This window comes from Rufibacter latericius, assembly GCF_003721515.1.
Taxonomy (GTDB): domain Bacteria; phylum Bacteroidota; class Bacteroidia; order Cytophagales; family Hymenobacteraceae; genus Nibribacter; species Nibribacter latericius.
This window is the reverse complement of the sequence record NZ_RJJD01000003.1, coordinates 230,687-577,987: the sequence shown is the minus strand read 5'-3', so window position 1 is coordinate 577,987 and position 347,301 is coordinate 230,687. Positions and strand designations below refer to the sequence as shown.

Annotated in this window: 251 protein-coding genes, 2 tRNA genes and 1 pseudogene (1 of these 254 running past the window's edge); 151 read left to right on the top strand and 103 right to left on the bottom strand. The window is 49.2% G+C overall.

Annotated elements, in window-relative coordinates; genetic code table 11:
- Nucleotides 1–221: 221 nt before the first annotated feature.
- On the bottom strand, nucleotides 222–1,574 hold the full coding sequence (purB, locus tag EFB08_RS07940; protein WP_123126396.1) for an adenylosuccinate lyase: 1,353 nt from the start codon (nucleotides 1,572–1,574) through the stop codon (nucleotides 222–224).
- 222 nt (nucleotides 1,575–1,796) lie between these two features.
- Here purB and EFB08_RS07935 point away from each other — a divergent pair, with 222 nt between their 5' ends.
- Entirely contained in the window at nucleotides 1,797–3,803 is a 2,007-nt protein-coding gene (locus EFB08_RS07935) for a biosynthetic peptidoglycan transglycosylase (protein ID WP_123126395.1), read from the top strand.
- A 170-nt stretch (nucleotides 3,804–3,973) separates the two neighbouring features.
- Here the strand turns inward: EFB08_RS07935 and EFB08_RS07930 are convergent, their stop codons facing one another.
- From EFB08_RS07930 to hemG, 3 genes are all read right to left on the bottom strand, one after another.
- Nucleotides 3,974–4,930, bottom strand: a complete 957-nt coding sequence (locus tag EFB08_RS07930) for a TerC family protein (protein WP_123126394.1) — start codon at nucleotides 4,928–4,930, stop codon at nucleotides 3,974–3,976.
- 189 nt (nucleotides 4,931–5,119) lie between these two features.
- Complete coding sequence (locus tag EFB08_RS07925) at nucleotides 5,120–5,851, bottom strand: polyprenol monophosphomannose synthase (RefSeq protein ID WP_123126393.1); 732 nt, start codon at nucleotides 5,849–5,851, stop codon at nucleotides 5,120–5,122.
- A 24-nt stretch (nucleotides 5,852–5,875) separates the two neighbouring features.
- The gene (hemG, locus tag EFB08_RS07920; protein WP_123126392.1) at nucleotides 5,876–7,219 is read right to left on the bottom strand and encodes a protoporphyrinogen oxidase; all 1,344 of its coding nucleotides are present in this window, start codon (nucleotides 7,217–7,219) and stop codon (nucleotides 5,876–5,878) included.
- 129 nt (nucleotides 7,220–7,348) lie between these two features.
- On the opposite strand from hemG, the gene EFB08_RS07915 reads away from it, so the two are divergent.
- Nucleotides 7,349–7,888 carry a D-glycero-alpha-D-manno-heptose-1,7-bisphosphate 7-phosphatase gene (locus EFB08_RS07915; protein ID WP_123126391.1) on the top strand — a complete coding sequence of 180 codons (540 nt, stop codon included), beginning with the start codon at nucleotides 7,349–7,351 and terminating at the stop codon, nucleotides 7,886–7,888.
- A 518-nt stretch (nucleotides 7,889–8,406) separates the two neighbouring features.
- Here EFB08_RS07915 and EFB08_RS07910 read toward each other — a convergent pair.
- Nucleotides 8,407–9,807, bottom strand: a complete 1,401-nt coding sequence (locus EFB08_RS07910; protein ID WP_123126390.1) for a type III PLP-dependent enzyme domain-containing protein — start codon at nucleotides 9,805–9,807, stop codon at nucleotides 8,407–8,409.
- 85 nt (nucleotides 9,808–9,892) lie between these two features.
- Between EFB08_RS07910 and EFB08_RS07905 the strand changes: the two genes are divergently transcribed.
- The 4 genes from EFB08_RS07905 to EFB08_RS07890 all read left to right on the top strand — a co-directional run bounded on the left by EFB08_RS07905 (nucleotide 9,893) and on the right by EFB08_RS07890 (nucleotide 14,488).
- On the top strand, nucleotides 9,893–10,873 hold the full coding sequence (locus EFB08_RS07905; RefSeq protein ID WP_123126389.1) for an arginase: 981 nt from the start codon (nucleotides 9,893–9,895) through the stop codon (nucleotides 10,871–10,873).
- A gap of 7 nt (nucleotides 10,874–10,880) precedes the next feature.
- On the top strand, nucleotides 10,881–12,677 hold the full coding sequence (argS, locus tag EFB08_RS07900) for an arginine--tRNA ligase (protein WP_123126388.1): 1,797 nt from the start codon (nucleotides 10,881–10,883) through the stop codon (nucleotides 12,675–12,677).
- A 277-nt stretch (nucleotides 12,678–12,954) separates the two neighbouring features.
- On the top strand, nucleotides 12,955–13,539 hold the full coding sequence (locus EFB08_RS07895) for a glutathione peroxidase (RefSeq protein WP_123126387.1): 585 nt from the start codon (nucleotides 12,955–12,957) through the stop codon (nucleotides 13,537–13,539).
- 10 nt (nucleotides 13,540–13,549) lie between these two features.
- Nucleotides 13,550–14,488 (top strand): 1,4-dihydroxy-2-naphthoate polyprenyltransferase, encoded by a 939-nt coding sequence (locus tag EFB08_RS07890; protein WP_227006256.1) that lies wholly within the window; start codon nucleotides 13,550–13,552, stop codon nucleotides 14,486–14,488.
- A gap of 94 nt (nucleotides 14,489–14,582) precedes the next feature.
- Here the strand turns inward: EFB08_RS07890 and EFB08_RS07885 are convergent, their stop codons facing one another.
- Nucleotides 14,583–16,079, bottom strand: a complete 1,497-nt coding sequence (locus tag EFB08_RS07885; protein WP_227006255.1) for a DEAD/DEAH box helicase — start codon at nucleotides 16,077–16,079, stop codon at nucleotides 14,583–14,585.
- A gap of 596 nt (nucleotides 16,080–16,675) precedes the next feature.
- Here EFB08_RS07885 and EFB08_RS07880 point away from each other — a divergent pair.
- From EFB08_RS07880 to EFB08_RS07865, 4 genes are all read left to right on the top strand, one after another.
- Nucleotides 16,676–19,348: a T9SS type A sorting domain-containing protein gene (locus tag EFB08_RS07880; protein WP_123126386.1), complete on the top strand. Its 2,673-nt coding sequence runs from the start codon at nucleotides 16,676–16,678 to the stop codon at nucleotides 19,346–19,348.
- Between the two features lie 696 nt (nucleotides 19,349–20,044).
- Nucleotides 20,045–22,411, top strand: a complete 2,367-nt coding sequence (locus EFB08_RS07875) for a T9SS type A sorting domain-containing protein (RefSeq protein WP_125077679.1) — start codon at nucleotides 20,045–20,047, stop codon at nucleotides 22,409–22,411.
- Between the two features lie 148 nt (nucleotides 22,412–22,559).
- Nucleotides 22,560–23,783: a CaiB/BaiF CoA transferase family protein gene (locus tag EFB08_RS07870; protein ID WP_123126384.1), complete on the top strand. Its 1,224-nt coding sequence runs from the start codon at nucleotides 22,560–22,562 to the stop codon at nucleotides 23,781–23,783.
- A 76-nt stretch (nucleotides 23,784–23,859) separates the two neighbouring features.
- Entirely contained in the window at nucleotides 23,860–24,540 is a 681-nt protein-coding gene (locus EFB08_RS07865; RefSeq protein ID WP_123126383.1) for a hypothetical protein, read from the top strand.
- Nucleotides 24,541–24,776: 236 nt separating this feature from the next.
- On the opposite strand, the gene EFB08_RS07860 is transcribed toward EFB08_RS07865, so the two are convergent.
- Together EFB08_RS07860 and EFB08_RS07855 are read right to left on the bottom strand one after the other, a co-directional pair.
- Nucleotides 24,777–26,678, bottom strand: coding sequence for an ABC-F family ATP-binding cassette domain-containing protein (locus tag EFB08_RS07860; RefSeq protein ID WP_123126382.1), 1,902 nt, complete (start codon nucleotides 26,676–26,678; stop codon nucleotides 24,777–24,779).
- A gap of 127 nt (nucleotides 26,679–26,805) precedes the next feature.
- The gene (locus EFB08_RS07855) at nucleotides 26,806–27,198 is read right to left on the bottom strand and encodes an SPW repeat domain-containing protein (RefSeq protein ID WP_123126381.1); all 393 of its coding nucleotides are present in this window, start codon (nucleotides 27,196–27,198) and stop codon (nucleotides 26,806–26,808) included.
- A gap of 155 nt (nucleotides 27,199–27,353) precedes the next feature.
- Between EFB08_RS07855 and murI the strand changes: the two genes are divergently transcribed.
- From murI to EFB08_RS07835, 4 genes are all read left to right on the top strand, one after another.
- Nucleotides 27,354–28,172 (top strand): glutamate racemase, encoded by an 819-nt coding sequence (gene murI / locus EFB08_RS07850; protein WP_123126380.1) that lies wholly within the window; start codon nucleotides 27,354–27,356, stop codon nucleotides 28,170–28,172.
- Between the two features lie 71 nt (nucleotides 28,173–28,243).
- The gene (locus EFB08_RS07845) at nucleotides 28,244–28,897 is read left to right on the top strand and encodes a hypothetical protein (RefSeq protein WP_123126379.1); all 654 of its coding nucleotides are present in this window, start codon (nucleotides 28,244–28,246) and stop codon (nucleotides 28,895–28,897) included.
- A 124-nt stretch (nucleotides 28,898–29,021) separates the two neighbouring features.
- Nucleotides 29,022–30,203: a glutathionylspermidine synthase family protein gene (locus EFB08_RS07840; RefSeq protein WP_123126378.1), complete on the top strand. Its 1,182-nt coding sequence runs from the start codon at nucleotides 29,022–29,024 to the stop codon at nucleotides 30,201–30,203.
- 233 nt (nucleotides 30,204–30,436) lie between these two features.
- Nucleotides 30,437–30,973: a flavodoxin family protein gene (locus EFB08_RS07835; protein ID WP_123126377.1), complete on the top strand. Its 537-nt coding sequence runs from the start codon at nucleotides 30,437–30,439 to the stop codon at nucleotides 30,971–30,973.
- Here EFB08_RS07835 and EFB08_RS07830 read toward each other — a convergent pair.
- Both EFB08_RS07830 and EFB08_RS07825 read right to left on the bottom strand, forming a co-directional pair.
- A complete protein-coding gene (locus EFB08_RS07830) occupies nucleotides 30,966–31,565 on the bottom strand; it encodes a DUF1801 domain-containing protein (protein ID WP_123126376.1) in 600 nt (199 codons plus the stop codon). The genes EFB08_RS07835 and EFB08_RS07830 overlap by 8 nt on opposite strands.
- Before the next feature lie 83 nt (nucleotides 31,566–31,648).
- Complete coding sequence (locus tag EFB08_RS07825; RefSeq protein WP_125077678.1) at nucleotides 31,649–32,389, bottom strand: LolA-like protein; 741 nt, start codon at nucleotides 32,387–32,389, stop codon at nucleotides 31,649–31,651.
- Nucleotides 32,390–32,596: 207 nt separating this feature from the next.
- Between EFB08_RS07825 and EFB08_RS07820 the strand changes: the two genes are divergently transcribed.
- Nucleotides 32,597–33,388 carry a sulfite exporter TauE/SafE family protein gene (locus EFB08_RS07820; RefSeq protein WP_123126374.1) on the top strand — a complete coding sequence of 264 codons (792 nt, stop codon included), beginning with the start codon at nucleotides 32,597–32,599 and terminating at the stop codon, nucleotides 33,386–33,388.
- Nucleotides 33,389–33,478: 90 nt separating this feature from the next.
- Nucleotides 33,479–34,888: an MBL fold metallo-hydrolase gene (locus EFB08_RS07815; RefSeq protein ID WP_123126373.1), complete on the top strand. Its 1,410-nt coding sequence runs from the start codon at nucleotides 33,479–33,481 to the stop codon at nucleotides 34,886–34,888.
- 209 nt (nucleotides 34,889–35,097) lie between these two features.
- Here EFB08_RS07815 and EFB08_RS07805 read toward each other — a convergent pair whose 3' ends face one another.
- Complete coding sequence (locus EFB08_RS07805; protein ID WP_123126371.1) at nucleotides 35,098–35,523, bottom strand: DUF6640 family protein; 426 nt, start codon at nucleotides 35,521–35,523, stop codon at nucleotides 35,098–35,100.
- Nucleotides 35,524–35,764: 241 nt separating this feature from the next.
- Between EFB08_RS07805 and EFB08_RS07800 the strand changes: the two genes are divergently transcribed.
- Nucleotides 35,765–37,039, top strand: coding sequence for a replication-associated recombination protein A (locus EFB08_RS07800; protein WP_123126370.1), 1,275 nt, complete (start codon nucleotides 35,765–35,767; stop codon nucleotides 37,037–37,039).
- A gap of 98 nt (nucleotides 37,040–37,137) precedes the next feature.
- Here the strand turns inward: EFB08_RS07800 and EFB08_RS07795 are convergent, their stop codons facing one another.
- Both EFB08_RS07795 and EFB08_RS07790 read right to left on the bottom strand, forming a co-directional pair.
- Nucleotides 37,138–37,572, bottom strand: coding sequence for a response regulator (locus EFB08_RS07795; protein ID WP_123126369.1), 435 nt, complete (start codon nucleotides 37,570–37,572; stop codon nucleotides 37,138–37,140).
- Nucleotides 37,573–37,625: 53 nt separating this feature from the next.
- On the bottom strand, nucleotides 37,626–38,765 hold the full coding sequence (locus EFB08_RS07790) for a sensor histidine kinase (RefSeq protein WP_123126368.1): 1,140 nt from the start codon (nucleotides 38,763–38,765) through the stop codon (nucleotides 37,626–37,628).
- 206 nt (nucleotides 38,766–38,971) lie between these two features.
- Between EFB08_RS07790 and EFB08_RS07785 the strand changes: the two genes are divergently transcribed.
- Together EFB08_RS07785 and EFB08_RS07780 are read left to right on the top strand one after the other, a co-directional pair.
- Nucleotides 38,972–40,096 (top strand): PAS domain-containing sensor histidine kinase, encoded by a 1,125-nt coding sequence (locus tag EFB08_RS07785; RefSeq protein ID WP_123126367.1) that lies wholly within the window; start codon nucleotides 38,972–38,974, stop codon nucleotides 40,094–40,096.
- 586 nt (nucleotides 40,097–40,682) lie between these two features.
- Nucleotides 40,683–43,031 (top strand): family 1 glycosylhydrolase, encoded by a 2,349-nt coding sequence (locus tag EFB08_RS07780; protein WP_123126366.1) that lies wholly within the window; start codon nucleotides 40,683–40,685, stop codon nucleotides 43,029–43,031.
- 202 nt (nucleotides 43,032–43,233) lie between these two features.
- Here the strand turns inward: EFB08_RS07780 and EFB08_RS07775 are convergent, their stop codons facing one another.
- Entirely contained in the window at nucleotides 43,234–43,824 is a 591-nt protein-coding gene (locus EFB08_RS07775) for a hypothetical protein (RefSeq protein ID WP_123126365.1), read from the bottom strand.
- Nucleotides 43,825–44,191: 367 nt separating this feature from the next.
- Between EFB08_RS07775 and sppA the strand changes: the two genes are divergently transcribed.
- Both sppA and EFB08_RS07765 read left to right on the top strand, forming a co-directional pair.
- Nucleotides 44,192–45,961, top strand: a complete 1,770-nt coding sequence (sppA, locus tag EFB08_RS07770; RefSeq protein ID WP_123126364.1) for a signal peptide peptidase SppA — start codon at nucleotides 44,192–44,194, stop codon at nucleotides 45,959–45,961.
- A 171-nt stretch (nucleotides 45,962–46,132) separates the two neighbouring features.
- Complete coding sequence (locus tag EFB08_RS07765; protein ID WP_123126363.1) at nucleotides 46,133–46,951, top strand: purine-nucleoside phosphorylase; 819 nt, start codon at nucleotides 46,133–46,135, stop codon at nucleotides 46,949–46,951.
- A 250-nt stretch (nucleotides 46,952–47,201) separates the two neighbouring features.
- Here the strand turns inward: EFB08_RS07765 and EFB08_RS07760 are convergent, their stop codons facing one another.
- The 8 genes from EFB08_RS07760 to EFB08_RS07725 all read right to left on the bottom strand — a co-directional run bounded on the left by EFB08_RS07760 (nucleotide 47,202) and on the right by EFB08_RS07725 (nucleotide 61,710).
- A complete protein-coding gene (locus tag EFB08_RS07760) occupies nucleotides 47,202–48,038 on the bottom strand; it encodes a DUF4249 domain-containing protein (RefSeq protein WP_123126362.1) in 837 nt (278 codons plus the stop codon).
- Nucleotides 48,038–50,323 (bottom strand): TonB-dependent receptor, encoded by a 2,286-nt coding sequence (locus EFB08_RS07755; RefSeq protein ID WP_227006254.1) that lies wholly within the window; start codon nucleotides 50,321–50,323, stop codon nucleotides 48,038–48,040. Before EFB08_RS07755 ends, EFB08_RS07760 begins: the two co-directional genes overlap by 1 nt.
- 303 nt (nucleotides 50,324–50,626) lie before the next feature.
- The gene (locus tag EFB08_RS07750; RefSeq protein WP_165864829.1) at nucleotides 50,627–52,492 is read right to left on the bottom strand and encodes a M61 family metallopeptidase; all 1,866 of its coding nucleotides are present in this window, start codon (nucleotides 52,490–52,492) and stop codon (nucleotides 50,627–50,629) included.
- Between the two features lie 303 nt (nucleotides 52,493–52,795).
- Nucleotides 52,796–55,216: an ABC transporter permease gene (locus EFB08_RS07745; RefSeq protein ID WP_165864828.1), complete on the bottom strand. Its 2,421-nt coding sequence runs from the start codon at nucleotides 55,214–55,216 to the stop codon at nucleotides 52,796–52,798.
- Nucleotides 55,217–55,307: 91 nt separating this feature from the next.
- Nucleotides 55,308–57,707, bottom strand: coding sequence for an ABC transporter permease (locus EFB08_RS07740; protein ID WP_123126360.1), 2,400 nt, complete (start codon nucleotides 57,705–57,707; stop codon nucleotides 55,308–55,310).
- 33 nt (nucleotides 57,708–57,740) lie between these two features.
- Nucleotides 57,741–58,208 carry a DoxX family protein gene (locus EFB08_RS07735; RefSeq protein WP_123126359.1) on the bottom strand — a complete coding sequence of 156 codons (468 nt, stop codon included), beginning with the start codon at nucleotides 58,206–58,208 and terminating at the stop codon, nucleotides 57,741–57,743.
- A gap of 84 nt (nucleotides 58,209–58,292) precedes the next feature.
- Nucleotides 58,293–60,722 carry an ABC transporter permease gene (locus EFB08_RS07730; protein WP_123126358.1) on the bottom strand — a complete coding sequence of 810 codons (2,430 nt, stop codon included), beginning with the start codon at nucleotides 60,720–60,722 and terminating at the stop codon, nucleotides 58,293–58,295.
- A 277-nt stretch (nucleotides 60,723–60,999) separates the two neighbouring features.
- Nucleotides 61,000–61,710: an ABC transporter ATP-binding protein gene (locus EFB08_RS07725; protein ID WP_123126357.1), complete on the bottom strand. Its 711-nt coding sequence runs from the start codon at nucleotides 61,708–61,710 to the stop codon at nucleotides 61,000–61,002.
- Nucleotides 61,711–62,072: 362 nt separating this feature from the next.
- On the opposite strand from EFB08_RS07725, the gene EFB08_RS07720 reads away from it, so the two are divergent.
- Both EFB08_RS07720 and EFB08_RS07715 read left to right on the top strand, forming a co-directional pair.
- Entirely contained in the window at nucleotides 62,073–63,449 is a 1,377-nt protein-coding gene (locus EFB08_RS07720) for a sigma-54-dependent transcriptional regulator (RefSeq protein ID WP_123126356.1), read from the top strand.
- Complete coding sequence (locus EFB08_RS07715) at nucleotides 63,439–64,833, top strand: sensor histidine kinase (RefSeq protein WP_123126355.1); 1,395 nt, start codon at nucleotides 63,439–63,441, stop codon at nucleotides 64,831–64,833. Before EFB08_RS07720 ends, EFB08_RS07715 begins: the two co-directional genes overlap by 11 nt.
- 212 nt (nucleotides 64,834–65,045) lie before the next feature.
- On the opposite strand, the gene trxA is transcribed toward EFB08_RS07715, so the two are convergent.
- Complete coding sequence (gene trxA / locus EFB08_RS07710; RefSeq protein ID WP_123126354.1) at nucleotides 65,046–65,354, bottom strand: thioredoxin; 309 nt, start codon at nucleotides 65,352–65,354, stop codon at nucleotides 65,046–65,048.
- 188 nt (nucleotides 65,355–65,542) lie between these two features.
- On the opposite strand from trxA, the gene EFB08_RS07705 reads away from it, so the two are divergent.
- The 10 genes from EFB08_RS07705 to EFB08_RS07660 all read left to right on the top strand — a co-directional run bounded on the left by EFB08_RS07705 (nucleotide 65,543) and on the right by EFB08_RS07660 (nucleotide 75,374).
- On the top strand, nucleotides 65,543–66,751 hold the full coding sequence (locus EFB08_RS07705; protein WP_227006253.1) for a lipase family protein: 1,209 nt from the start codon (nucleotides 65,543–65,545) through the stop codon (nucleotides 66,749–66,751).
- A gap of 177 nt (nucleotides 66,752–66,928) precedes the next feature.
- Nucleotides 66,929–67,741, top strand: coding sequence for an enoyl-CoA hydratase/isomerase family protein (locus EFB08_RS07700; protein ID WP_123126416.1), 813 nt, complete (start codon nucleotides 66,929–66,931; stop codon nucleotides 67,739–67,741).
- A 163-nt stretch (nucleotides 67,742–67,904) separates the two neighbouring features.
- Entirely contained in the window at nucleotides 67,905–68,354 is a 450-nt protein-coding gene (locus EFB08_RS07695; RefSeq protein ID WP_123126352.1) for a sterol desaturase family protein, read from the top strand.
- A 29-nt stretch (nucleotides 68,355–68,383) separates the two neighbouring features.
- Nucleotides 68,384–69,280: a MerR family transcriptional regulator gene (locus EFB08_RS07690; RefSeq protein ID WP_123126351.1), complete on the top strand. Its 897-nt coding sequence runs from the start codon at nucleotides 68,384–68,386 to the stop codon at nucleotides 69,278–69,280.
- Between the two features lie 556 nt (nucleotides 69,281–69,836).
- The gene (locus tag EFB08_RS07685) at nucleotides 69,837–70,352 is read left to right on the top strand and encodes an RNA polymerase sigma factor (protein ID WP_123126350.1); all 516 of its coding nucleotides are present in this window, start codon (nucleotides 69,837–69,839) and stop codon (nucleotides 70,350–70,352) included.
- Nucleotides 70,353–70,512: 160 nt separating this feature from the next.
- The gene (locus EFB08_RS07680) at nucleotides 70,513–72,018 is read left to right on the top strand and encodes a phytoene desaturase family protein (RefSeq protein WP_123126349.1); all 1,506 of its coding nucleotides are present in this window, start codon (nucleotides 70,513–70,515) and stop codon (nucleotides 72,016–72,018) included.
- Complete coding sequence (locus tag EFB08_RS07675) at nucleotides 72,015–72,869, top strand: phytoene/squalene synthase family protein (protein ID WP_227006252.1); 855 nt, start codon at nucleotides 72,015–72,017, stop codon at nucleotides 72,867–72,869. Before EFB08_RS07680 ends, EFB08_RS07675 begins: the two co-directional genes overlap by 4 nt.
- Nucleotides 72,869–73,399: a hypothetical protein gene (locus EFB08_RS07670; RefSeq protein ID WP_123126347.1), complete on the top strand. Its 531-nt coding sequence runs from the start codon at nucleotides 72,869–72,871 to the stop codon at nucleotides 73,397–73,399. The genes EFB08_RS07675 and EFB08_RS07670 overlap by 1 nt, the downstream gene beginning before the upstream one ends.
- A gap of 271 nt (nucleotides 73,400–73,670) precedes the next feature.
- Nucleotides 73,671–74,516 (top strand): 4-hydroxy-3-methylbut-2-enyl diphosphate reductase, encoded by an 846-nt coding sequence (locus tag EFB08_RS07665; protein ID WP_123126346.1) that lies wholly within the window; start codon nucleotides 73,671–73,673, stop codon nucleotides 74,514–74,516.
- 153 nt (nucleotides 74,517–74,669) lie between these two features.
- Nucleotides 74,670–75,374, top strand: a complete 705-nt coding sequence (locus EFB08_RS07660) for a fatty acid desaturase (RefSeq protein ID WP_123126345.1) — start codon at nucleotides 74,670–74,672, stop codon at nucleotides 75,372–75,374.
- Nucleotides 75,375–75,650: 276 nt separating this feature from the next.
- Here the strand turns inward: EFB08_RS07660 and EFB08_RS07655 are convergent, their stop codons facing one another.
- The 4 genes from EFB08_RS07655 to EFB08_RS07640 form a co-directional block, all read right to left on the bottom strand.
- Entirely contained in the window at nucleotides 75,651–77,525 is a 1,875-nt protein-coding gene (locus EFB08_RS07655) for a M1 family metallopeptidase (protein ID WP_123126344.1), read from the bottom strand.
- A 220-nt stretch (nucleotides 77,526–77,745) separates the two neighbouring features.
- A complete protein-coding gene (locus EFB08_RS07650) occupies nucleotides 77,746–78,096 on the bottom strand; it encodes a heavy-metal-associated domain-containing protein (RefSeq protein ID WP_123126343.1) in 351 nt (116 codons plus the stop codon).
- 143 nt (nucleotides 78,097–78,239) lie between these two features.
- Nucleotides 78,240–80,462, bottom strand: a complete 2,223-nt coding sequence (locus tag EFB08_RS07645) for a TonB-dependent receptor (RefSeq protein ID WP_123126342.1) — start codon at nucleotides 80,460–80,462, stop codon at nucleotides 78,240–78,242.
- Nucleotides 80,463–80,545: 83 nt separating this feature from the next.
- Complete coding sequence (locus tag EFB08_RS07640; protein ID WP_165864827.1) at nucleotides 80,546–80,875, bottom strand: hypothetical protein; 330 nt, start codon at nucleotides 80,873–80,875, stop codon at nucleotides 80,546–80,548.
- Nucleotides 80,876–81,309: 434 nt separating this feature from the next.
- On the opposite strand from EFB08_RS07640, the gene mraZ reads away from it, so the two are divergent.
- The 13 genes from mraZ to ftsZ all read left to right on the top strand — a co-directional run bounded on the left by mraZ (nucleotide 81,310) and on the right by ftsZ (nucleotide 96,717).
- Nucleotides 81,310–81,777, top strand: a complete 468-nt coding sequence (mraZ, locus tag EFB08_RS07635; RefSeq protein WP_123126340.1) for a division/cell wall cluster transcriptional repressor MraZ — start codon at nucleotides 81,310–81,312, stop codon at nucleotides 81,775–81,777.
- Between the two features lie 6 nt (nucleotides 81,778–81,783).
- Nucleotides 81,784–82,710: a 16S rRNA (cytosine(1402)-N(4))-methyltransferase RsmH gene (gene rsmH, locus EFB08_RS07630; protein ID WP_123126339.1), complete on the top strand. Its 927-nt coding sequence runs from the start codon at nucleotides 81,784–81,786 to the stop codon at nucleotides 82,708–82,710.
- A gap of 39 nt (nucleotides 82,711–82,749) precedes the next feature.
- Nucleotides 82,750–83,190 (top strand): FtsL-like putative cell division protein, encoded by a 441-nt coding sequence (locus tag EFB08_RS07625; RefSeq protein WP_123126338.1) that lies wholly within the window; start codon nucleotides 82,750–82,752, stop codon nucleotides 83,188–83,190.
- Nucleotides 83,180–85,333 carry a penicillin-binding protein gene (locus EFB08_RS07620; protein WP_123126337.1) on the top strand — a complete coding sequence of 718 codons (2,154 nt, stop codon included), beginning with the start codon at nucleotides 83,180–83,182 and terminating at the stop codon, nucleotides 85,331–85,333. The genes EFB08_RS07625 and EFB08_RS07620 overlap by 11 nt, the downstream gene beginning before the upstream one ends.
- Nucleotides 85,272–86,735, top strand: a complete 1,464-nt coding sequence (locus EFB08_RS07615) for a UDP-N-acetylmuramoyl-L-alanyl-D-glutamate--2,6-diaminopimelate ligase (RefSeq protein ID WP_123126336.1) — start codon at nucleotides 85,272–85,274, stop codon at nucleotides 86,733–86,735. The genes EFB08_RS07620 and EFB08_RS07615 overlap by 62 nt, the downstream gene beginning before the upstream one ends.
- A gap of 72 nt (nucleotides 86,736–86,807) precedes the next feature.
- Nucleotides 86,808–88,025, top strand: coding sequence for a phospho-N-acetylmuramoyl-pentapeptide-transferase (gene mraY / locus EFB08_RS07610; RefSeq protein WP_123126335.1), 1,218 nt, complete (start codon nucleotides 86,808–86,810; stop codon nucleotides 88,023–88,025).
- A 59-nt stretch (nucleotides 88,026–88,084) separates the two neighbouring features.
- Entirely contained in the window at nucleotides 88,085–89,434 is a 1,350-nt protein-coding gene (murD, locus tag EFB08_RS07605) for a UDP-N-acetylmuramoyl-L-alanine--D-glutamate ligase (protein ID WP_123126334.1), read from the top strand.
- Nucleotides 89,431–90,597: an FtsW/RodA/SpoVE family cell cycle protein gene (locus EFB08_RS07600; RefSeq protein ID WP_123126333.1), complete on the top strand. Its 1,167-nt coding sequence runs from the start codon at nucleotides 89,431–89,433 to the stop codon at nucleotides 90,595–90,597. The genes murD and EFB08_RS07600 overlap by 4 nt, the downstream gene beginning before the upstream one ends.
- Nucleotides 90,590–91,696 (top strand): undecaprenyldiphospho-muramoylpentapeptide beta-N-acetylglucosaminyltransferase, encoded by a 1,107-nt coding sequence (gene murG / locus EFB08_RS07595; RefSeq protein WP_123126332.1) that lies wholly within the window; start codon nucleotides 90,590–90,592, stop codon nucleotides 91,694–91,696. Before EFB08_RS07600 ends, murG begins: the two co-directional genes overlap by 8 nt.
- On the top strand, nucleotides 91,693–93,099 hold the full coding sequence (gene murC, locus EFB08_RS07590) for a UDP-N-acetylmuramate--L-alanine ligase (protein ID WP_123126331.1): 1,407 nt from the start codon (nucleotides 91,693–91,695) through the stop codon (nucleotides 93,097–93,099). The genes murG and murC overlap by 4 nt, the downstream gene beginning before the upstream one ends.
- A gap of 157 nt (nucleotides 93,100–93,256) precedes the next feature.
- Entirely contained in the window at nucleotides 93,257–93,844 is a 588-nt protein-coding gene (locus tag EFB08_RS07585) for a cell division protein FtsQ/DivIB (protein ID WP_227006251.1), read from the top strand.
- Nucleotides 93,845–93,853: 9 nt separating this feature from the next.
- Nucleotides 93,854–95,188, top strand: coding sequence for a cell division protein FtsA (gene ftsA / locus EFB08_RS07580; protein WP_123126329.1), 1,335 nt, complete (start codon nucleotides 93,854–93,856; stop codon nucleotides 95,186–95,188).
- A 23-nt stretch (nucleotides 95,189–95,211) separates the two neighbouring features.
- A complete protein-coding gene (gene ftsZ / locus EFB08_RS07575) occupies nucleotides 95,212–96,717 on the top strand; it encodes a cell division protein FtsZ (protein ID WP_123126328.1) in 1,506 nt (501 codons plus the stop codon).
- Between the two features lie 185 nt (nucleotides 96,718–96,902).
- Here ftsZ and EFB08_RS07570 read toward each other — a convergent pair whose 3' ends face one another.
- From EFB08_RS07570 to EFB08_RS07555, 4 genes are all read right to left on the bottom strand, one after another.
- Entirely contained in the window at nucleotides 96,903–97,427 is a 525-nt protein-coding gene (locus EFB08_RS07570; protein WP_123126327.1) for an NADPH-dependent FMN reductase, read from the bottom strand.
- Nucleotides 97,428–97,607: 180 nt separating this feature from the next.
- On the bottom strand, nucleotides 97,608–98,360 hold the full coding sequence (locus EFB08_RS07565) for a succinate dehydrogenase/fumarate reductase iron-sulfur subunit (RefSeq protein ID WP_123126326.1): 753 nt from the start codon (nucleotides 98,358–98,360) through the stop codon (nucleotides 97,608–97,610).
- Between the two features lie 144 nt (nucleotides 98,361–98,504).
- Nucleotides 98,505–100,418: a fumarate reductase/succinate dehydrogenase flavoprotein subunit gene (locus tag EFB08_RS07560; RefSeq protein ID WP_123126325.1), complete on the bottom strand. Its 1,914-nt coding sequence runs from the start codon at nucleotides 100,416–100,418 to the stop codon at nucleotides 98,505–98,507.
- A gap of 12 nt (nucleotides 100,419–100,430) precedes the next feature.
- Complete coding sequence (locus EFB08_RS07555; protein WP_123126324.1) at nucleotides 100,431–101,120, bottom strand: succinate dehydrogenase cytochrome b subunit; 690 nt, start codon at nucleotides 101,118–101,120, stop codon at nucleotides 100,431–100,433.
- 344 nt (nucleotides 101,121–101,464) lie between these two features.
- On the opposite strand from EFB08_RS07555, the gene EFB08_RS07550 reads away from it, so the two are divergent.
- The 3 genes from EFB08_RS07550 to EFB08_RS07540 all read left to right on the top strand — a co-directional run bounded on the left by EFB08_RS07550 (nucleotide 101,465) and on the right by EFB08_RS07540 (nucleotide 107,185).
- The gene (locus EFB08_RS07550) at nucleotides 101,465–104,209 is read left to right on the top strand and encodes a T9SS type B sorting domain-containing protein (protein WP_123126323.1); all 2,745 of its coding nucleotides are present in this window, start codon (nucleotides 101,465–101,467) and stop codon (nucleotides 104,207–104,209) included.
- Between the two features lie 150 nt (nucleotides 104,210–104,359).
- Nucleotides 104,360–105,235, top strand: a complete 876-nt coding sequence (gene fabD / locus EFB08_RS07545) for an ACP S-malonyltransferase (protein ID WP_123126322.1) — start codon at nucleotides 104,360–104,362, stop codon at nucleotides 105,233–105,235.
- Between the two features lie 51 nt (nucleotides 105,236–105,286).
- The gene (locus EFB08_RS07540) at nucleotides 105,287–107,185 is read left to right on the top strand and encodes a polysaccharide biosynthesis protein (RefSeq protein ID WP_165864826.1); all 1,899 of its coding nucleotides are present in this window, start codon (nucleotides 105,287–105,289) and stop codon (nucleotides 107,183–107,185) included.
- A 206-nt stretch (nucleotides 107,186–107,391) separates the two neighbouring features.
- On the opposite strand, the gene folK is transcribed toward EFB08_RS07540, so the two are convergent.
- Together folK and EFB08_RS07530 are read right to left on the bottom strand one after the other, a co-directional pair.
- On the bottom strand, nucleotides 107,392–107,871 hold the full coding sequence (folK, locus tag EFB08_RS07535) for a 2-amino-4-hydroxy-6-hydroxymethyldihydropteridine diphosphokinase (protein ID WP_123126320.1): 480 nt from the start codon (nucleotides 107,869–107,871) through the stop codon (nucleotides 107,392–107,394).
- Entirely contained in the window at nucleotides 107,871–108,728 is an 858-nt protein-coding gene (locus tag EFB08_RS07530; RefSeq protein WP_123126319.1) for an alpha/beta hydrolase family protein, read from the bottom strand. Before EFB08_RS07530 ends, folK begins: the two co-directional genes overlap by 1 nt.
- Nucleotides 108,729–108,834: 106 nt before the next feature.
- Here EFB08_RS07530 and EFB08_RS07525 point away from each other — a divergent pair, with 106 nt between their 5' ends.
- Complete coding sequence (locus EFB08_RS07525) at nucleotides 108,835–109,812, top strand: polyprenyl synthetase family protein (RefSeq protein ID WP_123126318.1); 978 nt, start codon at nucleotides 108,835–108,837, stop codon at nucleotides 109,810–109,812.
- A gap of 256 nt (nucleotides 109,813–110,068) precedes the next feature.
- Nucleotides 110,069–110,899 carry a class I SAM-dependent methyltransferase gene (locus EFB08_RS07520; RefSeq protein ID WP_123126317.1) on the top strand — a complete coding sequence of 277 codons (831 nt, stop codon included), beginning with the start codon at nucleotides 110,069–110,071 and terminating at the stop codon, nucleotides 110,897–110,899.
- Nucleotides 110,900–111,200: 301 nt separating this feature from the next.
- Here EFB08_RS07520 and EFB08_RS07515 read toward each other — a convergent pair whose 3' ends face one another.
- The 4 genes from EFB08_RS07515 to EFB08_RS07495 form a co-directional block, all read right to left on the bottom strand.
- A complete protein-coding gene (locus tag EFB08_RS07515; protein WP_123126316.1) occupies nucleotides 111,201–112,634 on the bottom strand; it encodes a TolC family protein in 1,434 nt (477 codons plus the stop codon).
- Nucleotides 112,624–115,830, bottom strand: coding sequence for an efflux RND transporter permease subunit (locus tag EFB08_RS07510; RefSeq protein WP_123126315.1), 3,207 nt, complete (start codon nucleotides 115,828–115,830; stop codon nucleotides 112,624–112,626). The genes EFB08_RS07515 and EFB08_RS07510 overlap by 11 nt, the downstream gene beginning before the upstream one ends.
- Before the next feature lie 25 nt (nucleotides 115,831–115,855).
- Nucleotides 115,856–116,941: an efflux RND transporter periplasmic adaptor subunit gene (locus tag EFB08_RS07505; protein ID WP_123126314.1), complete on the bottom strand. Its 1,086-nt coding sequence runs from the start codon at nucleotides 116,939–116,941 to the stop codon at nucleotides 115,856–115,858.
- Between the two features lie 1,015 nt (nucleotides 116,942–117,956).
- Nucleotides 117,957–119,204 (bottom strand): peroxiredoxin family protein, encoded by a 1,248-nt coding sequence (locus EFB08_RS07495; RefSeq protein ID WP_123126312.1) that lies wholly within the window; start codon nucleotides 119,202–119,204, stop codon nucleotides 117,957–117,959.
- 155 nt (nucleotides 119,205–119,359) lie between these two features.
- On the opposite strand from EFB08_RS07495, the gene EFB08_RS07490 reads away from it, so the two are divergent.
- The gene (locus EFB08_RS07490; protein ID WP_123126311.1) at nucleotides 119,360–121,636 is read left to right on the top strand and encodes an aconitate hydratase; all 2,277 of its coding nucleotides are present in this window, start codon (nucleotides 119,360–119,362) and stop codon (nucleotides 121,634–121,636) included.
- A 111-nt stretch (nucleotides 121,637–121,747) separates the two neighbouring features.
- Here the strand turns inward: EFB08_RS07490 and EFB08_RS07485 are convergent, their stop codons facing one another.
- Entirely contained in the window at nucleotides 121,748–124,567 is a 2,820-nt protein-coding gene (locus tag EFB08_RS07485) for a S8/S53 family peptidase (protein ID WP_123126310.1), read from the bottom strand.
- 578 nt (nucleotides 124,568–125,145) lie between these two features.
- Here EFB08_RS07485 and EFB08_RS07480 point away from each other — a divergent pair.
- A complete protein-coding gene (locus EFB08_RS07480; protein ID WP_123126309.1) occupies nucleotides 125,146–127,035 on the top strand; it encodes a PAS domain-containing sensor histidine kinase in 1,890 nt (629 codons plus the stop codon).
- Nucleotides 127,004–127,414 carry a response regulator gene (locus EFB08_RS07475; RefSeq protein ID WP_123126308.1) on the top strand — a complete coding sequence of 137 codons (411 nt, stop codon included), beginning with the start codon at nucleotides 127,004–127,006 and terminating at the stop codon, nucleotides 127,412–127,414. The genes EFB08_RS07480 and EFB08_RS07475 overlap by 32 nt, the downstream gene beginning before the upstream one ends.
- Nucleotides 127,415–127,938: 524 nt before the next feature.
- Here the strand turns inward: EFB08_RS07475 and EFB08_RS07470 are convergent.
- Complete coding sequence (locus EFB08_RS07470; protein ID WP_123126307.1) at nucleotides 127,939–128,235, bottom strand: sll1863 family stress response protein; 297 nt, start codon at nucleotides 128,233–128,235, stop codon at nucleotides 127,939–127,941.
- A gap of 356 nt (nucleotides 128,236–128,591) precedes the next feature.
- Between EFB08_RS07470 and treF the strand changes: the two genes are divergently transcribed.
- Entirely contained in the window at nucleotides 128,592–130,196 is a 1,605-nt protein-coding gene (treF, locus tag EFB08_RS07465) for an alpha,alpha-trehalase TreF (protein WP_123126306.1), read from the top strand.
- A gap of 82 nt (nucleotides 130,197–130,278) precedes the next feature.
- Here the strand turns inward: treF and EFB08_RS07460 are convergent, their stop codons facing one another.
- A complete protein-coding gene (locus tag EFB08_RS07460; protein WP_123126305.1) occupies nucleotides 130,279–130,626 on the bottom strand; it encodes a TM2 domain-containing protein in 348 nt (115 codons plus the stop codon).
- Between the two features lie 395 nt (nucleotides 130,627–131,021).
- On the opposite strand from EFB08_RS07460, the gene EFB08_RS07455 reads away from it, so the two are divergent.
- The 3 genes from EFB08_RS07455 to EFB08_RS23770 all read left to right on the top strand — a co-directional run bounded on the left by EFB08_RS07455 (nucleotide 131,022) and on the right by EFB08_RS23770 (nucleotide 135,441).
- The gene (locus EFB08_RS07455; protein ID WP_123126304.1) at nucleotides 131,022–131,414 is read left to right on the top strand and encodes a response regulator; all 393 of its coding nucleotides are present in this window, start codon (nucleotides 131,022–131,024) and stop codon (nucleotides 131,412–131,414) included.
- Nucleotides 131,415–131,980: 566 nt separating this feature from the next.
- On the top strand, nucleotides 131,981–134,590 hold the full coding sequence (locus EFB08_RS07445; protein WP_123126302.1) for a PAS domain S-box protein: 2,610 nt from the start codon (nucleotides 131,981–131,983) through the stop codon (nucleotides 134,588–134,590).
- 233 nt (nucleotides 134,591–134,823) lie between these two features.
- The gene (locus EFB08_RS23770) at nucleotides 134,824–135,441 is read left to right on the top strand and encodes a YqaE/Pmp3 family membrane protein (RefSeq protein ID WP_227006250.1); all 618 of its coding nucleotides are present in this window, start codon (nucleotides 134,824–134,826) and stop codon (nucleotides 135,439–135,441) included.
- A 120-nt stretch (nucleotides 135,442–135,561) separates the two neighbouring features.
- On the opposite strand, the gene EFB08_RS07435 is transcribed toward EFB08_RS23770, so the two are convergent.
- The 6 genes from EFB08_RS07435 to EFB08_RS07415 all read right to left on the bottom strand — a co-directional run bounded on the left by EFB08_RS07435 (nucleotide 135,562) and on the right by EFB08_RS07415 (nucleotide 141,996).
- Nucleotides 135,562–135,960, bottom strand: coding sequence for a hypothetical protein (locus EFB08_RS07435; RefSeq protein WP_123126301.1), 399 nt, complete (start codon nucleotides 135,958–135,960; stop codon nucleotides 135,562–135,564).
- A gap of 16 nt (nucleotides 135,961–135,976) precedes the next feature.
- Nucleotides 135,977–136,390, bottom strand: a complete 414-nt coding sequence (locus EFB08_RS07430; protein ID WP_123126300.1) for a hypothetical protein — start codon at nucleotides 136,388–136,390, stop codon at nucleotides 135,977–135,979.
- 412 nt (nucleotides 136,391–136,802) lie between these two features.
- Nucleotides 136,803–139,031, bottom strand: coding sequence for a M16 family metallopeptidase (locus EFB08_RS07425; RefSeq protein ID WP_227006261.1), 2,229 nt, complete (start codon nucleotides 139,029–139,031; stop codon nucleotides 136,803–136,805).
- Between the two features lie 96 nt (nucleotides 139,032–139,127).
- Nucleotides 139,128–139,628: a M16 family metallopeptidase gene (locus EFB08_RS23765; protein ID WP_227006249.1), complete on the bottom strand. Its 501-nt coding sequence runs from the start codon at nucleotides 139,626–139,628 to the stop codon at nucleotides 139,128–139,130.
- Between the two features lie 296 nt (nucleotides 139,629–139,924).
- The gene (locus EFB08_RS07420; protein ID WP_123126299.1) at nucleotides 139,925–140,917 is read right to left on the bottom strand and encodes a TIGR03885 family FMN-dependent LLM class oxidoreductase; all 993 of its coding nucleotides are present in this window, start codon (nucleotides 140,915–140,917) and stop codon (nucleotides 139,925–139,927) included.
- Nucleotides 140,918–141,213: 296 nt separating this feature from the next.
- Nucleotides 141,214–141,996, bottom strand: a complete 783-nt coding sequence (locus EFB08_RS07415; RefSeq protein WP_123126298.1) for an oxygenase MpaB family protein — start codon at nucleotides 141,994–141,996, stop codon at nucleotides 141,214–141,216.
- Nucleotides 141,997–142,272: 276 nt separating this feature from the next.
- Here EFB08_RS07415 and EFB08_RS07410 point away from each other — a divergent pair, with 276 nt between their 5' ends.
- From EFB08_RS07410 to EFB08_RS07330, 17 genes are all read left to right on the top strand, one after another.
- Nucleotides 142,273–143,085: a glycosyltransferase gene (locus EFB08_RS07410; protein WP_165864825.1), complete on the top strand. Its 813-nt coding sequence runs from the start codon at nucleotides 142,273–142,275 to the stop codon at nucleotides 143,083–143,085.
- A gap of 342 nt (nucleotides 143,086–143,427) precedes the next feature.
- Nucleotides 143,428–144,534: a glycosyltransferase gene (locus EFB08_RS07405; protein WP_123126296.1), complete on the top strand. Its 1,107-nt coding sequence runs from the start codon at nucleotides 143,428–143,430 to the stop codon at nucleotides 144,532–144,534.
- Nucleotides 144,535–144,581: 47 nt separating this feature from the next.
- A complete protein-coding gene (locus EFB08_RS07400; protein ID WP_123126295.1) occupies nucleotides 144,582–144,953 on the top strand; it encodes a hypothetical protein in 372 nt (123 codons plus the stop codon).
- 104 nt (nucleotides 144,954–145,057) lie between these two features.
- Nucleotides 145,058–148,345 carry a glycosyltransferase gene (locus tag EFB08_RS07395; RefSeq protein WP_123126294.1) on the top strand — a complete coding sequence of 1,096 codons (3,288 nt, stop codon included), beginning with the start codon at nucleotides 145,058–145,060 and terminating at the stop codon, nucleotides 148,343–148,345.
- Nucleotides 148,346–148,438: 93 nt separating this feature from the next.
- On the top strand, nucleotides 148,439–149,227 hold the full coding sequence (locus EFB08_RS07390; protein WP_123126293.1) for a class I SAM-dependent methyltransferase: 789 nt from the start codon (nucleotides 148,439–148,441) through the stop codon (nucleotides 149,225–149,227).
- A complete protein-coding gene (locus EFB08_RS07385; RefSeq protein ID WP_123126292.1) occupies nucleotides 149,209–150,003 on the top strand; it encodes a glycosyltransferase in 795 nt (264 codons plus the stop codon). The genes EFB08_RS07390 and EFB08_RS07385 overlap by 19 nt, the downstream gene beginning before the upstream one ends.
- 23 nt (nucleotides 150,004–150,026) lie before the next feature.
- Complete coding sequence (locus EFB08_RS07380; protein WP_123126291.1) at nucleotides 150,027–152,084, top strand: hypothetical protein; 2,058 nt, start codon at nucleotides 150,027–150,029, stop codon at nucleotides 152,082–152,084.
- A gap of 379 nt (nucleotides 152,085–152,463) precedes the next feature.
- Entirely contained in the window at nucleotides 152,464–153,195 is a 732-nt protein-coding gene (locus EFB08_RS07375) for a class I SAM-dependent methyltransferase (RefSeq protein WP_123126290.1), read from the top strand.
- A 47-nt stretch (nucleotides 153,196–153,242) separates the two neighbouring features.
- Complete coding sequence (locus EFB08_RS07370) at nucleotides 153,243–153,977, top strand: rhamnan synthesis F family protein (RefSeq protein ID WP_123126289.1); 735 nt, start codon at nucleotides 153,243–153,245, stop codon at nucleotides 153,975–153,977.
- Nucleotides 153,974–154,819, top strand: coding sequence for a hypothetical protein (locus EFB08_RS07365; RefSeq protein WP_123126288.1), 846 nt, complete (start codon nucleotides 153,974–153,976; stop codon nucleotides 154,817–154,819). The genes EFB08_RS07370 and EFB08_RS07365 overlap by 4 nt, the downstream gene beginning before the upstream one ends.
- 22 nt (nucleotides 154,820–154,841) lie before the next feature.
- Nucleotides 154,842–157,022, top strand: a complete 2,181-nt coding sequence (locus tag EFB08_RS07360) for a glycosyltransferase (RefSeq protein WP_227006248.1) — start codon at nucleotides 154,842–154,844, stop codon at nucleotides 157,020–157,022.
- The gene (locus EFB08_RS07355) at nucleotides 157,022–157,819 is read left to right on the top strand and encodes an ABC transporter permease (protein WP_123126286.1); all 798 of its coding nucleotides are present in this window, start codon (nucleotides 157,022–157,024) and stop codon (nucleotides 157,817–157,819) included. The genes EFB08_RS07360 and EFB08_RS07355 overlap by 1 nt, the downstream gene beginning before the upstream one ends.
- Nucleotides 157,820–157,827: 8 nt before the next feature.
- Nucleotides 157,828–158,577 carry an ABC transporter ATP-binding protein gene (locus EFB08_RS07350; RefSeq protein ID WP_123126285.1) on the top strand — a complete coding sequence of 250 codons (750 nt, stop codon included), beginning with the start codon at nucleotides 157,828–157,830 and terminating at the stop codon, nucleotides 158,575–158,577.
- A 44-nt stretch (nucleotides 158,578–158,621) separates the two neighbouring features.
- Complete coding sequence (locus EFB08_RS07345; RefSeq protein WP_123126284.1) at nucleotides 158,622–159,656, top strand: GHMP family kinase ATP-binding protein; 1,035 nt, start codon at nucleotides 158,622–158,624, stop codon at nucleotides 159,654–159,656.
- Nucleotide 159,657: 1 nt separating this feature from the next.
- Nucleotides 159,658–160,245, top strand: coding sequence for a D-sedoheptulose-7-phosphate isomerase (locus tag EFB08_RS07340; protein WP_123126283.1), 588 nt, complete (start codon nucleotides 159,658–159,660; stop codon nucleotides 160,243–160,245).
- The gene (locus EFB08_RS07335; protein WP_123126282.1) at nucleotides 160,238–160,957 is read left to right on the top strand and encodes a nucleotidyltransferase family protein; all 720 of its coding nucleotides are present in this window, start codon (nucleotides 160,238–160,240) and stop codon (nucleotides 160,955–160,957) included. Before EFB08_RS07340 ends, EFB08_RS07335 begins: the two co-directional genes overlap by 8 nt.
- The gene (locus EFB08_RS07330) at nucleotides 160,941–161,465 is read left to right on the top strand and encodes a D-glycero-alpha-D-manno-heptose-1,7-bisphosphate 7-phosphatase (RefSeq protein WP_123126281.1); all 525 of its coding nucleotides are present in this window, start codon (nucleotides 160,941–160,943) and stop codon (nucleotides 161,463–161,465) included. The genes EFB08_RS07335 and EFB08_RS07330 overlap by 17 nt, the downstream gene beginning before the upstream one ends.
- A gap of 33 nt (nucleotides 161,466–161,498) precedes the next feature.
- Here EFB08_RS07330 and EFB08_RS07325 read toward each other — a convergent pair whose 3' ends face one another.
- Nucleotides 161,499–162,584: an O-antigen ligase family protein gene (locus EFB08_RS07325; protein ID WP_227006260.1), complete on the bottom strand. Its 1,086-nt coding sequence runs from the start codon at nucleotides 162,582–162,584 to the stop codon at nucleotides 161,499–161,501.
- A 323-nt stretch (nucleotides 162,585–162,907) separates the two neighbouring features.
- On the opposite strand from EFB08_RS07325, the gene EFB08_RS23320 reads away from it, so the two are divergent.
- On the top strand, nucleotides 162,908–163,120 hold the full coding sequence (locus EFB08_RS23320; protein ID WP_125077676.1) for a hypothetical protein: 213 nt from the start codon (nucleotides 162,908–162,910) through the stop codon (nucleotides 163,118–163,120).
- Between the two features lie 196 nt (nucleotides 163,121–163,316).
- Here EFB08_RS23320 and EFB08_RS23685 read toward each other — a convergent pair whose 3' ends face one another.
- Nucleotides 163,317–163,715, bottom strand: a complete 399-nt coding sequence (locus EFB08_RS23685) for a hypothetical protein (protein ID WP_193553963.1) — start codon at nucleotides 163,713–163,715, stop codon at nucleotides 163,317–163,319.
- Between the two features lie 561 nt (nucleotides 163,716–164,276).
- Between EFB08_RS23685 and EFB08_RS07315 the strand changes: the two genes are divergently transcribed.
- Together EFB08_RS07315 and EFB08_RS07310 are read left to right on the top strand one after the other, a co-directional pair.
- Nucleotides 164,277–167,630, top strand: a complete 3,354-nt coding sequence (locus EFB08_RS07315; protein ID WP_123126279.1) for a VCBS repeat-containing protein — start codon at nucleotides 164,277–164,279, stop codon at nucleotides 167,628–167,630.
- Complete coding sequence (locus EFB08_RS07310; RefSeq protein ID WP_123126278.1) at nucleotides 167,630–168,982, top strand: vanadium-dependent haloperoxidase; 1,353 nt, start codon at nucleotides 167,630–167,632, stop codon at nucleotides 168,980–168,982. Before EFB08_RS07315 ends, EFB08_RS07310 begins: the two co-directional genes overlap by 1 nt.
- A gap of 74 nt (nucleotides 168,983–169,056) precedes the next feature.
- On the opposite strand, the gene EFB08_RS07305 is transcribed toward EFB08_RS07310, so the two are convergent.
- Entirely contained in the window at nucleotides 169,057–169,491 is a 435-nt protein-coding gene (locus EFB08_RS07305; protein ID WP_123126277.1) for a hypothetical protein, read from the bottom strand.
- A 398-nt stretch (nucleotides 169,492–169,889) separates the two neighbouring features.
- Nucleotides 169,890–172,328, bottom strand: a complete 2,439-nt coding sequence (hrpB, locus tag EFB08_RS07300; RefSeq protein WP_123126276.1) for an ATP-dependent helicase HrpB — start codon at nucleotides 172,326–172,328, stop codon at nucleotides 169,890–169,892.
- Nucleotides 172,329–172,917: 589 nt separating this feature from the next.
- Between hrpB (EFB08_RS07300) and EFB08_RS07295 the strand changes: the two genes are divergently transcribed.
- From EFB08_RS07295 to EFB08_RS07285, 3 genes are all read left to right on the top strand, one after another.
- A complete protein-coding gene (locus EFB08_RS07295) occupies nucleotides 172,918–174,342 on the top strand; it encodes a hypothetical protein (protein ID WP_123126275.1) in 1,425 nt (474 codons plus the stop codon).
- Between the two features lie 577 nt (nucleotides 174,343–174,919).
- Nucleotides 174,920–176,800 carry a hypothetical protein gene (locus EFB08_RS07290; protein ID WP_125077675.1) on the top strand — a complete coding sequence of 627 codons (1,881 nt, stop codon included), beginning with the start codon at nucleotides 174,920–174,922 and terminating at the stop codon, nucleotides 176,798–176,800.
- A 417-nt stretch (nucleotides 176,801–177,217) separates the two neighbouring features.
- Entirely contained in the window at nucleotides 177,218–178,318 is a 1,101-nt protein-coding gene (locus tag EFB08_RS07285) for an SGNH/GDSL hydrolase family protein (protein ID WP_123126273.1), read from the top strand.
- A 553-nt stretch (nucleotides 178,319–178,871) separates the two neighbouring features.
- Here the strand turns inward: EFB08_RS07285 and EFB08_RS07280 are convergent.
- The 4 genes from EFB08_RS07280 to EFB08_RS07265 all read right to left on the bottom strand — a co-directional run bounded on the left by EFB08_RS07280 (nucleotide 178,872) and on the right by EFB08_RS07265 (nucleotide 183,647).
- Entirely contained in the window at nucleotides 178,872–179,948 is a 1,077-nt protein-coding gene (locus EFB08_RS07280) for a zinc-binding metallopeptidase family protein (protein WP_123126272.1), read from the bottom strand.
- A gap of 65 nt (nucleotides 179,949–180,013) precedes the next feature.
- Nucleotides 180,014–180,919, bottom strand: coding sequence for a transglutaminase-like domain-containing protein (locus EFB08_RS07275; RefSeq protein WP_123126271.1), 906 nt, complete (start codon nucleotides 180,917–180,919; stop codon nucleotides 180,014–180,016).
- 22 nt (nucleotides 180,920–180,941) lie between these two features.
- Nucleotides 180,942–181,895 (bottom strand): alpha-E domain-containing protein, encoded by a 954-nt coding sequence (locus EFB08_RS07270; protein WP_123126270.1) that lies wholly within the window; start codon nucleotides 181,893–181,895, stop codon nucleotides 180,942–180,944.
- A 165-nt stretch (nucleotides 181,896–182,060) separates the two neighbouring features.
- Nucleotides 182,061–183,647, bottom strand: a complete 1,587-nt coding sequence (locus tag EFB08_RS07265) for a circularly permuted type 2 ATP-grasp protein (protein ID WP_123126269.1) — start codon at nucleotides 183,645–183,647, stop codon at nucleotides 182,061–182,063.
- 1,010 nt (nucleotides 183,648–184,657) lie between these two features.
- On the opposite strand from EFB08_RS07265, the gene EFB08_RS07260 reads away from it, so the two are divergent.
- Nucleotides 184,658–186,457 (top strand): mechanosensitive ion channel family protein, encoded by a 1,800-nt coding sequence (locus EFB08_RS07260; protein ID WP_227006247.1) that lies wholly within the window; start codon nucleotides 184,658–184,660, stop codon nucleotides 186,455–186,457.
- A 292-nt stretch (nucleotides 186,458–186,749) separates the two neighbouring features.
- The gene (locus tag EFB08_RS07255) at nucleotides 186,750–187,670 is read left to right on the top strand and encodes a hypothetical protein (RefSeq protein ID WP_125077674.1); all 921 of its coding nucleotides are present in this window, start codon (nucleotides 186,750–186,752) and stop codon (nucleotides 187,668–187,670) included.
- A 545-nt stretch (nucleotides 187,671–188,215) separates the two neighbouring features.
- Here EFB08_RS07255 and EFB08_RS23455 read toward each other — a convergent pair.
- A complete protein-coding gene (locus tag EFB08_RS23455) occupies nucleotides 188,216–188,371 on the bottom strand; it encodes a hypothetical protein (RefSeq protein WP_165864823.1) in 156 nt (51 codons plus the stop codon).
- A 204-nt stretch (nucleotides 188,372–188,575) separates the two neighbouring features.
- A complete protein-coding gene (locus EFB08_RS07250) occupies nucleotides 188,576–189,781 on the bottom strand; it encodes a DUF1624 domain-containing protein (protein WP_123126266.1) in 1,206 nt (401 codons plus the stop codon).
- A 165-nt stretch (nucleotides 189,782–189,946) separates the two neighbouring features.
- Here EFB08_RS07250 and EFB08_RS07245 point away from each other — a divergent pair, with 165 nt between their 5' ends.
- Complete coding sequence (locus tag EFB08_RS07245) at nucleotides 189,947–193,270, top strand: RNA-directed DNA polymerase (protein WP_123126265.1); 3,324 nt, start codon at nucleotides 189,947–189,949, stop codon at nucleotides 193,268–193,270.
- Between the two features lie 359 nt (nucleotides 193,271–193,629).
- A complete protein-coding gene (gene uvrA / locus EFB08_RS07240) occupies nucleotides 193,630–196,167 on the top strand; it encodes an excinuclease ABC subunit UvrA (RefSeq protein WP_123126264.1) in 2,538 nt (845 codons plus the stop codon).
- Nucleotides 196,168–196,666: 499 nt separating this feature from the next.
- Here the strand turns inward: uvrA and EFB08_RS23975 are convergent, their stop codons facing one another.
- Both EFB08_RS23975 and EFB08_RS23970 read right to left on the bottom strand, forming a co-directional pair.
- Nucleotides 196,667–196,900: a hypothetical protein gene (locus tag EFB08_RS23975; RefSeq protein ID WP_317125589.1), complete on the bottom strand. Its 234-nt coding sequence runs from the start codon at nucleotides 196,898–196,900 to the stop codon at nucleotides 196,667–196,669.
- A 27-nt stretch (nucleotides 196,901–196,927) separates the two neighbouring features.
- Nucleotides 196,928–197,218, bottom strand: a complete 291-nt coding sequence (locus EFB08_RS23970) for a transposase (protein WP_317125588.1) — start codon at nucleotides 197,216–197,218, stop codon at nucleotides 196,928–196,930.
- 525 nt (nucleotides 197,219–197,743) lie between these two features.
- Here EFB08_RS23970 and EFB08_RS07230 point away from each other — a divergent pair.
- Nucleotides 197,744–198,643: a hypothetical protein gene (locus EFB08_RS07230; protein ID WP_125077673.1), complete on the top strand. Its 900-nt coding sequence runs from the start codon at nucleotides 197,744–197,746 to the stop codon at nucleotides 198,641–198,643.
- Nucleotides 198,644–198,767: 124 nt separating this feature from the next.
- Here the strand turns inward: EFB08_RS07230 and EFB08_RS07225 are convergent, their stop codons facing one another.
- The 4 genes from EFB08_RS07225 to EFB08_RS07210 form a co-directional block, all read right to left on the bottom strand.
- Nucleotides 198,768–199,352 carry a TMEM175 family protein gene (locus tag EFB08_RS07225; protein WP_123126262.1) on the bottom strand — a complete coding sequence of 195 codons (585 nt, stop codon included), beginning with the start codon at nucleotides 199,350–199,352 and terminating at the stop codon, nucleotides 198,768–198,770.
- A 217-nt stretch (nucleotides 199,353–199,569) separates the two neighbouring features.
- Nucleotides 199,570–200,379: a hypothetical protein gene (locus EFB08_RS07220; protein WP_123126261.1), complete on the bottom strand. Its 810-nt coding sequence runs from the start codon at nucleotides 200,377–200,379 to the stop codon at nucleotides 199,570–199,572.
- A gap of 150 nt (nucleotides 200,380–200,529) precedes the next feature.
- Nucleotides 200,530–201,222: an alpha/beta hydrolase gene (locus EFB08_RS07215; protein ID WP_123126260.1), complete on the bottom strand. Its 693-nt coding sequence runs from the start codon at nucleotides 201,220–201,222 to the stop codon at nucleotides 200,530–200,532.
- A 213-nt stretch (nucleotides 201,223–201,435) separates the two neighbouring features.
- Nucleotides 201,436–202,242, bottom strand: coding sequence for a hypothetical protein (locus EFB08_RS07210; RefSeq protein ID WP_123126259.1), 807 nt, complete (start codon nucleotides 202,240–202,242; stop codon nucleotides 201,436–201,438).
- A gap of 199 nt (nucleotides 202,243–202,441) precedes the next feature.
- Here EFB08_RS07210 and EFB08_RS07205 point away from each other — a divergent pair, with 199 nt between their 5' ends.
- The 7 genes from EFB08_RS07205 to EFB08_RS07175 all read left to right on the top strand — a co-directional run bounded on the left by EFB08_RS07205 (nucleotide 202,442) and on the right by EFB08_RS07175 (nucleotide 210,052).
- Nucleotides 202,442–203,347 (top strand): S66 peptidase family protein, encoded by a 906-nt coding sequence (locus tag EFB08_RS07205; protein WP_123126258.1) that lies wholly within the window; start codon nucleotides 202,442–202,444, stop codon nucleotides 203,345–203,347.
- An 83-nt stretch (nucleotides 203,348–203,430) separates the two neighbouring features.
- Nucleotides 203,431–204,138, top strand: a complete 708-nt coding sequence (locus EFB08_RS07200) for an N-formylglutamate amidohydrolase (protein ID WP_123126257.1) — start codon at nucleotides 203,431–203,433, stop codon at nucleotides 204,136–204,138.
- A 114-nt stretch (nucleotides 204,139–204,252) separates the two neighbouring features.
- On the top strand, nucleotides 204,253–205,086 hold the full coding sequence (locus tag EFB08_RS07195; RefSeq protein ID WP_123126256.1) for an alpha/beta fold hydrolase: 834 nt from the start codon (nucleotides 204,253–204,255) through the stop codon (nucleotides 205,084–205,086).
- Between the two features lie 216 nt (nucleotides 205,087–205,302).
- The gene (locus EFB08_RS07190) at nucleotides 205,303–205,794 is read left to right on the top strand and encodes a hypothetical protein (protein ID WP_227006246.1); all 492 of its coding nucleotides are present in this window, start codon (nucleotides 205,303–205,305) and stop codon (nucleotides 205,792–205,794) included.
- Nucleotides 205,795–206,015: 221 nt separating this feature from the next.
- A complete protein-coding gene (locus tag EFB08_RS07185; RefSeq protein WP_262707470.1) occupies nucleotides 206,016–207,212 on the top strand; it encodes an SDR family oxidoreductase in 1,197 nt (398 codons plus the stop codon).
- 131 nt (nucleotides 207,213–207,343) lie between these two features.
- A complete protein-coding gene (locus EFB08_RS07180) occupies nucleotides 207,344–208,768 on the top strand; it encodes an erythromycin esterase family protein (protein WP_123126254.1) in 1,425 nt (474 codons plus the stop codon).
- Between the two features lie 108 nt (nucleotides 208,769–208,876).
- On the top strand, nucleotides 208,877–210,052 hold the full coding sequence (locus tag EFB08_RS07175; RefSeq protein WP_123126413.1) for an MFS transporter: 1,176 nt from the start codon (nucleotides 208,877–208,879) through the stop codon (nucleotides 210,050–210,052).
- A 32-nt stretch (nucleotides 210,053–210,084) separates the two neighbouring features.
- Here EFB08_RS07175 and EFB08_RS07170 read toward each other — a convergent pair whose 3' ends face one another.
- Together EFB08_RS07170 and ggt are read right to left on the bottom strand one after the other, a co-directional pair.
- Nucleotides 210,085–210,855, bottom strand: a complete 771-nt coding sequence (locus EFB08_RS07170; protein WP_123126253.1) for a DUF5995 family protein — start codon at nucleotides 210,853–210,855, stop codon at nucleotides 210,085–210,087.
- A gap of 323 nt (nucleotides 210,856–211,178) precedes the next feature.
- On the bottom strand, nucleotides 211,179–212,870 hold the full coding sequence (gene ggt / locus EFB08_RS07165) for a gamma-glutamyltransferase (RefSeq protein WP_123126252.1): 1,692 nt from the start codon (nucleotides 212,868–212,870) through the stop codon (nucleotides 211,179–211,181).
- 522 nt (nucleotides 212,871–213,392) lie between these two features.
- On the opposite strand from ggt, the gene EFB08_RS07160 reads away from it, so the two are divergent.
- Complete coding sequence (locus EFB08_RS07160) at nucleotides 213,393–214,175, top strand: DUF5602 domain-containing protein (RefSeq protein ID WP_125077672.1); 783 nt, start codon at nucleotides 213,393–213,395, stop codon at nucleotides 214,173–214,175.
- A gap of 174 nt (nucleotides 214,176–214,349) precedes the next feature.
- Here the strand turns inward: EFB08_RS07160 and EFB08_RS07155 are convergent, their stop codons facing one another.
- Nucleotides 214,350–217,742: a DEAD/DEAH box helicase gene (locus EFB08_RS07155; protein WP_123126250.1), complete on the bottom strand. Its 3,393-nt coding sequence runs from the start codon at nucleotides 217,740–217,742 to the stop codon at nucleotides 214,350–214,352.
- A 193-nt stretch (nucleotides 217,743–217,935) separates the two neighbouring features.
- Here EFB08_RS07155 and EFB08_RS07150 point away from each other — a divergent pair, with 193 nt between their 5' ends.
- On the top strand, nucleotides 217,936–220,161 hold the full coding sequence (locus tag EFB08_RS07150) for a M3 family metallopeptidase (protein ID WP_123126249.1): 2,226 nt from the start codon (nucleotides 217,936–217,938) through the stop codon (nucleotides 220,159–220,161).
- Nucleotides 220,162–220,463: 302 nt separating this feature from the next.
- On the opposite strand, the gene msrB is transcribed toward EFB08_RS07150, so the two are convergent.
- The gene (gene msrB, locus EFB08_RS07140) at nucleotides 220,464–220,937 is read right to left on the bottom strand and encodes a peptide-methionine (R)-S-oxide reductase MsrB (RefSeq protein ID WP_123126247.1); all 474 of its coding nucleotides are present in this window, start codon (nucleotides 220,935–220,937) and stop codon (nucleotides 220,464–220,466) included.
- A gap of 320 nt (nucleotides 220,938–221,257) precedes the next feature.
- Between msrB and EFB08_RS07135 the strand changes: the two genes are divergently transcribed.
- The 9 genes from EFB08_RS07135 to EFB08_RS07095 all read left to right on the top strand — a co-directional run bounded on the left by EFB08_RS07135 (nucleotide 221,258) and on the right by EFB08_RS07095 (nucleotide 229,778).
- On the top strand, nucleotides 221,258–222,814 hold the full coding sequence (locus EFB08_RS07135) for a DUF3943 domain-containing protein (RefSeq protein ID WP_123126246.1): 1,557 nt from the start codon (nucleotides 221,258–221,260) through the stop codon (nucleotides 222,812–222,814).
- Between the two features lie 241 nt (nucleotides 222,815–223,055).
- Nucleotides 223,056–223,490, top strand: a complete 435-nt coding sequence (locus EFB08_RS07130; RefSeq protein ID WP_123126245.1) for a hypothetical protein — start codon at nucleotides 223,056–223,058, stop codon at nucleotides 223,488–223,490.
- Between the two features lie 98 nt (nucleotides 223,491–223,588).
- Nucleotides 223,589–224,014, top strand: a complete 426-nt coding sequence (locus EFB08_RS07125; protein WP_123126244.1) for a hypothetical protein — start codon at nucleotides 223,589–223,591, stop codon at nucleotides 224,012–224,014.
- Nucleotides 224,015–224,140: 126 nt separating this feature from the next.
- Nucleotides 224,141–224,938, top strand: coding sequence for a HipA family kinase (locus EFB08_RS07120; RefSeq protein ID WP_123126243.1), 798 nt, complete (start codon nucleotides 224,141–224,143; stop codon nucleotides 224,936–224,938).
- Nucleotides 224,916–225,299, top strand: a complete 384-nt coding sequence (locus tag EFB08_RS07115) for a DUF3037 domain-containing protein (protein WP_123126242.1) — start codon at nucleotides 224,916–224,918, stop codon at nucleotides 225,297–225,299. The genes EFB08_RS07120 and EFB08_RS07115 overlap by 23 nt, the downstream gene beginning before the upstream one ends.
- A gap of 263 nt (nucleotides 225,300–225,562) precedes the next feature.
- Complete coding sequence (locus tag EFB08_RS07110) at nucleotides 225,563–225,742, top strand: hypothetical protein (RefSeq protein ID WP_123126241.1); 180 nt, start codon at nucleotides 225,563–225,565, stop codon at nucleotides 225,740–225,742.
- A gap of 211 nt (nucleotides 225,743–225,953) precedes the next feature.
- Entirely contained in the window at nucleotides 225,954–227,441 is a 1,488-nt protein-coding gene (locus EFB08_RS07105) for a serine hydrolase (RefSeq protein ID WP_227006245.1), read from the top strand.
- 106 nt (nucleotides 227,442–227,547) lie between these two features.
- The gene (locus tag EFB08_RS07100) at nucleotides 227,548–229,068 is read left to right on the top strand and encodes a sensor histidine kinase (protein WP_123126240.1); all 1,521 of its coding nucleotides are present in this window, start codon (nucleotides 227,548–227,550) and stop codon (nucleotides 229,066–229,068) included.
- 14 nt (nucleotides 229,069–229,082) lie between these two features.
- Nucleotides 229,083–229,778 (top strand): LytR/AlgR family response regulator transcription factor, encoded by a 696-nt coding sequence (locus tag EFB08_RS07095; RefSeq protein WP_227006244.1) that lies wholly within the window; start codon nucleotides 229,083–229,085, stop codon nucleotides 229,776–229,778.
- Between the two features lie 347 nt (nucleotides 229,779–230,125).
- Here the strand turns inward: EFB08_RS07095 and EFB08_RS07090 are convergent, their stop codons facing one another.
- The gene (locus EFB08_RS07090) at nucleotides 230,126–231,205 is read right to left on the bottom strand and encodes an SPL family radical SAM protein (RefSeq protein ID WP_123126239.1); all 1,080 of its coding nucleotides are present in this window, start codon (nucleotides 231,203–231,205) and stop codon (nucleotides 230,126–230,128) included.
- A 201-nt stretch (nucleotides 231,206–231,406) separates the two neighbouring features.
- Between EFB08_RS07090 and EFB08_RS07085 the strand changes: the two genes are divergently transcribed.
- Nucleotides 231,407–232,438 carry a spore photoproduct lyase family protein gene (locus EFB08_RS07085; RefSeq protein WP_123126238.1) on the top strand — a complete coding sequence of 344 codons (1,032 nt, stop codon included), beginning with the start codon at nucleotides 231,407–231,409 and terminating at the stop codon, nucleotides 232,436–232,438.
- Between the two features lie 105 nt (nucleotides 232,439–232,543).
- On the opposite strand, the gene EFB08_RS07080 is transcribed toward EFB08_RS07085, so the two are convergent.
- The gene (locus EFB08_RS07080) at nucleotides 232,544–233,386 is read right to left on the bottom strand and encodes a transglutaminase-like domain-containing protein (protein WP_123126237.1); all 843 of its coding nucleotides are present in this window, start codon (nucleotides 233,384–233,386) and stop codon (nucleotides 232,544–232,546) included.
- Nucleotides 233,376–234,122 (bottom strand): peptidase, encoded by a 747-nt coding sequence (locus EFB08_RS07075; RefSeq protein ID WP_123126236.1) that lies wholly within the window; start codon nucleotides 234,120–234,122, stop codon nucleotides 233,376–233,378. The genes EFB08_RS07080 and EFB08_RS07075 overlap by 11 nt, the downstream gene beginning before the upstream one ends.
- A 365-nt stretch (nucleotides 234,123–234,487) precedes the next feature.
- On the opposite strand from EFB08_RS07075, the gene EFB08_RS07070 reads away from it, so the two are divergent.
- Together EFB08_RS07070 and EFB08_RS07065 are read left to right on the top strand one after the other, a co-directional pair.
- Nucleotides 234,488–235,990, top strand: coding sequence for a PhoX family protein (locus EFB08_RS07070; RefSeq protein ID WP_123126235.1), 1,503 nt, complete (start codon nucleotides 234,488–234,490; stop codon nucleotides 235,988–235,990).
- A gap of 223 nt (nucleotides 235,991–236,213) precedes the next feature.
- Complete coding sequence (locus EFB08_RS07065; protein WP_165864822.1) at nucleotides 236,214–237,878, top strand: cytochrome-c peroxidase; 1,665 nt, start codon at nucleotides 236,214–236,216, stop codon at nucleotides 237,876–237,878.
- 58 nt (nucleotides 237,879–237,936) lie between these two features.
- Here the strand turns inward: EFB08_RS07065 and EFB08_RS07060 are convergent, their stop codons facing one another.
- The 6 genes from EFB08_RS07060 to EFB08_RS07035 all read right to left on the bottom strand — a co-directional run bounded on the left by EFB08_RS07060 (nucleotide 237,937) and on the right by EFB08_RS07035 (nucleotide 245,655).
- Complete coding sequence (locus EFB08_RS07060) at nucleotides 237,937–238,443, bottom strand: 2'-5' RNA ligase family protein (protein ID WP_123126233.1); 507 nt, start codon at nucleotides 238,441–238,443, stop codon at nucleotides 237,937–237,939.
- 194 nt (nucleotides 238,444–238,637) lie between these two features.
- Nucleotides 238,638–239,423: a DUF5602 domain-containing protein gene (locus tag EFB08_RS07055; protein WP_123126232.1), complete on the bottom strand. Its 786-nt coding sequence runs from the start codon at nucleotides 239,421–239,423 to the stop codon at nucleotides 238,638–238,640.
- 286 nt (nucleotides 239,424–239,709) lie between these two features.
- A complete protein-coding gene (locus EFB08_RS07050) occupies nucleotides 239,710–240,465 on the bottom strand; it encodes a LytR/AlgR family response regulator transcription factor (protein ID WP_123126231.1) in 756 nt (251 codons plus the stop codon).
- A gap of 69 nt (nucleotides 240,466–240,534) precedes the next feature.
- Complete coding sequence (locus EFB08_RS07045; RefSeq protein ID WP_123126230.1) at nucleotides 240,535–242,406, bottom strand: sensor histidine kinase; 1,872 nt, start codon at nucleotides 242,404–242,406, stop codon at nucleotides 240,535–240,537.
- 784 nt (nucleotides 242,407–243,190) lie between these two features.
- On the bottom strand, nucleotides 243,191–244,348 hold the full coding sequence (locus EFB08_RS07040; RefSeq protein WP_227006243.1) for a Gfo/Idh/MocA family protein: 1,158 nt from the start codon (nucleotides 244,346–244,348) through the stop codon (nucleotides 243,191–243,193).
- A 428-nt stretch (nucleotides 244,349–244,776) separates the two neighbouring features.
- A complete protein-coding gene (locus tag EFB08_RS07035) occupies nucleotides 244,777–245,655 on the bottom strand; it encodes a helix-turn-helix domain-containing protein (protein ID WP_123126228.1) in 879 nt (292 codons plus the stop codon).
- A gap of 338 nt (nucleotides 245,656–245,993) precedes the next feature.
- On the opposite strand from EFB08_RS07035, the gene EFB08_RS07030 reads away from it, so the two are divergent.
- Nucleotides 245,994–246,326, top strand: coding sequence for a DUF983 domain-containing protein (locus EFB08_RS07030; RefSeq protein ID WP_123126410.1), 333 nt, complete (start codon nucleotides 245,994–245,996; stop codon nucleotides 246,324–246,326).
- A gap of 126 nt (nucleotides 246,327–246,452) precedes the next feature.
- On the opposite strand, the gene EFB08_RS07025 is transcribed toward EFB08_RS07030, so the two are convergent.
- Both EFB08_RS07025 and EFB08_RS07020 read right to left on the bottom strand, forming a co-directional pair.
- Nucleotides 246,453–249,434, bottom strand: coding sequence for a DUF7619 domain-containing protein (locus EFB08_RS07025; protein WP_165864821.1), 2,982 nt, complete (start codon nucleotides 249,432–249,434; stop codon nucleotides 246,453–246,455).
- A gap of 2,003 nt (nucleotides 249,435–251,437) precedes the next feature.
- Entirely contained in the window at nucleotides 251,438–251,743 is a 306-nt protein-coding gene (locus EFB08_RS07020) for a hypothetical protein (RefSeq protein ID WP_123126226.1), read from the bottom strand.
- 248 nt (nucleotides 251,744–251,991) lie between these two features.
- Between EFB08_RS07020 and EFB08_RS07015 the strand changes: the two genes are divergently transcribed.
- The gene (locus tag EFB08_RS07015; protein ID WP_123126225.1) at nucleotides 251,992–253,179 is read left to right on the top strand and encodes a sensor histidine kinase; all 1,188 of its coding nucleotides are present in this window, start codon (nucleotides 251,992–251,994) and stop codon (nucleotides 253,177–253,179) included.
- Nucleotides 253,176–253,895: a LytR/AlgR family response regulator transcription factor gene (locus EFB08_RS07010; RefSeq protein WP_123126224.1), complete on the top strand. Its 720-nt coding sequence runs from the start codon at nucleotides 253,176–253,178 to the stop codon at nucleotides 253,893–253,895. The genes EFB08_RS07015 and EFB08_RS07010 overlap by 4 nt, the downstream gene beginning before the upstream one ends.
- A gap of 637 nt (nucleotides 253,896–254,532) precedes the next feature.
- On the opposite strand, the gene EFB08_RS07000 is transcribed toward EFB08_RS07010, so the two are convergent.
- Nucleotides 254,533–255,369, bottom strand: a complete 837-nt coding sequence (locus EFB08_RS07000; protein ID WP_227006242.1) for a winged helix-turn-helix domain-containing protein — start codon at nucleotides 255,367–255,369, stop codon at nucleotides 254,533–254,535.
- A 246-nt stretch (nucleotides 255,370–255,615) separates the two neighbouring features.
- On the opposite strand from EFB08_RS07000, the gene EFB08_RS06995 reads away from it, so the two are divergent.
- Nucleotides 255,616–256,155, top strand: a complete 540-nt coding sequence (locus EFB08_RS06995) for a hypothetical protein (RefSeq protein WP_123126222.1) — start codon at nucleotides 255,616–255,618, stop codon at nucleotides 256,153–256,155.
- Between the two features lie 792 nt (nucleotides 256,156–256,947).
- Here EFB08_RS06995 and EFB08_RS06990 read toward each other — a convergent pair.
- From EFB08_RS06990 to EFB08_RS06975, 5 genes and pseudogenes are all read right to left on the bottom strand, one after another.
- Nucleotides 256,948–257,019 (bottom strand) — tRNA-Glu (locus tag EFB08_RS06990).
- 354 nt (nucleotides 257,020–257,373) lie between these two features.
- On the bottom strand, nucleotides 257,374–258,684 hold the full coding sequence (locus EFB08_RS06985) for a hypothetical protein (protein ID WP_125077671.1): 1,311 nt from the start codon (nucleotides 258,682–258,684) through the stop codon (nucleotides 257,374–257,376).
- A 332-nt stretch (nucleotides 258,685–259,016) separates the two neighbouring features.
- Nucleotides 259,017–259,460 (bottom strand): annotated as a pseudogene (locus EFB08_RS06980) (RNA 2'-phosphotransferase); the annotation flags it as partial.
- Nucleotides 259,461–259,475: 15 nt separating this feature from the next.
- Nucleotides 259,476–259,565, bottom strand: coding sequence for an RNA 2'-phosphotransferase (locus EFB08_RS23760; RefSeq protein ID WP_227006241.1), 90 nt, complete (start codon nucleotides 259,563–259,565; stop codon nucleotides 259,476–259,478).
- Between the two features lie 149 nt (nucleotides 259,566–259,714).
- Nucleotides 259,715–262,936: a S41 family peptidase gene (locus tag EFB08_RS06975; RefSeq protein ID WP_123126220.1), complete on the bottom strand. Its 3,222-nt coding sequence runs from the start codon at nucleotides 262,934–262,936 to the stop codon at nucleotides 259,715–259,717.
- A 490-nt stretch (nucleotides 262,937–263,426) separates the two neighbouring features.
- Between EFB08_RS06975 and EFB08_RS06970 the strand changes: the two genes are divergently transcribed.
- A complete protein-coding gene (locus EFB08_RS06970; RefSeq protein WP_123126219.1) occupies nucleotides 263,427–264,737 on the top strand; it encodes a PepSY-associated TM helix domain-containing protein in 1,311 nt (436 codons plus the stop codon).
- 429 nt (nucleotides 264,738–265,166) lie between these two features.
- Here the strand turns inward: EFB08_RS06970 and EFB08_RS06960 are convergent, their stop codons facing one another.
- Complete coding sequence (locus EFB08_RS06960) at nucleotides 265,167–266,837, bottom strand: amidase (protein WP_123126217.1); 1,671 nt, start codon at nucleotides 266,835–266,837, stop codon at nucleotides 265,167–265,169.
- A gap of 162 nt (nucleotides 266,838–266,999) precedes the next feature.
- On the opposite strand from EFB08_RS06960, the gene EFB08_RS06955 reads away from it, so the two are divergent.
- A complete protein-coding gene (locus EFB08_RS06955; protein ID WP_123126216.1) occupies nucleotides 267,000–268,139 on the top strand; it encodes a DmpA family aminopeptidase in 1,140 nt (379 codons plus the stop codon).
- Complete coding sequence (locus EFB08_RS06950; protein WP_123126215.1) at nucleotides 268,123–268,971, top strand: aminotransferase class IV; 849 nt, start codon at nucleotides 268,123–268,125, stop codon at nucleotides 268,969–268,971. The genes EFB08_RS06955 and EFB08_RS06950 overlap by 17 nt, the downstream gene beginning before the upstream one ends.
- Nucleotides 268,972–269,207: 236 nt before the next feature.
- Here the strand turns inward: EFB08_RS06950 and EFB08_RS06945 are convergent, their stop codons facing one another.
- The 4 genes from EFB08_RS06945 to EFB08_RS06930 all read right to left on the bottom strand — a co-directional run bounded on the left by EFB08_RS06945 (nucleotide 269,208) and on the right by EFB08_RS06930 (nucleotide 274,576).
- Complete coding sequence (locus EFB08_RS06945; RefSeq protein ID WP_123126214.1) at nucleotides 269,208–270,335, bottom strand: endo-1,4-beta-xylanase; 1,128 nt, start codon at nucleotides 270,333–270,335, stop codon at nucleotides 269,208–269,210.
- A 165-nt stretch (nucleotides 270,336–270,500) separates the two neighbouring features.
- The gene (locus EFB08_RS06940; protein WP_123126409.1) at nucleotides 270,501–271,253 is read right to left on the bottom strand and encodes an SDR family NAD(P)-dependent oxidoreductase; all 753 of its coding nucleotides are present in this window, start codon (nucleotides 271,251–271,253) and stop codon (nucleotides 270,501–270,503) included.
- A 17-nt stretch (nucleotides 271,254–271,270) separates the two neighbouring features.
- A complete protein-coding gene (locus tag EFB08_RS06935; RefSeq protein WP_123126213.1) occupies nucleotides 271,271–273,436 on the bottom strand; it encodes an alpha-glucuronidase family glycosyl hydrolase in 2,166 nt (721 codons plus the stop codon).
- 87 nt (nucleotides 273,437–273,523) lie between these two features.
- On the bottom strand, nucleotides 273,524–274,576 hold the full coding sequence (locus EFB08_RS06930) for a LacI family DNA-binding transcriptional regulator (RefSeq protein WP_123126408.1): 1,053 nt from the start codon (nucleotides 274,574–274,576) through the stop codon (nucleotides 273,524–273,526).
- A 658-nt stretch (nucleotides 274,577–275,234) separates the two neighbouring features.
- Here EFB08_RS06930 and EFB08_RS06925 point away from each other — a divergent pair.
- From EFB08_RS06925 to fsa, 7 genes are all read left to right on the top strand, one after another.
- A complete protein-coding gene (locus tag EFB08_RS06925; RefSeq protein ID WP_123126212.1) occupies nucleotides 275,235–278,360 on the top strand; it encodes a SusC/RagA family TonB-linked outer membrane protein in 3,126 nt (1,041 codons plus the stop codon).
- Between the two features lie 10 nt (nucleotides 278,361–278,370).
- Nucleotides 278,371–280,332 (top strand): RagB/SusD family nutrient uptake outer membrane protein, encoded by a 1,962-nt coding sequence (locus EFB08_RS06920; RefSeq protein WP_123126211.1) that lies wholly within the window; start codon nucleotides 278,371–278,373, stop codon nucleotides 280,330–280,332.
- A 357-nt stretch (nucleotides 280,333–280,689) separates the two neighbouring features.
- Complete coding sequence (locus tag EFB08_RS06915) at nucleotides 280,690–282,435, top strand: glycoside hydrolase family 43 protein (RefSeq protein ID WP_123126210.1); 1,746 nt, start codon at nucleotides 280,690–280,692, stop codon at nucleotides 282,433–282,435.
- A 127-nt stretch (nucleotides 282,436–282,562) separates the two neighbouring features.
- Nucleotides 282,563–283,735: a mannonate dehydratase gene (gene uxuA, locus EFB08_RS06910; RefSeq protein ID WP_123126209.1), complete on the top strand. Its 1,173-nt coding sequence runs from the start codon at nucleotides 282,563–282,565 to the stop codon at nucleotides 283,733–283,735.
- Nucleotides 283,736–283,810: 75 nt separating this feature from the next.
- Entirely contained in the window at nucleotides 283,811–285,205 is a 1,395-nt protein-coding gene (gene uxaC / locus EFB08_RS06905; protein ID WP_262707468.1) for a glucuronate isomerase, read from the top strand.
- Between the two features lie 7 nt (nucleotides 285,206–285,212).
- On the top strand, nucleotides 285,213–288,146 hold the full coding sequence (locus tag EFB08_RS06900; protein WP_123126207.1) for a glycosyl hydrolase 115 family protein: 2,934 nt from the start codon (nucleotides 285,213–285,215) through the stop codon (nucleotides 288,144–288,146).
- 186 nt (nucleotides 288,147–288,332) lie between these two features.
- Nucleotides 288,333–289,007 (top strand): fructose-6-phosphate aldolase, encoded by a 675-nt coding sequence (gene fsa / locus EFB08_RS06895; protein WP_123126206.1) that lies wholly within the window; start codon nucleotides 288,333–288,335, stop codon nucleotides 289,005–289,007.
- Between the two features lie 409 nt (nucleotides 289,008–289,416).
- On the opposite strand, the gene xylA is transcribed toward fsa, so the two are convergent.
- Both xylA and EFB08_RS06885 read right to left on the bottom strand, forming a co-directional pair.
- Entirely contained in the window at nucleotides 289,417–290,748 is a 1,332-nt protein-coding gene (gene xylA / locus EFB08_RS06890) for a xylose isomerase (RefSeq protein WP_123126205.1), read from the bottom strand.
- A gap of 26 nt (nucleotides 290,749–290,774) precedes the next feature.
- Nucleotides 290,775–292,256 (bottom strand): xylulokinase, encoded by a 1,482-nt coding sequence (locus EFB08_RS06885; protein ID WP_123126204.1) that lies wholly within the window; start codon nucleotides 292,254–292,256, stop codon nucleotides 290,775–290,777.
- Nucleotides 292,257–292,629: 373 nt separating this feature from the next.
- Here EFB08_RS06885 and EFB08_RS06880 point away from each other — a divergent pair, with 373 nt between their 5' ends.
- The 3 genes from EFB08_RS06880 to EFB08_RS06865 all read left to right on the top strand — a co-directional run bounded on the left by EFB08_RS06880 (nucleotide 292,630) and on the right by EFB08_RS06865 (nucleotide 295,420).
- On the top strand, nucleotides 292,630–293,649 hold the full coding sequence (locus EFB08_RS06880; RefSeq protein ID WP_123126203.1) for a LacI family DNA-binding transcriptional regulator: 1,020 nt from the start codon (nucleotides 292,630–292,632) through the stop codon (nucleotides 293,647–293,649).
- A 276-nt stretch (nucleotides 293,650–293,925) separates the two neighbouring features.
- Nucleotides 293,926–294,795, top strand: a complete 870-nt coding sequence (locus EFB08_RS06875) for an MBL fold metallo-hydrolase (RefSeq protein ID WP_123126202.1) — start codon at nucleotides 293,926–293,928, stop codon at nucleotides 294,793–294,795.
- A 298-nt stretch (nucleotides 294,796–295,093) separates the two neighbouring features.
- Nucleotides 295,094–295,420: a hypothetical protein gene (locus EFB08_RS06865; protein ID WP_123126200.1), complete on the top strand. Its 327-nt coding sequence runs from the start codon at nucleotides 295,094–295,096 to the stop codon at nucleotides 295,418–295,420.
- A gap of 184 nt (nucleotides 295,421–295,604) precedes the next feature.
- Here the strand turns inward: EFB08_RS06865 and hrpB (EFB08_RS06860) are convergent, their stop codons facing one another.
- Both hrpB (EFB08_RS06860) and EFB08_RS06855 read right to left on the bottom strand, forming a co-directional pair.
- On the bottom strand, nucleotides 295,605–298,154 hold the full coding sequence (hrpB, locus tag EFB08_RS06860) for an ATP-dependent helicase HrpB (protein ID WP_123126199.1): 2,550 nt from the start codon (nucleotides 298,152–298,154) through the stop codon (nucleotides 295,605–295,607).
- A 143-nt stretch (nucleotides 298,155–298,297) separates the two neighbouring features.
- On the bottom strand, nucleotides 298,298–298,789 hold the full coding sequence (locus tag EFB08_RS06855) for a YciE/YciF ferroxidase family protein (protein ID WP_123126198.1): 492 nt from the start codon (nucleotides 298,787–298,789) through the stop codon (nucleotides 298,298–298,300).
- A gap of 1,148 nt (nucleotides 298,790–299,937) precedes the next feature.
- Between EFB08_RS06855 and EFB08_RS06850 the strand changes: the two genes are divergently transcribed.
- From EFB08_RS06850 to EFB08_RS06835, 4 genes are all read left to right on the top strand, one after another.
- A complete protein-coding gene (locus tag EFB08_RS06850; protein WP_123126197.1) occupies nucleotides 299,938–300,855 on the top strand; it encodes a lytic transglycosylase domain-containing protein in 918 nt (305 codons plus the stop codon).
- Nucleotides 300,856–301,053: 198 nt separating this feature from the next.
- Entirely contained in the window at nucleotides 301,054–301,599 is a 546-nt protein-coding gene (locus tag EFB08_RS06845) for an RNA polymerase sigma factor (RefSeq protein WP_123126196.1), read from the top strand.
- Entirely contained in the window at nucleotides 301,596–302,207 is a 612-nt protein-coding gene (locus EFB08_RS06840) for a cupin domain-containing protein (RefSeq protein WP_123126195.1), read from the top strand. Before EFB08_RS06845 ends, EFB08_RS06840 begins: the two co-directional genes overlap by 4 nt.
- 73 nt (nucleotides 302,208–302,280) lie before the next feature.
- Nucleotides 302,281–303,654 (top strand): FAD-binding protein, encoded by a 1,374-nt coding sequence (locus tag EFB08_RS06835; RefSeq protein ID WP_123126194.1) that lies wholly within the window; start codon nucleotides 302,281–302,283, stop codon nucleotides 303,652–303,654.
- A gap of 127 nt (nucleotides 303,655–303,781) precedes the next feature.
- Here EFB08_RS06835 and EFB08_RS06830 read toward each other — a convergent pair whose 3' ends face one another.
- Nucleotides 303,782–303,973 (bottom strand): cold-shock protein, encoded by a 192-nt coding sequence (locus EFB08_RS06830; RefSeq protein ID WP_062542011.1) that lies wholly within the window; start codon nucleotides 303,971–303,973, stop codon nucleotides 303,782–303,784.
- A gap of 444 nt (nucleotides 303,974–304,417) precedes the next feature.
- Here EFB08_RS06830 and EFB08_RS06825 point away from each other — a divergent pair, with 444 nt between their 5' ends.
- Nucleotides 304,418–304,591 carry a cold-shock protein gene (locus EFB08_RS06825; protein ID WP_227006240.1) on the top strand — a complete coding sequence of 58 codons (174 nt, stop codon included), beginning with the start codon at nucleotides 304,418–304,420 and terminating at the stop codon, nucleotides 304,589–304,591.
- Nucleotides 304,592–304,948: 357 nt separating this feature from the next.
- Nucleotides 304,949–305,347 carry an NUDIX hydrolase gene (locus tag EFB08_RS06820; protein ID WP_123126192.1) on the top strand — a complete coding sequence of 133 codons (399 nt, stop codon included), beginning with the start codon at nucleotides 304,949–304,951 and terminating at the stop codon, nucleotides 305,345–305,347.
- A 283-nt stretch (nucleotides 305,348–305,630) separates the two neighbouring features.
- Here EFB08_RS06820 and EFB08_RS06815 read toward each other — a convergent pair whose 3' ends face one another.
- Nucleotides 305,631–306,929 carry a DEAD/DEAH box helicase gene (locus tag EFB08_RS06815; protein ID WP_123126191.1) on the bottom strand — a complete coding sequence of 433 codons (1,299 nt, stop codon included), beginning with the start codon at nucleotides 306,927–306,929 and terminating at the stop codon, nucleotides 305,631–305,633.
- A 352-nt stretch (nucleotides 306,930–307,281) separates the two neighbouring features.
- Between EFB08_RS06815 and EFB08_RS06810 the strand changes: the two genes are divergently transcribed.
- Genes EFB08_RS06810 through EFB08_RS06800 form a run of 4 tightly spaced genes read left to right on the top strand, consistent with a single transcriptional unit; the run spans nucleotide 307,282 to nucleotide 309,819 of the window.
- Nucleotides 307,282–307,731, top strand: a complete 450-nt coding sequence (locus tag EFB08_RS06810) for a hypothetical protein (RefSeq protein ID WP_123126190.1) — start codon at nucleotides 307,282–307,284, stop codon at nucleotides 307,729–307,731.
- A gap of 5 nt (nucleotides 307,732–307,736) precedes the next feature.
- Nucleotides 307,737–308,822 carry a toxic anion resistance protein gene (locus tag EFB08_RS06805; RefSeq protein WP_123126189.1) on the top strand — a complete coding sequence of 362 codons (1,086 nt, stop codon included), beginning with the start codon at nucleotides 307,737–307,739 and terminating at the stop codon, nucleotides 308,820–308,822.
- 2 nt (nucleotides 308,823–308,824) lie between these two features.
- The gene (locus EFB08_RS23450; RefSeq protein ID WP_165864820.1) at nucleotides 308,825–308,995 is read left to right on the top strand and encodes a hypothetical protein; all 171 of its coding nucleotides are present in this window, start codon (nucleotides 308,825–308,827) and stop codon (nucleotides 308,993–308,995) included.
- Nucleotides 308,992–309,819, top strand: a complete 828-nt coding sequence (locus EFB08_RS06800) for a hypothetical protein (RefSeq protein ID WP_123126188.1) — start codon at nucleotides 308,992–308,994, stop codon at nucleotides 309,817–309,819. Before EFB08_RS23450 ends, EFB08_RS06800 begins: the two co-directional genes overlap by 4 nt.
- A gap of 102 nt (nucleotides 309,820–309,921) precedes the next feature.
- Here the strand turns inward: EFB08_RS06800 and EFB08_RS06795 are convergent, their stop codons facing one another.
- The 3 genes from EFB08_RS06795 to EFB08_RS06785 all read right to left on the bottom strand — a co-directional run bounded on the left by EFB08_RS06795 (nucleotide 309,922) and on the right by EFB08_RS06785 (nucleotide 316,885).
- Nucleotides 309,922–310,998, bottom strand: a complete 1,077-nt coding sequence (locus EFB08_RS06795; RefSeq protein ID WP_123126187.1) for a COX15/CtaA family protein — start codon at nucleotides 310,996–310,998, stop codon at nucleotides 309,922–309,924.
- A 197-nt stretch (nucleotides 310,999–311,195) separates the two neighbouring features.
- Nucleotides 311,196–315,278, bottom strand: coding sequence for a chemotaxis protein CheB (locus tag EFB08_RS06790; protein ID WP_123126186.1), 4,083 nt, complete (start codon nucleotides 315,276–315,278; stop codon nucleotides 311,196–311,198).
- A 50-nt stretch (nucleotides 315,279–315,328) separates the two neighbouring features.
- Nucleotides 315,329–316,885, bottom strand: coding sequence for a GAF domain-containing protein (locus tag EFB08_RS06785; RefSeq protein WP_123126185.1), 1,557 nt, complete (start codon nucleotides 316,883–316,885; stop codon nucleotides 315,329–315,331).
- Nucleotides 316,886–317,552: 667 nt separating this feature from the next.
- Between EFB08_RS06785 and EFB08_RS06780 the strand changes: the two genes are divergently transcribed.
- Complete coding sequence (locus EFB08_RS06780; protein WP_165864819.1) at nucleotides 317,553–321,074, top strand: T9SS type A sorting domain-containing protein; 3,522 nt, start codon at nucleotides 317,553–317,555, stop codon at nucleotides 321,072–321,074.
- A gap of 123 nt (nucleotides 321,075–321,197) precedes the next feature.
- Here the strand turns inward: EFB08_RS06780 and EFB08_RS06775 are convergent, their stop codons facing one another.
- Nucleotides 321,198–323,090: an amidophosphoribosyltransferase gene (locus EFB08_RS06775; protein ID WP_123126407.1), complete on the bottom strand. Its 1,893-nt coding sequence runs from the start codon at nucleotides 323,088–323,090 to the stop codon at nucleotides 321,198–321,200.
- Nucleotides 323,091–323,443: 353 nt separating this feature from the next.
- Here EFB08_RS06775 and EFB08_RS06770 point away from each other — a divergent pair, with 353 nt between their 5' ends.
- From EFB08_RS06770 to EFB08_RS06750, 5 genes are all read left to right on the top strand, one after another.
- A complete protein-coding gene (locus EFB08_RS06770; RefSeq protein ID WP_123126183.1) occupies nucleotides 323,444–324,331 on the top strand; it encodes a DMT family transporter in 888 nt (295 codons plus the stop codon).
- A 78-nt stretch (nucleotides 324,332–324,409) separates the two neighbouring features.
- The gene (locus EFB08_RS06765; RefSeq protein WP_123126182.1) at nucleotides 324,410–324,670 is read left to right on the top strand and encodes a hypothetical protein; all 261 of its coding nucleotides are present in this window, start codon (nucleotides 324,410–324,412) and stop codon (nucleotides 324,668–324,670) included.
- 151 nt (nucleotides 324,671–324,821) lie between these two features.
- Complete coding sequence (aspA, locus tag EFB08_RS06760) at nucleotides 324,822–326,234, top strand: aspartate ammonia-lyase (protein ID WP_123126181.1); 1,413 nt, start codon at nucleotides 324,822–324,824, stop codon at nucleotides 326,232–326,234.
- A 113-nt stretch (nucleotides 326,235–326,347) separates the two neighbouring features.
- On the top strand, nucleotides 326,348–327,214 hold the full coding sequence (locus EFB08_RS06755; RefSeq protein ID WP_123126180.1) for a pirin family protein: 867 nt from the start codon (nucleotides 326,348–326,350) through the stop codon (nucleotides 327,212–327,214).
- A 127-nt stretch (nucleotides 327,215–327,341) separates the two neighbouring features.
- Nucleotides 327,342–327,593: a hypothetical protein gene (locus tag EFB08_RS06750; protein WP_123126179.1), complete on the top strand. Its 252-nt coding sequence runs from the start codon at nucleotides 327,342–327,344 to the stop codon at nucleotides 327,591–327,593.
- 159 nt (nucleotides 327,594–327,752) lie between these two features.
- Here the strand turns inward: EFB08_RS06750 and EFB08_RS06745 are convergent, their stop codons facing one another.
- Together EFB08_RS06745 and EFB08_RS06740 are read right to left on the bottom strand one after the other, a co-directional pair.
- Entirely contained in the window at nucleotides 327,753–334,370 is a 6,618-nt protein-coding gene (locus EFB08_RS06745) for an MBG domain-containing protein (protein WP_123126178.1), read from the bottom strand.
- Nucleotides 334,371–335,194: 824 nt separating this feature from the next.
- Nucleotides 335,195–335,266, bottom strand: a tRNA-Glu gene (locus EFB08_RS06740).
- 179 nt (nucleotides 335,267–335,445) lie between these two features.
- On the opposite strand from EFB08_RS06740, the gene gap reads away from it, so the two are divergent.
- From gap to EFB08_RS06725, 3 genes are all read left to right on the top strand, one after another.
- A complete protein-coding gene (gene gap / locus EFB08_RS06735; RefSeq protein WP_123126177.1) occupies nucleotides 335,446–336,441 on the top strand; it encodes a type I glyceraldehyde-3-phosphate dehydrogenase in 996 nt (331 codons plus the stop codon).
- Nucleotides 336,442–336,624: 183 nt separating this feature from the next.
- Nucleotides 336,625–337,530 (top strand): diacylglycerol/lipid kinase family protein, encoded by a 906-nt coding sequence (locus EFB08_RS06730; protein ID WP_123126176.1) that lies wholly within the window; start codon nucleotides 336,625–336,627, stop codon nucleotides 337,528–337,530.
- Between the two features lie 3 nt (nucleotides 337,531–337,533).
- Entirely contained in the window at nucleotides 337,534–337,878 is a 345-nt protein-coding gene (locus EFB08_RS06725) for a translation initiation factor (RefSeq protein ID WP_123126175.1), read from the top strand.
- Between the two features lie 64 nt (nucleotides 337,879–337,942).
- On the opposite strand, the gene kdsB is transcribed toward EFB08_RS06725, so the two are convergent.
- On the bottom strand, nucleotides 337,943–338,686 hold the full coding sequence (gene kdsB, locus EFB08_RS06720; protein WP_123126174.1) for a 3-deoxy-manno-octulosonate cytidylyltransferase: 744 nt from the start codon (nucleotides 338,684–338,686) through the stop codon (nucleotides 337,943–337,945).
- A 232-nt stretch (nucleotides 338,687–338,918) separates the two neighbouring features.
- Nucleotides 338,919–340,745: a T9SS type A sorting domain-containing protein gene (locus EFB08_RS06715; RefSeq protein ID WP_125077670.1), complete on the bottom strand. Its 1,827-nt coding sequence runs from the start codon at nucleotides 340,743–340,745 to the stop codon at nucleotides 338,919–338,921.
- A 146-nt stretch (nucleotides 340,746–340,891) separates the two neighbouring features.
- Between EFB08_RS06715 and EFB08_RS06710 the strand changes: the two genes are divergently transcribed.
- From EFB08_RS06710 to EFB08_RS06700, 3 genes are all read left to right on the top strand, one after another.
- On the top strand, nucleotides 340,892–341,116 hold the full coding sequence (locus tag EFB08_RS06710) for a DUF2905 domain-containing protein (protein WP_123126172.1): 225 nt from the start codon (nucleotides 340,892–340,894) through the stop codon (nucleotides 341,114–341,116).
- Nucleotides 341,117–341,329: 213 nt separating this feature from the next.
- Entirely contained in the window at nucleotides 341,330–341,557 is a 228-nt protein-coding gene (locus EFB08_RS06705; RefSeq protein ID WP_125077669.1) for a hypothetical protein, read from the top strand.
- Complete coding sequence (locus EFB08_RS06700) at nucleotides 341,491–341,973, top strand: YdcF family protein (RefSeq protein WP_165864818.1); 483 nt, start codon at nucleotides 341,491–341,493, stop codon at nucleotides 341,971–341,973. Before EFB08_RS06705 ends, EFB08_RS06700 begins: the two co-directional genes overlap by 67 nt.
- On the opposite strand, the gene EFB08_RS06695 is transcribed toward EFB08_RS06700, so the two are convergent.
- Nucleotides 341,964–343,343: an NAD-dependent succinate-semialdehyde dehydrogenase gene (locus tag EFB08_RS06695; RefSeq protein WP_193553962.1), complete on the bottom strand. Its 1,380-nt coding sequence runs from the start codon at nucleotides 343,341–343,343 to the stop codon at nucleotides 341,964–341,966. The two genes, EFB08_RS06700 and EFB08_RS06695, sit on opposite strands and share 10 nt — an antisense overlap.
- 211 nt (nucleotides 343,344–343,554) lie before the next feature.
- Between EFB08_RS06695 and EFB08_RS06690 the strand changes: the two genes are divergently transcribed.
- The 5 genes from EFB08_RS06690 to EFB08_RS06670 all read left to right on the top strand — a co-directional run.
- On the top strand, nucleotides 343,555–344,100 hold the full coding sequence (locus EFB08_RS06690; RefSeq protein WP_317125586.1) for an RNA polymerase sigma factor: 546 nt from the start codon (nucleotides 343,555–343,557) through the stop codon (nucleotides 344,098–344,100).
- A 2-nt stretch (nucleotides 344,101–344,102) separates the two neighbouring features.
- Nucleotides 344,103–344,942, top strand: a complete 840-nt coding sequence (locus EFB08_RS06685) for an anti-sigma factor (RefSeq protein ID WP_123126169.1) — start codon at nucleotides 344,103–344,105, stop codon at nucleotides 344,940–344,942.
- Between the two features lie 163 nt (nucleotides 344,943–345,105).
- A complete protein-coding gene (locus EFB08_RS06680; RefSeq protein WP_123126168.1) occupies nucleotides 345,106–345,723 on the top strand; it encodes a DUF2064 domain-containing protein in 618 nt (205 codons plus the stop codon).
- 134 nt (nucleotides 345,724–345,857) lie between these two features.
- Nucleotides 345,858–346,556, top strand: coding sequence for a DUF2461 domain-containing protein (locus tag EFB08_RS06675; protein WP_123126167.1), 699 nt, complete (start codon nucleotides 345,858–345,860; stop codon nucleotides 346,554–346,556).
- A 255-nt stretch (nucleotides 346,557–346,811) separates the two neighbouring features.
- Nucleotides 346,812–347,301, top strand: partial view of a PD40 domain-containing protein gene (locus EFB08_RS06670; RefSeq protein WP_123126166.1) — the 5' portion only. It continues 398 nt past the right edge of the window; the window shows 490 of its 888 coding nt (coding positions 1–490); its start codon is at nucleotides 346,812–346,814; its stop codon lies beyond the right edge, outside the window.

Here is a 347,301-nt window from a genome sequence, read left to right as displayed (position 1 = left end):
AGGTAGCCGCCAACCCCACCTTAAGTCGCCCCACCCTCCGAAAGGACGGTGGGGCGATCGGCGTTTTAAGAAGGACCGGGGGAGAGGGTTAGGGTGGGTTGCCGGAAAGGGTTCTTAGGTTTATAAGTATTTAACAAAACAAATTGCAGATAAAATAAGAAGGGAGAGCCTATTTAATTGGGCTCTCCCTTCTTATTTTATGTTTAGGTCTTTTGTTTTCTTTAGAAAAGGGTTACCCCGGTGTAAGTAAAAGGAGTGATTTGGTTCAATTCTACTTTAAGAGCATCTGTCACATCAAGGGTTTGGATGAAATCCTGAATTGTCTTCTCCGTAATTTTTTCATTGGTTCTGGTAAGGCCTTTCAAAGCTTCGTAAGGCGCTGGGTACCCTTCTCTTCTAAGTACCGTCTGGATCGCTTCTGCCACTACTGCCCAGTTTTCTTCCAGGTGTTCATTCAACGCTTCTTTATTTAACTGAAGTTTTCCAATACCTTTCTCCAAGGATTTAAGCGCCAGGAAAGAATGAGAAATTGGGACGCCTATATTCCTTAAAACTGTAGAATCTGTTAGGTCTCTTTGAAGTCTTGAAATTGGTAACTTTTCAGAAAGATAGCCAAATAGCGCATTTGCCATTCCTAAATTTCCTTCTGCATTTTCAAAGTCAATTGGGTTTACCTTATGAGGCATGGCAGACGAACCGATTTCTCCTTCTTTAATTTTCTGCTTGAAATAACCCATGGAGATGTATTGCCAGATATCTCGGGAGAAATCTATTAGAATGGTATTGATCCGTTTGATGGTATCAAAGAGGGCGGCCAAATGATCGTAATGCTCAATCTGTGTAGTTACTTGGCTTCTTTTAAGGTGTAACTTCTCCTGTAAGAACTTATTTCCGAAATCAACCCAATCGGTGGACGGATAGGCTACAAAGTGAGCATTGAAGTTTCCTGTGGCCCCTCCGAATTTACCAGCATAAGGTATTTGATGGAGCAATAGGAGTTGCTGCTCTAAACGTTCTACAAATACCTGTATTTCTTTACCCAATCTAGTGGGGGAGGCGGGTTGACCGTGTGTATGGGCGAGCATGGGAATTTCTTTCCATTCGTTAGCAAGCAATCTTAAAGTCTCTAGAACTTGGTTTAATAGAGGAAGGTATTCTTTATTGATGGCTTCTTGCAAGGAAACCGGGATAGCGGTGTTGTTGATGTCCTGCGAGGTAAGCCCGAAATGCACAAACTCCTTTGTTTCGCCTATTCCCAAGTCCTCCAATTTTTCTTTCAGGAAGTACTCAACCGCTTTTACATCATGGTTTGTGATCTTCTCGGTTTCTTTGATCTTTTGAGCATCTTCCAATGGAAAGTCTTCATATATTTTCCGCATGGCGGTAAAAAGATTGTGGTCAATTCCTGTTAACTGCGGAAGCGGAAGTTCACAAAGGGAAATAAAGTATTCTACTTCCACTAAGAGACGATATCGTATAAGAGCAAATTCAGAAAAGTAGTTAGCAAGTTGTGCTACCTGGCTACGGTACCGGCCATCTATAGGAGAGATAGCAGTAAGTGCATTTAAATTCATAGGTACAGATTTTGCCCAAAGATAGGAAGGAAGATCAGAACCTCTAAGTGCATGAACTTAAACACTTCCCTTAATTGTTTCTTTACATAAACCTTGTACTTGGTGCAGCGTATTTATCGCGTTGCACTAATTGGCATTTTAAGGTATCGGGTATTACGTTACTTTTGTAAGTTGGAGCAATACTTGTTAAGGTTCCAGATATAAACTAACTATAAAGACACCTTGTCAAAATTCACAGATTTTTTCGTCAGGAACAAAAAGAAGTTCTTGATTGGAACGGGGGTGTTTGCCTCTATACTTATCATCGGCTTTGTGGTTTTCCTGGTTAACCGCGAAAGGATTCTGCAGTTTGCGGTAGCCAAAGTCATCAAGAAAGTTGAGAATAAGTATCCGGCTAAGCTTCAGATTGGAAATGCCCAGTTCCTGGATTTTAATACCGTGTTGGTAACAGATATTGGGTTGTTGCCTATCGGTCAGCCCAAGCTCATGCAAATTGATACCGTAGAGGCCACGGTAAGCTTCCGTTCTCTTTTCCTAGGTAGAATGGTGTTCAAACAATTCGATGTTGCCAACGGGGAGATAACCGCCTTTAAGCAGGATAGCGTTGACAACTTCTCCTTCCTTTATAAAAAGAAATCTACCGGCGCTACCGTAGACTCTACCGCTAAGCGCTCAAATTACGGAACGTTGTTAAACCGTCTAATAGAGACGGCGTTTGAAAACGTGCCCGATGGCGTGAACTTCAGAAACCTGGGAGTCCTTTTCCAAAACGATGGACGTACCATCAACATGAAATTGCCCACTTTGCTGGTGGAAGACGGGGAGATCGATGCCAGGATGACCATCACCACCGAGTCGGTTACCAATACTATGTTCGTTAAGGGGCTGATTGATCCAGACAAGTACCTGCTTTCTGCTAAATTCTTCGGTGATAATCAGTCGGGTAGTATTGAAGTGCCTTACATTCAGCAGAAGTTCGGTGCCACCATGCGGTTTGATACCTTAAGCCTCAGCATCACCGACAAAGTCTACAAGAATAATCAATTGACCATCAAAGGCGAGTCGAGTGCTCATGGATTGATTTTGAACCACCCCAAGATAGCGGATGAGAACGTGACCGTGCAGAATGGGGCTATGAAGTATGTCATGACGTTGGGCGACCATTACTATGCGCTGGAACCAGAGTCTGAAGTAAGAATCAACAAAGCCATCTTCTACCCGCAGGTGACCTATGAAACCGTTCCGAAGCGTAAGATTGGCATCAAGATAGATTCACCCGATATTCCGGCCAATGATTTGTTTGCTTCCCTGCCTCCCGGGTTGTTCGATACGTTTCAAGGCGTAAAGGCTACGGGTACGTTCAAGTACCGCCTGAACTTCTTTGTTGACATGGCGCGGGTAGACAGTCTGCAATTTGACTCTGATTTAGATGCAAGAGACTTCCAGATCACTGATTTCGGGCAGAACGATCTGCGCAAACTGAACCAGGAATTCACGCATACCGTGTATGAAAAAGGCAAAGTAGTAAGAACCTTCCAGGTAGGACCTTCTAACCCCAATTTCACACCGTACAACCAAATTCCTAACCACCTAAAGTATTCCATCTTAACCGCCGAAGACCCCCGGTTCCTGACGCACAAGGGCTTCCATGAGGGAGCTTTCCGGCACTCACTGATTACCAACATCAAGGAGAATTCTTTTGTACGGGGTGGAAGTACGGTTTCCATGCAGTTAGTGAAAAACGCCTTCTTAACCCGCAAAAAAACTATTACCCGTAAGGTGGAGGAGGCTCTTATTGTTTGGATCATAGAAAACCTGAACCTTACCTCTAAGGAGCGGATGTTTGAGGTCTACCTGAACATCATTGAGTGGGGGCCCAACGTGTACGGGATTAAAGAGGCGGCCCGGTTTTACTTTTCAAAAGAACCAAGTCAACTTACCCTGGAGGAAAGTCTGTTCCTTGCCAGTATTGTCCCCAAGCCAAAGCAGTACAGGACGTATTTCGATGCTTACGGCGGATTACGTGCTTATCCTCGCTACTTCTTCAAGTTGATCAGCGGGAACATGCTCAAACGCGGCTTGATCTCTCCTTCGCAGGCAGCCAACGTCTCCACGTATGTGAACCTAAGCGGCAGGGCAGGAAGTTTTATCATCCCGAAACCAGATACTACCCAGGTGCAGATGATGGATACCCTTCAACTCGCTCCTATAGATCTCCTGGATTTCTAAACCAAACTAGTATCAAAAGGAAAGGCTCCGTTTCATGTTGAAGCGGAGCCTTTCCTTTTGTATTAGATGTATAACTTGCCTCTATCCTGCATCTGTTTTATAGGTGTTTTCCTTAAAATGACCTTAAAACAAAGACTGGGTTTACCTTGAAATACAGGCAGAGAGGTAAGTTAAACTTCTTCCTCTGGTTCCTGCATCGGAACAACCGGGCCTTCTTTCTTAGGGAACACCAGGGAGAGAATCACCGAGGTGGTGAGAATAAAGGCAACTACTCCCAAAGCAACTACCATGTTCAAGTGGTAAACATCAGAAAGGATAAGCTTCAATCCGATAAACACCAGAATCAGAGACAAACCATAGTGCAGGTAGTGGAACAGCTGCATTATTCCGGCCAAAGCAAAGTACAGCGCCCGTAAGCCCAGCAGCGCGAATACATTGGACGTGTAGACAATAAACGGGTCTTTGGAGATAGCCAGGATAGCCGGGATGGAGTCTGCCGCGAAAACGATATCGGTGGTTTCCACCATGATGAGCACCAGGAACAGCGGCGTGGCGAAAAGGGTCTTGTCCAGTCTCACAAAGAAGTTTCCTTCATAGTGCCGTTTGGTTACGGGCATGTACCGGCTCACGAATTTAATTACCGGGTTCGCCTCTGGGTCAATATCCTCTTCTCCGGAAGATGTCGCCATTTTGATACCCGTAAACACCAGGAAAGCCCCTAGAATGTAGATGATGAAGTGGAATTTGGCCAGCAAGGCAACACCTACCAAAATAAAGACTGCCCTAAAAAACAAAGCTCCTAACACACCCCAGAACAGGATCTTGTGCTGGTATTTCTGGGGTACCTGAAAAAAGTTGAAGATAAGGATGAACACAAAGAGGTTGTCCACGCTCAATGATTTCTCAATGAGGTAAGCCGTCAAGAATTCCAGGGCGGGACCGCTGCCTTTCCAGTAGTAAATTCCAACATTGAAGGCTAAGGAAAGGGCAATCCAAAAGGCACTCCAGAGCAGCGCCTCCTTTATTTTAACCACATGGGTTTTCCGGTGGAATACGAAGAGATCCAGTGCCAGCAAAAGCAGCACAAACGCGTTGAACGCAACCCAAAAGACGATATTTGTTTCCAATGCGATAAAGAAAATTAATGGAGGCTACTACCTTTTGAAATGCAGTCGTTTCACTGCAAACACAGAGTACGGGCCCAATTAAGAAAATGAAAGATACACGGAAACAACCGCAAAACCATGAGATGGTTGGAAGACCCTCCTGTTTTGGAGCTGTTTTCGGAAATAGAGGTGCTAAACAGGAGCCTGCGCTTAGCGCCGAAATTGCCGGAAATAGCTGCCTATTTTCATTTGGATCACCCCCAGAAACGCTTCCTGAATGATGCCCTTGCTCATCTTGGATTGGCCCTTGGTCCTGTCTGTGAAGATGATGGGCACCTCTTTTATCTTGAACCCATACTTATAGGTCAGGAACTTCATCTCAATCTGAAATGCATACCCAATGAAGCGGATTTTGTCCAGGTTGATGGTTTCCAGAATCTGCCGGTGGTAGCATTTGAAACCCGCGGTGGCGTCATGGATGGGCATACCCGTGATCAGGCGCACGTAACGGCTTGCAAAATAGGAGAGAAGCACCCGGCTCATGGGCCAGTTCACCACGTTCACCCCGCTGCTGTACCGACTCCCGATGGCCATGTCATACCCTTCTACCGCGCAGGTATTGTAAAGGCTCATAAGGTCTTTGGGGTTATGGGAGAAATCGGCGTCCATCTCAAAGATGTACTGGTAACCGGCTTTCAGGGCGTATTTAAATCCGTGAATATAAGCAGTGCCTAAGCCAAGTTTACCTTTGCGCTGCTCCAGCAGAAGCCGGTCTGGAAATTCAGTTTGCAGGCGCATTACCGCCTCAGCAGTACCGTCTGGGGAATTATCGTCTACAATCAGGAGATCAAAAGGATGGGGCAGTGAAAGAACCTTTCGGATAATAGCTTCAATGTTTTCAATTTCGTTGTAGGTCGGGATGACCACTACAGACTCTTTCATCCCCCAAATATAACCTATAAGGCTTTATTGGAGGGAGGGGCGTTGAGAAAATATTTTCTGGGCAAGATGTTTCGCATACCGTACGCAGTCTGGGATGGAAGGCCCGGCCACCCAATTGGTGCAGGAATAGAGGTGGTCTTCCTCCATCATCTGGGCCAGTTGGTGCACATCAGTGATGAACATGTCTGCCTGGGGCAGCGCGGCTGGCCAGCGGTGAAGGTGTTGGAAAACAGGCAAATTCGCAGAGATGTCATAGTTCTGAGTGAGTTCTTCATGCACCCGTAACAGGATCTCGGCAGCGGGCAGGTGTGAGAACTCAGAGGACTGGCTACCGCCCACAAAAGAAGAAAACAAAACCTCGTCATCGGGGCAGATGCGGGGGAAGAGGGCACTGCTCCAAACGGTACCACAACTGAAAGGCTGTTCTTTCCGGGGATGCATGGCTCCAAATCCATCCAAAGGGAACCCGATGGCGTGCTTTCGGTATGCGGTATGGACTACGGTCAACGGAGCATAAGAGACGTTGTGCAGAGCTGCCGCCAAACCGGGAGTGGTATAGTCCAGCAACTCGGCGGCGGCATGGGCCGGCAGGGCGATAACCACGGCATCGAACTCCTCATCGGCGAGGCCTTCCACATCATGCTGAATGCTTAACAGGTATTTGCCTTTGGCCCTATGGATCATCTCAACCTTGTGGTCTACGTGCAGGGAGACCAGTTTAGAGGCAATGGCTTCGGGCAATGACTGTAAGCCTTTCAGAAGGGAGATAAGGGTTTTACTGGGCTTGTCATTCTGCAGAAGGTCCAGTCCTTTTAGCACCGATCCATGGGTTCTCTCCATCTCCTTAAGGGCCGGAAAGGTTTTTTCCAGCAGCAGCTTATCGGGGTCTCCGCCGTAAATCCCTGCCACCATCGGCTGCACCAGATAATCTACTACCTCCTGGCCAAATCGGCGTTTAAAGAAGTTGCTGATGGTTTCCTCGGGTACTTCCTGTGGGGGAAGTTTGTATTCCTGCGTGATCTTCAGTTTGGTGCGCCAGTGGAAGAAAGAATCCAAAAGGAGCCGGCGCGGGGAGGAGGGAAGGCAATAGTACTCCCCGTCCTTCCTGATGTACCGGTCCTGGGTTTTGGTAGCCGGCCTGATGACCTCATCTTCCAGTTTCAGTTCCTGCAGCAGTTCCTGCAGTTCTTCGTTTAGTTGCAAGGAATGGGGGCCCAGCTCCAGTTGGTAAGCCCCCTGCTGCACGCTTTTGATGACACCCCCCACCTGAGGCTCGCTTTCGAAAAGGTCATAGCGCACCCCTAGCTTCTGCAGATAATACGCCAAAGCCAAGCCTGATATTCCTGCGCCAATGATTGCTACTCGCATGTAGGGATGAAGTGGGTTGTCCCTAACGTACGCAAGAGAGGCCAACACGTTTTATATTCATTTAATACAAATTGGAGCAAAATCAATTTTCCCTGTCAAAAGGCGCGTAGGTTCTCTTATTTTTGCCTCATGGAGAGAACAAAAGTTGGCGAGAAAAGGAAAGCCGTTTTCCTGGACCGTGACGGAGTACTGAACGTAGAAAGAGGAGATTACACCTGGCGCACCCAGGATTTTGACGTATGCCCAGGCGTGCCTGAAGCCCTAGTCCTGCTCAAACAACACCATTACCTGCTGATTGTGGTGACCAACCAGGCGGGCATTACCAAAGGCCTTTACACCAAAGCAGATGTGATGGCCTGTCATGCCAAACTGCAGGATGCCTGCGGCCAACTCATAGATGACCTGTACATGGCTCCCGGACATCCGTCGGTTTCTGAGTCTCTCCTGCGCAAGCCCGACAGCCTCATGCTGGAACGAGCCATCGCAAAATATAACCTGGACCCTGCCGCCTGTTGGCTGGTAGGGGACCAACCCCGAGATGTTAAAGCTGCCGGCAAATGCGGAGTACCGGCAGTTCTGGTAGGGCCGCATCCCTCAGGCACCCATCCATTCCAAAAGAAAGATTTATTGGAGGCGGCGCAGTGGATTGTTTCCCAGGCCGAGGTCTAAACGGGATAGAAATTCTGATTAAACCAATCCAACGCTGGCTTTATGCCTGGCTTCAGAAAATTAAGGTTAAAACTGTACACTTGTTCCGAGTGCGTAATCGGGTAAAAAAAAATCCTGTTTCTGGGCCTTTTTAGGAAAGAGGCCCAGAAACAGGATTTGAGATGGCCTAAAATGAGTTGGGGCAAACAGGTGCAAATGGAATATAAAAGGAAAGCCCCGAAAGAGAATCTACCGGGGCTCCAAAAGAGGTATCTTGATCAGAAGAACGTTATCCGTTCACTCTGTTGTTTACCGGAGCTTTGGCAACAGTTTTAGCCATTACTTTTTGCTCCACCGAGCGATCAGATTTTTGTGAATAGGCAGGGCAAGTAGATGACTTGCAGGATGCAAAGCCCAACACACAGATTGAAGCGAATAAGAAAAGGTTCTTCATATTATTAGTTATACAACATATAAGGTATTCTACTTCAAAACTACGGTTTTTGTTTAGGATTATTACCCTTTCGGCGAAATATTTCTTAATCCTTATATCCTAGTATTTGTAGCATGGATTCTACATTCTGCTCCTCGGCAAAAACCCACGACTTCAGGGTGCCATCTTCCTCACGGTCAATGATAACGTGTTTAGGTGACGGAATGAGGCAATGCTTGATTCCGCCGTATCCGCTGAGGCTTTCCTGGTAGGCTCCCGTGTGGAAGAAACCAATATACTGCGGCTCTGGCTGCTCTTTCTGAATCTTTGGCAAAAACACCTGGAATGAGTGCATCTCGGAGTTATAGTAATCCTGGCTGTCGCAGGTAAGGCCGCCTATGTTCAGGCGCTGATAATCTTTGTCCCAGTTGTTGAGGGCAAACAGAATGTAGCGCTGGTTCAGGGCCCAAGTGTCTGGCAGGTTGGTGATGAACGAGCCATCAATCATGTACCATAACTCTTTGTCATTCTGGAGTTTGGTGTCCAGAATAGAGTACACGTGCGCGCCGCTTTCCCCCACGGTATAGATCCCGAACTCAGTGAAGATGTTGGGCTCCGGCACGCCTTCCTCGCGGCAGATGCGTTGGATGGTGCGCAGGATCTCCTCAATCATGTACCGGTAATTGTAATCGAATTGGATAGAGGTTTTGATAGGGAACCCGCCGCCAATATCAATCGTGTCTAGGTCTGGGCACAGCTTCTTCATTTCACAATATTTGTGCACGAAGCGGCTTAGCTCAGACCAGTAGTAAGAGGTATCCTTGATGCCCGTATTGATGAAATAGTGAAGCATCTTCAGCTTGAACTTAGGGTTGTCCGCTATTTTGGTTTTATAGAGGTCCACCACATCGTTGTAGTTGATGCCCAGGCGCGAGGTATAGAACTGGAACTTAGGCTCCTCGTCAGAGGCCAACCGTATCCCAATCTGGCATGGTCCGGTAACAAACTCCTCGTAATGGTCAATCTCGCCCAAATGGTCTAAAACCGGGGTAACGTTCTTAAAGCCGTCGTTGATCATGGAGGTGATATGGTCACGGTACAGCTCGCGCTTGAAACCGTTGCACACCACAAACACGTCTTTGCTTACCTTGCCTTTTTCATATAACGCCCTGATAATAGGCATGTCAAAAGAAGACGAAGTCTCAATGTGGATGTCGTTTTTCAAGGCCTCTTCCAGCACAAAAGAGAAGTGCGAAGACTTGGTGCAGTAGCAGTACGTGTAGGTTCCCTGGTAGTTCAGCTTCTCCATGGACTCCTTGAAAAGAATCTTTGCCTTCTGGATCTGGGAAGAGATCTTGGGCAAATACGTGAGGCGCAACGGCGTACCGTATTGCTTCACTAAGTCCATCATGGGGATGCCGTTGAAAAAGAGTTCGTTATTATGTACGGTGAATTCCTCGGTGGGAAAATCAAAGGTTTGGTGTATGAGGTCTGTGTATTTATCCATTATAATGTAAAGGGGTATCCAGTGCGGATAGCGTGCGAAATTGCTTGTATTTTACCATCTTTGCAAAAACTAGTTTCCGTTTTGCATGAAAAAAATCAGACTAATAGAAGTGAAATCTGAGCTAGGAGCGGGAACACGCGGAGCTAGTTTAGGGATTGATGCCCTTAAGATCGCGTGTCTGAACAAGCAGTCAGATTATTTCAAGCGGTTCACGGCAGTAGAGGTGCCCAATCTCAACGATGTGCTTTTTGAAAAGAATCTGTTCCCGCACGCCAAATATATTGACAGTGTGCTGCAGACCTACAAACGTATCAGTAACACTGTTGAACAAACATTAGAGCTGGGAATGTTCCCGCTGCTACTAGCCGGCGACCATTCTAACGCCGGCGGAACCATTGCTGGTATAAAAGCCGCTTTCCCAGACAAAACCCTGGGCGTGATCTGGGTAGATGCCCACGCCGATATCCACTCGCCGTACACTACGCCCTCCGGGAACATGCACGGTATGCCCTTGGCTGCCTCTTTGTCTGAGGACAACCTGGAGTGTAAAGTCAACGAGCCAGACCCTGAGACCGTTTTCTTTTGGGAGGCGCTCAAGAAAGTGGGCACAGACCAGCCCAAGATCAAACACCAGCACATCGTCTACATTGTGACCCGCAGCTATGAAAAGCCCGAGGTGTACCTGTTTGACAAGCACAACATCAAAAATTTCACTTATCCAGAGGTAATCGCCAAAGGCATTGAGCAGGTTGCTGAAGAGGCCCTGAACCGCCTTCGGGACTGTGACCTAATCTATGTTTCTTTTGACGTAGACAGCTTGGATTCCAAGTTCTCCAAAGGAACCGGTACCCCGGTGGAGGTGGGGTTGAATGTGGCCCAGGCCAAAGAACTGTGCTACCACCTGGTGAGCCACCCCAAGGTTATTTGCTTTGAGATGGTGGAGATAAACCCTACGTTGGACGCAGAGAATACCATGGCGCAAAACGCCTTCGAAATTTTAGAACATACCACAGACGCTATTCAGAATCGGTTGGCCAAAGAGGCCCAAACGGTGTCGCTTGCTTAATTGACAGATGAAACAACTTGAGACCCAGATTGCCCAGGCCCTGAGCCAGGCCTTACAAGATACCTTCCAACATCCGCTTCCCGCAGAGCAAATCAACTTACAGCCTACCCGAAAGGAGTTCGCCGGCACATTTACCTTCGTTACCTTCCCGCTCACCAAGGCGTTGGGCAAAGGGCCAGAGCAGATAGGGCAGGCCCTTGGCGAGTCCCTGGCCCAGAAAGCCCCACAGGTGGCAGGCTATAACGTAGTCAAAGGCTTCCTGAACATCGAGATCAAGGACAGCGTGTGGCTGCAACAGTTCTCCGAGCAGGTGGCCGGTTTAGGAGCCGATTTAGCGGAAACAGGCCCAAAACAGAAAGTGGTGGTAGAATATTCCTCTCCCAACACGAACAAGCCGTTGCACTTGGGCCATTTGCGGAACAACTTTCTGGGCTACTCCGTGGCCGAGATCCTGAAAGCCGCCGGCTATGATGTGGTGAAAGCCAACCTGGTGAACGACCGCGGCATCCACATCTGTAAGTCCATGATTGCTTATGAGAAATTCGGGCAGGGCGAAACACCCCAAAGCTCGGGCATCAAAGGCGATCACTTGGTGGGCAAGTACTACGTGGAGTTTGACAAAGCTTACAAGCAAGAGATTGACCAACTGGTAGCCCAGGGCGTTGACAAGGAGCAAGCCAAAAAACAGGCTCCGTTGATGCTTGAAACCCAGGAAATGCTCCAGAAATGGGAACAGCACGATCCTGCCACCATTGCCCTGTGGGAAAAGATGAACGGCTGGGTGTACGAAGGCTTCACTGCCACCTACCAGAACATCGGGGTTGATTTTGATAAGTTCTACTATGAGTCCGGGACGTACCTGCTGGGCAAAGACCGGGTGGAGGAAGGCCTGGAGAAAGGCGTTTTCTTTAAGAAACCCGATGGCTCCGTTTGGATTGACCTCACCGAGGAAGGCCTGGACGAGAAACTAGTCCTCCGCGCCGACGGAACCTCGGTGTATATCACCCAAGACCTCGGCACCGCTGAACTCAAGTACCAGGATTTCCACTATGACCAGTCTGTGTACGTGGTGGCCGATGAGCAGAACTACCATTTCCAGGTGCTTAAAGCCATCCTGAAGAAACTGCAGAAACCGTATGCCAATGGCATCTATCACTTGTCTTACGGCATGGTAGACCTTCCCAGTGGCAAGATGAAGTCCCGCGAGGGAACGGTGGTAGACGCCGATGAACTGGTGCAGGAGATGATTGATACCGCCCGCCAGAAAACTGATGAACTGGGCAAGATTGAGGGCTTCTCTCCAGAGGAGGCGCAGAAACTATACCACACCCTGGCTATGGGCGCGCTCAAATACTTCCTCCTGAAAGTAGATCCCAAGAAACGGATGCTCTTCAACCCCGAGGAGTCCATCGATTTCAAAGGCAACACCGGTCCGTTCATTCAATACACGCACGCGCGCATCGCGGCAATCCAACGGAAAGCGAACGAACTCGGCATTGCATCCGAGGCCCAGGCTTTTGCGGGTGTCGCCACGCTGCACGAGACTGAGCGCGAGGTTTTAGTGCTCCTAAACTACGCAGATTCCATTATTGACGAGGCTGCCCGCAATTATGCCCCATCTATCATCGCGCAGTATGCGTTTGACGTAGCCAAGGCCTACAACCGTTTCTACACCGAGGTTCCTATTTTCCAGGAGACCGATGCCCAGGTGTTGAGTTTCAGAATTGCTTTGTCTGCTCAGGTGGCCAAAGCCCTGAAGAAAGTAATGGGCTTGTTAGGGATCTCCGTACCAGAAAGAATGTAATAAGGAGCCGAAGAGGAATTCTTAAAAGGCCTCCGAATCTTTTATATTCCCGTTGCCGAGAAGGCTGCTTTTGCCGGAAAAAACGTATACAAACCTGGTGCGAGAATTTGCGGTAAGGCAACCGGCCCTGGGAACTAGGAAGTGTGGTAGGTGGGAGGAACTGTTTTGAGGCTATTTTCCTAAAAAGGCCATTGAAACGGTTTTAACCAGACAGCGAAGCCCCTGCCAGAACATATTAAAGTAAAATTGGTTAACGACATTATAACGAACCAACCTTATGCTACAGCTTGTATCTCTATTCTCGTTATCCCTGATGGTGGCTTGCTCTTCGCCGGCCGCCACTTCGCAGGAGAAACCAACCTCAACCACTATGAATACAGCCACCGCTTCCTCTATCTATGACATTCCGCTAAAAACAATCGACGGAAAAGACACCAGCCTGAAGCAGTTCAAGGGCAAGAAGGTTCTCATCGTGAACGTGGCCTCAGAGTGTGGGTACACACCGCAGTACGCAGATCTGGAGAAACTCCACAAACTGCACGGGGACAAAGTGGTGGTGCTAGGTTTCCCGGCCAATGATTTCGGCGGGCAGGAAAAAGGTACCAACGAAGAAATAGCCCAGTTCTGTCAGAAAAACTTCGGGGTGACGTTCCCGCTGTTCCAGAAAGCCTCGGTGGTAGGAACTGAACAGCAGCCGCTGTACAAATGGCTGACCAGCAAAGAAACCAACGGCAGTAACGCCAGTGCGCCCACCTGGAACTTCTGCAAGTACCTCATCAGCGAAGACGGGAAAGTCCTTAAATTCTATCCTTCCAAAGTATCTCCCCTGAGCGAGGAGTTACTGCGTGACATCAACAGCTAAGCGTTTTTAAGTGGATTTGGTAAAAACGGGACCTAAACGGCCTTCCGCGGGTACGTGGGTTTCTGCTTTCAGATTAAGGACTTTGCCATTGGCTTTGTCCTGCATTGGCATGGGCGGTTTTCTGGCTGCCGCAGATCATCTTTCGCGGTGGCCCGTGCTGCTGCTTTGCGTATTGACCACGCTCTTTCTCCAGATTCTCTCAAACCTGGCCAACGACTACGGTGATACGAAACACGGTGCCGACAGCCAGTACCGCGAAGGTCCGCAACGAGCCGTTCAGGCCGGGCAGATCTCGCCAAGCCAGATGCGAGCGGCTATCATTGTGTTCAGCCTTTTGGCGCTTGTCTCTGGGGTAGCACTACTTTGGATTGCCTTGGGCACCTCGGGGCTGTACCTGTTCCTGTTTTTCCTGCTGCTAGGTGTGGGGGCCATCTGGGCAGCCATTGGTTACACAAACGGAAGCAAACCCTATGGCTACGCCGGATTAGGCGATCTTTCGGTTTTCTTCTTTTTCGGGTGGGTAGGAGTGTTGGGTACCTACTTTCTGCAGACCGAGCGGGTATTCTCTGAATTGCTGTTGCCAGCCTCAAGCCTGGGTTTTTTCTCGGCAGCGGTTTTGAACGTGAACAACATCCGGGACATGAAGTCAGATGAACTGGCCGGAAAACGGTCGGTGCCGGTTCGGTTGGGGGCTTTGCGGGCGCGCAACTATCATTGGATTCTCTTGCTGGCCGGTATTGCCTGTACGGTTATTTTCGTTTGGGTACGGGAGAATGCTACGCTTTGGCCCTGGCTTTTCCTAGGGGCGTCGCCGTTGCTGCTGTACAACGGCCGCGAGGTGAAACGCCGCCAGACACCTACGCAACTGGATCCGCTTCTCAAGCAGATGGCTTTGGCTACTTTGTGCTTTGTGGTCTTGCTGGGGATTGGCCTGCTGCTGGATCGTTAAAAGTATATTCCTCGCAAAAAGAAACTCCCCTGTTTTAAGGACCTTTTTAGAAAAGAAGCCTTAAAACAGAGGAGTTTTTTATTCAACTAATGATTTATTCCGCTGAGGAAGTAGAAGCCGCCTGTGGCGTTTGTCCACCGCTTTCTGCGGTTTTCAAAGGGGCAGGTTTCTTGCGGCGCTTTTTCTTGCGCTTTATTTCCTCTCCTTCCGCACGTGGTGGCTGAGGCTGGCCTTCAGTTCTGGGTGGACGGGGAGCAGTGCCTTCGGTGGTAGTTCCGGCAGGTTTTTCACCGCGTGGTTTTCCTTCTCTTCTCCGGTTGTTGTCACGGGGTCCGCTTCCTTCTTTCCGGCGTCCTTCGGGCCGGCTTCCCTCGCTTCTGCCGCCTCTTCCGGCCGGTGCTCCACCTCTTCCGCGGTTGTTGCGCTTGCTGTTGCCTACGGGATCAAACGCCGGGCCTTCACCAACACCTTCTGGTAAGGGCAATTTTGGGAGTTCCCGCTCAATCAGTTTCTCTATCTTCACCAAGCGCTCCTGGTCTTGCTCGTTTACGAAGGTAATGGCAGTACCAGAGGTCTCGGCCCGGGCAGTACGGCCGATGCGGTGCACATAATCCTCGGCGTCCTGGGGGACATCGAAGTTCACTACGTGGCTGATGCCTTCTACGTCAATCCCGCGGGACATTACATCGGTGGCTACCAGTACCTGCAGTTGCTTGTTCCGGAAGCGCTGTAAGGTGGCTTCGCGTTCATCTTGGGTACGGTCAGAGCTGATGCCCTCGGCCTCAAAGCCCATTTTCTGCAAGGAGCGCACAATCTCGTTTACCGCGTTCTTGCGGGAAGTGAACAGGATCATGGTCTGAATCTGGGCATCTTTCAGGATGTGCTGCAACACACGCAGTTTCTGGTTGTCATACACCAGGTAAATGCGTTGGTCAATGTTGGCGGCCGGCTTGGAAATAGACAAACTTATTTCCTCCGGCTCCTGCAGGATCTGCTTTGCAAAGGTTCGGATTTTGGGAGGCATGGTGGCTGAGAACATCAGCGTTTGGCGCTCTTTAGGAAGGGTGGAGATGATTTTCATCAGGTCATCCATAAAGCCCATGTCCAGCATTTTGTCAGCCTCGTCCAGAATCAGGTATTTAAGCTGGTCCAGCTTCACGTAACCCATCTGCATGTGGGCAATAAGACGGCCCGGGGTGGCTACAATGATATCGGCGCCGCTGGTGAGGGCTTTCTTTTGCTGGTCCCAGTTCTGGGCATTGTTCCCCCCGTAAATGGCAATAGAGGTGGCACCGGTGAAATAGCTGAGGCCTTCCACCTGGTCATCTATCTGTTTGGCCAGTTCACGGGTAGGTACCAAGATAAGGGTGCTGGTGAAATCATATCTCGCCTCGGTAATTTTGCTGAGGGTAGGCACCAGAAATGCGGCTGTTTTACCGGTTCCTGTCTGGGCGCAGGCAATTAAATCCTTTGACTCTAATATATGCGGGATGGCCTGTGCCTGGATAGGGGTAGCCTGTTTGTAACCCATGGACCGAATACCTTCCAGTAAGTCGGACTGCAGGTTGAAATCATCAAATGTAACACTCATTGTTCTGTATCTTCTTGTAAGCCAGCGAGCGAATGAAGCTGGCACTTCTATAAGTACTGTAAAGATAACCTTTTCTCTTGATTGGTTTCAGTTAGTTTCTGGTTTCCTCACTCAAAAAGCTCCCTTAAAGACATACTTCTATATACCTATTTAGGTGTATATAAATTGCACTATATATAATTTATAGGTAAAACTTTTTTGGGAAAGGAATGGTAAGAATACAATACTTATAAATAGGTAATTGAAGCTAAATAGCCCTATTTTACCTGTTTTGGGCATCATTTTTAATTTTTAATTGTAAAATATAAAGAACCTATTTGTAATATTTTTCTAAAATACAATTGCGTGAAACCGCAAGTAAAGCCCCCCGTTAAAGCGTGTATAGAAAGAAATTGAAGATAACTAAGTTGCTAACCTTAAAACGAACTATGAAGCTAACCCTACTTTCCTCTCCTGTAAAATCAGATTAAGCTACTGCAACTCATTTATTGGTTGCAATAATTGCTTAAAATTTTTATACCCTGCCTTAGGAAATTAAGGCGCACGGGATAATTACGTCTTCTCAAAATCCAACATCACTCTTATTTTCTCCTATCATGAAAAAAATTATACTTTCATGGGCTAGCACCCTATTGCTTATACTTTTCGGGTTCATTAGTCAGGCCCAGGCACAATGTGCGGGCTCCGCAGAATGCTTTGACTTTAAACTGGTGAGTGCCGCTTCAGTGAACGCCTCCACCACCCGCCTGACCTTCTCGGTAAAGGTAAACTGCAACAAAGACCTGAGCAACGTAGCTTTCGAGTTGCCTGCCGGAGTGAAAGCCTCTTCCCCTAAAGGCCAGAAATACAACTACACGGTTGAGAACACCACCAACAATCCTTTCTACTCGGTAAAGTTCGAGGGGAAAGGCATCAATGGCTACAAGAACGGAGCTGAGGATGTATTCACCTACGATCTGCCTACTGCCTCTTTCAGTAAGATGACTTCCATGCGCATCCAGGCAAAGGCCGGCCAGAATGTTGGTACTTTCTCCTTCAATCCTAAAAACTGCGCGCCTGGCGGAAACTCAGGAGGTGGTGACAATGGTGGCGGAAACCCTGGCGGTGGAAACACCGGAGGGGGAGACTGCAGCGACTCTCAGCCAAGACCTATCATCGGAGATCAGCATCCTTGCGCCGGTGACATCGTTACTTATTGCATCGAAAATGATCGTAACTATACTTCCTTTGTTTGGGATGTGCCAAGAGCCCACGCTGGTGAGCCACCGGTAGGCTGGGAGATCATCTCAGGTCAGGGTACAAAATGTGTGACCGTAAGAGTTGGTCAGAAAAGCGGTACCATGAAAGTGAAAGTGAACGATCCTATTTGCGGTACCAAAGTAGCCACACTGCCGGTAAAACCAGGTAAAAGCTTTGAAGTAACCATCGCCGGTCCTGTTTCTATCTGTGTGAAGCAACCCCAAACCTACACTGCTTCTGTAAAGAAAAACAACGGTAATGGCAACGGCAATGGTAATGCAAAAGGCGAGTTCATCTTCAACTGGACCGTTCCTGCAGACTGGACCATCCAAAGCGGACAAGGCACTGACAAAATTGTAGTGATCCCGGGTTCAACAGACGGAGAAGTGAATGTGTATGTTAGCGACAACGCAAAGGTAAGTGGAAACGGAAACAACGGAAACGGAGTAGGCGGTTACAAAAAAGGATACTGCGGTACTGCTTCAGATGGCTTAGAAGTAATAACCAAAGAAGACTGCGGTACATCTTCAACTTGCCCTACCTTTAAAGTAGATATCACCGGCCAGTCTCTTTTCTGCAAAGGCGATGTGCTTACTTTCGATGCAGTGGTTGCAGGCGCTGGAAATGTGAAAACCAAAGGGGGAGCCGGAACCAGTACCTGGAGCAAGAACAACAACAGCAGCGATATTGAATATGCCTACCAGTGGGCCGTACCAACCGGATGGGAAGTAGTATCTGGCCAGGGAACAAGCCAATTGATTGTGAAAGCAGGAACTGCCGCCGGTAACGTAGGAGTGAATGTTACTGCCAAGAAAAAGAAAGACCCTAAATTCTGCGGAACCGGAACCGATACCCAGCCAGTAACTGTAAACCCAGTTTGCGGCCAGTGCCCTAAACCAGAGTTAGCAGTAGACGGTCCTTCTGAAGTGTGCCACAGTACTAATGACCTGTACACTTTCAGAGTGAAAAATGTAAAAACAGGCGTAAAATACCACTTCTACCTGCCAGAAGAATTCACAGTAGTAGAAAGCGGAAACGGCTATGTGAAGGTAGATGTGAATTCAGCGAAGTATGACACCACACTATATGTAACAGTAGTCGCCATCAATGCTTCTAACTGCGGTGCCGAGGCGGTTTGCCTGTCAGTTAATGTGAAAGACTGCGGAACTACTCCTCCTTGCGAGAAACCAACAGTTGCCCTGGTTGCCCCAGACACCATCTGTAACCTAGCCGATGAGCCTACCACCATCAGAGTAGCGCAACCACAGGAAGGCGTGACGTACTCCTTCAACGTACCAGAAGGATTCATTGTCCTGGAAGAAGGTGCTGATTACGTGACAGTAGTAGCGGTGTTTGAGGAAGAGCAATTAGGTCAGCCACAAACCATTACCGTAACCGCCACAAACGAATGTGGTACAGCAACAGCCCAGGAAGTTATCATTGTAGCAGACTGCGGCTTGGGTAACCCACTACCAGTATCGCTTACCAAGTTTGAAGGTGCATCACGTGGCGGAGCAGTAACCCTGGCTTGGACCACTGTCTCTGAGATCAACAACGACCGCTTCGAGGTTGAGCGCAGCGCTAACGGAAAAGACTTCGTGATGGTAGGTCAGGTAAAAGGATCAGGTAACTCTTCGGCCACCGTAGACTACACCTACACAGACCGCACCGCTGCCGCAGGAACCGTGTATTACCGCCTGAAGCAAGTTGACTTTGACAACTCAACTGAGTACTCAAAAGTGATTGCCGTAAGCCACGCTGCTACCGCAAACAACAACGCCGGAATAAGCGTGTACCCTAACCCGGTAACTGACAGACAAGTGAACGTGCGCTTCCAGGAGCCAGTAAACGGAAAAGCTTCCATTCGTCTAGTAGACATGAGCGGCAGAGTGTTACACACCCAGGATGTAAACAGCGTTGCCTCTGAGGTGCCGGTGAACCTGACCAACCTGAACCTGAAAGCGGGTGTTTACCTGATCACAGTAAATGTAAACGGTCAGAGCACCACCCAGCGAATCATGGTTCGCTAATTAAGAGAGTTTGATAGGATGCAGGCAGGCAGTAACCTTTGGTTGCTGCCTGCTTTTTTTATGTCTTTTTGGGTAAGTGGCAAATCCTGAAGCCCAGCAGAAAATTTCAATTCGTTTTGTGGGCAAGAGGGATGCTTAAGGTAGGAGGTAAGGCAGAGATTGAATTGTGAGGTGGGAGCAAAGGAGTGTCTAGAACTGGTAGAGATTTTTATATGATGAATAAGGATGTATAAACACTGATCTTCTTATTGGATGTATTTAAGAGCTGAAGAAGTAATTTCATGTAGGAGCAAGGATACAGACAGTATTAGTTGAGTGATATATTTGGAAAAAAGAATAGTGGTGAAAAAGTAGTGTTTTGGTTAAAATGAGCCGAAAACAGGTGAAAAGTTTGTATTTAGTTTAGTTTCTGTTTGTGTTATTAATTGAAAGTGCAATTTGGTGTAACCGCAAAAATTAGGCATCGTTAAATAGAAGGTAAGTAGAAAATTGAAGATAATTAAGGTTTTACATTACAGTTTAAGAGTCTATGGCACTAATTTTACTTCCTCTTCACAACAAGTCTGCATAAGCATTTTGCTATAAACAGCTTTACAGCCGATTCTGGCTCTTTTACTCCCTTCCTCCCTGTCTGCCAGGGTAATTGAATACCTGCGTCTCTTACCTATTCCTGTTTACAGTCCAAAATATCCTATCATGAAAAGATCTATACTTTCATGGGCTGCTTCCTTATTGCTTATACTTTTCGGTTTCATTTCTCAAGTTCAGGCCCAGTGTTCCGGTTCAGGTGAATGCTTTGACTTCAAGCTGGTGAGTGCCGCGGCGGTGAACGCTTCCACCACGCGCCTGACCTTTTCGGTGAGGGTGAACTGCGACAAAGATTTAAGCAATGTGGCCTTTGAGCTGCCTGCTGGGGTGAGAGCTTCCGCCCCAAAGGGCCAGAAATATACCTACACTATCGAGAACACAACTAATAATCCTTTCTACTCGGTAAAGTTCGAGGGTAAGGCCATCAAGGCCTATAAGAACGGGGCCGAAGATGTTTTCTCCTATGAACTGCCAAGCTCTGCCTTCTCCAAGATGAGCAGAATACGCATCCAGGCAAAGGCCGGCCAGAATGTAGGAACCTACTCCTTAAATCCGCAGAACTGCTCTTCTACCAGCAATAGCAATGGTGGAGGCAACGGTAACGGAGGCAATGGCAACGGAAATGGAGGTAACGGAAACGGCAACGGCGGGAACGGAAATGGCAATAATGGTAACGGTGGAAACGGAAACGGCGGCAATGGTAACGGAGGTAATGGAAACGGAAATGGCGGCAACGGCAACTCAGATTGCAGTGATTCGCAGCCAAGACCCATTGAAGGTCCTGCCAAGCCATGTCCTGGTGAAGTTGTAGAGTACAGCATCGGAAACAACTACACTTCTTATGATTGGGATGTGCCAAGAGCGCAAGCTGGTAATTCGCCCACAGGCTGGGAAATTGTAAGTGGCCAGGGTACAAACAAAGTGAAGGTGCGGGTAGGTATGAAAAACGGTACCATGAAAGTAACCGTGAACCATTCAAAATGCGGTACCAAAGTAGCCACCCTTCCTGTGAAGCCGGGCAATGACATAGCGGTGAACATAGAAGGCAATACGCAGTACTGTTCCGGAGATGTGCTGGCCTTTAAAGCCTCGGTTAGCAAGGCAAATGGCAACGGAAACAGCAAAAACAGCACCTATGATTTTGCCTGGAGTGTGCCTTCTGGCTGGACCATTGTTTCCGGCCAGAAATCCAACACCTTGGTTGTGAAAGCGGGAACAGCTTCCGGTGAAGTGTCTGTCATGGTGGCCAGCAGTGGTAAAAAGAACAAATCTCTCTGCGAAGCCGGCGAGGCAACGGTAACGGTAACTCCTAAGGAAAACTGCAGTCCCTGCACCAAGCCTGACTTAGAGGTAGAGGCTCCTGGTGAGGTATGTGCCTCCGGCGAAAAGATCTATAAGTTTGCGGTAGAAAAGAGAGACCCAGCTGGTAAAGTGAAATATCAGTTCTTTTTGCCAGAAGAATTTCAGGTGGTTTCTCAGGGATATGGCTATGTGAACGTAACTGTGAACAACGCCAAACCAGATTCTACCCTCTTTGTAACCGTAGTGGCCGTCAACGGAAATAACTGTGGGGCCGAGGCGGTTTGTCTGCCCGTTGAAGTGGAAGATTGCCCAACTGGTCCTTGCACCAAACCAACCGTGGCGCTGGTGGCCCCAGACTCCGTCTGCAACCTGTCCGATGAACCTGCTACCATAAGGGTAGCGCAGGTGAGAGCCGGTGTAACGTACTCCTTTGATGTGCCCGAAGGATTCATCATCCTGGACGAGGGAGTTGGGTTCGTGACCGTGGTAGCCGTACTGGAAGAAGCCCAGCTGGAACAGAATTACACTTTTAGGGTAATTGCGACCAATGACTGCGGTAGTACCGCCTTAGAAGAAGAAATCTATGTCAATGACTGCGGAAACGGTAACCCGCTGCCGGTAACCTTGACCAGGTTTGAGGGAGTATCCCGCAACGGAGCCGTAGAGTTGGCCTGGTCCACTGCCTCTGAAATAAACAACGACCGGTTTGAGATTGAGCGCAGCGCCAACGGCAAAGACTTCAAGAAAGTAGGGGAAGTGAAAGGAAACGGCAACTCCTCCGCCTTAATAGACTATGCCTATACAGACCGCACGGCTGCCTCCGGTACCTTGTATTATCGCCTTAGGCAGGTTGACTTCGACAATGCCTTCGAGTATTCAAAAGTAATTGCGGTAAGCCACAACGCCGGGTCGGCAAGTCAGGCAGCCATCAATGTGTTCCCTAACCCGGTAACAAGCGGAGTGGTAGGAATTAGGTTCGCTGAGCAGGTGCAAGGCGCGGCAACCATCCGCCTTTCAGATTTGAGCGGCAAAGTATTGCACAGCCAGGATTGGAGCAGCGTAGACTCGCAGGTGGACATGAACCTGACCGGGTTGAATCTGCGAGCCGGTATTTACATGCTCTCTGTGACAGCAAACGGGCGCAGCACCACCCAACGCATCGTGGTAAGATAAGAGTAAGAAAGTAGAATTGGATTGATAGGATGCTAAGCAGGCAGCGACTTCTGGTCGCTGCCTGCTTTTTTGTTTCAGGTCCTTTCTGACCAAGGAATTTTCAATTGCCTTTTTTTTGCCCATTTTTGGGAAAACAGTGTCAAAAAGGATGGACGAAAATACAGGGCTTTTTCACGGGTTAACGGTTGTGGAATTTGCCAGTGTGCTGGCCGGGCCCAGCGTAGGACAGTTCTTCGCCGAGATGGGTGCCGAGGTGCTCAAAATAGAAAACCTGAAAACCCACGGTGACGTGACCCGTCGCTGGAAGCTGTCCTCAGAAGATTCAGCCACATCGGTTTCGGCGTATTTTGCTTCGGCCAACTGGGGTAAAAAGTCGGTTTGCCTGGACCTATCGGCTAGTGAGGTGCGGGAAGTGGTGCGTAGAATCCTGGCGAAAGCAGACATCGTGCTAGCCAGCTTCAAGCCCGGCGATGCCGAAAAGTTGCAGATGGATTATGCCTCGGTTTTCCAAATTAACCCCAAAATCATGTACGGCCATATCACTGGGTACGGGAGCCAGGTGCCGCGGGCCGGTTATGATGCCGTGCTGCAGGCCGAGGCCGGTTTCATGTACCTGAACGGAGAGAGAGGCGGCCCACCCCTTAAAATGCCCGTTGCCCTGATTGACCTGCTGGCGGCGCACCAACTAAAGGAGGGCCTGTTGGCGGGCTTATACAAAAGAGAAAGAACAGGCCAGGGGTGCTACGTGGAAGTGTCTTTGCTGAAAGCTGCCATTGCTTCATTGGCCAACCAGGCCACCAACTACCTGGTAGCCGGAAAAGCCCCTGAACGGATGGGTTCTGAGCATCCCAACATTGTGCCCTACGGTACCATTTTCCAAACCGCCGATGGCAAAGAGCTGGTGCTGGCCGTTGGTGATGACCGGCAGTTCCAGTCTTTGTGCCAGGTGTTAGGCAAGCCCCAATTGGCAGATGAACCCGCCTATAAAACAAACAACCAGCGGGTCCAGAACCGGGATTCTTTAAACTTACAGCTTCGGGAATCAGTGGCTTTTTTTCCACAGGAGGAATTACTTGCGGCTTTAGTGGAGCGAAACGTCCCCGCCGGGGCAGTGCACACCATTCCTGAAGCGCTAATTCAGCCCCTTGCCCAACCGCAGTTGCTCCTCAATGCGGAAGGGAAACCAAAGGGAGTGCGCCAGGTCGCTTTTACAGGGCAGGATTCCTTACCTTTGTCTCTTTCGGAGCCGCCGGCGCTGGGTCAGGATACTTGGCAGGTGCTGCAGGAACGGGCTCGTCTTACCCCTCAGGAGCTGCAGAAATTAGCCCAAAACCAGCTGATATTCCCCTCTGACCAGAAAATAGAAAACTAAAAGGTGCTTCGGAAAGTACTATTAGGAATACTTTGCCCAGAAAGGCTCAGGAACAAGCTTTACGAAACTGTGTACTATGGAAGATAGAATTGAAACGATTTTTGAAGGGTTACGGCAGAAGTCTAGCACCAAACAAGCTATTTTCAGGAATACCCGTGAGGTCTTTGAAAAACTCAGAAGCTGCTCTATTGAATTGGTCGAGAATCTGAAAAAGCGGATAAGCGAGGTAGATTCCAATGTATTGATTGAATACCGGAGTGTCAACGACTTCGAATTCCACATAAAATTTTCGGGCGACCTGCTCATGTTTATCATGCATTCCAACGTGATCACCCTGCCGGATGACCATGAGCTGATGAAAAGCCGCTACGTAGACGAGGATTTCCGCCGGCGTTTCTTCGGGCACATCATGGCCTACAACTTCATGGCCGACTCTATAAAGTATAATCGCCTGAACGATCCGGGGTACCTGCTGGGCCGGGTGCTCATCAACATAGAAAACCACTTCTACCTGGAAGGCGTGAAACAGCTGGATCTTACCTACAATGACATGGCCAAAAACGTCATCAAAGAAGAAACCTTGCGCGTTTTCATAGAAAGCGCCATGGTGGCATCGGTGAACAATGACCTGATTGCCCCTGATGTAGAGGAAATCAGGAAGATAACTGTGAAGCAGAAACTGGAAGAACAGCAGGTGAGCACGCCGCAGAAGGTAGGCTTCTCATTCAGTTACCAGCGCAAACCCAACGTGTATTGATTTTGTCGGAATAGTTACGGGTCTTATTTTACCGAAATATAACAAAGCAGATCGGCCTGGAGGGTTTCTCTTCCAGGCCGATCTGCTTTGTTGTTTTTACTCGGTTTGTTTAGGGGCTGTTTTGATAAAATGGGCTCCAAAACAAGAGAACTGTAAATGCAACGGTCTGCTTTGGGGTCGTTTTCAAGAAAGCAGCGACAAAGCAAACCGTTGTAGGTTCTATCTGATATAGAGAACTAGACGAACTCGGCCAACTCAAGCCAACGCTCCGTTTTAGTTTCCACGGCGGTGTTGATGTCCTTGATGCGCTGCGCCAATTCTGCCAGACGTTTATGGTTGGCAGAACCGGAATTCATCTCCTCGGCTAAGGCATCTTTCTCGGCTTCCAGGTTCTCTATTTCTTTCTCCAGGCGTTCATACTCCTGTTTTTCCTTGAACGAGGCTTTCCGTTTAGGTGTCACATCTGCTACCGGAGCGGCAGTAGGGGAAGGAATGGAAGCGGCAGGTTCAACGGCTTTAGTGATAGGTTTCACCTCATCTAGTTTCATGTTCTCACGCTCCTTGGCCCACTCACGGTAATCTGTGTAGTTTCCCGGAAAGTCGCGGAGCTGGCCGTTTTCCTCAAACACGAACAGGTGCTCTACCAAACGGTCCATGAAGTAACGGTCGTGAGAAACGATGAGCAGCGAGCCACCGAAGTTCAGGAGAAAATCTTCCAGGATGTTCAGGGTCTGGATGTCCAAATCATTGGTAGGCTCATCCAAAATCAAAAAGTTTGGGTTCTTAATAAGGACGCGCAGTAACTGCAATCTGCGTTTCTCGCCACCGCTCAATTTGCTTACAAACGTGTATTGCTGGGCCGGAGGGAACTGGAAATGTTGCAGGAACTGACTGGCCGTGATGATTTCGCCGTTGCCGGTTTCCACTACCTCGGCTACTTCCTTCACTACGTCAATCACCCGCTGGTTCTCGTTGAAGGTTAGCTCAGATTGGGTGTAATAACCGAAAACGGTGGTCTGGCCGGCAATGATTTCGCCGCTGTCCGGGGCCAGGCGGCCGGTAAGCATGTTTAGGAAGGTGGTTTTGCCGGCACCGTTCGGGCCCACAATGCCTACGCGGTCCTTCTTCCGGAAGATGTAGCTGAAATCATCCAGTATCACTTTGTCCCCGAAGCTTTTGCTCAGGTGGTCAATCTCCAGTATCTGGTTTCCCTGGCGGGTGCTCTTAACAGACAGTTCCAAGGCAGTGCGCGTGTCTTTTTGCGAGGTTTTATCTTTTAAGTCATAAAACGCATCTACCCTTGACTTGGACTTGGTGCCTCGGGCACGGGGCTGCTTGCGCATCCACTCCAGTTCTTTTTTGAGCAATTGCTTGGCCTTTCCCATCTCGGCAGCGTTGGCTTCTTCCTGCTCGGCTTTTTTCTCTACGTAATAGCTGTAGTTGCCTTTGTAGGTGTAGACCTGTCCACGGTCTAGTTCCGCGATCTCGTTGGCTACCTGGTCCAGGAAGTAACGGTCGTGGGTTACCATTAGAAGGGTGGTCTGTTCGGTGGTCAAGAGGTTCTCAAACCACTCAATGGTTTCCAGGTCCAAGTGGTTGGTAGGCTCATCCAGAATCAGGAGGTCTGGTTCTTCAATGAGAACCCGGGCCATGGCCACGCGCTTTTTCTGTCCGCCGGAAAGGTGCTCTACCTGTACGTCCAGGTTCTGGATGCCCAGTTTGCCCAGAATCTGCTTGGTGCGCACCTCGTATTCCCAGGCGTGCAGATTTTCCATGCGTTCCATCACCTGCTGCATGCGGGCATCGGTGGTGTTGGGGTCTTCAATGCAAGCTTCGTAGTCTCTGATAGCATCCAGGACTTCGGTCTGTCCCGAGAAAATGGCTTCCTGCACCGTGGCTCCGGCGGGGAACTCGGGCTGTTGCCATAAATAACCCACCCTGATGCCCTTGCGCACGCTTACTGTTCCGTTATCTGGCGGAACGGTACCGGCTAAGATTTGCAAAAGGGTAGTTTTTCCGGCTCCGTTGGCGCCGATGAGGGCAATGCGTTGGCCTCGGTTAATACCAAATATAAGGTTCTGAAAAAGCCAGCGATCGCCGTAGCTTTTAGAGATAGAGTCAGCTGAAAGGTAATTCATGGCGCAAAGGTACGCAAACAGAAAAGGGTATCCCAGAGACGGTTCCGGTAAAAAGAGAAGAACACAAAAAAGGCTGGGAAACCCCAGCCTTCTTTGCGCTATCTTTAACTCAAAAACTTAATTACCCTTAGTGGGTATGTCCGTGATGCATTCTGTGGTTAGTAACCGCACCGTGAGCCGGAACTACACGGGTCATCATGGCTTGCAGCAAAATCACAATACCTACAATCAAATGGGGCAGGTATACATACTCGTCAAAATTGAAGATCCAAGGGGACGCGGCCAGGAAAATACCAATCAGGTAATCCATGTTCAAGTGCATGTTAGCAGACATGGCCCGGAAAACCCCAACTTCCCAGTTGGTCATTAGGTTCTGTAAAATAATAACGGCACCTACAATAACTGGTACCCAAGTCTCTGCTCCTCCACGGTCAAAATCAAGGATAAACGGAGCAGCAATCAATAATAGACCCACCAGGTAATCCATGATCCCGTGGGTACGGGTTGATAATACTTTCATTTTTATTCCTCCTATTTTAGTTTCAACTTGTATGGTCTTTTACGCCCTTTGAATTTGGGTTGTTGCGATAAAATGCATTTTAGATTTGGATTTTATAAATATAGGTGTTTTTACGGATGGGGTGTATTAATCTCATTTTGAGTAAATTTTGATAGATGACAAAAGCTGAAAACTGGGCTCGGGCCATTGGGATATTTGATAGCGGAATTGGCGGATTAACCGTGGCTAAAGCCATTAAAGCGCATTTGCCCGACGAGCAATTGGTGTATTTTGGAGACACGGCGCACCTGCCCTACGGCGATAAATCTACCGCTGCCATCCAGGCCTACTCCGTGAAAATATGCGACCTTTTAATTAGACAGAATTGTAAAGTAATTTTAATTGCGTGCAATTCTGCTTCTGCTGCTGCTTATGAACTGGTGCGGGAATATGTGGGCAGCAAGGCCCTTGTCTTGAATGTGATTGACCCCGTGGTGAAATATGTGGGAGAAAGATTCTCGGAGAAAACCGTAGGGTTGATAGGCACCAAACAAACCGTGCATTCCAACGTCTACAAAAAGAAGATAGATGACCTGAACGCCGGCGTTCAACTGAAGTCACTGGCTACACCTTTGCTGGCGCCCATGATAGAGGAAGGCTTTTTCAACAACACCATCTCAGAAAGCGTTATCCAGACGTACCTCTCAGATCCGGCGCTTGACGGCATAGAGGCTTTGATTCTGGGCTGCACGCACTATCCCTTAATTAAGGAGCAGATCACCGCGTTCTACAAAGGCAGGGTAGAGGTCCTGGATGCTTCTGAACTAGTGTCGCGCCACGTGGGCAAAGTGCTGGAGCAGGCGGGAATTGCCTCAGAACGGCTGCCCGGCGAGCCGCATTTCTATGTCTCTGACTACACGGTGTCGTTTGAGGCCTCCACCCAGATATTCTTTCAGCAGAAAGTGCACCTGGAGCATTACCCGCTTTGGGAATAGCATACCCGTTTGGTCCTATTTTTCGTTTACATTTACAGAAGCAAGCCTAAAACGGCTTTTATTACATACTTATGAAAAAGCGTTATTTCCTGATTGGTGATTTCTCGCGCAACGTGTTGTTGGTGAGCGCCGCCGCCTGCCTTGGGTTAGCCTCCTGCTCAGATAACCGCTCGGCGCAAAATGAAACTTCCACGGAGTGGAACGCAGGAGAAACCGCTCCAAAGTACAGCCAAGGGGTAATTACCGAGATGACCGAGGTAAGTCCAGACAACTGGCGCATCACCGATGAACGCCCTGCCGGTGCCGGCGAAGTGATGGCCATTCTGAAACACAACGACGGGAAAGTAGATACCCTGCAAGGGTTGGAACTGGAGCGCCGCATGCAGGAATACACCCAGGCCAACCCCCACAACGGTTCTGGTTTCAGTATGATGAACGTGCTCATGTGGAGCAGCATCGGGTACATGGCTGGGCGCATGCTTTCCCCAAACCGGGCCTATTATTCCAATCCTAACACCATTCAGCGGAACGAGGCCTGGCGCCAGCAGACAACCGCTGAACGTGCCCGCGGGGCTCAGGCATTCCGGGGTACCACCGGGGCGTACAGCAGATCAGCCGCGGCCGGTAACGTTCGTTCTTCTCGCCCTGCCAGCAGCCGTTCCGGTACCTTCGGAAGAAGTTCAGGAGGCTTCGGCGGAAGATCCTCTGGCGGATTTGGCGGGTAATCCATTTCTCGTTTACAATCTTTGATTAATTTTAAGTACCGCTTTAAGGCTGTTTTAAGAAAAGCAGCCTTAAAGCGTATTGTTGAATACAGCTCTTCTTCATCATTCTTTTCTACCGGTTCCTATGCCAGATACTGCACTCCCAATCAGGTTAATGCCGCACCACGGCGATGTCACACGAATGGTCCACCAGATGGGATGGGAGTGGGTAGTGGAGGAAGAATGCCAAACGTATCTTTCAGGTGAAGCGGTAGTGTTGTCGCAGGCTTCCGCCGATGATCTGCTGGAGGCGGCTTCCACACTTTACCAGATGATGGTAGAGGCCGTGCCCGACGAGCTGCCCGATGATTTCCTGCGCAAAATGGGTATCCCGGAGCGGATCTGGCGCGCCGTGCGCCACTCCTGGAACGATGAGCGCCACTGGCACCTCTACGGTCGCTTTGATTTTGCCCAAACCCCCGAGGGTATAAAACTGCTGGAATTCAACGCCGATACCGCCACCTCCATCCCCGAGACAGCCGTGGTTCAGTGGGCCAGCCTGGCTGCCGCCGGCAAAAACGAAAGCCAACAGGCCAATGGCTTGTATGAGGCCTTGGTAGAGCAGTTCAGAACCTGGCAAGGACTCAACCCTGAACTTGAGCCGGCGCTGCTGCTGGTGTATTTAGGCGAAAGCAAAGAAGATTTTACCAATTGCGAGGTGCTTTCTCAGGCTGCCCGCGAAGCCGGCTTTGACACGCACATCTGCGCCGCAGACGAGATGGAGGTCTCCACGCTGGGGGCAGAGCGGGGCGTATGGGCCCAAACCGCAGCCGAGCAATGGCGCCGGTTCCCCTTTCTTTTTAAGTTAGTGCCCTGGGAATTGCTTGCCCAATACGAGCCAGAACTTTGCACCGATTTGGTAGATTTGCAGTATTCCCGCAGCGTTCTCATTGCCAATCCGGCATACTCGCTCATTTTCCAGAGCAAAGGCATGCTGGCTTGGCTGTGGCAACAGTTTCCATACCACCCGTTATTGTTGCGCACCGAGTTCACGGCCTTTTCGGGGAAAGCAGTGGAGAAACCCTATTTCGGGCGGGAAGGACAAAACATCCAGGTACGCGAAAGCGCCGATGTAGCTTCTACTTCGGGCGACTACAGCAACCAACCCCACATCTACCAGGCCTGGGCCGAACTGCCTCAGGATGAACAAGGCTACCGATATCAGGCTGGTGTTTTCTGGGCGGGGGAAGGCAGCGCCATCGGGTTCAGGCGCGAGAAGGGCATCATCACAAATCTCTCCCAGTTTGTGGCGCATGTGGTGGAGTAGAGGATAGATGCCAGTTGTCCGTTCCTAGATTTCAGTGGTTAGTTAATAGGCCTTGCTGAGAATATTCCACTCAATGACACATATTACTACCCCTTAAAAGGAGACGGAATACAGGCAGGTAAAATGTGCGTTTTATGCCTGTTTTCTTTAATTCGGCTTGAAGGGAGAAAGAACCTGAGAAGGAAAGGGGCGTTTTATGCGTAACTTTAAAGGATATCTAAACTAATCCGGACATGGTTACTTCCTCCGCTCCGCTTGTTCTGTTGGCCAGCGCCCGTAAGGAAAGCAATACCCGGCTTTTCGTTCAGAAGGTTTTCCAGGAAACTCCCCATCAATTGGTAGACCTGCTGGACCACCATATCTGGCCTTATCGGTACGAGAATGATTATCCGGGGAAGGATGACTTTAAGCGGGTGATGGATTTAGTGGTGCAGCACTCCGTGGTAGTATTTGCCACGCCCGTGTACTGGTACGCCATGAGCGGATTACTGAAGACGTTCTTTGACCGTCTCACCGATGTGGTCACCGTGCAGAAACCCGTGGGCCGGCAGTTAAAAGGGAAAACCGTTTTCCTGATTGCCGTGGGTGCCGACTCTGAACTGCCCGATGGGTTTGAGATGCCTTTCAAACTTACCGCCAAGTACCTCAACATGAAATTCGGGCGAACCCTGTATGCGTCCACCGAAGAAGTGGAAACCGATATAAGTCACCCGGGCGATATCCGGGAGTTTCTGCGGGAGATACAGGATACGCTGAACGGAATTAACTGAACTTCTTGCCCTCTGTGATTCGCTCAACCGTTTTCAGGATGCGGCTGTCTCTGGTTTCGGTGCGCTTGGCTTCCGTCACCCAGCGGACGTACTCTTTCCGGTGGGTATAGGCCATCCCCTCAAATTTCTCCAGTTGCTGGGCCTCGGCTAAAGCCTGTTTCAGGTCTTCGGGGATTTCAATGACACTGCGCTCTGTGGTTTTGGCGGCGGTGCCGGCCTTCAGTTGGGCCGCAGCCCGCACGTATTCTACCAAGATGGGTTCATTTACCTGCGAGACATCGGTGAACCGGATGGTACGCATACCTTTGGCATCCTGACCAGAAAATAAGTTGTGGGGGTCTTGCAGCAAAGCGCCCTGGAAAAAAGCCAGGTTCACATGCTGTTTGTGCGCACTCATGGCGCAAACCATGCCCGGGCCGGCTTTCTCGTACACCGGCGTATTCCATTTCCAGGTAGGTTTCAGGGCTGGGTCAGCGGTGGCAATGGCTATTCTTATTTTCTCACAGATAGGTTTGGCAAAGGCCGGGGCATCGGTAAAGAAGGCGTCTATTTTCTGCTCGCTCTGTTCTGAGGTCAATTTTGAAGTAGCCATGGAAGGGTGCGGTGGTTCGTTTGCCGAAACTAAGAAACAATTCTGTTTTCTGCCTCTTTTTCTGAAAGAAGGCTGAAAGGAGCTTACCAGCGGGCCGCCGGAAACCCGGCCACGGTAAACAGATGGTCAGGGAGTGTTTTAGGGAAACGCATGTTGTAATATACTTCGTGCAGGGTCTTGGCCCCGTTCAGGTAAAAGGTCAGGTCCGTAGCGATCCAGTTGCCTTGCACGTTTTGGTAGCCTTTCAACTCCACGGTGTTACGTCGCTCGCCGGTTTGCCTAACCGTTTGCAGTACCCAAAGCTTCTCCTGGTCAATGATAAAGTGGCTGGCTTTCTCGTCCAGGGAACTCACGCCTACCACGTACACTTTTCGGCCCTGCCAGGTGGTGGAGAAGGCTTTGGATAGGTCAATACCCGCTTCCTGCATTTGGCCGATGGTGCGTTCCACTGGCTGGTGGTACACATCAAACCCCAAAACCAAAACCTCATGTACCCTCCGGCTACGGTTTTGCAGGACATTGTCTTTGAACACGTACTGGCTGTCCTGGGCAAATAGAGCGCCATTCCCTTTCTCAAACTCCCCAAACTTGATCACCAGTTTGCCCGGGAAAGCAATGGCCTCGTGCCACACCTGGGAAGAAGAATCAGTAGGGCTTTTGTAGCTGACTGCCGTTTGGTCAAAGGTGAAGTAAGGATCAAACTTGCCTTGGTACTTGGCGTGCATCTTCTTCAGAACCTCCTGTCCGGTAAGGGCCGGTGGGTTAGGGTTGAGAAAAGAGGCGATGGAAAGAACCACCGGCAGAAACAGGTTTAGCAGCAGCATGGCGAGATTGATCAAGTGATGGCCTAATATAAAGAGATTATTTTGTCTCTGACAAGGCAAGAAGCTTCACACTGGGGGCATACCGGTTCAGAGCTTTCTTTTCTTTTAGGCTTCTTTTCCTGAAAACGGCCTTTAAACGTTTCCATTAATTTAGTTTCTGGGTCAGGTCAAAGTATCTTCTACCTTTGCCGAAGCAAAAAACGAAACATGGAAATAGTAGGCTACCTGGCCGCAGTATTGATAGGAGGTACCCTAGGGCTTACCGGCAGCGGAGGCTCTATTTTAACCGTTCCCATTCTGGTGTACCTCATCGGTCTGAATCCGGTTATCGCCACGTCTTATTCCTTGTTTGTGGTGGGCGCCACCAGCTCTATTGGGGGCATGCGGTTCCTCCGGAAAGGCCTGGTGCACGGGCCCACCCTGGTGATGTTCGGGGTTCCCTCGGTGCTCACCATTTACCTGACTCGGCTGTACCTGATGCCGGCTTTGCCTCATCACTTGTTTGAACTGGGAAAGCTGAAGGTGACCAAAGAGGAATTTGTGATGGTGCTGTTTGCCTTTCTTATGGTGGGCGCAGCCTGCCGCATGATTCAGGACCGAGGCCATCCAATCCAATTCCAGAATCCTAAACGACCCCATTATTTGCTCGTATGTAGTCAGGCTGTTTTGGTAGGCCTCATCTCCGGGTTGGTGGGGGCGGGCGGTGGTTTCCTTATTATCCCCGCCCTGGTCCTTTTGCTGCGCCTGGACATGAAAACAGCAGTTGGCACGTCTTTGGTACTCATCGCAGGGAATTCTCTTGTAGGGTTCCTGGGCGATATGTTCCATTACTCCATTGACTGGGGTTTCCTGCTCACGTTTTCGGGGCTGTCTGGCGTGGGTATTTGGGCGGGAGCGGCGTATGCCCATAAAATCAACAGCAAAGCCTTGAAAAAAGGCTTCGGGTGGTTTGTGCTGTGCATGGGCGTTTTCATCCTGTTAAAAGAAATTCAGCCTTAAAACGCAGGCGGTAGCTAATGCTGGAAACAAAGGGGTTTAAAGTCCGATTTGCCAGAAACGTTTAATTTTGAGAAGTCAAGCGTAAAGAATATGAAAGTAGAACAGATCTATACCGGGTGCCTGGCCCAGGGAGCGTATTACATTGAGAGCAACGGAGAAGCTGCCATCATTGATCCGCTGCGCGAGATAAAGCCGTATCTGCTGAAAGCCCAGAAAGACCAGGCTACCATCAAATACGTGCTGGAAACCCACTTCCACGCCGATTTCGTGTCAGGGCACGTGGATTTGGCGCAGGCTACCGGAGCTACCATTGTGTACGGAGCCGCGGCCCAGCCTACGTTTGAGGCGTATCTGGCCCAGGACGGTGAAGTGCTGACGGTGGGCGGGGTCACCCTTCAGGTGCTCCACACGCCGGGCCACACCCTGGAATCAGTGACGTATCTGCTCAAAGACGAGAATGGCAAAGATTACGCGCTTTTCACCGGCGACACCCTGTTCATAGGCGATGTGGGCCGCCCAGACCTGGCCGCCAAGTCAGACCTGAACCAGGAACAACTGGCCGGAATCCTGTTCCATTCGCTCCGCACCAAGATCATGCCCCTAGCCGATGATGTGTTGGTGTACCCCGCCCACGGGGCCGGAAGCGCCTGCGGCAAGAACATGAGCAAGGAGACTTTCGATACTTTAGGAAACCAGAAGAAAACGAACTATGCCCTCCGGGCCGATATGACCGAAGCCGAGTTCGTGAAAGAGGTAACAGACGGATTGTTGCCTCCTCCGGGCTATTTCCCCCTGAATGTGCAACTGAACAAGCAAGGCTACGCCAATATTGAAAACGTGCTGAGCCAAGGCCTGCAAGCCCTTTCCCCAGAAGCCTTCGAGGCGGTGGTAAACGAGACTGGAGCTCTGGTGCTGGATACCCGTAAAGCCGCCGATTTCTCCGCCGGGCACATTCCTAACTCCATCAACATCGGACTGGACGGCAGCTTTGCCCCCTGGGTAGGCGAACTCATCCCCGACATCCAACAGCCCCTGGTATTCCTGTCCGACGCTGGCCGCGAAGAGGAAGTAGTGACCCGCCTGGCCCGGGTGGGCTATGACCACACTCTGGGTTACCTACAAAACGGGCTGGATGCCTGGAAAGCCGCTGGCCGGGAAACCGATACTTTGCTCTCCATCTCTGCCCAGGAATTTGCCCAACGCCTGAAAGAGGAAACCCCCGTAGTTATTGACGTCCGGAAACCAAGTGAATACAGCGCGGAGCATGTAGAAGGTGCCCTTAACGTTCCTTTAAGTGCCCTAAACGAACACTTACCTGAAATCCCGAAAGAAGGAACGGTGTACCTGCACTGCGCCGGCGGTTACCGCTCCATGGTAGCGGCCTCTATCCTGAAAGCCCGCGGGTACAACAACCTGGTAGACGTAGCCGGAGGCTTCAAAGCCCTCGCGGAAACCGATGTTCCCAGAACCTCCTTTGTTTGTCCGTCTACCTTGGGGTAAGTGAATGAATAAGAAAACGCGTTTGATTTGCTATTCGGATGGTCCCCTTTGAAGGGGGTAGGGGGATGATCCACGCTTTGCATCTCCGTCTCAAAAATTACATCCGAGGTTTAAGGCAAATCGCCTTACAGAAAGTGAAGAACGGGCAAAAAGAGCTAGCTGGTTTTAAGGGTGTTTTCTCAAAAACAGCCCCGAAGCAGGACGGAAAGCTACTTTGTGTCTTGTCTCGCTAAAAGGTAACCCGCACCCAAAGCCGCCAGCATCACCAGGGAAAACGGACCTTCGTTTAGCCGGAGCCTTCCCACGCTGGGGATTTTCTCGGGGAATTCTGCGTCCATGCCTTTGGCACCCGGGAAGGTGAAACTGCCCGCCTGAGCCAGGTAAAAAATGGCCGGCAGCAGCGCCCCAGCCTTCAGGTTTGCCTCTTGGTCCCCGTCTTTCTTTTGGAGCAGGTACAGGCTGCTTGCCCCCAGGAGCGTTCCGTTCAAGATGGTCATGGCGTCATGGAACCGGGCGTGGGGTGTCCAGGCGGGGTTGAACAGGTGGGTTTTGTTCCAGTCCATCAGAAAACCACCCACGGTGGTAAAAGCGGCCACGGCCTTCAGGAGGGTGCGCCCGGCTGTTGAAGTTTCCATCTTATGTTAGGTTTTGGTGAGCAGAAAGGCCTTTCCAACGCATACGCAGGTCTGCAAACCAGGTTAAGCGGAATTGCCTGGACCTGCTCCATCTTAAAAACGCTTTCTCCAAGGCAACTATCCGTCACGTGTTTTTAGGGGTATTTCTGAAAATCTGTCCCAAAACAGTGGGAGAAAGAAAGTAAATTGCCTTTTGTTTCCTTCGGCTTAATCCCGAGAGGTACACCAGAAACCGCTTCCCATGTTCCAAACCACCAAAGCCCCTTTGCCGGAGCGCATGCGCCCGCACAACCTGGACCAATATGCCGGCCAAAAACACCTGGTTGGCCCCAAAGGCGTACTCCGCCGTTACATTGAAGCTGGCATGGTACCTTCCATGATTTTCTGGGGGCCGCCGGGCGTGGGTAAAACTACCCTGGCCGGGATCATTGCGGGCCAGTTGAAAGTGCCGTTCGTAGCCATGAGTGCGATCAATGCGGGCGTGAAAGACATCCGGGATGTGATTGACCAGGCCCGTAAACGCCAAGGCACGGTGTTGTTCATTGACGAGATCCATCGGTTCAATAAATCGCAACAGGATGCTTTGTTAGGCGCGGTGGAAAAAGGCACCGTGACGCTGATTGGGGCTACCACCGAGAACCCTTCGTTTGAAGTAATTCCGGCGTTGCTTTCCCGTTGCCAGGTGTACATCCTGAAGTCGCTGGAGAAAGAGGAACTGGTGGAACTGGTGCAAAAAGCCCTCACCGAAGACGAAATCCTGAAGAACCAGGACATTGAAGTGCAGGAATACGAGGCGCTGCTCACCATTTCAGGCGGTGATGCCCGCAAGTTGCTCAACTTGCTGGAGATTGTGATTGACGGCAGCGGAAAGCAGGAGAAACTGGTCATCACCAATGATATGGTGAAGCAGATTGCCCAGCAGAATTTGGCTTTGTATGACAAAGGCGGCGAGGCGCACTATGACATTATCTCAGCGTTTATCAAATCCATGCGGGGCTCAGACCCCAATGCCACGGTGTACTGGCTGGCGCGTATGATTGAAGGCGGCGAGGATCCTAAGTTCATTGCCCGGCGCATGCTCATTATGGCGTCAGAGGACATCGGGAACGCCAATCCTACGGCCATGATCATGGCCAACGAGTGCTTCCAGGCAGTGACGGTGATCGGGTACCCCGAGTGCGATATTATTCTGTCTCAATGCGCCATTTACCTGGCCACTTCGCCCAAAAGCAATGCAGCGTACAAAGCGATCAGAACGGCTCGGGCTTACGTGCGGGAGCAGGGAAGTCCGCCGGTGCCGTTGCATTTGCGCAATGCGCCCACCAAACTCATGAAGGAAATAGGCTACGGAAACGAGTACAAGTACGCCCACGATTACGCAGGCAACTTCGTGCCCCAGGATTTCCTGCCCGATGAACTGAAAGGCACCATATTCTTCAACCCCGGCAACAACGCTCGGGAGAACGAGATGCGCAAGAACCTGCGCAACCAGTGGGGCGAGTGGTATAGGTATTAGAAGGGCATTCCGCTAACGGATGCCTTTTCAGCAGGGGAAACAGAAATGGGCAACCACCAGAGATTGCCCATTTCTGTTTTATAGGTGTTTTCGAGAATTTACCCTAAAATCTCTTTAAGAGTCTCCTGGTTGAAAGGCTTGGTCAGGAAACCGGTAATGGGGAATTGGCTTGCTTTTTCTTTGTCCTGCGGGTTGAAGGAACTGCTACAGACATACACCTTGGTTTGGCTCAGGTCTAGTTGGTTTAATTGGGTGATCTGTTCCAGTAATTCAAAGCCATCCATGACCGGCATCCAAAGATCCACGAAGATCAGGTCGGGGAGTTTTTGGTCTCCGTTGCTGGTGAGTTCCTGAAGTTTGCTGATGGCTTCCTGGCCGTTTTTGGCCGTGATTACTTCGTTCTTGATGCCCGCTTTCTTCAGGTAAAGTTTAGAGATAAACACCCAGTTGGCATCATCGTCAATGACCATGACGGTTTCAATGGGTGTGGAGGTTGTTTCGGGGTGGGTGTTTAAGGGGTTTCTATGTTCCATTGCCTTAAAGTAATGGAAGGATAACCAATAAATAAGTAGAAGGTTTAAGGTAATTACATGGCGGCAGGCAGATATACCTTAAACTCAGTGCCTTCCCCTTCTTTGCTGTTTACCTCAATTTTACCGCCCGCATTGTCTAGAATGCGTTTTACCATGAAAAGCCCAATACCGCTGCCTTCTACGTGGTCATGGAAGCGCCGGAACATGGTGAACAGGTTGTTTTGCTGATGCTCTGTGAGGCCCAGGCCATTATCTTTGACGGAAAGTACCACAAAGGGCTCCTGCAACCGGGTATGGAATCTAATAATACATTCGCGGTCTGCTGCTTGGTATTTGATGGCGTTACTGAGCAGGTTGTAGAGAATGCTTCTGAAGTTTTTCTTGGAGAACCTGAGTTGATGGACCTGAAAATCGGTTTGGATAAAGCAGCGCTTTTGTTTGTTGGGGTAGTTCAGATCGGCTATTATGTCTTCATACACATCCTTGATATTGGTGACTACCTCTTCTGTTTCCTCTTGGCCAGTGTTTTTCTGCAGTTTGCTGATCTCTGACAAATCTTCAATGGTGCGTTTAAACCGATGGATGGAGTCCACGATCCGGTTCAGGATTTCCTGGGTTTCTTCATTCAGGAAGTTTGATTCCTTAAGCATTTCTTCCAGGAACTCCACTAGCGCCTCTATGTTGGTGATAGGAGACCGCAAATCATGGGAGGCTGTGTAAATAAAGTTATCCAGGTCTTTGTTTGTTCTGGTGAGCTCAATGTTCTTGTGCTCCAGGGCATCCTGCTGCCGTTCGGCAAGTTTATGCTGCAGTTCTTTCTGTTTGGTAAGGTCTCCGGTGATTTTAGTGAATCCTAAATGTTGCCCGTTTTCAGAAAAAATGGGCGTAAGCGTGACGGTGGCCCAGAAGAGGGAACCGTCTTTGCGTTTGCGCCAATCTTCGGCCTCATAAGAACCATTCTCCAAGGCCTCTTTCATTTCTTTCTCCGGATGCCCTGCCCGTTGGTACTCATCGGGGTGCAGAATGCCATAAAACTGGCCAACGATTTCTTTCTCGGTATACCCTTTCAGCCGTTCCGCTCCCTTGTTCCAGGCGACGATACAACCCTTTGTATCCGTGGCAAAAATGGCGTAGTCTTTTACCTGGTTTACAAAATAGGAGTTGATGCTTTCTGCAGAGTAGTTAGGATCCATGGAGTTACACGTCAAGAAGCTTTGCTTACGCCGGTTTTTACTTACTAAAATAAAAAAGGTTTATACGTACTCCTAATTGAATAAACATCAAGTTTCTTTCTGTTTATATACATATAGATATATACAGAAAGAAACTTAACCAGTCCTTACCTTGTATATTTGAAAGAGACGGCCTATGGGATGACAGCGTTTCCCCGCACCCAATCGTGAAAGCCTCTTTATTCCAAGCCTTAGTTGAACAGACGCAACTGGCGTACTTTGCTTACGACTGTAATACAGAGCAATTCACTTACCTAAGCCCCAAGTTTCAGGCCCTGTTCAAAACTTCTTTTGAAAATTCTCCCGTAAACGCGCTGCTGGATCTAGTGCACCCCGAGGACCAAAGCCATGTGGCCGATATCTTGACTAAGCCCAGGAAGGAGGGGAGTTGCCCGCAGATTGAGTTCAGGGTTCAACTTCCCCAGCAGGAAGAACAGTGGGTGTGCCTCAATCCATTTCTCATGAAAGAAGGTCAAGAGAAATGGTTTCTCTTAGGCCACGTAGAGGACATTACCGCCCAGCGTACCTACAACGACAACATAAAAAAGTACTCCAATAAAAAGAACTCCATTCTGAACATCATCTCCCATGATTTAGCTGGCCCTTTGGGCGTGATCAGGAATCTCTCCCAATTACTGGACGAACACCTGGGAGACGCCGCAGACGAAGATGCACACCATATTATTTCTCTCATTGAGCGCAGCAGCCAAAAAGGAGTACAACTGTTGCAGGAGTTCCTTAACCAGGAGTTTCTGGAATCTGTTAACACAGAACTGATCTCTAGACGGGTAAACCTGGTTGAAAAATTCAGGGAGACCATGGAAGTGTACCATCTAGATGCTAAAAGCCTGGTGACCGTTCAGGTTCAGTTTAAGCCCGGTAGTGAGGAAATTTATGCCCAGGTAGATGACATAAAATTTCTGCAGGTCATCAATAATTTAGTCTCCAACGCCCTTAAGTTTACTCCTGAAGGAGGTTCCATCATTGTTAGCCTTGAAGAGGAGCAGGAGACCATATTGGTGAAAGTAGCCGATACCGGGGTAGGCATTCCTGAGAAGTTCCATGCTGAGCTCTTTGATAAATTTACCAAAGCCCGCCGGCCAGGTTTAAGGGGAGAGACTTCCATTGGATTAGGAATGTCCATCATCAAGACCATTGTAGAATGGCACCACGGTAAAATCTGGTTTGAAAGCCAGGAAGGAGCAGGAACTACCTTTTACATCAGGCTGCCCAAAACCAATCCCCAACCATCACTTCCTGTCAACACCTCATCTGGCTTTTCTCTTAGCTAAAGAAGTTGGTGCGTTTTACTTTTCATCCCCCTGTAAGGAGAGGTTTTTATACTTTTCTTTTAGGCCAGGTATTCTCCTTGCCTAAACTCTTCGTTCAGGCCTTTTTATATTGCCTTAAATCTCATAGCTGAAGCTTCTTCAATTCTCCTTTCTATCGAAATCATACCCCGAAAACAAACTTGAATTTCGGGCTGATATTTTCATTTTATATATTGAAGTTTTCCTGAAATTAGGTCTGTTATTTACTAAGTATTGATAATTAGTATTTTAGGATTTGTTTGCGCGAAAACACCCCTTTATGTCCTATTTACGGGGTGTTTTGCTGTAAATACGGTTTTTTTAGTGCATACACCTATATTTAGCCGGTTCTTCAACTAACTCCCTACGCCCGCGTAACTCCCCTAAACCAGTAAGCCAATTAGAAAAATTACTGGAAAATAAGCACCTCACTTCACAGATTTAAAGAGGAATGGCTACACAATCTTTGGGCGTTTTACCAAGGAATCTGCTGCCAGCAAAGCAAAGATAAGTGCATTTGTTTCTACCAGATGTATTTGCCTCTGGCTCTGATCTGAACTAGGAAATTATGGAGAAAAGTGAAAACCTGAACCCCCTGTACCCAGAAGTCTGGGCTGGGTTGGAGTGTACGGTAAACCGGGTAGGCGATGATTACCTGGACCAGATGCAGTTAAACGGACACGCCGTACGGGAAGAAGACATTGCCTTGTTTGCCTCCATTGGCGTAAGTAAAATGCGGTATCCGTTGCTCTGGGAACTCACCGCCCCCAACGGACCCGCCACCGCTGACTGGACCTGGGCCGACCGCCGCATGCAACTGCTACAGGAGCATAAAATTACCCCCATCATTGGCCTGGTGCACCATGGCAGCGGCCCACGGCATACTAACCTCGCTGATCCAACTTTCCCTGAAGGAGTAGCCGAGTACGCCCGCGCCGTAGCCGAACGTTACCCTTGGCTGGAGTACTTTACCCCTGTAAATGAACCTTTGACAACCGCCCGTTTTAGCGGTTTGTACGGCCACTGGTACCCGCACGGGAAAGATGGTCTCACCTTTGGGCTAACTTTGCTGCATCAGTGCAAAGCCACCGTCCTGGCCATGCAGGCCATCCGGGAGGTAATTCCCAACGCTAAACTGGTGCAGACAGAGGACCTTGGCAAAACCTATAGTTCCCCATTATTGGCCTACCAGGCCAAACTAGATAACGACCGCCGCTGGGCAAGTCTGGATTTACTTACCGGTACGCTTACCCCGGAGCACTCCATGTGGAAGTATTTCGTGGACAACGGCATTCCGGAGGAAGACCTACAATGGTTCCGGGACAATCCGTGCCCACCAGACATAATCGGTATAAACCATTACCCGCCCAGCGAGCGCTACCTGGACGAGAACCTGGCTGCTTTCCCGGAATGGACCCACGGCGGAAACGGCATTCACCAGTACTCAGACGTGGAGGCGCTCCGGGTGAAAACCGAGGACCCGGCAGGGTTCTATTCGGGTCATCGGGTGTTGCTACGCGAGGCCTGGGACCGGTACAATTTGCCGATCTCGGTGACCGAGGTCCATATCTGCGGAGCCCGCGAGGAACAGGTGCAGTGGTTTAAGCACGTGTGGGATTCCTGCACAGATTTGAAAAAAGAAGGAGTAAACGTTGTAGGCGTGGCGGCTTGGTCTTTGCTGGGCACCTTTGACTGGGTGAACCTGGTCACCCGCGCCGATGGCTTCTATGAGCCAGGAGTCTTTGATGTGCGCGGACCTAAACCCCGCCCCACGGCTCTGGCCAAAATGTTGACCCAATTGGCGCAGGGCAAGGAGTACGAACATCCGCTGTTTCATCTGCCCGGTTGGTGGCAGCGCCCCGACCGTTTTTTCTATCCGTTTACCGAGGAAAGCAAACATGCGGAGCTTTTCCTGAACCGCGAAGAGAGTAGGTTTGGGAGAGGAACCAAATCGGTGTGGCGCAATAACTGGAATCCAATCTGCGAAACAGAAACCATTCCGGACGGCGATGGGCTTACCGAGAAAGAGGTCCTTCACCTGGAAAATACCACCCGGCCCATTCTCATCACCGGCGCTACGGGTACGTTGGGGAGCGCGTTTGCCCGCCTTTGCGGTGACCGCCACATCCCGTACCGGTTAGTGGGCCGCAAACAGATGAACATCACCGATCCGTTTTCTATTGAGCGGGCCATGAACTATTATAATCCCTGGGCGGTGATCAATGCGGCGGGCTATGTGAAAATAGACGAGGCGGAGGAAGACTGCGAAAACTGCCACCTGGTGAATTCGCACGGGGCCATGTTGCTGGCGGCCACCTGTCAGAAAAGGGGAATCCAGTACCTGACTTTCTCCTCTGACCTGGTGTTTGATGGCCTGAAGCAGCAACCCTATACCGAGGCCGATGCCGTGAACCCCCTGAACGTGTATGGCCAAAGCAAAGCCCAAGCCGAGAAATATGTGCAGGACATGCACCCAGGAGCATTGGTGGTAAGAACCAGTTCATTTTTCGGCCCGTGGGACGAGGCCAACTTCCTGACCTTGATGATAAAGCAACTCACCCAAGGAAACACGTTCCTGGCTCCGGAAGACATCATCATTTCGCCCACCTACGTGCCCGATCTGGTAAATGCCTGCCTTGACCTGCTCGTGGACGAGGAATCTGGTATCTGGCACCTGACCAACGAAGGAGAACTGTCCTGGGCTGAGTTTGCCCGGAAAGCCGCGCAGATTGCCGGCCTTGACCCTGGGTTGATACAAGGCTTTTCGGCCAATGAGTTGGAAGGACAACAGGCACCCAGACCCCGCTACAGCGCCTTAAGCAGTGAACGCGGCCAAATATTACCGTCTCTGGATGATGCCTTAGCCCGTTATGCCAACCGCATGAAATGGGCAAATAGAATTGCCGTTCGGGCCTGATTTTCAAATTTCGGGCTGTAAATGGAAACAAGAAATACGTTTGGATGATTGTTGATGTGTAGGTGTATGAAAACCCTTCCCGCTAGGAGGGGTTTTCATGTTTTATCCTTCCCGGTAAGACTTTCCAAACAAGGACACCCGAAGGTAAAATGGTTTCGGCCTTGTTTTCGGGAAACAAGCACCAAAACGGGAGAGATTCCCTTTACTCCTTTACTTTATCTTTGAGCCAGTAGCGCACGCCAAAAGATAGACTCATGATGTCTGGGTAGCCGGGCACAAAGGAGGTAGAGAAATCCACGCGGTCAGAGAGGCGGTAGTTGTACTCAAACTCCCCGGCGTACCAAATCATCTTGTACTGCCATTTGTCATCTGGTTCGCCGCCAAAGAAAGAGGTAGACACGTTGTAGCCGTCCAGTTCTGCCCAGTTGCGGCGGTACACCAGCGTAGGGCCAATGCCTCCGTTCAAGGAGTGCCGCCCAATGTTGAAGACCACTGCCCGCACCCCTAAATGGGTGAACCCGGCAAAACGCATAGCGCAATCGGCGTAAAAAGCTTGAATCGCTTTGACGGAGAACTTACCTGGCACAAAAAAATGCTCATACCCCACACTGGCGCCAATGTTCACAACCAGGTAGCCTTTGCCATCGGGGTTCAGGGGCATCAGTTCGGCGTTATCGTCGCCTTTAGGATGCAACGTCAGCCCGAAATACTTGATGTTTAGGTTCCGCTTGTATTGCGCCTGCCCTGAGAACGAGGCTAAAACAAGAAGCACCGCTAGTATCCATTTATTCATGTAAGCCTATATACGGCAGATGCCGGTTTTTGCTGAAAGTACGCGGAATCGCCTAAAAGGTAAACTAAAAATTGCTGGCTGGGTAGAAAGGAACCAGGGAAGAGCCCAAACAACAGTTTCATCCAAAGGAGGTTTCAAAATTAGTTTTTTGGGCCTTTTCTCAGCTAAGAAGGAATCTTCTGAAGATGAAAGCATTAAGGCAAGAAGAGGTGAAATAAATCTTCGGCCGATCTGTTTTAAAGCAGCATGCCTCCTGAAAAGGAAAGGAAGAAGCCACGGGATTTGTAAGTTTTCTGCCTATTTTACGACAAATGAAGCAACACCATAGGCTTGGCCTGTGCGCTGTTTTCAGAAGGAAATATTCATTATGCGACAGTTTTTTAAGTTTGTACTGGCCACCTTTGTGGGCCTGTTTTTATTTTTTTTCATAGGCTTCCTGCTCTTGTTGGGCATTGCCGCGGCAACCTCCTCCAGTGATGATGTCAGCATTGCCGAAGGTTCTGTGCTGGAGCTCAAATTGGGTCAGCCGGTAGTGGAACGCGCCCCCCGTAACCCGTTTGCCGAGTTTGGTTTCGGGGATATGTTCGGGCAGGAAGGTATCGGGTTGGATGAAATCAAAGCCTCTATCAGGAAGGCCAAAGCTGATGACAACATCAAAGGCATTTTCCTGAACCTGGATCTGCTTCAGGCCGGTATGGCATCGGTAGAAGAAATCCGCAATGCGTTGCTGGACTTCAAGAAATCTAAGAAGTTTGTGGTTGCCTACAGCGAGTTCTCCACCGAGAAAGCCTATTACCTTGCCTCCGTGGCCGATCGGTTTTACCTGAATCCCCAAGGCACCATGGAGCTGAACGGGTTGAGCTCTGAGGTGATGTTCTTCAAAGGCACCCTGGAGAAGCTGGATCTTCAACCGTATATCTTTAAGGTAGGCGAATACAAAAGCGCCGTGGAGCCGTTCATCCTGGATAAAATGAGTGAGCCCAGCCGCGAGCAGACCCAGTCTTTCCTGAATTCCCTGAATGATTTCATGCTGAGAAACATTGCCGTTTCCCGCAAGAAAGATTTCGCGTACCTCAAAAACGTGTCAGATTCCATGCTGGTGCATAACGCGCAGGACGCCTATCGCCATGGCTTGGTGACGCACCTGGGCTATTATGATGAAGCCACCGACTTCATGAAAAGCAAAACCGGCGTTAAGAAAGACAAGGAGCTGAAGCTGGTCAACCTGGGAACCTACAAGAAAGTAGCCGACACCGAGAAGAAATCGGGCTCGTCCTCAAACAAAATAGCCGTCATCTATGCCTCCGGCGATATTGTAGGCGGCAAAGGCGATAATGAAAGCATTGGCGGACAGGGCATGTCAGAAGCCATCCGGAAGGCCCGTCTTGATAAAAACGTGAAGGCCGTGGTACTGCGCATCAACTCGCCGGGCGGTAGTTCGCTGGCTTCAGACGTAATCTGGCGCGAGGTGATGCTCACCAAGAAAGTAAAACCGATCATTGCCTCTATGTCTGATGTAGCCGCCTCCGGCGGATATTACATTGCCATGGCCTGTGATACCATTGTGGCGCATCCTACTACCATTACCGGCAGCATTGGCGTGTTTGGCATGATGGTCAACTCTGAGAACTTCTTGAAAAACAAACTGGGTATTACCACAGACCGCGTGAAGACCGGTAAATTCTCAGACGTGCCCTCCGTGACCCGCGCCATGACGCCGTATGAGAAAATGCACATCCAGCGCGAAGTAGAACGCATCTACAACGACTTTACCACCAAAGCCGCCCAGTCAAGGCACATGCCTGTGGCTGATCTTCGGAAATTAGCCTCCGGTCGGGTTTGGTCTGGGCTTGAAGCCAAGGAAAGAGGATTGGTGGATGTGCTCGGAGGCATGGAGCAAGCCATTGCCATTGCCGCCAGAAAAGCCAAGCTTAAGGAAGGGGAGTACCGCCTGCGCACCTTGCCGGCCCAGAAAACCTTCATGGACAACCTGCTTTCCGATACCGAGTCTCAGGTAAAAATGTATTCTTTACGGCAAGAACTGGGCGAGATGCTGCCTTATTACCTGCAGTACAAACGCGTTATGCAAATGCAGGGGATTCAGGCTCGTCTGCCTTTTGAGATCGAAATCAATTAACTACCAGAATAGAACTTCTCCTGAAAAGGCTGCCAAAAGGCAGCCTTTTTTGTTTTTAAGCAAGCCAAACAAAAGGTTTTCCCAATTTTTTACGACCTTTCCGCCCCCTTTATGAACCCGTTCTGGGGCCGTTTCCCCGAAAACAGCCCCAAAGCGACTTACCCAATTACCATGATTGAAACCCTGCAAGAAGCTTGCGATTACATCCGTCAGAAAACAGACAACTTTCAACCACATTTCGGCATTGTGCTGGGTACCGGCCTGGGCGCTCTGGTCCAGGATATTCAAATTGCCTACAGCCTGAATTATGGCGATATCCCGCATTTTCCGGTATCTACCGTGGAGGGCCACTCCGGTAAGCTGATTTTCGGGGAGCTGGGCGGCCGTCCGGTAGTGGTGATGCAAGGGCGTTTCCACTACTATGAAGGCTATTCCATGGAACAGGTGGTGTTCCCGATTCGGGTGATGAAGCTGTTGGGCATCCAGAAGCTTTTCGTGAGCAACGCCGCCGGCGGACTGCACCCCGACTTCAACACCTCTGACCTGATGGTGATTACCGACCACATTAACTTGTTACCCACCAACCCGCTCATCGGGAAGAACCTGGACGAACTCGGTCCCCGTTTCCCCGACATGAGTGAACCCTACAGCGAACTCCTGGTACAGCAAGCCCTGGAAGTAGCCGAAGCAAACGGATTGCAGGTGAGAACCGGTGTGTACGCCAGCGCCCCGGGTCCCATGCTGGAAACCAAAGCCGAATACCACTACATCAGAACCATCGGGGCCGATGCCGTGGGCATGAGCACCGTGCCCGAAGTGATCGCCGCCGTCCACATGAGCCTGCCCGTCTTCGCCGTCTCCGTTATTACCGACCTCTGCGTGCCGGGCAAAATCAAGAAAGTCATACTAAAAGACATTCTGGAAGCCGCCGCTAAAGCTGAACCCAACATGACCCTGCTCATCAAAGAACTTATCAAGCGACAAGACTGAGGTGAGTTCTGAATCCTGGGTCTATAGGATTTATCTAGAAGTTTGCTTCCTTCTCCTTTGTCATCCTGGAAGGATCTTGGGGGCGAACTAGATAGGCCTTCCCTTGCCAACTTTTATCCTCCGGTTTTGGAGGTGTTTTCGCAAAACTCTTCTAAAACAGTCCCTCAAAGTATAAAGCCCAAGAAGAAGCGGCTCCGGAAATTTTTCGGAGCCGCTTCTTCTTGGGCTTTAGTAATATCGGGTTACAACCTTACTTGATGATCAATTCCCTGGAATCGTAATTCAGATGCGTGAAAATGCCGTACCCACCGGCTACCGTTGATTTAATGGTGACAGGCTGGGCAAAGGGGTTGCCGTTGGCTCGGCGGGAATCCTCTACGCTGCTGATGAAGTCGTAGTAAGCCTGGTCAAGGTGGAACAGCTTAATGGTTAAAGTATCGTTCCGGTCGAAGCGGTAGGTGGTGGTGTAGGTGATTTTCTCTCCGTTTCGCAAGCGGTCATTCACCTCGGCGTCTAGTTGGCTGTCTATTCCCACGCTGTCCTTTTTGTGGGCCAGAAGCCGGTAAAAGTTTTTCTGGGCCGCATCATCCTGCCAGCGCACCATCAGATAAGCTTCCTGGCTTTCCTCGGGTTTGCTGTTGAATTTGTAGCCTACGCTGTCAATGGGAGCAGGGGGCAGGACCGTGGTAGTTCCGGTTACCCGGCGGCCTTTGGTATCGGTGATGACCAGTTTGAATACATCGCCGGGCACGGCACTCACCAAACTACGGTTGAAATGGGTGTAAACCTTTTCGTTTTCCTCATCCACGATCAAGGTGTCTTTCAGAACTACCGGTTCCTCGTTGTTCTTGGAGATGGTCACGGTGGCGCCCTCCACCAGCAGGGCCTCAGGACCCGCAAAATACCCCGATGACTCCTGCAAGGCCAGCTTCATGGGTTCGTTGTTGATGAGGTAGCATTCCACCACCATTTGAGGCGGCAGGTTGGGCAAGGGCACGGCAATCTCCTGTTCCATGTCACAGGAAGAAATCAGCCCTGCTAAGAGCAGGGAAGAGAAAGCGGCCCGCAGAGAAAAGGGAGTTCCCATTAGAATTTAAAGTTATAGGTAATGGACGGGATCACCGGGAACAAGGAAACCTGCTTAGCCACAAAACCGGTGATCTGGTCGTTTTCCTCGTCTTTGATGGTCTCGAAATACACGAAGTAAGGGTTGCGTCTGTTGTAGGCGTTGTACACGCTGAGGGTAAGGTCAGAAGAACCACGTTTCGGGCGGAGTTTGTACACCAGACCCAGGTCCAGGCGGTGATAAGCCGCTAGCCTAAAGGAGTTACGCTCTGGGTACACCGGAATCACGGTATAATCTTCGCCGTTCACATCCTGGAAAATGAAGCGCTGCACGGGCAGGGAGTAGGCATTGCCGGTGCCGTACACAAACGTGGCCGTGGCACTGATGCGCTTGCTCACTTCCTGAATGGCTACCACCGAAATATCATGGCGCCGGTCAAAGCGGGTAGGGAAGGTCTTGCCGTTGTTGATGTCTGGGAAGGTGCGGTTAGACCAAGAAAGCGTGTAGCCTATCCAGCCAGTGGTTTTGCCTTCTTTCTTCTCCACGTAGAACTCCTGGCCGTAGCTGTCGCCGGTGCCGAACACGAACTCCTGCTCCAGGTCATTGTTCCCGAAGATCTCGGCCCCGTCGCGCAGATCCAACTGGCGCTTCATTTTCTTGTAATAGGCCTCGGTGCTGAACAGGTATTTGCCTTTGTGCAGCTTGGTAAGGCCAATGGTGTACTGGTCGGAGCGTTGCGGTTTTACGCCGGGGCTCGACGGATACCAGATATCGGTGGGCAGCGAGGCCCCGGAGTTGGAGATCAGGTGCACGTACTGGAACATGCGGGTGTAGTTTGCCTTGAGAGTAAGCGTTTCGGAAAGACGGTAGCTAGCCGCCGCCCGGGGCTCCAGGCCCACGAAGTTCTTGCCGTTGCCCAGGAAACCAGACAGGCGCAAGCCGTAGCTCAGGGTGAAAACGGGGTTAAAGGTCCAGTCATCGGAGACGTAAACACCATATTCTTGCCCTCGGTAATTATTACCCGCATTCACGTTCACCGATCCATCCTGACTGTTGGCTTCCAGCCGACCCACGGTAAACCGATGATCGGTCACCGAGCCCCCGAACCGCAGGTGGTGATGCTCCGAGGAGATGTACTCGAAGTCAGATTTCAGGGTAAGGTCAGTGATGTGGGAGGTGAGGCTGAAGGAGTAAATATCCAGTTCGTTTTTAATGGCGTATTCATAATTAGAAGCCGAAAACGTGGTATTTACGTAAAAACGGGGCGAAAACTGGTGCGCCCACCGTGCTGAACCCACTTTGTTTCCCCAGTTAAAATTGAAGTTGAAGTCCTCGTCGTTGAATTTGAAGAAATCGCGGCCATAGTAGCCACTGATGAAAAGCCGGTCGTTGGGACCAAGTTCAAAGCTGGCTTTCGCGTTGAAGTCGTAGAAATAGTAATCGGGGATAGGACTCCAATCCGGGTCACTTTCCTGCGATTTGTTGATCAATCGGGTAAAGACATCCACGTACGTGCGGCGCCCCGAGATGAGGAATGAGGACTTGTCTTTCTGAATTGGCCCTTCCACCGAGAGGCGAGAGGCAATCAAGCCAATTCCGCCGGATACATCATTTTCCTTCCGGTTACCATCCCGCAGTTTCACGTCCAGCACGCTGGAGAGCCGGCCACCGAACTGGGCCGGAAAACCGCCTTTGTACAGTTCCACCCCGCGTACCGCATCTGGGTTGAACACGCTGAAAAACCCGAACAAGTGGCTGGGGTTGTACACCAGGGCATCGTCCAGTAAAACCAGGTTTTGATCTGAGCTTCCGCCCCGCACAAACAGACCGCTGCTGCCCTCGCCACCGTTCTGGATGCCGGGTTTCAGTTGTAGGGTTTTGATGATATCTACTTCGCCAAAGAGCGCCGGCAGCAACTTCGCCTCACGTGAGGAAAGGGTTTCCATGCTCATCTGGGGCGTGGTGAGTCGCTCCTGAAACGTGTTCCGCTCAGATTCTACCACTACCTCGCCCAGTTGGCTCGCGGCTTCCTGCAGTTCAACGTTCAGACGGGTGTTTTTCCGGAGTACCACCTCCTGGGTTAAAGTCTGGAATCCGATGTAAGTGAACTGGATCTGATAGGTGCCGGGCACCAGGTTCAGGGCATACACCCCGTTGGTATTGGTTTCTACCCCGTTGGTAGTGCCGGCTACTGCCACAGTGGCCCCAATCAACACTTCGCCGGTAAGGGCAGAACGCAAGGTACCGCTCAGGGTCACACGGTCCTGGGCCTGGGTAAAGGAGAGAGGCAGGAGAAGGAAAAGCAAAAAGAACAGAGTACGCAGGGGTACTGGTCCCTTTACAGGAAAGTTTCTGTAGAGAGTGTGCACGCTTGAGGTGGTCAGATTTAACACATAACGCCTAAACCCCTGATATGTTTTCAGGGGTTTAGGCAACGTTCCCTTAAAGATAGCAGATTAAATCAACTGTTTTAATAAGCCGAGGGGAAGGGTAGGTAGGCTAGAATTTTCCGGGGCAATATCTTTAACATTCCTCAAAAAGGCAGTGCCCGTTTCAAAGGCGTTTTTCTGAAAACACCCCCGAAACGGGCACTGCCTATCAAGTAGAGATTACAAGTTAGAATACAGCCAAGCTTGTCTCAAGGCTAACTGGGCCGGAGTAGCGTTAGTGTCCGGCGTGAGCAGGTGCGAAACGGTTTCCTCAGCGGCGACCAGGTTGGCTTTAAGTACTACAGGCTTCACGGTACCATTGGCGTCTTTACGCCCCACGGTCACCGCAATTGGGGTACCTTCCTTCGCGTTCACCACGTGCTTGTTCATGATGTCCGTGGCGTTGCGTAGGTTCAGGTCCTCGCCGTTGATCTGCCATAACTGGTCGCCGGCTTTGTAGCCCAACTGCTTGCCAAAAGCATTCAGGTTCTCAATGCTGGCCACCACCAGGTGCCCCGAGGCTTGGTCATACCCGATGGTAGGTCTGCCCAGGGAAATGCGTTTCTGGGTGCCCGTTGGCTGGTACGTAATACCCACTTTCCGGAAGATCTCGGAATACGGCAGGGGCTCGTTACCTTCCACGTAGCGCTTGAAGAAGTCGCGCACCTCGGGGAACGTCAGGGAAGTGATTTTGTCAAACAGCTCCTCGTCTTTGAACGACTGGTTTTTGCCGTAGGTCCGGCTCAGGTCTTTCATCATGTTCCGGATGCCGTATTTGCCGCCCGAGAGCTCCCGCAGCCTGATGTCTAGGGCCATGCCAATCAAAGCGCCTTTCTGGTACACGTTGCCGTATTGTTTCTCGTGCTTGTCAAGGGCGCCCAGGCTTAGTTCAGTGAAGGAAAGGGCATCGTTGTACTGCTGCTGCGAGGCAATGATCTTGTTGCGTAGCTCGGTCAGGAAATCAGGTAACTCGGTGAGTTTTTGGTTTACCTGCACGTGGTGCGCAAAATACTCGGTCACGCCCTCGTACATCCAAAGGTGTTTGGACATCTTGGGGTTGCTGAAATCAAAGTTCCCGATTTCCTCGGAGTGAATGTTCAAAGGAGTCACAATGTGGAAGAACTCGTGCGCCGAGATGTTCCGGACTTGTTCAGCCAGCATCGCCGGAGGCATCTCTGGGAAATAATAAACCGAGGAATACGAGTGCTCCAGTGCCCCGTAGGCTCCGGTGCGGTTCTGCTTGTTGTCAATGTAGATCAGGAAAGCATATTTGTCTACCGGCAGGGTTCCTCCCAGGTACATCCGTTGGGCTTCCAGAATAGGTTTGATGTTCTCGGCCAAGTTTTTAGAGCGGGCTCCGCCTCCGGCAGCGTACGTAGCGATCAGTACATCGGCGTTGCCCACCTTGAGCATGGCCGTGTCCGGACGGCTGTACAGCATGGGCGCATCTACCAGGTCGTTGTAGTTCTGGAGCAGGTACGTGTCTGACGTTGGCGTAGAGCTGGTGGCTCTGAGCGGGGTAGCGCCGTAGAAGTCCTGCGGTTTGTTTACCGTGATCTGGTAAGGCGCCTTGGTCATGTTGGAGAAGTACCCGAAGAACCCGTGCGTGTTGATCAGGAACACCTTGCCTTCCTCAATATCAGTGGCGGCGGGCTCAAACACGATGTCCTCTTTCTTGGGCGTGTCCCAGGTGTCGTCTACCAGGTAGGTGAGGCGGGCCAGTTTTTTGGCTTTCTTTATCTTCCAGGTGTTCTGGTCCAGGCGTTCCACGCTCAGCTTTTTGCCTTTCTTGTCAAAGGCTTGGAAGTCAGAGACGAACTTCCCGAAATTATAGACAGCATAGGTGCCGGGCACCATTTTGGGCATCTGGTAGAGGACTTCGTCTTCTTTGAAATCTGGGGTGATCAGAGTTACCTGCAGTTTATCGTCTTTGACCTGCCCCAGGTCCACGGAAAAACGGTAAGCAGGGGTGGCGTTGCTCTGCGCCAGCAGGGGAGAATGCAAGAGAGCGGCAAACGCCAGGGCCGCCAATGATTTTTTCAACATATAGTTTTATAGGTGTTGGAATGCTAAGAAAACGAAAGTTATCGGGTTTAGGTGTCTATACCGGAAGAATCAGGTTTCAATTATAGGGAAAACGTCTGTTCCCCGCAGTTCTTTAGTCGTGGGGCGGCCCGGAAACTTACATATTCGTTTCTGGCCTGATTTTGTAAAACTGTACCTAAAACCGAAACGCACCCTTAGCAACGATCCGGACCTTTTACCATACGCACCGCCAGCTTTACCCGGAAAAGGAAAACAAAGCCTTCCATTTTAAAGCCGATTTCTAAAAAACAGACCCGAAACAGGTTACTCGCTCCTGAGCGATTTCACAGGGTCCAGCAACGCCGCTTTGGCCGCCTGGAAACTGACGGTAGCCACGGCGATGACCAGCGAGGCCAACCCGGCGGTAAAGAACAGCCATGGACTTAAATTTACCTGATAGGCAAAATCCTGGAGCCAGTTCTTCATGCCGTACCAAGCCAACGGCGAGGCGATCAAAATGGCCAGCAGCACCAGCAGCGCAAAATCCTTGGACAACAGCAGCACAATCTCCACCACCGTAGAACCCAGCACCTTTCTTATGCCGATCTCTTTTTTGCGCTGCTCGGCGGTGAAAGAAGCCAGCCCGAACAAGCCCAGGCAAGCGATGAGAATAGTCAACGCCGCGAAATACCCGAAAACCGTCAGCATCTTTTCCTCGGCCTGGTACTGCCGGTTGAAATAATCGTCCAGAAAAAAGTATTCCATGGGGTGCTTGGGAGCAAAGGCTTTCCATTTCTGCTCCAGAAAGGTGAGCGTGGCTTCTGCGTTTTGTGGGCTAATCCTGGCCAGCAGATATCGGCTCCCCTCTGGGATGGGCAAGATCATGAGCGGCTCAATGGGGTTGTGCAGCGAGGTGTAGTTGAAGTTTTTGGCTACCCCAATTACTTTGGCATCATGGTCTGTCACCTGTACGCGCTTACCGAGGGGATTTTTCCAGCCCAGCCACTTGGCCCCGGCCTCGTTTACAATCACGGCTCCCTTAGCATCCGTCGGGATGCCTTTCTGGAACGTACGGCCTTCGGTGAGTTCAATGCCCATCAGTTCTAGGGCGTTGTAGCTCACGAACATCACGTTCATGGTCTTGTCTATTTCGGCGCCGGCCTCGTCCTCCACCAATAGCAGCAGCCGGGACAGTTTTTCCCCGGGAATATCATTCACCGTGGCCACTTGCAGGATGTTTGGGTTTTGGGTCAGTTCCTGCATGACCACCGGCATCCTACTCAAGGTGACAGAATCCGCTTTGGGCATTTCAATGGCAACCACCTGCTCTTTGTTGAACCCCAGGCTCTTGTTTTTCAGGAACTGCAATTGGCTGTACACTACGGCCGTGCCGATGATCAAGACGAGTGAAATGGTGAACTGCACCACCACCAGGCTCCGCCGCAGCCAGGCATTGCTGCCCCTCGGGCTTTTGTCAGATTTAAGAACCTCCACCGGTTTAAACCCAGACAAAAAGAAAGCTGGGTAACTGCCCGCCACCAGACCCACAAACAGCAGAATGGCCAGCACCAGCAAACCGAAGTTGGGGTTCAGGAATGAGGAAAGGGCGAATTCTTTCCCGGTGAGTTGGTTGAAGACCGGCAAAGACAGCTCCACCATGGCCAGCGCCAAAATCAAACCCAAGAGCGTAATCAGGATGGATTCGCCCAGGAACTGCCCCATGATTTGGGTCCGGTGCGCGCCCACCACTTTGCGCAAACCCACCTCGCGGGACCGATTGGCCGAGCGGGCCGTAGCCAAGTTCATGTAGTTGATGCAGGCAATGAGCAGAATAAACACCGCCACCATGGAGAAAATGTACACGTAAGAGCGGCTCCCCGAAGGGCTGATATCGGTCTGGAAATCATTGTTGAGGTGAATGTCTGTGATGGGCTGCACCGTCAGTTCCATGGAGGCCGTAATCTGGTTTTCCTTCATCCAGGGCACCGCCCGCCGTTGCACCAAATCGGCCAGTTTTTGCTCAAACGTGGGCAAAGCCGCTGGGTTGTGGAGGGTGAAATAGGTGTAGTAGGCAAAGAAAATCCACTCGTTTTGTTCCTGGGCAATGGTCTCGGTATCTTTCCCGGCTCTTTCCGCTTCTTCGCGGGTGACCATGGAAAGAAAGGCATTGGCCAGAAGGTGCGAGTGCTTTTCGGGTTGGAAAATGCCCGTGACGGTGTACTGGTTTTTACTGAATTGCAGGGGTTTGCCCAGCGCTTGCTCCGTTCCCCCGAAATACTTTTGGGCCAGTTCGGCTGAGATCACGATGGTTTTGGGAGCTTTTAGCGCGGTTTCCGGATTTCCGGCCAAAAACGTGTAGGGCACCACCTGGAAGAACGTGCTATCGGCGTAAAATAATTTATCCTCTAGGAACGGTACCTGGTCTTTCCAGATGGTCTGTTTGAAAGAAGGCGCCAGACGGGCCACTTTTTTCACCTCCGGAACTTCCCGCCGCAGGTGGTCGGCGAGGGGCTTGGGGGAAAGCGAAAACAGGTCATTGTTGCCGTGGAAATTCACGCGGCTCACCACCCGGTAAATGTGCTCGGCATCAGGGAAGTTGCGCTCGTATGTGAGCTCGTGGCCCACGTACAGAAAAATAAGCAGGCACGCCGAGATACCGGTGGCCAGCCCGATGATGTTGATGGCCGAGTACGCTTTTTGGCGCAGCAGATTCCGCCACGCTATTTTGAGGTAATTCCTGAGCATTCGGGTATAAAATCGCGCCCCTGGAGGCCGTCCTAAGTTCTGAAATAGTTTTCGTTTAGGAGCCATTTCTTAGAAAACAGCCCCTAAACAGTTACTCGCTTCTAAGGGCTTTGATGGGGTCTAACAAAGCCGCCTTAGCCGCCTGCACGCTCACTGTGGCTATGGCAATGGCCAGCGCCACCACGCCCGCCCCCACAAACAACCATGGGCTCAGCGGCACCCGGTAAGCGAATTCCTGCAACCATTTCTGCATGCCGTACCAGGCCAGGGGTGAAGCCAGCACGATGGCAATAACCACCAGCACTGCAAAATCTTTGGTCAGGAGCATCACAATACCCATCACCGAGGAACCCAGCACTTTCCGTATTCCAATTTCTCGCGTGCGCAGCTCGGCCATGAAAGACGTAAGCCCGAATAAGCCCATGCAGGCAATCATGATGGTCAGAATAGAGAAGTACCCGAAGATCCTGAGCATCTTCTCCTCAGATTGATACTGCGCGTTGAAACTCTCGTCCAGAAAGGTGAGGTCAATGGGGCGGTTGGGGTCAAAGCGAGTCCAAGTGGTTTTCACGTGCGCCAAAGCTTCCTCAAAGTTTTCGCCGGAGAGCCGCGCCAGCAGATAGCCTGAGGTTCTGGGCCGCACACGCAGTACCACCGGCGCAATATTGTCGTGCAGTGAGGTGTAGTTGAAATCTTTGACCACTCCAATGACTTTGCCGCTGGTAGTGTCACTGAACCCGATACGTTTGCCCACGGCGTCCTGCCAACCCAGCAGGTTGGCGGCCGCCTCGTTGATGATGAAGCCTGCGCTTTGGTCGGTGCCCATGTCCTGGGAGAAGTTTCGGCCGGCTTTCAGCTTAATGCCCATCAAGTCCAGGAAGTCATAGTCCACGGTCATCATGTTCATGGTTTTTTCCACCATGGCGTTGTTGCGCTCCACCATAAAAATGAGCACCCCCGCGCCCTGACCCGGAATCTGGGCCGAGGCCGAGACCTGCGTCACATTCGGGTTGGCCAGCATCTCACTCTTGATCAAAGGCAGTTTACTCGTGAGGGTGGTGTCTCCGCTGGGAATGTCAATTACGGCCACCTGCTCTTTGTTGAAGCCCAGGTCGGCTTTCTTCAGGAAATCCATCTGGCTGTAGACCACCACGGTGCCGATGATGAGCACCAGCGAAATAGTGAACTGCAGAATCACCAGTCCTTTGCGCAAGGTCGCACCACTGCCCCGCGGCGCTTTGTCTGATTTAAGCACATCCACCGGTTTAAAGCCCGACAGGAAGAATGCCGGGTAACTGCCCGCCACCAAGCCAATCAGAAGAATAATGCCCAGCAACGTGAGCCCGAACACCGGGTTGAGCAGGTAAGACGAACCAATGTTTTTGCCCGTAAGGCCGTTGAACGTAGGCAGCAGCAACTCCACCAGCGCCAAGGCCAACAGAACCGCCAGCAACGTAATCACCAGTGACTCGCCCAGGAACTGACCTACCAACTGCGAACGGTGCGCGCCTACTACCTTGCGCAGACCCACTTCTTTCGCGCGTTTCGCGGAGCGGGCCGTGGCCAGGTTCATGTAGTTGATGGAGGCAATGAGCAGCACAAAAATGGCCACCGCCGAGAAAATAAAAATGTACGACCGGTTGCCCGAGGGTGAGAGTTCATACAACCAGTCGTTGGTGAGGTGAACATCGGTCAGGGGCTGAATTTTGTAGTCTACCCGGCCCGAGGATTGCATCTGGTCGTAGGCTGGTTTTACCCTCTTTTGGAAAAAATCGCCCATTTTCGCCTGCAGCGAAGCCATCTGTGAGGGGTTGCGCAGTACCACATACGTGTACGTGTTGGTGTTTCCCCATTCCCCTTCCATCATCTGCATGAACTCGTTGCCCAGTGAACTCATGGAGGCGAAGAAATCTGGCGTCAGGTGCGAGGGGCCGGATGGAGCCAGCACGCCCGTTACCTTGAACGACTCGCCCTGAATTTTCACTAACTGCCCCATCGCCGCCGCCGCACTCCCGAAGAGTTTCTCGGCAGTAGCCTGGGTGAGGACCATGGACAAGGGAGCCGCCAAGGCCTTAGCCGGATCGCCGCTCAGGAACTCGTAATCAAAAACGGAGAAGAAAGTGCTGTCAACGAAATAGGAGTTGTTGAGGTAGAAAACCTTATCATCACTGACGCTCACAGCCTGCTTGTCGCCGTTGACCAGGCGCACGGCGGTTTCCACCTCGGGGTAATCCGCTTTCAGGGCTGGGGCCAGACCGCCGGTGGTGAGGGAAGCTTTCTCAATCTCATCGTCCACAATCAGGTCGTTCACCACCCGGTACGTGCTGTCTGCTTTGGAGAAATGCTTCTCGTAACTCAACTCGTGCTGCACAAACAGGAAGATGAGCAGACAAGCCGAAATACCGGTGGCTAGCCCAATGATGTTGATGGCCGAGTACGCTTTTTGCCGAAGCAGATTCCGCCAGGCTATTTTGAGGTAGTTTTTTATCATGAGGTCAAGTCTGTTTTGAGGAAGGAGTTCTTTTTAGAAAGTTGCTTGTCGTTTGGGTATGGCGGTTTCCGGTTCCGTTCGCCGCTGGTGCAGAAAATGGTCCAACGACAAGGCGCCGGCGCCGTGCAGAAGGAAACACACACCCACTGCTATCAGCTGCACCGGCTGGAAAAATTGCTCGTAGCTCTGTCCGCGGTGCGCAATAATGAAAGCCAGAATGAAATTCACCAGGATGAAAAAGCCCACCATCCGAACTTGCCAGCCTACGATCAGGAAAATGCCGCACAGAAACTGCACCGCCACCGAGACAATCGCCCCTACAAACGGAAATGGCACATGCCGCACCTCCAGAAAATCCCGGAACTCCAGCATGCGCGCATAGCTGAACACATTGTCCTGCGTGAAATAAATCAAGTGAAACCCAAACGCCAGACGCAGCAAAACCGCCGAGTACGGTTTGTACCGGTCCAAGAATGAGTGAGGCGCCAAGTGATCTTCCATAAAGGGAATGGGTTGAGGTGATAAAAGCGATTGCTTCGTTTAGGGGCGGATTTTTCAAAATCAGTCCCTAAACGAAGCAATAAATCATTCTGTCCGGAGGGCTTTCACAGGGTTGAGGAAAGCGGCTTTGGCGGCGTGGAAACTGACGGTGAGCATGGCAATGGTCATGGCAATGAGCCCAGTCAGGATGAAAGTGCTCCAGTTCAGCGGCACGCGGTAGGCGAAATCCTCCAGCCAGCGGTCCATGCTGAACCAGGCAATCGGCGAAGCCAGGGCAATGGCAATGATCACCAGCAGGGCAAAATCCTTGGACAGGAGCAGGATGATTTCCCGCACCGAGGACCCCAGCACTTTCCGGATGCCGATCTCTTTCGTACGCTGCTCGGCGGTATAAGACGCCAACCCGAACAGCCCCAGGCAGGCAATGAAAATAGCAATGGCCGCGAAAATGGTGAAGATCTGCTGTTTCAGGACCTCGGCCTCGTAGAGCTTGCCAAACATGTCGTCCATGAACTGGTACTCAAATGGGGTGCTGGGCAGGAATTTCTTCCAGGTGGCTTGGATGTGCGCCAGCGCTTCCTGCGGATCTCCCTTGAACTTTACCGTGATGTTGCTGTAGTTCTGGTTATTGGGCGGCAGGAGGTACACCATGGGTGAAATAGCCTCGTGCATAGACTCAAAGTGGAAATCCCGCACCACGCCAATGACGTGGCCTTTAATGTTGCCGTACTTGAAGGTCTGCCCGATGGCATCCTGCGGGCTCTTCCAGCCAATCATGCGCACCGAGGATTCATTCAGGATAAAAGAAGAGGTATCCGTCGGGTGGTCTTTGAGGAAGTTGCGGCCCGCCGCCAGTTTCACGCCGTAGGTCTGAAACAAGTCATGGTCTACGTTCACAAACCGGATGGCCAGACTGGTGCCCTGCAAGGAATCGCCGCGCTGCACTGAGGCGCCCATGGAGTTGAGCAACCGGTCTGAGGGCACCAGCAGCGAGCGACCCACGTTCTGGATGTTGGCCGAGGCCACCAGATCGTTCCGGAAGGCCTCGTATTTATCGGTAAGGCCGTTGTCAAAGCTGAACACCACCAGTCGTTCCTTGTCAAACCCCAACGCCTTGTTCTGCATGTAGGTCAACTGTTGCGAGATAACGCCCGTGGCGATGATGAGCACGATGGAGATGGAGAACTGCGCCACCACCAGCGTTTTGCGCAAGAACGGGTTGCGGGCGCCGCTGCTCAGGGAGCCTTTCAACACGACCACCGGCCTGAACTTGGAGAGATACACGGCCGGGTACAAGCCCGCCATGCCCCCGATGATCAACGGAAGCAAAAGGATAATGCCCAGCATGTAAGGCTTCGAGAACAAATCCAGCGCCAGCGTTTTACCCGTGAAATTGTTAAGCCAGGGCAAAAGCGCCTCGGCTAAGCCCAAGGCCAGAATGGTAGATAAGATCGCCACTAAAATAGACTCCATCAGGAACTGCCCCACCAAGGTCTGCTGATGCGCGCCCACTACTTTTCTAATGCCTATTTCCTTCGCGCGACTCGTGGAGCGCGCAGTGCAAAGGTTGATGTAGTTGATGCAGGCGATGAGCAAAATGAACAGCGCCACCGCACTCAGAATCATGACTGTGTTGATGTCGCCGTTGGGTTCTTCCTCAGAGTCCAGGTGCGAGCGCAGGTGCACATCGGTGACTTTCTGCAGGTGCAGGGTCGTAAACTCAGAGGGTTTGCGGGAGCGGGCGTGGTCAGATTCACCCAGGTGCTTGTCCAGGAAAGCCGGGAACTGGGCCTGCAGATTCTGAGCCGGGTAGTTCTTGGGCAGCAGCAAGTACGTCCCGAAGGAGTTGTTCCCAAAATTGGTAGCCAATTGGTTGGCCCCGTAGATGGCGGTATCGGCTAAGGTGGTGAAGGACACCAGGAAGTCCGGGTGCATGTGCGAGTTGGCCGGAAACGCCTTGTACACGCCGCCCACCTTCACCGAGAATTGGCTGTACACCTTCAGCACTTTGCCAACAGGGTCGGCGCCGGGGTAATATTTCTCGGCCATGGCGTCGCTCATGAGCAGGGTGTAAGGCTCCGCTAGGGCTTTCTTGCCGTCACCTTTGAGCATGGGAATGGTGAAAATGTCCAGCAACTCCGGCTCCGCGAAGTACACCCGCTTCTCGTTGAAGGCTTTCTGCTGCTCCTTGTCCTCTACCAGTACCTGGGTGTTCAGCACCCGGGCCACCTTCTCAATATCAGGGAAATCCTGTTCTATCAAAGGCCCGAACGGCGGGGCCACGTGCCCCAGCGCCAGACTCACGCTCCCGTCATCAGACTTGAAATCGCGGGTGACGCGGTAGATGCGGTCTGCGTTGGCGTGGTAGCGGTCATAGCTGAACTCGTCTAGCACGTACAGCGAGATCAAAATACAGGCCGTGATGCCAATGGTGAGCCCGGCGATGTTGATGGTGGAGTAGATCTTCTGGCGCACCAAATTGCGCCAGGCCACTTTCAGATAGTTTTTGAACATTGTGTGAAGAGTTCTGAGTCTATAGTTCTGAGTCTTGAGTCAAGGAAACGCGGGGTGGATTAAGCCTGTTTTTCTGAAAAAAAGCCCTAAACGGAAGGCTTCCATCGTTGCTGTCGCTGGCGCGAACCTCCGGCTCGTGTCCGCACGCATATTGGATATATCTATGGCCGAATCAATCTCCAAACTTGGAATCTGGAATGCCAGCGGACACGAGCCGGAGGCTCGCGCCAGCAGTTCAACAATCTTTGTTTTCAACTCAGGACTCAGAACTCCGGACTCAGAACTCCGGACTCAGAACTCGGGCGGCGTGCCGCTCGGTAATGCTCTCGGTCACAATCTGGCCGTCTAGCAGGCGGATGATGCGGTGGGCGTAGTCGGCATCGGAAGGGGAGTGGGTTACCATTACTACCGTGGTGCCGGCCTCGTTGAGGGTGCTGAGCAGTTCCATGACCTCGCGGCCGTGGGCCGAGTCCAAATTACCGGTGGGCTCATCCGCGAGGAGGAGGGCGGGCTTACCTACCACCGCCCGGGCGATGGCTACCCGCTGCTGCTGCCCACCGGAGAGCTGTTGGGGGTAGTGGTTGCGGCGGTGCGCAATTTGCATCTGTTCCATGGCCTCGTTCACCCGTTGGTTTATCTCATTAGTTGACATCTTCTGGTAGATGAGCGGCAGTTCAATGTTCTCCTGCACGGTAAGCTCGTCAATGAGGTTGAAGCTTTGGAACACAAACCCAATGTGGGCTTTGCGCAGGTTCGCCCGCTGCCGCTCAGAGGTTCTGGACACCTCCTGGCCCAGAAACCAGAACTCGCCGCTATTAGGATTGTCCAGCAGCCCAATGATGTTGAGCAGCGTGGATTTGCCGCAACCAGAGGGTCCCATCATGGCCACAAACTCGCCTTGTTTTATTTCAAAGGAAATGCCGTTAAGGGCAGTGGTCTCCACTTCATCGGTGGTGTATTTCTTCTGGAGGTTGACGGTTTTTAGCATGGTTCTTTTCTTGGCGGGTTAGTGGGTGATGGTTTTGCGCGGTTTTCCGGATTACAGGCCCTAAACGGTGAGGCCGGGCCGGAGCCATATCGCAGAAAACAGCTTCCAAATGCAATGCCAAAAGAGGTAAGGTGCAGACGATGAGCTTCTTTGGTGGATCTATGGTTATGCTCTTGCCTGAAAGTGCACGGTTTCGTACATTTATTCGTCTGTAAGCGTACACCCCCTCCTCCGCAACCCTAACCGGGGTTGGCAGAAGCAACTGATAAACAGTAAGTAAGGCCAAGCCAAGAACCGAAATGGCCTTTGTGGCACCCTACTTGTAATACCTTGGCATTCACCTTTGAAATACCCCTTGCCCCATGAGCAAAATACCCTGCCGCCTCTTGATAGTGGATGACCAGGAAGATATCCTCACCGCCGGACGCATCTTCCTGAAACAGCACTTCTCGCTGGTACGCACCGAAATCAATCCGCAGCGACTTCCAGAACTGCTCCAGAAAGAGCCCTATGACGTGATCCTGCTGGACATGAACTATACTGCCGGGGCTACTTCCAGCCGCGAGGGGCTTGATTTGCTGCAGCGGATTCTGGAGGTAGACCCGCAGGCCGTGGTGGTGATGATGACCGCCTACGGCGATATTGACCTGGCCGTGCAGGCCCTGAAACTAGGAGCCACCGATTTTGTGGTGAAGCCCTGGCACAATGAGAAACTGCTGGCTACCATGACCTCGGCGTGCAAACTGCGGCAGTCCACCTCAGAGGTGCAGAGCCTGCGCACAAAACAGCAACACCTGAACCAAACCCTCAACGAACCGGGTGTGGAACTGGTGGGTTCCTCGCCGGCCATGCAGCGCGTGTACCAGACCCTGGAGAAAGTAGCCGCCACCGATGCCAACGTGCTCATCCTGGGCGAGAACGGAACGGGCAAGGAAGTAGCGGCCCGCCTGCTGCACCGGCTCTCGCACCGCGCCAAAGAAGTTTTTATTCCCGTGGACCTAGGCGCCGTAACCGAAAGCCTGTTTGAAAGCGAGTTGTTCGGGCACGTGAAAGGCTCCTTCACCGATGCGAAGGAAGACCGCGCCGGCCGCTTTGAGGTCGCCTCGGGCGGAACCCTGTTCTTGGACGAGATCGGGAATTTGAACTTGCCGCTGCAGGCCAAATTGCTGACGGCGCTGCAAAGCCGGGTGATTACCCCGGTAGGTTCTAATCGGCCGCGGCCGGTGAACATCCGGCTGGTGAGCGCCACCAACATGCCGCTGTACGAGATGGTGAAACAGGGCCGTTTCCGGCAAGATTTGCTGTACCGCATCAACACCGTGGAAATTCATTTGCCGCCGCTACGTGAACGAAAGGAAGACATTCAGCCGCTGGCTGAGCATTTTCTGGCCAGTTTTTCCAAAAAGTACCAAAAACCAAACCTTCGGCTGGAGAAGGTGGTTCTGCAGAAACTGCTGGGCTATTCCTGGCCGGGCAACATCCGGGAGTTGGAGCACACCATGGAACGGGCCGTGATCATGAGCGAGCCGGGCCAACTGCATCCTTCCGATGTGTACTTAGCCGAACCTTCGACTCATAACCTGGTCACCCTGGAGACTGAGGCCACCCTGGGCAATGTAGAGAAAACCCTGGTGCAGCAGGCACTGATGAAGCACAACGGCAACATCACGCACGCTTCCAGGGAGTTGGGAATCACCCGCACCGCTTTGTACCGCCGGATAGAAAAACATGGTTTATAGGTACTTCAATGTGCGGGTGGCGGTGCGGGTGGTGCTTTTGTCACTTACCCTGCTGGCAGCGTTGTACGTGGGGCTTCGGCACGCATGGTACATTTCTTTGTTCTGCCTGTTGGTGCTGGCGGTGGGCCAAATCCTGGAACTGATTGAGTACGTGCAGCGCACCAACCGCGATCTGATCCGGTTTCTGCTGGCCATCAGGCATTCAGATTTCACCCAGCGGTTTGCCGTGGAAGGGGCTCCGCCGCAGTACCGCGAGTTGCACCGCATGTTCAATGACATCACCGGGGCCTTCGCCCGCATTAAGGCCGAAAAAGAGATTCATCACCATTACCTGCAGGGCGTGGTGGAACACCTGCGCATCGGGTTGATCACGTTTGATGCCGAGGGGCACATACAGCTCATGAACAAAGCCGCCCACCGTCTGCTGGATTTGCCTTTTCTGCAGAACATCCATTCTATAGAGCGCATGTATCCGGCCCTTGCAGAAGTGGCGTTTGCCGAACCCCGCAACGAAGCCCGCCTGATCAGGCTGCGGCAACTCACCGAGGAAGTACTCTTGACGGTGCATGTCACCGAATTGCGGCTCCAGGAACAGGAAGTCAGGATTATGTCGTTTCAGAACATCCGTTCAGAGATGGAGGCGCAGGAACTGGAGTCCTGGAAAAAGCTAATCAGTGTGCTCACGCATGAGATCATGAACTCGGTGACGCCCATTATTTCGCTTACTTCCTCCATCAGTGATTTGGTGCAATCTGAGCTGAGGCCCGTTACCCAGGCCGGGTACCTGGAGGAAGACATCATGGAAGACCTGCAACTGGGGTTGCGCACCATTGAAAAACGGACCCGTGGCATGCAGCACTTCGTGGAGAATTACCGTCGCCTCACGCGGGTACCGCCGCCCCACCTGGAAGAACTTTCCCTGCAAGCGCTCTGCGGTCACGTAAGCCGACTGGTGGAAGCCCAGATGAAAAGCCGGGGAATTGCCTTTACCCTTCAATTACCCGAGGAACCACTGTGGCTTTCCGCCGATGCCGAGCAATTAGAGCAAGTTCTCCTAAACCTGCTTAAAAACGCAATGGAAGCCTGTAGTATAGTTGAATTCCCCGCCGTGACTCTTCGGGCCGCCCAGGACCACAAACAGCCGCACATGGTCAGGATTGAGGTGATAGACAATGGCCCGGGCATTGAGGCAGAGTCTCAGGAGCAGATTTTCATTCCTTTCTACACCACCAAACCCGAGGGCTCCGGTATTGGGTTAAGCTTGTCCCGCCAGATTGTGCGCCAGCACGGCGGGGTGCTGCACGCCACTTCCATTCCCCACGTTCAAACCACTTTCCATTTGACCTTACCCCTGATTCATACCAAAGAATTGGTGGAGAGTTGATTTACTCGATTGCTGATTGTTACTTTTTGATTGACAAAGCAATCCAGGTAAGTAAAGCCTTAGCATGGTTGCGGGTTCAACAGACCTCGTAGTGTCCGAAGGTCCTTAAAGTGTCTTAATCCATCTAAGGCGCCAAAGTTATCTTTCAATCCAAAAATTATTCTATCCGCGTTTTCATGCTGATTTCTCAAAACCAGCATGAAAACGCTCTATTATGGCAAGTGCTGTTGCACCACCTGGCTTAACTGATGGCCCGGTACCACCCCAGACTGCCGCCAGAGTTGTTTTCCCTGGTGGAACAGCAGCAGCGTGGGGATGCCCTGTACCCGGTATTGTTGCGCCACAGCCGGGTTCTTGTCTACATCAATTTTAATCACCTTTAGTTTTCCCTCGTACTGCCGAGCCACTTGCTGTAGGATTGGGGCCATGGTTTTGCAGGGGCCGCACCAGTCGGCGTAGAAGTCAACCAACACCGGCATGCCCGGGCTGTTGATGATTTCCTGGAATGATTTTTTAGGCATGGTTTTTTCTGTCTTGTTTCAGCCAGTTTATACGGAAAAAGACAATTTTAGGTAAAAGCCAGAGGAACTAAAACAAGTTCTGTTTTAAGCTGTTTTTAAGGAAAAAAGGCCCGAAACGTATCCCCTGAAAGGAACTTTAGGCCGGCTGGTATCCTTAGTAAATAATACTCACCTAACGCAGCAAAATCTTGAAAACGATATTTTTATCTTTCCTGCTAGCCGTTTCCTCCTGGTTTTCCTCTTGCAAGGAATCTGAGGTGCTGGATAACCAGCAGGTACAGCAAACCCAGAAAGAACACTTTGTCTCGGCAGAAAAACTGACGACCATCCAAGCCGCTGGATTAAGGGAAGTGGCTATCAGTAATGGGCAGCCAGAGCTGGCGAAGCTGGTGAAGTTTGATGTAGATGTGTACCGCTTGGTGTACCTGACCCAGTACAACGGGCAAGAGGTGCGTGCCTCAGGCCTGATGGTGGTGCCTCTGAACCTCACCGCTCCGGCCCCTTTGTTGAGTGCCCACCACGGCACTACGTTTGACCAGAAATACGCTCCCAGTAACTTTCAGATCAATTCCTTGACCGGTTTTGAGGCGTTTGGTGCGGCCGGGTATTTGACCCTCGTACCCGATTACCTGGGTTATGGCGAGTCAAAGCAGATTCTGCACCCTTACTATGACGTGAAGCACTCAGGCTTGGCTGTGGTAGACATGATCAAGGCCGGCAAATCGTACTTCCAGAAAAATAATATCAAGGCCTCTGACCAATTGTTTATGGCGGGCTACTCAGAAGGCGGTTACGTAACCTTGGCGGCGCAGAAAGAAATTGAGGAAAACGAGGAGCACGACCTCGCCGTCACCGCATCTGGCGCTGGAGCCGGCGGATACGACTTGGAAGGAATGCTGTCCCGCGTGATCTCGGGGCAATCGTATGACTACCCGGCCAACTTGGCCTTTATTCTGCAGGCGTACAACAAAACCTACAACTGGAACCGTCCGCTCACCGACTTTTTCCAGGAGCCGTATGCCACCCGTATCCAGGAGCTGATTGACGGAACACGAACCAGTTCTTCCATCAACAGTGCCTTGGCCAAAGACCCGGCAAAGCTGTTTAACCCTACTTTCCTGGCTGGTCTCCGGGGAGATGGTGAGGTGGCGTTAAAGCAGGCCTTAAAAAACAATAGTTTGAAAACCTTCGTGCCCAAAAGCCCCACGCGTCTTTACCACGGCACCGCCGATACCATGGTTCCGTTCGTGAACTCACAGGTGACCTACGATGCCATGAAAGCCGCCGGCGCTTCTGACGTTAAATTTATCCCGGTGAAAGGCGGAACGCACTTCAGCAGCTTAGAACCCATGATCAAGGATTTGATTCCTTGGTTTGAAGGCATCAGAAGCCTGTAAAAGGAAGATTTTACCATTGAAAGCCCGACCTCTCAGGAGGTCGGGCTTTTTTGTGTCTTTTCTGGAAAACGGCTTCTAAACTTAAAAATGAATGAGCTGTTCAATCATAAGGGGAAGCTTTAAGGCAGGGCTTTTTAATTTTTTTATCCTAAAAGAGCAAGCTTCGTAAACATGGAAATGGAACAACCGCAACTCCCCACTCCAGCGACCCTCGCTTTCCGATACATCCATTATCATCGCTCAGAAAGGGTGATCTCCATTACGTTGAACCGACCCGAAAAACGGAACGCGCTCAATTATGAGATGGTCAGCGAACTGAAACAGGCTTTTGACGCCGCCGAGAATGACGATTCCTGCAAAGTCGTTATCCTGAAGGCATCGGGCCCGGTGTTCTGCGCGGGTGCTGACATGGAGTACCTTCAGCAGCTGAAGAACAACACCTACACCGAGAACCTGGAGGACTCCACCCACCTCATGCAGCTTTTCTACCTGATCTATACCCTCAAGAAAGTGGTAATTGCCCAGGTGAACGGGCACGCCATTGCCGGCGGCTGCGGATTGGTTACGGTTTGTGATTTCGCTTATTCGGTGCCCTCTGCGAGGCTGGGGTTCACTGAGGTAAAGATTGGGTTTCTTCCGGCCATTGTGAAAGTGTTTCTGTTGCGCAAAATAGGGGAGGCCCGGACCAAAGAACTCCTGCTCACCGGCGATTTGGTTCCGGCGGAGAAAGCAAAGTCCTTTGGGTTGTTGAATGAGGTAGTGCCCGAGGAAGAACTGAGCCAATGTGTGCAGGAACTAGCTTCGCGCCTGTGCGTGCAGAACTCGGGGCAATCCATGGAAGTCACCAAGGAGATGATTGCCCGGGTACAGGAACTTCCGCTGAGAGAAGCTCTGGAGTACGCCGTAGAACGCAACGCCCTGGGCCGCGCCACTGATGACTGTCAATTGGGTATTCAGGCTTTCCTGGACAAACAACCCATGACCTGGTGAATTGGAAGTATTAACAGTTCCCTACAAAGGAAGACAGAAGGAAAGGGAAAGAAGTTAGCCACTTTTCCTACATTTAAGGGGTGTTTTACGTATTCTTGCCTGAAAGAAAAGAAAGCTTCAGAAGATAGTTTAAACAAATGGCTTACCATCTGGTTGAGAGAGTATGCTGACGAACGCGGCGATAGTATTAGGAACCTTTGCTTTTATGGAGTTGGTGGCGTGGGCGGTGCACAAATATGTGTTGCACGGCTTTTTGTGGAGCATCCACAAATCACACCACACCCGGCACAACCACCTGTTTGAGCTGAACGATGTCTCGTTTGCGTTCTATGGGGTGATTGCCGCCTTGTGTTTCATCTATGGCACTGAGACGCTGGACTACCGGTTCTGGGTGGGGGTGGGTATTTCGCTCTATGGCGCGGCCTACTTTCTGGTGCATGACTTGTTTATCCATAGACGGCTGAAGCTGTTTGGCAAAACAAGGAGCACCTATCTCAGAGCTTTGGACATAGCGCACAAAGTGCATCATAAAACCAAAGGCAGAGACGGCTCAGAGTCATTTGGCATGCTTTGGGTCCATCCTAAATTCTTTCGTATCGCCCGGAAGCGTTAACTTTACGTTCCGTTTCTAAACTCTCTCCTGTGGCGCATTACTCTATTAAAGAGTTAGAGCATTTGTCGGGCATCAAGGCCCACACGCTTCGTATTTGGGAACAGCGATACCAGCTGTTGGCCCCAAAGCGCACCTCTACCAATATCCGGTACTATGATGACGCAGACCTTAAAAACCTGCTCAACGTGGCAGTGCTCTACCAGGAAGGGTACAAAATCTCCAAAATTGCGAAGCTTCTCCCAGATCAGGTAGCGCGTGAGGTCCTGAAAGTCACGGAGAGCGATCTGGACCAGGATCAGTTCATGAGCCAGTTGATCATAGCCATGGTTGAACTGGACGAGAGTCTGTTTGAGCGGGTCCTCAGCCGCGCGGTACTGCAACTGGGGTTTCCTGCCTCAGTGAAGCAGATCATCTATCCTTTTTTGACCAAGATTGGGTTACTCTGGCAAACCGGCAATATCACCCCCGCCCATGAACACTTCATCAGCCAACTTATCCGGCAAAAGATGCTGGTGGCCATTGACGGGCAACGCCTGAGCCGGCGGGCAGATACTCCAAAGGTGCTGCTTTACCTTCCCGAAGGCGAGTTGCACGAGTTGTCTTTGCTCTACAGCCATTTTCAATTCAGGGCCTGGGGCTTCCGGACGTTGTACCTGGGGCAGCACCTGCCTTTCGAAGACCTGGTGAAAGCTGCTCAGCAGTACCAACCCCACTATATTTGTTCGGCTTACACCACCTCACCGCCCCGGGAGGAGGTAGAAGAGTACCTGGCCCAATTGCGGAAGCAGGTCCCCGACGCCCAATTGCTGCTCAGCGGTTACATTCTCCAGCCCCTGAAGCAGAACTTACCTGAGCAGGTGCATTACTTTGAGACTCTGGATGCTTTTGAACAGTGGCTCTCCCAATTCAGGATGGTTCCTGCCTGAGTTAGCGGTAGCTTCCCTTCATTTCCGTTTACCCGGTGTTTTCCTAAAACTAGGGTGAATTCATGTAAAGAGAATTCTCTCGCACCTCCTCCGCTAGTGCCTTCATTCTGTTTGGCCTAAAAAGAAGAAGGTTTTTACTGTCCGGCTACCGGTAATTCCTCCTTTGTAAAGCCGACTTCCTTTTCGGGATTGTTACCTACTGCCAGTTTTTAGGCTTGTTTTCCTGAAACGAGGCGAAAGTACGTCTCCATTCTATGCCTGCTTCCTCTAATTTTTTTCTCCTTTTTTAAGGGTAGGCAAAATCCAGGGTGGTTCTCTTTCTAGTATGTATTGCTTCCTAGAAGCATATCCCTAGCCTTTTGGACATATCAAAGTCCTGAGAAATGGATTGGAGTTTCTGGTCCAAATGATTTGGCAGGAGCTATCCTTTCTGTTAATACTAGTGAGGGTGTGTTTGCTTGGTTTAATAATAATGAAAAATAATTAAACAAGATGTGGCTAAATAAATTTTAGTTGCGTATTATTGTTTAATGTTTGTTGTTAAAGATTAAACAAAATGACTGCACTAGAATTTACTTCCGTTGTAGAGCGCATGGCGCCTACCCTCCGTCCCGCCGCGTACAACCTGACCCGTGATAGTGATGATGCGAAGGATTTAGTGCAGGAAACCCTCCTGAAAGCCTTCGTGAACAGAGATCGGTTTAAGGCGGGCACCAACTTAAAAGCTTGGTTGTACACCATCATGCGCAACACCTTCATCAACCACTACAACAAGGTGACCAAGCGCTCCAGCTCCGTAGATCCCACAGACTACATCCAGACCCATCCTGCCGATGACCGCATGATCTCTGTGAACCAGGCCTCGGGGGAATTTGCTTTGAATGATATCTATGCCGCCATTGACAATCTGCCCGAGGAGTTGCGTACTCCATTCATGATGTACTATGTAGGTTATAAGTACCTGGAAATCTCGGAAAAGCTGAAACTGCCCATCGGTACAGTGAAAAACCGGATTCACCTGGCCCGCAAAGAGTTGAAGCAGGAACTCAAAGGATATGCCTACGCCGATTAACATCCGTGCCCTTTCTTCCCGCTGTCTTGAATGACACAGGAAAAAGGGCACGGCTGGATAATGGCCAAAAAAGAATTATCTTGTTTCAGCAATATCCCTCAGTTTGGAGTATACCTACTCATCACGAGAGCTCCAATACCTTTTAAGTTAAGCCATCAACATGCAGCAACCCAGAAAGAAAGTAATTGTCATAGGGGCCGGGTTCGCCGGCCTGGCGGCTGCGGCTAGTATGGCCCAGGCCGGATATGAGGTTACTTTGCTGGAGAAAAATGAGGTAGCTGGCGGTAGGGCACGGGTGTTCCAGGCCGAGGGGTTCACCTTTGACATGGGTCCAAGCTGGTACTGGATGCCCGACGTTTTTGAGCAGTTTTTCCAGAAGTTCGGCAAAACCGCCTCAGACTATTACCGCTTAGAACGCCTTGACCCCTCTTACCAGGTTTTGTACGGAAAGCAGGACACCATGGAACTTCCTGCCGCCATGCCTGAGTTGGAAGCGCTGTTTGAGTCGCTGGAACCCGGGTCCGCAGAAAAACTGCGCACATTCCTGAAACAGGCGGCCTATAAATACGAGGTGGGCATCCATAATCTAGTGTACAAGCCCAGCCGTTCTTTCTCAGAGTTTCTGGATGTAAAGCTATTGGTAGATGTACTGCGGTTGGATGTCTTTCAGTCCATGCACAAGCATGTGCGCAAATACTTTAAACACCCTAGGCTGATTCAGTTGATGGAGTTTCCTATTCTGTTTCTGGGTGCACTGCCTCAAAATACCCCTGCCTTGTATAGCCTCATGAACTACGCCGATATGGCACTGGGTACCTGGTACCCCATGGGCGGCATGCACAAGATTGTGGAAGGTATGGTGACGCTGGCCGAGGAGCAAGGGGTAAAGGTAAAACTGGGTGAGGAGGTGAAAAGCCTGGAACTGGAAAACGGCCAGATAACCAAAGTAATTACCACAAAAGGCGAATACGAAGCCGATGTGGTCATTGGCGGCTCAGACTACCACCACCTGGAAACTAAACTGCTGCCTCCGGAATTCCGTAGTTATACTCAAAAATACTGGGACACCCGTGTGATGGCGCCTTCTTCCCTGATCTTTTACCTGGGGGTAGACAAAAAGCTGGAGGGGCTGCGCCACCACAACCTGTTTTTTGATGAGGATTTCGGGCCGCATGCCCATGAGATTTACACGCAGCCTGCTTGGCCTCAAAAGCCGCTGTTCTACGTGTCGGTACCGTCTAAAACAGATCCGGTTGTAGCGCCGCAAGGGAAAGAGAACCTGTTTGTCTTGATTCCCGTGGCTCCGGATCTACAGGATACCGAGGAAACCAGGGAGCGCTATTACCACTTGGTGATGGACCGACTTGAGAAAATTACAAGTCAGGAGATTAGGAGCCATGTAGTGTACAAGCGCAGCTACGCGCATAAGGATTTCATCAAAGATTACCATGCTTTCAAAGGCAATGCCTATGGCCTGGCCAACACCCTGCTGCAGACGGCGGTCCTGAAACCCAGCCTGAAAAGTAAAAAAGTACGCAACCTGTTTTATACCGGGCAATTAACCGTTCCGGGACCAGGGGTGCCGCCTTCCCTTATTTCTGGTCAGGTGGTGGCTTCTGAGGTTATGAAGGAATTTGCCCCGCAGGAAACCACCGTAACGTTATGACTATGATTTCAGCGCCTAAGACTCTTTTTGACAACACCACGCTGGAATGTAGCAAGCTCATTACGCAACGCTACAGCACGTCCTTCACGTTGGGCATCAAAACCCTGCACCCTCGGTTCCACGATCCCATTTACGCCATTTATGGGTTTGTGCGCTTCGCTGATGAGATCGTGGATACGTTCCACACCCATGACCGGGCCGGACTGTTGGAGCGTTTCAGGCAGGAAACGTACCAGGCTCTGGAAGAGGGAATTAGTCTGAACCCGGTGCTGCATGCTTTCCAGATGGTGGTGAACCAGTACAGCATTGACCGGGAATTTATTGATGCCTTCCTGCACAGCATGGAAATGGATCTGTCTGATCAGAAGTACAACTGTGACCTTTATGACGAATACATTTACGGCTCGGCGGAGGTAGTTGGCCTTATGTGCCTGCGGGTATTCTGCGAAGGAGATGAGGAGATGTTTCATCGGCTGAAAGCTCCGGCCCGTTCACTGGGAGCAGCTTTTCAGAAAGTGAATTTCCTGAGAGACATCCGCAGTGATTTCCATGACCGCGGCCGGGTGTACTTCCCTAAAGTTGACTTCCGGTCGTTCTGTAACAAGGACAAGGAAGAGATTGAACTGGATATCCAGCAGGATTTTGACAAGGCGTACCAAGGGATTCTGGATTTGCCCAAAGGGGCTAAACTAGGCGTTTACCTGGCATATATCTATTATTTAAAACTTTTTAAGAAAATTAAGCAGCTTCCGGCCGCCCAAATTTTGGCAGAACGCGTAAGAGTGCCTGACAATACGAAGTTGGCTTTGCTGCTGGGTTCGTATATTAGGTACCAGTTTAAAACCATCTGATGCAGGTTCTCGCTTCGCTACTTTTTATTTGCTTTTCCCTGGCTTTCCTGCAGCAGAAAGCAGATCCGTACGCGCATGCTTCGCTGTTAAACTACTACCAGACCGCCGCCAAAGATGAGGAGATCGCTGAGAAGTTTATCACCCTCATGAACAAATACCAAGGGAAAGATCCCCTTAAACTGGGGTACAAAGCGGTGTCGCATGCCATCATGGCCAAGCACGTCTGGAGCCCCTACGCCAAACTCAAATACCTGCGCCAGTCTTCCCAGTTCTTTGAACAAGCGGTAGCCTTAGACAAACAAGATGCCGAGGTGCGGTTTCTTCGGTTCTCCATTGAAAACTACATTCCGCGGTACCTGAACATGAGCAGCCATCTGGAGGATGACAAGAGAGTCTTCATGGACGCCATTCTACGCCACCCGCGCTCCGGTATCTCCGCAGAGACCATCAAAATCATGCGTGATTTTCTGTTGCGCAAAGATCTGCTCACCGAGCAGGAACAACAACAAGTAGCCAAACTCGAACTCTAGGGTAATAAACCGAATCTTTCAAGAGTCCTTTACTCCCAGAGTGTTAAAACAAAAGGCGTTCTGTTTTACAAAAACCTTTCTTCTGAAACAGGTACTAAGAAAATATGGCATGTGGTGGTAAAAGGTACCCATTTGCTTATATTTAACAAATAGGTCTCCCACATCCCGCCGGAGGATTCAAGGCAAATGCTGCAGATCATACTTCTGTATTTTTAAGGTAAAAAAGCAGAGGTTCACGCAAACAATCCAGGATAGTTCTTGTTTAGGGTATATGCGTCAGCTACAGGTACATATTGATTCAAATTCGGGCTTTTGCTTTGGGGTGATCTATGCCATTCAGATGGCCGAGGACCTACTGGAGGAACAGGGTTACCTGTATTGCCTGGGAGACATTGTGCACAACGATGAGGAGGTAGAGCGTTTGCAGCAGAAAGGCCTGCGCATTATCAACTATGAGGCCCTCCGCGCCCTGCGCGATGAAAGTGTGCTCATTAGGGCCCACGGCGAGCCGCCTTCTACCTACCAGACCGCCCTGCAAAACAATTTGACCCTCATAGATGCCTCCTGTCCGGTTGTTTTAAAACTTCAGAACCGCATCAAAACCTCCTTCGACAAGAAAGACCAGATTTTCATCTATGGCAAACACGGCCACGCCGAAGTCTTGGGTTTGCTGGGCCAGACCAACAACGAAGCAGTGGTGTTTGAAAACCTGGATGAATTGCTCCGGCATGAGCTGCCCCAGAACATCACGCTCTACAGCCAGACCACCAAAAGCACCGACAACTTCTACCGCATCAAAAACGAACTGGAAATGCGCGGTTACTCCGTAGATGCCAATGACACCATCTGTCGGCAAGTCTCTAACCGCGACAAGGAACTGCGCCGTTTCGCCCAGAAATATGACAAAGTGATTTTTGTGTCGGGTACCAAATCCTCGAACGGACGGGTTTTGTACCAGGTCTGCAAAGACACCAACCCCAATACGTTCTTCGTCTCGAAAGTGGAAGAACTGAACCCTGACTGGTTTGAGCCCGGTAATACCATTGGGGTGTGTGGGGCCACTTCCACGCCTATGTGGCTCATGGAAGAAGTGCGCAATGCCCTAATGGCTTTTTAGAGAAGGAACTGGTGCTTTGAAGGTAATTTGTAGAAAGTGCCCTTAAAACCGCATTGCTTTCCTAAGAAGGCTTCATACCGTGTTAGTTCTTTGTCTCTTTATTAGCAAAACAAGGTATCTTCGTATAAGTAGAACAACCAGCAGACATCTGTTTTGAAGCAAGTTTTCCAAAAACATACCGGAATCATCATTGCCTGTGCCATCTTGGTGGCATGGTTCAGTGTGCTTTGGTTTCTCCTGCACTGGAATGTTTCTTTCAAATCACCCCTTACTTATTTGGCAGTATTGGTGATGACACATCTTTACACCGGACTTTTCATTACTGCCCATGATGCCATGCACGGGGTAGTAGCGCCCGGCAACAAGAACCTGAATACCTTCATCGGTACCATTTGCGCCGGTTTGTTTGCTTACAATTATTACGGCCGCCTGTACCCCAAACACCACCTGCACCACAAGCACGTAGCCACTGACCAAGACCCCGATTACCGCGGCGGAAACTTCTTCCTTTGGTTTTTCAGTTTCGCGAAGCAATATATAACCGTTGTACAAGTCCTGCTCATGGCGGCAACTTACCATTTGCTGCAACTCTGGTTCCCTATTGAAAACATTATCCTGTTTTGGATGGTCCCCTCAGTTCTGGCTACCTTCCAGTTATTCTACTTCGGGACGTACCTGCCGCACCGGGGAGAGCACGACCATGACAATCGGCATAGATCCTCTACCCAGAACCGTAATCATTTGTGGGCCTTTATCAGCTGCTATTTTTTTGGGTACCACTATGAACACCATGATAAACCTTATCTGCCTTGGTGGAAGCTCTACCAGGAGAAAGATAGGTTGGTAAAAGGGCGTTAGTGGTTTTAAGCGTGTTTTAGGAAAATTAGCGTAAAAAGGGAAGCTGCTCAAAGGGAACTACATGTCTCTTTAAGCAGCTTTTTTGTTTAATAATCATACCAATCCAATCTAGTAAGTACAACTGACCCGCATCTCTTCTTAGTCATTTTGGAAAGATCTTGTCAGCGAACGGTAGTAGTGTTGGTTAAGCGCCTAATTAGTTCGCCCACAAAGTCCTTTAGATGGCATTGATGGTGATGTGGAAGTTGCTTACAGAAGTTGTAGGTAATCTTAGCCTTACTTCACCAAATACACATTGTCGCCGGGATTAGAATCAGGTACATAGGTGCCTTTCAACTCTAGTTTCTTTACGGCTTTGGCAGGTTTGAAATCAACTTGAACCGTGGTGTTGCCGGTTTCCCAGACAGACACGTTGCGCGTGATGTTGGAAGTGCTATTATCGGCGTAGGTGACTACCAGTTCTACCGGGACGGGTTTGGTGCCTTTGGCCTCTACGGTGACTTGGTACTGGCCGCCTTGTTGCTGCACGTTGCCGATGGCCAGATCTGGGTAGCCTTCGTCAAAGAACCAGCGTTTCCAGAACCAGTTGAGGTTGCGGCCTGCGCCGGTGTTCATGGCATTGAAGAAGTCCCAAGGGAGGGGGTGTTTGCCGTTCCATTGCGCAATGTAGTGGTGCAGGGCCTTGGTGAACAGTTCATCACCCAGCATCTGTTTTACATAGAGGTAGCCAAGCGCTGGTTTGGGGTAGGAGTTCAAGAAGAAAGGGGCGCCGTTCTGTTGCGTGGTCAAGGTCATAATGGGCATGTCAGCTTCGGTAGCAGCCATTTGGGCGTAGGGCAGCACGCCGTAATCATCTACCAGCTTGGGTTCAATGATGGAGGAGATAATCCATTCGCCTATGGTAGCCCAGCCTTCGTCCATCCAGCCGTACTTGGTTTCGTTCGTGCCCATGTAGAACGGGAACATGGTGTGGAAGATTTCGTGGTCAGTGAGGGTGATGGCGTCTTCGCGGGTTTTCACGGGGTTGTCGTTCACCATCATGGGGTATTCCATCTGGTCTAACCCGTCGAACACGGTCTCGTGGGAGTAGGGGAAAGGCCACTTGGGGAAGGTATAGCTCATGGCTTCCACGGTTTTGCGGGAGAAGTGGATGACTTCCTCAAAATCGTGGTGCTCGGGATTATAGGCTACGTCTACGCGGGTGCGTCGTTTGGTCTTAGGGTCCACTACCAGACTGCTGGAGTTCCAGAGGTAATGGTCTGAGGTGGCGAACGCAAAATCCACCACGTTCTCAGCCGAGAATTTCCAGGTGTTGCGGGCATTTTGGGCGGTGATGTCCTGGCGCTTCAGGTCGTTTTTGTCAATAATAGCGATGATGGCGTCCTTCTTCTCGGCATCTTCCAGGCGCTTGGCGTGTTTCCTGGAGAGCACTTGGGAGGCGTTTTTCAAATCACCGGTGGCCCACACCACGAAGTTCTTAGGGACGGTGATCTCGGTGTTGAAGGAACAAAAATCATTGTAGAACTCGGCCGGGCCGAGGTACGGAATACGGTTCCAGCCGTCCACGTCGTCATACACGGCAATGCGTGGGAAGAAGTAGGCCACAAACGCCGCGCCAAGCGAGTCTACCTGCCCGGTGCGCATGTGTGAGCCGGCATTCAGGATGTAGTGGTAGGCGATGGATAACTTGGCTTTTTGCTTGGGCGGAATGGGTTTGACGCGGAGGGTGAGGTTGGTGGCGTCAATGCGGAGTTTCTGTACGTCCTGAGCTTCCTGGTTCACGCTGAACCGCTCAATCTGCACACCTTCGCTTACATCTTCGGGCGCTATGGTATTGGCCCGGGGAGCTCCTTTTTGGTAATAGTTTGGGTACAACTTGAAGACAATCTGCTTGAGCGTATCAGGACTGTTGTTAGTGTAGTCAATGTCTACGGTTCCGGCCAATTTTCGGGAAAACGGGTCGAAATCAATCTTGATGGTATAATCGGCGGTATTTTGCCAATAGCTTTTGCCGGGCGAGCCGTCCAGGCTGCGGGTGCCTTTCTGGTAAGCCGCAGCGATGTTGCGGGGCATGGGCAGTTGCTGTTGGGCGAGGGCAAAGGTGCTATGAACGGATAACGCGAGGAATAGGAGGTATTTCGCGGATTTCATGGAGTGGATGATTTGGCGTTTGACTCAAGCCATCGTTGGTGAGCGGTTAAAGGTAGGGTGTTTTTCAGATAGAAGGAAAGAACTAGGCTCTAGAAAAGGAGGAAAACAACCCTGTTCCCTTGCGTTTGTTTCCCACTTTGAAAAAGTGATTAGAAGAAATTCCTATAAACAGAAAAGCCTGCTCATATAGGCAGGCTTTTCTGTTTATAGGAATTGATGCTTAGTGAACAGCGTCTTTTTTGCAGCAGGCATCCAGACGGTCATAGGCGCGGGAAGCTGCCTTGGTGTCATCGGCATCGTAGCCCAGCTCATTCACAGCTTTCTTGATTTTATCTAGAGATGTTTTCTCTCCGTTATACGACACGGTTAAAATCTTAGACTCTACATCCAGCGTGGCTTTGTTGACGCCTTTCTCATAGGCCAAGCCTTTTTCCAGGGTGGCTTTGCACATGTCGCACACCGCCGAGGTTTTGATTTTCACTTCTTCGCCTTTCTTGCCGCCTTGCGCGAAGCCAACAGTAGCCAAACCGGTAAGTACTAAAGAAAACAGCCAGATTTTAAGGGTTTTCATGGTTAATAGTTTAGAGTTATGATTTAAAAGACAAAAATTCTTACTTAGGAGATTATCCGTTGTTTTACCAAAATCAGGCCAAAAATGGACTTGATGGTGAATTGTTAATTGTTTTCTGGGTACTTAGAACAAACAATTAGCAATTACTTCAAAGTAAACCGCATTCCGGCGTAAATCACACGGCCAATCACCGGCGCCCACACCATGCTGGCATCAAAGTCCTGGCTGAAGGGTCGGTCAGCGGCCATAATCGGTTTTTTTTGTTTGTAATCTAGCAGGTTCTCGCCGCCTACGTACACTTCCCAACGTTTGAATGCCCGGGTAATCTGTCCATTAAACACCGCGTAAGGGCTAACAGTTCGCGTTATAATAGAGGTTTCGTGCTGGTTCATGTCATGGTCCATGGAGGGAACCAGTCTCTTCCCGAACCACTGGGCCGTTAAATCAGCGCGCCATTTATCAAAAGGCGTTGCGAAGCCCAGGTTCAGGAAAGCACGGTGGTTGGGGATGAACGGGCGCTGGAGCAACTCGCCGTTGTAAGTGGTGCGCACGTCAAAGTACTTATAGGCCGCTTTCACGTCCAGCATGGAGGTGAGCTCATACTGCACTTCGGCCTGGAAGCTTTTAGAGAACGACCGTCCGTTCAGGTTCGTGAACGCTACCTGGAAAGGGCTGCTATACATGTCCGGCACAATCTGGTTCTGGAAGGTGGTGTAATAATAATCAGTGATGAAGGCACCCTTACGCTCGCCCACCTCAAAGTACTGCGTGAAGCTTCCGCCCAGGTTCCAGGCTTTCTCCGGCTGCAGGTTGCTCTGGAAATAGAACGCCCGGTTGCTGATAAGGGAAGCCACGTTCTCGGCAATGGGGTTGGCAACCCTAAAGCCTTTGCCAGCCGCTAAACGGAGAATAGAGTTTGGGTTGAAGTCATATTTCACGTTTAAACGCGGCGTGTACACCCAACCGTATAGGTTGTGATGGTCAGCCCTCACGCCACCTACCAAGGTCAGATTGGTGCTGTTTTGGTAAATGTACTCGAAAAAGGCGCCCGGCACCCGCTCCTGACGTTTCAGTCTCTGACCAGCCAGATTTTCAAAATAGTCTTCGTACTGATAGCTCAATCCGGTTTTGTAGGTGTGAGCAGTGTTCCCGAACGCGGACTGGAAAATCAGGTTCGCCAAGCCGCTGTTCTGGTAGCCTTTATAGAATCTGCTACCATAATGCGAGTCAAAGTCGTGCCGGGCACCAGATAAGATCAACCCGATGCTCTGGTACGGCTTGTTCTTGAAGGTGTAAGACGTCTTGGAGAAGCCACTGAACCGGTCCGTCTCCGACTCAGTGCCATAGAAGCTTCCTTCTTCCTGCGGCATGCCGGAACGGTAGCCAACTTGACCTCCGACTCTGGTTTCGCGCAACGCCTGAACTCCAACTTCAGCTACCCATTGTTTGCCAGTATTGAATTTCCACTTGTTGAACACGTTATAGTGCTTGCCCAGGGGAAGGTCAAGGAAGCCGTCATTGTTGTTGTCTACCCGGTTGCTGAGCTGGTCGGTGTGCAGCATGAGCACGGTGCTCAGTTTGGGCGTGAGGGTGAACGAGGTGTTTACGTTGGCATCCCACTTGGCCAGGCTGTTGCCGTAAAGGTTCACAAACAGCCTATCCGTTTTCTCAGGGTCTTTTAACCGCACGTTCACCTGGCCAGAAATAGACTCATAGCCATTCAACACCGAGCCGGTGCCTTTGATGATGTCAATGGCGTCTATGTAGGTACCAGACAAGTAGTTCAGGCGGTACGGCGTGGCCAAACCGCGTAGGGCGGGCACGTTGTCAGTCGTCATCAATGTGTAAGCACCGTCCAGGCCCAGCATCTGAATCTGCTTCGCGCCGGAAACGGCATCTGAGGTAGAAACCTCCACCGAAGCGTTCGTTTCAAAGCTCTCGGCCAGGTTACAGCACGCTGATTTGGTTAAATCTTTAGCGGTAATGACCTGTGAGTTGGTGGGTGTCATGGCCGAGTAGCGGTCTTGCTTGCCGGTAATGGTCACTTCCTGAATAGCAGTTGTAGACCGCAACTGCACTACTATATGAGGGCGGCCCTGCACCTGTACCGTGTCTGGTTTGTAGCCGATGTAGGAAATCAGGACCGCGGTTTCACCGTTAGGAGCCGCAGCAAGCGTGAAATGGCCGTTGGCATCGGTGCTGGTCGCTTTATCGGTTCCTAACCAGATAACGGAAGCACCTATAAGTGGAGTGGAGTTCGCCGCATCAATTACACGGCCGGCAAGTGATTGGGCTGTTCCCAGAAAGGGGAGCAGGAGCCCTAATAAAGTCAAGGTTAAAAATACCTGACGTTTAGAATATAACATGAGTTGGTTTCATTTAAGTATAACATCTGTTCTGGGGCCGAAGCACAGAAAACCGGCTTCGGCGGCGCGAAGAGATGAAAGACCTAAATGTTCAGGATGTGCAGATGATGCAGCAGGTCTCGGCCCGCCCGAGGTGGCGAGGTATCAGAGTAATACGGCCAGGAACCTTCCACGGTAGCCGTGGCTACTGGCGGAAGAAGGAAAACCGAGGTTAGCGCGGGTAGAAGCGCCACAAACTCCACCTTGCTGAATTTCAGCGTGGAAGGCACGTCCAGTTTGTGGTGGGTCGTGGAAACAGAGCAGCAAGGAGTCTTGTCTACCTGAGTTGTTCCCTCGGGACAGGCGGGTTTTTTCTTAGCTGTGCAACAGCCCATCTCCTCCATTTTCTGGGCTGCATCCTGAGAAGGAGCCATGCCCAACATTGCACAAAAACGCTGTGTCGCCGCCACCCCAACAGAACCTGTCAGGAGGCTAAAAGCCAGCAGTAAGAGCACAATTGGTCTGAGTTTCCCTCTCATACTGCAAAGATATGGAATTTTGCTCCACTTTCCTCCACCTTCTTACCACAAGTGTTTACGGGAGTACGTTAAAGGTGGTTTAATTAGTTAAGTATTTATGAATGAATAAGTTGTGTAAGTATTCACGTGTTATTTAGCAAATATATTGAAAACGTTATCCATAACTTATCCCAAAGTGGCGGGGAAAAATGTGGATAATGTGCATAAGTGGGGTGGATAACCATGATTTATCCACAAAGTGGGAAAAAGTGGGAGACCGTGGTTGACTTTGCCTCCCCCTTTAGTACTTTTGTTTTGTACCAAAGACTGTCGTCACTGCATCCACTACCATGAACTTCCTCTCCGGCGAATACGAATGTAAGCTAGACCCGAAGGGAAGATTGGTGCTACCTGCCAAAATCAAATCCAACCTTCCGGATGAGTGCGGAAACCAGGTAGTTTTAACCCGCGGGTTTGAGCCTTGCCTGGTGTTGTACCCAAAATCAGAGTGGAAAACGATTTATGACAAGGTAGCAGGCTTGAACGAGTTCAATGAAGAGTACCGGCATTTCCAGCGGAACTTCTTCCGGGGAAACACCGAGATTGAACTGGATACCGCCGGACGTTTCATCTTGCCGCGCACCATGGTACGGTACGCTGAGATTGAGAAAGACGCCATTGTGGTGGGCCTCGGAAACCGAGTGGAAATCTGGAACCCAGACAAGTACGACGCATTTTTAATTAAAGACCAGGAGAATTTCTCGCAACTGGCGCAGAAGTTCCTCGGTGACCAACCGAGCTTACCCCCAATAGAATAAACGCCTATGCAGTACCACCAGCCCGTTTTGTTGCAGGAATCGGTAGATGCGTTGGCCATTAAGCCCGGCGGTATTTACGTAGACGTCACCTTTGGCGGTGGCGGCCACTCGGCGCAAATCTTGGAAAAGATGCAGGGTGGGCAGCTCTACTCCTTTGACCAGGATACCGATGCCGAGAAACAAGCCGAAAAGCTGATTTCCAATAAATTTACGTTTGTCAAAGCCAACTTCCGTTACCTGAAGAAATACCTGCGCCTCTACGGCGTGCGTCAGGTAGATGGCATTCTGGCTGATTTGGGAGTTTCCTCTCACCAATTTAATACCGCCGAGCGCGGCTTTTCCACTCGTTTTGACGGCCCCTTGGACATGCGCATGGATAAGGATGCACCCTTGTCTGCCCAGCAGGTTATCATGGAATATTCAGAAGAGCAACTGCACCGCATTTTCGGGTTATACGGCGAAGTGAAGAACGCCAAAACGCTGGCCCGGGAGGTTGTCTCCGCCAGAAACGTGCAAACCATTGAAACCATCGCAGATTTTAAGCAAGCCATCGCCGGCATAACCCCCAGAGGTAAAGAGAATAAGTACCTGGCCCAGGTGTTTCAGGCGCTTCGCATAGAAGTGAACGATGAACTGAAAGCCCTGGAGGAGATGCTGGAGCAGGCCGTGGAAGTTTTAAAGCCCGGCGGAAGGTTATCCGTGATTTCTTACCATTCTCTGGAAGACCGATTGGTCAAGAACTACATCGCCAAGGGCAAGTTCTTTGGAGAGGTAGAGAAGGATTTCTTCGGAAATGAAATCAAGCCGCTAGACTCAGTGACCCGCAAACCCATTGTGCCGGGTGCGCAGGAGTTGCAGGAAAATAATCGCTCCCGCAGTGCCAAGCTGCGGGTGGCGCAGAAAAGAGAGACACCAGAATCGTCGAAGAAGTAGAAAGTTAGAAGGGAAGCATCACATTTTACGATTTAATTTATGGCAGTCAACACCGTACGTCCACAAGTGAATCGGCCGAAGGCAAACACCCTGCGGGAAGTGCCTAAGGTAGAGAAACCACGTCCGGCCCGCCCGCCGCGCCAGAAGGGCACCAGTTTGTTTGAACTGTTAGACCGCTACACCAAAGTAGACTGGTTCTTCGCCGAAGGTCTGCCCGTTAGGTACTTGCCCAAAGTGCTTTTCCTGATGGCCGTGACCTTGTTTTACATTGGGAACACCCACTACGCTGACCGCACGCTCCGCCGCATTGACAAAACCAAAGCCGAAACAGAAGACTTGCGCGCCGACTATACTACGCTGAAATCTGATTACATGGAAGCCAGCAAGCAGTCTGAGGTGGCCCGCAACGTGGCGCCCCTTGGCCTGATGGAAAGTTCTACCCCACCCATTCAAGTAGTTCTGAAGAAAGATGAATATTAAGAGGTCCATCGTTACGCGAGTGCGGGTGGCCTTTTTGGCTATCTGTCTTTTCGCGTTCGCGATTATTTACAAAGTTGGGTACATCCAGTTCAAGGACGGGGATCGTTGGCGCGAAATTGCCAATGAGAAGCGCTTCCATTACCAGCCGGTGTACGCCACCCGCGGCAACATCTACTCCAATGATGACCGCATCATGGCTACCTCTTTGCCGTTTTACCGCGTAGCCTTTGACCCAACCATTTCCCCAGATGATGTTTTCGCCAAGGGGATTGACTCGTTGGCTATTCAACTGTCCCGTTTCTATGGGGACCGTTCTCCGTCTTATTACAAGCAGAAAATCAAGAACGCCCGCAGCGCCGACCGCAAGTACGTGCGCCTGAACGGCCGCCTCATTAATTACCAGGACAAGAAGATGATGGCCAAGTGGCCGATTTTCAGGGCTGGTAAAAACAGGGGTGGGGTGATTTTTGAAAAACTGGACCGCCGCTTCCTGCCGTTCGGGTCCTTGGCCAAACGGACTATCGGGTTCATCAACGAAGACCGCAATGGCGCTGGTCTGGAGTTCTCGTTTAACCGCCATTTAGCCGGAAAAGACGGCGAAGCGCTGTATGAACGTATGGCCGGCGGTAACAAGCCCATCAATGACGGAACCGAGGTGAAGCCAATGCCTGGTTTTGACATCCAGACCACCATTGACATCAACCTGCAAGACGTAGCTGAGAACGCTCTAAATCGGGCCTTAACGCTGAATGACGCTGCGCACGGCTGTGTGATTCTGATGGAGGTAGGCACCGGGCACATAAAAGCCATCGCTAATTTGGGCCGCCAGAGCGAAGGCGTATACACCGAGGATTACAACTACGCAGTGGGTAACCAGGGACGCACCGAGCCGGGTTCTACCTTCAAACTGGCTTCCATGATGGCCTTATTGGAAGAGACTGACATGGAACTCACCGACACGGTAGATACCGGAAACGGATCTGAGCGCATCGGCGGAGCCGTGAAAACAGATACTCATGGAAACGGTAAAATCAGTTTACAGCAGGTTTTCGAAAAATCGTCCAATATCGGGGTAGCCAAGCTTATTCAGCAGACCTTTGAGAGCAACCCGCAGAAGTACGTGGATTACCTGCACAAATTCGGGTTGCACCAACCGCTGGGCTTCCAGATGAACGGCGAGGCTGTGCCTTACATCAAGTCGCCAAAAAGCCCTAGCTGGAGCCGTCCGTCGCTTTCTACCATGGCCATTGGGTATGAGCTGAAAATCTCCCCGTTGCAGACGCTGGCGTTTTACAATGCGGTGGCGAACAATGGCGTGAAAGTGCAGCCCATGATTGTGAAAAGCATTAAACGCGCTGACCATATTCTGGAGTCTTTTGAGACCAAGGTCCTGAACCCGAAAATCTGCTCAGACCAGACCTTGGTGCAGTTGCGGCAGATGATGGAAGGCGTGGTGGAGAACGGAACGGCCAAAAACCTGAAGAGCGAAGACTACAAGGTAGCTGGTAAAACCGGAACCGCCCGGAAAGTAATCAACGGGAAATACACCAGAAAATACTCTACCTCTTTTGTAGGCTACTTCCCGGCCGATAGACCGAAGTACAGCTGTATTGTCATCATTGACAGCCCGCAAAAGGGTGCCCAATACGGAGGTGACGTGGCGGCCCCGGTTTTCCGCGAGCTAGCCGACAAAGCCTACGCCCAGGATTTAGCTATTCATGCCCCAATGGTGCGCCGTCCGGTGGGAGTTCAACCTAAACTGCCTGTATTGCACGCCGGAAACCAGGAGGAGTTGACTATCCTTTGCAACAAACTAGGCGTGAGCGCCCACCCGCTGAGCCCTGAGGAAGATTGGGTGCGGGTAGATACCCAAAAACAATCAGTCGCTTTGAAACCAGTGCCGGTGAAAATGGGCCAGGTGCCCGATGTCACTGACATGACCCTCCGCGATGCCCTTTACCTATTGGGGAACCACGGCATCAAGGTACGGGCCATAGGGCTGGGAAGGGTAGAAAGCCAAAGTATTCCGCCGGGGCAACCCGTGGCCAAAGGAACAACCATTACCATTACACTTACTAAACATGGCGCAACTAGAAAACCTGCTACAGGTACTCCAGTCACCGCAATTGCTCGGGCCTACTAACCCCGAGCTTTCTGCGTTAACAATGGATTCCCGCCAGGCAGGACCAGGCGTGGGTTTCTTTGCTATCCGGGGTACGCTCCGCGATGGCCATGATTTTATAAATGCTGCCGTGCAGCAGGGCGTTTCTGCCGTATTTTGCGAAGAACTGCCTCAAAACACCCCGGAGCACGTGACCTTTGTGCAGGTACCTAATGCCGCGGAGGCAATGGGCTACGTAGCCGCCGAGTTCTACGACAATCCTTCCCGAAAACTGAAACTGGTAGGCGTCACCGGCACCAACGGCAAAACCACCTGCGTAACCTTGCTTCATAAACTGTACCGTGACTTGGGCTACAATGCCGGTTTGCTTTCAACGGTGCAGAACCAGATTAATGAGACGGTCATCCCGGCTTCGCACACCACCCCAGACGCTATCACGCTGCAAGGTTTGCTCGCGCAGATGGTGAAAGCCGGTTGCACTCATGCGTTCATGGAAGTGAGTTCGCATGCCTTGGTGCAGCACCGCGTGACAGGCGTTCAGTTCGCCGGAGCCGTGTTCACCAACATCACCCATGACCACCTGGACTACCACGGCACTTTTGACGAGTACATCCGGGCCAAGAAGCTGTTTTTCGACAACTTGGATAAAAAGGCCTTCGCGCTGGTTAACTCAGATGACAAGCGCGCCATGGTGATGCTGCAGAACACCAAAGCCACTAAGTACACCTACGCCCTCCGCAAGGAAGCTGATTTCAAAGCCCGTCTGTTGGACAACTCTATCCAAGGCTTGCAACTGGAGCTGGAAGGGCAGGAGGTTTGGTTCCGGTTGATTGGCACGTTCAACGCCTATAACCTGCTGGCTGTGTACGGCGCCGCCACTTTGCTGGGCGAAGACAAGCAGGAAGTACTGGCCAGTCTGTCTAACCTGACTTCGGCCGCGGGCCGATTTGACTACGTGGTTTCTGCCGGCCAGATTACGGGTATTGTGGATTACGCCCATACGCCAGATGCCCTGGAAAACGTGCTGCAAACCATTCAGCAAATCCGGAAGCCGGAGCAGAAGGTGATCACGATTGTGGGTTGTGGCGGAAACCGCGATGCCGCCAAGCGCCCGGTCATGGCAGACATTGCCGCTAAAATGAGTGACCGCGTCATTCTGACCTCTGATAACCCCCGGGATGAAGACCCGCAGGAAATCCTGAACCAGATGCAGGCCGGGGTAAAACCCACCGATTTGAAGAAGTCGCTTTCCGTGGTGGACCGCCGGGAGGCTATCAAAACAGCAGTGCTTTTGGCCGAGGCTGATGACATCATTCTGGTAGCGGGCAAAGGGCACGAGACATACCAGGAGGTGAAAGGGGTTCGTTCGCCTTTCGATGACAAGCAGGTGCTGCAGGAATCCTTCGCCTTGCTTCAGAAATAGAAGCAAAACCAAAAACAGACATTGACCAAAGGAGTGCGGGCGAGACCTTCCTTCTTTTGAAAATAAGAAAAGATGCTTTATTACCTTTTTGACTTTCTGGACAGGCAATTTGACTTCTACGGGGCGGGCGTGATGCGCTATATCTCGTTTAGGGCCGGATTGGCTGCGCTGGTGTCACTATTGATTGCCATGATTTTCGGGGGGCGCCTCATTCGATTGCTGCATCGCAAGCAAGTGGGCGAGTCTATCCGCGATTTGGGCTTAGAAGGGCAATTGGAGAAAAGAGGAACGCCTACCATGGGTGGTCTCATCATCATATTGGCCATTCTGTTGCCCACCCTGCTTTTTGCCCGCCTGGACAACGTGTACATTCTCCTGATGCTGGTTTCTACCGTGTGGTTAGGCGCCATTGGGTTTCTGGATGACTACATTAAAGTTTTCCGCAAGAACAAAGAAGGTTTAGCGGGTCGTTTTAAGATTCTAGGCCAAATCGGCTTGGGGTTGATTGTGGGCTTAACGCTGTTCTTCTCTGAAGATGTGGTGGTTCGCCAGTACATTACCTCCAAAGGAATGACGGCTATTGATTTCTCCAATTCTTTCCGGGATGTTCGGCAGATGATTACTACGGTGCCTTTCACCAAGAACAACGAACTGGATTACCATAATTTCTTCAGCTTCGCGAGTCCGTTGCTGGGGTCATACGCTCGGTTCCTGTACATCCCACTGGTGATTATCATCATCACGGCCGTGTCTAACGGTGCGAACATCACCGACGGAATTGACGGACTGGCCGCGGGAACTTCCGCGATTATCGGGACCACGCTGGCCGTGTTCGCCTGGGTGTCTGGTAACTCGGTGTTCGCCGATTACTTTGACATCATGTACATCCCCAACACGGGCGAGTTGGTGATTTTCTGTACCGCCTTCGTGGGAGCCTGTGTGGGTTTCCTGTGGTACAACTCGTACCCAGCCCAAGTGTTCATGGGCGATACCGGTTCCCTGTCCATTGGCGGCATCATCGCTGTTTTGGCCCTGATATTAAGAAAAGAGCTCTTAATCCCTATCCTGTGCGGCATCTTCCTGGTGGAGAACCTTTCGGTGATGATGCAGGTGAGCTACTTCAAATATACCAAAAAGAAATACGGCGAGGGTAGACGCATCTTCAAGATGTCACCGCTGCACCACCACTACCAGAAACTGGGCTACCATGAATCTAAGATTGTTTCCCGGTTCTGGACGGTAGGCATCATGCTGGCCATTTTAACCTTGGTGACCTTGAAGTTGCGGTAAGCAGATTTTCAGCCTCTTTTCAGAAAACAAGCGCAGAACACTATTAAATAAAAGATAGAATGCAAAAAATAGCCATACTAGGAGCAGGGGAGAGCGGCGTAGGAGCAGCCTTGTTGGCACAAGCCAAGGGCTTTGACGTGTTCGTCTCAGACCGCGGTTCTATTGCAGAAAAGTACCGGGCGCAGCTAACCCAGGCACAAATTCCTTTTGAGGAAGGAACCCATACGCTGGAGCAGATCTATGCGGCCGTAGAAATCATCAAAAGCCCAGGCATTCCAGACAAAGCCCTGGTTATTCAGGGTGCGCTGGAAAGAAACATTCCCATCATCTCTGAGATTGAGTTTGCCGGAAGATATGCCACTGGCAAGTTCATCTGCATCACGGGCACCAACGGCAAAACCACTACCACACTTTTAACTTACCATTTGCTGAAGAGCGCTGGTTTGAAAGTAGCCTTGGCCGGAAACGTGGGCGAGAGCCTGGCCGGGAAAGTGCTGGAAGGTGAATACGATTACTACGTGGTGGAGCTGAGCAGTTTCCAACTAGACAACATGTACGGCTTCAAAGCCCACATCGGGATTCTGCTGAACATCACCCCAGACCACCTTGACCGTTACGAGTACCAGATGGAGAAATACGCAGCCGCTAAGTTCCGCATTGCGCAGAACATGACCTCGGCTGAGTACTTCCTCTTTAACCAGGATGACGCCGAAATCCAGAAATACCACGCTGCCCACGATGTGCCGGGAATGCTGGTGCCTTTCGGTTTGAAAGGTTCAGAAGGCTTGGCTATTCAATACCAAGATCAGGCGATTCAAGCCTCTTTTGCACAAATCAGCGCGAAAGTAGACACCTCCAAATCTCCTTTGATTGGGCAGCACAACCAATACAACACCATGGCGGCTGTTGGCACAGCGCTGTTGGTAGGCATTTCGCCTGCGCAAATTGAGGAAGCTTTGGGCACCTTCCAGAATGCTGACCACCGGTTGCAGCCAGTGGGTGAGGTAGACGGCGTCCGGTTCATAAATGATTCCAAGGCCACCAACGTGGAAGCGGTGTGGTATGCCCTGGACGGAATGCAGCAGCCCATTGTATGGGTGGTGGGCGGCACCGACAAAGGCAACGATTACACTCCGCTGCTGCCTTTGGTGCAGGAGAAAGTGAAAGCCATTGTGTGCTTAGGAGTAGATAACAGCAAGCTTTTAGCCGCTTTTTCAGGAACCGGCCTTAAAATAGTGGAAACCCGTGATGTGAACGAAGCGGTTCAACTGGCCAAGGACTTTGCCGAAGCGGGTGACGTAGTCCTTCTTTCCCCGGCCTGTGCCAGCTTTGACCTTTTCAATAATTACGAACACCGGGGTCGTGCGTTTGCTGCCGCGGTTGCCACCCTTAAAAATACCGTAGCATGACCCCTGTCAAAAACTGGCTTCGCGATAACCTCAAAGGCGACCCGATTCTGTGGGGAATCGTCCTGACTTTCGGGCTCATCAGTATTGCCGTAGTGTACTCAGCTACCGGTACGCTGGCGTACAAAAAGATGGGCGGCAACACCGAATATTACCTTTTCAAGCATTCTAGCTTAATTTTCATCGGGTTAGCCTTTGTGTGGCTTGCGCATAAAATCAACTACCGTTACTACGCTAAGTTGAGCTTGCTGGCACTGATTTTCTCGGTGCCGTTGCTGATCTATACCTACCTGAAAGGCTCCAACATCAACGAGGCTTCGCGCTGGCTCACCATTCCGGTGATCAACCAGACGTTCCAGCCTTCGGATTTAGCCAAACTAGCCTTGATCTCTTACCTGGCCAGCATCTTGAGCAAGCGCCAGATGGACATTGATTCCAAGCAAACCTTGATTCCGTTGTTTTTATGGAGCGGTACAATTTGCGGTTTGATCGCGATGAGTAACATTTCCACCGGCTTGCTCCTGTTTCTGACCTGCCTTCTTTTGATGTTCATCGGCCGGATTCCTATGAAATCCATCATGACTATGATTGCGATTGGTGTTCTGTTCGGAGGCATCGGGATAGTGTTTGGGCAGCGAGCCGATACTGCCATGAGCCGGATCAGGAACTTCATGGACGAAGACCAGACCGTCTTCCAGTTAGAGCAGTCCTACATTGCCATTGCTACGGGCGGGGTTTTGGGAAAAGGGCCCGGAAACTCAGACCAACGAAACGTGCTTCCGCACCCCTACTCAGACTTTATTTACGCCATCATCATCGAGGAATACGGCATGCTAGGAGGCGCTGTGATTCTCTTCCTGTACCTGGCCTTCCTGTACCGGGGCATGATGGCGGTGACCAACAGTTTGGGGGCCTTCGGCGGGTTACTTTCGGCGGGGATCAGCTTTAGTCTGGTCATTCAGGCCATGGTGAACATGGGCGTAGCTGTGGGGTTGGGCCCGATTACCGGTCTGCCACTGCCGCTCCTGAGTATGGGGGGAACCTCCCTAATCTTCACCGGAATTTCCATCGGGATTATCCTGAGTGTGAGCCGTAGCGAGCATGAAGCCAAACTGGCCGCCGCACCCACGACCAACAAACCCGCAAATGTGTTGACGCATGCCTGAGAAACAATACAGATTCATCATTAGCGGCGGGGGCACGGGCGGGCATATCTATCCGGCCGTGGCCATCGCGAATGAGATCAAGAGGCTGCACCCATCGGCTGAGATCCTGTTTGTGGGTGCCCAGGGCCGCATGGAGATGACGCGGGTGCCCGAGGCCGGTTATAAAATCATTGGTCTCTGGATCAGCGGGCTGCAACGCCGCCTGACGGTAGACAACCTTTCTTTTCCCTTGAAGGTGATTTCCAGCATCCGGAAGGCCTACAAAATCATCAAAGACTTCAAGCCAGATGCAGTGGTAGGGGTAGGTGGTTACGCGAGTGGCCCGTTGCTGTATGCCGCTACCAAAATGAATATTCCATCCCTAATTCAGGAGCAGAATTCTCACGCGGGTATCACTAATAAGCTGCTGGCCAATAAAGTAGACAAAGTCTGCGTGGCCTATGACAGCATGTATAAATATTTCCCTAGTGCTAAAATCGTGCTGACCGGAAACCCAGTTCGGCGTGATATCACCGAATTAGAAGGAAAACGGGCTGAAGCCATGCAGTACTTCGGATTGAACCCAGACCGGTTGACTTTTTTGGTGATAGGAGGAAGCCTGGGCGCGCGTACCCTGAACCAGAGCACCGAGAAAGCCCTGCAGAAAATCCAACAAGCGGGTTATAACCTCATTTGGCAAACCGGGAAAGCATACTTCCCTACAGCCGAGGCTTCGGCCAAGGAGTATCCGGCAGACCAGATCAAGGCCAGTGATTTCATCAAACGAATGGATTTGGCGTATGCCGCCGCTGATGTGGTGATTTCCCGCGCCGGGGCATTGTCTATCTCTGAGCTTTGCCTAGCCAAAAAACCGTCTATTCTGGTGCCTTCGCCCAATGTGGCCGAAGACCACCAGACCAAAAACGCCATGGCCTTGGTGCAAAAAGACGCCGCGGTACTGGTAAAAGACTTTGAAGCCTCTCAAAAATTGTGGGATGCTGCTTTCGCGTTGGCCGCCAACCCTGCCCAACAGCAAACCTTGCGCGACAACATCGCTAAATTGGCGAAACCGCAGGCGACTGAAACCATTGTTCAGGAACTTTTGAAACTGGCCTCATGAACCTACATCAATACCGGCATATCTATTTTCTGGGCATCGGGGGAATTGGCATGAGCGCTATCGCCCGTTGGTTTCTGGCCAAGGGCTTTACCGTGGCCGGTTACGACAAGACTCCCACGCCGCTTACTCAAAAACTGGAAGAGGAGGGAGCAACCATCCATTTTGAGGATGATGTGCAGCTGATTCCGGCCTCTTTTCGGGAAAACAAGCCCGAAACGCTGGTGGTTTTGACCCCGGCTGTTCCGGTTTCTCACGCTGAGCGTCAATACCTGGAACGCGAGGGGTTCACCCTCATGAAGCGCTCCCAGGTGCTGGGGCTCCTCACTCACGACCAATACCTGGTGGCTGTGGCCGGAACGCACGGCAAAACGACGACATCCTCTATGGTGGCGCACTTGTTGCACCATGCCGGGGTTTCCACCTCCGCCTTTTTAGGGGGTATTTCAACTGATCTTGGGTCAAACCTGCTGCTTCCCAACCAAGAGGAAGAGCGGGCCTTGTGCGTGGTAGAGGCTGATGAGTACGATCGCTCGTTCCTGACCCTGCACCCAGATATTGCCATTGTCACCTCCACTGACCCAGACCATTTGGATATTTATGGGCAGAAAGAGGCCTTGGTAGAGTCGTTCCGGCAGTTTGTGCGGCAAATCAAACCCAACGGCTACCTGTTGCTCAACCATACCGCTGACCAAAGCCTGGCCGAGGCGGTAGATTCTTCGGTGACCGTGATTCGGTATGGTCTTGAGGATGAGGAGTTACGTGCTATAGACGTGAAAATTTCCAATGGTACCATGAAATTTTCGGCTGAGGGAAGGAACTTACTGCTGCCCCAGACTGCTTTGCAGGTGCCCGGTTTTCATAACGTGGAGAATGCTTTGGCGGCCGCTCAGGCAGTTTCCCTGTTGGGAGTTTCCGCAGAAAAAATTATAGCGGGATTTTCAGAATACACGGGCGTAAAAAGGCGGTTCGAAAAAGTATATTCGTCAGAAAAAAGAGTATATTTAGACGATTATGCTCACCACCCCAGAGAGATAGAGGCGTTCCTTCAATCGGTAAGGGCGTTGTATCCGGGGCAGCGGCTGAGGGTAATTTTTCAACCCCACTTATTTACTCGCACCCGCGACTTTTTAGAAGGATTTGCCCGAAGCTTGAGCCTCGCGGATGAGGTATGGCTCTTGGATATTTATCCTGCCCGGGAAATACCTATTCCCGGCGTGACATCGGCTCTGTTGTTTGAACAGCTTACCGCAGACAAGCTCCTTTTGACTAAAAAGGAAGCCTTGGAGCTATTGGCTAAAGATTTGGATTATAATGTGTTGGCTACCGTGGGTGCCGGAGATATAGATACCCTGGTGCCCGAGATCAAACGATTACTGGAGGAAATGGACCATGTATTGGAATAGAAAGGTTAAAGCGCTTCTATTTGCGGTATTTTGCATGGGGGGATTTGTTTTTTTGGCAGGTTTTTCTAAGGCAAGACAAGAGGGAAAAATATGTAAAAAAGTTAATATTAAAATTGATAATGAGTATAACAATTACTTTCTTAGTGAATCGGAAGTAATGGCGCTGCTGACCCGAAATGGAAGTCAGCCGCTCACCGGAATGAAAAAAGAGGAGATTGATCTCAAGCGTCTGGAAATGCGGATTAAATCGCATAAATTTGTGAGGCAGGCGGAGGTCTCTCGTGATCTGGAGGGAAATATCAATGTCTCTATACAGCAAAACCGGCCCATAGCCAGGTTGCTAAGCACTGAAAAGGACGTGTATCTGGATGAGGAAGGAAATCAACTGCCTTTGTCATCGCTTTACACGGCCCATGTCATTCCTGTGACAACCTCAGTCGAGACATCCAAGGCCAGCTCTTTTTTTCAGGACTCGGCGGGCATCGCATATTTGTCTCTGCTACGGTACATTGAAAAAGACGCGTTTTGGAACGCCCAGTTAGCCCTGATGGACATAGACCAGAACGGCAAGGTGAGTTTCCTGACGCAGGTAGGAGATCAGCGCATTGAGTTCGGGAAACCGGTCAATGTGCCCGAGAAGTTTAAAAAGCTTTTCATCTTCTACAAAGAAGTGATGCCGGTAGTGGGCTGGGACAAGTACAGCCGCTTGAATGTAGAATACAAGGATCAGATTATTTGTGAATAGTTAAATAACATGACGCAGAACGACAAAATAGTTGTAGGCTTAGACATTGGAACAACCAAAATTTGCGCGCTGGTAGGAAGGAAAAATGAATACGGCAAGCTAGAGATCCTTGGCTTGGGGAAAGCGGTTTCTGAAGGAGTAGTGCGGGGCATGGTAAGCAACATTGACAAAACCGTTGAAGCCATCCGTAAAGCGATAAGACAGGCAGAGGAGCAATCTGGTATTGACATAAAGGTAGTGAACGTTGGTATTGCCGGGCAGCACATCAAGAGTCTGCAGCACAACGGCAGCATCACGCGCACTTCCCTGGACAGCGAGATCACCGTGGAAGACGTGAACCGTCTTACCAATGACATGTACCGTCTGGTTACCCCTCCAGGGAGCGAGATCATTCACGTGATGCCACAGGACTACAAAGTGGATTACGAAGATGGCATCATGGATCCGGTTGGTATGTCTGGCGTGCGACTGGAGGGCAACTTCCACATCATCACGGCCCAGTCAAATGCGGTGAACAATATCACCAAGTGCATCACCCGCGCCGGTCTGGAGATTGATCAACTGATTCTGGAGCCATTGGCGTCATGCATGTCGGTGCTGAGCGAAGAAGAGCGTGAGGCCGGTGTTGCTTTGATAGACATTGGAGGTGGTACTACTGACCTGGCAATTTTCAAAGACAACATCATCCGTCACACCGCGGTGCTTCCGTTTGGGGGCAACATCATCACCTCAGACATCAAACAAGGGTGCATGGTGATGCAAAACCAAGCCGAGCAACTGAAGGTGCGTTTTGGGAAGGCGATTGCAGACGAAGCCTCTGATAATGAGATCGTTTCCATCCCTGGCTTGCGTGACCGGACCCCTAAAGAGATCTCCTTGAAAAACCTTGCTTTCATAATTGAGGCAAGAATGGAGGAAATTGTTGAACTCGTTTACTCAGAAATTGTTAGAAGCGGGTATGCCAATCAACTGGCGGCAGGCGTTGTGATTACCGGAGGCGGTGCGCAACTGCAGAACCTGGTGCAATTAGTAGAGTACTTGACAGGCCTTGATGCCCGTATCGGTTATCCGAACGAGCATTTGGGTAAGAGCAAGATAGACTCTGTGAAAAGCCCCATGTTTGCAACTACCGTTGGTCTGGTACTGGCTGGTTACCAAGCCCTGGATGAGCGGGTGAACCGCTACACAGAGATGGCGAATACTCCGGTGGTGCGGAGCACCAATGAGGCTAAACCAGTTCAGAAACCAAGTGGTGGCGGAGGAAGTGACTTCTTCAAGAAGATCTTCGAACGCACCAAAGGCATGCTGATCGATGATTTTGACGATAAGCAACAGAACTATTAACGCGTAATTTCAGGAGAGATAACATGAGTTTTTCATCGTATAAGTTTGATGTGCCATCACACTCCAAATCCATCATCAAGGTAATTGGTGTTGGCGGGGGAGGAAGCAATGCCGTGAACCACATGTTCAACCAAGGCATTAAGGACGTGGAGTTTGTGGTGTGCAATACCGATGAACAAGCGTTGAAAAGCAGCAGTGTGCCAAACAAACTCCAGATCGGGACCACCTTGACCGAAGGGTTGGGTGCTGGGGCTAACCCGGAGCGTGGCAAGCAGGCTGCCTTGGAAAGCAAGGAAGAAATCAGAGAACTGTTAGGGGCCCATACCAAAATGGTCTTCATAACGGCAGGGATGGGTGGCGGAACCGGTACCGGTGCTGCCCCGGTGATTGCCAAAGTGGCCAAGGAAATGGACATCCTCACAGTAGGCATCGTGACGGCTCCTTTCGCTTTTGAAGGACGCAAGAAACGTACGGCTGCTGACAACGGGATCAAAGAACTCAGCGAGAACTGTGATACCGTCTTGGTTATCCTCAATGACAAATTGCGTGAAATGTTCGGGAACCTGCCTATCCGGGCGGCGTTTGCCAAAGCAGATAACGTCTTAACCACCGCCGCCAAGTCCATCGCTGAGATCATCACGGTAACATCTGAGGTGAACGTGGACTTTGAAGACGTGAAGACGGTAATGAAAGACTCTGGAGCTGCCGTGATGGGTTCTGCCATCACCGAAGGCGAAAACAGAGCTCTTCGTGCCGCTGAAGAATCTCTGTCTTCTCCGTTGCTGAACAACACAGATATTCATGGTGCTCAGAAAATCCTCCTTTCCATCATGTCTGGTGATCAGGCTGAACTGGAGATGGATGAACTGACTGAGATCACGGATTACATCCAGGAGAAAGCGGGTGATGACTCTGAGGTGATCTTTGGCCACGGCATTGATTCTACTTTGGGAACCAGCATCCGGGTAACGGTGATTGCGACGGGTTTTGCGCGGGAAATTGAAAGCCTGCCAGCCCCAAAAAAGTCTATTGAGGCCGGACCCATTGGAGCGACTGCGCCTCAGGCAGTAACTGAAGAAGTTATAGAGCCAGTAGCTCCGGTTATCTCTACTACCTACTCGGTGACGCCACCTGCTTCTGCTACCCAATTGGTAGCGAACGAGCCGGTGCGCAAACCAGCTCCGGTAACAGAAAACAACAACCGAATCGTTTTTGACCTAGATTCTGAAACTGGCATGGTTTCTCCATCTTACGAAGAAGAGGTGGTAGTAACCCCTGAACCTATTCAGGAAAGAGACCCGCAACAGAACAGAATGGACGAACGCCGCGAGCGTCTCCGCAGACTGAGCGCTGATACTTATTCAGACGCCTCTATCAAGGAGAAACTAGAGGTGCCAGCTTACTTGCGTAGAAACGTTCAACTGGAAAATGTGGTACCTTCCGCTGAGCAGAAGATTTCCCGCTTTAACCTGAACGACGATAACGAGCTTTTAGGAGACAACCGTTTCCTGCACGATAATGTAGACTAGGCGTTTTCGCCCTGTTTTCAAAAAAGAAGCCCTGAAACGGATTGCGTTTCAGGGCTTCTTTTTTGTTTATATGCTGTAAACAAAGATTAATCAACTGCCACCTTTTAGATTGAGCTGAGTGTCAAATTGGCTTATAAGGAGAGCTTTGGGCCAGTTTATTAGAAAAGAGGCGAAAAACGGAACCTCTAAAAAGTCAGGAACTCCTCAATCTGCTCTTCCAGCAACTGTCGGTACAAGGCATTGGTGAATTGCCCTTCCTGCATGTGCTTATGGATGTAGGGGAAACGGGGCTTCTGTGCCAAAACGTGTAAGCCACAATAATGAAGGACATCGGTGAGGTGACTTAAGGCGATGTTACCGCCCTGACCACCGGTAGAAAGGCCAACGAGTGCCCCTTTCTTTCCGCGCAAGGCTCCGGGGTACTCTAATCCATCGATAAAGGCCTTCAGCACCCCGGGAAAGGAGCAGTTGTACTCGGGCACTATGAACACGATCTTGGAAACGTCAGCTACCCGTTTTCTGAGAGAGAGAAACGCCTGTGAATAGAGTTCGCTCTTGTACAGACTAGGCGATGCAAAATCAAGGGGGAGGTCCTGGAGATCCAGGATTTCAGAAGTTTGGCCTCTGGAGGCTAACAGTTGCTGGTACAGGGTTGCCACCTTCAGGGTGATAGAATTAGGCCGGTTGGTTCCCGAGATGATAAGGATCATGGAGGTCTTGTTTAAGCAACTACAACAGCTTAGGGGAGGGTAAAGTTACGGCTTTTACGGAGCGCATAACAAGTTCATGCTCCTCATTCCCATTTAAGGGCAAGTTTCAGGAAAACAGCCCCAAAATAAAAGGCGAAGCCTCTAAGAGAAGCTTCGCCTTTTTGTAGGATTAGGGTTACCTTATACGTTCTCAGACGTGAAAGAAGCACCAATGTACTCGCGGTTCAGCATAGCGATGTTCTCCAAGGAGATACCCACCGGACACTCAGCGGCGCAAGAGCCAATGTTGGTGCAGGCTCCAAAACCTTCTTTGTCCATTTGGGCTACCATGTTCTCCACGCGTGTTTTGCGCTCTACTTTCCCCTGTGGCAACAAGGCCAACTGGGAAACTTTAGCAGAGGTAAAGAGCATGGCGGAACCGTTTTTACAGGCAGCCACACACGCACCACACTGGATACAGGTTGCCGCGTCAAAGGCTTTATCGGCAATGGATTTTGGAATCGGAATTTCGTTCGCATCTGGTACACCACCGGTATTCACAGAGATGTAACCACCCGCTTGTTGAATTCTATCCAAGGCAGAACGGTCGGTGCAAAGGTCTTTCAGTACCGGGAACGGTCCTGCTCTCCAAGGCTCAATGGTGATGGTGTCACCGTCAGAGAACTTGCGCATGTGCAACTGACAAGTGGTAGTACCACGCTCAGGACCGTGGGCCCGTCCGTTGATGTACAAGCTGCACATCCCGCAGATACCTTCGCGGCAGTCATGGTCAAATGCCACCGGATCAATGCCTTTCAGGAGCAAGTCCTCGTTCAGCACGTCCATCATCTCCAGGAAAGACATTTCCGGGGAGATATCTTTTATTTGATATGTTTCCAGGTTACCGGCCGCTTGGGAGTTCTTTTGTCTCCACACTTTCAGCGTCAGGTTCATTGGTTTGCTGTTAGGATTATTACCAGCCATTTTCTTTCTAATTAGAAATTATGAATTAAGCACTAGAAATTAGGTAGAGGAGAGAGCTCGGTTTGGAGAACTTCCCCCAGACTCCTCTATTTCATTTCTAATTGTTCACCTCAATTATTTGTAGCTACGCTGCGTCAACTTCACGTTCTCGAACTTCAGCTCCTCTTTGTGCAGTACTGGTTGTTGGTTAGGACCGGTGTACTCCCAAGCGGCCACGTAGGTGTAGTTCTCATCGTCACGTAGGGCCTCGTTCTCTGGAGTCTGGTATTCCTCACGGAAGTGACCTCCACAAGACTCGTTGCGGTTCAGGGCGTCGTCTACCATCAGTTCGCCTAGTTCCAGGAAGTCAGCTACGCGGCCAGCTTTCTCCAGGGTAATGTTCAGTTCCTCGTTTACACCAAGAATCTTCACATCTCTCCAGAACTCATCACGCAATTTTCTGATTTCCTGCTTTGCGTACTGAAGTCCTTCGGCGTTACGGGCCATGCCGCAGTAATCCCACATCAATAGACCTAAAGCTTTGTGGAAATCATCTACTGTTCTGGTTCCGTTGATACTTAACAGACGGTTCACATCTGACTGTACTTTTGCTTCTGCCTCTTTGAATGCCGGGTGGCTAGTTTCTATACGGGTAGTTGGGTTTTGCGCCAGGTAGTCACCAATGGTGTACGGGATCACGAAGTAACCATCTGCCAAGCCTTGCATCAGGGCAGATGCACCCAAGCGGTTAGCGCCGTGGTCAGAGAAGTTACACTCACCGGTGGCATACAAACCTGGGATGGTAGTCATCAGGTTGTAGTCTACCCAAAGGCCACCCATGGTGTAGTGCACCGCCGGGTAAATGCGCATTGGTTGCTCATACGGGTTCTCTCCGGTGATTTTAGCATACATCTCGAAGAGGTTACCATACTTCTGGCTGATGGCGTTCAATCCATCGCGCTTGATGGCATCGGCGAAGTCAAGGTAAACGGCCAGTTTGGTGGTTCCTACGCCACGTCCTTCGTCGCAGGCCAGCTTGGCGTTACGGGAAGCCACGTCACGTGGTACCAGGTTACCGAAGGATGGGTATTTACGCTCCAGGAAGTAGTCGCGCTCGTCTTCCGGTATTTGGTCTGCTGGACGGTTGTCACCTACTGCTTTCGGGACCCAAACACGGCCATCGTTCCGGAGGGACTCAGACATCAGCGTCAGCTTAGACTGGTAGCCACCCGATACTGGGATACAGGTGGGGTGAATCTGGGTGAAGCAAGGATTGGCGAACAAGGCGCCTTTCTTGTGGGCTCTCCAGATAGCCGTGGTGTTTGATCCCATGGCGTTGGTGGAAAGGAAGAACACGTTACCGTAACCACCAGTAGCCAGAATCACGGCGTGTGCGCTGTGTGATTCAATCTTACCAGTGATCAGGTGGCGGGTTACAATACCACGGGCTTTTCCGTCTACCATTACCAGGTCCAGCATCTCTGTACGTGGGTACATCTTCACTTTGCCGTAGGCAATCTGACGGTTCAGGGCAGAGTAGGCACCCAACAAAAGCTGCTGACCTGTTTGGCCCCGGGCGTAGAAGGTCCGGCTTACCTGCGCACCCCCGAAGGAGCGGTTCGCCAGCAATCCGCCGTACTCACGGGCGAAAGGAACCCCTTGCGCCACGCACTGGTCAATGATGTTCACGCTCACTTGGGCGAGACGGTACACGTTTGCTTCGCGGGCGCGGTAGTCACCACCTTTGATGGTGTCATAGAACAGGCGGTACACGCTGTCACCGTCGTTCTGATAGTTTTTCGCGGCGTTGATACCACCCTGGGCGGCGATGGAGTGAGCACGACGTGGGCTGTCCTGATAGCAGAATGCCTTTACGTTGTAGCCAAGCTCGGCCAGGGTTGCAGCGGCAGAAGCTCCGGCTAGACCGGTTCCTACCACAATCACATCGTATTTACGTTTATTTGCCGGGTTTACCAGCTTTACATTGAATTTATGCTTTTCCCATTTTTCGGCCAATGGCCCTTCGGGGATCTTGGAATCTAGAATCATAGAGTTCGCTTATTACAAAACAACGTCTTTGATGAAAAAGTAAAGCGGCATAGCAGCAAAACCAGCCGGAACCACAATTGAAAAGAAAGCACCAAACTTCTGAATAGCAGGTGTGTACTTCTTATGGTTTAAGCCCAATGTGTGAAAAGCACTGGAGAAACCATGGTACAGGTGGTAACCCAACGCAATCTGGCCCAACACATAAATCAACACATACCACCACAAGTGAAAAGACTGTACTACCACAGAGTACAAGTCATCATAATCAGTTCCTTCAATCGGAATCATGTTTGGTTCGCCAAAACGGGCTCTCCAGAAGAAGTTATACAAGTGGATGATCAGGAACACCAAGATCACGGTACCCAACAAGCCCATGTTGCGGGAAGACCAGTTGCTATTGTCCTGCGGCCGGTTATAGGCATACTGCACAGGTCTCACGCTTTTGTTACGGCGGGTGAGCACCAGGGCCTCATAGATGTGGAACACAAAGCCTAACACCAGCACTATCTCCATGGTGCGGATGATGGGATTAGTGGCCATAAAATGGGAGTAGATGTTGAAGGAAGCTCCTCCATCACCCTTGAACAATTGCAGGTTGCCCACCAGGTGCACCACCAAAAAAGAGCAGAGAAACAGACCAGTGACAGCCACCAGCAGTTTTCGGCCGATGGTACTGGAAAACGTTTTAGAAAACCAACTCATTTTGTTGTGTTAAGGTTGATAAATAAGGTGTGTAAAGGATTGGTTAAATCTCTTCAAAGGTACATGCCGCGGCATTCTCAAGCAATTGAACTGTCTATTTTGATTAAATCTAAATTATATTCTACTATGCGGGGCTTTGATTAGAGAAGTCACTGTTTTTGGAGTGTTTTTGTAAAAATCCCTAAAAACCGGAATAGATAAGGAGAATTACAACAGTGCAACTAAGAATTCGTTATACCATAAACCTGTACCTATATAACCATGGTCCAATACATTTGTTGTAATCATCCATGGTCAATCTATAGATTCTTCTATCTTTGTTTTTGCATGCAAAACGCTACTATATGCCTCTAATTTTACAGAAAGTGAGGGCCTTCCTGTTTTTGCTGTGTGGGCTGTTTCTTTTTTCGTTGATTTCCTCACCCGCTGCGCAAGCCACGCACTTACGCGCCGGAAACATATACGTAAAGAGTGATACCACCGCCACTAAAAACCCTCTTCGGTTCTTTTTTACCCTTGAAACATACAGCGTGGCCCCTCCGCCCTTTGAGGACCTTGAAGCTACTTTGTATTTCGGAGACTGTACCAGTCAGCGCGTACCCAGAGAATCAAGGACCTTGATTGGCGGGAACCAGAACGGTACCTTCCTGAATATTTATCGGTTTGAACATATTTACTCCGGTCCGGGTACTTTCACGGTGACGTTCGTGGGCGAGAACCGTAATGGCGGGGTAGTCAATATCTCCTCCTCGGTACAGCAGACGTTCTTTCTGCAGAGTACCCTAACGGTAGATCCTTTCCTGGGAATCAACAGATCGCCTATTTTGCAATATGACCCCGTTGATGTAGCCGTCCGGAATCAGATCTATATCCACAACCCCGGAGGCTATGACCCAGACGGAGATAGTTTGTCCTACAAAATGCTGGAGCCAAGGGTTTTCAGTGCGAACGATGCCTGCGGTAACCCCACGGGGAGAACCGCTCCGGGGTATAGAGGCTTGGAAAACTTTTTAGGCAGGGTAGATAATTCTAATGGCAGGCCCACCGGCCTGACCTTAGACCGAAATACCGGTCAGTTAACCTGGAACACCCCCGGAGTTCTTGGGGAATTCAACATCGCCTTTGTTGTGGAGGAGTGGCGTAACGGCCGCCTCATTGGCCAGGTGATCAGGGATATGCAGATTTTTGTGCGCGAAGACCCCAACCGGCCGCCCGTCCTGATCATTCCCCGGGATACCTGTATCGTGGCCGGAACCCTGCTGCGTGATACCATCCGGGCGAGGGACCCAGACCGTGACCCGGTTATTATCTCGGCAGTGGGGAGCATGCTTCCGCCCGCTACTTTCCCTAAACTCAACGATACCACGCATATCTTCAACTGGCAGACTACTTGCCTGGATGTGCGCAGAGCTCCGTACCAGGTGTTGTTCCGAGCCGAGGATCAGCCGCCTTCCGGCATAAAGCTGGTGGATTTGCAGCCTTGGCGCATCACCATTGTTGGGCCGCCTCCGGTGCTGGTCTCAGCGGTGCCGCAGTCAAGTAGTTCCATCCGGCTCAACTGGAACCCCTATACCTGCCCCAATGCAACCACCATGTTCATTTACCGCAAGGAAGGACCCTCTGATTTCAGGCCAGATACGTGTACCACGGGTATTCCGGCCTCAGCAGGTTATACGCTGGTGGGGCAAGTCAGCGCTGGGGTTGTGACTTTCCTGGATAACAACAACGGACAGGGACTGGAACGGAACAAGACCTATTGCTACCGCATTTACGCTGAATTCCCGCAACCCGCCGGAGGCAGCAGTATCGCGTCTAATGAGGTGTGCGCCACCCTGGAATCTATTTCCCTAACCAAGGTAAGTGTCGTGGAAACCAGCACCACTACGGGCAAGATTCGGGTAGAGTGGAGTAAGCCTCGGCCCGCGAACATTGCCCAACTCACGGCTCCCTTTTCGTACCGTCTGTCGCGGGTACAAGGCCAAAATCGGAGTGCTACGGCAGCGTTTGCCCCAGTAACGGGGTATACCTTCAACAGCCTCAACGATACCGTATTCACCGACAATAACCTGAATACCGAAGATACCTCTTACACCTATAAAGTAGAGTTCTTCCATTCAGGAACCACCGGAAGCCCAACCGTTTTGGTTGATTCCTCAACAGCCAGCAGCGTACGGCTGAGCGGACAGGCGAATGGCCCTACCATGGTGCTTAACTGGACCTATAATGTGCCCTGGAACAACGCCAGTACCGCTGCCAAGCCGCTTTACCACGTCATTTTCTTGGATGATAACGGCGACCGAACCTTCGTGAGGTACGACAGTGTGCAGGCCACGGCCACTTCGGGGACGTACAGCAAGGAAATCCCATTACAGCCCGGCAGGGAGTACTGCGTGTATGTACAAACCCGGGGAACCTTTGACAATCCGTTCTTACCAGATCCAATCCTGAACAACAGCCAGGAAGTGTGTCTCACTAGGTTATGCGTGCCAGTGCTGGAGATCGATCCGTTGGTGTGTGACGAGAACTTCGTGCCGAACGGGCCTCCTTTCACCAATACCCTCACGTGGCGCTTGCCGGAAGGGTGTAACGCCAATGCAATTGATTTCTACACTTTATATTACCGCGAGACCGAAGAAGGTGAATTCGTGAAACTAGCCACGATAGATAATAATGGGCAGGCAGTGTACCAATACCTGCACCAGAATCTAGTGTCCTACGCCGGTTGTTACGTAGTCACCGCCACTGATGCCAATGGCGTGGAGGGAGAGCAAAGCAACATCGTCTGCAAAGACAACTGTATCGTTTTCTCGCTGCCAAACATTTTCACTCCAAACGGAGACGGTAGAAACGATGTCTTCACGCCTAAACAAGGCGCCACATTCATCAAGCGGGCCACCCTCAGGGTGTTCAACCGATGGGGTAATAAAGTGTTTGAAGGCAGCGGCGACCCGGCTCTGAACTGGCGGGGCGTAGACAACAACGGCAAAGCCCTCTCAGATGCCACGTACTTCTATCAGGTAGAAGTGGAGTTCTACGGCCTGAAACCCGATGTGCGAACCTTCAAAGGTTGGGTAGAGATCGTCCACTAAACCCTGATTTTCCGTATTCAATTTAAAGGATGGTGCCTGTTCCAAGAATGGGTACCATTTTTATATCTTTGCGATTCCCTTACATTTAAACCACCGGTTTTTAGCTTGTTTTAAAGAAAACGCGCTGAAACCACCCAACACACGCAACGCATGAAAGCATATGTTTTTCCGGGCCAAGGCGCTCAGTTTGTAGGAATGGGCAAGGACCTGTACGAGCAACACCAAGCCGCCAAAGACCTTTTTGAGAGAGCCAACGAGATCCTGGGTTTCCGGATCACCGATATCATGTTCTCAGGAACTGACGAACAGTTAAAAGAAACCAAGGTAACCCAGCCGGCCATTTTCCTGCATTCGGTGATTCAGGCTGCCGTAGCCCAGGACTTCGCCCCGGAAATGGTTGCCGGACACTCTCTGGGAGAGTTCTCGGCTTTGGTAGCCAACAAAGTACTGGCCTTTGAAGACGCCTTGCGGTTGGTGTCTAAAAGAGCGCTGGCCATGCAGGCGGCCTGCGAGGAGGAGCCTTCCACCATGGCGGCAATTTTAGGCCTGGAAGACGAAAAAGTAGAGCAAATCTGCGCAGAGGTGAACGAGGTAGTAGTCGCGGCTAATTACAACTGCCCCGGCCAATTGGTGATCTCAGGTTCAATTGCGGGGGTAGAGGAAGCCTGCGAGCGCCTGAAGGCCGCCGGTGCCAAGCGTGCCCTGGTGCTGCCGGTAGGAGGGGCGTTCCACTCGCCGTTGATGAAATCGGCTGAGGCCGAACTGGAAAAAGCCATTATGGACACTGAGTTCAAGCAAGGCATTTGCCCTGTATACCAGAACGTGGACGCCAAACCGCACACAGATCCTAAGGAAATTCAACAGAACCTGATCAAGCAGTTAACCGCTCCCGTACGTTGGACCCAATCGGTGCAGCAGATGATCGCTGACGGTGCCACCATTTTCATTGAGTGCGGGCCGGGCAAAGTGCTACAGGGCTTGGTAAAGAAAATAGACAAAACCGCCGAAGTAGGTCAGGTTAGCTAAGACTGTTTTTACCTTCTTTTCCTGAAAGCACACCTAAAACAGATGGGGCACATGCAGCAGATCTTCAAACAGAAAATGCCCAGGCAACTGGTCTTCGGGATTGATATCTGTTTGTGTGCCCTTTCTTTTTTCATAGCGTACCTGCTGCGCTTCAATTTTGACCTGAGGAAGTACACCGAGCTTTCGGTGGCCCAGATGCTGCCCATTGTGTTGGCGGTTCGGGCAGTGGCTTTTTATTATACCAGAACATACGCCGGTATTCTGCGCTACACTAGCCTGGATGACCTTCGCAAATTGTTCATCGCCCTTACCGCAAGTTCTTTTCTGCTGGTGGTGGCGCAGTTGGTTTACAACAAAGTGCTGGGCTACCAGAACTTCATTCCTATATCGGTCCTCCTGATAGACTATCTGGGTTGTATTCTGGCCTTGTCGTTATTCAGGGGCTGGGCCAAGATTGTGCATTACGAGTGGAACCACGCCAACACGCACAAGGTCAACGTGGCCATTTTCGGGGCAGGGGAGGTAGGGACCATTACCCTCCGGACCTTGCAGCAGGACATGGGCACCTACTACCATTTCGTCTCTTTTCTGGACGATGACGATAAGAAGCAAAACCTGATCATCAACGGCGTGCCCATTCAACGTCCGCTTGAAGACTTTGTTAACCATCTTACATCTCTGCACATTGACTTACTCATTGTTGCGGTGCAGCAGCTACCCATAGCCCGAAGAAGGCAGTTGGTGGAGGCTTGTCTGAGCGCCGGCGTGCAAGTGTTGGTGGTGCCTCCGGTGTATAAATGGATCAACGGCGAATTGAGTTTCAAGCAGATCAGGGAGGTCCGTATTGAAGACGTGTTGGGCAGACCCACCACTGAAATCGATTCTCCGCAACTGCACAATGAACTACAGAACCGCACCATACTGGTAACCGGGGCAGCGGGTTCCATTGGGAGTGAACTGGTGCGGCAACTCATCAAATTCAAGCCTAAACAGCTCATTCTGTTGGACCAGGCCGAGTCAGCGCTGTATGACCTTGAACTGGAATTGACCGAGCTATACGTGAAGCTGAACTTTGAAGTGGTACTGGGCGACATCTGCAACAAAGCCCGGATGGAAGCAATGTTCCGCAACTTCCGGCCCGAAATGGTTTTTCACTGCGCCGCCTACAAACACGTGCCGGTGATTGAAGAAAACCCTACCGAATCCCTGAACACAAACATACTGGGCACTAAAGTTCTCGCCGATTTGGCAGTAAAATACCAGGTGCAGAAGTTCGTACTCCTTTCCACCGACAAAGCGGTGAACCCTACCAGCGTGATGGGGGCTTCCAAACGGGTCTGTGAGATGTATGTGCAGGCGCTGGACCATTATCTGCGTGATTCCGGAAACAAGCACACCCGCTTCATCACCACCCGTTTCGGGAACGTATTAGGCAGTACCGGATCAGTAATCCCGAGGTTCCGGAAGCAGATTGAAGAGGGCGGGCCTGTCACCGTTACCCACCCCGATATTTCCCGTTTCTTTATGTCTATCAGGGAGGCCTGTCAGTTGGTGTTGGAAGCCGCTTCCATGGGCTCGGGTGGCGAAATCTACATCTTTGACATGGGCGACTCCATCAAGATTGTGGACTTGGCCAAGAAGATGATCAAACTCTCTGGGCTCACTTTAGGCAAGGACATCCAACTGGTGTATACCGGCCTCCGCCCCGGCGAAAAGCTGGAGGAGGAACTCTTCCACGAGAATGAATCAGTTCAGGTTACTGACCATCCCAAGATAAGGCTAGCCAATTTACCTACCCCGCACAGCGAACGCGTTCTTCAGGAGATTCAGGTACTCATTGACATGTTTGGCTCACAAAACAATGTGTCCGTCATCAAAAAGATGAAGCAACTGGTGCCGGAATATGTAAGCCAAAACTCGGTCTATCAGAAGTTCGACTTAAGAAAGTAAAGTCGGTTAATGTGCTGATGTGCTAATTTAAAGGTAATTAGCTGATTTGTAATTTATCAGTAGCCCCAATTTACCTACCTTGCTTTGGCCTTACTTTTCTGAAAGTAGTATTATTATCAACGGATAATTCCTGCTCTATTATTAGCAAATCAGTAGAAAGCTCCGCTGTCCTAATTTGCTAATTAGTACATTACCTAATTAGCACATTAAACCGGTTTCACCTCCAAGGGATCAGGGCATTCCTCCAGTAATTGGATGATGGTTTTCTGAAGTACCGGGTGCATGAAATCGGGGGCTACCTCTGCTAGGGGAGCCAGGGTGAAACGGCGGAGGTGTAGTTGCGGATGGGGCAGGTGCAGTTCAGGGGTGTTGATCACCTGTTGGCCATAAAACAGCACATCGATGTCAATTACGCGGGCACCCCATCGTTCTTTCCTGATGCGGCCCAGTTCCTGTTCTATGCGTTGGGTAAGGGCCAGCACCACCCTGGGGGAAAAGCCGGTATTGAATACCAGTACCTGGTTCAGGAAGGAAGGTTGGTCTTCCAGGCCCCACGCGGCGGTTTCGTAGAGCTTCGATTTTTGAGCCGTTTTCCCGAAAAGGGCCGATAAACGGTCTGCTGCTTCGGTTAGATAAAAAACACGGTCGCCCAGGTTGCTCCCCAGGAGCAGGAAAAGTTGATTCATTAGAGGCGGTCCAGGGCTGCTTGAAAAAATTGTATGGTCTTGTCTGCGGCCGCTTTGGCCAGTTCAGGCAACTCGGATGGTGCGTAGGGATGACTTCCCCCGAAGGAATGATCGGCTTTGGGCAGCAGGTACAACTCGGCGAAAGGGTTACAGGCGTGCAGGTCATGGGCCATCTGCACCGGTAAGGTCTCGTCTTCCTCGCCGTGCAGAATGAGAAGTGGCATGCTCAGTTTCTCTACTGCTTTTGGGATATCAAGCCTGCTGCGGTTTGCCTGGAAATTCTCCACTAGTTGATAATACAAGGGCATCTGTTGACCGGTGCGGCTATTGAGAATGTATTGAACCCCGTCCTTTTTCCAGCGGTCCATGACCTCGGGTGACCAGCGTTGGTCAATGTCACTGATGGCTGACCAAGTTGCTACACCGGAGACATGCGTGGCCTCGGCGGCTTTCAGGAGCACTAATCCGCCCCCGCGGCTGTGGCCTATAAGGAAAATATAATCAGAGTTGAGTTCCTCGGCGGGGATTTGGGTGGGGCTGTTTTTCAGATGCCCTAATAGCGTACCTACATCGTCCAGCTCAATGCAGAAGTTGTTGTTCCCGAAGGCTTCCATGTTGGTGAGGTCGGTGCCGTAAGGCTCCACGCCGTTGTGAGAGAGGTTCAGTTTCACGAACACGAAGCCATGTTGGGCAAAGTAGTCGGCGAGCAGGTTGAAGTGCCCCCAGTCCTTGAATCCTTTGAAGCCATGCACGAACACCACCACGGGTTTGGCATGGCCGTCCTGAAGCCATCGGGCATCAACCGCGAAGTCGCGGCCGTGCGGAGAGGAGAGCAAAAAGTCTGCGCGTTGTATCATGGAAAAGAATATCTGCAAAAGCCGACGAAGTAACACCTGAATAACGGGAATTCCAAACCCAGCGTTTGCTTCTGAGGGCGCCGACTCGTAATATTGCGCCCGAGAGATGAGCAGCCCCTTAGACCAGATTCAGGCCCCGATTGCAGTTGAGATGCAGGAATTCGAAAAGAAATTCCGCCAGTCCATGCAATCAAACGTTTTGCTCCTGGACAAGATCATGGGCTACATTGTGAAGCGCAAGGGGAAGCAGATGCGCCCCATGTTCGTGTTTTTCATGGCCAAGCTCATCCAGGAGCAGATCCCCGATGCCACGTATCGCGGCGCCGCCCTCATTGAACTGCTGCATACCGCCACCCTGGTGCACGATGACGTGGTAGATGATTCCAATTACCGCCGTGGCTTCTTCTCGGTAAACGCCCTTTGGAAAAACAAGATTGCCGTTTTGGTGGGCGATTACCTGCTCTCCAAAGGCCTGCTGCTTTCTTTGAACAACGATGATTTCGGGCTCCTTAAGATCGTGAGCAACGCCGTGCGGGAGATGAGCGAGGGCGAACTGCTGCAGATGGAGAAAGCCCGCCGCCTGGACATCACCGAAGACGTGTACTTCGACATCATCCGGCAGAAAACTGCTTCGCTCATTGCTTCCTGCTGCGCCGTTGGTGTGGCCTCCATCGGGGCCGATGCGGAGACTGTGGAACGTGCCCGTCTGTTCGGGGAGAAAGTAGGTTTGGCTTTCCAGATCAAAGACGATTTGTTTGATTACGGCACCGCCGAGATAGGCAAACCCGTGGGCATTGATATCAAGGAAAAGAAGATGACGCTGCCCCTCATCTACGCCCTGCAGCAAGCCGACTGGCTCACCAAGCGTCGCGTCATCTACAACGTCAAAAACAACAACGGCAAAGCCGATAAAATCAACGCCGTCATTGACTTCGTGAAAAAGTCCGGCGGACTGGAGTACTCCATCCGATGCATGAACAGCCTTCACGCCGATGCTTTAAAGCTTCTCCATACCTTTCCTGCTTCTCCTTCCCGAGATTCTTTGGAGCAACTCATCCGCTATACCATTGAGCGCGAGAAATAAGCTTTCTTCTGTTTAGAGGCTATTTTTTTGAAAACAGGCTAAAAGCTTATACAGTAAATTCAATAAGGCTGGTATATTTATTAATTCAATAGCATGGTTTGGGTAAAAAGCTATTTAATTAAAGCTTTTTTATTTCATATGTTATTAACAGATTACCACCTGCTAGATGGATAATAAACGTTTATTCTATAAGGTATAAATATTTAAATTGCCTTTCAATCCTAAAAATCTTGTTGTGTTTCTATAATATATTTCAATGAATATCGATTCTGTAAAATACCCTATTTATACAAAGAATAGACTATTTGATTTGCTTGCCCTCAAGTTTCGCTTCTTGCCGTCTAAACTTAATCATTTGCCCCTTAAATGTATTGTATGTAATAGAGTAGGTTTGTATAAAGTAAAAGGAAATGATTTGCGAGAAGATTGTACTTGTAAGTCATGTAAGTCCTTCAATAGGCAAAGACAGATAAGTTATGTAATGCTTACTTCGGTTTTAAACAAGAAGCCATTATTCAACTCATTAAAAAACTTTATTTCTAGAAATGATTTACGGGTTTATTACACTGAGTCAAAAGGGCCAATTCATGATGTATTGGTGAAAATGAAGAATTATGTTTACAGTGAGTATTTTGGTGAAGAATATAAAAGCGGAGATTATGTAAATGGAATTTTACACCAAGATTTACAAAAGTTATCTTTTGCAGATGATAGCTTTGATGTTGTAATCTCCTCTGAAGTTTTTGAGCATATCCCAAATACCTACCAAGCTTTCAAAGAAGTGCACCGGGTATTAAAGCCGGGGGGAAGACACATATTTACTATCCCTTTTGATGCAAGGGGATTCAAGGATACAGTGAAAGCCGTTCTTGATGAAAATGGGAATATTCAATATCTTTCTGAACCAGAATTTCACAAAGATCCTATTAGAGAAGAAGGTGTGTTGGTGTATCGGATATTCTCTTTAGAAATGTTGATCAAGCTAAACGAGATCGGATTTATAACAAACCTGCATCACTTATACAATCCACTTCTGGGGATTGTTGGTAACAATGCAATAGTGTTTGAATCTATTAAAGAATTGTAAATTAATTTATTGTGTTTTATTGTTTTAAAACACAATAAATTAATTTGTTGTAAAGTTTTAATTGGTTTGATTATTTTTATTTGTGAAGCTGATTACAGGTTGTTTCTATATAGTTTAGGACATATAAAATGAATATGTTTTTTTGAAATGTGTTAAACTGTAAGAGAAATAAATTGGGTGAATAAATTCATTTTCTTTCTAAGTGTTAATTGGAATAATAAAAAGAAGCCCTATTTGCCAACTGGTGAATAGGACCTCTTTTTTGAAAAACAGCTTCAAACTGGCTGATTACTTACTTCACCTATTGAACCCAGCCGCCGCCTAATGCCCGGTACACATTCACCATGGCATTCATCTGCTGCATTTTTGTTTCTACCAGGTCAAACCTTGATTCCAGCGCATCGCGTTGGGTCAGGAGAACTTCCATGTAATCGGCTCTGGCGGAGTTGAATAGCGTGTTTGAAATGTCAATGGATTGGGTCAGCGCCTCCACTTCCCTGGACTTCAAACCATAGCTTTTCTCCAGATTACTAATCTTAGCTAGTTGGTTGGCTACCTCCACATAAGCGTTCAGGATGGTGCGCTCATAGTTGTAGACGGCCTGGATTTGTCTGGCATTGGCGCTGGCATAGACTGCTTTGATGCCATTCTTATTGACCAACGGTGCCGCCAAATCCCCCGCCAGGGAAAACAGCAAGGACTCCGGTTTCAGCAGGAAGCTGGGGTTAAAAGCCTGGAAGCCTACTCCCGCAGAAATGCCTACCGATGGATAGAATCTTGCTCTGGCTACCTGCACATCCAGTTTGGCTGCGGCCAACTCCAGCTCGGCTTGTCTTATGTCTGGGCGGTTGGCCAGTAACTGTGACGGAACTCCGGCATTCACCATTTTCGGCGTTAAACTCGCAAAATCCTGGGTATTCCGTTGTACTGGCTGCGGGAATCTGCCTATGAGGAAGTTGATGCGGTTTTCGGTCTCGGTGATCTTCTGCTGGATCTCGTACTGCAGGCTCTGGGTATTGAGGACCTGGGCCTGGAATCTGCGTACGGGCAGCTCGGTCACTCTTGCCGCATCTTTCTGCAGTTTCACAATTCTGAGGGCATTGCTTTGGATCTCTATGTTCTGCTTGACAATGGCCAATTGGTTATCCAACGCCAGCAGTTCATAATAGGAGTTCGCGATCTCAGAAATGAGGTTCGTCTGCATGAAGTTCCGTCCTTCCACCGATGATAGGTACCGGTTTACAGCCGCTTTTTTTGCGTTGCGAAGTTTATGCCAGACATCCACCTCCCAGGTAGCGAAGGCACCCACCACGTAATCCTGCAGCGGCTCTGGCATCTCTCTTCCGGGCTCAATGTAAGTGGTGGCTTCTAAGGCGCCGATGTTCGTAAACCGGCCTACTTTTTCTACCCCAGCTCCGGCTCTCAAACCAACCGACGGCAGGTATTCACCTTTTCTGGCTCTTACTTCATTTCTGGCGATCTCTATTTCCTGCATGGTAATATTCAACTCCTGGTTATTCTGCAGGGCCGTGTCAATGAGGGAAACCAGGTAAGGATCGGTGAAGAACTCCTTCCATTTCGCCTGGGCGGTGTTGGCAGTATCCTGCGAGTTGGAATAACTCGCAGGTACGGCCTTGTTTTCTGATTTCTGCACCAACGTTGGTACGCTGCAGGCGGTATACGTCAGGGCAACCAGCGTTACCCCAACCCAATTCCTTATTTTCTTAGTGAGCATCGATTTCAGTTTCTAAAGGTTGGGGAAATCTGTCAATGGCATGCACATAGTCCTCGGTTAATGTGCTTTCCTCTTCGTCTTTGATCAGGTGACGGCCATCGGCCAGTTTGGCGAAGATGTAGTACAGCCCAGGGACGATGATCACCCCGAAAATAGTACCGAACAGCATCCCGCCCATGGCAGAAGCCCCGATGGTCCGGTTCCCGATGGCGCCGGCGCCGGTGGCAATCACCAACGGAATCAGACCCGCGATAAAGGCGAAGGAAGTCATTAAAATCGGACGGAAACGCACTTTGGCCCCTTCAATAGCAGCTTCCAGGATGGTGTATCCCTGCTGCCGTTTGAGCACGGCAAACTCCACAATCAACACCGCGTTTTTACCAAGCAAACCTACCAACATGATGAGCCCGATCTGGGCGTAGATGTTGTTCTCCAATCCCATCAATTGCAGCACCAGGAACGAACCGAAAATCCCTACGGGCAAGGAAAACACTACCGCCAGTGGAATAATGAAGCTCTCATACTGCGCCGCCAACACAAAGTAGACGAACGCCAACACAATCGCGAACACGTAGATGGATTCATTCCCGCGGGTAGACTCGTCATAAGAAAGGCCTTCCCAGGCAATATCATACCCTTTAGGCAAGGTCTTGGCAGCTACTTCCTGGATGGCCTGGATGGCATCTGCTGTGGTATATCCTTTAGCCGGAAGCCCCTGGATAGAGGCTGAGTTGTACATGTTGAAACGGGTGATCTCGTTAGGTCCCTGTGACTTCTTCAACCGCATGAAAGAGGAGTAAGGCACCATTTCACCCGCATCGTTTTTCACGTACAGCTTCGGGATATCAGACGGCAGCCTTCTGAATTTAGGATCAGACTGCACGTACACTTTGAAGAACTGGTTGAACTTGATAAACCCTTGCTCATAGGTACTACCAATGAGAATGTTCAGGTTATCCATCGCTTTACCAATGGACACGCCTTTCTGCATGGCCAGGTTGTTGTCTATCTCCAGTTCATACTGCGGATAGTTGGCCGCGAAGAAAGTGAACAAGCCCGATAGTTCAGGCCGCTTGCGCAGGTTGTCCATGAACTCCTGGTTGATCTTGTCAAACTCGTGGTAGTCGGTATCGGTGTTTTTGTCCAGCAGACGCATGGAGAAACCGCCGGAAGACCCGAAGCCCGGGATAGCGGGCGGCTCAAAGAACTCCACCACCGCGCCAAGGCCTTTGGATTCTTTCTCCAGTTCTTCCATGATTTCTTTCACGTTGTGCTTCCGCTCAGACCATGGTTTCAGGTTGATCAAACAAGTACCCGCGTTGGATCCGCGGCCTTCGGTCATGATCTCGTAACCGGCCAGAGAAGACACAGATTCTACCCCGTCAATTTCCTCGCAGATCTTCTGGAGTCTTTGGGAAACCTGGTTCGTTTTCTCCAGAGTAGAACCTGGCGGGGTTTGGATGATGGCGTAGATCGTGCTCTGGTCTTCATTTGGGATAAAGCCGGAAGGAACTACCAGGTTTTCGTAGAAGATCCCGGCGCCGAAGACCAGCAAAACAATGAACGTTAACCATCTTCTGCTCACGATTCTTCTCAGCAAGCCCACGTATTTTCCGGTTAGTTTATCAAAACCACGGTTAAAACTGTCCAGCCCTCTGGTGAGGATGTTTCTCTTCTTCTCGTGCCCGTGATGGTTCTTCAGCAACATGGCGCACAGCACCGGGGTAAGCGTCAGCGCGATCAGCGCCGAGATCACGATGGAACTGGCCATGGTGATGGAGAACTGCCGGTAGAAGGTACCCACCGGACCCGTCATAAAGGAAATAGGCAGGAACACAGAAACCATTACCGCAGTGATGGCAATGATGGCACCGCTGATCTCACCCAGTACTTTTTTCACTGCAAGGAACGGCGTGAGGTGCGGCTCTTCCTCCATCTTGGCGTGGACGGCCTCCACCACCACAATGGCGTCATCCACCACAATACCAATGGCCAGCACTAAGGCAAACAGCGTCACCAGGTTAATGGACAGCCCGAAGAACTGGATCACGAAGAACGCCCCAATCAAGGAAACCGGCACCGCCAGAATAGGGATGAGGGTTGAGCGCCAGTCGCCCAGGAAGATGAACACCACAATGGCTACCAGAATGAAAGCATCTCTTAAGGTATGGAGCACCTGCTCAATAGAGGCATCCAGGAACTGGGAAACGTCATAGCTGATTTTGTAGTCCATCCCCGGAGGGAAATTGGCTTTCATTTCATCCAACTGAGCCTTCACATCAGCAATTACATCGCTGGCATTACTGCCGTAGTTCTGCTTCAATACAATAGCCGCCGAGGGGTGGCCGTCCAGGTTTGAATAGATATCGAAGAATTCACTGCCCAATTCAACCGTGGCAATATCCTTCAGGTGAATGCTTTCGCCCTCGGCATTGGCCCGGATAATGATGTCGCCGTATTCTTCGGGTTTGTTGTAGCGGCCTTTGTAGGTAAGCACGTATTCCAGGGACTGGGCGGCAATACCGGAGCTTTGGCCAATCCGGCCTGGGCGGCCGATGATACTTTGCTCGCCCAAGGCTTTCATGACCTCTTCCACGGAAATTTTGTAGGCCCGCATGCGGTCTGGATTCAACCAAACACGCATGGCGTACCGGCGGCTACCCAATATCTGCGCTCTGGCAACCCCTTTGATCCGTTGGATTTCGGGGATCATCTTCACGGTGGCGTAGTTGAAGAGGAACTTCTCGTCCATGCTCTTTTCCTTCGAATAGAGGTTGACGTACATCAGCATACTGGGCTGGATGGGGGTGATCACCACGCCTTCGCGCTGCACCAACTCAGGGAGGAGCGGCATCACCTGGTCAACTCTGGTCTTTACCCGGACCACGGCATCATTGGGATTGGTGCCCGGTTCAAAAATGATCCTGAGGGTAGCTTCCCCGGCACTGGTGGCGTCCGTGGCGATATAGCGCATCCCTTCCACCCCGTTTATGGCCTGTTCCAGGGTAATCAAGGTTGATTTCACCAGTACATCGGCACTGGAACCCGGATAAGCGATAAAGATATTGACGGTGGTAGGCGCAATCTCAGGGAACTGAGAGATTGGCAGCTTCTTGATGGAAAGCGTACCCACAAAGACGATCATGATCGATATCACAATCGCGAATACCGGTCTGCGTATGAACTTGCTAAACATGTCTTCTTATTTTTAGGATACCCCGTTACTCAGCATATAAATTCAGCTGAGACATTACTTTGTCGGGCTCCACGAATTTTGAGTGTATTTTTTCGTTTTCGCGCACTAAACGCAAGCCTTCCAGCAGGATCTTATCGTCTTTAGAAAGGCCCTTCTGCACCACGTAGATGTGCGGCAACTCGGCGGCCACGCTGATTTCTCTTGACCGCAGCACATTGTTTTTGTCCAGCACGTAGACATACTTCTTTTCCAGAACCTCAAAGGTGGCTTTCTGCGGAATGAGCAGGGCATTTCTCATGGGCACTTCCATGAGGATGTTACCGGTTTCGCCATGGCGCAAAAGGCCTTTAGGATTTTGGAAGGTGGCCCGGAATGCGATGTTCCCGGTCTCGTTGTTGAAGTCTGCTTCAATGGTTTTTACCTCTCCTGGGTAATCAAACACCTGCTGGTTCGCCATCTCAAGCTTCACTTTCTGGGCTCCGTTGCTCCGCTGGGTAGTGGTTTTGAAGTCCAGGTATTCGGCTTCCGGAACGTTGAAGTACACCCACATCTGGCTGTTGTCTGATAGGGTGGTCAGCAGATCTCCCTCGTCTACCAAGCTGCCCAACCGTACCTGGAAATGGTCCATGATACCGTCAAACGGTGCTCTGATCTGGGTGAAACCTAAGTGTACCTGGGCTATGGAAACATCGGCTTTCGCCTTGTTCAATTTAGCCTTCGCCATGGCGAGTTCACCGGGAGCCACCACATTACCGGAGGCTAGCTTCTTCGTATTCAGGTACTCAATCTCCGCAAAACTGGCTTCCGCCTGGGCTTTCTGGAGCTCGGCCTGGTACATGGAAGGCATGATCTGGAACATGAGCTGTCCCTTCTTCACCGATTGGCCTTCGTCCACATAGATTTTCTGCAGGTAGCCTTTTTCCAGGGCCCTTACTTCAATATGGCTGATGGCCCTGATTTGGCTGACGTATTCTTTCGTGATTAATGTGTCTTTCACCAAAGGGCTGGTCACCAGGAATTCGGTGGCTTCTTCCTTTTCTTCTTTTTTAGATTCACAGCTTGTCTGGAACAAAAAGGCACACAGGGCTGCGAGCATGAAAACTCTCTTCATGGTTACTAATGATTTATGAAATTGAATCTGATGATTGCTTTTGAGGTGTATCAAGGATACACGGGTGCTTCCAGGTAGCAGTAGGCTAGTGGGCGCAGGGTAGAAAAGAGAGGATATATAGGTTGTGTCAGCAAAGGGGAGGTGCCAACGGAGGTATATAGCTGTTCTGCAGGGCAGAGCAGGGCTAACCTAAATAGGAAGTTAATAATTGGAATTTCGATGTTTTATTCCCGGCTAGCTTATGTTAAAGCAGTCCGACTGTACGAATGGAAAGGGAGGCACTGGTCAAATGCCCGAGGAAGGTTTACATCATATCCGGAAAACCCGGAAGAGGAGGTACCATTTATGGTAGGAGAAAAAGGCAATTTGCTTACAGGAATGTAAGATTTGCTTAAGATTGCATAAAAGAAACGCGAGCGCGCTGGCATAGAAAAGGACAGGAATGAAATCACTGCCATCCGGATACTTTTTGGAAGAAACTAATTCATTTTCTTCTACCTGGTTTTCTGAGGGAGCAATCTTATCAATTGCCTTGGCTCCGTCAGAGGTAGTAGATTTGAGAAAAGAGAAACCTGATTGGGAAAGTCCTGAATGAGCGTGCAGTACTCCTGTAAAGCTAGTAGGAATGTAAGAGCTGCCTTTCTGAACTGTATGTGCAAAAAGGTGGCCATACCCTACCAAAACGAGGATACACAGGGAAAGAAGATAGGTGATCAATCTCTTCGTCATTCTGCGGCAAAACTACATCCGCCAATTTACATTGACAAATGATTAATTTTAAATATTAGAAGGTTTTTAAATGAATCTTGGTTTTGTTGGTATGAGAATAAATCAGTTGAACTTCACGTCGTTATGCCCCATTTGGGAGTTTCAAGTCTGCTAAAGGAAGTCCTTGCTTAGAATTGAAAACCGCTTAAACCGATTTGCATAGGTTTTCCGCAAAATAGCCCTAAAACGCACAGGGCGGATTTCTTAAAAGAAGTCCGCCCTGTGCACTATGAAGGTAATCAGTAAATTACTTTTCGGCTACCAGTTCATCAATGGTTTTGTTGAAGTCCTGCACAAACTCCTCGTAATACTTACCGGTACCGGGACCAGAGAAACCGGTGTGGATCTTGCGTACTTTGCCTTGCTTGTCAATAAAGATAGTTGTAGGGAAGGAGAGCACATGGTTGAGCGCCGGAAGTGACTTAGCCACCAGTTCCTTGTCTTTGGTGCCGCTTACCAATAACGTGTAGGGCACCTGCAGGCGATCGCGCATCTTTTCAATGCGGGCTTTGGCTTTGTCAAACTCCGGGCTTACCTCGTAGCCCAGGCCTACTACCTCTACGCCGCGGCTTTTGTTTTTCTCATACCAAGGTGCCAGGAACTTGGTCTCGTCCATGCAGTTGGGGCACCAAGACCCGAAGATCTGCGCCACCACCACTTTGCCTTTGAACTGAGGATCAGAGAGGGATACTTTCTTGCCGTTCAAATCTGGGAAGGAGAAATCCAGGCGGTCAAAGCCCGGTTTCAGGAAGGTAAGCGAATCGGCGGCGGCTAGTTTGAAGTTGTCGTTGCGTTTGGCTGTCCAGGTCTCGTGACCCGATTTACCCGCGTAGAAATCTCCTGAAAGAGTACCGTCTGCCTGGTCGGTGGCGTTGAATAGGTAGGCGTGGGCTCCGTCAAAAGCAGAAAGCTTTAGTTTGCTTCCGTCTACTTCGCCTTGCAGGTAGCGGTAATCGCCGGTGGTCGTCAGAAAGGTACCTGTTAACGCATTTCCTTTCTGCACGAACTCGCCAATGGCTGGATAGGTCTTTCCGTCATCTTCGGTGAAGGTCACTTCCCACTTGCCGGAAACATCCAATGCTGGTTTGACGGGGTTTTCAGAAAAACGGGCTGTTTTTCCAAACTCGGCGGTGAAAGGAAGGCTGTAGGGTTCTGCCTGGTCTTTCCGCTCCCAACGTCCGTTTAGTTTATTTCCTTCTATTTTGGCAATAAGGGCCGCATCAAAAATATGCATCTGCAAGCGCACGCTGTCCTGCGAATGAGAAATTTCATTAATCAAAATTCGCTCATCTCCGTTAATGAGATGGGCAACTTGTTTTCCGTCTTGTTCTGAGACCGCAAAGTTGAAGGGCATTTCCTGGCCGCTTACCTCAATGGTACCTCGCCAGGAGCCGGTGCTCAATTCACCTTTGGAGGAGGAGGAACAGGCCTGAAGACCTAAAGAGGCAGAAACTAAGGCGAAAACGGAGAATCTGGAAAGGGTATTCTTATTCATTCCGTAAAAGTAACGCTCACCCTTGAATTTGTCGCAAAGGAGACAAAAATCCTTTGCCCAAGGGGATATTGGAAACACTTGTGTAAAAGTGTTCTGTTTGCGACATTTGTGCGCGACGATAGGAGCACTGAACTTAAATAATACAAAGCAGATCTATGGCATTTGATGTAGACATGATCAAGGCAGTGTATGCGCAACTGGGCGACCGGATTGGGGCAGCACGTACGGCGGTTGGCCGGCCTTTAACTCAAACTGAGAAAATTCTTTACGCTCACTTATACAACGGTTCTGCCACGCAGGCCTATGAGAGAGGTAAGTCTTACGTTGACTTCGCGCCAGACCGCGTAGCCATGCAGGATGCCACCGCTCAGATGGCTTTGCTTCAGTTCATGCAGGCAGGCCGCCCAACGGTAGCCGTTCCTTCTTCGGTGCACTGTGACCACTTGATCCAGGCCCGCGTGGGTGCTGACCAGGATTTGGCCGAGGCATACGCCGAAAACAAAGAAGTGTACGACTTCCTGGCTTCTGTATCTAATAAATATGGTATCGGGTTCTGGAAGCCGGGTGCGGGTATCATCCACACCGTGGTATTTGAGAACTACGCCTTCCCGGGCGGAATGATGATCGGGACCGACTCCCACACGCCTAACGCAGGTGGTTTGGGTATGATCGCGATTGGTGTAGGCGGTGCCGATGCCGTAGACGTAATGGCCGGAATGGCCTGGGAGCTGAAATTCCCGAAAGTGATTGGTGTGAAACTGACCGGCCGCTTAAGCGGATGGGCTGCGCCAAAAGACATTATCCTGAAAGTGGCGGGTATCCTAACCGTGAAAGGCGGAACCGGTGCCATCGTAGAATACTTCGGTGAAGGTGCCGCGAACATTTCCTGCTCCGGTAAATCAACCATCTGTAACATGGGTGCCGAGATTGGGGCTACCACCTCGGTTTTCGCCTATGATGAGACCATGGCCGAGTACCTGAGACACACCGAGCGCGGTGAGATCGCTGATCTGGCTAGTCAGGTTGCCGAGCACCTGCGTGCCGATGACGAGGTGTACGCCAACCCAGAGGCTTATTATGACCAGTTGATTGAGATTAACCTGAGCGAGTTGGAGCCGCACGTGAACGGTCCGTTCACCCCAGATGCCGCCTGGCCAATCTCTCAGTTTGCCGCTGCCGTGCGTGAGCACAACTGGCCAGCTAAACTGGAAGTAGGTTTGATCGGTTCTTGCACCAACTCTTCTTACGAAGACTTAACCCGTGCCGCTTCTTTGGCGAGACAAGCCGTAGAAAAAGGCCTTACCGTGAACGCAGAATACACCATTACCCCAGGTTCTGAGGTGGTGCGTTACACCGCCGAGCGTGATGGCATCTTAGGTACTTTCTCCGAAATCGGAGGTGTGGTATTGGCCAACGCCTGTGGTCCTTGCATCGGGCAGTGGGCGCGTCATACCGATGATCCGAAACGCAAAAACTCTATTATCACCTCGTTCAACCGTAACTTCGCCAAACGTAACGATGGCAACCCGAACACGCACGCGTTCGTGGCCTCGCCAGAGATCGTGACGGCTTTCGCTATTGCGGGGGATTTGACATTCAACCCTTTGACCGACACGCTAATCAACAAAAACGGTGAGCAGGTGAAACTGGATGAGCCAACCGGTATCCAATTCCCTGTAAATGGTTTCGCGGTGGAAGATGCAGGCTACGTGGCTCCGGCTGCTGATCCAAGCAGGGTAGAAGTAGTGGTGGATCCAACCTCAGACCGTCTGCAATTGCTGGAAGGCTTTGCACCATGGAACGGACAGGATTTGACAGGTCTGCGTCTCTTGATTAAAGCCCAAGGCAAATGTACCACTGACCATATCTCTATGGCCGGTCCTTGGTTAAAATACCGTGGTCACCTGGACAACATCTCCAACAACATGCTGATTGGTGCCATCAACGCGTTCAACGGCGAAGCTAACAGCGTTAAAAACCTGCTGGTGCAAGGTGAAGGCTATGAGGAAGTGCCAAAAGTAGCCCGTACTTACAAAGCAGCCGGCATTGGAACTGTGGTAGTTGGAGACGAGAACTATGGTGAAGGTTCTTCCCGTGAGCACGCGGCCATGGAGCCCCGTCACTTAGGTGTGAAAGTGGTATTGGTGAAATCTTTCGCCCGTATCCACGAAACCAACCTGAAGAAGCAAGGCATGCTGGCGCTTACGTTCGCCAACAAAGGAGATTACGATCTTATCCAGGAGAACGATACCATTGACATCATTGGCTTGACTTCCTTTGCGCCAGGAGTTCCGTTGCAGGTTAGATTAACCCACAAAGACGGTACTACTGACACCTTTGAGGCCAATCACACCTACAACCAAGGCCAAATTGAGTGGTTCAAAGCTGGTTCGGCACTTAACCTGATCCGTTTGCAGCAGCAACACGCCTAAGCAGGATATTTCCTTTAAAACAGAAGAGGCAGCCCACTAGGCTGCCTCTTCTGTTTTAAAGGTTTTTCCGTTTAATGCCTATTTTTATGAAAACAGGCCAAAACGAGTACCTTATTTAGCAATCATTAACTTTTGGGTGACAGTTCCAGCGTTAGAAACAAGCCGGAGGTAGTACATGCCGGAGGTCAGGTTTGAGAAGTCGAAGTAAATCTTGTCCTTTCTCTGGAAGCTTCCCTGGGGTTGTACCTGGCCTTTGCTGTCCACCAGTTGCACGATTACCGTAGTTTGCTGAAGAGCTGGGGGTAATGTAACGGTTACACGTCCGCGGGAAGGGTTGGGATAAAGGGCAACGGCTTTGACATCAACCGGAGAGGGGATAGCCGTAACGGTTCCGCCGCCCTGAATCTGGTTGTATTTAAGAAGTGCAGCACTGGCGCTCTTCTTCATTTCAGCCCTTGATTGGCCTACCACTATGGCAAAAGCAACTGTATCTGTCTGCCCAGGGGCTAACGTTCTGATAGCCGATGAAATAATATAATACACGTCCTTCCCATCTGTAAAGCCGGCACTGTCCCGTTGGATGCCACCTGATAAGGCTTGGTACTTTTCCTTCGTGGAGAACCCGTCACTCATGTTTATAGGTCCCGTGCCAGTGGTATTATCAAGGGCGTAAAAACTGGGTGCTCCCTTGGTCAGCAACTGGATTCCGGCCCATAAACTGGTGTCTGACTTATGGCGGATGATACCCATATGTGAGCTATTATCCCATTCTGCCACGTTTCTGGCGGCAGAGATAATGTCCCAGTCGGCAAACATACCGGCATGGGCGTTCGCAATGGTATCCTGAGTACGGTTAGTGAGGATGTATTGTAAGACCACAAAATCGCGGTTGGGCGAAGTAGACCAGGCAAAGACATTCTGCTGAATGTTCAGGCTTTTGTTTTTGGTGGTGGTTAGGGAGTCCTGCATGACATTCGATCCATAGAACTCTGCGTAAGGAGCATTGCGCTTGCGCTGCAGATTGGTAACTGCATAAAAATCACGGTCTGTGCTTCCTTTTTCGTTTCGGATGTTGTCTGAGACCAGGGTAGGCGAGTAACCAATCAATAAACCTCCTTCGGCCAGCAGGGAAGCACTACCTCGGTAAACCACTCCTTTTCCCTGGCTGTAGTTTAGCCCGTTATACCCAATGTTTCCAGTGCTCATGACGGAAACGGCCAGATTGTTTACGTCTGTAGTTAAGAAGTTCTGGTTGAGGACCAGAGTAATATATTGGTAGTCAGTATAGGAGGCTCCGTTGGTAAAACCTATTCGCAGCGTCACGGGGGTGTTCGCCGGAGTGTTTAGGGCTACTTTTAATTTGAATGGGGTTTCGGTGTTTTGCGTATTCTCCATTGTTCCCAGGCTACCAGCAGAAAAGTCACCTTGTAAAACCTGCAGATAAGGGCTGCTGGAAGTTAAGGAAACCGTTAATCCAGAGATCGGACTAAGGTAGTTGACAAATTTACCCACCAGGCTTACCTCTCCTCCGGGTCCCAGTTCTGATGAACTCAACAAGTCCCAAGAGGTAAGACGCACCGAGAAGGGAGTTTCTGCCGTGAGCGCTTTGTACACATTCAGCCTACCCGTGCCTAGTTTCTCTTTAAAGGAAGCGTTGCCTGCTAGCGAATAAATATCATCTGCGGTGACGCGAAGGCGCTCTCCGATCTGTAAAGCCGAAAGGTCTGGGAAATGGCTGCGCAACAAGGCCGCAGCCCCGGCCACCATAGGGGAGGCATACGAAGAACCAGTACCGTTTCCGTAGTTTGTGTCATTGGCATTACCGGTAGAAAAAACCCCTATTCCCAAGGCACCTAGATCTATATTGTAGCTGTAAGTATGTGAACCACCTTTGATATCGTTTTGGTCTAAAGCGGCCACTGAAATTACGTTCTGATAAGAGGCAGGGTAGAAATCCAATTCGGCATTGGTGTTGCCCGCCGCGGCTACAATAACCACGTCTTTGTCCAGGACGGCATAATTGATTACATCCTGCTCAAAAGCAGAGGCAAAGCTTGCCCCGCCCCAGGAAAGGTTGATGACCTTGCATCCTTGGTCAGCGGCATAGACTAGGGCTTCGTATCCCTTGAATGAGCCGGTTGGGGTAGAGGCGAAAACCTTAATAGGTAAAAATTTGGCGTTATATCCAACCCCTGCCATCCCCACGCCATTATTTGCCTGGGCGGCGGCAATACCGGTTACAAAGGTTCCGTGGCCATTGGCATCTGCCGTGGGGTCATTGTCTCCGTCGGCCATGTCCCAGCCTCTGAAATTGTCTTTGAACCCGTCTCCATCATTGTCAATTCCGTCAATAGGATCGGCGTAGTTATAATTTATTTTGTTTTTGAGGTCTTCGTGGGTCAGTCTTACACCGGTATCCAAAATACCTATGACTACGGTAGTATCACCTTTAGTAACATCCCAAGCTTGGAAGGCACCAATTTTTTTCAGGTATTTCTGAGACCCGCTTACCGAGTCTGCTTTTGGGTCATTGGGCACGTGCAGGGGCTCATATTGATACAAAGGCTCTACATATTCTACCAAACCTGTTTCAAGTAATTGCTTTTTCACTTGAACAAAAGTTTGATCAGAGTTGTAGCGCATCTGGTAGATGAGAGAAAGGTCTACCGCATTTTTTTTAGAGGTTCTGGAAACAGAGTTGGCTGCTCTCGGGAATTTTTGCTCGGTACGCCCAGCGGCTACCCGCTGTACCACTTGCTGTACTGCAGATGGTGCTGCGGCTCTGTTCAGGTGGGAAGAAGCGGCTGGCTTTAATTTATAGATTACGGTGAAAGGCTCCGTTTTTGGCAAATTCTGCGCCCAGGCAGATGAACTTGAAGTTCCCCAAATGAATACCAAAACAAGGGAAAGTAGCGCGTACAGATATTTCATTGAAATAAAGGTAAATATAATATCAAATTCAGCAAAATTTTTAGTTAAAATAGAATATTACCCAGAGAGCTAAAACTAATTGGGAGAGATCTATCATCATTACGCGAGAGACTGAAATTAGTATATCCCATTTTCAATATTATCTTACTTTTTGAGAAAGATAATATTGCATTGTAGTGAAACTGTTAAGATCATGGTAAAAGTATCAACTAAGTGGTTTGGCCCTGCAAAAGACTAACTTTCTTATTTAAAGCCTGTGCTATGATCTGAAATTTATTATAGTAAAGGTTCTATATTGTAATCCACTGTTAATAGAAAAAAATAGCTGAATTTTATATATAGAAGATCATTGTCAAAGGTGAGAGATTCTTGAAGAGGAAGCTTAAGTAAAGGCAGAGTGATATTTATTGGAGAAACTAAATTATCGTGGTAATTTTAAAAGTCAAATTTTCCTTCCCACAAAAAATGCTATAATCCTGAAAAAGGTTGCCGTTTTTGTTTGTATTCTGGAAAGATGATGCCTTGGCCTGCACACTGTGGGTAAAACAGTAAAAGACAGGGAAGAAATCAATAAACGAATGAAAGTAAATTCTTCAGATGAGCTTCCGGTAACTTACCAGCTAGAAGACTACCGTATCTTATTTGATCATAACCCGCTGCCTATGTGGGTGTATGATACAGAAAGCCTCCGGTTTTTGATGGTGAATGCGGCAGCCCTTAACCTGTATGGTTTCTCAAGGGATGAATTTCTACAGATGACCATCAAAGATATTCGGCCGGCAGACCATCTTTCTAAGGTATTAGAGGTTGTGAACAGCTCACGGGAAACGCTCCATTATGCCGGGGAGTGGATCCATGTGAAGAAAGATGGGGCTCTTTTGCACGTTGAAGTCGTTTCCCATGAACTTTCAAGGCAAAGCAGTAGCGGTCCCGAGCGCCTGGTAGTTATTCATGATATAACCGCCCGTAAACTGGCCGAAAAGCAACTGGCCGAGGCAGAGCAATATGCCCATTCCATCCTGAACAATATGGTAGAGGTGGTTTTCTCCTTCAACGAGAAAATGGAAATGACCTACATCAGTCCGCAGTGCCTCCACATTCTGGGATACGCTCCTAGCCAGTTTTATGCAGACAAATACCTTTGGTTTAACCTGGTGCACCCCGCTGACCGAAGTTTGTTTGAAGAATCTTTGCCTAAGATACGGACCTCGCGGGAGCAGTATCAATTAGAATACCGGATTCAGGCGGCTTCTGGAGAGGAGAAATGGTTGATTACCCGCTGCACTGCCCAGCTAAATGAAGAGGGCCGAATGGTCAGAATTGACGGAAGCGCCAATGACATCACCCGCCGGAAACAGATTCAGGAAAAGCTTCGCTTCGCTGATTTTTCTATTGAGCGTGCCTCCGATGCTTTCCTCTGGACCCGGGCAGATGCGCAGATTATGCGGGTGAACCGGGCAACCTGTAGTTTGCTGGGTTACCTCGAAGAAGAATTGCTTACGCTCCGGTTGTTTGCCATTGTGCCTGAACTTGATGAAAAGAGCTGGCCCCACCGTTGGGCCGAGTTCGAGAACCTCAAGAGCATGAGCTTTGAGACCGTGTTCAAGGCCAGGGATGGGCAACTGCATCCGGTGGAGGTTCACTTCAACTATTTTAAATTTGAGCAGGAAACGTATAGTTTCGCCACGATCAGGCAAATTGCCGAGAGAAAACAAGCCGAAGCTGAAAAGGCCAGACTCACCGAGGAGATGAGTCGCCAAAACGAGCACCTCCGGCAGTTTGCCTATATTGTTTCCCATAATCTCCGGGCCCCGGTAGCCAACATTGTGGGGCTTATCAATCTTTATAACCGCCAGAACCTGGATGATCCCATGAACGCGGTGCTGATGACCAAATTGGAACGGACCACCCAGCGGCTGGATACTACCATCCGGGACCTGAACGATATCCTGACCATTAGAAGCAAATCCGAGCAATCCCTGGAGAAAGTTGACTTGCAGCAAATCCTTTCCGAGGTAAGAGAAAGTGTAGCCGGTCAGCTGGTAAAATATTCCCCCGGGATTTCCGTTGATTTTACCCAAGGAAAAACTGTTTTAGGGGTGAAAGGATATGTGCACAGTATTTTTCTGAACCTGATTACCAATGCCATCAAGTACCAAGCCTCGGACCGTCCCTTGGAAATCCATATTAATACAGTAATTTCAGACGGTTATTTGTGCCTGCAAATCCAGGATAATGGGTTAGGGATAGATTTGGTAAAGCAGGGAACAAAAGTTTTCGGACTTTATCGCCGTTTTCATCCCCAAATTGAAGGCAAAGGGTTAGGTTTGCACATGATTAAAACCCAGGCTGAGACCATGGGCGGGTGGGTAGATTTAGAGAGTGAGGTAGGCAAAGGCTCCACCTTTAAAGTTTATTTTCAAGTAGCGCCAAAAAATGACGAAATACCAGAGAGTTTTCTTAATTGATGATGATGAGATTCACAATTTCCTGTGCGAAAGTGTGATCAGAAGCCAGCAGTTTGCAGAGAACGTGAGCAGCTTTCTGTGGGCCGAAGAAGCTTTGGATACCTTAAGCGCCGTTGTGAAGGACGCCCCGCAGGATTTCCCCGAAATCATTTTCCTGGACATCAACATGCCCGGCATGGATGGATGGGAGTTTATCGAAGAATACCGGAAATTGCCCTTGGAACTGACCGAAAAGTGCCTCCTGTTTGTGCTTTCTTCGGCGGTGGACAAAAACGACATCACCCATGCCCGCAATCTCTCAGAGGTGAACGACTTCTTCTCAAAACCCCTAACCACTGATATCCTGCAAATCATCTCAGAGCAATATTCTACTACCTGAGCCAGTTAAGGTAAGAATACCTTATAGAAAGGGAGCGTTGGTCAGAAACCAAGGCTCCTTTTCTATTTTCTAAGTTGCCCCGCTAGTTGAAAGCTTAAAAAGCCTTAAGCCGGGGTTACAACCTATAAAGTAGATTACTTCTATGACTGTCTTGCTCCTTAATCTAGGTCGTTTTTAGGCTCCTTTTAGGAAAACGGGCCTAAACCAAGGTTGGTAACTCGCGCTTATCAAGGAGTGGAACCTAGTTTAGAAAAGGGGTGGTAAATCTTTTCGAAGGGAAGAAGTCATTTCCAATAAAAGGTGTTTAGGGGCCAATTTCAGAAAAGCAGCCCTTAAACACCTTTTATTGATGAAGGGATTTGAACGTACACAGGCTTTCAGTCAAATAAGATTCATCTGGCGTTAATTCTTTGAACGTATTCAGTTTTCTTAATTCCTCTGTGGTTAAAGTTAAAACCAGAAGATGATAGGCTTAAGGCCAGGTTCAAGCTTAACTTATGGCGAGACTTGTCAATAAAGGGTAATTAAAAGAGCTTTTTGATGCCATCGGTTAGGTCGTCTAACCCGCGTTTGATGTCTTGCCAGGTGTTATCGGTAGCATCTGAGGTGTTGGTTAGTTTTTGGGCGATCAAGGCGCGTTTGGCTTCCAGGGCAGCAATATGCTCATGGTAGGTATTCTGGGAATCGGCGGTAGTGGCGTGCGCCCGGCCTTTAAGAACCTTTATCTTCCCATCTAATTCCTCTAAACTTTTGCGTATCTCCTTCTCATTCAGGTGTTCAGGGGCCCGCATGTTCTCGGGTCTCAAGTTGTATGTATCCATAGTGATGTAGGTTTAGTGGGTACTGTTTGCTTTTAAAGTACTTGGGTAAGCCAAAAATGTTTTGTCTGGTTATTGAAGTGACTTCCTGTTTTAAATGGAAAGGCTTTTAAAAGCCTCTAAGTCAATTGTTAGGTTTACGGTTTAAAACACCAAAAAACCAACACCACTTATTAAAGCCTTTCCCTTAGGTTAATCTTGCTCCTTTCTTTCTGCGCCAAGAAGAATCTAAGCCGCTGTTTTGAGGCCAATTCCCTGAAAATGGGTTTAAATCTGCTTCTCTGCCATTCAAAGGCAGGACAGGTGCATCCTTCGGTTAGGACTCCTGCGTAAGAAGGGGCAGACAAATTACTTTCTTGATGAAGCACCCATTCTCCCTGCCTTCACGGGCGATTTCCAGAAACTTCTTTTTCCTTCTTTTTGCTCTGCTCTGGGGATGGGCCCAGGCTGGATTGGCGCAATTCAGGCCGCATGAAGAATTGGGCGAACTGTTCAGGGATGTGCAGTTGGCCCCTGTTTTCCCAGATTCCAAAACCTTCCCGGACTGTAAGCCCTTGACAACACCAGACCAGATTCTGCAAGCCTACGCCCGGGAGAAAGGAAAACCTGGGTTCGATCTGAAAGCCTTCGTGGTAAGGAATTTCTCCTTGCCTCAGGAGCCGGCTACCCAATTTACCTCCAACTCCTCTCTGCCCATTGACCAGCACATTACCCAGCTTTGGCCGGTGCTTACCCGCCAGCCCAAGGCAGAACAAAGTTCGCTGATTCCCTTGCCATTTGCCTATGTAGTACCTGGCGGCCGATTTAGGGAGATTTATTACTGGGACAGTTACTTCACCATGCTGGGATTGCAGGAGAGCAAGCAAGTTTCCCTTATTCAGAGCATGGTTGATAATTTTACGTTCCTCATCAACACCATCGGGCACATTCCTAACGGCAACAGAAGCTATTACGTTAGTCGCTCCCAGCCCCCGTTTTATGCTTTGATGCTGCGGGTGCTGGCCCAGGAAAAAGGAATTGAAATCCTGAAAGCCTATGAACCCGCCCTCCAGAAAGAATATGCCTTTTGGATGCAAGGTCAAGACAGCCTTTCTGAAAAACAGCCTGCTCACAGAAGGGTGGTCCGGATGCCGGATGGGCGTTTACTGAACCGATACTGGGACGATGATCCCTCCCCGCGCCCCGAGGCCTACAAAGAAGACGTGGAAATAGCCCGAACCTCAGGCCGAAATCCGCAGGAAGTCTACCGTGATATCAGGGCGGCCGCTGAATCGGGATGGGATTTCAGTAGCCGGTGGTTCCTGGACCAAAAGTCGTTGCAGACCATCAGAACCACGCAACTGGTGCCCGTTGATCTAAACGCGTTGCTCTACCACATGGAAATCACGTTGGCAGACATGGCTGAACTCCAGAAAAACAAAGCCAGGGAAAAAGTGTATCGGAGGAAAGCGGAACAGCGCAAAGAGGCCTTGCTTAGGTATTGCTGGAACCCGGAGGATAGGTTTTTCTATGACTATGATTTCACTCGGCAAAAGACCACCAACATTCCCACGTTGGCTGGGGTAGCACCGCTGTTTTTCTGTATGGCTTATAAAGCCCAGGCAAAAGCAGTGGCTGAGAAACTGCAACGAGATTTCCTTCAGCAGGGCGGCTTACCGGCAACGTTGACCCACTCAGGACAGCAGTGGGATGCTCCCAACGGCTGGGCTTCTTTGCAATGGATGAGCATTCAAGGCCTCAGGGCCTACAAACACCATGATCTGGCCAACACCATCGCCGCAAACTGGATTAAGCAGAACACTCAAGTATTCGAGCAAACCAGAAAACTGACCGAGAAATATAACGTGGAAAAACCCGGGGCCGAGGGTGGGGGCGGTGAATACCCCAACCAAGACGGATTTGGGTGGACGAACGGGGTTCTGCTGAAACTGCTCATGATCCAAAAGAACCAGAAGTTTAGATAATTTTCAGTTTCTTTTCAGCTTTAACCTGATGCTCGTTTAACGGTCGTTTTTAAGAAAATGACCCTAAAACGAGAATCGGGTTCTATACCCCGTGCATCATTCTTACAGAGCCCAGGCACTCCAAAGCCTGCTTATGGTTGTAACGGCGTACAATGCCCGGCATTCTAAAGAGATCTACCAGCCACCAAATGCCCAGACCGCCTGCCGTGATCCAGAAAAGGAACTGCAGCCCCCATCGGTTCACGTAGGCATAGTGTAACCCAAAGAACACCCATAGCAGGTATGCAAAGCCAGTTGATTTCTTCCGCTGTACATATTGGGTGAAAAAGTCATTCTGGGTTTGTGGCGGCAGGGTAGGGAGGTCCATCCGGACCAAGTCAGGGAGTTGGTAAAGAAAGGAATCAGGTAGAATATTGGTAGCGTTTGCCATAGAGGTAAGCCTTTTCTGGTTAGAGGTCTAAGATACCTTTTTCTTTTAAATTTCAGTAGGGAAGGGTTATGGATTTGGAAGAGGCAAATTGCTGGTTCTCTGTGTATTGGTAGGAAGTGAAAGTCAGGTTCTGCCATAAATGTAAGGCGGGATACAGCGTTATAGCTTCAAGAGTACCTTTGAAAGAGTACTTCTTGATCTGCTATCATTTTAAGTTCATGCTTCGGTTAAACAACACTATGCCCAGAACAGCAAGCAGAATCCATTTTTGGGGAGAAAGTGGTAGGTGTTTTTTTAGGTTAAAAGTAGAATCTGGGAAAAATGTACGTATTTATTCCTCGGTTTGTGTTTAATTTACATTAAGAAAACCACTCCTAATTTGAATTTGATTCCAGGTGAAGAAAGTTAAGTCCATTTTGCTCATTGAGGATGACGAGATCACTAATTTCCTTAACCAAACGGTGATAGAAGAAACCGGTATAGCGGAGGAAGTGATAGTAGCGTTAAATGGCTTGGAAGGATTGTCTTACTTGCAGGGCCTGCAAAATCCCGCCGATTTCCCTTCCCTTATTTTGCTGGACATCAACATGCCGGTGTTAGATGGTTTTTCTTTTCTGGAAGAATATTACCGGCTTCCCCTGGTGGAGGGCACCTCTACCAAAATTGTGGTTCTGTCTACTTCTTCTACGGCATCTGATATGAACCAGATGCGCGCCTTGGGCATCACTACCTGCCTTCAGAAACCCCTGAACGAACATGATTTCAGGAAAGTAGTGGCAGAACTGTAGCCCCAGCATTCCTTTGGTTAGGTAAGAAGTTAAAAAGGCAGGTTTACCAAGACCTTCTGGATTACCTTTCTTAAAGGGTATGCCTTTTTCTGGAGTGTTCTCTGTAAACTCCATAGAAAACAAGGTGTCTTTGGGGGCTTCAGTTCCGGCAGGTATTTCTGTACCCTCTGGTGGGTTAAATAATCGCTTTCTTTCTTCTTCGTGGCAAAGTGAATCTGTCGCGTATTCTGCAAGCAGTTGGCCTTAAAACCTCCTTTTCACTTTCCTGACCAGCAAGCCCACGCCTTCTTAAAGTTCAAGTCCTAAGAAATGAGGCTTGGTTTGAATTGTTATATCTAAGTCCAAGGATTGTAGAATAGAGCATCGGAGAAAATGTATATTCAAGAACTAAGCCTTTGATCTATTGATGGTTCTGAAAATAGCATTAAGGACGTTTTCTCAAAAACCAGCATTTAATATATTTAAAATTGTATAATTAATTATTGCTGAAGCTAGTGTGGCAATAATGCTATTTATGGAGTTAAATTGATGTAACTTGCATCACAGCAATTTACTTAAACCGAGCAGTGAAATTCAAAAAGGTGGGTTCTACAGAAGAGCAGTGGAATCGCAGAATCATAGAGAAAGTCACCAGTTTTACCTCTGACCTTCTCTGCGCGATTGATGAGGAGGGGAGGTTTATCTACGTAAGTTCCACCAGTGAACAAGCATTGGGGTATAAGGTAGAAGAATTACTGCAGGAAAAGTTCATTGATTTTGTAGCTCCTCAAGACAAAACCAGTACCCTTGAAGTGGTGCGGAATGTCATGGACGGGGTGCCGGCCAAGAATTTCCTGTGCCATTACCTGCATCTGAACGGGACCGAGATCCCCATTTCCTGGTCGGCGGTTTGGTCCGAAAAAGACCGGGTGCTGTATTGCCTGGGAAGAAACGGAGCCGACCAGAAAGAAGCCCAACAAAAACTGCTGGAGAAAGATGAGTGGCACAGCACAGTGGTGCGGTACGGTTCTGATATGATCGGGCTGCTGAGCGAATCAGGCGAGTATCTGTATGTAGAGGGCGCCGTAACCCGGCTGTTGCAATATGAGCCATGGCAACTGGTAGGCTGCAATGTGTTCGACCTGATCCACCCAGATGAGGTTGACTTGGTCAAAATTGCCCTGGAGAAATTGTTGAAAGATGAGGTAATCCAGGTGCCAGATATCAGGTTCAAAGCGGCGAACGGGGAGTGGCGATGGATCGAGGCCATTGCCAGCAACCAGTTAAAGAACCCCGCCGTGAAAGCCCTAGTGGTAAGTTCCAGAGACATTACTGAGAGAAAGCTGGCTGGTTTGCAGTTGGAGCAGAGCGAACGCCGTTTCAGGTCGTTGTTTGACAATAACCCAGACCTGGTCACCTTTGAAGACCGAGCCGGTAAAATACTGGACGCCAACCCCAGGTTCCTGAATTACCTGGGCTTTTCCAAGGAAGAGGCCCTTACAAAGCATTTCTGTGATTTTATTCCTCCCGATAGACTGAACCTGTGCATGCAGCATCTGGAAGACGCCTTTCAAGGGAATATCATTAACTTCGATTTAGATATACCTCAGGAAGCGACATCTGTTCCAGGGGAAGCTAAAAGCATCAGCCTGAACATCACCAAAATTCCTCTGGAGGTGAACGGAGAAGTGATTGGGGTGCACTCCATCGCCAAGGATGTGTCTGAGGTAAACGCCGCCCATGCCATCATAAAGAAGCAAGCCGAGACCCTGCAAACCGTTTTTGAGAGTATCACCGATGCGTTCTTCATGCTGGGTCGGGATTGGCGGTTTAAGCTAGTCAACTCCGAATTTGAGCGGGTGTTGCAGGTTGAAAAACAAGACTGCCTGGGCAAAACCATCTGGGAAGTGTTTCCGGCGCTGATAAACAGCAACTTCTACCATTTCTATAAGAAAGCCCTGAACACGGGGCAATCCATCAAGTTTGAGGCGTTTCTGGAAGAGTCAGATATTTGGCTGGAAGTAAAAGCCTTCCCATCAGACGAAGGACTGTCGGTGTACTTTTCTGACATCACAGACCGGGTGCGGGCCATTCAGGAGCGGGAAAAACTCTCGCTGGTAGCAAGTAAAATCTCCAACGGAGTTATCATCACAGATCCGAGGGGTAGAATTGAGTGGGTGAACAGTGCCTTCACCCGCAATACCGGGTATCTTTTTGAGGAGGCAAAAGGACAGCAACTCAGCACTTTCCTGGAAGGCCCTGAGTCTGACTTGACGGTAGGACAACAAATTGAAGAGAAACTCCAGCGGGCAAATCCTTTCAATGCCATGGTTCTCCATTACCGTAAGAACGGGGAGAAAGTATGGATCTCCATGGATTTTACGCCCATTTTCAACGAAGAAGGCGTCATCTCCCAGCATATTGTGATCCAGAAAGACATCACTTTCAGGAAAGAGGCCGAAGAGCGCCAACTGGAGATGACCCGTGACCTTTTCCGGCAGAACCGCGACCTTCAGCAATTCACCTATATCGTGTCGCATAACCTGCGGGCACCGGTAGCCAACGCCATGGGCCTCGCCGATTTTCTGACCAAACTGGACAAGCATTCAGAGATGTATGATACGTCACTGGCACACCTCAAGTCCAGTGTGTTCAAATTGGACACCGTGCTGCGCGACCTGAACATGATTCTATCGCTCAGAGATCAGCAAGACATTTTGGAGCGGGAGATGGTGAGTTTGGCAGAGGTCTTTGACCAGGTACGGCAGTACTTCATGGAATCTTTGGCGCACCACAAAGGGGAGTTGATAGTAGACATTGATCCGGGTATCAGACTTAACACCAACCGGGCTTATATCTACAGCATCTTCTACAACCTGCTTTCTAACGCCATTAAGTACCGGTCAGAGGCAAGAGTGCTGCAGGTGAAGATCCAATGTCAGCCAAATGCAAGTGGAGGCTTACGCCTTGACTTTTCAGACAACGGGTCGGGCTTTGACATGGAGAAAGCCGGCGATAACATCTTCAAGCTGTACAAGCGTTTCCACAACAACAAGAAAGGAAGGGGCATCGGTCTGTTCCTGGTTAAAACCCATGTGGAAAGTATGGGCGGTACCATTGAAATGAAAAGCCGCTTGAACGAAGGAACCCAGGTAGAGATTCTTCTTCCGGGCGAAGTGGCCGGCGTAAAATCCTAACCCTACTCCCTGCTTTGGGCCTGTTTTTCAGAAAACACCCCTAAAGCAGGGAGTAGATAAGGCTGTCTCTATTAAGCAGATTTTATATTTAAATTTTATTTATAACAAAAGAGAGATATTTATAGTACAAAAGTAGGTGCGTTCAGATCTGCCCCTTTCTTTAACAAGCCGGATGAAAAGCTTGGAAAGAAGTGACAGGCAAAACGTTTTCTTTTCACCTAATTTTTAGTGCTATGAAATTCAAAGGTCTACTCCAGTTTGTTCTTGTTGCCCTCCTAGGTCAGTTTCTGTTTTCCTGCAGTTCAAAAGAGTATTACCGGTTCTCCTCGGCCAATCCTGAAACCTATCACCGTGGGGTGGCAAAATCTGAGCCCGTGAACACCGTTCCGGAAAGTACCCCTCCAGCCCCAATTGAAAAAGTAATCACCGCTACCCCGGAGATAACCGTAGCCAAGGCGGCGGAGCCAACCTTGGAGGCCACCACCAAAGCGGCCGAACCTGTTTTGTTTGAAACCCGAAAAGCGGTTAAGGAAACTAAGGTGACCAACATTCCCCAACCCGTTCTGACCGATAAGGAAGACGCGGCCTTGGAGGCAGTAAAAGGTAGGCTGGCCAACATGACTAAAGCGGAGAAGAAGGAGTTCAGGAAAGACCTGAAAAATTCCCTGCGTGATGCAAACGAAGCCAGTGATGTGGTAGAGATTATCCTGGCCATTTTGCTGCCACCACTGGCGGTTTTCCTGCATGAAGGGGAAGTTGGGAGCCGGTTCTGGATAAGCCTTTTATTGACCATCCTGTTTTTCTTGCCAGGAGTTATTTACGCCCTGCTGGTGGTCACCGATACCATTTAAGGAACATCGGTAAAGCTTCGCGATAATCAAAGTAAAAGGCCCCGGTGCAAACGCCGGGGCCTTTTACTTTGATTATCGTTTTTGGGGCAAAAAACTAAAAGAAACCTAAAATCAGGAGTATTACATTACCTTCAGCCAGTTCTCGGCGGGGTCTCTTTCTTCAAAACTGAGGACAAGGATGCCTTTGATGTTGTTTTTCAGGGTTTCCTTGGTAGAAAGTTGGCTGTAGAGCTCTGGAGAGAGAACCCAGGCGAAAAACTTAACCCCTGCTTTGTGCAGAGCCGGGAACCAGATTTTAGCGGCCCAATCAGCGGCTCCAGACCAGTTGCCGGTTGCCGGGGAATTGTTGTTTAACACCTTGGAGGTTCTGGTGCTGGCTACATGCTTGAGTATTTTCTCACATCCGTCCTTCACCGTTTCCTCGGTTTGTGGCCCGGTCCATTCCACGCGCAGAATGTCGGTGAGTAAATCTAGTCTGATGTTGAGGTGGGGCTCTTGGAGTAACGTGCGGTTGTGCATTGCTTCAGAGAGAAAATCAGGAGGCAGATTTCAGCCAGGCCAAAGCGGTAGATCGATCCGGGAAATTCAGCATCTGGAAATTGATGACCATGCTCTGCTGAATTTTATGGTGGTTTTCGGCTACGTTTGTTTCTGTTTTCAGATCAGTAGACTCTACCCGGGCTATCTTCTGCAATCTGGTGGCGGTAAAGTCTTGCGCTAGTTTGAGCACCAAGGAGGTGTTTTCCTCGTCTGAGATAGAAACGGAGGACTTGCTACCGTCTACCAGCAGCTTTTTCACGTCATAATCCCTGACGGTTTCCACCATTACTTTCAAGGCCTGTTTCACCTCGGGCAATTGGGCTGGCTCTAGGTCGGGCCATTCCATTTCCAGGATATCCGTAGCCGGATCATATTCAAGCTGCAAAATACTGTCTTGGTAAAGAAGCATAAGAGTACACCTGAAAAGAGGCCTTGTTTATATTCAAATATACTAATTTTCAATTCAAGATTTAAAAAGAAAGTCTGAATATATTCACCCTAAAAGCCTTCTTAAAATGTCAGCAAAAAGCAGAGGCGCTTCTGAGGTAAGAGCTTGATTCCGCTTTCGAAGAATCATTTTTTATCAACTTATTAGGATCAAGAGTTAGCCAAAGTCTAGGTTAGGTTATAATGGAGATATCTGATGCTTTCCCTAAGTTTTAGGGCTGGTTTCAGGAAAACAAACCTGAAACATTACCCATGGTTTGAAAGGCTTTCTGAAGGATGCGTTTACGACTTGTTTTCTGAAAATAGCCCAAAAAACAGCGGCCCCTTCTTATAAACCAGAAGGGGCCGCTGTAGTAAGAAAAAGAGGACTGAAATTAGTTTAATAGGACTGGCTTCCCGAAACCCAGTTGCTCCAGTTTCTTCAACTGCGTGGCCGCATCGCCCACGACCAGGTAGTACATTTTGTTCGGGTTCACATACTGGCCGGCCAGTGTCTTGATTTGGTTTAGCGACATCTCCTTCACCAGTGCCTCTCTGCGTTTGGCGTAATCCTTGGGCCAGCCGTAGGTGCTGATGTTGTTGAGCAGATTCAATTTGGCACTCATGGTCTCAAAGGCCCGTGCATTGCTCTTGATCAGGAAACCCTTGGTAACCTCCAGGTCCTGCGCCGAAAAGGTAGGTCCGTAGTTCTGCAGAATCTGCCGGATCAAATCGGCGGACTCAAAGGTGACATTGGACCTTACTCCACTCTGGATCACGAAAGGGCCCGGAAGGGAAGAACCCGAGAAGGAGGAGTTGATACCGTAGGTATAGCCTTTGCCTTCTCTGAGTTGTTGCGTCAATTGCGAAGCGAAGCCGCCGCCACCCAGAATATAGTTCATCACCTGTGCGGAATAAAAGTCTGGGTGCGTAGCCGGGAGCGCCATATACCCAAACCGCAACACCGACTGTTTCGCGCCAGGTACATCATAGAAGTACACCTTAGAGGCAGCAGGGGCCGTTGGTGTTTGGTACTGCGGGAACCGCACCTCTTTGGTTTTCCAATTCTGGTTCAGGCCGGCCAACGAGTTCATGACTTCCTGTTGGTCCACGGCGCCCACCACCTGGAACGTAGCCACCGAAGGTGACAGGTTAGCGGCGTAGTACTTCTGGAGATCAGCTAAAGTAATGACCTGTACCGAGGCCTCGGTGCCCAGAATATTGCGTGACAGAATGTGTTCCTTCCCGAAAAGCAGCTTCCGGAAGCTGTTATCCGCAAGGGAGTTGGGGTTGGCTTTCTGCTGTTTTATCTGGCTGGTCACCTGCTGTTTGGTCAGTTTGAATTCCTGCTCGTCCCAGCGGGGCTCCAGTAGAATCTCCTGCACCAAGGCCATGGTGGGACCGTAATTTCGGGCCAACGTACGGCCACTGATGGTAAAGCCTTCCTCGCTGGCATTGATGCTGATGGAGGCACCCAGCGCTTCCATGGTTTCCTCCAGTTGTTGGGTGGTCTTGTTTTTAGTGCCTTTCAGGAGCAGTTCAGAAAGCAGGTTAGAGACCCCTACTTTGGAGGAGTCTTCCAGCAGCAGGCCGCCGTTCAAGCGCAGGTTAAACTGTACCAGCGGCACCTCGCGGTCTACAATGCCCAGCGTTTTGAGGCCGTTTTCTAATTTTCCTTCCCAAACGTTGGGTACTCTGGTTTCAGGGGACTTGCCGTAAGGCGGTTCTACCGTGCGGTCAAAGCTGGAAGGCGTGCGCGGATAATCGGCTTTGGCTGAGGCATCGAACTTTTCCTCGGCACCTTCCACAATCTTCTCTTCCACCACGCTGGCTTTCTGTGAGCCCTTAAGTACCAGATTCGCCTGGCCCTTCGGCACGAAACTGGTAACCACGTAGGGTTTTCCTTTGAGGTACTGCTGATACACCCGCATCACATCTGCCCGGGTCACGGCCAACATGTTCTGGATGTCTTTGCTGATGAACCCCGGGTCACCCGCGAAAATCTGGTATTGGGCCAACTGGAACCCTTTGCCTTGCACACTGGCTAACCCGTTGTAGAAGCTTACCTCCTGGGCGGTCTTGATCCGGTTGAGGTCTTCGTCTGAGAAGCCTTCTTTCTCGAACTTCAGGAAAGCCTCTTCTACGGCCGCGTGTACCTGGTTCAAGTCCACTTTTTCATAGCCCCGCACGCTCAGCATGAATTGACCGGCCAACTCGGCGCTGCTCTGGTACATGTTCACCCGGCCTGCCAATTGTTTCTCATCTACGATCAGTTTGTTGAACGGCGCCTTTTTGCCATCGGCCAGCAAAGTGGCCAGGGTTCTGAGGGCGTAGGAATCTTTATGGTAGGTGTAGACACTAGGCCAGGCCATGGTCAATTCAGGTAAGCGGGCGAAATTATCCTCGTGGTACAGCTTTTTGGTCTGCGCCAAAGTCACCGGTTTTTTCTCCAGAGCCGGGATCTTTTCGCCTTTTTTGATCTCCCCGAAATATTTCTGCACCCACGCTTTGGCTTGGGCAGGTTCAAAGTCGCCTGAAACTACCAGAGTAACGTTGTTGGGCACGTACCAGCGATGATAGAATTCCTTTACATCGGCTAGGGTGGCATTCTGAAGATCCTCCAGCGACCCGATTACCTGCCAGTGGTACGGATGGTCTTTGGGGTACAGGTTCTGGTCGATGACGTAAGAGGTGTTGCCGTAAGGAGCATTGTCATAGCTTTAGCGCTTCTCGTTTTTCACCACTTGTTTCTCTTTAGAAAGCACCTGCTCCGTGACGGTGTTGATGAAAAAACCTAGTTTATCGGCCTCGGCCCAAATCATTTTCTCCAGCGCGTCGTTGGGCACGGTTTGGTAATAGTTGGTACGGTCGCGGTTGGTAGATCCGTTGGCCCCTGAACCGCCAATGCGGGCGCTCATCTTGTCAAGACCGCCTTTTCCTAGGTTCTCCGACTCCAGAAACAGCAGGTGCTCAAATAAGTGGGCGAATCCGGTCCGGCCTTCCTTTTCCCTTGCCGATCCCACGTGACTGGTGAGGGCCACCGCCACCACCGGATCTGATTTGTCCACGTGGAAGACCACGGTTAGGCCATTGTCCAGGGTGAACTTCTCAAAATCTACCTGAAGGTCTGGTTTAGCGGTTTTGGAGGCGCTTTGCCGCTGACAAGACAGCAGCACGGACGCTGTAAGGAGCAATAAGGTAATACGATGGTGAAATTTCATGAAGGGGTTAGGTTTTGTATGAAGCGGTTTGATTGATGATTCACTGGTGAGCACAGCAAGTGCTTCTCTACCGCCAAGACAAAGGTAACAGAGTTTTAAAATACCGAAAGCCCAGATGAGAAGCGATTATTTTGATCCAGGTGCAGCACTTAAGCCAGGGAATAAGTTTGGGAGAAAGCCTAGAAATCTAAGGAAAAGGATAGAAGAAGGATGAAAATGGCTACGGGCAGCAACTGTGTTTTAGGCCTAATTTGTAGAAAACGGCCTTTAAACACCGTTGCTGCCCAGAGATGAGATTAGTTTGTCTGACCTGCGATTTTATACAACTCCGGCAGGACCCTCTCCCCGAAAAACTCTATGTATTGTTCTTGCTCCAGGTTCACGTTGTGAAGGTGCAGGTTTGTAAACCCGAGTTCCAGGTCCTGGGCTAGCCAATCTAAGTGCTGCTGCGCGCTGTCAGAGATGCGTACGTGCGGTTCCAATTCATCTGGTTTTACCATACTGCCGGCGGCATCAAACCCTTTTACCGTGGGAATATCTGAGAGGAGGGAAGAGGGGAAAACGTTGTTCCGCCATTGCTCGTGCGCTCCCTGCCGGGCTTTCTCCGGAGACTTGTCATAGGATAGCTGAACCTTCAGGTGCATGGGTTTTCCTTCGCCGCCTCCTCTTTTAAAGGCATCTACCACTTCCTGCAGTTCCTGAGGCGGTTTAGATATGGTGATTAAGCCATCTGCCCAACCGCCCACCCATTCGGCTGTTTCTGGAGTGATAGCGGCGCCTAGTACCGGAGGCGTGTATCCCGGAAGCGTGTAGAGCTTGGCGTTTTCTACTTCCACCAATCCTTTATACGTCACGGTTTCTCCCCGCCAAAGCGCCCGCATGATGTCCACGCAGACCTTCAGGCGCTCATTCCGTTCCTGTTTGTTAGGCCAACGCTGCCCGGTTATTCGTTCGTTTAAAAACTGCCCGCTACCCGCCGCTATAAAGAACCGATGCTGGAACATTTCGCAGAGAGTAGCCACCTTTTGCGCCGCCACAGCAGGGTGGTAGCGCTGCCCCGGGGCGGAGACTACTCCAAACGGCAAAGCGGTAGCATGCATGGCCGCTCCCAGCCAACTCCAGGCATACCCGCTCTCACCCTGATTTTCGCTCCAGGGATAGAAGTGATCCGAAGAAAGAATGTTCCCAAACCCGGCCTGCTCCGCTTTTTGCACCAAAGTCAGTAAATAACTCGGTTTAAACTGCTCATGCGAGGCGTGGTACCCAATGGTGATGTCATTCTTTTCCATGGTAGGTCAAACTTTAGGAATGCTGGCGTTAAGGTATTCTTGGCCAGAAATAATGGTAGTTCTTCTTGTGATTTAAAAGAGAATTTTGCCCGGTTTTCAATAGCCTAAAAGGAACCTTACTGGCAAGTCAAACAAGGAGCACGTTGCTTTTCTTCTTTCCAGAGATGTACGGGCTGGTAAGGCAGGGGTTATCAGGATAGACTCATCGTAAATGAACGCTTTAGGCCTTGTTTACGGAAAAGGGCTCTAAAACAGTTTTAAGATTTGATGCCCTTCAACAGAAGTAACTGTTAATTCTAATCAGGCTCCTGATCTAAATCCTGAATCTCCTTTTTATAGGCGGTGGGTAGAATAATTGATTTCAGAAACCAGTCCAGTTTCAGGTGTCTGCTGACTTTGTACCCTTGGAGGAGAGGCGTGATAAGAGATATTTTCCGGAAACCGAGTAGTTCCTTCACCCGGGGGGGCACTACCAGTATCTGGGCTTCCAGAAGTAATCGGTACCTCAGGTTGCCCAAGTGCTTTTGGTATTGAAGAAACAGATCATGGGTATAGGAACTCATGACCAGGTCTTGCTGCAAATGCTCTTCCCGCATTAGAAGCCATTCTTCGAAAGACAGCGGAAGGCCTTGTAGGCCCATGCGATCACCTACGCGGTAAAAAACTGAAAACACCTCTGCTTTTTCCTGCGTGGTGAGTTCCCGTTCCATCACCTCAAAAGACCGGATAGAATAGTCAATGAGCATGAACAGCACATCTCGGTACGCCCAATCTGGGATGGAGGTCCCGCGTTTGGCTTCAACCGCCGAGTGGATGCTGGCCATTTTGTCGATGGTTTTATGGGCCATTTCGGTGGAAGAGTACACAATCTGCCGGGCATACGCTACGGTTGAAAAAAGCCTACCCAATGGATCGGCCGGAAGACGCCCGGTAAAGTAGAGCCAATCCACCGCCTTATTCAGCGCAAACTCAGCCGATGCTCCCGCAAAAATGAAAAGCACGGTGTCGCCTTTCCCCCAGATTTCTCGCACCACCGATCCTTTTTCTACAAAATACTGGTTGGTTTTCTGCTTCGTCATGACTTTGGGTTTCGCTGCGGTACCTTTATTCCTGTGCTCTCCAGAAATACGAGGGACCTTTCTTTGGGGTAGGTACTTTGTGGATAAATGTTTCTACTCTCAGTTTAAGCAATTTATATACTAAATGAGAAAGGTCATTTCTCCAAAATGGAAAATCTGTTGTGTCCCACATCTAAGGGCTATACCTTTGTTAAAAGCTACAATTTTATATACAAGTTGATTTATTCCATTATACAGTAGAGTATCCAATACTAAATTTTTGAACCTTCCTACCCCGTGTTAAATCCCGAAGTTGATGTTTGTGTGCTTATTCCCTGTTATAATAACTTAGGGGGCTTGTTGAAGTCTTTGCAAAGCATCTCTTATCCTCTGGATAAATTATGTGTGGTGGTGGTGGATGACGGCAGTAGTATAAAGGTGCAGGAAGAACTGTTGCCCTCTTTCAATGAAACAGGTTTTAGGATTTATGTGGTCAGGTTGCCCCACAATCAAGGAATAACTAAGGCGTTAAATGCTGGCTTGCAATGGATTAGCAATCATCTTAAGCCAAGGTATATTGCCCGGTTAGATTGTGGCGATACGTGCCAGAAGGAGAGGTTCTATAAGCAAGTAACGTTTCTGGACCAAAATCCTGGCGTTGGGCTACTTGGGACCTGGTGTATCTTTCAAAACCCAGATGCTGGTTTCAAATACACCTATACCACTCCTACCAGCCATGCTGAAATAATTTCAGAAATGTACTTCAGAAATGTTTTCATTCACCCAACGGTCATGTTCCGGGCAGAGTTAATTAAGGTAACTGGCGGATATTCTTTAGATTATCCATTTGTTGAGGATTATGCCCTGTTTTTTGAAATGTTGCACAAAACAAATGGAGCGATTTTAGATGAATTTTTAGTTATCTGCGAATTAAACCCAAACGGTATTTCCATGTCTAACCGCCGGCAGCAATTACAAGGCAGACAGAAAGTAGTTTCAGTTTACGGAAGTAATTCCTTAAAGAAGTTGCTTGGAACTTGTAAGTTGCTGGGAATGAGAATTATTCCTTATAAATTGGTTCTGCTTTTGAAGAATAAAGTAAGTAAATAGAAGGCTGAAACCTCGGTAGAAAAAATAGTGGCTGAGGTTCTGTAATAAAAAACAAATGCTACTACTAATAGGGAATTGAATGATTTTATTACCAATCATGTTGTAAGGAAATATCAATAAAGCATACTTGAAAAGTATCAAGGTTATTATGAAGTAAATAAAATAAAATAGAAAAAGATAAGTTTTTTGTTTATGTCAATGGATAAGAACAAAAAGTACCTTTAAAAAATAGAGAATAGTATTTCTGCCAAGGTTTTATGGTTGTAAGGAATATTATCTATCTTTGGTACATTACTTTTTAAAGTAACAATAGTAAGTTTTAGTTCTGTATCCCCCAGGCTAATGAAAATAGTACACGTCATTGAACCCTTTGCCTCTGGAGTAGCTGTTTTTGTAAAGTCACTTACAGAGACAATGCCAGAAGACCTGCATATCATCATTCACGGTGAACGGAAGCAGGTTATGTCTGCCAAGGAGGTGAAGAGAACCTTTCCTAAACAGAACGTGCGCTTCATTCGATGGAAATCGGTTCAACGGTCCATAAATCCCTTCAAAGATTTTCTGGCGCTTACAGAGCTGCATTACATTCTTAAAAGGCTTTCTAAAAGAGGTTTTGTGGATGCTGTGCATCTGCATTCTTCTAAAAGTGGACTTTTAGGAAGGGTAGCCTGCAGGATGGCAGGTATAAAGAATGTGGTCTACACTCCAAATGGTGCACCTTTTCTTTCATCTGGTAACCCAGTAACTAACTTTTTGTTTAAGCAAATTGAAAAGTTTGGAAATGGGGTAGGCGGGAAAGTGGTTTGCTGCTCTGCTTCAGAATTGAATGAGTATCAGAAAATAGGCATCAACGCTAGTTTCATCAACAACGGGGTGTCCTTAAAAGAAACCTCAGGCTCAAAAACGCTTCAAGTCAAAAAAGAGAAATTCCAGGTAATCACTACCGGACGGATCGAGGCACAAAAGAATCCTGCCTTATTCAATAGTATTGCCTCATTTTTTGAAGATTACGAGCAAATAGAATTCATATGGGCCGGTGATGGAAATGAAAGGGCGGCTTTGAATTCTAAGAATATCATTGTAACAGGTTGGCAAGATCCCCAGACCATCAAAGAAATGGTAGGGCAAGCCGATGTGTTTATTTCCACATCCCTGTTTGAAGGACTTTCCTTTAGTGTTCTGGAGGCTTTAGCGCTAAGGAAGCCCGTGCTCCTGAGTGACTGTGTCGGGAATTCTGATATTATCAGAACTGGGCTTAACGGCGATGTTTTTAGTAATGAGATTGAGGGGATTGCCAAGATCCTAGATTATTTTAATAATCAGGAAATGTTGACTGTCATGGGGGAATATTCATATGATATCTGTAGTTCTAATTTCGATGTAAATATGAATTTTCAACAATATAAAACTACTTACCAGAGTTTTGAAAGAACAGTAGTGCAAGATTGATAAGTAACAGAAGGTTATTTTTTAGAATACTATTAAAGTTTAAATAAATGAACGATTTGATTCCAATTAAGAGGCTTATACCTGAATCTGATTCCTTAGAAAGTATCCATCATACCTTAAACCTTATCAAACTTCAATTCTTAGAGGAGTTATCGAGTAAACAGGATTTGCTTGATAAGAAAGAACAGGAAATAAATACCTTAAAAATTGCCTTAGAAGAGAAGAACAAAGCCATTGAAGAGTTGAATCTGAAAGTTGCCCAAGTGGAAAGGAACAATGAAGGCAACCGACAGTTGAATAGAAAGCTCATCAATGAACTCGTGAGAAAACAACAAGATATAGAGTGGTACAAGAGAACGTACGAACAAAGAAGTTTTCTTGGAACCATCAAACAAAGAATTTTAGAGAAGTTGTTTTAATTCCATCTTTCTTTTTAAGGGTTCATGTCTTTCCTTTTGCCTCGTTTTTATAAGAAGAGTCAAGCTCAAAAGGCAACTACTAAAGTAATTGCTGTTCAATCAAAGTGTTTTCAAAAGTGGAGTTTACCGGCGAGAGATTTATTCCAAGTAGTGAGTTGTTAAATGATGAAATTGGTGTAGAGCATCTTCACCGGTATTACACAGTATTAGACCAAGTTACAGATAAAATAGTCTTAGATATTGCATGCGGCGAGGGATACGGATCAAATATCCTGGCTAAAAAAGCTAAGAAAGTTTTTGGGGTTGATATTGACCCCACCAGTGTAGAGTATGCTCAATCTACTTATGAAAGTAAACTTCAAAACCTTAGCTTCCTACAAGGCTCAGTTGAAAAGATCCCCCTTGCAGATAGTTCTGTAGATATTGTTATCTCCTTTGAGACAATTGAGCATGTTGATGAAGCAACTCAAAACGCTTTCTTAAAGGAAGTAAAACGGGTGTTGAAAGAGGGAGGTAGACTTATAATTTCTACACCCGATAGAGTTAACTATTCTGAAAGGTATTCTTACAAGAACGAATTTCATGTGAAGGAATTTAGTTCAGATGAATTTCATCAGTTCCTGGCTTCCTATTTCAAGAACGTAGAAACCTTTAACCAAGGGTTTGAAATTGTTAGTGCCATCACTGCTCCCAACTCCTCGGCCTCACGTTCCATAAAGGTTTGCGATTGGAAGAAGACCCCCATTTCCCCATCTAGAAAATACCTGATCTCTGTTTGTAGTGACACTCCGGCCCAGGAGGCATCAGATATTACCTCGGTAGTCTTTCATGTAAATAAAAACTACCTAGACGTAACCGATAAGATAACCCATAATGAAGCCCATATCCTGGAACTAGGTGCGTGGGGTAAATCTTTGGATGAAGAAGTTCTAGAGAAAAATACCTATATCCACAGCCTTCAGGATGAGCTTTCAATTCAATCCGAAGCCGTTAAAAATCTAAAAAGTGAAAGGCTCCAAATGGAGGTCTCTTTCCAGGAGAAAGAATTACTTTTTCAAAAGACTTTACAAGACCTTTTAGCTTTAAAAGAGGAAAATACCCGGCATGAGCAGAAGATAGCTCAGCTTTCCGCAGAACTTAGTGACAACCAACAAACCGTTCAGGGGCTGAAACAAAAAATACACAGCCAATACCAGGAAATTGATGCTTTATCTGGGCGACTTCAGGAAATCTATGTTTCCGAGGGCTGGAAGCTGTTGAGTGTTTACTACCATCTGAAAGGGAAGGCTTTACCCGAGAATTCAAATAGGTACAGAGTTCTAAAAAAGGCCATCAATTCCATTCGGGGGAAGAAAGAAGATGAGGTAATTACCTTATCCCCCAGAGTTGGTCAAAAGGTAGGGGGCCTTCAAAAGGAGCCGATCAAAAAAATCACATACACTCCTTTTGAATTGCCTTTATTTGAGAATCCGCTAGTTTCTATCATTATCCCAGCCTACAATGCTTGGGAAATGAACTACCAGTGCATTCATTCAATTAAAGAAAATTCCCTTGGAGTCAGTTATGAGGTAATCCTGGCCGATGATGGCTCCACGGATGAAACAAAGAACATAGAGAACTACATCAGGAACATTAAACCCATTAGAAGCGGAAAGAACCTGGGTTTCCTGCAGAATTGTAACAATGCAGCCACTTTTGCTAAAGGGAAATATGTGTTGTTTTTGAATAACGACACCGAAGTACAACCTGGTTGGCTAATTGCTCTTACAGATCTAATGGAGAAAGATGCTTCCATTGGGATGGCCGGCTCAAAGTTAATTTACCCTGATGGCCGATTGCAGGAGGCAGGTGGGATCATTTGGAATGACGCTTCTGGTTGGAATTTTGGGCATAGACAAGACCCAGATTTGCCTCAATTTAACTATGTAAAAGAAGTAGACTACGTTTCTGGAGCCAGTATCATCATTAGGAAAAGTCTATGGGACGAACTTGGCGGCTTTGATGAGCGCTACATACCTGCTTACTGTGAAGATTCAGATATAGCTTTCGCTATTAGAGAGAAAGGTTATAAGGTAATATACCAACCTTTGTCTGAGGTGATCCACTATGAAGGGTATTCTCACGGGAATGATAGGGAACAAAGTGCCATCAGTTCTATTAAGGAATACCAAAAGATCAATAATCAAAAGTTTTTTGAGAAGTGGAAGACGGTTTTACAAAGAGACCAATTTCCTAATGCGGAAAACGTCTTCTGGGCTCGTGAAAGAAGCGGCCAAAAGAAAACGGTGCTCATGATTGACCATTATGTGCCGCAATATGACAAAGATGCCGGGTCAAGAACCACCTTTGGTTATCTAGAACTTCTAGTGAGCCTGGGTTATAATGTCAAGTTTCTGGGAGATAATTTTTACAAGCATGAGCCGTACACCTCGGTGCTTCAGCAAATGGGGGTTGAAGTGCTTTATGGCCTTTGGTGGCATGAGAATTGGCAGCAATGGTTTTTGGAAAACAGTGACAAATTTGATTACATCTATTTAAACCGGCCACATATTTCTATAAAGTATATTGAATTCATAAAACAGAATTCAAATGCCAAGATTCTATATTATGGTCATGACTTGCATTTTTTAAGAGAACAGAGGAGGTATGAGGTAGAAAAAGACCCTGCTATTCTAAAGGAAGCCAAAAAATGGAAGGAGACGGAAACGTTTCTGTTTGATCGCAGTGATATTATTCTAACGCCTAGCGAAGAAGAAAAAAAGATTATTGCAGCTTTAAGCCCTAATTACAATGTACATGTAATTAGGCCTTTTATTTACAATAGCTTAAATGAACCTGTTCTGAACTTCTCTAAAAGAAGGGATCTCCTATTCGTAGGTGGCTTTGGGCACAAACCTAATGTAGATGGAGTCTTATGGTTTGCGAAAGAGGTGTGGCCTAGTATAAAGAAAGAAATCCCTGAGGCAAAATTCATCATTATCGGTTCTAACCCTATAGAACAAATAAAAGAGTTGAATTCTCCAGAAATCCTTGTAAAAGGCTTTGTAAGTGATGAAGAGCTGGAACGTGCCTATCAAGAGGCTAGAATGGTGGTAGTTCCATTACGCTATGGTGCAGGGGTAAAAGGAAAGCTAGTCGAAGCAATGCATTTTGGGGTGCCTTTGGTAACCACAACTGATGGAGTTGATGGTTTGCCAGGAGATGTTTCCTTTATCAGGCCAGAAAATGAAGCAGATCAACTTGCAAAACAAGTTGTAAAGTATTACCAGTCGGAAGAGGCCTTAAAGCAATTAAGTAGATTGGAAGTCAATTATATCAAAGAGTTCTTTTACAAGGAGGCAGTAAGTAAGGTGCTAAAAGAAGTGCTTGAAACCACCAAAAACTTTGCTTGATAATGGTTTTTGATAGGTTTAGTTGGTGTAAAATCAAATAAAAAAAGAGTTCTCTCGCTTTCAGTAGCTTAAAGGGTTGCAAAGAATTAGAATATGGATTTAAGAGAAATAGCTTTAAATAAAAGCCAAAAAAGACACCCTTGGGAATTGGCAAGGATAAGAGTTATAAAACATTTTATCAGGGGTTTAAAGAAGGAGTATGGGAAAGAACTTACTATCCTAGACATAGGAAGTGGGGATTCTTATTTGATAAAAGAATTGTCAGAGGAATTTAAAGAAGCTTCTTTTTATGCGGTAGATATCAACTACGATGATGCCTATTTGGTTAAAACCAATAGCGAGTTTGCTTCTGAAAACAGGAAAATTAGGGTTTACCAAAGCCTAAGTGCTGCAGAGGCTGAAATTCAAAGTAAAGTTAATTTAATTTTATTGCTTGATGTAATAGAACATGTTTCCGATGATGTGCTTCTTCTGAGTGAGTTAGCTAAGTCTCCCAGGGTTGATGAAAAAACAAACTTTCTTATTACAGTGCCTGCCTATCAAGCATTGTTCTGTTCACATGATGTATTTTTAGGGCATTATAGAAGATATAATAATACTCTGTTGCGTAAAAATATTTCTAAAGCAGGTCTTCAAGTTGCAGAATCAGGTTACTTCTTTACGTCACTTTTAGCTCCAAGGTTTTTACAGGTTTTTTTAGAAAAGAAGTTTACTCCTGAGAAAGAAGTTACTGGAATTGGGAATTGGGATGGTAATAGATTAGTAAGTAAGGTTTTTGAAAATATACTTTACTTAGATTTTAAAATGTCAGATTTGGTGAAAAAGCTAGGAGTAACCCTACCTGGTCTTTCAAATTATGCTGTATGCAAAAGACTTGTATAATTATTCCTTGTTATAACGAAGAGTTACGCTTTGATTGCAACCAATTCGTAGAATTCCTTGATTCAAACAAGATATTTGACTTTTGTTTGGTAAACGATGGAAGTTCTGATGGTACTCAAGAGATTTTGTCCCATCTTTCCTCATTAAACGAGGATAGAATTAGGGTAATCAATCTGCAGAATAACCAAGGAAAAGCCGAAGCAATAAGGAGCGCCTATTTAGAATGTATAGAAATCGGTATCTATGATTATATTGGATTTATCGATGCCGACTTTTCTGCACCCCTGAGTGAACTTAATCACATCTTATCTCTTTTTGATGGTAATTTAAGACACGGGATTATTGCGGGATCAAGAGTCAAAAGATTAGGGGCGACAATTGAAAGGAGTTCTCTTAGACATTATTTGGGAAGAGCATTCGCTACAATCGCTAGTATAATACTGAAATTGTCAATCTATGACTCACAATGTGGGTTAAAGTTAGTAAGGGTTGATTACGCGAAAGAGTTGTTTAAAGATCCTTTTCTTACAAAGTGGCTCTTTGATCTTGAACTTTGGCTTCGCTTAAGGAATATGATCGGTTATGAACTTACCTGTCAAGAAACAGTTGAAGTGCCCTTGAATGAATGGAAAGAGAAAGGTGGTTCTAAGATAAAAATGAACAGTTTTTTGACTGTACCATTTGATTTGATCAGGATTTATTTAAAATACAACAAGCTTGTTTTAGATTCTTTTGAAGTGCCTGTAAAGGCTCAAAAAGAATCTGTATTAAGTTAACATCGCTTATTTACAAAAATGCCATGAATTTTGTTGGTTTAACAGGCCTCAATAATAGTAGTAAGATAGAAAAATTTCTTTTTTATATTACGTTGATTGCTGTTCCCTTTATTATTTATTATTATTTCTTACCCTGGAAAACTAATACAATCTATGGTGATGATTTAATCATGTTTAGAGATCATTATGTTCTTAAAACATTTAATGAAAGAATCCATTGGCATTTAGCTTTTCAAAAATACAGGCCAGTACATGGGCTTGTAATGAATTTTGTAATTGAATGGTTCGGAAAAGATATAAATGCATATTATATTTTTAATATAGTAATTCAAACTATAATCACTTTTGTGTTCGCTTTAATATTGAATTTATTTTTGCGATCTCCTTTGTTTTCACTTTTGTTTAGCCTTGTTGGAGGTTTATCCAGATTTGCTTTCTTTAATGTTTCACAATTATTGAATGGTGGTGCTTTGGAGGGTTTGGCAATGGTGTTTTTTCTCCTGTCACTATACTATTTGTTGAAGGTTCAGATAGCTGTTGATTTAACGGAGAAAAGAAAACGAAACATTATTATAACTTCTATTTTGTTTTCCAACTTAGCGTTGTATACTCATGAACGGTATGTTGTAATATTTCCTATTATCGCTTTAGTTATTCTAATTGCACCTAATCTTTTATCTTTTTCTTTAAGAAAAAGGGTTCTGTTTGGTGTTTTATCTTTTGCTTCTATTCTAGTAAACGTTTTAATCAAGGATATTTTCTTCTCCATGCCTTTCTTTGTTGGTACAGGAGGGGCAAATATGTCTTTGTCTATTTCTTCTGCTTTAAATTATTTAATGGAAGGAGTAGTGTCAATTCTGCATTTCAATATTGGCCCTGAATATCTTGTTGGTGTAAGCTTTTTCTCTCTTTCTATATGGTTTAAATGTATAGTATTTGTTTTGGTTTTAGGTTGTTTGTCTATAATGATCCTTTTTGTTAAAGATTCATTTAAGAAGATTATAGATAAAAATAGAAGTTTTAAAAATGTTTTATTTGCATTTTTAACTTTGATTCCCCTTTTCTTTATTTTGTTGTTGCCGGCTATAGTAACAATAAGGCTTGAGCAAAGGTGGCTTCAGGCCTCCTTGTGCATTTTTATTTTATTATTTACAATTGCTCTGGCTAATATTAACTTTCAAAATAAAACCCTGAAGAATGCTTCATACTTAATGTTTGTATCATTGTTTTTATTGGTTGATTATAACTATTTAGCGAAAGGGGTAAATTATCTTTATTTAAAAGATTCAGAAAGAATTGCCTATAATTTTCAACAGGCAATGGAGGATGAAACCATTAAATTTGATACTGATAAAGTTTATATCTGGGAAAATAAAATAGATTTGAATTATGAAAATTCAATAATTTGGAGCCTGGCAGAAGGTTATTTGTTTTCCTTCTATCAAAATGAAAGTAAAGAGATTGCTTTTGTAGATTCTACTTACCAAAAGCAGAATGCTTTAATGGGTGCTTTCATAGATAAGGAACCTGGTTCAGAACAAATAGTTCTCTTACATAGTAAACTTGTTGATTTAACAGATGATTACTTGTCTGATTCTTTAAAATCTTTTAAATCTTTAGGGTTAGAGAAGTTTATGGAATTAGAAAGTAAAAAAGCATCCTTGAGACGATATAAGCAAGATTCACTTTTAATTACTGTGAATGATTTCAATTCCTATGCTGTAAATGGGTTTTATGAAAATGAAAATGGGATACGTTGGACTAATGGCAATTCAACGATAGATCTGCTTGGAAATTTTCCTGCTAAAAAGTTGTTTCAAGTTGAACTTAGTACATATCTTCCCCCTGCTTTCAAAGAGCTTACTCCCTCATTAACTTTAATAGATGATTACTATAAAGAAATTAAATCGGATTCATTGACTAAAAGTGGTGATAAGTTTGTTTATAGCTTCAATTTTTTGCGACCAGTAAAAGTTAGGAAAATTCTAATCTCAGCCAAAAAGGTAAAAGCCACCCCGCCGGATACTAGAGTCTTATCCTTTCCTTTTATTAGTTTAAAGATGAAATCAAAAAGCTTGTAATTAATTATTTGGATTGTTTGCGTTCTCCATCAAATAATCAAGTTTTAATTTTAAATGCTGAATTCTAGTAAACTCCTTAGTTGAAGAATGTTTTTTCTTGGTAAAGTGGTGATAGTTTAATAAGAATATCCGGGTTAATCTTAGTTTTATTCCTTATCTGCCCAATTGATGGTTACAATTTCAAAAAAGACTATAAGATTGCCTTTTTTGTATTTAATAACCTTTTTTTATTTGATAAACAAATTTAAATATGGATGCTTGTGTTTGCCCAGTTTGTCATTCTTGTTCAGGAGAGTTGTTTCAAGAGGTTAACCAACACAATTATTTCCAATGCCAGTCCTGTGACGTTCTTTTTATTTCTCCAGAAGTATTGGAGAACATGGATAATGGAACGTTCCTGATCAATTATAATAGCAACTACTGGCAAGAAGAGTTAAAAGCCGCCAAAGAGAGATCATGGGGGACTGCTTTGGCCAGAACCGCTGAAGTTTTTCTATATTCTAAATTGCCCATTACAAAATTCATTGATATTGGATCTGGGCCCGGATATTTTCTAGATGCTATAAGTTACCAGCTACCATCTTCAAAAGAGATATTTTATGCTGCGGAGCTTTTTCCACCGGCCGATGAGTACTGCACTAAAAGCCCCAACTATCATAAAGGAGACATCTTAGACCTGAATTTTCAATTTGATGCCGGATGTTGTATCGAAGTGATTGAGCACCTGACACCAAAGATGGTAGAGTCTCTTTTTCAGAGTTTGGCAATGAAATCCAAGCCCAACTCTATCTATATTTTCAACACGGGTTTAGTAGAATACATCAAAAACGAAGATCCAGGTTACTTGGACCCCATTGTTAGGGGGCATGTGATGGGTTGGTCTCTAAAAGCCATTCAGTTTTTGGCTGAACCAATTGGCTTTAACATCATCCCTATCCCGGGCAAGACTTGGGCATTTATTGCTGAGTTTCAGCCCAACCATAACGCTGAACTTCCTATAACAGATAGGATATGGAGTGCTCTGCCAGAAAATAAAGAAATATTATCAGATAAAGCTACCGGAAATTTAATGTATGTTCTGGGGTTAGATACGACCAGAGCCTATCTTTAGGAAAAGTGGAAAGCAATGTTCTTTACAAAAGGGGACCCTTTGAAAATATGATAGAGGAGCCCCTGTTTTCTGTCTTTCTTCATTGCTTCTATGAGGTGGAGGAAATTCTGGAAAAGCTCCAACCTTTAGAAGCTTTCTATCCTTATTGGCTGTTTCTTAACTCAGTGATTCAATCAAGACATTTTGAAAAGTTTTCGTCAAGTAGGTTTGCTGATTTACAAATCCAAAATATAATTCATAGAAGATCAACAAATGTTGGGAAAGACATAGGAGGGAAGTTGGTTTTAATGGATGCTTATCTAAGATTGGGTATAAAGACAAAGTACCTGGTTTTCGTTCACGACAAGAAAAGTCCCCATCTAGCAGATGGAAGACAGTGGTTCAATAATCTTATCAGAATTATTCATCCCCCGGTAGTTAAGAGTATTCTTGAGGCTTTTCAAAAGGATGCCAGAATTGGAATTGTCGCTTCAAAAGGCTCGGTCATGAAAGAAACAAATTCCCTAGGCCGCTTCCAAAGCAACAATGGACAGGTGCTTTCTGGGTTACAAGAGAGGTATAATATCTACCCGAAAGATCCTTCCTATGTGGCCGGAACCATGTTTTGGGTAAAGTCTGAACTTTTTACTCAATTTTTTTCGGTATTTCCGCCTCTTGAAATTAGAGCAAGTCTGGAAGAAGGGAACGTGTTAGATAACGAAGCCGGCACTTTTACGCACTCTTGGGAGAGACTCTTGTCCTGGATAGTCACATCCCAAGGGTACTTTATAAAAGAGGTATGAGGCTACTGGATGACATTTGTTTCATTTTAAAAGAAGGAACAGACCTCCTTAAAAAGGGTTCTGCTGCTTTCCCATCAGGTATTCACTTCTCCTTGTTGATTGATAAGAGTAATCTGATTGATATCTCTAGTATCTATAAATATATAAGCTCTAGTTCTTCACCATTTAAATTTTCCTTAACCTTTAACCTGAGTTTACCAGACCTACAAAGTGTTTCCCCCTTTACTTTAGCTGCCTTCTTTTTTCTGCCTAATTACAAATTGTTAGATGGAAAACCGGTTATTAACCTTTTGCCTTCAAAGGAAGGGAATTCCAAATCAACCCAAAATCTATTAGAAAAGATATCTACAGAGCAAAGGTTTGGTGGTGTTGCTTGTAATAAGCTAACTTTGTATAACCACCTTGACTACACTGGGAGCAATAATCAGCGGGTAGAAAATCCTTCTGAGGCCATCCGCAGGATGGTTTTTGACCGGGATTGGTTGAGGGAAGAAAGTGACTTTGTGGGGGCTACTATTAGCTCAACCAACGAGATGGAGGATTTTGTTCAGGAGCTCAAAAAGTCTGAATGTGAGTTTCAGGAGGTTAACCCTCAAGTCTACTCGCTTTTAGTGGCAAGAAAGGAGTTGTTCAGGGAGGTGGAGAGTCTTAAAATTAAAGTCCAACACCTTGCCGAAGATTTAAATAATGAAAAAACCTACAATGCTTTTCTAAAAGAAAACCATCAGGCAAAACTTCTACAGGAATACTATGACCATGAGTATGAAGTTCTGCCCACCTGGTTTAAGCGGTTAGGTCATATTATTAAGTTTATTACAGGTAAAAGGAGGCTCTTCCTCTAATTATTTTATTCCATATTATATTTTGAATTACTGGCTTCTTACCACAGAGTATCCTCCTTTCTTTGGCGGCGGAATTAGCACATATTGCTATCATACAGCGAAAATGTTAATTAGCGATGGCCACAAGGTCTCAGTATTTGTGAACGATAGCTCTGTTAAGAATACTATTACTGAGATAATAGAGGGAGTAAGGCTAATCCGCTTTAATCCTAATCAGACAGGGGCCTCATCACATCTGGGGCACGTGACTAATATCAGTTATGAGTTTGCCGCCATTGTTCAATCCTTTATAGCACAAGAAGGAGCGCCGGATATCATTGAAGCCCAGGAATACTTGGGTATAGCCTATTACCTTCTCCAATTTAAGCACCTGCACTATCCCTGGATCAAGAATATTCCTGTTGTTATTACCATGCATTCTCCATCCTTTCTTTATATGGAGTATAACCATGTTCAACAATATAAATACCCTAATTACTGGATTTGCGAAATGGAAAGGTTCTGCTTGCAGGCAGCCAACCTGATCATTTCTCCAAGCCAGTTCATGGTCAGGGAACTGGCCGAAAGATTTCACCTTACCAACGACAATCTTGTCATCATTCCTAACCCGTATGAAATTCAAGACGTCGTTCTGCCCGAAACAGAAGGGGATCAACCAAGTGAAATCATTTTCTTTGGGAAGCTTACTTTCCAAAAAGGAGCCTCAAAACTGTTGATGTACTTCAAAGAGATGTGGGATAATGGCTTTAACGAGCCTTTGTTCCTGGTGGGAGGCCAAGATATTGTGTATCATCCAGAGGGGAAGACCATGGGTGATCTGATAAGAAATAAATACAAGACCTATATAGAAAAAGGCCTCCTTAGGCTGGAGGATAGAATAAGCCCTTCCCAGATAAAGAGCCGTCTGGCTGCCGCCAAAGTAGTGATCGTTCCAAGTCTGAATGACAACTTGCCTTACGTGGTGTTTGAAATGATGGGGTTGGGTAAAGTAGTGCTGGCCTCCAAGCAAGGGGGACACTTTGAAGTTATTGAACCGGGAAAAGACGGCTTCATTTTCGATCACTATTCTCCAGAAACCTTTGCGCTACAGTTGAAGACCATTTTGGCCTTATCAAAGGAACAAAGAATAGCAATCTCGGAAAATGCTATTCAGAAGGTAAAAGAGAAATACAGTTTAAAGGCTATCTATGGGCGAAAGCTAGCTGTTCTCCAAAACCTCCTTAACCAAAAAGGAGAGAGCCAAACCTTCCCCTTTATCAGGAAGAGTGCTTCAGGCAGCATTCCCTTGGGAACTCCGGACAAAGAGGAGGTGGAAGGGCTACTGTCCATCGTTATCCCTTATTACAACTTAGGCGCCTATTTGGATGAAACGGTTACCTCGGTTCTGAACTCTACCTACGGCCAGAAGGAAATCATCATAGTAAATGATGGCAGTACGGATCCGTTAAGTAAATCGATCTTAGAAAAGTATCGGACTAAACTTGGGTTTGTGGTTCTAGACAAACCTAACCAAGGGCTTGCTTCGGCAAGGAACGCGGGTGCCCTTTATGCTAAGGGTGCTTTCTTGGCATTTCTAGATGCAGATGATAAGGTAGCGCCTGAATATTACACCAAAGCCATCAACGTTCTTGAAAACAAGGACAACGTGCACTTTGTAGGTGCTTGGACGCAGTATTTTGAGGGAGCTAAAGCAATTTGGCCTACCTTTGTACCAGAGCCACCTGTCATCTTATTTCACAACGTGGTTAACTCAAGTGCCTTGGTTTACAAAAGACAATCGTTCTTGAAGGGTGGCTTAAATGACGGTAAAATGCCTTTCCAAGGATTAGAAGATTATGACAGTGTTCTTTCTTTGGTGAACAAAGGGCTTTACGGAGTAGTATTGCCTGAGCCTTTATTCCATTATAGGGTTCGTAAAAGCTCTATGATCAGGAGCATTTCGGCTAATAAAAAGCTGTTGTTATATGAATATATAACAACGAAGTATCCTGAGGTTTATGGTGCCTTTGCCGCCGATGTCTTCAATTTGTCACTGGCCAATAAGTCAGTAACTGTTTTGGATAATCCTTCTCAGGATCAAAATCTTTTGGAGGGGCTTCCGGTTGGAGGGAAGTTATCTGCAAAAGCCATCTCCTTAATCAAAAGAAATAGTTTTGTGAAGCCCATCGCTTACAAATTATATAGTACCTTTTTTAAAAAATAATGTTTGCTCAAAGTACTATTACCTGGTTTAAGAAAAATAATAAATTTGAAAGGCTTTGGCTTCTGGCTAAAATCGAGTTTAAGTTGCGTTATTATGAAAATAGGCTTGGCTTATTCTGGGCGTTGCTTAAACCCATATTAGATATTGGTATTTATTACCTGGTATTTCAGGTGATCCTGAAACAGGATATTCCTGCATTTGCCTCCTATCTCTTTATTGGCCTTATTATTTATAATTTTTTCATTGAAAGTACTAGCGGTACCATTAGTCTGCTGCATACCAAAAAGTACCTGTACGAGTATAGTAACATGAATAAGTTAGAGATTTATATCTCAACATTAATGAGCAACGTGATAGGGTTCTCTTTCAACCTTATTATGTTCATGATTTTCTATACTTTCATTGAACCTGAATCTATAGGGTTATCTGTGCAGAATATCTGGATTATTCCTGTGTTTTTAAATGCATTCATTTTGGCATTGGGAATCTCCCTCATTCTATCCAATATATTCATTTATGCAAAGGATGTGACTCAGATTTGGCAGGTAATTGCAACCTTGCTTTTGTTTACCTCTCCCATTTTCTACAAGCTTGCCAGTTTCAAGCAGGCCCTGCCTTCATTTGATCGCCTGAACCCTATAGCCGGCATCATTATAAATGCCCGACGGGTAATGATGCAGGGAGTAGCACCAGATTTCAACCTGATGCTTTTTGATTATGGGTATGCTTTGGTATTTCTGATTGTAGGTCTCATTCTCTTGAATAAAATCGGATCAAAAGCTGCTGAAAAGCTATAATAATTGACATGGAGAAGACAATTGTGAAGAAGTCAATTGCTATTGAAGCAAAGAATATAAGCAAGACTTTCAAGATTTCGGAGGATAGCCATAACACGGTGAAACACCGGTTATTTAATATTTTCAACCCTCCCAAGACCAAGTATGTACCCGCCCTGAAGAACATGTCTTTGGAGATAATGCAGGGAGAATGCATCGGGTTGCTGGGTAGAAACGGGTCTGGTAAGTCCACCTTGATTAAGCTATTGGCCGGAGTTTACCCTACAGACAGTGGATATGTGAACATCAAGGGCACCACCATGCTCATGAACCTTGGGGTAGGGATGAGCCATGAATTAACCGCCCGGGAGAATATCTACGTTTCCGGCTCTGTGCTGGGACTGAAGATTAAAGAGATAGATGCCATCTTCAATCAGATTATTGAATTCGCGGAATTAGAGGGCTTTATTGATTCTAAGATAAAGTTTTTTTCCTCGGGAATGGTGGCCAGGCTGGGCTTTTCAATTGCTGTTAATGCTGGTGCTGATATTATGTTCCTGGACGAGATTTTTGCCGTAGGTGATGTCAAATTCCAGGAGAAAGCCATCAAAGTATTTGAGAGTTCATGGATTAAAGGCAGAACCGTTATTCTGGTAAGCCATAGCATGGATGTTATCAGACAGTATTGTAACAGGGCTGTGTTTATGAAGAATGGGGAGTTGAAGTTTGTAGGGGATACAGACAAAGCGATTGAAATGTATATGGATGATAATCAATAATAAAATATTATAAACTTCATTTATAGCCTGTTTTTCTAAAATTAATGTTAATCCGTTCAAAAGCTCCCCTGCGCTTGGGTTTAGCAGGAGGTGGTACAGATGTAAGCCCGTATAGTGATACCTATGGAGGAGCCATCTTAAATGCAACCATCAATAAGTTTGCCTACGCTACTTTAGTCCCGCTTACCACACCTAAGGTCATTTTCAAGTGTTTTGATATAGATAAAAGCGCCGTTTTTGAAGAGGTGAATTACTTTGCCATTGAAAACGAAGATTTTAGGTTAATTAAAGGAATTCATAACCGAATCAAGTCTGAATTCAACATTGATACTCCTCTTTATTATCAATTAGAAACCTTTGTGGATGCCCCTCCGGGCTCTGGATTAGGTTCCTCTTCTACCTTGGTGGTTGCTATTGTAGCGGCTTTCGCTGAATGGCTGGGTCTTCCTTTAGGAGAGTATGATATAGCACATCTAGCCTATAGTATAGAGCGGGAAGACTTGGGCTTATCTGGTGGCAAGCAGGATCAATATGCCGCTACGTTTGGAGGGTTCAATTTCATGGAATTTCATGCTGACCGGGTGGTGGTAAACCCTCTCCGGATCAAGGAAGAGTACATCCATGAGCTTGAGTTTTCGCTTATCCAGTACTATACCGGCACTTCTCGTCTGTCGTCCAAAATCATTGATGCCCAGGTAAAGAACGTGCATAACAAGTCCGTCAAGTCTATTGAGGCCATGCATTCCCTTAAAGCCCTTGCCTTTAACATGAAAGAGGCGCTGCTCCGGGGCAAACTGGACGAAATAGGAGAGCTACTGCATGAAAGCTGGATTTCCAAAAAGAACATGGCCGACGAGATTTCAAACCCGGTGGTGGATGAGATCTATGAAACGGCCATTAAAAACGGAGCTATTGGAGGGAAAATATCCGGGGCCGGCGGAGGCGGATACATGATGTTCTATGTCAGAAACAGCGCGCTCTACCCACTGATCAATAAACTAAACCAATTTGGGGGCCAGGTAGAAAGAGTCAACTTCTACAACCAAGGCGCCATTACTTGGAAAACAAAATACATTTAATATGCTAAATTTTATCTCCTCGAAGATACAAGAGAGTATTGACGTGAAAACGAAGCTGCTGCAAGACCAGCAACTATTAGAAACTTTAGAGAAAGTATCTGATTTGATTTCAAGCGCTTTCAAGGCAGACAAAAAAGTGTTTTTCTGTGGCAACGGAGGTAGCGCCGCAGATGCCCAGCATTTAGCCGCTGAATTTTCCGGTAGGTTCTACATAGACCGGGCACCCTTGTTTGCCGAAGCGCTTCACGTGAATACTTCTTACTTAACGGCCGTAGCCAATGACTACTCCTATGACGAGGTTTACTCAAGACTGATTAAAGCAAAGGGCAGAAAAGGTGACGTATTAATCGGAATCTCTACTTCAGGCAACTCTAAAAATATCATCAACGCCTTTAGAGAAGCCAAAAAGAACGAGGTGCTTACAATTGCCTTAACCGGAGAGAGTGGGGGAGCCATGAGAGAGGAAGTTGATTACCTCCTGAATGTTCCCTCCAATGATACTCCCCGTATCCAGGAATCCCACATCCTTTTAGGGCACATTATCTGCGAAATAGTTGAAAAGGAGTTATTCGTAAACAAGAATGACTGATGAGGCCATTGTTTTAGCGGGTGGCTTAGGTACCCGCCTTAGGTCAGTTGTCCAGGATGTGCCTAAACCCATGGCTGAGGTAGCCGGAAGGCCTTTCCTGGACTTCATCCTGTACAACTTGAAAAAGAACAACATCAAGAAAGTTGTTTTCGCTGTCGGACATAAACACGAAGTGATTCAGGAGTATTACCGCGATAAGTCCAAAAGCTTCGGCATTGAGATAGCTTATAGCATAGAGACGGAGTTGCTGGGGACCGGCGGAGCTATTTTCCAGGCGGCGCAACAAACCCAGAACGAAAGCTTCTTTATCTTAAATGGCGACACCTTCTTTGACGTTGATTTAGCAGCTTTATCTGAATTTGCCCAGGAAAGAGCCGCAGATCTAGCCATGGCCTTGAAAGTAATGCCCCTATCAGACCGCTATGGCAGTGTGGTTTGTTCTCCGGATGGCGAAATCGTGTCTTTTAAAGAAAAGGAGTTAGGAGTTAAGCAGGACCTTCTGATTAACGGAGGGGTTTACCACCTGAAGAAGAAGGTGGTAGAAAGCTCCGCTATGCCGAAAAAATTCTCCTTTGAGACCGATTTCCTGCAGAGAGAACTGTCTAAGTTCCGGGCGTACGGGAAATCATTCGATGGCACCTTCATTGACATAGGAATCCCTGAGGATTACCAATATGCCCAAACCCTCCTGAAAGATGCTATCCAGAAATAAACTAGATACCTTATTTCTGGATAGGGACGGGGTGCTAAACCGTAAAATAGACGATGGGTATGTCACCAACCTGGAGGAGATTGAAATTCTTCCGGGTATCCCTGAATTCCTCTCTCTGGCAGAGAAAAAATTTGCCAGAATAGTGGTCATCACTAACCAGCGGTGTGTAGGGAGAGAAATCATCACAAGAGATGAACTGGAGAAAATCAACCAGAAAATAAATGAATTAACTGGTAACAGAATCGCCCACTTCTTTTACTGCCCCCATTTAGACGAGGATCATTGCCCCTGCCGAAAACCTAAAAACGGCCTCTTCTTACAGGCAACCGAAAAATACCCCATTGACTTGAAAGCTTCCTGGATGGTGGGTGACTCAGAAACAGACCTGGTTCCGGCCAAGGGGTTGGGTTTGAAAACTGTCTTTATCTCCAACAAAGAAAGCCGCTTTGCAGATGTGAGGGTAAAAGACACGCAAGAGTTACTGGCGTCCTTCAATTTGCTTGCTTAAAAGGGAAAGTAAATCTTCAGAATTTGAGTATTCTTAAATCTGCTTCTCCAAGGTCTCCTGATTGGGTGTAGGGATGAGCACAAAAGGAATAAAGAATCCCACCAGCATTGTCCCGAAGTTTTTGCCAAAGTAAACTTCAGTAATCCAGGCTGCTGCAAAGGTCAGCAGGAAGAGCAAAGCCAGCCCGTTTTGGGTCTTGAACACAAACAACAAGGGCAGAATAAGCCACCCCAAAACAAATACAATAAGGCCAATTACCCCTAGGCTAAACAGAACATCCAGGTAATTGCTATGCACGTTTTTGTCTGTTTCAATGGCTATGTAGAAGTTCTTCTCTTTGTACTTTTCAAGAAGAACGGCATCCTTGTCGCCAAGATCCACTCCTTTGATGGGCTGGGATTTGAATACCTCCAATCCGCAGGTCCAGGCAGCCAACCGGAAATTAGCTCCATTCCATTGGTCAGGAGTAACCTCCATGTTGTAATGGCTTTCTTTGCCTCGGCTATCGAATTCAAATTTCTGGTAAGTGAGTTCCCGGTACCGGTTAAAGGTAGAGGGCATCAGTTTGTAAATAACCCCAGTCCCCACCACTAAAGTGATCACTAAAGCGAATCCAATTACTATTTTTCGCTCCCGGAGAATGTAATAGAGACTGAAGCAAAGGGTAGCTAGCAGTAACAAGGCAAACATTATTCTACTTGCTAACAAATAACTGAAAGCGAATAAAAACAAAATGGCTAACGAGGTGAGTATTTTATACTTTGTTTGGTCAAAGAAGAGGGATTTTGCGAATACATAGATGGCTAGGTTAACCGCTAAAGCCACATAAATGGACTGCTGTCTGGTGATGCCCGTTAAGGCATCATTGTAAAGGAATTCGGGGCGTTGAAAGTATCCTGATGTTTGAATGCTTGTTCCCAGACAAACCAATGCTACCAGGGTGGTGATTACGGCAAAGGAAAGCAGAACCTTTTCAATAAAGCTTTTCTTTAATTGAAGTAAGCCAATACTTGCTGGGAACAGAAGAAGGGGAAGTCTGATTTTAAGATGATGGAGCCCCCGGCCAATATCCTCTGAGAGGAGTGTGCTAATGACCAGAGCAACGAAAAACAAAAGCATTCCCATGATGTAGGGTCTTTGTTTTACGATTCCCCATTTCTCTCTAAGTGTACTAAATGAAAAGCTATAAACCACCAGCAAACCCGTAACCACAGAATTGATTCCGCTTAGGTGGGCAAAATAAAGGGAAACAATAAAAAGAAGGATCAAGGCGAACAGACCTTTTTCCTTCCTGGTCATTTCTTGCAATCCGATTAGCATAATGGGGTACGGGTATAATATAAAGGATAAAGCCTTGTGGAAATAGCTTAGTGGGTGGTCATATTCTGTTGGGTTTACTACCCAATTCATTTAAGAATAAGTTCTTCTTGCAAAAGTAACCATTGAAATCACTTTTATACCTTAGTGGAACATCTCCATTTATAGATTTAAGGTTAGATCAATGTGTTTTTGGATGGATAAAGGTTTTCAAGGGTATGAACATTGCCGCCTTAGGCTTTATGGCTCCTTGTGAATCTTTAGAATATCAAATAGGGCAAGGAGAGAAGAATCTTAAAAGTACTTGGTTTACTGGAGGACTTCTAAGCATGATGTAAAGCTTTCCATTCTAAGAGTTGAAAGGTTAATGGACGCTTTTAGGCCTTTTTCCAAAAGAGATGCAGAAACAGGAAGAGTGCCAATCTTATTCATGATAAGAACAGGCTACTCCTTTAGCCTTGTTTTTCAAAAAAGGGGCATAAAAAAGGTGCGAGTCGTTGACCCGCACCCCTTTAAAAGATTGACATGATTTGCCTAGCCTTGGTTTTGATTGAAATCGCCACCATTATAGCCTCCACCGTTGTAGTCGTTGTCGGCTTGGCCGCTTCCGCCGTAACCGGCGCCAGAACCACTTACGGTTCCTTGGTCTAAGCTGGCTTGTGTGCCATCTTGGTACTGACCTCCTTTGTTACCTTTGTTTTTTTTACCTGAGCCAGTGTACCCGGCAGTTGCCTTTTTGCTTGATCTGCCCAGGAAAAAGCCATAGGCAATAAGTCCCAGTCCGGCGGCGAAGGCAACGTACTGTTTGTCTTTGTTGCGCAGCGACTGGTAGAACTTCATACCGTTATCAGCCGGATTGTTGATGATGTTAGAGATTTCCTGCGGATTCTGGATGAGGTCAGTAAGGGCTTTTGTTTCTTGATTATCTTCCATAGTTTTAAAGGTTTATGAGGTTTTAGGTACGGCTATTCCAGTTGAAAGATGCCTTCTTGCCTGTAATAAATCATTCAAAGGAGCAGGATATTCCCCGTTTAAACCATTTTCCAGAAAAAACCTCCCAGCGATAAGAATGAATCGGAAAGTGGAGTTATTTTAATGCACCAGCTCCTACAGGATTGTTGCTGGAGGCAGCTTTTCTTCTCCAAACAAGGAGTAAGGTTTAACGAATCACTAGGGCCGCAAGGGTGCTTTAGAACTTCTTTGAGGAAAACTGCTCTGAAACTGAATAAATTTATTCTCCTCAAACCTATCTACCAATGATTGATTTAACTTATTAGAAAACTGCCTGTAATTTACAGAAAGTGGCTATTGTTGCTTTACATAAGGTTAAAATACTTAGAAGTTCCTTAAAGGAAGAAGCAGAAGCGAGCATAGAATTTTAGGAGAAGCTTAGTTTTAAGAAGTACCCTTGCCTAATCTATAAAAGAAGCAGAAATCAACGGTGGGAGAACTGAATATGTTTTTGTATTATTATAGTCTTTTTAATAATCATACATGTATTTGTTTCATCGTACTTCCCTTTGGGGATTAGCCTTGGTAGTGCTGGGTGCTTTTGGTTGTCAGAAGAAGACCTCAGACCAGGAAACAACTTTGGCTGCTGACGCTCCAAATCAACCCAAGCTGTTTACCCTGCTCGCTCCTGAGAAAACCAACATCAGCTTCAACAATACCCTAACCGAAACCCCTTTCGCCAACATCATCTCGTACCAGTATTTTTATAACGGGGGAGGAGTAGCCATTGGAGACGTGAACAAAGACGGCCTGCAAGACCTTTATTTCTCGGGAAACCTGGTTCCCAATAAGTTGTACCTGAACAAAGGCCAGATGCAGTTCGAGGACGTGACTTCCGCCGCTGGGGTGGGAGGGAACCCTAACACTTGGAAAACCGGCACAACCATCGCCGATGTGAACGGAGACGGTCTGCCCGATATTTATCAGTGCTATTCTGGCAACATGCCGGGTAGTGCCCGAACAAACCAACTGTTCATCAACCAAGGCCCGGGTAAAAACGGAGTACCTACCTTCATAGACAAAGCCCGGGAAATGGGCCTCGCTGATTCGTCGTACAGTACCCACGCCGCCTTTTTTGACTACGATCGTGACCATGACCTGGACATGTTCCTGCTCAACCACAATCCCCGGCAGTTCAACAACCTGGACGATGTCACCATCCAAGAGATTCTGAAAAAGCCGGAACGCAACATGCAGGCCAAGCTGTATCAGAACAATAACGGCGTATTCAATGATGTATCTGACAAGGCCGGCCTGCATAAATCAGCGTTCTCCTACGGGCTAGGTGCCGGCGTGGCAGATATCAACCAGGATGGCTGGCCAGATCTTTATGTCTCCAACGACTATTCTGCCCCCGATTTTCTGCTGATCAACAACAAAAACGGCAACTTCACAGATCAGTCCAAGGCTAGCATTCAGCACACTTCTATTTATTCCATGGGCAACGACATCGCTGACATCAACAACGACGGTCTGCTGGATATCATCAGCCTGGACATGCTGCCCGAAGACAACAAGCGCCAGAAACTCTTATTCGGGCCTGACAACTACGAGTACTTTGACATGATCGTGCGCGCGGGTTTCAACCACCAGTACATGCGCAACATGCTGCAGGTGAATAACGGCAACGGAACCTTCAGCGAGGTGGGCCAATTGAGCGGCATTTCTAACACAGACTGGAGCTGGGCTCCTTTGTTAGCCGATTATGACAACGATGGGCTGAAAGACCTCTTCGTGAGCAACGGCTTCCTGCGCGATTTCACCAACATGGATTTCATCAAGTACCGAAGCGCCTATTTCCAGTACCTGCGCGGAAAAGTCACGCCCCAAAGTGTGATGAACCTGTTGTCTAAAATGCCGGCTTCTAACGTGAACAATTACATGTTCCAGAACACGGGCAACCTGCAGTTCAGTAACCAAAGCCAGAATTGGGGTTTTGACCAGCCCTCAAACAGCAACGGAGCCGCCTACGCAGACCTGGACAACGACGGCGACCTGGACCTGGTAGCCAACAACGTGAACCAACCCGCCTTTGTGTACCAGAACCAGTCCGATAAGCAATCAAAGCACCACTACCTGCAAGTGAAACTAGCGGGCTCGGGCAAAAACACCGATGGCTTGGGCGCCAAGATCACGCTCTACCACCAGGGCCAGCAGCAATACCAAGAGCAGATGACCTCCCGAGGGTACCAATCCACCGTTTCCCCAGTGCTGCATTTCGGGTTGGGTAGTAACCAGGCAATTGATTCTGTTCGGGTGGTCTGGACCGGCGGAAAGCAGCAGGTGTTGCGAAACGTGAAAGCAAACCAGGTGCTCACCGTGGATGAAAAGAATGCCACATCTACCTACGTAGCGCCCAGCAACGGTAAACCTTACTTCAAGGAAACCGCCGCACCGGTCACGTTTGCCCATCAGAAAACCAAGCTGAACGACTTCAAGCGTCAGCCCCTCATGATCAATCCTATGTCTTTCTCTGGGCCTTGCCTGGTGAAAGGCGATGTGAACGGCGATGGGCTGGAAGACCTTTTCGCCGGTGGAGCCGTCGGCCAGGCCGGTGCCATCTATTTACAGGCCAAAAACGGGAAATTTGCCCTAAAACAAACCCCAGCCTTCGCAGCCGATAAGAACAGCGAAGACGTGGATGCCTTGTTCTTTGATGCAAACAACGACAAAGCCCTGGACCTTTACGTGGTCAGCGGCGGGTACCACAACTTCTTGCCCGAGGATGCCGCCCTGCAAGACCGCCTGTACCTGAATGATGGCAAAGGCAATTTCACCAAAAGCCCGAATGCCCTGCCCGCAATGCTGACAAGCAAAAGCTGCGCCCGGGCTTCGGACCTCAACGGCGATGGCTTCCTGGACTTGTTTGTAGGCGGCCGTGTGATTCCGGGCCGGTACCCCGAAACTCCCAGAAGCTACTTGCTGCTCAACAACGGCAAAGGCCAGTTTACCGACAAAACCGCAGAAATAGCCCCAAAGCTCCAGAACATCGGCATGGTCACCGATGCCGCCTGGCATGACCTGAACGGCGACCGCAAACCTGAATTGATTGTTGTGGGCGAGTGGATTCCCGTTTCTGTTTTCAGCCTGAAAAACGGAAAACTCAATGAAAACACCAGCGCCTTCTTTGCCAAGAATTACAGCGGATGGTGGAATAAAATCTTCATCGGGGATTTCAACCAAGATAATCGCCCCGACCTCATCCTCGGGAACCAGGGCCTCAACACCCAGTGCAAAGCCACAGAAAAGCAACCCGCCCAAATGGTGTTCAAAGACTTCGATGACAACGGCGCGGTAGACCCCATCCTGTGCTTTTACATGCAGGGCAAAAGTTTCCCCTACGTCACCCGTGATGAGTTGCTGGACCAGGTGAGCATGATGCGCACGCGTTTCCAGGATTACAACAGCTATGCCAATGCCACACTGGAGACCATCTTTACCCCTGAGGAACTTAAGGGAGCCGGCCGATTGTCTTGCAATTATCTGCAAACTGCTTATTTTCAAGGAGGTGCGAACGGTAAGTTCAAGGAGATGAAGTTGCCGGTAGAGGCGCAATACTCGCCGGTGCTGGCGATGGCTTCCCTGGATTATAACCGTGACGGAGCCCCGGACTTGCTTTTAGGTGGAAACATCAACAAAGCCCGCCTGCGTTTCGGGAAAGCCGATGCGAATTATGGCCTTTTACTGCAAAACGATGGCAAAGGAAACTTTACCTGTGTGCCGCAGCAGAAATCGGGGTTCAAGGTGATGGGCGATGTCCGCAGTATATTGCCGCTGAAGAACACTGTTTTGTTTGGCGTGAATCAGATGCCTGTAAAGGCTTATAGTCTACAGTAATGAGAAAGTTTTTACTTGTGTTTTTGGTTTGGGTAGGCCTTTGGGGATGTACCTCTTCAAGCCAAAAGAAAAAACAGAATCTGGAATTCAGCACGGTGCAAATCAGCCAGGTCATCCACAAGATGACCGACATCATGGTGAACGATGTCACCAATCCGCCGCTGGCTTCCCGTTTTTTCTCTTATGCCACTTTAGCGGGCTATGAAGTAGTTTCGCAGAATGACAGCAGCTATCAGAGCATGCACGGCATTCTGAAGAAGTATCCGAAGGTTGCCAAACCCGAAAACCTTAAAGGCTACTCCACCCAATTAAGTGCGGTACTGGCTATGATGGAAACCGCTAAAAAGATGCAACCCTCCGGCGCCTTAATGGATTCCCTGGAAGTTCGGTTTCTGGATTCCTGTCGGCACGAAGGCTTGGCCGAGGAAGTTATCACTTCCTCTTTAACCTACGCCAAAGCTGTAAGTAAAGAGATCCTGGCCTACGCCAAAGCAGACAAATACAACCGCATCAGTAACTTCCCCAGGTACACGCCCCTAGAAGGGGAGGGGAACTGGTACCCCACGCCGCCTGCCTATTTTGCCCCGGTAGAACCGTATTTCAGCACGGTTCGGTCGTTCACCCTGGATACCTGCACGCAGTTCAAACCCGCTCCTCCTGTCGCTTTCTCCAAAGAAAAGTCGTCTGCGTTTTACAAAATGATGTTGGAGAACTATGAGGCAAGCCGGAACTTGCCCAAGGAGCATTTAGAAACAGCCTTTTTCTGGGACTGTAACCCCTTCGCCCTGCAAGACAACGGTCACCTGCAGGCTGGTTTGAAAAAGATTTCCCCAGGCGCGCATTGGTTAGGCATCACGGGCATTGCCTGTAAACAAGCCAAAACCGATTTCTCCAAAGCCATGAAGGTACATGCGCTGGTTTCTGTTGCGCTCATGGACGGGTTTATCTCCTGCTGGGACGAAAAGTTCCGGAGCAACCGCATCCGCCCGGAAACGGCCATTCGCAAGTACATTGACCCAGACTACCGCCCACTGCTCCAAACCCCGCCTTTCCCCGAGTACCTGAGCGGACACTCCACCATCTCTGCGGCATCGGCGGTAATCTTGAGTCACTACTTCGGGGATAAATTTGAATACATAGATACAGTGGAAGAGCGTTTCGGCTTGCCTGCCCGCAAATTCAACTCGTTCCAGGAAGCAGCCATTGAAGCTGGCTTGTCCCGCTTTTATGGGGGAATCCATTTCATGGATGCCATTGACAACGGGCGGAAACAAGGATTAGAAGTGGGAGAGTGGATCCTAAAGAAGGTTGAAGGTTCTCCTCAGGTAATGGCCTCGGTACCGAAGAACTAGTTAATAAATAGGGTTAAAAGAAAAGCCGCTCCTTCTATAAAAGGAGCGGCTTTTCTTTTAAGAAGCTTATGGTTTTAGTTACCAAACCAGGCGCTCCATGGAATGCGGCTCAAGATCAGGACTAAGCCCAGTCCGTAGAAAATAGCGATGGTTTTGAACCCGCGGTTAGTGCCAATCTGGCGTTTTGCTTTAGAGTACCCAATGGTGATCAGGACAACGGCCAGGACCATCATCAAAGGGTGTTCCAGGAAATACAGGCGGGAAGTGGCGTCTTTCATGGCAGCCCCGGAGGCATTGGAAATCCCGAGCGGCGAGACGAAATACAAAATCAACCCAATTACCCATTGAAGGTGCGTAGGGATCAAGCCAAGAAGGCTTAGTTTCCGGTTTCCATCAGTAAAGGTTTTCCCCCCGAATAATCCGGCCAAGGCAGAGATCAGGGAGATCGCTACGCCTAAAAGCACCAGATACGCTAAACCAGAGTGCGCGTGCTGTAGTCCTGTATACATTGTTTCTTTAATTAGTTGCAGGGGTAAATATAGACAATCTTTTGTTGCTGATTAGGCAAGGGCCAGGCATCACTTTTGCCAGAGCAGGCCTTTCCTCTTGGAAGTCACTGTTTCGTTTGATGTGTTTCGCTATCGTCTTTGTAGCAACGGAAAGTTAATTCTGAAAAGGGCTTCGTGAAATTCTACTCCTCTATTAAAGAGTCTTTCTACTTTTTTCTGATAAGTAACGACAAGCGCTTTGGCAGGAAAGTCTAATCCCCGTTTTCGACCTATTTTATTATAAACAGGCCGAAAACGGGGATTAATAGAATGGAAGCTTTACTTTCTACGAGAAATAAAAGTCCATTTTACTTACTGCGAAACCTTGCATCACCAAAAGCTGGGTTCTCACAGCTAAGTTAGCGCCAATTCACCCTCGGGAACGTCTTAACTAACCTGGGCTTTAACCTTGGGTATTCCTCCTGCCAGAACTGGTGTAAACTGGGGGCTACCTTTAACGGTTTTAAGTCTGGCGTGAGCAGGTGTAAAGTTACGGCCACGTCACCGGCATCAACGGTGGGGTTGTTTTCCCAGTCCAGTACATCTTGCAGCCTGATTTCAAGAAGGGGCGGTTGTCCGTTGCCAGGGTAGGCGAGTTCCATTTCGTGGCCGTCAGGCAGCACCAAAGTGGCGGGAGCTAGTTCCTCTAAGCGTTGCCGCTGCTCATGGTTCAGCATCCCTTGCAAAAGGGGTAGCAGGTCAATGTCGAGTAGATCCTGACCAATTTCTACATTCTCGAGGTGATAGGCCAACCACTCGTTACAGGTGAGTAGCAGGGTAGGGGTGCTGAGATCAGGGAAGCCTTCGGTGGGGTGCCACTTACGCAGACTAAGCACCCGGTTCTGGAACTGCTTGACGGGTTCAGAAAAGTTCAGCCATTGCTCGCCCTCTCGTTTGATGGCGTCGCAAATGGCAGGAAGCAGAAACCGCTCATCAGGCTCGGGTAGAGGCTTGCTTTGAAGCACGATGTTCCCGATGCGCATGTCGCGGGAAGCGGTGAGTTCGCCTTCCTCGGGGTCCCAGGTGACTACGTCTTTCTGTTTCACCAAGGGAGCGAGGTCTTTTGGGTTAAGCGGCGAGGCCAGGAAAATACGTCCTGGTCCCTCGCCCCCGGCGTGCAGGTGTGCAATGGCCAGCCATGGGTCATGCGCCAGATCATCGCGGTGACCGGCCGAGGCGTATTTACCGTTCGCCAGCTGGAACTGGGCATTGTTGCCGGGGCGAGCGTAGGCTATGCGTTCTGGATAGCAATTGGCTAGCAACAAACCAGTCTCGTAAGGGTCTACCACGGTGTTTTCGGCCTCTATTTGGAACATTCTGCGATAACTGGCAGCTATCTTGTCTATCTTAGAGAAGCGCTTTTGGTGCATCTGCTCTTTCCGGAAGCGGCGCAGGGCTTCAATCCGAAGGTTCAGGTCAATACCGGCTTCTCGGGGTAAGGGATCACGCTCTTCCAGCAGGGCGGCAATGTCAGTAGCCAGGGCGAGTTGACTTGTCTCCTGTGCTGCCAACAGCATGTGGGCCAGGCGCGGGTGCGTAGGCAGGGCATGCATCTTGCGGCCATGCGCGGTAATGCGGCCGTTTTCCAGAGCGTTGAGTTGGTGCAAGGTTTCCTGGGCGTGCAGCAGGGCGGCTTTAGGAGGTGGCGTGAGCCAGGTCAACTGCCGGATGTCTATGACGCCCCAAGCGGCCATGTCCAGCACCAAGGGGGCTAGGTCCGCTTCCTGGATCTCAGGGGTGCGGTGCGGAGCCAGGCGGGCATGCAGGGCTTCGGTCCAGAGGCGGTAACAGGTGCCGGGTCCTAAACGGCCCGCCCTTCCGGCGCGTTGGTCGGCGGCGTCCTTGGAGATGCGCACCGTTTCCAGCCGACTTAGGCCGGTGCCGGGATCAAAGCGTTGGGTTTTGGCAAAACCGGTGTCAATGACTACAGTCACCCCTTCAATGGTGAGGCTGGTCTCCGCAATTGAGGTAGCCAGCACCACTTTCCGTTTACCGTTGCGGTCTGGCATAATAGCGGCGTACTGTTTTCCCGAAGGTAACATGCCGTACAGCGGATGAATGGCAATATCGCGCAAGCCTCTCCTGAGCAGGGCCTCTACTTTTCTGATGTCCTGTTCGCCGGGGAGAAATACCAACACATCGCCTTTCTTTTCCAGCAAGGCTTTCCGGATGGCCCGGTCTGTCATTTCATGCAGCAGGTGGGCATCGGTTTCGCCGGCGTACTGCACGTCTATGGGGTATTGCCGGCCTTCGCTCTGCACGGCGGGGGCGTTGAGCAGGCGGGTGAGCTGGGGCATGTTAAGCGTGGCGCTCATAACCATAATTCGCAGATCGGGTCGCTGGGTGGCCTGAGCTTCGCGGGAGAGGGCCATGGCCACGTCGGCATGGATACTCCGCTCATGGAACTCGTCAAAAATGACCAGGCCTACGCCTTTGAGCGCGTTGTCTGAGTGGAGCATGCGGGTAAGAATGCCCTCGGTGACTACCTCTAGACGGGTCTTCTCTGAGATGCGGTTCTCAAACCGGATCCGGTAGCCTACAGTTTGGCCCACCTCTTCGCCCAGTAGCTGTGCTAACCGTTCAGCAATGGTGCGGGCCGCCAGCCTGCGTGGTTCCAGCATGATGATTTTCTGCCCCTTAAGCCAAGCCTCGTCTAAGAGGGCCAACGGCAAAAGGGTACTCTTGCCTGCTCCTGGAGGTGCGTTCACAATCAATGTGTTCTGGGCGGCAAGGTGTTCACGAACGGCAGGAATAATCTCCCGAACGGGTAAGTCTATGGTAAATGGATTGAAGGACAAGCAGTCGTAGAGTATATATATAAGAGTAAGAGCTACTTTCGGTGAAGCCCATTTACAAAGTTACAGGAATTTGAATTGGTTAGAAACCTACTTCTGGTTATCTTCGTACTTGTGATAAATCCATAAAAAATAGTATTTAACATAAATAAACCCTTTTGCTAGATCAATAAATCATTCCTAAACCTTCCCCTAACCCTTCTTAACTTCTGCTTATACAGCCAGTAGTTACCCCTGCTCCCCTACCTCAACACACCTAAGTTGCTTTTAATGAGCCCTTCTGAAAAGAAGAGGGTGTAGAAGATGCCTTGACCTTTCCCATTCCTTATATGCAAAAGTTAAATTTCGATAAGCCTAGCAGAAAAGGACGAATACTTTTTTCTACCAAGGTAAAAAAAGAAGAAAGGTATGCTTCTGATAATCAGGAGATAAAAGCGGTAGAGAGGTGATACTGGTAGATACATAGAAACTGTAGAAAAAAATAATGTTGGTGTTTCTAGAATTATTATAAAATAATTTATAAATAGCACTGAAATTATTAATAATATAAACCAATCAATATCCTAATCACTTATTAACCCTCAATTTTATTATGAAAGCAAAATTACTGAAAAGCAGCATGTTGATTGCTGCTACGGCCATGGTCTTCGGGTGTAATCCGGAAGCAGAAGAAGTAATCCAACCAGATGTCTTGGGCAGATCAGACGCAAACCCCATGATGGAAGGTTGTGAAACCATTTCCTTTAACACAAACAAAGTAATCAGGGGAGCAGATGGCTTCGTGACCGCTGTCATGAGTGATCAAGCAACGACCCCCATTCTGGTAACGGCTAACCGAAAAACCGCGGCTTTCACGTTTTCGCCTAAAAATTCGGCCAACATCTTTGATTCAGGGCAGTCTGGCCCCTTGGGCAATGAGGTAGATGATATTTTAACCCCGCACAAAGACTTTGGTGGCTGGGGAGTAGGAGACGGCGGCCGTAAAGGAAAAACCTACGCCAACGACACCGCTCTAGGCAACGTGCTGATTGTCAACCGCACAGATAGCCCAACCCCTGCCTATGACAGCAACAACGGCGGGAAATTGTACTTTGACTTTTCTGGCTACGGATCAGTAACCATGAACTCAATTACGGTACTGGATGTGGACTCTTATGAGCAAGGCGGAAAAGTAGAACTGCGTGACATCACCGGTAAAGTTTTGAAAACTGTGAACCTGGCTGTGAGCGGCAACAACGGGAAGCAGATAGTGAATTTAGGTGGTACTCCAGGCGTAGTGAAAATGGTTGTTACCTTGGGCACAAGCGGCCAATTGGTAGGTTCTGGTGCTATTGATGACATTACCTTTAACTGCGCACCAAAGCCTCCTTGTGAGACCATCACCTTTACCAGATTCAACAGAGGCCAAGACGGCTTTGTGAACTCCGTAACCAGTGATCAGGCTTCTACCCCAATTTTGGTAAGTGCCTTTAGAAGAACTGCTACCAACGTGTACAGCAAGGTAAACGCAGCTAACATCTTTAACTCTGCCCAACCTACTTCTATCGGAAACCAGGTAACCGATATTCTTACTCCTCACCAGAACTTTGGTGGCGGCGGAGTAGGTGACGGTGGTGCAGCCGGAGCTTACGTGAACAATACTCCACTAGGCAACACCCTGATCGTGAACAGAACCGCTGATGCATCCAAGGCTTATGATAATAACCTGGGTGGTAAAATTGTATTTGACTTCAAAGCCTATGGTACCGTTAGCCTGAGCTCCTTAACTATTCTGGATGTGGATGATTATGAAGCCGGAACCAAAGTGGTGCTGTATGATGCTACTTCTAAGGTGATCAAAGAAGTAATGATGAAAGTGAGTGGTAACAACGGCAAGCAGATGGTTGATTTGGGTGGAACCACCGGCGTTGCCAGAATGGAAATCATCTTAGGACCAAACGGCATCTCGCCAAACGGTACCTTCTCTGGTTCAGGAGCCATTGACAACATCATGTTCAACTGTGTGCCAAGCATGTAATCCGTTTTTCCAAACCTAAGTGGAGTAGGCTATACTTTAATTAGTTGATGCTTTAAGAGCGTTTTATTGAAACTCCTCTAAAAGCCCGTATCAAACGAAATTTAGCTGGCTTCACCGCCCAGGTAAGTATTTCAGAAACGCCGTTGTCAGAATCTCTGACAACGGCGTTTCTGTTTTCCATAAAACGGGTTTAGACCTCCGGTTACCTCTTGATTAAAATTGGATGGCTTATTTAACCAGTTATAAGAGTAATAAAGACAATTAAATGAATATAAAACAATGTAGTGACAGGTATTGTAATAGCAATAAATTAGAAGCAATAGCTTGGTAATTGGAGGGGTATCAATACCTACATAGGTACTACTTAATAATAAGTATTTTGGCCAAATATATCGATATAGACTATGTTTTGGAGGTTTGAAACGAAACAATTTAGCCTGATTGTGATGTATAAAATACTGATTTTTAGAGGATTGACGTTGATTTTAGACGAATCCTTTGACTTTGAGAATATTTATACATTATATTCAAAACATTAATTCTTTAATCAATCTTTTAACCAAAACAGTAAGCTATTATGAGAACAAATTTATTCAAAATCAGCATGTTTATTGCTGCGGCTACTGTGTTATTTGGGTGTAACCCAGAGGAGGAAGAACTGGCGAAACCAGAATTGTCTGGCAGTGTCAGTAAAGACAGCGGATACGGTTATTATGAAAGCTGTGAAACGGTAACCTTTGATAATTTTACCAGAGGTTCAGACGGCTTTGTGAATGCTGTTACAAGTGACAAAGCAGCTGCTCCCATTTATGTGAGGGCCTATCAAAGGACTGCTGCCAATACTTACAGCGCAGTAAGTTTGGCCAACATCTTCAATTCTAACCAACCTACTCCTGTTCCTGACCCAAATAGGATTGATGACATTCTAACCCCGAACGAAGACTTCGGCGGGGGCGGTGTAGGGGAAGGCGGTGGAATTGGCAGCCCATTTGCCAACAACACCTCCTTAGGCAAAACCTTGATTATTAACCGTACCTCAAACGCAAGCGCCGCTTATGATTATGAGCAAGGCGGTAAATTTGAGTTTGACTTCTCTAATTACGGAACGGTTTCTATGAAATCTATCACCGTATTGGACGTGGATGATTTTGAAGCCGGTGGAAAAGTAGTGTTATACGGACTAGGGAACACCGTTCTTAAAACCGTGAACCTGCAAGTAAGCGGTGACAATGGGAAGCAGGTTGTGAATCTGGGCAATACTGCCGGGGTAGTGAGAATGGAAGTGTTCCTGGGAGCCGGAGGCACCTTAACCGGTTCTGGTGCTATAGATGACATCGTCTTCAACTGCCTGCCTAAATCTAAATGTGAAATAGTAGACTTTACCAGATATAAGAGAGGAGCAGATGGCTTTATCTCTTATGTAACCAGCAACCAATCCTGGACACCTATCTATGTGAAAGCCTACCGGAAAGAAGCTCCTAACACTTACAACACCACGAATGTGGCGAACGTGTTCAATTCTGGTCAGCCTACCCCAATTCCAGATGTTAACCAGATTGATGACTTGCTGACTCCGCACCAAAACTTTGGCGGTGGCGGCGTTGGAGAGGGCGGTGCCTCTGGACCGTTTGTGAACAACACAGCCTTGGGTAGTTTGTTAATCATCAACCGCACTACCAATCCACTCAATGCGTATGACAGCAATACCGGCGGAAAAATCTTGTTTGATTTCTCCCGGTATGGTCATGTAAGCCTTACCTCCATTACTGTGATGGATGTAGACGCGCCTGAAGCCGGTGGAAAAGTGGTGCTGTATGGTTACAAAGATCAAGTTCTGAAAACCGTGATGTTCCAGGTAAGCGGTGACAACGGGAAGCAGATCGTAGATCTTGGCGGAACCAATGGCGTAGTTAAAATGGCCGTGTTCTTTGGTTCAAGCAGTGCTACTGTAGGATCTGGAGGAGTGGACAACATCGTCTTCAACTGCCCTCCTAAAAAACCAAGAGAATATGGTTGTACCTACACCCAAGGTTACTGGAAAAACCATGCGGTTGGTAAAAAACGTGATCCACACTGGGGCAGCTTGCATGATGACATCTTCTACGGAAGCCGTCTGACTTACCTGCAACTTTTGAAAACCCCGCCTAAAGGTGGAAATGCGTATATCCAGTTGGCGCACCAATACATTGCTGCCAAACTGAACATGACGCAAGCCTCTTCTACTCCTGAGGTGGATGCCGTATTTGCCAAAGCTACCGCCTATTTCTCAGCTAAGCATGGCCACAATTACAAAAACACCATCTGGTCTCCATACAACACAGCCACCAGGGCACAGCTTAGATACTGGGCTGAGGTGCTAGGTTCGTACAATGAAGGAGAAATAGGACCAGGCCACTGCGATGACAAAGATGACCATGACGACGATGACGATGATTACGGTCATGGTGGTTATTACTAGGTCGTAAATAGTTGAAGTAACTTTTTTATAAAACTAGAAACGCCGTCATCAGGAGGCCTGATGACGGCGTTTCTAGTTTTATAAAAAACCTCTTTTATGCCTGTTTTCCTAAAAGAAGCCTAAAAATGAACTAGGCAACAAATGGGTTTTTGTTCTATGAAGCTCCTTCGTAAAGCCCTCTTTTAGCAGCATGGTGCTCCTTCATATCCTTTTGTTATTCCTTGCCATATTTAATGCCTGGGGTGGAAGTACGTTGATAGGAATAACCTATTCGCAAAGTTGAATATCCGGAGCATTCAGAAAACCAGTCCAAGAGCATGGTCTTCCCTGCCAATTATTAAACTTACTCCGTAGAGTTAGCATGGAAACCCACCAGAATATCTTTATTCTTGTAGGTTCTATTTCTATGCAACCTCTATGACCATTAAATACCGACACCTGGCTGTAGCCCTTTGTGCCCTGTATGTAGGCTGTACCTCTCTTAAAAACCCCTCAGGGCAGTTATCAGACGAGTTACCAGCCACCGCTTTACAGCCCTTGGGAAGATTTTTGGTGAACGATGCCCAGAACCTGGAGTTGATTTCCTCAGGTGCCCACGTTGGATTTAGCTTTGAAGGAGCCCAAGCCCAGGTGATTGCCTCAGCCCCTTACGCCGGAGCCCACAGTTACCTGCAGTATGAACTAGACGGAGTGTACCAAAAAAGGGTGCGGGTGTCTGGTCAACAGGATACCGTTTTGATTTCTGCACCGGCCGGCAAGCATACGGTCTGGCTCTACAAAACCACCGAAGCCCATTCAGGCTCTTTGATTCTCCAAAAGATTTCCGCCCCCAAAGTAACTTCCCTCAAAAGAAAGACAGCCCCCTTGATTGAGTTTATCGGGAACAGTATCACCTGCGGAGCCGCCGCCGATCCTTCCGACGTACCCTGCGGTACCGGCGAATACCACGACCAGCACAATGCCTACCAAGCCTATGGACCTCGGGTTGCCCGATCAGTGAATGCCAACTTTATCTTAAGCAGCGTAAGCGGATACGGAGCCTACCGCAACTGGAACAGCACCGGACCAGCTCTGCCAGAGGTCTATGAGAAAGTAGATTTCCAGGCTAAAACAACCCAGAACTGGGACTTCGGGAAGTTCACCCCACAGATCGTAAGTATTGCCTTAGGTACCAATGATTTCAGCGACGGCGATGGAAAAACCCCAAGGCTTCCGTTTGACAGTGCCCGTTTCGTGACCGCTTATACCGCCTTCGTGAAGAACGTAAAATCAAAATACCCGCAGGCCCAGATCGCGTTGCTGAGCAGCCCCATGATGAATGGCCCTAAAAAACAGACCCTGGAAAACTGCCTCTCGGCGGTAAAGAAACAGATTGATGCCGCCTATCCCGGTTCCAAGCCCGTAGCGATGCACTTCTTCAAACCCATGCAGGCAAGTGGCTGCACCGGTCACCCCAGCGTTGCCGAGCACGGCATAATGGCAACTGAACTGGAGCCTTTCTTCAAAGGATTGCTGTAAGCAGAGAACCATTCCTTTTGGCTAGGAATACGAGATTCCATGTTGCTTCAACAAGTAAGTTGGAGGCAAAGCAGATAATTGTTATAGGTCTTCACTTCTCAGGTTCCTACAGATTAAGTTTCAAAGGTAAGAGGCCTGTTTTGGCTCTGTTTTGAAGAAAACAGAGCCAAAACAGGCCTCTTACCTTTGAAAGTCGCTGGCGCGAGTTTCCAGCTCGCGCCAGCGGGATGTTCATCTTAAGGCTTATGAGTTTCTTAAAGACAAGTGGCAAAGATAATACTTCAAGTTTGAGTGAAACGGTAACTTGGAGTTGGAGTAATTGCCAGTTTGCAAATGGCGCCAGTTGCAAACTGGCCACATAAAAGCCACAAGTTGCAAACTTGCGGCATAGTTAGGCATAGTAAGTGGGCGCATGTAAGGGGAAAGGCAAACTGGAGTTTTCCTTAAAAGCAAGGATACGTTTAGAGGCTGTTTTGTTCTAAACAGCCTCTAAACGTATCCTTGCTTTTAAGGCCTAAATTAAAAAGGAATACATTATACTTAAAAGAGACACCTAGATTTGCTTCCGGTTTTTCTGAATAAGGCGATGAATGTAGCTCAGCTTGCCGACTACCGGTTCCGAGAAGGTTTCTGGAAGAAGGTCGGGGAGGCCGAGGGAGCGGTTCACTTCGTTTACGCGTAAGCTTAGATCGGCGTAACGGATGAGCATTTCCTCTAGTTGGGTATCTACCAGGTCATCCTTGGGAAGTTTCAGCAGGTCCTGGTTGTCGGCGGTGTCCAGGACAGCCATCATGTCCAGGTAGGTTCCCCAGGTTTCGGCGAAGTCTTCCCAAGAGTGCATGGTGGCATAGGCGCTGATGTAGCTGTTCCGCCAATTGGCTTTAGGGCCGTTTTTGTAATACTGGTCCATGGCATCGGAGTAGGAGGGATTCTCATGGTCCCCGAAGACGGCTTTATAGGCTTCTTCGTCTTTGTCCTGCACCAACAGCTGCCAATAATAATGCCCTACCTCGTGCCGGAAATGGCCGACAAGCGTCCGGTGCGTCTCCCCGAAAGATACGCGCAGTTTCTCGCGCTCTACCGGGTCTGCTTCGCTGAGGTTGATGGTTATTTTGCCATCGGCGTGGCCGGTAAACACTTTTTCGCCTTTTTCCAGCCCAATCCACCCTAATACCGGCGAGGCCTCCACGTCTTCTTTGAAGTCAAAGGAGAGGGGCAGTTCAAAGTTGGAGGATTTGGAGCCGTAGGGCAGCCCTAGTTCATCCAGGAGGTAAAGCAGCCGGCGTTTGGCTACCTCCAGGTCATACCATTTCTGGGCGTTTCCTTCCACAGATAAATCGGGGATGGTTTCGGTGAGTTGGCAGTAACCGCAGAGGTTATTGAAATTATGAGGAACATCGGGCGAGGTTTCCACCATGCGGTTGCACACGTTGTAAGTAGAATAGTTGTAGCATTTCACTACATGGGCCTGGCATTCTTTATTGGTGCAGGTATAGCCGCCTTTGCCGTCTAGCTCCATGGCGTGAATGCCCTTACAAACCGGGCACCAGCCAACTTCTCTGTTGCAGGACACACAGAAAGAATTCTCGAAGAATAACTTGTTGCCGCAACTGCAATGAAATGTTCTCATTTTAAAAATTATGTTTACTGTAGGTTAGCATACACTAGCCACTTATCTAGTAGGCTATGCAAGGTTTACACCTGCAGGCTTGATTGGGTTTGCATTTGCTGCTGTTGGGGTTGTTCTGCTTCCTGAAGGGGATGGACGCTTACACCGTAACTGGTTTTTTGTTTTCCGTTGGTTTTGAGGGTGCCTTTCAAGGGACTGCAGTCTGCGTAATCTGACCCATGGGCCGCTTTTATGTAATGGACATCAGCCAGCAGGTTGTTTGTTGGGTCAAAACCTTGCCACCCAAACCCTGGAATAAAGGCCTCAGCCCAGGCATGCATCACCGCAGATCCCTCCAGTTCCAGGCCCTGATTCAAATACCCAGATACATACCGGCACGGAATCTTGTTCAGGCGGGCAATACCAATAAACAAATGGGTGTAGTCCTGGCAAACGCCTCGGCCAAGTTTGAGTACCTCGTTCGCCGATGTGCACACGTGGGTGGGCACGGGGTCAAATTCCAGCAGGTCATTGATGAAGTTGTTCAGCTTCTGCAAGTAGTCATACACCCCTTGCTCCGGGCTTCGCATCAATAGTTTGCTTCGGTACATCTCTTTGATGTTGGTATAATGCCCGAAACCCAGGTACTGGTGGTTCTCCAGGTAAAACAAATGGTCATGCAGCAGGCGTTGCTCTTCCTCAAGAGGTAAAAGGCCCTCCAACGGGAACGGTGTCCAACTCTTCTCCACAATGGCCCGCATCTGGAATTCAAACGCGCTGAAAGGCTCTACCGAGTGCAGGTTGATGACCTCAAAACCAAAAGGATTGGTGTGCTGAAAGGTCTCGGCCTCCAGCGAGTTGCTCCACGCAACGTTCCGCACTACCTGATTTTCATTCTGGCAGGGAAGAATCAGGAAAGAAAAGAAGGCCTCCCTCACATTTTCCTCATACGTGTTGTGGGTACGGTACACCACCTCGTATTCTGTTTTCATAGATGAAAGGCCAAAACTGGCATCAATGGTACTTTAAATATTTAACGTCTAGTAGATTGGCAATCTCATAGATATCACCTAAGGTCCTCTCCAGGAACTTGGAAGCCCTGTCCTCTACCTCATCAATGGTGAGGTACTGGAAACGGCAGGCCAGTTTTCCGGCCATAAACTCCAATGATTCTTTCCGGCTTTCTTCCTGCTGAAAAGAGATTCCTTCAATGCATTTCTTAATCCACTCCATGCTATACGCAACAGACTTAGGAAACTGGGTATCAAAAAGCAAAAAATCTATCACGTGCGACCGGGTAGGGCTGGTTTTATGGCAGCGCATGAACATGTCAAAGGCCTCTGTGCTCTTGAGGGTGGTACTCCATTGATAGTTCTCCAGGGCGCTTCCCTGCTTCAGGAACTCTAATTTTTCAATGTCTTCCAGCTTGGTTTGCAGGATTCTGATAACCTGTATGGCGCGCTCCAGGTGCATGCCCAGTGAGATGAGCATCCAGACATCGTTGTGAAGCAGGGTGTTTTCAATGTACCCTTTGGTGATATAACTGTTCTCCTCAATTCTGCGGGAGAAGAACTCAATCTCTTCCGAAGCCATTTCTGAGGTCATCAGCTCATTTACCTTGTGGTAAAACCGGTTGATGGCCTCCCATAACTCAATGGAGATGTTGTCGCGGGAGCCGCGGGCGTTTTCCCTGATGCGGCCTATGTAGCTGAGAATAGAGAACTGGTTGGCTTCTGAGATGGAAATAAAATCTATGACTTTGTCGTCTTCCAGCTTTTCATGTACCCCAAAATACGCGTCTTTGCTGCCCGCCATGTTCAGGATAGACTCCAGAATCAAATCGCGGTGCGGGCCAAGCGGCGCATCTACTGAGGAGACATACTGCACTCGGGTATACCGGGCAATGTGCTCGGCCCGCTCAATGTAGCGTCCCATCCAAAACAAGCTGTTTCCAATTCGTGAAAGCATATTTTATAGTTCTGAGTCTTGAATCCTGAGTTCTGAGTCAGGAGGTTGTTGGTTTTGTTTACTTTATTTGGTGGTTCCCCTTTGAAGAAGGTAGGGGAATGACCTGCTTTAGCCGATCAAAATGCCTACATCACTTTTAGTCCCCCAAGGCTTGCCCATGGAGCCTTAAGTCCCGATGGACATTCCTTGAGGGCCCATGGTCATGGTTTCTCCGTTCATGGTCATGCTTTGTTCCATGGAACTGTTCTGTTCCATCGACATGCCGGAGCCGTCTTCCGCCATTACCCAGGTGTCTTTAGAGCCACCGCCCTGCGAGGAGTTCACAATGAGGCTGCCTTTTTTGAGGGCCACGCGGGAGAGACCTCCTTTGAGCACGAATTGCCGATCTTTGCCCAAAAGCGTGAACGTTCTTAAATCCACGTGGCGGGGTTCAAACTGGTCTTCGCCTTCAATGAAGGTGGCGTGCATAGATAGGTTCATGATAGGCTGCGCGATGTACTTGCGCCGGTTTTCGGTTACCAGGGCTTTGAACTCGCTTAGTTCCTCCTTTGTAGCCTTGTTCCCGATGAGGATGCCGTAACCGCCGCTTTCATCCACGGGTTTAATGACCAGGTTGGCCATGTTCTCCAGCACGTATTTGAAATCATCGTCTTTCTCGCAGCGGTAGGTGTGCACGTTGTTGAGGATGGGCTCCTGCTGCAGGTAGTACCGGATAATGTCGGGCACGTAGGTGTAGACCGCTTTGTCATCGGCGAAGCCGGTGCCGGGCGCGTTAATCAGGTTTACGTTGCCTTTTTTGTAAGCAGCCATAATTCCGGGAACGCCCAGCATGGAATCCGGCTTGAAGGCCATTGGGTCCAGGAAGTCATCGTCCAGGCGGCGGTACACCACGTCTACCCGTCTGGGGCCGTTGATAGTCTTCATGTACACGAAGTTCTTCTCTACGTACAGGTCGCGGCCTTCCACCAGCGGCACGCCCATGGTGAGCGCCAGGAACGCATGCTCAAAGTACGCCGAGTTGTACACGCCCGGGGTAAGCACCACGCAGGTGGGCGCATCAATGCCTTTGGGCGCGACACTCTGCATAGTAGCCAGCAGTTCCTGCGGATACTCCTGCACGGTGCTCACATTGAACTGCCGGAATATCTGGAACAGCGTCCGTTTCATGGTCACGCGGTTAGAGAGCACGTAGCTGATGCCCGACGGGCACCGCAGGTTGTCCTCCAGCACGTAGTACTTCCCGTCTGAGTGCTTGATAAGGTCAGTGCCGGAGATGTGGTTGTAGATGCCGCCAATGGGTTTGAAATCCAGCATGGCCTTGAGGTAGTTCTTGGAGGAGAAAATCAGCTCGGCGGGTACTACCTTGTCTTTGAGGATGTGCTGCGGACCGTAGATGTCCTGCATGAACAGGTTCAGAGCCACGCACCGCTGCACAATGCCTTCCTCCAGGCGGGCCCACTCGGCGGCGGGTATAATGCGGGGGAACAGGTCAAAAGGGAAAATGCGTTCTACGCCCTTGGCCTTGTCTGTGTACACCGAAAAGGTGATGCCCTGGTTGAAGAACGACATCTTGGCGTGCTCGTTCAGTTCTTTGAAATCCTCTTTTGAAAACTCCAGAAACTGCTGATACACGGCCTGGTAATGCGGGTGTACCTGGCCCGGAGCCTTAAATACTTCATCTAAAAACTGTGGGAGAATCTGGTAATTCTCCAAAATTCCACTGCTCTGGTTCTGGCGCACAGCTGCATCCATATCTGTAGGTCTAAATACGTTAAAGTAGTAAGAGGTAATCTGTCCAATAGGCAAACCCGGAATTTGTTAAGTCCTGATTTGCGCCTGTTTTCACGAAATGAGGGGCAAAGCCCCGAAGATGTACTGCCGCATTCTGCCTCAAATCTCTGTGTCTGTCCTGCTTCGCCCAGCAAAACTGCCTTGAGAAGGTTGGGAAATCAGGAGGAGTTGCCGCCCGACCTGTACCTTTCTAAACTGCCCCTTACGGGAAAAGGATGGGGCAAAGTTTGCCGCCAAACCCTATAAAGAAGGCCAATTGATGAAAATCAGTATTAATCTAAAGGCCCTAACGTACTTTCCGCAGAGGGAAAGAATGAATCCAGGTCATGACGTGGTAATTCCCTCCTGTAGATGCCGGAAAAACATTGGGTTTCAAAGTTGGATTTACCTCTAAGGATTTCTCCCATAGGAATTTTTTTACTACTAAATGGATTAACATTAACCCAAGAGTTAACCCAGGAATCTTGAGGAACCCAGAAGCCGAATGTCCCCTTTGAAGGGGGTAGGGGGATGACCAGGTCGTTACAGGAACCGTTGGCTTTCCCGCAGGGGCAAAAGCGCAACTCCTGTTTAGGGCAACCACAAGAGATTGCCCCTACAAAACAATAGCGCCTAGATCAACAGGTGTAAACATCGCCTTTGGCCTCTTCAAAGGGGGATTCCGCCTTGGGTAGCAGAGTTGCTAAAAGACAGGCTGTAAGGAGATAAGCCCAGGAAATGACTTGGGGAGAGTAGCAGAACGATCATCAATTCTGACCTTGAAGGGGCAAGAGAAGCTGCCATTCAAAAGCGGGTTTACAGCGGGTTCTAAAGAAGGCAACTTTAACACAGAAGTATAACCCCCAGGCTTTCGGCACGTTTTTAAAGAAAATGAGCTAAAAGCAGCCCCAATCCTGGTGCTTATATGCACGCCAAAGGGAGTGAGGAAGCTTTCTCATGCCTCTGTTTTCTATTTTCCACAGAAGCCATTTATGACCCACCCAATGCCTTTTATCAACCACTTCCTTTCCTTTTTTAGAAATAAGATTTCGGGCCGAAGCCCCTTGTTTTACCTGTTGCTGCTGGGAATGACCCTCCAGGCTTTGCCGGGATACGCCCAGGAACAGACAGTAGACTCAGCCGCTGCGGCGGTGGTGACTCCAGACTGGCCTCTGGACACTTTAGGCCGGCGCACGCCGCGCGGGACAGTACAGGGCTTCATAAATTCCATTGCCGATGAGAATTATGAAAGAGCAGCCCTTTACCTGAACCTGGACAGCACCCTGGACCGGAAGCAGAACGGTGCCAAGCTGGCCCACGCTTTGCAACGCCTGCTTGACCAGAGCGGAGACATTATTCCGTATTCGTTAATCAATGACACCTACGAGGGACGCACCGATGACAACCTGGGCCCTAACCTTGACCGGGTAGGCGATGCGACCGTCAACGGCGAAGAGTTTGACTTGTTTCTGGAGAAGCTGGAAGACGCAGAAGGCGGCCCCGTCTGGCTTTTCTCTTCCCAAACGGTGCAGCGCATACCCGAGGTCATTGAGGATACCAAAAAGCCCCTCGCAGATAAAGTAATGCCTGAGTTTGCCGTGGACACCAAGTGGAACGGCGTACCCGTGGGGCAATGGGTGTTCCTGCTCATGATTGCAGGCCTGGCCTATACCGGTTCCTGGGTAGTGATTCGGTTGGTGGTGTTTCTGATTAAGCTTTTCTGGCGCAGAGCCCGCGAGGAACACATCACGGGCATCATCCATGCGTTTACCTTGCCTTTGCAGTTGTACCTGGCTTTGTGGCTGTTCATTGCCACAACCCAGCGCGTAGGCATCTCCATCATTGTACGCCAGCAGTTCAGTCAGTTAACGGTGCTCATTGGCCTGATGGTGTTTTTGCTTTTGCTATGGCGCCTGATAGAGGTTATGTCTCAGTATCTGCAACGGAGACTGTTACGCAAACGGAACCAGGCAGCTTTGTCAGCAGTGCTGTTTCTGCGCCGGGGGGCAAAAATCGGGATCATCGTCTTCGGGGTGATTGCGTTTTTGGGTACGCTGGGCTTTGATGTGACGACCGGTTTGGCCGCCCTGGGGATTGGTGGTATCGCGTTGGCATTGGGCGCCCAGAAAACCGTGGAGAACTTTGTGGGTAGCGTGACACTCATCGCCGACCAGCCCATCAGGGTAGGGGACTTCTGCAAGGTGGGCGACACCACGGGTACCGTGGAATCCATTGGCATGCGCTCCACCCGCCTCCGGACGAACGACCGCACCGTGGTGACCATCCCCAACGGTGATTTTTCCTCGCAGCGCATTGAGAACTTTGCCCACCGTGACCGCGTGTGGTTTCACCCTACCTTCGGCATACGCGCCGATTCCAGCCCTGACCAGATTCGGTTTCTGTTGGTAGAGCTTCGGAGCATTCTCTACGCCCACCCCAAGATTGACCCAGAATCAGCAAGGGTGCGGTTTGTGGGCATCGGGGCCTCTTCGTATAACCTGGAGGTATTCTCGTACGTGATGACCGCCGACTACAATGAGTTCCTGGAGATTCAGGAAGACCTGCTGCTGCGCATGATGGATGTGATTGACGCCAGCGGAACCGGCTTTGCCTACCCAACCCAAACCATCTTAATGGGTCGAGACTCCGGCCTGTCCGAAGAGAAAACCCAGGCCACCGTTGGGAAAGTAAAACAGTGGCGCGACGCCGATGACCTTCCGTTGCCCCGGTTTAGCCCGGAGCGCATTGAAAGCCTGCGCAACACCATACCGTACAAAGAAAAGGGAGCTTAGGGGCTGATAAAAGCAAAATGCGGTTAGGGGTAGTTTTTCAAAAAACAGTCCCTAAACGCATTTTGCTTTTCAAGCTGTAAGGGTGAGGCAAACCGAAACTTGTGGCTGCCTTGAATAGCCCTTTTGCAACGGTGCCTTTACAAAAAGGCCATCATTTCTACTCCATTTACCGCAGCACGCGCACTTGAATTATAAATAGGTATTGGTGTAGGGGTTTACAGAAGTAGCTAAGAATACTTATGAATATTGAGTAGCTTTAATCCTTCTATCCAATATTCTATAACAAATTTCTATGCCTAAACCTTTTCATCTTTATTTGATGCTGCTATGGGTGTGTTTTCTAGGTACTGCCTGTGGCAGCAAGCAGGAAGATCCCGCCCCGGTACCTCAGCCAACGCCCGTGCCTGTTCCTACCCAACCCAAGGAAGTAAAATGCCGGATTGTAAAACAGGTGCTGGACTATCCTGATCCAGCTGAGTCTTTCACCCGCGAGTTCCAGTACACGGCCAACCGGCTTACCAAAGTGGTGGATACGAAGAAGACCGGAAGCACTGTGCCGGTGGCGTACTCCTTTGAGTATAACTCCCAGGGCCAATTGGTAAAGACCAATTTCCTGGACAATGACGGAAAGCCCATGTTTTACTACACGTATGAACACACGCCCTCAGGCCTCCTCTCAAAAATTCACCTTCACCTTAGGCTAGGTGATTATTCTGCTCCCCCGGTGATTGTGACTACCAGAAACATGGGGTACAACACTAAAAACCAACTCACCTCTGTAAAGGAATATCTCATGACCGGGCAGGCCCCGCTTATTTCCAGAGATATCACCTACACCTATGATGCCCAGGGGAACATCACCAACAGCCATGAGTACCGGGTGCTGGAGTATGTGGGGGCAGAGGTGAAATATGATGTGATGGTAGACGAACGGTTCACCTATGACAACAAGGTCAACCCATACCGCGAAAGCCCCTTTTTCCAGTATTTCCCCTTTATTTCGGCGCCCGAGAACTGGTCTTTAAATAATGTGGCTACCATGACCTCTGGTACTTCATCCGAAGGAACCAAAAAAGGTCCAAGCACAGAGTTTAATACTGCTCAGTTCAACTTCACCAAGACCAATACCTTCACCTATACAACCCAAAACCGGCCCGAGAACCAAACTGCCGACCGAGGTCCTAATTACAGTTTCACCTATGCCTGTGAGTAACTCAGCCGGTTCAAAGGCCTTTTTCTCTGACATAAATTTGCTTGGTCAAGTGCCGTTCTCTTGGGAGGACGGCACTTTTTCTTGCCCGTAAACCCGGTTCAGGACAGCACGCATGGGGAGCTTGCGCAACACCATTCCTTACAAGGAAAAGAACGCGTAGTAGAAGTGCCAAAGTGCAAAAGGCGTTTTGGGGCTGTTTTGAGAGAAACAGGTCGCAAACGCCTTTTCCATTTTCATGCAGTAGGTTTGAGCTTTACATTCCGAAGGCTGGAGCATTACATACCTCACATGCCGCAAGTTTGAGTGAAACGGAAACTTGTGGCTCCCTTTAATGGCCAGTTTGCAACTGGCGCCAGTTGCAAACTGGCCATTGGTTCTACTCCAAGTTACCGCTTCGCTCAAACTTGAAGTATGGGTCTAGTAGAGGGTATTGGTGTTCTTAGCTCATTACTTATGTAAACTAGTTGCTGTTTCAAAGAGAAGTCATACCCCATTTACCCAAAGGAGCGGCTTTGTGACAACATTGACATTTCAGAAAAAGCAACTTACTCCACCTTGAAAAACAGCTTGAAATGCGTTTCAATGGCGGTGGCTTCTTCTGGGGTGAGGGAGGCAAATTCTTTGGTATGGGCGCGGGTAGATAAGCTGCCGTTGCCCTGTAGCAGAAACTGGATGAGCAGGGAGACGGTTTTGTCCGGCATCTGGATGTGGTCATCCAGCCAGGCTGGGTAGATTTTGTGAAAAGCAGGTATAACTAGATGGTTCCTGTTTAAACAAGGTAAAACTCCCTTGCCTATGGAAGATAGAGGCAGAGCTGTTTTCTGGCCATTTTTGAAAAAGTAGCCTCTAAACAGGATTACCGGGAGCCAGTCATGAGCCGCCAGCAAGCACCAACCCGAACTGCGCTACAGATAACTCAGCCACTTATTCTCTGGGTGGGCGGCTTTGTAGCGGCTGTACCAGCGGCAGGCGGGGTAGAGCACCAGCACCACCGTGATCCAGACAAGGTACACATACGGCAGCTCCACGCCCACGCCGGTCTTTGGGCGGCCAAACTCCAGCGACCCGAAGGGCAGTTCTTTCCAGGTGAGGCCCTGCCAGAACATGAGCAGCAGCATGCCCGTGTGAATGAGGTACCAATGCGCCAGGTAGAAGAACAGTGGCACCCGGCCGTACACGGTGAGAAAGCGGGTAAACGCGTTTTGGGCCCGTTCCAGCAAAACCAGCGCTAAAAACATGAGGCCCAGAAACAAGGCCGCGTACAGCAAGGACGGCGGATACTTGGTCACGTTCAGGAAGGACAGCACCGTGAACATCGCCGTTTTCTGCACCGCCCAGGGACTAGGATCGCCGTACACCTGCACCCACCGCAGCACCGCAAATACGCCCAACGCCACCGCCGCCGAGAGCCACAGCAGCTTCCGGCGTTTAGGGGCCGTTTTTTGAAAAACAGGCCCAAAACCGAAGCCCAGCAGCAGGATGCCCAGCCACGGAATCACGGGGTACGCCACCAGCAGCGACAACCCCTCGGAGGGTTGGAAGAACCCCGGCCGGAACAGGAGGGAATAGAAGAACTTACCCAGCATGCCCTCGGCCGGACCTGCTTGCGGCAGCAGGTTGTGCAGCAGGATAATGGCCAGCCCGAGGCCGCCAATCACCCGGGCCGGGAGCCGCAGCAGCGCCGCCAGCACCACAAACCCGAACCCAATGGCAAAGATCACCTGGAACATAGTGGTCCGGAAGAAGATGTCAAACCAGATCCCGAAGCTGATGACCGTGACCTCCAGCACCATGAGCCAGACCCCGCGGGAAAGCAGGAACCGCTGGGCGCGCCCGTAGTCTCCGTCTCGGTGGAGCGACAGGAACGCCGAGGTACCCGCCAGGAACACAAAGGTGGGCGCGCAGAAATGCGTGACCCAGCGCGTCAGGAACAGGGCCGGGGTAGTGGTGTCAAACGACAGCGGGTCCTGCGCCAGCGAGGTAGTGTGCCACAAATCGCGCACGTGGTCCAGCGCCATGAGGACAATGGCCAACCCCCGGACAACATCAATGGAAGAAACCCGGGTGTGGCGGGCTTGCGCCAGCGGAGTAGAAGCTTGAGTGCGGAGCATATGGTGTAAGTTGGTAGATGAATATGTATATTTTAATTTTATTTTAAAATGCTAATGATGAAATAATAAAATTCTATGTAGTTATAAGAAGAATAAAATATAAAATAGCTACTATTGTAAATAAAGATTAGAACAGAGTTGAATTAAATCAAAATGTAGGGCAATATGAATTTTGAGTTTAGTGATATAAAAGATGCATATATAAAGTTAAAAACTTATGTATATTATGATAATAATGATTTGTTGTTGAGAAGGCAATTAGTTGAATTTGAATCAAATAGTACAAAAGATGTTATATCGGATTTAACAGGTGGGCCTGAGCCATATAGAAATGTAGATAATGTATTTGGGGGGAATATATTTAAGACAACTGATGAAAAGCTGAAACAGATAACCGAAAAATTAAATAGTTACCATAACGATCCTTCTTTTTTTAACTACTTTATAAATAGGGTTGATGTTAATTTCTACCCAAAAAAGATAAAAGAAAGAGATGTTGATAAAAATTTTATATCAAATAAGATAGTTCAAGATGAATATACTGTTGAGAGAGTAACCCCATTTATTTTTGCTCCAATAGAACTACATATTGTTGCAGTACTTTGGATTCTAAAATTTGGTAAAGATTTCGATTCAAAGTTGAAAGACTGTTGCTTAGGTAATAGATTGTTGTTAGATAAAGAAAAGGAAAAAGTTGTGCAAGGTTCTGGTTTATTTAAGCCATACTTTAAACAATATAAAAAATGGCGTGACGATTCAGTGTTAGTAGCTGAAAACCTTTTAAAGCAAGAAAAAAATGTTCTTTTTTTGACATTAGATATTAAAGATTACTACCATTCCGTAAGGATACCTAAAACTGATTTAGTAAATCAATTAGGAGAAATTTTAGGAAGTGGAGCAAGTAATCTTCAAAATATATTCTATAATACTCATGTTAAGTACACTGAATTAGTTTCAAGAAACTATCAAACACCTTTTGAATTTTATTCTAGTTTAAAAAAAGAGGAAGATGTATTACAAGAAATTATATTGCCTATAGGGCTTCTTTCTTCTTATATAATTGGAAACTATTATTTAAGGCATTTCGATAAAAGAATAGTAGAAAAGATAAAACCTGCATACTATGGTAGATATGTTGATGATATATTAATTGTGTTATCTGATCCTAATCCCAATTATAACAGTGAAGAAGAGGATAAAAGCATCAGCTTTAATTTTGATAAATATAAAAACAATTTAAATTCTGGTGTTGAAGAGGTAGTTTCATTTGAAGAAGATGACTTAAGTGATATTGAAAGGTATATTTTAGTGAATTTTTATCCTGTTTTAAATATTGTTAATAAACCTAAATTATACAATAAATATGATAGCCTAACAGTGGAGGAATCACGAGTTATTAAGATTTGTGGTTATAGGTTTCTGTACTGCCAAAGTGATAAATCACTTCTTTACTACTTTGATCATAATGAGTCAAGTTTAGTGATTGATAAGTTAAAAAAAGAGTTAGATGATAGAACAAGTGAATTTCGTGATTTTCCAGATGATGAATCTACAGATAGCTTTGAAGAAAGTGCTTATAATCTCCAATATGATGGTGCAGAAGGAAAAATTAAAACTTTAAGAAATTATAAAGAAAATAGATTTGGCTTAACTATTTATTTATCCAATAAAATATTTAGTGCACTTAGGCATGAAAAAAAGATTTCTGAAGAAGAAAAGAATCAAGTATTGCTTTTCTTTAGGGGAGAAAATTGTTTAAACTTTTATAAGCTTTGGGAAAAGATATTCACCTTTTTCTTAGTAAATGATCAAGCTTTAGCTTATGTAGAGTTTTATTTACATTGTGCTTCTCAAATAGATAAAATCAAATCCAAAAAAGGTGAAGTTGGTGCATCAAAAGTTAATGATGAACAAATAATATCTACATTGATTAATTATTTGGACTGTTCCCATGAATTAACCCTGTCCTTAAATCCTTCTTTTATCAAGAAAACTAAACAAGCTAGTTTAAATTTCAATTTTCAACTTCTTAAACTAAAAAATAGGTCATATTCTCTTTTCTATTTAGACTTTGAACCTACTAAAGACGATTCTTACTGGGTGAAAAGGTTTAGAAGGACTAATATGGTCCGTCATCAATATGTTGTTCACCCATTACTTAGCTTTACGAATGGATCAAAAAAAGAATGGACAGATCTAACAAGCATTAGATTAGATTTTAAAAAATATATTCTTGACCCGGAATTAATTAAAAATTCTCCTAGACCGGTTAAGTTTTGGGAATGTTGTCTAGCAGTAGCATTTAGTGAATTAGGTGGAAGTAACCTTGAACTAGGTAAGATTAATGAAGATTCATATTTTGAAACAAGAGTACTAGGGTTAAGAAGACCTAAAGGTCAAGTAGGTACTTTGTTAGATGACAAAGAAATAAAATTTGGGAGTGAATTCTATCTGGATGATGCTTTTAATTTGTATAAGTTTGTTAACGAGATACATGTTTCCTCTTATATTTTAAATGATTCTGATTTTAGGGATGAGTTTTATAAGAGAAAAACTCACAAGCTAAAATTCGATAAGTGGAAACGATTAAAGGTTCAAGAATTTCAAGTTAACGTTAACAATAATCGTCTTAACGAACCTACTATTGCATTCGTAAACACAGAAGTTGATAAAGTAAATATAATTTCAAGTTTACGAGGTAAGCCAAATTTAACTGTAGAGAGATATAATAAATTAGCTAATATATTAAAATCTGTAAGGAAGCTAAACGCTGATGTGTTGTTGTTTCCAGAGTCCTTTGTGCCTATCAATTTGTTAACTAGTCAAGTTAATTTTTCTGCTAAAGAACAGGTTTTGCTAGTAACTGGATTAGAACACTTAACTATTAATAAAGTTGCTTTTAATTTTATAGTAACAGTACTGCCAATAGAAGTAAATGGTATAAAGGATGCAGTTGTGGTTTTTAGGTTAAAGAACCATTATGCTCATATGGAGGAGGAATTAATATATAGGAATCATTTAATTGTTCCAAAACCCAAGCCTTATAGATATGATGTTTTTAATTGGCGGAATTTATATTTTACAACATATTATTGTTTTGAATTAGCAAATGCAATACATAGAAGTTTATTAAAAGGTAAAATAGATCTTCTAATTGGTGTTGAATGGAACAGGGATACGCCTTATTTCTCTAATATAGTTGAATCTGTTAGTAGGGACTTGCATACTTATGTAGCTCAAGTTAATACTAGCCAATTTGGTGATACTAGGTTGACTCAGCCAGTTGATTCAGCTCGAAAGGATTTGTTGAAGCTAAAAGGAGGAATTAATGATGCTGTACTTTTAGCAAAGATTAATCTTTCTACCATAAGGGAATTTCAACGAAAAAAGTACTCTTCCTCGCCAGAGGATAAAGATTTTAAGCCTTTACCACCTGATTATTTATTAGAAGATGTTATGAAGAGAATCAATAATGGTCTGGTATTTTAACTATAGTAAATTTTTTAATATGGTAATTTTAAGCGATTAAACAGGTTGTGAATCAATTAAAGTATATACTTTATAAATCATCAGGTAAACATTAAAATTTTTTTTGTATATAGTTTTGTTGTCTGTTATTTATTTGTTTTCATGTTTAGTGTAAACTTCAAGTGTTATTTGCATGTTTAATCTGGTGAAAGATATATTAAAAAAAATCGTATAAGTCAAGTAACAGGAATGTCGTAACAATATAAATCTACAGATGGCTAGACAATGGAATTATTTTATATTAATATATTAAAATTGTTTAAATGAAAAAAACAGCTTTACTGCTATTGTAATTTAAATACCAATAGGTTCTCTAGCAGATGATAAATGCTTCCTCTATTTTTACTACATCATTCCCCGGCTTCGTCACCGTACGTGGGGCACGCGAGCATAACCTGAAGAACGTAGACCTCACCATTCCCCGAGACGCGCTGGTGGTGTTCACGGGCGTGTCGGGGTCGGGGAAGTCGTCGCTGGCGTTCGGGACGCTGTACGCCGAGGCCCAGCGCCGCTACCTGGAGAGTGTGAGCCCGTACGCACGGCGGCTGTTCCACCAGATGGCCGTGCCCGAGGTAGACGCCATTGAGGGCCTGCCCCCGGCCGTGGCCCTGCAGCAGCAACGCGGTACACCCACCACCCGCTCCAGCGTGGGCAGCGTAACCACGCTCTCTAATTTGGTGCGCATGCTCTATTCGCGGGCCGGAGACTACCCGCCGGGGCAACCCATCATCTACGCCGAGGCGTTCTCGCCCAACACCCCCGAGGGCGCTTGCCCCACCTGCCACGGCCTGGGCCGCATCTACGACGTCACCGAAGAAAGCATGGTGCCAGACCCCTCGCGTTCTATCCGGGAACGGGCCATTGCCGCCTGGCCCACCGCCTGGGGCGGCCAGAACCAGCGCGACATTCTGGTGACCCTGGGTTATGACGTAGACACCCCCTGGCGCGAGCTGCCCCAGAAAGACCGTGACTGGATTTTGTTCACCCAGGAGCAACCCGTGGTGCCCGTGTACCCCGGCTATACCCCAGAGCAAACCCGCCGCGCCCTGCAACGCAAAGAAGAACCCAACTACATGGGCACCTTCACCAGCGCCCGGCGGCACGTGTTCCATACCTTCGCCCACACCAACAGCCCCCAGATGAAAAAGCGGGTGCTGCAGTACATGCTGCACACAGACTGCCCCACCTGCCACGGCAAACGCCTGAACCCCGCCTCGCTCTCCGTCCACTTCGCGGGCTATGACATCACCGAGCTCTCGCGCCTGCCCCTCCAACGTGTGGGTGACCTGCTGCAACCGTTCGCCCAACCCGCTGCTTCCGGCCACACGGCGTCAGACGAGGCCCACCCCGAGCAACAACTGGTGAAGCAGCGCATCGCCCAGGATTTGACCGCCCGGATACAAGTGTTGCTGGATCTGGGCCTTGGCTACCTGTCCCTGGAACGAAGCACTCCTACCTTGTCGCCCGGCGAATTGCAGCGCCTGCGGCTGGCCACGCAACTGTACTCGCACCTGTTTGGCGTGGTGTACGTCCTGGACGAACCCTCGGCGGGCCTGCACCCCAGTGATACCGTAGCCCTGCTCACCGCCCTGGAGAACCTGAAGAAAGCCGGCAACTCGCTGTTTGTGGTAGAGCATAATTTAGATGTCATCCGGCAAGCCGATTGGCTCGTGGACGTAGGCCCTGCCGCCGGCGAGAAAGGCGGCGAAATCCTCTACAGCGGTCCGCCCGAAGGCCTGCAACAGATAACTAACTCCCAAACCGCCGCCTACCTGTTCGGTGCCGCTCCGGTGCAATCGCGCCCACGCCGCACGCCCACCGGCTGGCTCAAACTAAGCGGCGTCACCCGCAACAACCTGCAGAACCTGAGTGCGGACTTTCCTCTGGGCGTGTTCACCACCGTTACGGGCGTGTCGGGCTCCGGCAAGAGCAGCCTGGTGAGTCAGGTACTGGTTGAACTGGTAGCCGATGCCCTGGGCCAGGAACTCCAACCCGAGGAAGAAGAAGCCGGTCAACTGGAAAGCCCCGCCCCGCAGACCCTGGGCGGCAGAATTGTGAGTGGTATGGAGCACATCAAGCGGCTGGTGCGGGTAGACCAGAAAGCCATCGGCCGCACGCCCCGCTCCAACATGGCCACCTACACCGGCCTCTTTGACCACGTACGCAAACTCTTCGCCGAGACGCCGCTGGCCAAACAGCGCCGCTATGACGCCGGCCGCTTCTCGTTCAACGTGGCCAAAGGCCGCTGCGAGAACTGCCAGGGCGAAGGCTTCGTGATGGTGGAACTGCTCTTCCTGCCCAGCGTGTACGCGCCATGCCCCGTCTGCCACGGTGCCCGCTACAACGCCCAGACCCTGGAAGTCACCTACCGCGACCTCAACATCGCCCAGGTCCTGAACCTCACCGTAGACGCCGCCCATGAATTCTTCCACGAAGAACCCGCCATCCACCGCGCCCTCACCGTGCTGCGGGAAGTAGGCCTGGGCTACCTGCGCCTCGGCCAACCCGCCACCGAACTCTCCGGCGGCGAAGCCCAGCGCATCAAACTCGCCACCGAACTCCAACGCCTCAGCCGCGGTAACACCCTCTATGTGTTAGATGAACCCACCACCGGCCTGCACCCGGCAGACGTGGAGAAACTCATGACCCAGCTAGACACCCTGGTAGACGCCGGCAACACCGTCATCGTGGTAGAACACACCATGCGCGTCGCCGCCGCCAGTGACTGGGTCATAGACATCGGTCCCGGCGCAGGGGAGGAGGGCGGCCAGATTGTCGCCACCGGTACCCCGGAGGAAGTAGCTGGGGTGGAGGGAAGTAAGACGGCTCCGTTTCTGAAGAAAACATTGGAAGGATAGGTGAGTTTTTAGGCTGGTTTTGTGGAAACAAGCCTAAAGCATGCCTAATACATGCCGCAAGTTTGAGCGAAGCGGTAACTTGTGGCTCCCTTTAGTTGCCAGTTTGAAACTGGCGCCAGTTACAAACTGGCAATTTTTCTTCTCCAAGTTACCGCTTCGCTCAAACTTGAAGTATGGGTTCCTTTTTAGGTTGTTTTCATGAAAATGGCTTGAAACAAGGGTACTCTTGTGCAAGTCTCTTTACATGCCGCAAGTTTGAACGAAGTGGTAACTTGTGGCTTGCTTTAATTGCCAGTTTGCAACTGGCGCCAGTTGCAAACTGGCAAATACTTCCACTCCAAGTTACCGCTTCGCTAAAACTTGAAGTATAGGTTCTTTAGAAGCCGTTTTCGTGAAAGGACTACAAACAAAGCCAAATCTTTATGATTCTTCTTACAAGCCCGATCATGCCCCTTAAGCTATGCCGCAAGTTGCCGTTTCGCTCAAACTTGAAGTATAATCACTCTATCAATATCACTTCCACCATTCCTTTACCACCTGCATAATCAATAGCACTGCTATACAAATACTCCTGCGGCTCCCGTACAAAGCCGGCTTCTACAGGGTTTTGATGGACGTAGTCTAACTTTTGTTCTAGCAGGAAATTAGAGTTGAGTTCAATGGGATGGTTGTGCTGCTGCCAGAATTGGTACCGCTGATTGTTGCTGTTGCTGCGGCCAGCTGTTTCAAACATCTCTAGCAGCCACTCTTTTCTGCTTTCCTACGGATTATCGGCAATAGCTTTGAGGATGGTCTTAGCGGTGTGCTTTTTGAGGTCGCGAATTATTCCTTCTAAGGGGTTTTGACCGGTGGTGCCCAGAATGGCATGGACGTGGCTGGTCATGATGCACCACGCATAAACCTCCAAACCCTTGTGCTGGATGCAGTAGTTGAAGCTATCTACCAATATCTCCTTGTACACAGGACGAACAAAAACATCTACCCAGTGCACCGTGGAAAAGGAAACGAAATGCAGCTTGCTTTGGTCATGGATGCGGTAGTGGCGGCTCATAAATTGTAGAAGTATTTCATTCCTATACGATTTGAGTACTTCAAGTTTGAGCGGAGCGGTAGCAAGGAGTGAAAACAATGGCCTGTTTGCAACTGGCGCCTTTGTAACCTGGCAAATAGGTGAGCCACAAGTTACCGTTGCGCTCAAACTTGCGCCATGTAAGGGGGATTTGTGAATGGACGAATTCCGACCTGAAAGCTAGTTTCCTTTATGAAAAGGAGGGAATCCACAACAAGCAAAATCTATTCAAATGTAGCTTCCAAGGTTATTCCTTTTTTAGCTGAATATTCTAACTTTACAAGCAATTTCACTCCCCTAAACTAAGCATGGAAACTGGGTTAAAAGCAGGAGCGGATTTCTCCTGAAATCCCGGGTTTCCGAATTTCCATTTCTTCCCCCACTATTTTGTTGATCTACGGGTTGCCCGGTTTGATAACCGGTTTGTGCCCCGCTTACTTGGGTACAGTAGCCCTTTGCGGTATTACCATGAATTCAACCTTCTGCTAACCTATTTACCCGAAAACTATGCCGAAACGTCTACTCACTTTATTTCCCCTTTCCATGCTCCTTTTCTACCTGGGTGGATGCTCCAGTAAAAAGGAAGAAGATCCCGAGCCGGAACCTGAGCCGGTAACGGTGAAATGCAGGTTGCTCAGGGAGCAGGTAGTGAATCCTAACCCGACCCAGAGCTTCACGCGGGAGTATGTATTCACGGGTACCCAACTCATAGGGGTGGAAGATGCCTTTGAGACCAATCCGCCTTCCAGTAATAGTATCAGGTTTGAGGTGGATGCAAATGGAAGAATCAGCCGAACGGTTGTGATGGATAAGAATGGCAATCTGTTGCAATACTTCCTCTTTGAGCATAACCCGGAGGGTTTGATTAGCCGGGTGGATTGGTATACCCGAAGCGGAAGTTCCGGTCCTCAGCCAGCTTTGAGTACCACCAGAGAGCATACCTACAACGCCCAAAAGCAGTTGGTAGCCAGTAAGAACTTCCAGGGGACAGGTTCAACCCGACGGATCCTATCAGATTACACGTTCACCTATAATGACAAAGGAAACCTGGCGCAGGTGCGGGAATACCGGGCTTTCAACTATCAGAGTTCCGGGGCTTTTAATGACATTGTCGTAAAAACCACCTTTACCCACGATGACAAGATTAACCCGTACCATGAGTACAGTACCCAGAACTATTTGCCGCCAGGGTTATTGATCCCGAACCTATCGCCAAACAACATCCTCACCATAACATCCATGACCACGTTAGAAGGAACCACCTACGGGCCGGGCAGCACCTTTGACGCCGCTCCGCTCAACTTCACCGGGAAAAACACCTACACTTACACCAAAAATAATCGCCCGGCAACCGTAACCGGGTCTTTGGGAGTTACCAGAACCTTCACCTATGTCTGTGAAGAATAGAGTATAAGCACCTGTCTGAACGATTGAAATGAGCCTAAAAGCAAAAGCCCGGGAAAATTCCCGGGCTTTTGCTTTTAGGCTCATTTTTGAAAAAGGAAGGAAAAACGATTGAGTGCGCTGAAGTCTACGCCTCAACTTTGTCATACACCTTCTCAATGCGCCTGTCAGGGATAAGCCACATGAAGGCCACCAACACGTAAATTGCTCCCGCCACCCACGGAATAACGAAGGTTGCGCCTATGGCCGCCAGGTACAGAAAGGGAGAGATTTTACCTTTCAGGTCATTGCCAACCGCCATGGCCAGCATAGATTTCCTTCCGTTCTTTTTAATGATGAGTTGTTCCAGGATCCAGTACGCCACCGAGGACATGAACAGGATGATGCCATACACGGTCATGGCAGGAGCCGCGAAATGGTTTTCGCCCATCCAGCCGGTGGCGAAGGGAATCATAGAAAGCCAGAAAAGGAGGTGCAGGTTCGCCCATAGAATGGGGCCGTTCACTTTTTCAGTACTGTGCAGCATATGGTGGTGATTGTTCCAGTAAATGCCCACGTAGATAAAGCTGAGCACGTAACTCAGGAAAACCGGAACAAGCGGCAAAAGGGCTTCAAACGTACGCTCATGGGGTATTTTGAATTCCAGCACCATGATGGTTAGGATAATCGCGAGGACGCCATCGCTGAAGGCTTCTAGTCTTCCGGTTCTCATGTTCTTCTGTTTTTTTGCCAAAAGATACACGCTGTTCGCGTTTCTTTAACAAAAAATAAAAAGAAGGTCAAAAGCTCCATCAAAATGGGAGCGTGAAAGCAAGCTGGCACTTGGTAGCTTTTTAGGGGCAGCCCTCTTTGAAAAGGGCAATCCTCCTTTAAGCAAGAAGCGCCAGAGGAAACCCCCAGGCGCTTCTTTTAAATTAAAACTTTCCGCGTTAGAAACCTCCTAATTCGTTTCTGCCCCGGCTGGAATTTTGTGACGAGGAAGTGTCACCGGTGCTGCCCATTCCGCCGCCGTAGGTGCTTTCACCTCCCGGGCCATACCCCGTCAGGTTGCCCGAGTTGGTGCCATAGGAGTTATTTCCCCAAGTGCCGCCCTGATGTCCGCCGGTATAACCCTGGCCTCCGCCATAGTTGGTTCCGCCGTAAGAACTGCCCATCCCGGAACCATATCGTTCAGAATAGGACCTGATGCCGTAGTTGGGAATCCCTCGGTCTGAGTGCAACCCAGACTCGCCTAGTCCACCGCCAAATTGAGAACGGTTGTAGCCATCGCGGTCGCCGGAATAATACGCTTGCTCGTCTTGGTGGGAGCCATACCGCTGCTCGCTGTTGAGGGTGTTGAACCTATCCGAAATGCCGTCGAAACTGGAGATGCCGTACCCCTGCCGGATGTTGCCCATCAAGTCATCATCTTCGCCGCCTCTGGGCAGGGTAGGGTCATTCCGGAAATCGTCCTGGTAGGTCTGGCCAAACCTATCCTGGTCATGGCTGTAATTGCTTTGGTACGGATGGTGCCCGTTTCGGTCGGTTCGGTATTGGGTAGAGTTGCCGTAAGAACGTTCCTGGTGGTGGTCATACTGGTGTTGCCCGTAAGGATTCTGTTGATGGTGGGCGTAACGGTGAAGGTGTTGGTTGTCGTGGCTCATGTCACGGCCCGGCCTTTCGTTTTGGTGGGGTTGGTAGTTCTGGTGCCTGTTTTGGTGTTGACCGTAGTCATTCCAGTCTCTGTTGTCTCTATTCATGATCTTCAGATTAAGGTGAACAAAACACTACCCGATTTTTAACGGGAGCCAACGGGCATGGTTTAAACCCTTCCAGGAGACCGGGTGTGTTTTCAGGAGATCGGAAAAGAAAACCGAGCCTAATTACAACCTGTGAAGAAAGTGGTGGGGCTACTTTAAAAACCACTCAATAGCCGCCAGCGAAACGTTGGCCGGAATCTCATGCTCCCCGTCAAACTCCAGGTAGTTTACCTGCAAGCCCTGGCGCTTTAATTCCCGGTTCACTGATCTTCCGCAGGGATCAATGGGCAACACACCATCATGGACTCCATGCGAGAGGAAAGCGGCTGGTAAGCCGTGTTTTTCGCGGGTAAAAGCAAATCCCGGCGAAAAGGCGATGACGTGGGTGAACAGATCTCCGTTGGTTAAGGCCATGCACAGCGCATAGGAAGCCCCGTCAGAAAAGCCCCCGATGGCAATCTTGCCGGGGTTTATGGCATAGTTCTCAAAAACCTGCTTTAAAGCCTGATCCATGTAAATGGCATCGGGGCCGAAGGAATCACTTACAATGACATCCCAGGTGTACTTGCGGGAGGGCGGCGCAATCAGAATGAGGTTGTGGGTATCGGCGTACTTCTGGAGAAGCCACATGCCCTGCTCGGGGTTTCCGCCGGAGCCGTGCAGCATTACGGCCAGGGCGGCGGGTTTACTGGCGTGATACCCCTTAGGAACGTATAGCAGCCCATCTTTGACCGAATCTAAACCCAAGGGGTGAATTCCGGGGTAAACTTCTTTCCCCGGAGTAGGAGCCGAAGGGCGGGCCGTCAAACGGCCATTGCTGTAGCTATCTCTGATGGGCTTCATCTGACTACCTCCTTTACAGTGAGACAAAATGATGCTTACGGCAAAAACCAAAACGGTTATGCCATAAGGTCGAATGTTGCGCAGAAAAAAGGATGATTTTGAAAACATAATCGCTCTGCCAAATGCTAAACAGCAATTCTGGTTTACGATTTTCCTTTTGAGGCAGGTGTTTTAGGGCACCGTTTAAGGAAACAGGCCTAAAACCAGAAAGGGCTACTCTGCTGGAAGAAACTCCGCTGGAGTGGTGGTTTCTGCTACGGGAGAAAGGGCTACGCTGAAAAGCAATTCATTCCGGTTCTTGCCCACTACCGCAATGGCTTCCATCTTGCGCAGGCAGTAAGTGATTTGGCGGCACCGGTGCAAGGGCAGTCGAAGGGCTTTTTCCAGGTCTTTGTTTGAGAAAGGCTGGGGAAGGGTAGAGGGTAAGAACTGCAGAAAATCTTGGGCGGTGGCGAAGCGATGCGTGCTGATGACCTCCAGAAGTTTCCGGTCTTTGATGCTGACTTTCTTGCGGTGTTTGCTTCCTTTTCCATCACGGCAACGCACTTCTTCCTCCCTGATAAATGGGAATTCCAGCGTAAATCCCTCGTGCATCACCAACTCCGGCAGACGCACCAGTTCCTCGAAAATATCCGTCAGAGCCCCACGATACGAAGATTTGCGCCGCGAAAGCACCGAGGTTCCTTTGTTCTCCACCTGCACCACCCATTTCTCATATGTGATAGGATGAACCAGATGCACCGGGTGCTCTTTCAGCAAAGCCTTCAGTTTGGGCCTGATGGCAGTGAAGTTGCGGGTCTGGATTTCCACCAACTGGCTTCCCCGCACCAGATCAATCACAAACCCGCCCACCGGCACCTCAAACCGATCCTGTGGCTGCGCATACCACTGCTTTAACCCGATGTGCAACGACCGCTCATTCTGGATGTTGATGCCGTTTCGCTCCGCCTTGCCTGCTTTCTTTTCTTCTGCCTCCGCCAATGTCTGACTCTCCTGATTAGTGGCTGCAAAACTACGCATTCTCTGACAGGCTTTTCAACCGAAGAAGATATGCAACGAAAGTGTAAAGGCGTTTAGAGGCAGATTCTTGGGAAATGACCCAAAAACAGAAAGATGTCTACTGGAAGAATGCGGCTTTATAAGGAGGAATATACGGCTTTTGAAAGGCAAGCCAACTCAGATATCCTATCCCTCGTTCCGAAGGAAAAAGGACAATACCATGATCATTCCCCCTTTCCTGGAAACAGGTGATAAAGTTGGCGTTTTGAGTACCAGCAGCTTTACGGAGCAATCGTATGTTGACCAGTTGGTTGACATTCTGAAGGAATGGAAACTGGAACCGGTGCTGGGGAAGACCGTAGGAGCCCGCCACGGAAGCTTTGCCGGATCAGACGACCTCCGTAAGAAAGACCTGCAGCACATGCTGGACAACCCCGAGATCAAAGCCGTCTTGCAGACTACGGGGGGCTACGGCATCATCAGAATCCTGGACCAGGTTGACTTCAGTAAGTTCAAATACAGCCCCAAGTGGTTGGTGGGCTACAGTGACACCACTTTTCTACACAGTCACGTGCAGGGCATGCTGAGTACGGCCACCATCCATGGCACCATGGCCGCCGATCTGGAAGCCGGTTTTCAGGCCCAATCCTGGGAAACGCTTCGGAAAGCCCTGTTTGGCGAGAAATTGAAGTACACCGTGAAACCTCATCCGCTGAACCGGATGGGCTCTTCTGAGGGTACGCTGGTAGGCGGCACCACCAGTGTGCTGTGCAATGCCAAAGGCACCATCTCAGAGGTGAATACGAATGGTAAAATCCTGTTCCTGGAAGAAGTGGGCGAACATAAATTCCGGCTAGACAGTTACCTGACTTCTTTGAAAAAAGCCCGCAAGTTTGAGTACCTCAAAGGGTTGGTGGTAGGGCACCTGGTGGAGATCGAGGAAGATGATCCGCCCTTCGGTAAAACCCCAGAGGAGATTGTGCTGGATGCGGTGAAAGAGTATGATTTTCCGGTATGTTTTGGGTTTCAGGCCGGGCACGGGAAAGTCAACAAAGCCCTGATTCTGGGTGGATCGGTGGAGTTGGAGGTCACGGAGAAAGGAAGTACCCTTGCCTTTTCTTCCTGAGGCTAACCCTTGTTCAGAATTTCCGTCCTTTTATGTTTTCAGCCTAGTTACCAGAAAACTGGCCCTAAACCTACACTGCTGCCATGACCACTACCTGTATTCTCACCTGCGAACACGCCGGAAACGACATTCCTCAGAAATACGAGTCTCTTTACAAGGGAAAGGAAGAAGTTCTGTATTCACACAAGGCTATGGACTTTGGGGCGTTGCGGCTGGCAAAACACCTGGCGCAGGAGTTGGGTCTGCCTTTGTTCTACACTACTACCTCAAGGCTGCTGGTAGAGGGCAATCGGTCGCTGGACAATGAGGAGCTATTTTCGGAGTACACCAGGCAACTATCGGAGAAGGAGAAGCAGGAAATTCTGGAGCAGTACTATTTCCCGCATAGAAACGAAGTAGAGGAGAAAGTTCGGGCTCAGGTGGAGGCTGGAGAAAAGGTGCTGCATTTGGCGGTGCACACGTTTACCCCGGTAAAGGAAGGGGAGGTACGGGAAGCGGAGATCGGGATTTTGTTTGACCCGGACCGAAGTTGGGAAAAAGAGGTTGCCGCCAGACTAAAAGCCGAACTTTCAAACCAGAATCCTGGCCGGAAGGTGCTGGACAACTCGCCTTATCCCGGGGTAGATGACGGCCTGCCTACCTACCTGCGCACCAAATTCAACAATGACCAGTACGCCGGATTTGAGCTGGAGATAAACCAAAAGCTCTTCCTGCACGGTGAACCCGAAGTTTGGCAACAGGTCCTCCACGAAATGGCCGCCGCCCTGAAGGTGATTTTAAATAAGAAGTAGACCGATGATTTTCCTGGTAGGAGAAGTAAACTTCCTGAAAGTTTAGAAGTAGGAAAGAGTTGTGCTTTTGTTAAGCCACCAGACCTGAATCCAGAAATCCTAAAAGCAGCGATTATGGAAATGCTCATCAAAAACAAAGATACCCATCTGTTTACCCTGGCTTTTCCTAAAAGCGGGCGTGAAACGGTCATCTTGCTTCATGGTGGGCCAGGGGTTCCGCACGGTATGACTTTTCTGGTGAAGTACCTTTCCCGGTATTTTCAAGTGATTATGTTTCACCAGCGGGGAACCCTCAAGTCTCCTAATCCTTCTCATGACTACTCGCTGGAGGGGTATACTTCAGACATCAACCGCATTGCTGAGCTATTTCAACTTGAGAAGTTTCACCTGTTCGGGCACTCCTGGGGTGGGCTGTACGCCCAGATCTATGCGCAGGAAAACCGGGATCGGCTATTGAGTTTGTTTCTGTGCAGCCCCGCCTCGGGAACTGGCCGGCAATGGGCGGAGACCTCTCTGGAGATTACCCGTTACAACCGTAAGAAAAGCAGTCTGCCGGAATTTGTCGCCCTGAACCTGAACGCGGGGCTGGGACTGTTGGGCAGTGACCAGGGGTATAAGCGGTTCTACAGCCAGGCTCTGAAGAATTTCAGTCGAGGGTTCAGGGAGTCACATTCAGAGTATTTTGCGGTGGAGTGCATCAAGGCAAAAGCCATTAACCAGACCATCAAGACTATATTGATTGCTCCTTTGCTTCCCATCCGGCAGGACCCAGGATGCAAAGTCACCATTACCTTCGGAGACCAGGACATTATTGGTAAAACCAGAAAGTATGTGCTGGAACGCTTCCCTGCCGCTTCCCACTACACCATTCCTGCAAGCGGCCACATTCCCTGGTCACACAACCAACCGGAGTTTGTGAGAATCCTGAAGGAGCATTATTCCTTTTGAAGTAAAAGCCTTTGATAGAGGTTTTTAGGTCTAAGTTTTGGAAACTTTCAACAAATCTTCTGGTGCAGTATGAAGGCCCCGATGTTCTAAACCTATCCTTCCCTTTTAGTCGTAAACCCCAAATGTGTTTCTGCTTAAGGGAGGCGCAAGCAAAGAAATCCTCAAAATCAGGAAGTTAGGCTGGAAGAATCAACCACCATTTTAAAGGAGCGATCTATGACAGGAAAAGCAATAGTTTACGGGTTGGTGGCTGGAGCCGCCGGAACGGTCGCCATGACCCTGGCTGAGAAAATTGAACAGCGGTTTACAAAACGCCCTAATTCTTACGTGCCAGCTCATACCTTGGAAAGGCTTCTAGGCCTTCCCTACCAGCCCGACTCCCAAAGATTAGGTCTGAACTGGACAATGCACTGGGGGCAAGGCATTCTGATGGGTGCTTTTAGAGGCCTGATGGCGGTACATGGCTTTCGGGGTCCGGTGGGGTCCTTTCTGTTCATGAACCTCCGGTTGCTCGCTGATCAAACGCAAGAGAACATGACCGGCGTAGGAGCGCTTCCCTGGACCTGGCCCAGAGACGAACAAGCTATTGACTTATTACACAAAGGCATTTACGCCTTCACTACAGGGTTGGTAGCCGATACCCTTTTGGAAGGACCTAACCAAACCCCAGATGCCCGGGAAGGCTGGACTTTGGGTGAGAAAGCCTAAAATCAGGTTGATTGCTAGCCTCCCCAACACTTGCCAGACAGCTTGGTATTTCCGTTTGTTTTGGATTAAGGCGAGACCCTAAGTCTTTTCTCAGGGAGCTTCCCCATCTGCGGAAAGCCCGCACAGGTCATGTGGAAAATACCTAATTCATTTATTTCCATAAACTTAAGCGAAAGGGGGGCGTACCTCTTTACCTGAGTTGTATCTAAATGAAGAATCATATGGTTGTAGTTATCACCGGTGCGTCTAGTGGCATAGGCCGTGCCACTGCCCTGGAATTTGCCCGCAAAGGGTGTGATTTGGTGCTGGCAGCCCGTTTTGGGGCCGGTTTAGAAGAAGTAGCCCAAGAATGCAATCGTCTGGGCGGCCGAGCCCTGGCGGTACCCACCGATGTGGCAAACGAAGATCAGGTAAACGCCCTGGCAGCCGAAGCCCGCGAAGCCTTTGGCGGGTTCGATGTCTGGGTGAACAACGCGGCCGTGGGGCTTTTCGGGCACTTTGAGGAAATCCCTACCCAAGACATCCGGCAGTTGATGGAAGTGAACCTGTTTGGCCATATCTACGGGGCACGGGCCGCCATCCGGCAGTTCAAGGCGCAAGGGCACGGCATCCTGATCAATGTTTCTTCCATGGTGGCGCTGGTGGGGCAACCGTTCTCCATTCCGTACACTACCAGCAAGTTCGCCATTCGGGGCATGAGCATCAGCTTGTCCCAGGAACTAGCCGATGAAGAAGATATCCATGTTTGCTGCGTGATGCCGGCCGTCATTGACACGCCCATTTTCCAGCACGCGGGCAACTACATGGGCCGGGCGGTGAAGGCTCCCAAACCGGTGATTCCGGCCAAACGGGTAGCAAGAACCATCTACCGCCTCACCCAAAAGCCTCAGGAGCAGGTTACCGTAGGCAACATGTCCCGCATGATGCGGTTCCAGCGGCTGGTGTCTCCCGCTTTGCTTTTTGACAAGTACATGCAGAAGATGATCTCCACCCAGCATTTCAAACGGAAACCATCCAGAGCGTTCCAGGGCAACTTGTATGAACCTATCACCAACTGGAACAAGGTGAATGGCGGCTGGCTTCCCGAAGACTCCGGAAAAGGAAAGAAAATCTCGCTGATTGCCGGACTCGCCTTGGCCGGTACCCTGGGTGCCTGGTACTATAACCGGTTAAAAAGGCAAGCTGGTCCGGCTAACTTCTCCTCTGATTTTGATGATGCAAGGCCTTTGCCACCAATTCACCCAGAACCGCCTTTACCAGCCGAAACCTTCCACGCGCATCACCGCAGCATCATTGTCAACCATGACACCACTGCCGGAATGCACGACAGCACCATCATCAGCCACGGAAGTGCCACCGGAAATCACGGCGTTACCGGCAGCGGCCTGGGAGGGGAAACAGAAGGGCTATCGGGTTAAAAAAGGCATACGGTTGGCGTGAGCAGAAGGGGTTAATTCTTTTTCATAAGATATAACCCCTTCTGGTCACGTGACCTTTAAAATTCATTGCTTTCACCACAACATCTATTCAACGCAAAGGAAAGTGCTGTATGAAGAATTGGAAGAGAAATGCCCCGCGCTGTTGTTTTCTGTTTTTGGTGTGTTTTCTGATTTTCGGCTGTAAAGAGACCGCCCAGACCCAAGCCGGAGACGTGCAAACCGCCCAAGCGGTGGCTCCTAAAAAAGACAAATCCATTACCCTCACCATTCCTAATCACCCGCTCCGGAACGAGCGCGACCTGGACGTACTGTTACAGGAAATCGGCGATGCCAAGGTGGTGTTATTGGGTGAGGCCTCGCACGGCACCTCTGAGTATTACGTCTGGCGGGCGGCCATCACCAGGCGTTTGATGCAGGAGAAAGGGTTTGATTTTGTAGCCGTGGAAGGGGAGTGGGCCGATTCTTACCGGGTGAACCAGTTCATCAAAGGACCCCGAAGGGACAGTCTGGCCGCCGTTTCCTTGCTGGAGCAGTACAACCGCTGGCCTACCTGGATGTGGGGAAACCACGAAGTGGCTTCATTGGTAACCTGGCTGAACGGCTACAACCAAGACAAACCCGCCAATGCCAAAGTAGGCTTCTTCGGCCTGGATGTGTATTGCCTGTGGGAGTCTATGACCGAACTTATGCCTTACATCAAGAACAACCCCGAGCTGGTGAAAGTAGCCAAAGGAGTACACAAGTGCTTCCAGCCCTTCTCCTCCGATGCCATGCAGTACGCCGAAGCGGTTGCCTCAGCCTCGGCCAATTGCCGCACCGAAACCAACCGGCTCTGGAAAGAGGTTCAGCGGCAGAACCCACCTGAAGGGACTAAGCCTACCGAAGCCCAGTTTGTGGCGGATCAGAACGCGTTGGTGGCCTTGAACGGGGAGCGCTATTACCGGGCCGCTGTGAGCAGCAACACCGAATCCTGGAATATTAGGGACAACCACATGGCCCAAACTCTCAAACGCCTCCTCGACTTCCACGGTCCTGATTCCAAAGCCATCGTCTGGGAACACAACACCCACGTAGGCGATGCCCGCTACACCGACATGGCCGCAAGCGGCGAAGTGAACGTAGGCCAACTGGTGCGCAAGGAGTACGGCGAAGAGAACGTGTTCATCGTGGGGTTCGGCTCTCACCGAGGCTCCGTGATTGCCGCCAGCAGTTGGGGAGCGCCCATGAAGAGCATTAACGTACCGCCTGCCACGCAGGGGAGCTGGGAACAGATTCTGCACCAGTTAAGCCCTACAGACAAAATCATCCTGTCTAAAGATATCCGGGAAAACAAAGTATTGAACCGTCCGGTAGGGCACCGGGCCATTGGCGTGGTGTACAACCCCAGGTTAGAGCATCTGGGCAATTACGTGCCCTCGGTGATGCCCAAACGCTACGATGCCTTTCTCTACATAGACAGTACCCGGGCTTTGAGACCCATCCAGACCATTACCGCCCGGAACGAACCGCCCGATCTTTACCCCTCCGGCACGTGATTCCGTAGAACCCATTTTAATCCCGTTTTCTGAAAGGGCCGGCTAAACAAGAATTTTGTGCTTTCCCTCAAAATTAATAGCGCATCTTTGCGCCATTATTCCAGTACCATGCAGTTAATACAAAAGCAGCGGGTTGCGCTGAGTGTCTTCTTTTTCCTCTCCGGATTTAATTTTGCCAGCTGGGCTTCCCGAATTCCTACCATTAAGCAAGCTTTGCACCTGAACGAGGCAGAACTGGGCACCGTGCTGCTCACCATGCCGGTTTCATCCTTGATTGGAGTGCCCTTGTCTGGGTGGCTGGTGTCTAAATTTGAGACCCGAATTCCGCTGGCCGTAGGGTTTCTGTTGAATTCCATCGCGCTTTCATTTATTGGGTTAGCTTCTACGCCGGTTGCTCTGGCCATGGTGCTTTTTCTGTTTTCACTGAGCATGCGCATCTTCAACATCGCGGTGAATACGCAGGCCATTACCGTACAGAAGCAGTTTGAGAAGAAAATCAACGGATCTTTCCATGGGCTCTGGAGCACCGGCGGCATCATGGGCGTAGGATTTACCACCTTGCTCATTACCCTCAAAGTGCCCATGGTGCCGCACCTGATTACTGTATCTATCCTCAGCTTTTTGGCTACCGTACTGGCTTTCCGCTTCTTAATTCAGAACGACACCGCTACCTCGGGCAATAAACAGTCCTTCAAGAAACCCGATCCTTACATTCTGTACTTAGGTTTGCTGGTGTTCTTTGCCGCGGTTTGCGAAGGGGGCATGTTTGACTGGAGCGGCATTTACTTTCAGCAGGTAGTGCGCGAAGAGGTGTTCACGGCCGGGTACCTCACGTTTATGTCTTTCATGGCGCTCTCGCGGTTTATGTCTGATATCATCATCGACAAGATTGGCATGAGAATCACCTACATGCTGAGCGGGGTATTTATTTTCTCTGGAATCACCCTGGCCATCCTGTTCCCCAGCTTCTGGCCCGCCATGATCGGGTTTTCCATGGTGGGGTTTGGTACCGCCTCTGTGATTCCCATGACCTACACCCTGGCCGGGGCCTCTAAAACCTATTCGCCGGGCATTGCCATCTCGCTCATCGCCACCTTCGGGATTGTGGGCATGCTTATCGGGCCGCCCATGATCGGGTACCTGGCCCACGCGTTTAACCTGAAGGTTTCGTTCATCGCCTTCGCCTTGGCGGGTCTCATGCTCATTCCCATTGCCCGGTTGTTCTTCCGGATGGAGAACTCTACGACCGATGCTGTTGAGGTAGAAGCGAAAGAGGTAGCCTAAAGTTGTCCGTAATAAAGGAAGAGCTATAACCTTCAGCTTAGGCGCAGTAATCTGATGTTTGTGGCCGGCAGGCGCCATTCTGAGGTCCGGATGGTTTTGAGCATGATTCTCAAAAACTGCCCCAAAGGGTGCGCTATTCGGTTGGCGAGCGCGGCTATTTTCTGGTCTCTCATCTGTAAACAGGTCTGAAACGGCAGGCCAGAGGTCAGGTGTAAGTCTTCGGCAAAGCGCCAGGCACCTTCCCGGGCAACCTGAATACTGAAACCCGTAAGAAGTTCATCATGGTTTTTGCCGTAAACATCCAGCAGACGGAACAAGGGAGACACTTTGCCCAGGTTGTCCTGCACGCGGTCTACCATGGCTTTCAGGATGGCGTTGATGCGGTTGAAGTCATTTCTGATCAATTGAATATCCTGGCCTTTCATGACCTGTGCCGTAGCAATGCCCAGATCCAGGTTGATGTGGGCGTTAATGCCCAGCAACAGGTGCTGTAGAATAATAGCCTCAGAAGATCCACAGTTTCTAAAGGCAACTTCCCAGGAAAGGGTTGGTTTCTTCCCCGCTTTCCAAAGGCCCCACGCTTCTAAGTAACGGTTGGCGAAGACCACATCCAGGAGTTCCATGCGGGGATTATCATCAAACTCGTGCTTGAGAATTCCTTCCTTCACCCGGCAGGTGACGCAGTAATACAGGACAGCAAAATACCCGGCCCTGTCGTTGGTCATGATACAGTGCTGAATGATTTTGTCAAGTTCAGCAATAACCTCATCTGTAGTGGTACATTGGTCTTGAACAGCTTGCATATTCCTTCCCTTTAGAGCTTAACTAATTTACCCAATTTCAAGGACAATTCGGTGAGAGTCAGGAAGGTAATTGCGCGTTTTTAAGGTGTTTATTTTTTGCTAATCGATGCAAATTCTATCGTTAAAGGTAAGCTGATTCCTTTTAGAGTACCTCTTCCAAGGTCTGTGATTCCTCTGTTTAAGGGCTAGTTTCCGAAAAAGGCACAGAAAGTATCCGTCCCTAGTGCCCGGGCAGGAAACACTAATCAACAAAAAGCAAAGGCTGAGTGCCAGAAATTGCCTTTACATGATCCCAGTTATCTGAAGGCAAAAATAAGGCAGTTTCAAAAACCCGCAGCCGCATCATCTCCCCGTGGGTCTGCCCCACCTTCCAACCGACCATCTGGTAACACCTTGATACCTGCCGCCCGACCGATTCCGCCGTATTTCGGAGCGATTTTATGACCCTTGAGCCAAAGCCCGGCACCCGTCCCGAACCCCAGGGCACCCCATTCTGAGAGCACCCAATTGGGTTTCCATTGGTGGTGAAACCGTCCGGCACTGATGGCGCCCTGCATGGTGTGGCCGTGCTCCGTTACGTTCTGGATGATCTGGTACACGGTAGTAATGATGGTGGAACCGCCCATAGCCCCTACCACCATGAACAGTTTTCCGTCTTTTTCCAGGATGGTAGGCGTCATGGAACTGAGCATGCGTTTGTTGGGAGCAATGGCATTTGCTTCCTCGCCCACCAATCCGTAGCTGTTGGGAAACCCCGGTTTTATGCTGAAATCGTCCATCTCGTTGTTCAGCAGGAAACCCGCGCCACCCACAAAGACCTTACTCCCGAAACTGCTGTTAAGGGTAGTGGTCACCGAGACCGCATTTCCCTGGGCATCTACAATAGAGTAGTGCGTGGTATGGTTGCCCTCGGGCAGTGGCGGCACTCCCGCCGATACTTTCTCGCTGGGAGTGGCTTTCTTAGCGGAATAGCCTTTCATCCTGCTCTTGATGTACGTGGGGTTCAATAAGCCACTGACCGGCACCTCATAGAAATCGGCGTCGCCGAAATGCCGGGCCCGGTCGGCGTAGACTCTTCTTTCTGCCTCTATCATGAGGTGAGCCGAGGCCATAGTGTTCCAACCCCATTGTTTCACGGGATAGTCTTTGGCCAGGGTGAGCAGTTGGATCAAGGCGATTCCGCCGCTGGATGGGGGAGGCATGGAGATGACCCGATAATCACCCACTTGCCCGGTGATGGGTTTTCGCCAGACCGCACGGTAAGCCGCCAGGTCAGCTTTGGTGATGATGCCGGTGCCGCGTTTCATTTCGGCCACGAGGGAATCTGCGGTGGGACCCTCATAGAAACCAGCCCGACCTTTGTCCCGGATGAAGGCCAGGGTGCGGGCCAGGTCCTTCAGGCGTAAAGTGTCGCCTTCGCGCCAGTGGTCCTTCAGGATAAAACCGGGCCGCCGGGTGTTGTATTTGAGAAAATCCTTTCGTTGCTCGTTCAGCTTTTTAGCTTCTTTTTTGGTCAGGGGGAACCCATTAGAGGCGAGGAGAACGGCAGGTTGTACCAATTGGGCCCAGGGCAGGTGGCCGTATTTCGCGTGCGCTTGTACCATGCCGTCTACCGTACCGGGCACGCCGGGGGCCAGATGCCCTTTGTAGCTTAGGTTCTCGATGACTTCTCCCTGGCCGTTCAGGTACATGTCGCGGTGGGCTTTAGATGGCGCCTTTTCACGGTAATCCAGGGTGTTCAGGGTACCATCTTGTAGTCGGAGAACCAGGAACCCGCCCCCTCCAATGTTGCCGGCATCGGGGTAGACCACAGCCAACGCAAACTGAACCGCTACTGCTGCGTCTACGGCATTGCCGCCCCGCTTTAAGATTTCGGCACCTACGGCAGAGGCCAGCGGATGCGCAGAGACCACCATGGTCTGATGGGTGATCAGCCCTGGTTTATGAAGGTTTTGGCTTGAACAGCCTGCCAGCCCGATGAAGACAAGGAGAAAGGTGATTTTCCTGATGAACACGCCCTTAGGTTTAAGTCCAAGACAATTAAACCCTTCTCTTTACCGAAAGGAGGCAGCAGAGGTTTGCTTACCACCGGTAAACCGAACGTATAGCGGCAAATAAAGGAAAGGCTAAGGCCTGAAGTAGATAAAAGCAATGCTCTATTGGATTGTAAGAAGACAATGCCTACCTTCCTTAAAGATAGCCTACCTATCTCCGGGAGGAAATTGGATTTCACCTGTGGTAAAAAGAATTGGACACCCTGCCTAGTGAGTAGCGGATTAAAGCCCTTAATTCTGTAAGGCCGTTTTAACCCTGTTTTCTGGAAATATACCTTAAACCAAGCGGGGGGTTCCCCCTGCCTTGGTCCTGAAAGTCCCCCTTTCTTCGCCCTCCCTAAGAGGAGATTCCCGCCTTTCTCCTGACGTGCCTTGCGTTCAGGCTCTGTTTCATTCTATACTTCAGGAATCGCCCGGGCAGTAAGATGTACTATACTTTTTTCTGAACTGAACCGGCTTTCTCTACCAGAAAACCATGTCAACATGAATGCACATCTAATGAAAACCAAAACGCTTTTATGGTGCAGTGTTCTCCTGTGCCTGTCTTTGTTTACCACCTGCTCCGATGACGAAGAAGACGAAAACCGGGCCGGAACGTTCTATGGTCCGCAGATAGGAGTAGGGCAGGGGAATGCCAAAACCTGGGTCACCACTGATGAAGCAGGGGTCCCCACCTCCATCGGGGTGACTTTCTCTGAAGGTGCAATAAATGCCGCCGGGCTGGGCACAACCATGCGCATGTACATGCTTTCCCTTCCGCCGCAGGCAGAGCAGACGCTCTATGACCATGTCATGCTGGACTGGAACCCTCAGGGGCATGAACCTCCGGGATTGTACAACGTGCCTCACTTCGACCTTCATTTCTACATGATTCCCGAAGCCGAAGTAGCCGCCATTCAAGGAAGTCTTGAATTGGATGATACTCCCAATTCCCAGTTTATTCCGCAAAACTATATCCTTACCCCAGGAATAGTGCCCGGCATGGGAGCGCACTGGGTAGATGCCACTGACATGAACAATGCCCCGGGTAATTTCGCGAAGAACTTTATTTACGGTTCCTTTGAAGGGGAATACATCTTCCATGAACCCATGTTCACTTTGGCTTACTTGAGCACCCTGCCTGCGAAAGGTACCGAAACCATGAGCATTCCGCAGCCACCCAGTTACCAGAAGCCCGGGTTGTACCCTCAGAAATACAGCTACTCCTACAACAGCACCACCAAAGAATACACCATATCCTTATTGGAACTTACCTCCAAACCCTAAAAGCCAGCTTTAACAGAGTAATTGTGACTACTTTTCCAACGGTTTTACCGCCGCTTTCTTGAAAACGGCGGTAAAACAAAATGGATCTTTGGGCCTATTTTCCTGGTATGATTTCGTTTTAGGGCCTTTTTCTTAAAAGGAACGTCAAACCGGGAATTGCTTATTACCTTCCTGTTACCCTAGCAAGGCAAGCAATTCCTGTTTGCTCATGGTTTTGAGTAAGCCGCCGTCGGTTTTGATCAGGTCCTGCACCAGGTCTTTTTTAGTGGCCTGTAGTTTCATGATTTTCTCTTCCACGGTGTTAGGGCAAATCAGCCGGACGGCCACCACGTTTTTCTCCTGCCCAATGCGGTAGGTGCGGTCTATGGCCTGGTTTTCCACGGCGGGGTTCCACCACGGGTCTACCAGGTACACATAATCGGCGCGGGTAAGGTTGAGGCCAGTGCCGCCCGCCTTCAAACTGATGAGAAACACCCGTACGTCTTCCTGGTCCTGGAACGTGGCTACCGCTCCAGCCCGGTCCTTTGTCTGGCCGGTGAGCGTCACGAATTTGATGCCCCGCTTGGTCAACTCTTTCTGGATGAGTTCCAGCATGGACACGAACTGCGAGAACACCAGGATTTTGTGGTGGGGCGCTTTGCTCTCAATCTGTTCCAGGAGTACGGTCAGTTTGGCCGAGGCTTCGCCGGTAGAGGCTTCTTCGGGCAGCAGGGCGGGGGAATTGCAGATCTGACGCAATCGCGTGAGTCCGCGCAGCACGTGCATGGGGTTCTTCTGAATTTCCTCTTCAGCCTGGGCCGAGATAAACTCCCTGATCTCACGTTCATAGGCGGCGTAGGTCTGGCGCTGGCTGGTGCCCATCTCGCAGTACAGCACCATTTCGGTTTTCTCGGGCAGTTCTTTGGCTACATGCTCCTTGGTGCGCCTCAGCAGGAACGGACTGATCTTGCGCTGCAGTTCGGCGGCCCGTTTGTAGCTTTTGAACTGATCAATGGGTTTGGAGTAATGGTCCCGGAAGTAGCGCTTGTTGCCCAACAGACCGGGGCAGGCGAAGGAAAGCTGTCCGTAAAGGTCATAGGTGTTGTTTTCTAGCGGGGTGCCGGTGAGCACCAACCGATTTCTGGCCTGCAGCAGGCGCACGGCCCGGTACCGCTGCGACTCAGGGTTCTTGATGTTCTGTGACTCGTCCAGGATCACGTAGTTAAAGCGATACTCTTTCAGTAGCCCGATGTCTGAGAGCAAGGTGCCGTAGGTGGTCAACACCAGTTCGTAGGCGTCCAGGTCCTGCAGGCTATCTATCCGGTTGTTTCCGTAAACGGTCAAAATCTTGAGCGATGGCGCGAACAGGGCGGTTTCTTCCTGCCAGTTGAACAGGAGCGAGGTGGGCACCACCACCAGGTTGGTGTTGCGCGCGACTTTGCCCCGCTGCGAAAGCAGGAAGGCCAAAATTTGCACCGTTTTCCCCAAACCCATGTCATCGGCGAGGCAGCCGCCGAAGTTGAGCTCGTCCAGGAAGCTGAGCCAGTTCAAGCCTTGTTTTTGGTAATCGCGCAGGGTGGCGGTCAGGTCCTGCGGCACTTCCACTTCAGGAATGGCTTCGAAATTGGTCAGTTTGCGCCGGTAAAGGGCCAGTTCCTCGCGTACTTCCTGGCTCAGGACCTCGGTTTCGTAGAGTTCCTCAATTCCGGCGAAGTTCATTTTTGGGGTGCGCAGGCGTTCTCCCACTACCTCGGCAGCCCCGAAGAAGGATTGCAGTTTCTCTATCCATTCCTGCGGCAGAATGCCTTGGGTACCATCATCCAGTTGCACAAAGCGACTTTTGCTGCGCAGTGATTTATGCAGGTTTTTGAGGGAGGCCTTCTGCTTGCCAAACTGCACATCTAAGGAAGTATCGAACCAGTTGATGCCACTGGTGACCAGAATGGTGATTTTGGCTTTGTGTGCATTCAGGCGGTTCTGCTTGAGTTCTTTGAAGCCTAAAATAGTTATGTGGTGGTTCCGCCAGGTTTCAAAAGCCTCCAGAAACCAGTCCTCGGCCATAAACCGGTCCTTGTGCAGGTAAAAGCAGTCTAGGTGCAGTTGCTCTTTGAAAAGCGGGTGCTGCCGTAAGATGAGGGAGGTAAACTGCAACTCGGCTTCCCGGTCACGCACCACGGTGAAGGTGTTGCCCAGCACATCGGTGCCATAGATCTGCTTTCTGGAAAACACCGGAATCTCCACGTGCCCGTACCGCATCACCGGGGTCAACAGCACGAAATCCTCCGATTCAGATAAATAGATGATCTGCTCGCGGCCTTCGTCAAAGCCCTGTTCTTCCAGTTGCTGCGGGGTGGCCGGTTTCAGGAACGCGTACGACACCCGGATTTTGGCTTCCAGATTGGATAGGATGTTTTCCCGGAACTCCTCAAACTTAGAGGCGTGCACCAGCAGGTAATACCCGCGCTTTTGAAAAAAATCAATGACCCGGCGCAGGTCTGGGTTATGCAGTAAATACAAGCCGTTCTGGATTTGCAGAAAGTGCCCATATTTCAGTTGCAGGTTCTTCAGGGGAAAAGGGTGGTCCTCCAGAAGCAGTTGCGCGGTAATGGAGTAGAATTCATCTTTGACCTGTACGTCCAGCACCAGATCCAAAGGCGTTTTTTTCAGTTGAACCGGCGAAACGGAACTAGCCGTGATGTTGGCCGAAGCCTCGGGGTTGTGTTGGTACACCTCCAGGTTCAAGGGGTTGTGCACCAGTGCCTTCAACGCTTCAAGATCGGCCTCAGTGGGTTCGGTGTTGTAGTTGTTCTGGAACCGGGAAAGGGCCGTGAAAAACCGGAGTTCCTCGGGTTCGTTGGTTTTCCAGACAAAGTCCAGCGGGCTGAGGGCTTTCAACGGGTTCTTGATTTTACCCGTTTGGGTAGTGGCCGCCTCCAGCAACTCCACATTCAGGTGCTTGTAATATTTATGTTCTCCCAGCACCAGAATGTACTGGGTGTTTTCTTTCGGTTTGGCTCCCGAGGGTAGAAATGGCAGGCCTGTTTTGGGCACCAGTTTCTCTTTCAGAAGGGCCTGTGTTTCCTCGGTGACAGGTAAAAGCTCTGGAAGACGAGGCTTGATCTTCAGGGTCTTTTGGGCGTATTCCAGGGCAAAGTACTGGTCCAGGTCGGCTTCCTGTGCCAACCCGTACTCGGCTGCCAAAGGCTTTATCTTTTCGCGCCGAAGCTGATCGTCAAAGAATACCTTCAGGTCCTGTCGGTTCAGAAGAACCTGGAGCACCTGTGATTGGTGTGCGCACAATGCTCGTTTTGGAGCTCCGCAACCACAGGAAACCAGCAACCCGAAACGGTTCTGGACTACCGCCACCGTAGGAAAACGGCCGAACGGCGAGGTGCCTGAAATAGAGGCGGCATTCAACTCAATCTGCACCGGGTGTAGGTCAAAACCGATGGTGCCGCCTGCCATGGCCTCGGCTGAGGAATGTCGGGCGATGGTAGCGTAGGTGAGGGAAGCAACTGAAACCTCGGGTAAAAGATAGTCTGTGGGGTGAATGTTTTTTGCTACTGCTGCCTGTTCTCTGTCCGCCATGTTGCCCTGTGTTTCCAAACCCTGAAGATACGCATTTTAGGTGGTTTGACCTGCTTGGAGAAGGCCTCTCAAGGCAACGGTTGCCTAATGAAGGTGTTTTCCCCGATTCTGATGCTTTCCCTGCTTTTTCGTAACTTTAGGTTTATTACCCTTAAAACGCAGGGGATTGCTCCTGCCTGCAACGTCTCAATTTATGAACAACTCCTTTATACCTGCCAGAAAGAAACCTGGTTTCTTGGTCTTGCTGGCACTTGTGGGCTGTACCTCCACCCAGCCGCAACAACCCACCGCCACTGCACCTGCCACTCCGGCCGTTACCCAAACGCCTCAGGAACCAGAGAATTTGTTGTTAGCCAAATGGACGGGACCCTACGGAGGCGTACCAGCCTTTGACAAAATGAAACTATCCGATATCAAGCCGGCAATGGAAAAGGGCATGGCCCTGCACTTGGCAGATATCGAAGCCCTTGTGAATAATCCAGCCGCGCCCACGTTCGAAAACACCATTGTGCCCTATGAGAAAGCAGGTGAGGATTTAAGCCGGGCTTTTATTTACTACGGCATCTGGGGCAGCAATATGTCATCACCGGAGTACCGGAAGATTCAAGCCGAACTGGCCCCTAGAATCTCGGAATTCCGGTCGCAGATTTCACAAAACCCTAAGTTGTACCAGCGCATCAAGGCCGTGTATGACAACGCGCAGAAAACCCCGTTGGCTCCAGACCAGCAGCGGGTGGTGCAATTGATTCATGAGGAGTTCGCCATGGAAGGAGCGGGCCTTAGTCCCGAAGCCAAACAGCGCTACGCCGCCATCAACAAGGAGCTGTCCTCGCTGTACACTTCTTATGGGAACAATGTGCTCGCCGATGAAGAGAAATACGTGACCTACATTACCAAAGACCAACTGGGTGGTTTGCCGGAGTCGTTCGTGAAGGCCGCTGCCAAAGCCGCCGCTGACAACGGCAAGCCAGACATGTACGCCATCACCAACACCCGGTCTTCCATGGACCAGTTCCTGACGTATTCTGATAACCGTGCCCTGCGCGAGAAAGTCTGGAACACCTATTATTCCCGCGGCGACAACGGCGATGCGAACGACAACAACAAGAACATCACCCGTATTCTGGAGCTGCGTGATGAACGCGTGAAATTGCTGGGCTATGACACCTACGCCGACTGGCGCCTGCAGAACCGCATGGCCAAGAACCCACAGAATGCCATGAACCTGATGAACGCCGTGTGGCCGGCGGCGTTGGCCCGGGTGAAGCAAGAGGTAAAAGACATGCAGGCCGTTGCCAATACCAGCGGCTCCAAAATCACCATTGCCCCTTGGGATTACCGCTACTACGCTGAGAAAGTGCGCCAGAAGAAGTATGCTCTGGACTCTGATGAAGTGAAGCAGTACTTAGAATTAGGCAATCTCACCCAGGCCATCTTCTTTACCGCCGGTGAGCTGTTCAACTTCTCGTTTAAGCCAGTTCCCGCCGGATCAGTACCCGTGTTCCACGAAGATGTGAAAGTGTGGGAGGTAACCGATAAAACCACCGGGGCGCATATTGGCTTGTGGTACCTGGACCCATTTGCGCGTCCGGGCAAACGTTCGGGGGCCTGGGCCTCGCAGTACCGCAGCTTCTCTACGTTTGATGGCAAGAAGACGGTGCTGGCCTCTAACAACTCCAACTTCATTAAGCCCGCACCCGGCGAGCCGGTGCTGGTTTCCTGGGACGATGCTACCACGTTTTTCCATGAGTTTGGGCACGCGCTTCATTTCTTGGCCTCTAACGTGAAGTATCCAACCCTGAACAGCGGCGTTCGTGACTATACTGAGTTCCAGAGCCAGTTGCTGGAACGCTGGTTGTCTACCGACAAGGTCATTAACCAGTTCCTGAAGCACCATAAAACCGGCAAGGTGATGCCACCAGAGTTGGTAGCCAAGATCAAGAAGGCCGCTACGTTCAACCAAGGCTTCGAAACGACTGAGTTTCTGGCTTCAGCGTTGATGGACATGAAGTTCCACACCGTTCCAGACCCGACCGGCTTGGACCCTGACAAATTTGAACGCGAAACGCTGGCGGCCCTCAACATGCCCAAAGAGGTAGTGATGCGTCACCGATCGCCCCACTTTACCCACGTATTCTCCGGCGAAGGCTATGCCACCGGCTACTACGGTTACCTCTGGGCCGATGTCCTGACGGCAGATGCCGCCGAAGCCTTTGAGGAAGCCCCGGGCGGTTTCTATGACAAGGAAGTGGCGGCAAAACTAGTGAAATACCTTTTCGCCCCGCGCAACTCCATGGACCCTGCCGAAGCGTACCGCCTGTTCCGCGGCCGTGACGCCAAGATAGACGCACTCATGCGTGACCGGGGATTTCCGGTTCCTAGCCAGAAAACGTCTACTCAAAAGACTTCTAAGAAGTAGTAGCCACTAAGAAGTAGTAGCTACTTCAAAAGGTAAATGCCCCATGTATTTCCTATAAAAGGGAAATGCATGGGGCTTTTGCTTTACCCAAGGTTATCTTTTCCTAATCCCATTTCATCACCCTGCAAAGGGGGAAGGGGATGACAAAGGGCAGTTGAGGAATCGGAAAGCAGTTGGTAAGAAGTAAATCAATTCTGTTCTCAGAAGTGCCAAGATCAGTAGGAGTAATCACCCCTAACTCATTCAAAGGAGGATTAAAGGCGTACTCGTTTTTCATAGGATACCCATTGTGGCATACATTCTCAGGCATTTTCTTCCCCTTTTCCAGAAACTGCCTCTAATCTGACTAAACTTTCTGAGTTGATGCAGTAGCGCAAGCCGTGAGGCGGAGGTCCATCCGGGAAGACATGGCCCAGGTGTCCGTCACAGACATTGCACTGCACTTCTACCCGATGCATGTGGTGCGTGTCATCGAAAAGATACTTGAGGGCGCTTTTGGTAAGCGGTTGGGTAAAACTGGGCCACCCCGAAATGGCGTGGTATTTCTGGGAAGAATCGAAGAGGAGGTTTCCGCAACCGGCGCAGGCATACACCCCGGGTTCATAGGAGCGGCAATAGGCATTTCGGTACGGCGATTCTGTTTCCTTAAGCCTTAAAATCCGGAACTGGGCAGGGGTAAGAATTTGCTGCCAATCCAGTTCGGTTCTCTCCACGCGGGTGGCTGGCTCCGGGTTGCTGTACTTGGCATATTTGATTACGTCACTCCACCGGATCATGTTAGGTCTGTTTGAGTAGGGAAGATGCCTGTTTAAACAGGTTTTGTAGGACCGAGGTTGCTGTTGTTTTTGGCTGAGGAAAACCGGGGAGAAACAAACAAAAGTTTCAATTCCCTTTTAGGGCTAATTTTCTGAAAACAAGGCTAAAACAAACGCTCGCAGCTTTTCGGTTAGGTTTAAAGGATTGCCGCACCTATAGGAAGTACTACTTTTCTCAGGTTTTGCCGTATGACGCGTGTAGGTACAAGAAATTATCTTGGTTTTAGGATTATTTCCTGCCCCAACTTTCCAGGGTTTCCTGCCCATGTTACGTGCTCTGTATGAACTATAAACTTATTCTCTTTTTTTTATTTTGGGTAACGGTCTCTAAGGCCCAGGTAATTACGGCCCCAGACTCCATAAAGCCGGGGCGGGGCAACCGCGAGGAGCAACTCCAACGCATTAAGGAACGCAAGAAAAGCCTTTTCACCGAGGCACCCGGTGGCACCGAGCCCGCTACCGCCTTCCTGCTTGACACCACCCTTTTCAATAAATACGGAGACCTGCTCCACGATGATCCGGAGTACAACAAGCGGCAACCCCTCTGGAAACCTACCGCCCAGGTCATCGGGGTCAATGCTCTTTTTATGGGGTACAATCGCTATGTGGCCAAGGCTGAATACGGCTACGTGAGTCCCAGTACCTGGAGAACCAACCTTAAATCAAAGCCTGAGTGGGACACCGATGAGTTCGGAATCAACTTCATCGGGCACCCGTACCAAGGGACGCTGTACTTCAACGCCGCCCGTTCACAAGGGTACAATTACTGGCAATCGCTGCCGTTTGCCGTGGGCGGAAGCCTAACCTGGGAGTACCTGGGCGAGAACACGCTGCCTTCTTACAATGACATGATTTATACCCCGCTGAACGGCGCGGCGCTTGGTGAGATTCTGTACCGGTTGAGTTCTAACATACTGGATGATAGAACCAGGGGCAGAGAACGGGCGGTGCGCGAGATTGCCGCCGGTTTGGTGAACCCCGTTCGGGGCCTGAACCGTCTGTTACAGGGGAAAACCTTCCAGGTCACCAACAAAGAGGTGTACGAGAAGGAACCCATCAACATCACCTTGTTTGCCGGGGTGCACCGTCAGAACGAAAAGCAGGACGATGTCTTCGGCCCCGCCGATACCAAGGGCATGCTCAACGTGCAGCTGGATTACGGAAACCCGTTTGAGTTGCAGAAACGCAAACCCTTTGATTTATTCCGGATAAGGGCGGAGTTCAGCAAGGGTGGAGAAGACACCAAAGCGGGCACCATCAACAACATCACGGGTTATGGCATTTTATGGGGCAAAAACGGAAAACTAGGTAAGTTGGATCTGCTCTCGGGCGTTTTTCAGTATTATGACTACTGGAACACCCGGAACTTTGACTTGGGAGCTCTGGGCTTCGGGGGAGGCGTGTTTAGCCGTTTGCCCATCACAAACCAACTGAACCTGTACACCAATGCGCACTTGGGCGTAATTCCGCTGGCGGGCAACAGCACCCGCTTCGCCCCAGATGAAAACGGTCTCCGCGACTATGTCTATACCACCGGTCTGCACAGTAAAGTGGAAAGCACCCTGAGCTTGGGAAGGTACGCCACCGCCGCCTTTGTGTACTACCATTACTGGTTGAAGACATTTGAGGGGCTGGAAGGCAGCAATTCCATCGGGATCATTCGGCCGAGGGTCACGGTGCAGGTGTACAAAAACCTGAGTCTGGGGTACGAGCATTTCGGGTATACCACCAACCGCCGGTTAGAGGAATTTTCCACGCAGCGCGCGGTCATCACCGACCAGAAAATCTTCCTCCAACTTTTCCTCCAGGATCCCCAACGGAAAGGGCGGTATAACTAAAGCCTGGGATTGAGGGTGAATTCTGTTTTAGGCATGTTTTAAACAAAACGGGCTTAAAAGGGAATCGGCATTAAGCCCGAGGGAAATATGGGCCTAACTAAGTAGGCAAAGTGGTTGCGGCGAAGGGCTCAGAAAGCAGGTCCGGTCCGAATTCTTGATGTACAACTTAAAGCCGTACCTTTGGCGTTTACTTTGAAACGCATTGCCCCAAGTGGGCAGCCAGCCTTCTTAGCCCAAATCCATGAAAGTAATAGGCAACATTCTTGACATCTCCACGCAGCGCGACAGCCGGCATCAGAACATAGAAGTCTACCTTGACGACATTGAATACCTGACCAGCAAGAAAGACGGCCGCTACTATCAGGATTTTGAGTACCTGGTGGAACTGGAAACCCCTCTGGTCATCACCGGCGACTGCCTGGCCCGGGTCAGCGGCAAGAAACCCCAGGACGGCGAATACGAGTTCAAGGTGTTTGACAGGGAAGGGGAGGAGTACGTGCATAATCCTGCCAAGCAGTTGTTCTTAACCCTGGAATATGACTTTGACGAAGATTTAATTATTCTGTCCTCGGCTTACTATTCGGTGACCTTGCCCAACGATGAATTTGAGAAGTTCAGGACCGAGCAAGAGAAAGAAAAATCCAGAAAGAACTGGAAAGGCCGTAAGAAAAGCTAGAAAACTGGAAAATAACGTTTGGGCCTAGACCGAGTAAAACCTAGGTAGAACGTTTTTCTGAAACGTGCCTCAGCGAACGGAAACTTGGAAAAGAAAACATGGAAGCCCTGGCCCTGCAAGTTCTTTATGAGGATGAGGTTATCCGGATACAGTTAGAAAGGCCTGCCGCTATGCTGCAGTTCACGTTTCTGCAACAGCCCACCACGGAGCAGTTCAGGAACGGCTACCAGTTGGCCATTGACCGAGCCCAGGCAAAAGGAATAAAGCTGTGGCTCACCGATGCCCAAAAAATCAAAGTCATGCTTCCGGAAAACCAAGCCTGGCTAAAGCAAAACATGGCGCCATTGTTCACCTCCTTCCAGCTCCGTAAATTCGCTATCGTTATGGCCCCTGAATGCTTTGTCATGACCAACCCCAATAAAGTGTACGAAAAGCCTGCTTCTGAGAAAGAAGCACCTTCGGCCTGGAACATCAAAGTGCACTTTGACAAGGAGGCCGCGCTTGAATGGCTTCTGAATGACTAAGGCTTTTAGGCTACCTTCGTCTTTTTCCGTAAACAGAGAGTTCAACCCAGTAAACTGGTAAATTTGCCGGGCAGTACCGCTTTGGTTCGTGCCCGGTACCAGTCCATGTTTAGTAGATTATCCTTTATGAACGATACGCAACCAGAGCTAAGAAACGTCAATGTGGTGCGGTACGTGACCCCGCTGCGCGAAGGCGGTTCTCTGCCGGCTATTGTAGAGGCTGACGATGAGTTCCTCTATGTGCTCAAATTCAGGGGGGCCGGACAAGGCGTGAAAGCCCTTATTGCCGAGCTGGTGGCAGGTGAAATTGCCCGCCTGCTGGGTTTACGCATTCCGGAGCTGGTTTTCGCAAACCTGGACGAAAGCTTCGGGCGCACGGAGCCAGACGAGGAAATCCAGGACCTGCTCCGCTTCAGCGAGGGCCTCAACCTGGGGCTCCATTACCTGTCAAAAGCCATCACCTTTGATGCCCTGGTGACCACCGTTGATGCGAAGCTGGCCTCTCAGATTGTGTGGCTGGACTGCCTCATTACTAACGTAGACCGCACGGCCCGCAACACCAACATGCTCATGTGGCACAAGGAACTGTGGCTCATAGACCACGGCGCGGCCTTTTACTTTCACCATTCCTGGAACAACTGGCAGGAGCAGGCCAAGCGTCCGTTTGCCCAGATCAAAGACCATGTGCTGTTGCCTCAGGCCACCGAGTTAGAAGCCGTAAACGCTGCCTACAAAGAGATTCTTACGCCCGATAGAATCCAATCCATCGTATCTTTGATCCCGGAAGATTGGCTCACCGGAGATTCACCTTTTGCCTCTGCCCAAGAGCATCGGCAGGCGTACGCCCAGTTCCTGGAGACCCGTTTGGCCCATACAGAAATTTTTGTCAACGAAGCGAAAAATGCAAGAAAAGCACTTATTTGAGTACGCCGTGGTAAGGGTGGTTCCGTGCGTGGAACGCGAGGAGTTTCTCAATGTAGGTGTCATTCTCTACTGTTCTGCCCGGGGCTTCCTACAAACCGTTTTCCACTTAAACGAGGCGCGGCTACAGGCCTTTGCCGGACCCGTAGAACTCGCCGAACTTCAGGACCGTCTGGAAGCTTTTCAGCGCATCTGTTCCGGCGGGAAAAACGGGGGCACTATTGGCCAGTTCCCCCTGGCTTCGCGTTTTAGGTGGCTCACCGCCACCCGCAGCACCATTGTCCAGACCTCTCCCGTTCACCCCGGTTTGTGTACCGATCCGCAGGAAACCCTTCAGCGCCTTTACCACCAACTGGTGCTGTAAGCCAGGAGAACGGCTTTAAGCATTCTTTCCGTTTAGGGCCTGTTTTACGAAAACAGGCCCTAAACGGAAATGCCTTCGTTTTGAATTACTGAGCCAAAAACGGTGTTCTTCTCCTGCAGCCACGCCAAGTAAAGGGAGATGTTAGATCTAAAATTATCCAACTTCTGGGCTGGCGTTTAGGGCCTGTTTTTGAGAAATCGTCACCAAACCTGGGCTGAAGTCCGGGTTTAAAAGGGAGGCTTCTTTCCTGTAAAGTATAACGTATGAAAATGACCGAAGAGGAATTTGATGATAAGTTGGTAGAGACCCTGGATGCTTTCCTGGTTTCCATGGCCGAAAGTGAAGACGTTAACCTTGATAAATTTTACACCATGACGTGCCTGTTGGAGAACCTTCGGTTTTTCAGTCCGGTGTTGTACTCAGCCCTGAAAGCGAAGGAATAGCTTTCGGGGCTTTGCCTTTCTACTCCTTTTTTCGGGCGTTCTGTCCGCAAAAAACCTCTAATTCTTTCTGATTTTTCTTGATTTTGGTAGGTGCTGAAGCATCTGTCCCATTTTCCTGCCTGTTCATCACATTTCTTTTTTGATGCAGGAAAAGCTTTCTACTCTTGCCCATGCTTAGTTCTGGTTGTTTCAAAATCAAACACTTACTACTATGGGAACTTACCAAATCACCCCGTTTTCCTTTCTGAAATCCCTCCGGAAAGAATCCCTGCTTAGCGGTAGCTTCTTTCTGCTTTCTCTGGGGGGACTGGCCCCTTTCGGTTGTACCCAAAAACCACACCTAGCCCAAACCGCTTCCTTTGTTTCTTCAGAAGCTTTTACAAGTTCTTCCTTAGATCTCGAACGGATTGAATTTGCCGCCAATGTCATCGCCGATAATCATTTATCAGAGGGCCTGATGCCCGGCATGAGCCTGGCCGTGGCTAAAAACGGGAAAGTGGCCTTTGAACGAGGCTACGGCCTAGCCGATGTAGAAAACCAGGTAGACGCCGGTCCCGAAACCGTATACAAGGTGGGTTCGCTCACGAAGCAGTTCACCGCCGCTCTTGTCATGCGGTTGGTAGAGGCAGGAAAAATATCCTTGGAAGACCCCATCAGCAAGTACCTACCCGAATATCACACCGAAGGAAAACAGGTAACGGTGCGGTACCTATTAAACCATCCTTCAGGCATTAAAAGCTCTCGGGTTATGGCCGAGGAAAACCAACAGCGCTTCCCAGGAGATCTCACTTACGAGCATACGGTGAATTTCTCTGTGGCGCAGCCATTTGATTTTGCCCCAGAGCAAAAGTATGAGAACAACAACCTGGCTTATTATCTGCTGGGCGAGATCATCTGTCAGGTGACTGGCCAACCTTATGCGCAATACGTGGAGGAAGAACTTTTGCAGCCGCTTCAACTCCAGAAAACTTGTTTCTGCGATGACCAAAATGTGATCCAGAACGGGGCGAAAGGATATGAGTACGAAGAAGGCAAACTGGTGAACGCACGCCCTCTCAGCATGCAAGTGACCGGTTCAACCGAGGCTCTTTGCTCTACTCTGGGTGACCTTATCAAATGGACACACCTGCTTCACAGCGGACAAGTGGTGTCTCAAGCGTCGTTGCGGCAGATGGTGACGCCCACGGTCCTTACCGGAGGAGATACCGTGGGGTACGGCTTTGGGTTGCAGGTAGATGAACTGGACGGCTATTCGCAGGTTTCTCACAGCTGGGTAGCCAACGGTTTTTCCTCGGTGCTGGCGTATTACCCAGAAGAAGGTATCACCGTGGCGGTGCTCACCAACTCCTCTAAAGGAAAACCACAGGAGGTAGCCAAAGCCCTGGGGCGGGCAGCACTAGGTGTTTCGGTGCAAGACCTTCCTTTGCCGCCCCAGGAGTTGGCCCGATACAGGGGTACCTACACGTATCAATCTGGCCAGAAGTTGCACGAGATACGGGTATTTAGAGAGGAAGGAAAGTTAAAGGCGCAACTGGCAGGCGGCAAACCGTTCCGGCTCTGGTACCAGGGAAATCATGTGTTCATCCCAGATGTGAACGACGATTTGCGCATAGCCTTTGATTTGAAAGATGGTCGGGCACAGGGGTTCAGGATGCACGAAGGCCGTTGGGAGGTGACGCCTGCCAAACGGAAATCGTAGTCCGCCTCGGCCTGGCGTGGGCGTTCATCACATTTTCGGCGGCACTCGTCACTTTTTTTATTTTCCAATCGGGCATTGCCCTATCATTGTTTTAAAATTCTGAGCCATGAATGACCTCGTCAATAATCCTTCGTACCTCAAAAGAGTAGAGTTCTGGGGCGCCACCACCATCTTCGTCTTTGCGGTCTTCTTTTTGACCACCATCTCCCACGGGCCAGACCAGCATCGGTTTGAGGAGGCGGGGATTCCGTTTTACTACTACCAGGACTACTTCTTCCCGCGGCTCATTCGCTATACGCTCCTGTACCTGGGATTCCTGGTGCTCAACTTCAAAGTCATTCCCCGGCTTCTGGAGAAAGAAGGCTTAGTAAAGAACATTCTGGCGGTGCTGGCGCTGTTTCTGTTGGTAGGGCTGGTGTTTGGCATCACCGATACGTACTCTAAAAACTACATCTTTAACCGGTACGCCTCGGAGGACGAGGCCTACCAGGCCATTTTCCAGGGGAGCTATTTCTACGCATTCAGGTTGCTGCTGCTTATCGGGTTCTACTCTTTTATAAAATTCGTTGGGCTGTACCTGCTGTCCAGTTCAGAGGTTATCCAATCTAAGTACCGCCTCATTACCCGCGACGGCCTGGCCGCTTTTGTGATCTGGATGATCAGTATGTTTCTCTTGATGGTAGTGGATGCCGAAGGGGAGTTGATTTTGGGTTGGGGCATTGTGGGACCTAGCAGTATCCTGCTTTACTGCTACTCGTTTTATGCCCTTATTCCTAAATCTCTGCCTAAAAAGAAACCCTTCAGAGCGTATGTGGGAAAAGCGGTTCTGGTACTGATTGCCTCACTCGTTCCCATCGGGTTTCTGGCGCTGCTTTTGGTACAGGGTAATGTACAGGATAATGAGTTTGCCTTCTTGATTGCGATTTTCAATGTTTTCTTTCAGTTACTCATCACAGTGCCTGTTTCCTGGGTACTGTTCAAGCGCCAGATGCAGGGCAACGCCGAGATCCACGTGCTCAAGCAGGAACTGGGCCAGTCAACCGCCAACTTTGACTTCCTTCGCTCGCAGATCAACCCGCATTTTCTGTTCAACGCGTTGAATACGATCTATGGCACCGCCATCCAGGAAAACGCCGAGCGCACAAGTGAAGGCGTGGAAAGGCTGGGCAACATGATGCGGTTCATGCTGCAGGAGAATCTGCAGGAAAGAATATCGCTGGTGCGCGAAGTGGAGTACCTGGAGAATTACATCAGCTTCCAGCGCCTCCGTACCGATGAGAGCCCCAGCGTGCGCATCACGGCCCAGATAGAGCAACCCATTGGCCCCGTTCAGATCTCGCCCATGCTGCTGATTCCGTTCGTAGAGAATGCGTTTAAGCATGGCATTAGCTTCCGGGAGCCTTCGCACATCAACATCACGCTGGAGGTGAAAGAGAAGACCCTGTACTTTGACGTGCACAACAGCAAGCATGACAAGCAGGGCACCGATCCCGAGAAAGACAAGAGCGGCATCGGACTGGTGAACGTCCGGCAGCGCCTGCAACTCCTGTACCCGGGCCGGCACGAACTTATTATCCGGGAAACCGGGAAAGAGTTTTTTGTACACCTTACCTTGCAGGTGTCTTAGTTTCGGGTACTTGTATGTCTGTTTCTTCTATGAAAGCCATTGCCATTGACGATGAGCCCATTGCCCTGGAGATTGTAAGGTCGCATGCGTCCAAGGTGCCTTTCCTGGATCTGAAGGCCGAGTTCACCGATGCGTTCAAAGCCTTGGAATTCCTGCAGAAAGAACCCATTGACCTGCTGTTCCTAGACATCAAAATGCCTGACATCTCCGGCATTGACTTTTTCAATTCCCTGAGCAAAAAACCATTGGTCATCTTCACCACCGCTTACTCAGAACATGCTGTTACCAGCTTTGAACTGGATGCCGTGGATTACCTCCTGAAGCCCTTCTCTCTGGCCCGCTTTATCAAAGGCTGCAACAAGGCGTTTGAGCTGTATAATTTCAGAAACGCCTCTGAAACGTCTGACCATTTGTACATCAAAACCGGCTACGAACAAATCAAGGTGCTTTTTGAGGACATCCTGTACCTGGAAGCCACGGGAAACTACGTCACCTTTGCCCTAAAAGACAAAAACGTCTTGTCCCGCAGCACCTTCCTGGAAGCCATTAACCTGCTGCCCCCAGATAAGTTCGTGCGCGTGCATCGGTCGTATGTAGTGGCGGTGAACAAGATTGAAAAAGTGGAACGGCACCAAGTCACCATTCACCAGAAAACCATCCCCTTGAGCGAAGCTTTCCGGCAGAGCCTTACGGCGTATCTGAGCCGGTAAAGGTTAGCAATTAAGCTTTGAACCTCCTTTCACGAAAACGGGCTATAAACCACATGATAATCTATTTGCCTGCTTTAGGGTGAAACCTCACTTTTGCCAAGGAATCAAAACGCATTCTGTCCCCCTTTGAAGGGGGTAGGGGGATGAATACTTCTGCAGGTCTTGGCATTTCTGAGATCTGATTTTATTTACTTCTCAGCAACTTCTTACCAGTTCTTTAAACGGCTTTGTCATTCCCCTACACCCTTCAAAGAGGGACGAAATGCGTGTAAGTGTTCATTTTCTACAAAGCAAAGGCCGGTAAGATGTTTCTTACCGGCCTTTGCTTTGTAGAAAATGAACACTCTTTACGTCCAGTAGAGGATAGGAGCTTGGGGGAAGCGGCTTTTTAATTGGCTGTAAAAATAGCTGCGTAGCATTTGCATGGTCTGGGAGTTGTACACGAACTTCTTGCCTCCGAATTTATTGTACTTAAGCGAGCGGGTACTCTCCTCGAAGTCAATCTGGGTGTTTGGGTACCACTCTTGTAGCAGCGCCTTGGAACCCGGCGTAAACCGATGGCTGATCAGCTCAAAGGTAATCTCACAGGGGAAATCAAGGGTTTGCTCCAGCCGGTCCAGCAGGTGGGTATAGTGGGCTTCCCAATCGGGCACGGGCATGATGGGGGCAATCACCAGGCCTACTTTATAGCCCCCGCCGCCTTCTGCTTTGGGTAGGGCCAATTTACGGATAGCAGCCAGTCGGGCTTCCATGGAAGCGGTGCCACCTTCCATCCGGCGCGAAATGAAGTCGGCGTTGAGGCTGATGCGGGGCTGGGTATTGCCATTATGCGCCAGGTTCAGCAAGCCGTCTACCTGGTCAAACTTGGAAACCCACCGCAGGTGCATGTTTTCCTGCTCGCCAAAGAACCGAATGGTCTCGGCCAGGCTGCCTGTGAGGTGTTCAATGCCCAGCGGATCTGTGTAACAACTGGCTTCAAACGTGGTGATCTCATTGGGCTTACTGTAGTGGGTCAGGTTCTCCAGGATGGTAGGCAGGTTGGCAAACGCCCTGATTACGGGAGGCCCTTGCAGGCTGCCCGCTAAGTAGCAGTACTGGCAATGGGCGGGGCAGCCTTCGGCCAGGTGGAACTGGTAATCAGCGGAAGGAGGGATGGGCTGTAACTTAAGCGCGCTGGGCGGAGCGGTCACAATGGCCAGGGTGCTTTTGGCTTTCCGGTAAGTTTCCCGCTCGTCCTCGCCCCGAAGGCCCACAAGCCGGTTGCTCTTCAATTCCTGCACTGGAATGCCTAGTGCTTTCACGCGCTCGTACATCTGCTGGCCCCAGGGTTCCTCCAGCGCTGCCGGCGTAATGAGCGCCTGTTTGGGCATCCATAGTTTAGATCGTATCTCGGGTTTTGGGGTTACTAACTCCTGAACTGCTTGCATGGAATGGCTTGTCATATGAAAGGTGTCGCAGCACGGGATAATAAGGCATAAAAGCCGCTTTTGCTGCTATCAGAACAACAAAATGGCCTTTGGTATGATTCAGTTTTAAGAATGTAAAAATGATTTTAATTATCTGATAATCAGTGTTATAAATAAAATTTTACCTGAACAAAAGGAGCTGAGTGGATGTTGTAAATACGTATGCAGAAATTCAATCCGTCTATCCTTCTTTACACGCCGGATGCCCTGAATGAGCGGGGGCAAAAGGCGTTGCTTACCTACCCAGAGGCTGTGGCTCAGCAGATTGTGCAGCATAACCGCCTGCCTCCCTTGGAGGGAAACCATTACCAGGTAAAATCAGATGTATTGGTGTTAGGTCGCCTTAAAACCTTGGTCTGCCGGGAAAGTGGCCGAAGCTCAGACTTTATTGCGCCTAGCCTGGCCAATGGCTGCATGGGGGCCTGTGCCTACTGCTACGTGGATCGCAACAAGCCCGTAAACCCCATTACGCTGTTCACCAATACAGAGGAGATTCTGGCGGCCGTGAACAAGCACGTGCAGAAACAGGTCTGGCCCAAGGTGCCCAACCAGACACACGCCACCTATTATACCTATGACATCGGGTGTAATTCTGATGTGTCCGTAGACGCTTCTATTTCAGACGGCGTGCAGACGGCGGTTCGTTTCTTCCGGGAGCACCCCAAGGCGTTTGCCACCTTTGCTACCAAGTTCGTGAACCCCGAAATGCTCACCTATGACCCGCAAGGCAAGACGCGCATCCGGTTCAGCCTTTTGCCCCAGAAGGTAAGCAAACTGGTAGACGTACGCACCGACAGCCTGCCCAAACGCCTGGCCGCCATCAATGACTTCTACCAGGCCGGGTATGACTTGCACGTGAATTTTTCCCCGGTGATTGTCTACGAGGGTTGGCTCCAGGACTACCGCGAACTGTTTGAGCAACTGAACGAATCGGTTCCCGAGAAGCTGAAGCAAACCATGGACTGTGAGGTCATTTTCCTTACTCACAACCAGTGGCAGCACGAGATCAATCTCTCCATCAACCCCAAAGCCGAGGAGATGATCTGGGCGCCGGCCATTCAGGAAACAAAGCAAAGCCAGTTCGGGGGCATCAACGTGCGGTACCAGTACCAAATGAAAGCCCGATGGATTCAAGAGTTCCGGGAGTTGCAGCAGGAAGTGATTCCTTGGTGTAAGATCCGCTACATTTTCTAACCGACGCCACCCTGTTGAAAAAGCCTCTGCCTGTTTAGCCAGAGGCTTTTTTGGCTGGTTTCCGAAAAATAGCCCACAAACGTAGAGCCACGGGAGAGGATATTCTCAGGAAAAGGAATAACCTTGGGTAGTGGAAGAAGCATCTACCGCCCTGAAATCACCCTCCAGTAAGGTGGCACTTACTTCCAGGGTCTGGAACCTAAGGTTCCCGAAACTGCTGGCAAAAGCGGTTTCGGTGGCATCGGTGCCGGTGGCAATCTTGATGAGGCCGTTCAGCGGAACCAATTTAGAGGCATCAAAGAGTACCCAATGCCCGCCCAGGTATGCTTCAAAACAGGCGTGGAAATCTGGCGGCTGCAGCTGATATGCGTACCCGGTGAAATATCGGGCCGGAATAGTGAGCGCTCGGCAGAGGGCAATACCCAAATGGGCGAAATCGCGGCAGACACCTACTTGCTCGGTGATGGTGTCAAACGCCGAGGTTTGGGCGCTGGTGTAGCCGCTGCGGTATTCCACGTTGTCGTAGATCCAGTCCCGGATGGCAATTACCCTTTCAAAGCCGTGGTCAATGTGCCCGAACTTATGGGCCGCCAGTTTATAAAGCCTATCTGATTGGCAGTAGCGGCTGGGGTTGAGGTAAGGGAGCACCGACACAGGCATATGCGCGATGGGCACATCGTTTAACCCTTCCGCTGGGATTATGCGCATTGCATTCTGCACGGTGGCCGCGTAAGAGAAGGTGATGAAACCGGGCTCTGGTACCTCCAATATGCTGAACCGCTTTTCACCGGCGGTAGAAAAAAACTCCTTTACAGGTACCATCGGCGAAGCCGAAAAGAATTCCTCTTCTATTATCTGGTTTCCGGTTGGGAAAGGCTGCACGTTCAGGAGTACGGTGGAAGGGGAGAAGACCTCAAAACCTACCTTGGCCGATACCCTAAATTTCATGGTTCTCCTGTTTTGGGGGCGTTTTGTTGAAAATATCCTCCATCCAGGTATCCGGGATTCGGTTGAGGGCTGCCTTCAGTTCATCGGCCCATTGCTCTGAGACGCTTTCCAGGTCTTTTTTGGTGTAGCGGTGTTCTACCATCTCGTAACTGTGGTTTCGGTACAGCACTACATCAATGGGGTAATCAACGTCATTGGCACTCACCCGGGTAGAGTCAAAGGACAGGAAACCGGTTTTCAGGGCCAGTTGCATGGAAGATTCTTCGGTGAGGGCGCGATTGAGGATGGCTTTGCCGTGGCCCGAGTTTCCGATGACCACAAAAGGTGCTCCCTGGCCCAGTTCCACCCAGTTGCCCTCGGGGTACAGCAGGAAAAGCTTGTGCTCTTCATCGTCCTTTAACTGACCCCCGATGATGGTGTGCAGGTTGAACCGCAGGCCGGCGTGTTCCAGGGCTTCCCGGTCTTCCTTGGCTACCCGTTTCACCTGCGCTCCGAAATCATTGACCGCTTTGTAGAGTTTGTTGTGCTCCGCGCCTTCCTCAATCAGTTCCTTGAAATACAACACTGCTTTGTCGCGTACAGACCGCAAGCCACTGGTCATGATGAAGAGCGAGTACTTCCCGTGCTGCTGAATGTAGATCTTTTTCTTCTCAGTGGTGTCTGACCCTGAGGTAATTCTGGTGTCGGCGATGGCTACCAGGCCTTCCTTTACCTTTATTCCTAAGCAATATGTCATAATAGCCCTTTCCTGTAGGCAAAGATACCAATCCTGCCTTCATTATTTCAGCAATAAATGCCCCTGAGAGTAAAGACTGGTATACGCAAGAACCTACTTTAAACAGAAATTGAATTGTTTCCCAGCACCTGAAAAGAACCAAGTAATCCTTCTTCAAGGAACAAACCTGAATGAATCCGTTTTCTAGCCGATTTCCCCAAAACGATCCTGAAACAGCAAGGCAGAAGTGACTTTAACTGCAAAGGGTGCCTGATGTTACGGGAGCGTTAAATGGAAGAACCAGAATTAACAATGGAATAAATATGGCCTAATGAAGGGGTAACATGGGCGGTCTACTTTTGATGAAGTAAACACAACCCCAACCTATGAAACCATTTCGTACCAGAAACCTGACCTTAACCCTTGGTTTAACCGCTGTCACCTTGCTGGGTGCCTGCCGCGAAGACGATTCGGCAGAAGATACCACCCCCATCTCCACCGATCTGGAAATCAAAAGCCAATCGGTGACACCCTCTTTGGTGAAAATGCTCTCCGGTTTTGAAAACATCAAAATCAATCCGCTTATCAGCAGCGAGGACAAACTGGAGGGCTCTCCGTCGTTTATCTATGGCGCCCAGCCCGATGGCTCTGGTATGCTGAAAGACCCTAACGGCGACGGTTTTGTCATGATCACCAACCATGAAATTCTGCAGTCGGTCTCGCGGGTGTACCTGGACAAAAACCTGAAACCCACCAAGGGAGAATATATTGTGGATGGTGCGGGTGGGCGCTGGAGATTGTGTTCCGCCACGCTGGCTACGCCAGAGGAGCACGGGTTCGGCCCCACCTTCCTCACCGCCGGGGAAAGCGGCATTGAATCCATGATCCACTCCATCAACCCGTTTGGGCTCACCTCTGACAAAAACAACCCGAGCCGCGTTTTGCCTGCTCTTGGTAAATGCAGTGCCGAAAACGCCGTTCCGTTGCCTAAAGCTGCTTATGCTAATAAAACGGCCATTTTCATTGGCGAAGACGAAAGCAACCCGGCCAACAGCATGGGCCAGGTGAATCTGTACCTTTCAAATTCTACCGGTGATCTGCAGGGCGGCAAACTGTACATGCTGCGCCGCACAAACAAAAACGCCGTGGAAACCGATATGCAGGTGAATACCGCCTATGATGTGGAGTTTGTGGAGTATTCTAACGTGGTGGCCAGCACCGGCGCTCAACTGGCGGCCCAGACCGTAGAACAGGGAGCCATTCAGTTTGCCCGCGTAGAAGACTTGGATTACGGCAAAGGCAGCCCCGCCGCTAACCGTACCCTTTACTTCACGTCTACCGGCGTGAGCCAGGCAGACAAACTTACCCCAGTGACAGGCCTAACCATGTGGGGACGCGTGTACAAACTGGAACTGGATGCCAATAACCCATTAGCCGGTAAACTCACTCCTTTGATCGATGGAGAGGTTGACCCCGGGAACAGCATTGTGAACCCGGATAACATCTGCGTGACCGAGAACTTCGTCTACATTCAGGAGGACGGCGACTCATACTATAAAAACAACAAGCATGATGGCCGCATCTGGCAATACAGCATTGCCACCAAACAGATCAAGCCCATGCTGGAAATGGACCACCGCCGTTCCGATGCCGCTTTCAACACCAAGTTCAACCCCGGCAATGACACCCGCCTGAGTTCCTGGGAGTACGGCGCCATGTACGATATCTCTGATCTGGTAGGCGTGCCCGGTACGTTTGTGGTGAACATCCACCCGCACACCTGGACCAGCGATGCCTTTCTGCCCGGCGGCAAAGGAGCCGATGGCAGCGGGGTCGTGAACAACAAAGAAGGCGGCCAAACCGTGATTCTGACCGGGGTAGCTCGCTAACTACTTTTTGTATCTTCTTCCATTCTGTCTGTGTCTGTCAACCTGCAAAAGCCTTCCGGATCGGTAAGGCTTTTGCCTTTTCCCAAGGACGAGTTCTATGAAGCGAAAATATAAACTGGGGATTTTCCTATTGTTCAACTTTCTGTTTTCAGGCTGTTTTCCTGAAAAGGAGCCAAAAATACCACAGGAGGTCAAAGCTCATCTGCTAGTACAATTTGATTCTTTGCAGAACGTAGCCCTGCAACAACTGCTGAGAACAGCTCAGAACGGATCATCTGAGGAAGTAATGCAGGCGTTTCTCCAGACCCGGATGGCCTACAAGAAAATAGAATGGTTCACGGAATACTACGCGCCAACCGCCAGCAAAGAAATGAATGGCGCACCTTTACCCGAGATCGAAATTGAGGAAACCCGGGTTTTCCCGCCCTCGGGGTTGCAGGTGATGGAAGAGATGGTGTTCCCCGCCCTGCAGGATAAAGAACGGCCCGAACTCATCCGGGAAATAAATTCCTTCCTGTCCACCTTCAAAAGAACCCGCGTCATTCTGGATGAAACCATCCTGACCGAAGGACATATTCTGGAGGCAACCAAGCAGGAGGTGTTCAGGACCATGATCCTGGGAATTTCGGGTTTTGATGCTCCTTTGGCGAAAACAGGCATAAACGAGACAGCCGCTGCCTTGACCTCGGTACGGGAGGTGCTTTCCTTTTTCGGTGAGAATCGCGATTTAGAGCATTCTTTATCTCAAGGCATTGCCCTAACCCAGCGCACCATAGATTTCAATGGTTTTGACCGGATGAAGTTTATCGTTGATTTCGCCAATCCCATTACCCGCCAGATGGTCGCTTGGCAGAAAGAACTGGGAATTCCGTTTGTGGAGTCCGCCTTGGCCATAAACCCTCAGGCCGAAACCCTTTTTGATCAGGATGCCCTTAACCCGAATTACTTTGTAGGCAATCTTGAGGCCCGGCCTACCCCCCAGAAAGTAGCCTTGGGGAAAGACTTGTTTTACAATCCCATTGTATCGGGCGGAGCCCGTACCTGCGGCAGTTGTCACCAACCCGAATTAGCCTTCACCGATGGCCTTCCTAAAAGCTCGGCTTTACAGGTCGGCCGGTTTGTGGGCAGAAATGCACCTACCTTGCTGTATGCCGGGTTTCAGCATGCTCAGTTTTATGACATGCGCTCCCCAACCTTGGAAAACCAAGCCATGGATGTGATCGCGAACAAAGACGAAATGCATGCCTCAGTGGCCGAAGCGGCCCAAAGATTAGGGCAGAAACCTGCTTACGTGCAGGCCTTCAAAGGCGCTTTCCCTACCATGGAGCAGGAGATAAAACCCAGGTACGTGATGATGGCGCTGGCTGCCTATGTTCGTTCTTTGGCTCCGTTCCAGTCTCGGTTCGATTTGTACATGCGGGGTGACCAGAACCAAATGACTCGGGAGGAAATCACTGGTTTTAACCTGTTCATGGGCAAAGCCAAGTGCGGCACCTGTCATTTCATGCCGGTCTTCAACGGCACTGCCGGACCTTCCTTTGCCAACTCAGAAGGAGAGGTACTAGGCGTGCTGCAGTCTCCCAAAAGTAAAAAGGCCGTCCTTGACCCGGATGAAGGAAGATTCGTCCACAACAAGATTGATGAACTGAAATTTGCGTTTAAGACCCCAACCCTGAGAAACATTGCCAAAACAGCGCCTTACATGCATAATGGTGCTTATGAAACCCTGGAAGAAGTCATGGAATTTTACAACAACGGTGGAGGCGTTGGATTAGGTCTAAACCTGGAACACCAAACCCTGCCCAATGACAAACTGGAGTTGAGCCCAGAAGAACAAAAAGCAGTGATTGTTTTCCTGAAAACCCTTTCAGACCCGCTTCAGAAATGAGCATTTTCCCTTGCACTTAGTCAGGTAGTTGTACTTAATTTGAATCCGGGAACAGGAATTAAGGTTGGAAGCTGTACTCCCGGTAAAGTTTCCAGGGACCTCCCATGTACTCCCAAAGGGTTAGCCCAATTCCTACAATCGTAAAAGGAACAAAGGTATCTTTTAACGTACTTTCCAGTTCCTTTGCCACGGCAGGCGCTACTTTGTTCTGAACCGTAATGTGCGGGTGTAGCTTTTGTTTATCCTGAGGAATCAGGAGGGGTTGCCACTGTTGCTGTAGGTTTTTGTGCAGTTGCTGCAATTCTTCACTGGCAATCTTATATGCCACCCCGTTTCCTATATTCATCAACCCCGGCACCTCCAATTTCATCTGTTTTTGGTGAAGGCAGACCGCACTTAATACTTCATGGATAGTGGATTCACCTGGCGGAAGGTGGTGAAAGAGCGTTAGGTGCGCTTTGAGAAAGTTCCTCTCCGGCGGAAAGTGTGCATCTCTCAGGCTGGTGAAGAACTCAAAGGCTTCTTTGTTTAAGGTTAACGTCAGGATTAGCGGGTTAGCAGTCATCGGAAGGACATAGGTTGGTTGAGAGGGTGTACGGTTTTACGGATTACCCTCTCAACCAACTGGGAATTTAGCCTTACCCTATCCCTTTCTTTTAAGGCTACTTTCGTGAAAACTGCCTCAAAATCTCGGAGGCCTTGGCGTTGCCAAATGAAACTTGATGTTTGAACTTCCACAAACCAGCAAAAGAATGGACCTTATCTCAAAACGAAATCAGAGAGGGTTACCTGATGGTTCTGTTCTCCCGTTTCGTCAGCATAAATATTGTATTTGGTAGGATAGTAGGTATTGGACTCCTGAAAATACTGGGGCTGACTAAAAGTGGTGGAGGTTTTGTTTCTGCTTTGCAGTTCGGTGATGGTCACAATGGGAGATACAAAAGTGAACTTGCCGTTATAGGAACCCAAAACCATGGCATTGGTCATGCCCAGAAATCCCAATCCATCAGCCCAGTGTCGGCCTATGCCCGGAAGTCTGGAACCTCCTGGAAAGTAATCGGCGGGCATGTAACCGGTTGGGGGAAGAACATCGAATTTGGCGGAAGGGTCTGTAGGTGCTGGTATGGTCATCCGTTCTTGCAGAGAGGTCATGAAAAAACGAATGTCATAGTGCGGATCTATAAAGGAAGGTCCGGTTGGGCCCGGCATGCCATGCCCCTGGGAAGCCCAGTCTATCTGGATGTGGTCAAAAGGCGTCAATTCTTTTGCCTGGTCTGGTAGGGGAACAGAAGCAACGCTGAAGTTTGTGTGGGGCAGATCTTGCAAAGCCCCATTGGTGAGTTCCAAGCCAAGTTCTACCGGTTCATCCTCATTGTTGACAGAGATCCAGGCAGTGGCTTTGCCATTTCCTATGTCAACAGTGGCGCCCCTATAGATTTGAAGCCCGTCATTGGGTTCTGGGTCATCGTCATCAAATAGGTCACAGGAAGGGAGCAGCACCATGCTGCTTAGAAAAAATAGCAGGAGGTAGAATAGCTTTTTCATATGAAATATGGGTTAAGGGTTTGTTTCCCTTAATTTCCAACCCTTTCTAATGAAATGCTGCTTGAATGAGCATTCTGCCACGTCGGATGAGCAAATGGTAAGGTCCAGTGAAAATTGCGTTTTCAAGGGAGGTTACCCATCGCTTAAATTGCTTTATTGCAGGCTACAATGGGTAAGTATGTTATTTGGGAAAGGTGAAATCAAGCTTTTGCAAAAAAACATTAAAACGTTGGAAGGCAGGAACGACAGCCCAGGAACGAAACAGGCTGAACCGCAATTTGTGAAGCTACTTTGCCTTTTTCATTAATGCTTCCAACACCAAATCTTTACGCTGTCTGGATATAGGCACCTGCACCTTGTTGGTCATTTCAATGAACCCACCCTCAGCTTTAACATACCGGCTTACCTGCTGCATATTGATGAGGTGCGATTGATGTACCCGCATGAAACCGTAAGGCTCCAAAAGGTCTTCCACTTCTTTAAGAGTTTTAGAGATGGTAAGTTTTGAGGTATCGGAAAAGAACAAGGTGGTGTAGTTCCGGAACGATTCGGCATGCACAATGCTCTCAGGCTTAACGAAGATGATTCCTTCCTGGGTAGCGAATGGTAGTTTACTGGGCGTTAGCTGCGGTTGTTTGTATTGCTGCAGCAATAGCTCCAACTGATCTTTGAATTCAAGATGATGCTGTTTCTTTTCGTAGCGTTGAATAGCCTCTACCAATTCTTCTGCATCAATAGGTTTTAACAGGTAATCAAGGGCGGCAAATTTAAAAGCTTTGAGGGCAAACTGATCGTAGGCCGTGGTGAAGATGATTTCGAAATGGGGTTCTGGGAAATGTTGGATCACCTCAAAGCCATTTTTATGGGGCATTTCAATGTCCAAGAAAACCAGTTGCGGTCCATGCTTTTTAATAGCGGAAATTCCTTCGTCTGCACTGCAACACAAAGCCGTTATTTGCACCTGTGGACAATAGGTTTGCAGTTGCCACTCCAGCATTTCCAATGCATTCTTTTCATCGTCTACAAGAACGGCTTTTATCATTTTGCCCTCCTTTCTGAAAAACAAGCTAAAAACGAATAAACCACTCCTTACCCACCCAACACCAAGCCGCTACTGGACTTTTGCCGGCATCTGCACCTTCACTTTGGTCCCGAGGGCGCCTCCCTGCGGTGCTACTAAATCCTCTACTTCTACAGTGGCATTGATGCTATATAACTCATTGATCAGGAAGATCCGGTCCTGGGTGATTTGCATGCCGTAGGATTTGTTTCTGATGGCTTCTTTGCTTTTCAGTTCCTTCGCCTTTTGCCGGCCGATTCCATTGTCTTCCACTTCCGCTACCAATAGATCATCAGAAGCCTCCCGAAACCGAACCCAGAGTTTTCCCCCGCTTTCCTTATGCAGCAATCCGTGCCAGATGGCATTTTCTACATACGGCTGCAGCAACATAGACGGAATGCTTATCTCTTCGGGTATAAGATCCCCTTGCACCTCAATAGAATACTCAAACACATTGTCAAACCGAAGCTTTTCCATTTCTATGTATAGCTGCAGGGTTTGGATTTCTTTGTCTAAGGTGATGTTCTCATTAGTGGAATTGTCTAAAATCAGCCGAATGAGCCGTGAAAACTTAGTTAGGTAACCGGAAGCCGTTTTATGGTCGCTTTTGACAATGTAGCGGTTAATGCTGTTGAGGCAGTTGAAGATGAAGTGCGGATTCATTTGCGCCCGTAAGGCCCGCATTTCGGTTTGGTGAATCTTTTTGTTGAAGACTGATTTTAGCTGACCCTCGTGCCGAACCTGGTGAATGCGGTACCGGAAAAAAGCACCGGAAAGTAACAGAACCAGACCTCCAATAGAGCTGAAGGTTTTGATGCGGGTTTCATACAGCTGACGCGCCTCCCGTTTCTCTTGGTCAAGTTGGTGAAGACGGAGGGCTTCTTTGTATTTGATGCTTTCTATTTGTTTGATTTTTTCCTCGTTGAAGAGACTGTCTTTAAGAGTAGTAGTGAGTGCCAGGTATTTGTAAGCGCTGTCTTTGGGTGATTTACCGGCATATAGCTTATGCAGCAGGGAAGCAGCCTGCGTTTGGGCAGCAAGCCGCTTCACCTGTAAAGAGATGTTTAGAGAGCGTTTTGCGTAAAGCAGGGCAGAATCTCTTTGGTGGCGCTGGTAGTAAATATCGGCCATTCCGTACTGGGCATCCGCCGCAATGTCAAAACGGAATTGTGATTTCCCCACGTACCCTAAAGCTATCCGGAAGTAATACAGGGAACTGTCATGTGCTGCAACTTGATGGAAATACTGGGCGAGGCTTGAGGTGGTAACGGCCAGATCCTGGTTATCCTGCAAATAAAAAGCTGTTTTATACGCCAGCCTTTTGTAGTAAAGAGCCGAGTCTAATTGGTTTAATCCTGCAAATGCAGCACCAATGAAATTCATATACCCCACAAGGGAACGAAATTTTAGATCTTTTTCTGTTTGGAAGATACCCGAATGAACCAGTCTTTGCGAACGACGGGCAAAGGGTATTGTCTTGTGGTATTCTCCCATGTCATTGAACGTAAACATGACATGGCGCAAGGCCTCCCAAACCCCCAAGGAGTCTTTGTTTTGTTCGGCAAAGTGTAGATTATCATAGGCGGCCTGCAGGGCTTCGGGATAACGACCCTTTTGCCGGAACGCAGATATTTTTAGCTTGTAGGCACCATAAGCCCCTTTGGGGAAGTTGTTCTTTAAGGCCAAAGCCAGGGCTCTTTCGCTATATATAAGTTGTGAGTCAACCAAGCCTGGTTGAAGGGAGCCGCGCGCCAACAAAACTAACAGTTTGATTTTCCCGGTGTCGCTTTTCTCCCTGCTTAATTCATACCGGAGACTGTCCATCTTTGAGGGAGAATAGACGCCTATTGTGGGGACTTGCCCTTGAGCAAAGGTAGAGAAGCCAATCACCACCAGTAAAAGAGACAAACAACACCTTCTCATACTTCAAAGAGTTAAATTGATACATTTTGGGAAGCACTTCTGGTATTTGCTAAGGTTTCAAATCCTATTTGAAGGCCTCTTGAAGCAGTGGGTTTTCAAAGCGGAATCTAAAAAGAGGATAAATTAGCTAGAAGGCACCATCAAGTCATTTTTCCTTTAAATATGTGGTCAGGATGGATAAATGAATAGATTTAAACTCCAACTCAAGTAAAAGTTGATGGAAGGAGGGGTAGATTTAATTACCAGAGAAGGAATAGGTTTTCCTTTAGGTGCAGCCCGAAACATTGGGAAATACCAAAACCTTAAAAGTCAGGACAGGATAAAGGGGGCACCCTGTACCAGCTCCTTAGGCAGATTAGCCTGGTGGCTGAAGTGAGGTCCGGTTCAGGGTAAGACGTGCTGCCTTGCTGTGGTCTTAACACTAACCTAATTTAGTTTATAAAACATTAATAATCAATTGTCTGGATTCCAAAACAAAGCGTTAAGGGCTGGATTTTGGCAAGGTTTGTAGGTTTTGACATACCGAAAGTCTCCGCCAGGTGACTTGCCATTTTGAAATCAAAACCCCATACACGAGAATTGGTAACTCGGACATGGGGTGAAATATTCCTTCTTATAAAATTGATTGATGAAACCCTCTGTTAGAAATAGAATTTAGGTTAGTTCTCCTGCAAAACGGTTCTAAGCTCTTGAGAGCTTTTTGCTGGTGTTTTTCCAAAAACTTGCCAAAACGATCCTTTGCTCCATTTTCCCTGATTCATTTATGAAGGGATTACGGAGCCCTTTATTTGTAGGATATAGGCACCCGTTTCCCACCTGATCTAGCAGACTCATAGATTGCCATCAGGATTCTAACATCCCGCAAGCCCATCTCGCCTGGGACAATTGAGGAGTTGTTGTTTCTGAAGCTTTCGGCCTGCCCATCCATTTGCCAGGCTTGTTCGAAAATGTTGGGGTAATTCATCCTGCCCTGGCTGGTCTCCCCTTGCTTCCCTTCATACCCGAACGAAGGCCCCAGGCGCCACCAACCCTTTTCGGCTTTGCCCTCCAGGAAATCTTCCCGCTCGGCATAGCTGCTGTTGCATTCTGCTATTACCCCGTCCTCAAACTCCATTCGCCAACTGATGGATTGTTCTACCTCACTAAAGAGTTCTGGCCTGGTTACCTCCCCAAATTTTGCGGTAACGGCAACAGGCGCTTTCCCCAGGGTGTAACAGGCTCCTTGTACGCAGTAAATGCCCATATCCATCAGAGGGCCTCCGCCTGACCGTTCCCGGTCCAGGCGCCAACTGCCCGGACCTCCCATGGTAAAGCCGTTGTGTGCCCTGATGCTCTTCACCTTCCCGAATACCTGCTTCTGGCCAAGTTCCATTACCCGCTGATGGAAAGGATCATAGTGCAGACGGTAGCCAATAGCCAACTGTACTTTGTTCTGGCGGCAAGCTTCCAGCATACGCTGGGCGTCTTCCACTGAGGTAGCCATTGGTTTTTCGCAGATGACGTGCTTCCCTGCCTTGGCAGCCCTGATGGTGTACTCGGCGTGCATGGCATTCGGTAAGACCACGTATACGATGTCAATGTCCTTGTTTTCGGCTATCTGATCGAAGTTCTGGTAGTTGTAGATGTTCTTGTCGGGGATGTTGTACTTGGCTTTCCAGGTCTCGGCTTTGGAAGGAGTGCCCGTGACAATTCCAGCCAGATAGCAGTTCTTTGTTTCCTGCAGGGCGGGGGCAAGTTGATGCGTGCTGTACCCGCCAAGGCCTACCAGGGCAATCCCCAGTTTTTTGTTCTGGCTGGCGGCGGACCCGGTTTGTTTTTCCTCCGGTTGGCTTCCTGAGGATTCACCGGAACAGAAAGAAAACAAGGGTATTCCTATCACGGAAGATCCTATGGTGAACGTTAGCCCTTTCAGGAAAGTACGGCGGCTATTTTCTGAATTCATGCCATTTGGTTTCATAGATGGTGTATGGTCGCCTGAAAACAAAGGAGCATTTTAAACTACATAGAAATCTCCTTAGGCTTAGGCGGGAAGTTTTAAGTTAGTAGGTTTTATGCCTGGTTTTCAGAAACAAGTAAAAAATCCTTTCTACCCTCTTACTGTCCCGCTTCACCAAACGTTGCAAGAATCAACTTTGCCTGACTAGTAATGGAAAACTAACCATGCAGTTATGGTGGGCGTGAGACTAGAATTCGTAAGATCTAAGCATGTAGTAAAAACCCTAGGGTGCACAAAGGAGAGAGGGAGACCCTGATTTAGGCTCATTATTCGGAAAACAGTTGTAAAACGAAAATGGGGAGAAAGCCTTCAAATGATGGACTTTCCTATCCTTAAAGGACCAAATGGCCCAATTTACCTTCGCTTCAAACTAATTATTTATTCCTACTTCTAAACTGCTCTGGGGTACACCCGGTGTGCTTCTTGAAGAATCTGAAAAAGTAATGGTTGTCAAAATATCCCAGTTCGGTGGCTATCTGAGAACTGGTTAATTCAGAATGAACCAGCAGTCGTTGGGCCTCTAAAACGGAACGTTCCTGGAGAAGGCCGGTAGTAGTTTTTCCTAAGGTTCGTTTGCAGATATCTTTGAGGTACTTAGGAGTTACATGAAGGAGTTCTGCATAGTAAGTGACAGGAAGGTGCTCTTTGTAGTGTTGTTCCACCAGGTCCTCCAAAGACTGCAATAAGGAAAGCTCACTGTTGGGAGTCCCTGATTCATTTCCTTGTCTTTGATAAATGCGCGAAAGATGAATCAAAAGAAGCTCTAAATGGCAGCACAAGGCTTCATTGCGCATCAACCCCTGGGTTAGGTATTCCTCCTGTAATCTCTGGAAGGCTGACACAACCAAGGCGTTATCTTCCTGAGAAATCGGAAGAATAGGACTATGTAAAAGGGCATTGAAAAAAGGGAATTCAACTAGTTTCCTATGTGGGAAAACCTTCAGGTAAAACTCCGGTGTAAAGAAAACGACAAAGCCATCTGCATCCGCTGAAAGCTCCCAACTATGCACCTGGCCGGGAACCATGAAGAATACCATGCCGGGGTTAACGTCATATTTCTTGAAATCGATGGTGTGGGTACCCGTTCCTTGGGTGATAAATAGGACGATGTAGAAGTTGTGTTTGTGGGGTTCACGAATGAAAAGATGCTCCTTCAAATGCGACGCAAAGGAACTCTGGTAGAAATAGCGTTCCTTTTGAACCTGCGCGTTAAAATCCTGGATCTGGTAAATGGGCAATAGTTCCTTGGGCATATAGATAAGCTTGGTAAAGGCTAAGGTAGTGATTTTGCAAAGCCTAGGGAACTGTTACAACTCCGGCGAATGGTCCTCGTTTTTTAGTTGCTTTGAAGGCAGGGAGGGGGGCAGTTCATAACTATGGATGACCTATAACTGGGAGTTTCCCCTCTTGAATAACGTCTTCAGGTTTATAGGCTAAAAAGTCCAATACAAAGGATTTTTTGTCCCGTTAGGGAAGGAAGTACCTCTTGTACCTTTGTGATGTAAAACAACTTTAAAAGGTAATGAGCCAGCAAAGATCATTATTCTATAGCATTGCGAATGTGAAATGCCCAAGATGCCGGGAAGGAAATATGTTTCCGAAGGGGACTTTGTATTCCACCAAGTTCGCAGACATGAACAAGTATTGCCCTTGCTGCGGCCAATCTTTTGAGCCGGAGCCAGGGTACTATTACGGAGCTATGTATGTAAGTTTCGGGTTCAACGTAGGGGTTTTCCTGGTTGTGCTGTTGGTGCTATCGCAGTTCGTGGAGGAAGTAACCATGGTAATGTTGGTGGGTATCGTTTTAGTGACGGTTTTAGGAATGTTGCCCATTTTCTTCCGGTTGGCCCGGGTCCTTTGGATAAGCATATTCGTCAGATTTGAGGGACCTGCAAGCCAGATCCCTCAGAAACAACATGTCTAAACAATTTTCTCTGAACCAGGGGAGCACTAAATAAGGCTGGCATTGGTAGTATCCAAGAACATTATAAATGGAAAGGCATACCTACAGATAGAGATCCTGAAAGTACCCAGGGTATTGTTTAACTGACTAAAGAACCGACACCTTCTTAACCACTTTACCGCGCTCTGTTTGTACTATTATCAAGAAGGTACCAGGTTTTTGGCCTGAGAGGTTTATCTCCATTAGCTCAAGCTGCCCGGCAAGCTGCTTTTCGCTGAGGATAAGCTTTCCTGCAATGTCAAACACCTGCACGCCCTGCACCTTGAAATTAGCAGTGGTAAAGTCAACAGTGAATTTGCCTGAACTCGGATTAGGGTACACCTGTATGGCTTGGTCTGGGGTAAGCTCCTCCACTGTAAATTCTTTCTCTGCCCGACCTCCCAGGCCTGCAATGGTTAATTTACCCGTGGTTGCCCCGCGGGGCACTTTCACTTTCAGGTAGGTAGTTGATGACTCCAGCAGCACTGCCTTTACCTCCCCAAAGGTAACTGTGTCCTGTTCTCCCAGGGCATTGAAGTTTTCCCCTTTCAACTCTACCACGGTACCAACAGTACCTGCTTCAGGAAGCACTTGGGTAAGCACAGGTGCGGGAATGACTTCAAAAGAACGTTGGGTAGTTCCCCCAGGGGTGGTCACGCTCACGCGGCCGGTTCTTGCACCTTCTGGAACCCGCACTTCCAACTGAGTTTCGCTTGCCTTCAGCACCTGCGCCGGTTTGTTTTCAAAAAGTACCTCATTGCGCTGCGCTGTTGGCGCGAAGTTTTCTCCTTGAAGCGTAAGGTTTCCGCCTACCCTCTGTCTGGCCTTGTCAAACCCTGTAAGAAGGGGAGAGTACCAAACCTTAAAGGAAGCGGTGCTTACCGCTGTGCCACCTTTGCTCAGAATGGTAATTTTTTCAGTAGAAGCACCGGCGGGGACTTTGACGGTTAAAGTGTTCTGACCAAAGCGGATAATCTCGCAGGAAACAGAACCTAGTTGTACTGCCTCAACCAGGTCTTCATTCAGATAGTCTCCTTGTAAGGTTATCTCTGAACCGATTACTCCTTCCGATGGGGAAAATAACGTGAGAGTGGGCGGATGATAGATGGTAAAATCACCCAAGCTACTGGCCGCACCATCTGGGGTAACCACTTTTACTTTGCCGGAGAAAGCAGTTGAAGGTACCCGCACCTTCAACTCAATTTCGGTTGCCCTTTCTACAAGTGCGTTCACCCCGTTGAAAGTGATTTTGTTGTCAGCTGCGACTGCCGCGAAGTCTTTTCCTGAGATGGTAACCAAGGAACCGGCTCGGGCTTTATTAGGAGTGATTGCCGTGATGGATGGAGAGGCCACCACTTCCTCTGTAGAGAGCTTCCGGTTCGGGTTCACCACGGGTGGCATGTCATAGATGCGGTTTTGGGTGGTGTTGGTACGTACGGGCTCGTTGTAATCAAAGAAGATATCGGCGAAATTCTCTATCAGGTGTTTCTCTGGTAGATTTGCCTTAGGCCGCACGCTGAATTGGATGGAACCGTTGCTGCCTAACTGGTCACGGGCGCTATCGGGTAGCATGATATTGTCAAAGGTGAAGGTGAGTACCGGCCGTTCCTTTCCGCTAACTCGCATCTGGTAGGGGTGTGATACGGCCCCAACCTGAAAGGTGCTCATGTCCAGGTCTGCAGACAGGGTATCTACTACTTCTACCCGGTAAGCATAATCGGTGCCCGTGTTCTGGAACCTGACAGTAAAGCGAAGGGGAGTACTGGTTGGAGTAAAGTGTTCAGCGGTAACCCCAGCCGGGACTACCTGTTTGTCATTGGGGTCAAAGGAATCGATGATGGGCAGACACTCTTCGGTGATCTCCGGCTCTGGATCATCAGGAGGGAGCGCCATCATAGGCAGGGCAGGGATTCCATTGTTACGCTCCCGTATTTCCAAGTTGACGCTGGACAAGGTTTTCATGGGATGCCCCTGAGGTTGGTCGGCTTCTACCCGTATTACTCTGCCTTCTGTGGGGAAGCGCAGCACCAAACTGTCACCGGCGGAAAGTTTGTACTTACTGGAAAGGGAAAGTTCCAGGTCCTGAAACACCCGGAAGGAGAGGCTGTCTGCCATGTTGCCTGATCCTTGGTTCCTGACCACGAATCGGGTTTGTCCATCTCCCAGGTCACTGCCGGTAATAATCATATCTGCTTTGCTGTAAGTAGGTTCAACTGGGTAGGAGTTCCCAGGAGAGATCCAGGCTTTGGTGCAGACGGTGAGACCCCTGATAGTAGGGTCGGCACAGGAGACGGAGTCAGTGATGGTGATGGTGCCGCGTTGGCTAGGCTCCAGGTCTCCCACCTGAAAAATGAAATTTCCTTCTTCGTCACGGGTGTGTGGAACGTTGGCAGAGATGAAGGAGACGAACTCTGGTAACTGCACTTTTACCTGGCCATTTGGAGCAGTAGCGAAGCCCATATTGGAGTAAGAAACCGTGGTCTTGTTGCGGAAGCAGCGACGTCGGCGGTCAGAGGAGACGCTTACGTTGAGGTAGGGAGAGAGGCTGACGTTAACCCCAATGTTATTACCCGAAGAATAGTTGCCAGAGTTTTCAAAATGGATGCCCCCAGTAGCGGCACCACCAGCCACACAGGTAGTGGTTAGCGATTTTCCGGTAGTATTCTCGTAAACCGGACTTACGGTGTAGGTACCCTCTCCAACCAGGAGCCGGTAGTTGCCCGTCTTATCAGTGACCCCGTAATAAGGACCTGGTTCCGCTTTCACAATAATGTCTGCAAGCCCGGTTTCATTCGCGTCCACTACACAATCAGAATTTTTATCATGGAATATGTTACCTTCTATCAGGTTGTATTCCCGAGGTGATGATGTTTCATACACCGTCAAGAGGTCATATTGTGGATCTGTTGTTACAAACAAACTGCCACTCCTGTTCATGGCGACACTTGGAGTGTTGATGGGAAGAGAAAAGATGAACTTTCCGGTTAAATCATAATATTTTACATCCGGACCATTGATGCCTAAATGGTTACCTGCCAGAGAGGATACCAAAACGTTCCCGAATGCATCTGAAGAAATGCTGGCACGCATGGGAAAGTCTTCCACCTTTTGTTTAAAGGACCCAAATTGTTGGAGAAACTTACCACTGGAAGAAAACTTTTGTATTCTTGTGCCATTCATATCTAATACAAAAAGGTTTCCAGCAGCATCTACGCTTACATCCAGGGGTTTAAATGCTTGTCCTGGTCCTGTTCCGGTTGGCACCAACTGTGCTATTTCCTTTCCCTTAGGATCATATTTTAGTAAGGCAGGAGTATTATAGTTGGAGTACCTTGTTACATAAATATTGCCTTCATGATCAACTGCTAATCCAGCTGAAGCATATTTCAGGGCATAACCGTTAAAGGATCCCGTATTTGAAACAAAGGATGTGATCAGCTTTCCCTGTAAGTCAAATTTTTTAATTCTTGAGGTTGAGCTTCCATTAAATTCCAGAATATATATGAATCCTTTATCGTCTATAGTTACCGTTAAATTGTTTAGGAGAATTGGATCATCTAACTTAAAGTTCTTATCCTCTTCGCCGGCAGAGTTAAATTTCACTAGTCGGCGTTTTACATGGTCTAGTACGTAGAAATTGTCAGATTTATCAAAGGCAACTTCATAGGGCCGGCTCAGGTTTCCTATCCTTTCAACAAACTTAAGGTCCTGATCATATTTCATGATGTAGTCTCCATTTGAGTTCACCATTTTCAAATACATGTTATTCTGGTCATCAAATAGAAGTAAACTACCTCTTTCTGCATTGATTGGGAGTCTTTTTTTCAATGAACCATCTGCAGAAAAGACAACGATAGGCCAATTGATTGTATTGGTGTAAATGGATCCATTATTATAGGCGTAAATGTCTCCATTTTTATCCACCTTAATTGCTAAACCATAAGGCCTATTAAACCCACTTTCTTGCATCACAGCTTCGCTGAACCTCTGTATGATTTTGCCTTTACGGTTAAAGAGGGTTATAGAGGCAGTAGGACTCCATGAGCCGTTTATCATTTCAGCAATATAGATGTTGTTCTGATTATCAAATGCAATGCTTGTGGAACCAGAATCCCAAATTGGTTCAGGATCTTCCAGGGTTATTGTTTCAATAATATCTCCTTCAGAATTATATACAAGAAGCTTTTGGTGAGCGTGATCAAATAAACTTACATGGCCATTTTGATCAAGGTGTATTGATAAATACGCACCTGGGTATAGTTCTTCAACCGGCGGAAAAGTTTTAATGAGTTTACCGGTTTGATCATGCTTTTCTATGCGGTGTTTCTGTGAGTTCACTATGTAGATGAACTTTTCCTGATCAACTACCAAGCTCAAATACACACCCTCACTATTATCATACCCTGCTTTATAATCCTCAATACTTACTTTGAAATCCAACAAGATTCTTCCGTCCTTCACTTTAACAACCCTGGACATGTCTGTCAAATAAAAGTTGTTCTCCTTGTCCAAGGCTATGCTATGTATACCCATGGCTGGAACACTGCCTAGATCAAATTTTTTCTGATAGGGTGAATTCTGAGCAAATGAAGTAGAAAGAGGAAGGAGGGATGCTAAGAAGAGTAGAAGTATTCTCATTTATTTGGTTTATATAATTTGGAATAGCTGTAATTCATGTATTTAGCTATGTAAATATATAGAATTCTCTTATCCTAACTTTTATATATTTATCAGTCTACAACTGAAATCTCCTGCCATTGTGCACTCTGGAAACCCGTATTCCTGGTTTTTTTATTTCTTTAGAAGTTATATGCTATTTTTTTAGGAAACACGTGAAAAATGCTATTGTATAAGGGAGATTATATCTCATAAGTCTCCCATAATACAATAGCAAAGCCCTCCTACTGAAACAATAGGAAGGCTTTGCTTACATTATCCGCCACACCGTATTTCGAAGTTTTAGCAGTGTTTCAGGAAAATGGACTAAAAACGGAAACCCATGGCCTGTTCGGCTGACTCCCAGTTCTCCGTTTTTAGCCTTCATTTTAGATTGCGGAGAGGAAATTTCAATCAATGTTTCCTCTTTTGGTTTTTCAGGGTTTCCTGTTGCCCAATATGGCGTAGGTGGGAGGAGTGACCATCACCTGCTGAAGGGCGTTGTCCAGCAGTTTCCGGGTCTTTGGCTTCTTGATGTCCAGTTTTCGGCCCGTTACACTTTCCTCATAAACCAGTTGGTGTTCCTTGTTGTAAAAACGCACAATACTGCTCTTTTTCTGCCTGGTATTGGATTCCACCACCCAGTACCAGGAACTAGCTGGGGCTTGGGCGGAAACCTTTGGGCTGGGAAGGAATGTGAAAAGCCCAACTACGAGTACGAATTTCAGGAATATGTTTTTCATGGAAGTAATGGTTAGTTTAAAATGCCTTGATGATGTAAGGCTAAAGTAACCTGCGGGAAAACCCTTTGCCCAGCTATTCGCCCGTCGTAACTAAACCATCGCTACTCTACCGTTGCCGGAGGATTATCCGAAAAATAGGGTGCTTTTTGCCGTTCAGCGACTGAAACCAGTCATTCGTCTACAAAGAGATTTCCAAGTGGACTTTTGAGGTGCCTTCTTGTATCTTAAAGCAAAAAAAGGAGCTTGTTATGGCAACCGTAGGCACAAAGTTCATATTCGCGGAGGAGCTAAAGTATCGGGTAGCCAGGCACTTGGTTTTCTGGTCAGTCTGCGTGGTCTTTTTTACTCTTGTCTATGGAAGCAAACCGGTGGGCGGCACCATCTCACCACCTATCTACCTGACGAACCTTTATAAGCTCTCTTTTCTAGAAGGGTTGGCTTTTCTGCCTACGCACATGTTGCTGAGTTACACGTTCATGTACCTGCTCATTCCCCGGTTTCTGTTCAAAGGGAGGTATGCAGAATTTTTACTTGGCTTGATCGCCACCGTCCTGCTCGCCTCCTCGCTTTCGTATCTTATATCAGATACCCTGGTTGTCTTTTTCCGGGACTATTTCCGGGTAGAGAAACCAAGCAGCAGTTTTTACTTCGGCCTGATGGCGGGATTGCGGGGCGGTTTAAGTATTGCGGGGTTTGCCGGGGCTATCAAACTGGCGAAACATTGGTACTATAAAAACCAACTTTCTATCCAACTGGAGGGGGAGAAGCTGAAGGCAGAGTTAAAATTGTTGAAGGCCCAGGTTCATCCGCATTTTCTGTTTAATACGCTCAATAACCTGTATTCCCTGACCTTGGTGCAATCGGTACAAGCCCCCGAGGTGGTGATCAAGCTGTCTGGCCTGCTGCGCTACATGCTTTATGAATGCAACGTGGCCAAAGTGCCGCTCGCCAAAGAAATAGGGATGCTACAGGACTACCTGGCGCTGGAGAGGATGCGGTATGGTCAACGCCTTGACCTTTCTGTCAACATTGAAGGGAATTTGGAAGGGATGCTGATCGCGCCTTTGCTTTTACTGCCTTTTCTGGAAAACAGCTTCAAACACGGTGCAAGCGAACAACTGGACCAGGCTTGGGTGAGCCTTGATCTTTTGGTGAGGGGCCATACGTTGAAGTTCAAGGTCATGAACGCCGTTCCTGAGGCGCAACTTCCGGGAGAGCATACAGTAGCGCCTGGGATTGGGCTTGCCAATGTCCGGAAAAGATTAGAATTGCTTTATCCTAATATACATGAGTTGAGCATCTGGCAGGAAGCAGAAACCTTTCTGGTGACCCTCACACTCCAATTGGAGGAGCAAGGCAACGAGCAGGATTCTACCGAAACCAGGTTGACGTTCAGAAAATCCGCCGAAGAACCGCTTTACAATGAATCTCTATGAAAATCAAATGTCTTCTAGTAGATGATGAACCGCCTGCCCAGGCCGTGTTGCAGTCTCATATTGCTTCTTTGCCCATGCTGCAATTGGTGGGGCAATGCCATAATGCCATTGCAGCGTTGGAAGAACTTCAGCGGCAACCCATAGACCTGATGTTCCTGGACATAAAGATGCCCCAGTTGTTGGGAACCCATTTCCTTAGGACCCTGCGCCACCCGCCCAAAGTTATTTTCACCACTGCTTACCCAGAGTACGCCCTAGAGGCTTTTGACCTGGATGTAGTGGATTATTTACTTAAACCCATCTCCTTTGAAAGGTTTCTGCGGGCCATCCAGAAAATACAGCAACCAGAACTTTCAGGTGCCACCACTTCTGCTCCCCATACCCAACACGCCTCAAGCGAGAGGTTTCTTTATTTCAGGGTAGACCGCAAGATGGTGAAGGTAATGGTGTCAGATATTCTTTACATCGAAAGCCTGAAGGACTATGTGCGCATCGTCACTACTTCCAAGCAGATTGTACCCAAGCAAACCATCTCCTCTCTGGAAGAGATGCTGCCTGAGGAGAGCTTTGCCCGCATCCATCGGTCGTACATAGTGGCTTTGGATAAGGTAGATTCATTCTCCCCCTGCCATGTGGAGGTAATGGGCAAGGAACTTCCTGTAGGAAGGAACTATCGGCAGGAAATGGAGAAAACAATTCGCGTGCGTGGGATTTGACTTAATGAATAAAATTAATCGCGACTCCATATTGATAACCAAACTGCCAATCGTGGGTGATAAGGTTCGTCTCACCCCGGTAGGAGATCTAAAAAAAATCCCCATCAGCTTTCACTTAAGGGCTATGAAGTAGTCCGTAGTATTGAATTATCGAACCTTATCCATATTGATTTTTGCATTGACACCTCCAACTACTATCCGGAACGAGACAGTAGAATAGAAAGGATAGAGGACTGGCAGGTCGAAAGTCTCTGGGTGCGGGAGCAATTAGGACGCCCGGTAGCAAAGGCCTGGAATGCGATCGGTTCGAATTCCTTTGAGATAAAAGGCAGACCGGCGGGAGGCCCTGACCGCATTGCCATCCCTATCGCTGCAGACAGGGAAGTTGACCTGAGGGTGACTATGACCTTGATAGGGTAACCGGGTTTGATGCATTTGACGCCGGTTCCCTAGCCGAGTACTGGAGACAACTGGCGCCCCGGCTACTGCACTGACCTGACCTTGGAAGAGCTGCCGGCGGCCATAGCGGCAGCTATTAACCTACCAGATATATTACCGGGTCAGCTGCTGCTATTTTTAGGGTTTTACAAATGGCTAATGAAATCTAATAACCTCGGTTCGAGGCAGGAGGATTTTCTTAAGCACTAATTTCAAGCTTATATCCTTTGCCGCGTATGACAACAATCTTGATGTTGGGATCAAATTCCAATTTTTTTCTAAGTTTTGATATGAACATATCCAAACTGCGGCCTACTATAACACCTTCATCTTCCCATATCTCTTTCTGCAGCCGGCTTCTCTCTACAGCCTCGTTAGGAGTCAACGCGAAAATGCGTAGTAAACGGGTTTCTGTTTTGGTCAAGTCCATGGTCTTTTCATTTATCATGAGCTTACGCGCCTCCGCATCGAACGACATCGACCCCAAGGTAAACTTACCGGTAGACGGATTCTGGAATCCGGTAAGATAATCCTCGGGTATAGCAGACTGATCTTCGGGTAGAACACTTAGCGGTTTAGCAGGTCTCAAAAGAATATAACCCATAACCGCTAATAAAGCCAGGCTGCCCAGCAGATACCCAATCTTTGCTGTATTTGTTTCCGCAGATTGAAAGGTGATGTTTATAAGATAACATGCTTTGGGCTGCTTTCTGCCCAGGCAGGCTATAAGGTCATCTTTTTTATTTCCGGAAATAGCATACCCATAAGCTACGCTAGAATCGCCACAATTCAGAACGTTAACCACATAATCACTTGCCAGCGGGTCGTTGGCCAGCAAACGCTTAGTCGTATGCACCAGCGAATCGGGTTGAAAGGTAAACGCATTCTCAAAACTGATCTGGTATTCATTTTCGCCGATTTTCTTCACCGGTAGTACCCTTGATACACTGTCGCCCGACTGAAGGAGTGTTTCATGTCCGATTCGACGAAGCATAATTTCCCTTCTGGCAAAGTCAAAGTCATCATTGCCGGTCATGCTGAAAGCTAGGCAGATGATAGAGATAAAAGTGAGTAGTAATAATCCGCCCCGGTGTTTTCGTTTGACTGGCAACAGATTTCTTGGAAAAAACATAATGTCAAGAAATAATTTACAAAGTTTACACTCTTATTTACAGGCAAAGTCTCTAGGGCTGAGCACTATAAACGTATATTTATTGCACCAACCATAAACGGAACTGATTTCTCAGGAGAAAGATCGATTTTAAACAAAAGTACAGAAAATATGAAAAAAATTATTTATGCACTGATCTTACCGCTGGTTGTGGTAAGCGGGCTAGTATTTGCAAATCAAGAAGTCAAAAAGGAAACTTCTGAAAAACCAACCCCGAAGCCGCTCTCTGCTTCTGAAAGGGAAGCCGCACTGAAAGAATGGGAGGCTACCCCTGAAGGTATAAAGTACAAAGAATGGGAAGCATCCCCCGCAGGTAAAAAAGTGTTTGCCGGTGAGGCTAAAATCAATAAGGCCATTAGGGATTATACCAATATGGAGGGAGTTATAACCTCTCTTTCTCTTCCGCCAGGCTCACGATTAGGTTTCGGAGTGATGGTCAGGATAAATGGTGACGATTACATTGTAAAATTTGAGCCGGAAAAGGCGCAACTTGAGCAATTGCACAGCCTGAAAGTTAACGACAGAATAATCATAAGAAGCCGTACCGTATCACATGCGCCCAAGTATTCATATCCAATCGTATCGGGCGACTACGTGGAACGGGATGGTAAAGAAATTTTTAAACGTGTCCCACGAAAAGGCGGCTGCTGAGTTTAGTTATGATGGAAAAGCCTTTACTGGACTTTAAGGTAAAAGCACTTTAAGGTTAGAAACACAACCAAGCCCAAAGGTAGCCCTGCCCCAGGCCTAAAAGCCAGCGATCCTACCCAAAGGCAGACTCCAGGCTTTCCGGACCGAACAAAAACACTGCAAAAAATCATGTTCAATGGTATCCCAAAGGACGGCCATTTCATCGTACAAGAAACTTTGTAAGCTCATATAGCAATGTTGCATCCCTTTTAGCCACTTCATAATTCAAAGTTGGTTCTTGTTTGATAAACAGGTAGGTGAGAGATTCACTGAAAGATCCTTTGTTATGGCGGCGGGAGCGAACAGTTTGAATTATCCATGATGGTTGGAAAACCGTCCATAACTGGCTAGTGGTGGAGAAATCATAATTCACCGATTACCTTAGAATTAGGAATTAGGAAGCCTAAACCGGCCCTCACAAGGGCCTCTCTGGGCCGGGTAATTTGACTTCCTATTCTTTTAAGTAATTGGCGGGCAGATAATCCATTTCCCATGCTTTAAACCGGATCCGTGCGCCCCCTTAAGATCCGTGCGCCCCCTTAATCGGACTTGACAAAATTAGGAGGGGAGAACGCAGTCATCAGTGAATTACGGGCATTTGTAACCAGGGGAAGCATCCTATTCAACCTAATCAGAAGGCTTGGTAAGGCAAGATATTGGCTGCCTTATTTCTTGCTGCTGGTAAATTGGTGTCCGGATAGTGTCCCAAGGTCAATAAAAAAGCCTCTCAGAAGGAACTGAGAGGCTTTCTAGTAGTCCGTAGGGGAATCGAACCCCTGTTACCAGAATGAAAATCTGGTGTCCTAACCCCTAGACGAACGGACCATCTTTCGGTTTTGATGGTGCAAATATAGCGGGGTGATTTTGATCTGCCAAACTTCTTTCTGAAAAAAAGCTGTGTTTTTGATCGTTTTATACCTCGAATTCTTCTAAGTAGTTGATACAGAAGAAATATCCCGCCGAAATATTTTTAATAATTTTTTTCTCTTAGAACCTGTTTTCTAGGAAACAGGCGAAAAACGAAGGCCTTGGCAGAAAATACCTGGCTTTGTAAACAGAGAAGGAACCGTTTTGAGGCCCTTTTAAGCAAAACAGCCTCAAAACTTGGGAACCTAAAGAATCCCTATCAAACTAAATTACTTCTTCCTGGTAGCTTTCACTAATATGCCCAAGCAGGTATTAAGTGAAATCTACTTTGCCGCCGTGTTGGTGTAAGGTGTAAAGTTGACGGGCCAGTTCAAAGGTGGTGGGGTTCTCTAACCCCGTTTCAACCCGAGCCTTGTCCTCCTTTTCACCGGCTAATAGAAACTCAGTGAACAGCTGATAGCTTTTCAAGAGGTGCTGGAATATGATGGAAAGGGAGCTTTGGGAAGTCTCCAGTTGTTTTGCGTCGTAGGCCTTCCGCTCCAGAATCTCCTCAACCAGGTAAAACTCCTCCTGCATCACCTGGTGGGTACCGTCTTCGCCCAACACCAAGGGCTTATACACCTTGAAGTAGTGCAGATGGGCAGAAAAGGTTTCGCCGGTTCTGTCTTTCAGGTTAATGACAATAGGGGAGTCTTCCAAGGCTTCTTCTTGCCCCCGAACGAAGAAGTCCAGGATCTGTTCGCCTTTTTCAGAGTACTGGGCAAACAGCTGCAGGAGTTCCTTTACGTCAAACCCCAGCGACAAAGGTTTGGGTTCTGGGCCCGAGGTAAGTTTTCCGGAGACAGTTACGGCGGTATCAATGTCATAGACAATTTCCTCCATCTCAAAAACCTGAGTGAGAAGGATAGATTCTGGCGAATAGGACGCAGGATCTATCCCGATGAGGGGCAGCAGCTCGTCTTCAGGCAAGGTTGGGGTAAATGAGGTCGGGGTTTCTTTGATCTCTTTCTGAATAAGGCTGGAAACAAAGATGCTGTGCTCCTCGCTGTCACCCAAATTCTTGAGTTGTTGCAGGTAGGTGTCCAGGAACTGCAGGTGCGGTTTCAGGTCTTTGTAGATCTTAGTCCTCCGGAAGGTTTTGCGGTGATAGTACAGCAGCGTGGCTACTTCTCCATAGCAATCCAGCTCCTTCACTGATTCCATTTCCTGGAGTACCGCCTCAGGGGTGGCTTTGTCTTTCAGGAGCATTTCCTCAAAAAGGAAAATAGGATAATCATGAGTGGGCTGACCAATCTCAGGCAACACGTTGAAGGCGCTCATCTTCCCTGATTTTGCTTCCTGCAATAGCTCCAAGTTGGTTTTCACCGGTGCCATCAGGTGTTCTGTCGCAGCGGCTTTGAGCTGCTCCTGGGTTTCTTCTAATACCTCAGAAGTAGGAGAAACCTTCTCCGTGAACTGCCACAGAATCTGCAGATGGGTGTGGGAGGGAGGAAGCCCATAAGCGGCCATAATCTCCTCCTCTAATTCAATAACCGCCTCAAACAGCTCAGTATTTTCCTCAGGACCGCCTTTCTCTTTCAGTTCCTGATAAAAGTGATAATATGTCGTTAGTTTTTCCGTCACCTGCATTGCCTGTTATTTTCTTTCTGAAGTTAAAAGATGGCCTGTGCGTTTTCGGGTTAGTTCTTGAAAAGGAAGCCGAAATCACAGGAGTAATGGGTGCTTGCCGGTTTACCTGCATGTCTTGTGAATCTAGTACGCAGATTAGGAACGAATAGTCTTACCCTTTTAGGATAATTTGTAGCGAAATGATCGATAAACTAATCGGTTGAAAGCAGGACAAGGCCAAAGCGTAAGAATAGGCACTTGAATCCTCCAAAATGTCAACCGAGGACTGAAAAGAAGGTGAAATGGATTTGGGGCACTTTCCGGAAAACAGCCTCTAAACTGCGGCTCTATGACGATGCATCCAGGGCTTCCAGGTATTCAGGGGCTACGTAATCCGTCAACCAGACATGGTTTGCTGACAGGTAGAAGGAAATTCCCTCCAGATGCATTTGCCCGCTTTTCACCCGGAAAACAAAGGGTTTGCCATGGCGTGCTCCCACTTTTCTGGCGGTCTCCACCTCCCCGGAAAGATGTACGTGCTGCCGGGATTGTCTCTGGATGCCTTCCTTCTGAATAGCCGCTACATTGCGTTCGGCGGTTCCATGAAAGAGAAAGGCAGGCGGAGTTACGGCCTGAAGCTTTAAATCAATAGCAAGAGAATGCCCCTGACTGGCTCTTATGCGGGTATGGTTTTGATTAAAAGCGAACCGTTGTTTGTCATTTTGCGCCACCAGGTTTTCAAGCCGATCCTTCGTCAAAGGTTTGCCAGTGGCTTGCAGTCGCTTCAGGAGGAACTCTACCGAAGTCTAGCCTTCGGCATCCAGTTCAATGCCCAGGGCTTGGGGTTTGTGGCGCAATACCAGGCTGAGGAATTTGCTAAGGTCTCTGTCTTTCATAGGCGAATGGCTTTGCCGTACCAGAACAAGGGAAACTTTTTGCCGTTTTACGGCTGCTTTAGGAAAATGCCGCCGAAACCTTCCTTAACCTAAATCACCAGAAACAGAAAAGCCCGGCATAACCGGGCTTTTCTTGAGATCAAGGATTGTTATTTCACTTCTTTCAGGAGCTCTTGAACGGCTACTTCCAACTGCTGGTCTTTGCCTTTGCTCACCTGCTCAAACTCGTTCATCACTTTCACGTCGGGCTCGGTCTGCAGGTTTTCCAGGTAGCGGCCCTGCACGTCTTTCACGCCTAGCGGCGGAACGCCCCAGCGCACGCTGTTGTCCTGCAGGGCTTCCCAACCGGCGAAGGTACAGGTGCCCGGTACCGGCATTCCCACCAGTTTCCCCAGTTTCAGGTCCTGGTAGCTGAAGGCGAAGCAGTGTCCGTCTGAGTAATTGGCTTCGTTGGCCAGTGCGATGCTGGGCTTGTTCCAGCGGAAAGAAGGCTCAACGCCGGTAGAGCGGTTGTCGGTGGTGTAGTTCAGGAACATTTTGCCGCTCAGGAACATGGCCAGATCTGCCACCAGGTCACCGCCGCCGTTGTTACGGGTATCCACCACCATGCCTTTGCGACCAGCGTATTTCCCCATCACTTCTTCGTACACGGTGCGGTAGCTTGGGTCGTTCATGCCCGGGATGTGCACGTAGCCTAGCTGTCCGTTGCTCAAGCGATCTACTTCCTCGGCGTTGCGGCGCACCCAACGCTTGTAAAGCAAGCTGCTTTCTTCTCCCTGGGAAATTGGCTTCACAGTGATGTCTCTACGCTTTTTAGTAGCCGGATCATAGATAGATACCAGAGTGTTCTTGCCGGCTTTGCGGTTCAGGAACTGGGCGTAGTCTTTGTCTGAAGAAAGGGTTTCACCATCTATTTTTTCGATCACCATGCCAGGCTTCACGTCAAAACCAGCTCTCTGCAGAGGACCTTCCAAGATAACCTCGTCTATTTTGAGGCCGTTTCCGGTAAAAGCAGGGTCATAGAAAACTCCCAGAGAGGCAGTGGCATCGGCGTTCACCGGTACGTTGGAGAAGCTGGAACCAGAGTGCGATACGTTCAGCTCGCCCAGTAATTCGCTCAGCATCTCAGAGAACTCGTAGTTGTTGCTGATGTGCGGCAAGTACTTCTCGTAGTCGTCTTTTAAGGCAGCCCAGTTGGCGCCGTGGAAACCGGCGGTGTAGAACGTTTTCTGGGTGCGGCGCCACACGTGCTCAAACATAAAGGCGCGCTCAGCGGCCACGTTCAGGTTCATGTCGCCGCTAATGGATACGTTCTCCTGTTTGTTGGCGGCAGGGTCTAACTTAATCACTCGGCCATCGGCTAGCAAAAACAGGTTTTTAAAGTCTTTGTCCCAGTCCATGCTGGCGCGGTTGGCGTTCAAAGTCACCGCCATTTTGGTTTCCTTCGTGCGCAGGTTGGTGCTCCAGAGGTTATAGCCTCTCTCAAAACGGGCGAGGTAATAGAGCGTCTCACCATCCTTAGAAACCAACGCATCGCCTAACTGGGAAGAATGCAAAGTGAGGCGGGCTTTGCGGGTTTTCAGGCCTTCCCAGTCAATGGCAAGTTCCTCGTCTTTTTTCTTCTTTTTGTCTTTCTCCTTCTCTTTGGCGGCTTTTTCATCGGCTTCCTTCACCAATGCATAATCTTCTTTGCTCAACCGGAATTTGTCATACGCTCCCTGGGTCATGAACATCGCGAAGATGTCTGACTGGGCCCCGCCGCTGTTGGCCTGCGCGCGCATGCCCTCGCGGGTGCTGTTCCAGATGAGCATGTTGCCGCCGGCCATCCACTGCGGAGAATCATCCTGGTAACCGCTCTCAGTGAGGTTGATCTTTTTGCCTTTTCCATCAGCCGAGATCAGGCCTACCTCGCCGTTGGCGAAACCTGGTTCCGAGAAGTCAAACGCGATCCATTTGCTGTCTGGGCTCCAGGTGAAGTACTGGTCGTTGTCGCGCATGGAGAACAGCTCGTTGGTGGTGAGCAGCGTGCGCACCTTTTTGTCGGCGATGTTGTACACCTTCAGGGTCATGCGGTCTTCCACAAACGCGATCTCTTTGCCGTCTGGCGAGAACTGGGGCTCGTAGTTTTCCTTGTCGTTGTTGATGACCGGGGTCTCATTGAGCAGGGTAGAGGCGTAGAAATAAGGCTCCTCCTTTCGGGTAATCTGGGTCTGGTAAATTTTCCAGCCTTTGCCACGCTCGGTGGCATAGATAAGCGTCTTGCCGTCGGGCGAGAAGCTCACGTGGCGTTCCTGCTCGGGGGTGTTGGTGATGCGCTTGGTGGCGTTTCCTTCCACCGCCGAAACAAATACCTCACCGCGGTAGATGAAGGCCACTTCTTTCCCGTTCGGTGATACCGCCAAATCCTGTACGCCATTGCCGGCTACCGGCACAATGCGTTCGTTGTTGGATTTTACATCGGTAGCGATAACTACATTCACTTTCTGCGGAGCACTGTTGCCCTGCATGGTGTACAAATCGCCATCGAACCCGAAACACAGTATCCCGTTGTTGGAGGCGGTCAGGAATCGAACCGGATGTTTAGTGAAGTTGGTTACCTTGGTGGAGGTGCCGGGCTTATCGGCGGCCATGCGATGCACGTTGAAGGTGCCGCTTTCCTCGCTCAGGTAATAGATGGTTTTGTCGTTGTCAGTAAAAACCGGGGTGCGGTCCTCACCGGCAAAGGAGGTCAGTTTGGTGTGCTTGCCGGTTTTGGTGTCAAAGCTCCAAAGGTCGCGGGCCACCGAAGAGACGTGGTGCTTGCGCCACTGGTTTTCGCCGCCTTTTTTGTCTTGGTAGAGCATGGTCTGGCCATCTTTGCTCAGCTTCACCTCTTCGGCGGGAGTGGTCAAAACCTGTTGCACACGGCCGCCGCCAAGGGCCACTTTGTAGAGCTCTGGCGAGGCAAACGTAGGAAACTGGCGGTTGCTGGCCATGTCCATGCGGGTAGAGCCGAAGAAAACGGTTTTACCGTCGGGGCTGAACTCATAGGGGTACTCATTAGCCGAGTGGAAGGTCATGCGTTGCGCCTCACCGCCAGTGGCCGGCATCTGGAACAAGTCAAAGTTGCCGTAGCGGTCAGAGGCGAAGACAATGGTTTTGCCGTCTTTGCTCCAAACCGGCATGAAATCATGGGCTTCATGGACCGTAAGCGGAAGGGCAGTGCCCCCGCTGGCCGCCACTCGATAAAGGTCGCCTTTGTAGGTGAAGACAATGGTTTGGCCGTCAGGTGAGATGGACGAGTAACGCAGCCAGGATGGTGCGTTTTGGGCTTGTGCCGCACTTACTGTGCTAGCCACCAGTGCCCCGGTGTACAATAGTCTTTTAAGCATAGAAGGGTAGAAATGCGCAGTAAGTTACGGAGAGCTTGGTTGATTTGAAAGAGGGAAAGAGCTTGTTGCAGCAACCTGCAAAGGTTTATACAAAGAAAATACAAGGCCATATTTTCAAGAATTGGAAAGGATGGTCATTTCAATTAAATACCCTGCTTTGACAGGTGTATCCTTTCGGAAAAAGGCCTAAACATGCTTTTAAATAGAAAAACCTGAATATTTAAAAATAAGCCCTCAGTTCCTATAAAAAGGTAATCCGCAGATTTAGGAGCATCTTCTTCTGGCTTTAATCGCTTAAAAGGAAGTCGTGAAAAGGTGAATCTTTTTCTTTAGTTTGGAATTAATCTAAATAGATGGTTAGTTTGCCATCGTTTCCAGGAGAAGGGTTATCCATAATATCCCAGCCTCTCAATTGGATATCGGTTTTAAACCCGATTTCCTTAAAACAGCCTCAAAGCCGAAATCAAGTAGTCAATAAGAAGAAGCATTCATGAAAAAGGGGTTCACCTTGCGTCAATTATTCAACGACATCCACCTTTGGTTAGGTTTAGCCAGCGGCCTGGTGTTGTTTGTGGTCTGCCTGACCGGTACCATCTTCACGTTTCATACCGAGATAGAAGAAGCGCTGGAACCAGAAAAATACCAGGTGCAGGTACCGGCCAATGCCGTAGCCCTCTCACCGGATGAATTGATTGCCAAGTTGAAAAGCACCCAAAAAGGAAACGTTACTGCGTTGCAGATTCCGCAGGACCCTACTAAACCCTACCGCCTTACCCTCAAAAAAGAGGAGGGAGGCAAGAAAGGAAAACCTGAAAGCGATAAAGCCAAAAGCGCTGAGGGTCCGAAAGCCTTGGCGCAAGGTCCATCCGGAGGCAAGGGAGAAGGCAAGAAGGGCGGCAAAGGTGGCCCTGGCGGCGGCGGTCGTGGCACCACTTACCTGGTCAACCAATATACCGGAGAAGTAAAAGGTACCACTGTGGGCCCGGCGCATGGGTTTTTCGAAGCCGTAGAGGGACTGCACCGCACGTTGCTGGTGAAAGGGGAGCCTGGTTCCCTCAACCCTGGTAAAATCATCGTGGGCGCTTCCACCATCATCTTCGTGTTCATTATTATTACCGGACTGGTGATCTGGTTCCCCAAGAAGCTCAAGAACTGGAAGCAGGGCCTGAAAATAAAAACCGACGGAAACTGGAAACGCATCAACCATGACCTGCACAACTCGCTGGGGTTCTATTCCTCTTTCCTGTTGCTGATCATGGCCCTGACCGGGCTTTGCTGGTCGTTTGAATGGTACCGAGATGGAGCCAGCGCCGTTCTGGGCGATAAAATCTTCAAGCAGAAGTTTGAAAAACCCCTGGAGTCTAACCTCGCCGGGATGACAAACCAGAAGCCCACCATCGCCGATTATATTCAAACCGCTAATGGTATTCTGCCTTATGAAGGAAATTACCGCATCTCGTTGCCCGCTGATTCTACCGGATCCGTGGTCTTGAACAAGTCCCAGTCCGGGTTCTTCGCCCTTTCAGCCTCCGATAAGGTACAGCTGGATCAGTACACCGGCCAAGCCCTGAAGGTGGAGAAGTTCTCTGATAAAAAGCTGAACGAGAAAATTGCGGCATCCGTGCGAGGCCTGCACCTGGGCGAAATCTTCGGAACATTCTCCAAGATCATCTATTTCATCTGTTGCCTGATCGCCACCAGTTTGCCTATTACCGGTACCCTGATCTGGTGGAACAAACTCAAGAAAAAATCTAAAAAGCTGGTAAGTGTTTCCGCTAGGCCAGCGGTCACCAGAGTCTAGTCTTTCAACTTATTTCGGGGCTGATTTCCTGAAAAGAGCCCCAAAACAAAGTCTGCCGTGAAGGTAGTGCGCCTCCGGCGGAAAATTTAGGTTTAGCGTCAAATGCAAACGGGCTTGAACATCATGTTCAAGCCCGTTTTGTTTCATTGAAATTAAGCTTTTAAATTGAAATTCAGAGTAATAGGCGAAAAGCATTAATCCTGAAAGCACCTAATCTTCCTTGATTTTAAAATACTCCACTCCCTTTTGTCATCCTGGAAAGATCTTGTGAGCGAACCAGAATAGCGCCTACTCTCAGCCTTTCGAGTACATCCACAAGATCTTTCCAAGAGGACGGGGGTGTGCAGACAGAAATCAGTAGAAGCATTACTGTCGTTAAAACCAGGCATTCTGTTTTAGAGCCGATTTCTGGAATTCTGGCCTAAATGCTTAGGACGGATTGGTGGTTTTCAGGAATTGTGGTGCCTTACGATGCTTGGAGAGTTGCTCGTAGGCATATGCAATCCCGAACAGTTTGGGCTCTGAGTACGGACCCGCAAAGAAGGAAATACCCACCGGCAAGCCCTGCACCTGACCCAAAGGAACCGTCACATGCGGGTACCCCGAAATAGCCGCCGGAGTAGACATGCCGTAGCCCGTGAAAGAGTCACCATTCACCAAATCAATGCACCACGATGGACCGTAGGTAGGGCCCGCGATGGCATCCAGTTTGTTGTCCTTCAGGATCTTGTCAATAGCCGTCCGGGAACCGGAAACCTGTTTCTTCACCGCTTCTTTGTACTCCTTCGTGTTCAGGTCGCCCAGTTTGTCAGACATCTCCAGAATCTCCTGCTTGAAGAAAGGCATGGAGGTTTTCTCGTTCCGCTTGTTGAATTCAATCACGTCTTTCAAGGTTTTCACTTGGGCATTGGCCGTTGCCAGGTACTTATTTACGCCGTCTTTGAACTCGTACTGCAGAATCTTGAAGCTGTCTCTGGAGACATCCCGGATGCTTTTCATGGCTTCTACTTCCACAATGGTAGCGCCTTTGCTTTTTAGCTGATCCAATGCCTGGCGCAGCAGGGCGTCAATGGCCACGTGGCCTTCCAGGAAAGATTTCTCCACGCCTATTCGCTTCCCTTGCAGGGCGTTCGCGTCCAGGAATTTGGTGTAATCGGTATGCGCTTTGCCGGTGCTTTCTTTGGTGGCGGCATCGTTAGGGTCCACGCCGGCCAATACGCCCATGAGGATGGCGGCATCGGTCACGGTTCTGGCAATGGGGCCGGCAGTGTCCTGGGTGTGGGAAATTGGAATGATGCCCGAGCGGCTCACCAAGCCCACGGTGGGTTTAAAGCCTACCACACCGCTCACCGCAGCAGGGCAGACAATGGAACCGTTGGTCTCAGTACCCACAGCTACGGCGCATAGGTTGGCCGCCACAGCCACCCCTGATCCGGAGCTGGAGCCACAGGGAGTACGGTCCAGCACGTAGGCGTTTTTAGTTTGCCCACCGCGTCCGCTCCAGCCGCTGGAAGAGTTAGTAGACCGGAAGTTGGCCCACTCACTCAGGTTGGTTTTGCCAATGATCACCGCGCCCGCGGCTCTTAACTGGCTCACAATAAAAGCGTCTTTGTTGGCTTTGTTGTCGGCGAGCGCCAGGGCACCGGCCGAGGTAGACATTTTATCATGGGTATCCACGTTGTCTTTCACCATCACCGGAATGCCGTGTAAAGGCCCACGTATCTTGCCCGATTTGCGCTCTTGGTCCATTTCCTCGGCAAACTGCAAGGCGTCTGGGTTCACCTCAATCACCGAGTTGATCTTGGGTCCGCTTTTGTCCACCGCCTGAATACGGTCTAAATAAAGCTGGGTAATGGCTTTAGATGTCAACTCACCGGACTGCATCTTGCGTTGCAGTTCCTGGATGGTTACTTCGTTCAGTTGGAAATCGGTTGGGTCTGTAGTCGCAGTTGTCGCAGGAGTGGCCTCGCCTGTGGTTTCTTTGGTGGCAGTTTCAGGAGCGGCAGTAGCCGTTGGGGTGGTTGCGCAGGCGCCCAACCCGAAAGCTGATAAGGTGATCCCGGCCAAAGAACCGGTTCTTAGGAAATTTCGTCTGTTCATTCGTTTGGATTTTGTAGAAAGATACTTCATCCAGAGTAAATATGAAAAGCTGTTTTGAGGCTATTTTCGGGAAAACGGCCTTTAAACAGCCGTTGATTTCAGGCGTTAAAAGGGAATATCCGGCAGAACCGATAGATTTACTTCCGTAACCAACCCCAAGGCATGAAACAGTTCCTGCTGCTATTTCTTCTGATGATGGTTTTAACTAATCAAACCCAGGCCCAGGAAAGGAAACGGGTAAGGGAATACGGGATTAAGATTGGCGTGCTGCCCACCGGCCAACTCAACGCCATTACCGATGTGCCGGGCGTGCAGGTGGGCCAGGTGACGCTAAACAAAGGCAAAGATATCCGGACAGGCGTCACTGCTATTCTGCCGCACACTGGGAACCTGTTCCAGGAGAAAGTGCCGGCGGCGGTGTTCGTTGGGAACGGTTTCGGGAAGCTGGCAGGTACCACGCAGGTGCAGGAATTGGGCAACCTGGAAAGCCCTATCATCCTGACCAATACCCTGAGCGTGGCTGCCGGCATGAACGGTGTCATCACGCACACCCTGCAGCAGCCCGGCAATGAAAAGGTGCAGTCGGTGAACGCGGTAGTGGGAGAAACCAACGACGGCGGCCTGAACGACATCCGGTCACGCCATGTCACGGAGAAACACGTGCTGGAGGCTATCCAGAAAGCCAGGGGCGGGGCGGTGGAGGAAGGAAACGTAGGCGCGGGCACCGGCACCATCTGTTTCGGGTTCAAAGGCGGCATAGGAACATCTTCGCGGAAACTGCCGGCCAGTTTGGGCGGCTACACCGTGGGGGTGCTGGTGCAAACCAATTTCGGGGGCGTGTTGCAGGTGGCCGGTGCACCGGTAGGAGAGGAACTGGAAAAATTCTCTTTCCGGCAGCAAATCCTGGAGAAAGCCGATGGTTCCTGCATGATCATCGTGGCCACCGATGCACCCGTGGATGCCCGTAACCTGGAGCGGATGGCCCAACGCGCCATGCTGGGCCTGGGGAAAACCGGCGGCATCGCCTCCAACGGCAGCGGCGATTACGTCATTGCTTTTTCGGCGAACCCGGGTCTTCGCATTCCGCATGAGGCAAAAGAGAAAACCCAGACGGTGACCCTGCTGCACAACGATGAGCTATCGCCCCTGTTCATGGCCACCATTGAAGCCACCGAAGAAGCCATTCTCAACTCCCTGTTCAAAGCCGAAACCACCGTGGGCCGGGATGGAAACAAAGTAGAAGCCCTGCCGCTAAACAAAACCTTAGACATCCTAAAGAAACACCATGTCATCAGACCATAGACTTTACGCGTACCTGCACGAGGAATTCCTTCCGCTGGATAGTGCTTATCTGCACATCAGTGACCTGGCCATCCAGCGGGGCTACGGCATCTTCGATTTCTTCAAAACCCACCGGGGACTGCCGCTTTTCCTGGATGATTACCTGAACCGGTTCTATGCCTCGGCTTTATTTATGGATCTGGAGGTACCTATCTCAGAGGAAGAGTTGCGGGAAACTATCACCCGCCTGATCCAGATGAACGGCCTATCCGCCTCTGGCGTGAAGATGATTCTAACGGGTGGCTACTCTGAGAACGGCTACAACCCCGGGCCACCCAACCTCATCATCACCGAGCAGCCGCTAACTTTGCCCACCGAAGCGCAACTGGCTACTGGCATCAAGATCATCACCCATGAATATGTGCGCGAGCTGGCCGCGGCCAAGACCATCAACTACAGCATGGGCATCAGGTTGATCCAGCAGGTGAAAGCAAAAGAAGCCGATGACGTGCTTTATCACCAGCACGGCGTAGTCTCCGAGTTTCCGCGAAGCAACTTCTTTATCGTGCGGGAAGACAACACGCTGGTGACCCCGGCCCATGAAATCCTGAGAGGCGTTACCCGCAAAAACGTGCTGGAACTCGCCGCCAGGAAGTACAAGGTGGAAGAAGGGACGGTGACCTTAGACGACATCGCCCGGGCCAAAGAAGCCTTCATGACCAGCACCACCAAACGCATCCTGCCCATTGTGTCCGTAGACGGAAAACCTGTAGGAACCGGAAAACCGGGCGAGGTGTCTCTGGACCTGCTTCAGGACCTCATTGAATTGGAGGAAGCGCAAATGAAACCGTAGAGCAGTAGGAGTTATCTTTTCTGTAGCGACGTTACCCTGTAACGTCGTTCGCATTCTTTCTTAGCCGAACGGGTGGGTGAGAACACCAAATAAGAACAGGTTCTGGAGGCTGTTCCCTACCTTCCATGACCAAAGAAAAACCCTTCCGTTTAGGGGCTGTTTTTGTAAAAACAGCCCCTAAACGGAAGGGTTCAGAATTCTATCAGTAGCCTAAGCGAATGCTCGGGATTCTTCGCTTATGGCTTTTTCACCGCTTGCAGGATGGCTTGCAAAGCAGGTTTCGGTTGGTAGTTGCGGTCGAAGATCATGGGATAGCTGGTGCGGCCTTTGATGGGCCAGTCGTTCAGCCAGGAGTCGTTGTCGGTGACGCCCCAGAAGGTGACGCGGGTGATTTTGTCGCGGTGCTTGTGGAACAGTGCGAAGAGTTCAGCGTAGCGCTTGGTCAGTTTCTGTTGCACTTCCTCGGGTAAGCCGGTAGTGTACACGTTGTACTTCTGGTCAAACTCAAAAGTGGCGTCAATGTCGGCGCCCTGGCGGTTAGAAGGGTTAGGCAGCACGTCAATGTCCAGCTCGGTGAACATCACTTTGCCTACTTTAGAGAACTTGATAATGCTCTCCTCTATCTGTTGGATGGAAGGGTGTTCTAAGCCATAGTGGCCTTGCATGCCTATGCCGGTTACTTTCAGGCCTTTGGCTTGCAGGCTTTTCACCAGTTTAAGGGCTCCGTCAGCTTTTGCAGGCTTCCAGAGGTTGTAGTCATTGTAATACAGCTCGGCTTTGGGATCAGCTTTCTGAGCGGTGGTGAAGGCGTTGGTCAAAAACTCCTCCCCGGCGATCTTGTACCATTTGCTTTGCCGCATGGTGCCGTCATCGTTCAGGGCTTCGTTCACCACATCCCAGCCGTTGATCTGGCCTTTGTACCGACCGGCCACTGCCATGATGTGTTCGGTCTGGCGTTTCAGAAGCTGCTCTTTGGAAGCAGGCTTGCCCGGCTCCGATTCAAACACCCAGTCAGGGGTTTGCTGATGCCAGGTAAGGGCGTGGCCTATGATGAACTGCTTGTACTTCTTGCCCAGGGCCACATAGTCATCGGCGGGCTTGAAGTTGTAGGCATCTGGTTTGGGGTGCACGCTTCCCCACTTCAGGAGATTCTCCGGGGAAATAGTGCTGAAATGCTTCGCGATGATGGCTTCCGCCTTGGGGTCTTTGCCGCTGGCCTGCTGATAGTTCAGGGCTGCTCCCACGTGGAAGTCATCCTTGAAAACGTCTTTCAGCGAAGGCTCTCCCTGGTTCAGGGTGCTGGAGACACAGCCCAAGGCTACAAAGGCAACGCCCGCCGCAAACATGATTCTTTTCTTTCTCATGGACTTAGGATATAATCAACTTATAAAGGCTGCGATAATCTATGCAAACGTTGGCATTAAGGAAGAGATTTGATCTGAAACTTTCCATTGCAGGAGTTTTCCTCCTCTGTTTCGGGGCTGTTTACAAGAAAACAGCCCCGAAACAGAGGAGGAAGTTTGTGCTTATTAGAACCCGATGGAGTTTCCACCGTCTACCGGCAAAACGGTTCCGGTTACGTAGCGGGCACCTTCGGTGGCATAGAAGTAAACCGCATCGGCTACATCGGCAGGAATCCCTAACCGACCCATGGGAGTACGGCCCATCACCTTGTTTTTCCGCTCAGGATCGCTGTCCAGTGCCTTCGCTGACATGGCGGTGGCGATAAAGCCCGGAGCCACGCAGTTCACCCGTATGCCTTGGGGAGAAAGCTCGGTAGCCATGGCGCGGGTCATGCCTTCAATCGCTGATTTAGAGGCGGTATAGGCAATCACCTTGGGGAGGCCATATTGCGAAGCCATGGAACTGATGTTCACAATGGCGCCATTGCCGTGAGGAAGCATGGTTTTCACCACTTCGCGGCTCAAAGCGAAAACAGCCGTCACGTTGGTGAGCAGAATGCGTTGGAATTCCTCGTCGGTTACCTCTTCAAAGTTCTTCTTCAGGTTGATGCCGGCGTTGTTCACCAGGATATCTATGCGGCCGTGTTCCCGGGTGATTCTTTCCACCAGCGCAGGAATGCCCGCCAGGTCGCTTAGGTCATGGGAAATGGTGAGGCACAACTCCCCAAACTGCTCTCTCACCGCCTGGAGTTTCTGCTCGTCTCTCCCGATTACGATAGTTCTGATATTTTCCTGAACAAATTTCTCTACGATGGCCAGGCCTATGCCCGAGGCACCGCCCGTAACAATGGCGGTTTTCATTTCTGTGGATTGCGTCATTTGATTTGTGATCAAGGTTAAATGCCCGGGGCGAATTTGGGCTCTATTTTCATATACTCCTCTAAAGTGCCCTGGGGTTTTTCAAGTTCTTGCGGAATAGGTCTCTTGGAAAAGGTCTGGAAGTAAAGCAGACAGGCATCGCGCCACCAGCGGGCGTCTTTCTCCTGGATGGCCAGGTATTGTTTCACCTGCTGGTGCCGTTCCTTGTCTACCTGTGCCTCCAGGGCGTTCCAGGTTTTCTGCATGGCTCTTACCGAGTCTACCCCGCCCGAGTACCGGTAGCAGAGTTCATCCCACAGGGTTCTCCCAGATTTGGTTTTCGCATCCCAGGCCACGTGGTGGAACCACAGCAGCACTTCCTCAGGGCAGGTAGCCGGATTTTGCCACTGGGCCTGTACCTCGGATGCATACTGAGATAAAGCGTTGCTGCCGGTTTTGGTGCGGTCAAAGCCTATTCCTTTTTCATTGGCGCGATGGTAGTACACCGAGGTCCAGTCGGCGCGTGGTTTGTCTTTGATCCAGGGCCCGGGTCCGTAGTGGTGGCTCCAGCCCATGAGGTGGTGCAAGCCCATAGGCGTCATGTAATTCACAACCGCTTCGCGGGAGCCCATCATCATTTGCCTTACAGTGGTTACCAGCCCCGAGGAAGGAGAGAAGGTCATCTTGATCCATTCGTCGGCAATGGCTTCGGAGGTCAGGTCATGATCCCAGGCCAACCGCCCGAAGGCATACCAATTGGCTTGCCCAAACGGATGGCTTGTCCAGTTTATATCGTTCCCGATGTTCGCGACGCCGGCCATGCCCGAGATGGGGTGATTGTCAAGGCTGCCGTCCACCACTTTGGCTACAGTAGAGCCTTTTCCCTTGGCGTAGGTGTCAGAAGCCAGGGTTTCCTTGAACATAGGGGCCAGGTAGGCCAGGTGCGTTCCTTGGCCCAGGTATTCCTGCGTGATCTGGAACTCCATCATCAACGGAGTTTTAGGCATCGCGCCAAACAGCGGATGGAAAGGTTCCCGAGGCTGGAAATCAATGGCGCCGTTCTTCACCTGCACCATCACGTTCCCTTTGAAGGTTCCGTCCAGGGGTTTGAACTCGGTGTAGGCCTGCTTGTGGCGGTCATCGGGTACGTTGTTGTCATACACAAAAGCGCGCCACATCACAATTCCGCCCTTCGGAGCCAAAACTTCGGCCAGCATATTGGCGCCATCGGCGTGGGAGCGCTTGTAATTCTGCGGGCCCGGCTGCCCTTCGGAGTTTGCCTTCACCGTAAAGCCCCCGAAATCAGGGATGTAGGTGTAGATTTCGTCTACCTTGTTTTTCCACCAGGCTTTCACCTCAGGGTTCAGGGGATCAGCGGTCTTCAATTTCCCAAGTTCAATAGGCGAACTGAAACGGGCCGTCAAATATACTTTAATACCGTACGGCCGGAACACATCTGCCAGGGCTTTTACTTTTTTCAGGTATTCCGGGGTAAGTACCAGTGAATTGGCGTTCACGTTTGTCAAAACGGTGCCGTTAATCCCGATGGAGGCGTTTGCGCGAGCGTAATCAATGTACCGTTGGTCAATGAAGTCGGGGAGTTTGTGCCAGTCCCAGATGGAGAATCCGGCGTAGCCGCGCTCCACGGTGCGGTCCAGGTTGTCCCAATGGTTCAGGATCCGGAGCTTGGTTTTAGGGCTGTTGCTGACGTTCAGGTCTTGGATGCCCTGCTGGGTTTGCAGCAGGCGCAGGAAATGGAACGTGCCATATAAAGTCCCTTTCTCAGAGTTGGCAGCAATAATGGTGAAGGCTTTTCCTTTGTGTTTTTGGGAAAGAAGCAGAAAACCCTCCTGACCCACTCCCTTTAATTTCTGGTCTAGTCCCAGTTCTTTGATGAGGAGTGAAGTTTCTGGAGTGCCCACCACCAGTCCTCCTTTCGGAGATGGTTTTTCGGCAATAGTCACTTTGGCTCCCAGCAGTCCACCCAAGGCCATCTCCAATTCATCTTTCACCACGGTCAAGGTAGGGGAGGAGCCTTGAACGGTCACTTCCTTCAGGGTTTTCTGGTATTGCTTTAACAAGTCTTTATTCTGAATCAGGTCATAGCGTTGCCATAACCGGTAGCCATCCTCGGCCTGGGCCGAAATCTGGCAGAAAAATAAAAGAACCAGGAAGGCGAAACGCGTAACTATTTTCTTGCTCATAATGAAAGGCAAATGGTTAGCAATGGCAATGATGTTTTAGGGCCCTTTTATTGAAAACAGGCCCTAAATAGAAATAGGATTCTCAGGTCAGATGACCACCACTTTCTGTTTGGGGCCCACCTTCTTTTTCAGGGAAGAGTCCCGGATGATTAATTCTGATCTGAGGTTGATGGTATTGCTGGGGATTCGTTCCTCAGTTCCGTTCATCTGGAGGAGCAATACCCTTACCGCCACTTCGCCCATTTCCTGGCCGGGGTAGTTGATGGTGGTCAGGTTGGGTTCTATCACCCGGGAAATGGTGTCATTGTTGAACCCAACTATGGCGATGTCCTTAGGTACCGAAATGCCGGCTTGTTTAAGGGTTTTGAGGCAACTCACGGCGCAGGTGTCATTTGAAACAAAGACTCCGTCTGGCAAAGGGTCCATCTGCAAAATCTGCTCGGCGGCAAGTTTGCCTGCTTCCTCGGTCATTTGCCCCGTGATCACATTGCTCTCCGTGAACGGAAGGTTGTGGTCTATGAGGGCGTACTTGTACCCCTTTAGCCGGTCTGAGTACACATTCCGTTTCATGTTACCCGTGATATGGACAATGTTGGTGCAGCCCTGTTCAATAAGGTGAGAGGTGGCTTTGTAGGCAGCCTGCAGGTTGTCTATGACAATGCTGGTGCAGTTTTTATGTTCGGTTACCCGGTCATAGAAGATAACCGGAATGCCTTTGTTGATGAACCGCTCAAAGTGGTCCAGGTTCTCGGTCTCAAAGGAAAGGGAAACCAGCAGGCCGTCAACCCGGCTATCAAACATAGTATTGGCATTGGCTACCTCTTTCTGGGCGGTTTCCAAAGACTGGCTAATAATCAGGTTATAGCCTTCTTCGTTGGCTATTTTCTCAATACCCGCGATTACGGCAGAGTGAAAAGGACTATCCAGCCGAGGCACAATCAACCCGATGGTATTGGTGCGTTGTTTCCTGAGGTTGCTGGCAAACATATTTGAGCGATACCCCATTTGAGTTGCCGCATCTGAAATACGCTGCTTTGTCTTCTGGTTCACCGCAGGGTGGTCATTTAGGGCCCGGCTGATCGTAGTAGGAGACAAGTTCAGTTCCCGCGCTATATCATAAATAGTTATATCCTTTTCCATGCTGCTGGTGTCATACAAAGCAAATATATGAAATCGGTTTCAGAAATTCACCTAAGCCTACATAAGTTATGCCATTTTTCAAGGCAAATAGTATCCTCAAGGTTCCTCTTTTTTAACACTTTTTCAAAAAATGGCCATTATTTAGAAAATAAGCCCTGTTTGATGCAAATGTAGGCCGAGTAAAATGGAGTTGGACAACAAAATTCTGTCAAAAACCTGTTGGGGATGAAACCAGCTTTCACAAAGTCTCAAAATTATGTGGTCGTAAATGAAATATCTTTGAAAAAACTTTATGAAATCGGTTGTAATATTTGAAAATAATATTCAAGTTTGTACAGCCGGCAGGTTGTGCGGGGGAAGTAAAGGTTCAGGTCATTGAATTAATTTAGGCTTAAAGGTTTAAAAACAGCTTGAAATGGAGGTTTTTGAGCAAAACAAGCATCATCTCACTACTTGAACCATTATGATTTTGGCAATTGCTAAGCGTGCACAGCAAGAGAGATTACTGTTACAGCCCTTGTTTTCTGAAATCGGTTTGTAAACGCGCTACTGTCCCTGCCTTTATTCCTTTTTAGGAAGTGCAGGTGAGTCTAAAGTTTTTTAATGCCTGATTAATACCCTAACAAAAACTAGCACTACACTTCAAAAAAACTTATGTATGGAAGGTAATATTACCCAAAACCCCAGATCAACGATTTTGCCGCTCAGGAAGCGGGAAATTCTTAAAGTGGCTTTTCTGCTGGTTGTCACACTCATGACTAGTCTGCAGACCTTTGCCCAAGGCAGTGTCACGGTTAAGGGCCGTGTGACCGATGCCTCAGGGGGAGGGATGCCAGGCGTGACGGTTCTATTTAAAGGAACTACCACGGCCGCCCCCACCGATGTGGAAGGAAACTACTCTATTGCCATACCAAGTGCTACGGGTACTTTGGTGTATTCCTTTATAGGGTATGTTTCGCAGGAAGTGGCAATCAACGGAAGAACCACCATCAACGTGACTCTTGCCGCTGACCAGCAGACCATTGATGAAGTAGTGGTAGTGGGCTACGGTACTCAGAGTGCAGAAGCAGTAACTGGTTCAGTTGCTTCCATTAAGGGAGAGGCGTTACGTGAGGTGCCAGCCGCCAACATTTCTCAAGCGCTTCAAGGTCGTTTGCCTGGTGTGGAGTTCTCCCAATCTTCGTCCCAGCCTGGTGCCGCCATGCAGATCAGGATTCGTGGAGCCCGCTCGCTGAATGCCAGCAACGATCCATTGGTGGTTCTGGATGGTATTCCATTTGCAGGCTCAATCGGGGACATCAACCCTAATGATATTACCAGTGTTGACATCTTGAAAGATGCCTCTGCTACTGCAATTTACGGTTCAAGGGGTGCAAACGGGGTTATCTTGGTAACCACCAACCGTGGAAGACAAGGGCAGGAAGCGAAACTAAGCTACAACAGCTTTGTTGGCGTGAAAGATGTTTTTGCTAAATACCCCATGATGAGCGGTCCTGAGTTTGTGGCCTTGCGCAAAGCTGCTCGCACCTATAACAATGCCGTAGACGAGGCAGATGATGTGAACACCGACTGGCAAGACCTGCTGTATAAAAAAGGCATGGTTAATAGCCACGACTTAGGCGTAGCTGGTGGAACCGAAAAGGGTAGCTACAACTTCAATGCAGGTTACTACAATGAAAAAGGGGTAATCCCAACCCAACAATACACCCGTTACTCTGTGCGTGGTTCTCTTGACCAAGGGGTAGGTAAATACATCCGTTTAGGGTTCACCACCTACAATAACTATAACGTAACGGAAGGTAACAACGTGGGGCTTTACGGAATCCTGAGCATGTCACCCATTGCCAACCCTTACAACGCGGATGGCACCTGGAAAAGAACGGTTAAGATGCCCCTAGATGAGCAGTGGGTATATTCAAAAGACATTGTAGAGGAATTGAGTGACAGATGGTTAAGTGAAACCAGAGCGTTCGGTACGTACAACACCATGTACGGTGAAATTCAGATTCCAGGAGTGGAAGGCTTGAAGTATCGTGCCAACCTTGGCGTAAACTACCGTCAGAGCAATGGTGGGGCCTATACTGCCCAAGGAATCGGCAGTGCCACTGCCACTACTCCTTCTACGGCATCGGTTAGTAACTCCCATACTACAGACTGGACCATTGAAAACCTGGTGACCTATGACCGCACCATTGCTGAGAAGCACATGATTAACGTGGTGGGGTTATACTCTGCTTCAGATAGCAAATTCAACAGATCTCGTGTGGCGGCAAGAGACATTCCTTCTGATGCTTTCCAATTCTATAACCTGGGTTTGGCTGCCGGGGAAATCACTGTAGCCCCTGGTGACCAGCAATATTGGAAAAGTGGTTTGATGTCCTGGATGGGTCGCGTGATGTACTCCTATGATGACCGCTATATGTTGACGGCTACCGTACGTTCAGACGGCTCCTCAAGACTGGCTCCCGGACGCAAATGGCATACCTACCCGGCCGTTTCGGTGGGTTGGAATATTGCCAGAGAAACATTCATGGAGAATGTGAAACTGGTGAACATGCTGAAAATTCGTGCGGGTTACGGAAAAACCTCTAACCAGTCTATTGATCCTTATGCTACCCTTGGCCGCCTGAGCAGCAGACCGTACAACTTTGGTCCTGACAATTACCAAACAGGTTTGTATGTTACAGAAGTGCCTAACGCTAACCTAGGCTGGGAGTTCTCTGAAACCTTTAACTACGGGTTAGACTTCGCCATATTGAACAACCGCCTGTCCGGTACGGTAGAGTACTATGTCACCAAAACCAACGATATCTTATTGAGAGTAGGCCTGCCTGCTTCAACAGGTGTGGGTAGCTACGTTGCCAACATTGGAGAAACCCAAAATAAAGGGGTGGAGCTTTCCCTGAATGGTGTGATCCTGGATAACCTTAACGGATGGACCTGGGAAGCCGGTGTCAACATGTATGCCAACCGTAACAAACTTGTAGCGCTTGCAGGTGGACAACAGCGGGATGAAGGTAACTGGTGGTTTGTAGGTCATCCTATCAACGTGATTTACGACTACGAAAAAGTTGGTCTCTGGCAAGCTGAAGATCCTTATAGAAATATTCTTGAACCAGGAACAGATGAACAGATAGTTGGTTCAATCAAGGTGAAATACACCGGCGGGTACAATCCTGATGGAACCCCTGTAAGACGGATCGGGCCTGAAGACCGCCAGATCATGGATGTGAATCCAGATTTCCAAGGTGGCTTCAATACCCGCGTAGCTTATAAAGGGTTTGATTTAAGCGCAGTGGGTGCCTTCCAGGGTGGCGGTCTTTTGAATAGCACGCTTTACGGATCCTCAGGTTACCTCAATATGATGAGTGGCCGTCGTGGTAACGTAAAGGTTGACTACTGGACCCCAGAGAATACGGATGCCCAGTATCCAAACCCTGCAGGAAAAAGAAGCGGCGATAATCCAAACTATGGTAGTACCCTGGGTTACTTTGATGCCTCATACCTGAAAATACGCACCATTTCTCTAGGGTATAACTTTGATAATAACACTTGGTTGAAGGCCGCTGGTTTTGACAGACTACGGGTTTACGCGACGGCACAGAATCCATTTGTGTTCTTCTCGCCTTACAACAAGGAATCAGGCATGGACCCAGAAACAAACTCTTTCGGTAACGAAAATGCGGCAGTACCCTTATCAGACAACTTGAGACGTTTGCTTACTTTAGGTACTAACTCACCTGCCACTCGCGGTTACCTGGTTGGTTTAAATGTTACTTTCTAAAAAGAATTCGATGAAACGATATATTAATCTAAAAGCATTTGTTGGGGCAGCTGTGATCTCCATGTTTACCGTGGGGTGCTCTGATATCCTGGATGAGGAGCCACGCAGCTCCTATACCCCCGATTTCTTCCAAACGGAGAGAGGTGTTCAAGGGGGGTTAACCTCCATGTACGCCCACTTACGCTACATCTACGGGCAAGCCTACTATTATAATGCCACTCTGACCGGTACTGATGAAGTGACCTATGCCCGGGATGCAGACGAGAACTTCAGGGTAATGGACCTTTCCAACCAAGGGGTTCTTACTGCTGTCAACAGCCGAGCCGATGTGCTGTGGGGAGCTGCCTTCCCTAACATCAACACCGCAAGCGGTATCATAGAAAATGCCGCTGCCGTTGGAACAATTTCTCCAGCCCTGATTGCCGAAGCCAGATTCTTCCGTGCCTTTGATTACTTTAAACTGGTGCAAACGTTTGGAGGAGTGCCTTTGGATTTAGGGGCAGGAGAACTGAAGTTTAACACTAATCCAGTAAGGACTTCAGCGCGTAACACGGTACCTGAGGTGTATACAAAAGCTATTTTCCCTGATCTACTGACCGCCATAAACGATTTGCCTGAAAGGGGCCGAGTTACTGGAGGGGCCACTAAAACCCTGGCCCGTCTTTATTTGGCGAAAGCCTACCTGACATACGGCTGGTGGCTTGAAAACCCGAACAATATTCCTACCTATCCTGCGACTCAACGGACCGATCCAGACGGACATAATGCCCAGTGGTATTTCCAGCAGGCGTATGATGTAGCAGCCATGGCTATTGACAATCCGGGTCCATTTCAGTTACAACCTACCTTCTATGATGTGAACGTGGGGTCTAACGACCGCAACTCTGAAATTCTGTTGTACGCCGACCACACGGAGAAAAGCGAGTTTTATAATGGGGGTAGCCTTACATTCGGTAGTGGCGGTGCTCCAGATAACTTTGCTGGCTGGATGATGACCTGGAACTATCCCAACATCACAAGTTTCACCAATGCAAATGGAACGGGTTCTATAAACTCTGTTCAACGGGAAGCTTCACAAGACAAGGGACGTCCCTGGACTCGTATGGCGCCTACCATTGACGTAGTTGAGAAAACCTTTGCGGATAAAACCCTGGATTCTCGTTATGACGGTACCTTTACCACTGTTTATCGTGCTAACTGGCCAAAGGCGGGAGGTGCTAACATTCCTCAGACGGTGTATAATGCCAACCTTCTTCCAATTCGCCCGGGTGATCCAGTCCTGACTTTCCTGAATGAAGAACCAGCTACTCCTATTTCTTACCCATCTGGGACGGGTAGAAGTAATGTGGGGGCAGGCGAACTGCCAGGAAGAGCCGATTATGTAATAGCGCCTAGCGGGATAAGCCGGATCGTTTATCCTAAACTTTGGAAACTGGGTACCTATCGGACAGACAATGGCGCAGGATTAGGGCAACCTAACGCCGGTAGCACCCGTCCGTTCAACATTGCGAAATTCTCAGAACTGTACTTCGTGGCCGCCGAGGCCGCAGTCAAAGGGGCTACTACCCAACCTGGTAAAAGCGCTTATGATTTGATCAACGTAATCCGGGCTCGTGCTGGTAAGTGGCGTTTTGATAACAACGGGAATACTGCCAAAGTGGAAGACAACAGCGCTGCCATGATTGCAGCTACCCCAACCACCATTGACATCAACTATATCCTGGCAGAGCGTTCCCGTGAGTTTTATGGTGAAGGATACCGTTGGTTTGACCTGGTACGTACGCAAAAATGGAATGAGCTCGCTTCCACGTACAGAATTGGCGGAAGTAACTACGGAGAACATACTCCTATGACCATTACCCGCACGATTCAACCAGAACATTATTTACGCCCTATTCCGCAAGGCCAATTAGATGCCATGCAAATGACGGCTGAAGAAAGAGCAAATTATCAAAACCCAGGGTATAGATAATCTTATTTCATCATTCTAAAAAGATTGGCTGCCCATTAGGAGCAGCCAATCTTTTTATTGCGGTTCCCGAAACACGTTTCACAGGTGTTTTTACAAAACTGAAGTAAAAAGAGTCGTTAATAGGTGAAATCACTGCTATTATGGCTTGTTAATATTTACCTACCTGGTAGATGGCCTACACCATTCCCAACCTTAGGGATACCAATTTGAGTTGTTCAACTATGTCACCAAAGCATCTGGCGGCTACGCGGACTTTGATTCTTCCCAAATCACATATCAGATCAGTAAACAAAGTAAAGTGCCTTCAGCAAAGCAAAAGCAATAGGCTATTTTAGACCCAATTTTATAAAAACACACATGAAACAGAGAAGTCGTCTTAAAAGAGCGTTCTTAGTACTTACCTGTTGCTTCGGGCTTTCCCAGCAGGCTAGCTTTGCGCAGGACAACCAGAAGTTTCAGAACCCCATTTTGGCGGGTTTTTACCCAGACCCTGCTATCTGCCGGGTAGGGGAGGACTACTACCTCATTCTCTCTACATTTGCCTATTTCCCCGGTGTGCCCATTTTCCACAGCAAGGACCTGGTGAACTGGAACCAGATCGGGAATATCCTGGACCGTCCGGAACAGCTGAACCTGGAAAAGCACCGGATCACCCGAGGCATTTTTGCCCCTACTATCTCCTACCATGACGGTGTCTATTACATGGTAACCACCCTGATTGACCGGGGCGGGAATTTTGTGGTGACAGCCAAGAACCCGGCAGGCCCGTGGTCAAACCCGGCCTGGTTGCCGGATGTCCAGGGTATTGATCCCTCTTTGTTTTTTGACGATGACGGCAAAGCCTACATCATCTACAACGGCGATGCGCCGGACAACAAGCCCCTCTATGATGGGCACCGCACCATCAGGATGCAGGAGTTTGACTACAAAAACCTGAAAACCACCAGCGCACCCATTATTTTGGTGAACGGGGGCGTGGATTTCTCCAAAAAGCCGGTCTGGATTGAAGGTCCGCACATCTACAAAAAAGACGGCTACTACTACCTTATGGCAGCCGAAGGCGGTACTAGCGTGAACCACTCAGAGGTAATCCTGAGAAGCAAAAAAGTAAACGGTGATTACGTCCCTAACCCCAATAATCCCATCCTGACGCAGCGCCACTTACCAGCCAACCGGAAGAACCCTGTATCGGCCACCGGCCATGCCGACCTGGTGCAGACGCAGAACGGGGAGTGGTGGGCTGTTTTCCTGGCTACCCGCCCTTACGATACGGAAGACCACTACAACATAGGCCGCGAAACCTTCCTGGCTCCCGTGGAATGGAAAGACGGCTGGCCCATCATCAATCCCGGCCATGAGGAAGTGCAATACGCTTATCAACGGCCCAAACTGCCTTTTGGGAAAGCCCCCAAGCTTCCGGTGAACGGCAACTTTACCTACAGAGAAGATTTTAAGGAAAGTAAACTGCCCTTATATTGGCTGACGCTTCGGGCGCCGGGTACCCAATGGTATAGCCTGAGCAAACCAGCCGGAAGCCTGACGCTGGATGTCAGACCGGAGACTGTTTCAGGAACTGATAATCCTTCGTTCATCGCCAGAAGACAGCAGCACATCTACGGCAATGCTAGCACCAAAATGGAGTTCAAGCCTGCTTCCTCAGAAGAGTTCGCCGGGCTGGTGGCTCTACAGAGTGAGAAGCATTATTACGCTTTGGGCAAAACCATCGCCAACGGCAAAGAAGTAGTGCAGCTGCGCAAGTCGCAGGACACAACCAAGCCGGGCACCCCGGAAACAACCGTGCTCGCCGAGGCTCCTTTGAACCCCAAGGACCCGAAAAAGCCGCTCTTTTTAAAGGTGGATTTCAAAGCGGGGAAATACGCTTTTTACTATGGCACTAAAGAAGGAGAGTGGACCCTCTTGCAAGACAATGTGGATGGAACCTTCCTGAGCACGCGCACGGCGGGTGGTTTTGTGGGCGTGACTTTGGGCATGTACGCCACCTCGCAAGGGAAGCCCTCCACCGGCAAGGCCACCTTTGATTGGTTCCATTACGAAGGCAAGGACCCGATATACGATACTTCTGCCTCGGTAAAGGCCAAGTAGTTGAAAACGTGCTTTAGCGTGTTTAGGAGCTGTTTTTTTTAAAAACACAGGCAAAATAATATTTGCTACATCACCATAGACTTACCACAAACAGGTAAGCATAAATCATAATTAAAGAATCACTTTTATGTCACTATTACAAAGCTGGAGATGGTACGGACCCAATGATCCGGTAACCCTACAGGATGTGAAACAAGCCGGAGCCACCGGTATTGTGAGTGCCTTACACCATGTTCCGCACGGAGCAGTTTGGCCCTTAGAGGAAATTCAGGAACGGAAACGCATCATTGAAGAAAGCGGCCTGACCTGGGCCGTTGTGGAAAGCGTGCCGGTGCATGAATCCATCAAAACCCGCACCGGCGATTATGAGCAGTTTTTGGAAAATTACCGCCAATCCCTACGCAACCTGGCTGCCTGCGGTCTGAAGACCATCTGCTACAACTTTATGCCCGTGCTGGACTGGACCAGAACCAATCTGGCGCTGGAAATGTGGAACGGGGCCAAAGCCCTCTACTTTGACTGGTCTGACCTGGCCGTTTTTGACCTGTTTATCTTAAAACGCGAAGGCGCTGAAAACGACTACAAACCCGAAGTGGTGCAGCAGGCCAAGGAAAGGTTCAGCTCGTATTCTCAGCAGCAACTGGAAGAACTGAGCGAGATCATCCGGATGGGCGTTCCCATGGAAGGCTACATCACGCTGGAGCACCTCACGGAAAGCATCGGGATTTACAAGAACATCGGGCACGCTGGTTTGCGCGAGAACCTGGCTTACTTCCTGGAATCGATTATGGACGTTTGTGAGGAAAACGGCCTCAAAATGACCATCCACCCCGATGATCCGCCTTACCCGATTCTGGGCTTGCCGCGCATCGCCTCCAACAAAGAAGACCTGGAATTTATCCTGAGGCGGGTAGACCGGGCACCAAACGGTATCTGCTTCTGCACGGGTTCTCTGGGAGCCGGGCCGCACAACAATCCGGTGGAGATTCTGAAATCAGTGGGACACCGCGTGTATTTCGCGCACCTGCGCAACGTGAAGAAAGACGCCCAAGGCAACTTCTTTGAGTCTGATCACCTGGCCGGCGACGTGGACATGTACGGTGTCATGAAAGAATTGGTCGCCATCAACCGCGAGCGAGACGAGCCTATTCCGTTCCGTCCGGACCACGGGCACCAGATGCTGGATGACCTGCACAAAGTCACCAATCCGGGGTACTCGGCCATCGGTCGTCTGCGCGGGTTGGCGGAGCTGCGCGGTCTGGAAATGGGCATTGAGAAAACCATCTACGGCAATAACTAATTTCCCATGCAGGAGAGCTTCATTCTTCCGTCTTCCGTTGCTTCCCGTAGTCCGCAGCCTTCATTAAAAACGTTTTTGAATGAAGATTTCCTCTTGCAGACCGAAACCAGCAACCAACTGTACCATGGGTATGCCAAAGGGTTGCCCATCATTGATTACCACTGTCACCTGTCGCCGGAAGCCATAGCGGCGAATGCCAATTACGCCAACATGACGCAAATCTGGCTGGCTGGGGACCACTACAAATGGCGCGCCCTGCGCACGCTGGGAATTGAGGAAAAATACATTACCGGAAACGCTTCAGACGAGGAGAAATTCCTGAAGTGGGCCTCGGCGGTGCCGTACACGCTGCGCAATCCCCTGTACCACTGGACCCACATGGAGCTTCAGAACCCGTTTGGTGTGAACGAATTGCTTTCTGAGCGGAATGCCGCCGAGGTGTACGCGCACTGCAATGCGCTGCTACAGAAGCCGGAGTTCACGCCACAGGGTTTACTCTCGCATTTCAACGTGGAGATGGTGGGCACCACTGATGACCCTACCGATGATCTGGCGTTTCACCGCCAATTATCAGAAAACGGCCTTAAAATGAAAGTGCTTCCCTCGTTCCGGCCAGACAAGGTGTTCCATCTCTCCGGGGGCGATTCTTTTAGAGACTACATCCGGCTACTAGCCAGCGTCACGGGCACCGAGATTTTCAATCTGGACACCCTACTGGAGGTGCTGGAAAAACGCGTGCAGTATTTCCACGAGCACGGCTGCCGCATCTCGGATCATGGCTTGTCCTGCCTGCCAGCTTTACCTTCGTCAAGTGCCTATTTAGAGGATGTTTTCCTGGATGTGCTGGCCGGCAAAGACCAGGAGGCGGCGCAACACCAGGAAGCTTTTACTGCGTTCCTGTTGCTGGAATTGTGCCGCATGTACTACCAGAAAGGCTGGGTGCAGCAATTTCACGTAGGCGCCATCCGGAACAACAACAGCCGCATGCTGCAGGTCAACGGGCCCGATACGGGCTATGACTCCATCGGGGACTATCCGCAGGTCCAGGCCATGGCCGAGTTCTTCAACCAACTGGAGAAAGGAAACTGCCTCACCAAAACCATCATCTACAACCTGAACCCCTCTGACAACGCGGCGTTCGCCACCATGATCGGGAATTTCCAGGGAGGCGGCATCAGAGGAAAAATGCAATTTGGTTCCGCGTGGTGGTTCCTGGATAACCTGGATGGCATGAAGCAGCAGATGGACGCTTTGTCGCAGATGGGCCTCATCAGCTGTTTTGTGGGCATGCTCACCGATTCGCGCAGTTTTCTGTCTTACTCCCGCCATGAGTATTTCCGGCGATTGCTGTGCAATATCATGGGCGAGGAAATGGAACGGGGCCTGCTGCCCAATGACCTCTCCTGGATTGGGAAAATAGTGCAGGACATCTGCTACTACAACGCAAAGAACTACTTCCCCCTAAATTGATTTCCGCATGAATTCACCCTCTTTTCTGAAAAACAAGCCTAAAACAGCCTTATCCCGGAAATTGCGCTGGAAGACCTTGGTGCTTTGCCTGTTGTTCCTGGTGTGGGCACCCGCCGCTTTTGCCTTGGACGATGTCTCATACGTCTCCTCGCAGAAAAAGAACAATGCTTTTCCTTTGGCCGAGGCGGGAAAAACCGCTTCCTTTTTCATCCACGAATCGGATTTTCCGGGTGTCATCAGAGCCCTGAAAGACCTGCAGGCCGATGTGCAGCGTGTGACCAAAGCTGAGCCCGCATTAATCATTGGGAAGAAAACTCCCAAAGCCAAGACGCTGGTGCTGGTGGGAACGCTGGGCAAAAGCCCGCTCATTGACCAACTGGTGAAAAGCAAAAAGCTGGACGTGAAAGACCTGACCGGCAAGTGGGAGACCTTTGTGGTGCAGACCGTGCAGAAACCCATGAAAGGCGTAGACGAGGCTTTAGTGATTGTAGGCAGCGACAAACGCGGCACCATCTACGGCATCTATGACGTGTCTCAGCAGATTGGCGTGTCACCGTGGTACTGGTGGGCCGATGTTCCGGTGAAGCAGCAGCAAAACCTGTACGTACTGGAAGGCCGTCACACCAAAGGCACGCCGGCTGTGAAATATCGCGGCATCTTCATCAACGACGAGGCCCCGGCACTCTCCAACTGGGCGAAGGAGCAGTTTGGTGGGTTCAACCACAAGTTCTATGAGAAGGTGTTTGAGCTGATTCTGCGCATGAAAGGCAATTACCTGTGGCCGGCCATGTGGGGCAGCGCCTTCAGCGACGATGACAAAATCAACCCGCAAACCGCCGATCTGTACGGCGTGGTGATGGGCACCTCGCACCATGAGCCGCTCGCGCGGGCCCACGACGAGTGGCGCCGCAACCGGGGCGGACCCTGGAACTACAACACCAACCCTGAGAAACTGCGTGAGTTCTGGACTGGCGGCATCAAACGCATGAACGGCTTCGAGAACATCGTAACTGTGGGGATGCGCGGCGATGGCGACGAGCCCATGAGCGAGGAAAGCAACATCGGGTTGCTGGAAAAGATTGTCACCGATCAACGCAAAATCATCTCCGAAGTAACCGGCAAAGACGCCTCGCAAACACCGCAGCTATGGGCCCTGTATAAAGAGGTGCAGGACTACTATGACAAAGGCATGCGCGTGCCCGATGACGTGACGTTGTTGCTAGCCGATGATAACTGGGGGAATATCCGCAAATTGCCAAAACCAGGCGAAAAACAGCACTCCGGCGGCTACGGCATCTACTACCACTTTGACTACGTGGGCGGCCCGAGGAACTACAAATGGCTCAACACGAACCCGATTCCCCGGATCTGGGAGCAGATGCACCTGGCCTACCAACACAAAGCCGACCGTATCTGGATTGTGAACGTGGGCGACATCAAACCCATGGAATTCCCCACCGAGTTCTTCCTGGACTACGCCTGGAACCCCGAGAAATGGCCTGCCGAGCGTTTGGAAGAATACACTAGACTTTGGGCCGAGCGCCAGTTTGGGCCTGAACACGCCCCTGCCATCGCGCAAATGCTTTCTAAATACGCCAAGTACAACAGCCGCCGCAAACCCGAGCTATTGGCCCCTGATACCTACAGCCTCACCCATTACCAGGAAGCCGAAAGAGTGGTAGCCGATTACAACCGCTTGGCCATGGAAGCGGAGCGCATTAATGGCCTGTTGCCCTTTGAGTACCGCGATGCCTACTACCAACTGATTTTGTTCCCCATCAAAGCCTGCGCGAACCTGAACGAATTGCACGTGACCACCGGCCTTAATCGCCTGTATGCCGCGCAGGGCCGCAACACCACCAACGACCTCGCGGCCAAAGTGAAGCGCCTGTTCGAGAAAGACGCCGAGCTCACGCAGTATTACCACAAGAACATCGCGGGCGGCAAGTGGAACCACATGATGTCGCAGACGCACATCAGCTACACTTACTGGCAACAACCCGAAAAAGACGTGATGCCGGAGGTGAAACAACTCTCGGTGCCTACCTCCGCGGACATGGGCGTGACCGTTGAAGGCTCCACCACCTGGTGGCCTCAGGAGAAAGAAACTGCGGTCCTGCCGGCTTTCTCGCCGTACCAGAAACAGGGCCATTACCTGGAGATCTTCAACCGCGGACTGCAGCCGTTTGATTACACCATTAAATCCAGTGTTCCTTGGCTGAAAGTATCGCAGGATAAAGGCTCCATAGCCAAAGAGCAGCGGCTGTGGGTAAGCGTGGATTGGGCCAATGTACCAGCCGGTGCCCAGCGTGCCTCCCTGACCATCATCGGCCCGAAAGGCAAAAGTGTGACCGTACAGGCTACCGTGGAACCAGCGCTGACCGCCACCAATGTTACCGAAGGTTTTGTGGAAAGCAACGGGTACGTTTCCATGGAGGCGGAGCACTTTACCCGCGCCGTGAACGGCAATAACATCCAATGGCAACTAATCCCGGATCTGGGTCGTACCGCATCGGCTATGACCACCGAACCGGTTATTGCTCCTAGCCAGACACCCGGCGGAAACACTCCGCACCTGCAGTACAAAGTGTACCTGCAGAAAGGTGGTGAGGTAAACGTACAGGTGATGCTGGCTCCAACCCTAAATTTCCATAACACCCAGGGCTTGCGCTACGCCATCTCCTTTGACGACGAGCAGCCGCAGATCATCAACATCCACGAGAATAAGTCTGAGCGAGACTGGAACAGGAACGTGGCCAACAACATCAACCTGACGATCTCCAAGCACCAGCTGACAAAACCAGGCGAGCACGTGTTAAAGTTCTGGTTGGTAGACTCTGGTGTGGTGCTGCAGAAAATTGTGGTGGATGCCGGTGGGCTAAAGCCCAGTTACCTGGGTCCGCCGGAAAGCGCTAAACTTTCAGTTAAACAGGCGGAGTAATTCGGTTTTGAGCCTGTTTTCCCAGAAACAGGTCTAAAAACAAAGAGGGACTATAAAGATTATTTTTAACAATTGTCAATTTTACAATTATTTAGAAACTTATTCTTAAATTGTTCTTCAGAAATAAACCAGGATGGTTCTAAAGAGTAGAACGTATTGAGAGTAGACACCTAACTAGCATATACTATGAAGTTTTTCATTGACACGGCCAATCTGGCCCACATCAAAGAAGCCCACGACCTGGGTATTCTGGACGGCGTAACCACCAACCCCTCTCTCATGGCCAAAGAAGGCATTAAGGGAGAACAGGCTACGCTGGATCATTACAAAGCCATCTGTGAGATCGTGGATGGTGATATCAGTGCCGAGGTGCTTTCCACCGATTTCGACTCTATGGTTGAGGAAGGAAAGATTTTGGCAGCCCTGCACCCCAACATTGTGGTGAAAGTTCCCATGATTAAAGACGGCCTGAAAGCCATCAAATGGTTCACCGATAACGGCATCAAAACCAACTGCACCCTGGTTTTCTCGGCCGGACAAGCCATTCTGGCGGCCAAAGCCGGGGCCACGTATGTTTCTCCTTTCTTAGGCCGCGTGGATGACATCGGTTGGGACGGGGTAGAATTGATTGCCCAGATCGCTAACATTTACGCCATCCAAGGATACGAGACTCAAATCCTGGCGGCTTCTATCCGGAGTTCTATGCACATTGTGAAGTGTGCTGAGGCGGGAGCCCACGTTTGCACCTGCCCGTTAGAGCCGATCCTGGGTCTTCTTAACCATCCGCTTACTGCCAGTGGCTTAGCCAAATTCGTAGCAGATGCCGAGAAGATGAAGGAGATCATGCAGGAGCAGGAGTAATTCGGTCACTACTCGGCATATTTCTATTTTCTGCCTGTTTTCTGAAAAAGGCGCGTAAAACAAACTTTTTAAATCAGGCTCCGAAAGAGCCTGATTTTTTTATGGCATTCGTCAATCTTAATATCCGGAAGATCCTCCCTTTGAGGGGGGAGAAAAAGGGGGGCTTACACCAGTGATACAACCATTTTCAAAGTAGGGGTAATCCTTGGGGGTTGCTCTCTTCCATCATTCATTTAAAGAAATCTGAAGGTAAATGAACGGATTTGGGCAATTCCCCTACAACTAAACTGACAAAATGGCTTCTAAAAAGAAAAGGGCTGTCTCTATAAGAGACAGCCCTTTTGGGGTATTTACATGAAAAATCAAAAAAAGTCTTCCCTTCTCTGAAATAGGAGAAGGGAAACAGTGACTAGATGAACCGGTTGATCAGGTTCTCCAAGTACTCTTGACGGCCGCTTTGCAGTTTCGGTTCGCCTTGCTCAATGGCGTAGGCGCGAAGATCTTCCAGAGACAGTTTGCCTTGCTCAAACTCCTGGCCTTTGCCGCTGTCAAATGACGCGTAGCGCTGCTCACGTATTTGAAGGTAATCTGAGTTCTGCAGGATGTTGTCAGCGGTGATCAGGGCACGGGCGAAGGAATCGGCACCACCAATGTGGGCATAGAACAAGTCAGCTGGGTCAGTGGAGTTTCTTCTGATTTTAGCGTCGAAGTTTACGCCACCACCTTGCAAGCCACCGGCCTCTAAGAAGATCAGCATTGCTTCAGTCAGCTCGTTCAGGTTGTTCGGGAACTGGTCGGTATCCCAGCCGTTCTGGTAGTCACCGCGGTTGGCATCTACAGAACCCAATACCCCGGCATCGGCGGCAACTTGCAGCTCGTGCTGGAAGGTGTGGCCCGCCAACGTGGCGTGGTTTACCTCGATGTTGATTTTGAAATCGCCCAATAAGTCGTGCTGACGCAGGAACCCGATCACGGTAGCGCAGTCGTAGTCGTACTGGTGTTTGGTTGGCTCCATCGGCTTGGGCTCAATGAAGAACGTACCCTTGAAACCTTGCGCACGGGCATAATCCTTGGCGGAGTGCAGGAAGCGGGCCAGGTGCTCTTGCTCGCGTTTCATGTTGGTGTTCAGCAAAGTCATATAGCCTTCACGACCTCCCCAGAACACGTAGTTTTCACCGCCTAAAGCAATGGTAGCATCCAAGGCGCCTTTCACCTGAGCGGCAGCGTGAGTTAACACATGAAAATCTGGGTTAGTAGAGGCACCGTTCATGTAACGCTCGTGCGAGAACACGTTGGCAGTTCCCCAAAGAAGCTTTATACCTGTTTCGGCTTGTTTCTGCTTTGCATATTCTACCATGGTCTGTAGACGACGGTCGTTTTCTTTGATGTCATTGCCATAGTCTACCACATCTACATCATGGAAGCAGTAATACGGCATGCCCAATTTGGAGATGAACTCAAACGCGGCATCCATTTTGGCTTTGGCGCGCTCAATCACGTCTGAGCTTCTGTCCCAGGCGAAGTTCAACGTAGGACCTCCAAATGGATCAGAACCGTTGGCATTGAAGGAGTGCCAATAAGCCACCGAAAACTTGAAATGCTCTTTCAGGGTTTTGCCCGCCACTACGCGGTTCTCGTCATACCAACGGTACGCTAAGGGGTTGTCAGACTCCGGACCTTCAAACTTTATTTGTCCAATTCCTTTAAAGTATTCTGTTTCTACTAAGGTGTGATTTGCCATAATGTTTGGATGTATGGGGTGGAAAATTAGTTACTCAGTTGTTTCAGCAATAAGGCTTTCCAATCTTGGTAAGCAGCTTCGTAGACCTGGGTCTGGGAGGGTTCAATTACCCTTAAACGTTCAAAACGGCTAAAGGCTTCCTGGGCCGAGGCAAAAACCTGAGCCCCTATACCGGCTCCAAGGGCCGCACCCACGCTACCGTCGTTCTGGTACAGCTCTACCGGCACGCCGGTGGCGTTCACAAAGGCTTCGGCGAACAGCGGACTCAGGAACATGTTGGCGTTTCCGGCTCTGATCACGCTGGGGTTCATGCCGTTCTCCCGCATGATGTCCAGTCCGTAGCGGAACGTGAAAGCAATGCCTTCCTGCACCGCCCGGAAGATATGGGACTTGGTATGTAGGTTGAAGTCCAGGTTGTGAAACTGCGCCCCGATGATGCGGTTATTGAACACCCGCTCGGCCCCATTCCCGAAAGGGAAGATGCGCAGGCCGTTGCTGCCCACTGGTGTTTTCATGGCTTCTTCGTTCATCTGCGGATAGGAGAGGCCTTGCCCCATGTTTTCCTTCACCCAGCTGTTCATGATGCCCGTGCCGTTAATGTTCATGAGCACGCCCACGCGCTTGGAATCTGGGGTGTAGTTCACGTGCGCAAAGGTGTTCACGCGCGATTGTGGATCATACACCAACTGGTCGCTTACTCCGTAAATCACGCCCGAGGTTCCGGCGGTGGCCGCCACTTCGCCCGGATTGAGCACGTTCAAAGAAAGCGCGTTGTTGGGCTGGTCGCCCGATTTATAGGCCACCGGAATACCGGCGTTCAAAGACAAAGCAGAAGCAACTTCAGGTTTTACCTCGCCGTGCGAAGAAAACAAAGGCCGCACCTCCGGGATAATGTCCGGGCTGAAGCCGAAGAAGTTCATCACATCCTGCGAAACCTCGTCCTTCTGGAAATCCCAGAAAATGCCTTCGGACAACGCCGATACGCTGGTGGTGATTTCGCCCGTCAATTTCATGGCAATGTAGTCGCCGGGCAACATGATCTTATGGATCTTGCTGAACGTTTCGGGCTCGTTTTCCTTTACCCAAGCCAATTTGGCGGCGGTGAAGTTACCCGGCGAGTTGAGCAAACGCGAAAGGCTTTCTTCCTGCCCGATGTGCTCCAGGGCTTTCTGACCGTAGGGTACCGCGCGGCTATCGCACCAGATGATAGACTCGCGCAACACTTCCTGGTTTTGGTCCACAATCACCAGCCCGTGCATCTGGTAGGCAATCCCGATGGCACCAATGTCTGAAGGGTTGTAAGCCCCGGAGGCATTTACCTTCTGGATCGCTTTCTGGGCATGTTCCCACCACATTTCTGGCGACTGTTCGGCCCAACCGGGCTGGAGTGAATTGATTTTGGACTCAGTTTCTGGAAACTGGGCCGAAGCCAGGGGTTTCTGGGTGGCCGCGTCTACCACAGAGGCTTTGATGGAGGAGGTGCCTACGTCTATTCCTAATAAGAGCATATGTTGCTTTTTTACGATGAAGTCAGTTGCAGGGTGGGCTTAGGTGTATCTTTAAAAAGAATGCTGTCAGATATACAATTGTGCCAACGTTGGCATAAGTTTAAGGTAATTTTTCGAGAATAGAAAGAAAAACGGGTGAAAACCTGAATTCTGAAGCCAAAAAATCAGGGACATCCTTATTTCTGAGCTTATTTGATACCGGTCTATCTACTTTCAACTGCCTTTTTCCTTTAAGCCCGTCTTTTCTTTGTTTCTTTGAAGGCCTGTTTTGAAGCTGTTTTAAGAAAATCGTGTTAAAAACCAGCTGATTTTAGATAGCTTTAAGGACGTAAAAACGGGCTGAGTCGTATTTTTTGCCCTCACACCAGATACCTTGAAGAAAACAACTATACATGATATTGCCCGTGAACTGGACGTGACGTTCTCCACCGTGGCCCGGGCCCTCAACGACCACCCTGCCATTAGCGCCGCTACCAAAGCAGCCGTGCTGGAGACTGCCAAACGCCTGAATTATCAGCAAAATAAACTGGCTTCTTCCCTGAGGTCCGGGCGCACCAACGTCATCGGAATTATTGTGCCCAGTCTGGATACCAGCTTTTTCAGTTCGGTGGTGCACGGCATTGAGCGGGTGATGAACGAGAATGGCTATAGCATGCTGCTGTTTCAGACGGGCGAATCACTGGCGCAGGAGCAGAAAGGCATTGAAACGTTTTTGCAGTCCAGGGTAGATGGCATTATCTCGTCGGTGTCTGGGGAGGTTGACGGCAAGGAGTTCTATGAGCAGATCAGCAAACGCCAGGTGCCGCTGCTGTTTTTTGACCGTGCCATTCACGAATTGCCTGTGCCTTCGGTCACCATTGATGATTACCGGGCGGGTTTAGTGGCTACTGAGCACCTTATTTCGCAAGGGTACAAACAGATTGTGCACCTCACCTCAGACCGGAATCTCACCATTTTCAAGGAGCGTTTCAGGGGCTACCGCGATGCTTTGCAAAGGCATAACCTGCCGGTAGAGGAAAAGATGATCTACAAAGGGAAACTCTCCCTGGAGTTCGGGAAGGAATCGGTGCAACGCCTGATGGATAGTGAAATTCCTTTTGATGCCGTGTTTGCCGCAGAGGATTATACCGCCATGGGTGCTCTGCAATTCCTGCTGGAGAAAGGCATCAAAGTACCCGATGAGATTGGTGTAATGGGTTTTGCGAATGAGGCCTTCGGGGCGTTTGTGACACCGTCGCTTTCCACGGTTGACCAGCAAACGATTAAAATGGGGGAGGAGACCGCCCACCTCTTCCTGAAACTCATCGGGAACAAAGATTTCTACGGCTCCACCCCAGAACACATCGTCCTAGATCCCATCCTGATTCCCCGCAATTCTTCCCAACCTTTGTAAACTGTTTTAGAAAATTTCGTTTGACGCCCGTTTTACTGAAAACTGCCTAAAAACAGATGAACTCTTTTACAGAAACAAACCTTAAATAGCCTCGGCTTGGATTAGGTTGTTTTTTAGTGGGGCCACAGGTATTACCTTAACAACCTATTATAATTTGATGGAGAAAGTGCTTCAGTTTATTTATTATGTTAACTAATGAATGCTTTGACTTACTACTGCAAGCCGGAAAAACTTGAGGAAGAGAATCCGCTAAACTTCCTTTAATTTTGTATATCTATGGGGATGATCATTACATCGTTAGCGTCGGGGAGTAACGGCAATTGCTACTATTTGGGCAATGAGCAGGAGGCAGTGTTGGTAGATGCGGGGATTTCCTGCCGGGAAACTGAGCGACGGATGCAGCGGTTAGGCCTTTCCATGGAAAAGGTGAAAGCCATTTTCATCTCCCACGAGCATTCCGATCACATCAAAGGGCTGTCAGTTTTGGCTAAAAAGTACCGCCTGCCGGTTTACATCACCCCTGCCACTTTGCAGCATTTGCGCTTTGGGATAGAGCCCCAATTGGTAAGATCATTCCAGGCCTACGAGCCGGTGCAGATCGGAGGTTTGACGGTGACCGGATTTCCCAAGTTCCATGATGCCGCTGATCCGCATAGTTTCATGGTCTCGCACATGGGCATCAACGTGGGGGTTTTCACCGACATCGGGGCACCCTGTGACCACGTGATCCGGCAATTCATGCAGTGCCACGCCGCTTTCCTGGAAACGAACTATGATGAGGATCTGCTGGAGAAAGGGCGTTACCCGTACCACCTGAAGGTCCGCATTCGGGGAAATCATGGGCACCTTTCTAACCGGCAGGCGCTTTCGCTGTTTACCGGCTACAAACCAGATTTCATGAGCCACGTGCTGCTGGGCCACCTTTCCAAGGATAATAACTGTCCCAAACTGGTCCAAGAGCTATTCACTTCCCACGCGCAGGGCACCGAGGTAGTGGTGGCTTCCAGGTATGAAGAGACATCGGTGTATGAAATCGAAGGGGCCCCGGTACCGGCCAGTTTTCCGCCGGTGGTGTTACCTAAAGCCTTGGTCTCAAAGCAAAAGCCAGCCAAAGCCACGGCGCAGCTCTCGTTTGATTTGTTTTAAAGAAGAAGTTCTGAATAAAAAACCGTTTGGGGGCCATTTTCCAGAAAATGGCCCCCAAACGGTTTTTTTAGATACTTTCCAAAAGGAAGAAAATAGAAAAAACTTCGGGTTTGAGGGTCATTTCTGCAAGTCGGTAATTTCCTTTCCAAAGACATTTAAGACAGGAAGAAAGCAGGATTTCGCCCCTGCTGGCAGCGCTTGTTTCCTTCCTTCTATTCAATTCCTGCTATTTTTAGTAAACCCTATAAAAGCTTCCTACGTTTTGATACTCATGTACCACACCTTATAATCTAAAACTATGGATGCATCAAGCATAAAAGAAGCTGCTGATAACTACAATCCAGACCATAAAGAAGGACCAGTAGCCCGTAGCATTGAAGAGTATACCGCAAAGCTACCTTCTGACCTTTTCCTATGGGCCGCCCTTGGTTCAATGGCAGTATCAGCTACCCTGAAAATCATGAAAAAGGATGACGAAGCGCTGTTCGTAGGACAGTGGCCAGCTCCCTTCTTGTTGTTAGGCCTTTACAACAAACTAGTGAAAGTAAAAGGCTCTGACGGCGAAAAAGATGGAGCAGAGCGTCCAGCCGGCGCCAACGCCGAAGTAAGAAACGCTGGAAGATAAGTCAACCAGTTTCTTTCACAACAAAGGGGTAGCTTCTGCTTCCCCTTTGTTGTTTTTGGGCCGTTTTAAGTAAAATAAGCTTAAAGCAGGAGTTCTTCTTGCCACCACAACCCGGCTCCCTGAATGCAGGGCAAGTTCCTTTCCTTTATTCCAGGAGCAAATAAGAGCCCCGCCACTTGCGGTCCTAAGGCTGAGGCCGTTTCTTGGTTCCTCTGGTGGGCGGAGCTGAGAGAGGGTCATCGGGCCAGTGGTGTTTGGGGTAGCGGCCTCTGAGGTCTTTCCGGACGTCAAAGTAGCCGGTACTCCAAAAACTTCTGAGGTCTCTTGTGACCTGCACCGGGCGTGAGGCAGGGGAGAGCAGATGCATGAGCAAAGGTACCTTTCCGCCTCCAACTCGGGGCGTATCCAATAGTCCGAAAACCTCCTGTAGTCGCACGGCCAGGACCGGAGAAGCGGGATCTGCGTAGTCTACCGCGATGCGGGAACCGCTGGGAACCTCCAGGTGCGAGGGTGCCAACCGGTCCATTTCCTGCCGTTGTTCCCAGGAAAAGTCAGCAAGTAGAATCTCACGGAAGTCGAGTCTAGCTACCTGTTCCAGGGTTCTGAGGCCTACAAGATGCGGCAACAGCCACTCCTCCAACGTTTCCTCCAGTTGCGTGTCTGAGACATCGGGCCATTGCTCCGGTGAGAGCTGGTGCAGGAAAGCCAGCCGTTGCCGCGTTCTCCTGGCTTCCTCTGACCAAGGCAACCGTTCCATTCCTTTTTCCTGCAAAGCATTCAGAAGTGCCCGGGCCACCAATTCCTGATTTGGTTGCGACAACACTGCTTCTTCCAAAGTCAAGGCTCCCATGCGGGTGATCTGCCGGGCGATTACCTTCTCTGAGGCCGCATCCCACCGAACTTCCTCCACCCGTTCAAGCTGCGACGCGAAATGGGTGAGCAATTCTTCTTTAGACACCGCTGCCGCCGATAATACCCGGGGCCTGGTACACAATTCCATGTGGGCGATGGCGTAAAACTCGGCCTCGCCGAATACCTCGGTTTGCAGAGCAGCCCGCTGTCCAGAGATAAGCCGGACCCTGCCCGAAGTTTCCCGCTGGGCCAATCGGTCTGGGTACGCGAGGGCAGTTAATAAGCCGATGGCGCCAAAATCAAGAGGTTTTCTTTTCTCCCTGATGCGCTGCCGCAGGTTTTGGGCCTGTTCCCTTATCTTCCGGACGGTGTTGCCATCCACTACAAAGCCCGGGGTGGGAGGAGATTGGCCATCCAGTAGTTCCAGCCGCAAGGTTAGATCCGGAAGCGGATCGGCCCAAGAGATCTGCAGGGGTTTGAGGATATCCCGGTCTGAGAGCAGCGCGGCTATCTCGCAGGCGGTAGTTCCTAATCCAAGGGCATGGCCCCGCACTACCAAATGGCCTAACCTAGGGGATAGCCCCAAAGCTGCCAGAGCCTTGCCATGGGCAGTGGCTTTCCCGTTCCTGTCCAGAGCCTCAAGTCTGATAAGCAGGTCATGTGCCAGGGAAAGAGCGGCCGCGGGCGGTATATCCAGCCACTTCAGGTCGGTAGCCTCCTGGGCTCCCCAGATGGAGAGTTCCAAGGCCAGCCCGGTTAAATCGGCTTCGCAGATCTCAGGAGTTTGGCGGTCGGCTAATTGCAGTTGGTCCGCGGATGACCACATGCGGTAACAAACACCGGGTCCTAACCTGCCCGCCCGACCACGGCGTTGGTCCGCGGCGGCTCTGGAAACCGGAATCGTAGCAAGTGTGGTCAGCCCAATGCGGGGCACGAATTTGGGAACGCGGGCGAATCCTCCGTCAATTACCACTTTCACCCCCTCAATGGTTAAGCTGGTCTCAGCGATGCTGGTGGCTAAAACAATCTTACGTCGGTTAGCGGGAGCCGGCCGGATGGCGGCTAGTTGCTGTGTGAGGTTCAGGTCGCCGTGCAGTAAGTGCAGGTCGATGGTTGAGGTCAGTTTTCCCTCCAGCGCCTGGGCCACCCGCCGCATTTCGCCCATTCCGGGCAGGAAAACGAGGAGATCACCTTCGGGTTCCTGATCCAGGGCTTTTCGGAGGGCTTTTGGCAAAAGGGCCACTAAACGCTCTGCCGGCCTTTGTCCGGCCGAGGCTAGCTCAGCGGGGGTGAGGTAATGGGTCTCCACCGGAAATTGCCGTCCCTCGCTTTTGATGACCGGGGCTTCCAGCCAATTCGCAACGGAGGCGGCATCCAGGGTAGCACTCATGACCAACAGCCGCAGATCGGGCCGAAGCACGGCCTGGGCATCCAAGGCCAGGGCTAACCCCACATCGGCTTGGAGGCTCCTTTCATGAAACTCATCGAAAATGATGGCGGCTACTCCCTCCAGCGTGGGATCGCTCTGCAGCAAGCGCGTGAGAATGCCCTCTGTGACTACCTCAATCCGGGTCTTGTCTGACACAATGTGCTCCATGCGCACCCAGAACCCAACGGTTTGGCCCACTTCTTCGCCTAGCAGGTCAGACATGCGTTGAGCTGCTGCCCGAGCCGCTAACCGCCGGGGTTCCAGCATGAGAATTTTACCGCCTGCGCGCCAATCGGCTTCCAGAAGGGCCAAAGGAACCAAGGTGGTTTTACCCGCGCCGGGCGGAGCTTCCAGCACTGCGCGTGAATTATTCTCTAAGGCGGTTAGAAGTCGCGGTAACGCTTCCTTGACCGGTAACTCTGGTAAAAACGAAAGAGAAGTAGTAGGTGACATGTGTTGCCAAATTTCGGGAATCCTGCTTTAACCTCGCCTGGGCAGGGAAGATATTTTTAACCCAGTTTTACAGAAATCGCCCTAAATCAGGAAAGCCTGCTCCCCAAGAGGAGCAGGCTTTCCTGTCTTTCTTTAACGGAAGGCTATTCGGCTTTCTCGTTGATGTAGCTTTTAGCCAGCTCGTTCAGTAACGTATCGGTTCTTTGCTCTTCTTCCAGGGTTTGTCTTAGAAGTTTAGCTGCCTCTGCATGGCCTAGACGCTCTGCGAAGTGAGCGGCGGTACCGTAACCGGCAATCTCATAATGCTCCATGCGCTGCACAGAAGCAATCAGGCCGGCATCTTTTACCTCTGGGGTAGCATCTTCTTCAATGGTTTCCTCGCCTTCTTCTACCAGGCCTTCCATGGCTTTGCATTTCATACGTCCCGGGCTGGTGCCTACCAATTCGCAAACCTGCTCCAGGCGGTCTTTCTGTGCTCTGGTTTCTTCCAGGTGCGTTTCCAGGGCCTGCTTCAGTTTTTGGTCTTCGGTAGCTTTGATCATCTTGGTAAGCGCCGCAATCCCTTGTTTCTCTGCACTATATAGGTCCTTGAGCTGGTGCTCAAACAGGTCTTCTAATGTTTTTAGCTTTGCCATAGTGTTATTTATTCTGTTGGTTAGTATTTCAACGTCTATACGCTGGGGTAAGCGAAGGGTTAAGGAAGGGGCTTTATTTTAGGAAGGGAAGTTTGGGGATCTGTTTCCTTTAAGAGGCTTCTTTTGCTTTAAAGTTCAGTGAAGTTTATCTCTTGGTTTGTGGGGTAAGAGGTTGCTTTTTAGGAAGTTTTGATTTGCATATTTTTATTTGGGTGGGGGTGAAGGCTTCAATTTCTTTCAACTTTGAAATATCACATCACCGTTGTTGGTTTTATCACAAACAACCTCAACTGTCTCTACGGTTAGCTATAAGCCTTTACTTCCTACTCTCTTCCCTACTAACTCCTGGTCTGGAGTTGCACCCTGCCCGCGTTTGTCACTTTTCTCCTTGATGCTCAACCTAACCAAAAGAATCAAGAAGAAAAGAAACTCGCTGACGCCCAGACAGTCTTTTCTTCACCTCTTTGTACCACCCCCTGAAGTCCTCTGTTTCATAGTAGACGCAGGCCATTACCACTTGAAGGGTTCTTACGTGCGGCAGGCCGTGCCTCGGCCTCACTGTAGGCCTTCGCCCCAGTCCGCCGCAGGTGGTGTACTGTTCTTTTATTCTATGGTTCAAGTCTGCGACTTGGACCCAAAATGATCTGAAGTTTGCAACTTCAGTGAGGCGATAGCCTCAGCAAAGGTTTTCGGAAAGACCAACAGCGTCCTTAAAGTGAGACCTTCTTACCAGTACCAGAAGGACAATCTGATTTTAGGCTGGTTTTACGGAATTAGGCAAAAACCACTATTTGCTTACCTAAAAATTTTGGCCATTCATTGAGCTTCAGAAATCCCCGCAAATTATAGCCCTTCCCCTAAAAGTGCTTATCCTGTTTAGTGTTGTATGAACAGGGAAATTGATTTAGGATCAAAAAGTTAACTTTATTTTTATGAGTGTTTTCTTAAAACTGGGCTAAAAACAAAAGGGAAGAAAAAATTAAGTAGATACTTGAAGGCAATCCCTATTGTTCTAATTTTTTGGAGCGTATCTTGTACTTAACAACATAGAATGAACGTAAAATAGAGAATTGATGGTTGGTTAATTACATGAAATGAAGCTTAGGAGGGTGATAAATCAACCTGAATAGGCCAAAAAGGAGTTTGTCATGACACATAATATTTGGAAATACCTGGGCGGTTTGGGGCTTATTGCTATTACGTTGAATCTGTGCAGTCAGCAGTCGTTTTCAGGGGAAAGCGCCTCTGGTGGGGGGAGCGTTGAGGCTTTTACCCGCGGAAGTGTCATCAAAGCCCCGGCATTGCCTTCCTCCATGTCATTTGCTGGTGAACCGGTTCCCTTGGAGGTGCCCGATGTAGCCGAGCGGTTAGACCGAGAGCTATTGGTTAATTCCTATTTGCAGGCTACCACCTTGATTGGCCTCAAGCGGATGCAACGCTACCAACCTGAAATTGAGCGCCTGCTCAAAGAAAATGATATTCCCGCTGATTTTGTGTATCTCTCCCTGGCCGAGAGTTTGTTTAGCCAAGTGACTTCACCCGCTGGGGCCTCGGGGTTCTGGCAGCTAATGCCTGATACCGCTCGTGGATACGGGTTGCTGGTGAACTCAGAGGTAGACGAGCGTTTCCATGTGCAGAAATCAACCCTGGCCGCTTGCCGGTACCTGAAGTCAGCCAAGAAGAAGTTCGGGTCCTGGACCAATGCCGCTGCTGCTTATAACCGAGGAGTAGGAGGGATTGATCGTGCCCTGGAGCAACAGAAGGTGGACTCTTATTATGATCTGTACCTGAACGATGAAACCTCCCGGTACATGTTCCGCATTCTGGCGTTAAAAGAAGTGTTGGGCAATCCGCAGAAATATGGCTTTGAACTGCCCAAAGAGCAGGGGTATGAGCCACTGCCCACCCGTGCTTTGACAGTTACTTCTTCTATTCCGGATTTGGCCCAATATGCGGTAGACCAGGGTACCAATTACAAGACATTGCGGCTATATAATCCATGGATCAAAGGATTTAAGCTCACAGTTGCTCCTGGGAAAGAGTTTGTATTGAAGCTCCCCAAATAAGAGTTTTTTGCTGGAGTAAGTATGAAAGTAGGACTGCCAGCCTAGTTCTGAAGTACAGGGTAATAAAAACCAGAATTTAGCTGGCTGCTTTCCGGCCACTTTGGCGAATTTGCTCCAAAAGCGTAGTTGGTGTACCTTAGGGGCGTCTTCTTCTAAACTCAAGGAAAAGCTGGAGGCCTGATCAATTTAAATGACTTTATGGCGGAAAGCAGGTTTGGGGGAGAGGCGGAACAGCGGCTGATTGAGGCCATTCAGGAAGGCAAGCAGGAAGCGTTCGGACTTCTATATGATGCCTTTGCACCCGTGCTAATGGGTCTGATCTCCCGGATGGTACCGGAACCTCACATAGCTGAGGAGGTTCTCAAGGAAACCTTTTTAACCATCTGGTCCCGCATCCACATTTATGATCCTTCAAAGTCCAGGTTTCTGACCTGGGCCCTGGCAATTGGCAGAGGGGTTTCCCTGGAAGCCCTGAAAACCGGTAAATATTGTCGCCAGAATCTTGGTTCAGAGGAAGGGCAGGAGGAGAGTGAAACTATTTCTCAGGTATCACTGCCAAATGAAAATCGGGTGTTTGCTAACCTGGGGCACCTTGAAACCGAAGGAAAAGCCATCATCGACTTAATCTACCTCAAAGGGTACCGGTGCGCACAGGCTGCCGAAGCCTTAGGAATATCAGAAGAACAACTTAAAAGCCGGTTAGTTTTGGCTTTCAAACATTTAGGAGCAGAGAAAACAGCATGAACCCCATCAATGACTTTATAGAATCCGGGATTTTAGAGCTGTTCGTCATGGGGGTTACCTCGCCTGAGGAAACGCAGGAGGTTGAACTAATGGCCGCTGCTCATCCAGAAATCCGCGAAGAGATTGAAACCATCCGGCATAGCATTGAAGCCTATGCCATAGCCCATGCCGTGGAACCCAGTGTCACATTGAAGCCGCTGGTATTGGCAACCATAGATTACATGGAAAGGATGAAGAACGGAGAGCCCGTGACCTCCCCGCCTACCCTTACCCCAGATTCTAAAGTGGAAGACTTTGCTGATTGGTTAAACCGTGAGGACTTGAAGGTTCCTTCACAGGAAGAGGAAATTTATGTGAAAATCATCGGGTACTCACCCAGTGCTACTACCGCCATTGTCTGGCTCCAGGATAAAGCCGGGGAGGAGGTTCACCATGATGAGCATGAGCGATTCCTGATTGTGGAGGGCACCTGCACTATTTCAGTGGAAGACACCCCCCACTACTTAACTCCCGGTGATTTTTTCTCCATTCCGCTCCATAAAACCCATAGCATAAAAGTTACCTCAGAAATTCCTTGCAAAGTGATCTTGCAACGTTTGGCTGCCTAAGGATTTTGGTAAATAAGTATGTGGGGGCTATCCTAAGTAAAAGGCCAAACGTCTACTGACGAAAGAAAACAACATGCGGAAAATTACTTTCTTAAAAGCAGCCCTGGTGCTATCAGGCGGAGCCTTACTTCTTCGGTCCATTACCCGCAAGTTTAAAGCTTCTGCTTCTACTAAGCCCCATACTCGTTTGAAAAACTGGGCAGGTAACCTTACCTACAGCACAGATAAAGTACATTACCCATCTACCTTGCAGGAAGTACAGGGCATTGTAAGAGGCTGTTCTAAGCTTCGGGCCTTGGGCTCTCGTCATTCTTTCAACTACATTGCCGACAACCGCGAAAACCTGGTCTCGCTCCAGAACATGGATGCCCTGATTTCTCTTGACAAAGCCGCCCAAACAGTTACAGTAGAAAGTGGCATGCGCTATGGCGAACTGGCTCCCTTCCTGGATGCAAATGGATATGCCTTGCCAAACCTGGCTTCCCTGCCTCACATTACCGTCGTAGGAGCTTGTACTACCGCTACCCATGGCTCTGGAATTCAGAATGGAAACTTGGCAACTTCCGTCGTTGCCATTGAGTTTGTGAATGCCTCGGGTGAGTTGGTAACTATGTCCCGGCAGGAGGATGGGGAGCTTTTCAACGGGGCAGTTGTCGCCCTTGGAGGGCTGGGTATTGTGACAAAGATTACTCTTGACCTGGTACCCTCCTTTAAAATGACCCAATTTGTGTACCGTAATTTACCCATGGGGGCGCTTAAAGACCATTTTGTGGAGATTATATCAAAAGGGTACAGCGTGAGTCTGTTCACCCATTGGGAAAACCAGAACATCAACCAGGTTTGGATAAAGTGCAAAGCCGAGAAGGGAGTGTTATCCTATATTGAACCTGAATTGTTCGGAGCCAAGGTGGCTACCCAGAAGTTGCACCCAATTGAGAGTCAATCCCCCGAGAACACCACCGACCAGTTAGGAGAAATAGGTGAGTGGTATGAGCGTTTGCCGCACTTTAAGATGGGCTTCAAACCTAGCGCCGGGGCGGAATTGCAGAGTGAATACTTCGTAGCCATTGAGCATGCCTATGATGCCATCATGGCAATAGAGTCATTGCACGAGAAGATTTCGCCTCATCTCTTTGTGTCAGAAATCAGAACTATCAAAGCAGATGAGTTGTGGCTGAGTCCGCAGTTCAAGCAAACCACCGTAGCCTTTCACTTCACCTGGAAACAGGATGAGGAAGTGGTCTTGCAACTGCTTCCATTAATAGAAGAGAAACTAGCCCCCTTTAATGCCCGTCCACATTGGGGAAAGCTGTTTACCATGGAGCCCAAAGTGTTGCAGGTGCAATATGAAAGAATGGAGGATTTCAGGCAATTACTACTTCAGCATGACCCGGAAGGAAAGTTCAGGAATGAATTCATGGAGAAGTATGTATTCGGAAACTCCTGACCTGGACCTTACTTAGTGTTTTTGCCCTTTTTCTGAAAACAGGGCAAGAACGCCTTCCCAAGCGGCCATAAAAAAAGCCTCTCCCAAACGGAGAGGCTTTTCTGTATTATATCTTTATAACTAAAGACTAAGCGCGTTTAACGTTGATGGCGTTTAGTCCTTTTCTTCCTTCCTGAAGATCATAGACTACCTCGTCGTTTTCTCTGATTTCATCTACCAAGCCAGAAACGTGTACGAAGTACTCCTGATTTGAATTGTTGTCTTTAATAAAACCGAACCCTTTAGAGTCGTTGAAGAATTTTACTGTTCCTTGATTCATATTGTTGAAATTATACATCTGATACCCTCAAAGTTAGACATAAGTTCAAAATATCCTAGAAAAAGTAAAATTAAATTTTAAAAACGTTCAATTTTGAGCTGAAAGGGAATAGGTCTAGAGCTACAATTTGTGTACCTTTGTATCGGAAAGCAATCATTATCTCCTCTCTTGCGCTATCGTTCTAAACGATGGTTATAAGTTTTCTGATAATCCTGGAAAGACTAGTCAAAAGTTTTTCCTGCCTATTTCTCTACTATTTCCGTATTGTGCCTCAAGGTTCAGGAAGAATTTCTTTTCGGAACTGTTGAATCGGCTGCTTTCTCGTATAAAGAGTAGGCAAAAGGATAGAGAATGCAGCAGAAAGCCTTTCAAACCTATGGAGCCTAGCTCCCGGTAACTTGTTTAATATAATCGTTTACTATGGCAAGATCACAGAACAGCTTCATGAAGAAGCAATTAGAACAGAAAAAACTGAAGAAGAAAAAAGACAAGGAAGAACGCAAGCAGGAACGCCAGGAAAACTCCAACGGCGGTAAGTTAGAGGACATGATCATGTACGTAGACGAGAATGGTAATTTCTCCTCTACTCCTCCTGAAAAGAAGAAAGAGAAGGAATAATCCTCTACCACTTCCCCGCACACGCCTCCTTTTCATCCAACCCTTTGTATCTCGGCAAAGGGTGAATGAGGCTTGTGCTCGTTTCCTGAAACCTTCAGAGGAGTTTAACATTCTGCGGGGGTGTCAGATAAGCGGGAGCCATCCTGCTTTAAATTCCTTCAAAGCCAGACCTAGTTCTGGTTGGAAGAATTCCAGCCATCCTTCGTTTAAGGCGTGGTTTTATGAAATCAGCCTTGAAACAGAAATCAAAAGCAGCTCTTTTTAAGGGGACTTCCAGGTGAAATATTCTCACTTTTAGATTTAAAAAACAGGAGGATTGAGTATATTCATCCATACGCTTTACGTAACCGAAAAAACATGGAAACGATTGATAAGCTAGCCTGGATTGAAATCAAAGATGGCCATATCCTGAGTTCCCGAAGCAAGGGACGAACTAAATACTACATTCCGGGTGGAAAGCGCGAACCCTCCGAAAACGACTTTACCGCTCTTTCCCGCGAGATCAAAGAAGAACTCACCGTGGACTTGGTAGAGGAAACCGTCAACTATTTCGGGACCTTCCAGGCCCAAGCCGATAACCATGCCGAAGGCGTAGAGGTGAAAATGACCTGTTACACGGGAGCCTACAAAGGAACCATCCAGCCGGCCAGTGAGATAGAAGAAGTGGTTTGGCTAAGCTACGCTGATAGAGAAAAGGTTTCGCCGGTAGACCAGATCATTTTCGACTGGCTGAAGGAAGAAGAACTGCTCCACTAATTGTCAGCGGCCTTTGTTTCTCCAACCTGTTTATAACCTGTTTTCCAGAAAGCAGGCCTAAAGGAACCAAATACCCACAAGGTTTCGAATATCGATTTTATAAAATCCTCTGAAACTCAGGTAAAGGATATTCCTTTAGTTGGAATTATCTCTTATCTGAGCTTCGTTTTTAGATTGGATCTGTCCATCCTGAAGAGCTAAGATAGCTTTTGCCATTCACCTTAAGTCAAACATCCTAATCTAACAAGGAAATGACTGAGAATGCGCTCAGGGACTTTACCATTTACATCGCTTTCTCTACTTTCACTTTCTTACCTTTCAGTTTCTCTTGCTGCAAAAGTTTTACGGCTTTATCTAGTTTGGTTTTAACCACGGCGGCGTAGGCTGCTTTGTCCAGCAACTCAATTCGGCCCAGGTCAGGCTTCTCCAGGCCGCCTTTTTGCAGCATCCAACCCACAATATCCACCTTGTTTACCTTGTCCTTTTTGCCGGCACTGATGTAGATCGTCTCCCAGGGAGAGGGCGGGGGCAGGGTGGCTTTGGCAGGAAGTTTCTCCAAAGGCGGAATTCTGGTCAGGTACGCGGGTTTTTCATCGGGTTGGAGGAGCAGGTAGCTGGTGCCTTTGGCGTTCATGCGGGCAGTACGGCCGTTCCGGTGGGTGAAATTATCCTGGTCGGGAACCTGGAAATGGATGACAAACTCCACCTCGAGGATGTCCAGACCGCGGGCGGCCAGATCGGTGCTCACCAAGGTACGGAAGGTACCGTTCCGGAACTTCATCAAGGTACGTTCCCGGTCAGGTTGCTCCAGACCGCCGTGGAAGGTGCCGTGGGGCAAGTTTTTGCTGCGCAGGAATTCACTTACCGCTTCTACGGTCTCGCGTTGATTACAGAACACCATGCTGGAAGCCGTACCTACCAGGCAAAGCACCTCCAAAAGTGCCTGCATCTTGTTCCCTTTCTGCACCTCTACCGTTTTTACCTGTAAATCTGGCGTGTTACTGGCTTCCTGCAGGAAATTGACAGTGATAGGATTCCGGAGCTTGGTAAAAGAGGGAACGTTGGCCATGGACGTGGCCGATACCAGCAGCCGTTTGTCTACTTTGGGTAACTGCCCAATGATGTAGGCCATGTCTTCCTGAAAACCATACTCCAGCGATTTGTCAAATTCATCCAGCACCAGCGTCTGAATAGAGGAAGTAGCGAAGTTCTCCTCCCGCAGGTGATAGGCAATCCGGCCCGGGGTCCCGATTAGGAGGGCCGGCGGGTTGGCAAGGCTGCGTTTCTCGGGGTTGGTAGCGTGCCCCCCGTAGAGGGAATCCACTTTGAAGCCGGTGGCCATGCTCCTGAATACCTGCTCAATCTGCTGGGCCAGTTCCCGGGACGGGGCCAGAATCAATGCCTGAACTTCTTGCACCTCGGGAGAAAGGCGAGGCAAAACTGACAAAAGGTACCCCAATGTTTTCCCGGAGCCGGTAGGTGACAGCAGCACGACATCACCTTTCTGGGCGGCGGCTAGGGTTTGTTCCTGCATTTGATTTAACTGGTCAATCTTCAGGGTATCCAGGATTCTTTGGAGCATTTGGTGTTTCTTTAGGGAGCAAAGGTAGCTATTATTCCGTCAGGCTTTCCGGGGCCGAAAACGCGAGGTACGTTTGTAGGGTGTATCTTACGTTTGCCGCGGAATTTTGGGACTGTTTTCTGTAATGCAGGACCAAAACAGGATGACTAATAATTACCGGAAAATAGTAATATTTGATTCCGATCATCGACCAATAGAGGGAAACCAATGGATTAAGAGAAAGCCTAACCAGGAGGCAAGTGGCAAAAGAGAGAGAAGAAGAACCCCTTAGGCCGGAGAACCATGACAATTAGGAGTGAGCCTGCGTATAGAATCTTATAATTAGTGCGTTTTTAGCTAAACAGATAAAATTATGGCATTCACAATCGCATTCATATTGATACTAGGCGGATTCTTAGGCTACATTTACGGAAGCCGCATCAGGCCAAACCAGAAACTACAGAAAACCATCCAAGACCTTCAGGAGAAGTGCAGGGCGGTACTGGAAGACGAGCACAAAGGCGTTTACAAGACCATTGTGACGGATAAACAGAAGTCGTCTGAGTTAGTGGTAGAGGTGAAGGAACTGGCCGTGACCCAGGGCGGACAAGTAAAAGTACAGTACCTGAGCGCCTTCTATAAGAACCCGGAGTTCAGGACCCGCAAAGGCCCGGAGTTGTTGCAGGAAGTGCACGGCCTGTTAGGGGAATACCTGCCCAAAAATGAGATTGAGTGGTACGAAGTCAACGGCCGCCACCAAAAGATAAAAGAGTTTGTCGTTGAGTTAGATTCAGTTCAGAACCCCCACACCGCAAGAAGCTAAACACCATGGAAAACAAGGAAATTGCCCTGTCAGAAAACAAAGAGCTGATCCAGCAGAGAGCCCTGGAAATCTCCAAGACCATAGATCCTACCAAGCCGGAAAGCCTCAGTTCCTTTGGCGTGGAAACGCAGCGTAAGCTGGGCTATTATTCCAACGAGCTATTGACCAAGGTGAAAGCCAAAGACTCTGGTGATGCCGGTGCCGCCATCAATGAGCTGCTGACCCAGATCAACATGATCAAGGTAGACGAGACCGAGAAACCCGGTTTCTTCTCCCGCCTGCCGTTTGTGGGCAAGATCAAAGACAAGACCAAGCAGCTGGCCAGCCAGTACAACTCGGTGTCTGAGAACGTTGACGATGTGGTGGTGAAGCTGGAGAAAACCCGCCAGAGCGTCCTGAAAGATTCTACCGGTCTGGAGGTCATGTTCAAACAAGTGGTGGAGTACATCCATGAGGTGCGTTCCCTGATTGCCGCCGGAAGGCTGAAGATTGAGGAAATAGAAAACCAGCTCATTCCCCAACTGCAGTCTGAGGTAGAAAGCAGCGGTCAAGATGAACTGGTGGTGCAGCGTTTAGCTGATATGGTGGCGTTTAAAGACCGTTTAGAGAAAAAGGTGCATGATTTCACCTTGTCGCATACCATTGCTACTCAGTCCATGCCGCAGATCCGGATGATCCAGACCACCAATGACGTATTGGCCCAGAAAATCCAGAACTCCATTGTAACCGTGATTCCGGTATGGCGCCAGCAGGTAGCCATTGCGTTGGGATTGGAGAAACAACGCAAGGCCCTGGAGATCCAGAAGAAAGTGACTGATACCACCAATGAGATGCTCCTGAAGAACTCGCAGCTGCTCAAAACCAACGTGGTCACCGCGGCGCAGGAAAACGAACGCGGCATTGTGGACGTGGACACCCTCAAGAAAGTAAATAAAGACATGGTAGAGACCCTTGATGCCGTGATCAAAATCTCAGAGGAGGGCAGCCGCAAACGGGCCGAGGCCGTAAAAGAGCTCGCCTTGGTACAGGAAGAGCTCAACAGCAAAATCCTGGGTACCTTAGGGAAATCAAAACGAATTGAGATTGAATAAGAATGGCCGATGATTCCAACACAGCGCTAAACGGGATCCTGACGCAGGAGCAGGATTCCCTTTTAGACCTGTATTTAAACAACCTGGACAATTTCTTCGAGAATCAGAAAAACGCCGAAAAAATACAGGTTGAGATTGAAACCCTGCACCTTAAAAAGATATTGACTGAATGATGGATTTCATGCGCTCCCTTTTCGGGAGGAAGGAGGCAGGCCGCAGGGCCGTGATAGGGGCGGGCGAAGATTTGGGCTTACAGGAAATTGGCTACATCAAGGAATCTAACCGCCGGCTTACCCTTCTACAGGAACTGAGCACCCGTTACAAGGGTACGCCCCAGGCTAGCAAGATGAAAGCCGTCTACGAGAAAACCAAGAACATCCACACGTACCTGGTCTCCCGGAAAAAGGTGCAGGAACTGGAGGTTTTCCATCTCAAGAACACAGACCATTTCCTCACCACCTTTACCGCCATTTGGGAGGTACACCAAAAGCATGCCCTGCTCACCCGAGGAGCTACTGAAGCCGCAAACACGGTGGAAGTCTCGGTGCAGAAAAGCAAAGCCGAGAAACTGAAGCGCCTGGAACAGATGGCTAATCTCCCGGATCTGGTGCGCCCGGTTTCCACCTCGGTGCAGTTTTACCAAGCCGGAGGTGCGAAAGCCGCCGTGCCCCGCCTTTACCTACCCGAGATTTCCATCAACACCGTGGAAAAGATCACTTACTACACCGAAGGGAAAAAGGAGGAACTGGTGCCCCGGGAAATCGGGTTTACCTCTTCCAAAGACCAGAAAGAAGCATTCCAGTCGCACCTCGTCACCCGCTTGGGCCTGCAGGATGTTTCGTATGTAGGAAACGCTCTCCTTACTATCCCCAACAACAACGGCATCACACCCACCGGCGTGGTCCCCGTCATTCACTGGGAAGGCTTCCTGTACGCCATCAACCTAAACGATTACCGCCTCTTCCCAGTCAGGATTTACCGGAACGGCACCAAATAGGGTAATAAATATAGAGCCAAGACATGCCTTGTCTCCACGTATATCCGTAAATGGAAAGGGCAACCACTAAGGGTTGCCCTTTCCATTTACCAAGATTGCTACTTATCCAATAACATTTGCTTTCTCCTGAAGGTGCACCCTAGGAACCAGGTTTCTATATGCAATCTGCAGTTGGTGTACCACCAACACGGCACAGGAGAACAGAATTACTGCCACGACCTGGTGCAAAACACCCAATACCACCGGAACCTGCAAAACCAAGGTAGCAATCCCTAAGCCCACCTGCAGGAGCCCAAGAAGAAGAAGGGCTTGGATGAGTTGCTTTGTTCCGGGGGAAAGATCCGCGTGACGGCTTTTGTGCCAAAATCTGAAAAGGAGCCCTAAAACGAGGATTGCTACCCACCGGTGGGCAAATTGCATGAAAGAACCGTTTTCCATGAAGTTCCGCCAGGTAAGAATCTCGTGGAACACAGATGGGTACAGTTCTCCGTTCATCAGGGGAAAGGTGTTGTAATAGAACCCGGCTTTTAGACCGGCCACGAAAGCGCCCAGGACAATCTGGAGAAACAAAAAGGCGAGCAGCATTTTGGAAAAACGGAACAAGCCTGTGTCGGGAGGATGATTCTTTGCTACACTTAGTCTCAGGTCTGCCACCGTCCAGAGGATGGTGCTGATCAGGACCAGGGCAAGGCAGAGGTGGGCGGCCAACCGGTAATGGCTCACGTGCGGATTGTCTACCAGACCGCTCCTCACCATGAACCAACCCATGGCTCCCTGCATCATGCCCAAAAGCAAAATAAACAGGAGTCTTTTCAGAAGCCAACCAGAAAGCTGCCGGCGGATCTGGAAGAAGAGAAACGGGATAATAAATACTAAACCAATGAGCCGGCCCAACAAGCGGTGCAGGTATTCCCACCAGAAAATCTGTTTGAAATCAGTCAGCGTCATGTTGAAGTTCACTTTCTGAAACTCCGGGAATTGCTGGTATTTGTTGAACGCAATTTGCCAGGCTGCTTCTGATAGGGGCGGCAGGGTGCCGGATATTACGTTCCATTCTACAATGGAAAGCCCCGAGCCGGTTAACCGAGTGATACCGCCAATCACCACCATGGTTAGGATAAGGAAGGCTCCGGAAAGTAACCAAATAATAAGGGCTTTGATGGGAGGGGTAGTGTTCATGCGTTTAAGGAATAACGCAAAGCTCCTTACTTCACCCTAAAGGGAAGTTGATGGATTTCTATTCCAAAACTGATGTTCATCAGTTTCTAATTGCAAAGGAATGTAGGAGAGGGGTTAAATAGAGAATCCTGGTTTAAGGCCTGTTTTCACAAAACAAGCCTTAAACCAGGATTCTTATGCCCAGGGTAGTAAAGCAGTTACTTTCTGAAATACACTTTAAAGGTGGTGCCTTCGCCTACCTGGCTTTCTACTTCTATTTTTCCGCCGGCGTTGTTCATGATCTTTTTCACCATGTAAAGGCCAATACCTGAGCCGTCTACGTGGTCATGGAACCGCTGGAACATAGAAAACAGATTCTCCAGTTGGTCAGGGCTCAGGCCCAGGCCATTGTCCTGGACGGTTAGCACAACGAAGCGGTCTTTTTGCTCGCAACTTATGGACACCACGGGTTCACGATCGGGTGACCGGTATTTTATGGCATTAGAGACCAAATTGTAGACAATGCTGCGCAGGTTTTTTTCAGAGAAGGAGAGAACAGGACACTTGCTTACATCTACGTTCAGCTGGGCATTTTCTGCTTTGATCATGGGTTCCAGATCAAGGGTCACATCCTCCACCAGGCTGGCCAGGTGAATGGAGCTGACATCGGTGCTGTGGTCGTTCTGGAGTTTGGTGATCTCAGTGAGGTTACCAATGGTCTTTTTGAAACGCTCAATGGCTCCCTGCATCATGTCCATGATTTGCTGGACATCCGCCAGGTCTGACTTCTCAGAGGGTAACTCTACCTGCAATTCGCGCAACAGGGCCTCAATGTTGTGGATGGGGGCCTTTAGGTCGTGGGAGGCGGTGTACACGAAATTGTCCAGGTCATCAATCACGCGCAACAGGTGGGCGTTGGTGTCCTGCAGCTTCAGTTGGGTGTCTTTCAGGTCTGAGATGTCAATGAAAGAGCCTAGCACGCGGTGCGGCACCTGGTACTCGTTGTGCAGGATGTACGCCCGGTTGTAGATGGATGCGTAAGAACCGTCGGCCCGGATGAGCTTGAATTCCTCTACCCATTGATCCTGGCCGGTGTTGATGGCTTCGTTGACTCCCTTGATCACCCGTTGCTTGTCATCTGGGTGGATTTTGTTGAACCAGGCGTCAATACCTTTGCCCATCTCCTCGGGGTCATACCCCAGGATGGTTTTCATGGTGTCGCTCCACCAGAGTTCATTGGAAATTAGGTTCCAGTCCCAGACCACGTCGTTAGTGGCCCTGGACACCAGCTTGAAGCGTTCCTGGCTTTCGGAGAGCTCCTGGGTTCGGTTTGCCACGCGTACTTCTAATTGGCCATTGAGCTTGATCAGGTCTTCCTCGGCCCGTTTGATGTCTTCGTAGGCCAGCAGAATCTTTTCCTCGCTTTCCCGTTTTTCGGTGACATCGGCCATGGTGAGGGTGAGACCATCGCCCATTTTAGCGGCCGCAATCTCATACCAGCCTCGGCGTCCGTTCAGTTCCAGGTTCTGTTCAATGTGCAGGGGTTGGCCGGTTTCTATGATCTGCACAAACTTCTTGAACAATCCCGTCTTTTTCAGGAATGTGATCTCAGTCTGAACGCTTTTATTCAGAAGTTCTGCCTGGGATTTACCAATGAGTTGCTCGGCTTGGTTGTTTAGTAGACTCCAGTTAAAATCCACCACTTCCTGCTCCTGGTTGCGCACCGCCTGAAACGCCATGATGTTGTTCAGCGAACTGTTGAGAACGCCTTGCACCACGTTGCTCAGGGCTTTAAGGGTAGTCACGTCCACGAAGCTGAGCACCACGCCGTCTTTGTTTCCGTCGTGCTTCAGGTAAGGGATGATGCGCATCAAGAAGCATCTTCCATTGGTGGTCTCCACTTCCTGCTCTATCTCAGTAGAGGTGTTGTTCACCTTTTTGATGTCCTCCATCCAGCGGGAGTACTTCAGGTTATGGGATAAGTGGTGAATGGGCCGACCCAGGTCAATGTCGATGATGTTGATGAACTGCATGACAGGAGCTGTGAACTTCCGGATAACCAGGTGATGGTCCAGGAACAGCTGGCCTATGTTGGAGCTACGCATGTAGTTGTCCAGGTCTTCGTTCAGTTCCTGCAGTTCCTTTATCTTGAGCTGGTGTTCTGAGTTTACGGTGTGCAGTTCCTCGTTGAGCGACTGCATCTCTTCGTTGGAGCTTTGCAGTTCCTCGTTGGAAGACATGAGCTCTTCGTTGGTTGACTGCAGCTCTTCGTTGGAAGTGCTCAGGTCCTGTACGGTCAGGTGCAGGCTTTCGCGGGCTTCTTTCAATTCTGCCTCTAAAACGGAAAGCTGGTGGAAGTACTCGGTGTCTTCCTCCGATACCAGGGAAGGCTGCAGGTGCTTGAGCGCCGGACTTGCCTTTCCTACCTCCTGCATGAGCACCAGCAACACCTTGGGCATGTCTGGCTCCCCCGAAATGGGTTTCACCGTAAGATTCACCAGCTGGCTTTTGTTTCCCTGCTTCACCACTACCTGCCGCGAGACAATTTTGGTGTTCTTCAATACCTTCCGGATGTCTACGCTAAGGGTAACGCCCAATTCTTTAGACACCATTTTCAGCAGGTTCATCTGCAGGCGTTTTTCGGGTAGTTTCAGGAAACGGTTGAAATCCCCTATGCCATGCAGCAACTGGTAATTATCGTCAATGAAGAGGCCCGCCATTTTGAGGTCCTCGGCCACCGCATCCAGGAACAGTTCATTGTAGCGTAAGGACTGGGTGTTGCGGTAAGTAGACGGAACATCTTCTGAGTTCGCCCGGGTGTGGTGGCTCACGCCGTACGAGTGCTGAAGGTCTTTGCTTTCCCGTACCTTCTGGAAGAACTTCCACTTTCGGTTTTTTTCAGAGAAATAATTCTTCAGGTCCCCGATGTGCTCACTAGGTCCCAGAAACAGGTACCCGTTCATCTTCAAAGCATAGGGGAACACCGCCATCACCTTTTTCTGAAGGTCTGGGTTAAGATAGATGAGCATATTCCGGCAGGTAATCAGGTCTATGCGGCTGAACGGGGGGTCTTTCTGCAGGTCGTGCTGCGCGAAAACCACCAGCTTCCGGAGGTCTTCCTTTACGGTGTACCGGTTGTTTTTAAAGTGGAAGAATTCCTGCAGGCGCTTCTCATTTACATCTTTGGCGATGGAATTTGGGAACACCCCTTTGGAGGCCTGCCGGATGGCGCGTTGGTCTACATCGGTGGCGAACAGCTTGACCAGCGGTTCACGGCCCATTTTCTGAAAACACTCCTGAAACAGCATGGCAATGGAGTACACCTCTTCCCCGGTGCTGCAGGCAGTCACCCATACTTTAATGGTTTCCCCTTGGGGCGTGTTCTGGATGATCTGCGGAATGACTTCCTCTTCCAGATACTCAAAGGCCTCGGGGTCTCGGAAAAACCGGGTCACTCCGATGAGGAATTCCTGGCAAAGCTGTTTTATCTCGGCAGGGTTCTCGTGAATGTAAGTCAGGTAATCGGCTAGGGTGATCACCTTCAGCAGGTCCATCCGCTTTTTAATGCGGCGGTAAATGGTGCCTTGCTTGTAGCTCTTGAAATTGGTTTGGGTATGGGTGCAGATGAGGTCCAGGATTTCTTCCAGCACCTCATCGTCTTCAATGGTATTGTTCTTTTCAATCAAGGTTTGCACTAGAGGAATCTGACGGGTAAACTCCAGAATTTCGTGGGGCATCCGCTCTGGGGGAAAAACAAAATCTACCGCGCCGGTTTCAATGGCACTGCGGGGCATGCCGTCAAACTTGGCCGAGGCGGGGTCTTGTACCATGACCATGCCGCCCGCTGCCTTGATCATTTTCACGCCTTTGGTGCCGTCTGTTCCGGTGCCAGACAACACAATGCCTATGGCGTATTTGCCCCGGTCTTTAGCCAACGAATCAAAAAACACATCAATGGCGAAGTTTGGCTCACGGGTTCTGATCTGGTCTACCAGCCGCAAGCGGCCTCTTTTCACCGTTAGCTGTTTGCCACTGGGCAGCACGTAGATGCAGTTGGGGCGGGTAACCATGTCATTCTCGGCTTCCTGTACCCGCATTTGGGTGTGCTTGGACAGCAACTCTGCCATGAGACTTTTGTGGTCTGGCGAAAGGTGCTGGATGATGACAAACGAAAAGCTGGAGTTATTGGGGAAATGGTCAAACAGTTTATGGATAGCCTCCAACCCTCCCGCCGATGCTCCAATCCCTATGAGGTAATGGTCTGTCTTAGGAAGGGTATTTGACTGTTTTAAACTTACCATAGGCAATCACATTAATTCTGTCTAAAGATAAAAACGAGGAAAGGCGTACCTCAATGCCTTTCCTTGATGATTTTTTCCAGGACAGCACTTCGTAATGACTCTGCCGCTTCAACTTCCTCTGGCAACCACGGAAGAGAGGTCTGTTTCACCGTCTCCTGGTAGGTGGCAAAGGAATTGCGCGGATGGTAAGTCTTACCATCTGGTTCCATCTGAATGGCTTGGTTTGGATCGCCTCCCCAACTAATCGTCTGCAGCACCTCGGGCCGGAACCCTAAAATATATTCCCCCTGCTCTGCATTGATGGGCAAAACAATAAGGCCACTCGCTAGCTCTTGGTAATCCCGGGCCCGCACGTACTGGTGGGGCAGAGTGGTGGTGGCAAAGAGTTTGTCGGTTCCGTTCCGACGGAGCCAGTAAAGGAGCTCCTTCAGTTCTTGGTTTGAAGGAACCTGGCCACTGGTCCAGATGCCGCCTTCAAACAACACGGCCGCCCCCGAAAGGTTTAAAAGTTGTTGCAGGTGAGTGGCTCCGGAAAGAAGTCCGTCCGGAAGGCTGGGATTGGTATACAATTGCTCCACCAACTGCGCATGGATGCCCCGTAAATGCGCGCGCCGTTCAATGGTTTCCTCTCTTTCCTTACCGGCCAACTGCCCCGAAATGATGCCGGATAATAACTCCAGCGCTGATCTTAGTTCGTAGCTAGGGTTCTTTTCGGTTTTATGGTGAAAGGAAATAAGTCCCCAGAGCTTGTTGTCAATGATAAGCGGCACCGACATTGACGCCATCACCTTCAGGTTCACCAGGTACTCCAGGTGCACGGGAGCCACACTTCTCAGGTTACAGTCAGATAGATCTGTGAACCGAAGTGTGAGCGGATTGATCAAAGGCATCAACTTCACCGGGGTGTACGACCGGGTAGGAATCAAACGGTACGGATTGCTGAAATACAGGTCGCGCGATTGCTTGGGGACATCGGAGGCCGGGAACCGAAGGTCCATGAAATCATCCATGTCCTCTTCTTTGGCTTGGCCAATCACAATCCCGTTCCACTGCGGATCGAACTGATAAGCCAGCACCCGGTCAAAACCCGTCAGTTTCTTGATCTCCTCTACGCTTATCTGCGCGATTTCTGAGATGCTGCCTGCCTGCTTTAAGAGCGAAGTAATATAATTGATCTGCTGGTACAATTCCAGGAAGGAGTTCTTAGAGGAGGTTTCCTGGTTGTTCTCTAGTTCTACGAGTACGTAGCCTTCTTTGGGGTGCACCAAAGCTGTAAAAATAACCTCCTGGCCATGCACTAAGAACGTGACACTAAACGGGATTTTGGCGGAGCTATTCTGGCCCTGCATTTTCGCCCGGATATCTTCGAATTGGTGTTCGGGTAAAAAGCGGGAAACGGGTTCATTTAAAATCTCTGCCGCAGGAATACCTAACAGTTGCCCTACGTTCTCACTCACCTGAACTATCCGCAAGTCATTTGGATCAAGGACGAGCAATACGCCATGGGGCTGAATCAGGTTGACCAAGTGTAACGGAATACTGCCGCAGAACTCTGAGTCATAATTTTTTTCAATGGTGGTACTGATGGTCGCTTGCTTGTTTTCCATAGTGGAGCTTCGTCTTTGGCTATCATTAAGTAAAGGGGGACAGCAAAAGACTATTCCTCGCTGTTTAAATAATATTGCCAGACCTACGGAATAAAGGTGCAAATGGACGGACCGGCCAGGTAAAAACCCGCCCTAAATGTACGACAGAATACAGAACATTAAAAAAGAATGAAGGACCAAGAAACCCGAAACAGGCTAATGGATTGTTTTGAAAAGGAGTCGTTTTAGGGCTTGTTTTTGAATCTTACTGCTAAAACAAAGAAGCCAACCAGAGGAATCAAGAGTAACGTACGGGCTGTGTGGCTTCAGCCATAAGGAAGGATTATATGAAGAAACATAAATGAAAATACTTGCAACTTAGTTGTTATAATTCTATATGTTTCTATAAATAATAAAATTTTTTAAAATCTTTTCACTTGTACTTTTTTACCTAAATTTTATTGAAAATGGCCGCTAAATAAGATAGGCTACCTTTAAGATTAAGGCACATTATACATTTTCAATCTCTACCTAAGAAGAACATCCATCCCGCTTCCTTCTTGGTGAATCCTGGTTGAACTTCTACTATTTCTTTCTGGTTTGCTCTTTCAATAATGGGAATAATCGAATATAAAATTAAACCATAAATTGAATCAGTATGGCTAGGGAACACTTTAGCAGGAGGAAGTTGAGTGTATGTCAGGTTTTGTTGTTGGTTTGGGCGTTCGCTATTTTCAAGGGTGCACCTGCTTTGGCCGAGAGTTCAGTCCCGTATTCTACCGGCGATTACCGGACAGTTTCAGCGGGCAGCATCGGTCAGGAGGGAAGCAATAATTTGCTTGAACAACTTACTTCCTCTGGAACTTGGGTACCGGTAACGGGCGTCCTTCCCAATTCTGCCACCTTACACTTGGAACATTCCACCCAAATCTCGGAAACCTTTCAAGTTGCCAATCTCTACATTGCCTCTCAGAAGACCTTTACTGTTCCTGCCGGAACTAGCTTGATCATTACCGGCAAGTTCTCTGTTTCTTCTGCCGCGGAAGTAGTGCAGGAGGGAGAGATAGAAAACCGGGGAGTTCTCCAACTGAAGGCAGCCGCTAAATTGACCATTAAAACACCAACCTATAAAGCTTCCTCACCCATCTGGGCTGGGTCAGAAGAAATTGATGTTCTGTCTGAGGTAAGAATTGAGGCGGCATCGGCTAACACGCTGTTGTTTAGCACCGCTTACCTCTCGGCACAAACTCATGGGTACTGGTTTGGCCGCTTAACAGTGGCTCCTGCACTTGCTAACAGCCAATGGCAATTAACTGATTCTTCGGGCCCTCTTGCCGCACAGGCTTTCAGTACTTCTTTGCCGGCAACTTCTTCGCTTCTGCTTTTAGCCGCACCTAACCTGTCTCTGCAGTTTGGGCGGGATGTTACGCTCACAGGAGGAACTTATTTTCTCCAAAACCAGGGAAGTGGAACCGGTACCATGACGGTGGCCGGTCAGATGGTTCTGCAAAATGCAGTGCTTACCTTAAACCAAACAGCAACATCAGCAGCAATTTCTACCCTGGATTTGAAAGGGAACCTTGTCACAGACGCTGCTTCCACCATACAGAACAGTAGTACTGTCAATACTTCTGCGAGTGGCATCAAATTTACCGGAACCAATTGGCAAACCATTCAGGCCTCCGGACCAATTAACCATGTGTCTTTAGCTTTGAAAGGGGGCTCCATGGTTAAGCTCGGGCAGCACCTGCGGCTTAATCCTACCAACTCGGTGTATGCGGGTACTTTATCCGTGGAGAGCGGTGCCATTCTTGACTTCGGATTGGATGCTTCCAATAACGGGTATCAGGTACAAGGCCAGGGGTATTTTTCGCTGAACCAAGGCGGAACGCTGTATATCACCAGCCCTCAAGGCATTAACGCAACTGGCGCCATGGGGAACGTGCAGGTCACCGAAAGCCGAAGAGCCTTCAACCAGTTGGCCACTTTTGTTTATTCAGGTAAAGTTCCGCAGCAGACTGGAAACGCTTTCCCAGCTACGGCAAGCGGGAAAATCATCATCATTGACAATCCTACTTCAGTGACACTGACAAATACCCTTGGCATCTCCAACAATACGGCTATCTCTCCTCAGGGCGGAAGATTGGAAATAAAGCAAGGCACCTTTATGGTTTCGCCCTCGGCGGATGTCACTGGCTCTGGAAAACTGGTGATGACCGGCGGAACCTTCCAGACGAATGTATTGAACACCATCGTGCCCCAATTGACGGGAGCCTATGAACTAACCGGAGGTACCCTTGAATTAGCCGGGAACGGAAACCAGACTCTTAGGGGAGGCTCCAATTACACGTACCATCAGGTGCTCGTTAGTGGTACAAATGAAAGCAACTCTACGGCCAAAACCATTTCCACTACTACCACCATTAATCAGAATCTCACCATCCTTCCCAATGCCGTCCTGGACATCAGTAACAAAACCTTAAAAGGAGAGGGTGGCCTGACTATGACCGGTGGTTTATTCAGAACAAGCAAGACCAGTTCATCCTTACCTGAACTTGCTGGCAAGAACGCTCCTTATATTCTTACTGGTGGTACCATTGAGTTCTATGGTTCTATCAACGGCCAGAACCAATCTATCAGGGGAACCTACGGCAACTCCCAGAAAATTACCTACCATCATCTCCTTCTCACCGCCAATGAAGCCAACACTCAAAACGAGGTAGGCAACCATCTATTCAGTGCCAACTTTGACTTGGCAGGCACCCTTACGGTGAAAGCCCCGGCCGTTCTGCAGATTGCCAGTAACAGGGCGGTGGGCGGGACGGGGAATTTCGTTCTGGAAGCCGGAGCTACCTTACTGTACGGTTCTCCGCAGGGAATTAAACAAACAGGAACGGGCACTTCGGACGGAAACGTGCGGGTGAGTGGAACCAGGTTTTTTTCTCCTCAGGCGAGTTATGGCTTCATCGGAAACTCGGAAATGGTTTCTGGAGATGCCTTGCCAGGCACAGTCGCTAACTTGCTGGTGGCCAAGCTTGCGGGGGGAGTGACCTTGTCTAAAACTGTGAACGTCTCTAATGTTTTTACCCACAAAAGCGGTCTCTTCAAAACCGATGTCCATGAGCTTTCTCTTTTAAGACAGGATACTGCGGCTTTGCAGATGACTGATTATTCTTTCTACATGCAGGGCACCCTGAGAAGAGCTGTAGGAAGCAGTGGCACCTACTCGTTCCCGGTAGGAAACGCCTCAGGAAAACGGAAAGTGGACCTAGTTTCTATTGGCTTAACCGGAAACGGTTTCCAAAGCATTGCCGTCAGCTTTAAGCCACTCACAAACCATCAAAACGCTGACATGTTTCTGGTGGAGAACAGTTACAGCTACACCCATGTGGAGACCGAAGGTGTTTGGAATGTAGTCCCAAATGCAGTGCCTTCAGAAGGTAGCTTTACCATCAAAACCTCCTTGCAAGGGTTCACCAATGTTTCTGATAACAAATTCGCCTTGTTGGTAAGGCCGCAAAATGCCACCAGCGCCAAGGAATGGACTACCGGGGGAGGTTCTCTGGATGCCCCGGGAAAGGAAGGTCGGACGGTAACGGGTGGCTACGCCAAGCGCAATTTTGTGATGAGTTTTGGGCAGTTCGCGCTGGCAACTATGGAAACCGTACTGCCAGTTACCTGGCTTTATGTAAAAGCAGAGCGTAAAAACCAACAGGTGCACCTGCAATGGGCCACGGCTTCTGAGGTGAACAATGACCGGTATGAGGTTGAGTTTTCCCTGGATGGAAAGAACTTTACCTCTGCCGGAAAAGTAGCCGGAGCAGGCAACAGCACCATCGAACAAAAATACGAGTTTCAGCATTCCTCCTCTGCAACTGCCACCAGCTATTACCGCATCAAACAGATTGACTTTGACGGTGGGTTTGAGTACAGCAAGGTGGTTGCGGTTCAGTCCGGGCGAGCTGCCTTAGCACAGGTGACGCTTTACCCCAATCCCAGCCAAGACTATCTTTACTTAGGAAACCTTACCCTGGATGCCTCCGCCACCGTGGAGATTCTGGATGTACAGGGCAAAACCATTAATAGGGCAAAACCCACTCTTGACGGAGGTACCCCGGTGATTTCTGTGCAACAACTGCAAGCTGGAAATTACATCCTTCGCATTAAGACTAACCACCAACTGGTCCAGCAACGGTTCGTGAAACTGTAAACCGTTTTTGGCCTTATTTCAGAAAAGTGGTCTTAAAACAAAGCGAGCCGGTTTATGGAACCGGCTCGCTTTTTCATTTTACATGCTTAACTAGCACATCAGCACCTTAGAAAAATTGGCACATTAATAAGCTCTTCCCTCCTTGTTCTCCATGAAGTTCACGAAAGCACGGTTTACTACTTTCATGCCGCCGGGGGTAGGGAAGTTGCCGGTGAAGTACCAGTCGCCCAAGTGGTTTGGGATCGCTTCGTGCAGGTTTTCTACCGTCTGGAAGATGACCTGAACCTCGGCTTTGACATTAGCGGCTTTTACAATCTGCGCCACCTTGCCGCTGATCTCATCTGGCGTGAATTGGTCGTAGAGTTCCTGTACAAAGTTCTTCTCGCGGGCGGCTCCGGAAGCCAGGGCCTGCTGGCACTTCTGGTAGGTCTCTGTGGCCAGGCATTCCTTGTTGTTGTCTTTCAATAAGCCCATCATGGCTCTGAAGGCCACAAACTCCTTCATTTTAGACATGTCAATGCCGTAGCAATCTGGGTAGCGGATCTGTGGGGCGCAGGACACGATGATGATCTTTTTCGGTCCGAGGCGGTCAAGCATCTTTATGATGCTTTTCTCCAGGGTGGTGCCACGCACAATGGAGTCGTCAATCACTACTACGGTGTCAATGCCTTTCTTCACTACCTCGTAGGTGGTGTCATAGACGTGGGCCACCAGGTCATCGCGGGAGTCGTTGTCGGTGATGAAGGTGCGGAGTTTCGCGTCTTTGATCACTAGTTTCTCTACCCGCGGCCGGAAGGAGAGAAGGTTCTCTATTTTGTCTATATCGCCATTAGCCTCGGCAATGGCTTGGCGGCGGTAAGAACGCAGATAGTCTTCCACGCCTTCCATCATGCCCAGGAAAGAAGACTCGGCGGTGTTAGGGATGTAGGAGAAAACAGTGTTCTCCAGGTCGTAATCCACCGCTTTCAACACATCGGAACTCAGCAATTTGCCCAGCATCTTGCGTTCCTGGTAAATCTCAGGGTCGTTTCCGCGGGAGAAGTAGATGCGCTCAAAACTGCAGGATTTCTTCTCTAAGGCAGGCAGCACTTCCTTTTCTGCGGCCTCTCCATCCTTCGTCACGATCAACGCGTGCCCGGGAGAAATTTCCTTGATTTGGCTGTACTCAATCCCGAAGGCGGTTTTAATGGCCGGTTTCTCCGATGCCACTACCACTACCTCGTCATCCATGTAATAATAAGCCGGCCGAATGCCCGACGGGTCACGCACCACGAAAGCCGCTCCGTAACCGGTAAGTCCCGCCATGGCGTACCCACCATCGAAGTCCTTGCAAGCCCTACGCAAAACACGCTGCAGGTCCAGGTTCTCTTCAATAAGAGCGGTGATTTCCTCGTTGTTGTGATCGGGTTTGAAGTAGTCAAAGAGGCGCTGGTTTTCCTCGTCCAGGAAGTGGCCTATTTTCTCCAGTACGGTAACGGTGTCAATCTTCTGGCGCGGGTGCTGCCCAAGATCAGTGAGCACGTTGAAGAGCTCGTCTACGTTGGTCATGTTGAAGTTACCGGCCACGGCCAGGCTTCTGTTGCGCCAGTTGTTTTCCCGCACCATGGGGTGACAGTTGTCCACGCTGTTTAGGCCGTGGGTGCCGTAACGCAAATGGCCCAGATACACATCGCCCATGAAGGGGAGATTCTCTCTGAGCCATTGTACATTCTTCGCTTCCTCGGGGTACTTGCGTTTCAGCTTGCCGTATTTCTCGCTTATTTTCCCAAAAATAGCGTCAATCGCCTTGGTTTTCACCGACCGGTACCGGGCAATGTACTCGGTGCCGGGTGTGGCGTTGATCTTGATGCTGGCAAAACCGGCGCCGTCCTGACCGCGGTTGTGTTGCTTCTCCATGAGCAGGTACATCTTCTGGATGCCGTACATGGGAGTGCCGTATTTTTCTGTGTAGTATTCTAAGGGTTTGCGGAGGCGGACCAAGGCAATCCCGCACTCATGTTTTATCGCATCACTCATGGTAATTGGTTTTAAAGCCGGAGGCGCGTGTTCAATGGCATCCGGTTGCCCCATCGGTTTGGCAAAGGAGTTCGGCCGAAAAGGCATGCAAAGGTAAGAGTAAAAATACGTATCCTGCTAGCTAAAATCTATTTTCTACAGCCCTTCTTTCTCTTGCTTACGATAAATAAACGAGTCATGTGTCCTGGGAGGGAAAAGGTATTGAGAATGTAATAATTAGGCCTTTTAAAGTGATATACTTCTTGATACTTAGTGTTTTAGGAAATCTGTTTTGAGCCCGATTTACAGAAAGAAACTTTAAAACAGTACGTGGGGGTAGGTGGGGCAAACTCCTGCTGCCTACCTTTGCGGCAATGAACAGACAAGTACAGGTGCACTGCGCCTTGTTTCTGGTGGCCCTCATCTACGGGGCAAATTACAGCATCGCCAAAGAGATCATGCCCGGCTTTGTGCTACCCTTCGGGTTGATTGTGATCCGGGTGGTGAGTGCGGTGCTGGTTTTCGGGGCTCTGTCTCTTTTTGTGGTGAAAGAGAAAATCCAGGGCAAAAACGACTGGGTAAGGGTCATTCTTAGCGGCATCTTCGGGATTACCTTTAACCAATTGTCTTTCTTCAGCGGGCTTAACCTGACCTCGCCTATCAACGCTTCACTTATTCAGACGGTGTCGCCAGTGGTGGTGGTACTTTTGTCGGCTTACCTGCTTAAGGAACGGATCCAGGTTTTCAGGATGGTAGGCATTCTGCTGGCTGGCCTGGGTGCCATGTTACTCATATCGGGGAAAGCGGGCAACGCACAAGGCCACATCCTGGGCGATGTGCTCATGCTGGTCAATGCGGCGTGTTTCGGGGCGTTTCTTGTACTGGTGAAACCGCTCATGCAACGCTATAATCCAATCACGGTTGTGAGCAGGGTGTTTCTGGTAGGGTCAATCGGGGTGATTCCGTTTGGATTGGAGCAGGTGATGCAACCTAAGTATGCCACTTTTCCGGCTTCCATCTGGGTTGCCATCGCGTTTGTGGTCTTTGCGTTGACCATTCTGGCGTACCTCCTGAACGTGTGGGCCATGAAATATGCCAGTCCGGCGCTGGTGGGCGTGTACATTTACCTGCAACCGGTCTTCGCCATTCTCATAGCGGTGAGTTTGGGCAAAGACCTGTTTACGTGGCAGAAAGCGCTTTATGCGGCCATGATTTTCGGGGGAGTGTACCTGGTGAGCAAACCTAAGAAAGAAATTACCTGAGTAGTTTTAGCAAATAGTACGTATAAATGGCACCTAAGCGGGTTTGTCCGCGTTCAGGCCAAATACAAAAAATACAAGATGACAGAACAGCCGCATTTTGAAGACGACGCCCTGCACCATCTCTTTCTGTTGGTAGAAGCCCAGGATGCCACCTGTATGCTCAACCTGGCAGGCCACCCGCTCCGGATCAGGGAGGTGGTTTTTCAGATGGTGGAGAACGGTTGCCGCGTGAGCAAGGTAGAGGCCGATTTCTACAACATGTTTCTATATGACAAAGAGGTCACTGAGATCTATGATTACCTCACCACCATTATCAAGGTGAAGTTTGCTAAGGTGTAAGACCAGCTTTGAGGCTGTTTTGCTCAAAACAAGGCTAAAACAGCGGCATCAGATCTGCGTAGTTTCCGCATCTACGCTGAATTAAAACAAAGTTCATTTAAAACCGGTAAAGTACAGGAGTCCCCACACACCTGATACTAAAGCACGTTAGATGAACACAGACTTCAGAATAGAACACGATTTCCTGGGCGAGAAAGAGATTCCTAACACTGCCTATTATGGGGTGCAGACGCTCAGGGCCCTGGAAAACTTCCACATCACCGGTATCACCAATGCTTCTGAGCCGCTTTTCATTGTGGCGTTTGCCTACGTGAAGAAAGCCGCAGCCATGGCCAACCGTGATCTGGGAGTGCTGGACCAAAAACTTGCCGAAGCCATTATCTTTGCCTGTGATGAACTCATTGCGGGAAAGTACCGGGACCAATTCGTCACCGATCTGATTCAGGGTGGGGCAGGCACCTCGGTAAACATGAACGCGAACGAGGTCATCGCCAACATTGGGTTGGAATACCTGGGATATAAGAAGGGACAGTACGAGTTCCTGCACCCCAACAACCACGTCAACTGTTCCCAATCCACCAACGACACGTATCCGACGGCCATTATGATGGCGGTGCACCTGAAGGTGGATGTGTACCTCAAAGCCTTAGCGGATCTGAAGAAAGCCTTTTTGCGCAAAGCCGAGGAATTCAAGGATGTCCTGAAAATGGGTCGCACCCAATTGCAGGATGCCGTACCCATGACGCTGGGCCAGGAGTTCCACAGTTTCGCCACCACTATCAACGACGATATCAAACACTTACGCGAAGCCCAGCACAAACTCACGGAGTGTAACATGGGCGGAACCGCCATTGGCACTAGCATCAACGCCCCGCAAGGCTACCCCGAACTTTGTACCCGATACCTCGCACAAATAACCAAACTGCCCATCACCTTGGCCCCTGACTTGATTGAGGCCTCTTCAGACATGGGTACCTATGTGCTGGTATCGGCTATGCTGAAGCGCAGTGCTCTGAAGATTTCCAAAATTTGCAATGACTTGCGCCTGCTTTCCTCAGGCCCTCGTGCGGGGTTGAACGAGATCAAACTGCCGCCTATGCAACCTGGTTCCTCCATCATGCCTGGCAAAGTGAACCCCGTGATTCCGGAGGTGGTGAACCAAACCGCCTTCTACGTCATGGGCGCCGATGTCACCATTTCCATGGCCGCCGAGGCCGGTCAGTTGCAGTTAAATGTCATGGAGCCGGTGATTGCCTTCAGCTTGTTCACTTCCATGAACTACATGATCAACGCCATCACCACCCTGCGAACCAAATGCGTGGACGGCATCACGGCCAACGTGGATGTCTGCCGCGAAGAGGTGATGCGCAGTATCGGGATTGTGACCGCCTTGAACCCGCTTCTGGGGTATGAAACTTCTGCCTCCATTGCCAAAGAAGCACAGGCTACGGGTAAATCCATCCACCAGATTGTAGTGAAGGAACGAAAGCTGATCAACCAGCAGAAATGGGACGAGATCTATTCCTTTGAGAACATGATCCATCCGGTGTACATAAATGGGTAAAGTCAAGAAACCTGTTTAAGAGCTATTTTCACGAAAACAAGCCATAAACAGTTGGTGTGAGAAGGAAGTCTGTGCCAAGGCTTCTGTTGCCGCCAACAATACATAAGGTACTTATGAACCGAAGGATTTTCCAGGTCATTGACGGAGTTCAGAAAAAGGTGGGAGAGGGGTTCGAGGTAACCAGCCCTATGCCGGGTTCCAGAATAAGGCAATTGAGCCCGTTCCTGCTCCTTGACCATACCGGCCCCATGCATGTGCAGCCTACAGATCAGCCCCTGGGAGCAGACTCGCACCCCCACCGCGGCTTCGAAACGGTTACCATCATGTACCAGGGTTCCCTGGCTCACCGCGACACCGCCGGGTACAGCGGCAAACTAAGTCCAGGCGATGTGCAGTGGATGACCGCCGGCGCCGGCCTGCTGCACGAAGAGCGGCACGAGAAAGAGTTTGCCAGGCAAGGCGGAATCCTGGAATTGATTCAGTTATGGGTAAACGTGCCCAAAAAGGACAAGATGGCTCCGCCCCGCTACCAGGAACTGAGAAAAGACCACATACCGGTTCTTCCGTCTACAGCCCAAGATAAAGGTACCATCCGGGTAATTTCAGGGACCTATGAAGGTGTTTCGAGTCCCGCCCTGACCTTTTCCCCCATCACTATCCTGGACATTTGGCAACCCAAAGGTGCACAGCTTAGCCTTTCCTTGCCAGCTTTCTATAACACGGGAATCTACGTGGTCAAAGGCCAGGTTCGGTTACATGACAACCGGGTAGCCCAGACCAAGCAGTTGGTGGTAATGGGGTGGGATGCCGAAGGTATAGAGCTCTCCTTTGAAGAAGGCACCACCTTCCTAGTGCTTTCCGGCGAGCCGATAGAAGAACCCTTGGCTACCTACGGTCCCTTCGTGATGAACAACAACCAGGAATTACTGCAAGCCATTGAAGATTTCGAGCAGGGCCGCATGGGGAATTTTTCGGATTGAAGTTAGCGATTCTCCTTTCCTGCTTCCTTTTGGAATTTGCTTTTAAAACGGGTAACTCCTTTCTTGGGATGAAACTAAATCTTGCAAGTAAGCCTTATGGGGAGGAACCTCAGTTTGAAGAAGTAGCATGTTAGAACATTCGCTTTTCCGGAAGCTTCCTCCATGGGTACAGGCAGAGCTGTTGGCGCAAAAAGGGGAGGCCCTTGCTCTACGGCATTTCAAAGGATGGTCTATTACCCTTCATCCGTATGAAAACACGTTTTTAGAAGTCTGGGCCAAGCACGGCGTAGAAGTAGTAGGCACCTTCCACAGCGCCGTCTCCTATATGGATGTCATTGAACCTTATCTTTCCGTGATGCCGCTACCCGAAGGAGCTTAAAATCCTTTTTCTTAAAGAATACCGAAAAAGCCACTGAGGAGAATTTCTTCAGTGGCTTATCCATTTTAAGACCATTTTTGAAAAAGAGAGCAAATATGATAAAAGAAAAAGCCCCTTGCTTCTTTAAGCAAGGGGCTTTTTAGTTAAGGTACCGAAAGGTTATTGCCGTACTACCCGGATAGTTTTAACCTTATCGTTGGTGGTCAACCGGATAATGTAGACACCTACGTTGGTAGATCTGGCATCCCACTTGGCAGTGATGGTTTCATTCGCTACAGCTTTTCCTTTCTGCAGGTTTTTCACCAAACCGCCTTTCATGTCATAAATGTCCAGGCTGTACGCTTCGTCTTGCGCCACACTGAACTCAACAGAAGCCTCATCGGTGAGTGGGTTAGGGTAAGAGGTAAGTTTGGCCTCTGTGGTGATTGGTGTTTCAATAATTGCTACAGATTGTTTCACGTTAGCCGCTTTAACCTCATGGATTACAATAGAACCTCCACCTAAAGTAGTACTAGTAACCGTACTCAAATCCGCATTATCTGCTGTACCTATCAGGTTATCATAAACAGTCCCTCCGGCTGCATCGGTAATTTTCATGCGTATCTTATCGGAGCCTCCACCGCCACTTACTTGGCCATCAATAGCATTTAATGTGAACTTATAAGTTCCTGTACCATTTATTGTTCCAACACCTCTATAACTTGCTTTCGCACCGCTGATAACGAGGGTTGCTGCTTCATAGGAGGTACTATTGAATTTTAAGTTACCTGCCTGGAACTGGAACTCTGTTTCGCCATCTAAGGTAGTGGAACCTTTTTTGTATCTGGACACAAAGCCAAAGTTAGCTTTACCGACTGCTGCTGGATCTTTTACATAAGCACCTGCCGGAGAGTTAATCCAGCCGCCACCTGTCACAAAACCTCCATTAGGATCATAAACAGGAAGATAGGCAGTGTATTTAGCACATCCGCTTGCCGTAGAGGCTTCTACTTGGTAGACATTTGTAATCAAACCCAATACATCAAAATTTGCCACCCCATTAGAACCTGTAAGTGCCTCACCAACTTTTTTGCCGTCAAGATTGAATATTACATTAACCCCAGGAACATTTGGTAAAACTGTAGCAGAGAGTGTTGCTTTAGAACCTACAGGAACAGGGCTTCCACTCGCTGAAGCATCTATTGTTACCCCATTCACAGTCAAAGTGCCTTTTCTGAATGTTATAGCATAATTACTAGAGGTAAATCCACCAGGAGTTACATCATAGGTAGCTTGTCCACTGCTAACATTTGCTGTGGTAGAGTAGGATAATGTTCCTCCCAATACACTTGAACTTTCATTATTCACAAATCCGTCATAAGTAACGGTAAAGAGTGGGTTAACCTGTCCGCAATACTTGCTTGTGTTTTGTGCAGTTACCACAAGGGCCTTTTTGGTGATAGTAAGGGTAGCTGGAGTATTGGAGATCTCGTAATTGCTCAACACGGTAGCGGGAGACAACGTAGCAGAGATGGCATATGGACCATCGCTAACAGTTTCACCAGCAACGCGGCGGTAGGCAGCTTGCACGTTGTCAGAGGCCAGGAATCCGGTTAGCGTGCCTGTAAACTCAGGGTCTGCAGCGCCGTACTCCTTCGTTTTAGCAGCAACAACTACTGAAGCTTCCTTCTTGCCGATGGTGAAGCTGGCCGTGTTGTAGGTGATGTCATAGTTGCCCAGGACACCAACTGGAGCAAGAGTAGCAGAGATTTGGTATGGACCTCCCGTTACTGTCTCACCCTTGGCCCGGCTATAAGTAGCTGTTACGTTGTCACTAGTCAAGAAGCCTGCTAAATTACCGGTTAAGGTTGGGTCAGAGCTACCGTAAGTCTTGCTGTTAGCAATTGGAGTAACTGAAGCAGCCTTCTTCGTAATGTTTAAGGTAGCAGAAGTGTTAGTGATCTCGTAATTATCTAGCACATTCTGAGGTGCCAAGGCTGCTGTGATGGCATAGGTGCTCACATTCTCTCCGGTAGCGCGGCTGTAGGTGGCGACCACTTTGTCAGCGGCCAGGAAGCCGGTAACTGTGCCGGTTAGGCTGGGGTCATTGTCGCCGTACACCTTCGTCTTGGTATCCACAACCACAGATGCGACTTTCTTATTAATAGTCAGTTTGGCTCCTTGGAAGGTAAGGTCGTAATTATCGCCCAAAGCAAGAGTTCCCTTGTCAATGGTATAGGAACCCACCTTCTCGCCCTCGGCTCTGGAAAGTACGCCTGCAAAGGCATCCTTGTTCACCAGAGAACCGGAGGTAATGACATATGTCAACTCAGGATCTACATCTCCATAGGTCTTTTGCTTGTCATCTGCTTTCACAGTGATAGGGCGGGCACTGATGGTCAGCGTAGCCGGAGTGTTGGTGATATCATAGTTGCCCAATGCAGAAACAGGGGATAATGTAGCAGAGATAGGGTATGGACCAGCAGCAACTGTTTCACCAGCTACCCGGCTGTAGGTAGCTACCACCTTATCTGCTTCAATGAAACCAGCCAGGGTACCAGTGAAATCAGGATCTTCAGCACCATACACCTTTGTTTTTGGAGCTACTACTACAGAAGCTGCTTTCTTACCAATAATGAAGGTCTTGCTGCCCTCTGAGCCAGTGTGGTTTTCATCGCCAGAGAAAGAGAAGGAGGCGGTTGCGGTGCCAGCGTTGATGTTGTTACTATACTCTGCCGTAGGCGTTAAACTTAGGCCACCTGCTCCGGTCACCTCAACTGTGGCCGGGGTGATGGATGAACCGGTATAGGTGAACGGGCCGCCATTGATGTTAACAATTGTCTCAGAGGAGGCCTTTTCTATTATGAAAGACTTGCTGTCCTCAGACCCTGTGTGGTTATCGTCACCAGCAAAGGTATAGCTTGCTGTGGCAGTACCGGCGTTAATGTTATTACCGTAAGTGGCAGTAGGTGTCAGTTCCAAGTTACCCGCACCGGTTACTTTTACCGTTGCTGGCGTTTGTGCCTTGCCGGTATAGGTGAAAGGACCAGCTGGAACAGTAACCTCAGTTATGGAGGAAGCTTTATCTATGGTGAATTCTTTTTCATCCGATGAACCAAGATAATTAGCTGATTCAGCATAGGAAGCTGTTGCGGAATACGTACCGGCGTTAACTGGGGCGTTGGTAGAAGAAGGATAAACAGTTGGTGCTACACCGGCATAATAAACGGTGATAGCTTGATTTAAACCGCCGTCGCCCTTCACAGTGGCAGGACCTTTATGAGCAGATCCGTTATAGATGGCATCGCTAGCAACAACTTCCGTTTTAGTAGAGGCTTTGGCAATTACCAAGGTACCTTCTGCGGAGCCGCTGTAGTTGTCATTCGTTAACGAAGCGAGAACCTCGTAAGCGCCTGCATTGGTTGGGTTAGAAACGGTGGTTTCCTTTTGGCTATAAGTTACGCTTACGCCAGTTACATCGGCAGGGCTAATGCTGTAACTTACAGTCTTAGCGGAACCATTGTAGGTCTGCGACAGATCAGCCGTATTTAATGTAATTGTGGCAGCAGCTTTCTGGGCGGTTACCTTTGCCGTAACTTCAGGAGCTGCATGGTAGTTGTCGTCGCCAGCCTGGTTGTATCTCACAATTCCTGTTCCGGTTCCGGAGTTCATGGTGTAGGTATCACCGATGTTACTCAATGGAGCAGAGCTGCTGTATACAACTGCCAAACCAGAGGTGGCAGTGGCTTCTACCGTGAAGCTAGTATTGTAAACGGCACTGGCCGGAGAGACGGTTGCTACCGTAATAGTCTGATTTGCTTTCTCCGCTGTAACAATTTCCGTTATAATAGAGGCGGCATTGTAGTTGTCGTCACCATCCTGACTGTAGCTTACAGTACCTGTTCCTGTGCCTGAGTTCATTGTGAACTGCGCACCAACGTTGCTAAGTTTATCGGAACTACCATAGCTTACAGGCAGACCGGAAGATGCAGTAGCTGCTACAGTAAAGGTGGAGTTGTAAACAGCTTTTTCTGGAGCAGATGTAACTACCGTAATAGTCTGGTTAGCTTTGTTTACCTTAAAGCTACGGGTTACAGAGATTGCAGCATTGTAGTTAGCATTACCATCCTGAGTAGCAGTTACACTGACAGGACCAGCACCGTTAATGGTAATTTTACCAGTACTTTCATCGTGGCTGATGTTCCCGGTTGTGGAGATTTTGACCGGTAGGTTAGAAGTGGCACTTGGGCTGATGTCAAAAGCAGCATCACCAAAAGTCTTATCTCCAATTTCAGCAAAAGTGATGGTTTGATTTGCTTTAGCAATCTCCAAGGTACCTTTTAAGCTTCCTGAATAATTGTCATCAATAATAGTTGCTGTAACGGGATAGCTACCAGCATCCTTCGGAGTTGCTGAGCCAAAGTCATAGCTTAAAGTTAAGCTACTAGGTGTAGTAGTGGCTACTACTGTTTTTACCTTGTTGTCAAAAATCTGAGATAAAGTACCGGCTGCCCAAATTGGGGTAATAGTAGCCTTTTCAATTGTAAAGTCCTTGCTGTCAGTTGAACTCAGGTAATTGGCGGATTGGGCGTAGGTAGCCGTGGCTTTGTAAGTACCAGCGTTGGTAGGAGCAGTTGTAGAGGAAGGGTAAACCGTTGGCGCTACACCTGAATAGTAAACTGTCACGGGTTCCTCCAGTTCACCGGCTCCTGTAACCATAGCCGAGGCACTATGAGCTGAACCATTGTAAATAGCATCAGTAGCAGATACTAGTGTGGCGGTAGGGGCTTTGGCAATTACCAATGAACCGCTTACACTTCCTTGGTAATTAGCATCATTGATAGTCGCTGTTACTGGATAACTTCCAGCATCCTTCGGATTTGCTGAACCAAAGTCATAGCTCAGCGTTAAGCCTGCCGGTGTAGTGAAAGCTACTACCGTTTTTACAGTGTTGTCATAGGTTTGAGATAAAGTACCTACTGCCCAAACTGGTGTTATCGTTGCTTTATTTACAATTAACTCCTGTGGTATAGCAGTTGCAACTTCATAGTTGTTGTCGCCTGATTGAGTTGCAGTGATTGTTGTTTTACCAGCTCTTTTGATTGTAACCGTACTTCCAGATATTGTAGCTACCTCGGTATTGCTACTTGCATAGGTTACAGGCAAGCTAGACGATGCAGATGCGGTAAGGTCGAAAGCTGCATCTCCGAAGGTTTTAGTACCAAGGCTGGTGAAAGTGATGGTATTTGCAGCCTTTTTAACTAAAATAGAGTTTGTACCTGAAGCTGTTTTGTAGTTTGTAGTAATGGTTGGTGTGAACTCTACAGATAGAGGATAAGCCGATGTAGAAGCATTAAGAATAGTAGTATTAGTAACTACATTCGCTCCTTGTTTGTAAACAAATGTACCTTCTACTGGAGCACCATTAAAATTTGCTACAGCATTGAGCTTGCCTAATAAATTTGTACCATAAGAAATAATGCCAGCATCAATCCAAGTAATTGATGGCTGCGCTTGATTTACTGTAAAATCAAGTTCGTTTGAGATTCCACCGCCTGGAGAAGAAGTAACCACAGTAACCTTTTTCACTCCTGCTGTTGTTAAATCGCTTGCCGGAATACTTGTAGTAAGTTGAGTGCTGTTTACAAATTCTGTGCCTTTGGCAATACCATTAACATGTATAATTGAACCGTTAATGAAATTACTTCCACTAACTGTTAATGTAAAAGCAGCTTCACCCACTGTTTTACTTACAGGCGCAACAGTAGTTAAGACCGGTTTAGGATTATTGGCTCTAAAAGAGATAATTACATTGTCTGACGAGGTACAACTTCCATTAGTGTTAGTCCACTTCAAAGTATAGCTTTCACCAGCAGTTCCATTAAAGGTAGCATTAGAGGTTGTAGAAGTTGTTGTTTTAGTTGTTGAGGTTCCAAAGTATCCACCTGTTCCGGTTACAATACTCCAAGTACCTGTTCCAATTGAAGGTTGATTGCCCGATAAATTAGTAGAAGTTCCGTTGATATTCAGTTGATCCGCTCCTGCATTAGCTGTTGTTGGTGATTCATTTATTTGAAGGTTTATACTACTTGTTGGAGTATTTGTGATAGGGTTTATTGACCTTACCCTAACTCTATAAGTTGAACCAGTAGTAATAGGTGGAACTTTTCCGTTTATAGTTAAAAGTCCATTATTCCCAACATTATCGGTAATGCGACCAATTTCACCTAAATTTGATGTTCCACTCGAATTTATAAGTTCTGCTATAAAAGTTGCACCTGCAACAAATTGCCCAGTAACATTATTATTTTGTGCTGATATCTTTTCGAATCGTACAGAAATCGGGTTTTCTGTACAGTAAGTATTGCCAGTTGTTACAGTAACATTGCTTATTCCAGCATCCGTAAAAACTGTAGTTGCAGTTGTTCCTGTTGTCTTACCAATAGTAGTTACTGTAAACTTAACTCCAAGATGCCTATCCTCAATATTGTAATCTAATTTCCAAGTACCATCTTGATTAACAGGAACATCATATGAATGTACATCTGGATAATCTGGCTCTTCTCTAAATTCAATATGAACACTTTGGTCAAGTGTCCAACCAGAACCTTTAATATGTGCAACCTGCCCAGGAGAGTAATCATCTTTATCTGAAGTTACTGTAGGAGCAGGCAAGCCGGCATCCACATAGGCATCGCCTAAGGCAAAGGCACCAACAGTGCCTAAAATTAAAAAGCAAAGCATAATGCCGTAGCGCCTAGCGTTAGCCTTTGCAATTGCAAGTAAGTGTACGTTCATATGATTTTTGTTAAGTTGAGAAGGGTAAATTAAATTTTGTATTCAGAATGCTGCAATTTTAAAAATTCTTAGAGAAATTTGTATTAAAGTTCGTTTAGTTAATGGTTTTAAGGGTTAAGTTAAAGGTTTAGCAGGTTAAAAGTTAAGCTTATGCATATAGATCGAACTCCGTTCTGATATTTTTTCTTATTCCTTTGATTTGAGGTATATGCGTATTTATTCCTAGACATTAAATGCCTGATTAAAGGTTCTGGTAATTGGTGAGCTAGATTATGGGGAGGTAATAAGAGGGGAGTGCTAGTAATTAGAACAAGAAAACTAAATTGCTTTTCTGATCTAATTCTGGTGTAAACTAATACAAAAATTACATTAAAAACAATTTAGATTATATTTTGGAATATATATTTATGCTGTTACAACTTTTTAATAGGTTGAAGTTCCAAATGTGTCTAAAATTTACATAAAATTATTTTAAATGTAATAATGAAACGTTTTATATGCTTTATTTTACTAAAATCAACTTTGATGCATGTAAATTACCTTGCAAGTAGTTGGTTGGTGAACTGTTGTCTAAGCAGCAAGATCAAAAGCATACTTGTTAGCAAATCGAATGATTCCGATAAGTAAGCAGAATTCTATAAAGGCGAGTTCAAGTTCAGTCTTACAGGAACTAAGCAACTTCCCCTTTTTCTGTTTAATTCATGGGGAGTATGGAGAGGAAAGGATTAAGGGCTGTTTTTCAGTTTGGGTAACAGGCTAAAATAGGATGGTACTAAAGCAAAACAGCCTGAAAGCAATTAACTTACAGGCTGTTTTGTTTTATGTAGTCCGTAGGGGAATCGAACCCCTGTTACCAGAATGAAAATCTGGTGTCCTAACCCCTAGACGAACGGACCATCTTTCGGTTTTGATGATGCAAATATAGAGGGCGGTTTTATTACTGACAAGCATCCTTGTTAAAATAAATGCGTTTAAACGGTAATTAGCTCAAAATGAGCCGGTAAATTTTTAGTTTGTTTTGCCTGTCGGAACATGTAACTTGCCACCGTTAAACAAGAACAAAACCTTACGTAAAATGTCTAAGAAAATAAGAGTAGCCATCAATGGCTTTGGCCGTATCGGCCGTCTTACCTTTAGGACTCTGATCGAGCACGAAAATGTAGAAGTAGTTGGCATCAATGACCTCACAGACAATGCCACGCTTGCGCATCTATTAAAATATGATTCAGTACACGGCCGTTTCAACGGAACTGTTTCCGCTGATGAGCAAAGCATCACCGTAAACGGTAATCGCATTGAGGTTTTCGCCGAGCGTGAGCCTAAAAACCTGCCTTGGGGCAAACTGAACGTTGACGTAGTCTTAGAGTCAACCGGACGTTTCGTGGATGAGAAAGGCGCTGGCGGACACCTGGAAGCAGGTGCCCGGAAAGTGGTGATCTCTGCTCCGGCCAAAGGAAACATCCCAACTGTAGTTTTAGGGGTGAACGAAGACATCTTAACCGGTGACGAAACCATTGTTTCTAACGCTTCTTGTACTACCAACTGCCTCGCCCCAATGGCGAAGGTGTTGGATGAGGCTTTCGGAATTGAGAAAGGGTATATCACTACCATTCACGCCTACACCGCAGACCAGAACCTGCAAGATGCTCCTCACTCAGATCTGCGTAGGGCCCGTGCAGCTGCCGTTTCTATTATTCCTACTTCAACCGGTGCCGCTAAAGCAGTTGGTTTGGTATTGCCCCACCTAAACGGGAAACTGGACGGTGTGGCCATGCGCGTTCCAATTCCGGATGGTTCTTTGACGGACTTAACCGTTATCCTGAAAAGAGAAGTAACCAAAGCGGAAATCAACGCGGTGATGCAGAAGGCTGCTCAAAACGAATTAAAAGGCATTCTGGAATACACCGAAGATCCCATCGTTTCTATTGATATCGTAGGCAACCCGCATTCCTGCATCTTTGATGCCCAGCAGACAGCTGCCAACGGTACGTTGGTGAAAGTAGTAGGCTGGTATGACAACGAGTTCGGTTACTCAAACCGTGCCGCTGATTTGATCGCCCGTATCGGATAATTATTGCGGTATAAGCATATGGAAGTGGTGTTGCCCCTGGGGCGGCACCACTTTTTTTGTGTATTTTTACAAAATCGGCCTTAAAACAGATGGGCTGCAAAAGACAGTTATTTTCCTTTCTGGTGTGGTTTAGAAAAGAGGGAAAGCAACTGGAGATTTGTTCTGAAGAAACTTCTGAATTCCATGGAAAGTACATCGGCTCCGGAGAAAGCTTGTTTTATATTAAACCCAAAGTCCGGGGTGCGGAGTACGGTATCGGTTCCAGATCTGATCTCCAACCATCTGGATACCTCGCGCTGGAAACCCGAGATTCTACTCACCGAACGGGCAGGACACGCCACTGAACTGGCCCAGAAAGCCGCCGCAAACGGCGCCCGGTTAGTAGTGGCCGTGGGCGGGGACGGAACGGTGAACGAAGTGGCCCGAGGACTGAAAGGCACTTCCTCGGCTTTAGGCATTTTGCCCAAAGGCTCTGGTAACGGATTGGCCCGCCATTTAGGAATTCCCTTGGCTTTGCCCCAGGCCCTTGCCCTTTTAAATCAGGCTAGCTTCCATTACATAGATTCCTGTACCATCAACGACCACCCGTTTTTCTGTACGGCCGGTATTGGGTTCGATGGTCTGGTAAGTTCGGTTTTCGCGCAGAGCACGAAACGGGGCCTGAGTAGTTACGTGCAATTGGTGGTGAGGGAATTCCGTAGCTTTAAATCGGAAGAAGCCACCGTCCGCATCAACGGGCGCGAACTCACCTCCGATTTCTTTGTGGTGGCTTTCGCCAATGCCTCGCAGTACGGCAACAACGCCTACATTGCGCCGATGGCCAATATTCAGGATGGATTGATGGATGTCTGCCTCATCAGGCACGTAGGCGTGGCCGAGGCTATTCAGTTGGGCTACGGCCTTATGACCAAACAAATTGCCCATTCCAGCCTGGCCGAATTCCATACCTGTGCCACCGTTTCCGTACAAAGCAAAGAGCCGCAGTACTTTCATGCCGACGGAGAGTTTATGGGACAGGCAAAGGAGTTTGAAGTAAAGATGTTTCCGAAATCGCTAGAAGTAGTCGCCGCTTTGGCGCCAAAATCTTAAAACATGAGCAAAAACAAGAAAGGCCGGGAGGGAGTGGTTTTCTCCACCAACCCAGATTTTGAATACGAATACCAGCAGGAGGAAGAAACCCAGACGCTTCCGCCCCAACAGCAGAACCTGCGCGTGCAATTAGACAAAAAGAGCCGGGGCGGGAAGCAAGTGACCCTCATCACCGGATTTGTAGGGCAAGAGGGTGACCTTCAGTCGTTAGGTAAAACGCTAAAAACCAGATGCGGGGTTGGCGGAAGCGCCAAAGACGGAGAAATCACCATCCAAGGCGATTTTCGGGACAAAGTCCTGCAACTGCTGCTTGACCTGGGCTACAAAGCGAAAAAATCTGGCGGCTGATTAAGCCGCCGAAGGGGCTAAGTTCTGAGTACAGAAATTTCTAGAAAATCTAAATTCCTATTTCTTAATTCTTTTTCAGGTACTGGAGCGCCTTCTCTACATCTTCGGGGGTGTCTATACCAATGGTTTCCAGCTCAGTCACAGCGGTAATAATCCTGAATCCATGCTCAAGCCACCGAAGTTGCTCCAAAGACTCTGTTAATTCCAGGTCAGAAGGTTGTAGCTGGGTTAATTGCGCTAGAACAGAACTGCGGTAGCCGTAAATCCCGATGTGCTTGTAATAGGCATGGCGGGATAGCCAGTCCTGCTCCTCGGCACCCCGCAGGTACGGGATTGGATGGCGGCTGAAATATAAGGCCTGCTGCTGCGCCCCGATGACAACTTTGGGGCTGTTAGGGTTCAGTAACTCTTCCTGTGTTTGAACGGGTTTGATGAGGGTCGCAATCTGCGCCTCGGGTTGTGAGAAACAGCTTAGAACTTTGTTTATCTGCTCCGGCTGAATAAAGGGTTCATCGCCCTGAATGTTCACTACTACCTCAAACTCTTCTCCCAATTTAGTATAGGCTTCGTAGCAACGGTCGGTGCCGCTTTGGTGGTGCGAGGAAGTCATGACCACATTTCCCCCGAACTCCTCTACATGTTGCCTGATCCGTTCATCATCCGTGGCGACCACTACTTTAGATAATCCAGCCAATTGAGCCTGCTCATACACCCGTTGGATCATGGATTTCCCGTCTAACATTACCAATGGCTTTCCAGGAAATCGGGTAGAGGGAAATCGGGCAGGAATGATTCCAACAGCTTTCATAGGATCAGGTTTACGGGGAGATATTTTCTAACGTCCCTTATCCGATGCAAGGGGCTTCAAAGATATCAATATTTCACAAGGATAAAGAAACCGGGTGAATGCCCAGCACCTGAGCAATAGCTATAGCCAACCTTTGCCTGAAAGAAGGTGAAACCTGTTTTAGGCCCGTTTTACAAAAACAAAGGGAAAAGGGATCAACCTACTCTATAATAATAAATAATAAGAGGCAAGCTCATTTTGTGACTACCAGCCGCTTCTGGAATATTATTTCGTGGTTGGCATTTGTGCCAGAAAGCAGGTAGGTGCCATTTGCCAAGACATCGGTTCTGAAACGGAGGGTGCTTTCCCCAGCCCGTACGTGCTCTTGCAAAAGTACTTTCACCAAAGAACCCTGGTTGGTGTACAAGGCAATGGTCATAGGGGAAGGTTGACTCAAATTAAAAGTAATAGTAAACTGGTCGGCGGTAGGATTTGGGTAAAGTCTGGAGGCAGAGTTTTGCGTGGGAGGGGGAGAACCTAAAATTGAAGGGTTTACTAATTTAGAAATATGAGGCTGCCGTTCACCACCTCCGCCTAACCCAGTACTGACAACCACACAGCCTTGCGCCCACACCACTCCCGGTTTGTTGTACTGCCGGCTTATGCCTGAATAATCTCCCAGGATTGCTACGTAATCTTCTCCTTCTTTTACCCGGAGGGGACTGGAAAATTCACCAGCGGCATCTACTAAAACCGCGGAGTACCCCGGAAAATCAATGGGTGAGGAATGGGCATACACCAGCAAAGCAGCCCCATCTTTTTCCGTCAGACCTATGTGGGCCAGGGTAGGGAAAGCGGCGTCTCTTTCCTCTGGCACCATTTTGCTTTGCACCGTTGGGGTAGGGGAAGAAAGAGCAGAAATCTGCCCGTAGTATACGCCGGCCCTGGGGTTTCCCTCCGAGGTATTCAAAGCATTCATGACGAAATGGATGCGGTCATCGTGCAAATAAGCCTGCATCACCCGAGCATCGTTTCGGCCTAAAGAAAGACTGGAATTCTTCTGCCGAAGGTTAGGGGGCAAGGTGTAGGCAGTTGCTTCGGCACATTCCTGGATGGCTAATTTAGCTGACTGGTCTGGGAGCGGAGAAGCAAGTGTCAGCAATAAAAGCTTGGTAGATTGGCTGGCGGTAATTGCCTCATTGGAAAGAAAGTAGAAAGGCAGGGTTCCCACGCCACTGCTGCTTTTCACCGGAGTTATATTGAAAAGAAGCTCATCCTTAAAGCGAATGGAGTGGAAATAGCGCGAGTCGGAAACCGAAAGCGGTAATCCTGCCAAAACATTCTGTTTGTTCAATTGCCAGATTCCCGATTGCCTGAACCCGGAATTGTTGGTGGACCCATTGGCGAAAGAATTGGCGGTAATAAAAATCTCGTTTTTGGAGACGGCTAGGGAAGGGAAGTCGCTCCAGGTATCATCGTTCAGTGGGTTTCCATCCAGGGTGTAGGAGTGCCAGGTACCCACGGGATCCGCGGAAGCGGACACAACCAGGTGGATCTGGCTTTCTTCGGCCACATGCCCGGTGAGAAAAACCACCAGGAACCTGTCTTGCTCAGGATCATACATTACGTGCGGATCAAACCCCGTCAAAGTAGGGCTTTTCACCAAAGCCGAAAGGGTCAAAGAACGTAAGATAGATCCGGTCTCATCATGGATGGCAATGCGCCCGTTCATCACACTTACCACCATCCCTGAATTAGAGACCGCCAGGTCATCATCATTCGGGATGCCTGGAGAAGGAAGCCCGAAGAAGCTCTGTTCCACCGTAGGCGGCTTTACCGTTCCCAAACTGGTTACCCCGTTCCCTTTTACATAAGAAATAGATTTCTGAAGTAGATGCAGGCTATCCTTTATCGCGTTGAAGCGGTTCTGAGAAGCACTTTGTTGCGGTGAAGGAATAGGCTTTGTTCTAAAAAAGACACCGAAATCAGGTTGGCTGGCATTGAAACTCACTTTCTCTGGGGCTTTCACCGCCACAGAAATTACCTCAAAGCTGGTTTGGGCAAAGCTCGTAGATCGCAACAGAAGAATTGGTGCCAGCAGAAGAAGGCAACAAACGTAATTGCGGCGAATTAAGCGTCTTTTCGTAAAAGAAAGTAGAAAACAGATAAACACCTTGATTTCGTTAAGGAAGGTTTATACAAAAGAGTCCTTTAACCCTTGAAAAGATGCAGCCACTGGGTAAATATTTAGTCATCCTGGGAATCGTGATCGTGGTCATCGGATTGATCATTTGGGTAGCGGGCCCTAAGATGGGGTGGTTTGGGCACCTTCCCGGCGATGTGCGGGTGGAGCGGCCCGGCTTCAAAATCTTCGCTCCGTTCACCACTATGCTGCTCCTAAGTATTCTGCTCAGTTTGGTGCTTTGGGCCATCCGCCGTTTCTTTGGGTGATTCAAACCTAGATTACCTTTTTACCCTGACATCTGGTAATCGTGTAAGCCCTGGTGCTCGCGAAACCGGAGTAGTGGCTTTTCACCCCCAGACATGTTCTTTATCCTCTCCAAACTTCTCCAGTACCTTGCCTCCCCTTTGTTATGGATTGTAGCCCTTTTCCTTTTGGGGCTATTTTTAAGAAATCAGCCTAAAAAGAGATTGTTCTTTAGGATGGGTTTTGTCTTGCTGCTTTTGTTTACCAACCCTTTCCTGAGTAACGAAGCGTGGCTGGCCTGGGAGCCGCGGGCTGTCCTGATGCAAGACGTGAAGACCTATGATGCCGGTATTGTGCTCACGGGCGTCACCGAGGTGAACAAGGCCCGCATGACCGGGTGCATTACAACGAAGGGGCAGAGCGGATTCTGGAAGCCATTCAGTTGTATAAGATGGGGAAGCTGAAGAAAATCATTGTTTCGGGCGGCTCCGGGGCCCTCAAAGACGTGGAACGTACCGAGGCCAGCAACCTGCAGCAAACCGCCCTGTATGCCGGAGTACCAGCTACTGATTTACTCTTGGAAGAACGCAGCCGCAATACCCGCGAGAACGCCACATTCACCCAGGAATTACTCAGCCAAAACCCACAATTAAAGAACTTAGTCCTCATCACCTCTGCGTTTCACATGCGCCGGGCGAAGGGTTGTTTTGAAAAAGTGGGCCTGAAAACCGACACCTTCCCCGTCGATTTCCAGACCCATGACCGTAGCTTTCACCTGGACGATCTCTTGATTCCAAGTGCCGAGGCCTTGTATGATTGGGCCCGCCTTATTCATGAGTGGGTGGGGTACATCACCTATAAACTGCTGGGCTATTCCTGAGGCAAATCAACCCAGATGGTTTTCTGGTTCACAAACTCCCGGATGCCCAGGTAAGACAGTTCACGCCCGTAGCCCGATTTCTTCACGCCACCAAAGGGCAAAGCTGGGTCAGAGGCCACAATGGCATTCACAAACACGGCTCCGGCCTCTACCTGCTTTGCCAGTTCCTGTCCACGTTTAATGTCACCCGTCCAGATGGAACCCCCCAACCCGAAGGGAGAGTCGTTTGCGATCCGGATGGCGTCTTGGGCATCCTCGGCCACAAACACCAAAGCCACCGGCCCGAAGAACTCCTCTGTATAGGCTGGATTGCCCGGTTTAATGTCGGTGAGGATGGCAGGGTGGAAGAGGGCCTTCTCCGGGTCGGGCTGTCCGCCTTCCAGGTATAGCTTGGCACCAGCATCTACGGAGCGTTTCACCTGGTCGGTGAGTTCCTGGGCCAAATCCACGCGGGCCAATGGACCGTAATCAATATCCTCGTCTTCCAAAGGGTTGCCGGTGCGCTTTTTCTGCATGTTTTTAGAAAAAGCGGCCAAAAACTCCTCGGCAATAGGTTTCTCCAGGATGAACCGTTTGGCGGCAATGCAACTCTGGCCGGTATTGATGAGGCGGGCGTTGGCGGCTTTTTTGGCCACGGCTTCCACATCGGCATCGGCTAAAACCACGAAGGCATCGGAGCCGCCCAGTTCCAGCACGGTTTTCTTGATCTCGTTTCCGGCCACCGAGGCCACCTTCGCCCCGGCGCCTTCGCTACCGGTCAGCGTTACCGCTTTCACTCGGTCGTCTTTGATCAACTGCTCCACCTCTTTTGACCCGATGAGCAGCGACTGGAAGCATCCGTGGGGAAAGCCTACCTTGTCAAATACTTCCTGAATGGCCAGGGCACACTGCGGAACGTTGGAGGCGTGTTTCAGCAAGCCCACGTTTCCTGCCATAAGCGCCGGAGCCGCAAACCGAAACACCTGCCAGAAAGGAAAATTCCAGGGCATCACCGCCAGCACCGTACCCAAAGGCTCAAAGGAAATGAAACTGCGCACGGCACTGGTCCTGATCTCTTCGTCTTGCAGGAACTCCTCGGCATGTTGGGCATAGTAGTGGCACACCATGGCGCACTTGTTTATCTCGCCTCGGGCTTGCGCAAGGGGTTTCCCCATTTCAAGGGATATGGTGCGGGCGTAATAATCTGTGTTGCCGGCAAGTTCGTCACCGGCGCGTTGCATGAGGGTGGACCGTTGAAGGAAAGTAGTGGTGCGCCAGCTTTGGAAAGCCGCCTCGGCCCGTTGCAGGGTTTCTTCTATCTCCTGCGGCGAAGCTGCCTCAAAGGTTTTTTCTATCTGATTGGTATATGGATTGACCGTTTGGATGGGCATGGTTTTAATACTTTAGGCTTTGTACTTATTTGAGGGAAAGAGAATAACTTGCCAACGGGTTGTCCGTAGAAATACGCTCATGATACCAGCTGATGATCGGTCTCTTCAAAACATATTCTACCTAACTGTGTTAAAAGAGTTACGTAAGGGTAGGAACTTTCCCCCTGTGCCGCTTCAGTCATCACTGCCTTTAGGCCTAAAATTATAGTTGTTGGACTCAACCTTACATATTACTTCTGAAGAGGAGCTGGTGGCGCAATTGCGGGCGCAGGACCAGCGGGCTGTCACTCTTCTGTACCGTAACTACTCAGCGGCGCTTTACGGGGTAATCCTCCGGATTGTAAAGCAGGAGGAGGTAGCCGAAGATGTACTCCAGGAAAGCTTCGTGAAGATCTGGTCTGCTTTCCATACCTATGACGAGCAGAAAGGACGGCTCTTTACCTGGATGCTCAACATTTCCCGTAATTTAGCTATTGATAAAATCCGCTCAAAGCAATATCGCGTAGGTTCAAAAACGCAACCCATGGAGAACACCGTCACCTCTCACATGGTAAGCGCCGATGGTTTCAAACCAGATCACATTGGGTTGCAGGAAATGACAGAGCAGTTGAACCCAGACCAGAAAGTTATTATAGATTTGATGTACTTTAACGGTTTCACTCAAAGTGAGGTGGCCGAAGAGTTAAACATTCCGCTGGGAACGGTGAAAACCCGGGCTCGGATGGCCATCAAATTCTTGAGCAAATTAATCAAATAGCGTTGAATACACAGGAGTATATAGATTCAGGGATACTGGAGCTGTACGCAGCCGGTGGTCTCACGCCCTCAGAATACGAGCAGGTGGAGCGTATGGCTGCGCAGCACCCAGAGGTACACCAAGCCCTGGAGGAGTGCCTGCGCACCATGGAAGCCTATGCGCTCACCCACGCCAAAGCCCCGCGCCCTGAATTAGAAGATCAGATTTTACGGCAGTTGCAGGCCCAAACGATCAAACCTGAGGTAAATGCGGCTACTTCAGGAAAGGTGGTGCCCCTGAATACAGAGGCGGAAAACCATCCTTCGGAAACGAGTGGAACCCGTTGGTGGCAAATAGCCGCTGTGGTTCTGCTTTTGATCAGTGCCGCCGCTAACGTGTACCTGTACAGTAACCTTCAGGCCACCCGCCAGGAACTGGTGAGTGCGCAGCAAACCACCCGCCAGTATGCCTTGCAGGTAAACCAACTTGAAAACCGAAGCCTTTACTCAGAAAGCCTGTTGGGGGTTCTTCGGCACCCCAGGACCCAGGCGGTGCAACTGAAAGGTGTAACCCAACATCCCGAGGCCCAAGCCATCGTGTTCTGGAACCAGGAAACCAAGGAAGTGTATCTAGACCCTGCAAGGCTTCCGGCCGCCCCATCGGGTAAGCAGTACCAGCTTTGGGCGCTGGCCCAAGGCAAACCGATTGATGCCGGCATGGTTAAAACCTCTGATAGTACCTTACTCCGGATGAAGTCAATTGAAGAAGCCCAGGCCTTTGCTGTAACCTTGGAACCCGAGGGAGGCAGCGTAAATCCCACCCTGGAGGAAATGTACGTGATGGGCAACAGCAGCAGCAAGTAAGCCTTCCACAGGAAACCAGCAAATTGGATTAATAGAAAGTAGTTCTTGCCTGTTTTAAGACCCTTTTGTTAAAATGGGGCTCAAAGCAGGCAAGTTTTCTTTGAGAATGCGCGTACGTTCTGTAGGTTTATCTGCTCGCAGAAAGCTTAAGTATAAATTGTAAATGGGGAAACGTTTACTGCTCAATTTCCTGAAACCTGGCTCTAACCCCAATCCCGGAACTTACCTAGTAGGGGAAGCAGGAGAGAAGGACCGCTCTCAACCAAACGAACTTCTAATCTTAAGCACGCACCTGGTGTCCTCCTTAAATGCCGTCCAGTGGAACTGTGCTACAAACCATGATACAGAATTAAGAAAAAGCCAAACGGAGGAACCTTCCCCTAGGGTGTCATCGGTGCCGGCTGGTTTGGGTTTCCAATTACATACCCTATTTGCTAATGGATTGGTGGAAGGGTACTCACCCATTGTCCTGATCTTGGGAAACAACCCTGAAATTCCCTCTGAGTTGCTGGAAAAAGCTTTTGAAGAGTTGAACCAGAATGACCTTGTATTGGGGCCAACCACGTCAGGAGGTTATTACCTGTTGGGACTCAACTTTCTGGTGCCGGAACTATTCACTAACACTCACTGGAACTCAGACAAGATGTTGGAGTCCACCGTGGCTGCCGCCATGGAATTGAGCCTTCAAGTATCATTCTTGCCCACTTTACTAAACGAGAAAGCAGAAGAGGAAAACCAGTATTTGAGTACTTTTGAAAAAAAGCTAAGGCCAGATAAATAGCGCAATAATAAAAGACAGGATTTACTTAGCCACCCCGCTGTTCTCTGCCTGAACTTGCCGCTGAGGCGCGTCAGAACTTACTTTGCTTCTCCCTTGTTCTCAATCCATGGCAAAAGCCAATCCCAAGAGACCTCATGAAAAAACACTTAGATCCTTCTACCTTAGATTTTATCCGTGACCTTCGGCTGAACAACCAGCGCGATTGGTTTGAGGTGAACCGAAGCCGCTACGAAGCTGCTCGGCAGGATTTCATCTCATTTCTGAAAACCCTTCTGCAAGGAGCTTCCCAGTTTGAACCCGCTCTGGAAGGACAGGAACCAAAGGACCTCATGTTCCGGATTTACCGCGATGTGCGTTTCTCCAATGACAAACGTCCTTACAAAGACCATATCTGCGCCTACATGGCCGAAGGTGGCCGCAAAACCATTAACCCCGGATTCTACCTGCACATCAGCCCGAACGATGCCTCTTTTTTGGCTGGCGGCGTTTGGATGCCCCCGGCCCCTGAACTCAAGGCCATCAGGCAGGAGATTGACTACAACTATGAAGAACTGAAGGGGATCATCAACACCCCTGAGTTCCGCAAATATTACGCAGGAATAGCCGGCGAAAAACTGAAAACCACGCCCAAGGGCTATGAAAGCGACAACCCCGCCATTGACCTGCTTCGCCATAAAAGCTGGAACACCACCTACATGCTCACCGATGAAGTAGTCACCAGTGAACGCCTGTATGACGAGTGCCTGGCCGCTATGAAAGCCGTGAAGCCCCTGAACGATTTCTTCCTTCGGCCCATGAAGGAGCTGAAAGAACTCAAGGCCGAAGAAGTATAAAGGTGCTTTTAGGCTATTTTCAGGAAAATACCCCAAAAACAAGAAAGCGTCCCACACAATGGGGCGCTTTCTTGTTTTAACACTTGCCCAGGAAACTTCCCATATTGTGATACCGGATTTGTGATAAGGCTAAATAGTACCGATGTTTAGGAACTTTACCACCTATAAAATTAAAAGCAGGGCAAGTCTTTTCAATCAAAAACAAGTTGCTTGTTCCTGGCTTAAAATATATGTTAACTAAAGCGCTTTTCCGTTATGATATCCCTTAGCAAACGCTTCCTGCTTTTCTTAGTATGCCTGGCACCGGCCGGAGCCATGGCGCAAGCAATTCCAGATACCGACATCTATTTGGTGACGCTCAAAAGCCAAAAGGAAGGCCTGCAAGTGGGAGTTCCGACCAATATCACCCAGCGGCCCGGCTACGACAACCAACCCAGTTTCACCCCAGACGGCAAGTCTATTCTCTTTACCTCACAGCGTGAGGGGCAGCAGACCGATATTTTCCAGTATTTCCTGGCAGGGAAGACTACCCAACAACTGACCCAAACCCCCGAGGCCGAGTACTCTCCTTTGGTAACTCCAGACGGTAATTCTTTCTCGGTGGTGCGCGGAAAAGAACAGCACTTGTGGCGCTTTCCCTTGAAACCAGGAACCGGCCAGGCTACATCCTTGATGGAAATGCCGCAGTTGATCGGCTATCATGTCTGGTACAACCAGGATACTTTGCTGTTAGCGGCATTTCCAG

Bases quoted from the DNA above. Each gene is read 5' to 3' on its own strand.
- purB (WP_123126396.1), bottom strand. From the start codon at position 1,574: ATGAATTTAAATGCACTTACTGCTATCTCTCCTATAGATGGCCGGTAC.
- EFB08_RS07925 (WP_123126393.1), bottom strand. From the start codon at position 5,851: ATGAAAGAGTCTGTAGTGGTCATCCCGACCTACAACGAAATTGAAAAC.
- hemG (WP_123126392.1), bottom strand. From the start codon at position 7,219: ATGCGAGTAGCAATCATTGGCGCAGGAATATCAGGCTTGGCTTTGGCG.
- EFB08_RS07915 (WP_123126391.1), top strand. From the start codon at position 7,349: ATGGAGAGAACAAAAGTTGGCGAGAAAAGGAAAGCCGTTTTCCTGGAC.
- EFB08_RS07910 (WP_123126390.1), bottom strand. From the start codon at position 9,807: ATGGATAAATACACAGACCTCATACACCAAACCTTTGATTTTCCCACC.
- EFB08_RS07905 (WP_123126389.1), top strand. From the start codon at position 9,893: ATGAAAAAAATCAGACTAATAGAAGTGAAATCTGAGCTAGGAGCGGGA.
- argS (WP_123126388.1), top strand. From the start codon at position 10,881: ATGAAACAACTTGAGACCCAGATTGCCCAGGCCCTGAGCCAGGCCTTA.
- EFB08_RS07895 (WP_123126387.1), top strand. From the start codon at position 12,955: ATGCTACAGCTTGTATCTCTATTCTCGTTATCCCTGATGGTGGCTTGC.
- EFB08_RS07885 (WP_227006255.1), bottom strand. From the start codon at position 16,079: ATGAGTGTTACATTTGATGATTTCAACCTGCAGTCCGACTTACTGGAA.
- EFB08_RS07880 (WP_123126386.1), top strand. From the start codon at position 16,676: ATGAAAAAAATTATACTTTCATGGGCTAGCACCCTATTGCTTATACTT.
- EFB08_RS07875 (WP_125077679.1), top strand. From the start codon at position 20,045: ATGAAAAGATCTATACTTTCATGGGCTGCTTCCTTATTGCTTATACTT.
- EFB08_RS07870 (WP_123126384.1), top strand. From the start codon at position 22,560: ATGGACGAAAATACAGGGCTTTTTCACGGGTTAACGGTTGTGGAATTT.
- EFB08_RS07865 (WP_123126383.1), top strand. From the start codon at position 23,860: ATGGAAGATAGAATTGAAACGATTTTTGAAGGGTTACGGCAGAAGTCT.
- EFB08_RS07860 (WP_123126382.1), bottom strand. From the start codon at position 26,678: ATGAATTACCTTTCAGCTGACTCTATCTCTAAAAGCTACGGCGATCGC.
- EFB08_RS07855 (WP_123126381.1), bottom strand. From the start codon at position 27,198: ATGAAAGTATTATCAACCCGTACCCACGGGATCATGGATTACCTGGTG.
- murI (WP_123126380.1), top strand. From the start codon at position 27,354: ATGACAAAAGCTGAAAACTGGGCTCGGGCCATTGGGATATTTGATAGC.
- EFB08_RS07845 (WP_123126379.1), top strand. From the start codon at position 28,244: ATGAAAAAGCGTTATTTCCTGATTGGTGATTTCTCGCGCAACGTGTTG.
- EFB08_RS07840 (WP_123126378.1), top strand. From the start codon at position 29,022: ATGCCAGATACTGCACTCCCAATCAGGTTAATGCCGCACCACGGCGAT.
- EFB08_RS07835 (WP_123126377.1), top strand. From the start codon at position 30,437: ATGGTTACTTCCTCCGCTCCGCTTGTTCTGTTGGCCAGCGCCCGTAAG.
- EFB08_RS07830 (WP_123126376.1), bottom strand. From the start codon at position 31,565: ATGGCTACTTCAAAATTGACCTCAGAACAGAGCGAGCAGAAAATAGAC.
- EFB08_RS07825 (WP_125077678.1), bottom strand. From the start codon at position 32,389: ATGCTGCTGCTAAACCTGTTTCTGCCGGTGGTTCTTTCCATCGCCTCT.
- EFB08_RS07820 (WP_123126374.1), top strand. From the start codon at position 32,597: ATGGAAATAGTAGGCTACCTGGCCGCAGTATTGATAGGAGGTACCCTA.
- EFB08_RS07815 (WP_123126373.1), top strand. From the start codon at position 33,479: ATGAAAGTAGAACAGATCTATACCGGGTGCCTGGCCCAGGGAGCGTAT.
- EFB08_RS07805 (WP_123126371.1), bottom strand. From the start codon at position 35,523: ATGGAAACTTCAACAGCCGGGCGCACCCTCCTGAAGGCCGTGGCCGCT.
- EFB08_RS07800 (WP_123126370.1), top strand. From the start codon at position 35,765: ATGTTCCAAACCACCAAAGCCCCTTTGCCGGAGCGCATGCGCCCGCAC.
- EFB08_RS07795 (WP_123126369.1), bottom strand. From the start codon at position 37,572: ATGGAACATAGAAACCCCTTAAACACCCACCCCGAAACAACCTCCACA.
- EFB08_RS07790 (WP_123126368.1), bottom strand. From the start codon at position 38,765: ATGGATCCTAACTACTCTGCAGAAAGCATCAACTCCTATTTTGTAAAC.
- EFB08_RS07780 (WP_123126366.1), top strand. From the start codon at position 40,683: ATGGAGAAAAGTGAAAACCTGAACCCCCTGTACCCAGAAGTCTGGGCT.
- EFB08_RS07775 (WP_123126365.1), bottom strand. From the start codon at position 43,824: ATGAATAAATGGATACTAGCGGTGCTTCTTGTTTTAGCCTCGTTCTCA.
- sppA (WP_123126364.1), top strand. From the start codon at position 44,192: ATGCGACAGTTTTTTAAGTTTGTACTGGCCACCTTTGTGGGCCTGTTT.
- EFB08_RS07765 (WP_123126363.1), top strand. From the start codon at position 46,133: ATGATTGAAACCCTGCAAGAAGCTTGCGATTACATCCGTCAGAAAACA.
- EFB08_RS07760 (WP_123126362.1), bottom strand. From the start codon at position 48,038: ATGGGAACTCCCTTTTCTCTGCGGGCCGCTTTCTCTTCCCTGCTCTTA.
- EFB08_RS07750 (WP_165864829.1), bottom strand. From the start codon at position 52,492: ATGTTGAAAAAATCATTGGCGGCCCTGGCGTTTGCCGCTCTCTTGCAT.
- EFB08_RS07745 (WP_165864828.1), bottom strand. From the start codon at position 55,216: ATGCTCAGGAATTACCTCAAAATAGCGTGGCGGAATCTGCTGCGCCAA.
- EFB08_RS07740 (WP_123126360.1), bottom strand. From the start codon at position 57,707: ATGATAAAAAACTACCTCAAAATAGCCTGGCGGAATCTGCTTCGGCAA.
- EFB08_RS07735 (WP_123126359.1), bottom strand. From the start codon at position 58,208: ATGGAAGATCACTTGGCGCCTCACTCATTCTTGGACCGGTACAAACCG.
- EFB08_RS07730 (WP_123126358.1), bottom strand. From the start codon at position 60,722: ATGTTCAAAAACTATCTGAAAGTGGCCTGGCGCAATTTGGTGCGCCAG.
- EFB08_RS07725 (WP_123126357.1), bottom strand. From the start codon at position 61,710: ATGCTAAAAACCGTCAACCTCCAGAAGAAATACACCACCGATGAAGTG.
- EFB08_RS07720 (WP_123126356.1), top strand. From the start codon at position 62,073: ATGAGCAAAATACCCTGCCGCCTCTTGATAGTGGATGACCAGGAAGAT.
- EFB08_RS07715 (WP_123126355.1), top strand. From the start codon at position 63,439: ATGGTTTATAGGTACTTCAATGTGCGGGTGGCGGTGCGGGTGGTGCTT.
- trxA (WP_123126354.1), bottom strand. From the start codon at position 65,354: ATGCCTAAAAAATCATTCCAGGAAATCATCAACAGCCCGGGCATGCCG.
- EFB08_RS07700 (WP_123126416.1), top strand. From the start codon at position 66,929: ATGGAACAACCGCAACTCCCCACTCCAGCGACCCTCGCTTTCCGATAC.
- EFB08_RS07695 (WP_123126352.1), top strand. From the start codon at position 67,905: ATGCTGACGAACGCGGCGATAGTATTAGGAACCTTTGCTTTTATGGAG.
- EFB08_RS07685 (WP_123126350.1), top strand. From the start codon at position 69,837: ATGACTGCACTAGAATTTACTTCCGTTGTAGAGCGCATGGCGCCTACC.
- EFB08_RS07680 (WP_123126349.1), top strand. From the start codon at position 70,513: ATGCAGCAACCCAGAAAGAAAGTAATTGTCATAGGGGCCGGGTTCGCC.
- EFB08_RS07675 (WP_227006252.1), top strand. From the start codon at position 72,015: ATGACTATGATTTCAGCGCCTAAGACTCTTTTTGACAACACCACGCTG.
- EFB08_RS07670 (WP_123126347.1), top strand. From the start codon at position 72,869: ATGCAGGTTCTCGCTTCGCTACTTTTTATTTGCTTTTCCCTGGCTTTC.
- EFB08_RS07665 (WP_123126346.1), top strand. From the start codon at position 73,671: ATGCGTCAGCTACAGGTACATATTGATTCAAATTCGGGCTTTTGCTTT.
- EFB08_RS07655 (WP_123126344.1), bottom strand. From the start codon at position 77,525: ATGAAATCCGCGAAATACCTCCTATTCCTCGCGTTATCCGTTCATAGC.
- EFB08_RS07650 (WP_123126343.1), bottom strand. From the start codon at position 78,096: ATGAAAACCCTTAAAATCTGGCTGTTTTCTTTAGTACTTACCGGTTTG.
- EFB08_RS07645 (WP_123126342.1), bottom strand. From the start codon at position 80,462: ATGTTATATTCTAAACGTCAGGTATTTTTAACCTTGACTTTATTAGGG.
- EFB08_RS07640 (WP_165864827.1), bottom strand. From the start codon at position 80,875: ATGGCTCCTTCTCAGGATGCAGCCCAGAAAATGGAGGAGATGGGCTGT.
- mraZ (WP_123126340.1), top strand. From the start codon at position 81,310: ATGAACTTCCTCTCCGGCGAATACGAATGTAAGCTAGACCCGAAGGGA.
- rsmH (WP_123126339.1), top strand. From the start codon at position 81,784: ATGCAGTACCACCAGCCCGTTTTGTTGCAGGAATCGGTAGATGCGTTG.
- EFB08_RS07625 (WP_123126338.1), top strand. From the start codon at position 82,750: ATGGCAGTCAACACCGTACGTCCACAAGTGAATCGGCCGAAGGCAAAC.
- EFB08_RS07620 (WP_123126337.1), top strand. From the start codon at position 83,180: ATGAATATTAAGAGGTCCATCGTTACGCGAGTGCGGGTGGCCTTTTTG.
- EFB08_RS07615 (WP_123126336.1), top strand. From the start codon at position 85,272: ATGGCGCAACTAGAAAACCTGCTACAGGTACTCCAGTCACCGCAATTG.
- mraY (WP_123126335.1), top strand. From the start codon at position 86,808: ATGCTTTATTACCTTTTTGACTTTCTGGACAGGCAATTTGACTTCTAC.
- murD (WP_123126334.1), top strand. From the start codon at position 88,085: ATGCAAAAAATAGCCATACTAGGAGCAGGGGAGAGCGGCGTAGGAGCA.
- EFB08_RS07600 (WP_123126333.1), top strand. From the start codon at position 89,431: ATGACCCCTGTCAAAAACTGGCTTCGCGATAACCTCAAAGGCGACCCG.
- murG (WP_123126332.1), top strand. From the start codon at position 90,590: ATGCCTGAGAAACAATACAGATTCATCATTAGCGGCGGGGGCACGGGC.
- murC (WP_123126331.1), top strand. From the start codon at position 91,693: ATGAACCTACATCAATACCGGCATATCTATTTTCTGGGCATCGGGGGA.
- EFB08_RS07585 (WP_227006251.1), top strand. From the start codon at position 93,257: ATGGCGCTGCTGACCCGAAATGGAAGTCAGCCGCTCACCGGAATGAAA.
- ftsA (WP_123126329.1), top strand. From the start codon at position 93,854: ATGACGCAGAACGACAAAATAGTTGTAGGCTTAGACATTGGAACAACC.
- ftsZ (WP_123126328.1), top strand. From the start codon at position 95,212: ATGAGTTTTTCATCGTATAAGTTTGATGTGCCATCACACTCCAAATCC.
- EFB08_RS07570 (WP_123126327.1), bottom strand. From the start codon at position 97,427: ATGATCCTTATCATCTCGGGAACCAACCGGCCTAATTCTATCACCCTG.
- EFB08_RS07565 (WP_123126326.1), bottom strand. From the start codon at position 98,360: ATGAACCTGACGCTGAAAGTGTGGAGACAAAAGAACTCCCAAGCGGCC.
- EFB08_RS07560 (WP_123126325.1), bottom strand. From the start codon at position 100,418: ATGATTCTAGATTCCAAGATCCCCGAAGGGCCATTGGCCGAAAAATGG.
- EFB08_RS07555 (WP_123126324.1), bottom strand. From the start codon at position 101,120: ATGAGTTGGTTTTCTAAAACGTTTTCCAGTACCATCGGCCGAAAACTG.
- EFB08_RS07550 (WP_123126323.1), top strand. From the start codon at position 101,465: ATGCCTCTAATTTTACAGAAAGTGAGGGCCTTCCTGTTTTTGCTGTGT.
- fabD (WP_123126322.1), top strand. From the start codon at position 104,360: ATGAAAGCATATGTTTTTCCGGGCCAAGGCGCTCAGTTTGTAGGAATG.
- EFB08_RS07540 (WP_165864826.1), top strand. From the start codon at position 105,287: ATGCAGCAGATCTTCAAACAGAAAATGCCCAGGCAACTGGTCTTCGGG.
- folK (WP_123126320.1), bottom strand. From the start codon at position 107,871: ATGAATCAACTTTTCCTGCTCCTGGGGAGCAACCTGGGCGACCGTGTT.
- EFB08_RS07530 (WP_123126319.1), bottom strand. From the start codon at position 108,728: ATGATACAACGCGCAGACTTTTTGCTCTCCTCTCCGCACGGCCGCGAC.
- EFB08_RS07525 (WP_123126318.1), top strand. From the start codon at position 108,835: ATGAGCAGCCCCTTAGACCAGATTCAGGCCCCGATTGCAGTTGAGATG.
- EFB08_RS07520 (WP_123126317.1), top strand. From the start codon at position 110,069: ATGAATATCGATTCTGTAAAATACCCTATTTATACAAAGAATAGACTA.
- EFB08_RS07515 (WP_123126316.1), bottom strand. From the start codon at position 112,634: ATGCTCACTAAGAAAATAAGGAATTGGGTTGGGGTAACGCTGGTTGCC.
- EFB08_RS07510 (WP_123126315.1), bottom strand. From the start codon at position 115,830: ATGTTTAGCAAGTTCATACGCAGACCGGTATTCGCGATTGTGATATCG.
- EFB08_RS07505 (WP_123126314.1), bottom strand. From the start codon at position 116,941: ATGAAGAGAGTTTTCATGCTCGCAGCCCTGTGTGCCTTTTTGTTCCAG.
- EFB08_RS07495 (WP_123126312.1), bottom strand. From the start codon at position 119,204: ATGAATAAGAATACCCTTTCCAGATTCTCCGTTTTCGCCTTAGTTTCT.
- EFB08_RS07490 (WP_123126311.1), top strand. From the start codon at position 119,360: ATGGCATTTGATGTAGACATGATCAAGGCAGTGTATGCGCAACTGGGC.
- EFB08_RS07485 (WP_123126310.1), bottom strand. From the start codon at position 124,567: ATGAAATATCTGTACGCGCTACTTTCCCTTGTTTTGGTATTCATTTGG.
- EFB08_RS07480 (WP_123126309.1), top strand. From the start codon at position 125,146: ATGAAAGTAAATTCTTCAGATGAGCTTCCGGTAACTTACCAGCTAGAA.
- EFB08_RS07475 (WP_123126308.1), top strand. From the start codon at position 127,004: ATGACGAAATACCAGAGAGTTTTCTTAATTGATGATGATGAGATTCAC.
- EFB08_RS07470 (WP_123126307.1), bottom strand. From the start codon at position 128,235: ATGGATACATACAACTTGAGACCCGAGAACATGCGGGCCCCTGAACAC.
- treF (WP_123126306.1), top strand. From the start codon at position 128,592: ATGAAGCACCCATTCTCCCTGCCTTCACGGGCGATTTCCAGAAACTTC.
- EFB08_RS07460 (WP_123126305.1), bottom strand. From the start codon at position 130,626: ATGGCAAACGCTACCAATATTCTACCTGATTCCTTTCTTTACCAACTC.
- EFB08_RS23770 (WP_227006250.1), top strand. From the start codon at position 134,824: ATGAAATTCAAAGGTCTACTCCAGTTTGTTCTTGTTGCCCTCCTAGGT.
- EFB08_RS07435 (WP_123126301.1), bottom strand. From the start codon at position 135,960: ATGCACAACCGCACGTTACTCCAAGAGCCCCACCTCAACATCAGACTA.
- EFB08_RS07430 (WP_123126300.1), bottom strand. From the start codon at position 136,390: ATGCTTCTTTACCAAGACAGTATTTTGCAGCTTGAATATGATCCGGCT.
- EFB08_RS23765 (WP_227006249.1), bottom strand. From the start codon at position 139,628: ATGAAATTTCACCATCGTATTACCTTATTGCTCCTTACAGCGTCCGTG.
- EFB08_RS07420 (WP_123126299.1), bottom strand. From the start codon at position 140,917: ATGGAAAAGAATGACATCACCATTGGGTACCACGCCTCGCATGAGCAG.
- EFB08_RS07415 (WP_123126298.1), bottom strand. From the start codon at position 141,996: ATGACGAAGCAGAAAACCAACCAGTATTTTGTAGAAAAAGGATCGGTG.
- EFB08_RS07405 (WP_123126296.1), top strand. From the start codon at position 143,428: ATGAAAATAGTACACGTCATTGAACCCTTTGCCTCTGGAGTAGCTGTT.
- EFB08_RS07400 (WP_123126295.1), top strand. From the start codon at position 144,582: ATGAACGATTTGATTCCAATTAAGAGGCTTATACCTGAATCTGATTCC.
- EFB08_RS07390 (WP_123126293.1), top strand. From the start codon at position 148,439: ATGGATTTAAGAGAAATAGCTTTAAATAAAAGCCAAAAAAGACACCCT.
- EFB08_RS07385 (WP_123126292.1), top strand. From the start codon at position 149,209: ATGCAAAAGACTTGTATAATTATTCCTTGTTATAACGAAGAGTTACGC.
- EFB08_RS07380 (WP_123126291.1), top strand. From the start codon at position 150,027: ATGAATTTTGTTGGTTTAACAGGCCTCAATAATAGTAGTAAGATAGAA.
- EFB08_RS07375 (WP_123126290.1), top strand. From the start codon at position 152,464: ATGGATAATGGAACGTTCCTGATCAATTATAATAGCAACTACTGGCAA.
- EFB08_RS07370 (WP_123126289.1), top strand. From the start codon at position 153,243: ATGATAGAGGAGCCCCTGTTTTCTGTCTTTCTTCATTGCTTCTATGAG.
- EFB08_RS07365 (WP_123126288.1), top strand. From the start codon at position 153,974: ATGAGGCTACTGGATGACATTTGTTTCATTTTAAAAGAAGGAACAGAC.
- EFB08_RS07355 (WP_123126286.1), top strand. From the start codon at position 157,022: ATGTTTGCTCAAAGTACTATTACCTGGTTTAAGAAAAATAATAAATTT.
- EFB08_RS07350 (WP_123126285.1), top strand. From the start codon at position 157,828: ATGGAGAAGACAATTGTGAAGAAGTCAATTGCTATTGAAGCAAAGAAT.
- EFB08_RS07345 (WP_123126284.1), top strand. From the start codon at position 158,622: ATGTTAATCCGTTCAAAAGCTCCCCTGCGCTTGGGTTTAGCAGGAGGT.
- EFB08_RS07340 (WP_123126283.1), top strand. From the start codon at position 159,658: ATGCTAAATTTTATCTCCTCGAAGATACAAGAGAGTATTGACGTGAAA.
- EFB08_RS07335 (WP_123126282.1), top strand. From the start codon at position 160,238: ATGACTGATGAGGCCATTGTTTTAGCGGGTGGCTTAGGTACCCGCCTT.
- EFB08_RS07330 (WP_123126281.1), top strand. From the start codon at position 160,941: ATGCTATCCAGAAATAAACTAGATACCTTATTTCTGGATAGGGACGGG.
- EFB08_RS07325 (WP_227006260.1), bottom strand. From the start codon at position 162,584: ATGCTTTTGTTTTTCGTTGCTCTGGTCATTAGCACACTCCTCTCAGAG.
- EFB08_RS23685 (WP_193553963.1), bottom strand. From the start codon at position 163,715: ATGGAAGATAATCAAGAAACAAAAGCCCTTACTGACCTCATCCAGAAT.
- EFB08_RS07315 (WP_123126279.1), top strand. From the start codon at position 164,277: ATGTATTTGTTTCATCGTACTTCCCTTTGGGGATTAGCCTTGGTAGTG.
- EFB08_RS07310 (WP_123126278.1), top strand. From the start codon at position 167,630: ATGAGAAAGTTTTTACTTGTGTTTTTGGTTTGGGTAGGCCTTTGGGGA.
- EFB08_RS07305 (WP_123126277.1), bottom strand. From the start codon at position 169,491: ATGTATACAGGACTACAGCACGCGCACTCTGGTTTAGCGTATCTGGTG.
- EFB08_RS07295 (WP_123126275.1), top strand. From the start codon at position 172,918: ATGAAAGCAAAATTACTGAAAAGCAGCATGTTGATTGCTGCTACGGCC.
- EFB08_RS07290 (WP_125077675.1), top strand. From the start codon at position 174,920: ATGAGAACAAATTTATTCAAAATCAGCATGTTTATTGCTGCGGCTACT.
- EFB08_RS07285 (WP_123126273.1), top strand. From the start codon at position 177,218: ATGACCATTAAATACCGACACCTGGCTGTAGCCCTTTGTGCCCTGTAT.
- EFB08_RS07280 (WP_123126272.1), bottom strand. From the start codon at position 179,948: ATGAGAACATTTCATTGCAGTTGCGGCAACAAGTTATTCTTCGAGAAT.
- EFB08_RS07275 (WP_123126271.1), bottom strand. From the start codon at position 180,919: ATGAAAACAGAATACGAGGTGGTGTACCGTACCCACAACACGTATGAG.
- EFB08_RS07270 (WP_123126270.1), bottom strand. From the start codon at position 181,895: ATGCTTTCACGAATTGGAAACAGCTTGTTTTGGATGGGACGCTACATT.
- EFB08_RS07265 (WP_123126269.1), bottom strand. From the start codon at position 183,647: ATGGATGCAGCTGTGCGCCAGAACCAGAGCAGTGGAATTTTGGAGAAT.
- EFB08_RS07260 (WP_227006247.1), top strand. From the start codon at position 184,658: ATGACCCACCCAATGCCTTTTATCAACCACTTCCTTTCCTTTTTTAGA.
- EFB08_RS07255 (WP_125077674.1), top strand. From the start codon at position 186,750: ATGCCTAAACCTTTTCATCTTTATTTGATGCTGCTATGGGTGTGTTTT.
- EFB08_RS23455 (WP_165864823.1), bottom strand. From the start codon at position 188,371: ATGCCGGACAAAACCGTCTCCCTGCTCATCCAGTTTCTGCTACAGGGC.
- EFB08_RS07250 (WP_123126266.1), bottom strand. From the start codon at position 189,781: ATGCTCCGCACTCAAGCTTCTACTCCGCTGGCGCAAGCCCGCCACACC.
- EFB08_RS07245 (WP_123126265.1), top strand. From the start codon at position 189,947: ATGAATTTTGAGTTTAGTGATATAAAAGATGCATATATAAAGTTAAAA.
- uvrA (WP_123126264.1), top strand. From the start codon at position 193,630: ATGATAAATGCTTCCTCTATTTTTACTACATCATTCCCCGGCTTCGTC.
- EFB08_RS23975 (WP_317125589.1), bottom strand. From the start codon at position 196,900: ATGTTTGAAACAGCTGGCCGCAGCAACAGCAACAATCAGCGGTACCAA.
- EFB08_RS23970 (WP_317125588.1), bottom strand. From the start codon at position 197,218: ATGAGCCGCCACTACCGCATCCATGACCAAAGCAAGCTGCATTTCGTT.
- EFB08_RS07230 (WP_125077673.1), top strand. From the start codon at position 197,744: ATGCCGAAACGTCTACTCACTTTATTTCCCCTTTCCATGCTCCTTTTC.
- EFB08_RS07225 (WP_123126262.1), bottom strand. From the start codon at position 199,352: ATGAGAACCGGAAGACTAGAAGCCTTCAGCGATGGCGTCCTCGCGATT.
- EFB08_RS07220 (WP_123126261.1), bottom strand. From the start codon at position 200,379: ATGAATAGAGACAACAGAGACTGGAATGACTACGGTCAACACCAAAAC.
- EFB08_RS07215 (WP_123126260.1), bottom strand. From the start codon at position 201,222: ATGAAGCCCATCAGAGATAGCTACAGCAATGGCCGTTTGACGGCCCGC.
- EFB08_RS07210 (WP_123126259.1), bottom strand. From the start codon at position 202,242: ATGCGTAGTTTTGCAGCCACTAATCAGGAGAGTCAGACATTGGCGGAG.
- EFB08_RS07205 (WP_123126258.1), top strand. From the start codon at position 202,442: ATGATCATTCCCCCTTTCCTGGAAACAGGTGATAAAGTTGGCGTTTTG.
- EFB08_RS07200 (WP_123126257.1), top strand. From the start codon at position 203,431: ATGACCACTACCTGTATTCTCACCTGCGAACACGCCGGAAACGACATT.
- EFB08_RS07195 (WP_123126256.1), top strand. From the start codon at position 204,253: ATGGAAATGCTCATCAAAAACAAAGATACCCATCTGTTTACCCTGGCT.
- EFB08_RS07190 (WP_227006246.1), top strand. From the start codon at position 205,303: ATGACAGGAAAAGCAATAGTTTACGGGTTGGTGGCTGGAGCCGCCGGA.
- EFB08_RS07185 (WP_262707470.1), top strand. From the start codon at position 206,016: ATGGTTGTAGTTATCACCGGTGCGTCTAGTGGCATAGGCCGTGCCACT.
- EFB08_RS07180 (WP_123126254.1), top strand. From the start codon at position 207,344: ATGAAGAATTGGAAGAGAAATGCCCCGCGCTGTTGTTTTCTGTTTTTG.
- EFB08_RS07175 (WP_123126413.1), top strand. From the start codon at position 208,877: ATGCAGTTAATACAAAAGCAGCGGGTTGCGCTGAGTGTCTTCTTTTTC.
- EFB08_RS07170 (WP_123126253.1), bottom strand. From the start codon at position 210,855: ATGCAAGCTGTTCAAGACCAATGTACCACTACAGATGAGGTTATTGCT.
- EFB08_RS07160 (WP_125077672.1), top strand. From the start codon at position 213,393: ATGAATGCACATCTAATGAAAACCAAAACGCTTTTATGGTGCAGTGTT.
- EFB08_RS07155 (WP_123126250.1), bottom strand. From the start codon at position 217,742: ATGGCGGACAGAGAACAGGCAGCAGTAGCAAAAAACATTCACCCCACA.
- EFB08_RS07150 (WP_123126249.1), top strand. From the start codon at position 217,936: ATGAACAACTCCTTTATACCTGCCAGAAAGAAACCTGGTTTCTTGGTC.
- msrB (WP_123126247.1), bottom strand. From the start codon at position 220,937: ATGATCCGGTGGAGTGACGTAATCAAATATGCCAAGTACAGCAACCCG.
- EFB08_RS07135 (WP_123126246.1), top strand. From the start codon at position 221,258: ATGAACTATAAACTTATTCTCTTTTTTTTATTTTGGGTAACGGTCTCT.
- EFB08_RS07130 (WP_123126245.1), top strand. From the start codon at position 223,056: ATGAAAGTAATAGGCAACATTCTTGACATCTCCACGCAGCGCGACAGC.
- EFB08_RS07125 (WP_123126244.1), top strand. From the start codon at position 223,589: ATGGAAGCCCTGGCCCTGCAAGTTCTTTATGAGGATGAGGTTATCCGG.
- EFB08_RS07120 (WP_123126243.1), top strand. From the start codon at position 224,141: ATGAACGATACGCAACCAGAGCTAAGAAACGTCAATGTGGTGCGGTAC.
- EFB08_RS07115 (WP_123126242.1), top strand. From the start codon at position 224,916: ATGCAAGAAAAGCACTTATTTGAGTACGCCGTGGTAAGGGTGGTTCCG.
- EFB08_RS07110 (WP_123126241.1), top strand. From the start codon at position 225,563: ATGAAAATGACCGAAGAGGAATTTGATGATAAGTTGGTAGAGACCCTG.
- EFB08_RS07105 (WP_227006245.1), top strand. From the start codon at position 225,954: ATGGGAACTTACCAAATCACCCCGTTTTCCTTTCTGAAATCCCTCCGG.
- EFB08_RS07100 (WP_123126240.1), top strand. From the start codon at position 227,548: ATGAATGACCTCGTCAATAATCCTTCGTACCTCAAAAGAGTAGAGTTC.
- EFB08_RS07095 (WP_227006244.1), top strand. From the start codon at position 229,083: ATGTCTGTTTCTTCTATGAAAGCCATTGCCATTGACGATGAGCCCATT.
- EFB08_RS07090 (WP_123126239.1), bottom strand. From the start codon at position 231,205: ATGCAAGCAGTTCAGGAGTTAGTAACCCCAAAACCCGAGATACGATCT.
- EFB08_RS07085 (WP_123126238.1), top strand. From the start codon at position 231,407: ATGCAGAAATTCAATCCGTCTATCCTTCTTTACACGCCGGATGCCCTG.
- EFB08_RS07080 (WP_123126237.1), bottom strand. From the start codon at position 233,386: ATGAAATTTAGGGTATCGGCCAAGGTAGGTTTTGAGGTCTTCTCCCCT.
- EFB08_RS07075 (WP_123126236.1), bottom strand. From the start codon at position 234,122: ATGACATATTGCTTAGGAATAAAGGTAAAGGAAGGCCTGGTAGCCATC.
- EFB08_RS07070 (WP_123126235.1), top strand. From the start codon at position 234,488: ATGAAACCATTTCGTACCAGAAACCTGACCTTAACCCTTGGTTTAACC.
- EFB08_RS07060 (WP_123126233.1), bottom strand. From the start codon at position 238,443: ATGACTGCTAACCCGCTAATCCTGACGTTAACCTTAAACAAAGAAGCC.
- EFB08_RS07055 (WP_123126232.1), bottom strand. From the start codon at position 239,423: ATGAAAAAGCTATTCTACCTCCTGCTATTTTTTCTAAGCAGCATGGTG.
- EFB08_RS07050 (WP_123126231.1), bottom strand. From the start codon at position 240,465: ATGATAAAAGCCGTTCTTGTAGACGATGAAAAGAATGCATTGGAAATG.
- EFB08_RS07045 (WP_123126230.1), bottom strand. From the start codon at position 242,406: ATGAGAAGGTGTTGTTTGTCTCTTTTACTGGTGGTGATTGGCTTCTCT.
- EFB08_RS07040 (WP_227006243.1), bottom strand. From the start codon at position 244,348: ATGAATTCAGAAAATAGCCGCCGTACTTTCCTGAAAGGGCTAACGTTC.
- EFB08_RS07035 (WP_123126228.1), bottom strand. From the start codon at position 245,655: ATGCCCAAGGAACTATTGCCCATTTACCAGATCCAGGATTTTAACGCG.
- EFB08_RS07030 (WP_123126410.1), top strand. From the start codon at position 245,994: ATGTTTCCGAAGGGGACTTTGTATTCCACCAAGTTCGCAGACATGAAC.
- EFB08_RS07025 (WP_165864821.1), bottom strand. From the start codon at position 249,434: ATGCGTGCCAGCATTTCTTCAGATGCATTCGGGAACGTTTTGGTATCC.
- EFB08_RS07020 (WP_123126226.1), bottom strand. From the start codon at position 251,743: ATGAAAAACATATTCCTGAAATTCGTACTCGTAGTTGGGCTTTTCACA.
- EFB08_RS07015 (WP_123126225.1), top strand. From the start codon at position 251,992: ATGGCAACCGTAGGCACAAAGTTCATATTCGCGGAGGAGCTAAAGTAT.
- EFB08_RS07010 (WP_123126224.1), top strand. From the start codon at position 253,176: ATGAAAATCAAATGTCTTCTAGTAGATGATGAACCGCCTGCCCAGGCC.
- EFB08_RS07000 (WP_227006242.1), bottom strand. From the start codon at position 255,369: ATGACCGGCAATGATGACTTTGACTTTGCCAGAAGGGAAATTATGCTT.
- EFB08_RS06995 (WP_123126222.1), top strand. From the start codon at position 255,616: ATGAAAAAAATTATTTATGCACTGATCTTACCGCTGGTTGTGGTAAGC.
- EFB08_RS23760 (WP_227006241.1), bottom strand. From the start codon at position 259,565: ATGAAAGACAGAGACCTTAGCAAATTCCTCAGCCTGGTATTGCGCCAC.
- EFB08_RS06975 (WP_123126220.1), bottom strand. From the start codon at position 262,936: ATGCTTAAAAGACTATTGTACACCGGGGCACTGGTGGCTAGCACAGTA.
- EFB08_RS06970 (WP_123126219.1), top strand. From the start codon at position 263,427: ATGAAAAAGGGGTTCACCTTGCGTCAATTATTCAACGACATCCACCTT.
- EFB08_RS06960 (WP_123126217.1), bottom strand. From the start codon at position 266,837: ATGAACAGACGAAATTTCCTAAGAACCGGTTCTTTGGCCGGGATCACC.
- EFB08_RS06955 (WP_123126216.1), top strand. From the start codon at position 267,000: ATGAAACAGTTCCTGCTGCTATTTCTTCTGATGATGGTTTTAACTAAT.
- EFB08_RS06950 (WP_123126215.1), top strand. From the start codon at position 268,123: ATGTCATCAGACCATAGACTTTACGCGTACCTGCACGAGGAATTCCTT.
- EFB08_RS06945 (WP_123126214.1), bottom strand. From the start codon at position 270,335: ATGAGAAAGAAAAGAATCATGTTTGCGGCGGGCGTTGCCTTTGTAGCC.
- EFB08_RS06940 (WP_123126409.1), bottom strand. From the start codon at position 271,253: ATGACGCAATCCACAGAAATGAAAACCGCCATTGTTACGGGCGGTGCC.
- EFB08_RS06935 (WP_123126213.1), bottom strand. From the start codon at position 273,436: ATGAGCAAGAAAATAGTTACGCGTTTCGCCTTCCTGGTTCTTTTATTT.
- EFB08_RS06930 (WP_123126408.1), bottom strand. From the start codon at position 274,576: ATGGAAAAGGATATAACTATTTATGATATAGCGCGGGAACTGAACTTG.
- EFB08_RS06925 (WP_123126212.1), top strand. From the start codon at position 275,235: ATGGAAGGTAATATTACCCAAAACCCCAGATCAACGATTTTGCCGCTC.
- EFB08_RS06920 (WP_123126211.1), top strand. From the start codon at position 278,371: ATGAAACGATATATTAATCTAAAAGCATTTGTTGGGGCAGCTGTGATC.
- EFB08_RS06915 (WP_123126210.1), top strand. From the start codon at position 280,690: ATGAAACAGAGAAGTCGTCTTAAAAGAGCGTTCTTAGTACTTACCTGT.
- uxuA (WP_123126209.1), top strand. From the start codon at position 282,563: ATGTCACTATTACAAAGCTGGAGATGGTACGGACCCAATGATCCGGTA.
- EFB08_RS06900 (WP_123126207.1), top strand. From the start codon at position 285,213: ATGAATTCACCCTCTTTTCTGAAAAACAAGCCTAAAACAGCCTTATCC.
- fsa (WP_123126206.1), top strand. From the start codon at position 288,333: ATGAAGTTTTTCATTGACACGGCCAATCTGGCCCACATCAAAGAAGCC.
- xylA (WP_123126205.1), bottom strand. From the start codon at position 290,748: ATGGCAAATCACACCTTAGTAGAAACAGAATACTTTAAAGGAATTGGA.
- EFB08_RS06885 (WP_123126204.1), bottom strand. From the start codon at position 292,256: ATGCTCTTATTAGGAATAGACGTAGGCACCTCCTCCATCAAAGCCTCT.
- EFB08_RS06875 (WP_123126202.1), top strand. From the start codon at position 293,926: ATGGGGATGATCATTACATCGTTAGCGTCGGGGAGTAACGGCAATTGC.
- EFB08_RS06865 (WP_123126200.1), top strand. From the start codon at position 295,094: ATGGATGCATCAAGCATAAAAGAAGCTGCTGATAACTACAATCCAGAC.
- hrpB (WP_123126199.1), bottom strand. From the start codon at position 298,154: ATGTCACCTACTACTTCTCTTTCGTTTTTACCAGAGTTACCGGTCAAG.
- EFB08_RS06855 (WP_123126198.1), bottom strand. From the start codon at position 298,789: ATGGCAAAGCTAAAAACATTAGAAGACCTGTTTGAGCACCAGCTCAAG.
- EFB08_RS06850 (WP_123126197.1), top strand. From the start codon at position 299,938: ATGACACATAATATTTGGAAATACCTGGGCGGTTTGGGGCTTATTGCT.
- EFB08_RS06845 (WP_123126196.1), top strand. From the start codon at position 301,054: ATGGCGGAAAGCAGGTTTGGGGGAGAGGCGGAACAGCGGCTGATTGAG.
- EFB08_RS06840 (WP_123126195.1), top strand. From the start codon at position 301,596: ATGAACCCCATCAATGACTTTATAGAATCCGGGATTTTAGAGCTGTTC.
- EFB08_RS06835 (WP_123126194.1), top strand. From the start codon at position 302,281: ATGCGGAAAATTACTTTCTTAAAAGCAGCCCTGGTGCTATCAGGCGGA.
- EFB08_RS06830 (WP_062542011.1), bottom strand. From the start codon at position 303,973: ATGAATCAAGGAACAGTAAAATTCTTCAACGACTCTAAAGGGTTCGGT.
- EFB08_RS06825 (WP_227006240.1), top strand. From the start codon at position 304,418: ATGAAGAAGCAATTAGAACAGAAAAAACTGAAGAAGAAAAAAGACAAG.
- EFB08_RS06820 (WP_123126192.1), top strand. From the start codon at position 304,949: ATGGAAACGATTGATAAGCTAGCCTGGATTGAAATCAAAGATGGCCAT.
- EFB08_RS06815 (WP_123126191.1), bottom strand. From the start codon at position 306,929: ATGCTCCAAAGAATCCTGGATACCCTGAAGATTGACCAGTTAAATCAA.
- EFB08_RS06810 (WP_123126190.1), top strand. From the start codon at position 307,282: ATGGCATTCACAATCGCATTCATATTGATACTAGGCGGATTCTTAGGC.
- EFB08_RS06805 (WP_123126189.1), top strand. From the start codon at position 307,737: ATGGAAAACAAGGAAATTGCCCTGTCAGAAAACAAAGAGCTGATCCAG.
- EFB08_RS23450 (WP_165864820.1), top strand. From the start codon at position 308,825: ATGGCCGATGATTCCAACACAGCGCTAAACGGGATCCTGACGCAGGAG.
- EFB08_RS06800 (WP_123126188.1), top strand. From the start codon at position 308,992: ATGATGGATTTCATGCGCTCCCTTTTCGGGAGGAAGGAGGCAGGCCGC.
- EFB08_RS06795 (WP_123126187.1), bottom strand. From the start codon at position 310,998: ATGAACACTACCCCTCCCATCAAAGCCCTTATTATTTGGTTACTTTCC.
- EFB08_RS06790 (WP_123126186.1), bottom strand. From the start codon at position 315,278: ATGGTAAGTTTAAAACAGTCAAATACCCTTCCTAAGACAGACCATTAC.
- EFB08_RS06785 (WP_123126185.1), bottom strand. From the start codon at position 316,885: ATGGAAAACAAGCAAGCGACCATCAGTACCACCATTGAAAAAAATTAT.
- EFB08_RS06775 (WP_123126407.1), bottom strand. From the start codon at position 323,090: ATGAGTGATGCGATAAAACATGAGTGCGGGATTGCCTTGGTCCGCCTC.
- EFB08_RS06770 (WP_123126183.1), top strand. From the start codon at position 323,444: ATGAACAGACAAGTACAGGTGCACTGCGCCTTGTTTCTGGTGGCCCTC.
- EFB08_RS06765 (WP_123126182.1), top strand. From the start codon at position 324,410: ATGACAGAACAGCCGCATTTTGAAGACGACGCCCTGCACCATCTCTTT.
- aspA (WP_123126181.1), top strand. From the start codon at position 324,822: ATGAACACAGACTTCAGAATAGAACACGATTTCCTGGGCGAGAAAGAG.
- EFB08_RS06755 (WP_123126180.1), top strand. From the start codon at position 326,348: ATGAACCGAAGGATTTTCCAGGTCATTGACGGAGTTCAGAAAAAGGTG.
- EFB08_RS06750 (WP_123126179.1), top strand. From the start codon at position 327,342: ATGTTAGAACATTCGCTTTTCCGGAAGCTTCCTCCATGGGTACAGGCA.
- EFB08_RS06745 (WP_123126178.1), bottom strand. From the start codon at position 334,370: ATGAACGTACACTTACTTGCAATTGCAAAGGCTAACGCTAGGCGCTAC.
- gap (WP_123126177.1), top strand. From the start codon at position 335,446: ATGTCTAAGAAAATAAGAGTAGCCATCAATGGCTTTGGCCGTATCGGC.
- EFB08_RS06730 (WP_123126176.1), top strand. From the start codon at position 336,625: ATGGAAAGTACATCGGCTCCGGAGAAAGCTTGTTTTATATTAAACCCA.
- EFB08_RS06725 (WP_123126175.1), top strand. From the start codon at position 337,534: ATGAGCAAAAACAAGAAAGGCCGGGAGGGAGTGGTTTTCTCCACCAAC.
- kdsB (WP_123126174.1), bottom strand. From the start codon at position 338,686: ATGAAAGCTGTTGGAATCATTCCTGCCCGATTTCCCTCTACCCGATTT.
- EFB08_RS06710 (WP_123126172.1), top strand. From the start codon at position 340,892: ATGCAGCCACTGGGTAAATATTTAGTCATCCTGGGAATCGTGATCGTG.
- EFB08_RS06705 (WP_125077669.1), top strand. From the start codon at position 341,330: ATGGGTTTTGTCTTGCTGCTTTTGTTTACCAACCCTTTCCTGAGTAAC.
- EFB08_RS06695 (WP_193553962.1), bottom strand. From the start codon at position 343,343: ATGCCCATCCAAACGGTCAATCCATATACCAATCAGATAGAAAAAACC.
- EFB08_RS06680 (WP_123126168.1), top strand. From the start codon at position 345,106: ATGGGGAAACGTTTACTGCTCAATTTCCTGAAACCTGGCTCTAACCCC.
- EFB08_RS06675 (WP_123126167.1), top strand. From the start codon at position 345,858: ATGAAAAAACACTTAGATCCTTCTACCTTAGATTTTATCCGTGACCTT.